The following is a 461,373-nucleotide window of genomic DNA, read 5'->3' as shown; positions in this document are numbered from 1 at the left end:
AAGGTCAAAGAGCCGATCGCTTCGGAGTACGGCTACTTTCGCACAGACCTCGTTCTCTTCACCTACTTGCACCTCGCGGCGGACCGCGCGCTGACCGAGGCCCTCGTCGCTTCGGGAACCACCGCGATCGCTTACGAGACTGTTCAGGGCGACGACCGTTCGCTTCCGCTTCTTGCCCCGATGAGCGAGGTCGCTGGTCGACTCTCGATCGTTGCTGGTGCCCACGCTCTGCTCAAGGCTGAGGGTGGCAGTGGTCAACTGCTCGGCGGAGTTGCCGGAACCCCTAAGGCCAAGGTTGTTGTTATCGGTGGCGGTGTTGCTGGTGAGCACGCCGCAGCTAACGCGCTCGGTCTGGGCGCAGCAGTCACGATCATCGACATCTCGCTGCCTCGCCTTCGGGTTCTCGAAGAGCGCTTCAATGGCCAGATTCAGACCCGTGTTTCGACGCGCTACGAAATTGCCGAACAGCTTCTCGAAGCCGACCTCGTAATCGGTTCGGTGCTGATCCCCGGCGCTGCAGCTCCCAAGCTCGTCACTGACGAAATGGTGGCGTCGATGAAGCCCGGTTCGGTGCTCGTCGACATCGCGATCGACCAGGGTGGATGCTTCGAAGGCTCCCACGCCACGACCTACGACGACCCCACCTTCACGGTTCACAACTCGCTCTACTACTGCGTTGCCAACATGCCCGGCGCTGTTCCGCGCACCTCGACCCGCGCGCTCAGCAATGCCACGCTGCCGTTCGTTGTCGCCATCGCGAACCTGGGCTGGGATGCCGCCGCTGCCGCTTCCCCGGCGCTTGCTCGCGGCTTGAACGTAGCCGGTGGCGAAATCGTCAACGCTGGTGTTCGTGCCGCAATGGCGGTTCGCTAGTCCTTGATCGCTAGCTGTGGACTCACGCGCACCCATCCGGCGTCGAGAGGTATGTTGAAGCCGGTTGGGAATAGGTGAGCTCCGCCGCTGCGGCCTCCGCCGCCGTACGACACCATTGCGCCGTTCTCGGCGAAGCGTGAGGGCGGCACGCACCCTGCTGAGAGGAACCAGTCATCGCCATCTCCGCCCCCGGTGGGAGGGGTTGCGATGACGACGCACACAAAATCCTTGGTGTTGCGTGCGGAATAAATGAGATCTTGGTCGACTTCTTCGGTGTCTTCGCTGACAAGCGTGAGGTCGGAATATTCGTTCGTGAAGTCCTCGCGCACCCACTCCGGGAATTCGGCCGGCGACCCACTGGCGGGCGCAAACTCAGGGTTAGCGGAGGCGGTGCACCCCGCGAGAACGAGTACGGCACTAGCGGCAAGGAGGATGAGGGCTAGTTTCCGCATGCTCTCAGCGTTGCACTGCGGGCATCCATTCGCAAGGATGCTTCAGCTTTAGTGACCGGCTCTAAGCGGCTACTTCGCTCTGGCGTGCGTGAAATTCACGCGCCTGCGTGGTGAGCCAGCCGAAGAGCAGTTCGCGGTCGTGTTCGCTCGACTTGACGTCTTCGGGATGCCACTGCACGGCAATCAGCGGAGAGGTCGGGTCGGTGCTTTCCACCGCTTCGACCACGCCGTCGGCGGCGCGACCGGTGGCGGTGAGACCGGCACCCACGACATCCACCGCTTGGTGATGCCCGGAGCGGATTGTCATCGTGCCGACGCCATACAGCTCGGAGAGTTGCGAAGCGGGATCGAGGGTCACGTCGTGATCGACCATCGCGTCGACTCCGCCGCCGCTATGAACAACGGCGCTCGGTTCAAGGTGCTGGATCAGCGTGCCCCCGCGCGCGACATTCACGATGTGCATCCCGCGGCAGATCGCGAGTAGCGGCAGGCGACGTTCGGTGGCCTGGTTCACGAGTTCAATATCGACGCGGTCGGTCGTGCGGTCGATGTTGTAGAGCTTCGGATGTCGCTCCGTCGCCCCATACTCGTCGGGGTCAACATCGCCACCGCCGAGCAGCACGACGCCGTCTGCCTGGCTGAGTGCGGCATCCACGTCAGCTTCAGTAAAACCGTCAACGCTGATGACGCGAGCACCGGTGGCTTCGATCGCCGATTTCATGGATGCTTCGAGCCCATGAATCAGCGCCGTGAGCTCGGGCTTCTCGTGAGCACCACCCGCCGACGCCTTCGACAAAACGACGGTGGGAACGTGCTCAGGGGTGGTGGTCATGGGCGGAATCCTCTTGCCTGCATCCGGTCGCTCAGACCGCTGGGTTCAGCCTAAATGACGCGGGAAATCTGCGCGAAACGACGTCCGGGTGATGCTTGAAATGATATAGACTCAGTTATTGAGTTTCGGTGACGAAGCAAGGAGTGCAGCATGTCGGAGCAGGATCGCGCGGCCAAACACCTTGAGGTTCGCATCGAGAAGCGCCACGATCATCCGCTGCGTCATGCTGCCCGGTTCGCGGCCGAGCTCGTCGGAAGTCTGCTGATGGGGGATACCAGTCCGAGAGGGCCTGGCGCCGACCTCGTTGTGGCCCGCCGTACGACTGGCGCGGAGGTCATCCGCACGTCAGTCGATTCCGTCGAGGAGGCGGATCAACTTCTTCGCGTGGTGCGCCGAGACTTGGAGCAGAAGACGGTCGAAGAGTTTGCCGATGAATGGCATGCCGCTCCTTAGGTTGTCGAGTGAATAAGCGGATGCCTCAGCCTGTGAGCGCTGGCTACCGCGACGCGCTCGCGCTGCCCGGGGTGCCGCTCACCTTCGGCAGCTTGCGCGCGGGAACGTCGCGGCGACGACAGGCACGATGTCGGAGCGCCGCGCCTCCTCGATAGACTTGCCTGAGAAAACTTCAGTCTGATGGGGGCGTCATGGCAGCAGAACCGGTAGCGGCACAATTGGCGACAGAACCACCGGCAGCACAGCCGATCGCGGTGATCGCCGGGGCCAGCGGGTTCGTCGGGCCAGCCATCGCCGATGCCTTCCGCGACGACGGGTACGACGTGCGGTTTATCGGCCGCAGCGCCGCGGTCACGTGGGACGATCCCGCTGCTATCGCGCAGCTCATCGATGGCTCGGCGATTGTCGTAAACCTCGCCGGAAAATCCGTGAACTGCCGCTACACCGTCAAGAACCGCAACGAGATTCTGCGCTCGCGAGTAGAAACAACTCGGTCACTGCGCGAGGCGATCGCTGCGGCATCCGCCCCGCCCGCCATCTGGATGAACGCCTCAACCGCCACGATCTACCGCCACTCGACCGACCGCCCCAACAGCGACGACAATGGCGAACTCGGCAAGGGCTTCTCCGTGGATGTTGCCCGCAACTGGGAGAAGGAATTCTTCGAGGGCGACCTGCCGCACACTCGCCGCGTTGCCCTCCGTATGGCAATCGTGCTCGGCGATGGCCCCGCCACCAACCTGCTGCTGCGACTCGCGCGGATCGGACTCGGCGGCCCGCAAATCGATGGCTGGTGGTTCGGCCACAACCGGTACCGCGGCATCGGGCCAACGCCCACGGGCAGTGGTCGCGCCGAAGGCCACAAGACGGGCGGGCGCCAGAAGTTCAGCTGGATTCACCTCGACGATGTGGTGAAGGCGATCCGCTTTCTGCGCGACACCGATACCATCACGGGCCCCGTCAACCTCGCGAGCCCCAACCCCTCCGACAACCGCACGCTCATGGGTATCCTGCGCCGCGCGGTTGGGGCCCCGTTCGGTTTGCCCGCCTGGCGATGGATGCTCGAGCCGGCCATGTGGGTTCTCAGAACCGAACCCGAACTCATCCTGAAGAGCCGCTGGGTTGTGCCCGGCACGCTCACTAAGGCGGGCTTCACGTTCGAGCATCCCGACCTCGCGGGTGCCATTGATGTGGTTTCGGCTCGATAAAAGGTTCTGCAATCGACCTGGCTGCGGGCGCAGGCAAGTCATCTGGCGGGGAGCGCTACGTTCTTGGGCGGAGCACTACCACGGCGGTCTCGGTAGAGCGAAGCTTCGAATACTCATCGAGGCCGTCGTGTAGCTCACGCCACCGTTCCCAGAGCGCCGCACGTTCGTCTCCTTCCGCTGCAGCAGCGGTCACACAATGCCGGCCGGTCACCAATTCGACCGTCGCTTCAGGATGCGCGAGCAGGTTGAGCCACCAGGCGGGTTCGCCCTCGCCCCATCCGTTCATCGCCATGGTGACGAGGTTGGGGCCGTCTTCGTAGTAGCCCAAAATGACGCTGCGCTCCTGGCCAGTGCGGCGGCCGACTGTAGTGACACGCATCGCTCCCCACTTGTCGGGCTCCGCCAGCCACAACCCGCGCCTACTTCTGGTGAGCTTAACAATGGCGCGATGAACACGCCAAGCGGCGCGAACGAACCATCTCGGCGGGAGTTTTCGGGGCTTCGCAGACTTGCTCATGAGTGTGCTCCTTCACTGGGGCTATCCTCGATACATCGGCATCCCGAGTGGGGTCAGTGCCAGCGCGAAACCGGGTTAGTGAAGTCCTCGGGCGATGAGAGTACTGATTCCCGACAGGTTAGTACTAAACCTCTCGTCGTGCTATGGCAGCGCTTATTGCGCGATAGACGCAACTCCTCGCCTCACTCGGCGTGGACAGGCTAAAGGCGAAGCGCGAGGGTATCGAGCAGTTCGACCCATCGTGCGTGCGGCTCTGAGCCCTGAGCGGCTGCGTAGGCAGGAGCAAGAGCATCCGCGTCAGAGAGAACGCGAAGGTCGAGTCCGGTGAGTTCAGCAATATCAACGATGGGCACTTGGAAGGTGCGGAATGGCCCCAACGGTGGGGGAGCACCGTTAGCGAGTGCTTGGGCGCGTGCCTCATCAAGATCGACATCGGCGAGCTGAGGGCGTTGGTCAAGCACGAACCCTGCAGCCCGGAGTACGGCAGCGCCATCCACGCTGGTCGCCCACGCGGCGATCTTCCAAAACAGTTGCGGGATGCCCACACCCCGGTACACCGGATCGTCGTCGCCGAGCACGGGCGCCGTAAACACGCTGATGCGGTTTCGGTTCGTGCGCGCGTACTCCAATACGTGATCTTCGAGACCGAGCCACAACTCTTTTGACTGGTTGAAGCCCGCAGCTTGGGGCGCAGCATTCGTGAACGCAAACGTGTCGTAATTCGCTTGGCTTGCAGTCGCCCCGTCACCCCACACGGGGTCGCGCCGCCGCACAAGATGGCCCCGATCGAGATCATTGCGGGCGTACACCGCTTCGCCGGTCTGTTCCTGCTCCGGGATGCGCGAATCCAGATGCCAATCATTGCCGCGACCCACATCAACGAGCTGATCGCCATCGATATTCACGCCGGTCGCGCTGGCGAGACCCCGCAGCGGATCCAGATTTACCGAGAAATGCGTATACGGCAACTTACGAATCGGGGCTCCTGAGGCCGGGGAGGGCAACGGCACAGGAACACCCAAGAAATCAGCGTCGTACCCGTCGGAACTGAGCGATGCGGCATCCATGGAGGTAGTGAAGCAGCCGCGCCTGACATTGGGCCGGACAATTCAGGATGCGCGCACCACCCAGCGCACACCCGCACACCACGGCTCCCCTCGCGGCCGCGCCTCCGCGAGAGTGGGAGACAATGGGGCAGTGCCACTCGTGCACAGAAGAGGTGAGGACCTATGCCGAGCGTTGCACAGCCCCGAATCGGATTTGTGGGCGCAGGCCTCCACTCCTCGCTCAACCTCTATCCTGCCTTTGCCGCGACGGGCGTTCCTCTGGTTGGTGTTGCGGAGCGCAATCCTGCCCGCGTCGCTGAGGCCGAAGCCCGCGGCATCCATCCCATCTTCCCGAACCACCTCGCGCTCATCGAAGCCTCGAACCTCGACGGCATTGTGGTGTCGCTTGCGCCGCACCTGCAGGCTGACGTCGTTGCCGACTGCGTTCGCGCAGGAGCCGCTGTGTTCGTCGAGAAGCCACTCGGGTCAACCGAGGCCGAAGCCCGAAAAATTTCCGAAATTGCAGCGGATGCCGGTGTGCCCGTGATGCTCGGATTCATGAAGCGTTTCGCCCCGGCCTACACCCAGCTGAAAACCCTCATTGGTGAAGACACCGAGCAGGGCCCGGTCATCTCCTACGCCTGCGAGTTCGGCTTCGCCGCGTGGAAGCCCGACTTCACCCCTGTCGAGTTCATCACCCAGGCGGTCATCCATCTCATCGATCTCGTGCGCGACGTATTCGGCGAGGTGGTTGACGTGTCGGCGATGCAGAACAGCGTCGGCGACGGACTCGCGATTATCGTGCAGGTCCGCCACGAGAACGGTGTCGTCGGATCGTTGAACTTCGTTTCAGCGAAAGCGTGGTCGCGCGAGACCGAAGAGCTCAGTGTGACGTGCGCCAACGGGGTTGTGCGGGTCTCCGACCTGAGCCGCATCCAGGTGCTTACGGGCGAAGTTGCCGGCACTGTTGCCGGGCCGGGCGAAACCCTCTCTGAGCGGTCCGTCACGTTCGACGTCTCGAACTCTCCCGGATCCGGGAGTCTCAAAGATCTCTATCTGCGTGGCTACATCGGCGAGATGCAGCACTTCGTCGGAGTGCTGCAGGGCACCGAAGAACTCAGCCCGTCGGCAGCGGATAACGTGCGCACGATGGCGCTCTGCGACACGATTCTTGCCGCTATCTCCAACTGAGTCGTTAGTCGTTGAGAACGACCGCGCGCACCGGTGCACCGTCGGCATCGATCGGTAGCGGGAAGAAACCGACGCGCACGCGCTCGGGCAGTCCCTCAAGGCCGGTGATGTTTTCCACGATGAGGCCGTCGCCGCCCAGCACAATCTCGTGCACCGGAAAATCAGTGGAGCCTTCGCCCGTGGGGTCGGGGCTGAGGGTGTCGACGGCGAGCAATCGCATGCCACGGCTCCAGAGTTCCGCTGCGGCATCCGGAGCAATCGCGGGATGATTCAACGCCTCGTCTGAATCGAAGTGGTGAGCCCATCCGGTGTTGATGATGACGATGGCGGGCACGGCGGCGGGAATCTCACCCAGCGCTGCCGTGATCTCGGCGAGGCCATAGCTTGCGTGAGCGCTCTGCTCAGCGAGGTGCACGACAAGCGCGTCGCCGACGAGTTCGTCAAGGCTGATTGCCGCTGTCGTGCGGCCGCCGGCGACGGTGTGCGACGGGGCATCGAGGTGGGTGCCGGTGTGTGATCCCAGGTGGAGCAGGCTGACGTCAACGCCATCCTGCTCCACGCTGAGTGCGCTATCGACTGAGACCGCAGGGTCACCGGGGTAAACCTGCATTCCACTGGTGATGGGGTGGCTCAGTTCGCGCATGGGGTACCTGATTCCTGGTGAGGCTAGTGCGAGTTAGGCGACGGGGCGAGCGGCGGCATCCACGTCGGCATCCGCAGTGTCAGCGAGGTGCTGGCTGCGAACGGCTTCGTGACGCTTCCGCTCAGGAAGCATGACTGCAAGATAGAGCACGAAGGTGAGAACGAACGCCGGGATGGTGGCGCCGATCGGCAGCGGCCAGACGTAGGCCCACACGTATGACATGGTGGCGCCGATGACCCAGATGGCGACAGCGAACCAGTTGACGCCCGCCTTGTACCAGTAACGACCACCGCGAGCTTCAAGAATGTCCTTCGTGTAGGCACCGCGTTTCACGATGTAGTAGTCGACGATCATGATCGCGAACACCGGCACGAAGAAGGCGCCGATGACGACGAGGAAGTCGGTGAACTGGTTGAGCAACTGCAACCAGGTCGAGCCGATGATCGAGATACCACCGAGGATGAGTGCTGTCGGCAGGAACTTCAGTCGGCTACCGACCTTGGCGTTGACGACCGAGGTCACCATTCCGTAGACGACCATCGTGTTCGTGGCCATCACCGAGAGGAAGATGATGATGGCGAGCGGTGCACCGAAGGCGGCGACGATCGTGGTGGGGTCGAACGCGGCAGCTTCGTCGCCCTTGAGGATCACGTAGACAAAGGCGGTAAGGCCGAGCGTCATCGCGGTCACGGTCGAGACGGTGTAGCCGATGCCCGAGCCGATCACGCCGGCCTTGGTGGTGCGGGCGAAACGGTTAAAGTCGGCTGACAGCACGGTCCACGAGACGGCGGTCGCGATCACGATGTCGAGCACGATGATCGGGGTGAAGCCGAGACTCTCGTCGGGGGCAACAGCCTGAAAGTCGCCGAGGTCAAATGCGGTGAACGCGGTGATGAAGACCCACGCGATGATGCCGAGGATGAGAACGGCAAGCCACGGCTCAATCTTGGAGATACCTTCGTGGCCCAGGATCGCGAGAATTACGACGATGCTCTGGCAGAGAACGGAGAACAGGATGGGGTTGGAGTACCCCGTAGCGCTTTCGACCAAGAAGTTGACGGTGACGCCCGCGAGCATCGCCTGCACCCAGCTCCAGCCCATGAGCACGATCACGTTGGCCGCGACGGGCAGAAGGCTGCCGCGCGTGCCGAATGATGCGCGTGTGATGGCCATGGTCGGCAGTCCCGTGCGGGTGCCAATGGCTCCGATGGCGGTGAGCACGATGGCTCCGCCGAGGGTTCCCAGAACGATCATGAGAAACGCGGTCGCGAAGTCAACGCCGGGAACGAACAGTGTTCCCGTGAGCAGAGTCGTGACAACGAGGTTGGCTGCGAGCCAAATCATTCCAATGCGCAGCAGTGAGTAGGTTCCTTTGACGGGCTTGCCGCCATCCGATTGGTCCTGGGTGTGTTTGCTTAAGCGGGTGTAGAGCGACATTGCGTGTGTCTCCTCAGTAGGGTGCGGTTGGGTCCGTTTACTTATGGGGCAGGGTCGGGCAGGGGTGAGAGGTGTTCGTGCACGGCTAGCAATTGGTCGTTGTCGAGGCGGAACACGATGGTTTCGCGCTCGCGGTAGGAGTCTTCGCCGTCGCCGGTGTCGACGCGAGTGAAAACGGTGTGGCTGAACACAGCGCCGCCGGGGAACGACTGCACTGAGGCATCCGACGATTCGCAGTCGAGTACTTTCCAGCCGCCCTCAACCCAACCGGCCCAGAGGCGTTCGTATTCAGCGCGGTCGTTCAGGCGGGCGGGTTCGGTATGAAAGATGAAGGTCGCTTCGGGCGCGAAGCCGCGAAAGTACTGGTCGCCGTCGGTGGCCCTAAAAGCGTCAACGATGGCGGATGCTGCGCTGAGCACGTCATCCTGATGCGGGGTTGTCGTGCTCATGGTGCGCTCCTCTAGCTCTCGGGCGTTGCGGTCGGGGTCTGGTTATCGCGGGGAGCCATCGCGCTCAGCAGCTCGTAGGCGACGTGGCTCGCGGCGACGGCCGTGAGCTGCGCGTGGTCGTAGGCAGGGGCGACTTCGACGACGTCGGCGCCAACAATGTTCTTGTCAGCGAGGGCGCGAAGAATGCGCAGCAGTTCGCGGCTCGTGAGTCCGCCGGCTTCGGGGGTTCCGGTGCCCGGTGCGTGGGCGGGGTCGAGCACGTCGATGTCGATAGAGATGTAGAGCGGCTTGTCGCCGATGCGGTCGCGGATGCGCTCGATCGCGACGGCTACTCCGTCGTCTTCGATGTCTTCGCTTGTGACGACTGCGAAGCCCAGGCGGCTGTCGTCGGTGAGGTCTTCGGCGCTGTAGAGCGGGCCGCGGGTGCCGACGTGCATGCTCGCGGTCAGGTCGATGAGACCTTCTTCGGATGCCCGGCGGAACGGGGTGCCGTGAGTGACCGGCGCACCGAAGTAGGTGTCCCACGTGTCGAGGTGAGCGTCGAAGTGGAGCACGGCGACGGGGCCGTGCTTCTTGGTGACGGCACGGAGAAGGGGGAGTGCGATCGTGTGGTCGCCGCCGATAGTGAGGATGCGGTCGGCGCGGGTTGCGAGGTCGAGGGCGGCGGCCTCGATTTCGAGGATGGCGTCGTCGATGCTGAACGGGTTTGCGGCAATGTCGCCGGCATCTGACACTTGCTGAACGGCGAAGGGCGAGACGTCTTGCGCGGGGTTGTACGGGCGCAGGAGTCGTGATGCTTCGCGCACGTGGGCCGGACCGAAGCGGGCACCGGGGCGGTAGCTCACTCCGCTATCGAAGGGGATTCCGACGATCGCGATGTCGGTGTGCTCGACATCTTCGATGCGCGGCAGACGAGCGAATGTGGCGATCCCGGCAAAGCGAGGGACAATACTTGCATCGACCGGGCCAACAATAGGTTTCGTCATAGTAAACTTTCGATAATCAGCAGTAAACGTGAACTCACAGTAAACCCAGAGGTGCGCCTCGTCAACCCCGGTAAGTGATGGAGTAGAGCCATGAGACCCCTGTCGCCCTCACCCAGTGCCGAAGCGCTCGCCATCGGAGCACGCATCCGCAGCGCCCGCAAAGCACAGGGGTTCACCCTCGAACAAATCGCCACAACTGCAGGGCTGACCAAGGGTTTTCTCAGTCGGCTCGAACGCGACGAGACTTCGCCAAGCGTCGCGACGCTGGTGCAGTTGTGCCAAGTTCTCTCACTCGAAATCGGGTCACTCTTCGCCGAACCTGAAGCAGTAAAAATTTCCTTGGCGGATGCCCCGCACATCAATCTCGGTGGTCAAGGAGTGGATGAGCGGCTCATCTCCCCGCGCAACGAATCGCGCGTTCAAGTCATCCGCACCCACATGCAGCCCGCCGCCAACGGTGGGGATGCGTTCTACACGATCAGTTGCGAAGTCGAAGTCCTCCACGTGATCACTGGTGCGGTGACGGTACGTTTCGTGGACCGCGACATTCCGCTTGCGGCAGGCGACTCGCTCACGTTCCCGGGCCGTGAACCGCACAACTGGGAAGCGGATGCCGAACTCGGTGCCGAAGTCATCTGGACAATCGTGCCGGCGACCTGGCGCGGAGAATAGCCGCGCGCGCTGCACGTCAGTCGTTCAGCGGCACGACATCCCACTGCCCAAAGCGGGTGAAGCCTGCGGCAAGGGCCGCTGCCACAGACCCAACGTTGTCGGGCTGACAGCGGTATTGCGGTTCGTAGCCTCCGCCGAGGGCGTGGGCGCTGATGGCGCGAACGGTCTGGGTGGCGAACCCTCGACCGCGGTAATCGGGCAGGGTGACGATGCCGAGGTCCGCAAGCTGTGATCCTTGCCACGGGTACATGCTGGAGGCGGCGACGAGGCGGTCGTCGGCAAAGGTTCCGTACACGAGCCAATGGTCGAGTTCGACGAAGGCCTCGTCTAATTCTCTTTCCGGAACGGTCGCAGTGAACTGTTCGAATGCTGTCGCATCCGCTCCAGTCAGCTGGCGCGTTGTCTCAGGAGTCACCTCAGCGCGGAGCACATCCTGAGCATGCCGGGGTAAATAGAAAAGCTGATCCGCGCCGTTGAGAGCGACTCCGGCGGCGTCGAGATCTGAGCGCAATTGCTGGCCGCTAACGCGTTGCCCCTCAACGAGGTCGAGGCGTTCCGCAAAAGTGGGAATCATTCTGACGATGCTGGGCCCTTCGGCGACATCCAGCAGCGTGACTGCGGTGTTGGTGGGAAGCGATTCGGCGATCCGCACCACATACAACTCGTCGAATGCGGGCTCGCGTTCGTAGGTCGGCAACCAGTAGTCGAAGACGATCGGTGAATACATGCGAACCCTCTCGGATGCCGCGACGAGGCCGCTGGGCTGTCGTTGCGCTGCCGCTGCGGCAGGTTCGCAGACTAGCAAATGGTCCTCCGGACGCCGCTACAGGCCTGTGGAAAATTGCTCAGTGAGGGTGGGTAGATCGCACCTCGCGACAAGCGCCCGGTACTCCCGCACGGCCTGAGGGAGAGGAGTAGCGTTGGTTATATAGCGGTGCATTGATGGACTGTGAAAGGCACAGCCCAGAGGTCGCCGCAGAAGGCACGGCATCCCATGAAGTTGGTCGTTGTTGGAGGAGTCGCTGGAGGCGCATCGGTCGCCGCTCGCGCTCGCAGGCTCGATGAAAGTGCAGAGATTGTCGTGCTGGAGCGCGGTCATCACGTCTCGTTCGCAAACTGCGGATTGCCGTACCACATTGGTGAAGTGATCACCGAGAGAGACCGGCTGCTCCTGCAGACGCCGGAGAGCCTGCGCGAATCCCTCAACATTGAGGTGCGAATTGCCCACGAGGTCACCGCGATTGACCGTCAGGCCAAGACCGTCTCGGTGCGCGAGGTCGACACGGGGCGCGAATACGCCGAAAGTTACGACAACCTCGCCCTGTGCACCGGGGCGGAAGCGATTCGCCCGCCGCTTCCCGGCATCGACCTGCCCGAAGTGCACGTTCTGCGTCGCATCGGCGACATGGATGCCATCAAAGCGGAACTCGATGCTGACCTTGAGAAGGCGGCCAGTGGCGCTCGCGGTCCCGTGCGGTGCGTCGTGATCGGTGCTGGCTATATCGGGCTCGAGATGGCCGAAAACCTGAAGCACCGTGGTGCTCTAGTGGATGTCGTGGAGCTGAGCGACCAGATTCTGCCGCCTCTCGACCACGAGATGTCGGTTCCCGTTGAACACCACCTCCGCAGCCGAGGAATCGCTCTTCACCTCTCGACGGGGGCTGCCGCGTTCGCGCCGCGCACCGGCGGAGGGGTCATGGTGGAACTCACAAACTCGACCACTATCGAAGCGGACCTCGTCATTCTGTCGGTCGGAGTCCGCCCCAGTGTTGGCCTTGCCCGGGATGCCGGTCTCGACCTTGGCGAGAATGGCGGCCTAGTCGTCGACACCCATATGCGCACGTCTGACCCGAACATTTGGGCGGCGGGCGACTCGGTTGAAACCCCGAACACGGTGTTGCCGGGGTCGTGGCTCGCTCCGCTTGCCGGGCCCGCTAACCGCGAAGCGCGCGTTGCTGCCGAGAATATCTGCGGCCGCGACACGGAGTACAAGTCCACTCAGGGCACCTCGATAGTGAAAATCTTCGAGATGGTCGCGGGTGGCACCGGCGCGACGGAACGCCAGTTGCGGGCAGCGGGAGTGACGTACCGGGCCGTGCACGTGCATCCATCCGGTCATGCTGGTTACTACCCGGGCACAGCGATGATGCACATCAAGCTGCTGTTTGCGCCCGACACGGGAAAGGTGCTCGGTGCTCAAGTCACCGGTTTCGACGGCGTCGATAAGCGTCTCGATGTTTTCGCTACTGCTCTGCGTGCTGGCCTTACCGTCTGGGATCTTGAAGAACTCGAGCTCGCCTACGCCCCGCCGTTTGGTTCGGCTAAGGACCCGGTCAACATGGCTGGCTTCGTTGCCAGCAATGTGCTGCTCGGTGATCTGAACCTCTGGTACGCGCAGGATTACCCCCATGCCACGGATGGCGCACGCATCATCGACGTGCGCACGCCAGAAGAGTTCTCCATCTTCCACCTGCCTGGCGCCGAGAATGTGCCGCTCGCAACCCTCCGCACCGACACGGTCGACTGGGACCGGTCAGTAGGCCTGCGGCTCTATTGTTCCGTCGGTTTCCGCAGTTACCTGGCGTACCGCATCCTCGTGCAGCTGGGATTTACGGATGTCGCCACGCTGTCGGGCGGATCCGAAACGTTCCGAGCGTGGCACGAGGTCGAGCCCGACGCCGACGGACCGATCGAACCAGAAACGTCGTACGCCGAAGCCGCTGAAGCGCTCAACTCGGCTCGCGTTGCCGCCCACGTCGCGAACGGCACGGGTGTCTCGGTGAATCTGGACTGCACGGGGCTCGCGTGTCCAGGGCCGATCATGAAGCTTGCGACTGAAATGAAGGGACTCAACCTCGGCGACGAGATCGTCGTTCATGTGTCTGACCCCGGCTTCGCGAGCGATGCGCCCGCGTGGGTGCGCCGCAACGGTCACGAACTGTTGGCCATCGAACCGGAGGGGCCCGGCTATGTGGCCACCATCCGCAAGGCTGGTCCCGAGGCGCTCTTGCTCGCTGGCGGTGGAGGAGTAGTTGCCGCCCCTGCGAAACCCAAGGTGTCATTTGTGGTGTTCTCGGGCGACCTCGACAAGGTGATCGCCGCGTTCATCATCGCCAACGGTGCTGTCTCGATGGGCGAAGAGGTTTCGATGTTCTTCACCTTCTGGGGCCTGAACGCGCTGCGTCAGCAGAAGCCACCGAAGCGTCAGCGTAAGGCGATGGACAAACTCTTCGCCGGAATGATGCCCGCCGGTGCCGACAAACTCACGCTCTCCCAAATGCACATGATGGGGGCGGGCACCGCGATGATCAAGAAGACCATGAAGAAGAACGGCGTGCACTCGCTGCCTGAACTCATGGAATCGGCGATGGCAGGCGGCGCTCGCATTATCGGCTGCACCATGACGATGGATCTGCTCGGCATCGCCGAATCTGACCTCATCGAGGGCGTTGAACTCGGTGGCGTCGCCACATTCTTGGGCGAGGCAGCTGAATCCACGACGACGCTGTTCATCTAGCCGCGTGCTGATTGTCCACACGCTCTCACTCGCGGGTCGTCCCGGTGGGTGAGGGCGCCGCCTATGGCGCACATCTCGGGTGCTACGCATTTATCGCAAGGCTAGGTGCTGTTTTCTCGTTGCTAGAGCGTCAACGGAGAATTCGAAGTCATCCATCAACTCGGCCAGGGGAGCGTTGGTTCAGTCGACGATCTCAGTTTGGGTGGCGATGTAAGCGCGCTCGTCGTCGTTGAGGTGCTGGGGCGCAGCCGGAACAGTGCTCCCCGAAAGTGTCTCGATTTCTTCGAGCACTGACGCACTGATCTCGCCGTGAAGATCCTCCTGAATCGCATGCTTCGCCGGAATGCTCAGTTCGGGCCACCAGCGTTCGATGGGGGGAAGGTCGGTGTGTGAATCCATGAGGTTCCTCTCGTTATTGGTTGACCCATTCTGCACTAAGCGGATGCTGTTACTGACGGCACCCGCTAACCATCGTTCGACCTGCCGCTGGGAACGCAGCCGCACAATGACGAGCTTCGGATGCTTCCGCACGAGAGCGGGAATCTCGGTGTGATACTTCTTGCGGGTTGAGATCGCCCACTTCACGACGTGTTCGCGGTCGGTGAAGAAGGTTCGCAATGGCGCTCCGATGTTGCCGTTCCACAATTGCTCCCGGCGTAGCGCGCGACGCGGGGTGCGGCGGATCACTCGTGGGAGTGTGACGCGCAGAAACGGTAGGTCCAGCCAGACCAGCAGGTCGGCGTGTTCGGCCAGTACCGGTCGAGCGGAATCGTATTGCCATTCGGTGACCCACGCGTCGGTCGCGACGAGAGCTCGCACGTCGTCAAGAAATTCTGTGCGCGGGATCCATTGGGGGCCGTGGAACAGGGCATCAATTTCGGTGTGCGGAATCGCGGTGATGTCGCTAATCCTCAAAGCGAGAGTCGTCTTTCCTGCGCCAGAGACTCCTGCCACGAGAACACGGAGTGGCCGCTGAGGCAGGGCATCTTCGCACGACAACATGAGGCAATTTTAGGCGGGACAGCGGTCAGCGCGGCTTGGCTGCAATCTGAAGTTGCGGCCAAATGTCAGCGGGTGAGAGTAGATTTAAAGAAAATTGGCCGACACGCCGAGACACTACATCTGGGGTAATGACATGGGTGTCATTACCCATATATAGTGAAATCTCCGACAAACCGTCGGCAAACTTCTAGCAGACTTTTAAGGAGGATCGAATGGATAACGAAAACGACACCGTTGGCGGATATGCAATTCCCGTCGACCCAATGGATCTTCTGCAGTGCGACAGCTGCCAGTAAAAACTTACTGAGCTAACGCCTCACAGAATTTCTGAAGCCCCGGCAGACCTCACGGTCACCGGGGCTTCACCCATTTAACAGCCGCAACACAATCCGCCCGCAACACAATCCCGCCGTAATAAGCCGGCCCACAAACACAACCCCAATCTCACCCACGCGCGTATCGCCAACATTGCCTAAGCTGGACACCGTGCCAGTGAATAAAGAACTAGAAGGCCGGGTCTTCCCGCCCACGACCCCCTACCTCGTCGGGCGAGAAAAAGTACGCGAATTTGCGCGCGCCGTCTTCGCTCAAAGTCCCCTCAACCACGACCCCGAAGCCGCGAAAGCAGCAGGCTTTGTGGATGTCGTAGCACCGCCCACCTTCGCCGTCGTCATCCAAGAGGCAGGCCTTGCCCTTCTCCTGGCCGCCCCCGACACCGGCATCGACTTCTCGCGCATCGTGCACGGCGAACAAAAGTTCACCTACACGCGGCCCATCGTCGCCGGCGACGAACTCACCGCCATCCTCACCGTCACGAGCATTAAGTCGCTCGGCGGCAACGACATGATCACCGCCGAAACCGCCATCAGCGACGCCACAGGCGAGCACGTCGTCACCGCAACCTCCGTACTCGTCATGAGAGGCACAGAATGAGCGACCTCGCCGTCGGCCAAGAACTGATCACCGGCAATATCACCCTCACCCGCTTCTCGCTCGTGCGCTACGCGGGAGCATCCGGAGACTTCAACCCCATCCACTACCGCGATGACGTTGCTGCCTCCGTTGGTCTCCCCGGCGTACTCGCCCACGGCATGCTCACCATGGGCCTCGCCGTGCAACCCGTCATTGACTGGATGGGCGACCGCGGCGAACTCGTCGAATACGGTGTGCGCTTCACTCGCCCCGTCGTCGTCGACGGCAATGGGGGCGTCGTCGTTACCGTCTCCGCCAAAGTGGGCGCCATCGAAGACGACGTGACGCGCATCGACCTCACCGTCAGCGCCGCTAACCAAACCGTGCTCGGCAAGTCGCAAGTGAGGGTCAAACTCAACAAATGACCGACACCGCCCCCAGCGAAAGCACACCGCCGCAATACAACGTGGCGCTCGCCGACCTCACCACCATCAAGGTAGGAGGGCCAGCGCACACGCTGCTGCGCCCCGCCACCGAGCAAGAACTGATCGCGAACGTGCGAGACGTGTGGCAACGAGGCGACGAATGGCTGCTCATTGGGGGCGGCTCCAACATGGTCATCAGCGACGAAGGATTCGACGGCACTGTCATCCATATCGCAACACGCGGCATCCAACTCGTCTCTCAAACCGAGACCTCGCTGAGCCTTCGCGTGCAAGCCGGCGAGTCCTGGGACGGCCTCGTGGCGAAGCTCGTTTCACGGGGCTGGGCTGGGCTCGAAGCGCTCAGTGGCATTCCCGGTTCAGTAGGCGCAGCCCCCATTCAGAACATCGGCGCTTATGGTCAAGAAGTCGCCAGCGTGCTCGATGGCATCGACTTTCTCGACTACGACAACGGTGAGTTCGTTCACCTCACGACCGCCGAACTCGAACTGGGTTACCGCAACTCGGTGATCAAAGAGGGGCGCGCCGGCGTTGTCCTCGCCGTGTACGTCACCCTCGCTGCATCGCCCGAGAGCACCGTGCAGTACCAACAGCTCGCGACCGCGCTCGGCGTCAACATCGGCGACCGAGTGCCCGTACAACAAGTGCGGGACACCGTGCTCGCCCTGCGCGCCTCCAAAGCAATGGTGCTCGACCCCAACGAACCAGACTCCGCCAGTTGTGGATCGTTCTTCACCAACCCGATCGTGCCAGAACACATCGCGAGAGGGCTTCCCGCGGATGCCCCACGCTGGGTTATCGAGGACGAACCCGTCACCGACGTTGCGGTTCCGCTCGGCGAAGAACCTGCCCCGCCCCCCGCGCCCAAACCGCGCCTGGTCAAGCTCAGCGCCGCCTGGCTCATCGAACATTCGGGCGTGAACAAGGGATTCCGGCTGCCAGGCTCACGAGCCGCCGTGTCGACGAAACACAGCCTGGCGATCGTCAACCGCACGGGCGCGGACGCTGCCGAAGTTGCAGAACTCGCCCGGTACATTGGCGCGTGCGTACTCAGCCGCTACGGCATCTACCTGCAGCCAGAACCTGTCGGCGTCGGCGTCGAACTCGCCTAGCTCGCCCAACTCACCTCACAACCTGCGCTCACGCGCCAAGCTCGCCTCACTCAGGCGCGCTAATGCGAGCGAGGCAGCAGCCCCAACTCCATTGCCTTCGTGACGGCCCGCGTACGGTCCTTCACGTCGAGCTTCTCGAAGACATGGATGAGGTGTGTCTTCACGGTCGCCTCGCTCACGAACAGAGCTGCGGCAATTTTTCGGTTGCTGTTGCCCTCCGCCACAAGAGCCAGCACTTGAGTCTCACGGTCGCTCAGCGACACCTTCGCGGGTTCACGCATGCGGTTCACGAGCAGCGCCGCAATTGACGGAGCCAAGGCGACCTCGCCGCGAGCCACTGAACGCAGCCCCGCCAGGATTTCTTCTTGAGGCGCAGCCTTCAACAGATAGCCGCTCGCTCCCGCCTCAATCGCGGTCAGAATGTTCTCGTCAGACTCGTAGGTCGTCAGAATCAGCACGCGCACGTCGGGGCGCGCGGCCACGAGCTGCGCGGTGGCTTCGGCGCCTCCGAGGCCGGGCATGCGCAAATCCATGAGCACAACGTCGGGGGAGAGCTGCGTGGCCAAGGCAACCGCCTCGGTGCCGTCACTGGCTTCTCCGACGACTTCGATGTCATCCGCCGACCCCAGCAGGCCGACGATTCCACTGCGGACGATCGGATGATCGTCGGCAACAACGACACGGATCATGCAAGAACTTCCTTCGGAATGGTGGCACGCACGGTGGTGCCGGCGGCCGAACTATCAACGTCGAGACGACCGTTGACGAGAGCCAAACGTTCGCTCATCCCCTCGAGGCCGAAACCGGGGTGAGCGGTGGTGGGGTCGAAGCCTACGCCGTCGTCGGCGACGGAAATCGTCAGCCCCACATCATCAGCAGAGACTGTGATCGTCGCGCGAGTGGCCTCAGCATGCTTGCGCACATTGGCGAGGGCCTCCTGGGCACAGCGCAACACAACCACCTCGGTTTCGCGGGCCATCGCGGGCAGCTGTTCGGCATCCACGGTTACAGCCAGTTGGGTTTCGCGGCTGTAACGCTCGGCCAGTCGGTTCAGGGCGCTTGTGATGCCGTCACCCGTCAGGCCAACCGGAGCGGATGCCGTGACAAGTGCACGCGCTTCCGCAAGTGCTGCGCGGGCACTGTCTTCAATGAGCTCGAGTTGTTCGGCTGCAGCGGCAGGGTGGTTGTTGTCGAGTTCGCGCCTAGCTCTTTGGGCGACGAGTACCAGTCCGGTGAGGTCTTGCGCGATGGTGTCGTGGATTTCGCGGGCGAGCCGCTCTCGTTCGCTGGAGACTCCGGCATCCCGACTGATGGCGGCGAGTTCGTCGCGGGTGGAGTGCAGTTCGAGTACGAGGTCGTGGCGTTGGTCGCTGAGTGTGGAGATTTGGGTGATCCAGAGGCCGAGGGCGAGGCTGAAGATGAGCGAGAGGGCGACGATCGTGCTGCTGTAGAGCAGGGCATCCGCGCTGAGGCCCATGTTGATCAGAAAGCCGACGCCGACAGAGAGGGCGAGGGCGACGTTGCCGATGATGGCGTTTCGCGTGCGCTCGGCGAGCACCCAGACGAGGGGATAGGCCAGCGATTGCAGTGTGGCCATGACCGGCATGAAGGCGACGGCAGCACCAACGGTAACCACGAGCACACCGACGTAGATGACGGCGATAATGCTGTTGTCTCTGGCGCGGATGCCGAGCGTGAACCAGGCGAGAGCGAAGGCGGCGAGGGCCACCGCAGCACCGAGTCGGCTACCGGGGCCATAGCCACTGGAGCCGACGATGAGCACTGCCATGACCGCCGTGGTGACGGTCACAGCAATGCTCATCCAACGCGCGAAACCCATTTAGCTATCCTTGCGGATCCAGCGGAACGTGATGCGCGTCACGATGAGACCGATGACCAACCAGAGGCCGGTGGCGATGGCGACTCCTGGCAGGTTCCAGCTTTCAGATTGCTCCATCACTTCGAAGCTTGCCGGCAGGAACACTTCGCGCATCCCCTGTGCCATCCACTTGAGCGGGAAGATGCTGGCGAAGTTTTGCAGCCACTCAGGCAACATCGAGAAGCCGAGGTACACGCCGGAGATGAACTGCAACACGAGCGCGACGGGGATGACGACGGCAGTGGCACTCTTGCCGCTGCGGGGGAGGCCGCTCAGTGCGATACCGAGCACGGCGGATGTTGTGACACCGAGCACAAAGACCCAGGCGAAAGTCAGCCATTTGCTGGGTTCGCTCGGCAGCTCGACGTCGAATGCGACACTCGCGACCAGAATCACGAGGGCAGCTTGCAGCACGCCGGTCACGAAGACTTGCCCGATCTTGCCGATGAAATAGCTCATTACGGGCAGCGGTGTTCCGGCGAGGCGTTTGAGGGTGCCGTCGCTGCGTTCCATGGCAATGTCGATCGCCATGTTCTGCAGGCCACTGAGAAGGAGGCCGGCGGCGATCATCCCTGGCAGGTAGAAGGCAGCTGCGGTGAGCGGCTCTTCTTCGGTGCCGAAGTTCTGCTCGCTGAAGGCGACCGCGAAGATCGTGAGCATGACGACAGGAAAGAGGAAGGTGAAGAAGACCGAGTCGCCCTGGCGAAAGTAGCTCCGCACTTCGAGCTTGATGCGGCTGAACCCGAGCCTGAGGCTGCGGCCGATTCCGAGACCGAAGCTCGGTGCGCTGGCAGCAGGGGCCGTCGGTGTTGTTGTGGTGCTCATCGTGCGTTCTCCACTTCACGTGCGTGCGCGTGGTCGGAGACCAGCTGCAGATAGATGTCTTCCAGACTGGGGCGAACAATTTCGAGCCCGGCCGGTTCTACGCCAGACGCCATGAGGGATCCCACGACAGCGCCAGGGGCGTGCGTGCGCTCTTCATGCTTGCCGTTGGCATCGCGCCAACGCACGACGGGGGTGCGCGCTTCTTGCCCGCCGATCTCGTCGATAGCGCCGATGTCGATCATTTTTCCACCCGCGATTACTCCGGCACGGTCGCCCAGCTGGGCCGCTTCGTCGAGGTAGTGGGTGGTGAGGAGGATGCTCGTGCCGTCCGCCTTGAGCGAGCGAATCAGCTGCCAAAACTGCTGACGAGCCTCGGGGTCAAAGCCTGTGGTTGGTTCGTCGAGAAAGAGCAGCTCGGGGCTTCCGATGATGCCGAGCGCGACATCCACTCGTCGACGTTGTCCGCCCGAAAGCTTGCGGATCAGCGTGCCAGCCTTCTCTTCAAGACCGACTGAAGCGATAACTTCTTCGACGTCGCGCGGGTGGGGGTAGTAACCAGCAAAGTGGGTGAGTTGTTCGCGCACCGAGACGTTGCCGCTCTCGCCGCTTGACTGCAGCACGATGCCGAGGCGCGCCTTCCAGTCGAGGCCACCCTTGCCGGGGTCGACGCCGAGCACGCTCACCGAGCCACCGGTTCGATCCCGGTAGCCTTCGAGAATCTCGATCGTGGTCGACTTGCCTGCACCGTTTGGACCAAGCAGGGCGAAGGTTTCGCCGCGCTGAATCTCAAAACTGACGGAGTCAACAGCGGCAAACGAACCGTAGGTTTTGCGCAGATTTTCGACCTGCACGACGGGAGCGGTGGTGTTCATGCTTCTATCGTCGCTTGTCTGGCCGCGCTGCGACAGGTGCAGACGGTTAGAGGCGCATCAACCGATCGGTTGATGCGCAGTGCGGGTGCGCAGTGTGGCGGTGACGTTCAGCCTGTCCCGCTACCGTCGAACCATGATCATGCCGGCCCGCTCCCGAACCTCCGCTCTGGCGGCGCTCGCGCTCGCCGTCACCTTCGCCGTGACGGGATGCTCTGCTGCGAGCACCTCGAACAGCACGTCTGAACTCAGCACAACACCGCCAGCCAGCTCAAGCCCCGACTCCGCCGCGTTCTTCCCCGATGTGGAAGACGTGAGCGTCTCGCCAACGGGCACCAATCTTTTCGACTTCGCGGTCACGATCAATTCGCCGTATGACACTCCTGAGCAGTACGCCGACGGATGGCGCGTGCTCGCCCCCGATGGCACGGTGCTCGGTGAGCACACGCTCACCCACGATCACGCCGCCGAGCAGCCGTTCACCCGCACCCAGCCGGGCGTGGAAATTCCTGAGGGCATCACCGAGGTCACGATCGAGGGTCGAGACCAGGCCAACGGGTACGGCGGAACCACCGTGACGATCGAGCTTCCCGGACGCTAGTAACGGCGCACGGCAGGCTATTCGCCCGCGCCGGCATCCGCCAACAGCACCCGCAACTCCGCGTCGAATAGCGCCGCTTCGTAGCCGTCGTCGGGAGATTCGCACAGCAGCAGCGTGGTCATGGCGTGAAGCCGCTCATCGCCTGCGCCGTTCTCGGCGATGTCGTTCAGCAGCGCGGCGGCGTGCTCCCCGAGTGCCACGAGGGATCGGCTGAGACTCATGTGGGCTTCGCGCTCACCCCGACCGAGGTGCGCCACGAGCGCTCTCGCAAGTTCCGTTTCGCTACCGTGGGGCACCAGTACCGTTGCAACGCGCCACGCGGTTCGGGCCACCGCCTCAGCCGAGTCGTTCAACAATTCAGGGGTGATCGCTTCCCACCCGGCGGGGTCACCGATCTTCGAGAGAGTGTGCAGCGCTTGGCTGCGCGCCTGCGCTGTCGCGGATCGTGTTTCGGCAATCAGCACCGGCACTGTAATCGACGACGGATGCCGCATGAGCGCCCACGTGAGCGTCTCGCGAACGTTGAGGTCGGGTTCGATCGCGCACCGCTCTAGCAGCACGCGCACGAACTCGTCTCGCGGGTGCGTTCCGGCGGAGAGGGCAGCCTGAAGCCGTTGGGAGGGAAGCGCGGCGGTGAGGGCTACGTTCAACCGGCCTGCCGCATCGAGCGGCGGTGTCGCATCCATAATTCCTCCACCGCCCCGAGGGCGGTTCGGTTAGCTAAAAAGCTTTTGTAAGCGCTGCACGCCTTCGAGGAGGGCGTCGTCGCCGAGGGCGTAGGAGAGGCGGAGGTAACCGCTTGGCCCAAACGCTTCTCCGGGGATGACCGCTACTTCGGCCTTCTCGAGAATCAGGTCGGCAAGTTCGAGGCTTGTGGTCGGAGTGACTCCGTCCCATTCGCGGTTCAGCAAGCCGGAAACATCCGGGTACACGTAGAACGCGCCCTGGGGTGTTGGGCAGTTGATGCCGTCGATCTTGTTGAGTTCGGAGACCATGAGCTTGCGGCGACGGTCGAAGGCCACACGCATCTCTTCCACGGCATCTTGCGGGCCGGTTAGGGCCTCGATGGCAGCGCGCTGTGAGATGTTGGAGACGTTGCTCGTGAGGTGCGACTGCAGGTTCGCAGCGCCCTTCATAGCGTCGACGGGGCCGACCATCCAACCGAGGCGCCAGCCGGTCATCGAGTAGCTCTTGGCAACACCGTTGACGAGGATGGTGGTGTCCGCGAGTGCGGGAACAACCTCAACGATGGAGACGGCACGCACTCCGTCGTAGACGAGGTTTTGGTAGATGTCATCGCTGATCACCCAGATGCCGTGCTCGAGCGCCCATTCGCCAATGGCTTTGGTCTGCTCGGGGGTGTAGACGGCACCGGTGGGGTTCGATGGCGAAACGAAGAGCAGCACCTTGGTGTTCTCGGTGCGAGCGGCTTCGAGCTGTTCCACGGTCACGAGGTAACCCTGGTCTGCGCCAGCAAAAACCTCGACCATCGTGCCGCCGGCGAGCTTGATCGCTTCGGGGTAGGTGGTCCAGTACGGCGTCGGAACGATGACTTCGTCGCCCTGATCAACAAGGGTCGCGAACGCTTGGTAGACGGCTTGCTTGCCGCCGTTGGTGACAACAACCTGATTGATGCCGACCTCAAGGCCGCTGTCGCGCAACGTTTTGGCAGCGATTGCTTCACGAAGTTCGGGCAGGCCGGCTGCTGGCGTGTAGCGGTGGTTCTTGGGGTCGAGCACTGCTGTGGACGCCGCAGCCACAATGTTCGCGGGAGTCGCGAAGTCGGGTTCGCCAGCCGCATAACTGATGATGGGCCGCCCTGCCGCAAGAAGCGACTTGGCCTTGGCATCCACCTTGAGGGTGGCTGACTCGGCGATGGCGGAAATTCTGGCGGAGAGGCGAGGTGAGGTCACCCTTCAAGTGTATGGCTTCAGGAGGGCGGATGCCCAGAGATTGCCTACCCAGCGAGAGCAGCGTTGGCGCAGAAGACTGCCCCCACCGCGAGAACGCGGTAGGGGCAGAGGGAAGCGGCCGGAGCTGTGATCCTGGGGGGACGATAAGCTCCGGCCGCTAGAGGTTACTTACGCAGTCCTAGAGCTCGGACTTGGGGTGTGTACGTAGGTAACCCTGACGCGCGAAGTAGGCACCCGCTGCCAACAACGCGACGATGAGGGCGAGGAGCGTCGCAACACCGGCACCGGTGTATGCGAGCTGCCCACCGAGGGCATAGGTCGGAAGGTCGAGGAAGTCCGAATCACCAACGACGCAGATACCGACACAGGGGTCAGGGTCGCCATCGGGGTCTCCACCGGTTCCACAGTTTTCGGTGCATCCAGGATCAACGACGGTCTGAACGTTGGGTCCAACAACGGCGCGAGCCACATTGAGTGTTGCAACTCCAGTCGAAGCGAAGCTCGGGGCCGCTGTTGCCTGGCCGAGTGCACCGTTCAGGAGGCCGCCGGCGCTGGAGAGCCCCGCTGTGGTGAGCCCTGATCCGACGGACACGCGCACTGCGGTTTCGCTGAACATGTCGCCTGAGACTGCACCGGTCGATGTCCATTGCTCTTGCACGTTGACCTTGATGGAGACCAGATCGTGGAGCACTGTCGCTACTCCGTTGTTACCGAGGAGGCCGGTGACAGCGGGATTCACGAGGCCGGTGTTGAGGCTGTTGACGAGCGAGGTCACTACTCCGCCGTTGGAGAAGAGCGACGTGTTGAGGCTCTGGCCGAGGCTACCGATCAGCGTCTTAACGTTGAGGCCGGTCTTGACCGTTCCACCGAGCAGCGAGATGTTCGCCTTCGCAGAGACTGCAGTGCCGTTGATGAGATCGTCAACGTTTCCGATGATGCTGACGTCCACGGTGCTGCGGAGGTCGGGAAGAACAGTGTCGACGAGGTCGCACACGGTGTCCGTTGTGTAGCCGATGATGCCCTGCGTGACACCGTCTGTGAGGCCGCCAGTGAGCCCACCGAGGAGTCCGCCGACGAGCCCGCCGCCCGTCGAGTCTCCGTTGAGAATGTCACCGATGATCGGTACCCGGATGTCGCGGCACACCGTGTTCTGCACGGGGTCCTGTGCGGTCAGAAGGTTCAGCTTCGCCGACACCTCAACGTTGGCGTCGCGCAGAGCCAGCTCGACGCGATCAACGATGTCGTCGGCGAGAGTAGCAACGGTTTCGCTGATGCCGTTGAGGATCTTGTTGACGACAACATCCGTCAGCAACTCCGTGTTCGGCGGAAGATCGTTGAGGTCGCTGCCGAGGAGAGTCTCGAGGTCAACCATGACTGCGCCAGTTTCGAGGTTGAAGCTGACGCCGCCGTTGCCGTAGCTGCCCTTGAGCAGTGAACTCACGGCTTTGTCGAGGTCTGCATCAACAACGACCTTGACGTCGGCCGAGGAGCCGACCACTCCAAGAACAGGGTCGAGGATGCCGTCGATTGAGTTGCCGAGAGCGCCGTTATCGCCGCCCAAGCTGACCAGTTTGCTGTCAACGCCGCTCAGCGCAGAAGTGACCTTGCTGGTCAGCTTGCTGATGGCGGGGCTGGAGAAGCTGAGTGTTGCGTCGGCGAGGGTGTAATCGCCGGATGCTGACGTCATGTTTCCGTCAGCGCGAGCGGAAACGGCATCCAGATCGAGCTTGAGGTCGGTGAGTACCGAAGCGAACTCGTTGTCGAGGAGGCTGTCCAGGTCGAGCGTGAGGTCGCCGGCGGGGCCGGAGGCAACGTTGCCGATGCCGATTCCGCCGTCGTCCTGAATGGCTCCGGTGGAAGCGAATGATTCGCCGTTCTTGTCGGCTTCGGCGTACTGGTTGACGACACCGGCATCCACTACGTCGAGAAGGGGCAGCTGCAGGCCGCCTGGCTGGTGGAGCACGGTTGCGCCAAGAGCGTCAACAGTGAGGGGATCGCGGTGAACCTGTCGTGGCTGATTGCCATTGTTGGTGGCGACGACTTGGCCGAGACCCGCAACGTTGCCGAGGTCCGTTCCGAGCACATCGCCGGAAAGGAATTCTGCGTAAGCGTAGGAGGCGCCGGTGGTCTCCTCTGCACTTGCTGCAACGGGTGCAATAAGAGTGAAGCCCGATACGAGGGCTACGGTTCCCAGAGCCGCTCCGAAACGGACTGCTGGGGTGTGCTTGGTGTTCCCGACTGGCTTCCCAGTGCGCGGGATGTGTTGTGTAAACACGACTGGTACCTTCCTGATCCTGTTCGGATAAGGAAGCTGATACGACGATGAGGCCAACCTGAGGGTTGTGCCACGAACTACTGCCTGATCTCAGCTTCGCTTGCCCATGTGGTGGTGCTTGTTTTTGAGTTATGCGGCGAGATGGTGAGGTCTCGCGTGGTGGTGCCCGAATGGTGGTGCTGGTAATGCCCGAATAAGAAGGGTTGGTTTGCCCTGCTTGCATAGAGAGACTGAGACCCCCCTCGGTTATGACGCGGGCTTTCAAACTTTCTTGAAAACTTTTTCTGAGAGACCCCAATGGCGGGTGAAGAAGCGGGCGAATTGCCGCCCATTTCTGCTGGTTCTCTGTGTTGATCTCTCTACAGGGGGAGTGGGCACTGCGGGACGGCTCAGGATGACGTACACTTGTTCAGGTTGTTGATAACTGCCATACTTTCGCGCGCCTGCTCCTCACTTCTCAATGTGGATGTGTCGTAGTGTTTGTGCGAAAGTGTGGGTAAGAGATTTCGATCTCTTGCAAAGGGTGGTGGCTCAATTGGTAGAGCAGCGGTCTCCAAAACCGCAGGTTGCAGGTTCGAGTCCTGTCCGCCCTGCAAGTCCCTCTCTGTGAGAAACGGAGCGGGTCGAGTAAGCCGAAGTATCGGAAGGTAGTAAGAGTGGCCAAGAAAGACGTAGACGAGCCCAGCGAGGACGTCGTCGCCAAGGCGAAGAAGGAGAGCGCGCAACGTCGTGGACCCTTCGGCCGCATGACACTCTTCATCCGCCAAGTTATTAACGAACTCAAGAAGGTAGTAACTCCGACTCGGCGCGAGCTGGTCAGCTTTACTCTCGTTGTTCTTGTGTTCGTCATCATCATGATGGGTATCGTTTCGGCCCTCGACTTTGGGTTTAGCGCGTTGGTGAACTTCTTGTTCGGCGACCCGAACCTGGTCGTCTAAGCCCTTCATAAACCGCAGCGGTTACGGCCGAACTGCAGAGCAACGAAAAGAGATTTAGTGTCCGAGAACCACCGCGAAGACTCCGAGCTCGCTACGGCAGCAGAGCAGTCCTCCGAGGAGGATGAGGCGCAGACGGGTAACACCTTGGCTGCGGCAGAGCGTTCAGAAGACTCCGCCGAGCACCAGGCAATGCACGTTGAAGGCGACTCGGCTGATGTCGACGCCGATCTTGCTGGTCTCCTTGAGGCTTTGGATGCCGCAGTCGACCCTGCAGCAGATGCTGAAGTAAACGACGCGCTCGACATCGATAACGCTGCAGAGGCTGACGCTTCTGTTGCTGCAACCGATGACGAAGCAGCGGATGACGCTGAAGCGGAAGGCACCGACGCTGCTGAGGCAGTCGAGGGCGAAGAGGTTGAGGTCGACCCGTACGCCGAATTCCGCATGGATCTGCGCCTGCAGCCAGGCAAGTGGTACGTCATCCACTCCTACGCTGGTTTCGAAAAGCGCGTCAAGCACAATATCGAGAACCGCAAGGTTTCCATGGCGATGGAAGATTACGTCTTCCAGGTCGAGGTTCCGATGGAAGATGTTGTCGAGATCAAGAACGGTCAGCGCAAGCTCGTTAACCGTGTTCGTATCCCCGGCTACGTTCTGGTTCGCATGGACCTCAACGAAGACAGCTGGTCGGTTGTTCGTCACACTCCCGGTGTTACTGGCTTCGTGGGCAACGCCCACAACCCCGTACCGCTGCGTTTCGAAGAAGCATTCAACATGCTGAAGAGCCTTGTTGAGATCGTTGAAGCTCCTGTTGCTAAGGGCGCATCGCAGAAGAGCAAGACGGCTGCACGCGCTATCCCCGCAGAGATCGACTTTGAGATCGGCGAGACCATCACCATCAAGGAGGGTTCGTTCGCGGGCCTTCCCGGTTCGATCAGCGAGATCAAGGCGGAGAGCGGAAAGCTCATCGTTCTGGTTTCCCTCTTCGAGCGCGAGACCCCGGTCGAGCTCAGCTTCGATCAGGTCACCAAGCTTTAAGGGCTTACGCCCCTAAAAAACCACCGCGCCCTTCGGGTGCGGGAGAGCTGGCCACACGGGTCAGTTCGTACTGAAAAGGAAACACAATGGCACCGAAAAAGAAGGTTACAGGTCTGATTAAGCTTCAGATCCAAGCCGGCGCCGCTAACCCCGCACCGCCCATCGGGCCTGCGCTGGGACAGCACGGCGTTAACATCATGGAGTTCTGCAAGGCGTACAACGCCGCTACCGAGGCTCAGCGTGGAAACGTTATCCCGGTAGAGATCACCGTGTACGAGGACCGTTCGTTCACGTTCATCCTCAAGACCCCGCCGGCAGCAGAGCTCATCAAGAAGGCTGCTGGAGTTGCAAAGGGTTCGGGCACGCCGCACACCGTCAAGGTTGCGCAGCTCACCAAAGACCAGGTACGTACGATCGCCGAGCAGAAGATGGCTGACCTCAACGCCAACGACATCGACGGCGCAATGAAGATCATCGCGGGCACCGCTCGCTCGATGGGAATCACGGTGGAGGCATAATGTCCAAGAATTCCAAGGCATACAAGTCCGCCGCTGAGAAGCTCGAAGAGGGCAAGTTCTACACGCCCACCGAGGCTGTCTCTGTTGCTCGCGAAATGAGCTCGAAGAAGTTCGACTCCACCGTTGAGGTTGCTCTTCGCTTGGGTGTAGACCCTCGCAAGGCTGACCAGATGGTTCGTGGCACCGTTATCCTGCCTCACGGCACGGGTAAGACTGCTCGCGTTATTGTTTTCGCAACCGGTCCTGCAGCAGAAGCAGCAATCGCTGCTGGCGCTGACGAGGTTGGTGGCTCGGAGCTCATCGAGAAGGTAGCCGCTGGCTACACCAGCTTCGATGCAGCAGTTTCGACCCCCGAGCTCATGGGCCAGGTTGGTCGTTTGGGTAAGGTTCTTGGTCCGCGTGGCCTCATGCCAAACCCGAAGACCGGAACGGTTACCCCTGACACCGCGAAGGCTGTCTCGGAGATCAAGGGCGGAAAGATCGAATTCCGCGTTGACAAGCACTCCAACGTTCACTTCATCGTGGGCAAGGCTGGCTTCACGGCTGAGCAGCTTGACGAGAACATCAAGGCAGCACTCGACGAGGTTCTGCGCGCAAAGCCCAGCTCTTCCAAGGGTCGCTACATCACGAAGGCAACGGTTTCGACCACCTTCGGTCCTGGCATCCCGGTCGACATCAACTCGATCTAATACTGCTTAAATGAACGGGGGTCGGCTTGCGCCGGCCCCCGTTTTTTGCATTCCCTAGGCATTGTGCTTGGGGAATATGCTGGTCAGTATCTGCCGTAGGGAGCCTTGTTGTGACCACCACTGTTCGCCGCGCTATCGAGAGTGACGCCGAGTTGCTCCACGAGATCGCTCGCCAGACTTTTCCGTTGGCGTGCCCTGCCACAACAACGCTCGAAGCGATCGCGTCCTACATCGCAGAACACCTTTCGGTGTCGGCGTTCCGTCACTACCTCACTGACCCAGCCCGCGAGGTTCTTCTCGCCGAGGTAGATGGCCAGCCCGCCGGCTACGCGCTGTTTTTTGCCGCCGGGCCCAGTGATCCGGATGTCGCCCAGGTGCTTACCCTTCACCCCACAGTAGAGCTCAGTAAATGCTACGTTCTCGGCCTCTTTCACGGCGCTGGCGTCGCGCCCGCGTTGATCGGTACGGGAATCGCGTGGGCTCGCGATCAAGGCTTTGCCGGGATGTGGCTGGGCGTGAATCAGGAGAATGCTCGCGCCAATCGTTTCTACGAAAAGATGGGTTTCGAGCTCGCCGGCACCAAAAAGTTTCTGGTCGGAGAGCGCTGGGAAGACGACTTCGTGCGTCAGCTTTCGCTCAACGAACCGCTGTCCGCCCAGTAGCCAATGACTACTATTGCGCCGCAGCGCGTGTCAACCGCTGCCATTGAGGGAGTCGCTGCCGTCGTCGGCAGTGTCGCTGTCGGCATCGCGCTTGTCGTCATTTGGGCGTCTCGGCTCATGGTGCCCCGAGAGCTGTATGTCAGCGAGTTGGGGGCGGAAGGCGAACCTACAGCGGCCGCCTTTGAGATCGCGCTCTTGCTCATTGTGGGCGGTGGCTCAGCAGTTGCGTGGAGCGCCCGACGGGTGCGCGCCTGGCCGCCATTGCTCTCTGTCGGTTCGCCCGCGTTATCTCTCTGGGTGGGGTGCGGCTTCTTCCTAATTGCATCGCAAGTGACCTGCACTTCTGGCTGCCCGTTACCCTACGGCCCGAGTTTCACCTGGCAAGACTTCACGCACACCATGGCGGCGGTCATTGCATTCGCAGCAGCATGTTGGGCGATGATCCAAACCTCGTTCGCGCGGGAACACCGCGTGCTCGCAAGAATGTCACTCATCACCGCCGTTGCGGTCGCAGTAATTGCGGGAACGGGTGGGCTCTTTTCGCTCTTCCGCTTTCAGGTTGTGCTCGGCAGCAGGCTTGAATTTGTTGCCACGACGATTGCGATTGCGTGGCTCATCTTCCTCGGCACAGTGATTGCTGCTCGCGCGCTGTCACGGAATGCACGCGAGTAACGAGCTCGTTGAGTACAGAGGGCTAGGGTGCTCGCATGAGATCGAGTAGTCGATCGGCCAAGCCCACCAGGGTGTGGATCTGATCTTCGTCGCGCTCAACCCACTGGCACTTCGGCTCAGAATGCACGGGAACAAAGTCAGTGTGTTGCTCCCACACTACGAGCGTGCGGTCAGCGCCCAGCACATACTGTTGCCACCAGACCTGACGCAGGTACGAGCGCGGGATGGTGCGCCACGCTTTCGCCGTCGTCTTGATCTCCGAAAGCACGAGCGAACCATCAAGCACCGAGACGCCGTCGGGAGTTGCTAAATGCAGGGGCTGATCGTGGGCGTGAAAGAGCGCCGAACTTGACTGGATGCCGTGCGCACCCAGCACCCAGCGTGCGATTTCTGGTTCCCGAGCGCGGCCATGATCAGTGAACGCGTTGCCGCTGAAACCTGAGCCGAGAAGCTTGCTCTCCACAACCGCACGCAAGGATTGTTCAGTGGCTAGGCGGGCGGCATCCGTTGCTGTCACGCCACGACTGCGGGCACGAAGCCACGCGACTCGATCCTCAGAATGGGCAACAATGCGGTCGCGATGATTGGGCGCAACCGGCTCCCAAAGATCGAGTTCCGGTTGCATAGTCACACCCCTATTGTCTCCCGTACCGGTGGCATCGCGTGCGCGCACGACAGGGAAAGGAGGGATTCGTCGCTGCCAAGTGGCCACGAGGCACGCGTCCGCGCATTCAATGCCGGTACGAACTGGCAGACTAGGCCCATGCCAGCCATGCACCCCGACACAGCGTCAACCCCGAGCTTCCGTCGTCGCTGGGTCGGAGTAGCCGCGGCTGCAATGGTGGCAATCGTGACGCTGGTGCCGGTTGTCGGTGCTTCGGCATCCGTGGGTTCGACGCCGCCGGATGTCACGCTGTTCGCCAACGCTGATGACGGGTTGCTCTTGGAACTCGAAGAGTTTTTTGGGCAGAATCAACGCGGTAGCGGACTAGATTTCACCAATGGAATTGAGCTGGGAGCCATTGATCGCGTCTTCTTGTGGTCGAACGATTATCACTCGGGCCAATCGACAGAGACTCCGGTGCAGTATGTAAACCGTTGGATGGTCCCGGTGACAATCGGAGAAGAGCCCGTCGGGGTCGCAATGATCGGCATTGATCCCGCGACCGTTGACCCCGAAATGATTGACTTCATTCGCCGCCCCGGCGTTGCGCTTGCACTTGACGATGTCGACGACGATGCAACTCTTGTGCAGGAACCCGAGACCGGCGCCTGGTTCAGCCTCCTTGACGGCGTGATCACGCCCCTTGTTCGTGGCTCTAGCGAGGTAGCGGGAGAGATGACGCTCGAGGCATACCAACCCATCGTGTCCACGCGTCTCGTTGAGGTCGTCGACGAGACGCCACAGCCCGACCAAGGCTCAGTGCAGTCTGTGGTGCTGATCGTGACGACAATCGTCGTGGTGTTGTTGGTCCTGCTCATTCCGACGGTCGTTGGTCAGGTGCGCGAACGCCGTGAACGTCGCGCCGCAAAAGACGGACCGGCAGTCGACACTGACGAAGCTCTCGACGAAGCCGCCTCGGCTGGCGACAGCGACGCCACGGAATCGGATGTTGCGTTAGAGACCGCTGCGCCCGCGGGCACAGCGCCGCCAACTTCTGTTGACGATGAGATCGCGGTTGAGAGCGAGATTGCGGACGAGGTCGCTGGAGTACAGGCGGCAACCGCCGCAGTGAAGAAACCTGCCGCGAAGCGAGCGCCAGCGAAGAAAGCCCCAGCAAAGAACACACCAGCGAAAAAGGCGCCCTCGAAGAAAGCGGCAGCTCCGAAGACGACCGCTGCGACGGTCACGCCACGGAAGACTCCGGCGAAGGCATCCGCTGCTAAGGCCACGACAACTGCGGTGAAGAAGACTTCCGCCCCGACAGCGCCGAAGACTCCGGCGAAACCCACTTCACAGTCCGCGACAGCCACGGCGACCACGGCAGCGTCGAAGCCCGCTGCAGCGAAACCTGCAGCGAAGAAGCGTGCGCCCCAACCGGCCGCAAGCAAGCCGACCACGAGCGAATCAGCCGCGAAAAAGCCGGCCGCGAGCAAACCAGCCACAAAGAAGCCTGCGCCAAAGAAGCCCGCGCCGAAAAAGCCTGTACCGAAGAACACTTCACCGTCCGCGGGTGCAGACGCGACCGATAGCGCAGCAGACTAGACAACCGTGGGATTGCTGCACTCTCCACTTGATCGTGACATCCGCCGCCTTGCCGTGCCGGCGCTGGGCGCGCTTGTGGCGGAACCGATCTTTCTGCTCACCGACACCGCCCTCGTGGGGCACCTCGGCAGTGCCCAACTTGGCGGCTTGAGCGTCGCGAGTGCTGTGCTGCAGACGGCCGTCGGGCTCCTCATTTTTCTGGCGTATTCCACCACCCCCGCAGTCGCTCGCTGGCTGGGGGTCGGCAATCGGGCGCGTGCTGTCGCCGCCGGTGTTGATGGCGTGTGGCTGGCCATCGCACTCGGCGTCGTGCTCGTGGCGGTCGGCATCCCCACCACTCCCTGGCTGATTAGCCTCTTCAACCCGGATGCCAGTGTCGTCGGCTACGCCACCGAATACCTGTCAATTTCGATCCTGGGCTTGCCCGCGATGCTCATCACCTTCGCGGCATCCGGATTGCTGCGGGGATTGCAGGATACGCGCACCCCGCTCGTGGTTGCCGTTGCCGGGTTTGTCTCGAATGCGCTGCTCAACACACTCTTCATCTACGGTTTCGGCTGGGGCGTTGCAGGGTCAGCAATCGGCACCGTCGTCGCAAGTTGGGGTATGGCTGCCGCCTACCTAGTGATGCTCGTCACTCTTGCCCGTCGCGAGGGTGCCCGGCTTCGACCGCACGCGACAGGCATGCTGTTGGCTGGCCATGCAGGAGCTTGGCTTCTATTGCGCACAGCGTCGTTGCGGGCAGCGATGCTCGCCACGATAGCCGTCGCCACGAGCTTCGGAGTGCCCGAGCTTGCGACGGTTCAGATCGCACTCACCATCTTCGCCACGCTCGCCTTTGTGCTTGATGCGCTGGCGATCGCGGGGCAAGCGATGATCGGTAAAGAACTGGGTGCGAGCGACCTCCCGCGCGCCCGTGCCATTACGCGGCGCCTCATCGAGCTTGGAATCGGCAGCGGTGTCGTTCTCGGAGTCATGGTTCTTGTGTCGTCACCGTGGATCGGTTTTGCGTTTAGTTCAGACCCAGAAGTGCAGAGCGGCTTGGCGGCGCTTCTGCCGGTGCTTGCCCTCGGCATTCCGATCGCGGGCTTTGTGTTCGTGCTCGATGGCGTATTGATCGGCGCGGGGGATGCGCGCTATCTGGCGCTCACTGGCCTCATCAATCTGGCGGTCTACGTGCCGCTGCTGTGGTGGGTCGACACGGCACACCTCACAGCCGTGTCCGCGATCGTGGCCCTGTGGTTCGCTTTTGGTCTCGGCTATATCGGTGCCCGCGCTGTCACTCTGGGCATCCGTGCGCGAGGCGATCGCTGGCTGATCCCTGGGGCGACGCGCTAGAGACCACGCGCCGCCCGTCCGAGGGATACGACCCTGCTACTTCTTCTCGGTCACCGCACCGTGCTTCAGCGTCAGTCGGCGCTCGGCACGCTTCGCGACGGCTGAGTCGTGAGTGACGATGATGAGAGTGAGGCCCTGATCCCGCCACAGCCCCTCGAGCAATTCCATGATTTCGTCCCGGGTCTGCTCGTCGAGGTTCCCTGTCGGCTCATCGGCCAACAGCACGGTCGGTTCTTTGACGAGGGCGCGCGCGATCGCAACACGTTGTTGTTGACCGCCTGAAAGCTCAGATGGGTGGTGGGTGAGGCGCTCGCCCAAGCCCACTTTCTCTAGGGCCGCCGTGGCTCGACTCTTGCGATCCGTGCTGGAAAGCCCGAGAGGGGCTAGCGCCGTCTCCACATTCTCTTGAGCAGTGAGGGTGGGGATGAGGTTGAAACCCTGAAAGACGAACCCGATTGTACGGGCGCGAATTTCAGCAAGCCGCGAATCCGGCATCTTCGAAAGTTCGTCATCGCCGAGGGTGACGGTGCCACTGGTTGGACGTTCGAGAGCACCCAACATTTGCAGCAGCGTCGATTTTCCACCACCGGTGGGGCCCTGGATGGCCACCATCTGTCCGGTCGGGATGGTCAAACTCACCTTGTTAAGGGCCGTTACCGTGCCCCGCTTGGTTTCGTAGGTTTTTGTAAGTTCGTTGAGTTCATACATAGAAAGTCTCCTTGAGGTCTACAGGGTGCGGGGGATCAGGCGACGCTGCGGAGAGCTTCGGCCGGGCGCAGTCGTGCTGCACGCCATCCACCGAATGCTCCGGCAACGAGGCCTCCCGCGATGGCGAGAGCAACAGCGATGCCGATGATTCCGAAGGTCACGGGAATCTGGAGAGCGATATCGGTCGTTGCGGCTGCCGTGGTTGCGGCATCACCGAAGCGGTTTCCGCCTCCGCCCTGACCGGCACCCTGGCCTGCAACCGCTGTTGTGGCGACTGCGCTCGCGCTGAGCACCGGAGCGATGAGGTTGATGGAGAGGATGCCGAGCAAACCGACGACGACTCCGATCACTCCACCGATGGCGCCCTGCACGAGTGATTCGCCGGCAACTTGACGCACCACGGCGCCATTGTTCCAGCCGATTGCTTTCAGAGTTCCGAACTCACGGGTGCGACGGGCGACGCCCGACGTGGTGAGCAGTACGGAGATGAGGAAGGCAGCGGCGAGCACGATGATCGACAGCCACGTTCCGAGCTTTCCGACGAGGTCGGAGGCGGTGGAAAGCGAACCAGAAACGCTCGAGGCGAGGTCTTCTTGGGTCTTCACTGAGGCATCCGGAAGCGCAGTTTGCAGTGCTGACTGAACACTCGCGATGTCTGTTGAGCTTGCTGCCTGCACGTAGACAGTGGAGACCTGACCTTCAAGGTCAGCTACACGCTGGGCGGTATCGAGCGGAATGTAGGTGTTGGATGCCGTAGTCGCGTCAGACGAGGTCGAGGTGACGGTACCGATGATGGTGAATTCTTCGCCACCGATCTCGAGGGTGTCGTCGACGGCGAGTGAGCTCGTGGTGGCGTAGCTCGTGTCGAGGATGACGACGTTGGAGTCGCTGTCGCTCGTCTCGAAGGCGCGGCCATCGACAAGTTCTACGGAGGTGAGGGGGCCGACGCTTTCGCCAGCAACGTCAATTCCGGTGACGGTGAAGGTGTCAACGTCGAAGGCGCTTCCGCCTGCTCCGTCTGGGCCGCCGCGGCCGCCCTGTGCTGCACCTTCTCCTGGAACTGCACCTTCCTGTCCTGTGCCTTGTTCGGTTGCGGCATCGGGCGCTGCTACTTCGCCGCTGAAGCTCACGTTGGTGAGGGCCAGAGTGGCGGTAGCTGCGGCTACGGTGTCGAGGCCCTGTGCTGTGGTGAGGGCATCCGCATCGAAGGTGGTGCTGGCGATGCCGCTGGTGAGGCGGGATTGGCTGATGGCGGTGGTGCCGTCTGTCGTTTCGCCGTCATCAGCGCCGAATTCGAAGCGGGGCTGCTGTTGTTGCGCCTGGCCTTCTTCGCCTTCGACTGGTTGTGCGGGGTCTTGCGTGATGGTGATGTCGGTGCCGACGCCGTAGACCGAGGCCAGCACGGTAGCTTGGGCATCCTTGACGCCGGCGGCTACTCCATTGACGATCATGACAAGGGCAATGGCAAGAGCCATTCCGGCCGCGATAATGGCTGTTTGTTTGCGTCGATTGCTGAGCTCTCGATACAGGTACGTTCCGAACATGGGTCTCCTCGGGTGATGCGGACGGTGCGGTAGTTGACACAAACCTAGAAACGTCGTCTATCAGGGCTCTATGGCAAGGCTGAGAGTGGGCTTTGAAGGTCGTAAGCCCGTAGACGTGTGGCAGTTGCATCGATGGCGCACAGAAATTTCATAGGAAACTCCGAATAACTAGACGACATGACCCAGTCACACCACCTCCCAGCCGTCCAGGCTCAACCGCGCCTCAGCCGCGCCGATGGAACCGCTATTCGTGCGGTTGTGGTCGACGATGAAGACTCGCTCACCGATTTACTCTCGATGGCGCTGCGCTATGAGGGGTGGGATGTTCGGCTCGCGTCCGATGGTCCACAAGCGCTGTCGACTATCCGCGAGTTCAAGCCAGACGTCGTCGTTCTCGACATCATGCTTCCTGGCCTCGATGGCCTCTCTGTGCTTTCTCGCTTGCGGGCGGATGGCATCCAAACCCCGATTCTTTTTCTCACCGCCAAAGACTCCGTTGACGACCGCATTGCCGGTCTCACGGTGGGCGGCGACGACTACGTCACGAAACCGTTCAGCCTCGAAGAGCTTGTTGCGCGATTGCGGGCGTTGTTGCGTCGTTCAGCGCTCACGATCTCGGGGGAGGCTAACCCCATCATCGAAGTCGGCGACTTGAGCCTCGATGAAAGCACCTATGAAGTAAGCCGCGCCGGCACCGCGATCGAACTCACGGCCACCGAGTTCGAACTGTTGCGATACCTTATGCGTAACCCACGTCGCGTTCTGAGCCGAGCCCAGATCCTCGACCGGGTGTGGAGTTACGACTTTGGGGGCAAAGCTAGCGTGGTCGAAATCTATATTTCTTACCTTCGCAAGAAGGTCGATGTTCTTGGCCCGCCCATGATCCAAACCGTGCGCGGGGTTGGTTACATGCTGCGAGCTCCGGAATGACCAGACCTCGAGAGGTCCGGGCTCCGGGCACACGACGTCCGCCGCTGAGTCTCCGCAAGCGTTTGGTGCTTGGCAGCGCTGCTCTTATTGCGCTTGCCGCGATTCTTATCGGTGTCGTCAGCGTGTTGGCCCTTCAGGGTTTTCTCGTGAATCGGCTCGATGATCAGCTTGAGTTGGCGACGAATCGTTCTCAGGGCGCCCTCGATATTCGGGAAACCACCGACCAGAGCAGGCCGCCACCAGCACGCGATTTTCTTGCTCTTCCTGGGCAGCGGGAAGGAACCATTGCGGGTCTAGTGAGCGCAAACGGTGAGATCACTGCCGGAGTTCTCGGTAACAAGGGAGCCTCGTCACCGCTAACGGAAACCCAACTCGATTCGCTGGCCGGACTTGCACAAATCGACGAACCCACGACCGTCTCGTTGGGCGGCGACCTCGGCGACTACCGGGTCATCGCATCACACAATGCCGCGACCGGGGAGTCATTGATCGTCGCCCTGCCGCTATCTGACGTGCGCGCGACAGTTGTTCAACTCACCATCCTTGTTGTCGTAATCGGCCTGCTTGCAATTGTCATTGCCGCCATCGCTGGAGCTATCGCTGTGCGCTTCGCCCTTCGCCCGCTTGAGCGAGTCGCGAGCACCGCAACACGGGTGTCTGAGCTCCAACTTGACCGCGGTGCTGTCGCGCTCGCAGAACGAGTCTCGGCCGATGACGCCGACCCGCGCACCGAAGTGGGGCAAGTGGGATCCGCTCTCAACCGACTGCTGGAGCATGTGGCATCCGCCCTCTCCGCGCGTGAAGCCAGTGAGAAGAAAGTGCGTTCTTTTGTGGCCGATGCTAGCCATGAGTTGCGCACGCCGCTGGCCTCGATCCGTGGCTATGCCGAGCTCACCCGCCGCGGTGGCCATGAGATTCCGGATGACGTCGCTCACGCGATCGGCCGCATCGAGTCAGAGTCCGTGCGCATGACCGGTCTCGTTGAAAGCTTGCTCCTATTGGCCCGCCTCGATGAAGCTGCGCCAGTTGAGCATGCCTCTGTCGATCTCTCTCGACTCCTTATCGACGCAGTCGGGGATGCCCATGTGGCTGGCCCCGACCATGTGTGGGAGCTTGAACTTCCGGATGACTCGATAGTGGTCAGCGGCGACAACGCGCGATTGCATCAGGTCGTCGCCAACCTACTCGCCAATGCGCGAGTGCATACTCCCGCGGGCACCACGGTTACCGCGTGTTTGACGTTGGAGGCAGATCGCGCCGTCATCGAAATCCGAGACACCGGTCCTGGCATTGCTGATGAGTTGCAGGCGACGGTCTTCGAACGCTTCGTACGTGGGGACAGTTCACGCTCGCGCGCTGCGGGGAGCACTGGGCTGGGCCTCGCTATCGTTGCTGCGGTAATCGAGGCGCATGGCGGTTCGAGCTCAGTTACGAGTGAGCCGGGCAATACGGTATTCCGCATTGAGCTGCCGGCGGGCGTTGTTCTTTAGCTGAGGGCTTCTGCTGGTTTGCGCAAATGCTCCCCATCACGTACTCTTATCGAAGCCAAAGACCGCCGGTCGTTTGCATGCGCGAAAGTGTGTGTGATCGAAGTTCGTGAAAACGAAGGCCAGCGCAGGTGTGTGAAGTAGTTTTTCGGCCAGTTCTGGCCGCAACTCAGCTCCGTGCCTCTGTGTTAGCGCAGTAGGGCCGGAGCTTTTTCTTTTCTCCAGCCACTCTTTACACTTCCGTGCGGCTCTGAGGCAGACACACATCAACCAGTAGGGAGCACCATGGCGAACAAGGAAGCATCGGTCGCCGAGCTTACGGATCTTTTCCGCAACTCGACCGCCGTTCTGCTAACCGAGTATCGCGGACTCACTGTTGCCCAGCTCAAGACGCTGCGCAAGTCAATCAGTGAGCACGCAACATACGCCGTGGTGAAGAACACGCTGACAAAGATTGCAGCTAACGCAGCAGGCATTTCGTCGTTCGACGAAGAGCTCGTTGGTCCGTCTGCAATCGCATTCGTACACGGAGACCCTGTCGCCGTTGCGAAGGCTATGCGTGACTTTGCCAAGGCAAACCCTCTTCTCGTGGTGAAGGGTGGTTACTTTGACGGTAACGCGCTCACCGCTGAAGAGGTCAACAAGCTGGCCGCACTGGAAAGTCGGGAGGTGCTCCTTGCGAAGTTTGCTGGAGCAGCCAAGGCTTCACTGTTCGGCGCCGCGTATCTGTTCAACGCACCGCTCGCTCAGGCCGTTCGCACGGTCGACGCGCTGCGCGAGAAGCAGGATTCCGCGCAGTAACGCGCGGGTTAATTAGCTTAAGAAATATAGGAGAAAATCATGGCGAAAATGTCAAGCGACGACCTCATCGAGGCCTTCAAGGAACTGACCCTCATCGAGCTCAGCGACTTCGTTAAGAAGTTCGAAGAGGTCTTCGAAGTTACTGCTGCTGCTCCGGTTGCTGCTGCTGCTGCACCTGCTGCTGCTGCTGAAGAGGTTGAAGAGAAGGATTCCTTCGACGTCATCCTCGAAGCTGCTGGCGAGAAGAAGATCCAGGTTATCAAGGAGGTGCGCGCACTCACGAGCCTCGGTCTCGGAGAGGCGAAGGCAGTCGTTGACGGCGCTCCCAAGGCTGTACTCGAGGGTGCAAACAAGGAGACCGCTGAGAAGGCAAAGGCTGCTCTTGAAGAAGCCGGCGCAACCGTAACCCTTAAGTAGTCGAATCCTTTAACTAGGTTCGAGTCTCTTTAGAGACTTACTTGCCAGAAAGGCGTCACCCTTCGGGGTGGCGCCTTTCTGCGTTAATCAACACTCGGGTCGCGGTTTGCCCGGGAGGGGCGGAGAGGGCGGTCTGCGGCGTCATGTGTGGATGTGTGGATGCGTGCGGATAGCGGGGCGCGTGTGTGATGAGAGCGGGCCCCAAGGCTTGTTGCGGGAGCGGGCGCAGGGCTAACAAGAACACTGCCGGGGAAAGTGTCTCGGGCGAGAACTGGTGTGAGAGAGGGGGTGGGGCGCCTGGTAACCAGCCGGGCGCCCCACCAACGTGCCGAATCCGTTGACACCAGGGATCAGGTTCCGGAGGCGGATGTTTCGGCACGAGACCGCTAGGCGCGTAAAGAATACGGGGCTAGCGGAAGTGGTGTCACTAACCTATCGAGGTGAAAGTTACGCGGCAACAGCGGCGAGGGTGAATAGAGGGTTAGTCGCGGGTGATATCCACCTGAAGGCCTAACTCGCGGGACTTGTGGATTGCCTCGACTCGCGATGTCACCCCCAGTTTTCGGTAAATGCTCTTGAGGTGAGATTTCACTGTATTCACCGAAATGAAGAGCGTTTCCGCGATCTCTGCTGAGTTGCTCCCACGGACGAGTTCGCGGGCGATTGAGCGTTCTCGGTCGCTCAGGGCTAGCGAGTCACGCCGTACGAGGACGACCGTAAGGCCGTCGAGTCGTTTGATGAGCGCTCCCACTTCAAGCGGCTGGCTTCGCGTCGATGCGCGAGTGAGCATTTCTTGAACCACTTCGCTGGGAATAAGGCGGAATGGGCTGTGCATGCGGTTGCGCGCAGCCAGGCGTAGGGCGCGGTCGAAGGCAACATCCGATTGTTCCTCGCCACCGAGGGAAAGATGCGCAGCTGCCTTCACGAGAAAGACATCGGCAAGCGTGCGACTTGAGTGATTATCGCCCAAAGCCTCACATTCGCGCAGCGCATCCAGAGCACCTCGGGCGTCGCCGGTGACGAAGCGCAAGTGAGCTACAAGCCGGCTAGGGCAGACGGTGTGGTGCTGGGTGGGGGAGAGGCTGGCGAGCACATCCCAGGCTGCTCCGCTGTCGCCGAGTTGCAGAAAAGCGGCGGCGCGCAGTCCTCGAATCTCAGAATCAACGAAGCCGACGGGCTGCCATTCATCGAGCGAGAAGAGCGCTAGCCGAAGCTTTTCTAAACCTTCGTGGGCGTTTCCGACGAAGAGTTCAGTGAAGGCTTGTGCATAGAGCCCTAACGGTTCCCAATCGCTCTCTCGAATGGCTTTCTGCAGCCTGTCTACGAGCGGTCCGACGGAGTCTGTGCCGCGCTGCATGGCGCCGATCAACAGCTCGGTGATCAGAGCCGGGGCGTTGAATCTGCTGTCGCGCAGCGCGGGGCTAGCCCCCGTGGATTCGGCTCTGGCGACGTAACTGAGGGCATGCTCAAAGTCGCCCATGAGGAGTTGGATGAGAGCGAGGCATCCGAAAACTTCCAGCTGATTGGCAACACTCAGATTCGTTTCCGCGAGCGAGCCGGCTAAGCGGAAATCTGCTTTTGCCCGATCGAAATCGCCACCGTGGAGAGCGATTGCTCCGCGCTGAAGCGCAATCTCTGCAGTGAGCGGAACGCGCCGGGCGAGCGGGATGACATCGCGACTATCCGCGATGGCACTCGCGCTTGTGATCGCGGCGAGAGCGTCATTGAGGCGGCCAAGCGAGCGAAGAGCTGCCGCATATCGCACGTATAGGGTCGCACGCACGAACGCGGGGGTCTCGGGGGTGAGGAGCGCGAAAGCGGCCTCGTAGTACGGGAGCGCTGTAGTGCGGCTCGCAGTGTCTGCTGATCGGAAACTTGACGCGTAGCAGGTAATCAACCACGGGTCGCTGTGCCACAAATCGTCTGGGGTGGAGTCGAGCATTGAGCGCAGTGAAGCACCTGCCGTACTCACCACTCGGGGCCACGCTTCGCGCAGCTCGTCGAGTGCAAGAGTGAAGTCTCCCGCGGAGCGGGCAGCATCGAAAGCGCGTTCGAGCGCGCTAACGTCGGCTGTCGCCATTGCTGTATTCCCCCCTTCGAGACAGCTGTCTCGATGAGTTCGAAGATCTCGCCTGGTCGGGTGGGTGACGCGAGGGTTTACAGACTACTCCCTCCGCGCGCCGCGCTTGCATTATTTCTCAATGACCCCCCATAATGGGCACGTCGCATTCTTGACCCCCGAACGTGTGACAAATCCCGATAGAGCTACCCGGAATCCCCCGCCGGGCTAACGCGCCCCCCAGCGTATTGGTTCGAATAGTTCCAGGTCGCTCGTTACCCGAGAGCGAAACCCGAAGTGACTAACTTTTTGGCGCGCTGGCGCGCCGCAAATCGAAGCCCCCGATTCGATAAGACCACCGGCCAGCAGCGAAAGCGCTGGTCATTGCGACACATGCGCGGCATTTCCGCCATGGTTGCTCTCGCACTCGTAGTTGGTTCAGGGCTGGCAGTTGTTTCTGTCTCCTCGGCTGCCGAAGCGCACACACCGAGCATCGACGTTACGTGTGAAGGCGTAACCGTTACTGGCCGTTACTACGAAGCCAGCGGCACCGGCGAAGGCCAGCAGAACCTCATCAAGTTCCAACTTGAGGGTGGCAAGCAGCAGGTTATTGAGTTCAGCAAGAACGGATCGCACTTCTTCGCGTTCCCCAACTCCACCGAAGCCCACACCTTCACCGCATCGGTGACCGCGTGGAACAACCCCACAAACTCGAGCTGGAACCGCACCTGGACCAAGACCTCTGAACCGTGCGTCGCGCAGAGCATCGTCAGCCTGACCGCCTCGAGCTGCGAAGTGCCCGGTGGATCAACAGACATCACCGCTACTTTCAAGGGCCTCGTAGCTGACCGCAAGTACGAGCTCACTCTCTCTGACAACCTTGGCAACTCGAAAACTGTCACGTACGTCCCCAAGCAGACCACCGGTAGCTACACCTGGGAAACGGCCATCGCCGGAGCTGCTTACACCGTGACGCTCATCGATACGACGAATCGTTCGCTGATGGCATGCAAGACGGTCCAATCGCTTGCGTGCCCCGCATCGTCAGGTATCGCTATCGTCGCTAATGAATGCACGGTAAACGGTGAAGGCGCCTCTATCAAGGTGAACGTCAGTTCTCTCGTAGCTGGTCGCGAATACCGCATCGATATCGTGAACGCCAGTTCGAATGCCGTTGTTGACAGCTACACCTTCACCGCTAGCGCGGCGACCGGCTCGTACAAGTCCCAAGCGACCCCTTCCGCGAGTTACTTCGCGACGATCGTAGACACCAGCCAGGCAAACGCGACGCCTGAGCAGAGCAACACGCACACCTTCTTGCCGTGCCCCGAAGCAATAGCGAAGCCGACTCTCTTGGCAACGCAGTGCGACGCGGTCTCGACCGATGCTGAAGGTGAAATCACGATTGCAGTTGAGGGACTCGTTCCCGGACGCACCTACAACATTGTTGTGGTCGACTCCGCAAAGAAGCCCGTCCTCACCGAGAACGGCTACTTTGCAACCGCTGACCGCTACGACGCAAAGCTGACGGGAATGGCTGGCGGCACCTACACCGCAACAGTGACCGACGCGGTGCAGACGAGTTACACGAACAGCGCTACCGTAACTCTGGTGTCGTGTGCGACTAACGAGACCACGGTTCAGCTGACTGCCGAACAGTGCACCGCACCGGGTGAAAACGCTTCGCTTACTGCTACCGTTTCGCACTACGCTGCTGGCCGCGACTATACCGTTGCGCTCATGCTTGACAACGTTCTCGTGGGTAAAGCCCAGAAGCTTGACTCCAGCACCGGAAAACCTCAGAAGTTTACCTTCGAGGGTCTCGAGCCAGAGAACACCTACCGAGTCATCGTGACTGACACGAAGTCGAACCCGACAGTGACTGCTGCGGCAGACATGTACTTGGATGTGTGCCCTAGTAACCCAACCGTGATGCTCATGCAGACAGAGTGTGATGTTTTGGGTACCTCAACGATAGCTGTATCGGCAAGCGACCTAGCTGTTGGCCAGAGCTACACGGTCACCGTAGTTACGCACTCCACTGGCAAGCCTGTTGACGGTCTTGCTCCGATCACCTTCGAGGCCGATCTCCCGACTCATGCGCTCACCATCACCGACGTGCCGAACGGCGAGACTTACACGGTGTCGATCGTGAACGCAGACAACACGTTGAGTGCGAAAGACTCGATCACGCTGGAGGTGTGCGACCTGCCCACCTTCCCGCTTCCCCCTGAGGAGCCGCCCACCGTGGTTCCCCCGGTAACGGATACCCCGACAGTTGATTTGCCAACGCTGGCATTGCCGGTTGGAGATCTGCCTACTCTGGCATTGCCGGTTGGAGATCTGCCTACCCTGGCATACACAGGCTCGAGCACAATCGCTCCGACACTGGCTGGACTCGGGTTCCTGCAGCTCGGATTGGTGCTCGTAGGGTTCAGCGTTGCGCGACGACGTTCGGTAGTTCGCGGAAACTGATCCTGACTGTTCGGCGGGCAACCCTAGTTGCCCGCCGAACTCCCGTGTGAGGTTTCTCGCACAGCGCACTCGGGCGCTGTGCGATTGGCCGTTAAGGGCAGAACTGCGAACTAGGCTCGAATTATGAGCACAGTAGGTGGTCCGCGACGCGGTGGCCGAGTTAGCGGCGGAGACTACTCCGCCCAAAAAGCAGAAAATGCTGCAGCCCCCAAGGTTCCCCACCTCCTCCAGCGCATCGCTCACCTCTTTCAGCCGCACAGGTCAGCGCTAACGCTCACCATCACTCTTGTGCTGATCGGCGCCGGCATAAGCGTGCTGCCACCGCTGCTCACCAAGCAAGCCTTCGACGAAGGCCTCTTCCCGGCGTCAGGCACACCCGATATCCCCGTGCTGGCGCAACTCGTCATCATCATGATCGCGCTCTGGATAGCGTCTGCCGCGTTAGGCGTCTGGCAGACCTACCTCACCGCGACCGTGGGCAATAAGGTCATGGGCGCGCTCCGGGTGCGACTCTTCGATCAGCTGCAGCGCATGGAGCTCGCCTTCTTCACCCGCACTAAGACGGGCGTCATCCAATCCCGGCTTCAAAACGATGTTGGTGGCGTTGCTGGCGTGCTCAACAACACCGTGTCGAGCGTGATCGGCAACACCGTCACGGTGATCGCGGCGTTCATCAGCATGCTCGTGCTCAGCTGGCAGCTCACCGTGGTTGCCGTCATTGTGCTTCCGGGCATTGTGATCGCTCAACGTCGCGTTGGGCAGATCCGCGCGCGCATTGCCACCAAGACTCAAGAGTCGCTGAGCAACATGACCGCGATCACGCAAGAGTCCTTGAGCGTTTCGGGCATCCTTCTCTCCAAGAGCTTCAACCAACAGGACATCGAAACGCTGCGGTATTCCGACGAGAACGAACAACAGGTCGACCTGCAGGTGCGCCAGCAGATGAGTGGCCAGTGGTTCTTCGCCACCGTCAATATCTTCTTGTCGGTCATTCCTGCGATCGTCTATATGGTTGCCGCGTACCTCATTACTGGTGGCGTTGACGTCACTGCCGGAACAATCGTGGCCTTCACGACAGTGCAGGCACGCCTCATGTTCCCCCTCCTTGGACTTATGAGGGTGGCGCTCGACCTTCAAACATCCTCGGCTCTCTTCGCGCGAATTTTCGAGTATCTCGACCTCACGCCAGCGATCACCGACAAGGCCGATGCCCACGAGGTAAATAGGGCCGAGCTGGGAGCGGTCGCTTTCGATAACCTGACTTTCCGCTATCCCGACGCCGAGGCATCCACTCGGCCAACGCTTGACTCAGTCAGCTTCTCGATTGAGCCCGGACAGTACGCGGCCTTTGTCGGTCCCTCCGGTGCCGGCAAAACCACCGTGTCCTATCTGATTCCTCGGCTCCATGAAGCGAGCAACGGGCGCGTGCTCTTCGCCGGCGACGATGTGAAGGATCTCACCCAAGATTCGCTCATCCGCAACATCGGCATTGTGAGCCAGGAAACCTACCTCTTTCACGCGACCATCGCCGAGAACCTCTCCTATGCGCGACCGGATGCGACGACCGAGCAGATCGAAACCGCAGCGCGTGCCGCGAACATCCACGAGACGATCATGTCGTTTCCCGATGGCTACGCCACGACGGTGGGGGAGCGCGGCTACCGACTGTCGGGCGGAGAGAAACAGCGCATTGCTATTGCGCGCGTGCTGCTCAAAGACCCCAGTGTGCTGATCCTCGATGAAGCCACGAGCGCGTTGGACTCCATCTCTGAGCGCATTGTGCAAGCAGCCCTCGATACCGCTTCGCGGGGTCGAACGACCATTGCCGTAGCCCACCGGTTGTCGACGGTGCGTTCGGCGGACGTGATATTCGTTGTCGTCGCCGGAGCGATTGTGGAGCGCGGAACGCACGCCGAGTTGATCACGCGCGGCGGCGAGTACTCGCGGTTGTATGCGGAACAGAACCGCACCGACTAGGGGCCACGCACATCCCGTAGGCGAGCGCTGTTGCGTCGAGCGCCAACGTTCCGGACGCTGGGCGTAGGCTGGGGTAGCCCTCGGGGTTGCGGGCACACTACTTTTGCCGCGCCCACAACCGGGCACTCTCTTAGCTAGGAATCGCTTGACTACCGTCGTTCATCCCGGTGACTCACTCTCTGCACGTCAACGGCTTGTGTATGTCCTCGTGCTTGGCGCGCTGACCGCGCTCGGCCCGTTTACCGTCGACCTGTACCTGCCGGCGTTCCCGCTCATCGAAGCGGATCTCGACACCACTGCGGCCATCGTCCAGCTCACGCTGACCGCGACGACCCTCGGTTTCGCGCTTGGCCAGCTCATCGTCGGTCCGCTGAGTGACCGAATCGGTCGACGCCTTCCGCTACTCGTTGCCACGAGCGTGCACCTCATGGCGAGTATCGGAGTTGCCCTCGCAGCCAACATCGAACTGCTCTTCGTCTTTCGCCTCATCCAAGGAATGGGAGCGGCCGCGGGTGCTGTCGTGACCATGGCAATCGTGCGCGACCTCTTTGGCGGGCTCCCTCTTGTGCGGATGCTGTCACGCCTTGCCCTCGTGCAGGGGCTTGCGCCCATCTTGGCTCCGCTCATCGGGTCTCAGCTCTTGCTGATCACCCCGTGGCGTGGAATGTTCGTCTTCCTGGCGATCTACGCCGGTTTGGTATTGATCGCTGCGTGGTTCCTTATTATCGAAACCTTGCCGCCAGCCCGGCGCCGAGACCTCGGCCATGCCACGGCAGGCCAGCGCTACAAGGCCCTCTTCACTGACCGGGTGTTCGTGGGCACGGCGATCATCGCGGGAATGACCTTCTCTGGGCTTTTCGCCTACCTCGCCTCATCTCCGTTCCTCTTGCAGAACGTCTACGGTCTTGATCCTCAAGCGTTCGGTCTTGTCTTCGCCGTGAACTCGGTGGGGGTCGTGATCGGAGTCCAGTCCGCAGCATTCCTGATGCGATTTATCGGGCCGCAGTGGATTCTTGCCGGCTCCGGAGTCATGCTGCTGCTCTCGGCCTCCACGATCGTGTTCCTCGACATCGTGAACGGCGATCTCATCACGGTGCTGATTCCCCTGTTCTTCTTCGTGATGTCCTGTGGCTTCTCGTTCCCCTGTACTCAAGTGTTGGCGCTCGCCAACCACGGGGGAGAAGCGGCGACGGCGGCGTCAGTGTTGGGCGCCGTGAACTTTGGGCTTGCCGGACTCACCTCGCCTATCGTCGGCGCCTTCGGAATCACCAACGCAATCCCGATGGGCATTGTGATGGGGAGCACCGCAATCGTGTCGATCATCGTGATGTGGACGGTCATCCGTCCGCGTACCGTGCCCGCGCTATCGCGCTAGGCGTCGCGAGAAGTGCTGAGGCTCACGGAGCGCTGACAGCCGCGGATTGTCTCGGCACTCGCCAAGATTCACCCGGTACCGTAAATGGGTGAATACTGAAATTTCGCCAGCGGAAGCTCGTCAGGTTACCCAGCGCTGGCCGCTTATCAGTGGAGTGACCGCCGTGGTGCTGGCCGTGCTGCTCGGTGTTCTTATCGCGACGCGAGACGGCGTGCTGAGTCTCGACCAGCTAGTGCTCGACGACCTGCTGAGCGTCCGTGCCGATATTTTCACCGTGCCAGCTCTGGTCATGGATTTTGTGGGTGGTGGATGGTTCGGGGTATTTGTTATCCCGCTGGGGGCAGCGCTTGCGTTCTTTATTGCGAAACGTCGTTCGGCAGCGCTCTACTTTGTGCTGGCGTCAGCACTGAGCGCTGGCGTTGTTCAGTTACTCAAGTCACTCTTTGGTCGCGCGCGTCCTGAGGAGATCTTGGTCACAGCCGATATCGGTTCATTCCCGTCGGGGCATGTGGCCAACGCCGCTACCGTCACGGTCGTGCTCATCATCCTGTTGCAGCGTCGGTGGGTGCTGGTGGCCGGTATCACCTACACAATTCTCATGATCTTGAGTCGCACGTATCTGGGGGCGCACTGGCTGAGCGACACCATCGGAGGTGCACTCCTCGGTGTTGGTGTCGCGATCATTGTGTGGGCGCCATTCGCTCATCGCTTAGCGACCGAAGACCCACAATCTGGCATCAATAAGAGCGCTGGGCGACCTCACTCCGTAGGCTAGAAGAATGACGGATGCCGCAGCCCAAGTAGAAGCCGCCAAGAAAGCCTTAGCCCAGGCGCAGGCCGCGCTCGCGGCCGCCGAGCTGGCATCGGCTGAGGCCGCGCTTGCCGCCGAGCAGGCCGCGGCCGCAGTGCCGGAGGCAACGACCGCCGAGACCGCACCGGAGGCCGCACCCGAGACCGCACCGGAGGCCGGGCCCCCAGAACCAGCAGCCGACAAGCCGGCAGCGGCGAAGTCAGCCCCAGCGAAAGCCACCCAGACGACCGACTCCGGTGACGGCCCCCTCAGCGCAGCTCAGGTAACCGACATCCGAGAGGGCTACGCCTTCGACGGTGAGGTGCTCGAGATGGGTGCTCTCGTCAATGGTGATGCGCTCGCCGATGTTCCGGTGCGCATTCCGATCGCGATGCTCAACCGTCATGGTTTGGTGGCGGGTGCCACCGGAACCGGTAAGACGAAAACGTTGCAGGTGCTGGCCGAGCAGCTTTCGGCTGCCGGCGTTCCCGTCTTCGCCGCCGACATCAAGGGTGACCTCTCGGGCATTGCTACGGCAGGCAGCTCGAGTGACAAGCTGCTGGAGCGCACGGAGTCGATCGGGCAAGACTGGCAGCCCGCGGCATCCCCGACCGAATATTTCACGCTGGGCGGTAACGGCATCGGCGTGCCGATTCGGGCGACGGTTTCCAGCTTTGGGCCGCTGTTGCTCTCGAAGGTGCTCGGCCTCAATGACACGCAAGAGTCGAGCTTGGGCCTGATTTTCCACTACGCCGATCAGACCGGACTGCCGCTGGTTGATCTCAGCGATTTGCGCGCTGTCGTGCAATACCTGCTGAGCGATGATGGCAAGGCCGAGTTGAAGAACCTGGGCGGCTTGTCGTCGGCGACTGCTGGCGTCATCCTGCGTGAGCTCATCGGTTTTGCGAACGAGGGCGCCGATGAGTTCTTTGGCGAACCGGAGATTGATACGTCACTCTTCCTGCGCACCAACGCGGAAGGCAAGGGCATTGTGAGCTTGCTTGAGCTGCCGGGCGTGAGCAACAAACCAGCGCTCTTCTCGACATTCTTGATGTGGCTTCTTGCTGACCTCTTCAATGACCTTCCCGAGGTCGGAGATATCGACAAGCCCAAGCTCGTGTTCTTCTTTGACGAAGCCCACTTGCTGTTCAACGATGCCTCGAAAGACTTTATTGAGTCAATCACTCAGACGGTGCGGCTCATCCGTTCCAAGGGCGTCGGTGTGGTGTTCGTCACCCAGACGCCTAAGGATGTTCCGAGCGATGTGCTTGCCCAGATCGGTTCGCGCTTCCAGCATCAGCTTCGTGCTCACACGCCGGATTCGGCGAAGGCACTCAAGGCGACCGTCTCGACCTACCCCACATCGGGCTATGACCTCGGAGAGGTGCTGACGTCACTCGCGACTGGCGAGGCCATCATCACCGTCATGAATGAGAAGGGCGCTCCGACTCCCGTGGCGTGGACTCGATTGCGCGCACCGCAAGGTTCGATGTCGCCGACGGATGCCGGCACGATGGAAGCTGCGGTCGCCGCATCCCCGCTGATGGTGACCTACGGCACCGCGGTCGATCGGGAATCTGCTCGGGAGATTTTGGCCGGCAAGATGAATGCGGCGGCTGAGGCAGATGCCAAAGCGGAGGCGGCGGAGGCGGCGGAAGACGCTGCTGCGGTTGCCGCTAAAGACACTGAGAAGCTCGCGAAGGCGCACGCTAAGGAGCAGGCGAAGGTGCAAGCCGACTACGAACGAGCGCTCAAAGACATGAACAAAAAGACCACGTCGCGCACCACTACGCGCACGACAACGCGCAAGCAGCCCAACGTTTTGGGCGACGCCTTGAGTTCACGAACTGGACAGACGGTCGTGCGCGAGGTGCTTCGCGGAATTTTTTCGACCCTCAAACGTCGGTAATTCCGACCCGTATCCGGAGCTCTCCACAGCGGGCACTCGGGCACGCAAACGCGCCTAAAACCCAGTGTTTTAGCGGAAATAGAGCGCAAAGTTCGCTCCAGTCGGCGGTGGCAGCGAACCGAAATACGCTCGCTGTTGCCAAATCGTGACCATTCGAATGTGCAAAAACTTGCTGCGTTCACTTGTCAAACCCAACGGTTAGACAGTTTACTGGTGAACGTCCGATTCACTTCTTGAACGGAACAGCACTCATATTCCAATGGAGGAACACAGAATGCGTAAGCCACTTTCCATTATCGCCGGGGCGGTGGCCTTAGGCCTCGTTCTTGCGGGCTGCTCGAGCACCCCTAGCTCAGACCCCGACAACGCTGACCAGGTTGAGGTATTCACCTGGTGGGCCTCAGGATCCGAAAAGGTCGGCCTTGACGCTCTCGTCACGGTATTCGCTGAGCAGAACCCTGACATTGAGTTCATCAATGCATCTGTAGCTGGCGGCGCCGGCTCCAACGCCAAGGCAGCTCTTGCATCACGCCTCGAGTCGAACGACCCGCCGGACACGTTCCAGGCCCACGCCGGAGCAGAGCTCACGGACTACATCAACGCCGGTCAGCTTCAGGACCTCAGCTCGTTCTACCAAGAGAACGGACTCACGGATGTCTTCCCCGAGAGCCTGATCGAGCGCATTACCGTTGACGGTGCCATCTACTCGGTACCCAGCAACATCCACCGTGCCAACGTCGTCTGGGCCAACACCCAGGTGCTCGAGGATGCCGGGATCGACCCCAAGGCTGCTCCTGCTGACATCGACGCGTGGCTTGTAGACCTGAAGAAGCTCAAGGACGCTGGAGTCGAGACTCCTCTCGCGCTCGGCACCGAGTGGACTCAGATGCAGCTCTTCGAAAACGTACTCATCGCTGACCTTGGCGCCGAGGGCTACTCGGGACTCTGGACCGGCGACACCGCCTGGGACGACGCTGGAGTAGAGACCGCAATCGGTCACTACGGCGACCTGCTCGAATACACCAACAGCGACTTCGCTGGCCTCGACTGGGATGCTGCAACGCAGATCGTTCTCGATGGCAACGCTGCCTACAACGTCATGGGTGACTGGGCCGAGTCTGCATTCCAGCAGGCCGGTTGGACCTACGACAACGAGTACACCACCTGGGCAACTCCCGGCACCGATGGAGTCTTCGACTTCCTCGCTGACTCGTTCACCCTCTCGGAAGGCGCTCCTCACGAAGCGGCTGCCATTGACTGGCTGACGACCATCAGCTCGGCTGAAGGCCAGAAGGCATTCAACCTCGCTAAGGGTTCGATCCCGGCACGTACCGACACGGTTGCTTCTGACTACCCCGCGTACCAGCAGACGGCTATCAAGTCGTTCGGTGAAGACACCGTTGTTAGCTCGCTCGCACACGGTGCAGCAGCAAGCATCGCCTGGTCGGGAGACATCTCTTCGGCCATCGGCAAGTTCGGCGCTGACCGCGACGCAGCTTCGCTTCTGTCCGGACTCGTTGCCGCCGCTGACAAGGCTCAGGGCTAACTAGCACTACGAGACATAGTGGGTGGGGGCGGCGACGCTCCCACCCACTACCGTGCAAACCGAGGAGCTCGCGCGTGAAAAAAGGATACAAAAACTGGGGCCCACCGCTCCTTTTGATATCCCCGACGATTATCGTTCTCGGGATATTTGTTTATGGCTTGATCGGCGCCAACATCTCGGTGTCGCTCAGCAACCGGAACAGTCTTGTTCCCGCTACTGAGTTCGTTGGACTCGATAACTACATCGCTCTGTTTGGCGAAGAGCGCTTCATCCACTCGCTTCAGAACCTTGGTATCTTCACCCTCTTCTTCATCGGTGGCACCATGATCTTCGGATTCTTGTGGGCGTGGATGCTCGACAAGGGCGTCACCGCAGAGGGCGTTTTCCGCTCGGTGTTCCTGTTCCCCATGGCGATCTCGTTCGTGGCATCCGGTGTCGTCTGGCGCTGGTTGCTCAACAGCGCTGAGGGTGACCGTGCATCCGGACTCAACCGGGTCTTCGAGAACCTCGGGCTCGACTTTCTCCAGAACTCGTGGTGGAACGATCCAACCTGGGGCATGGCGGCCATTGCGTTGCCCGCCATCTGGCAGCTCGCCGGCTACGTCATGGCGCTCTTCCTTTCGGGCTTCCGTGGCATCCCTGAAGAGCTGCGCGAAGCAGCCCGCATGGATGGCGCGACCGAGTGGAAGCTCTACCGCTACGTGATCTTCCCCCAGCTCAGCCCCGTCGCGCTGTCGGCTCTCATCATCGTGGGCCACATGTCGCTGAAGGTCTTCGACCTCATCATGGCGATCACGAAGTCGATCTACCAGACCGAGGTTCCCGCAACCTACCTGTGGGTTGCCTTGACCTCTAACGACTACGCCAAGTCGGCCACTATCGCGACGATCCTGTTGCTCTTCGTTGCCGTCGTAATCGTCCCGTACCTGATCTACACCGCTCGCGCAGAGAAGAGGCAAGGATGAGTGTCGCAACTGGACTCGACAAGAAGCCAAGCGAACCCACCACTGAGTCGCACATGCCGCAGAGTTCGGCGATTCGTGCGCGGGCTGGACTGAGCCGCACCGCGAAGTATGTACTGCTGGTGTTCTTCCTGGTCATTGTGTTGATGCCCGTGTACGTATTGATCGTCACGAGCCTCAAGCCGCCGCAGGACGTCAACCCCGCCACCTCGTGGGGGCTGCCGGTTCGTTGGCCGTGGGAGCCTGCTTTCGAGGGTGGACCAACCGGCTTCGACAACTGGGCACTCGCGTGGAACGCGCTGTCGGCATCCATCGGTCGCACGTTCTTGCTGGCGATCCCTGCCGCACTGATCGCGTCGTTCCTCGGAGCAATGAACGGCTTCGTTCTTGCCCGCTGGCGCTTCCCGTACGCCGACGTCGTCTTCACGTTCATCCTGTTCGGAATGTTCATTCCGTACCAGGCGATCATGACGCCGCTCGTGCAGATGAAGACCAGCCTCGGCTTGCCGAGCGATGTCTCCACCCTGCTTGTGGTGCACGTGATTTATGGTTTGCCGATCTGTACGTTGATCTTCCGCAACTACTACGCCGGTATCCCTCATGAGCTCATGGAGGCTGCCCGCATGGACGGTTCGGGGATGCTGCGCACGTTCCGCAGCATCGTCTTGCCACTGTCGCTTCCCGGCTTTGTTGTCACGATCATCTGGCAGTTCACCTCAGCGTGGAACGACTTCCTGTTTGCGCTGTTCCTGTCGAACCAGAATGAAGGGCCCGTATCGCTCGCGCTCAACAACCTGGCGCAGGGAGCTCAACTGGCGAACTACGGTGCTGCGATGGCGGGTGCGCTGCTTGCATCGCTACCCACTCTGGTCGTGTACATCGTGCTTGGCAAGTACTTCATCGGTGGTCTGATGAGCGGCTCGGTCAAGAGCTAGCTCAGATCTCCTCGCCGCGAATGCCGCGGTGCTGGTGCCCCTTCTAGAGGGCATCGGCACTGCGGCATTTGTGCGTTAAGGGGAGCTACGGCCGTCGCTAGCGAGCGAGGGCCTTGATGACTGTGAGCGCTGCGGCAAAGACACCGGCAACCGCGGCCGTGGTGCCAATCGCAATAGCGACCACGAGGAGGGGGTACCGCTCGTAGGTATACAGGGTTTCGGGGTAATCGCGCCGAATTTCGCCGTGTGAAACGGTGCCGGGGATTGTTTCGACGGGCACATTGAAGTGAGACGCGACGAATTCGAAATCCTCGGGAGCCCAATACTGCCCGCGCATGCGCAACAGGCGACGGTCGTTGTGACCCATCACGGAGAGTTCGGCCCGCGATTCCAAGCCATCGCTCGTGAAGACGGTTGACCGCACGATCAAGGTGGCGTCTGACTTGTCGAAGTGCGTCAGTCGCCCGAAGAAAAAACCGCGCTCGGTGACGAGGGGGGAGTTTGCACCGATCCAGATGGCACTGCGAAAGTAGGAAACAGACGCGGCTATGGCAGCAGCGATAGCGACCACGTGAGTTATCACGACCGCTAGCCACGGCCCATCCGGAATCGTGAGGGTATACAGCGCGCCGAACACGATAATCGTGAAAATGAGCCAAGCCTGAAACCCGCGCCACAAAAGCGAACGGGGTTGCCCTAGCCGACGACGAGGATCGTCACGGCGAGGTTTGAGGCTCACTGACCTAGTCGACAACGGCGTTCCCTTCGTTTTTTCGCGTGGGCGATCACAATGGGGTAAGTGCGGAGAATGGGGGATTCGAACCCCCGAGGGCTTGCACCCAACACGCTTTCCAAGCGTGCGCCATAGGCCACTAGGCGAATTCTCCTGACAGGTTGAACGCGCGTTAGCGCAAACAGCCTCAAGTGATCATAACGGGGTGGGCGGCCCAGTGGTAATCGGCGTCCCAAACACTCTGGATTAGGGCAGTGCCGTGGGCGCGCAAGGGTCAATAATTTTGGGTAGACTGAGGGCGGCTCCTCGCGTGGCGCCATCCAGGCCAATTCCCCCAGGACGGAAACGTAGCAAGGGTAACCGGGCTCTGGCGGGTGCGCGAGGGGTCTTTTCTGTTAAGCGCCCGGCATCTCCTTCTGGGGCGTATCTTCCGGCGTAGGCTGGAGAGGTGACGCGGAATATCTACATCACCTCCATCGAAGGCCACGCTGGCAAGTCCACCATCGCCCTCGGTCTACTCGACACGCTCAGTCGCGAAGCCAAGAGTCTGGGGGTGTTTCGGCCCGTCGCTCGCACCAGCGATGAGCGGGACTACGTCTTAGAGATGTTGCTCGGTCATGAAGCCGTCAATCTCAGCTACGACGAGGCTGTCGGCGTGGGCTACGACGACGTGCACGCTGATCCCGAGCTGGCACTCAGCCGCATCATCGAACGGTTTAAGGCAGTCGAGGCCCAGTGCGACGTTGTCGTGATTGTCGGTTCTGATTACACGGATGTGGGCAGCCCTACCGAGTTGTCGTACAACGCCCGCGTCGCCGCAAACCTCGGTGCTCCGGTGCTCCTTGTATTGGGTGGTCAGTCTGAGGACGGCGAGAGCCGCAGCCCCGCCGACATGGCGCAGGTTTATTCGATAGCGCATCAAGAATTGGATGCCGCCCACGCCCGGTTGGTCGGTGTGGTCGTCAATAGGTCTGACCCCGACTTCATGACCGACATCATCGCCGGAGTCAGCGCGGCGGTCGGCGACGATACTCCGGTGTGGGCTATCCCCGAAGATCCCTTCCTTATCGCGCCCAGCCTTGCCTCTCTGCTCACTGCCGTTGATGGTGAGTTGCTGCGCGGCGACGATGATCTGTTGCAGCGTGAAGCGCTCGGCGTGGTCGTGGCCGGTATGACGATGGAGAACGTGCTGCTGCGTCTCATCGAGGGCTCGGTCGTGGTGGTTGCTGGCGACCGGTCGGATGTGTTGCTGGCGACGCTGATGGCACACGCGTCGGAGACGTTCCCTTCGCTTGCGGGCATCATCCTGAACGGTGGTTTTGATCTGCTGCCCCAGATCGAGCGCCTCATGGATGGTCTCGATGTGTCGTTGCCGGTGATTCGCACCTCGTTCGGCACCTATGACACCGCGCGCATTATTACCAAGACGCGCGGTCGCTTGGCTGCCGAGTCTCCCCGCAAGTTCGACACGGCGCTTGCCCTGTTCGAACAGCACGTGGATGCCGCAGAGCTGCTGCGTCGACTCGACCTGCATCCGCCCACCGTCGTCACGCCGCTCATGTTCGAGTACGGTCTGCTCGATCGCGCTCGCAGCATCCCGCAGCACATCGTGTTGCCGGAGGGCAGTGATGACCGCATTTTGCGGGCGTCGAGCACCCTATTGCGCCGTGGTGTCGCCAAGCTCACGATCCTGGGTGACGAGGGCGAGGTGCGTGGCCGCGCGGCTGAACTCGGTCTCGATATCTCGGCCGCGAGCATCCTGAGCCCCTTTGATGAAGAACTGCGCACCCGATTCGCGACGGAGTATGTGAAGCTGCGCGCCCACAAGGGAATGACGATGGAGGTCGCGCGCGACACCGTGACCGACGTCTCGTATTTCGGCACCATGATGGTGCACTTGGGGCTGGCCGACGGCATGGTCTCGGGCGCCGCGCACACCACGGCTCACACCATCCGCCCCAGTTTCGAAATCATCAAAACGAAGCCAGACGTGTCGATCGTGTCGAGCGTGTTCTTGATGTGTCTTGAAGACCGCGTGCTCGTTTATGGTGACTGCGCTGTGAACCCCGACCCAGATTCCGCTCAACTCGCTGACATCGCTATCTCTTCTGCCGCGACTGCTGCCCAGTTCGGCATCGAGCAGCGCATTGCCATGCTGTCGTATTCCACCGGCTCCTCAGGCAGCGGTGCGGACGTCGACAAGGTTCGGGCCGCTACCGCGCTCGTGGTCGAACGACGCCCTGATCTTGCCGTCGACGGCCCTATTCAATACGACGCTGCCGTGGATGCCGCCGTCGGAAAATCTAAAATGCCCGACTCAGAAGTTGCCGGCCGCGCGACCGTGTTCATATTCCCCGATCTGAATACGGGCAACAACACCTACAAAGCCGTGCAGCGCAGCGCCGGAGCAGTGGCCATTGGGCCTGTCCTTCAAGGCCTCCGCAAACCGATCAACGATCTCTCGCGGGGCGCGCTCGTGCAAGACATTGTGAACACCGTCGCGATCACCGCGATTCAGGCTCAATCGGTCGCCGCCGAGGCCTCCGCGCTACAGGGCATCGCCGATGATGCCGCTGCCAAGGAGAAAGAATGACAACCGTCTTCGTGGTGAACTCCGGTTCATCGTCGATCAAGTGGGAACTGCTCGATGCCGAGTCCGGTTCCGTCTATAGCGGCGGCATCGTGGAACGCATCGGGGAACCCGGCGGAGGCGCAGCGGACCACGACGACGGAATGCGGCAGATCCTTGCGGAGCTCGGGGACGAGCATCCGGCCGTCGTTGGCCACCGCGTTGTTCACGGGGGAGCCGAGTTCACACAGGCGACCGTGATCACCGATGAGGTCGAGGACCGACTTGAAGAGATTTCAGTGCTGGCGCCATTGCACAACCCCGCCAATCTGAAGGGCATTCGCGCAGCGCGAGCGACGTTCTCGACCGTGCCTCATGTGGCGATTTTTGACACCGCATTCCATGGCACGCTGCCACCGCACGCCTACACGTACGCGATCAATACGGAACTGGCCCGAGTGCACGGCATCCGTCGCTACGGTTTTCATGGCACCTCGTATCGGTACGTTTCGGAGCGGACCGCTGCGGTGCTGGGCAAAGATCTCGCCGATCTCAAACTGATCGTGTTTCACCTGGGCAATGGAGCATCCGTGTGCGCGATCGATGGTGGTCGCAGCGTCGACACCTCAATGGGCATGACTCCGCTCGAGGGGCTCGTGATGGGCACCCGCTCGGGCAACATCGATCCTGGGGCACTTTTTCATCTCGGCCGGGCCGGAATGGACCTCCCAGGACTAGACCACTTGCTCAACCGTGAGAGTGGATTGCTCGGCATGACCGGCACCGGAGACATGCGCGATGTGCAATCGAAGGCGGATGCTGGCGATGAGCAGGCGCAGGCAGCGCTCGGTGTTTACTACCACCGGTTGCGTCACTACTTGGGGGCGTACCTCGTGGCCCTTGGCGGAGCAGACGCCGTCGTGTTCACCGCGGGCGTCGGCGAGAACAACGCCAACACGCGCCTCGCGACGGTCGAGGGTCTCGAATCGTTTGGGATCGAGATGGATATCGCTGCTAACGCCGCAGCCAATCGTGGCGAGCGCGTCATCTCGGCATCCGATTCGCGCGTGAAGGTTCTCGTCATTCCGACGAACGAAGAACTGCAAATAGCACGGGAATCGGTTGAGGCGGTAGCGCTATAGCGCTGTAGCGCGGCGTCGGCAGAGGCTTGGAGAGCATTGCTCGGTCTCGCTGTATATTTTCCAACTGATAGTCTGCCGTCGGTCCGGGCACTCCGGTCAGGTCAGGGGAGCCGTGTCGAAAGTTCAGAATAGTAAGGCGCCAACGCGTCTTGCTTCATGGTTCCGCGGAGATATCAACGGCCTCAGAGTTCTGGCAATCGTTCCCGTTGTAGCGTTCCATGCGGGTTTCCCCGGCTTCGGTGGCGGTTTCATCGGTGTCGACGTTTTCTACGTGATATCCGGATTCTTGATCACCACGAACTTGCTGCGCGAAGTTGAAGCTACCGGTCGGATCAACATCGGGCAGTTCTGGGCCAAGCGTGTCCGAAGGCTTGTGCCTGCGTCCGTGCTCATGGTGCTTGTGACGCTACCGCTAGCGGCCTGGCTCCTTTCGCCACTTCAATGGGCCGATCTGGGTCGCGCCGCCGCAAGTACCCTGCTGTACGTCTCCAATTTTCTGTTCTCTCAGCAAGCGACGGACTATTTCACGGTAGACCTCGGCGATCCGAGCCCCTTCCTTCACACGTGGTCTCTTGGTGTCGAGGAACAGTTCTATGTTCTCTGGCCGCTAGTGGTCATTGCTGCTGCCGTTATCGCCCATCGTCGGGGGGTCGCGATCCGCCGAGTCCTGTTTATCGCTTTCTCCGCCACGATTCTGCTCTCGTTCCTGCTCGCCCTCATCTGGACTCAGACGGCACCATCGGCTGCTTTCTATCTACTGCCCGCACGGGCGTGGGAATTCGCAGCGGCAGGCCTTCTTGCTCTGCTTCCCGGCCGCTATCTCGGTGCGAAACTGCTCCGCTCGCTGATGACCGTTATCGGTGCAGCCGTCTTACTGGCGACCGTCGTTTTGCTCCCTGAAACTACGCCGTTCCCCGGGTTCGCAGCGCTTCTTCCCGTCGCGGCGACGATGCTGATCATTCTCGGCGGTCGTCGCGCAGATGACGAGGTCCCTGCCTTGCCGGCGCGTGTGCTCGCGATCGCACCTATGCAATGGGTCGGAAACTTGTCGTACTCGTGGTACCTCTGGCACTGGCCATTCATAGTGCTGGCAGGGGTGGCGTTTGAGTCAGAACGCCTTCGAGTCACCGTAGGAGCTGCCGCTGCGTCCTTCGTGGCTGCTGCCATCACCTACTACTTGGTCGAGAACCCTATTCGTTTCAACCCGGCACTTGTCCGTTCTCTTCGGCGCACCTTCATCTCTGCAGCAGCCGTCACCGTCGTCGGGCTACTTTTGGCTGGTGGAGCCGTGGTGCAGGGAAATCTTGCGGTTCAGGAATACCGGCTGATCGAACAAGCTCGGGCTGATAAACCTGCACCGGAGTGCGACCGAGAAACCACTGTCGTCAGCGGCGTCAATCTCTGTGAGATGGGCGACGTGGATAGCCCGGTGACCGTTGTGCTGGTGGGCGATTCTCATGCGGGGCAATGGAAAGATGCCTTAGCCGAGGCGGCGAAACAGGAAAATATTCGACTAGTTGTTCGTTGGCTCACTGCCTGTGCGGCGATTGGCGTGGATACTTTGAGCTCGAAGGGGGAGTTCACTGAAGGGTGCCAAGGTTTCGTCCAAGACACCGAAAACATCATCGAGGAAATCGAACCTGATGCAGTTCTCATCTCCCAAGCTGAGGCCTACGACGGCCGAATCGTCGAACCCGATGGTGGAGCCCTTGTATTGTCCGAACAACTCGACCTATGGCGCGCTTCCTACGACAACACGATCATTCTTTTTGAAACACTGGGTGCTCGGGTGGGCGTGATTCAAGACAACCCGCGCGTTGGCTACGATCCCAGTACCTGCCTAGTGCGCTCAGGTGGGGACGCTGAGGGCTGTGCCTCGCCCAGAGACGAGGCTCTGGAAATGACGGCAGTACTCCAGGCGGTGGCGAAGGAAGCCATCGAGGGTCATGATCTTGCGGTGTTCTACACGACTAATGACACACTGTGCGACGAGGAAGTGTGCAAGGTAATGGACGGAGATGTCCCCGTCTACCGCGACTACAACCATCTCTCACGGCAGTGGACCATGACTCAAATCCCTGACCTCCGAGAGATGCTCGTGACGCTCGTCGGTAGCACGAAAGTCGGTTGAGGCTGTAACCCGATAGACCACTTGTTTGTCCCCCTTTATGGACCCTTGTGGTGACACTCTCTGAGCTTTTATTATGGTTTCGAGGTCGGATTCGGACCATCTCAACGCTGGGCCAACCACCCTGCGAGTGACTAACCACTGCTCGAGTTGAGACTGTGCATACCAAGCGCACTGGCCTCGTGACCAGGGGGATATTGTGGTTTTCGGGGAACCAATTTTACGTACGGACAAGACCAATCAGGAGCTTGCTCGGGCAGTTCGCTTGGCCGTTTCGACGGCCGCGGTGGCGGGGCTTGTCACGCTCTCTGTCTTCTCTGCTGGCGCTCCGGCGCACGCGGTCGCGGGTGATGACTCCACCGCGGATGCGACTTTCTTGTCTGGCACGCTTCTTGCGGGACTCCTCCCCGCGCAGGTTGCTCTGCTCGGAGCATCAGCCGCGAGCAACGACGGAACCCAAGCTCTACAGACAGACACCTCCGGAGTCGGCGTGCTCGCGGCGGTCACCGCCACCGCTGGCGGAATCGGTGTGCCTATCGCCCTCACCGATGCTGGGGTTCTCGGCACGTTTGCTCACGCCGCGGATGACGGTAGCTCAATCGCTGCAACAGGATTGGCTGATGTCTCGGGAGACATCGGGGCTTCCCTTTTCGATCTGACAGACCAACCGTCGTCTCTTTCCTTAGGGCTCGCCGAGGCTTTGGGAACCGATCTTGCGAGCGAGTTGACCGCGCTCTCCCTCGAGGTTGGAGCAGCCAGCTCTCGGGCATCTGTCGCAGCTCCCGCTGCACCGGCAGGCTCCTACGAGATCGTGGGCGCCGAACTTCGACTCACCAGCGACACTGTTGCTGGAGTGAGCGCCACAGTAAACGGCCTGGCCTCGACGCTGTCCGGCGCTGTTGATGCTGTTGCTGGGCCCAGCGGCTCGCTAGTGAGCGGTGTCTCCGGCATCGCTCTCAGCACCCTCAGCAGCTTGGGCGTGCTCTCTGTGGGGGATACCTCAGCAAGTGTGACGCTCGACCTGCCGGCTGCGCTGGCTCCCGTGTACACACCGCTCACCTCCGACGCCGTCACAATCGACTTCGGCACGGGTGAGATCATCGTCGACTTGGCGGAGCTCAAAGGCGGTTCGCTGTCAGGACTGCCGGTGGACACCTCTGTTCTTACGTCCACCGAGCTCGCTGCAATTACAGCGTCGGTAACAACATTGGTCGGGCAATTTGCTGACAATGTCGAAGATGCCGTCACGGCGGCGCTCACGGCCGCCGAAGTGAGCATCACCGTCGAGTTGGGTCTCGACCTTGGAGCTGTCCTTGGTGTTGTATCGATTGTCGAGGTCACCGTTGATGGCACCCTCGGCGAAATTGCCACGTCCACGGCGACTATCGGGATTTCAGCGCTCTCTAGTCTCGTAAACATCTCCGCGCTCACGACCGCGATCGTCGGCGCAGCCATCGCACCGCTGGCTTCGGACCTCCTGGATCCAAGTACCACCGCACTCAAGGTGTTCATTGATGGACTCCAGACCGGTGTCATCACACCAGTAGTGACGCTCCTGAACCCGGTGCTCGAAGCTCTTGACACGGTTCTCGCGCTCACCGTCAACAACCAGCAGCTGCTCGGTGTTGCACCAGCCCAAGAGTTCGTAGAAACTGCCCTTCGCGTAGGCCTGCTCGCACAGGGACCGGTAACTGAGCTTCTCCAACTGGATGTCGCACGCTCGGCCGTCGGCCCCAACAGTGTCGGGGTTAGCCCGACTATTGCCGATGTTGACCCGACGAGCGGACCGGCTACCGGCGGCACAGCGGTCGCCATCACCGGTACCGACTTCGGTGGCTCAACCGGCGTCACTTTCGATGGCGTTGCTGCCACAGATTTCGTCGTCGTGAGCGACACCGAGATCACTGTGACGAGTCCCGCGCATGCTGCGGGCACCGTAGACGTCATCATCCAACATCCGGCGGGTGCTTCGGATACTGCCGAGTTCACCTACACGCCGGTACCTCTCGTCTCATCCCTGACACCAAACTTCGGCCCGATCGCGGGCGGCACGGTGGTGACCATCACTGGCTCTGAATTCACGGATGCCACGGGCGTCACGTTCGATGGGACTGGCGGCACGTCATTCACCGTCGATAGCGACACTCAGATCACGGTGACGAGCCCGGCGCATGCCCTAGGCGCTGTCGACCTGATTATCGAACGAGCAACCGGCGACTCTGCTCCCGAAACCTTCACGTACCGCGGAGCACCGACGGTCTCAGGCTTGACGCCGAACGAAGGCCCACTCGCGGGCGGCACTGAAGTGACGATTACGGGTACCGGTTTCACGGGCTCCACGGGGGTTACCTTCGACGGGGCTGCCGGAACGTCGTTCACTGTGGTGAGCGACACCGAGATCACCGTCTCGAGCCCCGCGCACGCTGCAGAAACCATTGCGGTTGTCGTGCAGCATCCGATTGGGAATGCTGCTGCGGGTGACTTCACCTATACCGCTGCGCCCATCATCTTCTCGTTGTCGCCGAACATCGGCCCGGTCGCGGGCGGCACTGCCGTGACTATCACCGGCACGGGATTCACCGGGGCAACGGGCGTCACTTTTGACGGGGATGACGGAACGTCGTTCACTGTGGTGAGCGACACCGAGATCACCGTTTCTACCCCGGCACACGTTATTGGCGTTGTTGACGTCATCGTGCAGAACACGCCATCCGATTCGTCGCCGGGAACTTTCAGCTATCAAGCCGCACCGACAGTGTCCTCGATCGCTCCCGATGAGGGCCCGCTGGCGGGCGGAACAGAAGTCACGATCACGGGCACCGGCTTCACCGGCGCAACGGGAGTGACCTTTGATGGGGATGACGGAACGTCGTTCACGGTCGTGAGCGATACCGAAATCACGGTGACCACACCTGCAGGTTCTGAAGGCGCAGCGGCTGTCGTAGTGCAGCATCCGATTGGCGATGCTGATGGCGGCGACTTCACCTACGTCGTTGCCCCCGTGGTCCTGTCGATGACGCCGCTGGTCGGTCCCGACGATGGCGGCACTCTGGTGACGCTTCGTGGAGCTGGATTCTCGGCCGCCACCGGTGCACGCTTCGGTGCTGTGTGGGGCTCCAACTTCACCGTTCTGAGTGACACAGTCGCCACCGTGATCACTCCGGAACACGAAGCGATGTGGGTTCCCGCGATGGTCGCGTCGGGTGCGCTGGAGGTCAGCACTCCTGGCTTCACCTTCGAACTCACGACGCTGGCGGCCGCGGATGACGGCCTCGCCTTCACCGGTTCGTCCGGCTACCTAGTTGCTTGGCTCGCTGTCGCCCTCATCGGTGCCGGCGGACTACTCATGATTTCTCGACGCCCCACCGGGCGCCATCGCGCGTGAATAGGGGCAGCAGCGCACTGGAGCGCTGCCGCCCGTTCACTCGCCTCGAGAGCTAAGTGCGTGCAGGGTTTTCCCACCCCCCGGGTGAGCCCTGCACGTCTATTCGGGTAACGCATGCCACGGATCAGGTGTGGCTGTGGTCGGTAACCAGCCGACCAGAGATGATTCGGAACCGGCGGCCGGGTAGTTTGGTCGATTTCGAAACACGTTGAGAAGAGCATGAGCTGCGCGTGTTCGCTCAGCGCGCGTTGGGATCGTCAGCGGGCACGACTACGCTAGGGGCGTGGTTGCTGCCCTATATCGCCGATACCGGCCCGAGACTTTTGCTGAACTCATCGGCCAATCTCAAGTGACCGATCCGCTGCGCACAGCGTTGCGCACCGATCGGGTCAATCACGCGTATCTGTTCAGTGGTCCGCGTGGCTGTGGCAAGACGACATCCGCCCGTATTTTGGCGCGCTGCCTCAACTGTGCCGAGGGCCCGACCGACACTCCCTGTGGTGTGTGTGCGTCGTGTGTAGAGCTGTCACGTGATGGTGGCGGTTCGCTCGATGTTGTCGAGATTGACGCGGCAAGCCACAACGGTGTTGAGGATGCCCGTGACTTGCGCGAGCGCGCCGTGTTTGCCCCGGCCCGCGACCGTTTCAAGATTTTCATTCTCGACGAGGCGCACATGGTGACGCCTCAGGGCTTCAACGCGATGCTCAAGATTGTTGAAGAGCCGCCGGAGCACGTGAAGTTCATCTTCGCGACTACCGAGCCCGACAAGGTGATTGGCACGATTCGTTCGCGCACCCACCACTACCCCTTCCGTTTGGTTCCGCCTGCCCAGATGCTCGACTACGTTCAGCAGTTGTGTGAAAGCGAGAACGTCGAGGTCGAGCCAGGAGTGCTTCCGCTCGTTGTTCGTGCCGGTGGCGGTTCGGTGCGCGACACTCTCTCGCTGCTCGACCAACTCATCGCTGGTTCCGACACCGCCACGGTCGGTTACGAACGCGCCGTTGCGTTGCTGGGGTACACCCACGCTGAGCTACTCGACGAAGTGATTGATGCTCTCGGCACTGGCGACGCTGCCGCTGCGTTCTCGTCGGTCGACCGCGTCATCCAGACCGGTCAAGATCCGCGTCGTTTCGTCGAAGACCTTCTAGAGCGGATGCGCGACCTCATCGTTGTTGCGGCAACTGCAGACAACGCGGCCTCCGTGCTGCGTGGCATCCCGCAAGATCAGCTTGAGCGCATGGCGCAGCAAGCCCATACGCTCGGCGCTGCTGAGCTATCGCGTGCAGCCGATGTGATCAACGCGGCTCTTTCTGAAATGACCGGTGCAACCTCACCGCGGCTTCATCTCGAGCTCATGATCGCGCGCATTTTGGTTCCCGCAAGCGATAACACGCAACGTGGTGCTCTGGCCCGGGTCGAGCGCCTCGAGCGTCGTATTGGCATAGAGGGTGACGCACCCATCGCGGCTGCTCCCGCTGCGAGCGCGGCACCGTCGCGCGCTGCGGCCCCTGCCTCTGCGGCTGCACCGGCTGAACGTCCCGGTGCGGAGGCTCCACGCGCGTCGGCACCTGAGACACCTGCCGCGACATCGGTGGCACCAGCAGCTGCGCCCGCAGCCGCTTCCTCGCCGCCCGCGCCCGCAGCATCCAACACGGGTCTCTCCGCCCCCGCTGCACCGCGCACGACGCCCGTGTCGATTCAGCAGGTGAGAGACGCCTGGCCCGAGATTCTCGATGTTGTCGAAAATCTCAAGCGCACCGCCTGGATGGTGGTATTCACTGCGAAGCCTCTCGAGCTGCGCGATGACAAGATTTTGGTGCTCTCGTTCCCCAGCCAACGTGACGTCGATGCTCTCAAGCAGCGCAGTGCTCCTGGCGAAGGAGTCGGCGACTATCTCAAGAAGGCCGTGGTGCACGTGCTCGGTTTCGAGCCCGCGTTCATCGCCAAGGTTGAGGGTGCGCCGTCAGCGCCGCCCGCAGGTCGTCCCGCCGCGGCAGCACCGCAGCAAGAATCGCGGATGCCCGCGCCCGAGATGTCGCCGGAACCTACGGCTCAGCCGCGCTCGCCGCAGCGCACCGTGCCCGCCGTTGATGAGGGCCCCGAGCCTGAGGAACCTGCGCCGGCCGAAGATCGTGAACCCGGGGGATGGGCTGTAGCGGCTATCCCTGAGTCCGAGCCAGAACCTGAAGGCGATCCTTCTGCAGCACGCGGTGGCGCTGCAGCACAACGCACTGCTAACGCGCAAGCGCAGCAGGCCCAGCAAGCGGCGAAGAAGCCGACGGCCGACCGGCTGGCAGAAGCGGCAGCTGCTGCACCCCCAGCCCCGCCAGAATCAATGGCGAAAGCAGCGATGTCGGCAACGGCAGCGCAAATGGATCGTTCGCGTTATGGCGAATCCGTTGTGCGCGAACTGCTGAACGCAACCTTTATCGAAGAAGAGCAAGTGGCGCCTCGTGTGGTGCCGCAGCCGAGAGACGAGTAACCCGTGTACGACGGAATTGTTCAAGAACTGATCGACGAGCTCGGTCGGCTTCCCGGCATCGGGCCCAAGTCTGCTCAGCGCATCGCGTTCCACATTTTGCAGACCGAAAGTTTTGATGTTCGTCGGCTTGCAGAACTGCTCAACGACATCCGCGACAAAGTGCATTTTTGCGCCATTTGCGGCAACGTCACCGAGCACGACACGTGTTCAATTTGTCGGGATGCTCGGCGCTCGCCGGCCACGATTTGTGTGGTCGAAGAGGCGAAAGACGTCGTCGCTATCGAGCGCACTCGCGAATTCCACGGGCTGTATCATGTACTCGGTGGAGCTATCAGCCCCATCGATGGAATTGGTCCCGACCAGTTGCGCATCAAGCAGCTGTTGGGCCGGTTAGCTGACGGCGTCGTCACAGAAGTCATCATCGCGACCGACCCCAATCTCGAAGGTGAAGCAACCGCTACCTATCTCACGCGGCTTCTCGTTCAACCCAACCTTCGTATTTCGCGCCTCGCATCCGGGCTTCCGGTTGGCGGAGATTTGGAATATGCCGACGAGGTAACCCTCGGCCGTGCATTTGAAGGTCGTCGAACGATCGACAACTAGCGCTCCCGTAATGAACTGCGGCGGATGGTGCTGGCACCGTTAGACTCGCATTTTGGGCACCAGCTGCCCGATCAACCACGCTTCAGGAGAACAATGAGCCTCATCGTTCAGAAGTTCGGTGGCTCGTCCGTTGCCGACGCTGAGAGTATCAAGCGCGTCGCCAAGCGCATTGTCGAGACCCGCAAGGCCGGAAACGACGTTGTTGTCGTCGTCTCAGCCATGGGTGACACCACCGACGAACTCTTCGACCTCGCCGCACAAGTCGTGCCAGTGCCGACCGGCCGTGAGCTCGACATGCTGCTCACCGCAGGCGAACGAATTTCGATGGCGCTGCTTGCGATGGCCATCAAGAGTTTGGGCGTCGATGCCCGCAGCTACACCGGTAGCCAGGCCGGAATGGTCACGGATGCTCAACACGGTGCCGCGCGCATCGTGGAGGTTTCTCCTCGCCGCGTCAAAGAAGCCCTCGATGACGGTGCGATCGCGATCGTCGCAGGCTTCCAAGGATTCAACCGCGGTACCGGAGACATTACGACTCTCGGTCGCGGTGGCTCGGACACCACTGCGGTAGCCCTCGCCGCCGCCCTCGGCGCCGAGACCTGTGAAATTTATACCGACGTTGATGGCATTTTTACGGCTGATCCCCGCATCGTGAAGTCCGCGGGCAAGGTCGATGTCGTCACGAGCGAAGAGATGTTGGAGCTTGCTGCGGCAGGGGCCAAGGTTCTCGACGTGCGCGCAGTGGAATATGCGCGCCGACACGGGGTAACGATTCACGTGCGGTCGTCGTTCAATAACAAGACTGGCACGTTGGTAGTCAATCCGAAGGATGGAGAGAGCGTGGAAGAAGCAATCATCACAGGTGTTGCCTCCGATCTGAGCGAAGCGAAGATCACGGTGGTAGGAGTTCCTGACGTTCCAGGAAAGGCCGCACAGATCTTCACGATTGTGGCCACCGCTAATGCCAACATCGACATGATCGTTCAGAACGTTTCTGAGGCAGCCACGGGTCGCACCGACATCTCCTTCACTCTGAAGAAGTCGGATGCCGAAGATGTGCTCCGCGCGTTGACCTTCAATCAAGAAGAGGTTGGCTTCGAGTCGCTGCAGCACGATGACCAGATCGGAAAGCTCTCCGTGGTCGGCGGCGGCATGCGCACCAACGCTGGAGTGTCGGCTCGACTGTTCACGGCTCTGTTCGAGGCGGGCATCAACATGGAAATGATCTCCACGAGCGAGATTCGCATTTCTGTAGTGACGCGCGCGGATACGGTCGCCCAGGCGGTGCGTGTTGTGCACACCGCGTTCGGTCTCGATGGTGACGAAGAGGCTGTTGTTCATGCGGGCACGGGTCGCTAACCGCTCTTCGCGGTCTCAATCGTTAATTGTTCGGCGCTAGTGTGGCGAATACAAACTGTAGGTAGAGGTACTCATGAGTAACGCAGGCATCCGTATTGGTGTTGTTGGTGCAACGGGTCAGGTTGGCGCTGTTGTGCGTCGTCTGTTGGAAGAGCGTGATTTTCCGATAGCGGAGATTCGCTACTTCGCGTCCGCTCGCAGTGCCGGAACGACGTTGCCGTTCAAGGGCGAGCAAATCACCGTTGAAGATGCTTCTGTTGCTGATCCCACGGGCCTTGACGTTGCCATTTTCTCGGCTGGTGCCACGACGTCGCTGGCGCAGGCTCCGCGTTTTGCAGCGGCTGGCGTTACTGTGATCGACAACTCGTCGGGCTGGCGCATGGACCCTGAGGTTCCGCTGGTCGTCAGCGAGGTCAACCCGCACGCGATTGACCAGGCCGTCAAGGGCATCATTGCGAACCCGAACTGCACCACGATGGCAGCGATGCCGGTGTTGAAGGTTCTGGATGCCGAAGCCGGTCTTGAGCGCTTGATCGTGAGCACTTACCAGGCTGTGTCTGGCGCAGGCCTTGCCGGTGGCGAAGAGCTACTCGAGCAGGCTGCTGCTGCGGTCGCCCAAAACACGATGGGACTCGTGGAAGATGGCGCGGCCGTCACGATGCCGGCCCCGAACAAGTTCCCCAAGAACATTGCGTTCAACGTTGTTCCGTTTGCGGGCAACATTGTCGATGATGGACTCAACGAGACCGACGAAGAGAAGAAGCTGCGCAACGAGAGCCGCAAGATTCTCGAACTGCCCGGCCTGCTGGTCAGTGGCACGTGCGTTCGCGTCCCAGTCTTCACCGGTCATTCGTTGTCGATCAACGCCGAATTCGCTAAGCCCTTGAGCCCCGAGCGGGCGAAGGAATTGCTGGCGGATGCTCCGGGTGTCAGCCTGAGCGACATCCCGACGCCTCTCGACGCTGCCGGCGCCGACCCCAGCTTTGTGGGTCGCATCCGCACGGATGAGGGCGTGCCGAACGGTCGCGGCCTCGCGCTGTTCATCAGCAATGACAACCTCCGCAAGGGTGCCGCTCTCAATGCGGTGCAGATCGCGGAGCTCGTTGCCGCGAAGCTTCTCGCGAAGGCATCGGTTTAGCGGGCACGCTTTACTGCCCGCCGCTCCGAACTTCCCGTATGACCTTTGGTTCCGCAGCCCGCACGATCATTGCGATGATCGCGGTCTCCGTCACGGTGGGTCTTGCGGGGTGCGCGACGAGCGCGTCTTCGACGGAGCCTCTCGTCGTGGCGGCGGCTGATTCCGATGCTCTCCGGGTCGCTTTCTACGGCGACTCGTACACACGGGGAACAGGAGCATCAGCGGAGCAACTGCGCTGGTCGACTCTTCTCAGCAGCCAGCAGGGCTGGAGCGAGTTCAATCCGAGCGTGAGCGGTCTTGGGTTCATGCGCAACCGCACGGAGTTCGGCGACGGCGACCTTCCTGGCCTCATTATTTCGGACGACCCCGACGTCGTCATCGTCACGATGGGGCTCAACGACAACTTCGCCTATGACGCCTATGCCGACGAGCTGCCCGGCCAGATCCTGAGTGATTTCGAGCGACTCGTGACGCAGCTTCCGGATGCCCAGATCATTGTCGTTGAACCGTTCTGGTACAAAACCCAGCGCCCCGCTTCGGTCGGCGTGATCATTTCGTGGGTGCGCGACGCTGCGGCTGAGGCCGGCGCCGATTACGTGTCGGGTGCGTCCTATTGGCTCACGGGGCATCCGGAGTGGATGTCCGACGACAACCTGCATCCCAACGATGCGGGGCATGCGGCGATCGCAACTCAGATGGATCTCGCCCTTCGCGACCTAGGGCGCTAGCTCTCGTGAACCGCTCATGTTCTCCCGCGCTCTAAGCCACAGCAACCGTTTAGGCCGCCCGCGCCGAACTCCTTCCATGAAGTTCGATTCAGTAGCCCGCATTATCGCGACGACCGTTGTAGTTGCAGCGGCCCTCAGCCTCTCTGCCTGCAGCTCCGAGGAGCCCGCAGCCGAACGCGACCCCAACGACGTTCGCGTCGCTTTCTATGGTGACTCCTACACTCTCGGCACAGGAGCGTCGGCATCCGAGAACCGGTGGTCGACGGTGATCAGCCAGCAGCGCGGGTGGAGCGAGTTCAATCCGAGCGAAAACGGGCTCGGCTTTATCAACAACCGCAGCACGTTCGGTGATGGCGACCTGCCGAGCCTGATCATCGCGGATGCCCCAGACATCGTGATCGTGACGATGGGCCTCAACGACAACTTCAGCTTCGATGCCCGCGCCAGCGACATCCGCACTCAAATATCAGCGGATTTCGACCGGCTGACAACCGCGCTTCCGGAGGCCCGCTTCATTGTTGTTGAGCCGTTCTGGTACACGGATGAACGCCCAGAGTCGGTGGAAACGATCATCGGCTGGGTTGAGGCTGCGGCATCCGACATCGGTGCTGACTACATTCCGGGAGCCTCGCACTGGATCGAAGGTCACCCCGAGTGGATGGCCAGCGACGGCTTGCATCCCAACGATGAGGGTTACGCCGCGCTGGCGACAGAGATGGATCAGGCTCTTCGCACTGTGGGTCTCTAACAGAAGGCTAAAGTGGAGTTGTGAAGAAAACCGTCGACGTCGCGCTTATCGGCGGCGGAATTATGAGTGCCACCCTCGGAACGCTGTTGAAGCAATTGCAGCCTGACTGGGAGATCCAGATTTTCGAACGCTTGGGCGATCTTGCCCTGGAGAGTTCGAATCCGTGGAACAACGCTGGCACCGGACATTCCGCGCTGTGCGAGCTCAATTACACCCCGCAAAAGAGCGATGGCTCTATCGAGATTTCGAGTGCGGTGAAAGTCAACGAGCAGTTCCAGGTGTCACGTCAGTTCTGGTCGTACCTCGTTGACGAGGGAGCGTTGCCCGAACCCGAGTCGTTCATCAACGCGACCCCGCACATGAGCTTCGTGTGGGGCGAGACGAACGTTGAATACCTTCGCAAGCGTTTCGAAGCGCTTAAGGATCACCCGCTCTTCGCGGGCATGGAATACAGCGAAGACCCTGGCGTCATTCACGGCTGGGCGCCGCTCATGATGCCAGGTCGCCTCAAGTCAGAGCCCGTAGCCGCAACCCATATTGCTTCAGGCACAGACGTCGACTTTGGCGCGCTCTCGCACTATCTCGTCAACAACCTCGTGGAGTCGGGCGCTGAGCTCAACACGGGCATTCTGGTCACGAACCTCACGAAACAGCGCGACGGCCTCTGGAAGCTCAAGCTTCGTCACGACATCGGCGGCACTCCTGTCGAGCCTGTGACCGCACGTTTCGTCTTCGTGGGTGCTGGCGGGTACGCTCTCAACCTTCTGCAGAAGTCAGGCATCAAAGAGATTCGTGGCTTCGGCGGGTTCCCCGTCAGTGGCGAGTTCCTCCGCACAGACAACCCTGAGCTCGTGGCCGCCCACAGCGCCAAGGTCTACGGCAAGGCCGCTGTTGGTTCGCCGCCCATGTCGGTTCCTCACCTCGACCTTCGTGTCGTGGAGGGGGAGGGCAGCCTCATGTTCGGCCCCTACGCCGGATTCAGCCCCAAGTTCTTGAAGACCGGTTCAGTTCTCGACCTCTTTGCCTCCATCCGCTGGCACAACGTGCTCCCGATGGTCGCCGCCGGGCTCAGCAACCTTTCTCTCGTCAAGTACTTGGTTGGGCAGCTGATGGCGAGCCCCGAGACCAAGTTCGAAGAGCTCAAGGCATTCGTGCCCAATGCCAAGCCAGAAGATTGGTACAGCATTACGGCTGGGCAGCGCGTGCAGGTCATGAAGAAAGACCCGAAGAAGATCGGTGTCTTGCAATTCGGCACCGAGGTTGTGTCCTCCGCCGATGGCAGCATTGCTGGCCTTCTCGGAGCATCGCCGGGAGCCTCCACGGCCGTTCCGATCATGCTCGGTCTGGTGGAGAAGTGCTTCCCGGAGCGCATGGATGAGTGGCGTCCGAAGATCGAGAAGATGATCCCGACGTTCGGTCAGCAGCTTGCTGACTCGCCCGAACTGGCGCGGGAGACGATCACGCGCACGGCGACGGCGCTTCACATCAACCCGTAGGCAGCCCGCATGAACTGTTTGTCCCCCGTTTAGTGGGCCATTGGCCTCAACTGTACCCCGCACGCGGGGTACAGTTCGTACCCCGAATGCTGCCATACTGGAGCTTGTGCATTCACGGCGCGACGAATGGGGGCATGCATGTCTATTGGCTTGCCAGCCCATCTGCGCAAAGAGAGTGTGAGCCGTGCCTTCGCGCGAGCAATCAACACTGTTGCATTCATTTGTTTCTCCCTCGCTTTCGTCGGCGTTGTGACCCTGTACGCCGGAGACCCCTCCCGCTACCTCCTGCCGGCTGCGATCGCGCTGATTCCGCTTTTCGTCACGATCACACTCGTCAATCGCTATCGCACCGTGTTCTTTACGGTCGCGCACCTAGTGATCGGCGGTCCAGCAGTTTATTGGTTCTCTCTCACCGTCATCTCGCAACTGCAACCAGTGGGCGTCGTCGGCCATTACTTGCTCAACCTGGTCGGAATCGCTCTCATGCTCGTCGGCGGCGCGAGTCGCACCGTGGGATGGAGCATCCTCTGGTGCACGGTAGGGCTCGGCGTCTCACAGGGTGCCGTGGCTTTGGCCTCGCTGCAGTGGCAGGGCTACGTGCATCCGCACCCGGCGCCTGTAGTTGTTTACGTGGCAGTCGTAGCAGTGCTCGTTATTTTGCGGCTCAGCCAACGTGGGGTGCGACGGGTGCAATCGCATTTGCACCGTGCGGCCCGCGACGATGAGTTCGCGAGCCTCCGTTACGGCATCGAAGCTACTTCCGCTGCTGTCATGCACGACACTGTTCTCGGGCATCTTGCCGCCATTGCGAATGCTCCGTTTGGCGCGATGAATCCGAAACTTCAGCGTGACATCAAGCGTGACCTTGAAGTGTTGGTGGGCGAGGAGTGGCTCTCAGAGGCGACGCTCGACTCAACGGACAGCGTGAGGCACGATTGGCAGAACAGTGCACTCCTCGCGGCGATTACTGAGGTGCGCGCTTTGGAGTTAGTCGTGGAAGTGACCGGCGATCTGACCGCATTGTCTCGACTGGATGCTCGAGGTGATGCTGCACTGGGGCCCGCCGTCAAGCAGTGTCTCGTCAACGTAATTAAGCACTCGGGTGTGATGCAGGCGGAAGTCGCCATCTTCGGGTCTGACCATGAAGTAAGCGTGCTCGTGGTCGATGCGGGCAAGGGCTTCAATGAAGCAGAAACTGGTGCTGACCGACTCGGATTGCGGCAGTCTGTTCGCCGCCGCATTGAAATTGTCTCCGGGACTGTTCACGTCTGGTCGACTCCGGAGCTCGGCACCTCCGTGATGATTCGCGTGCCTGTCGGCGAAGACGCGCCAGCCCTCACCGCGAGTGCAATCCAGTGACGGCGCTAGCGGACACGGAATCGATCCAGCAACTCGATCCCCTCGGAACCCTCGACGGGCGCCCAGTGAGCATAGTTGCCGGGGTCGGTCTTCTCGCCTTCGGATCTGTGATGACCTGGGCTAGCGCGTCAACTGTCGCGCAGCCCCTCTTCGCCAACCTGGCGTTAGTCTTCATAGCGCTGTCGTCGCTGAGCCTCATCGTCGGTACTAGCCCGCTCCGTGCCCCCTTCAGCGGAGGACTGCACGCCGCAGTGATTGGGTTTCTGGTGATTGCTTTCGCGCTCAGCTCGGCATCGCTGGGAAGCTCAGCTGAAGTGCTGACTGATTTCTGGGGGCCGCTCCTCATCGGAGTTGCCTGCATGGCGCTCGCGCCGTATCGGCCCATCGCTGAGCTGGTGACGATGGGGGTAGTGGCTTCCATCTTTACGGGCTTCATTGCGCTCGTGCAATCGTCAGTGTCAGATGTCCATGCACCAGCGATGATCGTGATTCTCTATTCCGTCACCCCCGTGCTCACGATGTCCTTGGGTGGCGCCGCGTTTGTGCGGTCGCTCATCCGAACTCATGAGCGTTGGGTGTCTCGCGCTCAACGAGCAACAACGCGTCAGTTGAGACGGCAACACGAGGGCGTTGCCCGTTCGGTGCAGCAGGACAGAGTGACCATTCTGAACCGCGACATTGTGCCGCTTTTTGCCGAACTCGCTCAGCGCGGAATTATCTCGCCCGAGGACCGTGCCCGGGCGGCCGAGTATTCGGAATCCATTCGCGAGCTCATGGTTGCTGAAGTTAACCGTAGTTGGCTCGAATCCGTGGTCGCCAGCTCTTTCGGTTCTCTCGACGACGGCAATCGCGTGTACGACCCTCATCGCCTAGCGGGAGCGATGACGCCCCATCAGCGCACAGCGCTGCGTGCTGCTGTGCTGGCCGTCGCGACCGGTGGTGAAATCGATCGGCAGAGCGTGCGTCTCTCCATCGAAAAGACCAAAGTCGGGGCGGCGATCACCGTAACGGGCGTCATTACCTCCTCCGAATCGTCGTGGCGCTCATCACTGGCGCCCTATCTCGCAGTATTGCGCGTCGTCTTCACCGGACTTCGTATTTCCTATCGATCGCCCTCACTAACCGTAAGGTTCACTTATGACACCCCCTGAGACCCACCTCAGCGCTCACCTCGGCGACAGGCCGCCCATTCGCCTTGCGATCCTCGACGATCACGAGGTGCTGCTCGACAGCCTCAATAGCTGGATCACGAACAACGCACCAGACTTTGATGTGGTGCTCACCGCGAGCACGTGGCTTGAACTCGTGCACAGCGATCGCTTTCCCACCGAGCTGGTCTTTCTCGACTTCCAGTTGAAAGAGCCCGTCTCGATCGAAGCCCGTGTACGCACGTGTCGCGCGGCGGGAGCCAAAGTGATTGTGCTCTCCAGCCTAGATAGTCGTGAAGCCCGTGATCGGGCTCTGGCGGCCGGTGCGGCCACTTTCCTCTCGAAGTCGTTGCCGATGCATGAAGTGATGGATGCCGCCCGCCAGATCATGGGCGTCGAGGGCGAAGGTTCGCAGCAGCACGACTGGCGCCCGCTGCCCTCAGGCTCGGCGGACCAGTCGAAGCCGAAGCTCAGCGCTGGCGAGGCTGACGCACTCACCCTGTACGCTTCTGGACTAAGCACACCGCAGGTCGCCGAGCGTATGAATGTGCAATACGAAACGGCAAAGACCTATCTTCGGAGGGTGCGCGAAAAGTACGCAAAGGCCAACCGGCCGGCAAGTAAAAAGGCTGACCTGATTCGTCGGGCTGCTGAGGATGGATTTCTACGCTGATGAGCAAACTGTATTTCCGCTACGGAGCTATGAACAGTGGCAAGAGCACCGCGTTGCTGCAGGCCGCCTTCAACTACGAAGAACGCGATCAGCAAGTGTTGCTCGCGAAGCCGCACATCGACACCAAGGGTGACAACGCGATCATTTCGCGTTTGGGGGTGACTCGTCAGGTCGACTTCACCATTTCACCCACCGATGACGTGTACGAAGTGTTCGCCCGAGAACGCGCCCGTGTCTTCGAGAAGACTGGGCTGCCGGTGAGCTGCTTGCTCGTCGACGAGGCTCAGTTCTTTACCGAGGCTCAGGTCGATGATTTGCTCCGCATCGCTATCGTAGAAAAGGTTCCGGTGCTGGCCTACGGCATCCGCACAGACTTCCAGACGGTGGCGTTCCCTGGCAGCCGTCGTTTGCTCGAAATCGCGCACTCCCTCGAGGAACTCAAGACCATTTGCCGCTGCGGTCGCAAAGCGGTCTTCAACGCCCGCACGGTCGGGGATCAGTTCATCTTCGACGGCGACCAAGTCGCGATCGATGGGGTGGATGTCGGCTACCAGTCGCTGTGCGGAGCCTGCTACCTCGAAGAGAGCGGCGGCGTTCTCAATAGCGGCTGGCGCCCCAAGATTGAGTTCAGCTACGGAAGCGCGCCTGACGCCGACTTCTCGTAAGGCTGGCGACGGCACAGCCGCCGTGCCGTGAAGTTGTTAACGACGAAACGCCCTCCCGAAGGAGGGCGTTTCGTTGTACATACTGCAGTTTGTCGGGGTAGCGGGATTTGAACCCACGACCTCTTCGTCCCGAACGAAGCGCGCTACCAAGCTGCGCCACACCCCGATCATCGGTCACTTGCGCGACCGATAGATCAAGAATAGCCGATATCTCCGGCGGTGAGAGTCACTATCACCGCTTCTGGTTTGCAAGCGAAGCGAACGGGCGCGTAAATCGATGTTCCGAGGCCTGCGCTGACGTTGAGGAACGCAGCACGACGCAAGTGGTGCCAGATGCTGAGGCCGCTCGCTTGCTCGCGAGGGATGTCGCAATTGGTCACGAGGGCAGGCATGCCAGGGACCCGAACTTGGCCTCCGTGGGTGTGCCCGGCGAAGATGGCGTCAGCTCCGTTAGTGACGAGAGCGTCAAGCACGCGACGGTAGGGCGCGTGGGTCACACCGATTGCGACCGTTTCGGGCCCGTGCGGGTCATCCGCCCAGCCCACGTTCTCGCGCATCTCTTCGACATTGGCGGGAAGCCGGTCAAGGCGCTCCCAACCGCGATGCGCATCTGCCGTGCCGAACAGTTCGAGCCGTGACCCGCGCATCTCGATCGCCCGCGCGTGGTTATTGAGCGAGAGCCAGCCGAGTTCGTCTTCGAAATACTCGTTGAGGGCATCCGTATCGAGGTGTTCTACAGGGCGATGCCCAGACGACGGTCCGGTGAAGTAGGTGAACGGGTTTTTGAATTGGGGACCGTAATAGTCATTCGAGCCGTGCACGAACACACCGGGCACCCCCGCGAAGGGTTCGAAAGCACGTTTGATGCCCGTGATGCCGTTGGCGTGACCGAGGTTGTCGCCGGTGTTGATGACGAGGTCTGGTTCGTAGAGTGCGAGCTCGCGAACCCAGTCCTGCTTGCGGGTTTGCCACGGAGCCATGTGCAAATCGGAGATGTGCAGCACCGTGATGTCACGCGCGCTCGGGTCGAGAATCGGAAGGATCTCGTGTCGAACGGTGAACGCATTGCGTTCCACTAGCGAGCCCCACGCGAACGCGGCGGCCCCTGCCACAGCTACCGCACCGAGTGCGGTAGCTGTGGGGGAGAGACGTCGACTCATGGACAGGGCAGAATTTGCGCGACGGTCAGTGTGATCGTCGTACTCGTCTTGGCGAAGGTGCCCGCCGACGGGCTAGAGGCTGTGACCTTTCCGTCGCTCGGATCGCCTGGCGATACTTCCTCACAGGACTGGCTCACGTTCGAGAATCCAGAGCTGCTGAGGATGCCCTGCGCGGTCGCGAAGTCGTTCGATTCACCGTCTCCTACCGCATCCGGAATCTTCACCTTGTTGCCCTTGCTGGTGTAGACGGTGACGGTGGCGCCGGCTGCGGACTGGGTGCCGGCACCGGGGCTCGTCCTGACGACCTGTCCGGCGGGCAACTCGGAGTCGACTTCGCCGCCATCTCTGAATGAGAAGCCGAGGCTTTCGAGCACTGACTTGGCCTGTTCCAGCGACTGCAGAGTGAGGTCAGGAACTTCAGTTCCCGAGCCGGTCAGCAGCTTGGAGTCAGGCTCGGGCAGCGCGCCACCCGGGTACTTGATGTTGAGGGCGCCGTCGGTGGCACGCGTGATGTAGTGGCGCAGGCGGTAGCCCTGAACATCGGCGTAGTAGACCTGGCTGATGTCTTGGAATCCGGAAATATTTCCGACCCAGGTTGCCGTGCCGTAGCGAGTTGTTCCGCTGGCCATCCACGTGTGTACAGCGCCGTCGGTGGTTCCCGTCTTACCAAAGATCGGGATGCCGTCATTGGGGTCGGAGTACGCAGCGTTACCGCGGTTCAGCACCTCAGTGAGCACGTAGGCCGTGGTTGCAGCGACCTCAGGTGAGATTGCCTGGCGGCAGTTCTGCTCCTGACCACCAAGGTCGGTGTTGTTCGCGCTGATGGCCTTGTCGATGATGATCGGCTCGCACCAGAGCCCGCCAGCGCCAATTGCGGCGTAGGCGGAAGCCATGCTGAGCGGGGTTACATCGTTGGTACCGATGATCGACGACGGAAAGCTCTCCAGTTCGGCGCCATCGGCTCGCTCGACACCCATGCTGGCGGCAACGTTACGGATGTTGCAGAGGTCGAGCTGGGTCGCCATCGAGAAGAAAATACCGTTAATCGACTCGGCAGTACCTTCGGCCACCGTATAGATTCCGGCTTCGTTCGCGTTGTTACCGAATTCGACGGTGCCGCCGTACGGGCCATTGCAACTGTCGAGGAACTGAGAGCCAGGGATGTCGCGAGCGGTACCTTCGAGGCGCTCGTTAATGCCCTTGCCCTGATTCAGCCACTCGATCAGGGTGAAGACCTTGTAGGTCGATCCGGGCTGGAACCCGCTCGATCCGCCGTATTCATAGCTCGTGTTGTAGTTCACAGCGGTGCTCTCGATGCCGCCACCGTCGAGGGTGTCGTTGAAGAGCTTGTTTTCGGCCATCACAAGAACTCGACCGGTGCCGGACTCAACCGTGGAGGTGGCGCTTCCGAGGCTGAAAGCGGTCTCGTTGTTGGGCGCGTAGGTCCAGGTTGCCTTCTGTGAAGGAATCTGAGCATCGAGGTCGAGGGTGGTGTACAGCTTGTAACCGCCCTGCTTCCAGCTCTCATTGCGCTCGTCGACGGTGTCGCCGAGGAACTCAAAGTCGGGAACGCTCTTGACGACATAGTCGCAGAACCACTTGGCGTACTTGTAGGCCGAGGTGCAACCGTTGTTCGGGGCCGAGAGGTCGACAGATTCTTCGTCGACCTGAATGGCGACGGCTTCGTCGTATTGTTCCCGGTCGATGGAGCCGACGTCGAACATCGCCCACAAGATGTCATCGCGGCGCTCTTGGTTGGACGCGTAGTACTCAGGGTCTGAAAGATTGCGGATGCTCGGCTCTTGCACGATGGCAACGAGGCTTGCGGACTGTTCGAGGTTGAGATCCTTCGCGTCAACGCTGTAGTAGCGCTGCGCCGCAGCCTGAATTCCGTACGTCGCGTTGCCGAAGTTGGCGATGTTGAGGTACGCGGTCAGGATTTCCTTCTTCGTGTACCGCTTCTCAAGACCGATTGCCAGCTTCATTTCCTTGAGCTTGCGGTCGAAAGACTGACTCGTGGCGGCGAGATACGCGGCGGAGCGCTCATCTTCTGTTGGCAGGGATTCTGCTTCCGAAATGTAGGTGTTCTTGACGAGCTGCATCGTGAGCGTGGATGCACCACTCTCGATTCCCGAAGAAACGAAGTTGCCCACAGCCGCACGCACGAGCGACGTGAGGTCGACTCCGCCGTGATCGAAGAAACGACGGTCTTCACCGGCGACAACTGCCTCTACGGCAAACTCAGAAATCTCGTCGTAGCTGACCTCTTGGCGGTTCTGGTCATAGATGGTTGCGATAGGCAGGTAACCGTCAACATTGCCCTTGCCCGTGTACTGGGCGTAGATCGTGTTGCGTTCAGGCTGCTGGTCGAGTTCGAGGTAATCGGGAAGCCCATCGAAGATACCGATGGTGCTTGTGGCGGTGATGCCAGTGACGGCGAGCGCGGGAGCAACCATGGCTGTGACAAGCACGCCAGAGAGGACACTGAAGCTGATCAATCCGGCTACAGCCGAGAAGATGCCGCGACGCGGAGTTTTTTGGGCAGACATATGATCAAGAGTAGGGGATCATTGATAACGCCATGCTGAACGGGAGCCGCAAATATGCCTAAATGGGAGTACTTGACAACACCACTGATGGTGCACAATTCCACCGCAATCCTCAATAACTGGGGATCTGAGGGCTGGGAGCTTGTGCAGGTCGGTACCGGCCCTGAAGGGGGCCCGGTCGCTTATTTCAAACGTATCAAGGAAGAGAATAAGTAATGTCACAGCTTGATCAGCGGCTCGCAGAGCTGGGCCTCACGGTTCCAGAAAGTTCAAAGCCACTTGCCTCCTATCTGCCAGCAATGGTTTCTGGAAACCTGGTGTACACGTCGGGCCAACTTCCCATGGTCGACGGTGCTCTTCCTGCCACAGGCAAGGTCGGTGCCGAGGTGGATGCTGCTGCTGCACAGGAGTACGCCAAGACTTGTGTACTGAACGGCCTTGCTGCCGCGAGGGGTGCGATCGGCTCTCTCGACCGCATCACGCGCGTGGTCAAGGTTGTCGGTTTTGTCGCATCCGACCCCAGCTTTACCGGCCAGCCCGGTGTGATCAACGGAGCGTCTGAGCTCTTGGTCGAGATTTTTGGCGAGATCGGCACGCACGCTCGCAGTGCTGTTGGTGTTGCGGTGTTGCCGCTCGATTCTCCTGTTGAGGTCGAGTTCGTGTTCGAGTTCGCGTGATCGAAGTCTGGCAGTCCGGCCAAGCCGGAGAGAATGCGCCGCTTCGTTCGCTAGATCTGAGTGCGTGGGATCCGACGTATGCCGGCGTTGTGTTGCAGGCGCGTCGACTCGTGCAAGACAGCCGAGAGGCTGGCGCGGACGATGTGTTTGTGGCCATCGGCACGAGTGCGTCGTCGGCCCTGCCGTACATCGATGCTGCTCTGGCCCAGGGCGCGGTTGCGGTGCTCGTGGACGCGCAGGCGGCCGAGGGCGTTGACCTCGATGAGCGGGTGTTCGCGATTGCGAACCTGCGCGACGTGATCGGCACGATGGCGGATGCGTTTGTGCAGCATCCATCCGCTTCGATGGCGATGGTTGGCATCACGGGCACGAACGGTAAAACGTCTACCGCCCACTTGCTCACGCAAGCGTGGCAGCGGCTCGGAATGACGTCGGCGACCATCGGAACGTTGGGCGCTGGCATCACCGGCGAACGCCGCATCAACATGGGGATGACGACCCCTCAAGTGACGGCGGTGCACCATTTCTTGGATGACTTCCACCGTGCCGGCGTCACGAACGTCGCCATGGAGGTCAGTTCTCACGCGCTTGAGCAACGCCGAGTAGACGGTGTCGCGTTCGACATTGTGGCGTTCACGAACTTCACTCGCGATCACCTCGACTATCACGGGTCGATGGAGGAGTACGCGGCGCAGAAGGCGAAGATCTTCACGCTGCCCGGCATCCAGACGGCTCTGCTGAATCTTGATGATACCGCCGCCGAGAACCATTTTCACCACACCGTTCCGGCAGGAGTGCGGGCCATTGGCATGACATCGCACGGCCATGCCGAAGCGAGCGTGTGTGCCGACGGCGTGCAGCTCACCACGGAGGGTCTCGAGTTCGATCTCGTGATCGAAGGCGAGAGCAATCATGTCTCGAGCGGCCTCATCGGGCGCTTCAACGTGGACAACTTGCTTACCTGCGCGACGGTGTTGTGGGCGCAAGGCATCGAGCCGCGAGCGATCGCTGAGGTATTGGCGCCGCTCGAGCCGGTGCTGGGGCGCATGACCCGCATCCGCGAAAACGACCAACTGCCGTTGGTTGTAGTGGATGCCGGCCACACTCCCGATGCGGTGCGTCAGGCAGTCACGGCTCTGCGTGACTCGGGCCACACCCGCATCGTGACCGTCTTTGGTGCAACAGGCGACCGTGATCCGGGCAAGCGCCCGGTGATGGCCCGCATCGTTGAAGAGGCCTCTGACGTAATCGTGGTTACCGACGACGATGTGCACAACGAAGATGGCGACCAGATTGTGGATCACATTCGCGCCGGATTCGAACACCCGGAGCGGGTAGTGGAAATTCGCGACCGGGCGACCGCTATCGCCTACGCGATTGATGCAGCGAATCCGGATGACGTGGTGCTCTTGCAGGGCAAGGGTCACGAACCGTACCAAATTGTCGGCAATGAGCGAGTGCCGTTCAGCGACATCGACACCGCTATTCGCTTGCTCAAGGAGCGCGCGAAGTAGCGAGAATTCAGTTATAACGTAACAAAGGCCGGGTCCCGTGGGCCCGGCCTTTGTTGTTGCTTCGAGAGCTAGTTGAGCTTGTCGGAGATGATCTGCATCACGGTGGTGTCGGCGAGCGTGGTGGTGTCACCGATCTCACGGCCCTCTGCGACATCCTGCAGCAGGCGGCGCATGATCTTGCCCGAGCGGGTCTTGGGCAGCTCGGCGACAATGAAGATTTCGCGGGGGCGAGCAATCGCCCCAATCTCCTTCGCAACGTGCTGACGCAAGAGGGCGCTCGCCTCGGCGGCGGTCTGAGCGTGCTCCTGATTCGACTTAAGGATCACGAACGCGACGACTGCCTGACCGGTCGCTTCGTCAGCGGCGCCGACGACAGCGGCTTCCGCCACGATCGGGTTCGAGACGAGAGCGGACTCGATTTCGGTCGTCGACAGACGGTGGCCGGAGACGTTCATGACGTCATCCACGCGGCCGAGCAGCCAAATGTCGCCATCTTCGTCGACGTGGGCGCCATCGCCGGCGAAGTACTGTTCGCCTTCGAGCTGCGCGAACTTCGACCAGTAGGTCTCCTTGAAGCGCTCGGGGTCGCCCCAAATGCCGCGCAGCATGGCGGGCCACGGTTCGGAGACTACGAGCAACCCACCGTTGGGCGGATCGACGCGAGTGCCGTCTTCGCCCAGAATGTCGATTTTGATGCCCGGAATGGGCACCTGGGCTGAACCCGGCTTCAACGTCGTGAGCCCCGGCAGAGCGGCGATCATGATGGCGCCGGTTTCGGTCTGCCACCACGTGTCAACGATGGGAGCGGTGCCCGCACCGATCACGTCGCGGTACCAAATCCACGCTTCAGGGTTGATGGGCTCGCCCACCGAACCAAGCACGCGAATCGAGCTCAGGTCGAACTGCTCGGGGATTTGACGCCCGGCCTTCATGAACGAACGGATGGCGGTGGGCGCCGTGTAGAAAATGCTCACCCCAAACTTCTGAATGATCTCCCACCAGCGGCCCGGGTTGGGGGCGTCAGGGGTTCCCTCGTAGAGCACCTGAGTCGCACCGTTCGCGAGCGGACCGTAGGTGACATACGTGTGACCGGTGATCCAGCCCACATCGGCGGTGCACCAATAGACATCGGTCTCTGGCTTCAGGTCGAAGACATTCTTGTGGGTGAACGCAGCCTGCGTGAGGTACCCACCACTCGTGTGCAGGATGCCCTTCGGCTTACCTGTTGTGCCTGAGGTGTAGAGCACAAAGAGAGGGTTCTCGGCAGGGAACCCCTGCGCCTCGTGCTCGGGCTCCGCTGCCTCAATCTGATCGTGCCACCACAGGTCGCGACCCTCGGTCCACTCCACCTCGTTGTCGCCGCGCTTGACGACCAACACATTGGTGACGCTGGATTCCCCGTTGGCGAGTGCGGCATCCACTGCCGCTTTGAGGGGAAAGACCTTACCTTTGCGCCAGCCGCCATCGGCAGTGACAACAAGTGTGGCGCTCGCGTCGTCGATGCGGCTGCGCAGGCTTTCGGCGCTGAAGCCGCCGAAGACGACGGAGTGCGCTGCGCCGAGGCGAACCGTCGCGAGCATCGCGATAACGGCCTCGGGAACGAGGGGCATGTAGATGGCGACAACGTCACCCTGGCCCACGCCGAGGGCAGCCATGGCGTTGGCCGCGCGCTTGACCTCTGCGGTCAGTTCGGCGTACGTGATGCTGCGGCTATCGCCGGGCTCACCCTCCCAGTGGATGGCGACGCGGTCACCGTTGCCGGCGAGCACGTGACGGTCGAGACAGTTGTAGGCGACGTTGAGCTCGCCGTCGGCGAACCACTTGGCGAAGGGTGGGGTAGACCAATCGAGTGTTTCTGTGAACGGCTTGTGCCAGTGCACGTATTCACGCGCTTTATCGGCCCAGAACTCAACCCGGTCTTCTTTAGCTGAAGTGTAGAGATCAGCGCTTGCCTCGGAAGCCGCAGAAAAGGCCTCTGACGGGGCAAAACGGCGTGATTCGTGCAGAAGACTGTCAATGGAATTACTAGGCATTTGATCCTCTTCGATCGTGTGATTGCATTTCTCGACCACGTGCTTTCTGAAAGTATTCCACCGATTCTAGAACCTCCGTTGCACCCCCATACCGTTGCGTTACACTGAAAGTCGCTGAGCGTAAGTTCAGCAAGTGGCCAATACGATTCCCCCCAATCGTCGGCCGCTGTGGCGGCGCCCTTTCCCCCCAATGGGCGCCGCCCCTCTCTCTTTAACGGCCAGTTGTGTTGGCACGTTTCGCAGGCACGTTGCAGGCTGGAGCCCGGCCCATGCTGGCAGTTCCTTGTAGTGCTTTGTGTACGATTAATTTGTGTGCAAAGCTTCTTCAATGGATGACGAACAGAACGAGACAGAATCGGCTTCATCCGCCCTCGACACCATGCTGTGCTTCGGCCTTTATGCCGCTGCTCGGGCGACGAATCGTCGCTACACCGCGCTTTTGGCGCCGTGGGGGCTGACCTACCCGCAATATTTGGTCCTGATTCTCCTGTGGGAACGTCGGTCGTCGACGGTGAGCGGCCTCGCGGAAAGCCTCATGCTCGACCTCGGCACTACCTCGCCGCTGATCCGGCGGTTAGAAGACCGCGGCTTCGTCACGCGCGAGCGATCAGAATCTGACGAACGTCGCGTCATAGTGTCGCTGACTGCTGCTGGTCGTGCGTTGCGCGAGGAACTCGCTCACATTCCCGGCTGCATCGCCGAGGCCACCGGCATTACGCTCCCCGAATTCACGTCAACACTGTCGACGCTTCATCAGGTCACCACCAACCTCTCCACAGCACCTGCTGCTGGAGCTCATGTCATTGAAAGGCAGAACTAATGGAAGCTCTCTACACCGCTCAAGCTCTCGCGACTGGCGCCGGGCGCAACGGCCACGTTGCTACGACATCCGGCTCCGTTGACCTCGACTTGGCTGTGCCGAAATCGATGGGTGGATCTGGCAACGGTGGCAACCCCGAAGAACTCTTTGCCGCCGGTTACGCCGCGTGCTTCCACTCCGCGCTGCAGTTGGTGGCGCGCAACGAGAAAGTCGCCATCGAGCACTCCTCCGTGGGTAGTGCTGTGCACCTTCTCCCGATCGACGGCGGTGGATTCAAACTCGCTGTTGACCTCGAGGTGGTTATCCCCGAACTCGAGCACGAGAAAGCGCAAGCGCTCGCGGATGCCGCCCACCAGATTTGCCCTTACTCGAACGCCACTCGCGGCAACATCGAGGTAACTGTCACCGTTACTCAGGACTAATCGTCAGCGGGCGCGTCGTAACGCGTTCGTGCGCTTAACCACAACGAGGGGGTGCCGGTAGGCGCCCCCTCGTTTCTGCTCTCTACACAGTGTGCTTACTAAAGGATTGCGGCCTTCAGTGCGGCGGCTGCTGCCGCTGGGTCAGCTGCGCTATAGATCGAGCTCCCGGCAACGGCAACGGTCGCGCCGGCACGCTGCACTGCTGCGATCGTGGAGGCGTTGATGCCTCCAGCGACCGAGAACGGAACCTTCGCGGTCTCACCGTCGTTGAGCAGCGTCTCGAAGGTGAATCCGGGTTCCGCCTGCTCATCGAGTCCCGCATGCATCTCGACGAAAACGGCACCAAGAGCGGTGACCTCCTTCGCACGAGTGACCTTGTCAGTTACGCCGATGAGGTCAACGACGATGCCCTTCTTGTGGGCTTTCGCCGCCTTCACGGCACCGATGATGGTGCTGTCTCCGGCGGTGCCCAGGACGGTGACGTAGTCGGCGCCCGCAGAGAATGCGATGTCGGCTTCGAGCTCTCCGGCATCCATCGTCTTCAGGTCGGCGAAGACCATCTTGTCGGGGTGAGCATCCTTGATGGCGCGCACGGCACTGAGACCCTCGTGCTTGATGAGCGGTGTGCCCAATTCGATGATGTCGACATACTCAGCAACCTGGCCGGCCAGAGTGAGGGCGGCTTCTGTGGTGAGTACATCCATCGCTACTTGAAGCTTCATTGAGTTCTCTTTCTTTATGGGGGGGGGGGGGGGGGAGTTGGTGGGGGGGAATCGGCCGGGGGGAATCGGCCGACGGGGAAGTCGGTAAAGGGGTGCAGCCGCTGCTGCTGCTACTCGAGGTTGGCGTGCCGCGGCCACAGCTCTTCGGCGGTCGCGCCGGACTCTTGCCACAGCACGTGGAAAAGTGCGTCGCCAAGCAGCAGCAACGACTGCTCGAACAATCCGCCGGAGTATTGAGCCGAACGAGTGTGCCCGTGATCTTGTTTTTGTGCGGCGGGGATAATCACGGCGACCTGTGCGAGCTGCGCCAGAGGCGAGTCCGCTGCCGTGGTGATGGCGATGACCTGAGCGCCAACCTCCTTCGCAGTCGTTGCTGAGCGGATGATGCCGGCGGTCGTTCCCGAGCCGCTTGCTGCGAGAAGAACATCTCCAGCAGCAATCGCGGGAGTCGTTACCTCGCCGACGACGTGCACGGTGAGGCCCCCATGCATGAGGCGCATCGCGAGCATCCGCAGGGCTAGTCCGGAGCGGCCGGAGCCGAGCACGAACACTCGGGATGCGGCGCTGAGGAGGTCGATTGCTGATCGCACTGACTCGGAGTCGTCGCGGGCGATTGCGGTGCTGGTGCGGGTATTTTCCGCGAGAACAAGTTCGATTGCGGAGGAAACCGTAGTGGTGTCGTTGCTGGCCATTACTTCACTGTGCCATCCGTTTGGGCAGCAGACAGCCCGCCTTTCGGCCAGTTTTTCCTATCCGAACGGGTAGGTCATGCCTAAAATAGGGGAGTGACTGCTCTCAGTAACGCCAGTTCCCCTGACCTCCTCGATGCCGCCCATTCGGTGGTGTCACGTTCGCTACTTCAGATTGCGAGCGCATTTTCTGCTGTGCTCGCGCCCATGGTGGGGCACAGCTCTCTATTGATATTCACGGAAGACTGCACCGGGCGCCCCCAGAAGAAAGCGGGTGATCCTTCGATCACCAATCACGTGAGCATCGCCGAACTCGACGCCGTGCGTGAGACAGTGTCGAGCGTCGGGCATCCGGTGTGGGGAATCACGGCGGTAGTTGCCCGCCACGAGCGCCCCGCAGCGGTGTGGATTGCGCCGACCGGTTCGCTGCTCGTCCTCACCGATCCTGTGCTCGTGTCTGGTGGGCAATCGCAGGAACAGGCGTTGGCGACGATCGCGTCACTGTGGCGATTGGTGGCCGTGAGCATCCAGCAGCAGGTTGCCGTTGCAAGCCCCGACTACCTTCGAGATTCGCGGATGGCATCGCAGGACCGTGCCCAGGTCATTGCCGATCTCACCGATGCGCACTCCACGACTCTGGAACAAATTCTTGCGACGTTGCGCTCTCGTAGTGCGTCGGATGAGACGGCGCGCCAGGAAGCTACCGAGCTGGCCGCTACGGCGATGGTCAATCTGCGGGCGGTGTCTGATCGGGATCGCAGTTTGGCTGAGGAGCCGGTTGCGCGCGCTTTCGAACGCCTCAAAGCAGACCTGCGGCCCTTGGCCCGGTTCGGAGGCCTTGACGTGCAATTTGTGGAACCACCCGCCAACGGTCGCGCATTGCCGGGCGAAGTCGCCCACGCTGGCCGAGCGATCGTTCGGGGCGCTGTGCTTGCGCTCGTCGACCAACCGGGAGTCGCTCGGTTGCGGGTGGAGTGGGATTGCGACGGTGAGAATCTGCTGATTGGGATTCGCGATGACGGGCCTGGCGAGCTGGCAGTGGAAGACCCCGCGGTGCGGCAACTTGTTGAAAGGGCGGATGCCCTTCGTGGTCGTTTGAGCGTGAACGGTACTGCGGGGTGGGGTTCCGAAATTTCGGTGATTTTGCCCCTGAGCGCTGAAGGGCTTGATCGCTCGCCCAGCGTGCAGTGGCAGATCACTCAACGGGAAGCCGAGGTGCTGGAGCTGGTTGCCTCGGGTGCTCGCAATAAAGCGGTCGCGCTCTCGCTGTCCATCAGCGAGAACACGGTGAAGTTTCACGTGGCGAACCTGCTGCGCAAGGCGGGGGTCTCGAACCGGGCTGAGCTCGTTTCGGCCTATCGCTGACTCGTTTTCTTGCGCACTTCTCCCCAACAAAGAGCGGGAGTCGCCGTTCGACACGAGTGCGGTTGTGCCGCCGAAACTGCAGTCGGAGTCTCCTTAGCGTTGCCCTGTGACTAAGACTCCTTCGCACCCCGACATTGTTCCTTTCGTTGCTCGGCGACGGTTTACGGCTGAGGCCACCCCTACAGCCAGTGCACAGGCGCGGGGCGTTCCTGGAGCGGGTGGCGGCGCTGGCCTCGGCTCTGGGGTGGCAACCGGGGATGCAATGACGCGGGCACTCCACGAGTTCGGCCCATTAGCCCCCTACGTTGGGCGCCCGAACACCACCGACGTGTTCGTCAACGGCGCCCAGAATGTCTGGATCGACCGTGGCGGAGGGCTCGAGCTCGTCGGCGATGTCGGCATGACCGAAGCAGATCTCCGTGCGCTCGCCATCCGCCTCATTAATCTCGGTGGGCGCCATGTCGACGAAGCGACTCCGTGTGTGGATGTTCGGCTCGCCGGTGGCGTGCGCGTACACGCTGTTCTCCCTCCCATCTCCGCCACCGGCACCCTGCTCTCAATCCGTGTGCCCAGCCGAGAACCGTTGGGGTTGGCAGAACTCGACTTCGCAGGCTTCTTCAACGAGGTGCCGCTGCAGCGAGTGAAAGCCCTCATCGACGGGAGGGAGAATGTGCTCATCTCGGGCGCATCAGGAGCCGGAAAAACCACGTTTCTTGGCGCACTGTTGGCGGCGGCATCCGACACCGAACGCATCGTCGCTATCGAAGATGTCGCGGAGCTGCGCGTCGAACACCCACACTTTGTATCGCTCGAGGCGCGTCAAGCCAACCTCGAAGGCGCCGGCGGCTACGGGCTGCCCGCGCTGGTGCGCGAAGCTCTGCGAATGCGCCCCGATCGGCTCGTCGTCGGCGAATGTCGGGGCGCTGAAATCCGCGAACTCCTGAGCGCGCTCAACACCGGCCACGATGGCGGTGCCGGCACGCTGCACGCCAACTCACTGAAAGACGTACCAAGCAGGCTCGAAGCGTTAGGGGCGCTCGCCGGATTAGACGCGACCGCCATCGCCCGCCAAGCCGTCAGCGCCATCGGTGCGGTGCTGCACGTCGATCGCATCGATGGCCGTCGACGCCTCACCCACCTTGGCCGGCTCGTGCTCGACGACAACGACCGCCTCGCGATCGCCGAAATCGAATGAAACGCCCGCCATCGCAACTGCCCGACGTCGCCAGCATCACCCAACGGCTGGCCGTACTGCTGCACGCCGGGCTGACTCCCACTTCGGCGTGGCAGCACGTCGCGCGCGGCCGCGCCGCGTCAAGCGTGGCGGCGGCGGTAGCGGTGGAAGGCAGCGATTCGGGAGGGGCGCCAGAACGTATTTCCCGGGCATCCGCCGGTCTGCCAGCGTTGGATCGGCAAGCGTGGAACTCGCTTGCCGCCGCCTGGTTTGTCGCTGGGCAGGTTGGTGCGCCGCTGGCCGGCGCGCTACGCACTCATGCGCGGGCGTTGCGGATGCTCGTGCACATCCAGCGCGAAGTAGCCACCGCCCTCGCTGCCCCCGTCGCCACAGCGCGCATGGTCTTGGCGTTGCCCGCCGTCGGGCTCATCTTTGGAGCGCTACTGGGTTTCGACACCCTGGGAGTGCTCTTCACGACACCGATCGGGTGGGGGTGTCTCGTGGTCGGCGGCGGGCTCATCGTGATCGCTGTGAGGTGGAACAACAGGCTCGTGCGGTCGGCGACGCCCACGCACGCAGCACCCGGGCTTGAGTGCGAACTGATGGCCGTTGCGGTCTCAGGTGGTGGCTCACTCGTGCAGGCGCGAGTTGTTGTGACGCAGGCGCTGGAACGCTTCGGGTTGCCCGGGGATGGCACCCACCTCGACGAGGTGCTGCAACTCTCTCAGGAGGCCGGAGTGCCTGCCGCTGAACTCTTGCGGGCCGAAGCCGACGAGGTGCGGCTGACGGCCGACGCGGATGCTCGTGCCGGTGCCGCGGCTCTCTCGGTGCGGCTCATGCTTCCGCTCGGGCTCTGCGTGCTCCCGGCCTTCATGGTGCTCGGAGTGCTGCCGCTCATGGTCGCGGTCATCTCATCCACCGTTGCCGGGTTCTAGCGATGTTCCACACATCGGGCCGCGCTGGGTCGCGAGACTCCCACGCTCGGCAGGCTGGAATCACTCGGCCGCAGACTGCGCGACAGCGCACCAAGGAGTACCTCATGAATGATCCACACCTCGTTCCCTTGCCCGCTCTCGAACCCAGGTGTTCCCGCCGACACCGGTTCGGTGGCGACCTGGGGCTGTCGCTGCGTGCACGCCGGATGGGCTCGATTGTCCGCACCCGCCTGCGCTCCGAGCGCGGCGCAGCAACCGCCGAGTACGCCATCACCACTCTGGCCGCCGTCGGTTTCGCCGGACTGCTCGTCGTGATTCTCCGTTCCGGAGAGGTGCGCGGCATGCTCACTGACCTTGTGCGCAATGCGCTCTCGATCCCGGCGTGATCGAGCACGAGCAGCGATGAACGAGCGTGGCAGCGTCACCGCAGAGTTTGCGTTGGCGTTGCCCGCTGTCGCCCTCGTCCTCGTGTGCTGTCTCAGCGGGGTGCAACTCGCCGGGCTGCAAATCCGGTTGCAGGATGCGGCAGCTGGGTCAGCACGCAGCCTCGCTCGCGACGAAAGCTCCGGCACTGTCGCGGCTACCGCATCCGCTCTGGTCACGTCAGCACGGCTCAGTTCCCATCAGCGCGACGGCCTCGTGTGCGCCACGGTGAGCGCCCCCGCGCGCAACGCACTGCTCGGGCTGCTTCCGATCACGCTCAGTGCCACCAGCTGCGCTCTCGCGGGAGGCCAATGATGGCCATATTGCAGGCAGGCGCTGGGGCGACGGTGTGCGCTGCGCGTCGCCGGCTGAACGACGAACACGGTTCGGGCACCATCCTCATGGTCGGTCTCATCGCCACCGTTATCGCCGTCACTGCCCTCGTCATCCCTCTCTATTGGGCGCTCAGTGTGAGGCACGCGCTTGCCGGGGCGACCGACGCTGCCGCGCTCGCCGCCGCCGACACCGCGAGCGGGCTCATCGCTGGCTACCCCTGCGACAATGCGACGCGGCTCGCGAGTGCTAATGACTCCCTTATAGAGGACTGTGTGGTTGATGGGCGTATCGTGACAGTTACCGCTAGTCGCCGCATCCTCGGCATACTGGTCACAACGAGCGCCACAGCAGGGCCACCCCCAACCAGGGCGGATTAGGCAACTGAGCGGTCGGTGTGTGTATTGTGTCGCTGATAGTGGCGCTGCCACCGGTCAAGTGCGTCATCACCCAAGGAGTCCCGTGTCTGGCACCAAAAAGCTTGTCATTGTCGAGTCGCCCACCAAGGCCAAGACGATAGCCAAGTATCTCGGTGACGACTATGACGTGCTCTCGTCCGTCGGTCACATTCGTGACCTTGTCGAACCCCGCAACCTGCCACCCGAACTCAAAAAGGGCTCCCTCGGCAAGTTCTCTGTCGACGTCGACAACGGCTTCGAGCCCTACTACGTGGTCTCCGACGCCAAGAAGAAAACCGTCGCCGAACTCAAGAAGGCGCTCAGCGGAGCGAACGAACTCTTCCTCGCAACTGATGAGGACCGCGAAGGTGAGGCCATCGCGTGGCACCTCCTGCAGGTGCTTAAGCCTAAAGTTCCCGTGAAGCGCATGGTGTTCCACGAAATCACCGAAGACGCCATCGAAGCGGCCATCAACAACACCCGCGACGTCGACACCGCCCTCGTTGACGCTCAAGAAACCCGCCGCATCCTCGACCGCCTCTACGGCTACGAAATCTCGCCCGTGCTCTGGCGCAAAGTCGGCCCCGGCCTTTCCGCTGGCCGCGTGCAGTCCGCAGCGACCCGCCTTGTCGTCGAGCGTGAACGCGAACGCCTCGCCTTCATCACCGCCAACTACTGGGATCTCATCGCCCAGCTCTCGCCCGACAGCGAAACCAACGGCTTCGAATCCAAGCTCGTGCGCCTCGACGGCAAGCGCGTTGCTGCCGGCCGGGACTTCGACGACCGCGGAAACCTCAAGGGCGAAGCAGTAGCGCTCGACGAGAAGGCTGCGCAAACTCTCGCAGACGCACTGCGGATGCCGAGCACCACCATCACCGTAAAAACGGTCGAGACTAAGCCGTATACGCGTCGCCCCGCAGCGCCCTTCACCACCTCAACGCTGCAGCAGGAGGCCGGCCGCAAGCTGCGCTACTCCGCTCGCCAGACCATGAGCGTTGCGCAGTCGCTGTACGAAAACGGTTACATCACCTATATGCGAACCGACTCCTCGTCGCTCTCGCAGCAGGCCATCACCGCCGCCCGTACCCAAGCCGTTGCGCTCTACGGTGCAGACGCTGTGCCCGACAAGCCCCGCGTCTACGCCAGCAAGAGCAAGAACGCTCAAGAGGCCCACGAAGCTATTCGCCCCTCGGGAGACACCTTCCGCACGCCAAGCGAACTTCAGTCGACGCTGCGCGGAAACGACTTCAAGCTCTACGAACTGATCTGGAAGCGCACCGTCGCCTCGCAGATGGCTGACGCCAAGGGTTCAACGGCATCCATCACGATCGCTGCCGGCGAAGCTCCCGTTGCCGAATTCTCGGCCAGCGGAACCATCATCACCTTCCGCGGCTTCATGCAGGCCTACGAAGAAGGCCAAGACGAAGAGCGCAACGCCACCGCTGAGCCCAAGGAAGCGAAACTGCCTCCGCTCAAGGAAGGCCAGACCCTCACGCTTCTCGACATCGAAGCGAAGGGTCACGAGACCAGCCCGCCCCCGCGTTACACCGAAGCAAGCCTCGTCAAGAAGCTTGAAGAACTCGGCATCGGTCGCCCGTCGACCTACGCGTCGATCATCTCCACGATCATCGACCGCGGCTACATCACGCCGCGCGGCCAGGCACTCGTGCCCAACTGGATTGCGTTCTCCGTGATCCGTTTGCTCGAAGAGTACTTCGGCGACCTCGTGCAGTACGACTTCACCGCGGGCATGGAAGACGACCTCGACCGCATCGCTGGCGGAACTCAGAACCGCGTTGAATGGTTGCAGTCGTTCTACTTCGGTGACGAGAAGTACCGTGGCCTTCGCACTGTCATCGACAACCTTGGCGAAATCGATGCCAAGGAAATCAACTCGATGAAGCTCTCGGATGACGTGACGCTGCGCATCGGAAAGTACGGCCCCTACCTGGAGACCCCCAGTGACGACCCCGAGAAGCCGCGTCGGGTCAACATCCCCGAAGCGCTCGCGCCCGACGAGCTCACCCTTGCCAAGGCGATCGAACTGATCGAAGCTCCCGTTGTCGGCGACCGTGTTATCGGTGTCAACCCGGAGAACGGCAAAGAGATCGTGGCGAAGGATGGCCGGTTCGGCCCCTACGTCACCGAGCTCGAGCCAGAGCCCGAGCCTGTTCCCGAGCCCGTCGAAGAGATCGACCCCAAGACCGGCGAAGTGAAGAAGGCCAAGAAGCCTAAAAAGGCTGCTGTTGTGAAGCCGCGCACGGCATCCATTTTCAAGACCATGGAGCTCGACGCGATCGACCTCGACACCGCGCTCAAACTGCTCAGCCTGCCCCGCGTGGTCGGCCTCGACCCTGAAACCGGCGTCGAGATCACCGCACAAAACGGACGCTACGGCCCCTACCTCAAGAAGGGTGTCGAAACGCGTTCGCTCACGAGCGAAGACCTCATCTTCGACATCGACGTCGCCGGTGCCGTAGAGCTCTACGCCCAGCCCAAGTACGGCAACCGCGCAGCATCCAGTGCTCTCAAAGAGTTCGATGCTGACCCGGTCAGCGAGAAGCCGATCAAGATCAAGGATGGCCGTTTTGGTGCGTATGTAACCGACGGAACCACCAACGCCACTATCCCGCGCGGCGAAACCGTCGAAGACGTCGACTTCGAGCGTGCCGTTCAGCTGCTCGCCGACAAGCGAGCGAAGGGGCCGGTCAAGCGCAAGACGGCTGCGAAGAAGCCTGCAGCCAAAAAGCCTGCTGCGAAGAAACCAGCGGCCAAGAAGCCTGCCGCCAAGAAGCCAGCCGCCAAAAAGCCGGCAGCGAAGAAACCAGCAGCGAAGACAACTGCGGCTAAAACAACCGCCGCTAAAACCGCTGCCGCCAAGAAGCCGGCAGCGAAAAAGCCTGCTGCGCCCAAGGCCGCCGCTGCTACTGAAGCGGAGTAGCGTGCCCGGATTGTTTATCACTCTCGAGGGCGGCGATGGCGTCGGTAAGACGACGCAATCGCAGCTTCTCGTGAAGTGGCTTGAAGAAGCCGGTCACACCGTTATCGTGACCCGCGAACCCGGTGGCACTGATCTTGGACTTGAGCTGCGCGAAATCGTGCTGCATCGCCGTGGCGACATGGATCCGCGCGCCGAAGCGCTCATCTATGCCGCTGACCGCGCTCACCACATCGCGACGCTCGTGCGGCCAGCACTCGAACGTGGCGAGATTGTCGTTCAGGATCGCTACATCGACTCCTCTGAGGCCTACCAGGGTGCGGGTCGAGTTCTCGGTTCTGACGAAGTGCGTGACCTCTCGCTGTGGGCTACGCAGAACTTGCTTCCCGACGTGACAGTGCTGCTCGATCTTGATTCTGCCGATAGCCGCAAACGCCTTGACAGCGCTCGCACTCGCTATGACCGCCTCGAAGCAGAGAAGCAAGAATTTCACACCCGGGTGCGCGAAGCGTTCCTCGAGCGTGCCGCGAAAGAGCCTGACCGCATCCTTGTGGTGGATGCCGCCCGCAGCGTGGACGACATCGCCACGACGATCCGTGAGCGCATTCAGAACCACCTCCCGCAACCCGCCTAGACTGAGCGCATGTCGTTGTGGGAAGGCCTGACGGGCCAAGCTGAAGCGATCGCCGTTCTTGAGGCCGCTGCCTCATCGTCGGCGTTAGGCAGTGCAGGTCAGTCGTCGATGACGCACTCCTGGTTGATCACGGGGCCGCCCGGATCTGGCCGCTCCAATATTGCCTACGCGTTCGCTGCCGCCCTGCTCGGCACACGCGGTGATGAAACCGAAGAGTCGGTCTACAAGCAGGTTGTCGCGCGCACGCATCCTGACCTCGGTGTGCTCAGCACTGAACGCGTCATCATCTCGATTGATGAAGTGCGCAAACTTGTCGCGTCATCACAGTTTTCGCCGTCGGTCGGTCACTACCGCGTCATGATTATTGAGGATGCTGACCGCATGGTCGAGCGCACCTCCAACGTTCTGCTCAAAGCACTCGAAGAGCCGCCACCGCGCACCGTGTGGATTTTGTGCGCGCCCAGCGAAGCAGACCTCATCCCCACCATCCGTTCGCGCGTGCGCAGCGTTCGCCTCCGCACCCCCGCGATCGAAGACGTCGCCCAGCTGCTGCAAGACCGCGATGGCGTCGCACCCGACATCGCCCTTCGCGCGGCGCGGGAAGCCCAAAGCCACATTGGCATGGCCCACCGTCTCGCAACCAATTCAGAGGCCCGCGAACGACGCGAACAGGCGCTGACAACGGTGCTCAACATCCGCACCGTCTCTGACGCTGTGATCGCCGCCGCCCTCTTGCTGGAGCTGTCGAAGGCGGATGCCACGGCCCTCACCGAGGAGAAGGACGCCCACGAACGCGAGTCAGCGCTTCGCTCGCTCGGTGTTGCCCCCGGCGGCACTATCCCGCCGGCGCTGCGGGTGCAGCTCAAGAATCTCGAAGAAGACCAGAAGCGCCGGGCGACTCGGAGCCTCCGTGACGGCATTGACCGCATCATGGTTGACCTGCTGTCGCTCTATCGCGACATTCTGTTGACCCAAATCGGTGCCCCGGGAGAACTCATTAACCTCAGCATCATCAACAACATCACGGCCGTAGCGAACCGCACGACAGCGCCAGCGACGCTCGCCATCATGGATGGCATTGCAGAAGCGCGCCGTCGTATCGAAAGCAACGTTGCTCCGGCACTCGCCCTTGAGGCGATGCTCGTGAAGGTTGCTGTATCGGGGCGCGGCGCATGACCCGTCGCACCTCCCGGGTCTTCGGGGTGACTTCGGTCGCGCTGGCTGTATCACTCGTCTTGAGCGGCTGTGTTTCCTGGTTCATGCCACCGGCATCCGGCACAACGTCGACGCCGACGGAAGAGGCTGTCGCGCCGAACCTGACGAAGTTCTACCACCAGGTGCTCGAGTGGGCGAGCTGCGGAGACGATCTGCAGTGCGCTACCGCTATCGCACCGGTGGATTGGGAAAGCCCCGAGGGAGACACGATCGAGTTAGCCCTTGTGCGTCAGACCGCACGCGGCAACGACCGCATTGGGTCGCTGCTGGTGAACCCCGGCGGTCCAGGCGGTTCCGGCTTCGATTTCGTTGCCGACAGTGTGGATTACGCCACCAGCGAGGCGCTTCAGTCCCAGTTCGATGTGGTCGGTTTTGACCCTCGGGGTGTGAATCGTTCGACGCCGGTGTCGTGTTATTCCGACCCGGCTGAGCTCGATGAGTACATTTATGGGATCACCCCGGGCGAGAAGGGCAGCGACGAATGGATTGCCGCGGCGACCGATGCCTCCGCTCAGTTTGCTCAGCGCTGTAGCGAAGAGACGGGGGAGCTGTTGGGCTTCGTCGATACTCCCAGTGCTGCTCGCGACCTCGACATGCTGCGCGCTGCCCTGGGCGATGAGACGCTCAACTATTTGGGCTACTCCTACGGAACGTTGCTCGGCCAGGTCTATGCCGAGTTGTTCCCGGAGAAGACCGGGCGACTTGTGCTTGACGGTGCTGTCGACCCCGAGGCATCCGAATTCGAGGCCACTAAGGCGCAAGCGGAAGGCTTCGAGGGTGCGCTTGACGCGTTCTTGGCTGACTGCGCTGGTGCGAGCGATTGCCCGTTCACCGGTTCGGTGGAGCAGTCGCGCACAACAATTCGCACGCTGCTCGACCGCCTCGACGCGAGCCCGCTCACGAATGCTGACGGCCGCAAATTAGGCAGTGCAACCATGTTCACGGCGATCATTTTGCCGCTCTACAGTCAAGATAACTGGGCGTATCTTCGCCAACTTTTCGACTCGGTAATGAGGGGCGACGCCAGCATCGCCTTCGATTTGGCCGACAACTACAACGGCCGCAGCGCTGATGGCACATATGCCGAAAATCAAACAGAAGCGTTCATAGCGATCAATTGTTTGGATGCCCGTGAGCCGGCCGATAACGACAGCATGCGTGCGCGGGCGGCTGAGCTTGCCGTCGCGGCGCCGGTCTTTGGTCCGCAGATGTCGTACGGTGACCCCGGTTGCGCGAACTGGCCTGTTGAGGCGAAGCGGGACCGCGTGGCCATTGCTGCCCCTGGTGCGGCCGACATGTTGGTGATCGGCACGACGAATGACCCGGCGACGCCGTACATCTGGGCGCAAACTGTTGCCGACAACCTCGATTCGGGTCACCTAATCACCTACAACGGTGAAGGTCACACGGCGTATAACAAGTCGAATGAGTGCGTCAACGCGGCGGTAGAAGACTTTCTCCTCAGGGGTGAAGTTCCGAGCGCCGATCCGAACTGCTAACCGCTAGGCTCATGCGGTGAACTTCATCGCCGCCGCCCCAGCCTCTCGCGCTCGCAGGTTTGCCCTTGTGGTGCCGGCTCTCGCACTCACCCTCGTTCTGAGCGGGTGCGCAAACCTTTTCTCGGGGCTTTTCGCTCAGACGTCGGAGCCGACGGGGGAGACCGTGTCGGAGGAACTCGCTCCCTACTACGAGCAGGTTCTCACGTGGGTTGATTGCGATAACGGCGCTCAGTGCGCGACGGCAATTGCTCCGATGGATTGGGCAAACCCTTCTCCGGAAGCTGATATCGAGATCGCCATGGCCCGCCATCAAGCGACCGGGCAAAGCATGGGCTCGCTGTTCGTGAACCCTGGTGGGCCGGGCGCATCAGGTTTTGATCTCATCCACGACGATGTCGATTTTGCGGTGAGTGCGAACCTGCGCGAGAACTACGATGTGATCGGCTGGGACCCTCGCGGGGTTGGCCGTTCGACTCCCGTGACGTGCCTCGACGACGCGGGTCTCGATGACTTCATTTTCGGTATTCCGGATTCAGCGGTTGGCAGTGACGAGTGGCTTGCCGAGAGCGAGCAAGCGGCCATCGATTTCGGCCAGGCGTGCCTCGAGAACACGGGCGAGATCCTCCAGTTCATTGACACTCAGAGCACCGTGCACGACCTCGATATGTTGCGCGCGATTGTGGGCGACGAGAAGCTGCAGTACTTGGGTTACTCGTATGGCAGCGATATCGGTTCGTATTACATCGAGAATTTCCCCCAGAATGTCGGCCGTATTGTGCTTGACGGCGCCACCGATTCGTCGATTTCGGTGTTCGAGGTCGGGCGCGTTCAGACGACCGGTTTCCAGCGCGCGCTCGAAAACTATTTGGCGGCCTGCCCGACGTCATTCGATGACTGCGCATTCACCGGCGGAGTGGATGCTGCGTTAGCGACGATCCGCGAACTCTACGACCGCTATGACGCGAATCCGATTGCTGCCCCTGATGGACGCATGATGGATGCCGGAGTGCTCGATATTGCCATGAGTACGGCTCTTTACTCTCAGGATTCCTGGCCGTTCCTTAACGATCTTTTCTCGGAGGCAGCACGGGGTGAAACGGATACCGCTTTCTTCCTTGCCGACTTCTATTACAGCCGCGACATTGACGGCAGCTACACCGACAACTCACTCGAAGCGTTCATCGCGATCTACTGCGTTGATTACCCCGTGGAGACTGACCCGGCGGTGCTCGTGAAGCAGCAGGAACTCATGCGCGAGGCCTCGCCAACGACGTACCGCGAGTTTCCACCAACGGGGGATCTGACCTGCCTGAACTGGCCGTACAAGTACATCGGGCCCGAGATCACCGAGCTGACCGGTGAAGGGGCACCGCCCGTACTGATCATCTCCACCACGGGCGACCCGGCGACGCCCTACGAGTGGGGAGTTGCCCTCAGCGAGCAGCTGCAGAGCGCCCAACTCATCACCTACAACGGTGAAGGACACACTGCCTACAACGGTGGTGTCGGCTGCATCGACGGGGCTGTAGACGCCTATTTCATCAACGGCGTCGTGCCTAACGACGATCCAAATTGTGACGCATAACGGCCAGTTGGCGTTGTGGGCTTTCGGGCCCGAAAACTTCGGCTAAGCTATCTTGCTGTGCCTCATGAAAATGTGGCCGGCCGCCTTAGCTCAGTTGGTAGAGCATCTCACTCGTAATGAGAAGGTCGTCAGTTCGATTCTGACAGGCGGCTCCGTTCACTCACGAGGGTCAGAGAAATCTGGCCCTCGTTGTGCGTTGTGGTGGCGGCAAACTCTCATACCGGAGTCTTAAGCTGGGGGTATGAAGTACCGCAACGAACCCATCTACACAGCAGCCATCGGCGCTGGCCGCGCCATGTTCGGCGCGCTTCGCGTGCGGCGCACCGTCATCGGATCGCAGAATTTGCCCGCCGAGGGTGGGGCCGTATTCGCGATGACCCACTTCGGTTACCTCGAATTCGCGCTCGTCGAGTGGGCGTTATGGCTGCACAATCACCGTCGCATTCGATTCATGGCGAAGAAGAGCGTGTTCGAAAAACGCGTGGTCGGTTCGTTCATGCGGAACATGAAGCACATCCCCGTCGATATGAAGGCTGGCGCTAACGCCTACGCCTCCGCGGTTACAGCGCTGCGCACCGGGGAACTCATTGGGGTGTTTCCCGAAGCCGGAGTGAGTGCATCCTTCACCATCCGTGATTTCAAAACTGGTGCTGTGCGTTTGGCGGCAGAGGCAGGGGTTCCTGTGATCCCCATCGCGCTGTGGGGTGGGCAGCGCCTCATGACGAAGAACCGCAAGATCTCGTTGCGCGAACGCGTGGGCATCCCGATCGTGATGGTCGTCGGGGACCCGATGATGGTTGCGACGACGGATGACGCGACTACGGCAACCGCGCGGCTCAAGAGAACAATGGAGGGGCTGCTCGAAACGGCACAGAAGGCCTACCCCCTCGACGGCACAGGTCAGTGGTGGCAGCCGCGGCACCTCGGCGGAACTGCGCCGACGCCAGACGAGGCGGCAGTGGCCGATGCCGAACGTGATCTGCGACGCGCAGAAGCGGCACGCAAACACAAATAAGGCCCCATTGTCCCCAGCCCCGATAGCGGCAGTTTCGGGCCACGGCGGTGTCCCCCAAACAGAGGATAGACCCGTCACCCAGACCCCCCATTAACGGGTATTTCCTTATGTTTCCGGGGTTTTTCCCTTGTGGAACGCTGTTTTCGCGCCTAGTTTTGGCAGCAGGAAGCAGAGGGGTCTGCCTCCTATTCATTCGTCTGGGGGACGATTTTCATGGGGAGAATTCCGTTTTTAACGGCTTTTGTCACAGTAGTGATTGTCGGAGTAGTACCGTTCGTCGGGGGAGGCGGACCTGGTCTTACCGACAGTGCAACCGCTAGCGCCGCTGCACGGTCGCCGCTGTTTGCATCTACCGCCACAGCACCGCTCGAAGAGTCGGTCGATGTCGTCGCGATTGCCAGCATCGAACGCGTCACCGAAGAGTCACTGGCTGCAGCAATCAAGGCTGAAGCCAAGTCGCTGACCACTGACTCCGAGCACCTCGCTCAGAAGGCCGTGCCGAAGCCGAAGCCGATCGTTGTCGCATCGACGGGGACCGCATCCGTTGAGCAGATCCGTGCAGCGTACGCTTCCGCAGGCCAGTCCTGCCCGGGCAATGTTGGTGGCGGCGTCTCTGGCGCGCCAAGCCGTAGCTCATCACAGGGTGTCGCCGGCACGACTTCGGGCGACCTTGCATCCTTTGCCTACGCCTACAACTCGATCCGCGTTGCTAACTGCTTGCAGCCCATCGCGCTGTCGAACTTCCGCTACGACTCCTGCATGGAAGAGCGCCTCTTCTGGATGGCAGAATCGCCAAGCTCGAACCCGCTCGACGGCTGGGGCCACAACGGCACCACGCGCTCCGACGGTGTTGCCGCTCGTGGTTGCGATGGAAACCTTGCTGGCGGTTCGGGAAACAGCGGCGCCACTGTCGCATCCAAGTGGTGGGAATCATATTCTCACCGCGCATCGCTTTACCGCCCCGGTGTCAGCACCGGTGGTGCCTGCATCGCCTTTGCCATGACCCATGGCGGAATCGATGAGCCCTATAGCTTTACCCGCGCTGCAGCACGATGGACGTACTGCTAGGCCCACTCGAAGCGCTGGGTTGGAACATCCGGGTACTATAACCGGGTGACTGATTCAGCCAGTAGTGAGCCAAAAGCGCCGGGAGGAATACGCGCGTTTATAACTCAGCACCCCACCGCATCCACGGTGACGGTTGCGGCGGTTGTATTCGTACTACTCGCAGTAGTAGCAGTATTCGCCGGAATTTCGGTTGGCTCCGCTAACTCGGCAGTTGATGTCACCCCAGACGAAGTCACTGCAGAGCAGCGGAGCCAACCGGATGTTACCCCCGGGGCGATCGCGGTGCGCACGTGTTCTGTTGACGCACTTGCTACGGTCGCGACCTTCCCCTCGCTTGTCGGCGTAGTGACGGATGCCGCTACGGGCGACGTGCTGTGGGGCCGTTCTGCCGACAAAGCGGCCAGCCCCGCGCACATCGTGACGGCGATGACGGCGGCTGCAGCGCTTCAGGCTCTTGGCGCTGACACCCGTATCAGTACCAAAGTTATCGACGGTTCATCAGCTGGCGTGATCGTGCTGGTGGGTGGTGGTGACCCGACCCTCGCGACGACCAATGCGTCGTACTATCGTGACGCTCCCCAGATTTCAGATCTCGCCTCGCAGGCAATGACACGGTACGAAGAGCTTCATCCCGGTGTTCCGATCACCGAGATCGTGCTCGACTCCACGCTGTGGAACACGAGTGATGCCTGGGATTCCAATTGGCCCGAGCGTGAACGCACCGGCGGGTACCACTCGTATGTCACCGCGCTCATGGTGAATGGGGATCGCGCTGACCCCACTATTGCGATCAGCCCGCGCGGCACCGATCCCGTGCAGTCTGCTGGCCAAGCATTCGCTCAAGCCGCTGGTTTGCCCGCCGTCACGTTCTCGAACGGCGCCGCGGTCGGTTCCACCGTGCTGGCTGAAGTAAAGTCGCAGCCCATCAGTGTGCTCGTCGAGCAGATGCTGATCAGTGGCGATGACTCCTTGGCTGAGTCGCTTGCCCGCCTCGTCTCTAAGCAGCAGGGTCTCAGCGGCGCTGCAAGCACTCTGAACCAGGCCATCCAAAGCGTGCTGTCGGATGCCGGACTCGATGATGCCGGAAGCATCACCATCACTGATGGCTCCGGTTTGAGCCCCAAGAACCAAGTCCCACCGTTGTTCGTCGCGCAGTTCATGGCGGCAGGGACATCGGGCAGTGGCGCAATCGCGACAGCGCTATCGATGCTTCCGGTCGGAGGCGAAAGCGGTGACCTCTACAACCGTTTTGAGGGTGATGCCGCTGCGGCATCCGGTCACGTGGCTGCTAAGTCGGGGTGGACCAACCAAGAGCACTCCCTCGGTGGCGTGCTATTTGCCGAGGACGGCACTCAGCTGGCTTTCGCGTTCTACTCGATCGGCGAGGGCATCTCCACCGACGCACGCACCGCGCTCGACAACCTCGTTGCCGGCGTCTATACCTGCGGAAGCAATCTCTCCAACTACTAGGGCGCTCTGCGCGGCCAGGTGCGGCCTGCGCGACTTAGACTGGCAGCGTGGTTGCTGCACTCTTCATCATTGATGTCCAGAACGATTTCACCGAGGGTGGCGCATTAGGCGTCGACGGCGGTGCCGCTGTGGCGGCCGGAATCACCGACTATCTGCGGGCCAATCCTGATCGCTACGACGTCGTGATCGCCTCCCGCGATTGGCACGATGCTGACAACAGCAACGGTGGCCACTTTGCGACGGATGCCGAACCCAACTTCGTCGACACGTGGCCGGTTCACTGCGTGGCGGGCACCCCCGGTGCGGAGTACCACTCCGCCCTCGATACTTCGCTCGTGAACGTGCACGTGCGCAAGGGACAGGGAGTTCCGGCGTACTCGATCTTTGAGGGCACGACTGACGATGATGAAACGCTGCCGGCGTTGCTGCAGCGCCTTGGCGTAGACACTATTGACGTCGCCGGGCTCGCAACCGACTACTGCGTTCTTGCTTCTGCTCTGGATGCCGCGGGTAGCGGCCGCGAGGTATCGGTGCTGACCGGGCTAGTCGCTGGTGTCGCCCCCGAGTCGAGCACGGCCGCTCTGGCCACGATGGCAGAGACGGGCATTACGCTCGTCTCTCACGAAGCGTGATGCGCGAATGACGGATTCTCCCGAAGAGCTTCAGCTTCCCGGCTTCATCGCCGAGTCTGAAGTTCTCCCGCCCAGCAAAGGTTTGGGCTGGCGGTTGCTTGCCCTGCTTGTGGGCCTGGGACTTGTTATCGGGATCGCCGTGGCTGGTGGTACCGCACTGTTTACTGCCATCTGGCCCACGACCGCAACGCTGTGCGATGCCTCTGACGGCACCTGCAGCGATGTGTCTCTTGACCAGATCGCCGAGTTCTCCCAGATCGACCTTCCCGCAGAAACCGAGGTCGAGAGCGTGCAATACGCCACCGTTGAAGGCTCTTACGGGTTGCTCTACGCCACTGTCGTCGTGCCGGAGGGTGTTGCCGACCCGTTGCGGTCCGGTGATTACCGGGTCGCACCGACGCTGTCGTGGGCAGCCGAAGCGGATGCGCTTGGGCTCGACAACCTCCTGCTCTACCAGGGTGTCGAGTCGGTCACTGGCCCCGGCTTCGAGGCCGCGAGCGGGCAGCGTGCCGATGGGCGAACCGTGATTCTCATTCGCGTGAGTCGGGAGCTTTAGTTTGCCCGTGATCCCCGTCACCGAGCTCAGCGATCCGCGGCTCGCTGACTACTCGCACCAGACCGATGTGGCGCTGCGCAAAGCACAGGGCACCGAACACGGTCTCTACCTTGCCGAGTCCACCCTCGTGTTGCAGCGCGCGTTGCGCTCGGGTCACCGGGTGCGCTCGGTGCTCGCGCTCGGCACCTCGGTTGACGAGATCGTCGAGTTCGTAGGCGACGACGTTCCCATTTTCACTGGCGACGGCTCGCTGCTCGCCGAGCTGACCGGCTACGTGCTGCACCGCGGCGTCATCGCATCGATGCACCGCCCGTCGCTGCCGACTCCCGAAGCCCTGTTGGCGGATGCTCGCCGCATCGTCATTCTCGAAAACGTCGTTGATCCCACCAACGTGGGCGCGATCTTCCGCTCGGTCGCCGGCATCGGGGCGGATGCCGTACTCGTCACCGAGCAGTGCTCCGACCCGTTCTACCGCCGCGCGATCCGCGTCTCGATGGGAACCGTGCTGCAGGTGCCGTGGACTCGCATCGGCAACTGGACAGACACTCGCGCGCTGCTGACGGCATCCGGCTTTCAGATTGCGGCCCTAGCCCTCGAGGACGGTGCGGTGTCGCTGCGTGACTATGCGGCGGATGCTCCCGAGAAGGTCGCGCTCGTGCTGGGCACCGAGGGCCACGGCCTCACTCGCGAGGCCATCGATACCGCCGATACGATCGTGCAGATTCCGATGCGTCACGGTATCGACTCGCTCAACGTTGCCGCGACCGCCGCGGTCGCGATGTTCGCGCTCGCGGTCGAGTAGCCGCTGCAGTAGAGCCGCAACAGCAGCCGCGTGCCTCCACAGCTGAGCGGGCCGCGCGCTAGCGGGCGGGTGCACCGCCGAAACAGCGCACCCGCGAGCCACTACACGAGCAGCTGGTGCTTGGCGAGGTCCTTGTAGAGCGGGGTCGACTTCACGAGTTCGGAGTGCGTTCCGACGCCCACAACCTTGCCCTTGTCGAGCACGACGATCTGGTCGGAGTCGACGACCGTGGAGAGACGGTGCGCGATCACGATGAGCGTGCGGTTCTCGGCCACGGCGTCGATGGCTTCGCGGAGCATTTGCTCGTTGAGGCCGTCCAAGCTTGAGGTCGATTCGTCGAGCAGCAGAATCGGGGGAGCAGCGAGTAGCGTGCGGGCGATCGCGAGACGCTGACGCTCACCACCAGAGAGCATCACTCCGTCTTCGCCGACAGCGGCATCCAAACCAGCAGGGTTGCGGTCGAGCACACCGGTGAGGTTCACCGCAGCGATGACGTTGACGCATTCTTCGTCGGTCGCGTTGGGCGCACCGATGAGAAGGTTTTGGCGGATGGTGCCGGCGAGTACGGGAGCATCTTGCTCGACGTAGCCGATCTGGGCGCGCAGTTCTTCGCGGTTGAGGCCGCGGAGGTCGTCGCCGCCGAGGCGCACAACACCGCCCGTTGGATCATAGAAGCGCTCGACGAGGGCGAGGATGGTGCTCTTGCCGGCGCCCGAGGGGCCGACGATAGCGGTGCGTTCGCCGCGCTTCACGGCGAAGCTGACTCCGCGTAGAACGGTGAGGTCGATCTCGTCGGCGGCAGCTTCGGTGCCGCCGTGCTTGAGTGAGGCCAGTTCCGTTTCGGCTTGCACGAGCACTGAGTCGCGGGGGTACGAGAATTCGACGTTGTCGAAAGTGATGGCGGCATCCGATTCGATGCTGGCGACAGCAACCACGTCAGCGTCAGATTCGAGCTCACTGGGCAGTTTGATGATTTCTTGGATGCGGCCGAGCGCACCGAGCGCCTGGTTGACCGCGGTGACGGCGCCGAAGGCCTGGCCGAGCGGCATGATCATGAGGAACAGGAACAGGATGAACGCGACGAGGTCAGCGATCTCAATGGCGCCGCTGGCCACGCGGTAGCCGCCCACGCCGAGCACGACGAGGAATGAGACCTGCAGGGCAATTCCGGCAATCGGAACAACGAGTGCCGAGATTTTGGCGACGCTGATGCCCATCTTCCACGCACCGAGAGCGTCTTCGTTCACGGCCTCGATTTCACGCTCGGTGGCGTTGGATGCTCGCAGCGTGCGCACGGCGGAGATCGCGCGCTCCACGGCTGCGGCCAGGTCGCCGACCTTGCGCTGAGCGCGCTGGCTGGCGACACGGATGCGCTTCGAGAGCGTCGTGACGGTGACGACGGCGATGGCGATCACGAGCACGGTGAGGCCGAGCAGCACGGGGTCGATGATGAGCATCGCGATGAGCGCGCCGATGAAGGTGATCGAGCCACCGATGGCTTCGACGAGTCCCTGCGTCAGCACCGCGCGCAGCAGAGTCGTGTCGCTGCCGACACGCGAGACGAGGTCACCGGTGCGGCGACGGTCGAACTCCGAAATGGGGAGGTTGAGCATCCGGCTCACCAAGCGGCGACGGCTCGAGAGCACGACACCTTCGCCGGTGCGCTGGAGGAGGTAGTGCTGGTAGCCGCTGATGAGGCCCGAGATGACGACCAGGCCGATGAGTAGCCACACGAGAGTGCCGAGGGATTCGCCAGCCTCAACGATCGTGATGACCTGACTGACGAGCAGCGGCTGGGCAAGCGAAGCGCCGGCGCCGAGGATGCTCAAGATGATCACGAAGATCAGAACCTTGCGGTGCTCCAGCAGGTACGGGAACAGTTCGCTGAACTTGGCGCGGGGGCCGTCGTCGGGATTGTCGCGTGATCCAGAACGTCCGCGGCGAGGTGCAGAGGTGTGTGAAGTCGAGCTCATGAAGTTTCTCGTTGTCCCAAAAATGTAGGGCGAAGGTGCCGCGAGTGTTCAGCGACATCGGCATCAGCAATCAGCCTCTAAAACACTAAGCCTTCCGTCTGGGCGCTGCGTACAACATCCGGTGTATCTGTGCGGATGTTGGTACGCCGTTGGGCGGTGAACAGAGGTCGCCGCCGGGAGGCGCGGCTGCTCGCGTCGAGCGCCGACGTGGCTAAGGCTCTAGTGTCGCGACGATTCCGAGCGCGGCGAACACCGCACCGACGACGGCGAGCACAAACACGGCAAGCGCCCAGAGGAACAGCGGCGCCGCACTTGTCAGTCGAATCCGATCAGTGGATGCCTGAACCAACGTCGTATGCACGGCGCGGTATCTGCGGTGGCCAACCCAGAACAGCACGGCGGTCATGATGAGGCCGAGAGCGGCAACCGCGTAGCTGCCGATGCTGACGGTGTTGAGCAGGAGTCGCGCGGAGACGAGAGCGGCGATGGCAAATGACAGCACGGTGCGTTGCCAGGCGAGAGCGGTGCGTTCCGCTTGCAGGCCGGCATCGAAGGGGCGGTCGAAGGCGCGCGTCACTGGAGGAGGATACCGATCGCGAGCAGCAGCCCGGCCACGACAACGCCGCCGCCGATGGGGCCAGCGAGGTTAGGGGAGGGCAGCGGGCGTCCGAGACGCAGCGACTGCTCGGCCTTCATCCAGCCGAACCACGCCTGCATCGGGGCAAGCACGCCCAGCAGAATCAGCAGCACGGATGCGCCCAAACGGAATCCGGGAGCGATCGGCAACACGAATGCCTCCAGCGCGACACCCGCAGCGATCAGCGCGAGGGCGGTGCGGATCCACGCCAAGAACGTGCGCTCATTCGCCAGGCTGAAACGGGCATCCGGCTCAGTGCCGACGCCGTAGACGCGGCGCGGAAAGCGGCGAGGAGCCGGCTGTACTGGTTCGGTCACGAGCGATCCTTCATGCGTCGATCCTAGCGTCTGGCTTCCGGGTCATCCCCGGTTGCGACGCTTTCGGAAGACGTGCGGGTCAGACTTAGACCTGTGAAGCGGCTAGTGGTCGGGAGTGGTCTTCGCGGAGTTCGAGTACCACCACAGCGATCCAACCGCGATAAGCAAGACCACAGGCACAGCGGAATTAATGCTGCCCTCAGCCAACCAGCCGACCCACCCTGGTTCGATCCCTATCGACGCGCCAACCTTCGGTCCCCTCAACGGACCAAGTAGGAACGAAGCAGAAAGCAGCAGGATTGTCGCGGAGCTGAACCCCACCACTAATGCCACCCGGAATCGTCTGAGCCTGTTTTTCGCCGCCACGGTCAGTAAGAACGTCACAATGGTGCTCAGCACAGCGATCGCAATCATCGGCAGGAATGGCACGGTGGCTGAGGAAACTGCCGTCACCATGTTGTTGAGATCGAGAATTGCGCCCAACTTTCGGGCTACAACCTGAGCGCTCAGCATGCCGATGACGAAGACGAACACCACTCCGAGCAACATCCCGTAGATGCCCCAGGCTGCACTTCTCAGCGGGATGTTAATGGGCCTGGGCATTGACGCTGTTGCGTCACGATGTGTGGGCTTGGGGCTTTTTGAGTGCAGCCATAGCAAGCCAACTGACAGAAGAAGTACTAGATGAACGGCGGAGCTGCTCCCTCCCCGATTCAGCCAGCCTTGCCATCCCGGCGCTACGCCAATCATGGGGGTTTCCGGCGTCATGCCGGTGGCAGCGAAGGCGAAAGACGCAATGATGAGGAGCAGTGTCGCGGCGCCAAAACCGCTCGTGAATGCCATCCGCGAGACCGCGGAACGGTTTCGCATGGCCACGGTAAGGGTAAAGACAACCGCGGCACTCAGCACCGCGAGGGCTCCCATCATGAGGTACGGAACGCGTGGAGTAATGATCGAAGCAAGAGAATTGTTGAGGTCATACTGCGCGCCGGCCGCAAGTCCCGACGCTTGAATCGTGAGGAGGCCGGCGACCAATATGAACACCGCGCCGGTTACGATTCCACAAATTCCCCACGCCTCACTCTTCTTCAAAAAATCCCCTTAGTTGTACGCCGCAGAACTAGGCATCCGGGAGGTGCGCCCGGTCTGCCTCGCCCTCGAGTACTAAAGCTTTCATCAATTTCAGTGGGTAGCAAGCGTGAGGGCGGGGGAGCCGCCGAGGGGCCGCCACCCGAACTACTCCGTCGGCCTCACGAACTCCTCGATGAAGTCGAAGTCGTCGAGGGAGCCGGTAACGAGGAATTCGCCGAATTCGCCTGCAGGAAGGGAGTCGACGGCCACGCTAGGCGCGCCCTGCCTTATTTCGAGAATTACGGTGCCAGTGTCGGGGCCGCCGCCCAGTAGCTCTAGTCCATCACCCGGGCGAAACACTCCCGTCACCGCTTGGCCAACGATGATGACTACGCCGGGGCCGTCTTCGTACTTCGTGTACTTGTCGTGCATCTGAAAGGCAACTTCGCTGCCGGGAGCCGTGCTTTCGATCGGATCGCTCGTGGGATCCGCCGAAGCTGATGCGCTCGCCTCATCCGGGATGAACGTCGGCGTCGCGGTGGAATCTGCGTCCGTGGGGCTTCCGGGCGTGCACCCGGAGACCGCAATCGCGAGGCTGAGAATCGCCAGAATCCCCAGGGATCGAGCAGTGTGCGTCATTCGTTGTGAGTTTCGCATGCCGCCAGCCTAAGGCGAGTTTCCGCTGGCTGGCTAGGGTTGCTGAAAAAGTTTCACCCTAGCCGCCCGCCCAGAAGCTACTCCCCGCGCAGTTGCCGCAACAACACCGCGGTCGCGATGGCAGCGTTGGCGGCTTCTTCACCCTTGTCCTCTTTTGAGCCTTCTAGCCCGGCACGATCGAGGCCCTGCTGTTCGTCGTCGAGGGTGAGCACGCCAAAGCCCACCGGTTTGCCGGTCAGGATTGACACTTGCGTGAGGCCGCTGGTGGCGGCATCCGACACGTATTCAAAGTGGGGTGTTCCACCACGGATGATGACGCCGAGAGCAACAACGGCATCCGCCCCAGCATCCAGGGCTGCCTTGCTCGCGACGGGCAGCTCGAAGCTGCCGGGAACCCGCACCTCAGTCACCTCAGCGTTTGCTGCGGCGAGGGCGCGGTGGGCGCCGGCAAGCAGGCCGTTAGTGATGACCTCATGCCATTGACCGGCGATGATCGTGACCTCGAGGCCGGTTGCATCGGTAACGATTTCGGGGGATCCTGCGCCACTCATCAGAGGCCTTTCGCGGTAAGTCGTGCTTCGTCGAGCACGGCGGTGGTGGGGAGTTGGTGACCCATGCGGTCACGCTTGGTTTCGAGGTAACCCTCATTGCTGGCGCCGACGCCCACAACGAGCGGCACGAGATCGCCGACAATCACGCCACGTTCTTCGAGCTGACGCTTCTTCTCGGGGTTATTGCTCAGCAGGCTGACCGACGAGATGCCGAGATCCTTGAGGATGCCGACAGCGGCCCCATAGTCGCGGGAATCAGCAGGCAGGCCCAGGGCCAGATTCGCGTCGAGGGTGTCGAGGCCATCTTCTTGCAGGCGGTAGGCCCGCAGCTTGTTGATGAGCCCGATACCACGGCCTTCGTGGCCGCGCAGGTAAATCACGGCGCCACCATCGCGTTGGATGGTCTCGAGCGCAGAATCGAGTTGAGGGCCGCACTCGCACTTGAGCGAGCCGAACGCTTCCCCGGTGAGGCACTCCGAGTGCACACGCACCAGGGTGGGGCCGTTGCCGGTGTGATCGAGCGTTCCCGGCGCAATGAAAGCAACATGATCGGCACCGGTCGAGTTGTCGCGGTACGCACGAACCGTGAACGAGCCGTGCACGGTCGGGATCGTGGTTTCGACCTCGAACGTCACCCGGCTCATCTCGGGGATTGGCTCGATCGGAGCCGGGATGGTGTCGCAGCGGTTCTCTTCGAGCCAGCGCATGAGATCCAGAATCGTGATGACGAGAACGCCTTCGCGCGCGCCAAACTCGATCAGTTCGGGCAGTCGCATCATCTCGCCCGAGTCATGCACGATCTCCGAAATCGCTGCAACGGGGCGAAGACCGGCAAGCTTCATCAGATCGACGGATGCTTCGGTGTGACCATCGCGCTCACGCACGCCACCATCGACAGCACGCAGCGGCATGATGTGGCCGGGGCGGTGCAGGCTCGAGGGCATCGAGAGCGGATCGGCGAGCACGCGCAGAGTGTGGGCGCGGTCAGAGGCGCTGATGCCGGTGCTGAGACGCGCAGCGGCATCCACCGACACGGTGTAGGCGGTGCCGCGGGGGTCTTCGTTCACGGCAACCATCGGCGGAAGTGCCAGTGCGTCAGCGATCTCGTTGGTCATCGGAGCGCAAATGAAGCCAGAGGAGTGGCGAACCATCCACGCGATCCATTCTTGGCTGGCGAGCTCGGCGGAGATGATGACATCGCCCTCGTTCTCGCGGCCCTCATCGTCGGCGACGATGACGGGGCGGCCAGCGCGGATCGCCTCAATGGCATCGGGGATTGTGGCGAGGCTCATGACTCGGTCCTTTCGTGACGCACGGGTGCGTCGGTGAACTCGGCCATCCGGGCCACATGGCGCGCCAGGATGTCGGTTTCGATGTTGACGGAGTCGCCCACAGCGAGCGCTCCCAACGTTGTTGCGGTGAGGGTTTCGGGAATCAACGAGACCTCGAACCAGTCGCGGCCCACAGCACTCACCGTGAGCGAGACGCCGTGCACCGCAATCGAACCCTTGCGGGCGACGAGCGGGGCAAGCTCTTCGGTGAGGTTGAAGCGCAGGATGCTCCAACTGCCTTCATCGGTGACGCTCAGCACGCTGCTCGTGCCATCGATGTGGCCCTGCACGATGTGGCCGCCAAGCCGATCGCCGACCTGCATGGCGCGCTCGATGTTGACCCGTGCGCCGGCGGCGAGCGAGCCGAGCGTGCTCATGTCGAGGGTGACGCCCATGACGTCAGCCGTGAACCAGTCCGGGCCCTGATCGACGACGGTGAGGCACACGCCGCTGACGCTGATCGAGTCGCCGTGACCGGCATCCGACACCGCCTGCGGAGCACGCACGGTGAGGCGCGCGCCATCGTCGGTTGCGGCGAATTCGACGACGTCGCCGAGCTCTTCAATGATTCCGGTAAACATGGTTACGCGTCCGTCTCTGTCGCCGGGGCGACCGTTGGCTCTGTTGCCGTGTGCTGTGCTGCCGGCTGGGCGGCTGCTTTCGTGCTCGCCGCCGGGCGGGCGACAATCAGCACGTCGTTGCCCAGCGGGCGAAGTTCAGTGATGCTGAGGTCTTTCGCCTCAGCCATGGTCGTTACCCCGAGCTCGCCGAGCGCGACCTTCGGGCCGCCCAACAGTTTCGGGGCGAGGTAGATGAGCAGTTCATCCGCAAGCCCCGTAGCAATGAAGGCGCTCGCGATAGTCGGTCCACCTTCAACGAAGACGCGACGGATGCCCGCCTCAAAGAGTTCGCTCAGTGCGGCGTTGAGGTCGCTGCCGTCGATCTGACGCAGTTTCTCGGGGTGCTGGCGCAGTTGTGCGTCCGCCGGAATCTCGCGCCGGCCGAGCACTACCGGCTGCGGCTGCCACTCGAGCAGTTCGCCGGCGTCTCCCCGCGCGGTCAGGCTCGGGTCATCGGCGAGCACTGTGCCCGTGCCCACGACAATCGCATCGGCGCGCGCCCGCTGCTCGTGCACGTGCTGGCGGGCGGCGGTGCCGGTGATCCACTGGCTCGTGCCATCGGCGGCCGCGGCACGACCGTCGAGGGTGGATGCCCACTTCACCGTCACGTGCGGACGCTGCAGTCGAGCGGCGGTCAGCCACGAGTGCAAAAACTCTTCGGCCTCGGCCTGAGCGATGCCAGCGATCACTTCGACGCCACCAGCGCGGAGGCGCTCGGCGCCGCCACCGGAGTTCGGCCCAGGATCAGGCACCGCGTACACGACGCGGCTCACGCCAGCATCGAGCAGGGCTTGAGCGCAGGGGCCGGTGCGGCCGTGGTGGTTGCAGGGCTCAAGGGTGACGACGGCGGTGAGGCCCGCGGCGTTTCCTCCAAGCTTGGCGAGAGCATCTACTTCAGCGTGCGGAGTGCCAGCGCCATGGTGCCACCCTTCAGCCACAATCTCGCCGGCAGCATCGACAAGCACGCAACCCACTTGAGGGTTGCCGCCCGTGATTGGCCCGTGGCTCGCCAACGACAGCGCATGGCGCATCAGCTTCTCCAGCTGTGCCTGCTGTTCTGGTGTGGTCATCCGGGCTCTCGTCTCATGGGACGCGCTCCGGGAAAATGGGTTCCAAAAACCCACTGAACTATCGAGTTCGCCCAGAATATGGGCACGCTAGATGGTTCAGCTCGTGCTTCCTCTTATCCGGACTGAGAGATCATGCGATCTCATTACCGTCGGTCCCGGAGTTTCACCAGGTCAACCGTTTCGAAGTTTTCACTTCGGCGCGGGTCGCGGACTATAACCGCCGGTTCGGATTCTCACCGAGCCCCGGAGCACATTTTGCTTTGCTTAGTCTACTCAACGCGTTTCGCCGCAAACTATTCCCGCCCCAACCTCTCAGTTTGTTACGGAGCTATGAAGATGCTCTAGTCGAGCAGCGCCACCAATTCATCAAGCGCGTGGATGACGCTGACGCCAGCCGCCCGAGCTTCGTCAAGCTGGTCGGAGGTTGCGCTGCGCTCGCGGTCGAGCCACACTCCGGTGAGCCCGGCGTTCGCAGCTCCCAGCGCATCCGTCGCTAGCCGGTCGCCGATGTAGACCGCGTTGGCGGGTTCAATGCCGAAGAGTTCGCAGGTGTGGTGAAAGATGCGCGGGTCGGGTTTGGTGTGCCCGAATTCGCCGCTGGCGACGAGGTGCTCAACCCGGTGGGTGAGATCAACTGTCTCCACCTTGCGCGTTTGAAAGTCGAGCTCGCCGTTGGTGATGATGCCGAGGCGGGTGGCAGGGGAGCGGGCCTCCAGCGAGTCGAGACAAGCCAGGGCATCGTCGTGCAGGTGCCAGGCGTCGCGGTACGCCTCGAAGTAGGTGTCGAACCAGAGGCTGGATTCGGCATCGGTGAGGGTCACGCCGTAGGGCTCGACGAAGCCGCGGGCGCGAGCTTGCCGTTGCCCTTCGAAGGTCAATTCGCCGCCGAGGTAGCGGTGATAATGATGTTCTTCGAGCGCAGTCCAGCGCAGGCTTTCACTGGCGTCGTCAGGCCACACCGTGCTGCCGTCGCTGGTCGGCCCCGCAGCGAACGCAGCGCCGAGCGAGCGTCGGTGGTTGCGAATGCCGAGATCCACGGATGCCCGGTGGGCAAACAGGGTGTCGTCAAGGTCAAAGAGGGCGACGGTGATGCTCATAAAGCGACCGAAGCCAGCGCTAGACCGGCCACGGCTGGCCGGATTCGACCTCATAGGTGGGGTTCTCGTCCGGTGCGGTGAGCGTTGCCCACCACGATGGCGGATGCGTGCCGCCGCGGTATTCGCTCGAGGCGGGCTCGATGCCGGTGTAGATGAAGCCGAGGCTCTTCGCGATCGCAGCAGAGGCCTTGTTCCCCACGAGGGCTTCCCACCGCACTTCGGGGCGACCAGTAGAGAAGACCCAGCGGCAGACCTCCGCGACAGCTTCTTTCATGAGGCCTTTACCGCGGTGGGGTTCGCCCATCCAGTAGCCGATGGTGTCGTTGTAAAGGCGAAAGCTGATGACGCCGAGCAGCTCGGGCTTACCTGTTTCGCGGATCGCCCAGGTGTACTCGTCGTCGTCTTCCCACCACTGCGCCACGAGGTTGTTGATGAAGAATTCGGCATCCGACTTCACGTACGGCCAGGGGATGGTGAGCGTGTGCTCAAAGATTGGGTCTTGGCAGTAGGCGGTCATTAACTCAGCATCGTCACCGGTGAGGGCGTCGAGAGTGAGACGTTCGCTTGTGAGAGTAAAAGTTTTCATTAGCGCACCCGCGGCAGGAAGCCGATTCGGTCGTAGACGCGGTCAAGCGTCTTTTGGGCCATTTCGTTGGCACGTTCAGCATTTTTGCTGAGCATGCGGTCAAGCTCGGCCGGGTCGGCAAGCAGTTCAAGCGTGCGCTCGCGCACGGGCGCGAACTCCGACACCACCACCTCGGCAACCTCTTTCTTGAGATCGCCATAACCCTTGCCTTCGAACTGCGCTTCGAGATCGGCCACGGATGTTCCACTAAACGTGGAGTGCAGCGTGAGCAGATTCGAGACGCCCGGCTTTGCCCCGCGGTCGAAACGAATCTCGCGGTCGGCATCCGTCACGGCAGATTTGATCTTCTTTGCCGTCTTGGAGGGCTCGTCAAGCAACCACAGCACTCCGGAATCGGTCGTCGCTGACTTGCTCATCTTCGACTCGGGGTTCTGCAGGTCGTAAATCTTGGCCGTGGCCTTCTGAATCTGCGGTTCGGGCATCACAAAGGTGTCGCCGAATCGCGAATTGAAGCGGGTGGCGAGGTCACGGGTGAGCTCGATGTGCTGACGCTGATCTTCGCCCACCGGGACAATGGCGGTGTCGTAAAGCAGGATGTCGGCGGCCATCAGCACCGGGTAGGTGAAGAGGCCAACGGAGGCGGCATCCGATCCCTGCTTGGCTGACTTGTCTTTGAACTGGGTCATTCGCGAAGCTTCACCGAAACCGGTGATGCTGTTGAGCACCCAGGCGAGCTCGGCGTGCGCCGGAACCTGCGACTGCACGAACAACACCGAGTGCTCAGGGTCGATGCCGCCGGCAATGTATTGCGCGGCCGTGCGACGAGTTTGAGCGCGCAGCAACGCGGGTTCCTGCGGAACGGTGATGGCGTGCATGTCTACTACGCAGAAGACTGCGTCGTAGTTCTCTTGCATCTCGCGCCACTGCAGGAGCGCCCCAATGTAGTTGCCTACGTGGAGCGAATCGGCAGAGGGCTGCATGCCTGAAAACAGGCGAGGTGTGGTGCTCATGGGCTAATTCTTTCAGATTGAATAGTCAACAACGACGGGAGCGTGATCGCTCCAGCGCTCATCCCAGGCGCCGGCCTTGTCGATGCGGTAATCCGCAACGGTGGCCGCAAGCGCGGGGGTGGCGACGTGGTAGTCGATACGCCAACCAGTATCGGTGTCGAAAGCTTGACCGCGCTGCGACCACCAGGTGTACGGGCCGTCAACTTCACCGGCGAACTGGCGGCCGACATCCACCCAACCGAGGCCGGGCGCGGTCGTGCCATCAACGCATTCGATGGTCTCGCCGGACGCGCCGAAGAAGCGGTCGAAGTAGGCGCGCTCTTCGAGCAGGAAGCCGGCCTTTTTGCGGTTGCCGCGCCAGTTCTTGATGTCGAGTTCGCGGTGACCGACGTTGAGGTCGCCGACGATAAGGGCGTGGTTGCTGTGGGCGGCAAGCTCGGGCAGGCGCACGAGCATGGCCTCTAAGAACTTGTACTTCTCTACTTGCTTCGGGGTATCAACAACGCCCGAGTGAACGTAGGTGCTGACGACGGTGACGGTCGTGCCGTTGACGTCAAAGTCGGCTTCGAGCCAACGCCCGGCGCTATCGAAATCGTCGGCGCCCAGTGCAACGCGATGAGCAAGAGGGGCGGATGCCGCCGAACCCTTGCGTGAGGCCAGCGCGACTCCCGCGCGGCCCTTAGCTGTCGCAGCGTCGTGCAGGATGTTCCAGCCATCGCCGAGCAGCCCTTCGATGTCGGCGTCGGCGGCGCGAACCTCTTGCAGCGCCAGAATGTCGATCTCCCGAGCATCCAGCCAATCGCCCATGCCCTTGCGGTAGGCGGCGCGAACACCATTGACGTTGACGGATGCGATGCGAAGACGTGTTGCCATGCCTCAAGACTACCGAGCGCCACTGACCCTGTGGTGACCGTCAGCTACCTCTTGCTGTTGCGCTTCATCATCCGTTTGAAGGTGCGCTTGAACTTCACTTCGTTGGCCTTGTCGAGTTCGCTCTGCTCCTCGGGAGTTGCCTGCGGTGTGCGGCTGGCCTGACGCTGTGCCTTGCGCTCGGCTTTAACGGTCTTGTTCGCTTTCGCGTCATCGGCGGCCTTCGTCGCTGCCACGGCCCGCGGCGCCTCGGCGTCACGCTTCTCGCCGCTGATGTCGAGGTCAGCGTCATCGGCGGAGACGGCAATCCACGCCGAACCGATGAGAATGATTTGGCAGATCAAGTTGAACCAGATCAGCAAACCGATAATCACGGCGAAGGATGCCAACAGCGGGTTGCGAGTGGCACCTTCCAGCAGGAACCCACCACCAAACTTCAGCGCACCAAGCGCTACGGCCGCAATGATCGTTCCCTGAGCGAGCACACGGAAGGGGATCTTGATGCCGGAAACTATGCGATAGAACACGGCGAGAGTGGCGGTGTCGAGAATCAGCACAATCACAAGGGCGACGCCGCGAGTGGCAATGATCGCGACATCGGAGTCTTCATCGATCGACACGAGGCCGAGAACCCAGTTCAGGGCGGCAGAGCTCACGACAGACATCGCAGCCGACAGCAGAACGGCAAGGCCGAAGCCAATCGCCAGCCCGACATCCTTCAGCTTCAAAATAAGAAAGTTCGTCTCTGAACTCTCGAGGCCAAACATGGAACGAACGGCACTGCGGCCGGAGGCGATCCAGCCCAGAGCGGTAAACGCCAAACCAAAGGCAGCAATCACACCGGTGATGCCCAGGATGCTGGTGTCGGCGAGGGTTTCCCGGCTAATGGCGCCGTTGCCGCTCCCGTCACCGATGAGGCCAGGGATGTTCGTGGAAATGAAGTTGTAGACCGCATCGAGCAACACGGGATCGCCCTGCACGATGAACCCCGCCACGGCGAAGCCAACCCAGATCGCGGCGAAGACAGCAAAGATCGCCTGATAGGAGAGGCCGAAAGCAAGAAGCGGCCCTAGCTTGTCGGTGTAGTGCATAAACACACGCACGGGGCGTAGCTGGAGTACCCACTCAATGGCCGGTTTCAGTCGTTGCGCAAGCTTCATCCATTAAGAATAGCTAGGCTGTCTGTGCGTAACTCAGAGGAGAGGTCAGATCACATGGAACTTCAGGGTGTTGGAGTCGGACGATCGGTTGCTGTCGGAAAAGTCGTGCGAATGCCCGACCCCCTTCCGGAGCCGAAAGATGCTCGCCATTCCGGCGATGCTGCAGCAGAGAAAGAAGCGGCAGCATCCGCACTCACTTTTGTGGCTGCTGACCTGCGCGCCCGCGCAGAAAAAGCGGATGCCGAAGCCAACGAGGTTCTCACCGCTACAGCCCTCATGGCTGAAGACCCCTCGATTCTTGACAGCGTCAACGAACTGATCGACGGTGGCAAAGCTGCTGAGCGCGCCGTGTTCGAGGCCTTTGCTTCGTTCCGCGAGATGTTGATCTCGCTCGGCGGAATGATGGCCGAACGAGCTACCGACCTCAGTGACGTGAGCCAGCGTGTAGTCGCTCGCTTGCGTGGCGTTGAAGCCCCGGGCGTTCCGCAGCGCGATGAGCCGTTCGTGCTCGTTGCCGATGACCTCGCTCCGGCTGACACAGCGCTGCTTGAGCTCGACAAGGTTCTCGCTCTCGTCACCCGCCAGGGTGGTCCGACGAGCCACACCGCGATCCTTGCTCGCTCTAAGGCGATTCCCGCCATCATGGGCGTCGCAGAAGCACTCGACCTTGCCGATGACACTCTGGTGATCGTGGATGCCGGTGCTGGCATGATCACGACAGAACCAACCGCTGAGCAAGTCTCCGCAGCAGAAGCCCGCATCGCCGAGCTCGCTGCCGCAGCAAACGCTCCCATCACTGATGGAGCTCTCGCTGACGGAACTCTCGTTCCTTTGCTCGCCAACCTCGGCACTCCGTCTGAGGCCGCGCAGGCTGTCGAACTCGGCGCTGAAGGAGTCGGCCTCTTCCGCACCGAGCTCATGTTCCTCGATGCCACTTCGGCCCCCACGGTTGAAGAGCAAACCAAGGAATATACCGAGATGTTGCAGCATTTCCCGGGCAAGAAGGTTGTCGTTCGCGCGCTCGATGCTGGTGCCGACAAGCCCCTGAGCTTTATGGACATGGGCGAAGAAGTAAATCCCGCCCTCGGCCAGCGCGGGCTTCGTTCGCTTCGTGTCAACGAGAACATCCTTCGTGACCAGCTGACCGCACTCGTCAACGCTCAGAACGCGACCGACGCCGACCTCTGGGTGATGGCGCCGATGGTGTCGGATGCCGAAGAGACCGACTACTTCGTCTCCCTTGGTCGCGAGCTTGGTCTTAACACCGTCGGTGTCATGGCCGAGGTTCCCTCGCTCGCCGTGCTCGCCGACCAGGTCGCAGAACGCAGCGACTTCGTCTCGATCGGCTCCAACGACCTCACGCAGTACACGCTGGCTGCGGACCGGATGCTCGGCACCCTCGCTAAGTTCCAAGACCCGTGGCACCCTGCCGTGCTCCGCATGGTGAAAATGCTCGGAGACGCGGGAGCCGCAGCGGGCAAGCCTGTCGGAGTCTGTGGTGAAGCGGCCGCAGATCCGCAACTGGCCATCGTCCTTGTCGGTCTGGGAGTAACAAGCCTCTCGATGACGCCCGCGGCGCTCGCCGACGTGCGCGCCGAGCTTCTGACGGTCACGCTCGAACAGGCCAAGGCTCGCGCCGCGGCCGCCATCAACGCGACCACCGGACCGACCGCTCGTGAAGCTGCGGCGAACGCTGCCTAGCTCGCTCGAATAACTCGTTCGTAGCGCCACGATTCCTTCGGGAATCGTGGCGCTACGTCGTTAACCGGCAGTCGCAGGGCTCGGTGTGCGGTGTGCACAAACTTTTTCGACCATGTACCGGTGTGGCCGTAACTGCGGTGGGGGCGCACCCTGTGGCTTTCGGCATCTCCACCAGCATGAAAGTGGTCCAGCTAAAACGTCTATCTCGCATGAACTGGGAGTGTGCACGTTTAGAGCTGAACTCTTCTCAAAAACCTCGTCTCGAATAATCGGGGTACAAAACTCTCCCACGGTTAGCGCTGCCAGCGCGAGTGATTTGCCAGCCTGACCAGCAAAAGTGGTTCGCGCGGTTGCGGGGGAGCTCCCAATCGGGACGAATTCTCCGTTGACTGTCGTGCGCCCGAGAGAGTGCTTCCATCCAGTGCAGGTGGTCTACTAGCGGCGGTGTTGGTGAACTCGTCAGCGCTACTCTGAAACTGGCTATAACGCTTGATCATTCGGGACAGAATGAGCTGTTCCCCCCTAAGGGGGGCACAAATTTCTGAGAACTTTCGATAGTCTGCGTCATAGAGAACGGGTTCATCAGTCTCTTTGGGTAAGAAGGTTTTGTTTCTAAAATCTTCGCCCACAAGGGACAAAGAGAGGCCCGGGAAATGGATCAGGGGGATGAGCGGAATCGTGGCACCGAAGCTAACCACTTCGGACGAGCAGCTACTGGCACAGGCGCGTACGGGGGTACAAAACGCCTTTGCCGAGCTCTGGAGTCGCCACTACCGCTCGGGAATATGTGTCGCCCGTCAGTACACGTCGATAGACGCGGACGATCTCGTGTCTGAGTCGTTCGCGCGTATTTACCAGCGTGTGCTGGCGGGGGGCGGCCCACAGGGCGCTTTCCGCCCCTACCTCTACACGACCATCCGCAACCTCGCGTCGACGTGGGGCGCAGCCTCCCGCGAAGTGCAAGTGGATGAGATCGCCGACTTTGAAGATCCCAAGACTCTCGACGACCCCATTGCGGTCGCACTCGACCACTCGCTCACGGCCAAAGCCTTCCGTGAACTTCCGGAACGCTGGCAGTCAGTGCTCTGGTACACCGAAGTTGAAGGCATGGACCCTCATGAGGTGGCGCCACTACTCGGGATGAGCCCTAACGGCGTCGCTGCGCTGTCGTACCGCGCGCGTGAAGGCCTTCGCAAAGCCTGGTTGCAGGCTCATATCAACGATGCAACGGCATCCGGCGAATGCCAGTGGGCGATGTCAAAGTTTGGCGAGCATGCTCGCAAAAGCCTCAGCGGCAGAGACACTACGCGTATCGAAGCGCACCTTGCCTCGTGCACTCGTTGCGCGATCGTGTGCGAAGAGGTCGATGAGGTTGGTTCACGCCTAGCACTCGTGATGATCCCGATGCTGCTGGGCGGCGTTGCCGGTGGCGGTTTCCTCAGCGCCTTCGGGCAGGGCGGTGCAGCGTCCCTCACCGCAGCTGCAGCACCGGCTATGCCAGCAGCCGTCGTTGCCAGCACTCATCTTGCGGGTGCCGGCAGTGCGGTCGCTGTGGGTGGTGCTAGCGCGGGTGCGCTTCCTGTCGCGGTCGCTGGCACGCTTGCTGCGGCGGTGGCTTTGACGGGTTCGCTCGTTGTGCTCGGCCCGACGGCGCCAGACTCGACAAGTGCAGAAGGCACGACGACGAGTGACACCTCCCCTGGCCAGAACAATGCCGACGTCACAAACTCGGGAGTGAGCGACAATCTCGGTGGCTCCCGCACTGATCCCAGCGACATCACGATTCCTACAGTCCCGTCTATTGACGCTGCCACCGACACCGACGGCATCGCCAGCGGCACTGGTGGTCTCGTCGGTTCTGTTGGCGACGCTGTCGGAGGACTCGTCGACTCGGTCGTCGGCACCGTTACGGGAGGAGCAGCCCCCGAAGGCCACACGGCCCCTGGCGGCGTTGTGGGTGCGGATGTCAACCTCAATCTCGTCGGTACTGCCACTCCCGGCGCGCATCTGTCGTTGCAGGCGGCTGGGCTCGTTTACGCGACGACTACCGTGTCAAGCGACGGTACCTTTGCGCTCAACGTCACGGGCATCCCCGGCGGGCTGTCATCTCTTGACTTGGTTCAGACCGTTGACCGCGGGTATTTGGGTGGCCTCGTTGGCACTGGCGGTCTGCTCGGGGGCCTCCTCGGCACGGTCGATGGCCTCATCAACGATCTCATCAAGCCGCTTCAACTGTCGTCGGGAAACAACCAAGGCATCAACGTTCGCCTCCTGAGCTAAACCCCAGTTCGGGGGTGTTTGCCGAATCTTCTCGTCATAATGTGAGCGAAGACCAGTCTCTTTCATTAGGCAACCCGAATGCCTACAGTGGGCGTTCGCCGTGGGTGACGGACGCACACAAACAAATCGCCCCTGTCGCTACCTCGGTAGCGCTAGGGGCGATCTTGTGTTGAGCGAAAGCGTGGTTACGGCTTGCCCTTGATGATGGCCTGCTTCACTTCAGCGATTGCCTGAGTGACTTGGATGCCACGGGGGCACGCGTCGGTGCAGTTGAAGGTGGTGCGGCAACGCCACACGCCCTCTTTGTCGTTGAGGATGTCGAGGCGAACGCCAGCACCCTCATCGCGCGAGTCAAAGATGAAGCGGTGCGCGTTCACGATGGCGGCAGGACCGAAGTACTGTCCGTCAGTCCAGAACACGGGGCAGCTCGAGGTGCACGCAGCGCACAGGATGCACTTGGTGGTGTCGTCGAAGCGGGCGCGCTCCACAGGGCTTTGCTTGCGCTCTTTGCCGCCCTTGACGGGACCGGCCATGAGGAACGGGTTGACCTCTTTGAAGGAGTCGAAGAACGGCTCCATATCGACGATCAAGTCCTTCTCCAAGGGGAGCCCCTTGATGGCCTCCACGTAGATCGGCTTCGAAATGTCGAGGTCCTTGATCAGGGTCTTGCAGGCCAGGCGGTTGCGGCCGTTGATGCGCATCGCATCCGAACCACAAACACCGTGCGCGCAGGAGCGACGGAAGGTCAGCGACCCATCCATCTCCCACTTGATCTTGTGAAGAGCATCGAGAATACGGTCGGTCTCGTACAGCTCAACGTCGAAGTCTTCCCAGCGCGGTTCTTCATCCACCTCGGGGTCGAAACGACGAATCATGAGCGTCGCAGTGAAGGTCGGAACGACCTCTGCTGCGGCAGGCTTGTTATCAGCGACGGCAGTGCTCATTAGTACTTTCTTTCCATTGGCGGGTAGTTAGTGATCACTACCGGCTTCCAGTCGAGACGGATGTGGTCACCCGCCTCTTCTGATTCTGGGTCGCCCGTGAGGTACGCCATGGTGTGCACGAGGAAGTTCTCGTCGTCACGGTTGGGGTAGTCCTCACGCATGTGGCCGCCACGGCTTTCCTTGCGAGACCGAGCCGAGAACACGAGTACTTCAGCGAGGTCGAGCAGGAAGCCAAGCTCTACGGCTTCGAGCAGGTCAGTGTTGAACCGCTTGCCCTTGTCGTCGAGGCGAATGTTCTTGTAGCGAGCGCGCAACGTTTGGATGAGCTTGGTTACCTCTTCGAGGCTTTCATCGGTGCGGAAGATCTGCGCGTTGCGGTCCATCGAGACCTGCAGTTCCTTGCGGATGACGGCAATACGCTCGGTGCCATCGCCGGCACGAACCATGTCGAGGATGTTCTTGACGCCCCCGGCAGGGTTCTCGGGCAGCGGCACGAACTCAGCAGTCTTGACGTACTCGACGGCTGCCTTTCCGGCACGCTTTCCGAAGACGTTGATGTCGAGCAGCGAGTTGGTTCCCAAACGGTTAGAACCGTGAACGGAAACGCACGCACACTCGCCAGCGGCGTAGAGCCCCTTGACGACATCCGTGTTGTTGCGCAGCACTTCGGCCTGAACGTTGGTGGGAATACCACCCATCGCGTAGTGCGCGGTCGGCAGCACGGGAACGGGCTCGGTGTACGGCTCGACGCCCAGGTAGGTGCGAGCGAACTCGGTGATGTCAGGCAGCTTCTCGTCAATGACGGCCGGCTCGAGGTGAGTGATGTCGAGGAACAGGTAGTCCTTGTCGGGACCAGCTCCACGGCCTTCACGAATCTCAGTGGCCATCGAGCGCGCAACGATGTCACGCGGCGCGAGGTCCTTGAGCGTCGGCGTGTAGCGCTCCATGAAGCGCTCGCCCTCGGAGTTGCGCAGAATCGCGCCCTCTCCACGGGCAGCTTCGGAGAGGAGGATGCCGAGGCCAGCCAACCCGGTGGGGTGGAACTGGAAGAACTCCATGTCCTCCAACGGAAGGCCCTTGCGCCAGATGATTCCGACGCCATCACCGGTGAGGGTGTGAGCGTTGGATGTCGTCTTGAAGATCTTGCCGAATCCACCGGTAGCGAAGATGATCGCCTTCGACTGGAACACGTGGAGCTCGCCGGTAGCGAGCTCGTAGGCAACAACGCCAGACGGTTCGTCAACGCCATCGACCTCGGTCATGACCAGGTCGAGAACATAGAACTCGTTGAAGAAGTTGATGCCGAGCTTGACGCAGTTTTGGTACAACGTCTGAAGGATCATGTGACCGGTGCGGTCAGCGGCGTAGCAGGCGCGGCGAACCGGAGCCTTGCCGTGCTCGCGAGTGTGGCCACCAAAGCGACGCTGGTCGATCTTGCCGTCTTCGGTGCGGTTGAACGGAAGACCCATGTTCTCGAGGTCTACAACGGCGTCGATGGCCTCTTTGGCGAGAATCTCTGCCGCGTCTTGGTCGACAAGGTAGTCGCCACCCTTGACGGTGTCGTAGGTGTGCCATTCCCAGTTGTCTTCTTCGACGTTGGCGAGGGCCGCAGCCATGCCACCCTGCGCTGCACCAGTGTGCGAACGCGTGGGGTAGAGCTTGGAGATTACAGCGGTCTTGGCGTGCGGGCCGGCTTCGATTGCGGCTCGCATGCCAGCGCCACCGGCGCCCACAATGACGATGTCGAACTGGTGGTAATGGATTCCGTCAATAACGGTTCCGTCGGCGATGTCGCCGGTGTTAATCGTTGCCAATTAAGATGCCTCACAGAAGCTGGGGAGCAGAGCTGGGTCAGCTCCGGCTGGGCAGGGGTCAAAGGTAGTGATCACGAGCGTTCCCAGAATGATCAGGATGACCGTGGATGCGGCAATTCCGATCAAGAGAACCTTGCGCACCTTGGGGTTGGTTGCATAGTCGTTCACGAGCGTGCGCATTCCGTTGCCGCCGTGGATGAGCGCGAGCCACAGCATGAGGCCGTCCCACACAATCCAGAACGGGTCAGCGAGCTTTCCGCCGACGAACGCGAAGTCGATGGCTTTGACACCCTCGCCGGCAACAAGGTTGACGAAGAGGTGGCCGAAGATCAGAACGATCAGCACGACGCCAGAAGCGCGCATGTAGATCCATCCCCATTTTTCCCAGTTGATTCCACCGGTGCGGTGGCCACGGGTAGGGGTGCGGGGGGCTTCGATGAGACTCATGCTCAACCTCCGAAGATGTGCATTAGCTGGCGGGGGATGAACGCGGCAAGCAGAACCACCCAGAGACCAATGACAACCCAGAACATGGTGCGCTGGTGCTTGGCACCGAACGCCCAAAAGTCGATCAGGATGATGCGCAGTCCATTGAAGGCGTGGAATGCGATCGCCGCGACGAGGGCTATCTCGCCAAGTCCCATGAGGGGCGTCTTGTAGGTGTCGATCACCGCGTTGTAGGCCTCAGGACTCACACGCACGAGGGCGGTGTCGAGAATGTGCACGAGGAGGAAGAAGTAGATAGCAACACCGGTAATACGGTGCAACACCCACGACCACATGCCCTCTTTACCCCGGTACAGGGTGCCAGCAGGTCTCTTGGGTGAGCGAATCTTGGGCGGCGACTGCGGCTCCGCCACTAGGTTACTCGCCGACTTCTCTGGCACGAGGACCCTCCTTGCGGTGTGGGGTCGCGTCCACCGCGACCGATGAGTGTCCGCACAGGCGGACTCTCTCATTCTATTCCCGCGTGAAGGCCCTCGCTTCCCAGTCGACCCTAAATAGCGAGATATCCGGAATGTTTTCGAGAATATTGTGAAAGTTAACGAGCCGTGTTGCCAGCGAAGCGCTGAATCTAGGGCGCAATCGCCGTTGACGCCAAAGATTCTGAGAACTGAGCCCCGGAATTTTCGCGCTGATCCATCGCCGCTCGGTACCATTCGATTTTCAGTGTGATCCCGTCGAGGTGCTTCTGTTGTTCGGCCAGGTCACGAATGACATTTTCGCGGTGCTGCTCGAGCAAGCGCATCCGCTCCGCTGCGGTGTCTTTGCCGCTGCGCACCAGATCGGCATACTCCCGAATGGTGCGGATGGGCATCCCGGTGCGGCGAAGATGGCCGATGAACTCGACGGCCTTGACATCCATTTCGCGGTAACGCCGCTGACCGTTCGCGAGGCGGGGAACCACAAGAAGTCCTGCTTTCTCGTAGTAGCGAAGCGTGTGATCGGTGACGCCGGTCGCCTCGGCAACCTCGCCGATGGTGAGTACTCGTTCGTTCGTTGTTGTCATCGTGCCACCCATGCTTGTTCCTAGAGCGCACTCTAAGTCAAGTCACTGTGGGCACAGTGTGCAGCTACCTACCGAGGAACCGGTGCGGATGCAGCAGCAATCGTCGCTTCGTAGTGCTGAACAAGTTCGCCGCAGACGCCGCTCCACGACTTTCCGAGAACAGTGCGCCGCCCGGCCTCAGCCATGCGAGCTCGAAGCGCCGGATCAATGGCGAGCGCCTCTATATAGGCACGCAATTGATCTTCGTTGTCGGCCTCAAAGAGGAAGCCGTCAATTCCGTGGTCAATCAAATCAATGGGGCCGCCAGCGCGGGGCGCCACTACGGGCAAACCTGCCGAATGTGCTTCCTGCAAAGTTTGGCCAAAGGTCTCTTCAGTTCCCGTGTGCGCAAAAATATCGAAGGCGGCATAGGCCGTGGCCAAATCCTCGCCACCCAACTTGCCCAGCCACGTCACGGGGATGCCGGCGAGCTCCTTCTTAACCAGAGGTACCGATGAACCGTCTCCGACGATCGCAACGCGCACCCCGGTGAGGCCCCGAAGCGCTCGCAGCCGCTCCACCTGTTTCTCGGGAGCGATGCGTCCCACATACCCAACGACGATTTCGCCATTGGGGGAGAGGCGCTTGCGCAGCTTCGCCGTCGCCGGCGAGAGCTTCTTGGCGGGGTGATACATCGCGAGGTCGACGCCGCGACCCCAGCGTTCAAGCTTCGTGAGGCCGATGGCCCGCAGATCCGTCATTGCGGTGCTCGACGGGGCAAGCGTGAGCTCAGCACCATCGTGGATCCAACGCACGATGCGCCAGGCCAGCTTGGTCGCCTGACCGAGGTGGTGACGGCGAGCGTAGCCCGCGACATCCGTCTGAAAAATCGCTACTGCGGGGATGCCGAGGCGATTCGCCGACGAAATAGCTTGAGCGCCGAGAAGAAAGGGAGCAGCGGCGTGAACCACATCGGGGCGAAAGTCGGCGATCAACTTGTGAACTTGCGGGTTGGGCAGGCCAACAGGAAACTGCCGATAAGCCAGTGCGGGTACCGCGTGCACTGTGAATCCCGCGTAGGTCTTGGGGGCGCCAGCCGATGGACAAATCACAATCGCCTCGTGACCTTCGGCGCTCAAATAGTCGAGCACCTTCAGCACGCTGTTGGTGACGCCGTTGACAGTGGGGAGGAAGCTTTCGCTCACAATGGCGACTCGCACAATCAGCACCTCAATCGGTTGTCGTGACCCTGACAGTAGAAGGTGCAGACAACCGGCGAGTTAACGGGTGCTGAAGTCTAAGGTGGAGGCATGAGCCAACATCAGGCCCCGTTCGACAACTTCTATAGCGTGATCCCCGCCGGCGGTATCGGGTCACGGCTATGGCCGCTGTCGCGGGCCGACGCCCCCAAGTTCTTGCACGACCTCACCGGATCAGGCCAGACCTTGCTGCGGGACACCTGGGATCGCCTTGCGCCGATCTCTGGCACCGACCGCATTATGGTCGTGACCGGGCGCGCGCACCGTGCCGCCGTAGAAAAGCAGCTGCCCGAACTCAGCGACCCCAACGTTGTGCTCGAGAGCGAGCCAAAAGACTCCTCTGCAGCGATCGGGCTTGCGGCCGCGATCCTGCTCAAACGCGACCCCAACGTCATCATTGGATCGTTTGCTGCTGACCATGTGATTCGCGACATCCGCGGATTCAGGCGCAGCGTGCGCGAGTCGATCGCCGTGGCCAATGCTGGCTACATCGCTGCCATTGGAATCACGCCCACCGAGCCCGCTATTGGGTTTGGCTACATTCACTGCGGCGATCCGCTTGAGATCGACGACGCTCCCAGCGCTGTCATGGCGAAGTCGTTCGTTGAAAAGCCTGATTTCGAGACAGCCCAGGCCTACGTGGCCAGCGGCGACTACCTCTGGAACGGCGGCATGTTTATTTCGCGTGCCGACGTGCTTCTCGAACAACTGGGCAAAGCCGAACCCGAACTATTGGCTGGCCTCACCGAGCTCGCTGAAGTGTGGGACACCCCAGAACGCGGCGCCGTCGTCGACGCCGTCTGGCCGCACCTCGCCAAGATCGCCATTGACTACACGGTGGCCGAACCTGCTGCCGAAGAAGGGCGCCTCGTCGTGATCCCCGGAGACTTCGATTGGGATGACGTCGGCGACTTCGCCTCGATCGCCAAGTTGCACTCGGGTGGGCGCAAATCAGACCTCGCGATCCTCGGCGAAAATGCTCGCGTTCTAGCCGATAAGTCCACGGGTGTGGTGATTAGTCAGACTGACCGGCTTATTTCCCTAATTGGGGTAAACGACATTGTCGTGGTCGATACCCCCGATGCTTTGCTGGTTACTACAACTGCGAACGCTCAGAGAGTAAAATCTGTAGTGGATGCTCTAAAAGTCTCCGGACGTAATGATGTGTTGTGACAACCGTATTTCGCGTTTGTAACCATTCGGCTTCGGCGCTCATATTCGCACAATGCATTCCTTGATTCTTCGGTAGCGTAGGTTCACTATGTTTCGACAATTTCTGTCGGACAGCATCTTGGAGGACACCTTGAGAATCAGCACTCACGGCCGCGCACTCAGCGGCATGGCGCTCGTTGCCACCAGCGCACTCGTACTCGCCGGTTGCGCATCAGCACCCGAAGAGACCGACGCCGGATCGGGCGAAGCGCTTGACTACCTTCCCTGCATGGTTTCTGACTCGGGCGGATTCGACGACAAGTCGTTCAACCAGCTCGGTTACGAAGGTATCGAAAAGGCAGCCAACGAACTCGGTGTTGAATTCAACGCTGTCGAATCGACCAGCGATGCAGACTACGCACCCAACATCGAAAGCCTCGTAGCTGAGGGTTGCGACCTGATCGTCACCGTCGGATTCAACCTCTCCGCAGCCACCGTTGAGTTCGCTCTCGCGAACCCCGACATCGACTTCGCAATTGTCGATGACGCGGCAGACAACGACTTCGATGGCACCATCGACGCTCCGAACATCAAGCCGATCCTCTTCGACACCGCTGGTGCTGCATTCCTCGCGGGTTACGCTGCCGCTAGCTACTCCAAGACCGGTGTTATCGGAATGTACGGCGGAATGAACTTCCCCACCGTTTCGATCTTCCTCGACGGAACCGCTCAGGGTGTTGAGTACTACAACTCCGAAAAGGGCACCGACGTCACCGTTCGTGGTTGGGACATCGCAGCACAGGACGGAACCTTCATCGGTACCTTCGCTCCGGGAACCGACTCGCGTGCAGCAGCTCAGAACCTGATCGACCAGGGTGCAGACGTTCTGCTTCCTGCTGGTGGACCCATCTTCCAGAGCGCGGTTGAGGCAATCCGCGACTCCGGCAAGGACATCGCCATGATCGGTGTAGACGCTGACCTGACCGAGACCGAGACCGCAGCTGCGGACTTGTTCCTCACCTCGATCCTCAAGCAGATCGGCGTTGCAGTTGAAGACGTCGTCAACGAGGCTTCGACCGGTTCGCTCGACACCACGCCGTACATCGGAACCCTCGAAAACGGTGGAGTTGGCATCTCGCCGTTCCACGACTTCGAGTCGATGGTTGACGGAGGGCTCGAAGCTGAGCTCGTCACCGTCAAGGACGGCATCATTTCCGGCGACATCGCCGTAACGTCGTACCTGAACTAATTAGATAGAACTGAGGGGGCTGGCCTGAGGGTCAGCCCCCTTCGTTTTGGACTAGTCCTCTGAGGCTATTCTTGTGAAACCCGACGACGGCGATGATGCCCGTCACAGTACTGAGGAGAGATTGTGAAGCTTGAGCTGCGAGGTATTACCAAGCGCTTCGGTGACCTAATCGCGAATGACCATATTGATCTCACGGTCGAAGAGGGCGAGATTCACTGCCTCCTCGGCGAGAATGGCGCGGGTAAGTCAACGTTGATGAATGTGCTCTACGGCCTGTATCAGGCTGAGGAGGGCGAAATTCTCATCGATGACGAGGTGCGCCACTTCGCTGGACCAGGAGACGCGATGCGCTCCGGTATCGGCATGGTCCACCAACACTTCATGCTGATCCCCGTGTTCACCGTCGCAGAAAACGTGGCTCTAGGCCACGAAGAGGTCTACGGTCCCGGGCTCCTCAACCTCGAAGCCGCCCGCACGCTCGTGCGTGACATTTCCGCTCGCTTCGGTTTCGACATCGATCCCGACGCTCTCGTCGAGGATTTGCCGGTTGGCGTGCAGCAGCGTGTGGAGATCGTCAAGGCGCTCTCGCGTGAAGCCAAGATCCTGGTCTTCGATGAGCCGACCGCGGTACTGACGCCTCAAGAGACTGACGAGTTTATGGCCATCATGCGCCAGCTCAAGTCCGAAGGCACCTCCATTGTTTTCATCACGCACAAGCTGCGTGAAGTTCGCGAAGTAGCGGACCGCATCACCGTCATCCGCCTAGGAAAAGTTGTTGGCGAAGCAGACCCGAGTGCGAACAAGGAAGAACTGGCATCGCTCATGGTCGGCCGTGCTGTCGACCTCACGATCGACAAGGCTCCGGCGCAGCTCACCGACAACTCTCTCGTGATCGACAAGCTGTCGATCGCTGATGAACTTGGGCACCGCGCAGTCACAGACCTCAGCGTCACGATTCGGGGTGGCGAGATTCTCGCCATCGCGGGAGTGCAGGGCAACGGTCAAACTGAACTGGCCGAAGCGCTGCTCGGCATGCAAGAGCGAGCATCGGGTTCAATTACGTTGAACGGCACCGAATTGCTCGGCCTCAACGCGCGCCAAATCCTCGATGCTGGCGTTGGTTATGTCCCGGAAGACCGCACTCTCGATGGTCTCGTTGGTGCCTTCTCGGTGGCCGAAAACTTGATGCTCGACCGCAGTGACGGAGAACCGTTCGTCAAGTACGCCACGTTGCAAACGGACGTGCTCACCGAGTTCGCGACCGAGAAGCTTGAGGAATACGACATCCGCGCTCAGAGCATCGGCGAGCTCGTCTCGAAGCTCTCGGGCGGTAACCAGCAGAAGGTTGTGTTGGCTCGAGAACTCAGCCGCGAGCTGTCGTTGTTGGTCGTCTCGCAGCCGACTCGTGGACTCGACGTTGGTTCTATCGAGTTTGTTCACGAGCAGATTGTTCGAGTGCGTGATCGCGGAGTTCCCGTGATCGTCGTCTCGACTGAACTCGACGAAGTCGTTTCCCTCGCAGACCGCATCGCGGTCATGTACAAGGGACAAATTGTTGGAATCGTGCCTGCGGATACCCCGCGCGAAAAACTCGGCCTCATGATGGCTGGCGAACGCATTACGGAGGAGGCAGCATGAGCGAGCCAACACCACAGAAACCTGAAGACCAGAAGCCTGAAGACCTGAAAGCCGAAGAAGCGGCCGTGACAGAGACTGCCACGACCTCGGAAACGAACCAGGACACTGTCCGCTGGACGAACGCGTTCCGCGAAATCGCGTCGGGTAACGCGCTGCTTTCGCTGCTCGCCGTCGTCTTGGCGATCCTGATTGGTGGAGTGCTCATCGCATTCACCGATTCCGATGTGCAAGATGCAGCCGGCTACTTCTTCGCTCGTCCCGGTGACCTCTTCGCGGCCATCGGCTCCGCTGTCGGCGGTGCTTACCTCGCACTGTTCCAAGGATCGATCTACGACTTCCGTCGCGATGACTTCCTTTCGGCCATCAAGCCGCTAACGCAGACCTTGGTCTTCGCAACGCCGCTGATTGCCGCCGGGCTCGGTGTCGCGATCGCCTTCCGTGTTGGTCTGTTCAACATCGGTGGCCGCGGCCAGATCATCGTCGGTGCAGCATTCGCCGGCTACGCGAGCTTCGCGTGGGATCTGCCCATCGTCATCCACGTCACCGTTGCTGTGATCATGGGAATCATCGGTGGTGCCCTCTGGGGTGCGATTGCTGGTCTCTTGAAAGCGCGCACCGGTGCTCACGAGGTGATCGTCACGATCATGCTCAACTACGTTGCCTACTACCTGATCAGCTTCTTGCTGCGCACTGATCTGCTCAAGAACCCAGGTTCCAACAACCCGAAGACACCGCCAGCAGCAGAAAGCGCCGTTCTGCAGCCCATCTTTGGTGACGGCTTCAAACTGCACTGGGGCTTCGTCCTCGTGGTTGCGGCTACCGTTGTGGCTTGGTGGCTCATTGACCGCTCAAGCCTCGGTTTCAAGTTCCGCGCTGTGGGCCTCAACCCTCACGCGGCTCGCGTCGCCGGTGTCAAGGTGGAGCGCATCTACATCTACGTCATGCTCATCGCGGGTGGCTACGCTGGTCTCGCTGCGAGCACCGAGGTGCTCGGAACGACCACGAGCGGATTCACCTCCGGGGTCGATGCGGGAATCGGCTTCGACGCCATCACCGTTGCTCTCCTCGGGCGTTCCACCCCGTGGGGAACCTTCGCTGCCGGCCTCCTCTTTGGTGCTTTCAAAGCGGGCGGGTTCACCATGCAGGCTTCGCAGGGCATCCCGATTGACATCGTTCTCGTTGTTCAGTCCCTCATCGTTCTGTTTATCGCAGCTCCGCCGCTCGTGAGGGCTGTGTTCCGACTGCCGCAACCCGGCGCTCGCGCAAAGAAGGTGGTCAGCTAATGACTTTCACCAAAACTTCTGAAGGCAAAAGCCACGCAGGATCGAAGATCGATCGTCGTAGCTGGAAGCTCCCGATCGCATTCGCGATTGTCTCGCTGATCTCTGGCGTGCTCTTCGTTGGCTTCGCTGAGGACGCCCCCACCGGGTTCAACCTCTCAACGGGGTCCGACCTGTTCCAACTGCCGGTTATTCACTTGCCTGCGCTTGCGACCGGCGTTGTCGTGACGATCCTGACCGCGCTCATCGCGGTCGGCTCGGCATTCATGATCTCGCAGGATCGCGCAGTGCCTAAGTGGATTCCCATCGTGGGTGCGATTCTCGCTCTCACCGGCTTCCTCACCTGGGCTGCTGCCGATGAGACGCTTCGCGTTCCTGAACTGCTTGCCGGTTCTCTCGTGCTTGCCGTTCCGCTCATATTCGGTGCTCTCGGTGGCGTAATCTCCGAGCGCGTCGGTGTCGTCAACATCGCGATCGAAGCCCAACTGCTAGCCGGTGCGTTTGTTTCCGCCGTCGTCGGAACCCTCACGGGCTCCGCCTTCGCGGGACTCTTCGCGGCAGCTGTCGCCGGAATGCTCGTGTCGTTCTTGCTCTCGGTCTTCGCGATCAAGTACCTCGTCAATCAGATCATCGTCGGTGTTGTCATCAACGTTCTGGTTTCTGGTCTCACCGGATTCCTGTACTCGACTTGGCTTACGGACAACCCCGAGCAGTTGAACAACCCGGAAGGGTTCTCGACGCTGGCAATTCCGCTGCTGAGCGGCATCCCGATCATCGGCCCGGTGCTGTTCCAGCAGACGCTGATCGTCTACTTGCTGTACGTCATCGTGGCCGCCGTTGCGTTCGCGCTGTACCGCACTCGCTGGGGACTGCGTCTGCGCGCCGTCGGTGAGCACCCCAAGGCCGCCGACACCGTCGGCATCAACGTGACTCTTACCCGTTTCTGGAACGTCGCCCTTGCCGGCGCGATCGCCGGTCTCGGTGGAGCATTCATCACGCTGAGCCAGACAGGCCAGTTCGGCAAGGACGTCACTGCGGGCGCCGGCTTTATCGCTCTCGCCGCCGTGATCTTTGGTCGCTGGGACCCGATCAAGGCAACGCTCGCGGCGCTGCTCTTCGGCTTCGCCAGCAACCTGCAGAACGCTCTGAGCGTGGTGGGTTCGCCGGTTCCGAGCGAGTTCATGCTCATGCTGCCGTACGTCGTGACAATCATTGCCGTCGCCGGTCTGGTCGGAAAGTCTCGGCCACCAGCAGCATCCGGAACACCATACATAAAGGGGTAACGCTATGACGATCGAGCCGCAATCTATTGACTGGGATGCGCTGAGGCTCGTCGCCACAGACGCCCTGACCCACGCCTACGTTCCCTATTCGAAGTTCCCGGTCGGCGTCGCCGCAATTGTCGACGACGGCCGGGTGATTTCGGGTGCGAACGTCGAGAACGCCTCCTACGGCCTCACCCTGTGTGGAGAGTGTTCTCTGATCTCTGCCCTGCACATGACAGGCGGCGGAAAGCTCGTTGCCTTCACGTGCGTCGATGGCAAAGGCAACGCCCTCATGCCGTGCGGGCGCTGCCGCCAACTGTTGTTCGAGCACTCCGCTGAAGGCATGTTGCTCGACACCGTTTCTGGCATCAAAACGATTGACGAAGTGATCCCCGACGCGTTCGGGCCACGCACTCTTGAGGAGTACCGCAGTGAATAACAGCGCAGAAGCCAAGCAGGTCGAACGTTTCGATGCCGTGGACCTCATCCACACCAAGCGTGACAAGGGTGTGCTCAGCACCGACCAGATCAACTGGCTCGTGGATGCCTACACTCGCGGTTATGTCGGCGACGAGCAGATGGCTGCCATGACAATGGCCATCTTCATCAACGGCATGGAGCGCGAAGAAATCCGCGACCTCACCCTGGCTATGATCGCCAGCGGCGAGACGCTGAGCTTTGAAGGACTGGGCAAGCCCACGACCGACAAGCACTCGACCGGTGGCGTTGGTGACAAGATCACCTTGCCGCTCGCCCCGCTCGTCGCCTCCTTCGGCGTCGCCGTGCCGCAGCTTTCGGGCCGCGGTCTTGGCCACACGGGTGGCACGCTCGACAAGCTCGAGAGCATCCCCGGCTGGCGTGCTGACCTCAGTAACGAAGAGTTCTACGCCCAGCTGCGCGGCGTTGGCGGAGTGATCTGTGCTGCCGGTTCAGGGCTCGCTCCGGCCGACAAGAAGTTGTATGCCCTTCGCGACATCACCGGAACTGTCGAAGCTATTCCACTGATCGCATCCTCAATCATGAGCAAGAAGATCGCGGAAGGAACGTCGGCCCTCGTGCTCGATGTTAAGTTCGGCTCCGGCGCCTTCATGAAGGATGCCGACCGCAGTCGCGAGCTCGCTGAAACCATGGTTCGCCTAGGTAAGGATGCGGGAGTCAAGACTGTCGCGTTGCTCACCAACATGAATGTTCCCCTCGGTCTCACCATCGGAAACGCTAATGAGGTACGCGAATCGGTTGAGGTTCTCGCCGGTGGCGGCCCCGCTGATGTGCGCGCGCTGACGGTAGCGCTCGCCCGCGAAATGTTGGCTCAGGTTGGTCACGAAGATGCGGATGTGGAAGCCGCTCTCGATAACGGCCAAGCGATGGATGCCTGGCGCGGCATGATCTCCGCTCAGGGCGGCGACCCCGACGCTGCCTTGCCGCAGCCGAAAGAAAGCCACGTTGTTGTCGCCGAGCGCGATGGTGTTCTCGTCGAACAAGAAGCTCTCCCATTTGGCGTTGCTGCATGGCGTCTGGGCGCCGGTCGCGCTCGCAAGCAGGACCCGGTGCAGCACGCCGCTGGCATCGATTTGCATGCCAAGCCGGGCGACACTGTGCGCAAGGGCGAGCCGTTGTTCACGATGCACGCCGACGAGCCTGCTCGTTTTGAGCGCGCACTCGAGTCGCTCGAGGGCGCGTACCGCATCGGTGATGCCGGGGACACCATCCACGATGGCGGTCCGCTGATCGCTGGGCGCATCGACTAGCGCACCGCCCCGCATGCTGGCTTCGTAAGCTGAATGGTGGGTCTCATCCGCTGACGTAATGTTGTCTCAATGACGACCGCGGATGAGACCACCGCCAGTGCTGATCCGGCACCGGGTGGCGCACACACTACCGAGACCGAAGCCGAACACTCGGCTAAATGGCGTGCCTTCTGGGTGTGTGTTGTGGTCGCCGCAATCACGATCCTTGACCTCTCGAAGGTCAACGTGGCTCTTCCGTCGATCGAGGATGCTCTCGGCGCGACATCCACTCAACTGCAGCTCATTGTGTCGGGCTATGTGCTGACCTTTGGCCTTGTGCTGGTGCCCGCGGGCCGCCTTGGCGATCAGCGTTCGCGCAAGAAGCTGTTTCTCGTGGGGCTGACGCTCTTCACTCTCGCCAGTGTCGCGTGTGCGCTCGCCCCGAATGCGACCCTGTTGCTGGTGTTCCGTTTGCTGCAGGGTGTCGCGGCCGGCATCCAGATGCCTCAGGTCATTGGCCTCATTCAGCAGCTGTTTCGGGGACCCGAGCGCGGCCGGGCTTTTGGTCTTTTCGGTGCGATGATCGGTGTCGCCACTGCGTTCGGCCCCACCCTTGGTGGGCTGATGATCGCGATCGGCGGCGCCGAAGACGGCTGGCGTTACATCTTCTGGATGAACGTGCCCCTCGGCATCATCGCCCTCGTTCTGGCGTGGCGCATTCTCCCGACCACCTCCAAGGCAGGCTACGAGCGCCTCAGCCTCGACCCGGTCGGTATCGCGATCTTCGGAATCACGGTGCTTGCGTTGATGTGGCCATTCCTCTTCACGACGGGTGCTCCGACGGATGACCCCAATCGCTGGTGGCTGCTGGTGCTCTTTGTACTTTCTGCCGCCGCTTTCGTCGCGTGGGAGCGTCGCTACGCAGCAGGGGGACGGGCGCCTCTCGTTCCGCTTCAGCTGTTCCGCATCAGCTCGTTCCGCAACGGAACGTTGCTCGCGACCGTGTACTTCGCGGCAATGCCAGCGATGTTTCTCATGACGACGCTGTATTTGCAGCTAGGGCTTGGCCTCGAGCCCGTCTTCGCGGGGATGGTGACGATCGGTTTTGCGTTGACCAGTGCGGTGTCGTCGTGGCGCGGCGGCATCTTGGTTGAGCGCTACGGACGCTCGCTCGTGGTTGTGGGCCTCGCCATCTTGCTCGTGGGGCTTGGGCTCCTCATGGCCGCCGCGATTCTGACTCCGCCGGAGCTGACGCCCTACATGATGGCGGCAGCCCTCATTATCGGTGGTACCGGAGGTGGGCTCGTCGTCTCGCCCAACCAGACCCTCACACTGCACGACATTTCGCCCGTCGAGGGTGGCCTAGCGGGATCCGTAGGGCAGCTTGGCCAACGAATCGGGACGGCGATCGGAACCGCCGTTGCACTCTCGTTGTTCTATTCCACTCTGTACAACGAACGCAACAGCGGCGAAAGCACCGTCGAGCTGTACCACCACGCTTACGGCACCGGGATGCTCGCCACAACGCTCTTCTTCTCGATCGCGATGCTTGTTGGCGTTATCGATCTCGGTGCACGCAAGCGCCGGGCACGCGCGCTGGAGGTCTAGAGCTTCGGGTCACCGATGCGCTCGAGGGCGTCGACGATCATGTCCCAGAATTTGGGAACGTCGATGTTGCGAGCGACCTGAGTCGTGCAGTCGGCGGGGGCCGGCGCGCGGAAGTCTGTGACGGTCATGCCGAGCGTGAGCTGTCCCGTGAGTTCCACATTCAAGGGGACCTTGACGGTGTCCATGATGGTGGGGTCGATCACGAAGGCGACGGCACACGGGTCGTGCACGGGCGGGTGCTCGAAGCCTTGAGCTTCGCGGTACGTAGCGCCGAAGAATTCAAGGAGTTCACCGACGAATGCTGCGGGGGCGGTGCCTACGGCGGCGATCGCAGCGGCGACGTCGTCGGTGGCGAGGGCGTCGTGAGTGACGTCAATGCCCACCATCGTGAGTGGCCATGATTCGTTGACGACGACGTGGGCGGCCTCCGGGTCGATCACAATGTTGAACTCGGCGGTAGCGCTCCAGTTACCGACGTTGACGCCGCCACCCATCATGACAACTTGCTTGACGCGCTGTGCGATGCGGGGCTCCTTGCGCACGGCAAGAGCGAGGTTGGTGAGCGCGCCGGTTGGAACGAGCGTGACGGTGCCTGGCTCGTTCTGCATAACGGTGTCGATGATGAAGTCGACGGCGTGACGAGCATCCAACTCGATAAGAGGCTCGGGGAGCACGGGGCCGTCAAGACCGGATTCGCCGTGAATGGATTCGGCTACTTCGACTTCGCGCACGAGCGGGCGGTGGGCTCCGCGGGCGAAGGGCACGTCGGTGATGCCGGCGACGCGGGCAACGGCTAGAGCGTTACGAGTGACTTTCTCGATTGTTTGGTTGCCCATCACGGTCGTGACTCCGAGGAGTTCGATGTGCGGGCTACCGTGAGCGAGCAGGATCGCAATCGCGTCGTCGTGCCCGGGGTCGCAGTCGAGGATAATTTTTTCAGCCATGATTAAAAGCATATATGAAAACATCATTCATATATGTAGAGTTGAGATATGACAAATGATCTTATTGACGGTGCCGCCGCCCGGTTGCTCTGGGTGAGATCTCGTATGCCGCTGCTCGCCGAAGTGCGAAAGCGGTTCGAGCAAGCGAAGCCCTTCGCCGGGCACCGCATCGGCATGGCGATGCACCTCGAGCCGAAGACAGCGGTGTTGCTCGAGACCCTGAAGGCCGGGGGAGCGGAGATCGTAGCGACCGGCAATCTCGGGTCGACGCAGGATGATGTTGTTGCCTATTTGCGGTCGCAGGGAATGACAATTTTTGGTGCCCGCGATGACTCTGAGTGCGAATATGAGGCACACATTCGAAACGTGGTGGAGTCGAAACCAGACATCATTCTCGACAACGGCGCCGGCATTGTTGCTCGTCTCGTCGAGCTCGGAGAGACCGATCGCATTGTCGGCGGCACCGAAGAAACCACCTCAGGAAGCTACCGTCTGCGCGAGGAACTCGCTACGCACATCCGCTTTCCCATCATCGTTATCGACGACAACCCTCTGACGGTGATCAATGAGAACAAGCATGCGGCAGGTCAGTCAGTTGTTGAGAGCTTTATGCGTGTCACGAACGTCATGGTCTCTGGGCGCCGCTTTGTGGTCGCTGGCTACGGGTGGTGCGGTCGCGGTGTGGCGCACTATCTTCGTGCTTTGGGCGGCAAGGTCGCTGTTGTAGAAGTCGATGAGATCAAGGCCCTTGAGGCAGCACTCGATGGCTATCGAGTGGCAAATGTTTTTGACCTGGCAGGCTGGGGCGAGGTCTTCATCACGGCTACCGGCCATCCGCAGGTTCTAACTACCGACTTCTTCGAGGTTGTCGCAGACGGAGCGATGCTCGTGAACTGCGGTCACTTCGACTGGGAAATCGACGTTCTGGCTCTGCGCGATGCGGCGACGAGCACGACCGTGATCGACGGTGCAATCGAGCGAGTTAACCTCCCGGGAAACCGCCACGTCACCCTGCTCGCGGACGGCCGCATGATCAATCTGGCGGGGCGCGAGCCTCGGGGCAACTCGATCGAATCGATGGATCTCGGATTTCTGCTTCAAGCGCTTTCGCTTGAACGTATCGCGACAGCGGCAGGCACGCTCGAACCAGGTGCGCAACCCGTGCCCGACAGCATCAACCGCGAGGCGGCCCGGCGGATGCTCGCCGCGATGAAAGCGGACCGCTGATGGCGACCACCCCCGAGTACACCGCTCCCGCCCTCGACAAGGGGCTCGACATTCTCGAGCTGCTCGCCGAAACATCGGGAGCCCTCAGCCAGTCGGAAATTGCGGAAGCAACCGGGCGCAGTATTGGCCAGATTTTTCGAGTTCTTTCCACTCTCGAACGCCGCGGCTACGTGTTCCGAGACAAGCAGTCGGGGCTCTACACGCTGGCAATGAAACTCTTGGAACTCGCGCACCGGCATCCGCCACTTCGGGGATTGGTCAGCGTGGCGCAACCCATCATGCAGGTTCTCGCGGAGCAGGTGCGGCAATCGTGCAACCTCGCCGTGCTCGATGGCAGTGAAGTGCGCGTCGTCGCTCAGGTGGAGTCTCCCGCCGACTTCGGTTTTCGAGTGCGCGTCGGGGCAACATTCGATTTGACGACGACGGCGACAGGTTCGGTGCTTTCGGCAACATCGCCATTGACGGCTGACACGGTCGTGCGGGCCGATACTTTGCACCCCGGAATCACCGATGTAGTAGCGCCGATTCTCGGGGCGAGTGGTGCTGTGGTGGCCGCGCTGACGGTGCCATACGTGGCACCAACGTTCAGCGAAGTGGATGTGGACCGCGTTCAAGAATTGGCGTCCGCCGCCGCAAAAGAAATTTCGATTCTCCTCAGCGGGGAAGCATTCACAGGATCGTAACGCCGTTCAGGTTAACCTCAGCGCGCTTTCAGCCAGAGGCACGGTAGATTTAGACGTATGAACGCCGCTGTTGAGAACTTTTTGATGCCCGGAGGTGGCGCGAGCATTACAGCGCTTCCCAAGGTCTCCCTCCACGATCACCTCGATGGAGGGTTGCGGCCTCAGACCATCGTCGAACTTGCCGATGAGGTCGGCTACGCGCTCCCCGAGGACAATTCGGAGGCGCTGAAATCATGGTTTGCGACTCAGGCCGATTCCGGCTCGCTCGTGAATTACCTCGCGACTTTCGACGCCACCATCGCTGTCATGCAGACCACCGAGGGTCTCCAGCGGGTCGCCCGCGAGTTCGTGGAAGACCTTGCTGATGACGGTGTCATTTATGGTGAAATCCGTTGGGCGCCGGAACAGCACCTGCAGAAGGGGCTCGACCTCGATCAGGTTGTCACCGCCGTGCAGGAAGGCTTGGAGCAGGGTGTGGATGCCGTGCGCTCGAGCGGCCGCAGCATCCGGGTGGGGCAGTTGTTGTCTGCCATGCGCCAAGCCGATCGCGGCACCGACATCGCCGAGCTGGCAATCCGTCACCGCGACCGCGGTGTTATCGGTTTCGACATTGCTGGTCCCGAAGCAGGATTCCCGCCGAGCCGCCTCCGTGGTGCGTTCGACTTGCTCGCGCACAACTACATTCCTGCCACCGTGCACGCGGGGGAAGCAGACGGCCTCGACAGCATCCGCAGTGCCCTCTTTGACGGTCGCGCGCTTCGTCTCGGGCACGGCGTTCGCCTGGCTGAAGACATCACGATTGCCAACGAAGACGACGAGAACACGTATGTGACGCTCGGGGACTTGGCCCAGTGGGTCAAGGATCGCGAGATCGCGCTCGAACTGAGCCCGTCATCCAATCTTCAGACCGGTGCCATCGAGCAGTGGGGCGACGAAATCATCGACCACCCCTTCGATCTGCTCTACCAACTCGGATTCCGCGTCACCGTCAACACCGACAACCGGCTGATGAGCGCCACGACTCTCAGTCGTGAACTCGCGTTGCTCACGGAAGCGTTTGGCTACGACCTCACCGACCTTGAGGTCTTCCAGCTCAATGCTGCGGCCGCAGCCTTCTTGCCCCTTGAAGAACGCGAAGAGCTCTCCGAGGCCATCAGCGTCGGTTTTGAGAAAGCGTAGTTATGTCCCTCCCTCCGCTGCCCGAATCAGCGATTGAAATTGATGCTTTTGCGGTTGATTGGCGAGCCGCTGTTCGACTGTCGGGCGAAGCCCTCGTGCGTTCTGGCGCGGCGAAGCCGGGGTATGCCGACGAGATGATCCGCATGATCGAGGATCACGGTCCCTACGTCGTTATTGCGCCCGGTCTTGCTTTGGCTCACGCTCGCCCTGGCCCCCAAGTGATCGCAAACGGGCTCTCGGTTGTCACTCTCAAAGAACCTGTACGGTTCGGTCACGCCCACAACGATCCGGTACGGGTGGTGCTTGGCCTCGCTATTTCTGAGGCGGGCGCACACTTGGCAGCGGTCGCGGCTGTCGCTAACATTTTCAATGACTCCTCGGCGATTAACGAGCTCGCCGCCGCAACGTCCGCTGCCGAGGTCCAACGCATCATGGGAGTGAATCCGTCGTGAAAATCGTGACCATCTGTGGTGCTGGCATCGGCAGTTCCGGTGTGCTCAAGGTCAACGCAGAACGTGCGTTGCGCGCGCTTGATCTCGAAGCCACGGTCGTTGCCGCTGAAGTGAGTACCGTTCGCACGGTCGCCGCGGATGCTCAGATTATTCTCACGACGCAAGAGTTCGTTGAGGCGATTGGCAAGACCAACGCCGATGTCATCGTGATTGTGAACCTCTTTGATACTTCGGAACTTGCCCAAAAACTAGAGGACGCCCTCGGCTAACCGAGGACGCCCTCCCACGTTTCTTCGCTCGCCGCCGTTCGGCAGCAGCGCCTGCGGTGCTAGCTGAGAACCTCGCGCATCCCCGCTTCAAGCTGGCTCGCGACGGCTTCGGCCGCAGCCTGACGCTCAGCGCCCTCGCCTGACATGCTCGAGGCATCCACATAGAACTTGAGTTTGGGCTCTGTGCCACTGGGGCGCACGATGACGCGTGCTCCGCCCTCGAACTGCATGCGAATGATGTTGCTGGGCGCGAAGCCGTCAACACCGTTCTCAAAGTCATCGAAGGATGCCACAGTGAGACCACCGACGGCGGCGGGAGCGTTCGCACGCAAGCGCGTCATCGTCTCGCCAATCTCTGAAATCTTGGCGAAGCGCAGCGATACCTGGCGAGAGGCAAAAGCGCCGAAGCGTGCCGCGAACTCGTCAAGCCTGTCGAGCACGGTCTTGCCATCGGCCTTGAGTTCGGCGGCCATCGAGAGGAAGTCGACTGACGCCGAGATGCCATCCTTGTCGCGAACTTTGGCGGGATCAACGAGGTAGCCGAGAGCTTCTTCGTAGCCGAACACCAGCCCATCGATACGGGAGATCCACTTGAAGCCCGTGAGGGTGTCTGTGTAGTCCAGGTCGTAGCCCGCAGCGATGGCACGCAGTGCCGGAGACGAGACAATGGATGCCGCGAGAACGCCGTGACCGTTGGCGCGTTCTGCCGCGCGCCACCCCAGCAAAATTCCCACTTCGTTTCCGCTCAGCCGACGCCATTCGCCGTCGCGACCGGGTACTGCCACCGCGAGGCGGTCGGCGTCGGGGTCGTGAGCAATGGCGAGATCGGCCCCTACTTCGCGTGCTTTCGCAAAGCTGAGGTCCATGGCACCTGGCTCTTCCGGGTTAGGGAAGGCGACGGTGGGGAACGCGGCGTCGGGGTGGGCTTGTTCTTCGACGAGGGCGGGGGCGGCGAATCCGGCCTTCTCGTAGACGGCCTTGCTGGTTTCCCAACCCACGCCGTGCATAGCCGTGTAGGTGTAAACGACGTCCTTGACAGGGCCGGCAAGGGCCGCCGTGAGGGCAATGTATTCGTCGACAACACCCTCGTCGGTGGTGACGAAATCGGTGGAGCGCGGGAGGTCGGCAATCGACCCCTTCGCAACGAGATCAATAGCGTGGGCGATGTCGGCGTCGGCGGGCGGCACGATTTGTGAACCGTGGTTATCGCCGCCCAGATAGACCTTGTAGCCGTTGTCGATTGCGGGGTTGTGGCTGGCGGTGACCATCACGCCGGCGCTGACGTTAAGGTGGCGCACAGCAAAGGCGAGCACCGGGGTGGGCAACAGTCGCGGCAACAGGATGGCGCGCACACCAGCCCCCGCCATGATGGTGGCGGTGTCTCGAGCGAAAACTTCAGAATTGATGCGGCCGTCGTAGCCGATCACGATGCTCGGGCTGAGCTCATGGGTGAGAAGGTAGGCGGCAAGTCCCGCAGCCGCCTGAGTGACCAACACCCGGTTCATGCGGTTGGGGCCGGCACCCAGCTCGCCGCGCAACCCCGCAGTGCCGAACGCGAGCCGCGAATCAAAGCGGTCATGAAGGCCAGCGATAGCGGTCTCGTCGCCCTGGGCGGCATCCGTAATTAGAGCTTCGAGCTCAGTGTGGGTGACGGCGTCGGGGTCTTGCTCTAGCCACGCGTTGGCCGCAGCGATGAGCTCGGCGGTGGTGAGAATTTCGGTGCTCATAGTGCGGTCACAATCTGGGCGAGAAGGCCACTGATCTGTACTTCAGCATCCTTGCCCGCCTGAATTACTTCTTCGTGGCTGAGGGGAGTGGACTGGATGCCGGCAGCCAGGTTCGTGATGAGTGACATTCCCAGGATTTCCATGCCCGCTTGGCGCGCGGCAATCGCTTCGAGCGCCGTGGACATTCCCACGATGTGGCCACCCATGGTCTTGGCCATCTGGACTTCAGCGGGCGTCTCGTAGTGCGGGCCGCGGAACTGCGTGTACACACCCTCGTCGAGGCTCGGGTCGATCGACTTGGCGATCTCGCGCAGGCGCTTGCTATAGAGGTCGGTGAGGTCGATGAACGTCGCACCTTCGAGCGGCGAGTCTGCCGTGAGGTTGAGGTGATCACTGATCAGCACGGGGGTTCCGGGCTTCCACGTCTCCTTGATGCCGCCGGCGCCGTTGGTGAGGATCATGGTCGTGGCACCGGTGGCGGCAGCAGTGCGCACCGAGTGGACAACACGACGAACGCCGTGGTTCTCGTAGTAGTGGGTGCGTGCGCCAATGACGAGGGCGCGCTTGCCGCTCGGCAACAGGATTGACCGCAGGGTTCCGACATGGCCTTCGAGGGCAGGCTTGGAGAAGCCGGGGATGTCGGAGGCGGCAATCGTTGCCGTCGTTTCACCGATCAGGTCGGCGGCTTTGCCCCACCCACTTCCGAGGGTGAGGGCAATGTCGTGCTTCTCGACTCCGGTCGCGGCTGCGATTGCTGCAGCGGCGTCTTTCGCGACCTCAAACGGGTCTGCGGTGGGGTCGTCGAGGGGGTTTGTGGTTGGCGACTGTGACATGGCATCCACTCTAAACGGTGGTGCCTGCGACTCACCGGTAGATTCGACGCGAATGTGAGCAGGCAGGCGCGCGCGACGCTGGTGATTCGGGCCGCACGCTCCGCTGACGCACACCGGTGAGCGTGCGGTTTGTCGATGGGGCAGAACCGCGAGAGAATTGGCGCATGGCCTATGAGTTCGAGCGCACCCAACGAATTGCAATACTCGGCGGTGGCCCCGGTGGCTACGAAGCAGCCCTGGCGGGCGCGCAACTGGGCGCGGAGGTGACCCTCGTTGAACGCGAAGGTGTCGGCGGATCTGCTGTGCTCACTGATGTGGTGCCGTCGAAGACGCTCATCGCCACTGCGGAAGCAACCAACGCGATTCGGGATGCCGCAGAGCTGGGCGTGCAGTTCTACTCGCGCTCCGATTCCGGTCGTGCCGTTCGCCCCGAAATCACCGTGAACCTTGCTGCCGTGAACGCGCGCCTCATGCGCCTTGCTCAGCAACAGTCCGACGATATGAAGTCGCAACTCATCAAGGCCGGAGTGAAAATCATCCACGGCGAAGGCCGCCTCGATGGTCCGCAGCGCCTGGTCGTGTCGACCGGCAAGGGCAAAGCAGGAACAGACTTCGACGAAGTGGATGCCGACACCGTCATTGTCTCGGTCGGCGCCCGCCCGCGCGTGCTCGACTCCGCACTGCCCGATGGCAAGCGCATCCTCACGTGGACGCAGCTCTACACGCTCACCGAAACTCCCGAACACCTCATCGTGGTCGGTTCCGGTGTTACCGGTGCCGAATTCGCGTCGGCGTACACGGCGCTCGGCGCCAAAGTCACCCTGATCTCCTCGCGCGACCGCGTGCTGCCCGGTGAAGACGAAGACGCTGCCCGCGTGATTGAAGACGTGTTCAAGCGCAACGGCATGACCGTGCTCTCCAAGTCGCGGGCCGAATCCGTCACCACCACCAAGGATGGTGTGATTGCTACGCTCAGCGACGGACGAACGGTCGAAGGCAGCCACTGCCTCATGGCCGTTGGCTCGCTGCCGAATACCGAAGGTCTTGGACTCGAAGAGGCTGGCGTGCAACTGACCGAGTCTGGTCACATCCGAGTCAACCGTGTTGCCCGCACCTCAATGCCGTCGATCTACGCGGCCGGCGACTGCTCTGATTTCTTCCCGCTCGCCTCAGTGGCGTCGATGCAGGGCCGCACCGCCGTATTCCACGCGATGGGCGACGGCGTGACGCCGATCGAACTGCGCAACGTGGCATCCAACATCTTTACTCAGCCTGAAATCGCCACGGTTGGCTGGTCACAAAAGCAGATCGAAGAAGGGCTCGTTCAGGGAACGATCTACAAGCTGCCGCTGGCATCGAACCCGCGCGCCAAGATGATGGGCATCAAGGATGGCTTCGTGAAGCTCTTCGCTCGCACCGGTTCTGGCACGGTGATTGGCGGAGTCATCGTTGCCCCCAATGCCTCCGAGCTAATCATCTCGATCGCGCTCGCCGTAGAGCACCGTCTTACCGTCGACCAAATGGCTCGCGCGTTCTCTGTTTACCCCTCGCTGACGGGCAGCATTACGGATGCCGCCCGCGCCATGCACGTCGTCGACAAGTAACAACTACGGCTGCAGCGACCACAGCAGTAGCGACCACAGCAGCAACAATCCCCGCAGTGGCAGCCCGGCCGGCGACGGTTAGGCCGGCGCCTGCCCGGGCGTACTCTGCTCGTTTTGGAACGCGAGTTCTGTGTCGGATGCTGCGTCGTCCTTGAGCGCGAGAACGTGTTCGACAAGTTTCGTTGCGGTTTGTTCATCGATCACCAGGTCGGTAATAACGCCAGCGCGCAGGGCGGCGAGCAGCGGTACAACCTTGTTATCGCCCGCCACACCGCAGATGCGGCGGGGGATAGAGCGCAATTCGGCCGGGGTGGGACCGGTTGCACGTGCGTTCATAGAGAGGTCTTCATAGGTGCCGTCTTCGCGCAAGAAAATGGTGCAGACATCGCCAACGATGCCTTCGCTGTCGAGGGTGGCGATGTCTCCGGCTTCGAGGTAGCCGGCGGAGTAGACATGGCTGGGCACTTCTCCCGCAATGGCGCCGATTGAGAAGAGCGCGATGTCGGCACGGCGCTGATATTCGAGCACGCGCACAATTGACCGCTCCGACCACATTGCGTTGCGCGTTTCTGCGTAATCGAAGAACGCAGGCACGGGGAAAAGGTGCACTTGAGCGTCGAAAGCATCGCCGAAGTTGGCGATCAGGTTGCCCGCATATTCGACTCCCGAGGTGCGCACATTGGCAGCGCCGTTGAGTTGGACCACTGCACTTCCGCGGGTGGGTTTTTTGCCCAAATACTTGGAGATTGCGGCCAAAGTGGTACCCCACGCGACGCCCATGATCATGTCGGAATCGAACCAGCTGGTCACCATTCTGGCGGTAGCGCGCGCGACCTGGTCGAGTCGCTCTGCCTCATCCGCGAGGTCTGCAACCGGCACAACGTGAGTCTCGACGCCGAAGCAGCCCTCGATCTTTTTGGCGAGGCCGGGACCACGCGTCGGGGTGGGGCGCAGGGTGATCTCAACGAGGCCACTTTCGCGGGCGTCGCGAAGCAGGCGAGAGACGCTTGAACGGGACATGTGCAGGTGGTTGGCGATGGTGTCCATCTTGATGTCTTGCAAGTAATACATCGATGATGCCGACAGCATTGCCTCTTCGCGTTCCATAATGCCCATCCTTGCACGTTCGTGCAGATGTGCTGCTCAGTTTGTCATTTGGTATGGCTACCGTAATACGCTGCTCAATGTGAATCATCTCAGAGGATTCACAGCCGCCCCTCGCGGTGCCACCACCACACGATAGAAGAGCACTTTTCATGGCTGAACAGTCCCTCACCCAAGCAACCCGCGACAGCGCCATCCAGCGCCTCGTTGATAGCGCTCAGCCGGGTCGCGAGCTTGACGTGCTCGTTATCGGTGGTGGAATCACCGGAGCCGGAATCGCTCTGGATGCCGCAACACGTGGACTCGACACCGTCGTTGTCGAAGCCCAAGACTGGGCCGCGGGTTCCTCCAGCCGCGCCAGCAAGCTCATCCACGGTGGACTGCGCTACCTGCAGATGCTCGACTTCAAGCTCGTGCACGAAGCACTCACCGAGCGCGATCTGCTGCTGAACAATGTGGCACCGCACCTCGTGCGTCCGCTGCCCTTCCTTTACCCGCTGCGCCACCACGTGTGGGAGCGCGCTTTCGTCGGCGCCGGTATCGCCCTCTACGACTTCCTCGCGTCCGTCACGGTCAAGAACTCTCGCGGCAAGCGCAGCGTGCCGTGGCACCGCCACCTGTCGCGCAAACAACTCGCGGCTCGATTCCCCGGCCTCGCTCACGACGCTGCCGTTGGTGCGATCGAATACTGGGACGCCAACGTCGATGATGCCCGCTACGTTGTCAGCGTCATCCGCACCGCTTCGGCCCACGGCGCAGCAGCAGCTAGCCGCACCCAGGTCATCGAAATCACTCACAACGATGAGGGTGCCGTCAACGGCGCCGTCATGGTCGACCTCGAAACGGGAAAGACCTTCCCGGTACGGGCCAAGGCCGTCATCAACTCCACTGGCGTCTGGACTGGCGAGACCCAAGAGCTCGCCCACGAAAGCGGCGGACTCAAGGTTCTGGCCTCCAAGGGCATCCACATTGTTGTTCCTCGTGAACGCATCAAGGGTGAAGCTGGGCTGATCTTGCAGACGTCCAAGAGCGTGCTCTTCGTTATCCCGTGGTCGCGTTACTGGGTCATCGGCACCACGGACACCCCGTGGAAAGAAAACCTGCTCAACCCCGCAGCAACCGCCGATGACATTGACTACGTCATTGCCGAAGCGAACGCCGTTCTCGCCGACCCCATCGACCGCACCGACGTGATCGGCACCTGGGCGGGTCTTCGCCCCCTGCTGCAGCCCGGCACGATGGAGGGCACCAACTCTGCCAAGGTGTCGCGCGAGCACACCGTGGCGTCGCCCATCCCCGGCCTCACAGTGATTGCCGGCGGAAAGTTCACCACCTACCGCGTCATGGCCAAGGATGCCGTCGACTTTGCCATCGGCAAAGAGGCTGCCAAAGCTAACCCTTCGACCACCGCTCGTGTTGCGCTTCTCGGTGCTGACGGTCTCGAAGAGGCCCGCGCTAGTGCCGCCGGCCTCAGCGCCACGTACGGCTGGAGCGATCAGATGATCGACCACCTCCTGCACCGCTATGGCGCAAACATCAGCGAAATCGCTGCAATGGCGGATGCTGACGCAACGATGGGCAAGCCGCTCACGCACGCTTCCGCGTACCTTCGTGCCGAAATTGCTTACGCCATCACGCATGAAGGCGCTTTGCACCTCGAAGACCTCATGACGCGACGCACTCGGATGAACTACGAGTACCTCAACGAGGGAATGGCCGCCGTTCCTGAGGTCGCTGAAATCGCAGCGAGCTTGCTCGGCTGGGACGAGCAGACCACCGCTCACGAGGTTGCCGTGTACCACCAGATGGCGGATGCCGTGGCTGCTGCCGCGCTCACCCGCGATGACGAAGCCGCATCCACCGTGCGCGAAGCAGCACCGCAAATCGTGCCGCTCGTTACCCCGCCCGCAGCACTCGAATCGAAGTAACCGAACTACTGAAACCGGGCACGAAACTGCCCTACAGAAGTACAGACGATCAATGGAGATACGCCAAAAATGACACAGTACATCTTGTCAATTGACCAAGGAACGACGAGCTCGCGCTCGATCATCTTTGATCATGACGCGCGTATCGTCTCGAACGGGCAGCTCGAACACGAACAGATATTTCCGCGCGCCGGCTGGGTCGAACATGACCCGATGGAAATCTGGGACAACGTTCGAGAGACAGTAGGCCTTTCGCTGTCGCGTGCGAACCTCACGTACCAGGACATCGCCGCCGTCGGCATTACCAACCAGCGTGAAACCACGGTGGTGTGGAACAAGCTCACGGGCAAGCCGGTCACGAACGCAATCGTCTGGCAAGACACTCGCACTCAGCACATCGTGAACGAGCTCGCGGGCGCCGAGGGACTCGAAAAGTACAAAGCCATCACTGGCCTTCCGCTCGCACCGTACTTCGCCGGACCCAAGGTCACCTGGATTCTCCGCTACATCGACGGTGCTCAAGAAGCGGCCGACCGCGGTGAACTGCTCTTTGGAACCATTGACACGTGGCTGCTCTGGAACCTCACCGGCGGTATCGACGGGGGAGTGCACGCGACCGACGTGACCAACGCATCCCGCACCATGCTGATGGACCTCGACACTCTGCAGTGGCGTGAAGATATTGCCGCCGATATGGGCATCCCGATGTCGATGCTGCCCGAGATTCGTTCATCGAGCGAGATCTTTGGCCATTGCCGCGACCACGGTTCGCTGCCGGGAGTGCCGATTGCGGGCATCCTCGGAGACCAGCAGGCTGCCACCTTCGGTCAGGCGTGCTTCAGCGAAGGCATGGCCAAGAACACCTACGGCACCGGCAACTTCTTGCTGCTCAACACCGGCAACAAGCGCGTGCACAGCAATAACGGCCTCATCACTACGGTTTGCTACAAGATCGGTGACGCCGCTCCCGTCTATGCCCTCGAGGGCTCGATCGCGGTGACCGGATCGCTCGTTCAGTGGCTGCGCGACAACCTCGGCATGTTTGCCGATGCGCCTGACATCGAACGCCTCGCTCTCGAAGTTGAGGACAACGGCGGCGCCTACTTCGTGCCTGCCTTCTCTGGACTCTTCGCCCCCTACTGGCGACCGGATGCTCGGGGAGCCCTTCTCGGACTCACTCGTTACGTCACCAAGAACCACATCGCTCGCGCCGCGCTCGAAGCCACCGCGTACCAAACGCGCGAGGTTATGGACGCCATGAACGCGGATGCCGGAGTCGACCTCGCTGAGTTGCGGGTCGATGGCGGCATGGTGGCAAACGAACTTCTCATGCAGTTTCAGGCTGACCAGTTGGGCGTGGATGTCATCCGCCCCCGCATCACCGAAACGACCGCTCTCGGCGCAGCATTCGCCGCCGGAATCGCGATCGGTTTTTGGGACAGCGAGCACGATGTGCTGGCGACCTGGAACGAAGACAAGAGGTGGACGCCGCAAATGGCCCGCCTCGAGAGAGATCAGCTTTACCGCAACTGGAAAAAAGCGGTAACCAAGACCATGGGCTGGGTTGATGAGGACGTGGAGACCTAATCTGCCTGCCAAAACCCATGACGGACGTGCTGTCAGTCACGTTCATAATCACACAGCAATCGATACCCACGAAGGGGTAGGGAATCAATGAAAACCTCGTTAGTTAAGAGGAACAGCTTTTGGCTCGTTCTCTCGCTAGTAATGATGTTGGTCGCGTCAATTGGTGCGTCCATCGTGCAAACCGGTGCAGGCTCAATCAGCGTTAAGGACATGCGCTGGGAGACCTCATCGGGTCAGATGATGAGCGCTCTGCTCTTCAAGCCTGACACCGCGACCGTCGACAACAAGGTTCCGGCCATCGTGGTCAGCCACGGTTGGTGGAACAACCGCGAAATGCAAGACGCCAACTATGTTGAGCTTGCGCGCCGTGGCTACGTTGTTGTCTCGATCGACATGTTTGGTCACGGCAACTCGTCACCGTTGACGACCGACGTCACCCTCGGTGGCACCGGAATGTACGACGCTGTGAAGCTCGTCGCCGACTTCCCCTACGTCGACACCGACAAGATTGGTGTCAGCGGTCACTCAAACGGTGCTCGTGCAGCCAACTTCTCGATGTTCATCGACAATGCTGCCGACGAACAGCTCATCTCTGCTGTTCTGCTGGTTGACAACGACGCTGTGTACACGGATGCCGAAGCTGAGAACGCGTACTTCAACCTTTACGGTGCCCGCGATGTCGGAATCGTCGCTGACCAGTACGACGAGTTCTTCTTCCGCAGCTACAGCCCCGAGGGCGAAGTTCTCACGCCGCCGCGCGACTACATCGGAACCCCGAACGCACAGTCATTCCTCCACTTCGGTGCAAACCCGGAAGAAGTTTCCTCTGACGTTCGCGGCGCGAGCGAGTTCTACACCGACTCCGTCGATGGCGAGCAGGCTCTGCGCGTTGTCTACACGCCGGCAGAAAACCACCCCTGGGGAACCATCTCCAAGACGACAGTCGGCAGCCAGATCGAGTTCTTCCAAGAAGCATTCGGTGCTCCCAACGAGATCGCATCCGGTTCGCAGGTGTGGCAGGTCAAGGAGACCTTCACACTCTTCGGTCTGATCGGCTTCGGAATCTTCCTGCTCGCCTTCACGCGTGCAATGCTCTCGACCCGTGCCTTCGCAGGTCTGCGCACTCCAGCAGCAGCAGTGGTACCCGCTACCCGCAAGGGCCTCGCCTGGTTCTGGGGCGGACTGGTTGTTTCGGCAATCATCTCCGGTTGGAGCTGGTTGATCCTCGCTAACACCCCGTGGGTGGGCGCGATTGCGTTCAACGCTGTTCAGTTCTTCATGCCTCAAGGCGCCGTGTTCTTCGTCGCCTTCTGGGCCGCAGTCAACGCGATCGCCGCGATCATCATCATGACGATCTCGTACCTCGTCTTCGGACGCAAGAATGGTCTCGACCTTCGCGCATCCGGCGTACTGCCTGGCTGGAAGAAGTTCTTCCATGGAATCGGTCTCGCACTGGTCGTCGTTGTTTCGGCATACGCGATCGTCTTCGTGCTCGACTACTTCTTCAAGACGGACTTCCGCTGGTGGGTTATCGCAGTCAAGGCCTTCACTCCTGACAAGGTCGGCATCGCCTTGATGTACCTGCCGCTGTTCGCGATCTACTTTGTCGCTAACTCGGTTGCGGTCAACGCCTTCAACCGCTTCTCCATCCGCGGCAAGGAATGGATCAACACGGCACTGCTGGCGCTCTTCAACGCTCTGGCACCCATCGTTCTCGTCATCGCTCAGTACACCAACTTCTTCACCACGGGGTACACGATCGACGGCTTCGGCGGAATCTTCAGCATCTGGCTCTACCCGGTTATCGTCATTTTGGCCGTGACCGCAGTCATCTCGCGCAAGATCTACCGTGAGACGAACAACCCGTACATCGCCGGCTTCATCAACGCGGCAATCGTTACCCTCATCTCGGTATCGAACACGCTCACCGCAGCGTAAGTACACCCTCTCCGATCATCTGATCGGCTCCAGCAGCGCCCCGGTCACCATCTTGACCGGGGCGCTGTTGTGTGCGGAGCCCGCGTGCCCATGGGACAAGTACGGGCGGTGCGGCATCCGCTATTTCGGCGGGCGATGCTCTGTCGCCCGCCGAAAGCCAAGCCGCCTACGCGACGACGGTGATGTCCACGTTTCGACTGTCGTCCGCGGTCACGGGGTGAACGGGCCCGGTGATCGTGACCGTTCCGAGCGGCGCCGCTTCGGTCTCGCAGTCGCTGCCGAGCCACAGCCGCACGTCACCCGGTTCGACGATGCGCGTCATACTGCGATCGCTGAACGCGATGCGGGTGGTCGGGATGCTCATCGAGAGTGTTCGCGACTCTCCCGGCTGAAGCGTTACTCGAGTAAAGGCGACCAACTGACGCATGGGCCGGGTGACAGAGCCCACGACATCGTTCGCGTACACCTGAACGACTTCGTCGCCTTCGATGTCGCCCGTGTTCGTCACCGTGAATCGGATGTCGAACCTGCCATCGGCAGCGATCGTCTCGGAAGCGACGCCCGCATCCGAATATCGGAAACTCGTGTAGCTGAGGCCGAAACCGAACGGGAACGCCGGGGCCGTCGTGAGGTTCGACACTTCGCTCGGTTCGCCGAGGCGCGGGTGAAGGTAGGAGTACGGTTGCGATCCCGCTGAGCTCGGCACCGAAACGGCGAGTCGACCCGAAGGGTTGATCCGACCGGCAATCGCACCGCTGATCGCCGCGGCACCTTCTTCACCAGGGAAGAACGCTTGAACGATGGCCGCGCCGCGAGCAGCAGCCCAATCGATCGCATAGGGGCGGCCGGAAATCACGACGAGCACAACCGGCGTTCCCGTGTCGAGCACGGCCTCGACGAGCTGACGCTGCACACCGGGCAACTCAAGAGAGTCACGGTCACAGCCTTCCCCTACGGTGCCACGGCCAAAGAGACCTGCATGATCACCGACCGCAATCACAGCGACCCCTGCGGCGGCAGCGAGTTCGACAGCCTCGGCAATATTTGAGGTGTCATCGTCATCCACGGCACAGCCCTGCGCGAAGCCGAGCACTGAACTGAAATCGTGGTGGAGGCTCTCGAAAAGGGTCTCAACCTCGAAGCCCATGTCGACATCCGGATGACGCTCGAGCACGTGATTGGTGAAGGAGTAGCAGCCGAACATGGCCGCGGTGCGGTGGGCGTTAGGGCCCAGGGCGGCGATACGAGCATCCGGAGCCAACGGCAGAATGCCACCGTCGCTCAGCAGGGTGACCGACTTCTCGGCGATGGCCGCGGCGATTGCGCGGTGGTGCGGCGGGTCGAGATCGATCTCTTCGGTATCGGCATTTACCGAGAACGCGGCCGACTCGGGATCAAGCAACCCGAGTTGCTGCTTCTGCACGAGCACCCGGCGCAGCGCCCGATCGACGAGCGCGGGGTCGACGTCACCGTTGCGAACCTTCTCGGCGAGCGGAGCCAAGTAGGCCTTGCCCGTAGGCAACTCGATATCGACGCCCGCGGTCAACGCTTGAGCGGCCGCGTCGCCGAGGTCGCTGGCAACTTGGTGCAGCGTTTCAAGAAATGCGACGCCAAAATAGTCGGCGACGACGGTTCCTTCAAAGCCCCAGCGGTCGCGCAAGAGGTCAGTCAAGAGAGTGGCGTCGGATGCCACGGGCACGCCGTCAATTTCGGCGTACGAGTGCATGACCGAGCCCACGCCCGCATCCAGCACGGCCATCTCAAAGGGCACAAGCAGCACGTCGGCGACTTCGCGCGGCCCCGCATGGACCGGAGCTAAGTTGCGCCCCGCCCGCGAATTTGAGTACCCGACAAAGTGCTTGAGGGTGGCGATGACGCCGGTTGATTGCAAGCCGCGCACGTAGGCGGAACCGAGCTCTCCGACAACGAAAGGGTCTTCGGCGATGCACTCTTCAACGCGTCCCCACCGGACGTCGCGAATCACATCGAGCACAGGAGCGAGCCCCTGATGGACCCCGAGCTTCGCCATGCTCTCGCCGATCGCGTGTCCCATCTCCTCGATGAGGGCGGGGTCAAAGGTCGCGCCCCACGCCAGAGGTGTGGGGAAGGTGGTCGCTTGCCAAGCGGCTAGACCGGTCAGGCACTCTTCATGCGCGATCGCGGGGATGCCGAGCCGAGTGTTGTCTCGCAACCACCGTTGGGTGCGGCCCAACGCGGAGCGACCAGCGGCGGGGCTGACTGGTACCGTGCCAAACACTCGCGTGAGGTGACCGAGCCCGTTCTTCGAGAACTCGTTGAAGTCGTGAGCGCCGTCGTCTTGGGCGCTCTGCATCGGTGCCACGCTCTGGCCGTCGGCGCCCGCGCCCACCCAAATGCCGACGAGTTGTGCGAGCTTCTCTTCGAGGCTCATCTGGGCGATCAGCTGTTCGACCTGATCATTCACTTCGGAAAGGTCGGGGTGTGCAGTGGTGGAGAGAGTCATGGTTTCTTTCTGGGGTGGAAGCGAACTGGTGTTGGCGGCAGGCAAAGGGATTACCCCTTGAATGCACCATCCATGACGCCCGCAACCATCTTGCGGCCGACGAAAATGAAGAGGATCAGTAGCGGAATTGTCGCGAGGAACGATCCAGACATGGCGAGGCCGTAGTCGACGAAGTACTGCCGCTGCAGCGCCTTGATGGCCAATTGCACCGTGTAGTTTTCGGGCGATTGGATCACGATGAGCGGCCAGAGGAAGTCGTTCCAGGCGGTGACAAACGCGAGAAGGCCCAGCACGAAGGCAGCGGACCGCACAAGCGGGAATGCAATGCGCCAATAGATTTGCCAGGTGCTGCAGCCGTCGATTCGTGCTGCCTGCATGAGCTCGTTGTTGAGAACGGTCGAGAGGTGCTGACGCATCCAAAAGATACCGAACGCGCTCGCCATGCCGGGCACAATAAGCGCTTGCAGCGAATCGATCCAGTCGAGGTTCGACATGATCATGTAGAGCGGGATTACCGCGAGCTGCGTGGGAACCATCATCGTGATGAGCACCACGATGAAGAGCGGATCCCTGCCCCGAAACTGCAACTTCGCGAACGCGAAGCCGGCGAGAGTGGACAGGATCATCTGAGCAATCGCGATGCTCCCCGCCACGATGAACGAGTTCGCCAAGCTCTGCACAAACGGAACCGTCGTGAAGACCTGCTCGGCAAGCGCGAAGAAGTTTCCGCCGGGAAGAATGGTTGGGGGTGTTTGCGAGACCGCTGCTGAATCATTCGTCGAGACGACGAACATCCAATAAAGAGGGAAGGCGCTCAAGAAGACGGCGGCGATGAGGAAGGCATAGGTCCACCAACGCACACGGCCGGCGAAGGCGCGTTTGCGGAGGCGACCAACAACAGTCGTGACTGGGGTGGTTGCGGAAGTGGTCATGATGGCGTCCTTATTCGTCTGAGGTGATGCGACGAGAGAGCAGATAGTTGATGACGGAGAACACGACGATCAAGGCGAAGAGGGTCACTCCGACGGCGGAGCCGTAGCCGAACTTGAAATCACCGAATCCTTGCTCGTACATGAACAGGCTGAGGGTCTGGAACTGGCGACCGGCACCGCCCGTGAGCCCAGGGGAAGAGAGCAGCAGGGGTTCCGTGAAGATCTGAAGACCGCCGATGGTCGACACGATCACCGTGAAGATGATGACCGGTCGAAGCGAGGGGATCGTGACGAAGATGAACTGCTTGAATCCGCCGGCGCCGTCGATAGCGGCCGCCTCGTAAATGTCTTTCGGAATGGCCTGAAGTGCTGCGAGATAGATCAGCGTGTTGTAGCCGAACCAGCGCCACAGCACCATCGTGGAGACCATGATGTGGCTTGCAAACGTGTTCGCCGCGAAGTCAATCGACTCGATCCCGAAGAGGTTGAGGAAGCTATTGATGAGGCCGTAGTCGCGACCGAAGAGCGACGCGAAGACGATAGTCGTCGCCACCACCGAGGTGATGTACGGAACGAGCATCGTCATCCGAAAGAGGTTCGCGAACTTCAAACGCGCATTGTTGAGCAACTGGGCCAGAAAGAGCGCGAGCAGCAGCTGCGGCACCGTCGAGAGAATCCAGATGCTGAAGGTATTGCGCATCGCATTCCAGAAGCGTTCATCTCCGTAAAGAGTGACGAAGTTCTCAAAGCCGATGAACGTTTGACCGCCGATCGGGTTCCAGTCGAAAAGTGCGACATAGAACGTGAAGACGGTGGGGAACAGACCGAACACCGCGAACAGTGCGAAGAACGGAGCGATGTACATATAGGGAGCAAAGGCATCCATGCGCGACGCCGACTTGATGCGGCGTCGAGGTGGGGGAGCGGCACTCTTTGCGAGCTGACGAGCAGGGGCTGAACGGGGCGGGGCAGACAAAACCATGGCGAACTCCTTGACGGGGGATGGGAGGGGTGGGCTCACGAGCGTGAGCCCACCCCGAGAGCGCTAGCCGCCGAGGGCAGTCTTGACGTTCTTCATTGCGTTAGGCCACGCATCCGCCGCGGGTTCTTCACCGTTCTCGACCTGCGAGAGCGTATTCAAGATCGCGGTGTCGATGATGCGCTGTTGCGGACCTTCGAAGATCGGTTTGATGGATTCCACGCTGTTGGCATAGATCGGTCCGACCGGGGCATCGCTAAAGAACTCACTCGTGAAGTTCTGGATGTCTGCAGTTTCATAGAGTTCCGGAGTCGACGGGAAGTTGCCGTGGGCCTGGAAGATCTCGAGCTGGCGCTCGGGAGACATGAGCCACTCGATGAAGGCGAACGCCTCTTCAGGGTGATCAGATTTCGCCGGGATGGTGAGTTGGCTACCGCCCCAGTTGCCGGCGTTCTCGGGAACTGCTGCGATGTCCCATTTTCCGGCTGTGTCGGGCGCTTGCTGAGAAATGTAGGTCATCATCCATGACGGAGCGGCAAGTACGGCAAAGTCGCCGTTGTTCATGCCGGCGTTCCACGCTTCACTCCAGGATGGTGTGCGTGATGTGATGTCGGCGTCGATGGCGTCGAGGGCGTAACCGAACGCTTCTTGCACGTCGGGGTTGCTGTCGTAGACGAGGTCATCGTCGCTTGAGCCGTAGTACATTTCGTCGCCTTGGCGCACGGCGGGGTTGAAGATCGCGCTATTGACATTGTCGATCATGCCCTTGCCGGTGGCTTCGCGATACTGGGTGCCGACGTCGATGAAGTCATCCCAGGTGGGCCAGAGAGCACTCACTTCATCGCGGTCCGTGGGGAGCCCTGCAGCCTCGAACAGGTCGGTGCGGTAGGCCATAGCGAGTCCGCCTACATCGGTAGGGATGCCGACAACGGAACCGTCGGCGGCGACGCCTTGAGACCAGCGCCAATCGAGATAAGTGCCTTCGATGTCGTCGGCACCGAGGGTGCGCAGGTCAACAAAGTTTTGCGGCTGAGCTTTGAACTGAGACATGTAGCCGACTTCGATCGCCGCTACATCGGGACCCTTGCCGCCGGCGAGGGCGGTCGTGAGCGCTTGAGCTTGTTCGTCAGATCCGCCAGCATTGGTGACCTTGAGGATGATGTCGGGATTTTCCTCTTGGTAGACCGCGAATGCTTCGTCGAGGCCCATGCCGCCAAAGGTCCAGACGTCGAGGGTGATCTTTCCGTCGGTGTCACCTCCGCCCGAGCATCCGGCAAGAAGCGCAAGAGCTGCGCCTCCCGCGATCACTGTTCTGGCAATTTTTTTCGCTGACATTGCGTCCTCCACGTTGAGGTGTGATTGGGGAATTAAGGGGGCATTCATTTCAGAAGAGACGTTCGAGGTTTAGTCGAGGAAGCGCTTCCTTGATGAAGTAATGCCACCGTATAGGCTTATGTCGGCAAAGACAACAAAAAGATTGCGCTTCCCTAAGATTCGCAATGATCACCGGTGCGCATTCCACGAATTGCGACGAGGCAGGGGATGATGTGCAGATGGTTACCCTCGACGACGTCGCGCGTGAAGCCGGTGTGTCGCGCACCACGGCCTCTCGCGCGATCAACGGCAAGCTCACCGTGCACCCCGAGCGCAGCGCTGCTGTGCAGCGCGCAGCCGAAAAACTAGGCTTTCGCCCCAACCCTGCAGCTCGCTCGTTGGCCCGCGGCCGTCATGACTCGGTCGCGCTCATCGTGTCGGAAACGAACATCGAGGGCATGACGAACTCGTTCTTCGCGATGGCCCTGCACGGAGCCATCCGGGAGATCGCCAAGACCGATCAGCAACTCGTGATGCTGCTGCGCGCCAACGATGAGAGCGATGAGAAGTTTCTGCGCTTCCTCGAAGCAAGCCACGTCGACGGCGCCATGGTTATTCTCGAAGCGCACAACACCGAGCTTCCTCGCTTGCTCGCGCAGTCAGATCTTCCCGTCGTGTTTCTGGGACGCCCCACTGAATCGGTCGACGCTTCGCTGTCGTATATTGACTCCGACAACGTCGGCGGCAGCACGCTCGCTGCGGAGGCACTGATCGCTGCCGGTCGACGCCGCATTGGCGTCATCACTGGTCCTCACGGAATGGGCGTCTCTCAAGACCGTCTTCGAGGTTTTCAGCAGGCCCTCGACGCCCATGGTCTCGATAGTTCCCTTGTCGCCGAGTCAGACTTTCAAACGGCCGGAGGCGCGGAGGCCATGGGGCTCCTGCTCGACCAGCACCCCGATCTGGACGGCGTATTCGTGATGTCCGATCTTATGGCGGCTGGGGCAGTGGGAACGCTCAAGGCGCGAGGGCGTCGCGTGCCCGAAGACGTTGCGCTCGTCTCCTTCGACGACACCGTGATTGCGACAACCCTTGAACCTCGGCTCACGACGGTACGTCAGCCGCTGGAAGAACTCGGCGCTCGAATGGTGACCGCGCTCGCCGAACTCATTGCTGCTCCGGCGGCGGGGCCGATCAGGGACACCCTGCCCACCTCTCTCGTGCGGCGCGACTCGGTCTAACGCGCCGCGATGGCGAGCCCCGCATCCGCCCGACCGCCATCTGGCGGGGTCAGTCGCCACGATCGCGGAATAGCGGATGCCCGGCTACGGTTTTGCCTACAGACGCGATCGGCGTCTCAGCGAAAGGGAGCTCGTGAATCAGCAGGTTCAGTTTGGACTCGGCACATTTGGCGACGTCACGGTAGATGAAGACGGTGCGCCGCTCAGCCAAGCGCAGGTCATCCGCAACGTTGTCGCTGAGGGAGTGCTGGCCGACAAGCTCGGCATTGATCACTTCGGGGTGGGCGAGCACCACCGCGATGATTTCGCGATCACTGCTCCCGAAACCGTGCTCGGCGCGCTCGCTGCCGCAACCACGAACATCCAGCTGGGCTCGGCCGTTACGGTCTTGAGCTCTGATGACCCCGTGCGCGTCTACGAACGCTTTGCCACCGTGGATGCGCTGTCGAACGGCCGCGCGGAGATCATCCTCGGTCGCGGCTCTTTCACGGAGTCGTTCCCGCTCTTCGGCTACAACCTCGCCGACTACGAAACGCTCTTCTCCGAGAAGCTCGACCTGTTCTCCGAGCTCATCAAGGAAGAGCCGGTCACGTGGTCAGGCACTCTTCGCGCCGGTCTGAAAAACCAAGAGGTCTTCCCGCGCACCGAATCTGGCTCGCTCAAGACCTGGATCGGTGTCGGCGGAAGCCCCGAATCTGTCGTGCGCGCCGCCCGCTACGGGATGCCGTTGGTGCTGGCCATCATCGGTGGCCAGCCCGAGCGTTTTGCTCCCTATGCGCAGCTGTTCCACAACGCGCTGGCCGAGTTAGGGCAACCCGACCTGCCGATCGCCGTTCACTCGCCCGGCTACATCACCGACTCCGACGACAAGGTCGTTGAGGAGCTGTGGCCGCACTACAAGACCATGCGTGACCGCATCGGTCGCGACCGCGGCTGGCCCGAATCGAGCGTTGATGAGTTCATCGGCGAAGTGAAGCACGGCTCCATGTACGCCGGATCGCCGGAGACCGTGGCGCAGAAGATAGCGAACACTATCTCTGCCCTCGGCATCCAGCGATTCGACATGAAGTACAGCGCAGGAACCCTGCCTCACGAACGCATGATGCGCAGTATTGAGTTGTACGCCACCGAGGTCATTCCTCGGGTGCGGGAGTTGCTGGCGGAGAAGGCCTAGTCGGCCTTCACCTTCTCGGCAGGCTCCTCGCCGGACTCCGGGTCGGTGGGGAGGGTTGTGGCAGTCACCGAGCTGACGCGTCGGTTTCGTAGGGCAAATCGCACGATCATCACAACGATTGCGGCGACGATGGCGAGGAAGATGATCCACGGGAGCAGTACACCGACGAGCACCAGCAGCCCGGAGAAGAAGGTGACGAGAGCGGCCCAGCCTGCACTGAGTCCGTCGAAGAAGTTGCCGGGCTCGACGCTGGGCGCCTCGGCCTCAGAGACCAAACTGAGAGTCAGCGTGGACATCGCGACCTGATCGTCGAAGTAGCGTTGTTGTGACTTCAGGCTCTCCAGCTCGCCCTGACGGCTCGAGATCGCGGTCTCCAACTGGATGAGCGTATCGGTGTCGTCTGCCGTGGTGAGCAGTGCAAGCAAACGGTCGACGGATGCCTCAAGCGCGGTGATGCGAGCCTCGAGGTCACGCGACTGCATCGTGACGTCGACCGCGTTGGTCGATACCTCCTGCAGTTCGCCTAAGCCCGTGAACTTGTCGAGAGTGGCAGTGAGATCGGATGCCGGAATGCGCAGCGTAAGCGTCGAGCTTCCGCCGGTGTGCTCCGACGGGGCGTATTCGTTGCGGGCGTCAACGCGACCGCCGACGGATTCGGTGATGCGAATCGCCTCGGCGGTGGCATCTGCGGGGGTTTCTACGATGACGGACATGTAGCCGGTCGTGATGACCTCGCGGCTGATGTCCGATTCGCTTACTAGCGCGCCGTCGGCGGCGGGTGCGCCTTGGTCCAGAACGGCCGAGTCGCCGGAGCTGCCGGCCTCCACCTGATCCACAAGGAACTCTTGGGATTCACTCGTGGATGTGTCGCTCATCCCTGCCGAACATCCCGACAGGGTTAAAGCGGAAAGTGCCAATGCTGTGGTGATGAATAGTGTGCGCCTCATGGTTTCCATGGTGGGCTGAACAATGGCGAAAAACTACCCAACGTTTGTCACGATTCGAGCGTCACCCCCGGATTGTTATCGCGCGCAGAGTGAGCGAGGCCGGAGCGTGACCTTGACGTTATCTGGGAGCACTCTTGGTGTTCGATGAAAAATATGAACGTGCTCTCACCGCGTCGGTATCGTGAAATAGTGCCTCGACAGGGGGCGCGAAAGACGCGGATTACCAACACAAGGAGCAATCATGGGTCTCATTGATAACGCAAAGGACGCCGGCGAAGCCACTGCCAAGAAGGTAGGTGAATTCGTCGATGACACCAAGGAACGTGTGAGCGATGCCGCCGATCAGGTCGAGGCTGACGCCGAAGTGTCGAAGGCCGAAGCCGACCTCGAACGTGCGAAAGCCGAGAGCGAAGCCACGAAAGCGAAGAACGAATACAAAGAAGACCTTCGCTAATAAGTGCTCTGGTCCCGCATCCGACCTTCTAAGGCTGGGATACTAGGGCCATGAACTTATGGGGCGCACTTCGACGCAGGATACTGCCGTCACGAGCACCCCTCCTGAACATCGCCGCGGATGAGGGTGATGGTCCCGTGATCATCTTCCTTCACGGAATCGCCTCATCAGCGGCGACGTTCGCGCACGTCATCCCGCAGCTGTCGGATCACTACCGCTGCATCTCGTTCGATCTGTTGGGTTTCGGAGAATCACCCAGCCCCGCAGACTCGAACTACACGATCGAAGATCACGTCGATTCCATCCGGTCGACGGTGCACTCCCTCAAGTTGGATGCCCCATTCATTCTCGTCGGGCACTCTCTTGGAAGTCTTCTCGCGGCCCGCTACGCCGCAGCCCACCCGAGCAAGGTGAGCAGGCTGGTGCTCGTGAGCCCGCCCATCTATGTTCCGCCGAACCAGATCGGCGACCCGCTCATTCGGGCGCGAGTCGGGGCCTACATGCGGGCCTACGAATTCTTGCGGACGAACAAAGAGTTCACCATGAACACCGTCGACACTCTTCGCCGACTTTTTCAGCTCGATGACATTCTCGATGTCTCTGAGCACAATTGGCGGGCATTCGGGCTGAGCCTGCAGAACTGTATCGAGACACAAACCACCGTGAGCGACATCGCCGCAGTGCGCGTCCCCATCGACGTTGTCTACGGCTCGCTCGACCAATTCATTGCGCCAGGCACCATGCGCATCATCGAACAGATGAGGCACGTCACCATGCACCGGGTCGAGGCGAACGATCACCTCGTGCGCAAACGACTCGCGAAGCGGTTGGTCGCCGTTCTCGACGCGGGCCATGAGCTTGCAGAGAAGCAGCAATAGCGCGCACTAGTGCAAGAGCGAACCAGCGCAGCTCAGCAGCGCAGTCGCGAGTCGCTGTGAAGCGGGGGAGTACCGTGGAGGCCAACGGAGGGAACTCTCATGGCTCGACAACTCGATGCCACTGTCTGTATTGCGGGCGGAGGTCCGGCGGGAATTGTGGCCGGGCTCATCCTTGCCCGCGCTGGCATTGAAGTTGTGGTGTTGGAGAAGCACGCTGACTTTCTGCGCGATTTTCGCGGCGATACGGTGCACCCGTCCACACTGAATCTGCTCGACCAGTTGGGGCTCGGCACCTCTGCGAAAGCTATCGAGCACAGCGAACTATCGAGTCTGGATGCGGTCATTGATGGCATCCGAGTGCAGGCGGTTGATTTCACAACCCTGCCTACGCCGCACCGTTATGTCACGCTCATGCCGCAGTGGGATCTGTTGACGTTGCTCGTTGAGGAAGCGCGCACACAGCCTTCGTTCCGGCTGGTGCTTGAGGCGACCGCGCAGTCGGAAATTCAGGAAAACGGCCGAGTGGTCGGTGTTGAGGCGAGCACGCCTGATGGCCCTGTGCGCGTGAATGCCGCGCTCACGATTGCGGCTGACGGGCGCGATTCTGCCGTGCGAGACTCGCTCGGTTTGGTGCCCGTTGATTACGGCGTTCCCATTGATGTGTTGTGGTTTCGGGTGCCGCGGCCGACACAACCCATGCGGGATACCTTGGCGAACATCCGGAATGGTTCTGCTCTCGTGACGATTCCGCGGCCGGACTATTTTCAGTGCGGGCTCCTCATCCGCAAGGGCGCTTTTCCTGAGTTTCAGACGGCCGGCATCGAAGCCTTCCGTCACAAGATCGCGAGTATCGCCCCGCGTCTGGCTGACGTCACGGCCGAGATTGGCAGCTTCGATGATGTGAAGCTGTTGTCGGTGCAGATCAACCGCTTGCGCGAATGGTCCGTTCCTGGCGCGCTGTGTATCGGGGACGCCGCCCATGCCATGTCGCCCGCTTTCGGCGTGGGCATCAACTACGCGATTCAGGATGCGGTTGCTCTCGCAAACATCCTGGTTCCCACACTGCGGAGCAAGGGAACGGATGCCGCAGCGATCGATGCGGCGTGTGCTGCCCTGCAGCGTCGCCGTGCGCTTCCAACGGCGCTCATGCAGCGCATGCAACGGGTAGCGCATCGGCTCATCAATCGCGCGACAAGTGGAATCGTTCTGCACAACCCACCGCGCTTGCGCGAACGTTTTGTGATCGCGGTGGTTCTCCCGCGCCTTCGTCCTCTTTTGGCGAGGCTTGTGGGCTACGGGTTCCGCCCGGAACGCATCGCACGCGGAATTCTGCGGCCGCGCACCTAGCAGCGATCAGCGCAGCTCCGGCCGTTCTGGCCTGGACAGGCGAGACCGCGCTAGTACGTTTCGAGCACCATGGTGACGGCCCAGACCACGCTGGCACCGATCAGCGCAGCAAACACGAGCAGCCAGAAGACCGACGGTACGCCTGTCCGTTTGAAGAGCAGGTAGGCGTCTGAGGTGTTCAGTTGGTCACGGCGACGAGTGTGTACGCCGATCACAGTGGCGAGGCCGCGCACGCTTCCCACGAGAAGCGCAATCGCGATAATCAGCAATACGTAGCTTTGCTGTTCGGGCGTTGCCCACACCCAGAGGGCGGCGCTCGCGGCGGCGGAGACGGCGACAACGAGGAAGCCAAAGAGGTTGCGGATCACGAGCAGGGTGAGCACGAGGATGATCCCGCCGACGAACAATGCCATAGCGGTGTAACCCTGCGTGACGCACCAGAGTTGCACGGCTCCGACGATTGCGGGAGCCGGGTAGCCAAGCGATCCGCTGATGACGGAGCCGAGTTTGCCGCGCCCACTGCTGACGGCTTCGCCCGAGTGATTCATGCGGATTTTCATGCCGTGAACGAAGCGACCCGTCAGGATCGCGCCAACGGCGTGCCCGAGTTCGTGCACGAGGGTCGTGAAGAGTCCAAACCATTTCCAAATCGGCTGCGGGATGCTCAGCACGGCTGCGGCGGCCACGATCACGATCAGCAGGGTCGGCGAAATGTCGACGGGCGTTGTGCGGGCGAGAGAGTCGAGGAGGGCATCCATCCTCGAATTCTCTCACCTGCGGCGTTCATTCTGAGCCAGCTTCAGACTCCCACGCCGCGCGAAGTCTGTTCATAGAAAGTACATAGGGTTCTCGGGCTCAATGAGTATCAGCGTGAAAGCACGATCACCGTCCGCACCAACCTGGAGGCCCGCAATGAGCCAACTCACCATGATCGCCCTTGACCTTGTCGCCATCGGCCTTCTCACCTTCGCTCTGTACTTTGCCCGCCACCGCCGCCGCGACCTGCTCGTGGCTTACCTCATCGTGAACGTGGGTGTCATGGCCGTCACGGTCATGCTCGCCGATAGTGCGGTGGGTGTTGGTCTCGGTCTTGGCCTCTTCGGCGTGCTTTCCATCATCCGTCTGCGCTCTTCTGAGATCGCGCAACACGAGGTGGCTTACTACTTCGCGGCTCTGGCTCTCGGTCTCATTGCCGGGCTCGGCGCGGCTGACCTCTCGAGTACCACTACCAGCACGGCCCTCGCTAGCTTTGTGGCTCCCGCTCTCATGGCGATGATTCTGCTGGTCATGACCTTCGGAGATAGCCCGCGACTGTTCCGCGCTTACCGTCAGCAGACGGTGACTCTGGATGCCGCAATCGCCGACGAGTCCATCCTGCGTCTGCGCCTCGAGAACCTGCTTGGCGCTCAGGTGCACTCCCTCACGATCACCAAGCTTGACCTTGTCAACGACACCACCGTCGTGGATGTGCGCTACCGGATCAGCGGCGGCGCCCACACCTCGACTGCCACCACCCCGACCACCGCGTCAGAGCTCCTGGAAGGAGCACACCGATGACTACCCCCAACACCGAACGCTTCGCCACGATCTCGCTTGAGGAGTTGGCCGAACGGGCCTCTCTCCTGACGCGCGTTGACCGCAAGTATCTGGTGCCGGCTTCCGATCTGGTCGCACTGCTCGGTGAGCTTGAAGACCAGGCCAGGGTGCTGGAGATCAACAGTCAGCAGCACTTCGACTACGAATCGGTCTACTTCGATACTCCGGATGCCGCCAGCTACTTGCTGGCGGCCCACCCGCGTCGTCGCCGCTTCAAGGCTCGCACTCGCAGCTACATGGACACCGGCGACTGCTACCTCGAGGTCAAGACCAAGGGCTCGCGGGGAACCACCGCCAAGCAGCGTTTGCCGTATAGCTTCGACGAGCGCGATCACCTCACGGAGGCCGGCCGTGGTTACATCGACGAACTGCTGCACGACGCTTCGGTCGAGGGAATCGATACGGAGACAATGGAGCCGGTGCTCACCACCCGCTACACCCGCACCACCCTGTTCTTGCCTGCCAGTGGCAGCCGCTGCACGATCGACAGTTCACTCGCCTGGCAGCGCACTGCCGCCGACGAGCACGGCCCCGACGGCACCGACGGCCCCGACAGCTCCGAGCACGACAGCTCCGAGTTCGACGATGCCGAGTTCGGCACTACTGAACTGTCGTTCGCCGACACGGTAATTGTGGAGACGAAGTCGTCAGGTCAGGCCAGCGAGGTTGACCGCATCCTGTGGCGAATGGGGCACCGCCCCGACCGCATTTCCAAGTTTGCGACGGGGCTCGCTGCGTTGCGGCCTGAACTCCCCAACAACCGGTGGGCACGCGTATTGCGCCGCCACTTCACTCCGGCCCTTGAAGCCCAAGACCCGGCCTCGGTTCTCGCCGCCTAACCGCCCCACCCTAAGGATGCCGTGAGAAAGTCGAAGCTCTTTGCCGTCAGTCTCTCCACGATTGTGCTCACAGTGGTGTCGGCCGGATGCTCAACTACGGCCCTCGGCGACAGCGCGTCTGAGGCGGCCGCGGTAGGGGCGCTGGGTATTGACGCGACGCAGAATGCCGAGCAGATCATGGCGGCGAACGACACCGAGCCCACGGCATCCACCGACTTTGACTACACCGTTGCGCAGGCAGTATCGATCGCTCTGCAGGGGTCGACGGCAATCGCCAGTGGTGCCGGTGCGGTTATTGAGGGCAGCACGATCACGATCACCACGGCGGGTACCTATGTGCTCGGTGGCACCCTCGATGATGGCCAGGTCATTGTCGATACCGCCGACGATGGCATTGTGCGTCTCGTGCTCGATGGTGCGGATATCTCCAGCTCGACCACGGCCGCGATCCATTTCGCGGCGGCGGATGAGGCACAGATTGCTCTGGCGAGTGGCAGCGCCAATTCGCTCAGTGACACGAGCGCTTATGCCGAGGATTCCGAGGCGGGGGCAGCGCTCGATAGCAGTACCGATCTCCTCATTTGGGGTGACGGCTCGCTCGCGGTAACCGGCAACGCGAACGATGCGATCGCGAGCTCCGATGGGCTCACAATCGACTCGGGAAGCATCGCTGTCGACGCCGTTGATGACGGCATCCGTGGCAAGGATTACCTCGTGATTCAGGGCGGCGACGTCACGGTCACGGCGGGCGGCGACGGACTCAAAGCTGACAACGAAGACGAAGAAACTCGCGGTTTCATTGCGATCACGGCAGGCATTGTGGTTGTGGATGCCGCGGGCGACGGCGTGCAGGCAGAAACCGATCTGGTCGTCACGGGCGGCTCACTCGCAGTGGTGGCCGGTGGCGGGGCCGCTGTTCTCGGCGATGCTGATGTGTCGTCGAAGGGGCTGAAGTCAGGCGACTTCACCGTGCTCGAGGGCGCTAGCGTTACCGTCGATTCTTCGGATGACGCGGTGCACTCCGATGGCGCCATTCACCTCGCCTCGGGCGACGTCACGCTCGCAACCGGTGATGACGGTTTCCACGCCGAGGGCACCGCTTACATCAGCGACGGAACCCTGCTCATCACTCAGAGTGCCGAGGGCATCGAAGGTCAGGCCGTCACGATTTCGGGCGGCTTCATCGATGTCACCGCGAGCGACGATGGCATCAACGTGTCGTCATCGGACGGTCCTGACGGCGACGAAGCTGGTGGGTCAGCGACGGGAACAGAGGACGCCGCCGAAAGCACTAACACTTTGCTGATCACCGGTGGGGAGATTCTGATCGATTCTGGCAGCGACGGTATTGACGTGAACGGTGTGGCCAGCATTGAGGGCGGAACGATCGTTGTCACCGGCACCACCGACAGTCGCAATGGCGCGCTCGATACCGACAGCACCTTCACCATTTCGGGCGGAACACTTCTTGCAGCAGGCAGCTCGGCAATGGCAGAAGCGCCGGACGCTGAATCCGAACAGGCCACTGTCTCGTTCACGTTCGATGCCGACCTCCCCGCGGACACCGTGGTGACTCTCGTCGATAGCGCCGGCAATGCGGTAGCGGCCTTCACCACCCTGAAAACAACCCAGTCGATTGTCTTTAGCTCTGACGTGATCGTGGCCGGTGCAAGCTACGACGCCTATACCGGCGGCGCCGTGGGCGACACCATTCTTGGCGGCTTTGCACACGCGGGCGACGACTCAGCGGCCACCCTCGTCTCGACGGCTATCGGCGGCGAAGACCCTGTCGGCAGTGTTTCGGGAGAGCGGGCAGGCGCCAGATCAGGAACCGGTGCCACCGACCGCCCCGAGCGCCAAGCACCCACTGATGGCGTGCCAACCGACCGCTAGAGGGCGTAGCGTTATCCCATGGATATTCGCACTCTCGGCCGCACCGGCCGCTCTGTTTCCGCAATCGGTCTTGGCACCTGGCAGCTCGGTGCGGACTGGGGTGACGTGAGCGAGGCGGATGCTCGCAGCGTGCTCGACACCGCAGCGGATGGCGGAGTCACCTTCTTCGACACCGCCGATGTCTATGGTGATGGTCGCAGCGAAAAGTTCATTGGTAGCTACCTCGCTGACCGCCCTGAGCTCGACTTTACGGTCGCCACCAAGATGGGCCGTCGCGAAGCCCAAGACCCGAGCAACTTCACACTCCCCAAGTTCCGCGAATGGACCGACCGCTCGCGCCGCAATCTCGGCGTCGACACCCTCAATCTCGTGCAACTGCACTGCCCGCCCACCGCGGTCTTCAGCATGGATGCTGTCTTTGACGACCTCGACACCCTCGTTGCCGACGGTGCGATTGCGGCCTATGGCGTGAGTGTTGAGACCGCGGATGAGGCGCTCGCCGCGATCGCGCGACCTAACGTCGCGAGCGTGCAAATTATCCTCAACGCGTTCCGTCTCAAGCCGTTGGATGAGGTACTCCCGGCCGCGCTCGATGCCGGTGTCGGAATCATCGCCCGTGTTCCGCTGGCCTCGGGGCTGCTCAGCGGCAAGTACCGCGTCGACACGACCTTCGCGGAGAACGATCACCGCACCTACAACCGCAACGGTGAAGCGTTTGATGTGGGCGAGACCTTCTCCGGCGTCGATTTCGAGACCGGAGTTGCTGCAGCGGGGGAGTTTGCGGCGCTGCTCGCTGCCGAGCCCGCTGTTGCTGACTTCTCGACCCCGCAGGTTGCTCTGGCGTGGGTGGCCCAGCAGCCCGGCGTCAGTTCAGTGATTCCGGGAGCACGCAACGTTGCTCAGGCTCAGTCCAATGCTGGTGCTGGCGAAGTGCCGGAGCTGAGCGAGGGTTTCATGGCCGGGGTGCGCGACATTTACGACCGCCACTTCCGTGCGGCCGTGCATCCGCGCTGGTAGCACGAGAAGGAGCCCGAGCATCCGCACCCACGATCATGCTCAGACGTGTAGCCGGGTGTTCTCGCCGGGAGTGACTGCCTGACGCGGTTGCTATTGGCGCAGTGTGCTGATCGGTTCGGTGTCGGGGATGGGGCTCGCGTCTTTGCCGCGCAGGTCGGGGTGCCAACCGCGGAGTAGTGCGGGGACGAGTGCTCCCAGTGCGGCGATGACGGTTGCCGCCCAGAACCCGCCGATGGGTCCGTGAAGGTCGATCAGGAATCCGGCGATTGCTGAGCCGAGCGCTGCGCCAATGAGCTGACCAGTGCCGACCCAGCCGTAGGCTTCGGCGGTATCGCTGAACTTTACGCTGGCGGAAACGATGGCGAAAATGACGGCGAATGCTGGCGCGATGCCGACCCCAGCGATGAGCAGCATGGCGGCGAGCCACCAGAAGTCGAGGTAGATCATCGCCAAGGCCATTCCGACGAAAACGATGAACATGCGACGGGCGAGTGCCCATGGTCCGATGGGCAAATGGCCCAAGAACAGGCCGCCAAGGAGTGAACCAATCGCCCAGATGCCGAGCACGAAGCCTGCTTGAGGGCCGTCATGGCCGAACACTGAAACGACGGATGCTTCGACTGCTGATGCCGCGCCGACCAGCAGGAACCCGGTGATCGTTGCCAGCAGGACGGGGCGGCGCCGAAGTACGGTGCCGAATGAACGTTTGCTGCGCGGGATGCGCACCTGACCGACTTCGGGACTGGCAATGAACCAGGCTCCGCCGCCGATGAGAAACGCGCCAGCAACCACAATGGCCGTGGTGGTCGAGATCTGGATCGCGAGGAAAGTAGCAACTACAGGGCCGGCAACCCAGATGATTTCTTGCGCGGAGGCATCGAGAGAGAACAGTGGGGTGAGCTGTTTCGAGTTCACCATTTTGGGGTAGATCGTGCGCACAGCAGGTTGCACGGGCGGGTTGCTGAGTCCAGCGATGAGACCCACGACCATGAACATGCCGACGCTGAGCGGAGCGAGTGCGATGGTGAAGATTGCGGTCGCTGAAATGATGAGGGTGAGGATGAGCACTTTGCGCATTCCCCAAATGCCCATCCAGCGGCTCGTGAGAGGCCCGGCCACGCCTTGCCCGATACTCGTTGCGGCGAGCACGAGGCCGGCAGCACCGTAGGAATTGTGGATCTGCTCGACGTGAAGAAGGATCGCCAACGAAAGCATGCCGCCGGGCAGTCGCGCGGTGAGCTGGGCGGCAATGATTCTGGCGATGCCCGGAGTTTTCAACAGGTCGATGTATGCGTTCACAAGGACTCCAGCTTAGCTGGCCAAATGGCCCGGATTTCAGCGGGTTTTCGGGTGTCAGTGGTTATCCCTAGGCTGTGGAAAACTCCGCGAAGTTATCCACACCTGTGGAGGACACGCCCACTACATCTAGGGTTGGCGACAGGTGGCACCCACGATATATAGTGGTGAGACCGCTTGGCCGGGGGTCGCGGTTTTCGAGGTTTTATGGGGATTTTAGGGAGTTTTCGTGGCAATTACAGTCGTCAAGCGCAACGGTCAGCGAGAGCCGTATGACGCCAACAAGATCAACCTCGCAATTGAAGATGCCGCCACTGGTCTCGACGACAACATCACGTGGGTAACCCAGATCGCTTCCGAGCTCGAACTGACGCTGTTTGACGGCATCACGACGCAGCAGCTCGACGAAGCTGTTATCCAAGTAGCGCTCCAGAACGTTAAAGACGACCCGGCGTTCGACACCGTTGCAGCCCGTCTTCTCCTCAAGACCATCTACAAGCGCGTTCTCGGTGACTACACCGACGCTGCTGACCTCAAGCGCCTGCACAAAGAGCACTTCGGCCCCAACGTCATCCGTGGCGTTGAAGAGGGATTGCTCGACCCGCGCCTCACGACCATGTTCGACTTGGATGCTCTCGCCGAGCACCTTGAGCCCGCTCACGACGAGCTGCTCAAGTACATCGGTGTTGTCACCCTCAACAACCGCTACGGCATCAAGGGTCGCAACGGCGACGCTCTTGAGGTTCCGCAGTACTTCTGGATGCGCATCGCGATGGGCCTCTCGCTCAACGAAGCGAACCCGAACGAGGCTGCCCTCAAGTTCTACGAAAAGATGTCGAGCCTCGAATACTTGGCTGCCGGCTCCACTCTCGTGAACGCGGGAACGATCTACCCGCAGCTCGCCAACTGCTTCGTCATGGAAATGCAAGACGACATGGAGCACATCGCCAAGACGACGCGCGATGTCATGTGGCTCACCAAGGGCACCGGCGGAATTGGCCTCTCGGTCACCAAGCTTCGCGCCCAGGGTTCGCCCATCCGCTCCAACAACACCACCTCAACCGGTCCCATCCCGTTCATGCACACGATCGACTCGATCCTGCGTGCGGTCAGCCGCGGTGGCAAGAAGTTCGGCGCCCTCTGCTTCTACATGGAGAACTGGCACATGGACTTCCCGGAGTTCCTCGAACTCCGCAGCAACTCCGGTGACCCCTACCGTCGCACCCGCACCGCCAACACGGCCGTGTGGATCAGCGACGAGTTCATGAAGCGCGTTCAGAACGACGACTCCTGGTACCTCTTCGACCCGCTCGAGGTAACTGACCTCAACGAGCTGTACGGCCAGGCATTCTCCACGCGCTACAACGAATATGTTGCGATGGCGGATGCCGGCGAAATGCACATGTTCAAGAAGATCGGTGCTCGCGAGCAGTTCAAGTCGATCCTCATCTCTTTGCAGACGTCGAGCCACCCGTGGTTGACCTTCAAAGACACGATCAACAACCGTGCGCTCAACAACAACACGGGCACGATCCACCTCTCCAACCTCTGCACCGAGATCACGCTCCCGCAGGATGAAGACAACGTCTCCGTCTGCAACCTTGCGTCGATCAACCTCTCGCGTCACCTCCTCCCCGAGGGCGGAGTGGACTTCGTGAAGATCGCCGAGAGCGCTCGACTGGCTGTGCGCCAGCTCGACAACCTCATCGACATCACTCGCTCCAGCGTGAAAGAAGCAGACTTCTCGAACGAGCAGAACCGTGCGGTTGGTCTCGGCGTGATGGGCTTCACCGACATCATCGAGAAGCTCGGCTACAGCTACGAGAGCGAAGAGGCCTACGACCTCATCGACGAAATCATGGAGCACGTTTCTTACGCTGCGATCGACGCCAGCACCGAGCTCGCTAAGGAGCGTGGCTCGTACACGAACTTCGAAGGCAGCCGCTGGTCGGAGGGCCTCGTGCCGCTCGACTCCATCGCGCTCACGGAAGAAGACCGTGGCATGGAGATCAAGGTCAACCGCAAGACACGCCTCGACTGGGATGCCATGCGCGAGAAGGTCAAGGGCGGAATGCGTAACGCAACGCTCATGGCGATCGCACCCACCGCATCCATTGGTCTCGTTGCGGGCACCACGCCCGGCCTCGACCCGCAGTTCTCGCAGATCTTCAGCCGCTCAACCTCGAACGGCAAGTTCCTCGAAGTGAACCGCAACCTTGTTGCGACTCTTCAGGAGCACGGACTGTGGGAAAAGAACCGCGAAGCCATCCTGCGCAGCCAGGGTGACATCCAGAACGTTGCCGGCATCCCCGACGACATCAAGGCCGTATTCAAGACGAGCTTCCAGCTCTCGCCGTATGCGTTCCTTGAGGTTGCCGCTCGTGCCCAGAAGTGGATTGACCAGGCGATCAGCCGCAACATGTACCTCGAGACGCGTGACCTCGGAGACATGATGGACATCTACTTCGACGCCTGGTCGCGCGGCGTCAAGACCACCTATTACCTCCACATGAAGCCCCGCCACCAGGCAGAGCAGTCGACCGTCAAGGTCAACAAGTCCGAGGAGATCTCGTCGACTAAGGCTGCCGCGTCTGAGACCGGAGCAGCAGCAGCATCATCAACCCCCGCACGCCGAGGCTTCGGCGGGTTCGCAAAGAAGGCAGAAGCATAATGAACCGCGAAAACACCACAGACGACTACTTCGTTCCCGTCGATCCCATGGACGACCTGCAGTGCGATAGCTGCCAGTAATGGGAATTCTAGGAACAGGCCTCCAAGACGGCCTCCTGCTGAAGCCGATCAAGTACCAGTGGGCAATGGACCTGTACGACCAGGCCGTCGCCAACACGTGGTTCCCTAACGAGATCCAGCTGGGCGAAGACATCGCCGACTTCAAGAAGATGACTGATGAAGAGCGTCACGCAGTGACGTTCCTCATGAGCTACTTCAACCCGAATGAGCTGCTCGTCAATAAGGCACTCGCTTTCGGCGTGTACCCCTACGTTTCTGCCGCAGAATGCTCGCTGTACCTCGCGAAGCAGATGTGGGAAGAAGCTAACCACTGCATGAGCTTCGAGTACGTTCTCGAAACCTTCCCCATCGACCGTGAAGCGGCCTACAACTCTCACGTTGATGTGCCGTCGATGGCGCGCAAGGAAGAGTTTGAGATGAAGTACATCCGTCGCATGACGGAGCAAACTCTCGACATCAACACCATCGAGGGCAAGCAGGACTTCATCCGTAACCTCGTTGCCTACAACGTGGTGCTCGAAGGCATCTGGTTCTACTCGGGCTTCATGGTTGCTTTGTCGTTCCGCCAGCGCAACTTGCTGCGCAACTTCGGTTCGCTCATGGACTGGGTTGTTCGCGATGAGAGCCTGCACCTCAAGTTCGGTATCAACCTGATCCTCACGGTGCTCGAAGAGAACCCCGAGATTCAGACCGAAGAGTTCGCTGACGAAATTCGCCAGATGATCTTGGATGCTGTGGAGATGGAAGAGGCCTACAACCACGACCTGCTCCCCGGTGGCATTCTCGGCCTCAACGCCAACTACATCAACCAGTACGTCAAGTACTTGGCTGACCGTCGTTTGGAGGAGCTCGGATTCGAGGCGCACTACAAGGTCTCGAACCCGGCCAAGTGGATGGCGACAGCCAATGACACTCTTGAGCTCGTGAACTTCTTTGAGTCGACCAATACCTCATACGAGGCCAACGCGTCGGCAACCACCAAAGCCAAAGTCGAGTGAGCCTGACCGTTGCGCGGGTCGGTTGGTTAGACCCGCGAGCGGTCGAGCAGCGAGCGGCGATGGATGAAGAGACGGGCGCGATCTATGCCGGCCGTCAGGCTGATCTTGACGATGCCGGACGCACCGCAGTGAGAGCGGCGTTGACTGTCTCGCCCGATGACATCAGCCACACGCTGTTGGTGCTCGACGGAGACACAGTGATTGGGCATGCGGCCCTTCGTCCCTTTGAGCAATCGCTTGAAGTGAAAAAGGTATTCGTCGACTCTCGTCACCGTGGCAAAGGCGCAGCGCGTCTGCTGATGCTCGAGCTAGAAGCAGTTGCTCGCGAAGCGAATGCACGCTCACTGATTCTGCAGACGGGCAACTTGCAGACGCCCGCAATGGCGCTCTACGAGAGCCTTGGTTACGAACGCATCGATGTATTCGGCACCTACGCAGCGATCCCTTTCAGCGTCTGTTATGAGAAGTCTTTATAGTCCGTTCAGCTTCGCCATCTAAGCTGCACCGGATGGGGGATACCCCTCATCGACCTAACCCGGAACAATTGCACTGTGAGTATTTTTCGGCGGCGCCCGCGCCTTAACTTGGGCAAGTTTAAGGCGCCCGAGCCTGTCGAAGCGGCACCCATCGAACGGGTAGTCGAAGAGGGCGTGCTGATCGCGCGTAATGCCGTGCGAATGGCCGTCAAGAACCGCATTATTGTGGATGCCGCCCGTGACCACCTCGACTACGACGACGGTGCGTTAGCTGGCTTGGTGCACGTCGAATTCGACCACCTCGCCGAGCAGACGGAACCGCTGCTTCGTGGCTCCCACTCTGACCGCAACCGCGCCGTGCAGGCGGGGCTCGCTGAGGGCCTGCGCCAAGCATCCATGAATGGCGAACTCATTTCGGCCATCATCGATGAGGCGCGCGAACTAGCGTGGAGTGAGATTGGCACGGCGATTATCGCGAAGCTGCGCGATTCGTATATTCCGACCGCTGATCCGCAGTACCTGAAAGACCGCGATACACGGCTTCGTGAGCTGCGCACCATCAACTTGGCCGAGCTCGAAGCTGCGACGCAGGGCGAGTACTAAGCCCCGCATTCGCGCTTCGGGGTTGCCGCTGAGCCGTGCATCCGCTGAATATTCGTCACTGCTCTCTTGGTGCCGCAAGTACACGGCGCAAGTGAGCGTAATATTGCGCGCACCCGGGGGTAGGCTTCCAGCGTCGATGATTCAGTGGCGCACCCGTCAGGGGCGACGCCTTATCGCCGGCACCAGCTTTCATCGGGATAAAGAAAAAGGTTGCACCATGAAAATCACCTACGCGCTGCCAGCATTGGCCGTCGTCACCGTCCTCGCACTGTCGGGATGTGTTGACAACAGCACCGACACCGGTACCACCGGCGGCAGCACTGTTGAGGTCGGCATTGACGAAGCAGCTGTTGCCCTCTTGCCCGACGACATCAAAGAGGCCGGCGTTCTCGTAGTCGGTATCGACCCGACCTACGCTCCCAACGAGTACAAGGATGACGCGGGTAACCCCATCGGATGGGAAGTTGACCTCGGCAACGCCATGGCTGCCAAGCTCGGTCTCGACACCCAGTACCAGCCCTCCAGCTTCGACAAGATCATCCCCAGCGTCACCGGCGGTAGCTACGACATCGGGCTTTCCTCCTTCACCGACAATGAAGAGCGCGAGAAGGTCGTCGACTTCGTCAACTACTACGAGGCTGGAATTCAGTGGGCCCAGCTCATTGGCGTCGACGTTGATCCCGCCAATGCGTGTGGCCTGACGGTTGCAGTGCAGACCGCGACGTACGAAGAGACTGACGAGCTTCCCGCGAAGTCGCAGGAATGCACGGATGCCGGCAAGGAGCCCATCGACATTCTCAAGTTCGACACTCAAGACGAGGCGACAAACGCTCTCGCTCTGGGCCGTGCGGACGCCATGAGCGCTGACTCGCCCATCACCCAGTACGCGGTGAGCCAGGTTGGCGACAAGATTGAACTCGCAGGCGACTCGTTTGACACCGCACCGTACGGCATCGCTGTAGAGAAGGATTCGGCGCTGTCGGATGCCCTCCAGGCGGCGCTGCAGTCGATGGTCGATGACGGAACCTACAAGGCGATCCTCGATGACTGGGGTGTCTTCAGTGGCGCCGTCTCGTCCATCACCATCAACGCGGCAACGTCCAGCTAAGTAGATGGCTGCATCACGCTCTGACCGTTCGGCGACACCTGCACAGGTGTCGCCGAACGGCGTTGATCAAGCAGAGGCAATCAAAGCGATTCGTCTCCGTCACCCCTGGCGCAATGTCATCGCGGTCATCCTCGTCGCGATGCTCGTGCTCTTTCTCGTCGACGCGTCTCAGCGTGAGGCGTATGGCTGGGCGAACTTCGGCAAATACATCTTCGACCAGCGCATCTCGCAGGCCGCCGGCTATACCCTGCTGCTGACGGTGTATTCGATGGTCATTGCGATCATCCTCGGTGTCACCCTGGCCGTAATGCGGCTGTCTGATAACCCCGTCGTCAAGGGCATTGCCTGGCTGTACCTCTGGGTTTTCCGCGGCACTCCGGTATATGTGCAACTCGTATTCTGGGGACTGTTCGCCACGATCTATTCCACGATCGATGTCGGCATCCCGTTCACTGAGCCGTGGCTGTCGTTGGAGACCAGCGACCTCATCAGCGTGTTCTGGCTTGCCGTGATCGGGTTGGCGCTCAACGAATCTGCCTACATGGCCGAGATTGTGCGTGCCGGAATTCTCTCGGTCGACAAGGGGCAGGACGAGGCGGCAACCGCCCTCGGAATGTCGTGGATGCAGACGATGACGCGGGTCGTCATCCCTCAAGCAATGCGCATCATCATTCCGCCCACCGGCAATGAAGTCATTTCGATGCTCAAGACCACCTCGCTGGTCACCGCCATTCCGTTCAGCCTCGAGCTCTACGGTCGCTCGCGCGACATCTCTGTCGTGATCTTCGACCCCATCCCGCTGCTGCTCGTAGCCTCGGCCTGGTACCTGCTGTTCACCTCGATCCTGATGGTCGGCCAGTACTTCCTCGAGAAGCGCTTCTCGCGCGGTGTTGGCCAAGCACGCCCCGAAAAGGCGGGCACGGAGACGGGAGCGATCTCGGTGAAGACCGGTGTAATTGACACTCCGGGTGAGGCATCCGATTCCAGTACGGATCCGTCAGGAAAGGAGCACCGATGACGAACGCAACGACAAGCGGCGCACCGATGGTGCATGCCGATCGCGTCTCGAAGAGTTTCGGTTCCAATGAGGTGTTGAAGAGCATTTCGCTCTCGGTGCCCCAGGGCGAAGTGATGTGCCTGGTTGGCCCAAGCGGCTCCGGCAAGTCGACGTTCCTGCGCTGCATCAATCATCTAGAAAATGTGGATGCCGGTCGACTCAGTGTCGACGGTGTTCTGGTCGGTTACGAAGAACGCGGCGACAAGCTTTATGAGCTCAAGCCACGCGAAGCCGCCCGCCAGCGCCGCGATATCGGCATGGTGTTCCAGCGCTTCAATCTGTTCCCGCACATGACGGCCCTTGAAAACATCATTGAGGCGCCCATCCGCGTCAACAGGGTGAAGAAGGACGCTGCAATCGCGAAGGGCCGCGAACTTCTCGCGCAGGTTGGGCTGGCCGAGAAAGAGGATGCCTACCCGGCACACCTTTCCGGTGGTCAGCAGCAGCGAGTGGCCATTGCGCGCGCTCTCGCCATGGAGCCCAAGCTCATGCTCTTCGACGAGCCGACGTCGGCTCTCGACCCGGAACTCGTGGGCGAAGTGCTCGACGTCATGAAGGGTCTCGCCGAATCCGGCATGACCATGATCGTGGTCACGCACGAGATGGGGTTCGCGCGCGAAGTCGCTGACCAGCTCGTGTTCATGGATGGCGGCGTTGTCGTCGAGTCGGGTGACCCCGACGAGGTGCTCGGCAACCCGCAGCACGGCCGCACGAAGGCCTTCCTCTCGAAGGTACTCTAGGCGCGATTCGCTCGGTTCCTTTGGCTCGCTTGCGGGCTTCGGTCGATCCGGGTGCTGCGGCTAGCGCGGCTGCATCCGGATCGCACCGTCGAGGCGAATAACCTCGCCATTGAGCATGGGGTTCTCCACGATGTGCTGCACGAGCGCGGCGTACTCCGCCGGTCGTCCCAAGCGAGACGGATGCGGCACTTGAGCGCCGAGAGAATCTTGCGCCTCCTGCGGCAGGCCTGCCATCATCGGCGTCTCGAAGATGCCGGGAGCGATGGTCATGACGCGCACCAAGGCCGAAGCGAACTCACGGGCCAGCGGAAGCGTCATGCCTGCGACGCCAGCTTTCGACGCCGCATAAGCGGGCTGACCAATCTGGCCGTCAAAGGCTGCGACGGATGCCGTATTCACGATCACGCCGCGTTCGCCGTCGATCGGTTCGGTTTCGACCATCGCGGCTGCCGCCAGGCGGATGACGTTGAACGTTCCCGTGAGGTTGATGCCGATCACGGTCTCGAAGGTGTCGAGCGGCAGCACTCCCTTGCGGCCGAGCGTCTTGCCCGGGGTCGCAACGCCAGCACAGTTCACGACGATGCGCAGCGGTGCGGTTGAGGAGGCGAGGGCAACGGCAGCCTGAACATCCACCTCTGAACGCACATCGGTTGGTGCGAACAGGAAGCCATATTCGGCGGCGATCTCGATTCCGCGGGAGCTGGGAAGGTCGGCGATGGTGACCTTCGCACCCTGCGCGGCGAGAGCGCGGGCGGTAGCAAGACCGAGTCCGCTTGCGCCACCGGTGATGAGTGCTGCGGCATCCTGAATCTTCAATTAGAGCCTTTCGATGAGGGTTGCGTTGGCCATGCCGCCGCCTTCGCACATGACCTGAAGGCCATAGCGACCGCCGGTGCTGTCGAGTTGGTTGACGAGAGTGGTGAGTAGGCGTGTGCCGGACGAGCCGAGGGCGTGACCGAGGGCAATGGCGCCGCCGCGCGGGTTCACGATCGTGGGATCGACCGGGAACTCTTGCAGCCAGGCGAGAGCGACCGAGGCAAACGCTTCGTTGACTTCGATGCTGTCGAGCTGATCGAGGCGGATGCCGCTGCGCTCCAACACACGGTGGGTTGCGGGGATGATCCCGGTCAGCATTTCAATCGGGTCGGAGCCGACGACCGCAAAGGAGTGGAACCGTGCGAGTGGCCGGAGCCCCCAAGCGGCAGCGCGCTCTTCGCTCATGATGAGCACCGCCGAAGCGCCGTCGGTGAGGGGTGAAGAGTTGCCCGCGGTGACCTTCCACTGAATCTCGGGGAAACGGGCGGCAATCTCGGCATCGTAGAAGGCTGGGCCGAGGCCGGAGAGACCTTCTGCTGTCGTGCCTGGCCGGATCGTTTCATCGTGGCTGAACTCGCCAATGGGCAGAATCTCGGCGCTGAAATCGGCGGCGGAAGCACGGGCATGCGAGAGCGCGGCGAAGACATCGAGGTCATCGCGGTCGAGCCCCCAGCGTGCCGCAATGAGCTCGGCGGAGATGCCCTGATTCACGAGGCCTGCGGGGTAGCGGTCGTCGAGCAATGAGCTCGTGGTGCTGTAGCCGAGGGTGGCTTGGCCGATGGGGTGAGAACTCATGAGCTCCACACCGCACGCGATCACGACGTCGTTCACGCCCGCCATGATCGACTGCGCAGCGAAGTGCGCAGCCTGCTGGCTTGAGCCACACTGACGATCGATTGTGGTGCCCGGCACCGTCTCGGGAAGCCCCGCTGCGAGCACTGCATTGCGGGCGATATTGACCGCCTGCATGCCGGATTGCGTGACACACCCCGCCATCACATCATCGATGGTGGCGGGGTCGAGATCGTGTCGGTCGACGAGGCTGCGTAACACCACAGCGAGGAGATCGACCGGATGCTCGCCAGAGAGCGCTCCGCCCGGTTTTCCCCGGCCCGAAGGCGTACGAATCGCGTCAACAATGACTGCCGTTGTCATGGTTCAAGACTAACGGCGAGTCCGCTTAAGCACTACGGTTAGGCCGGTTCGACACCGAACGCGCGAGCGAGCTTGTCAATCTTCTGTGCGCGGCCAAGGCGGGGCAGGTCACTGCCGTCGCGGATGACGCGGCCACGAGCTTCGAAGTCTTCCAAGAATTCGCGAGCCCACGCGACATCCGAACGAGTAGGGCTGATGACTTCGTTGATGATCGGCAGCTGCTCGATGTCGAGGCACAGCTTGCCTGTCATGCCGAGGGAGACGGCCATGCCGCCCTGTTCGCGAAGAACGGGGTGGCTCGTGCCGACGGTTGGGCCGTCGATGGGGCCGGGCAGGTTGCCGACGCGGCTGGCGATAACCAGGCGCGAGCGAGGGTAGGCCATGGCGAGGTCGTCGGCGCTGGCACCGGTGTCGCGACGGTAGTCGCCACTGCCAAAGGCAAGACGGTAGGCGCCGCGGGCGCGGGCAATCGACACTGCTTCTTCAATGCCGAGTGCGGACTCCACGAGGGCGATCACGGGAGTGACTCCCTTGAGGCGGTCGAAGGTTTCAGAAACGTGAGCTGCTGCTTCGGCCTTAGCCAGCATGACTCCGCGCAAGCCGGGGAGACCGGCGAGAGCATCCACATCGTCTGACCAGAAATCGGAGGTGCGGTCGTTGATGCGAACCCACCCGCTGCCACCATTGCTCAACCATTCGACAACGGAATCGCGAGCTGTGGACTTGAGGCGCGGGTCTACGGCATCCTCAACGTCGAGGATGATCTGGTCGGCGCGTGAGCGCTCAGCGGCGTCGAAGTCTTCGGGGCGAGTTGCGGCAACCAAAAGCCACGAGCGCGCGATCTCGGCGGAAACTTCGTGGGTGGTCGGGTGATCGGTGGTGCTTTCGGACACGCGTGAACTGCTTTCTTTCAGAAGAGAGGCCGGTTATCGTGCTTCTCGCAGCCTCCAGAGTAACTTGTGGGGGTGACGGGCCGCTGAATAACAGGGTTTAGGAAGCGAGCACTTTGGCTATGCGCTGCAGGCTTACCGATTCGGCGGTTCCTAAGTGTTGCGCAAAGAGGCTCAACCGTAGTTCTTCGAGCATCCACCGGGCGCGCACGATCTGCGGTTCGGGATGCTGCTCTAGCGGCAGAGTGCCGCCCGCGTCCTTATAGCGTCGGGTCGCTAATTCGACTTCGGACATCCACCCGCGGTCGCGACCGGGGTTCTCCGTGAGCTTTGCAACCCGATGCTCGATGCCCTTCAGATAGACCGGGAGCCGGCGCAACTGGATGAGCCCTGTCGCCGACACGAAGCCGGGGAAGACGAGTGCATCGAGCTGTTCGCGCGCATCTCCGAGTGGTGCAATCAGGTGCATGCTTGTTGCGGCACGGATCGCCTTATCGGCCAGTCGAACGCCTGAAACAATGGATGCCACGAGCGAGACGGTCGTAAACAGCGAGTCGACAAGCCCTGCCGAAATCTCGTTCCGCAGCGCTTCGAATTCGCTCTGCGAGAAGATGTCGCGATCGCCCATCACGGAGTCAACGCACGCGCGCAAACAATCGTCAAAGAGCGCATTCGTGGAGCGATACGGGCTCTGGGCGAGCACCAGCTTTTCAGTGCCCGTGAGATGTTCGTTGATGTAGCCGAGCGGCGAGGGAATCGCCAGCAACAGCAGGCGACGCACACCGCTCTGGTGCGCGATGGCCTGATCGTAGGGAGTCGACATGAGGCGAATGGACACCGAGTCGCCGTCATCTACGAGTGCGGGGTAGGCGCGGATGGTGTTGCCGCCGTGCTTGGTGTCGCGGGAGCGATCGAGTTCGCCGAAATCCCAGGTTGTGATTCCGGAGCGTTCGAGGGTGTCTGCGGAGCGTTCCGGCGACCGCTGAGCGGCGCCTTCGACAGCCCGGGCAACACTCTCGCGGGCGACCGGCTTGAGGCTCGCTTGCAGGCTGCGCAGTGACTTGTTGGCGCCGACTTTTTTGCCGCGCTCGTTGATCACGGCGAAGGTGACCTTCAAGTGGGCGGGAACGCGGTCGAGTTCGAAGTCGGATGCCGCGACCTTGACGTAGGTCAGTCTCGCGATTTCTTTGGCCAGATATTCGGTCACGCCTGGGCCCTCGTCGAGGGCGGCGGCGGCGGGATCGTCGGGAGCGTTTTCGAGCAAGCGGCGAGCCCAGTCAGCGGCGGGGACGACGTTGCGGCGAATGGGCTTCGGCAGGGCCTTGATGAGCGCGGTCACGAGTTCTTCGCGCAGCCCAGGCACTTGCCAGTCGAAGCCTTCGGGGCGAAGTCCGGCGAGTAGGGGCAGCGGCACAGCGACGGTTACTCCGTCATCGTCGGTGCCGGGCTCGAAGCGGTACGTCAGGCTCAGCGTTTGATCGCCGCGCACCCATGTGGTCGGGAAAGCGGTCTCGTCGACTTCGGCGTCATCCGCATTCTCGAGCAGGTCGTTGGTCGTGAGCGTCAGCAGGTCGGGGGAGTCGTGACGAGCTTTCTTCCACCAGCCTTCGAAGTCGCGCACGGAGGCCACGGTGGCGGGCACACGCTTGTCGTAGAACTCGAAAATGGTTTCGTCGTCGTGCAAGATATCGCGGCGACGGCTGCGCTCTTCGAGCTGCTCGAGGTCACGCCGCAGTGCGCGGTTGGAGGCGTCGAAGCCCCACACGCGCTTGTCGCGTTTCGTCAGGTCGTCTTCGCCCTCAACAAGGGCATGGCGAATGAAGAGTTCGCGGGCGGCAGGCAAATCAACGCGCGAAAACTGGATGCGGCGGCGAGCGGCGAGCGTGACGCCATAGAGCGTCACGCGCTCGAACGCGACGGCGGCGCCCTGCTTCTTCTCCCAGTGCGGTTCCGAATAGCTGCGCTTCACGAGATCGCCGGCAAGCTTCTCAGCCCACACCGGATCGATTGACGCATTCATCCGTGCGAAAAGCCTGCTCGTTTCCACGAGCTCAGCGCTCATGATCGCATTGGGCTGTTTCTTGGCCAGTGCTGAGCCGGGGAAGATGACAAACCGAGTCTGACGGGCGCCGATGTAGTCGCGCTTGGCGACATCCTTGAGGCCAATGTGGCTGAGCAAGCCGGCCAGCAGTGAGCGATGGATGCCGTCGGGATTCGAGTGCGCGTCACCGATCACGAGACCGAGCGGTTTGGCCATCCGGCTCAACTGGCGGTAAACATCGTGCCATTCGCGCACGCGCAAATAGTTGAGATATTCGTTTTTGCACATACGTCGAAACTGGTTGCCCGAGAGTTCTTTCTGTTTCTCTTCGAGGTAGTTCCAGAGGTTGAGCATGGAGAGAAAGTCACTGGTGGGGTCGATGAAGCGCGCGTGCTGCTGGTCGGCTTGCGGGCGCTTATCGAGCGGACGCTCGCGTGGGTCTTGGATGCTGAGACCGGCAACAATCGCCATGACTTCGCGGGTCGTGCTGTGCTGCTTCGATTCGAGCACCATGCGCGCGAGCCGGGGGTCAATCGGCAACTGGCTGAGCTGCTTGCCGATGCGGGTGATGCGCGGGGCCGCATCTTTCGGTTCTTTTCCGCCGGCTGAGCGTGGGCCGGTAACGCTCGATGAGGTTTTGGTGCTGCGGAGCGCAGCGGTGTTCTCGACGGCACCGAGTTCGGTGAGCAGGTCGAGACCGTCTTTGATGCCGCGAGAATCTGGCGGCTGCAAGAACGGGAATTCGGCGATGTTGCCGAGGCCGAGAGAGATCATCTGCAGGATGACCGCCGCGAGGTTGGTGCGCAGAATCTCGGGTTCCATGAACTCGGGGCGTGCGTTGAAGTCTTCTTCGGAGTAGAGGCGGATCGCGATTCCGTCACTCGTTCGTCCGGAACGGCCCGAGCGCTGGTTGGCGCTGGCCTGGCTGATGGCCTCGATCGGCAGACGCTGAATCTTCGCGCGCGTGCTGTACCGGCTGATGCGCGCGGTTCCGGCATCGATGACGTAGCGGATGCCGGGCACGGTCAGGCTGGTTTCGGCCACGTTGGTGGCGAGCACGATTCGGCGTCGCGTGCCGGGCGTGCGGCGCGACTCGAACACGCGGTGCTGTTCGGCGGAGCTCAGTCGGCCGTAGAGGGGGAGCACTTCGGTGCCCTCGGAGAGTTTGCCGGCACTGATGCGTGCGCGGATGGATTCTTCGGCATCCCGAATTTCGGTTTCGCCGGAGAGGAACACGAGCACGTCGCCGTCGCTCTCGCGAGAGAGCTCGTCGAGGGCGTCGTTTATGCCTTCGAGATAATCGCGGTCGGCGCGGTTCGCGGCCGCTTCTTCGGCATCCTCCGCTTCGAGATCGTCGCCAGTGCTTTCTTCGGCAACGAGGGGACGGTACCGAATCTCGACGGGAAAGGTGCGGCCAGAGACTTCAATGATGGGCGCGCCATCGAAGTGTTTCGAGAAGCTTTCGGGGTCGATTGTGGCACTCGTGATGATGATGCTGAGATCGGGGCGGCGGGCCCGCAGCTGCTTGAGATAGCCGAGCAAGAAGTCGACGGTGAGGCTGCGTTCGTGGGCCTCGTCGATGATGATCGCGTCGTACTTCTTGAGGTCCCGGTCGCGGTGAATCTCATTCAGCAGGATGCCGTCGGTCATGAGCTTCACGCGCGTGTTTTTGCCCACACGATCGGTGAATCGCACTTGGTAGCCCACGAGGTCACCGAGTTCGCTACCGAGTTCTTCGGCAATGCGCTCAGCAACGGTGCGCGCGGCAATCCTTCGTGGCTGCGTGTGCCCAATGGATGTCTTGCCCAATTCGAGCAAGATCTTGGGCAGCTGGGTGGTTTTTCCGCTACCGGTCGCTCCCGCGATGATCACGACTTGGTTCTCGCGAATGGCCTTCGCGATGTCGTCTTTGCGCTGGCTGACGGGCAGCTCGGGTGGGAAGGTCACCACGATGTCAGCGCTCGCGACAGTCGCGGTGCTGGCGGAGTGAACTTCGGAGGCAGACATAGCCCTTCAGCTTACGCGCTGTGCGCCATTCTGGCCGCGCCGTTACTTCGTCGGTGACAACCAGCGCCGCAGCATCCGGGTTACTCCGGGCAGTAACACGTAGGTCATGATCGGCGTGAGGAAGAGCGTGGTGAGAAGCACGCGCGCGAGGATCGGCAGCGTATCCCAGCCGGGCACGAGCAGGGTCACAAGGTAGGTGAATGCGAGGTTGAGGGGGAAGAAGCCCAACCAAATGGTCACGGCTTGTTTCCAGCGGGGTGGTGCGGCGGAAACCGCAGGGGTGGCTCCCGCGTGCTCGACGGTCACCTCGGTCGGTTCATCGAACCAGCCTTCGATGCCTGTGCGGCGCTCGCTGCGGTGCTGGCTCATGAACGGGCTGCCGCTCTGCAGCCACCACGCACGTTCGGGGGATTGCTCCCAGTGCAAGAGTGCTGCGTCATCCGCGAACCGGTAAAGCATGTGCCACGTAGTGCTGTCGGTGCCGGCGCGTACCCAGCCGGAGCCGAGAAAGCCGGGATAGGTGGTGGCGAGGTTGATGCCGGTTTGCATCCAGGCAGTGGCTTGCGCGATACGGGCGGGGTCAACGGTGCGTTCGATCGAAATGGTGATCGGGGCGTTCTCTGCAGGCATCAGCGCACTCCTTTCTGTTGTCCAGCGGCAACAGTGACAGCCGGTGTGGGCTTAGCTGGGTTCAAGTCTAGGTTGGATGCCGTGTGCTCTTGCTGTGCTGGTGTGTAAATTTCTTGTGTCATCGCGTTCAGTCGCGCGGTAGGCCAATTCTCGAACGTGTGTGTGTGGCGGGCCCTTTAGCGCACCCCCGTGGAGGCCACAAATGCTGTGCCCTCTCACCCTCCGCTCATCCGCGCATCACCCCCACTGTGGGGTAGACACAGGAATCCGCGCAGGATTGTGTCGTTCTTGTTGCGAATTGTGCGAATCGTCAGTTTCTATTGCCCTGACGTTCAGCAATACGGTGTAATGGCGGCCATGGGATTGGTCTACACCGTCCCTTCGACCACCTTTCTACTGGAGGAAAGATGAAGAAGAAGCGCGTCTCAGCTGCCATAGCTGTGCTCGCGGCCGGAGCCCTCGCCCTAACAGGGTGTACTCCGCCGTATGAGTCAGAAGTAATTGCCGACACCGAGATCACGGTGGCGTGGAATGACTTGATTGACAACTTCAACGGAAGCAGTGCAGCAGGTAACAACACAGCGAACAACGTTGTGCTGTACATGATGAACTCAACGTTCCTGTACTACAACAGCGAGCCAGCTCTCGTGCGTAACACCGACTTCGGCTCGTTCGAAAAGACGAGCGATGACCCTCTGACGGTTAAGTACACCCTCAACGACAACGTCACCTGGTCTGATGGAACCCCCATCGACTCCGCTGACTTGCTGCTCGCGTGGACCACAATCTTCGCCGGTGTTGAGGATGCTGAAGGCGCTCCGCTCTTCACCCACGCCAACCCGCGTGGTGACCTTGCTTCGGCTCTGCCGGAGATCGACGACAAGAGCATCACGATCGTGTACGACAAGGCCTACGTTGACTGGGAGATCCAGTTCGACATGGGTGTTGCCGCTCACGGTGTCGTGTCGCTTGCTTACCCCGAGATCACTGATCCCGAGGAAGCAAAGGCGATGTTCGTCGAGGCAGTTCAGAACGACGACGTCGAATGGCTCACCCCGGTAGCCAAGGCGTGGAACGACGCCTACCAGGCGCCGAGCACTCCCGACAGCGACCTTGTTGCTCTCTCGAGCGGTGCCTACGTTCTCGATGAACTCGTAGAAAACGAGTACGTTGCGCTCAAGGCCAACCCGCTCTACACCTGGGGCCCGTCGCCTAAGTACGAACGCATCATCGTTCGCCAGATCGAGGACTCGACCGCTCAGGTTCAGGCCATCGAGAACGGTGACGTTCAGATCGCAGCCGGCCAGCCGACTCCCGACGTGCTCGAGCTCGTCAAGGGACTCGACAACGCTGACTACGTAACTGCGGATGAAGCGACTTACGAGCACGTTGACCTCACGTTCAACAACGGTGGTCCGTTCGACGCCGCCACCTATGGTGGAGACGAAGACACCGCCAAGGCAGTTCGCCAGGCATTCCTGAAGGTCATTCCTCGTCAGGAGATCCTCGACAAGCTGATCGTGCCGCTGAACGAAAACGCCACTCTGCGTGACTCGGTACTGCAGATCCCTGGTGCTCCCGGCTACGACGATATTGCTTCGAGCAACGGTTCGGCTGGCTACGCCGAGGTCGACATCGATGGCGCCAAGAAGCTGCTCGCTGATGCCGGAGTGACCACTCCAGTTGAGGTCAAGTTCTGGTACCCCGAGGGCAACGTCCGTCGTGCATCAGAGTTCGAGTTCATCCAGCAGTCGGCTGCTCTTGCCGGCTTCACGGTTGTTGACGACTCGGAGCCCACTTGGGCATTCACCGACAAGGAAGCACTGCCGGTCAACCCGCACGACGCGGTTATCTTCGCATGGCAGTCAACGAGCCTCGCGCTCACCGGTTCTGACCAGTACCTCGGTACCGGCCAGCCCAGCAACTTCGGTGGATACTCCAACACCGAGGTAGACGGACTCCTCAAGGACCTCGAGACCGAGCTGGACCCTGCGGTTCAGACCGAGATCCAGGTTGAGGTCGAGAAGCTGGTGTGGGAAGACGCGTACGGCGTTACTCTCTTCCAGTTCCCCGGAATCACCGTCTGGAACAACTCAGTAACGAACGTGGACCCGAGTCCACTGTCGCCGACCTACTTCTGGAACTTCTGGGAGTGGGCACCGACCGACTCCGAGTAATTTCTCGGTAGCGCTCACGAGTGGGCCGGACTCCCAGTCCGGCCCACTTGCGTGCACGTCGTTATGCCGTTCAGCGGCACTGTTTTTGTTCTGTTTTGCATGCCCCCGAAATGAGGATCTCCGGTGCTGACCTTTGTCGCCAGGCGCCTTGTGGCCACTCTTCTTGTTCTGCTTGTGGCCTCATTTATCGTCTATGTACTAACCGCCAATTCCGGTGATCCGCTTCGAGAACTTCGAGGCAGTCGAGATCCCAGCGCTCAAGATCAAATCGCGTACTTGAGTGGGCTGCTCAATCTCGATCAGCCACCCGTGATTCGCTACTTCTTCTGGCTCGGAGGAGTCGGGGCCTGCTTTATCGGCCAGTGCGACCTTGGTATCTCAGTCGCGCGAGGCCAGCAGCCCGTGATCGAAGCCATCGGTGGAGCACTCGGCTCCACGCTTCAACTGGTGCTCGCCGCTACGATCCTCGCGATCGTGATCGGTGTCGCCATCGGAATGACCACGGCGCTTCGCCAGTACAGCGGTTACGACTACGTCGTCACGTTCCTCACCTTCGTCTTTTACTCGCTCCCCATTTTCTGGGTCGCGGTGCTCCTCAAAGAGTTCGGTGCCATTCAGTTCAACTCGTTCCTCGGCGACCCCGTCATACCGTGGTGGTCGATTCTCATCATTGGCATCGTGATGGGCTTCGTTGCCTCTTCAGTTGTCGGCGGCGAACTGCGAACTCGTGTTATTTCTTTCGTGAGCGTCGGCGGCGGTGTGGCCGCGCTGCTCATCCTTCTCGATGTCACGCGCTGGTTCGAAAGCCCCTCGATTGGCTTTGTCGGAATCGCTCTGATGTCAGTGGCGACGGGTGCGGTTGTGCTCTTCACTTCCACCGGATTCCAGAACCGTCGTGCTCTGCTCGCGGTCGGAATCATCGTGGTGCTGACGGTCGTCTTGAGCTGGCCGTTCCAGTTTCTTTTCTACTACGTCAACAGCCCGTGGACGGTGCTGCTCGTTCTCGCCATCTTGGTGGGGCTCGGCCTCCTCGTCGGCTTCTTCGTCGGTGGCGATGGCAAGGCTGTCGTTGCTCGCACCGCCGCCATCGTTGGCGGATTGGGCGTGCTCCCACTCGTGCTCGACCAGATGTTCATCCGCTGGGATGAGTACGTGGCGCGCATCCCGCTCAGCAATGGTGTGATCGCGACGATCGGTGCCTCGACTCCCGCCATCCGTCGAGTGGATGACACCTGGCTGAACATGCTTGACTCACTGACCCACATGTTGCTGCCCACGATCGCGCTCATGATCATCTCTCTCGCGGCCTACACACGCTACGCTCGCGCCAGTCTGCTCGACGTGATGAACCAGGACTACGTGCGCACTGCTCGCGCCAAGGGACTCGGCGAACGCACCGTGGTGATGCGTCACGCGTTCCGCAACGCCATGATCCCGATCGCGACCATCATCGCGCTCGACTTCGGGGCGGTGATCGGTGGTGCCGTGATCACAGAAAGAGTCTTCGCCTGGCAGGCGATGGGCTCCCTCTTCAACGAGGGGCTGCACCGCATCGACGTGAACTTGGTAATGGGATTCTTCCTCGTCACCGGCATCCTCGCCGTTATCTTCAACGTTATTGCCGACCTCTTGTACTCGGCCCTTGACCCCAGAATTCGGGTGAGCTGATCATGACCGACAAGAAGCCCGTCGCCGACGAACAGTCGGTAGGCCAAGAACTCAGCATTGAACAGCGCGCAACAGTAGGGCTCAGCCAGGGCGCGATCGTGCGCCGCCGCTTCTTGCAGCACCGCGGCGCCGTTGTCTCGGTCTTCGTGTTGCTCTTCCTCGTGCTGCTCGCCTTCACCTCGGTGGGCACCGTCATCGGCGGTACCGGCAAGCTCACACCCGACCCCTCCGGCACGCGACTCATCGTCGATGGATTCCGCATCCCCGGTTGGTGGGGCTACACCTGGTGGGAGCGCTACGACATCATGCTCCCCGGTGGCGCCCCGACCTTTACGTGGTGGCCGTTCAGCTTCGGCGAGCACCCCTTCGGGCAAGACAACACCGGTAAAGACGTCTTTGCTCGCGTGATGCGCGGCATGCAACAGTCGCTCAACGTTGTCTTCATCGTGGGAATCATCTCGACCGTTATCGGCGTCGTTCTCGGTGCTCTCGCCGGGTACTACCGCGGGTGGGTCGACCAAGTCATCATGCGCATCACTGACGTGATCATCATCGTGCCGCTGCTCATCCTCGGTGCCGTTCTCGGCCAGACGATCGGTGGCGACGCGTTCCTGCTGGCCGTCATGATCGGGCTCATCGCCTGGACCGGAATGGCGCGACTCGTGCGTGCCGAGTTCCTGAGCCTGCGCGAGCGAGAGTTCGTGGATGCAGCCCGGGTGGCTGGCGCCAGCGACTTCCGCATCATTTTCCGCCACATCCTGCCCAACACCGTCGGCGTGATCGTCGTGAGTGCGACGCTGCTCATGAGCGCAGTGATTTTGCTCGAGACCTCGCTGAGCTTCCTCGGCTTCGGCATCACTGATCCCGACATTTCACTCGGTCAAATCATCAGCCAATACAACGAAGCGTTCAAGACGCGCCCGTGGCTGTTCTGGTGGCCAGGTCTGTTCATCGTGGTCATAGCGCTGTGCATCAACTTCATCGGTGATGGTCTGCGCGATGCGTTCGACCCCCGCCAGAAGCGCGTGCCGCGTCAGCGCAGCCTGGGTTCCGAGGTCGGCAGCTTCTTCAAGGCCTACATTCCCGGAGCACGTCCCGGCGACAGGACGTCGAACAAGTGATGGCGTCGAAGCTAGTTGAACGACGTGAGCATGCTGAGCAGCGTCAGCGCAACGAGAGCCGCGATGGTGCGCCAGTGCCACGTGACTCGCAGCTTGGTGAACTCGCTCGTGGCGGCATCCAAGTGACCGGCATCGCGCAATTGCTCCCAGTGCGTGCGGATGACGAACGCGGCCTGACCGGAATCCGACGTGATGAGGTCGCCGGGTCGCACCGTGCCCGCAAGGTAGCTCGATTCGGGCAGGTTCTTGCCGTCTTGGCGCACGGCGCTGAAGACCGCATGGCGGCCCGGAGCGGGCGCGGCCCACGCCGTGGCTTTGCCGTGCGCGGTTTCCAAAGTGAGAGCGTATTTGGTGTCGATGCGGCGGATCTCGGGCCACGCGACCTCAATGGTGCGCAGCACGTTATGCAGGGTCACGCCGGCAGCGGTCACGCGCACCTGGGGGCGCCAGAACATGGCCCACGTAAGCACGCTGAGCAGTCCGAAGACGGGGGCGACTTGCAGGGCATCCAGCCACCGGCCTTGAACAGCCGTGACAACGAGTCCCGCTGCAAAGGCAGCAATGACAACAATCGAAAGTACGCGCCCGAATCGCGAGTGCAGGGTGAAGTTTGGCGACACGGAACCATGTTCCCACGAGAGCCACGCATCCAGGGTGAAAGGCGAGACTCCTGATGACTGAATCAGCTACTACTGAGGCAACCGCAAAGGTTCCCGCGATCGAGGTCACTGACCTTGGCGTTGACTTTTGGGTCGAAGGCGAGTGGGTCACAGCGGCCAAGAACGTCAGCTACACGCTGCACGGCGGCGACGTTCTCGCCATTGTGGGCGAATCAGGTTCGGGCAAGAGCACGAGCGCCATGGGACTGCTTGGGCTTCTGCCCGAGAACGGCCGTATCTCGGGCAGTGTGAAGCTCGCCGGTGAAGAACTCGTCGGAGCCTCCCTCCACCGACTGCGTCAGCTGCGCGGTGCCGGCATCGCGGTGATCTTCCAAGAGCCCATGACGGCGCTCAACCCGGTGTACACCATCGGCTTCCAGATCGTTGAGGCGCTTCAAGTGCACAACGCCGGCATGTTGCGGGTGGATGCCAAGAAGCGCGCCCTCGAACTGCTGGCGATGGTGGAGCTTCCCGACCCGCAGAAGGCGTTCGACTCGTACCCGCACCAGTTGTCGGGAGGGCAGCGCCAACGCGCCATGATCGCGCAATCCATCTCGTGCGACCCCCGCGTGCTCATCGCCGATGAGCCGACGACGGCTCTCGACGTGACCGTGCAAGCCGAGATTCTGGAACTGCTGCACCACTTGCGTTCGAAGCTCGACAGCGCGATCATCCTCATCACTCACGATATGGGCGTCGTCGCTGATCTCGCTGACCGCGTGATGGTGATGAAGGATGGCGAAGTTGTGGAGACCGGAACAGCAGATTCGCTGTTCGCCGGCGCCACGCATCCGTACACTCAGGCTCTGCTCGCGGCCGTGCCTCACCTCGGTGAAGCTGGCGAAGCATCCGCCTCGAAGGATGATCGTGAAGTCGTCGTGACGATGACTAACGTCGCCATTGAATACCCCAAGCGGGGTCGGGTTCCCGCGTTCCGCGCCGCCGATAACATCAACCTCACGATTCGTCAGGGTGAAGTGCTCGGCCTTGTGGGGGAGTCTGGCTCGGGCAAGACCACGATCGGTCGTGCCGTTGTTGGCCTGCTCCCCGCGGTAGAGGGCACGCTCGACATCGTCGGCACCAACATGGTGGGCATCAACAAGGCCAAACTCCGCGCGGTTCGTCGCGATATCGGCATCGTCTTTCAAGACCCGGGTTCGTCGTTGAACCCCCGGATGCCGATTGGCGAGAGTATCGGAGAACCGATGCGTCTCGGTGGCGGTTTCAGTCGCAAAGACGAAGAAGCCCGCGTGAGTCTTCTGCTCGACCGAGTGCAGCTTTCCTCTCACATGCGTAACCGGTACCCGCACGAACTGTCGGGCGGTCAGCGCCAACGTGTCGGCATCGCGCGCGCTCTGGCGCTCAGCCCCAAACTGCTTGTGGCCGATGAGCCAACGTCGGCGCTCGACGTTTCGGTGCAAGCGAAGGTGCTTGAGCTCTTTCAAGAACTGCAGAAAGAACTCGGATTCGCGTGCCTGTTCGTGACCCACGACTTGGCGGTGATCGATATTCTTGCCGACCGCATCGCAGTGATGCACCGCGGCAAGATCGTGGAGCAGGGAACGCGCGATCAAGTGCTGCGTAGTCCGAAAGAGGAATACACCCAGCGTCTCATTGCGGCCGTGCCGCTACCGGATCCGGAAGAACAGCGTCGCCGCCGTGCCGAGCGCGAAGGCCTTTTCTCCTAGCGGAACGGAAACTCAGCAGACGGCGGGAACCCGATTCCCGCCGCCTGCCTCCCGTGACCAACCGGGCAAAGAACGGGAAATCTAGCGTTCCGTGCTGGCTGGAGCTAGTGTCGTCGACTCGTCAATCGTGCTGCTGTCGGCGATGGCTTTGACTTCTTCAGAGGTGAGCGGAATCCACGGTGATCCATCTGGATCAGAGGAGAACGCTGCGGGACTGTCGCCCTGGGTCCACCATTTGGCTTCGTAAGGAACACCGTCGAAGAGAACGCGATCCTCTTCTTCGTACACTGACGTGCCATCCCAGTTGGGGTAGGTGCCGTCAGGCACGGTCGGAACCTCGACCGGGGTCTCGCCCTCAAGAACCGGGCCGACAAGCGTCCACGGCGTCTCCCACGAGTTGAGTACTGGGTTATCGGGAACATCTCCGCGAGTCCACCACTTGGCCTGGTACACGTTGCGGTGCAACACGACCTTGGTGCCCGCGAGGTAGCTGGCGTCTTCGTCCCAAATTGCGTAGGGGCTGGTTGCCGGGTCGTCGGCGAGGTCTGCAGGATCAGACGGTTCTTGAGTAGTGATGGTCTTGGCCGAACTGGCGAGCTCGCCCTCGAAGTTCTCTGCCAGCACATCAGCGAAGAAGAGGTCGCCCTGATCCACACCACTGCACGCATCGGAAACACGAGTGACATCGGCATAGTTCGGGCCACAGGTCGTGTCGCGGTTGAGCGACCACATCGACATGCGCCCGATTCCTTGCTCGGTTGTGAACTCGTTGAGGGTCGTGGCGTCGTCCATCGTGAAGACTTCGTCTTCGTTGTCGTTCTGGCCGATCATCGGGGTTGCCCCGAGCTTCGTCCAGAGGGTGGCATCCGTCAGTTCGATTCCCGCTTGGTCATAGAGAATGCCGAGCTGGCGGTGAGTCTCCTGAAGGGCACGAATGGAGGCATCCCCGCTGGTTTCGTCGTCGGTCATGCTCTGACCAAAGTTCATCGTCATGATGTTGACGCCAGAGACGTCTACTCCGGCATCCAACATTTGCGTGACTGCTGTGGTGCCATCTTCGGTGAGGCCGAAGGTGGCAGCGGGCAGCGTGAGCCATACAGCGAGGTCGTCGCCAGCAGCGCGGCGCGACTGCTGCAGGTCAGCAATAGCGGCGGCGCGACGTTCACCGGCAGCGGTATCGCTGAGGTTCTCGCCCTCAATGTCGAGGTCGATCGTGGTGGAGGCGTAGCGGTCAATCACCGAGCTGTAGGCCTCAACGAGACTGTCGTGATCGGTGCAGGATGTTGCGAGCTCGTCGTTCAGCAGGCCGCCGAACGATACCCCGACATCCCCACCCTGCTGTTGCAAGCGTGCGATGCGGCGATCGAGGTCGAGCGATACTGCTGCCTCATCCATTGTGTAGGCGGTGCCCCAGGTGGGAGTGCAGGCATCATCGGTCGCAGCGACGATGAACGACAGCATGACCTCTTTTCCGCTGTCGTTCACAGCGGACTCGAACTCGTAACTTGGCGTTGCCGTGACATCCACATAGGCGGCGAACCACGGGTCGGGGGCTGGTGCCGCTTGGGTGGATGCCCAGGCTTGATAGGCGAACAGGCCGCCAGCAGCAACGGCGACAGCCACAATCGCTGCAATAACGAGTCGCCAGAAGGAAAGACGACGGGTAGCTGAACTCATGATCGGACCTCTCTGGTTTCATCAATAGGGGGGAGCATCTCGGCGAAGACAATCGAGTCGCGCACCTTGCGGTGCGATCCGCTGTCATCCCCGTAGTAGAGGATCGAACGCCAGTCGAGCGTGGTCGACTCCGGCTCGGGTTCCGCCTTCTGCTTTTTGGGTTTGCGTTCGACGAACAGAGGACTAGTGACACCAATCCAGATGTCGACGATCGCATTCCAGATGCCGATGTAGGAGACGAGCGCGAGCCCAGCGAGGATCGTGTTGAACGCTGCGAAAGCGGCGTTGCCCCAGTTGCCGGCATTGAGGTCGCGCCAGAAGGTGAAGGCGGAGAACCCAATGATGATCAGCGGTGCAATCACATACAGCAGCGGGGTTGCCGTGCGGTTGCGCACCTTGGGGGTGCGAGCGAACGGAATCTTCTTGCTCGTGATGGCCTGCTCAAGCGACTTCAGCACGCCGGCCAAGTTCACCGGAAGAAGGATCAGGTTGAAGCCGTAGATACGGAAAATGTCGCTGAACTTGTAGCCGCTGTAGCGCAGGTCGCTTCCCATTGCCAAGAAGTACGGAACCGCCGCCAGCAGAACCACCGGGCTCAGCAGTCGGCTGTCGTACGGGTAGGCGAGGAGGAAGACGAGCCCGAAGCTGGCCCACGTAATCGACGTCATGTAGTTCACGCGCAGGAAGAACTCGGTCCACGGCACCGTTTCGCCACGGGCCCGACGTTCACGCATCTGGCGCATGAGCTTCGGCATGATCAAGAGACCACCGTTGGCCCAGCGGCGACGCTGAACAACCAAGGATCCGAAGTCGGGCGGGGTGGCGCTGTAGCTCAGGCGCTCGGGGTAGTTGACGAGCGTCCAACCGTGGGTGCCGAGGTCGATGCTCGATTCGGTGTCTTCGATAACCGTGCGGTCTTGAACGTACCTTTTGACGGTGAAGCCGCCCTCGGTTTCGGTCTCGACAATGTCATCCAGAGCAGCCTTGCGGATGACGGCGTTGGCGCCCACCCAGAAGGTGGCGCCGTAGTACGACTTGCCCTGGTGCAGGATGTGCTGCAGGTCGGTGGTGGCCCCAGCGAGGCGTTCGATGCGCGTGCTAGCACCGCGGAACGACGAGTACGGAGTCTGCGTCACGGCAACGCGAGCGTTGTCTTTTTGCTCGAGAAGGTAGACGAGGCGCAGGCAGTAGTCGCGCAGCAGGAGCGAGTCGGCATCGAGGGTGAGGAGGTATTCCGAATCGGGAATAGAGAGGTCGCCGGCTCCGGCGTGGCTTACGGGCCGAAGCACCGTGCCGTCGGGAGTTTCTTCGGGGCGGTAATTGCCACCCATCAGGCCGATGTAGGCGTTGAGGTTCATCGCCTTGTTCGCTTCGTGAGAAACGGAGGCGTACAACTTGCGCTCGAAGGTCGACAGCTCAGCATCGAAAGTGCGCGCGAGACGGCGGTAGAGCTCGTGCAGTCGAGTTGCTGGCGGAACCATGCGCTCGTCGAGCGCTGCGCCCAACGCGTCGGCCGTCAGTTGCAGTTCGCCAGCCAAGCCCTGAAGGACCTGCGTGACAAAGAACTCATCAACGTGGTCGATGCGCTGCTCGTTGTCTGCCTTGTTCTCGAGCCACGCGGATGCCCACTGGTACTGACCGGCAAGATCCTCGAGCTCAGCGATGCCCATCGGGCGTTGTTGGCGCAGTCGTGATTCGAAGGTCGACAGAGCATCAGCGAAACGTGCGCGGGGCGCTGCCAGCTCACGCTGAATCTCTTCGGTGAGCTGGCGTGACTTCGACAGCTGGGCTGCGGCATCCGGGTCATCGGGAAAGGGCGGGTCATCGAGCAGGAGCACGACGCGAAGGCTGGGGTACTCCTGAAGGCATGCCGACCAGAGGGTGGCACGAACAACATCGGGCTCTTCGCTGTAGCTGGGCACCAACACGGTGATGGAGCCCTGGTTGTCGGCAAAGTGCCGGTCGAGTTCAGCCCGCGGCACACGAGCGTGCGCGCGAAAGCGTTGGAAGGCGCCGTGACGGGCGATCAAGTACATGAGCGCCGAGAAGGTCAGGAAGGTCACCACGATGACGTAGGAGATGGCCTCCGTCGTGAAACGGAAACTCTCGGTGCCGTTGTTGATGAACTGACGAACGATCGTGTAGATCACGTAGGTCAGCCAAAACACAACGGTGGCGACAATAGCGAGGCGAGCGAGCGCGATTTTGCGGTCGCTCGGCGCGGGATGGACAGTGGGCAGCGGTTCGAGGCGCGACTCAGCGCCCCACTGGCGACGCCGTGAAGGCGCAACCGTAGGAGTTTCGGGCATAGTGGTTAGATCCCTTGTGTGCAAGATCGGCATCTTTCGGGTAGATGCCGGCGGGTATCCTGCACGCCCAGTATTCGCACTGGGTTTAGTTCTTGCAACAAAATGCTACGCCTCGACAAATTGGTCTACCCGCCAAAAACGGTCTAGTAGGCTGCGGAAACGCCTTGAATATCGTTGTTCATCCCGGGAGGAACGAATGCCTCGCACCATCGCCATCATCGGCGCTGGTCCTTCGGGACTCGCCGCTGCCCGCGCTCTCGATAAGGCAGGCATCCATTTCGTCGGTTTTGAGTCGGCTAATGACGTTGGTGGCCTCTGGAATATCGACAATCCGCGCAGCACGATGTACGAGTCGGCGCACTTGATTTCGTCGCGCACGACCACCGAGTTTCACGAGCTGCCCATGCAGACCACGGCGGATTACCCCAGCCACCGCGAACTCAAAAAGTACTTTCGGGCCTATAGCGATCGGTTCGATCTGGGCGAGAAGTTCCTCTTCAACACCACCGTCGACCGCCTCGAACCCACCGATGATGACGGCTGGAACGTCACGAGCACTACCGCGGGGCACGAGCCGCGAACGGAACGCTTCGACGGCGTTGTGCTCGCCAACGGCACGCTAGCCCGCCCCAGCATCCCGCAATTTGACGGTGAATTTGCTGGTGAGATCATTCATTCGAGCCAGTACAAGAAGGCGACGATGTTTGCGGGCAAGCGGGTTCTCGTGGTGGGTGCCGGCAATAGCGGCTGCGATATTGCGGTGGATGCCGTGCACCATGCCGACAGCATCGACCTGAGTGTGCGCCGGGGCTACTACTTTGTTCCGCGCTACCTTTTCGGTAAACCGGCGGACACCCTCAATCAGGGCCGCCCGCTGCCAGCCCGCCTCAAGCAATTTGTCGACAAGCGAGTGTTGCGCGTGTTCACGGGCGACCCGGTGAAATTTGGTTTCCCGAAGCCGGACTACCGCATCTACGAATCACATCCGATCGTGAACACTCTCGTGCTTGGCCATCTCGGCCAGGGCGATCTGCGCGTGGTGCCTGCTCCCGAACGTTTCGACGGCAACACCGTGCACTTTAGCGATGGCACCGAGGCAGACTACGACCTCATCGTGTTGGCTACCGGTTACACGCTCGCGTACCCCTTTGTGGGGCGGGAGCACCTTAATTGGTCTTCCGACGCGCCCGAGCTGTATCTGAATATTTTCCCGCCCAGCTTCAATGGTCTCTACGTGATGGGGATGATCGAAGCGAGCGGTATCGGCTGGCAGGGAAGATACGAACAGGCGGAGCTCTTGGCGGCGTATCTGGCAGCTCAAGACACCGCTCCGCGCGCCGCCGCCCACTTCCGAGAGACCGCCGAAGAACCGTGGCCCGACCTCACCGGTGGCTACAAATATTTGGCACTCGAACGCATGTCGTACTACGTCAACAAAGATGCCTACCGGCGCACCATTCGACGCTTGCTTGAGACGCTCACCCGGAAGGTCAATTCATGACGATCGATGATGCGCAACTCAACTTCAGCCCGGGTTCACTCATCGCGCTCAGCATCGTGCTCGGCCTCATCATGTTCGGGATCGCACTCGATACGAGTCTCGAAGACTTTCGGGCAGTTCTGAAAGCACCCCGCGCATTCGCGATCTCGCTCGTTGCTCAACTTGTGCTGCTGCCTGCTGTGACCTTTGGGCTTACCCTGCTGCTGCAGGTCGGTCCGTCGATTGCCCTCGGGATGATTTTGGTTGCGTGTTGTCCGCCGGGAAACATTTCCCAAGTGCTCACCTATCGGGCGCGGGGCAACGTTGCTCTCTCGGTCTCGATGACGGCGGTCACCAACGTGATCTACATCGTCATGCTTCCCGTGAACTTGTCGCTGTGGGGCGGCTGGCACCCCACCGCATCCACGATTCTGGAAAGCGTCAGCATCAATGGCTGGCAGATGTTGCTCGAAATTGTGCTCATCATCGGGCTGCCGTTCGCCGTGGGATTCGCCATCAAAAACCGCTGGCCCGCCTTCGCCAAAAAGGTGCAACCCACCGTGAAGTGGATCAGTCTGCTTGCGCTCCTCGGATTCATCATCGCGGCGCTCGCCGGAAACTTTCAGTTCTTCATCGCCTATGTAGGGGTAGTGCTGCTCGCGGTGTTCCTGCACGATGCGGTCGCGCTCGGTCTCGGCTACGCCAGTGCGCGACTCGGTGGGCTCGCGCTCTACGAAGCCAAAGCAGTCACGTTCGAAGTCGGAATCCGCAACGCCGGTCTCGGCCTAGGACTTGTCTTCGCCTTCTTTGGGGGACTAGGCGGAATGGCCGTTGTTGCGGGATGGTGGGGTATCTGGGACATCATCGCCGGACTCGCACTCGCGACCTGGTGGGGACGCCGTAAGGCTCGGGGTGCCACAGGCCGTTCGGGGCCGATCTCCGGTAACCCCGCAAATGACGCGGAGGCACACGCATGAGTCGAGTTCTTGTGACGGGTGGCACCGGATTCTTGGGTACCTCTGTGGTCGCCGGGTTGGCTGCATCCGATGCCATTGAATGTGTCGTGAGCGCTGATATTCGCACTCCCGGCCCCGGTGTGCGGCTGCCAGGGGTGCTCTACGAACGTCTCGATGTGACGGATGCCGCCGGCCTTCCTGCTCTGTTGCGTCGCCACCAGATCGACACGGTCGTGCATCTCGCTTCCATCGTGAACCCTGGCAAGAGCACGACGGTTAGCCAAGAATTCGCGGTGGACGTTGAGGGATCACGCGCCGTCTTCGATGCCTGCGTAGAAGCGGGAGTGTCACGCATCGTTGTGTCATCCAGCGGTGCAGCGTATGGGTATCACCGCGAGAACGCTGAATGGATTACCGAGGGCGATCCGCTGCGGGGTAATGACGACTTTCCCTATAGTCGGCACAAGCGTCTGGTCGAGGAGATGCTGGCTGAGTTGCGCGAGACAGCACCGCAACTCACTCAGACGGTGTTCCGCATCGGCACCATTTTGGGCCCGGCAGTCGACAATCAGATCACGGCGTTGTGGGAAACACGTCGCGTGCTCAAACTTGCAGGCTCAGACAGCCCCTTCGTATTTGTGTGGGTGGATGACGTCGTTGAGGTGATGGTGCGCGCAGCAAGCGGTGGGCCGGCAGGCATCTTCAATGTGGCCGGAAATGGCAAGATGACTGTTCGCGAGATCGCGGCAGCGCTCGGCAAGCGATTGATCATCATCCCGCCGTGGCTCTTCAGCGTTGTGTTGACGGTCGGGCATGCTCTGAAGCTCACGCCGCATAAACGAGCACAGGTGAACTTCTTGCTCTATCGCCCGGTGCTCGACAACGGCGCTCTCAAATCAACGTTCGGGTTTACGCCCCGCAAATCGAGCCGCGAAGCCTTTAGTGCGTATCTCGAGGCGAAGGCGCTGCGCTAGCAACCGCTGCCAGCGGTTGGCCGGTGGACAGAGAGCTGGCGCGCCTCAGGTCTGTATACAGTTCATCCAAAATTCGGCTTGATTTCTCCCGAATCAGGCCTAGACTGAAGTTCTTGTATACAAACCCGAGCGGGGTGGCAATTCGCCCCCACGGGAAGTTCACGGTCCTGGGAGGTGCGCATGGCAACACCCATCCGCGCCAGTGACCGCGCCTATCAAGCTCTGCGCGACGACATCATCGAGTGGCGTCTGGCGCCCGGAACGATTCTCGGTGAGGTCGAGCAGGCTGCGCGACTCGGGGTGTCCCGCACGCCGCTGCGAGAAGCGCTGTCACGACTGATGACGGATGGGCTGGTGTCGAGCCAGTCTGGTCGCGGCCTTGTCGTTACCGATGTATCGGTCGACAACATCCGCGAACTCTTTGATGTGCGCAAGGCCCTCGAAGTGAAAGCGGTGCGTCTGGCGGCGCTGCACCACACGGGAAGCACCTTCGCCGATCTCGAGCGGGAGTTTGAAACCGTTCCTGACTTGCTGGCGCGCGATGACAGCGACCGCAGCGCCTACTTCGATCTCGTGCGTCGCTTTGATGCGGCCGTCGATGACGCCGTGGAGAACGACTACCTCACGGGTGCCCTCAACTCACTGCGCACCCACCTCGTACGCGTGCGTCGACTCGCCAAAGACAACCCCGAGCGCTTAGCGGCCGCGGCCAAAGAGCACCTCCTTATCGTGCAGGCCATCGTTGCCGGCGACCAAGAACTTGCCGCGCACGCTACTCATGTTCATCTCCATCACGCGCTCACAAGCGCATTAGCCATGGCTGCAGATTCCCCTCTGCGCGCCGCCAATTGAAAGGCTCCACCGTGAAAAATCATGCTCTCCGCGTCTACCGCAGCGACGAGAATCTCGCTCGCGAAGACCAACTTGCCCACAAGATCGCGGCGATCGCAGCCGAACAGCTTGAGCCGACGGATGCCGTGACCGACATGGTCATCAACCGTGTGATTGACAACGCTGCTGTTGCCACCGCATCCCTCACTCGTGCACCGGTGGTGTCAGCGCGAGCGCAAGCTGAGCGTCACCCCGCGGAGCCGGGCTCCACTGTGTTCGGTTCTGATCTTCGCGTCAGCCCGGAGTGGGCAGCCTGGGCTAACGGTGTTGCCGTTCGCGAGCTCGACTACCACGACACCTTCTTGGCTGCCGACTACTCGCACCCCGGCGACAACATCCCGCCGATCTTGGCTGTTGCCCAGCACACGGGCCGCACGGGGGCCGACCTGCTGCGCGGCATCGTCACGGGCTACGAGATTCAGATCGACCTCGTGAAGGCGATCTGCCTGCACAAGCACAAGATCGACCATGTTGCCCACCTCGGCCCGAGTGCGGCCGCCGGCATCGGTACTCTTCTCGGGCTCGACACCGAAACAATCTTCCAGGCCGTTGGCCAAGCTCTCCACACGACCACGGCTACGCGCCAGTCGCGCAAGGGCGAGATCTCCACGTGGAAGGCACACGCTCCCGCTTTCGCCGGCAAGATGGCCGTCGAAGCCGTCGACCGTGCCATGCGCGGCCAGACCAGCCCCACCCCGATTTATGAAGGCGAAGACGGCGTAATTGCGTGGATGCTCGACGGTCCAGACGCACACTACGAGGTTCCGCTGCCCGAGCTGGGGGAGGCCCGCACCGCGATCCTCGACTCCTACACAAAGGAGCACTCGGCCGAGTACCAGGCACAGGCGTGGATCGACCTCGCCCGCAAGTTGGGGCGCGAGCATCCTGAACTGGTCGAAGAGAACATCAACCGCATCGTGCTGCACACGAGCCACCACACGCACTATGTGATCGGCTCGGGCGCGAACGACCCGCAAAAGTACGACCCCAACGCGAGCCGCGAAACGCTCGACCACTCCATCCCGTATATCTTCACGGTCGCGCTTCAGGACCAGGCGTGGCACCACGTCAACAGCTACGCGCCTGAGCGTGCCAACCGCGCGGACACCATCGCGCTGTGGAAGCGGGTCTCGACCGAGGAAGACCCCGAATGGACGCGTCGCTACCACTCGATCGACCCCGCCGAGAAAGCCTTCGGCGGTCGCGTCGAGATCGAAATGACTGACGGAAGCCGCATCGTTGAAGAGATCGCCGTCGCTGACGCGCATCCGCTCGGTGCTCGACCCTTCGCCCGTGAGCAGTACATCACCAAGTTCCGCACCCTCGCGGATGGTGTGCTCGCGAGCGACGAAATCGAACGCTTCTTGGACGTCGCCCAGCGCCTGCCGCAACTCTCGGCATCCGAACTTGGTGAGTTGACCGTCCGCGGCAACTTCCCCGCCATCACCGCCAAAGGAATCTTCTAATGTTGTACGCCCAAACCGATCCAGCCACCAAGCGTGCCCAGTTTCGCGAGCGTCTTGCGAGCGGCGAACTGCTGCGCGTGCCCGGCGCGTTCAACCCGCTGAGCGCTCGTCTCATTCAAGACAAGGGCTTTGACGGCGTCTACATTTCGGGTGCTGTCATCAGCGCCGATTTGGGCTTGCCCGACATCGGCCTGACGACTCTCACTGAGGTGGCCGGTCGTTCGCAACAGATTTCGCGGATGACCGACCTGCCGTCACTCGTTGACGCCGACACCGGTTTTGGCGAACCCATGAACGTGGCTCGCACCGTGCAGACTCTCGAAGATGCGGGTGTCTCCGGGCTCCACATCGAAGACCAGGTCAACCCGAAGCGCTGCGGACACCTCGACGGCAAAGCAGTAGTCGACACGGATACTGCGCTCAAGCGCATCCGCGCCGCAGTCGATGCCCGTCGCGACCCGAACCTGCTGATCATGGCTCGCACCGACATCCGCGCCGTTGACGGTCTGGACGTTGCGATGGACCGCGCGAAGCAGCTTGTTGACGCGGGCGCCGACGCGATCTTCCCTGAGGCGATGAAGGACCTCAGCGAGTTTGAGGCGATGCGTAACGCCGTGGACGTTCCGATCCTCGCAAACATGACAGAGTTTGGTAAGAGCGAACTTTTCACGACAACCCAATTGGGCAATATCGGCGTAAACATTGTTATTTACCCCGTAACCCTGTTGCGTAGTGCCATGGGTGCTGCGGAGCGCACTCTCGATGCAATCAACGCCGACGGCACTCAGCAGTCTGTTGTCGGCGAAATGCAGACGAGGGCTCGCCTGTATGAACTGCTCGATTACGAAAGCTACAACACCTTCGATTCATCGGTGTTCAACTTCACGCTCGACAACCACCACTAAACGACGCACTCATTAACTTGAACTCGAAAGACACCACCGAGGAGCACCATGACTGACCTAACAGGTACCCCCGCCGCCGAGATTCGCAAGGGGTTGGCCGGCGTCGTCGCCGACACCACTGCGATCTCCAAAGTGAACCCGGAGACTAACTCCCTTCTCTATCGCGGTTACCCCGTGCAGGAATTGGCCGAGAAGTGCACCTTTGAAGAGGTGGCTTATCTGCTGTGGCACGGTGAACTGCCGACCGGCGAGCAGCTCGAAGAGTTCCAGCGCGTCGAGCGGGCGCAGCGTCACCTCGACGCTCACACCAAGCGTGTGATTGACGAGCTGCCGCTCAGCGCGCATCCGATGGATGTCGTACGCACCGCCGTCAGCGTGATCGGCGCGATGGATGACACCCTCACCGACCCCGCCAGCATGATCGACGCAGACCTCAACTTTCAGCGCTCGCTGACTCTCTTTGCGAAGCTGCCCGCGATCATCGCGTACGACCAGCGCCGTCGCCGTGATCAGGAACTTGTTGAGCCGCGCGATGACCTCAGCTATTCGGCCAACTTCTTGCACATGACCTTCGGCGAGGTTCCTGACCTCGTTGTCGTGAACGCGTTCGACGTCTCGATGATTCTGTACGCCGAGCACTCCTTCAACGCCTCGACCTTCACCGCCCGCGTCGTCACGAGCACGCTCAGTGACCTCTACAGCGCCGTCACTGCCGCAATCGGCGCCCTCAAGGGGCAGTTGCACGGTGGAGCGAACGAAGCTGTCATGCACGTCTTCGACGAGATCGGCACTGCCGCGAACGCCGAAGCGTGGCTCGAGACGGCGCTCGCCGAAAAGCGCAAGATCATGGGCTTTGGCCACCGGGTCTACAAGAACGGTGACTCGCGGGTTCCCACCATGAAGGCGGCGCTCGAAACTCTGATCGCCGAGTATCGCCGCCCCGACATGATGGAACTCTATGAGGCACTCGAAACGGCCATGACGAGCCGCAAGAACATCAAGCCGAACCTCGACTACCCGAGCGGCCCCGCGTACAACCTCATCGGCTTCGACACCGACATGTTCACGCCGCTTTTCGTTGCTGCGCGAATCACCGGCTGGACCGCTCACATCATGGAGCAGGCTGCTTCGAACGCCCTCATCCGCCCCCTCGCCGCGTACTCGGGTGTTGACGAGCGCCACATCAGCTAGAAGGTTTGCCCGTTCGCTGGGAGCGTGATCTGCGAGGGTGGAATCGTCAGGCGTGAGTGGCAGGATGGGGACATGACTGTTCCCCAGATTGAACTCAACGACGGCAATTCCATCCCGCAGCTCGGGTTCGGAGTCTTCAAGGTTGACCCCGCAGAAACCGAGCGCATCGTCACCGACGCGCTCGAGGTTGGCTACCGCCACCTCGACACCGCCATGATTTACGGCAACGAGCAGGGCGTCGGCAACGCCATCAAAGCCTCGGGCATCCCGCGTGAAGAAATCTTCCTCACGACGAAGCTGTGGAACAGCGACCAGGGCACCGACTCTGCTCGCGATGCTATGGATCTCAGCCTCGAAAAGCTGGGCCTCGACTATGTGGATCTGTATCTCATCCACTGGCCTCGCCCCGACCTCGACCGGTACCTCGAGACCTGGCTCACGATGGAAGACATCAAGGCTGAAGGCAAGACGCGATCGATCGGTGTCAGCAACTTCCACCGCCCGCACCTCGAGAAAATTCTTGCGGGAAGCGAAACGGTGCCCGCAGTGAACCAAATTGAACTTCACCCCGCGTTTGCTCAGCGCGAGCTGCGCGCCTATGGTGCCGAACTTGGCATCCACACGGAGGCGTGGGGCCCGCTTGGGCAAGGCAAGTACGACCTGTTCAGCGAGACGGCACTGCAGACTGCCGCCGAAGCACATGGCGTTTCACCTGCTCAAGTTGCGATCCGTTGGCACCTGCAGAGCGGCATCATCGTGTTCCCCAAGTCGAACTCGCGTGAGCGTATGGCCGAAAACTTCGACGTCTTTGGCTTCACACTTTCTGCGGACGAGATGGCATCGATTGATGCGATCGACCGCGACCAGCGTGTAGGCACGAACCCCGACGAGGCTACTTTCTAAGGACAGCTTCGCGCTTCGTATCGAGGCCGGCATCCGCACTCCTTTCGGTGAGCGGATGCCGGCCTCTGTCGTGGGGAGCGCTGGTACGCTTGACCTTCACAGAGTGTTGCTCGCGCTATGAGCGAGCGCGCAACACAACGAATTGAGCGGCGAGGACCAGAGTCATGACAAACCCCGGTCTCTATCAGAGCCCCACAGAGGGTTGGGCATTTATCCCGTTTCTGGGTGCCGTTGCCACGTTCGGAATTGCTGTGATCGCAGTCCTCTATTGGCTTGCCGGCCCTGGCCGCAAGTTTCGGCTCCGTGCTTTCGGGCTCACCGTGCTGGCGATTGCCGCCGGAACGGCGAGTGCGTTTGGACTGATCGCTGCGGCAGACAGCTTCGATGAGCGCCACACTGCGGCATTTGCGGACTACACGACTGCCGTGCAGGAGTGGGCGGCAGAAGAGTACGGTGTCACTCTTACGGATGATGACGTCATTGATATGAGCCAGGGCCGGCCTGCCATCGTCGAACGCAATGGTCAGGATTGGCGTGTGCTGCTTGAAGTCGTGGCAGTCAATGGCGACGTGCAGCTGCACGAAACTCGCGAGATCCCGACTCCCTAGCGCTTGGCCGAAAGAGGCAGCATGGACCGGTCTGTTCTCCTCACGCTCCTCAAGGAGCTGGCGGCATCGACTGACGGCGTGCACGCCGAAGTCGGGATTGGGGGAGTGCACCCGAACGATGAGACTTTTCTCCAGCTCACTTCGCTGGCGAACCGCGATGAGTACGCGATCGTTTCCGTGGGTACGGGCGGCTGGTTTCAGTTGGACGTCTCCGGTGGTTTCTATCACGCGCAGGCGGATGATCTTGCCTCGGACGAAACCGTGCGGGAGTACGTAGAGCAATATTTTCAGGCCGCGCTGGCTTACCTTGCCGGCGATTGGTCGACCCGCACGTCGAGGCTTTTCCGACTTCCGATTGTGGTGGTGGATGGCGCTGTGGATCTTTTCGGCCAGCCGCTCGCTCTCGGGCTCAGAGTTCGTGATTCGTGGAGAATGCTGTCCCGGCGTCCGCCGCGCGCTTCCTTCAGCGATGAACACTCGATGATTGCTCCCGTGACCGATGAGGATCGAGCGAATTTCCCTATTCCGTTGCTGCCGACGGTGGGCATCTGTCGTGCCGGTGAGTATCAGGGGCTGTACCTGTTTTCGAATCTTCTTAATCTCTTCCCCGTCGCGGAGCGCATGTGGGACATCGTCATTGCCGGAGGCGGCCCCGGCGGCGACGACGAACTATTTTTTGCGGAAGACGGCCTCGGAGTCGCAACCGTTCGCGACCTCGACATCGAGTGGGCTCCGGCGCACCTGCAGAATGTTGCCCGCCGCGAGTTGTTCCACGGGCTCAGGATTGATGTACCCATTCAGCATCCCTCGGGGTGGGAAAGCGATGGCGACCAACCTCACATTGCCTCACGCGTCGCCGCGGACGGCCCGTGGGCTCGTTTCGAGCAGCCCGCATAAGCACGCCAGTGAGGGCTGCGGTGATTCACGCCTCCGGATGCTTCGCGCTGGACGCTGCTGCCGCTACATTGAGTGAATGATCCGCGGAATCCGACGAACGCTCAACGTGGGCCCGTGGGTCGTTGCGCTCTACGGATCGCTGTTCGGTGCAGACGCCGGTCTTCTTCTCGGGTTCGCGATGATCGTCCCAAGCTGGGGTTCAGAGATGTTCGGAATCTTTGGGCTAATTTTATTGATCGCCGCCCCGATCAGTGGCGCCGCCGTTGGGCTTGTGTCGGTCGGCTCGGGGCTCGGCCTCCGCGCTCTTCTCGGTAGTGGTGGCCGACTGGGTGGCATTTCTCTAGCGGTTGCTTCGGGCGCGGCCGTTCTGACGACGGCGCTCCTTGTGATTTGGGTTGCGAGCGGGCCACTCGCGCTCACTTCCTTGATATGGCTGCCGATCACCTCGGCCGTTGTTGGCGTCGTGTGGTTCGGCTTCTGGTCGCGGATGCGGTCCTCACAAGCCGCTGCAACTCAACCAAAGTTTGTCAGACCTTCGCCGGAAGGCTATCGATCCCCAACCGGGGCAGAGCTGCGGCTTTTGCGTGCTTTGGTCGAACGAGCCCCGCGGTTCTCGGGTTCGATTGCCACCCTCTCTGAGTTGACCGTTGCGTCAATGAACGATGGCAGTATGGGCAGCTTGGCGATCGGCCCTCTTTCGCTCGAACGACGTTTCGAGGATCAAGTAGCGGAGGTAACTTTCTTTGATGTTGACGGTATGTGGGTTTCCGCCACCCTGAACGTGGATCAGTTCGGTGAGCTATTTGAGCTCGACGTGTTCAAAGGTGATTCCTCTCCACTGCAAGAAATCCCGCAAATTTTTCGGCGAGAGGCCAACCGGGACACTTAGCGTCACAAGGTTCGAAGGTGTCGAGCGAGCGTTCAGATTAGCGGAAACAACGCTGGCGCAGCTCTAAAAGTTGATCGGCTTCGGTCGCTCGGGGGTATGGCTTTTCCCGTCGGCAAGTATCGCGGTCACCATTGCTACCGCTCGGGGGTCGAGGCTGTCACCCGGGTAGAAATCTTCGTACAACTCGTCAGCGTCGTCGAGGGAACTGATCTCGCACAAGCTCAGAAGTAGTCGGATGTCGCGGGTGTCACGACCGGGGCGGTTGGCGCGCAGTTTCATCGCCAAGAGTGCCTCTTTGGATGCGACCTGAATCACGATGTCGTCGCGATCATAGATCGTGTGCCATTCAACAGCGCGGCCGAGGGTCGGCAGAGCATCCGCTTTGGTGACTTCGAAATTGAGCCAGGTGGGATCCCAGTCGTGGCGTTGCGCAACGCGGGCGGCGGCTGAGGCGACCGCAGCATCACTCCCCGGGCGAACGTGCAGTGAATCGAGATCTTGGGTGGTCCCGCGGTCGAAATAGCGCAACGAGAGGGCCGCTCCGCCGACCAACCGGATTCCTGCCACTTCGCCCTCGGCGCGTAGTTCCGCAATGAGTTCACGCAACCCGGTGATGATGTCATCCCTGTCGAGAGTGGTTGCCACGACTACACGCTCTCGAACGTGTCACGCCACGCAAGCACGCCGCGTTTAGCGAACTCGGCGGGGACTTCTGCGAGGGGAGCAACAGGGTCTGCGGGATCCACGTCAAGCGTTCGGTGTTTGCTGAGGAACCGGTTGGGGAGATCAACCCACTGCGGCAGAGGAATGCCCTCGTCTGCGAGTCGCCACGCTACAAGCGCTGCTAGTGCGGCATCCCACACTGGGTCTCGAGTTGACTCGGGCTCGGCAAGCCCGAGGACTCCGCGAATCAGTCCGTGCTCGGCCACAAGGTTGTCGTTGAGCTGCAGCAGCGCTCGGAGAGCCCGGTCCTTGTCGCCGGCTGCGAGCTGGTGACGGATTTCGGTGGCGGCGGTTGCGGCGTCGTCCCGGCGAGTGGGGGCGGAATACAACCGGTGCCCCGCTCCGGCTAGCAGACGATCGACGGTGTCGAAGCTTGCATCGCGACCTCGCTCCGACCGCGAAACGCTGCCCTGATCGATCGAGGAACGAGAAGCAAGCTGCTCCTGGGTGAGGCGTCCACTTTTTCGGGCAGCACGGATCAATGTGGATGCATTCGCCATAGTGATCACCGTCCTTCTTGCTTCTAAATATAGCTTGGAAAACATATTTTGGTAAGGTCAGGTAATTTCGGATGCTCCCGCTCGCTGGGCTGTCCACGATCACTGCCGAGATCGCTCGTCACTAGGCTCCAGCGCAGGAGGCAACATGAGCAAGCGCGGGCAGAATTCTCCATCTAAGGTGCGGATGATGGCTATGGCACTCGTCGACGAGAGTGGCCTTCGCTGGGAGTTCGATACCTCGTTGGGCTATAGCAATGGCCGCGCTCTCTCCGAATTCGTGGAGCGACTTGGCGTGAAGCGGGTGCTTCTTCAGCGCGATCGAGACGTGAGCGACATCACCGCGAACTCGACGAAGCGCCGAGAGTTACTGAAGCCTGAGGATGGCAAGCGCACTTCCCCGTCTGACGAGTACAACGCTGGAATCTATCGACGTGGGCGGGACGAGATCGCAGTGATCTCGCTCCTCCACTGACGGCGCTGCATCGATTTGGGACGCCCGAGGTGCGGATAGTGGGTAGATTTCTCAGCGGGGATGTTCCCCAAGATTCGGATGGTCGTGGAACTGCTAACGTCAGACCCAGGGGCGCCGATCCCGGCAACTAATGCCCAAGCGTTTCTTTTTCTCGGCATGATGTTCCTGGTTGCCGCCACACACGCTTGGACCCAGCGAGACGTTTTCGCGACAAGGCGTCGCGAGGGCTTTGAAAAGTTGGGCTGGGCTTGGTTCGCGCGTCTCGTGCCCAGCGACCGCAGAACGCGTCGGATATTGGTCGTTTTCGCAGTGGTTTGGGGAGCGTTGGGGATACTGTCTCTCGCGGCGGGCGTTGTGTTTGTCTTTTTAGGTATCTAGAACTTTGGGGGCCCACTGGCTGCCAATCGGACACTCTGCGGGCAGGGTGCGATATTGTCTTCTTTTCTGAGCCTCTGAGCCTCTGAGCCTCTGAGCCTCGGAATTAGGCGTGTCGAGTTAGGTGTGTCCACTGACGATTGAGTTGACTGGTCGCCGCTAGTCGATGACCACACCGGTCGCGCTTTCAGAAGTGTTGCCGCGAATAGCGCTCGCGTTTGACTGCGGGCGGCAGATTCGGTCTAGCTCCGCCCTCTGGTGCTTGGATGCCAGCACAAAGTAGATTTGCACTCATGAATACAGGGGGCTGGCTTTTGGCCGATATCGTGAGCGCCGGATGTCAGGCTTCTTCCGCTCGGCGGGAGCCCGGCCCACGATTGGCCCGAGCCCAACTTTGCCACGCAGGACGAACGCTATGAGCGCTGGGGGCTCCCAAGGATTGAGCCGCTCGAGCGCCGCTGTGCCGCCGCTGACGGTGGGGTCATTTGTTTTTCTTGGTGGTTTTCTCGTCTTGATGAGCGGCGGGATGTTTGCGTCTTGGTGGCGAGCGATCAGTAATCCAGAATCGCTAACCCCTCCACTGGTTCCGCTCTCGCTCGCTATCTTTGCGCTTCTCTGTTTTGCAGCGCCCGCTGCGCTTTTGCTTTCCTACCAAAAGTTCAAGGTGCGCCACCGAGTTCTTGCGCAACGGTTTCCGAGAGCGATCGTGTTATCGACGGCTAACGGCATTGACCGGTGGGAGCCTGAGATCAGTGCGGACGATGTCAAAGCAAACAAGAATTTCACGGCGGTGGCAGACGACGTTGGCCTAACATTTTGGGGTGGACATCGGGAGCCTCGCGAGTTCAAGGCGATCCAGTGGCGGGATGTTGCCAAGGTCTCAGTAACTAGATTCGAAGTAAACGGCCTTCGCTACTCAGCAGTCAAAGTGGAAGGAAAGTCGGGTACCCCGAGCGTCACCATGTCGTCGCTCTCCACACGACCGCTTCGGCTGGAAATCGTCGATCGAGCAGCGCATCAAGCACTCGTTAGGTCACTAGAAAACCTGCGCCTCGGCGCGGGCAGCGATTCTCGAATACAGCACGACCCTGAAACGGTGACGAAGACTGACGTCGGCATTGAACCACCAGTTGACCGTACGCGTCGGGTGCGGGTTATCCGCTCAGGCCGCTTCGTGCAGTACTACTTGGTGCCCTAGGGGCTCGCGATGGTGGCTGTTCTTTCGGCATTGTTGTCTGGCGACAAGGTGGCTCAAGCGCCAGTGTTTGTCATGGTCGTCATCGAGCTCGCAGCCGCAATCACGGTATTGGTTAGGGCGCCTTTCTTAGGTGTCTGGCTTTATGACGATCGGATTCTCGCCCGCACCTTGTGGCGCACCATAAATGTAAACCGCTCTGAACTAGAAAACTGTTTCAGTGTCCCGTTCAGAACCATTCCTCCTGGGGGCAAGCCGCATTGGATGAAAGAGCTCCAGCTTGACCTTCTGGATGACACGCAACGACGGCTAGGAACAGCAACAGCTACGCGCGCACGGTTGTCAGAACTGCAGGTGCGGCAGGTGAGAGCGTACATAGACGGCACACCAATCGAGCAGACCTTGGCTATCGCGCGTGCAGCCGACGCTGCATCCGATGCTCAGCTTTCCGAAACGAGCACGGGTGACGTTTCTGGCGGGTAGCAGGACTCGTACCGCACGCATCCGTGATGTTTAGAGCCTGAGTTGCACCGATCAATGTTTGGCTTTGAGGAGAGGGTTAGCGGAGAAGCGTGATCAGAATATTTTGGGCTCTAGGAGTTTTCGGGGTCATATTACTGACGGTGGGCACGACGAGGTCCGATGTTGATGTGACTCCCGAGTCTGGCCGTCCCGGAATTCTCGATCCGGCCGGATTGGGCCCCGGGTTGACCGGTCTCGGTTTGGCCTTTCTCGGGGCTGCACTATTTCTTGCGTTGAGCATCGTGCCGATTACCTCTCGCCGCACCAAACTCGCTGCCCGGAACCCTGGTGGCCCCACTTTCGTCGCGCGGGCGGATGCTCGGCTTGCGGATGCGCTCAACCGTCGCGCGAAAAGTCGCGCAATATCGGCCACCGATATCCCAAGTTTCGTGATCGTGAGCGCCAACTCTTCAGGCATTTTCTACTGGGGGCGAAGCGAGAGCACGCCGCTCGCACAATTCGAATGGGCTGAAATCTCAGAACTCTCCGCCCAGCATGTACACATGGGGAAGGATACTGTCGGCATCGCGCTAACTTCGCCGGTGCTTGATGGTGACCCTTTGGTCGCAATCGTTGCGCCGGTGAGCGAGTCCTATCCGCTGTTTGCCTATGCGACGGCTGCGCGTTCGCGGTCGCTTGTTGCGCAAATGATCGCTCAGAACACAGCGCGCGAGCCGGTGTAGGTGACTGATGACGGGCCGGTCGCTGCTGGCACCATCTTCTCGATAGACGCGCTTCCAGAATCTTTCGGTGTTGACACTGCCCAGCAACCGGACATGCTCCCCGGGGCAAAATACGCGCTTCTGATCCTGCCCGTTGGTCAACGATCGAACAGGCTGCGTGCTGCGAGGGGCCTCGAAAACGTATCGTGGCGACCATCCGTGAGACGGCACCGAGATCGCGTATCTGCGGGATGCGACGGGGCGGATTGTTCAGCGCACCTCCACAGCACCGGGCGAGTCGCCGGAGGTTATCCGTTACACGTTTACTGCTGGTGGCATGTTTGGTGTGTTGGATGGTGCTGGTGCTCTGATTGAGGAGACGCTGTCGTTGCCGGGCGGGGTGAGTGTGTCACTGCCAGTAGGGGCGGATGCGAAGTGGTCGTATCCGAACCTGCACGGTGATTCGATCGTCCTCACCGACCATGTTGGTGTTCGGATTGGTGTGCGGGCGGCGTTTGATCCGTTCGGGCAACCCATCGATCCGGTCACCGGCGATATTGGCACGGAGGTTGCGGATGACGCGGTCACGGATACCTCGCCGGGCGATGCGGATTACGCATTCGTTGGCTCGCATCGGAAGCTCTATGAGCATCAGGGGTCGATCGCGACGATTGAGATGGGTGCCAGGCAGTATGTTGCCGGGCTCGGCAGGTTCCTCGAGGTTGACCCTGTTGAGGGTGGGGTGACGAATGCTTATGACTATCCGGCTGACCCGATCAACCAACTAGATCTTTCGGGCGAGGCGGCTGGTGACTACAGCTACGACTATGAGGATGAAATCGGCCCAGTTTCCGTCTTTGGCACTCCTGAAAAAGCAATGGCAGTGTTTCAAGCAAATCCATCTAGCATTTTTCCATTCCCGGTGACGGGGTGCGCCTCACTTACGAACGGTTCTTCGTGTCATCTAGAGGCTCTATTCGGTGTTCCAGGCGTAAACGGGGGAGGAGATGTTGTTGTCGCTGCGGGTAGGTCAACTACTGTATTCACTGTCACTTCGAAGGAGTATTTCGTCGGCCCCGGCTCCAAGGTCGGCTTCCAATTTGTTCAACGTAAGGCGACTCTCTATCTTCGACACTTTTCAACTGCAGTTGCGGTGAGACCTACAGGGCGATTCGGGCATACGGTGGGAGCCGATAGGCTGCAGTGGAAAAATATGGCTGCGAACTACCGTCGTTTTGTTCATCCAAATATTTGGGTTCCCGGGCGAGGCTCTAAGTGGATCGCGCGATGAGGGCAGGGAGAGCGGGAATGAGAAAGATCGTTAGAAATTTACTGATCAACTCTCCGCTCTGGCAGGGATTCGTCTTCTTCGGGTCTGCAGCCGGCTTCGTTCTGTCGGGATTGTTCATAACTGTTTGGACGCTACCAAGTTTATTTAGGAGCGTGGCTGCCAACCCGGTGACAGCAACAGGGGCTATTACGTTCTTTCTTGTTGCACTGGCGGTGGGGCAATTTCTCGGGATTCTCTGGGGGCTTAGCGCCTCGACGGGTTCCATCGTCACTGGGCTCCTAGCTCGCAGGTTCGCTCGCACCCTCGGCTCTCGGGTTGTGGTCGTGGCGTGTGGAGCCGTCATTGGGGCGGTTGCCTTCGGGCTTCTTGTTGTTGCCCAATTCACTGGTTGGAACCCGATCGCTCTATGTGCGCCAGTCGCCACCCTTGTAGCGGGCGGGTTCGGAGCCTTAACAGCTCTACGGGAGCGTTCAGGTTCCAACCTTCAGACAGCGGCCGAAGCTTGTCGAAACGATTGAAGTTGTAGTTTCTACTCCCTCGTACTCGAGTGCGGCGCAGCTTCGGGCGTGCAGTCGCAGTCGGGCCGGATTATTCAGAACACTTTGTCGGATTCGTGGGTGGCTGATCCGCGTACGGAAACCTCTTCTTACGCGTTCGATGCTGCTGGTCGTTTGACCCAGGCGGTCATCCCGAGGCATGTGCTGTCGTACGGTTTCGGCGACACCACGTGTGGTGCGGGGGCGAGTGATCTTGCCGGTCGTAACGGTAACCGCACGTCGTTCTCGGATGTGAAGGATGCGGGCGTCCCGATCACAACGGACTACTGCTATGACGCTTCTGACCGGTTGATGTCGACGGCGGTGGCGGGTGCTCCGGCGGGGGCAAACACGTTGCTCTCGACGAACTTGGGCGCTGCGAGCCTGACGTATGACGCGCATGGCAACACGACCAGGTTGGCTGATCAGCAACTGTTCTATGACGGCGCGGATCGGCACATGAAGACAGTGTTGGATGACGGCACCGAGATCGAATATCTGCGGGATGCGACGGGGCGGATTGTCCAACGCAGCTCCCAAGCGCCGGGCGAGGATGCGGAGGTTATCCGTTACACGTTTACTGCCGGTGGCATGTTTGGTGTTCTAGACGGTGCCGGTGTGCTGATTGAGGAGACGCTGTCGCTGCCGGGTGGGGTGAGTGTGTCACTCCCGGTGGGCGCGGATGCGAAGTGGTCGTACCCGAACCTGCATGGTGATTCGATCATCCTCACTGACCACCTCGGTGCTCGGATCGGTGCGCGAGCGGCGTTTGATCCGTTCGGGCAACCCATCGACCCGGTCACCGGCGACATTGGCACAGAGGTTGCGGATGACGCGGTCACGGATACCTCGCCGGGCGATGCTGATTATGCGTTCGTCGGCCAGCATCGGAAGGTGTATGAGCATCAGGGTTCGATCGCCACAATCGAGATGGGTGCCAGACAGTATGTTGCCGGGCTCGGCAGGTTCCTCGAGGTTGACCCTGTTGAGGGTGGGGTGACGAATGCTTATGACTATCCGGCTGATCCGATTAACAGGCTCGACTTGAGCGGGCGTTGTTCTTGGGACGTAGCTTGCGGCGTAAACGGGGCCGATGAGGATAGAACTTGTGGTAGCTGGGACGGGTATCGAGGGTGCGAGCGCTTTGATCCAGTGACCGAAGATGAGATGGTGTACGCAGAAACGGCGGCCACCGCTCTGAGCGTACTGATTCCGGGCGGGCTGCTAGCTGTCGGTCTGAGAAAAGTTGGCGTCTCTGCGAGTATGGCGGCGATTCGCAAGTTCGTTAAACCGGTCTTACGTTGGGGCCCCCAGACGCCTGGAACGGTGAACAGGGTGTCATTGGGCGCCTCACCTAAATACTGGGAGAAACTTTCTCCTTTGAAGAAACGTCTGCTTCCTGTTCATGTCCATCTGGAGCGAGCGAAGCAAATCGTTACTTTTCACCGTTCGGGTAGAGTCTGGGGGTGGCCCCGTTGAATGTAGTTGACAAGAAGGCCCTCCTAAGCGAGCTGGCGAGCACTGCGGTCGGAATGAATTCTGATGTTGGAATAGACGGCGTTCCTCCACACCATCATGCTTTCCTGAAATTGACGTCACCTTCCGCCCCAGACGATTATGCGATCATCTCGCTGGGGGGTGCCGGGTGGTTTCAACTGGAGATACCGGGCCCCTACTATCACCTTCAGGCTGATGATCTCGCCTCCGATGAAGACACTATGGAATATTTGGAAGAATACTTGCAGGCCGCAACCGCGTACCTCGATGGCCGCTGGTCACTAGGTAAATCGCGGTTCTTCCGGCTTCCTTTCGTCACAATTCACTTGGAGGACAGACCTCTCAAACTCGGCCTGTCGGTGGGCGATACCTTTCGGCGAGTGTTTAGGCGCTGACACACCCGCGTTGCGAGCTCCCGTACACCCTCGAAGCCGGTCCTGATCGCGTCGTCAAGCGAGACCATTAGTGAAGATAAATCAGTTTCGGGAAGCGCTACGCGCCCGCAGCCAAGCACGCAATATTCACCGCAACCCCTGGCGGCGTCTCCACGAGCAACCCCGTCCCCGCGAACGCAGCCTCGAGGTCGGCGCGGGTTTCGGTGAAGTGTTCCCACCCTTCGGTGTGGAGGCCGACCACATGGGTGGCGCCCAAGATGCGGGCGGCTTCTGCGGCATCCGCTGATGTCAAAGTGAGAGGGCCGTTGACGGCGGAGATGCGGGCAGCGCCCGCGAAGAGCACGGCGATGCTGATGTCGGGGAAGCGGTCGGCGATTTGCTGCACCAGCGGCAGGGAGGCGTTGTCGCCGCTGACGTAGATGGTCGGTTCGCCCTCGGCCTGCAGCACGAAACCGGTGACCGGGCCGAGCCGGGCCTCAGAACCGGGAGGGCCATGCAGGGCCGGCACTGCGGTGACGGTCACGGCGCCGACTTCGCGGGATTCCCAGGAGTCGAGGCCGAGAACGCCGCCGCCGAAGAGGTCAGAGCCCGCCTTCATGGTGCTGATCGTCAGCACACCCGTAGCGAGGAGTTCGAGTCCCTCGTAGTCGAGGTTGTCTTGGTGTTCGTGATGTGAGAGCAACACCAGATCGACAGCGCCAACATCCGCTCGGCTCAGCGCCGGACCCGCCGTCTTGGTGAGCGGCACACCGCCCTCGTCGGGGTAGAGCTGCGGGGCATCGAATGTGGGATCAGTCACGATGCGCAATCCCGCATATTCGAGCAACGCGGTGGGGCCGCCAATGTAGGTCACGGTCAACTTCGACATACTCTGAGACTATGCCCAATCGTCTGGAAACTGCTGCGAGCCCGTACCTGAGATCACACGCCACCAATCCGGTGGACTGGTGGGAGTGGTCTGCCGAAGCTTTTGCCGAAGCCGAGCGCCGAGATGTGCCCGTGCTCGTCTCCATCGGCTACTCCACGTGCCACTGGTGTCACGTGATGGCGCGCGAATCCTTCAGCGACCCCGTGTTGGCCGCCTACCTCAACGAGAACTTCGTGGCGATCAAAGTCGACCGCGAAGAGCACGCCGAAGTGGACTCCACCTATTTGGCGGCGGCATCCGCCTTCACTCCCAACCTGGGCTGGCCGCTCAACGTGTTCGTCACCCCTGCGGGGCGAGCATTCTTTGCCGGCACCTACTGGCCGCCGACCGCGGTGGGGCAGCATCCCGCATTCCGGCAAGTACTTGAATCGGTGACGGATGCGTGGACTGCGCGGCGTGAGCAAGTGGAGACGAGTGGTGCTGCGATTGCCCAAGCGCTCGCCCAGAGCCGCGGTGTGGAGAGCGAACTCGTCACCGACTTTGCCGACGTTATTGACGCGCTCGCGGCCGCCGAAGATCTTGACCATGGCGGATTCGGCGACGCCCCCAAATTTCCGGTGACGCCGGTGCTGCGGTTCCTGCTTGATCGCGGTGCCCGCTCCGCCGAACACTCGCCCGAGGCGACCGGCCTCGCTGACCGCACGCTGAAGGCGATGGCGGCATCCGCCCTGCGCGACCCGGTCGATGGCGGCTTCTTCCGCTACTCCACCCAGGCCGACTGGACCGATCCGCACTACGAACGCATGCTCTACGACAACGCCCAACTGCTTGCCGCCTACGCGCTCGCCGACTCGGCTGAGATTGCCACGGGCGTCGCCGAGTTCTTACGCGACAAACTGCTGCTGCCCTCGGGAGCATTCGCATCGGGCCTCGACTCGGAAAGCACCGTCGACGGCAAACGCGTCGAAGGCTTCTACTATTCGCTGGATGCCGAGAGCCGCGCCCGCGTCGAAGCCCCGCCCCGCGACGACAAGATCCTCACCGGCTGGAACGGTCTTGCTATCGAAGCTCTCGCTTTGGCCGGCGCTCGTCATGGCAACGCCGAGTGGATTGCGCTGGCCCGCGGTGCCGCCGACTTCCTGCTTGCTGAGCATGTGGGTGTTGGCGGTGTGGGGCAGCGCCTAGTGCGCACCTCGATCGACGGCATCCTCTCCGACGCGGCAGCAACCCTCGAAGACAGCGGAATGCTCGCCCAAAGTCTGCTCGAACTCTCCATTGCCACCGGCGAGGTTCGCTACGCGCTCGCTGCCCGTGACCTCGTCGACGGGGCGCTCGCCGCCGGCGCCGCAGGGCGGGGTAGCTCACCCTTCGGCCTCCCCGGCGGTAGCGACTCCGTGCTCGCCGCGCAAGGACTCTCGACCGAAGCCGACATCAGCGACGGAGCCCACCCCAGCGGCCTCAGCGCCATGGCCGCCGCCGCGCACACCCTTTTCGCGCTCACCGGCGACGCCCAATACCGGGATGCCGCCGAGGCTTCTATGAAGCTGGTCGGCCAACTCGCAGCCCAGCAACCAATCTCGTTCGGAACCGCCCTCACCCTCATGTCGGAACTCGGTGCACCCCTGCGCCAACTCGTCGTCGTGACGGCGGGCGAGGCGGGCGACGCGGGCGACGCGGCCGGTGGCGCCTCCGACGGAAGCGCCGCAACGAGCGGCGAGCTCACGAGTCTGGCGCGCAGGCTGCACCGCGCTGGGGGCATTGGTGTCGCGGTCTCGCAGGCTCAGGCGGAGGCTTTTGCGGCATCCGGCTTTGAGCTGTTTGCTGCCCGCACCGCGACCGGCGGCGCACCGACGGCCTACCTGTGTGAAGAGTTTGTGTGTCGCCTGCCACTCACCGATGCGCCGGCGCTGCGAGCATTGCTGGGCGCGAACTAGCGTTCGTAGACGTCGCGCCGGCGAGCTAGAGAATCCCGAGCGCCTGCCGCACGTGCACGTATTGCGTGAGGAAGGCGCGTTCGTCGAGGCGTTTGCGACGCATCCAGGAGGTCACTTCGCTGTTGCTTTTGCTCGCGTTGCAGGAACCGCAGGCGGGAACGACGTTGCCCACGGTGTAGCTGCCACCGCGAGAGATGGGCTGAACGCAATCTTTCTGCAGTGCAGAGTCGGTGGCGGCCGTGGCGCAATAAGCGCAGCCGCCCCACTCGCGCTTGAGCGATTCCCACTGCTCGGCGGTGAGATCGTTGTCGGCAGCGTCGACACGGCGTTTGCGGCGTCGTGCAGCACGCGCCCGTCGAGTGTGAGCTACAGCCATAGAGCTAAGTTAGTGCACCGCGGGCCACCGCCTAGGCTGACGTCGCCGTGGCATGCGACCGCCGCGAGCCCCCGCCCGGGTTCTCTAGAGTTCCCGGAGTCATCAGTAGCAGTGCGACGCCACCCACCACGGCGGAGGCGACGAGCAGCACGATGAGGGGCGCCGTCCAGTTGCCCGAGATGGCGTGAACGACACCGACCGACAGCGGTCCGAGGGCTCCGAGCACGTAACCGACTCCCTGCACGAAGCCGCTGAGAGCAATTGAGCCCTCGTAGGTGAGGGTGCGCAGGTTGACGAGCAGCAGGCTCAGCGGAAAGATCAGCGTGCCGATTCCGAGGATGGACACCCACAGCCACGTCATGACCGATGGCGCCACGATGAGGCCGAGGTACCCGACAACGAAGGCGGCAACGCCCGGGTAGACGAGGTGCAGGGGTTCGCGCATCCGATTCGCAATAAACGGCACGAGGATCGCGGCAGGGATGCCGATGGTCGCGAACAGCGAGAGAAGTTGCCCGGCTTCAGTTTCGGTGGCTCCCGCGGTCGATACCAGCATGGGGGGCAGCCACGCGAACATCGCGTAGCCGTTGAAGCTGGAGATGGCGAAGATGAGCGAAACGCCCCACGCGATCCGTGATTTCCAGAGGCCACCGATGCGGGGCGTCGGGATTGTGGAGGCGGCATTGGCGGTGTCTCGACTGCGGCGCCCGACAACGAGTGCGATCCACGGGATGATCGCCAGCATGCCAATGAGTGCCCAGGAGCCGAGCGACTCACGCCAGCCCGTCGCCTGCGCGAGAGGCACCGCCAGCAACGGTGGCACGAGCGCGCCAACGGAGATAAGCGTCACATACAGCGACGTGACGAGCCCGATGCGTCGCGGAAAGTACTTCTTGACCAGCGGAGGCAAAAGAACGTTCGCGACGCCCATGCCTAGGAAAGCGAAGATTCCACCCACGAGCAGACCCGCGAACGAGAAGCTCGTCGCGCGCACTAGCTGACCGCCCACAATTGCCACGAGAGCGCCAAGCAGAATCCACTCCGCGTGCAGGCGACGACTGACCAAATGCATCGTGAGGCCGGCGACAGCGAAACATGCCGGCGCGAGCATACCGAGGATGCCGAGAGCAACGCTGTCGAGCGAAATGTCCCGCTGCACGGCGACGATAATCGGCGACAACGATGCGACCGCCGGGCGAAGGTTCAGGGCGACGAGCAGGATGCCGGCCAGGGCGAGGGGGCCGCCCCAGCGTCGATTCACAGTGGCCAAGCCGGGGCGGCGTCGGACGGGCGGGTCTGCTCGTACCAGTGGCTGGCGCGCATGACTTCGAGGTCGTCATAGCGGCGCCCGGCGATCTGTAGTCCGATCGGGCGACCGTCGGCGGTGAAACCACAGTTCAGTGTCGATGCTGGCTGTTCCGAGAAATTGTAGGGAGCCGTGTAGGCAATGTGGTGCAGCGAGGTTGCGGCATCATTGCTGGGCATCGGCCACTCGGCAGGGAACGCCGCGACGGGCGATGCTGCAGACAGCACCAGATCGTAGGGCGCGGTGGAGCGCACCGTGCTGTCACGCATCGACTGAATCGTTTGGTAATGACGCAGCGATTCAACGCCGGTAACTCCCTGCCCGGCGAGAACCCAGTCTTGGATGAACGGCAGCACCATCGCTTGACGCTCCGGGCTCAGCGCCTCGAAGTCTCCGAGCGAACGCACCCGCAAGAACATGTCGAGGTCATCGAGATACTCCTCGGTCATGGGCGGGGCTATCTCTGTGATCTCGGCACCGGCGGCAGCAAAGTGGCTGACGGCATCCTGAATCGCAGCGGCGACCTCAGGGTCGGTCGGCAAGCCAGCGCCACCCTCCAAGTGGAAGGCGACCTTCTTGCCGCGCATCGCAGCCTCAAGGTCGGGATAGTGGATGTCGCTCCAGTCGAGATCTTGCTGGCCGAGGCTCGTGTAGTCACGAATATCGGGTCGCGTCATCACGCTCATCATGAGGGCAGCGTCATCGACCGTGCGGGTGAGGGGGCCAGCGACGCGACCCATGTAAGGCGGATCGACGGCGACGCGTCCCGAGCTGGGCTTGAGCGTGACAAGCCCGAGCCACGTTGCCGGAAGGCGCAGTGATCCGCCGATGTCAGAACCGGAATGCAGCGGGCCAACGCCCGCCGCCGCTGCAGCACCGGCTCCACCACTGGAACCACCAACAGTCCACGCAGGGTTCCAGGGGCTGCGGGTGATGCCGTGCAGCGACGAGACACCCGAGGAGAGCATCCCGTAATCAGGCATCACAGTGATGCCGAAAATGACGCCACCCGATTCTTTGAGGCGGGCCGCGAGAGGGCCGTCGGCGGTGGCCGGAGGCGCGTCGAACTTCGCTGCCGTGCCCGAGGGCTGGCTGAAGCCGGCCAGCGCTACGTTCTCTTTGATCGTGGCCGGAACGCCGTCGATGGCGCCCAGCGGTTCGCCAGCAGCCCAGCGCTTCTCGCTCGCCTCAGCCGCAGTGGTGGCCCCCGCGGCATCGATGGCATAAAAACAGTTCAGCTCAGCCTGCTTGGCTTCCGCTCGCTCGAGCACAGCGCGGGTGACCTCGACGGGGGAGATCGCTCGGCTCGCGAAGAGAGAAACAAGTTCAGTAGCGGTCAGCGTTGCCAGCGATGCGGTGCTGCCGGTGGGGGTGGCGGTCATGCGAGGACGCTCCAGTCGAGGTCAGTGGGGAGAGGGAAACGTTCCAGAGTCACGACCGGGGTCGTCACGGTGCGGGCGCAATCAATGGCATCCAGGATCGCGAGACGCATGGCTTCGGCCGCTGCGGTTTGCAGAGCGAAGAGCGACGCTACGCGGCCGCTGCGGTCATCGCCGGCCAGTTCCTTTTTGGACGTAGCGAGCACAAAAATGGTGTCGCCATCGGTGAGCGTGTGCACGGGGTTCAACACCCGAGCGAACCCATCGTGGGCGGTCGTCGCCGTGCGCGACGCTTCCGCCGGATCGAGAATCGCATTCGTCGCGACTACAGCGATGGTCGTGTTGAGTCCCTGCGGCGGCGATGCCGAATGCACCGGCTCGAGTCCAGCCGCCGCGGCTGCAGCCTTACCGCTTGCGGTAGTGGACGCAGCCGTCTGAGGAAGCCACGGCATCCCGACCGCATTAACGACCACGATTGCCCCGACGATGATGTCTCCGTTGTCTCCGGGGAGAGTGACCGAGGCTGTGCCGACGCCGCCCTTGTAGAGTCCGCCGAGCGCGCCACCGGTGCCAGCACCGACGTTGCCGCGCTCAACAGGGCTGAAGGGTGGGCTGGCGGCAGCGGCTGCTGCGGCGTCGTAGCCCATCTGCTCGGTAGGGCGATTGCCAAATTCTCCACCGCGCCCGAGATCAAAAATTGCGGCAGCGGGAACAATCGGCACCACCTCGTGGGGGAGAGTTCCGACGAGAATTCCGCGCTCATCCTCGGCACACCAGCGCTGAGCGCCCTGGGCCGTGGCGAGCCCAAAAGCACTCCCGCCCGTGAGTACAACTGCATCGACCGTGGGCACCAACGTGCGTGGATCGAGGGCATCGGTCTCGTGAGTGCCGGGGCCACCGCCGCGCACATCAACGCCGCCGATGGTGTCGGCGTCAGGCAACACCACGGTCACGCCGCTGAGCCAACCATCGCCCTGCTTGTTGACCTGACCAACACGGATGCCGTCGACATCAGTAATGGAACCAACGTCGCGGCGGCCGGCGCCGACTGCGCCGCTCACGAGCGGGCCCGTCCGGCGAGCTCGGAGATCGACGGTGTCGCACTCACGAGCTTCTGGGTGTACGGGTGAAGGGGATTGTCGTAGACGTCGTCGGTAGGGCCGCATTCGACGATGCGACCATCCGACAGCACCGCAACGGTGTCGCACGCGTGCCGGATAACCCCGAGGTCATGCGAGACGAACAACAGCGTGAGAGCGTACTCGTCGACTAGGTCTGAGAGCAGGTTGAGGACCTGTGCGCGCACCGAAACATCCAGAGCGCTCACGGCCTCATCGGCCACCAACACACGAGGACGCGTGATGAGGGCCCGCGCGATCGAAATGCGCTGGCGCTGACCACCGGAGAACTGGTGCGGATGACGGTGCATGACATCCGCCTCCAAACCGACAGATTCCAGCTGGGCAATCACTCGCTCGCGGGACTCATCGCGGCTGACCCCGCGCAGTGGCTCAGCCACGATCTGCTCGACCTTCATGCGCGGATCGAGCGACCCCATGGGATCTTGGAACACGATCTGCACTTGGCTGCGGAAGTCGCGCAACTCGCGCTCCTTCGCGCCCGCAAGCTCTTGCCCGGAGACCGTGATGCTGCCGCCGGTGGGCTCATCGAGGGCACACATCAAGCGCATCAGCGTCGACTTTCCCGACCCTGATTCGCCGACGATGCCGAAGCGCTGGCCCTTGGCCACATCGAAATCAAGCCCGCGCAGACCGTGCACGACGGGCGGCTTGCCGAAGAGCTTGCCACCACCGCGGCGCTTGTACTGGCGTGTGAGGTCGCGCACCCGAATCAGCGGCTCGCCCTCGATTTCGTTGAAGATGATCCGCTCATCCGGGTCGGTGCGGCGCTGGTGAGGAATGACGAAATCGAGCGTGCTTGCCGACGCCGGAGTGGCGATGGTCGGCTCCACCGGGGCGGTCGGAGCAGCAGGCTCCTCCAGCGCAGCGGCGAGCTCGGCAGCGGTGGGAAGCGTGATCGCACTGGTCGCAATCGTGTGCAGGCGACCCCGCTCATCCACGACAGAAAGGTTCGACGCGGCGATGAGTGCTTTCGTATACGGATGCTGCGGGTTGGTGATGACCTGCTCGACCGTTCCGTCTTCCACAATGTCGCCCTTGTACATCACGAGCACGCGCTCGCAGACCTCAGCGACCACTCCGATGTCGTGGGTGATGAAGAGGAGCGAGGTGCCGCGTTCGGTGACGAGCCCCTCGATCAGGCGCAGCACTTCTGCCTGCACCGTGACATCCAGAGCGGTGGTCGGTTCGTCGCACAGCAGCAGCTGGGGGTCGTTGGCCATGGCCATGGCGAGCATGACGCGCTGGCGTTGACCACCCGAGAGCTGGTGGGGGAACGCGAGCGCGGCTTCGGCGGGGTTCGGTAGCTTCACTTGCGCCAACAGCTCAACGGCGCGGGCGGCGGCCGATTGGCCTGCCGGAACCGTGCCGTGCTGCGTCATGATTTCGGCGACTTGCGCGCCAGCTTTCATGAGCGGGTTCAGCGCGGTCATGGGCTCTTGGAAGACCATGGCCATGGTGTTGCCGCGCAACTGGCTCAACGTGGATTCGGAGGCGTGCACGAGATCTCCGTGGCCACCGGCAAGGTGAATCTCGCCATTGGCGGCGAGTGTGTCGGGCAGCAATCCCATAACGGATGTTGCGGTCAGGGATTTGCCGGAACCGGATTCTCCGATGAGTCCGACGCGCTCACCGGGGGCGATGTCGAAGCTGATGCCGTGCAGTAGCTCGGCGAAGGCGGAGTTGACGGTGAGGTTGCGAACGCTGAGCGTCGGTTCGATGGGGGAGTCTGTCGTGGTCATCGTTTTACCTGCATTCTGGGGTCGAGCCGGTCGCGTAATCCGTCACCGAGGAGGTTGAAGCCGAGCACCGCAATCGCGATCGCGATTCCGGGCCAGACGACCAAGAGCGGTTGAACGTAGAGGTACCCCTGGGCGTCTTGCAGCATGCGGCCCCAGGAGGGGGTCGGCGGGGTGGTTCCGAGGCCGAGGTAGGAGAGGGCTGCTTCGGCAAGCACGGCGATGCCGAAGGAGACGGATGCTTGCACGATAAGAATTCCGGAGATGTTGGGCAGCACGTGCTTTACGCCCACAAACCAGCCGTTTTTTCCGGAGGCTTTGGACGCCTGCACATACTCACGGCTCATCACCTGTTGAGTGCCACTGCGGGCGATTGAGGCGAAGGATGGCGCTGAACCGATGCCGAGCGCGACCATCGCGGTGGTGGTGTTTGCTCCGAAGACGGCACCGAAGATGATGGCGAGCAGCAGGGCGGGGAAGGCGAGCAGGATGTCGTTGCCGCGCATCATGAACTGGTCGAGTCGTCCTGGGTTCATGCCAGCGACGATTCCGAAAGGAACTCCGAGTACAGCCGCAATGCCGACGGCGACGATTCCGACGATCAGTGAAATTTGGGCGCCACGAAGGATCGAGCTGAGTACGTCGCGACCGAAGTTGTCGGTGCCGAGGAGGTGCTCGGCACCGGGTGGAAGCAGAAGTTCTCCGGGAAAGACACCTTCGGGGTCGAACGGAGTCCAGAACGCGGAGAGCACGGCGGCGAAGACGATGAGCCCGATCAGGATGATGCCGACGACGAGGTTGCCGTTGCGGCGTTTGCCCGAAGGAATGGCGTTTTTGCGCAGGCGCGGGGCTGCGGGAGCGGGAGTGGTTGTCGTCATGATGCGCTCCGGAGTCGGGGGTCAACGATGGTGTATGCGATGTCGATGAGAAGGTTGAGCAGCAGTACGAGGGCCACGAGAACCATCACAATTCCTTGGATGCTTGGCAGGTCGCGCAGGGCCACCTTGTCGAGCAGGAGGCTGCCGAGGCCGGGGATCGCGAAGACGCGTTCGATGACGACGGCGCCAATCAGCAGCGATGCAATTTGAAGGCCGAGCACGGTCATCACAGGAATGGCGGCGTTACGAAGGCCGTGTCGCATGAGCGCACGGTTGGGGGTGAGGCCCTTGGCGCGGGCGGTGCGAAGGAAGTCCTCGCGCATCACCTCGAGTACCGATGAGCGAACGTAGCGGCTGAGCACTGCGCCCTGCACCGAGCCGAGCGCGATGGCCGGAAGGATGAGGTGCTCGAGAAAGCCAATGAAGTCTTCTCCCGGGTCGTCCCAGCCTCCAGCCGGCAGCCATTTGAGCTTCACGGCGAAGAGCGCCACAAGAAGGATTCCGAAGAGAAAGCCGGGGATCGAGATTCCGATCTGGCTGATGCCGGAGATGATCACGCCGTCGGCTTTGTTCTGGCGAACGGCCGAGAGGATGCCCATGGGGATGGCGAAGAGCAGCGCGAGGATCACGCTGGAGATCACGAGCACTCCGGTGATGGCAAGAGCGTCGCCGATCTGGGGCCCAATTTCTTGACCCGACACCGTTGAGGTGCCGAAGTCGCCGATGAGGAGGTGTCCGAACCAGTCGAAGAACTGAGCGTAGAGGGGGCGGTCGAGGCCCATGAGTTGCTCTTGGGCGGCGACTTGAGCTTCGGTGGCGTCGATGCCGAGGGCGACGCGCGCCGCGTTGCCGGGGAGGATCGACAGCATCAGGAAGGTGATGATGGATGCCGCCACCAGAGTCGCAGCAAAGATGCCGATTCGGCGGGCGATGGTCAACAACATGATTGGGCCTTTTCGCAGTGATGGATCTGGGGCCTGGCGGGCGGAGCCGGAGCGTCAGGGATGGTGACGTACCGGCCCCACCCGTCAGGGGAGTGGTGCTGGTGAGGCTAGTTCTAGCGTGCGATTGTTGTCAGGTCGAATGACAACGTCGGCGCGTTCAGCGGAACCCCGGTGAGGTCAGCGTCTGCCGCCGTCACGTTCGGGTTCAGGAAGAGCCAGTCGGCCGCGGCTTCTTCGGCCATGGTCGCGGTGGCTTCCTTCATCAACTCGACGAAGGTTTCTTCGTCGCTCGCGTCAGCTTCAGCGAACAGTGCCATTACTTCGGGGTTGTCGTATCCCGCGTAGTAGGTTGGCGCCGCAAATGCGCTGACATCGCGCGGTTCGGTGTGAGCGATGATCGAGATGTCGTAATCGTGGTTGGTGAAGACCTCGTCGAGCCAGACTGCGGGGAACTCCAGTGTGGTGACGTCGGCGGTGATGCCGACCTGCGCGAGCTGATCCTTGACGACCTGTCCGGCATCCACCGCGTAGGGCAGGTTGGGGAGCTTCATCGAAACGGTGAGGTCACTGACGCCTGCTTCGGCCAAAAGTGCTTCTGCCTTGGCGGGGTCGTAGGGGTAGAGGTCAACGAGTGAGTCATCGAACCAGGGGTCAGTCGGCGGAACCATCGAGCCGATGATCGAACCGTAGCCGCTGTTCACGGTGTCGAGCACGGCCTGGCGGTCGACGGCGTACATGACGGCTTGACGAACGCGAACGTCGCTGAAGGCGTCGCTCTGGTTGTTCAAGGTCATCGTGGTCTCGCCGGTTGATGTTCCCTCGTAGACGGCAAAGTCGTCATCCGATTCGAACTGACCGATGAGCTGGTACGCGGTGAGGGCGGAGATGAGGTCGATATCTCCACCGAGCAGGGCGTTGGTCTGTGCTGTGGCGTCGGCGTAGTAGTTGAACGTGACGTCGCTCATGAAGGGTGCTTCACCCCAGTAGTCGTCACGCTCGGTCAGCTCGAGGCTGGTGCCTGAGGTGAATTCGCTCACGTCGTAGGGGCCGGTGCCGACCGGGTCGGTGGCGAGGTCATCGATGCCGTCCGGGCTGAACATGGTTCCGACCGGGCCGGCCATGTTGAAGAGCCAGCTGTTGCTCGGAGTGCTGAGCGTGATCGTGACCTCGGTGTCGGAGACAACATCGACGGATGCGATGGGGTCGAGGTAGCCAGGGCCGTTAGCGGTCCAGTTGTCGGCGACGCGTTCGAGGCTGAACTTGACGCTCTCGGCGGTGAAGGGCGAACCGTTGGAGAAGGTCACGCCTTCGTGGAGCAGGAACGTGTAGACGAGTCCATCGTCGCTGACCGAGTAGGACTCAGCGAGCAGCGGCTGGATGTCGCCGGCGTTGTCGATTTTGACGAGGCCTTCGTAGACGTTGTAAAGCAGTGCCTGCGGGATCGCGGCACCGCCGGTGGTCGAGTAGTCGAGGCTTGCCGGGGAGGCAAGCAGGCCGACAACAAGCTCGGTGCTTGCGGCAGCATCGCTGGAATCGTCGGCGGCTGAACATCCGACGAGTGCGAGGGAAGCAACCATTGCGGTTGCGGTGATGGCGAGGGATTTCCGCCGGGTAAAGGACCTCATGTCTTGACAATCTCCTTGGTTTGTTTCCGATTTATTGCGGGAAAGGGAGTGGTGCGAAACGGGGTTGAAATGTGATGGATAACGGCCCGAAACAACTGGTCTGACCAGTACACTTGGGACGTGTCCGATAGTGTTGCACGCTCCACGAGGGTCGTCAACACGGGGCGCGAAATGATCAAAAATCGGCAACAATGATGTGCAAAAGGAAAGTAGATGACTGACAAAACTGAGTTCGTCGCCGTCAAGCCTGTGCGCGCGTATGAAGCGATCGTGGAACAGATCGAGCAAGCGATCGCCACGCGTCAACTCAACCCCGGAGATCGTCTGCCGAGCGAACGAGACCTGATGGGCACCTTCGCTGTGAGCCGCGCGACCGTGCGCGAAGCCCTTCGTGTGCTCGAAAGCGGTGGGCTGGTGCGCTCACGCCCCGGCGATCCTCGCGGGCCAGAGATCCTCCAAGCATCACCGGCAACGCTGCATAAAGCGATGAACCGCTTGGTGCGCAGCGGCACAATCCAGCTCACTGAGCTGGTTGAATTCCGCGTCATGCTCGAAGGGGCATCCTGCACCCTGGCTGCCGAACATCGCACACCGGAGCAGCTCGAAGTAATGCGCACCGCGGTGGAAGCCATGGAGTCGAGCATCGCCGGCGGCTCAGCGGCGTTTAGCCAAGCAGATGTCGAATTCCACGCCACGGTGTGGGAGGCAAGCCACAACCAACTCATGCAGATTTGCGGTGATGCCGCCCGCGGCGCGCTCGTTGATCTGGTCAACGACCGCATCAACAGTGCGCCAGACTCCGGCGCGCAAATGAAGCTGTCGCTCGCCCATGACTACGAAATCTTCAACGCCATCGAAGCCCAGGATGGCGCTCGGGCTGGGCAGCTCGCCCGCACCTTCGTTATTGAGTACTACGGCGACATGATCGAGCACGGCGATCGCAACGGCCTTGCCCTGCTGGGAGTGCCGAGCGAGTAACGCCCCGTGAGGCTAGCGCCCCGCGCGACGCGACGAGATAACCCCGGTGTCGAAACCCATGAGGTTGAGGCCACCGTTGAAGCGTGCGTGCTCGACCTTAAGGCAACGGTCCATGACGATGGTGAGCCCCTGCGATTCGGCGTAAACGGCTGCCTCTTCATTCCAGATTCCGAGCTGAACCCACACGGTCGTCGCGCCGAGGGCGAGTACGTCCTCGACCACGGCGGGGATGTCGCTGGCCTTGCGAAACACATCGACGATGTCGGGCACTTCGGGCAGCGACGCGAGGTCGGGATAGGCCTTGTGGCCCAGAATCGTGTCGGCGTTGGGGTTCACGAAGTACACGCGGTAGTCGGTGGACTGCAGCAGATACGTGCCCACGAAGTAGCTCGACCGTGAGGGATTCGGGGAGGCCCCGACAATGGCGATTGACTTCGCCGCGCGCAGGATCGCGGCACGCTTTTTGGCATCCGGCCCCACCCAGGTTCGCTGCGACTTGAGCAGTTTGGCGAGCGGGGAACTGGCGGGCAGATCGCACGTGAGCCCATTGCTGAGCTGGGTGGTCTGCACTTCTTCTGTCGACATCCTTAGCCCTTCACTGCGATGGTCAGCGCCTGATCGAGGTCGGCGATGATGTCTTCTGGATCTTCGATTCCCACGCTAATGCGCACGACACCCGGCAGTACACCGCCGTCGATGAGTTGCTGCTCGGTGAGTTGCGCGTGTGTCGTCGACGCGGGATGAATCACGAGCGTCTTCGCATCACCAATGTTGGCAAGGTGGCTGGCTAGCTCAACGCTCTCAATGAACTTCTGACCGACGGCCCGACTGTTCTGCGTTCCCGTGCCGCGAACCTCGAACGAGAACACCGAACCGGCACCCTGGGGCAAATATTTCTGCGCACGCTCGAAATGCGGATGCCCCGGCAGGCCTGCCCAGTACACGGTTTCGATGCGCGGGTCGGCTTCGAGCCACTCGGCAACGATGCGGGCGTTGTCGACGTGGGCTTGCATCCGGAAAGGCAGAGTCTCAACACCGGTCGCGAGCAACCAGGCCGAGTGCGGCGCAAGGGCGGGCCCGATGTCGCGCAACTGCTCAGCGCGCAATCGAGTGAGGAAGGCGTATTCGCCAAAGTTGCCGCTCCAGTTGAGGCCGCCATAGCTGGGAACAGGCTCATCGAAGAGGGGGAAGTGCTCGTTGGCCCAATCGAAACGACCACTCTCGACGACGACACCGCCGAGGGTGGTGCCGGCACCGCCGAGAAACTTGGTCGCCGAGTGAGTGACGATATCGGCGCCCCACTCGATCGGGCGGCTCAAATACGGGGTCGCGACCGTTGAGTCGATAACGAGCGGAATGTTGTGGGCGTGCGCGACCTCAGCGAGTCCCTCAATGTCCGCGATCTCGCCTGAGGGATTCGCGATGGTCTCCGCAAAGATCAGCTTCGTCTTCGGGGTGATCGCCGCCGCATAGTCGGCAGGGTCGGAGGAGCGCACAAACGTGGTCTCGACCCCGAAACGGCGCAGCGTGACATCCAACTGCGTAATCGAGCCGCCATAGAGGTTGGCACTCGAGACAATGTGATCGCCAGCACCCGCGAGCGCCGCGAACGTGATGAATTGCGCGCTCAGTCCGCTGCCGGTGGCCACAGCGCCGAGGCCGCCCTCAAGCGAAGCGACACGTTCCTCAAAGCTGGCTACCGTCGGGTTGGCCAGCCGGGAATAGATGTTGCCGTACTTCTGCAGAGCGAAGCGGGCGGCGGCATCCGCGGTGTCATCAAAGACGTAGGCGCTGGTCTGATAGATCGGCAGAGCGCGAGCGCCCGTCGCCGCATCAGGGATGTTGCCCGCGTGAATTGCACGCGTGCGGAAACCATAGTCGCGATCAGCCATGGCTTCAGGCTACAGAGAACGGATGCCGCCAGCGGTCTTTCGACGTAACAGAACGCCACGAAAGTGGTCGGTCTAGATCCACGTCGGCAGCCACCAGCGCAGCCTCAGGAGGTCGTAGTCGATGGTTTGGCCGGTCCAGAGCGGCCAGAAGAACACGCTGACCGCGATGGCGACGACGACAAAGACGGCGACGACGCCGAGCCCGCTCGTGCGTCGATAGCGATCGTCGTCGGATCTGCCGATGATCACCCCGAGGGCGGCCACGAGCGCCAGGATCAGGTACGGCTCGAACACGATTGTGTAGAACTGGAACACGGTGCGGTTCAGGTAGAGCAACCACGGTAGGTAGCCGGCGGCGACGCCCATCAGAATGAAGCCGGTCTGCCACTGGCGGTAGCGCACCAGCCGGTACACGAGGTACAGCATGGCCGCGGTCGCAGCCCACCAGATGATGGGGTTGGCGATTCCAGAGATGGAGGCGCCGCAGGCATCCGCGAGACAGCCGTCGTCGCCGCGGGACAAGTTTTCGTAGAACATGCTCGTGGGGCGGATGAGCAGCAGCCAGGTCAGCGGGTTTGCTTGATACGGATGTGGTCGGCTTTCGCCCACGTGGTAGCTGTAGACGCTCGACTGAAAGTGCCACAGGCTTTGCAGGTCGAGCGGCACCCAGCTGAAGAAACCTGTCCACGCGTTGCCGTCGTTTTCGGCCCAGTTGCGGTCGTAGCTGTTGTCGCTGAGGAACCAGGCGGTCCACGTGCTGAGGTACACGAGCAGCGCAATCGGCACGGTCAGCAGGAAGCTGACGGGGGCTTGCTTGAAGAGAGTGCCGGAGCCCCAGAAGCTGATGCCGGCGCTGCGGCGCGCCAGAGCATCCACTACCAGGCTGTAGACGGCGAAGGCGGCCAAAAAATAGAGACCATTCCATTTGACGGCGGCAGCAAGCCCGAAGGCGACGGCGGCGAGAATGAGCCAGGGCCGCCACCACAGCGCAGGACCCCATTCGGTGCTCGCGCCGCGGAGCCCACGGCGACTGATCCACAGCGCCAGCCGGGTGGCCGAATGCTCGCGATCCAGCAGCATCGCACCGACCCCGAGCAGGGCGAAGATCATCACAAAGTTGTCGAGCAACGCGACCCGACTCATGACAATCGCGTTGCCATCGATCGCCATCAAGAGCCCGGCGAGAGTCGCCAACAGCGTGGAGCCAAACAGTTTCTTGGCGATCAGCATGAGCACCACGACCGCGAGAATGCCGACAATGGCGGTCGCGATGCGCCAGCCAAAGGGATCTTCGCCTCCGCCCGGCAGCATGCCCAACCCGATCAGCCACTTGCCGAGCGGCGGATGCACCACAAACGACGGGTCATTCAGAAAGATGTTGACCTTGCCGCTGTTGAACAGGGCATCGGCTTCGGCTGGCCACTGTGCCTCGTAGCCGAGATTCACGAGCGTCCACGAATCTTTCACATAAAAGGTCTCGTCAAACACCAGCGACGACGGATGCCCGAGGCCAACCAGTCGCGTGAATGCTGCAATCAGCACCACAATCGCCGGCCCAGCCCAGCCGAGCCAGCGGCGGGTCAGCGGACTTCTCGCCGCCCACCAGTGATCGAGCGCCGAGCCCTCGTCGGCGGCATAGTGGCGGCCCGGGGGTGCTGAAGAATCCGAAGCCTCTGAGCCGTCCGAAATCTCAGACGCACGTGCCGGCGACTCGTTCGACAGGATGTCGTCGAAGTCGCGCGGGTTCGTCTGGCTCACCCCGCAATGGTACTGAGGGAAACCATGCGCTGCAGACCGGAGCCCAGTGTTCTGGGGGAGTCGACGCTAGCTCGCGGGAAAGATTTCGTCCCAGCGCCCACTCGGAGTTCCGAAGGACTGCCAGATCCAGGTCACTGCGGTCTCGGCCGATGGGCGCGGTTCCATCGCGAGCCACGCTTCGATGATGCCGAAGGTTGCGCCGGTGATGCTGGCACTTTCGATGTCGAGGGCAATGCCTTCCAGCTGGTCGCTGCCGTGGTTGATGATTCCTTCGCGCACGATCTGTTTGAGCCGGGTGCGCATGCGCGAGGCGACGAGGGCTGAACCTCGTGGACCTAAAACGCTCGAGTAGACCGCAGCGTTGGCATCGATGTGGCCGAGATAGTTGCTGAGCGCGGGTGGGGCTGTGGCGCTTTCGGGGTCGAGGTCGGCCAGTTGAACGCCGGCCTCATCCGCCGCGGCTTCGATGGCGAAGGCCAACAGGGTCTCTTTGTCGGCGTAGTGCTGGTAGAAGCTGCTGCGGTTGACGCCGGCGCGTTCGGCGATGTCGCTGACGGTTACTTCGTCGAAGGCGCGTTCTTGGGTGAGGGCGAAGAGTGCCTGTTGCAGGCTCTGTCTTGTTCGTTCTACGCGCACATCCATTCTTTGATTCTGGCAGACAATCTCACCGCGAATGTGAGTTTTCCGACAGTTGTTGGAAAACTCGTTGAAGACGAATACGATGGCCATGGCCCGATGAAGTGCCCCGTACTGTTTTCTACGAGAGGTCCTCTTCAGCATGGCTGAACTTCTGTATCGCCTTGGCCGACTCTCGGCCCGCCGCGCTTGGCTCTTTATCGTGAGCTGGATCGCTGTTCTTGGTCTCGCCGTTGGTGGCTTCGCCCTCTTCGGCGGCACGCTGTCGTCGACGATGTCGATTCCCGGCACCGAAACAGAGCGTGTGGCCTCCGAACTCACCGACCGCCTCGGTGACATTGGCGGCATCTCAGCCACCGTTGTGTTCGGTTCAGAAGATGGCGAAGCGTTCTCTGCTTCGCAGCAGTCTGAGATCACGGATGCTCTCGCCGAGCTCACCTCACAGAACGATGTCAGCGCGGTCATCGACCCCTTCGAGACTGACGCCCAACGCGACGAGCAAGCGCAACAGATCGTGGACGGTCGCGAGCAGATCGACGCAGGCAAGCAGCAGATCGTTGACGGCCAGGCCCAATTGGATGCAGGCGCTCAAGAACTTGAGGCTGGTCAGACCCAACTGGATGCCGCGATCGAGCAGGCCAAAGTGGCAGGCTTCTACGAGGCATCCGTCGCCCAGTTCGATGCCCAACAGGCTCAGATTGATGCCGGACTAGCCGAGCTCACCGCCCAGCAGGCCACGATCGACGAGAACGCGACGCTGCTCGACGAGCAGGAGCAGCAGCTTGGCTACGGCGAGCGCCTCATGGATGCCGCCGCTGCAATCACCTTTGTCTCCGACGATGGCGCTACGGCGCTCGGCCTCCTCACGTTCGACAGCGAACTGCTCGACCTCTCGGGGGAGACGAAGAGCGCGATCGCTGCTGAGCTGGATGCCATCCAGATCGATGGAGTGACCGTCGACTATTCGTCGTCGATTGCGACCTCGACCGATGGCCTTCTCGGCATCGGCGAGTTGATCGGTGTGCTGTTGGCCGGGCTCGTCTTGCTCGTGCTGTTCCGCTCGTTCTTGCCTGCGGTGCTGCCGATCGTGTCATCGCTCATTGGTGTTGGCGTGGGTGTTGCGGGTTCGCTCGCGCTGTCGGGCGTCGTAGAAATGACCTCGGTGACACCGATTCTTGGTGTGATGCTTGGCCTCGCTGTCGGAATCGACTACACACTCTTCATCGTGCAGCGTCACCGTCGTCAGTTGGCGGCGGGCATGGAGCTCCACGAGTCGATCGGTCTCGCCAATGGCACGTCGGGCAACGCGGTGTTGTTCGCCGGGTCGACGGTGTTGGTGGCGTTGCTCGCCCTCAATGTCAGCGGCATCCCGTTCCTCGGTGTGATGGGAACGGTCGGCGCCGTCTGCGTGCTCGTCTCGGTTCTCATCGCGGTCAGCCTCACCCCGGCACTGTTGTCGTTGCTCGGCACTCGCGTTCTGTCGCGTCGCGCCCGCCAGGAAATCGGTCATGAGGTGCACAAGCAGGTTGCCGCCCGACCGATGCGTACGAGCCGCGCGATTGCGATTCTCGTGGTTGCCATTCTCGGACTGCTCGTGGTTGCAATCCCCGCGCTCTCGATGCGTCTCGGTTTGCCGGATGGCTCGTCTGAGCCGGCCGATTCGACCCAGTACCGTGCCTACACGACGGTCGCTGAAGAATTCGGTGCCGGTCAGAACGGTGCGCTCTTGGTCACGGCCACCCTGCCCGAAGGTGTGGAGGAGGATGCCGTTGTCGAGACGCAAGCCGACCTCGCCGACATGCTGCTGGCCTTCGATGACGTCGTCGCGGTTGCCCCCGTTGGTGTCTCGGATGAGTCAGATTACTTCGCGTTCCAGGTCATCCCTGTTGACGGTCCGTCGAGTGAGTCGACCGGCCAACTCGTGCATGACCTGCGCGACAGTTCGCCGCTCGATGGTGGAATCGAACTCGGTGTTGCGGGTTCGGCCAGCGGAAACATCGACATCTCCGAGAAGCTCGCGGGAGTGCTGCCGCTCTACCTCGCCGTGGTCGTGGGGCTCTCGCTGCTCATCCTGATTCTGGTCTTCCGTTCGCTACTCGTGCCGGTTATTGCGACTCTCGGCTACGTGTTGTCGCTGCTGGCTGCGTTCGGCGCGATGGTCGCCGTGTACCAGTGGGGCTGGTTGGGTGCCGTCTTCGGCGTCACCGATCCGGGGCCGCTGTTGAACTTCGCCCCGATCATCATCATGGGCGTGCTGTTTGGCCTCGCCATGGACTACCAGTTGTTCCTAGTTTCGGGCATGCGCGAAGCGTACGTTCACGGTGTCCCGGCTAGGGCCGCGGTCATGAGCGGATTGCGCAGCGGGCGAGCGGTTGTCACGGCCGCCGCGATCATCATGATCGCCGTCTTCGGAGGCTTCGTCTTCTCGCACCTCGCGATGGTGCGCCCGCTCGGCTTCGGTCTTGCCGTCGGCGTGCTGTTCGATGCCTTCGTCGTGCGGATGCTGCTCATCCCGTCGCTCATGCACTTGCTTGGGGCCTCCGCGTGGTGGCTGCCGAAGTGGCTTGACCGCATCCTGCCCAGTGTGGATGTCGAGGGCGCCGCTCTCGAGCGCAGTCACCCCATGCACGTTGTTGCTCCGGATGACGCGAGCAGCAGTTCAGAGCCTGCACCCGCTGAGCGCTAACCGCTAACACTCGCTCCCGCTGCCCGGGGAGGCTTCCGCTACAGCGGGGTCTCTTCGGGCAGTAGTGCGTTCGGCCCAGCCCCGGGTTCTCCCGGCACGCGGGATGCCGCCCGCACGGCCCCGATGGAGGCCGCGATCACGAGCGCGATTCCGACTCCCTGAATCAGGGTGATGTTTTGCCCGAGCACGAAGAAGCCAGCGCCGGTCGCGATAGCGGGAGCTAGAGCCATGAGCACCGAGAACGCGGCGGCGGAGATGCGACGCAGTGCGATGAGTTCGAGGGCGTAGGGGATCGCTGACGAACAGATGGCGACCGCGAGGCCGCGCACGAGAATCGATGGTTCAAGCAGAGTGCTTCCGGCCTGCGAGATGCCGAAGGGGAGGCTGATGATCGCGCCGATTGCCATGGCGATAGCGAGGCCATCCAAGCCGGCAAAGACTTGGCCGGTTTTGCGGGACGCCAAGATGTAGCCCGCCCACGACACGGCGGCGGCGAGCGCGAAGGCAACACCGACGGGGTCGAGGGCGCCAACGCTGCCCAGGCTGAGCAGTGCGACACCGGCGAAGGCGAGCACAGCCCACAGCCACGCGCTGGCGCGGCGGGCGACGATAACGGAGAGTACGAGCGGTCCGAGCACCTCAATAGTGACGGTCGCCCCAAGGTCAACGCGCGAGAGAGCTTCGTAGAACAGCAGGTTCATGCCGCCGAGCGAAATACCAAAAATGACCGCCATGATCCACGCGCGCTTCGAGATGGCGCGCAGGTTGGGGCGGGCAATCGCCAGCAGAATCGCGGCGGAGAAAACCAGGCGCAGCGACACCATTCCGGCGGGGCCGACTTCGGGGAACAGCAGCACCGCTACCGAAGCGCCGACGTCCTGAAAGATCAGGCCCAACACCACAAGCATGACAGCGCCGAGGGGCGTTCCCCTCAAGGGCGGACGAGTCGACATAGTGCAACCCTACGACCTCAGAAGGGGTGATCTGCGCGCGAACGGGAGCCGAATTCTGCGCCTTGTGCGCGGGTGGGAGAATGGCCGAGTGATCATTCTTGCGGCGACTCCCATTGGCAATCTTGGCGACGCGTCTCAGCGCCTCATCGAGGCCCTCACGAACGCTGAGGTGATCGCGAGCGAAGACACCCGCACGACCATCCATCTCATGCGCGCTCTCGGCATCGACAACCGGCCGCGGCTCATCCCGCTGCACGAACACAACGAGTCAGAGAAAGCTGCCGAGATCGTCGAGTTGGCCCGTGACGCCGACGTTCTGGTGCTCAGCGATGCTGGGATGCCCGCCATCAGCGACCCCGGATTTCCTCTCGTCTCGGCAGCCGCCGCTGCTGGGGTAACCGTGACAGCTCTGCCCGGACCGAGCGCTGTGCTTACCGCCCTCGCCGTCTCCGGCCTGCCGACTGACCGCTTCAGCTTCGAAGGTTTCTTGCCGCGCAAGGGCCGCGTCGCCTACTTCCGCACCCTCGCGCGCGAAGAGCGCACGATGGTGTTCTTCGAGAGCCCCAACCGTCTTCCCGCGGCGCTCGCCGACCTCGCCACCGCCTTGGGCGATGACCGTCGCGCTGTCGTCTGCCGTGAACTCACCAAGATGTATGAAGAGGTTGCCCGCGGCACCGCCGCTGAACTTGCCGCCAAGTTCAAAGACGGCGCCCGAGGCGAGATCTGTCTCGTCGTCGAGGGTGCCCCGCCCGCGACATCCGATCTCCCGACCGCAGTCACTTACGTGCTCGCGCTGGTCGCCGATGGTGCTCGCCTGAAAGAGGCGGCGACCGAAGTGGCCGAGCAAACCGGGCTCAGCAAGCGCGAACTCTACGAAGCGGCCTTGCGCTCCAAGCCGTAACCTCTCGACTCCAACTGACGGTCATCCCGCCGCTGAAGCGAGGGATCGTTGTCATCGTGAGCGGTTTAGGCCGCTGACTCGCACGCAACCTTCAACTCGTGGTGGTCTTTCGTGAGCGCCTTCTTTGTTGCGCCGAGGAACAGTAATCCGACCACGCTCATGAGACGTGCCCCGAAGGTGAGCGGTGTCATCGTGAAGCGGTAGTCCAGCCGAGTTCCGCCGTGACTCGGCATGAACAGGTACACACTTTGGTAGTGCATGCCGTGCGACTGCGCATCCACGGTGTACGACACATCCTGCTCGTAGGCCGTCACCCACATCACTTCGGTGGCTTCTTTTCCCGCAAACACGCGAGTCTCACGCCACTTTGTGCCGACAGAGAGTTGCGCAGGGCCCTCAAGAACTTCGAGCGAGAGGATGCCGCTGACTCGGGACGGTGTGCTGTCGAGGTCAGTAAAAATCTCGAAGACGCGTTGCGTTGGCGCATCAATGTGCACGCTTTCGGTGATCTTCATTGAGTCTCCCAAATTCGACGCACGACGTGAAGCTCTCGGCGCATGAGCGGCGGTGTGACGCAGCTGTAGCCTACGACCTTATGCCGCGACAGGCACCTGCGCGTTCGCGTCAGCGACGGTGCTGCTCTTGCGCACGAAACGCTTGAGGGCGACGACGATGAGTGCGGTGACGATGGTTCCGGCGACAATCGCGAGCAGGAACATCGGGAATGGATTGATCGCGAAGAACACGAACACTCCACCGTGCGGCGCCTGCGAGGTAACGCCAGCAGCCATGATGATTCCGCCCGTGACGGCACTGCCGATGGCGCTGGCAGGGATCACGCGCAGCGGGTCAGCAGCAGCGAACGGGATGGCGCCCTCCGAGATGAACGAAGCACCAAGCAACCAGGCTGCCTTGCCGTTTTCCTTCTCGACGGGCGAGAACAGGCGGCGAGCAAGCACGGTGGAGGCGAGCGCCATCGCGAGAGGCGCAACCATTCCTGATGCCATGACGGCGGCCATGATCATCCATGGTGCCTGGTTGTCGATTGCACCGGCACCGAGACCGGCGACAGCAAAGGCGTACGCCACCTTGTTCACGGGGCCACCGAGGTCGAAGCCCATCATGGCTCCCAAGATGAGGCCGAGAACGACAGCGGAGGCGCCGGTCAGGCCGTTGAGGAAGTTGTTGAGGGCAACGGTGAGGGAGGCGATCGGCCCGCCGAGGATCAGCACCATGAGGCCGGAGGCGAAGATCGACGCCAGCAGCGGGATCACGACGACGGGCATGAGACCGCGGAACCAGGCTGCGGTCTTGCGCTGAGCAAGCCAGTGCGCGGCGACACCGGCTAGGAGTCCACCGACGATTCCGCCGAGGAAGCCAGCACCCATCAGACCCGCGACAGCTCCGGCGGTGAAACCGGGGGCGATGCCGGGGCGGTCAGCAATCGCGTAGGCGATGTAACCGGCGAGGGCCGGAACGAGGAAGCCCATCGAGGCGGCACCGATCTTGAAGGCTGCAGCGCCGAGGTACGCCGCGAGGCCACCCTCAGGCAAGTTCCAGAGGCTGTTCTGCGCGATGATGTCGCTCGCGGTGTCGGTGATCAGGTAGCCACCGAGCAGGAAGCCGAGAGCGATCAACAGACCGCCACCCGCCACGAACGGAATCATGTAGCTCACACCCGTGAGTAGGGCTCGCTTGACGGTCTGGCCGAAGTGCTCGTCGCTCGTGCTGCTGGTGGCCTCGCTTGCTGCGCTGTCACCGGCAACGCGCGCAGCGTCGGGGTCGCTCGCGGCGGCGAGAGCTTCAGCGATCATCTCGTCTGGCGCGTCAATGCCGCGCTTCACAGGCGACTGCACAAGAGCCTTGCCGGCGAAACGAGCCTTGTCGCGCACATCCACATCCACAGCAAAGATGACAGCGGATGCCGCAGCAATAACCGCAGGATCCAGCGGCGTTGCCCCCGACGAACCCTGAGTCTCGACGTGGAGTTCCACGCCAGCACGTTCTGCGGCGGCAGCGAGTGAATCGGCGGCCATGTAGGTGTGGGCGATGCCGGTGGGGCACGCGGTGACGGCAATCAACACGGGGCGCGCGGCGCCGTCTGAGCCCGAGCCAGGGGCAGCGGTCGCGGCCGGAGCAGCGTGCTTGGCGGTGCTCGCTGCACCAGCGGCACCAGCACCAGCAGCAGATCCAGCCCCAGCGGCGGGAGCAGCCTTCTCTTCGGGCGCGGTGGCCTGCTCGACGAGAGCAACGATGTCTTCGCGGGTTTCCGCGGCACGCAGGCTGTCAACGAACTCGGGGTTCACGAGCGACCGGGCAAGAGCGGAGAGAACCGTGAGGTGTTCTTGGTCGGCGCCGGCCGGGGCCGCGATCAAGAAGATGAGGTCAGCTGCAGCATCCGTCGCACCGAAGTCAACGGCAGGCTTCAGGCGTGCCATCACGAGGGTGGGTTCGGTCACGGCTTCTGAGCGGCAGTGGGGGATGGCGATTCCGCCGGGAACTCCCGTGTCGGTGAGCTGTTCGCGAGCCCAAGCGTCGTCGAAGAGCGACTCCGCGTTCGTGGCACGGCCCTGTTCGGCGACGAGATTCGTCAGCGCGCGAATGACACTTTCGCGGTCGGTGCCGAGATCGGCATCCAACAACACGAGGTCGGTGGTGATGAGGTGCGACATTGCTTTCTCCTTGTAGGCAGCAGTGGTGATGCTGAGATTTATGGTGCGGTGGGGCGGCTGAGTAGGCGCACGTCAGCGGCGGTGGGGGTGGTGTCTTCGGGGCTCGGCATGGTGCTGCCGGGCAGGGAGGCGGCGGCGGCTCCGTGAGCGACGGCCTGCGCGAGGCGTCGTTCGGGGGCAGCACCGCGCTGGTCGGCGAGAAGGTAACCGGCTAAGGAGGCATCTCCGGCGCCGACGGTGCTCTTGGCCGCCACGGGAGGCATGGTCGCGCGCCACGTCTCGTCGGCGGTCACGAGAAGTGCTCCGCGCGATCCGAGGGTCGCGAGAACGGCGCGGCAGCCGCGGTGCACGAGCGTGAGCGCGGCGGCGGCCGCGGCATCCGGATCGTCCTCAAAGGTGTCGGGAAGGCCGGTCATTTCGGCGAGCTCCTCGGCGTTGGGCTTAATGAGGTCAACGCCAACACCCGACTCGATGAGGGCCAACATGGGGGAGCCGGAGGAGTCCACGGCGATGCGGGGGCACGCGCCAGCAGCCGTATCGTCAGAAGCGGCAGCGCGAATGGCTTCAATGATGCGCACATAAAAGTCGTCGCTCAGGCCGGGAGGAAGCGAGCCGGCAAGAACAACCCACTCGGCACGGCGAGCGTGCGAGACGACAAGGTCAATGAGAGCGGCATCGTCATCAGCGGTGAGCTGCGGGCCGGGCTCGTTGATCTTGGTGGTCGTGCCATCGGGCTCGGTGATCGTCACGTTGGAGCGCACGCGACCCGCGATCGGCAGCCCAGCGGTCGGAGTGTGCTCGGCGCGCAGGGCGACCAGCATCGGGTCAGAAGCATCGCCGGGCAGCACAGCAATCGTGTCGAGGCCCGACGCAATGAGCGCTCGCGACACGTTGACACCCTTGCCGCCTGGCTGCTCGCTGCTGGCTACCGAGCGCTGAACTTCGCCGCGGTCGAGAGCAGAGTCGAGCTCGATCGTGCGATCGAGGCTCGGGTTGGCGGTGACGGTGACGATCATGCGATCACCGTTTCGACATCCGCACGCGCGAGCGCTCGAGTGAGGTCGTCGTCGGGGGAATGATCGGTGATGATCGTGTCGACCTCCGAGAGTGACGCGAAGCTGATGAGGGTTTCGATGCCGAGCTTAGAAGCGTCGACGAGGGCGATCGCGCGACGCGAACCGCGAGTGAGCGCGCTCTTGACTGCTGCTTCGTCGGGGTCTGGCGTGCTGAAACCAAAGTCGGCGTGAACACCGTTGGCTCCCAAGAATGCGATATCGGGGCGGATGCCCGCCAGCTGGGTGAGCGTGGCGGAACCGACCGCAGCCCCCGTGATGCCGCGCAAGCGACCGCCGATGAGCTGAACCTCAATGTGCGGGCTCTCGCTCACGATGGCCGCAATGGAAATCGAGTGAGTGATGACGGTCAGCGAACCAGTGGATGCCGCGGGCTGCCAGTCACGCAAGTGCTGCGCCAAGCGACTCGTGGTGGTGCCCGAGTCGATGCTGATCGCGCCGGTGAAGGTGGACGGAATGAGGGCCATCGCGGCCACCGCAATGCGCTCTTTGGCATCCGAGTTGCGGTCGGTGCGGGCAGCGACACTTTCCTCGACGCGACTAATCCGAGCCGCCGAGACCGCGCCCCCGTGCACGCGACGCAATACGCCTCGTGCTTCGAGCTGATCGAGGTCTCGACGGACCGTTTCGCTTGACACGTCGAACGTGCGGGCGAGGTCGATTACGGCGACGCGACCAACGTCAGCAAGCGTGCCCTCTATGTGCTGTTGCCGCTCTTCTGCGTACATCCGTAATCTCCAGTGATTGCCAACGCACCTGACTGCGTTTCTGCGAGAGTACGCCTGATGCCGCGGCAATGCAACACAAATACAGAAAAAACCACATACTCCCACATCGGGGAGGCGTGCATCCGACTCCCGACTCGGTCGTGGACTGTCACTGCTGCGCTCTGAACACCCCCGGCGTAATCAATCGACACAGGCGAATAGAATGGGGGCATGTCTGCCGGCGACTCCTTCTACATTGCGACGCCCATTTTCTATGTAAACGACGTTCCCCACATCGGGCACGCGTATACGGAGGTGGCCGCCGACGTTCTTGCGCGCTGGCACCGTCAGCGGGGTGAAGACGCCTGGTTGCTCACAGGCACCGACGAGCACGGCCAAAAGATTCTGCGCACCGCCGTGGCCAACAACACGACTCCGCAAGAGTGGGCCGACCGCCTCGTTGCCGACTCCTGGCAGCCGCTGCTCGAGACGATCGACATTGCCAACGACGACTTCATCCGCACGACTGACGAGCGTCACGAGAAGGCAGTGTCGACCTTCCTGCAGCGCCTCTATGACGACGGCCACATTTATGCCGGCGAATACGAGGGCTATTACTGCGTCGGTTGCGAAGAGTACAAGCAGCTTGATGACCTCGTCACAGCCGCCGACGGCGAATACAAGGGGCAGCTCGTGTGTGCGATTCACTCGCGCCCCGTCGAGATTCTCAAGGAGAAGAACTACTTCTTCCGCATGAGCGACTTCGGTCAGAAGCTGCTCGACCTTTACGAGAGCCAGCCCGACTTCGTGCAGCCCGCGAGCGTGCGCAACGAAATCGTGCAGTTCGTCAAGCAGGGGCTCGACGACCTCTCCATTTCACGCTCCAGCTTCGACTGGGGTGTCAAGGTTCCGTGGGATGAAACCCACGTCGTGTACGTCTGGTTCGACGCCCTGCTCAACTACGTCAGTGCCATCGGTTACGGCGTCGACGACGAACAGTTCGCTAAGCGCTGGCCTGCCGTACAACTTGTCGGTAAAGACATTGCCCGCTTCCACGCGGTCATCTGGCCCGCCATGCTCATGGCTGCTGGGCTACCCGTGCCGCGCGCCGTCTTCGGACACGGCTGGTTGCTCGTCGGTGGCGAAAAGATGTCCAAGTCGAAGCTAACCGGTATCGCCCCGAGCCAAATCACCGACACGTTCGGTTCGGATGCGTTCCGCTACTACTTCATGAGCGCCATCACGTTCGGTCAAGACGGCTCCTTCAGCTGGGAAGACCTGAGCGCGCGCTACCAGTCAGAGCTGGCCAACGGCTTCGGCAACCTTGCCTCGCGCGTTATTGCGATGGTGAATAAGTACTTCGATGGTGAGATTCCGGCGCTCGGTGAGCTGACGGCATCCGACGAAGCGATTATTGCCACCCAGAAGCGTGCGACCGAGCAGTCGAACGCGTTAATTGACACGTTCGCGATCAACGAAGCGCTGGCCTCGGTATGGCAACTCGTGGATGAACTCAACGGGTACATCACCGAACAAGAGCCGTGGGCGCTGTCGAAAGACCCCGCCAACCGCGAACGCCTTGGCACCGTGTTGGCCACGACCGTCAACGGTCTGGGCACCCTCGCCATTTTGCTGTCGCCCGTGCTGCCGAAGGCAACCGAAAAGCTCTGGCAAGCCATCGGTGGTGTGGGTGAACTGCGTGAGCAGCGCATCGACGATGCCACGAACTGGTCGAACACCGGTCGCGTGACCGCGCTCGAATCGTCACTGTTCCCGCGCATCGAAGTGGATGCCGAGAGCGGCACGGCGTGACCGAACCGTTTATTAGGCAGCGTCACCGCAGCGCCGACGATAAAGCCTCTGAGAAGATGCAGTATCCGCCGCTGCCCGAGCCGCTCGAGGGCGTTGTCTACGACAATCACACGCACCTCGAGATCGCTGACGGCGGGCCAGACGGCGCGCTCGACTTCACCGAACACCTCGCGCGCGCAGCCTCGGTCGGTGTGCGTGGCGTCGTGCAGGTTGGCACCGATGTCGCCACGAGTCGCTGGTCGGCCGAACTTGCCGCCACTAACCCTCGTGTTCTCGCTGCGGTAGCGATTCACCCGAACGATGCCCCCGAACTCGACGCCGCAGGGGAATTGGATGCTGCGCTCGCGGCCATCGACGAACTCGCCGCGCTTCCACGAGTGCGCGCGGTCGGCGAAACGGGTCTCGACTTTTTCCGCACGGATGACGCGGGCCGCCCGGCGCAGTTTCGCTCCTTCGAAGAGCACATTGCGATTGCCAAGCGGCACGGCCTTGCGCTGCAGATTCACGATCGCGACGCCCACGACGAGGTCATTGAGACGCTGTTGCGCGTCGGCGCTCCGGAGCGCACGGTCTTCCACTGCTTCTCGGGCGATGCGGCAATGGCGCGCATTGCTGCCGACAACGGCTGGTTTTTGTCGTTCGCCGGCACGGTCACGTTCAAGAACGCGGCGAACCTGCGTGAAGCGCTCTCGGTGATCGATCTCGACCGCATCATGGTCGAAACCGACGCTCCCTACCTCACGCCGCATCCGCTGCGGGGGCGGCCCAATGCGCCGTACCTGATGCCGCACACGGTGCGCGCGATGGCAGCCCACCTCGAGATCACCGAGCTCGAGCTTTCGGCTCAGCTCTCCGCCACTACCGAGGCCGTCTATGGTTCGTGGGATACCGAACTTCCCGCCGACATCGAGGCCGCACCCGCGCGCGGCGACGCGACCGCTGCATCCGTCTCGAGCGCACAGAATGTAGGCACGCGATGAATACTTTGCTCGGTCCCGCCGAGATCCGCGATCTTGCTGATCTGCTCGGCATCCAGCCCACCAAGAAGTTGGGCCAAAACTTTGTCATTGATCCCAACACGGTGCGCCGCATTGTGAAGGCCGCGCACGTCGTCTCGGGCGAAACAGTGGTCGAGGTCGGTCCAGGGCTGGGATCGTTGACCCTCGGGTTGCTCGAGACCGGGGCATCCGTCGTCGCCGTCGAAATCGATAAGCGCCTCGCCGCCCAGTTGCCCATCACCGTCAGCCAGATGCAGCCGGATGCTCAGCTCACCGTCATCACCGACGACGCGTTGCGCGTCACTGAGCTACCCAACGACCCCCGTGTTTTCGTCGCGAACTTGCCGTACAACGTGTCGGTGCCGGTGTTGCTGCACTTCTTGGAGCACTTCGATTCGCTCGACCGCGGCCTCGTCATGGTGCAGGCCGAAGTCGGCAATCGCGTCGCGGCAGGCCCCGGCAGCAAGGTCTACGGTTCGCCGAGCATCAAGGCGGCCTGGTACGGCGAGTTCTCCACCGCCGGTCTCGTCAGCCGCCAGGTGTTCTGGCCCGTGCCCAATGTCGACTCGGTGCTCGTGCGCTTTGAACGCCGCGAACAGCCGGGCACGATCGACGAACGCAAAGCTACCTTCGCGCTCGTGGATGCCGCCTTCCAGCAGCGTCGCAAAATGTTGCGTCAGTCGCTCTCAAGTCTGTTGGGCAGCTCAACCGCCGCCTCCGACCGTCTCATTGCGGCGGGTGTCGCGCCGACGGCTCGGGGCGAGGAGCTCACGGTGCACGATTTCCTTGCTATTGCCCGCGCGGCGTAGCGCAGCCATTCCGTTTGGTGCCGAACGACGGTAGGTTTACCTCATGTCGGAAGCAACGAACAGCACCCCCAGTGACCGCGACGTTCTGGAAGGAACAGGGCGGCATCCCGATGAGTGGTTTGCTTTTCTCGATATGGCGGGCGCAACCACGTGGCAGCACTCCCAGTTTCTGAGCTGGTTTGAAGCCAATGCTGCTCACGTGAGCAGCGAGTGGGCGGAGTCAGTCACAGCGCGCTATGCGGCGATCCGCGGGCTCACTATTTCCCCGTGATTTCGCTACGGTAACGAGACCCTCACAATTGTGCGCGGGGGCCAGTTATCCCCATCCGGCGCACAGACAGGTCCGCCGCACAAGGTAAGTTTGGTTCATGACTACCGCCCCGGCAGCCTCCACAATGGTTCACGCCCGTGCCCCCGGCAAGGTCAACGTCTTTCTCAAAGTGGGCTCGCTGCTCGACGATGGCTATCACGATGTTGCGATTGCCTATCAGGCCCTTTCGCTGTGTGAAGATGTTCGAGCATTCCACGCCGACGACTTCTCTGTTTCTGTCACGGGAACGGTAAACCTGTCGCGCGTTCCCACCGATGGTTCGAACATTGCGATTCAAGCAGCCCGCCTGCTTGCCCGCCGCACCGGCTACCGCGGTGGCGTTCGTCTCGAGATCGAAAAGCATGTTCCTGTCACCGGCGGCATGGGTGGCGGTTCTGCGGATGCCGCAGCAACCCTCCTTGCCTGCGACGCGTTGTGGGGCACCAACATCTCTCGCGAAGAAATGCTCGGCCTCGCTTCTGAACTGGGTTCCGACGTGCCGTTCGCGCTCACCGGCGGAACCGCGATCGGAACAGGTCGTGGCGACCGACTCAGCCCGGCTCTCGCCAAGGGACAGTTTCAGTGGGTGTTGGCGCTCGCCGACTTCGGGCTCTCCACCCCGGAGGTCTACACCGAACTCGACCTCCACCGTCAGCGTCACTCTCAAGACATTTTTCCCGCCGAGGTTGCCCCAACGGTCGAGACCGATGTGTTGCAGGCGTTGCGCGCCGGCGACCCGCACATGCTCGCCGAATGTCTCCACAATGACCTTCAGGCTCCCGCCCTCAAATTGCAGCCCTCTCTCGCCGCAGTCATCGAACTTGGCGAAAAGAACGGTGCTCTCGCTGGCGTCGTTTCGGGCTCTGGGCCGACGGTAGCGTTCCTCACAGCCGACCTCGATTCGGCTCTCGAACTGCAGATTGCGCTCAGCGCAGCCCAAATGAATGTGGTGCGAGCAACCGGCCCAGTGCACGGAGCGCGAATCATTAACGCCTAACCGCAGTAGGCTTGCCCGAATGGCACACCTTCTTGGCGCTGAGTCCCTTCATCTTGAATTTCCGACCCGCGTAATCTTCGACAATGTCACCATCGGCCTCGACGAGGGCGACCGTATCGGCATCGTCGGTCGCAACGGTGACGGCAAAACCACCCTTATGCGGATGCTCTCGGGCAAGCTCGACCCCGACGACGGGCGAGTAACCAGACGCAACGGCGTCACCCTCGGCATGCTCGATCAGGCCGATGAGCTCGATGGCACCAAGACGGTGCACGAGACCGTCATTGGCGACATCGATGAGCACGTGTGGGCGGGCGACCCCAAGGTTCGCGACGTCATTGCGGGTCTTGCTGCTGACATCCCATGGGAAGCCAAAGTTGGCGACCTTTCCGGTGGTCAGCGTCGCCGTGTTGCTCTCGCTGCTCTCCTGATTGGTGACTGGGATGTCATCTTCTTGGATGAGCCCACTAACCACCTCGACGTCGAAGGTATCTCGTGGCTTGCAAACCATCTCAAGCGCCGCTGGGGCACTAACGCCGGTGGGTTGCTGGTCGTCACTCACGACCGGTGGTTCCTTGACGAGATTTGTACCGCAACGTGGGAGGTGCACGATCGTCTGATCGAGCCCTTCGAGGGCGGCTATGCGGCCTACATTCTGCAGCGTGTTGAGCGTGACCGCATGGCGGCTGCATCGGAGTCGAAGCGTCAAAACCTCATGCGCAAGGAGTTGGCGTGGTTGCGCCGCGGTGCTCCGGCGCGCACGACGAAGCCGAAGTTCCGCATCGATGCGGCGAATGATTTGATCGAAAACGAGCCGCCCGCCCGCGATAGCGTTTCGCTGTCATCGATGGCGATGCAGCGTCTCGGCAAGGATGTCGTTGACCTCGAAGACGTCACCGTCACCTATCAGGTCACGGATCCCGCCTCCGGAGCCGCGGGCGAGAAGACTGTACTGAAAGACGTCACCTGGCGCATCGCTCCTGGTGAGCGCACGGGCATCCTGGGCGTCAACGGCGCCGGAAAATCGACGCTGCTGTCGCTCGTCTCGGGAACCCTCTTGCCCACCAAGGGTCGCGTCAAGCGCGGTAAGACCATCAAGGTCGCCACGCTCACGCAGCAGCTTGCTGAGCTCGAAGACATTTGGAACGAGCGCGTCAGCACGGTCATCGGTCGCCACAAGAGCACCTATGTCACGGGCGGCAAAGAAATGACGCCGACCCAGATGCTGGAGCGCGTTGGTTTCACAAGCACGCAGCTCTCCACCCCGGTGAAAGACCTCTCGGGTGGTCAGAAGCGTCGCCTCCAGTTGCTGCTCATTTTGCTCTCCGAGCCGAACGTGCTGATTCTCGATGAGCCCACTAACGACCTCGACACCGACATGCTTGCGGCCATCGAAGACCTTCTCGACACCTACCCCGGCACGCTGCTCGTCGTGAGCCACGACCGGTACTTGCTCGAGCGCGTCACCGACCAGCAGTATGCCGTGATGGAGGGCAGCTTCCGCCACCTTCCGCGCGGTGTTGACCAGTACCTCGAATTGCGCACGCAGCAGCTCAAGGGCTCCACGGGGGCAAGCGGCGCTGCCGCTGGTGCTCCGGATGCCACAGCCGCCAAAGCGAAGCCCAAGTTGGGCGGTGCTGAACTGCGCAACTCGCAAAAGGAGCACGCTGCGGCCGGTCGCAAGATCGCCAAACTGCAGGGGCAGATCGCTGAGCTTCACCAGCGCATGGCCGCTCATGACCAGTCAGACTTTGCTGGTCTTGGTGCCCTTGTTGGCGAGCAGCAGGCTCTGCAAGAGGCTCTCGACACCGTCGAGAACCGCTGGCTCGAACTCGACGAACTACTCGCTTAGCGGGCTGCCACACCGGTCGGCAGCGCGACGTTGAGGCGGAACCCCTCGGGGCCGTTCTCGGCGTTCACGCCGCCACCGTGTGCTTCGACGATGCCGCGCACAATCGCGAGCCCGAGTCCTGCACCGCCTGAACCGCTCGACTCCTGATCGGGAGTGCGGGCTTCGGTGGCACGCCAGCCGATCTCAAACATGTGGCTGAGGTCTTCGCTGGCGACCCCGCTGCCCTGATCGAGCACCGAAAGCACGAGGCTCGTGTCGTCGCGCTGGTCGGCACTCACCAGAATCTGCGAGTCTGCCGGCGAGTACCGGATGCTGTTGGTGAGCAGATTCACGACGACGCGAGTGAGCTCGTGGGGGTCGGCCCAGAGCATCCGCCCCTCCACGCCGGCATGGCTGATCTGGATGCCGCGGGCCGCAGCCAGCTGGCTGACGTCGGCAACGGCATCCGACACAATATCGAGCAGCTCAACGTTCTCGGGCCGGAGCTTGAGGGTGCCGCTCTGGATGAGCGACAGCTCGAAGAGATCGTCAACGAGTCGGTTCATGGTGCCAACCTGGGCGCGAATCTGGCGTAGGTAGTCGCTCGGGTCTTCCACTGCGCCCGCATCGAGGGCTTCGGCGAGGGCGCTGATGCCGGTCAGGGGAGTGCGCAGGTCGTGCGAGATCCAGGCGAAGAACTGGCGGCGCGAGGCATCCAGGCGAGCAATCTCGTCGCGGGCGGCAGCAAGCCGCTGGGAGGCTTCAGAGAGTTGCACCGATACTTCGGCAACCTCTTTCCACGTGTCGGAGTTGGCCGCAACGACGTCGCCGGCACCAACCTGCGCGACGCTTTCTCGCAGCTTGGCAAACGCCCGCCGAACCGCACGCCCGCTCACGAGGGCCGCACCGAGACTCATGACCGTGGAGATTCCCACGACCCAGAGCACGACCTGCAGATCGTGGGCCGAGAGATACATTTGCGCGGTCACCACAACGGTGGTGAGCGCGATCGACAGGATTGCGGCAATCACGACAACAGTGAACTGGAAGGCGATTGAGCGGCGACGCCCGAGCCGCAGAACGAGAAGCGCGACCAGCATGACGACGGCCGTGCAGACGGCAGCGGTCGCGAGAATGAACAGCAGCTCGCTGGAATTGAGGATCATGCGGCATCCTTCACGGTGAAGCGGTACCCCTTGCCCCACTCGGTGAGGAGGTAGCGGGGGTAGCGCGGTTCGGGTTCAATCTTTTCGCGCAGGCGGCGAACGTGCACGGTAACGGTGGAGGCCTCGCCAAAGCTCCAGCCCCACACCTCGCGCAAAATATCGTCGCGGCTCAGCACGCGTTCGGGGTTCTGCAGCAGAAAGAGAAACAGCTCGTATTCGCGGGTGGTCAGCGTCATGTCGTGGCCGTCGAGCAAGATCTTGCGATGCGCCGGATCAACCCGAAACTGCCCGAGAGCGAACGGTTCGGATGACACGTGCGAGCTGCGCGTGCGACGCACCATCGCGTCCACCCGCAGCTGCAATTCGCGCAGCGAGAAGGGCTTCGCGATGTAGTCGTCGGCACCGTGTTCGAGACCATCGATGCGTTCTTCGACGGCATCCAGAGCGGTCAACATGATGATCGGCAGTTGCGGGGATGCCGCACGCGCCTGGCGACAGAGTTCGTCGCCCGCGACGCCGGGCAGCATCCGATCGAGAATAAGAACATCGGGCAATGGCCCGCGCAAGGCATCGCGGGCTTGAAGGCCATCGCTAATGCCGGTAACGGAATATCCACGTGCGCGCAGAAATTCGGTGACAACCGAGAGCACGGTGGCATCGTCTTCGACGATCATGACGCTCGGCTGGTTTTCCATAACCCCAGCCTAGATTGAGCGGTCGTGGCGTAACGGGTTTCAATTCTTACGCTCTTGAAACATTCGTCATTTTCAGGGATGCCGCGGCTTACCTTCGTAACCGTCACCGCGTCATCGACTCGGAGGCATCACCCATAACCTCACGAACTTAGGAACTCCCTCATGAGAAAAACAGCTATTCCAGCCGCAGCAATTCTCGCGCTCTCCCTCATGCTCAGTGCCTGCAGCGGTGCAGCCACTGACACGTCGAGCAGTGAATCCACGGCTCCGGAATCCTCGGAGACCGAAACCGACACGGAGATGATGCACGAAGAGGTCACAGGAACCTTCGAGGGCGCCGGTGAACACTCCGTCGAAGGAACCGTCACTGTCAGCGACATTGAGATCGTGCTCTCGGGCTATTCCTCCGACGAGGGTCCCGACCTGAACATTTATCTCACCAACGGTGCCGATGAAGATGCCGTAGCAGCAGGCATGCAGATCGACTCCGTCGTGTTCGACGAAGCCAGCCAGACCTTCACCTTCGACGCCATGGATATCTCCGGCTACGACACCGTCGTCATCTACTGCGACAAGGTCAAGGCAATCTTCGGATCAGCACTCCTCTCATGATGAACCGCGCGCTTTCCCTCGTCGCTTCCGTCATCACGGGAGCGGCGAGGGTGGGCCTCGGCATCCTGTGGCTGAACGAAGGACTCTTCAAGATCAAGGCAGGATTCGACGGGGCCGACATCGGTCTGGTCGTTCAAAGCACGGCATCCAATAATCGGGTGGCTGATGGTTTCGAGGCTTTCACTGCCACTTTCCTTGGTGGTGCCCCCGGCTTTTTCGGCTGGGCCATTCCCGCTCTCGAAGTGGGGCTGGGTATCGCCCTGATCGTGGGCGTGCTGACCTTCCCCGCCGCGCTCATGAGTGCGGTGACACTCCTGTCGTACTGGTCGGCCGACCAGCTGATCGAGGAGTACCCGATCATGCTTGCCCTCTCGGTCGTTGTTGCGGCGTTCGTGGTCAGTGCTTCACGACTGTCGGTGACGACCATCATCGAAAAGCTGGTTCTTCGAAAGAAGCCAGAATCTCGTTGGTTCGCAGCACCCGTTCGTCGCTGGCTCTAGTCGGCTTCGACGATCCACGAGGTGTCGTTCACGGCCCGTTGCTCGCACTCTGCGGGCTGCGGGCCGTTTCGCGTGCCAGCAGGAGACCTAGCCGACAGGAGACCTAGCCGACAGGAGACCTAGCCGACAGGAGACCTAGCCGAGAGCTGCGACTCCCGCGGCGCGGGCGATCTCGACCGCGCCGAGCGAGATCAGTGCGATAAACGCCCACGAGATGAGGGCGACAACCAGTGAACGACCACCGGTGCGGATGAGGTTGCCAATGTTGATCGCGGCGCCAAGCCCGAACAGCGCCATTCCGAGCATGAGTTCTTGACCGTAGCTGGCCACCTCAAGGAAGCCGTCGGAGACGGGCACGAAAGTGCGCACGAGCACGGCGACGAGGAAGCCAACAACGAACAGCGGCAGGATCGCGGGGCGCTTCACGGCACCGCCGTCGGCAACGGGTACTCCCGATGCTGCCGCAGCGGCGGCCTCTTTGCGGTCAACGCGCGCGGCAACAACACCAGCAAGAGCGACCATCGGCGCGAGCATCGCGACCCGGGTGAGCTTCACGACAACAGCGACCGCGAGGGCTGTTGCTCCGGCGATTTGAGCCGTAGCGACGACCTGGCCGACATCATGCACACTCGCGCCCACCCACATCCCGAACTCCGCGGTATCGAGACCGAGGAGCGGGCGCAAGGCAGGAAGGAGCGCGATCGCGAGAGTGCCACACAGAGTGACAAGCGCGATTGGGGTTGCCGTGTCAGAGTCTTTAGCGCGCGTCACACCCGCCATGGCGCCAATGGCCGAAGCGCCACAGATGGAGAACCCGGCAGCGATCAAGACGGACTGCTGACCGGGGAGGCGCATCATCCGGCCGAGCCCCCAGGTGAAGAAGAACGTGATCACCACGATCGCCACAATCATGCCGAGCACCAACCAGCCCAGCTCGGCGATGTTGACGAGGCTCAACTTGAAGCCCAACAACACCACGCCGATGCGCAACAAGCGGCGAGCAGCAATGGCGAGTCCTGGCTTCACCTCGGCGCGAACGGCATGACGCCACGGCAGGGCCGTGAACAGGATGCCCAACACCACGCACGCCGTGAGGGTGGGGATCGCCGGCACCAGAAAACTGATGAGAAGCGCGAGCCCGAATGCCCCTAGTGCCAACCCCAGTCCGGGAATGTTGCGTCGGAATGCGGTTTGCGCGGGGGCGTTATTCACCGTCGAGGCTCAACTTTCTGAGCAGTCCGCTCAATCGCTCTTGTTCTGCAGGAGACATGCGGGCCAGTAGTGCCGTTTCGTCATGCACCAAGGATGTGATGGCGCCATCGACGCTTTCGCGACCGCTCGCCGTCATTCTCACAATCACACCACGACCATCATTGGGGTCGGTACGACGTTGAACGAGACCGCGCGAGACCATACGATCAATGCGATTTGTCATGGTTCCGCTCGACACCATCGTCTGCTGCACGAGAGCGGTGGGGCTCAACTGGTACGGAGCGCCCGCCTTGCGCAGCGCCGACAACACATCAAACTCCCACGGCTCAACACCCGCAACAGCGAACGCCGACCGGCGGGCGCGTTCCAAATGCTTAGCGAGGCGGCCAACCCGGCTGAGAACATGCAGCGGCGCAAAGTCGAGATCAGGACGCTCGCGGGACCACGCTTCGACAATTCGGTCGACTTCGTCGCGTTGGGGCATCCGGTCATTATCTCAGTTTCACGACACGGATGTGTGCAGCTAAACCGCCCCGATAGGCGCCCTGAGCGTGTGTGAACGCTCCGAATGAGGCTAGGTGCACGACAGAGGGCCAAGGACATGGCAGAATTGGTTAGCGCCTTCGGGTGCGGTCCGCTTTGGTGTAATGGCAGCACGGCAGCCTTTGGAGCTGTCCAGTCTAGGTTCGAATCCTAGAGGCGGAGCTTTTTCTCCAGCTTTTCCCGACTTCGGCCGCGGCGTTTTGAGTGCCGCTCATTCAGGGCAGAATAGGTCTATGACCGAACACAAACTCGCCGTCATTGTTCTCGCTGCAGGCCAAGGCACCCGCATGAAGTCCGCTAAGCCCAAAGTGTTGCACCGCCTTGCCGGTCGCGAACTCATAGGGCACGTGGTGGCTGTCGCCCGCGAGCTGAACCCTGATCATGTGATTGCCGTTGTGCGACACCAGCGTGACGAAGTTGTAGCGAGCTTGACGGAACTCATGCCCGACATCCTCATCGTTGACCAAGACGATGTCGCCGGCACTGGTCGTGCCGTTGAGGTCGCGGTCGATTCTTTGCCTGCTGACTTCGACGGGGATGTCGTTGTGGTCAGCGGAGACGTTCCTCTTCTCGATTCGGCCACTCTGGCGGCGCTGCTCGAGCAGCACCGCGCGCAGTCTGCTGCCGCCACCGTGCTTTCCGCCATTCTTGACGACGCCACCGGCTATGGCCGTGTTGTGCGTGACGCTCAGGGCGGCCTCGATCGCATCGTTGAGCAAAAAGATGCAAACACCGACGAGCTCTCGATCACCGAAATCAACTCGGGAACCTACGCGTTCCGGGTTGGCCCGCTGCGTGAGCAACTCGTGCGTTTGACGACCGACAACGCCCAAGCCGAGAAATACATCACCGACGTCGTCGGGCTGCTTCGTGGCGTTGGAGCCACGGTTGCTGCGATGCCTGTGACGGCTGGCTGGATGGTCGCCGGCGTCAACGACCGCGTGCAGCTGGCCGAAGCCGCTCGTCGCATGAACGAACTCATTGTGCAGAAGTGGCAGCGCGCCGGAGTCACGATCGAAGATCCAGCCACGACCTGGATCGATGCGGATGTCACACTCAACGCTGACGTCGAAATTCTGCCCGGCACCCAGCTCAAGGGCGCAACGCTCGTGCAGTCTGGCGCCATCATCGGCCCGGACACGACCCTCGTTGACTGTGAGGTTGGCGAGAATGCTGTCGTGAAGCGCACGGATGCCACCCTCAGCGTGATCGGAGCAAACGCCTCCGTTGGCCCGTTTGCCTATCTCCGCCCCAACACCAAGCTCGGTGTCGGCGGCAAGATCGGTACGTTCGTCGAGACCAAAAATTCCACTATCGGTGAGGGAAGCAAGGTGCCTCACCTCAGCTACATCGGTGACACCGAAGTAGGTGTTCAGTCCAATGTTGGTGCGGGAACAATCACGGCAAATTACGACGGAGTGAACAAGAGCCGCACAGTAGTTGGCTCGCACGTGAGAAGTGGGTCGCACAACGTCTTCGTCGCTCCGGTTAGAATTGCTGATGGAGCGTATACCGGAGCCGGGTCGGTCATCCGAAAAGATGTACCGGCGGGGTCTCTGGCAATCAATGTTGCTCCGCAGCGCAATATCAGTGGCTGGGTTGAAACCAATCGGGCGGGTACTGCAGCGGCTCAGGCAGCTGCCGCAGCACACGACGAAAACGACGCCTGACCGAAGTACGCCGTAACCACGGCAGAGAGCGAGTCCCCACGTGGCCAGCATTAAAGTTTCCGGTCAGAAGCGACTCGTGCTCGTCTCCGGACGAGCTCACCCCCAGCTTGCGCTCGACATCGCTGAAGAGCTCGGCAGCGATCTGGTTCCCACCGATGCTCGCACCTTTGCGAACGGTGAAATCTACGCCCGCTACGACGAAAGTGTTCGTGGCTGCGATGCGTTCGTCATCCAGTCGCACACCGAGCCCATCAACGAGTGGCTCATGGAACAGCTGATCATGGTGGATGCCCTCAAGCGCGCTTCCGCTAAGCGCATCACCGTCGTCTCGCCCTTCTATCCCTACGCCCGCCAAGACAAAAAGGGCCGCGGTCGCGAACCGATTAGCGCTCGCCTGATTGCGGATCTCTACAAAGCCGCCGGTGCTGACCGCATCATGAGCGTTGACCTTCACGCCGCCCAGATCCAGGGCTTCTTCGACGGCCCCGTCGACCACCTCTTCGCGATGCCGGTTCTGCTTGAGCACTTCCAGAAGCTGCTCGACCCCTCCACCCTCACCGTGGTGAGCCCTGACATGGGCCGCGTGCGCGTTGCCGATATCTGGAGCGACAAGCTTGGTGCGCCGCTGGCGATCATCCACAAGCGTCGCGATCCTCTGGTTCCCAACAAGGTCACCGTTCACGACATCGTCGGCGATGTCGACGGTCGCGTGTGCTTGCTCGTTGACGACATGATCGACACCGGCGGAACCATTGTTAAAGCTGCCGAAGCACTCAAGCGCGCCGGGGCGCTCAAGGTCGTTGTGGCTGCAACTCATGCCATCTTCTCTGACCCCGCTCCCACCATTTTGCAGAGCGAGTTCATCGACTCCGTCGTTGTTACAGACACGCTGCCGGTGCCGGAGCACAAGCGGTTCCCCACCCTCACCATTCTGCCGATTGCTCCGCTGCTGGCGCGCGCCATTCACGAAGTCTTCGATGATGGTTCGGTTACCTCGATGTTCGACGGCGCTGCCTAAGCAACCACGGCATTTGCCCGGCGCACTGTGTTTTTTGAGTGCGTCTCACAGGCATACAGTTAACGTATGACTGCGTTGTCCGACCGTCCGTGGCTTAAGAGCTATGCCGACGGTGTACCCCAAGAAATTCCGCTCCCCGACGGATCACTTTACGATCTGGTCGAGGCATCCATCGCTGAGTATCCGCGCGGTGTTGCGCTGGAGTTTTTTGGTAAAGAGACCACCTACGGTGAGCTGGGCGCACAAATCGACCGTGCGGCGGAAGGCCTTCGCCTTCTTGGTGTACAAAAGGGTGATCGTGTCGCCCTCGTGCTGCCCAACTGTCCTCAACATGTTGCGGCGTTCTATGCGGTGTTGCGTCTCGGCGCGATCGCGGTCGAGCACAACCCGCTCTACACTGCGCGGGAACTCCGCCATCAGTTCGAAGATCATGGTGCGCGTGTCGTCATCGCCTGGAATAACGCGGTAGAGACCCTGCAAGATTTCCCGGATGACCTCGCGCTCGAGACCATCATCTCGGTTGACGTGCCTCGGGCGATGCGCCTCGTTACGCGAGCGCTGCTGCGGTTGCCCATCGCGAAAGCGCGGGAGTCACGCGCTGCATTGACCACGAGGGTGCGCGGCACGATCACGTGGGAAGAGTTGATTACGTCGAATCCGATCGACGCGCACATCGTGCGGCCAGGGTCTGACGACCTTGCACTTATTCAGTACACCAGCGGCACGACCGGCTTCCCCAAGGGAGCCATGCTCACGCACCTCAACCTGCTCACCAACGCTGCGCAGGCGCGTGCCTGGGTGCCGGCGGTGCCTCGGGGAACCTCTGTCGTTTACGCCGTCTTGCCGATGTTCCATGCTTACGGCCTCACGCTCTGCCTCACGTTCACTACGAGCATGGGAGCGCGGCTGGTGTTGTTCCCCAAGTTCGATCCCGACCTCGTGCTCGCTGTGGTCAAGAAGCGTCCCGCCACATTTTTCCCGGCCGTGCCGCCCATCTATGCGCGTCTCACGGAGGCAGCTGACGCTGCCGGGGTATCACTCAAAGGTATCGAGATTGCCATTTCTGGTGCGATGCCGCTCTCGGCCGCCGTCGTAGAGCCGTGGGAAGAACGCACTGGCGGCACACTCGTCGAAGGTTACGGTCTCTCGGAAACCAGCCCGATCCTCATCGCTAACCCGGTCGGGCCCACGCGACGCGCGGGCACCGTCGGGCTGCCGCTGCCCAATACCGAGATCCGCGTTGTTGATCCAGACAACCCCACCGTCGACCGTGCGCTGGGGGAGGAGGGCGAGCTCATCGTTCGCGGGCCTCAGGTGTTCTCGGGTTACTGGGGCAAGCCCGACGAGACCGCGGAAGTGTTTGCGCCCGCATCGGATGACGGCAAAGAGTGGTTCCGCACGGGCGATATCGTCACGGTGGACTCCGATGGTTTCGTCACGATCGTTGATCGCATCAAAGAACTGATCATCACGGGTGGCTTCAATGTTGCTCCGAGCGAGGTCGAAGAAGCGCTGCGGAGTCATCCGTCCATCGCGGATGCCGCCGTGGTGGGGCTTCCGAGCGAGCACAGTGGTGAAGATGTCGCTGCGGCCGTGGTTCTCGCGCACGGCGAAAGCCTCGACCAGGAGGCTGTGCGCAGCTACCTGCGCGAGCATCTCTCGGCCTACAAGGTTCCTAAAACGATCGTGAGCGTCGAGGATCTTCCGCGGTCGCTCATCGGCAAGGTGTTGCGCCGCCAGGTTCGCGACGAACTGCTCGCTGACCGGTAGCAGTCGCTGACCGGTAGGCGTCGCTAACCGCTAGGTGTTATCGGCCGGGCTTGTCGGAATCACCGCAGGCCCGGGAATCAACCCCAGCGAACGAAGCAATGTCTCTTTGCCGTTGAAGGCGATTGCGTAGCATTTCCAGCCGGGATCGCCATCGCCGGTGAGCTCGAAACGCACCGAATACGACACCGCTTGGGGTGCCAGATACTGCACGTAGGTCGCGCAGGTGCGATTGGCTGTGTTGTCGGCGGTGGCGGCAGCAGAGACGATGCCGGGAACCACGAGCCCGATGAGTCCTAAGACGACAACAACGCGCATCACCCATACGAAGGTGCGCGAGCGCAACGGTCGTTCGTTGTGCGGCTCGTAGCCATCGAGCTCGGGGTGCTCATCAGAGGTGCTCATCGTTGGCCATTCTGTCACTTGCAGCTGGTGGCGACGTTACTGTCGCCGACTTAAGACACGAATGGCGGCGAACCCACGGTTCGCCGCCATCTCGATTAGTGCGAGTCAGTCGCTTCGATCTCGGTGCGATCGCCCGACCACAGTGTGTGGAAGGTGCCATCCATGTCGACGCGCTTGTAGGTGTGAGCGCCGAAGAAGTCGCGCTGACCCTGAACGAGGGCGGCAGGAAGGCGCGGTGCGCGCAGGCTGTCGTAGTAGGCGAGCGACGAGGAGAATGCTGGAGTGGGGATGCCGGCAGCGGCAGCGCCACCCACAACACGACGCCACGAGTCCTGCGTGCCTGCCATCGCGTCGGTGAAGTACGGCGCGGTAACGAGGGCCACGAGGCCGGGGTTCTCGGCGTAGGCCTCGGTGATGCGGTTGAGGAAGCGCGCACGGATGATGCAACCACCGCGCCAGATCTTGGCGATCTCGCCCTTCTTGATGTCCCAGTTGTATTCTTCAGCGCCGGCAACAATGGCGTCGAAGCCCTGGCTGTACGCGATGATCTTCGAGGCGTAGAGAGCCTGGCGAACATCTTCGATGAACGCGGCCTTGTCTTCGACGGTAGGCACCGAGCTCGGTCCGGGGAGGGCGCTGGCGGCCGCACGCTGGGCGGGCTTCGAGGAGACAGCGCGAGCGAACACCGCTTCGGCGATACCCGATACGGGGACTCCAAGGTTGAGCGCGGTCTGCACGGTCCACACGCCGGTTCCCTTGGAACCAGCCTGGTCGAGGATGATGTCGACGAGGGGCTTGTCAGTCTTGGCGTCGACCTGGCGCAGAACTTCAGCGGTGATCTCGATGAGGTAGCTCTCGAGCTCGCCCTTGTTCCACTCGGCGAAGATGTCAGCGATTTCGGCGGGGGTGGCGCCGGTGCCCTGGCGGATGAGGTCGTAGGCCTCAGCGATGAGCTGCATGTCGGCGTATTCGATGCCGTTGTGGATCATCTTGACGAAGTGGCCAGCACCATCGGTGCCGACGTGGGTGACACAGGGCTCGCCTTCGGCAATTGCGGCGATCGACTTGAGGATCGGGCCGAGGGTCTCCCAGGCTTCAGCGGAACCGCCAGGCATGATCGATGGGCCGAGAAGCGCGCCCTCTTCGCCACCAGAGATACCAGCGCCGACGAAGTTGATGCCGGTCTCGCGCACTGCCTTCTCGCGACGGATGGTGTCGGTGAAGAGCGCGTTGCCGCCGTCGACGATGATGTCGCCGGGCTCGAACGCTTCGGTCAGAGCGTCAATCACGGCATCCGTGCCCTTGCCGGCCTGCACCATGATGATCGCGGTGCGTGGCTTCGACAGCGACGCCGCAAATTCTTCATACGTGGATGCGGGAACGAAGTTAGCTTCGGGGTGCTCGGTGAGCAGCGTCTCGGTCTTCGAGTAGGAACGATTGTAGATGGCAACGGTGTTGCCTTCGCGACTCGCGAGGTTACGGGCGAGGTTGGAGCCCATAACTGCGAGCCCTACTACGCCAATGTTTGCGGATGCTTGCTCAGCAGCGGTCATATCGTTCACTCCTTGACTCTGGGACAAAGTGGCGGGCTCACGACTGGTTGGCCCAATCATCAAGCCTAGGGCACACCGCGGAACAGCCTCGCGGCATCCATTCAGGCTTCACGGCCGCGGGGAAGCCGCAGGGAGCCTGACGCCGTAGTCGTCCCAGACAACGTACGAGATCTGAGGAGTAGCGTGGGGGTATGAGCCAGCCAGTGATCGTTACCGCCATTTTTCACATTCGACCCGATAGCCGCGATGCCGTTGTCGAGGCACTTCACACCGCACTTCCTCTCGTGCATGAGGAGCCCGGTTGCGAGCTCTACGCCATCCACGAGACGGCAGATGGCACGCTTGTCATGATCGAGAAGTGGGAGTCGGAGGCACTTCTCGATGCTCACGGTCAAAGCCCGGCTGTCGCCGCTCTTGTCGGCGAGATCGGTCAGTACCTCACGGCCGAGGTTGCCGTGACGCGAATGTCACCCATCCCCATCGGCACCACGGGAAAGGGTGCGCTCTAAGCAGCAGTGTTCTTCTCGCTGTTCCGCGTCGATCGGTTGCGTCTTCTGGGCGCAACCGATCGACGCGTTCGTGTGTGCGGGCGCAGCAGCGCCTCGTTCTAGTACCGCTCGGGCTCAGGGCCCAAGAGGAAGCGTCGCCCGCTGATCTCGGTGGGAGTGATCTCGACCCAAATGTATTTGAGCGTAGGGATGAGCGGGCGAAGCGGCAGTTGGTCTGCTTCGTAAATCTCATCCTGAGATTCGATGACGCGCGCGGTGCCTTTGGCTACGACACTCCACGCAGTGTGCGGGCCCACGAAGTCGGTTTCGAAGGCGACGCGCTCATTGATGGTGAGTTTGAGAAGCTTTGTCCCCTGCGACGTACGCAAGAGCAGCCGCTCGCCGACCGCAATGAAATTGACGGGCGTAATGTCAGGCTCTCCCTGGAAGCTGACGGCGATCCTGCCCAGATCGGCGGTGCGCAGCAATTCCCAACAGGTTTCCAGCGCTAATTCTTCAACTGGGTCATTCAGATTCTCGCTCATGGAGTGATCCTTCCGTGGCCCAATTCTCCCACTGTGGTCCGCGAGTTACCAGCCTTTGTTGCGTGGAAATGCGCGGTTAGAGGGCAGCACTGGAGGCATCCGCGTGCGGGGCTTCGGAGATATATTCTCAACAACTTTGCATTAAGTCTGCTTTAAGGCACACTGGTCAGATTGATATCAGACGTAACGATGCGTCGAATGTTAGGAAAACAGTGGCTTCACAATTTCCACCCCTCATCGTGATGGGTGTCTCGGGATCCGGTAAATCGACCGTTGGCGCTGCCCTCAGTGAATCTCTGGGAATGCAGTTCATCGACGGTGACGACCTTCACCCGCGAGCTAACAAAGAGAAGATGGCTGCAGGCCACGCTCTGAACGACGAAGACCGCGCTCCGTGGCTTGAGATCATCGCTGACCGTATCGGCGCCGAACTCGCTGAGGGAAACCCCATCATCGTCGCGTGCTCATCGCTCAAGCGGTCGTATCGCCGCATCCTCACCGCTCACGCTCCCTCGACGGTCTTCGTCCACTTGCAGGGAGCCCGCGAAGTCATCGCCGAGCGTCAGTCGCACCGCAACCACGAGTACATGCCCAACAGCCTGCTCGACTCCCAGTTCGACACTCTCGAACCGCTCCAGGCCGATGAGCGCGGTGTGCTCGTCGACCTCACTCAGACTCCGGATGACATCGTCCGGTCCATCAAAAAAGATCTCACCGACAAATACGTCGGCTGAGCTGCACTAGAGAAAAAGGACAATGATGACCGATCTCCAACTGCTGTGGGAGTTGCCCACGTGGGGCCTGCTGCTGCTCGCTGCAGGCGCCATTGCGCTCCTGCTTGTATTGATCATTGTGGGGCGCGTTCACGCGTTCCTTTCGCTGATCATCGTCAGCCTCGTGACTGCGCTTGCCGCAGGTATCCCCACGAACCAGATAATTCCGACGCTCACGTCGGGCTTCGGTGGCACTCTCGCCAGCGTTGCGCTACTGGTCGGTCTAGGAGCGATGCTCGGTCGGATGCTCGAGATGAGTGGCGGAGCGCAAGTGCTCGCCGATTCACTCATCAACCGCTTCGGTGAAAAGCGTGCGCCGCTGGCTCTCGCTGTAGCGTCGCTCATGATGGGGTTCCCCATCTTCTTTGACGCCGGTCTTGTCGTCATGCTGCCGATCATCTTCACGGTTGCTCGTCGCCTCGGCGGATCGCTCCTGCTCTACGCCTTCCCCGCCGCAGTGGCGTTCTCGGTCATGCACATCTTCGTGCCGCCGCACCCCGGCCCCGTTGCAGCAACCGGTCTTCTTGGCGCTGACGTCGGACTCGTTCTGATCTTTGGTCTCATCGTCGCGATCCCCACTTGGTACGTCGTCGGTTACAAGTTCGGCACCTGGACCGGTAAGCGCTTTGATGTTGCGATTCCCGACATCCTCTTCGGTGTTCACGACGACGAGAAGGCTGCAGAGTTCAAGTCGAACCCCAAGCTCGGTACCATCCTCTTCCTCCTCCTCCTTCCTCTCGTGCTCATCTTCATGAACACCGGCCTCAACGCCCTCGCAACCGCTGGCGTCGTTGACCTTGAGAGCCCGCTCGTTCAGGCGCTTCGTCTCCTCGGCGAAACTCCCATCGCTCTGCTCATCACTGTCGTGTTCGCCATGTGGCTGCTCGGCTGGAAGCGCAACAAGAAGCGCACCCTCATCGAGACCATCGTTGACAGCGCCCTCGGCCCGGTTAGCTCGATCATCCTCATCACCGGTGCCGGTGGAATGTTCGGTGGCGTACTGCGCGCCAGCGGAATCGGCGCCAGCATCGCAACCTCGCTCGAGTCGATCGGTATGCCGCTGATCGTTGCCGGCTTCGTGATCGCCGCGATCATCCGCGTCGCCCAAGGTTCCGCAACAGTCGCGCTCACCACTTCGGCCGCGCTCATTCAGCCTGTCGTACTCGCTGACGCAAGCCTCAACCCCGTCGAACTCGCTGCCATCGTGCTCGCGCTCGCCGCCGGTTCGGTGTTTGCTGGTCACGTGAACGACTCGGGCTTCTGGTTGGTCAGCCGCTTCTTCGGCATGGACACCCAGACCACGCTTCGCACCTGGACCGTCGGTCAGGCACTGATCGGTGTCATGGGCTTCGCGATCGCGTTCGTCATCTTCATCGTCGCCGGAATGTTCTAGGAGATAGCTGTGGCATCCACCATGTTTGACCTCACCGGGCGCATTGCCCTCGTTACCGGATCAAGTCGAGGAATCGGGCGCGTCATTGCGCAAGCCCTCGCCGAAGCCGGAGCAACGATCGTGCTGAACGGTCGCGACGAAGAGCGGCTCGCTGCCACTCACGCCGACTTCAGCTCCGAGTTTGGGGCCGACCGCGTCTACGCTCGCGCGTTTGACGTAGCGGATGCCACGGCTGTCGCCACCGCAATCGCCGAGATCGAGGCATCCATCGGCGCGATCGGGGTGCTCGTGAACAACGCGGGCATTCAGCATCGCGAACCGATGCTCGACCTCGACGTGGAGGACTGGAACCGGGTCATCGCCACCAACCTCACCAGCGCGTTCCTCGTCGGGCGCGAAGTTGCGCGCCACATGCTCGAGCGCGGCGCGGGCAAGATCATCAACATCGCTTCGGTGCAGACCGATCTGGCTCGCCCGACCATCGGGCCGTACACGGTCTCGAAGGGCGGCATCCGCAATCTCACTCGTGCCATGACGGCGGAGTGGGCCAACGGCGGGCTGCAGATCAACGCGATCGCGCCCGGGTACATCCACACCGAGATGACGCAGGCGCTCGTCGACGACGACACCTTCAACAACTGGATTCTCGGGCGCACGCCTGCCGGTCGCTGGGGAACTCCCGCCGACCTGGGCGGCCCTGCCGTCTGGCTCGCCTCGAGCGGTTCTGACTACGTCAACGGCCAAGTCATTTTCATCGATGGCGGCATGACGGTCGTCGTCTAACCTCCAGCTCTATCGCCGCGCGTCGCTGCCGGCGCCGTTCTACAGAAAAGATTGTCATGACAAGTGCAGCCCCCGCCGACACTCTCGCGGTCACGATCCACGCTCAAGATGACTTGCGCGTGGAGAGCATTCCGTTGGCCGCTCCGGCCGCCAACGAAGCCGTGATTCAGATTGCGTTCGGCGGGGTCTGCGGGTCTGACCTGCACTACTGGTCGCACGGTGCCGCGGGGGAGTCGATTCTCAAGGCTCCGATGATTCTCGGCCACGAAGTTGTCGGCACCGTCATTCAGCAGGCCGCTGATGGCAGCGGCCCTGTGGCGGGGACGGCCGTAGCCGTGCACCCCGCAACTCCCGGCGGAACCGAGCCACGGTGGCCCGAAGACCGCCCCAATCTTTCGCCCGGCTGCACCTACCTCGGCAGCGCGGCACGCTTCCCTCACACCGAGGGTGCCTTCGCCGAGTTCATTACTCTGCCCAGCCGGATGCTGCGAGCACTCCCAGACTCGTTGACCCTGCGCGATGCCGCGCTCGTCGAACCCGCCAGCGTGGCCTGGCATGCAGTCTCGCGTGCCGGTGACGTTCGCGGAAAACGGGCTCTCGTCATTGGTGCCGGCCCCATCGGTGCCCTCATCGTCGCCGTTCTCAAGCGCGCGGGTGCCGGTGAGATCGTGGCCGTTGACATGTTCGCCGGCCCGCTCGCCATCGCCCGCCAGGTCGGTGCAACCGAAACTCTTCACGCCACCGACGTGGATGCCATCGCCGCAGTCGACGCCGACATCGTCTTCGAATCATCGGGCAGCTACCGCGGTCTCGAGTCTGCCGTGCGGGGCGCAACTCGTGGCGGCCGCGTTGTCATGGTGGGGCTCTTGCCCTCCGGCCAGCAGCCCGCACTCATCTCGCTTGCCATCACGCGCGAGCTGGAACTCGTCGGGTCATTCCGCTTCAACGACGAAATTGACGAGGTGATCGCGGCGCTCGCCGACGGCAGCCTCGTTGTCGGGCCAATCGTGACGCACGAGTTCGCGGCATCCGATGCTCATGAAGCGTTTGCTGTAGCCAAGGACTCGGAAAACAGCGGCAAGGTGCTGCTGCGCTTCTAGCTCGCTGAGCTTCGGGGCCATCCTCTTGTTAGCGGGCTCGACTCGTAGCTGAGCCCCGCGCGGCATTCTTAGTCGAGGAAGATGCGGGGTTCGCCAGCCCAGATGGGCTCAACCTCTTCAATGGTGCGCGTCATGATGCGCTCCATAGAGGCGAACGCGTCGGCCGGGCGCTTGCCCTGGATGGCATCCGCAACGTCTACGTGCAGCTGCAACGCTTCTTCGTGGGGTGTTGACGGCATAAGGCCGCGATTCGTGCGGCCGGTTAGTACTTCGGCGATCACTCGGTCGAGGCGGGCAAACATTTCATTGCCGCTGGCAGCAAGAACGAGCGAATGAAAGCGGATGTCGAGCTCAAGAAACAGCTCAAGGTCGCCTGAGCGACCAACGGCCCGCATACGCGCGGCCAGCGCCAGTAGCTCACCGGCAGCCTCGTTGGATGCGTGTTGCGCGGCGAGCTGCGCAGCTTGAGGTTCGATAGCGCTGCGCAGTTCGGTGAGCGAGCGTAGTTGGCGCCCGTTCTCGGTCTGTTCGAGTCGCCACCGGATGACGAGCGGGTCATACAGACTCCACGCCGACATCGGCTTAACGCGCATGCCGACGCGCTTCACTGAGGCGACCATCCCGAGGGACTGCAGCACGCGAACCGCTTCGCGCACCACCGAGCGCGAGACGCCGTAACGCTCTTCGAGCTGCTCGGCAAGAATCGTGGAGTCGGGGGAGATCTCACCCGAGACGATACTGAGCCCGAGATCATTGAGCACGCGTGCGTGAAGGCCTCCGGACATGCTTCAAGAGTAGTGCGCGTGGGCTCCCGCACCGGCCGGCACTCAGGGCCGCGGAAATACGGAGTGCAGTCGCTCATTAACCGTGTAAACTCGGCAGTTGAACTTCGGCGAGGGAACCATTTGGTTCCGTTATCGACGCGGCGGGCAAGTCACAGGGCTTTTCCTCACGCGGCAGATCTTTGGTCTGCCGGCGTTCGAGTTGAACTACAGACAATGATCTGGGCGCTGCGCCCGCCACGAGCACTCCGCTCGTTGCAGGCACCGGGCCCACAACAGACTTCGGTCTTACTAGGAGATAACAATGGCTAAGCCAGGCGTTAACCACGTAGTCACGGATGCCCGTGAATCCTTCGGCAAGGGTGCTGCTCGCAAGCTCCGCGCTGCAGGCAAGATCCCCGCCGTCATCTACGGTCACGGCACCGACCCCATCCACGTTGCCCTCCCGGGTCACGAGATCGGGCTCATCCTCCGCAAGTCGAACCAGATCTTGGACCTCGACATCAACGGCAAGAGCCAGCTCGCCCTCGTGAAGGACGTGCAGAAGGACCCCGTTCGCCAGATCATCGAGCACATCGACCTCGTTGTCATCCGCAAGGGTGAAAAGGTCATCGTTGATGTGCCGATCCACGTCACCGGCGAGTCGGCTCCTGGCACCATCGCCAACCTCGACGCACCGACCATCTCGGTTGAGGCTGAAGCAACTCACATTCCTGAGTTCTTCACCATCGACATCGAGGGCCGCGAAGACGGCGCTCACATCTACGCCAAGGACATCACGCTCAGCGAAGGTTCGGACCTGCTTTCCGACCCCGAGCTTCTCGTTATTGGTGTCAGCACCCCGCGTTCGTCGGTCGAAGCTGAAGCTGCTGAAGAAGAAGCCGCAGCAGTTGCTGCCGAGGCTGCTAGCACCGCGGCTGCTGAATAATCAGATTCTTTCGTAAGCGAGAAATCGTGGATGACCAATGGTTAGTAGTCGGGCTCGGTAACCCCGGGCCCGGCTACGCCGGTAATCGCCACAACGTGGGCCACATGGTGTTGGCCCATCTGGCAGACGAATTGTCTGCCACATTCAAGAACCACAAAGCTAACGCTGCGGTCGCTGAAGGCCGCAGTTTTGGCGACGGCCCCAAGCTGATTCTGGCGAAGCCCAATTCTTTTATGAATCTTTCGGGCGGCCCCACCGCGGCGCTGCTGCGGTTTTACAAGATCCCTGTCGAGCGCCTCATCGTCGTGCACGATGAACTCGACATCGACTTCGACACGGTGAAGCTCAAGACCGGCGGCGGTCACGGAGGCCACAACGGCATCCGCGATATTGCTGCCGCTGTTGGTTCTCCCGATTTCACCCGCGTGCGCGTGGGCATCGGGCGTCCTCCTGGTCGCCAGCCCGCGGCAGATTTCGTCTTGCGCGACTTCTCGGGCGAAGAACGTAAAGCGTTGCCGAATCTCTTGAGCGATGCCGCGGATGCCGTCACGATGGTGGCGCGCGAAGGCCTCGAAGCTGCGCAGCAGCGGTTCCATAGCCCGCGCTAGTTCCTACGAGTGCGGCAGTCGCGCTGACGCCGTTGACCCTGCGCAGCGTTGCCTGCCGCAGCGTTGCCTGCCTCAGCCCTGCTGCGCTGTGGGTGAACTCGCACCGGAGCGTCAGTGGCCGCGAGTAGAGTAATCCGGTGACTCTCGACGGAATTATCTCAGCACTTTCGCGCGCCCAAACCGTAGAGAGCGCCCTCCGTTTCTCTGAACGAAGCGCAGACTTCTCACTCGTTGATGGCATGCGTGCACCCCTGCTCGGCGGGCTGCTGACAAAGTCGAACGCACCGCGGTCCCTGTTGGCGGTCACGGCGACCGGTCGCGAGTCCGAATCATTGCGCCGTGCGCTCACGAGCTATCTGCCCGATGCTCAGATTGTCGAATTTCCGGCGTGGGAGACGCTCCCGCACGAACGGCTGAGCCCGAGTGCCGAAACGGTCGGCAAGCGGATGCAGGCCCTGCGCGACTTGGCCAAGTGGCAAGCGAACCCGGTTGGCCAGTTTGTGCTGGTGGCATCCGTTCGGGCAGCGCTGCAGCCCATCGCTGACAACCTCACGACGATCGAACCGGTTGAGCTCACCAAGGGCGGCCGCAACTACGATCTTTCGGCGCTGTCGGAGCGACTTGTAGCTCTGGCATATTCCCGCGTCGACATGGTGACGCGGCGCGGAGAGTTTGCGGTGCGCGGTGGCATCCTCGACGTGTTTGCGCCCAACCACGAGCATCCGCTTCGCCTCGAATTCTTTGGCGATGAACTTGAGCAGTTGCGCGAGTTCTCGGTTGCCGACCAGCGCTCCATCGAGGGTGATGTTGAGTCTGTCGAGTTGGTGCCGAGTCGTGAACTGTTGTTGAACGATGCGGTGCGTCAGCGTGCCCGCGAAATGCAGCACGAGTTTCCGAGTCTCTCTACGATGCTCGCGAAGATCGCCGAGGGCATCCCGGTTGATGGCATGGAATCGCTAGCGCCCGCGTTGGTCGACAAGTTGGTGCCGATCACTCACTACCTTCCGGCGGATGCTGCCATAGCGGTGCTCTCGCCCGAGAAAGTGTCGTCGCGCGCGATCAGCCTCGCTGAGACGAACCAAGAGTTTTTGAGTGCGGCGTGGAACGCGGCAACGGCCGGCGCCGAAGCGCCCATTGACTTGGATGCCGGTGACTTTGTCACGCTCAACGCACTCCGTGCCTCCGCGGGGGATCGCCCTTGGTGGACCCTCAGCACCTTCGACTCGGGGGCAGCGGATGCCGTCGACCTGCTGGATGGTGCGGAAGAGGCATCCGAATATGTTCGAATCGCTGCCACGGCAACCCCCTCGTTTGCGGGAACTCTCGATGGCGCCCTCGACCACGTTGGTCACTTGCTCGCCGACGGTTGGACGGTAGCGATCGTTGCCGAGGGAGCCGGGCTCGTGGAGCGCACGGCGGGCCTTCTAGCCGAACGCGAATTGGCGGGGCGTGCCGTTGAGGCCTTCCCCGCCGAGACCGAGCCGGGAGTGGCGTATCTGCTGCGGGCATCCGTCGATCATGGTTTTGCGATGCCCGAGGCGAAGCTTGCGGTGCTGAGCGAGGGCGAGTTCTTCGGTCGGTCGGTCGGCTACGCTTCGCGCCCGGCACGCAAGCTCGCGGCCAGACGCAAGAACGTTGTCGACCCGCTGCAACTCTCGAGCGGCGACCACGTTGTTCACCAGACGCACGGCATCGGCAAGTTCATCGAGTTGGTGTCGCGCGAGGTCAGCACGGGCGGCCGCAATGCGGTCAAGACTCAGCGCGAGTTTTTGGTGCTCGAGTACGCGCCGAATAAGCGTGGCTACCCTGGCGACAAACTGTATGTGCCCACCGATCAGCTCGACCTGCTCTCACGCTATGTCGGCGGCGAATCGCCGGCCCTCAACAAGATGGGCGGCAGCGACTGGTCGGCCGCTAAGACCAAAGCACGTCGTGCCGTTCGCGATATCGCTGTCGAGCTGGTCAAGCTCTACAGCGCCCGCATGGCCAGCAAGGGGTACGCCTTTGGGCCCGATACCCCGTGGCAGCGTGAGCTCGAGGAGGCTTTTGCCTTTGCGGAAACTCCTGACCAGCTCACCACAATCGATGAGGTGAAGGCCGACATGCAGAGCCCAGTGCCGATGGACCGCCTGCTGAGCGGTGACGTCGGCTACGGCAAGACGGAAGTTGCGGTGCGCGCCGCGTTCAAGGCTGTGCAAGACGGCAAACAGGTCGCGATGATCGTGCCGACGACGCTGCTCGTACGCCAGCACGTCGAGACGTTTGCCGATCGTTTTGCGGGCTTCCCCGTGCACTTGCGGGCTCTCAGCCGTTTCCAGACCGAGAAAGAGTCGCGCGAAACGATCGCCGGCCTCGCCGACGGCACTGTGGATGTCGTCATCGGAACGCACCGTTTGCTCTCGAAGAGCATCGCCTTCAAAGACCTCGGCCTCGTCATCATCGATGAAGAGCAGCGCTTCGGTGTTGAACACAAAGATGCCCTCAAGAAGCTCAAAACCAACGTCGACATTTTGGCGATGACAGCGACCCCGATTCCGCGCACGCTCGAGATGGCGGTCACGGGCATCCGCGAAATGTCGACGCTCGCGACTCCACCAGAAGACCGGCATCCGATCCTCAGCTTCGTTGGCCCGTATTCAGAGCGTCAGGTTGGCGCTGCGATTCGGCGCGAATTGCTGCGCGAGGGCCAAGTGTTCTACGTGCACAACCGCGTGAGCTCCATCAACCGGGTAGCGGCCAAGATTGCCGAACTGGTGCCGGATGCTCGCATCGCGATTGCTCACGGCCAGATGCCCGAGGCGGCTCTTGAGCAAGTGATGGTCGACTTCTGGGATCGAAAGTTTGATGTGCTCGTCTCCACCACGATTGTGGAAACCGGGCTCGACATCCCCAATGCCAACACGCTCATCATCGACCGGGCCGACAAATATGGCCTCAGCCAGCTGCATCAGTTGCGCGGTCGAGTGGGTCGTGGCCGTGAGCGGGCCTACGCCTACTTCCTGTACGACGAAGAGAAGCCGCTGAGCGAAACCGCGCACGAACGTCTCGACACCATCGCGGCCAACAACGAGCTGGGTGCCGGTATGCAGATCGCGATGAAGGACCTCGAAATTCGTGGTGCCGGAAACCTGCTCGGTGGTGAACAATCTGGCCACATTGCTGGTGTCGGCTTCGACCTTTATTTGCGGATGATCGGCGAAGCCGTCTCCACCTTCCGTGGTGATGTTGCCGAGGGCCAGACCGAGCTGCGGCTTGAGTTGCCCGTGGATGCCAGCATCCCCGAGGACTACGTCGAGAGCGAGCGCCTGCGCCTTGAGGCCTACCAAAAGCTCTCCACGGCAAGCGCGCCATCGGCATCCGCCGACAGCATCGATCGCGTTCTCGACGAACTCACCGACCGTTACGGCGAACCACCCGAGGAAGTGAAGCACCTGATTGCGGTGTCTCGCTTGCGGCGGATGTCGCAGCGACTCGGGCTCAGCGAGGTTGTCGTCATGGGCGACAAGCTCCGCATCGCGCCCGCCGATCTGCTCGACTCTAAGCAGATCCGTCTGCAGCGGATGTATCCAGGATCGAAGTATCACTCGGCCGCCTCCACGGCGATCATTCCACTACCAACCGGCGCAAGCGACGGTCAGCTCATCGAGTGGGCCAAAGAGCTGCTGGTGTCAGTATTCGGCGCTCAAGACACTGCAGCTGAACTTGCTGAGGTAGCGCTTGCGACCGAAGCGGCCGAGAAGCTTGCGGCCGACAAGGCAGCAGCCAAAGCGAAAGAAGCAAAAGAGACGAAGGATGCTGCCGCTGCGTCCGGCACGTCCGGCACGTCTGGCGCGAGCTAAGAACTAGGGCGCCGTCTCCGGCGCTGGTTCCGGCGTGGGTGCCTCGGCCTCGGCTGCTGTGTCGCTCGAAGCAGGCTCGGCCGCACCCTCACCAGCACCCTCGGCCTCGGGAAGCGTCGCAGGTGTCGCAGGCTTCGCCGTCGGTTTGAACGCAAGTGGGTTTCGTCGACCGTCGATTCGGTGCACGCCCCCGATCGCCATCGGGATCAACACGAGCGAGCGCAGGTCGAGAAGCGCGTGAGCGATGATCGTGATGAGGATGCTTCCGGTGAGCACGTAGATGGCCATGAAGACTGCGCCGAGCACCGTCGTGACGATGATGCCTGTGAGTCCTTGGTAGGAGTGCATGAGCCCGAATAGGAGAAGGCTCAGCACCACCGCGACGATCGCATTGCCGGTGGTGGCAAAAAGCAGCGCCGGCAGAGCGAGGCGGAAAAGCAACTCTTCAACGATCCCGGCATTGATGGAGAGCAATCCGCCCAGTACCAGCTCTTGGCGATTGCGGGGGAGTATCGCTTGAACATCACCGAGGCTCACGACTTCGTCGCCCTCGTTGCGGACCGAGATGATCGCAATGACTGTGACAGCGATTACGCCGATCGCGAGGCCCACGAGCACTCCGGCGGTGAGGGAAGGACGGGCGGCGAGCACGTCAAGCAACCAGGACACCCACGGCCACGATTGAACATCGGCGAGGAGGGGAGCGGCGAAGGCTCCGCTCGCGAGCAGCGTAAGGAGCGCGAGGCCGCCAAATAGTGTGAAGGAGATCAGTAACCAGCGTCGCAACATCTTTTGGCGACGCTTGGTGGTGCGAAAACGCTTGAAGCGGCGGTACTCTCGCTGATCCCGGCGGAAGGTGCGCACAGCGAGAACCGTCAGAACCCCACCGAGCGTAAGCCAGAGCAGTGCGAGCATGAGGGGGTTAGCGGGGTCGAGCATGCTCCAATCGTGCCATGGGGTGGCTGAGTGACCGACGCCGGGCGCGGGGGAGGCGGCCTAGCAGGAACCCCACATGCCGAGTTTCGCCGCGTAGGCGTCATCTTCAGCGTCGCGCAGCTCGGGCCAGTAGTGATCGTTGAGTCCGACCTTGAGGGCTTCAGCGGCGCCGAGCTCGACCATGGCTAAGTTCACGAACGTGCCGTCTTGCAAGTAGACGTAGAGCAGCGAGCGGCCGTAGCGGTCCTCCGGTTCGCGATCCTCAGCGGCCCACACCGTGGTGCCTTCGGGGAGAAAGTCGCGCAGCAGCTCGCGCGCTTCGATTCCGTAGCATTCTTCGGCATCCGGATTTTGCTGGCTGGAAAGTTCGGGGGTGTCAAGGCCGATGAGGCGCACCTTCAATTCGGCGCTGCCGTTCTGGAGATAAAGGGTGTCGCCGTCGTGCACATAATTGACGGTCGCCGCGAAAGCGTCAGTCGGGATGCCGATGGTGGCGCTCGCTGCGTCGGTGTTTTCGGCGTCAGCGTCTGCGGTCTCGGGCGCGCTTTCGGGAGCGGAATTCGAGCTGTTCGGGGTGCCAGCGATCTCAGAATCGTTGGGAGTGAAGCCCGGTGTTCCGTTGCCGAAGTAGGTGGCAATGGCGATCACCGCGACGAGCACGACAACGACAAGAGTGCCAAGAGTGCGGGGACGGTGAGGGGAGGCTGCCACGGGAAGATTCTTGCATGTTGTGGCGCGCACTCAACGAATCGAGCAGCTCCTGCTCGCGAACGTTACCTAGTTGTGGTCGCTCGGTCCAGGGCTCTCGGGGCGTCGTTGCGCACTGAGCGCGAGAGCAGTGCTTGCGCCGAGCGTCTTTCCCCAGAGTGAATGGGCGCTTTTCCAGTTCCGACTTTCGCGAATGAAAGGTGAACCGGGGGCCACGCCCGGAAAAGGTGAATAGGTCACGCCAGGAATCGACTCGGCGACGCTCAATGATGCGTCGTTCAATCGAGAAATCTGCAGGGAGAGTATGCGCTTTACCATCCGGGGCAGTGGACGAAAGTGGTGCATCGGTGGAACGGCAGCCACCACGATGAGGCAGTCGGGGCGGGTGTTTCGGCGTGCAGCCGTCGTGAGGGCAACGAGTTCGTTGCGCCACGTGGTGGCGGATGTCCCTTGGAGCACGTCGGGTATGCCCAGAACGACGACTACTGCATCCACCTCGGCTGGTGTCTCGGCAAGCTGTCGCGCGGCACGAGCCATGGTGAGTTCCGTGTCGGTCATTGTCGTCCAGGAGCATCCGACGCTGTGCTCGCGCGCGACGAAGCGTGCAGTCTGTGAGACGACGGCGAGCCCGTGATTGAGCACACCCAATCCGGATGCCGCAGTATCGCCGATAAACAGCATGCGGTAGGCGTTGCGGCCGTCTACTGTTCCCTCTGGCGGATCGCTAGGAAAAAGTGAGCCCGCTACCTCGACCCGGTAGGCGATCCAGCTCACCTTGAGAAGCGGGCGAAACAATTGGATCAGTCGGCCTCTCGCACGCTCTGCGAGTCGGCCTCCTGTAGGCACACCGGTGGCACGCTCAGGAGACGTGTTCTTCGGGTCCACACGACACATAGTGGGGGAGAGTTCGACGGTCGCGTCGGAGGACATACCCAAATAAGGAACGTGATTTTAGCTTAATTTGAGAAGTGGGAGAATGGTGGGCATGACCGAGCCTGCTGCGCCTCATCCTGAACTCGACACCCTTATTGCAACTCTCGAACGGTTGCGTGCGCCGGGAGGGTGCGCGTGGGATCGCGATCAGACGCATGAGTCGCTCGTGAAGCACCTCGTGGAGGAGACCTACGAGCTGGTGGATGCGATCGAAGGTGGCGATACCGCCGACATGGTCGAAGAGCTCGGCGATGTGCTCTACCAAGTGCTTTTTCATGCCGACATTGCGACCGAGGCGGGGCGCTTCACTCTCGAAGATGTCGCCGCTCACATGAACACCAAAATGGTGAGCCGTCACCCTCACGTGTTTGCCGACGCCACCGCAGAGACTGCTGATGACGTCGTGGCAGCGTGGGACGAACTCAAGAAGACAGAGAAACCTGAACGCACCAGCGTCACCGACGGCATCCCGCAAAAGATGCCGGCGTTGGCGCTCGCCGACAAGCTGCTCGGTAGAGCCCACAAGGTGGGACTCTTGGATGCCACTACACCGGGGGCGATCAACGTCACTGAAGAAGACGAACTCGGCCCGCTACTGCTCGCGATTGTGGCATCCGCGAAGGCAAACGGTTTGGATTCGGAGCGGGCGCTGCGCACGGCGCTGCGCCAGCTCACCGAAGAGATCAAGGATTATGAAGTGTCGACCGCTCAGGCTGATTCAGCGAGCTAACACCCCGAAGGGTGGTGCCCCCCTTAACCCGAATAAGGAGGGCACCGGCGCAACGCCGGCAAACGAGACATGTGATCGCACGTCGATCGTCTACTGAATGGCATCGCGCGCTGAAGGATCGGTGGGATTACCCGGCCTACCGATCCAGCGTTGGAGAAGCCCCTGGTGAGGGGGATTCAAGTAGATGTGGCGCCGTTAACAGGTTTCCGGCACAAGGAGAAATCATAACCACTGCCGATCTCATTAGCAAACAACCGTTATGTTTATTTTATGGCCCGTAGACCCGACCCGACGCGCAAGCCAGCTCTTCTTCAGCAAACTATTGCCTATCTTGCTGATAAACCGCTGTCTAGTCTCACTTTTCGTTCGCTCGCACGAGCACTCGACGTCAGCACATTCACACTTGTTTACCATTTTGGAACGCGTGCAGAGCTGGTTCGAGAAATCGTACGTATGAATGCGCGTGGAGTGAGCCCCCACGAAGCCGCGATGCTTCCGGCCGGCACCCTTGACGACTACTTTGCGAGCCTCTCGCAGTCGTGGCGATGGACGCAGCTGCCCGAGAACCTGCACCGTCAACGCCTTGAGCTCGAAGCAGGGCTGCTTGAAGCGGTTGAACGCGACGAGCTTTCGATCACGCGCGACTACTTTGGGCGATGGATCGCGATGGGCACAGCGGCGCTAGTGGCCCTAGGGGTAGAACGCGGCGCGGCCGAGGTGGAGGCTCGCTTGCTCGTCAACACGTTCCACGGAGTGCAGTTCGACCTCGTGCTCAACCAGAATATCGATGCCTCTAACGCCGTCTTTGAGACGGCGATCGCGCACCACCGCTCTCGGGTCGAACAACTCATTGCCGAAGTAGCTCGGTAGCCGCACGCGCCTCGTCGGTGCGAGAGAATAGGAATCATGGCGTCCACTGTTAATCCTCCCCGCGGCATGCGGGATTTCCTCCCCGCAGAAAAAGCTCAGCGCGAACGTGTGCTCGGTGTGATCCGGGGGAGCTATCGCGCTCACGGTTTCGACGAGATCGAAACCCCCGTGATGGAAGACAGCTCACGCTTGCACGCCGGCTTGGGCGGCGACAACGAGAAGCTCGCATTCGCTGTCATGAAGCGAGGGCTCACGAGTGAGAAGCTGCAGGCGGCATCCGATGCACTTGAACTCGCTGACCTCGGAATGCGGTTTGACCTCACGGTGCCGCTCGCTCGCTTTTATGCCACCCACCGTGCTGAGCTGCCGAAGGTCTTCCGGGCGATCCAGATGGCGCCCGTCTGGCGTGCCGAGCGCCCGCAGAAGGGGCGTTACCGCCAGTTCGTGCAGTGCGACATTGACATCATGGGCGAGGCCGGGCCCAGCGCCGAGATTGAACTGATCACCGCCACGGCTGCCACACTCGATGCTCTCGGCATTGACGGGTGCACCATTCGCGTGAACGATCGTCGACTGCTCACGAGCTCGCTCAGCATCCTCGGCTTCCCCGCGAAGGAACACGAAGCGGTGCTCATCACGGTCGACAAGCTCGACAAACTCGGTGCCGACGGCGTGGTCGCTGAGCTGCGCGAACGTGCCTTCCCCGATGGACCGGTGGCGGCGCTCGCCGAATTCCTGACGCGTCCGGCCCCCGAAACTACTCCTGAGTTCAGCGCGGATGCCATCCGTGCCGCTCTGCCTGCAGGCGTCACCGAGGAGGTCATTCTCGAACTCGCGGCGATCGGCCAGGCGGTTGAATCGGGCCGCGACGACTCCGGCTCTCTCATTGAGTTTGACCCGTGGTTGGTGCGGGGGATGGGTTACTACACGGGCGCAATCTTTGAGGTCGCGCATCCGTCGCTCGGGTATTCGCTCGGTGGCGGTGGCCGCTACGACGGAATGATTGGCCGTTTCTTGGGCAGCGATGTGCCCGCTGTGGGATTCTCGCTCGGCTTCGAACGTCTTGTTGATCTGGTCGAGCTCGGCGATGCCGCCAATGACGATCAGCTCGCCCTGATCTATGACGCCGATGTCGATGCTGCGACCCTCGTGCGCTTACAAGCGGCGTTGATTCGGGATGGCAAACGCGTGCGACTCGAAGCTCGACCGAAGAAGTTGCCGCAGCTTCTCGACCAGTTGAAGGCTGCCGGTTTCACCAGTTTCGCAACGGTCCGTGCCGAAAACGTGAGTTTTGATAGCCTTGAGTTCAAGCCGCTGGGTGGCTAGCGGAACACAGCCTTCGAGGGAGACGCCGTGAACGTCAAAGCAACACCCATTCTTGTTTTTGTGGGCGTCAGTTTCGGGCTCGCGTGGCTCTTCGCCCTTCCTCTCTGGTTCACGGGCGGTCTCGAGAATCCGTTCTTCACCGTGTTTGCACTAGCGATAATGTTTACGCCGGCGATCGCGGCGCTCGTGGTCGTCTTCTTTGTCGAGAAGCATCCGGATGCTCGCGCACGACGCGCGGCGCTGGGGCTGGGTTCGGTGCGCCCCGTCGGCCGGTTCCTGCGCTACTTGGCGTTGGCGCTCGTCGTTCCACCCGCCTTGATCCTGGCGGCGCTCGTCGTCGGTGCGATCGTGGGGGTCTACCCCGCCGACTTTGTGAACTTCTCCGGCTTCCAAGCGATGGTCGATAGCCAGCTCGCAGCGATTGGCGAAGAGCCGCTGCCGGTCCCGATTGGCCTGTTGGTCGCGCTGCAGTTCGTGAACGTGTTGATCGGTGCGGTCATCAATACGATTCCCGCGTTCGGTGAAGAGCTCGGCTGGCGCGGCTGGCTGTTGCCCAAGCTGCTGCCCCTCGGCATCGTTCCGGCCATCCTTATCTCGGGAGTGATCTGGGGTCTGTGGCATGCCCCGCTCATCCTGCTCGGCTACAACTACCCTGGTGCTCCCGGCTGGCTCGCCCTCACCGCCATGGTCGGCATGACGATCGTCGTTGGCGGCGTGTTCGCGTGGCTGCGCATCCGTTCGGCATCGGTGTGGCCTGCCGCCTTGGCTCACGGTGCCTTCAACGCAGCAGCTGGTTTTTCGATCATTTTCATCATGGTGGGCGAATCTTTCGACCCCCTTCAGGCCAGCATTTTGGGCTGGACCGGATGGCTCGTCCCGATCGTTCTCGTGATCGTCCTGTTGGTCACCGGGCAGTTTCGCTCGCCAGCCCCGTCACCGACTGTTAGCCGTAACGAGTCAGCGCCCGTCGCTGGCGCGGAGTAGGCTTTCACACGGACATCCACCACTTCCAGTCCAAACAAACTTTCTTTAAGGAGACCCCCTGTGGCTTTGATCGAAGCAGTTGGCGCCCGCGAAATTCTTGATTCCCGTGGTAACCCCACGGTCGAGGTTGAGGTTTTGCTCGACGACGGCGTAGTTTCCCGCGCCGCAGTTCCTTCGGGAGCATCCACTGGCGCATTCGAGGCTTACGAGCTTCGCGATGGCGACAAGGACCGTTACCTCGGCAAGGGCGTTCAGAAGGCCGTTGACGCGGTTATCGACGACCTCGGCCCCGCAATCGAAGGCCTCGACGCCTCCGACCAGCGCCTCATTGACGCTGAGCTCATCGCCGTCGACGGTTCCGAGAACAAGAAGAACCTCGGCGCTAACTCGATCCTCGGTGTGTCGCTCGCCGTGGCGAAGGCTGCTGCTGACTCGGCAGACCTGCCCCTCTTCCGCTACCTCGGTGGCCCCAACGCTCACGTGCTTCCCGTGCCGATGATGAACGTCATCAACGGTGGCTCGCACGCCGACAGCAATGTCGACATCCAAGAGTTCATGATCCTTCCGCACGGTGCAGACACCTTCAGTGAAGGCCTTCGCTGGGGCGTTGAGACGTACCACGTGCTCAAGGGACTGCTCAAGAGCAAGGGCCTCAGCACCGGCCTCGGCGACGAGGGTGGCTTTGCCCCCGACCTCTCCAGCAACCGCGCTGCACTCGACCTGCTCATGGAAGCAATCGAGAAGGCTGGCTTCACGCCGGGCAAGGACATCGCTGTTGGCCTCGACGTTGCTGCGACCGAGTTCTACAAGGATGGTTCCTACACGTTCGAGGGCACCTCGAAGTCGGCTGGCGAGATGAGTGCGTACTACGCCGAGCTCGTCGCCGCGTACCCCCTCGTGTCGATCGAAGACCCGCTCGACGAAGACGACTGGGAGGGCTGGGCTCAGCTCACCGCCGAGATCGGTTCGAAGACGCAGATCGTCGGAGACGACCTGTTCGTCACCAACCCGAAGCGTCTCGCCAAGGGAATCGAACTCGCAACGGCAAACTCGATCCTCGTCAAGGTGAACCAGATTGGTTCGCTCACCGAGACCCTCGACGCTGTGGCTATGGCCCAGCGCGCTGGTTACACGGCCGTCATCTCGCACCGTTCAGGTGAGACCGAAGACACCACGATCGCTGACCTCGCGGTCGCGCTCAACACGGGCCAGATCAAGACTGGTGCACCGGCTCGCTCCGAGCGCGTAGCTAAGTACAACCAGCTGCTGCGCATCGAAGAAGAGCTTGGCGATGCCGCTGTTTACGCTGGTCGCACCGCCTTCCCGCGGTTCAACGGCTAGCGCCCATCAGCGTCGTCTAGCATCGAACGCATGGCTAGGCGAGTACGAGCAAAAAAGGTAGCGGTGTCGCTGCCCGAGGAGAGCGCGCCCGAACACTGGTTGCGCACGATCCGCTTCTCGGGCTTCACCGTGCTCATGCTTGGTTTGCTCATACTCGCCGTCATCGTTCTAGCGCCCAACCTGCGCATTCTGATCGAGCAACAGCAGACAATTGCGCAACTGCAGTCTGAAGTAGAAGAGGCTCAAGAGTCTGTCGACAGCCTTACCGAAAACGTTGCCCGCTGGGATGACCGCGCCTACATCGAGTCCCAAGCCCGCGACCGGCTGTACTACGTGTATCCGGGCGAAGTGAGCTACCTGGTGACCGGTGAAGCGGCCGATGTCACCACCAATGATGGTGTTCCGGTGAGCGCGACCATCCAAACCACCCAGATTGATTGGGTGCAGACTCTCGTATCGTCCATTTACACTGCTGGTCTCACTGAAGACGCGCCCGACAAGCTGACCGCCCCCGTGATTGAAGGACCCAAGCAATGACCACCCCACCGTTTGACGCCGTCAGCGATGAAGATGTGCGCATTGTGTCGCTTCAACTCGGCCGCCCCGCTCGCGATGTGATCGGCATTGCCGCGCGCTGCGTGTGCGGAGCTCCCACTGTCGTGTCGACGAAACCGCGCCTGAGCGATGGAACACCGTTCCCCACGATCTATTACCTGTGCCACCCGGCGGCCACGGCATCCGTGTCGACGCTTGAAGCTGAGGGCCAGATGCCTGAACTTGCGGCAATGCTTGAGGGTGAGATTGCTGCGCAGTATCAGGCTGCCCACGAGGCTTATATTGCCGACCGGGATGGCATCGAGGTCGTTCCCGAGCTGGCCGGCGTTTCTGCTGGCGGCATGCCCACGCGAGTGAAGTGCTTGCACGCTCTCGTCGGGCATTCACTGGCAGCAGGCCCTGGCGTCAACCCGATTGGCGACATTGCTCTTGAGCGCGCCTCGTGGAGCCCGACCGTGTGCCAGTGCCCCGACTATTCAGGGGTGGCCAGCGCTGGCACCTCCGCGACGACAAACGCCTCAGCGAAGGCGGCGGGGGAGACACAACAGTGAAGCGGTGGGCTGCTGGCGCGATACTGATGGCGAGCCTCGCTTCGCTATTGGTGGCGACTCCTGCCCACGCGGATGCGGTGCGCGACCAAGAATATTGGCTTCAGGAGTACGGCATCGAAGCCGCGTGGAAGACCACCAAGGGTGCCGGCGTCACGATCGCCGTGATCGACACCGGTGTTGACGGCTCGGTGAAAGAGCTCGTCGGAGCTGTCACGGGGGGAACAGATTTCTCGGGCCAGGGTTCACCTGACGGCCAAACGCCGGTAGGCGACGACAATCCGGCCCACGGCACACTCGTGGCGTCGCTCGCGGCTGGCCGTGGCACCGGCACGGGCGCTGGCGTGATTGGTGCGGCTCCCGCAGCTAACATTTTGGCGATCTCTATCGGCTTCACCGGTGGTCCGATCAGTTCGGATGACCAGATCGCTCAGGCAGTTCGCTATGCGGTCGATCAGGGCGCTGATGTCATCAACCTGTCGCTGACCCGCGAGACTCTGGACTGGCCGCTCAGCTGGGACAGCGCATTCCTGTATGCAATGGACAATGACGTTGTTGTCGTGGCGGCGGCGGGCAACCGTGGCAGTGGAACTGCCTCCGTGGGGGCGCCCGCGACGATGCCCGGCGTTCTGACCGTTGCGGGTGTCGACGTTAACGGCGTCGCGAGTTTCAACGCCTCCACTCAGGGCATCACGATTGGTGTGGCCGCGCCAAGCGAAGACCTGGTCGGCGTCGCTCCCGGCGGTTCGCACGTCTTGTGGAACGGCACCAGCGGGGCAACCCCGATTGTGGCCGGTGTCGTTGCGCTCGTGCGGGCCGCGCATCCTGAACTGGATGCGAACAACGTTATTAATCGCATTGTGTCGACGGCACATGACACGGGTGCTCCCGGCGCAGACGCGATTTACGGCTTTGGTCTGATCGATGCCGAAGCAGCGGTGACAGCAAACGTTCCGCTCGTCGACGAGAACCCGATGGGCAGTCTCGCGGAGTGGATCACGATCTACCGTCGCGCGGCGTCAACGCCGATTCCGGTGCCGAGCTTTAGCCCGACGGCTACGCCGATTCCTGAGGTGGCTCCGGATGTCGCGGGGCCAGTCAGTCCGCTTGGAACCGTGCTCCCTACCGTGAGCATGCTTCGTAATGTGGGCGTACCACTTGCAATTTATGCGATTTTCTTGATGATTTTGGCCGGTTCGGGCGTCTTAGCTTGGCGTCGGTTTAGGAGTCTGCGCGAGACAGAGTAAGTTTGGTGGCGAACTTCCCTTTTAGGAGACTCTAACTCGTGCCAAAAATCTTGATTGTCGGCGGCGGTTACGCCGGTTTTTACACTGCTCGTAAGCTCGAAAAGTGGCTGCGTCGCGGCGAAGCTGAGGTCACCATGGTGGACCCTCTTCCCTACATGACGTACCAGCCTTTCTTGCCTGAGGTTGCAGCAGGCTCCATTGAGCCTCGCCACGCGGTTGTTCCGCACCGTCGCCACTTGAAGACCACCAAGGTCGTCACGGCGAAGGTCACCGGAATCAACCACGAGGCGAAGACTGCAACGATTCAGCCTGAAGTGGGTGACTCGTGGGAGATCGACTACGACCTCGTTGTCGTTACCGCTGGCGCCGTTTCGCGCACCTTCCCGATCCCGGGCGTTGCTGACGAAGCCATCGGCATGAAGACGATCGAAGAGGCTGTTGCCGTTCGTGACCGTCTTCTCACCAACTTTGACAAGGCATCCAACCTGCCTGCAGGCCCCGAGCGCGACCGTCTGCTGACGTTCGTCGTTGTCGGTGGCGGCTTCGCCGGTATCGAAGCCTTCGGCGAAATGCGCAGCCTTGCCTCGTCACTGCTGCCGCTCTACCCGAGCCTTAACTTCGAAGACACTCACTTCCACCTCATCGAAGCCATGGGCCGCATCATGCCCGAGGTTTCGCTCGAGACGAGCAAGTGGGTTATCAAGAACCTCGCTGACCGTGGCGCACAGATCCACCTCGACACCCAGCTGAAGTCGGCTGTGGATGGCGTGGTTGAGTTGTCGACCGGGGAAAGCTTCGAGTCAGACACCATCGTGTGGACCGCTGGCGTTATGGCCAACCCGGTCGTGCGCAGCACTGACCTTCCCATCGAAGAGCGTGGACGCATCCGCGTACAGGCAGACCTCCGTGTCATCAACGATGACGGTGTTGTCGAGGGTGCCTGGGGTGCCGGCGACGTGTGTGCTGTTCCTGACCTCACCGGTGGTGGCGTTGGCGGCTTCTGCGTTCCGAACGCTCAGCACGCTGTTCGCCAGGCCAAGCTCATGGCCAAGAACATTGTGGCTTCGCTTCGCGGCGAAGAGACCAAGGACTATTTCCACAAGAACCAGGGTGCCGTTGCCGGTCTCGGTCTCTACCACGGCGTTTTCCAGTCGGGCAAGATCGCGGTCAAGGGTTTCCCAGCGTGGTTCATGCACCGTGGCTACCACGGCATGGCGATGCCAATGTTCGAGCGCAAGGCTCGCGTCTTCAGCAACTGGATCACGAACTTCTTCTGGGGTCGCGACACCATTTCGCTCGAGGCACGCGTAGAACCGCGCCGCGCATTCGAAGAATTCGCTTCACGCCCCAAGTAGCGTGACTGCATGCTCCACGTGAAAGCGTGGGGCGTGCCCCGATAGCCCAATTGGCAGAGGCAGATGACTTAAAATCATCACAGTCAGGGTTCGAGTCCCTGTCGGGGCACTGCACGATTAACGAGTTGAAGGCGGTCGCAGAGCGGCCGCCTTCAATGGTTTAAGCAGTTGTCTAGGCGGGAAGGATCTCCGCCAGCAGCTTCTGGATGCGCGCCTTGATGTCATCACGAATCGGCCGAACCTCGTCGAGGCCCTTGCCCTTCGGGTCGACGAGTTCCCAGTCTTCGTAGCGCTTGCCGGGGAAGATGGGGCAGACGTCGCCGCAGCCCATCGTGATGACAACATCCGAGGCCTGCACCTGGTCGGTGGTCATGAGCTGGGGGACTGCCTTCGAGATGTCGATGCCCTCTTCGGCCATTGCCTGAATCGCGATGGGGTTGATTTCGTTGCCGGGCTCAGAACCTCCCGAACGCACCTCGACCGCGCCATCCGACAGCGCCGTCATGTAACCGGCGGCCATTTGCGAGCGGCCAGCGTTGTGGATGCACACGAACAGAACGACGGGCTTGGCGGTGGTGGCGGTCTCAGTAGTCATACACAAAGCATAGATGAAGGTCTATGTCTCGCGCGAACGAAGACAGGGTGAGCGTGAGTTAGTTCACGCAGCGTTCACCGGCGGCAGCGACTGAAGCAGCGCACGCACTCGCGCGTCGATGTCATCACGCACGGCTCGCACGCCGTCCATGCCGAGCTCGGCAGGGTCGGGGAGTTCCCAATCGAGGTAGCGACGGCCGGGATAAATGGGGCACGCATCGCCGCAGCCCATCGTGATCACGACATCCGCACCCCGCACGACCTCGTCAGTGAGCGGCTTCGGGTACTCACCATCGACCGAGACGCCAATCTCGTCGAGAGCCGCCACGATCTTCGGATTGATGGTCTCGGTGGGCTCTGATCCGGCGGTGAGCACGCGCACCCGATCGCCCGCAAGAGACCGCAGAATTGCGGATGCCATTTGCGAGCGACCCGCATTCTGTACGCACACAAACAGCACGTCGGTTGGCGCGCCGGATGCCGCGGCATCCGTCACCTCGTCGGAGTCAGCAAGCGCAAGCGACCCCAGACGGTCGGCGGCGAACCGGGAGGTGTGCGACGACAAATGGCGATCGCGCGGCGCGCCCTGGCGCAGCAGTTCGTAGCTGCTCGCCACATACTCGGCGACGGTTTCGCGAGAGAAGACCCCCGCGAAGCGCAGGGCGAGGTCGTCGGTGATGCGGGCCAGAATCGCAGGATCGACGGCAGCGGCAGCGGCGGAGGCGTCAGCGGGGGAGCGCTGCACAAAGTCGAAGACGTCGGCGAGGCGGGATTGCACGAGCGAATACCAGACCTGGCGGCCCTCTTGAGTGCTCTGCAAGATTCCGTCGGTGGCCATGATGCGCACGTGATGGCTCACGGTCGGTTGCGTGAGGCCGAGGCGGGCGGCAAGGTCGGTGACCCCGCGGCGGCCATCCGGGGCATCCATAAGCAGACGCAATATTTGCACCCGGGTGGGGTCGGCGATGGCGCGCATACTGTGAGCGATGCGCTCGGCAATGGCGCGTTCGCTTTCGCGAGCGGAGGCGGGTGACTCGGTCGCTGGCATGGGTAGAAGTCTAAAGGACAACATCCGATTCATAGACAGTTATCAATGTTTGGGTATGATCGCGGAATGACTGCGACCCATTCCTTTGCCGTGGCCCGACGCCTCACCGCCGAATTCCTCGGAAGCGCCGGCCTTGCCGCCGTCGTTATCGGCTCCGGAATTGCCGCCCAACAGCTTTCCCCCAACGATGTCGGCTTGCAGCTTCTCGAGAACGCCCTCGCGACCGCCTTCGGTCTTGGAGTGCTCATTCTGGTCTTCATGACCGTCAGCGGCGCCCACTTCAATCCAGTCGTGTCGATCGTCGATTCGCTCAGCGGGCTGCGCTCGTGGCGTGACACCGCCCTCTACATTCCGACCCAGATTGTCGGATGCATCGTCGGCGCGATTCTCGCGAACCTCATGTTCGGGCAGGCCGCCGTGACCATCAGCACCACCGTGCGACTCACACCGGGGCATTTCTTGAGCGAGGTCGTGGCAACCGCCGGACTCATCATGGTGATCTTCGCCCTCGTGCGCACCGGTCGCGCGAACCTGGCGCCTATCGCTGTTGGCGTCTACATCGGCGGCGCCTATTTCTTCACGAGTTCTACGAGCTTTGCCAACCCCGCCATCACCATCGGCCGGATGTTCAGCGACACGTTCGCAGGAATCGCCCCAGGCTCGGCTCCCGGTTTCATCGCGGCTCAGCTCATCGGTGCTGCGATCGGCTTCGGGCTGGTGCGCTGGGTCTTCCCGGAACGCCGTATCGCTTAGCTGCGCAGTGGTGACCCGACAACCTCGAAGCGGTGCCCGCCCATTTCACCACTCAGTAGCGGAAGTGCTTCCTTGATCGCTGCCTGCACGCTCGCGAGTTGCAGCGAAAGTTGGTGGGCTTCGGCTGATTCCCAGAGCTCCGAAACGAACACGGTGTCGGGATACTCGTCGCTGACGCCCACCTCGTAGCTGAGGCATCCGGCGCTATCGAGGTCTGTGCTGCGGCGCGTGAGGATGGCCACAACCTCGTCGCGGTGGCCGGGCTGCACTCCGATGGTGCCTACGTTTGCGAAAGTCATCCTCTTACCTAAAATCACCTCAGCCGATTCGTCAAGGGCGGAGTGATAATGAGCCGTGCCCAAGAAATCTCGCGACGAAACTGACGTCGACGCCCAGCAAGACAAACTCATCAAACGCCATGCGCGCGGTGAGCATCGGTGGCCGGCCGCTGCCGGTGTGCTGGTGGTATTGGCCAGCTATGCCTTCTTGCCGACCGTGATCATGCCTGTCCCCGTGCGCATTGTGGTCGTGGCGCTTGGCCTGGTCATGCTGATTCCCGTGATCGCCCTCAATCCGGTGCGGCTGGTGAAGCAAACCTCATGGTCACGCACTCTGTCGGTGGGGCTCGCGCTGTTGCTCGCCATCGCCAACGTGGCCGCGCTCGTCTTTGTGGTGATCGTGCTCGTCACTACCGGGGCGAAGGATGGCCCCTCGATGCTCTTGGCCGCCACGCAGGTCTGGCTCACCAACATGATTGCGTTTGCGCTTGTCTATTGGGAGTTGGATCGCGGTGGTCCGGTCACGCGTCACACGAGTGATCGTTCTGCGCTTCCGCTCGCCGACTTTCGCTTCGCCCAGGACGAAGACCATGATGCGATTGATGAGGTGAAAGGCCGATCATCCGCCGCCATCGGCTGGACGCCCTCCTTCACCGACTACCTCTACGAATCAGCCATCGGTTCGATGGCGTTCAGCCCCGGTGCCGCGATGCCGCTCTCGCCGCGCGTGAAGCTGTTGTTGCTGGTGCAGTCGCTGGGCGCCTTCATCATGCTCGCCCTTGTGATCGCCCACGCCGTCGGCCAATTGGGGTCGTAACTTCGCACCGGATGCTCGCCGCAGTGGTTCGCGGCAATTGTGCTGCGCGCAGGGTTCTGGGAAAGTTGAGCAACTAAGGCGCTGGTGCCGCAGCAGGTTGCATCAGCGCAGGACCGCCCACGCCCTGCCCGAAGGAACCCGTGAAGCTGCTCAGCACCCCCGCACCGCTCTGGAACAGCCCCGAGAGCTATTGGCAGAGCCTCGCGGATGCCACGCACTCCCTCGACGCTCCGTATGGGGTGCTGTCGCTCGAGGCGCTGTCACACAACGCTGCCGATATGGTTCGCCGGGCATCCGGGGTGCCGATTCGGGTGGCGAGCAAGTCGATTCGAGTTCGTGCGGTGATGGATGCCGTGCTCGAGCTCGACGGGTTCAGGGGCGTTCTCGCCTACACGCTCACCGAGGCTCTCTGGCTGGCCGAGACCATTGACGATGTGGTGGTCGGCTACCCCGCGGTGGATCGTGCGGCGATTGCAGCCCTCGGCACTAGCCCGGCGCTCGCCGAACGCGTCACGCTCATGATCGACTCGGTCGAGCACCTCGATTTTGTTGACTCAGTGGTGTCTCCTCAGCACCGCGAAACGATCCGCGTCTGCATTGATGTGGATGCCTCGTTCCAGTCGCCCCTGCTCGGTCACGTCGGTGCGCACCGCTCTCCCGTGCGCTCGGCGGCGCAAGCGCGCACGCTCGCGAGCACGGTCGTCGATCGTGCCGGTTTCGCCCTCGTCGGCGTCATGGCGTACGAAGCGCAGATCGCGGGAGTCGGCAATCGCCCGCCGCACAAGGCCGCTTATGGCCGCCTGCTCGATGTCATGCAGACGGCATCCGCCAAGGAACTGCGCGAACGTCGGGGCGAGATTGTCGCCTCGATCAGCGAGATTGCCGAACTCGAATTCGTGAACGGTGGGGGAACCGGCTCGCTTGAGTCCACTGCCGAAGACGCCGCGGTCACTGAAATTGCGGCGGGCAGCGGACTCTTCGGCCCGCACCTTTTCGACAACTACAGCCACTTCACCCCGGCGCCGGCCGCAGCGTTCGCGCTCGCGGTCGACCGCAAATACTCCCTCGATATTGCGACAGTGCACGGTGGCGGCTGGATCGCCTCGGGTGAAGCGGGCGTCGACCGGATGCCCCAGCCCACCTGGCCGAAAGGGCTCAAGTATGTGCCGCGCGAGGGTGCCGGCGAAGTGCAGTCACCACTCACGGGCCCCGCAGCGGAGCACCTTCAGATCGGAGACCGCGTGTGGTTCCGCCACACGAAAGCGGGCGAGCTGTCTGAGCACCTCAACGAATTCGCGGTCATCGCTGACGGTCGCATCGTCGATACCGTTCCGACCTACCGCGGCGAAGGCAAAGCCTTCCTGTGACGACTCCCGAGTGGATGCCGCCAGCCGAGCGCCGCGCGTCGAGCCCGACTCCGGCATCCCTGAGTCCCGGTTCCGTGTGGCGCAATTGGGGCCGTTCTGAGCGTTCGCGTCCCGAGTTCGCGGCTCGCCCGGAGAGCGTCGACGAGGTCATCGCGGCGGTGCACTTCGCGCGCGAGAACGGCGTGACTGTCAAGGCCTGGGGTGCCGGCCACAGCTTCACCTCGATTGCGGCAACCGATGGCGTGCATCTCGACGTCGGTGCACTCGCCGGGGTGCTCGCGGTCGACGGCACCCACGTCACGCTCGGTGCCGGCACACACCTCTTCGAATTCCCGGCGCTGCTCGAACCGCTGGGGCTCGCCCTCGCCAACATGGGCGACATCGATCGCCAGACGATTGCTGGGGCGATTTCCACTGGCACCCACGGCACGGGGGCGCAGTTCGGCGGCATCGCCACTGACGTGCGCGGCGTCACGCTCGTGACCGCCGCGGGCGAAGTGCTGCGCATCAACGCGACCGAAAACCCAGAACTGCTCCCGGCCGCGGCCCTCGGCCTTGGCGCCCTCGGCATCCTCGTCGATGTGACGCTCGAGTGTGTGCCGACCTTTCTGCTGCACGCAGTGGAGCGCCCAGAACCCGCTGCCACCGTCCTCGCTGAGTGGCTGCAGCGCAGCGCCGAAACTGACCACTTTGAGTTCTACGTCTGGCCGCACACCGAGACAGCTCTCACCAAGAGCAACACACGCTTACCGGGTGATGCGCCGCGGCATCCGCTCACGAAGTTCTCCCGCTGGTTCGATGATGAGTTCATGGCCAACGGGGTCTTTCGCGCGATCTGCGCGGCGGGCAAAACCGTGCCCGCGATCATCCCGCCCATCAATCGTCTCGCCGTGAAGCTCTCGGGCAATCGCGAGTTCACCGACGTCTCGAGCACCGTCTTCGTCACCGATCGCACAGTCCGTTTTCGCGAAATGGAATATGCCCTGCCCATCGAGGCGGTGCCGGATGCCGTGCGCGCCATCCAGAAGCTGATCGCCGATCGAGGGTGGAAAGTTTCATTCCCGATCGAGGTGCGTTCGGCAGCGGCGGACTCATTGCTGCTGTCGACCGCGTCGGGGCGGGCCACCGGCTATGTCGCGGTGCACCGGTACTGGCGCGAAGACCCGGCCGAGTATTTTCGAGAGGTTGAGGCGATCATGATGGCCCACGATGGGCGACCTCACTGGGGAAAATTGCATAACCGGCAAGCCGAATCGCTCGCGGCGGCGTATCCGGGTTTCAATGAGTTCTTGAGCATTCGCGATCGGCTTGATCCTGGTCGCGTGTTTGCGAACGACTATCTGCGCCAAGTGTTGGGGCGATAGCGGCTCAAGCTTTAATGCACGAGTCGAGTAGTACGAGAAAGGGCGCGATTATCAAAGCCATTGTGTGTGGAGCAGGAATCGCTGGACTCACGGTCGCCGGTCAGCTGGCTGAACGCGGGTGGGAGGTTGTGCTTCTGGAGGCTGCTCCCGAGCGCCGCACGCAGGGCTACATGATCGACTTCTTTGGGCCCGGCTATGACGCCGCCGAGAAGATGGGCATTCTGGATCGTTTGCGCGAGCTGCGATACCCGATTAGCGAGGCCCGTTTTGTGCGCCCCAACGGTCGCAGTCAAGCAATTGATTATGAGCTTGTGGCGGCCAATGAGGGCGGCAAGTTGATGAGCCTGATGCGCCAAGACCTCGAACAAACCCTTTTCGACGTTCTCCCCGAGAGCGTTGAACTGCGGCTCGGCAGCGCCGTTGTGTCGGTCGAAGACCGCACCGATTACGTCACCACGGTGCTCGCCGATGGTTCGCGCATTTCGGGAGACATTGTGGTGGCAGCGGACGGCATCCATTCGGCTGTTCGACATGATCTTTTTGGTGATTCGGCGGCGTTCGATCGCCAGCTGGGGATGCACACCTGCGCTTACACGTTCGACTCTCCACGCCTTCACGCCAAGCTCGGCGACGCTCTGATCTCAACAGATGAGCTGGATCGCATGGTCGGTTTGTATGGATTGCGCGATGGCAAGGTTGCGCTTTTCGCTGCCCACCGCGTGAACGACACGGTGCTTCCTGCCGATACGCGTGCGGCTATTCGCTCTGCCTACGCGGGCATGGGCGATGACGTTGCTGAGGCGCTCGAGAAGTGCCCGGAGCCCGACAAGATTTACTACGACCAGGTTGCCCAGATCGAACTGCCCGTGTGGAGTCGTGGCCGCGTTGTCTTCGCGGGCGATGCGTGCCAAGCGGTTTCGTTGCTTGCCGGGCAGGGAGCGTCGTTGGCGATCGCAGGTGGATTGCTCTTAGCCGAGAAGATTTCGAGCGATCGAGAACTCAGCGCCACCTTCGCCGAATACGAAGAAGAATGGATGCCGGTGGTCGCCGATAAGCAGGCCGCTGGCCGTCGGGCAGCGAACGGTTTTCTGCCGCACACCCTGTTCCAGCTCTGGAAGCGCCGCGCGGGCCTCGCCCTGCTGACAGCGCCGGTGATTGGCAAGTTCGTCACCTCCACGATCACGGGAACTAAGACGTTCACATAGCCGGAGTAGAGCGGTGTGTCGGCCCTTTATTGGGGGTCGCAAGTGGCCCAGTTTCTCGGTGGAGGCACAGGAGCACGTTCTATAGTTGAGGCATGGAATTCCTGATCGTAATCGGCGTAATCGTCCTGCTCGCAGTCATCGTCGGCATCTACCTGTGGTCGACGTATAACTCGCTGGTCACGCTCAACGTGCGCGTTGATGAGGCGTGGAGCGACATCACGGTGCAACTCAAGCGTCGTGCTGACCTGCTGCCTAACCTCATCGAGACGGTCAAGGGCTATGCCGCGCACGAGAAGGGCGTCTTTGAGGCCGTCACGAAGGCCCGCGCCGAGTCGTTGAACGCTCAGGGCCCCGTCGATGCGGCTGCTGCCGAGAACCACATGCAGTCTGCCCTCAAGAGCATCTTTGCTGTCGCTGAGGCGTACCCGCAGCTGCAGGCCAGCCAGAACTACCTTCAGCTTCAGGGCGAACTTGTTGACACTGAAGACAAGATTCAGGCCAGCCGTCGTTTCTACAACGGTGGTGTGCGCGAGCTCAACACCAAGATCAAGATCTTCCCGAACACGTTGTTCGCGCGCAATCTTGGTTTCCACGAGCGTGAGTTCTTCGAGGTTGCGGATGCCGCATCCATCGCTGAGCCGCCGCGCGTGCAGTTCTAAGTCTTCGTCTTTCTAACCGCGTGACCAGGATGTTCTAGATGTATCGCGCCATAGCGAAAAACAAGCGCAACACCGTTCTGATCATCATCCTGTTCGTTATCCTCATTGGGTTTCTCGGCTTTGCGCTGAGCTTCCTGATGGGGGGCGACCCGATGACAATCACGATCGGCACGATCATTGGTGCCGGTGCGTTCACGCTGATTCAGTACTACGCGGCGTCAAAGCAGGCGTTGGCAATGAGCGGCGCTGTCGAGATTCAAAAATCCGACAATCCGCGGTTGTACCGCATTGTCGAGAACCTGTCGATCACAACAGGCACGCCGATGCCGAAGGTATACATCGTCAACGATCCAGCGCCGAACGCTTTCGCTACCGGGCGTGACCCGGAACATGCTGCTGTTGCTGCGACGACTGGGCTCCTAGAACTGCTCGACGATTCGGAGCTCGAGGGTGTGATGGCCCATGAGATGGGTCACGTGCAGAACTATGACATCCGGGTATCGATGATCGTGTTCGGTCTCGTCGTTGCTGTCGGTTTTATTTCGGACATTGCGTTGCGCTTCACTCTGTTTGGCGGTCGCGGCAATAACAACAACTCGAACCCCGTGATGATTATCGTTGGACTGGCTGCTCTCCTCATTTCGCCGCTTGTCGCGGCGGCAGTGCAGGCGTCGATTTCGCGTCAGCGTGAATATCTTGCGGATGCCACTGGTGCGTTGACGACGCGTCACCCGGATGCTCTGGCTAGCGCTTTGCAGAAGCTGTCGGATTACAGCCGTCCGATGCAGAAGCAAAACTCGACGATGGCCCACATGTGGATTTCGGATCCGACGAAGCCGGGCATCATGGATCGTCTCTTCAGCACGCATCCGCCGCTCGCTGACCGCGTTGCGCGTCTCGGCAAGATCGGCGGAGGCTTCTAGCCGACGCAGCTGATTCTGGCTGCCGCAGTCGCGGCGTTCAGATGGTGCTGGCTAGCGCTGCAGCTCTGCCTCGATGGCGGGGGAGAGGTTTCCGCGGCCGGTCACGGCGATCTCGCCCATGCCTTGCCAGTGCGCGATCTCGCGCAGGCTGGGCACGATGCGTTCGGCGAGTGCTCCGGTGCCTCCGGGCAGGGCGTCGAGCCCGTCTTCGTGCCACGCGGATTGCACGCGAAGCACACCCGCTTGGCGGTCGGTCTTGAGGTCGATGCGGCCGACGAGGGCGTCATCCACGAGCACAGGCAGCGAGTAGTAGCCGAAGGTGCGTTGGGGCTCGGGGAGATAAATTTCGATGCGGTAGTGGAACCCAAACATGCGCTCGGCACGCTTGCGATCCCACACCACGGGGTCGAAGGGCGAGAGCAGCGCGACGTGTTCGATGCGGCGGGGGAGGCGGGCATCCCGGTGCAGCCAGGCAGGCTGCTCCCAGCCGCGCACGGTCACGGGAACGAGCTCGCCAGCATCCGCCAGTTCGGCAATAGCCGGGCGAACGTCAGCGCCTTTGAGGCGAAAGTAGTCGGCGAGGTCGGATGCCGTGCCGATACCCAGCGCCCGTGCGGATTCCGCAATCAGGGCGCGGTGAGCGTCGGCGCGGGTCACTTCGCGCTCGCGCAGCTCGGCCGGAATGAGGTGCTCGGTCAGCGCGTAGGTGCGTTCGAAGCGCGTGCGGCCAGCGCTGACGACTTCGCCCCAGCGGAACAGCATCTCGAGTCCTTGCTTGACGTCAGACCACCCCCACCAGGGTCCGGTGCGGCGGTTGGCGTCGTGCTCGATCTGGCGGGCGGTAACGGGTCCGGTGGTGGCGAGTTCTTCGCGCAGCCACTGCAGCATGGGCTGGTTGTCACGCACCCATTCGTAGCGCACGGCATCGCGTTCGCGCAGCGACTCCATCTTCCAGCGCCACAACGGCCACGATTCGAGCGGAATGAGCGCGGCTTCGTGCGCCCAGTATTCGACGTACCGGCCGGGCATGCGCGCGGTTGGCGTGCGGAACGTCAGCGCATCAAGAGCGGCCTTGTCGTAGTGGCCGAGGCGAGCGAACACCGGCTGGTAGTGACTGCGCTCGAACACGTTGACCGAGTCGAGTTGCAGCAGCCGGATGCGGTCAAAAAGTAGGTTGAGCTGTCGCGTTCCCGCGGGGTTGGCCGCAGTCGCGGTGCCGCGCCCAAAGCCTTGGGCGGCGAGCAGCACTCGGCGCGCTTGCGCTGCAGAGAGGGAATCGACCACGGCTCGACTCTACCGAGCGGCGGCGACATCCATTCGCTAGGGCGCCGAACAGCTCCACCGAGCAATTGTGTTTGTATCGTTCATCGTTCGTTTACCAAGATGAAAGCGAACGCCGCATCAGGCTGCGTACCGTCAACTCCGGATCGTTTCGGTACCCTCTGCCCGTTTACAGCGCGGGCGGCTGCGACGGTCGTTGGAGGAAGTCTTGTTCACTAAGCGCACCCTCGCCGCTGTTGCACTCGTTGCAGCTTCGGCGATTTCACTCAGTGGTTGCAGCACCACTGAGGCAGCTGCTGGCGATGTTGACGCATCGACTGCCACCACCGTTGAAGACTTCGGTGGAATGGACGCTCTTATCGCAGCCGCGCAGGCTGAGGGCGAACTCAATGTCATTGCGTTGCCTGACAACTGGGCAAACTATGGCGAGATCAAGGCTCTCTTCGAAGAGAAGTACGACATCATCGTCAACTCGGCTGACCCCGACGTTTCTAGCGCCGAAGAAATCGCCGCTGCTGACAACCTCAAGGGCCAGGACACCGCTCCTGACGTCTTCGACCTCGGTACCGCTGTCACGCTCGACAGCCTTGACTACTTCGCTCCCTACATGGTTGCCAACTGGGATGAAATTCCTGAGGGCAACAAGGACGCAACCGGCCTCTGGGTCAACGACTACACCGGCAGCATGTCGATCGGTTATGACTCCAACTCGGTTCCCGAGCCCACGAGTCTCGATGACCTGCTCAAGGCTGACTACCGTGGCGCTGTTGCGCTGAACGGTGACCCCACGCAGGCCGGAGCGGCTTTCGCTGCTGTCGGACTCGCCACCGTTCACAGTGGTGGAACCCTCGATGACTTCACGCCCGGCATCGAGTTCTTCGAAGAGCTCAACGACGCCGGCAACTTCATCCCGGTCAACGTCACGGGAGCAACCATTGCTGCCGGCGAGACCAAGGTTGCCTTCGACTGGAGCTACAACAACCTCGCTGCAGCAGCAACGGTTGACGGCTGGAAGGTTACGACTCTTCCTGGCGCTGTCTACACGAGCTTCTACAACCAGGCCGTCAGCAAGGATGCCCCGCACCCGGCTGCTGCTCGTCTCTGGCAAGAATTCCTCTACAGCCCCGAAGCGCAGAACCTCTTCATCGTCGGTGGCGCTTACCCGGTCACGATTCAGGCTCTGCAGGATGCCGGAACCGTCGACACCGCAGCACTTGACGCTCTCGGAGCCCTCGAGGGTGAACTTGTCACCCCGACCCCCGAGCAGGCTGAAGAAAACGCAACGATCCTGGCTGAGAAGTGGGCTGCGGCAATCGGCTAACGCTGATTCCCTCACGCACCTTTAGCTAATACATCGTGTCGCTAGCCACCGCGCCAGCGCCCGAACAGGATGGTGTCGAGCTCACCGCTCGGCACCATCCTCGGGTGGCCCTGGTCAAGCCGTCAAACCGGCGTCGTCGCCTCGCTTATGCGGGGCTAACGCCGTTTGCGGCCTACGTTCTCATCTTCCTTGCCCTTCCCACCATCCTTGCGGTGGTCACGGGCTTCTTCTCCGACGACGGTTCGCTGACGTTCGACAACATCACGGGACTGTTTACCCCGACCATCCTCGCCACCTTTGGTAGCTCGTTCTGGCTCTCGGGTGTCACCGCCGTGATCGGTGCCGTTGTGGGTGCCCTCATTTGCTACGCGATGCTCGGCACCAAGGTTGGTGGCCTACTGCGTACGATCATCGAGTCGGCGGCCAGCGTGCTCGCCCAGTTCGGTGGCGTGATGCTCGCCTTCGCGTTCATCGCGACGATCGGCGTGCAAGGGCTCGTCACGGTCATTCTGCGTGACACCTTCGGCGTCGATATTTTTGCGGATGGCGTGTGGCTCTATCAGGTGCCCGGCCTCATCCTTCCCTACGTCTACTTTCAGGTTCCCCTCATGGTGATCACTTTCCTGCCCGCCCTCACCGCGCTGCGCCCGCAGTGGGCCGAAGCCAGTGCAACGCTCGGCGGCACCCGCTTCGCCTACTGGCGCTACATCGCAGCCCCTGTGCTCGCCCCGGCCTTTCTTGGCTCGTTGCTGTTGCTCTTCGCCAACGCCTTCTCGTCGTTCGCCACGGCCGCTGCGCTCATCAGCCAGGGCTCGCAGATCGTGCCCCTCCAGATCCGCGCGGCGCTCGTCAGCGAAACCGTGCTCGGCCGCGAAAACATGGCGGGCGCTCTTGCGCTCGGGATGATCGTGGTCATGGTCGTCGTCATGTGGGCGTACTCCGTGCTGCAGGCTCGCACCTCGCGGTGGCAAAAGTGAGCGCCGACATCGCCGCGCCGCTGAGCCCGGTGGAGCCCGCTCCCGCGTCAGCGCCCGCAGAGCGGCGCCCGAAAACCGCGAACCAAGCCGTGCGCATCGGAGCCGAGCCGAGCACGCTTGCCCGCCGACTCATCCTCGGCATCATCGGCGGTATCTTCCTGATCCCCGTGATCGCGATGATCGAGTTCACCTTCCGCAACGGCCTCGCCGGCGACTACACGACAAGCCACTGGACGGGACTCTTCACCGAAGACAGCGCCCGCACCTACCGCGGTCTGTATCAGGCGATCGAGAACTCACTCGTGCTCGCCGCCGTCACCGTCGCCATCGTGCTCGTGTTGCTGCTGCCGACGATGGTGCTTGTGCACATGCAGTTCCCGCGCCTCAAGCGCACCCTCGAATTCATCTGCATCATCCCCATCACGGTGCCCGCCATCGTGCTCGTCGTCGGTCTCGCGCCGGTGTACTCGGTGGTCGTGCAAGTGCTCGGCGGCTCCACCTGGACTCTCGCTTTCGCCTATGGCATCACCGTGTTGCCGTATGCCTATCGCGCCATTCAGGGCAACCTCGATGCGATCCCCGTGAAGACCCTCAGCGAAGCGGCCAGCACTCTCGGTGCAGGCTGGCTGACCGTGCTGTGGACGATCCTGCTGCCGAACCTGCGCCGGGGAGTGCTCGCGGCATCCTTCATCTCGATTGCGGTCGTGCTTGGTGAGTTCACCATTGCGAGCCTGCTCAATCGTCGCAACCTGCAAACCGCGCTGCTTCAGGTCTCGCAGTCCGATCCCTGGGTTGCTGTGATCTTTGCGCTCGCCGCCCTTGCCCTCGCTTTCGTCTTGCTGCTGATCATCGGCCGCCTCGGATCAGCAACGCCCTCTAGGAGAAAATCATGACCGCCACGTTTACTATGACGGGCCCCACCGCCACCCACACGCCGACTGCGGGAGCAACCGTTCAGCTCAGTGCCGTCGTGAAGGCTTTCTCGGGCCACACCGCGCTCAACAGCATCGACCTCGACGTTGCCCCTGGCGAACTCGTTGCGCTGCTCGGTCCCTCCGGCTGCGGCAAGACCACCGCGCTCCGCAGCATCTCCGGGCTTGAGAGCATCGACAGCGGTCGCATACTCATCGATGGCGTGGATGTCGCAGACACTCCCACGAATAAGCGCGACATCGGGATGGTCTTTCAGGCCTACTCGCTGTTCCCGCACATGACGGTGCTCGAGAACGTGGAGTTTGGCCTCAAGATGCGCAAGGTTGCCGCCGCTCGTCGCCGCGAACGTGCCCTCGAGACCCTAGACATGGTCGGTCTCACGAAGCACCAGGACCGCTTCGCCCACCAGCTCTCGGGTGGCCAACAGCAACGTGTTGCTCTCGCCCGTGCCCTCGTCACGCGCCCCCGAGTGCTGCTCCTCGATGAGCCGCTCAGTGCCCTCGATGCCAAGGTGCGGGTGCAGCTGCGCGAAGAGATTCGTCGCCTGCAAACCGAACTCGGCATCACGACCGTCTTCGTGACCCACGACCAAGAAGAGGCGCTCGCCGTCGCCGACCGCGTCGCCGTCATGCGCGACGGTCGCATCGAACAAATCGGCACGCCAGAAGAGCTGTACGCGACCCCAGCCAACGCCTTTGTCGCCGACTTTGTTGGTCTCAGCAATCGGATGCCCGCCGAGCTGATTGACGGCCAAGTCACCCTCCACGGCTGCAGCCTCAACCTTCTCGGCGACCCCATGCCCGATGGCCCCGTCATCGCGCTCGTTCGCCCGGAGGACATCGCCCTCTCCACCGACGGAATCGCCGGCACGGTCATCTCGTCGAGCTTCCTGGGCTCCCTGCGCCGCACGCGCGTGCGACTCTTCGACGACACGGTCGTTGCCATCCAGCATGAGGTGGAGCGGCATCCGCTGCCCGGTGAGGCCGTCACGGTGCGTCTCAAGGGCGCACCCGTGAGTGCACTGCCTCCCAAGGTGAAGAAGTAGCGGCCACACGCGATCGAATTGGGGCGCAGCAAGCGCGCACTCTGGCACAACTAAGATAGGCACGTGATATTCGGTCGACCTAAGAAACCAGACAGTCGGGTCTCGTCACGCGCCAGCACAACAGACGCCGCTGAGGTTCCCGCCGGGCTTTCGATAGCGGCTGCCTACTCCTGGCGCATGCTTGTCGTATTGGGCCTCGTCGCAGTTCTCATTTATTTGGTGATTACGCTCAAATACATCGTGATTCCGTTCCTGATCGCGATTCTTATCGGGGCGCTTCTCGTTCCCGTTGTCGGTTTCTTGGTGCGCATTAAGTGGCCGCGCTGGCTTGCCGTCACTGTGGTTTTGATCGGATTTTTTGCCGTAGTCAGCGGCCTCGTTGTGGTCGTCGTCGGCCAAGTCCGTTCCGGGCTTCCCGCTCTTCAAACTCAGTCGGCCACCGCCTACGAGAACCTGCGTGAATTCCTGCGCAACTCTCCGCTGCAGCTCAGTGACCAAGACCTCGATGGTTACCTCACCGAGATTTTTGACGTCATCCAGCGAGACTCTCAAGCGCTCGTCTCGGGCATCCTCTCGGTCGGTTCCACAGCCGGTCACGTTCTCACCGGTGCGCTCTTGAGCCTGTTCGCAACCATCTTCGTATTGGTCGATGGCAAGGGCATCTGGGCGTGGACTGTTCGACTCTTCCCGCGCAAGGCTCGTAACGCGGTCGATGGCGCCGGAGTAGCGGGATGGCTCACCCTCACCACGTTCGTCAAGGTGCAAATTTTTGTGGCCGCGGTGGATGCCATCGGCATCGGCGTCGGTGCGTGGATCCTCGGTTTGTTTTACGGTGGGTTCCCGCTCGTCATCCCCATTGCCGTCGCCGTGTTCTTAGGTTCGTTTATCCCTGTCGTGGGTGCACTTGTTACAGGGGCGCTCGCGGTGTTCATCGCCCTCGTCTTCTTGGGTCCACTCCCCGCCGTGATCATGTTGGGAATCGTTTTGCTTGTGCAACAACTTGAAGGTCATATTCTCCAGCCGCTCGTGATGGGCACGGCCGTGAAGGTTCACCCCCTCGCCGTCGTCTTCGCGGTAGCCGCTGGCTCATTCGTGGCCGGTATCCCCGGCGCGCTGTTTGCCGTGCCGCTCGTCGCGGTCGTCAATGTCATGACCAAATACATCGCCAGCGGCGATTGGCGTCTCAATGGTCGCCCCACGATCACGGACGTGCTCGGTAATGGTAAATAACCGGATGCCCGGCCCCACGCTCGCTGAGTACGAAGCAGCACGCGTCCGGGTCGCAGAAGTTGCCGATGTCACCCCCATGCAGACTTCGCGTTTTCTCGCGGAAATCCTGGGCTCACCTGTCTTTCTCAAGTGCGAGAACCTTCAGCGCACGGGCTCCTTCAAGTTGCGTGGAGCCTATAACCGTCTTGCGGGGCTCTCCGAGGAGGAGAAGGCGCGCGGAGTCGTGGCCGCCTCGGCCGGAAACCACGCCCAGGGCGTCGCTTTCGCCGCCCGCGAGCTAGGTATCAAGTCGACCATTTTCATGCCCGTAGGCGTGCCCCTGCCGAAGCTGCAGGCCACGCGCGATTACGGTGCCGAGGTCGTACTGCGCGGTCACACCGTCGAAGAGCCGTTGCGTGCGGCCGCCCGTTTCTCTGAAGAGACCGGTGCCGTGCTCATCCATCCCTTCGATCATGAAGATGTGGTGGCGGGTCAAGGAACTCTCGCGCTTGAAGTGTTCGATCAGGTTCCCCAGGTCGACACGATCATCGTTCCCATCGGCGGCGGCGGACTCGTTTCCGGCGTTGCCGGTGCGATCAAACAGCGTGCCCGCCTCGAAGGCCGTAACGTGCGCGTCATCGGGGTGCAGGCAGCCAACGCGTCTGCGTACACCCCCTCGCTCGAGAAGGGCGAAATCGTTGAAGTGCGCACCACTCCCACGATCGCTGACGGCATCGCTGTCAGCCGCCCGGGCGTGCTCAACTTCAGCATGGTCCGCGACCTCGTGGATGAAGTGATCACCGTCTCTGACGACCAGATCGCCTACGCGGTGCTCGTTCTTCTAGAGCGCGCCAAGCAGGTCGTCGAGCCGGCGGGCGCGGTCGGAGTTGCTGCCATCTTGGCGGGCAAGATCTCGCCAAGCGGCAACACCGTGGTGCTGCTGAGCGGTGGCAACATCGACCCCATGATGATGGAACGCATCATCAGTCACGGACTTTCGGCATCCGAACGCTATTTACGTTTGCGCATCCCGCTGCCAGACCGCCCCGGTCAATTGGCGCGCATCTCGGCGCTCGTCGCCGAAGCGAACGCCAACGTTGTTGAGGTGCTGCACAGCAGGCACAACAACAAAGTGCAGTTCAGCCAAGTTCAGCTCGAACTGCACATTGAAACCCGTGGCCCTGAGCACGCGGAGTCAGTGCTCGCGCGGCTCAGAGACGAAGGATTTGACCCTCAGGTCGACTTCTAGTCAGGCTAGATAGTTAGCCGGAGTAGGTCGCGATCTTTAGAATCTTGACGGTAATCTCTTTGCCGTTAGGGGCGGTGTACTTCTTCGACTGCCCGACCTTGAGCCCGTTGATGGCGAGACCGAGCGGGCTCTTCTCGCTGTAAACATCGAGATCGCTATCTTCGGCAACGATTTCGCGGCTGCCGAGCAAGAAGACACTTTCTTCGCCCATGATCTCGGCCGTGACCAGAATTCCGGGCTCAACGACACCGTCGTCATCTTGAACGTCGCCGACTACGGCATGGCGAAGAAGCTGGGTGAGAACGCGGATGCGGGCCTCAATTTTGCCCTGCTCTTCCTTGGCAGCGTGGTAGCCACCGTTCTCTTTGAGGTCGCCTTCTTCGCGGGCGGCTTCAATCTTCTTGGCGATGTCGTACCGTGCTTCGCCCGTGAGCTGTTCCAGTTCGGCGGTGCGACGGTCGAACGCCTCCTGGGTCAACCACGTGACGTCGTTTTCTGCAGCCACTGTGTTTCTCCCTATACAAAAGAGAAACCGGCCGAAGACGACCGGTTTCGAGATGATTTGCTACAGCCTAGGTGAGCCAGCACCGGTAGATCAAGCCTGACACTGCTAGTTCGGTCGTGCGAACGGTGGTGCTCAACTCCCGATTGCGCTGATCGCTCCCGGGAACGTCGACGACTTTCCAACCGATGATGGCAAAAGTGGAGTTGAGGGCCTGCACTGCACAGCGAGCATCCTGGTTCTCGGCAACGTTGAATTGCCACCGCACCTCGACCGCAGTGTCATCAATGAGCTCGTAGCCGGTGTCTTTTGCCTCGAACTGAGCGGGTGATTCCAACAGGCCGCCCCACACCAGCCAGGCCGTGAAGACCGCAACGAAGGCTACTGCGACGGCGATCACAATCACCCGGTTGTTGCGTTTCGCTTTCGGGCTGCGACCATAACGGGCATCCAAATCGGTGGCTGCTGCGGTGCCGGATGCGGCGCTGCGAGCCGTGCCAGTGGGGTTACTGGATGCTTCGGGCACGCGGGGCTCCTTCTTGCGACGGTATTCTTGTTACTGCAAGGTTATTCGCAAACTCGCATGATGAAATCATGGAGTGAACATCCCAGAGGACAACAGTTGATTTCTTTCACTTCGCTCGCAACCAGTGCGATTCTCTGGACGGCTACTCCCAGCCCTGAGCCGACGCTGTACCCGGCCTACGAGGGCGACCCCAACTTGGTCACTCCCGGTGTGCTCGGCTTCATCGGCATCCTGTTCGTCGCGGTCGCCACGTTGGTTATCGTCATGGACATGAACCGTCGCGTGCGCCGCGTTCGCTACCGGGCGCTCGCGCAGGAAACGATCCGGGCCGAGCAGGCTGCTGCCGCCGGCGAAACTGATGGTCTCACCGAGGGTGCGGCTGATGATTCGGCTGATTCCGGCGATGCTGATGCGGGCGATGCTGATGATGCTGCGCCTACACAACGGGCGGATTAGTCGCCACAAGGAAGATGCCGACCCAGTGGCAGAGGAACGCCAGTAGCGTCAGCGTGTGAAAAATCTCGTGGAACCCGAACACTCCGGGCACGGGATTCGGTCGCTTGAGACCGTAGATGACGGCGCCAACGGTGTAGAACAGTCCACCGGCCAAGATGAGGGTCATCATGATCCAGTTCGCTTGGAAGAAGTCGACGATAAACATCATCGCGCCCCAACCGAGCAGCACATACAGGGGAACGTAGAGCCAGCGCGGGGCCCCTACCCAGAAGATCCGGAAGCCGATGCCGAGAGCAGCGCCGCTCCAGACGATCCACAGCAAAATGGTCGCCTTCTCCGGCGGAAGCGCCAAAACCGTGATCGGGGTATAGGAACCGGCAATGAGCAAGAAAATATTGGAGTGATCGAAACGCTTCAGCATCATCCGCGTCTTCTCGCTCCAGTTGAAGCGGTGGTACAGCGCCGAAATACCAAACAGCATGAGCGACGACGCTACGAAGACCGCTGAGCTGACCTTGGCAGCGGTGCCATCGGCCATCACGAGCAGAATGATGCCCAGCGCTATAGCGACGGGGAACGTGCCCGCGTGGATCCAACCACGCCACGTCGGCTTCTTCTCCGCCGGGTCGTTCGTCATCACATCATCGACGAACGGAAGCTCGGGAAGGCGCGAGGCGTCTTCCTGTTCAACGGCCGCTGCAGCAGCGATATCGGCGGCATCTTGGTTCATGCTCACAGTTTACGCCTGACGCAGATTCACTTGCTGAGCGCCGCAGTGGTCTAACGTAGTCCCGTGAGTAAGCGACAGTCTGCATTAGGTCGCGGTTTTCTTTACGGTCTTTACCAGAAAAAACTGCGGCGCCAGCTAGAGGGCCAGCAATTGCCGCGCCACGTAGCCATGATCATCGATGGCAACAGGCGCTGGGCTAAATTGAAAGATCTTGAGACGGCAGCGCACGGCCACCGTGCCGGTGCGGCCAAGTATCGAGAGTTTTTGGTGTGGTGCGACGACCTCGACATTTCAGTGGCGACGCTCTACCTGCTCTCGACTGACAATCTCACCAGCCGATCGCCAGAAGAGCTGAAAGAGCTCTTCACGATCATTGGTGACCTTGCCGAAGATCTGTCGCACTTCCGCGACTGGCGCGTTCAGCATGTGGGATCGGATGTTGGTCTCCCCGAGCAGCTCAAAGCGCAGCTCAAGGGCGCTCACGAGCGCACCGCAGACAACACCGGCCTGCACGTGAACCTCGCCATCGGCTACGGCGGACGCCACGAAATCGCTGAAGCCATGCGCCGTATCGTGCGCAACCATAGCGATGAAGGTCACAGCCTTGACGCGCTCGCTGAACTTCTCACTCCCGAACTCATTGGTGAGCACCTCTACACCAAGGGTCAGCCCGATCCCGACCTCGTTATCCGTACCTCGGGCGAGCAGCGTATTAGCGACTTCATGTTGTGGCAATCTGCCCACAGCGAGTTGTATTTCATGGAAGCACTCGGGCCCGATCTGCGTGAAGTCGATTTCTTGCGCGCCCTTCGTGATTTCTCGCGGCGCAACCGTCGCTTCGGTGCCTAACCGCGAACGAAATGTGACGCGATGGTGTCTTGTGGCGTGTCGCTGCGCCCAGATTGCGTGACGGGTTTAGCGTTCAATCCATCAGGTATGGCGCCTGATCGAGACGGCCACGTAAGTTCGTTTTCGTAAAGTACTGGCCGTCTTCGCAGACTGGATCCGAGTGCTCGCACTCGGGGATGGAGTGCACGTTGGCCGACCTAGCAACCCCCAAGACCACGATCACCACGTCGAAGGCGGGAGGGCGGGCCCAACGACAAGCCGAACGTACTTACGTTCTGGATACGTCAGTTTTGCTCTCCGATCCGAGCTCGATCAAGCGGTTTGCTGAACACAATGTTGTTCTGCCCGTTGTAGTGATCACCGAACTCGAAGCCAAGCGCAACGACCCCGAGATTGGGTACTTCGCCAGGCAAGCGCTGCGCAGTCTCGACGAGATGCGCGTCAAGCATGAGCGCCTCGACTTTCCCATCTCGGTGGGCGACGACGGTGGCACGCTGCGCGTCGAACTCAACCACTCCAATATGTCTGTGCTTCCCTCCGGGCTGCAGCTGGGCGATAACGACTCGCGAATCCTTGCCGTTGCGCTCAACCTCGCCAACGAGGGGCTGGACGTCACGGTCGTCTCGAAAGATCTTCCCCTCCGGGTGAAGGCGGCATCCATCGGTCTCGCGGCCGAGGAATACCGCGCAGAACTCGCTGTCGACTCGGGGTGGACTGGCCAGGCTGAGATTGAACTCAGCGGCGATCAGGTAGCCGAGCTCTATGACAAGGAGCGTTTGCAGACGCGGGCGGTGGGAGATCTGCCCATCAACACCGGGCTTGTGGTCACCTCCGAACGAGGTTCGGCCTTGGCACGGGTGACGGCCCGCGGCACGATGTCGCTCGTTCGAGGCGATCGCGAAATCTTCGGACTGCACGGTCGTAGCGCCGAGCAGCGACTAGCGATCGAAATGCTTCTTGATCCTGAACTGGGCATCGTCTCGCTCGGGGGAAGCGCCGGTACGGGAAAGTCTGCCCTCGCTCTGTGTGCTGGCTTGGAAGCAGTGTTGGAGAAGCAGCAGCACCGCAAGATCATGGTGTTCCGTCCGCTCTACGCCGTCGGTGGTCAGGAATTGGGCTACCTACCCGGCGATGCGGCCGAGAAGATGAACCCCTGGGCGCAGGCAGTGTTCGACACTCTCGGCTCCGTCGTCTCGGAAAACGTTCTCGAGGAAGTGCTTGATCGGGGACTGCTCGAGGTGCTTCCGCTCACTCACATCCGTGGTCGTTCGCTTCACGGTGCATTTGTGATTGTGGATGAGGCTCAGTCGCTTGAGCGCAATGTTCTGTTGACGGTGCTCAGCCGCATCGGTCAGAACTCACGTGTGGTGTTGACCCACGATGTGGCACAGCGCGACAACCTCCGCGTCGGACGCCACGATGGAGTCGCTTCAGTGATTGAAACGCTCAAGGGACATTCGCTCTTCGGGCACATCACCCTCACTCGATCGGAACGTTCCGCTATCGCCGCCCTCGTCACCGAGCTTCTGGAGGGCAACGACATCGCCTAACGATTGGCTCTCAAAGTCTGAGCGCGCCGCGTGAGTGTCAGCGCGGCGCGCTCAGACAACGTAAGGTTTTCTCGTGGGCTCGGTGTGGTGGTTTTTGGCAATTCCCCTTGGGGTTGCCGTGGTGTGGGCGATACTCGCACCCCGAAACCAATGGCGGAGCCTTTTTTCGTGGTCGGTAGCAAACGCCCACTCCTCAGAGCCAGGTGGCGCGGCTTACGCTTCTCGCCAACTCATCGCTGGCATTGCGCTCGGGCTCGCCCTGCTCGTGGTGGTTTTCGCCGTGATCGCTACTACCGCACGCACACCGCAAGAGCCCTCGCACGTCAGCGTTCTCGAACAGACGTGGGGATCGCCAGCACCGTTGTTCGTGTACCGCACGTTCCAACCCGCGACGACGCCTGATCCCGCCCTCGTTGAGGTACCGATCGAGAATTACCTCCCGGTGAACGACGATGAGGCGGCGCCGCTGTATTTGCTCGACCTCGAACCGTTTTCGCGGCTAGGCACCACGAACATTCCGGGCTACATCGGCAGTGAGCCCGACGAAACAGATTCGACGATTGGTCGAGCTGATGTCTTGATTCATGTGCGTGGGCCGCTGCTGTGTGTTCCTCGTCGGGTTGTCGTCGTTGAGGGGCCCGAGAGCGTGCAAATCGCGGTTCAGTATGGCTCGCCCACGCCAAGCGATGGTTCGAAGCCCGACAACGCAGAAGCGTGCCCGCTCGGTGAAGACCTCACCGGTTCAGTGCTCATCCCGATCACATTGAATGATGTGATCGGAGAGCGTTCCGTCGAGGGCCTCGACGGAACGCCGCTCACACTGCTTGATACAACTAGTTAGCCAGGCGTCGTCATCGACAGAACGTCGAGGGCGGCATCCAACTGTTCGAGCGTGACTTCGCCGCGCTCAACAAAGCCGAGATCAATGACGGCTTCACGTACGGTAATTGACTGTGCAACAGCGTGCTTGGCAATCTTGGACGCTGCTTCGTACCCGATGATCTTGTTCAGCGGCGTCACGATCGACGGCGATGATTCGGCAAGGGCGAGGGCACGCTCGAGGTTCGCTTCGAGACCGTCAACGGTCTTGTCGGCGAGGGCGCGCAGCGAGTTGGAGAGCAGGCGGCTCGACTCGAGCAGCGACGTTCCCATGACGGGGATCGCAACGTTGAGTTCGAAGGCTCCGGATGCTCCACCCCACGCGATCGTCGCGTCGTTTCCGATAACGCGAGCACAGACCATGAGCACGGCTTCGGGGATGACCGGGTTGACCTTGCCGGGCATGATCGAGGAGCCGGGCTGGAGATCGGGGATCTGCAATTCGCCGAGACCGGTGTTGGGGCCTGAGCCCATCCAGCGGAGGTCGTTGCAGATCTTGGTAACGGAGACGGCGATCACGCGAAGAGCACCGGATGCCTCTACGAGGGAGTCGCGAGCACCCTGAGCTTCGAAGTGGTCTTCAGCCTCGGTGATCGGCAGACCGGAGTTCTCGGCGAGGATCTCGATGACGCGCTGCGGGAAGCCGAGTGGGGTGTTGATGCCTGTGCCGACGGCGGTGCCGCCGAGGGGAACCTCTGCGACGCGGGGGATTGCCGACTGGATGCGGGCGATGCCGAGACGAATCTGGCGGGCGTAGCCGGCAAATTCTTGGCCGAGGGTCACGGGAGTGGCATCCATGAGGTGGGTACGGCCAGCCTTGACCGCGCCCTTCCACAGTTCTGCCTTCACGTCGAGCGCTGCAGCGAGGTGCTCAAGCGACGGGATGAGGTCACCGATAAGCGCACCGGTCACGGCAAGGTGCACTGAGGTGGGGAACACGTCGTTCGACGACTGCGATGCGTTCACGTGGTCGTTGGGGTGAACGGCACTGCCGAGCGAGTCGGTGGCGAGTCGCGCAAGAACTTCGTTCATGTTCATGTTCGAGGAGGTGCCGCTGCCGGTCTGGTAGGTGTCTACCGGGAACTGGTTGTGGAACTGACCGTCGATGATCTGGTCTGCGGCGCCCACAATGGCATCCGCGATGGCGGGGTCGAGCTTGCCGAGTTCGCTGTTGGCGATTGCGGCGGCACGCTTGACGCGGGCGAGAGCGACGATCTGAGCGGGCTCAAGGCCGGTGCCCGAGATGGGAAAGTTCTCTACTGCGCGCTGCGTCTGAGCGCCGTAGAGGGCATCCTTGGGCACGCGTACCTCGCCCATGGTGTCGTGTTCGATGCGGTATTCGGTGGAACTCGTCACAGCGTTGTAATCCTTTGTTTGCGAGCGAACTGGGTGAGACGTGGTGGAGGGCGCTAAACCGTGCCGATAACGAGATCGGGCACAGCCCGACCCTCAAGCAAACGGTAGTTCGCGCCTACTACTGCAAGGGTACCTGCGGCCACAGCATCGCTGATGAGCTCGGACGCATTCATGAGTTCGAGGATGGTGGCGCGCAAATGAATGCGCCCTACGTCATACGCATTGATCGAGTCGATCTCCACGGTGCCAGATTCACTGCCAGCAACGCGACGCACGGCGGGCACAATTTTTGAGATCAACGATTGGATGTGTGGGGGCAGCGCGGGAGCATCTGCTGTCTGGGATTCGATGGCAGCAGCAACAGCACCGCACTCGTCGTGGCCGAGAACGAGAATCAGTGGAACGTTGAGCACGCTCACCGCATATTCGAGAGAGCCCACGACGGAGCTGGAGATGACTTGACCGGCGTTTCGCACGACGAAGAGATCGCCGAGGCCTTTGTCGAAAATGATTTCGGCTGCGAGGCGGGAGTCGCTGCAGCCGAACAGCGCGGCGTGCGGTGCTTGAGCATTGGCCAGCTCGGTGCGACGATCTACATCTTGACGGGGATGCGCCGGTGCGCCAGAAACGAATCGCTCGTTGCCGCGCGACATCTCATTCCACACTTGGGCGGGTGTTTTGGTGGGGTTCGTCATGGTGTCTCCACATCGGCGGCGATGGATGCCGCAAGTAGTTCGAACTCTGAATCGGCGGCGGTTCCGTGAAGCACAACAGTGCTGCCTGCAAGCTCCGCCGAGAGCACGTACGCATAGTTTCCGGTGTCCGAGTCCGAACGGCGATCGTAAATCGTCCATTCGATTCCATCGATCACGATCGTGCCGGTCGCGAGGGCGCCATCCGTCACGATTCCGACCCACGTGGGGTTCGCTTCGATGCCCTGTTCAAGCGCGATGAACTGCGCCCCCGAGGTGTCGGTGGATGGCGTCACAAGTCCGATGTACCAGGTCTGCACCGACGAAGTGGTTCCCAGTCGCGCCGAGTTGGCGTACCAGGACTCTGGCAAGGAGGGGGCGAGAAGCGGCGCGCTCGAATCGACTTGAGCATCGGCGGCGATGGTCTGGTAGTCGGCGACCACGGGGGTTTCTTCGCCGGGGCGAACAACAACGAGCACAAGAAATAACACGACAACGAGGGATGCCACCGTGGCGCCGACCAGGTTGAGGAGCGTCTGGTTGGCACGGTGCTTGCGCGAGTTCTCTGCCTTGCGCGCGAAAGTCTCTTCTGGCGTCTCGGGGCGACCCAGCTCAGCGACGATGCGCGGTTCGGTGCTCTTAGCCATTACTGGTCGGTGCTCGCGTCAGCAGTGTCACTAGCCGTGCCGGCGCTGCGGGCGGCGTCAAGCCGGGCGCGGGCGCCAATCAGCCACTCTTCGCACCGCTGGGCGAGAGCCTCGCCGCGTTCCCAGAACGCCAGCGATTGTTCGAGCGTTGCCGAACCCTGTTCGAGTTCGTTGACTACAGCAATGAGCTCATCCCGAGCTTCTTCATAACTGAGCTCACTGACAGGTGTTTCGTTGGGGGTAGCCACGATGTAATTCTACTGTTCTCTAGTCGTCTGCCGGCTGGCCGGTAACGGTGGTGGAAATCTTGCCGTCGGCAACGGTGAGCAGGAGCTCAGTGCCGTCGGGGGCATCAGAAGTGGAACGCACGGCAGTGCCATCAGGCAGTTGCGCGATGGCATAGCCGCGCTGCAGTGTGCGTTGAGGGGAGAGGGCTCGCAATTGGCCCGTCAGCTCGGTGACCCCGGCGTGTGCTTTCTCAATCGCGCGCTCTACCAGTTCGTTGCTGCGCGAGACGTACCGCGAAAGCTCGTCGGCGTGCGCGTCGACAAGCGACACCGGGTTCGCTAGTACCGGACGGGTGCGCAGCGATTCCAAACGATCGCCCTCATAACTGAGGCGCTGGGTGATGCGCAGTCGCATGCCTGAACGCGCTTGCTGCACGCGACTCAACTCTTCAGCGACATCCGGCACGACACGTTTCGCCGCATCAGTGGGGGTGGATGCCCGCAAATCAGCAACCTCGTCGAGCAGCGGTCGATCGTTCTCATGCCCAATCGCCGACACCAGCGGAGTGACGCAGGCCGCGGCCGTGCGCACCAAGGATTCATCGCTGAACACGAGTAGGTTCTGAAAGTCGCCACCACCACGGGCGACGATGATGACATCGACCTCGGGATCGGCATCCAATTCTCGGATGCCCTGAGACACCTCGTTGACAGCACGCTCGCCCTGCACGGCCGCATGGGCGGTGCGGAACTTCACGGCGGGCCAGCGTAGCTGAGCGTTGCGAATCACGTCTTTTTCAGCGTCGCTGTCTTTCGCCGTGACAAGCCCGATGCAGTTGGGCAAGAAAGGGAGGGGCTTTTTGTGCTCGAAGAGGCCCTCGGCGCGCAATTTCTGGCGCAGCAGTTCGAGCTTCTCGAGCAAGTCGCCAAGCCCGACGTGCCGCATCTCGAGCACCTGCATGGTGAGCGTTCCGCCCTTGACCCAGTAGTTAGGTTTGACGAGGGCAACGACGCGGTCGCCCTGCTTGAGGTCCTTGGGCAACTTGGCGCGCACCGATGACCAAATGGTGAACGAGATGGTGGCATCCACTTCAAGGTCTTTGAGCTTGCCGTAGATGTTGCCGCCCGAACCACCCCACTGGGTGATCTCGCCTTCGACCCAGGCCGTGCCGAGTCGTTCGATCCAGCCGCGGATCTTGTGCGACAGCACCGACACCGGCCATGGAGTATCGACGGTGGGCGGTCCCTCTGTGATCGTCACCTAGCCTCCTCAAGCTTGTGATTACAGGGTAGAGGATGCCGCTGATACTGCTCTCCGTTCGGCGTTCGTGCAGCGGTGTTCGGTAGAATCATCCAAGTGAGCACCATTTCTAACGGAAGCGCCCAAGCGCTAGCGATGCCCCCGATGCCCGCACGCCGAGAGCAATTGAAAAATTTGCCGGTCGCAGGCTCAAAACGTGTCGTATTAGCGGCCCCGCGCGGCTACTGCGCGGGAGTCGACCGCGCTGTCATTGCTGTCGAAAAAGCGCTCGCTAACTACGGCGCTCCTGTCTATGTGCGCAAGCAAATTGTTCACAACATTCACGTCGTGACGACGCTCGAAGCGCAAGGCGCCATTTTTGTGGATGAGGTCGACGAGATCCCCGAAGGATCAACCGTTGTCTTCTCTGCCCACGGTGTCTCGCCGGCTGTTGTCAAGGGAGCCTCCGACCGCGAGCTGCATGCGATCGACGCGACCTGCCCGCTCGTCACGAAGGTGCACCGCGAAGCAACGCGGTTCGCTCGCGACAACTACCAAATCTTGCTGATCGGCCACGATGGCCACGAAGAGGTTGAAGGCACGATGGGCCACGCGCCCGAGCGCACCATCCTCGTCAATAGCCCCGCCGATGTGCCCAACATTGTGGTCGAGAACACCGACAACCTCGTCTGGCTGTCGCAGACCACGTTGAGCGTCGATGAAACGATGGAGACAGTTCGCCTGCTGCGCGAACGGTTCCCTACACTTCAAGATCCGCCGAGCGACGACATTTGTTACGCCACGCAGAACCGTCAGGTGGCCATCAAGAAGGTTGCCGAAGACGCTGAACTCGTCATCGTCGTCGGCAGCGCCAACAGCTCCAACACGGTGCGCCTCGTCGATGTCGCCCTCGAATACGGCGCCAAGGCGGCTTACCGGGTCGATTACGCGAGCGAGATCAAGCAAGAGTGGCTCGATGGTGTCGCCACGGTTGGTGTCACGAGCGGAGCATCCGTTCCCGAAGTATTGGTTCAAGAAGTGCTGGCTGACCTCGCAGAAGCAGGGTACGGCGATGTCTCGACTGTCGTCACCGCCGAGGAAGATCTGATGTTCTCGCTGCCCAAAGAACTGCGCACCGACGCTGCAGGCAACCCCGATGAGCGTGGCCTCGGTGGCCGCAATCGCAAACTTGATTGGCAATAAAATCTATGACAGACCCGCGCCCACGCCCGAAATACGGCGAGTATGCACCCCTGCCTCCCACCGCGCCAGAAGGCAAGAGCGAGGTAGACGCGGGAGAGTCAGCCACTGATCCTGCCGCGATGGCACCGCCGATCATGCCGATCATTCCCGATTCCTCGCTCAACGCGCAGCATCAGCGTGGTGCGGCCGCTGGCCTCACCGGTCACGGCGCTAACGCGGAGGCACCCGCGCGTAAACATCGTCTGTGGGACGTCTTTCTCACCGCAACCCTGTTGCTCTTCGGGGTCGCGGACATCATCAACACGTTCAGCACGGTAGCTAACCTTGGCCCGGTACTGCGGGAGGGCCTCGCGGCTCAGGGCATGGACGATTTCTCGTCTGACGCCATCGCCACCGATGCCGGCGGCGTTGCCAACATCGTTCGCATCGCCGCCCTCGTGCTCACCATCATCTTCGCGTTGCTGCAAATTCAGCGCAAACGAATCGCCTTCTGGATTCCCCTCATCGGTGCGAGCGTCGCGGGGCTAGCGCTCATGGTGGCGATCTTCGTTGCTGTGCTCAGCGACCCCGGTTTCATGGCGTACGTCGAAAGCCTGCAGTAGCCGTTCCTGCCTGCTGTTGTTGAGTGCGCAGAGCTGCTGTCGGCGACAAAGCCGCCGCCGCTGTTAACGACGAATAGGGGCTGACCCGAAGGTCAACCCCTATTCGCAACGAGCGCTACTTGCTGGAGAATCCAGCCGAACCGAGCTGCTTGGTGGCTTCAACAACGCGGAGGGCGAGAGCCGACTCTGCTGTCTTGCCCCAGGCGCGGGGGTCGTAAATCTTCTTGTTGCCCACTTCGCCGTCAACCTTGAGGAAGCCGTCGTAGTTCTTCAGAACGCTGTCCGCAATCGAGCGGCTGTAGGCGTACTGGGTGTCGGTGTCGATGTTCATCTTGATAACACCGTTGGCAACAGCGGTCGCGATCTCTTCATCGGTCGAACCTGATCCGCCGTGGAAGACGAGGTCGAGCGGGTTAGCATCGGTGCCGTACTTCGCGGCGATGCCGGCCTGGATTTCACCGAGCAGTTCAGGGCGAAGCTTCACGTTTCCGGGCTTGTACACACCGTGCACGTTGCCGAAGGTGAGGGCTGCGATGTAGCGGCCCTGCTCGCCGAGGCCGAGCGCTTCGACGGTAGCGATCACGTCATCCAGCGTCGTGTAAAGGCTGTCGTTGATGTCGTGGCTGACACCATCTTCTTCTCCGCCGACGACGCCGATTTCAACTTCGAGAATCGAGTTGATGGCCTTCATGCGGGGAAGGATGTCGCGTGCGATGGCGAGGTTCTCGTCGAGGGGAACAGCTGAGCCGTCCCACATGTGCGACTGGAAGATCGGGTTGCGACCGGCCTTGACCTCAGCTTCGGATGCCGCGATGAGCGGGTAGACAAAGTCATCGAGAGCGTTCTTGGGGCAGTGGTCGGTGTGCAAAGCAACCGTGACGGGGTAGTTCTTGGCGGCTTCGGTGACGAACGCAGCGAAAGCGAGTGCTCCGGATGCGCGTGCCTTGACCGACTGGCCAGCGAAGTAGTCTGCGCCACCCGTGGTGACCTGAATGATGCCGTCAGAGCCTGCATCGCTGAGGCCCTGAAGCACGCCGTTGATGGTGGACGACGACGAAACGTTGATGGCGGGGTAGGCGAAGGAGTTCTTCTTCGCCTTGTCGAGCATTTCTGCGTACTGGTCTGGGGTTGCGACTGGCATTGTTGTCTCTCCTCATGCGGTACCGACTACCGCTCTGGTCCGGCTCGCCTCGATTCTATCCACCGCCTCTGTGTGGGCGCGAACTGTTGCACGTTAGTGCGATCTCTCCGGTAACGACCGAAGGCGGTGGAACGATTCGGATAGACTGAGGGCTGCGCTGACCACCACCGGCGCGTCCCCAGTCGACCACTCTCAACGAAGGATGCCTCTAGGTGAGTACAGAAACCGGCACGCTATTCCTCCATCCCGATCGCAACCTCGCTCTTGAGCTTGTGCGGGCAACCGAAGCGGCCGCGATTCGCGCCGTTCCCTTCATTGGTAAGGGCGACAAGCTTGGCGCCGATGGCGCCGCGGTTGATGCGATGCGCAAGTTCTTGGGCACCGTCGACTTCGATGGCCTCGTCGTTATCGGTGAGGGCGAAAAAGACAACGCCCCCATGCTCTTCAACGGTGAGCACGTCGGCACCGGTCGCGGGCCAGCCTGCGACATCGCGGTTGACCCGATCGACGGCACGTCGCTCACGGCAGCCGGGCGACAGAACGCAATCTCGATGATTGCTGTGTCTGACCGTGGCACGATGCTCGACGCATCCACCGTTTTCTACATGGACAAGATCGTCACGGGTGCTGAAGGCATCGGGGTTATCGACATCCACAAGCCCATCGGTGAGAACATTCGCGCGCTCGCGAAGGCTAAGGGCAAGCGTCCTGAAGACATCGTGGTTGCGGTGCTTGACCGTCCGCGTCACGCCCAACTCATCGACGACATCCGCGAAGCTGGTGCGGGTACGCGCCTCATGCTCGACGGTGACGTTGCCGGCGGAATCAACGCTGCGCTGTACGGCACACGCATTGACATGTGTGTCGGTATCGGCGGCAGCCCCGAGGGCGTTGCTACGGCGTGTGCCATCAAGGCACTCGGCGGTGAAATCCAGACGATCCTGTACCCGCAGTCTGATGATGAGCGTCAACGCGGAATGGATGCCGGGCTCAAGTTCGATCACGTCTACACGGCTGACGAAATGGTCGCCAGCGACAACACGTTCTTCGTTGCGACGGGTGTCACCGATGGTGGACTCGTGAAGGGTGTGCGTCGCTACGGCCCCATCATCCGCACGGAGTCGATTGTGTTGCGTTCACACTCGGGAACGATCCGCCGCATTTCGGCTGATCACCTCGCCGAGAAGTGGCTCGACCACTAAAGACAGCCTTCAATTGGCGCGTTCTCCGTCTCGGAGAGCGCGCCAGTTCTCGTTAACGGCCGTCGCTGTCGGCGGGCAGTTCGAGTTCCATTTCGGCTGCCGTGATGTGCTTTGGCGTGACCTCAACCGTGTGGGTATCGCCGATGACTTTCGATTCGTCGAGGGCATTGAGCTTGCGGGCGGTCACGAGCACGCGGCTCTCGAGCGAGTTCGCGAACTGGTTGTAACTGTTCACGGTGGTGTCTATTGAGCGACGCAGTTTGTCGGCGTGCTCGGCAAGCGTGGCGAGGCGCTGGTAGAGCTCTTTGCTGAGATCAAACAGCGTCTTGGCTTGGTCGGTGAGCACGTCTTGCTGCCAGGAGAACGCCACCGTCTTCAACACTGACCACAGGGTCACGGGGGAGGCGAGAGCGACGCGCTTGCTGAATGCGTAATCCATGATTGATGGGTCAGCTTCCATCGCTGACGATACGAGCGATTCGCTCGGGATGAACGCAATAACGAGCTCGGGGGAGGCCTCGAGCCCGGCCCAGTAGGCCTTGCTGGCGAGGGTGTCGATGTGGCCGCGCATCACCTTGACGTGCTGCTTGATGAGGGCCTCGCGGCGGGCACCTTCTTCTCCCGTCGCGGTGACTGAGATCTGGCTCGCCTCCAAGAAGGCGGTGAAGGGAACTTTGGCGTCGACCGCGATGTTCTTGCCGCCGGGAAGGTGCACGACCATGTCGGGGCGGCCGGCACCGGCATCCGAATTGATGCTCGATTGCAGGTCGAAGTCGACCCGTTCGATGAGGCCAGCGGCCTGCACGACGTTGCGCAATTGGGTTTCGCCCCAGACGCCACGCGTGGAGTTGTTGCGCAGGGCCGATGCCAACGATTCGGCGGTGCTGCGCAGGCGCTCTTCGGATTCGGTGGCCGACTTGAGTTGCTGGCTCAGTTCGCCGTGTTGCAGACTGCGCTGCGACTCCAACTCGGTGACCTTGTTCTGCATCGTGCGTAGCGTCTCTTGCACGGGGGTGAGCGCCTGCAGAACCTTAGATTCGCGACGTTCGCGCTCAACGAGAGCCGCAGCTTCATCACGCTGACGATCGAGGGTCTCGCGGTACTGCACTTGCAGTGATGCCACTTGCTCGCTCAGCGCTTCAGACCGTGCCGTGATGGATGCCAGCTCCGCTGCCAGCCGAGACTGCTGTTCGCGCTCGGCGGCAGTCACGTTCGCGATCGCGGCCTGATGGCGTGCCTCCAGCACTTCGGGGTCAACGCGGCCCGTCGGTGCGGTCGCGCGAACGCGGGCAATGAGCAGGCCAATCACGACGCCGAGGACGGCGCCCACGAGTAGACCAACGATGAGGGCGACGAGGGGATCCATTCCGCCAGTGTGCCAGCCGGCGACGACATTGCAGGATGCCCTGCGGCAGTTGTCCCGAAGCGCCCCTAGGGTTAACGCATGGCTAGCGATTCCGTGCATCCGCTCGATGTGAGCACCGACGATCTGCGCTACCTCATTGCTGTGGCTCGCGCCGGCCGAATGGTGTCGGCAGCAACTCTGCTCGGCGTCGACCACACCACCGTGCGTCGCCGCATCGACCGGCTTGAAGCAGCCCTCGGGGTGCGCCTCCTTGACCGTGGCGCTGACGGCTGGGAGCTCACCGCTATCGGCCGCGAAGTTGCCACCCGCGCCGCCGGGCTCGAGAACATCGTTGAAAACGTCGTCGGCGCGACCAGCGGGGGAGCGGACGAAGTGCGCGGCACCGTGCGCATCGTCGCGCCCGATGGATTCGGGGCCACCTTTGTGACGGCAGCGCTCGCGGCAGTGCAGGCGGAGCATCCTGCCATCACGGTCGAGCTGGTCACCTCTACCCGCCCGCTGAGTTTGCGTGGCGCAGGCTTCGATCTGGCGATCACGATCGGCACCACGGCGACCTCACGCCTCGCCTCTGAGCCGCTCGCCGCCTACGCGTTGCGTCTCTATGCTTCGCCCGGCTATGTCGCGACGCATCCACCGATTCATTCTGTTGCCGATCTCGACAGCCATCCGCTGGTCTTTTATGTGGATGCCCTGCTCACGGTTCGCGAGCTCGACCTCGCCCCGGTACTCGGCGGCATGCGCGTGGGATTTGGTTCCACGAGTGTGTTTGCGCAACTCGAGGCCACGCGTCAGGGAGCAGGCATTGGGTTGCTGCACGCCTTCATGGCTGAGCCCGAGCCTGGCCTGGTTGCGGTGCTGCCCGACGAGGTCAGTTTCCGCTTGGAGTTCGCTCTTTCGGTGCGCAAAGAGGCCGCGGATGTCGAGGCCGTTCAGCTGGTGCGAGCGGCTTTGCATCGCGAGGTCGCGCGGCGCGGCTCAGAGCTATTGCCCTTCAACTAGCGCCTCACACCACCGTGTGCGTTTCTGCAGATTGCCCGTGCGCTAATAGGTCTTGATTGCAGATCGGATGGGTTGCAGACTGGGCACACCTCCGATCGAAAGTAGGCCCATGTACTCTACGATTCCGCACTGGATCAACGGCTCCGCTACCGAGGGCGATTCGCCCAACCGTGGCGACGTCTTCAACCCCGCAACGGGCGCTGTCGCTCGCACCGTTCCTCTCGCATCCGTCGCTGATGTCAACGCTGGTGTTGCCGCGGCTAAGGCTGCCTTCCCCGCTTGGGGCAACACGTCGCTCGCCAAGCGCACCGCGGTAATGTTTGCTTTCCGCGAGCTTTTCAATGCTCGCAAGGATGAGCTTGCTGCCATCATCACCGCCGAGCACGGCAAGGTGCTTTCAGATGCTGCTGGCGAGATCGCCCGTGGCCTTGAAGTTCTCGACTACGCCTGTGGCATCGCCCAGCTCAGCAAGGGCGAGTACAGCGAAAACGTGTCAACCGGTGTTGACGTGTACTCGTTGCAGCAGCCGCTCGGCGTTGTCTCGATCATCAGCCCCTTCAACTTCCCGGCCATGGTGCCGATGTGGTTCTTCCCCATGGCCGTTGCCGCCGGCAACACGGTTGTTTTGAAGCCCAGCGAGAAGGACCCGTCCGCCTCGCTCTGGATGGCAGAGCTTTTCACCGAGGCAGGCCTTCCTGACGGTGTCTTCAACGTCGTTCACGGTGACAAGCTCGCCGTTGACACCCTTCTTGAGCACCCCGATGTTGCCAGCGTCTCGTTCGTTGGTTCCACCCCGATCGCCAAGTACATCTACGAAACCGCTGCTCACCACGGCAAGCGCGTTCAGGCCCTCGGCGGCGCCAAGAACCACATGCTGGTGCTTCCGGATGCGGACCTCGACCTCGTTGCTGACTCTGCTGTCAACGCTGGCTTCGGTTCCGCTGGCGAGCGTTGCATGGCGATCTCGGTCGTCGTTGCTGTCGAGCCTGTTGCTGACGAGCTCATCGCCAAGGTCAGCGAGCGGATGTCGACCCTCAAGGTTGGCGACGGAACTCGCTCCTGCGACATGGGTCCGCTCATCACGCAGCAGCACCGCGACAAGGTTGCTGGCTACATCGAGCTTGCTGAAGCTGACGGCTCCACTGTTGTCGTTGATGGACGCGGCATCGAGATCGATGGCGACGCTAACGGCTTCTGGCTCGGCCCGACGCTCATCGACAACGTCTCCACGGATTCGGATGTCTACAAGCACGAAATCTTCGGACCGGTTCTCGGCGTGATTCGCGTTCAGAGCTACGAAGAAGGGCTCGCCCTGATCAACTCCTCGCAGTATGGAAACGGCACCGCGATCTTCACGAACGATGGCGGAGCGGCTCGTCGCTTCCAGCGCGAAGTTGAGGTCGGCATGGTCGGCATCAACGTTCCGATCCCCGTTCCGGTTGCCTTCTTCTCCTTCGGTGGGTGGAAGGACTCCATGTTCGGCGACACGAAGGCTTATGGCCCCGACGCCATCCGTTTCTTCACCCGTCAGAAGGCTGTAACCAGCCGCTGGCTCGACCCCAGCCACGGTGGAATCAACCTGGGCTTCCCGCAGAGCGACGCCTAACACCTAGTCCGCATTACCGTCGCGATAGCGGTCCCGTACCTCGGGGCCGCTATCGCCGGTAGGATTGTCTTCTGTGGCTCTCACTATTGCAATCGTTGGACTCCCGAATGTCGGCAAGTCCACCCTCTTTAACGCCCTGACCAAGAATTCGGTGCTCGCCGCGAACTATCCGTTCGCGACCATCGAACCTAACGTGGGCATCGTGAACCTGCCCGACCCGCGCCTCAAGGTGCTTGCGGGCATCTTCAACAGTGAGCGCATTCTGCCTGCTCCTGTTTCCTTCGTTGACATCGCCGGCATTGTGCAGGGCGCCAGCGAGGGCGAAGGCCTGGGCAACAAGTTCTTGGCGAACATTCGCGAGGCTGACGCCATCGCTCAGGTCGTGCGCGGCTTTAGTGACCCGGATGTTATTCACGTCGACGGCAAGGTTGATGCGGCATCCGATATGGAGACCATCAACACTGAGCTGATTCTCGCTGACCTGCAGACGCTTGAAAAGGCTGTTGCGCGGTACGAGAAGGAACTCAAGACCAAGCGTGTTGAGCCCGCCGTTCTCGAGGCTGCGCTTGCTGCGCAGGCGTTCCTCAATGAGGGCAAGCCGTTGTCGGCGGCGACCAAGATCGAACTTGAGCTGATCAGCGAACTGGGTCTGCTCACCTCTAAGCCATTCATTTACGTTTTCAACGTGGATGAAGCGGTGCTGGGCAGCACCGAGAAGCTCGCCGAATTGGCGGCCCTAGTTGCCCCCGCGAAGGCCATCTTCCTCGACGCCAAGCTGGAGGCCGAACTCATCGACCTCGACGAAGAGGATGCCGCAGAGCTTCTCGCGAGCACCGGCCAGGAAGAGAGCGGTCTCGACCAGCTCGCCCGCATCGGTTTCGACACTCTCGGCCTGCAGACGTACCTCACGGCTGGTCCGAAAGAGACTCGTGCCTGGACGATCCCGAAGGGTGCCAAGGCGCCTCAGGCTGCCGGCGTCATCCACACAGACTTCGAAAAGGGCTTTATCAAGGCGGAGGTCATCGGCTTCGACGACCTCGTCGAGACCGGCTCCATCGCTGAGGCCCGCGCCAAGGGCAAGGCCCGCGTTGAGGGCAAGGAATACGTCATGAGCGACGGCGACGTCGTGGAGTTCCGCTTCAACAACTAGGGGTTTTCTGAGCCGGGCGTAGGGGTATTAGTCTTCCGCTACGCCAGGCTGTTCACAATCTCCGTGAGAAGAACACCTAGCGCGCTGAGACCTTCAGCGTGTTGGTGGTTCTGGTGATGCGCTCCCCGTCGTTCTCGAGGAAGACGATCTCGCCGAACTCGAGAAGCGACCAGTCGTCACCCTCGGTCAAGGGCTCGGAGGCGAATATGACACCGGTCGCGTCATCCTCGCTGCTCTCCTCAAAATCGTAGGTCGTGGCGTCGTCTTCGAAGTTGCACCCCATCAGTAGATACATCGGTTCGAGGAGCATCGAGAGCGCGAAGTCGTCGCTGTCGGGGGCTGACTTCCGCAGCTCCTTCCAATCACCAGCGGGGTTGGTCTCACCGTGGTGACCGAGGCCGACGTTGATACCGATTATGCGGTCGGCTGACACGAGGGCCATTTTCAGCTTGGTCAGAGCGCCAAGGTCGAGGTCCTTCATCGCCTGGGCGATCAGCTCGATGAGCTTCTCGATCGCTCGTTGGACGTCCTCGTTGCTGTCACCCTCGAGCAGCGAGAGGAGTAGCACGTAGATGAACTCGGTGTCCGTGTTCCCGCGCATCTGTTTGAGATACCGATCCTCGCAGTGCTGCAGAAGCTCGCGCTGCAGGAGCTGCCAGTTGGGCAGGTAGCCATTTTGGGCGACGATCCACGGGGTCTCCTCGAAGGAGAACGGGTGGCAGTTCTCGTCGACCATCACGACCTTGGAGTCGTACGCCGCGGCTCGCACATGCGCCAACATTGTGCTGGCCTGGAGGCTGGGGATCATCCGGCTGGCGTTGTCGTCGTAAAAGGCCGCCATGGGTCGGCGGTAGATGAAGGGTTCTTCGGGCTTCAGCAGGTGCTCGCCCCAGATCCCGAATCCCCATCCGGCCAACTGGAGCTCGGGGTGCCGTTCGGGGTCGAGTGCCTGGTTGATCAGGCTGTTCTCTGGCTTGAGGAGGAGGTTCTCCAGTGGTGTCTCAGGACCGAGGTAAGCGAGCACGCGGCACATAAATCTCCTTCGTTGGGCTCCTGCGATCCTACCGTCGTCGCACGGAGCCGGAGCCGGAGCCGGTCGCGGTGGCGAGTCCGCGCCGGTCGAGGTTGCGCCGAGTTCGACTCTTCGGTGCGCTCAGCAGAGGAGGGATGGATGGTCTTCGATATGCCGCTGTTGTCGTCGATGCCCACCGAACGGCTGACTCCGTTGAGAAGGACTTCGACTTGATCGCCCCGGCGGCCGGCCAGCCATGTGGGACATTGCTGGTCATCTGAACAGCACAGCGAGGTTAATCGGCTACGAAACGCGGTGCAGTTCCGCTTCAACAACTAGCTATCCGCTGATTGCAAGTGAGCAATACCTCATGATGGACAGAGGCGGTGGTCTTGAAAAACGACATCGGTTTGCCGCGCGTTAGCCGCCTCATCCTCGCTCGCACTACGCGTCGCGCGGCTTCTGGGTGCTGTGACTGCGTTATGCTCACACTTGAGTGTTGAGTTATTCTTCGAATAATGCTCCTTCCAGGGTGCTCGAGCCCGGCTGTTGTGCGAAGAATATCTGACTAGGCGATCGCGCAGTGCGGCCTTCACGACGAGTTCGTCAACAGTGTTTAGGACAGAGAGGTCAGTGGATGGGAGCGAACGATGTTGTCTTGCTGGAGGACATGGTCGAACGATCACGCCGGGAGACCGAGGGCTTCAACGCTGCTGAGCAGGAGGCGTACTTCGTTTCGTGGCATTATCTAAGCAAGTACCGGCCAAGTCACGACGACGTCCTGTCCGGGATCGTTGACGGCACTCGCGATGGTGGCGTGGATGCAATTCACCTCTTCGCTAATGGGTACTACGTCCGCGACGGCGTGAATATTGGTGCACTCGGCAGAAATCCTCAGCTGGATCTAGTGCTGATCCAAGTGAAAAATACGCGTGGTTTCGGGGAGACCGCGGTCGAAAAATTGATCGTTCATTTGCCTAAACTTCTGGATTTTGCACGAGACGACATCGCCTTGGAAAAGCAGTTCAACCCTCGGCTCATTGAGATCACGCGTCGATTCCTTGACACATATCGCGCAATGGATATGCCAAGGCTTCGCATCTTCGTGGCATTTGCGGCGCTGAAGGCGGAGCAAATTCACGAAAACGTCGTCTTAAAGGCGAATGATCTTGAAGCTACGCTCAAGGCCGCCTTCGGGAATGGTGACCCCTCTGTTGATCTCCTTGATGCAGCGAGTATGGCCAATCTCGCTCGGGAAAAGCCGCCGGTAACGGCGGAGCTGACGTTGGCAGAGAACCCCATTTCCACGGATATGTCCGGCGGTTATGTTGGGCTGGTTAAGCTTTATGATTACCAGAAGTTCATCACGGATGACACTGGGAAGCTCGACGCGTCGCTCTTCGATGCAAATGTGCGCGATTACGACAGCGACTCCGGCGTAAACATGAGCATCCAAGAGACCTTGAGTAAGCAGGACACAGACGTTGACTTTTGGTGGCTAAACAACGGGGTAACCATAGTGGCCGATCGAGTGCAGCCTGCGGGAAAGCTACTTCACCTTGACTCGCCGCAGATTGTGAACGGGCTTCAAACGTCGTATGAAATCTATAAGCAAGGCTCGTCGCACGAGTATTTAGAAGATCGTGGTGTGTTAGTCAAGGTCATTCAAGCGGATGACGACCTTGTCAAAGATCGGATAATTCGCGCCACGAACAGCCAGACCATTCTTGGCTTGAGCTCGTTGCGCGCAACTGATCGCGTGCAACGGGAGATCGAGGAGTTCCTTCGAACTAAGGGGCTTTACTACGAGCGCCGCAAGAATTACTACCGTAATCGTCAAATTCCGCTGAGAGACCTCGTTTCGATTGACCAGATGGGCCAAGCAGTTCTCGCGACGCTTGTTCAAGCACCGCATGTTTCTCGGGGTGAGGTATCACGGATCTTCAAGGATGAGATTTATAACGTAGTCTTTAGCGGCTCCAACCCGATGAGAGCCTATTACGCTTCGATCGCGATCGTGCGGGAGTGTGAAAAGTTCCTGCGTGAGAACCGGGCCACACACGGTCAGGTGGATGACTATGTATTCCACCTTTCCATGGCGGCCAGCATTGCGATGACTCGAAAGCGAGAACCGAATGCGAAGGATCTTGCGTTGATGGATGGCGTGCCGTCGAGCGACCTTCTCGCTGACCTGATGGAAATCGTCAGACAAGCCTTCGCAATCACCGCAAACGAGACTCGAGAAGTATTGTTTGAGAAGCTCGCGAAGGACCCGCGTGCCACTCGAGCGGTTACCTTTAGTATGGCGCGCTACCTGGCATCCTCGCCCCGTCAGCGTGGCCCCGTCGTCGAGCGTTAGTCGGTTCCGGGCCACTGCGAGGAAGTAAGGCCGACATGAGCTGCATGGTGGTATCGGAGACAAAGGCAAGGCCGCACGGGGTAAGGAGCTGATGCCTGCCCGCGACGGAACGGGGTGGAGTTCCGCTTTAGCAACCAGCTTTGGCTTAGCCTTCGGGGTATCGGTCTTTAGAGCTGTTGATCACCAACTTTTCACGCGAATTCCGTGAAAACCGCGGTCGGGTGTTCTAGATCACGGACCTCAGCGAACCCCATTGCGCGGTAGAAGGTGATCTGCCCAGGTTCGTCATCGGTGAGGAGAACCTTCTGCAGCACGTCATCGTAGGGTTCAAAAATTCGAACGAAGAGTTCGCGACCGATCCCGGCGCGGTGATGCTCGGGCGCGACCAGAATGTCTTACAAGTAGACGATCGTTAGCCCGTCCCGATGACGCGGGCGAGGCTGACTAGACGGGCCCCATGCAAAGCGGTCGCGACCCTCAGCGATGCCGAGATGGCAGCGTCGAGCCGATCGGGATCTTGCGTGTAGGTCGCCCACCGCACTGCAGCGTACAGGTTGGTGATCGCATCGCATCCAAGTAGGGCGCCGACACGGTAGGTAATGCTCGCTCCGCGATCATATCTGCGGAAAACGATGGGTGAGGAGAATTGTCGCAATCCTCCGCCGGTGCGGTGCGGTGTGATCGTCCTAGTAAGCTCATCGAACTTACCGAACTCTTAAGGTTGATAAATGCTTACAACTTCTGACCCCGGACTAACCACTAATGAAATGTTGACTCTCGTGGTTGCGGTCGTTGCTATCGGGCTCAGCGCAGGCTCGCTAGCGTTAGGGATCGTGGCAGTGGTGCAGACAAAATACTACTTCCTTCGACCCCATTTCAAGTTCTTCGTGACGCCCTCCTCGCAAGCCAAGGGTGTTCCATCAGTGATCGTGCACGTCAGTCAGCGCGGACCAGCCGGTGCTCACGACGTGAAGTTTGAAGTGTGCAAACCGGGCGGAAATTGGCAATCGATGAGAACGCAAACCGAGGTGCCCGCGCACACGAGGTTTAACTGGTGGGAGGGGCTCGCTGATACGTCCGACGTCGCCATATGGGACATCTCTGGCGTGTCGAGCCGAACGCTCTCAACTGGCGACGCTATAGCAGGCGTGTGGAAATGGCGTGTCCGATGGAGCGAAGCGCCCGACCCCAACAAGGAGCGCACCGAGACGGCCAAGCACCGTGTAACGAAGCGAGCGGTCCGCCGCGGTACATACCTAGCGACCGGCTAGGTCGGCGGGGCACCAACCGTTTGGGCGGAATTCTGAGGAGTTCCGTTTCATTAACTTGCCACACCGCCCTGTCTCACAACCTTCTATGAGTAGGCTCGTCCCAGCGGCGCTCCCTGCCGTACGCCTACGCCGAAGGAGTTCACAATGCCCGTTATCGCCATCATCGGAGCAGGCCCCGGACTGGGCGCTGCAGTTGCCCGTAGGTTCGGGCGCGAAGGCTTTGCTGTCGCCCTGATCTCTCGGGATCAGTCGAAGCTCGATGCGCTCGCTGCTGAGCTCGAAACGGATGGCGTGACCGCCCGCGGATTTGTTGCGGACGTGCGCGAGCCGGCACAACTCGAGGACGCACTCGCGCGTGCCGCTGCCGACCTGGGGCCGATCACGACAGTCCAGTACAGCCCGCTCCCATCGCGCGACTACCTGAAGCCGGTGCTCGACCTGACTCCCGAACTCGCGCTAGAAGCACTCCAGTTTTCTGCCCTTGGGCTCATCCACACCGCGCGCGCGGTGCTGCCCGCAATGCGCGAGGCCGGCCACGGCAGCATCATCCTGATCAACGGCGGAACCTCGGTGAAGGCGCGTGCCGGCTTCGCGGGAACGTCTCTCGCGTTCCCCGCCGAAAGTGCTTACGGCGAGATGTTGCACAAGACGCTCGAAGGGGAGGGGATCCGCATCCGTCAGCTCGTCATCCCGGGCGGCATTCCCAAGCTTCAGCTGCCCAACGGCATCGATGACGTCGCTTCTCGAATCTGGGACATCCACGCCGCAGAAGGCGAATTCCGCACGATGCTCATCCCGCTCGAAGACGGCCGCGAATAGTGCGCTCTTCCGCGACTAGTCGCACAACCTGCCGGCCTTCGAAAGGAACCAGTTCATGACGACAGCGGAAGAGTACCTTCGCGACATTCCCGCGGCCCACCGCTCGGCGACGAACACGATCGCTGCCCGGCTCTCGCTGTGGGCCAAGGACCTTGCGTCTGAACTGCAGCCGGTGGTGTTCCTTCCCGGCCAGAAAGACCACCCGGTCTTTGACGACGCTGCTCGAGTCTTCGACGATGCTGTCGAGCAGCTGTTGCTTGCGGATGCTCCGCGACCCAACGAGGTGCCGCTGCTGTTTGTCGGCTACCACGCCATGAATCTCTTCACACGAAAGCGCCAGACTCTGGGTTTTCTCCTGACCGATCAGCGCATCGTTATTCAAGACAAGTTCGCGGGAGTGTTCGGGCGAGAGCTTCCCAATTATCGGATGCTGCCCGTCACCTCGGTAGATCCGGTCGCCTCCAGTCATGCCCTGATCAGTTCCGTTGGCAGTGCCTTCGATTGGTCAGACATGGTGAAGCTCATCGGAGCCGACTCGGCTGAGGGCCACTCTCCAGAGTTCCGGCTCACTCAGCTTCTCGTGGATGCCGTGACTAGCGTCGTGCAGCTCTCGCAGGTGCTCGGGCTCGCCGTCGTGGGTGAACCGAGCGAGGAAGAGACTGAGAACTTGACTGCTTCTGAGCTGGTTCCGCGGCTGGCAGAGCTCGGCATCCGTAGCGATGTATTGCTGGCCGACGACCCGCGCCTCACCAAGATGCTCAAGAAATTTGGCCCCAAGATCGGCTTGGGCGACGGCGAGACCATAGCGTTCGCATCGCTCGATAAAACCTTCGCGGGTGTGTACGGCATTGTCGTTACCGATACCGCGGTTCGCTCGTGTGACCTGATGGAAGAACCGGTCGTATCTCTCCGCAGTGCAATCGACCCGGCATCCATCAAGCTGGATGACAAAGCGACCGCGATCATTACCGAGCCGGGCGTTGCACACGTCCTTGTCTCGCACCTGTCGGCCGACGTGAAGAATGGGATTGTGACCGCGCTGCGTGAACTGATCGCCGGCGACGTCAAGCGTTAAGCGTTAACGAGCACCGACTCTGCAGCGGCACGTCGTGCGCGGGGTGCGGTTTCGCGCTCGCGGATGACGTCGGTCATTTCCGCGGGGTCACCCAGTGCGCCAACGGCCATGACCGTGGTGGGGGTGAAGTGGGGGTCGATGTCGAGGGCCGCTGCTGCGGCATCCGGGTCGAAGCCTGACATCTGGTGGCTGAACAGTCCGTGGCTCTGGGCCTGGATGGTGAAGTAGGCAACGGCCTGGCCGGTGTCGTAGAGGGCGGTCGGCTGCGGCTTGCCCTCCGGGTTGTGGTGTTCCGTCAGGAAGACGAGTAGTGCTGACGCGGACCCGGCCCACGACTGGTTGAACGCGATAAGTGAGGAAACGATGGCGTCGTGCTGCGGGGTTCCGCGGCGAGCGACGACGACGCGCCAGGGCTGACTGTTGTAGGCCGAGGGTGCCCAGCGAGCAGCTTCGAGAGCATTCTGCAGCGCCGCCTCATCGAGCGGTGCGGTGGCATCGAAGTGGCGGGGGCTCCACCGTTCGGCAAGCACATCAAGGATGGGGGAGTCGGTCGCGGCGAGACGGTCGTGAAGCATGGTCATGAAGGAGGCCTTTCAGAAGCTGAACAGAGTCGATCTGCGATGTCGTGGGGTGCAACGTGAGCGTGGCCGGTCGTATTCCAGATCGGCTCGCTAATCTGCAACGGTGCAATCAGGTAAAATTGACCATTAGCGACTAGTTCAGCGCTGCGCCAGCCCGATTGGTGCCTAGCCGAAAGTGCCTTATGTCTGACGCTCTACCCCTCTGCCCGAACTGCTCAAGCGACCTCGCCTACGAAATGGGCTCGCTGCTGGTGTGCCCGATGTGCGCGCACGAGTGGTCGCCGAGTGAAGCGGATGCCGCTGCCGAAGCAGAACAAAACGCCGCAGTCATCAAGGACGCGTTCGGCACGCCGCTCGCCGATGGCGACACGGTGAGCATCGTCAAGGACCTCAAGGTCAAGGGCAGCCCCACGTCGATCAAGGTCGGAACGAAGGTGCGCAACATCCGCCTCGTTGATGGTGTTGGCGACCACGACATCGACTGCAAGGTCGACGGTTTCGGCCAGATGCAGCTCAAGTCGAGCGTCGTCAAGAAGGTCTAGGCTCCCGCAACCGAGGGCTTCCTGCACGGTGAATCGTCAGGCTCGTTCAAGGCGCGCAGGCGTAGGGTGACGGCATGACCGAAAAGCAGCCGTACACCGTGATTTCTGAGCATGATGGTTACGAAGTGCGGCTCTATCCGGCGCACATTCTGGCGCAGGTGGATGCCGACGGGTCGTTCTTTGAGGCCGGGAATCAAGGATTTCGTCCGCTCATCCGGTACATCAGCGCATCGAACATTTCTATGACAGCGCCGGTTATTCAGGCTCCCGGGCAATCGAAGAAATACACCGTGAGTTTTGTGATGCCTGCCGGAGCAACGAGCGTTCCCGCCCCTGGCGACGCCACCGTGCGCACGACCGAGGTTCCCGAGCAGCGGGTGGCCGCGCGGCGATTTAGCGGCGGCTCCAACGAAGAGAAATACCAACAGAATGCGGATGCTCTGCTCGCTGCCCTCAACCGTGACTGCGTCGCACCCTTGGGTGCCGTGTACTTTGCCCGCTATGACCCGCCGTGGAAGCCCGGATTCTTGAAACGTAACGAAGCCCTCGTCGTCGTTCGCTAGCCCGCGCCCGCTAGCCCCACCCACAGCACTTCAGGAGAACTCATGACCCGAGTCGCCGCCATCGATTGCGGAACCAACTCGATCCGCCTGCTCATCGCCGACCTCGACGGGCACGGCGGGCTGACCGATGTGCTGCGCACCCTCGAAGTCGTGCGGTTGGGGGAGGGCGTCGACCGCACCGGTCGGTTCAGCCAGGGTGCCCTCGATCGCACCATCGCGGCCGTGCGCCGCTACGCTGATCTGTGCCGCGAGCACGGTGCCGAGCGCATCCGTTTCGTCGCTACCTCTGCCACACGGGATGCCGCCAACCGCGCCGAGTTCACCGACGCGGTCGTCGCAATTCTGGGTGTGCCGGTCGAAGTGATTCCCGGAACCGAAGAAGCCGCGCTGTCGTTCCGCGGAGCGCTCACGGTGTTGCCTGCACCCGAGCTAGATGCCGCAACCAACGGCGCGCTCACGCCCCAACACCTCGTCGTTGACCTCGGCGGGGGCTCCACTGAGCTTGTGATCGGTGGCAACATCCCCGAAGCGGCATATTCAATGGATGTCGGCTGCGTGCGCTTGGCGGAGCGCAACATCACGAGCGACCCGCCCTCCGAATCTGAGCTCGCCGCCATCCGTAGCGACGTTGTCGCAGCGCTCGACGTCGCAACCGCAACCGTCGACCTCTCACAGGCCACCGAGGTCATCGGAGTCGCGGGCACCGTCACCACAATCACCGCGCACGCCCTCGGCCTCACGAGCTACGACCCGGTCGCGATCAGCGGAAGCCGGTTACCGCTCGCAGACGTGCTCCGTTCCTGCGAAGCGCTCACCCACATGCCCCGCTCCGAACGCGAAGCCTTGCCCTATATGCACCCCGGCCGCGTCGACGTGATCGCCTCTGGTGCGGTCATCTGGGCGACGGTGCTGCAACGAGTGGCGGATGCCACGGCTGCAGCAGGTCACCCGCTCGAGTGGGTCACGACGAGCGAGCACGACATCCTCGACGGCGTTGCCCTCTCGCTCGGGAATAGCGCGCATGAGTCACCGGTTTCGCCAGTATGACAAAACTTGGGTTCCTCTCCTTCGGGCACTGGCAAGACGTTGAGGGGTCGCCCACTCGCACTGGAGCTGACGCGCTGCTGCAGGCAGTGGAGCTTGCCGTTGCGGCAGAGGAAGTCGGCGTCGACGGTGCCTACTTTCGGGTGCACCATTTCGCGCGCCAGCATGCATCGCCGTGGCCGTTGCTCTCCGCCGCGGCTGCCCGCACCAGCACCATCGAGCTCGGTACCGGTGTCATCGACATGCGCTACGAGCACCCTCTGGCCATGGCAGAACTCGCGGCGCAAGCAGATCTTATTTCCGCGGGGCGTCTGCAGCTCGGCATTAGCCGAGGCTCACCCGAAACGGTGATCGACGGATGGCGCGCTTTCGGTTACGAACCGGCAGCGGGAGAGAGCGATGCCGACATGGCTCGCGCCCACACGGATAAGTTTCGCCGTGCGATCGCGGGCGAAGGGCTCGCTCCCGGCAATCCGCAGATGATTGGCACGAGCGCTTTGCAGCCGATTCAGCCGCAGGCACCCGGACTCAGCGAACGCATCTGGTGGGGCGCAGGCACCCGGGCCACCGCGATCTGGACGGCTGAGCAAGGGATGAACCTGATGAGTTCGACGCTTCTCACCGAAGACACCGGAGTTCCCTTCGATGAGCTGCAGGCCGAACAGATTGCGATGTTCCGGGATGCGTGGGCGAGTGCCGGCCACGACCGTGCACCACGGGTTTCGGTGAGTCGCAGCATCCTGCCCATCATTGATGACGAGACCGAGTACTACTTTGGCATCCAGGGGCAGGTCGAGCAGCGCGATCAAGTCGGCATGCTCGGCGGTTCACGCTCTCGTTTCGGCCGCTCCTATATCGGAGCCCCCGATGTGATCGCCGCCGAGCTCGCACGCGATGCGGCAGTGCAGGCCGCCGACACCCTGTTGGTTACCGTGCCCAACCAGCTCGGGGTCGAGTTCAACACTCGTATTCTCGAGGCGCTCGTGAAGCACGTGATGCCCGTGGTCGACGCCGACAGTGCGCCTTCAATCGCCTAAGAATCCGACCTCTTCGACGGCGTAGTTCCATCGTCTATGTCAGCGCCCTAAACTCTCCATCAAGCGTTGCAGCAGTGGCAACGGCGAGACTCAATCGGCCCTGAAACGAAAAGGCGGTCTACGCGTGTCTACAAAGAAGGTGCAATCGAAACTTCGCTCAGCAGCGCTCGAGCAGCGCATGCTGCGCATTGAACGCAAGCCGAAGTTCGCCGACCGCCTTGACGGATTCATTGTGGGTGTTGGCACTAAGTGGGCGCTGCTCGCACGCATCACAGAAGGGCATTTCGACGGATACTTCGCGTTTCAAATACGCGACGTCCGACGCATCCGCCCGGACACAACCTTCATGGGGGCGTTCGCGAGAACTCAACCAGAATGGCCTCCGACCTCTCCGTTCGAGCACGCGCTTGATTCAACTGCGGACGTGATTCTCGCTCTAGGCCATCACCGGAATCGCCATGTTGGTGAGTAGCCAGAGCCCGCTCATCATGATGAACACTTGCCAGAGCGCACGGCGGTGGCGGCCGACGAGAATCTCTTTCAACGGGCTAGTGCGCTGCAATGGACGTTGCCACTGCGGCGACTCTTCGACCCGCGCACGGTAGTAGAACAGCATGGTGAAGGCGAGCAGCGAGCCCAGAATGAAGAGCGTTCGCCAACCCCACTGGCTATAGGCGGCGGCGTCGAGCACGCTCTGCAGCACAAACACCATGCCCGCGATCGAGGCGTTGGCCCAGGGCGACATCCACATGATGAGGCCGCTGACGAGGCCGCGCCGTTCGGGCCGCGACCATTCCATCGCGAGCGGAATGGCGGAGGTGTATTCGCCGCCCAGGAAGATGCCGCCCACAAAACGCAGCAGCAAAATCGCGGCCAGCGTGCCGCTGCCCAGCACCGTGTGATTGGGCACGAGCGCGATCAGCAGCGTCGTGAGAGCGACACCGAGCAGAGCAACTTTCGTGGTTGCCGTTCGCCCGATGCGGTCAGAGATCGATCCGAAGATCGCCGCCCCGATCGGGCGCCCCAGCAGGGTTGCGACGAAGATCAGGCCTGCGTTCCCGACCAGATTGTCCGAGCCAAACAGCTGAGCGGATGCCGGGGCCAGGGCGATGACCGGCAAGAAGATGTCGAACTGGTCGACATAGTTGCCGAAGATGCCGCCGCGCACCGCGCGTCGGGTGCCGAGCGGAGCAGCAGAGTCGGTTGCAGCAACAGAGACAGCGGGGGACGAGCTAGTGGGGCGCATGAGCCGTACTTCCTTCGCCGGCATTACCCGGGAGGTTCAACGGTCGAAGCTGCGTCAGCTTCCTCTCAGCCCTTGCCTGTGGGCTCCCGTGGGGACGTGCAACAACATAGCACTCGCGCGCCGCAGCAGCGCCGGCTCGCGAGCAGCAGTGACCCAACGTGCCGGCTGCTCGACGCCGCGGCATCCACCGGTAGACCTATCAGTTGAGCGTTCTCGGTGAGCTTACTGAGAAATATTTGGGAGCGCGGCAATTGCGTTGACGGCGCCCGAAACGGTTGGCAACATAAGTTCACCAATGAAGCTGAGCGGGCAATCGGGTGCCCGCTCTCAGGGCTTCGACACGATCGGAGAGGTCATGATGCACCCCACGGAGAACTCTCCAGCGCACGAAACCGCACCCCACAACGGCGCAGGTTACGACGCACCCGCAGTAGCCCCCAACACCATTCCAGATGCAGCCAGCGCTCTCTGCGAAAATTGGCACGACGAAGAGATTGAGCCTCGCGGCCCGATCAGCTCGCTGCTCATCGACGCTTTCGCGAGCCAGTCGCCACCTCACACGATCAACGGTCTTGCCGACGAAGTGACCGCGGCTATCGAGAGCGGGCGCGACCTAGTGCGTGATGACGACGTGCAGCTTGCCCTCTACCTTCTTTACGGTCTGTACTACGGCCGCGTCGTCGAAAACGGGGACCAATGGGAATGGCATGTCGATACCATCGCCGCTCGCCTTGAGCTGGAACGAGCGTTCGAAGGCCAGCTCCGACGCCTAGTGCCCACGCCAGAGCTCCCCAACGCAGCGGCAGAAGATGTCGCGAAGGCGCTTTTCGCCCTCACTGCCCCTGATCCGGATGCCGGACCAAGTCTCTCGCGCCACGTCGCGAAGAGTCTTACCCGCGAACAGGCCGTCGAGTTCATGGTGCAGCGCTCCGTGTACACGCTGAAAGAGGCCGATCCACACTCGTGGGCGATCCCGAGACTTACCGGGCGGGCTAAGGCTGCGCTCGTGGAGATCCAGGCGGACGAATACGGCAACGGTCGACGCGAGCGGATGCACTCGGAGTTGTTCGCGCGATCGATGAGGGGCATTGGGCTCGACTCTCGCTACGGCACCTATGTTAATTTCGCCCCGGCCATCACGCTCGCCTCGTTCAACATGATTTCTCTGTTCGGCATGAATCGCCGTCTCCGGGGCGCGATCGCAGGTCATCTGGCGGCATTCGAAATGACATCCTCGATTCCCAACGGGCTCTACGCCCGCGGTTTTCGTCGATTAGGTTTCGGCAAGAACGTCACCGAGTACTTCGACGAACACGTTGAAGCGGATGCCGTTCACGAGCAAATTGCCGCCCGCGACCTCGCCGGCGGGCTTGCCGAGAGCGAGCCGGCCTTGCTCAGCGAGATCTTCTTCGGTGCCCGTGCGTGCCTGCTGATCGACGACTGGGTAGGCGAGCACATCCTCGAGTCGTGGATGGCCGGAGAGTCGTCGCTGCGTAAGCCTTTCCCCTTCGACGCAGTGCTCACCGGTAGGGGCGACGATCCCGCGTCCTCCGCGTCGATCACGAGCGCGGGAGCGGGCCGATGAGTTCGTCAGAGAGTAAAGATGACGTTGAGATAGTGGCCTGCACCAACGGGCCACTGCTCGTCCGCGGCGAGATTGACCTGCGCTCCTCCGACGGTGAAGCTATTGAACAGACACGCACAACGGTTGCTCTTTGTCGGTGTGGGGTCTCGGCGATAAAGCCGTTTTGTGACGGCACTCACAAGCTGATCAACTTCAAGGCGTAGTGCCACGGGGATAATGGGCGCATGACTGCCGCTGACTTTTCCACACTCGCCACCGAGACCTATGTCTCCGTCACTACCTTCCGCAAGTCAGGGGAGCCGGTGTCGACACCGGTGTGGGTGGTCGCCGACCGGGACCGATTGTTCGTCACGACGGCGCCCTCCTCGGGCAAGGTGAAGCGGGTGCGGCACACCCCTCGGGTTGAGGTCACGCCCTGCGATATGCGCGGCAACATTGTCGAAGGAGCCGTTGCGGTGCCGGCAACGGCAGCCGTGCGCGACGACACAGCGACGTTGGATGTCATGGATGCGGCCTTGAAGAAAAAATACGGTGCCAAGTACACCGCGATTCGCCTCGCGCAAAAGGTCCGTGGCACTGCGGGGCAGTCTGTGGCGCTCGAGATTCGGCTCTAGAGTCTGCGGCGACGCGCACATCGCTGGCGGCATCCGTATACGACTCGATGAGTCTCGAATCCGATCCTTTTGACTACGAAGTCACGAAAGCTGGCTAGGTGCGCTTTTGTCGTGGCGGGCGTGAAGTTGTTGTGGTGCGCGATGCAGCTGCCAGCGCTCTGATTGAGCGACGACGCATTGTTGCGCAGGGGCTCGATTGTGCGCGCCTTTGTGGTGACATCGGCAGTTTTCGATCGCATAAGTGAGAAAAGCCTGTGGGTAACCGTTTCACTGACGCGAAATTGTGTCACTATTGTGTAGGCCCCCGAAAGGGGGTCAACTTGTGGTTCCCCCGAAACCATGAGCACCCGTGATCGATGGAGTCCCCCTGTGTCCCGACCTCGCCACCGTTCCAGAACAATTAAATCCTGGTTCCTCCGCGCTAGTACACCCGCCCTCGCAACCCTGCTCACTTTGTCCCTCGCCGGTGGTGGCGCTCTCGTAGCGCTCGCCGCCCAGAACAAGCTCGACGATTTTGTGGCTCAGACTTTCGGATGCCCGAACGCAACCGAACTCGTCGTCGTCACCGATCCCACCATCTCGTCGACCGTCCAAACGGTTGCGAATGCTTTCAACGCTGAGCACGTTGGCCAGTGCCTCTCCGTCAAGATCGTGACGCAGCGCTCCGCTGATACTGCCGCGTTGCTGGCATCTGGCACGTCCACTGGTGCCGACGCCTGGATCCCTGATTCGCCGATCTGGCTCAACCGAGTGGAGAGCACAGCGACTGCTCTCGGCCGCGAAATCCCCAAGATTCAGGAGTGGGATTCGATCGCCTCGAGCCCGCTTGTGCTGGCAACACCGGCCGTGAAGGTCGCGGAGTTCGAAGCGTCAGAGGTGGGCTGGGGTGCAATCCTCGACGGCCGCTACCGCACGTTGCTGCCCGATCCGGAGTCGTCATCAGCGAGCATGATCGCGCTGGCTACGCTCAATGACCTTGCCGCAGACACCGACCCTGCTGACTTCGATCGAGTGCTGATGAATCTGGGGCGCTCGATTCCCGATTCCACGAAGGCAGCGTTCACCGAGCTCCAGATCTCCGACTCCCGCATGGTTGCGCTCGCGACCGAGCGCGAGATTGTGGAACACAACGCGTCAAGCCCTGACGAGCCCCTGGTGGCGCTCTATCCGTCCGAAGGTACCGTCGCCCTCACCTACCCCTTTGTGGTGGTAGATAGCTCGGAAGTCACCGAGCTCGAAGCGTCGCGGATGACGGAAGAAGAGCGCACAGAACTCGCCGAGCTTGAGACCTCCCGCACGAAACTCCTCGAGGAATTTGCTGACCTCGTTCGAGGCTCATCTCAGGTTTTGAACGCCGAAGGCTTCCGCGACAACGCCGGTGAGGGGGAGATCCTCGCGTCCGGTGTCATCGCAGCCCCGGTGGCCACCAAGACCGTCGGAGACACCGACGAACTCGTCGGCATCCTGCGCAACTGGAACGCCCTCAACCTTCGCTCGCGCATCCTCACCGTCGTTGACGTGTCTGGTTCCATGCTTGAGCGGGCCTGGGATGGTCAGCGCCGCATTGAGATGTTCCAAAACTCCGCGGAGGATGCCTTCAGCACTCTCTCGGAGGATGACGAGCTGGGCATGTGGCTCTTCTCCAAGGAGCGAGTCGGCACTGAAGACTGGGAAGACGTCGCGGGCATCCGCTCGATGAATGACCCCGAGCATGTCGAGAGCCTTCAGGCGATCATCGACACACTCCCGTCGCGCATCAACGGCTACACCGGACTCAACGACACCGTTCTGGCTGCGGTGACGCACGTGCGCGAAGACTTCAACCCCGACAAAGTCAACTCGGTGATCCTCATCACCGACGGTCGCAACGAAGACGACAACGGCATCTCCTTGGAGAAACTGGTCGACGAACTGAACGCGATGATCGACAAGAACACCGACGAGCCCGTTCCCGTGGTGCTCGTCGGAATTGGGCCAGACACCGACGTCGAGGCGATGCGAAAGATCGCCCAGGTCACCGGTGGAACGGCCTACCAAGCAAACAACCCCACCGAGCTCAGCAATGTGATGCTCGAGGCGTTGTCACAGCGCGACTGCCGCCCGAACTGCAGTTAGCGAACGCCCAGCACCTGCGGCACCACCGGTGTCGCAGGTTGCTGCGGTCTGCGGCGAAAGCGGAGGGACCCGCTTCCGCCACAGATTGGCTAGGCGCCTGCTGTCGGGGCTGCTTCGGCAGCGCCGGCAGCAGGAACGCCGGCGGCAACATCGGCCGCCATGCGTGAACGACGATCCAAGTGGATACCGGCCACCATGCAGCGCACAGAACCACCAGCCAACTCAATCGTCGGAATATCCAGCGGCACGATCTCGCAACTCGCTTCGATCACCGAGCGCTGAGCCGGCGTGAGGCTCGCGAGCGCCCGGGTAGAGAGTGCCAAGATGCGGCCGTTCGGAGTCTTCAGCTCGAGAGCGTTGCCCGCGAAGTTCGCAATCTGATCAGCCGTGAGGTCGATCAGAGTGCGGCCCGGAGCGGTCAAGCGTTCAGCCATCTCCATCCGGCGGTCTCCCGAGGCGATCAGGTCGAGACCGATCATGGCGAAATCGGTCGCGATGCACATCATGACGTTGGTGTGATAAATCGGCACACCATGGCTATCGCGGGCCTCAAACATCATCGGCTCGTAGCCAAACGAAGCGCAGAACCGCTCTAACGCGAGCGGGTTGGCGCGGTGCGACTCAGCCGCATACGCCACCCGGTTGGTGTGGTCGATGACCATCGCGCCGGTGCCCTCAAGGTAGATGCCGTCGTGTTCCAGGCCGGAATAGTCGACAACATCCTGCACCCGAAAGTCGTGCTTCAACATCTCGATGACATCGGTGCGTCGTTCCGTGCGGCGGTTCGGCGCATACATCGGGTACACGGCAACGCGGCCACCACTGTGTGTCGAGAACCAGTTGTTCGGGAACACGCTGTCGGGGCGCGTGCTCTCCTCATCCTCGAACACGTGGATGTTCACGCCCGCGTCACGCAACGTCTCGGCCACCTGGGTGGATTCGTCGTACGCGGCGCGAGCGATCTCATCCGGGGTTCGGCTGGGATCCGTTGACTGGAAGGCATTGTCGCCCGCAGTTTGGCTATTCGGTGTGAACCGGTGAGGGCGGATGAGAACAGCGGCCGTCGGGGCTTGAACGCTCACCGGTGGTTTATGCGGTCAGCGCAGGAACGCGCGATACGAGCGAGAACAGGTCCTTGGGGTCTGCCGGGTCGGCAATGAGGTCAAGGTCGGTGGCGTAGTCGGTGTCGCGCACGGCATCGAAGACATAGCGCAGGGCCGAGAAGTCTTCGATTGCGAAGCCAACGGAGTCGAAGAGGGTTACTTCTTCGGCAGACGTGCGGCCAGTTGCGGTCCCAGCGAGCACTTCCCACAGCTCGGTGATGGGGGAGTCAGCTTCAAGCTGCTGGATCTCACCCTCGATGCGGGTCTGCTCCGGGAACTCGACGAACACGGTCGAGTTGCGCACGATGGCCTCTTCGAGCTCTGTCTTGCCCGGGCAGTCTCCGCCAATGGCGTTGAGGTGCATTCCGGGTTCGATCATGTCGGCGGTGAGAATCGTCGCGTTCTTCTTGTCTGCGGTGCAGGTCGTGACGATGTCGGCGCCCGCAACAGCGTCTGCTGCTGAGGTTGCGCGCACGATGTCGAAACCGAGTGGCTCAACGTTGCGAATGAACTTGTCCATCGCAGCGGGGTCGGTGTCCCAGACGCGCAGGCTCGTGATGCCGAGGCCGGCGCGGAAGCCGAGTGCCTGGAACTCCGACTGAGTGCCGGTGCCGATGAGGGCGAGAACGCTCGAGTCGGGGCGAGCCAAGGCGCGCGCCGCCATGACGGAGGTCGCAGAGGTGCGCAATGCCGTGAGCAGGGTCATCTCCGAGAAGAACGTGGGGTAGCCGTTGTCGACGCGAGCGAGCATGCCGAGCGCGGTGACGGTCTGGAAGCCCAGTGCAGGGTTGGAAGGGTGGCCGTTGACGTACTTAAAGCCGTACGTTTCGCCATCGCTCGTCGGCATCAATTCGATGACGCCTTCGGGGGAGTGGGCGGCAACGCGAGGTGACTTGTCGAACTGGGGCCACTTGGCATAATCCTGTTCGAGGTAACCCACGATGCCCATAATGATCGGCTCGATGCCGGTGTCGGCAATCCAGCGGCGCATGTTGTTGACGTCTACGTAGTGAACCATGGTCACTCCTTTCGTTGCGGTATTAGAGCTTCCTACGTTACGAATATGCACTATGTACCTACAACTCCCAGTCAACCCTATTTCCGGCCAATAACTATGCATAATGGGAGGCAGAATTGTACAATTTGTTCATGTCTGACTTAGATGACCTTGATCGCCGCCTGTTAGCCGCCCTTCGAGCTGATGCGCGCGAGTCAGTGGCGAGCCTCTCGCGTCGACTTAACGTCACGCGCGCGACCGTCACAAGCCGTATCGATCGCCTCGTGAGCAACGGCACCGTTCTCGGGTTCTCGATCCGCATTAGAGAAGACCGCGACCCTTCTTTCATCCGGGCGATTGCCTTTGTCGAGGTAGAAGGGCGATCGACGGATTCCGTGATCAGCCAGCTGCGCGGTCTGCCCGAGATCCATGAACTCCACACCACCAATGGCGCGTGGGATCTGGTCGCCGACATCCGCACCGACAGCCTGAGCAACTTTGACCGTGTCTTGGCCCGCATGCGCAATGTGGAGGGCGTCGTGAACAGCGAGACCAGTTTGTTGCTCAGCTCAGCACTTCTCTAGCCCGACCGCTGATGCCCATCCGGGCCGCTGCTGTAGACCACCCGAGCACCAGTCGGCCGAAAGGGCACGAATTGCTCGCTCTCGGCGTGCTCATCGGCGCGAGCATCCGCCCCGCATTGCTATGCTGAACTCACAACTGAACATCGGGCCGCAACACGATGCGGGAGAGCCGGGCATCTAGCGCTAGTCAACAGAAATTGGCAGGCGCCAGGCCGGCACCGAAGGAGCAAGCCTCCCCGCCAATCTCTCAGGTTCATGTACCGCATCGCACTTGGCCACTCTGGAAAGAGAACCTCGCATCACCCTGAGGTTCCGCCGACGGTGAAAGCTCGCTAGCGTTTAGCGTGTGAAGCTCTCAGGCTCATCACAGAGGGGGAGTTCTATTCACTAGCCCATGCGCCAGGAGAACTCCGTGACCGATGTATCAAGTTCTGAAGCTTCATCCGCTGAATCTTCGCCCACCGCGGTGAGGTATTCACCGCTGCACAGCATCCATGAGCAACTCGGTGCTGCGTTCACCGATTTCGCTGGCTGGATGATGCCGGTGCGGTACAGCTCCGACCTCGCCGAGCACCATGCCGTGCGCACCGCTGCCGGCATTTTCGACATCTCGCACATGGCCGAGATTCACGTGCGCGGCGCTGACGCTGGCGCGTACCTCGACTACGCGCTCGCGGGCAAGCTCTCAAGCATCGCTCTTGCGCAGGCCAAGTACAGTCTGTTGCTCAACGAAGCAGGCGGCATCATCGATGACCTCGTCACCTACCGCCTCGCTGATGACCACTTCTTGGTTGTCGCCAATGCCGGAAACCGCTTTGCCGCAGCAACAGCGCTCACCGAACGGGCCGTCGGCTTTGAGGTCGCGGTCACCGATGAGAGCGACGACTATGCGCTGATCGCCGTCCAGGGGCCGGTCTCGCGCGCGATCCTCGAGGCGACTGCCGGGCTCACTGACTTCGCGACACCGCTCGACGAACTCAAGTACTACCGCGAAACCGCGGCCACCTTCAACGGCACCGACCTCATCATCGGTCGCACCGGCTACACCGGCGAAGACGGCTTCGAACTGTACATTCACGTGGATGCCGCGGCCGACCTCTGGGCTGCACTCACGGTTGCCGGCGAACCGCTCGGTCTCGTGCCCGCCGGTCTCGCGTGCCGAGACACTCTCCGCCTCGAAGCGGGCATGCCGCTGTATGGACACGAACTCAACCTCGGCACCTTCCCCGTACAAGCTGGCCTCGGCCGCGTTGTCGCGCTCAGCAAGGAAGGTGATTTCGTCGGTCGCAGCGCGATCGAAGCGGGCCCGGATGCCGGCGCTCGCGTTCTCGTCGGTCTCGCCGCCGAGGGCCGTCGCGCCGGTCGCGCTGACTACCTTCTTTTTCACGGTGACACCGAGGTGGGAGTCATCACCTCCGGCGCGCTGTCGCCAACGCTGGGGCACCCGATCGCTATGGCTTACGTCGACTCCGACGTGAGTGAGGTCGGCACCGAGCTTCACATCGATGTGCGGGGCAGTCGCATTGCTGCATCCGTTGTTTCCCTACCCTTCTACAAAAGAGAGGCCTGATCATGGCTGAGAAGAGCGAATTGCAGTACACCGCCGAGCACGAATGGGTGCTGGTCGACGGCACCGTCGCGACGGTCGGAATCACCGACTTCGCGGCAGGCAAACTGGGCGACATCGTCTTCGTTGACCTGCCCAAGGTCGGCGCCACCGTCGCTGAGGGCAAGATCGTCGGCGAGATCGAGTCGACCAAGTCGGTGGGTGAACTCTTTGCTCCCGTTGCGGGAACCGTCGTCGAATCCAACGATGCTGTCGCCGACAGCCCCGAACTCGTCAACAGCGACCCCTTCGGTGAAGGCTGGCTCGTGAAGATCGAATTTACTGAACTCCCGTCGATGCTCAGCCTCGACGAATACACCGCATTGACAGGCGAATAATGCCCAACCCTTTCATCAGCGGCACGTTTGCTGACCGCCACATCGGCACGGATGACGCAGCCCAGGCCAGCATGTTGGCCGCTGTCGGCTACGACAGCCTCGAATCGCTCGTGGATGCCGCGGTTCCGCCCGCCATTCACCAGACTCCGGTCGTGAATTCCACGATCCCGGCTCCCGCCTCTGAGCGTGAGGCGCTCGCCGAACTGCGCGCCCTCGCTGGCGCGAACAAGGTTCGTCGCAGCATGATCGGTCTCGGGTATTACGACACCATTACGCCCGCTGTGATCAAGCGAAACGTGCTCGAGAACCCGAGCTGGTACACGGCATACACGCCGTACCAGCCGGAAATTTCGCAGGGTCGCCTTGAGGCGCTCCTCAACTTCCAGACGATGGTTGCAGACCTTGCAGGCATGACCACGACAAACGCGTCGATGCTCGATGAGGGCACCGCCGCTGTGGAGGGAATGCTTCTTGCGCGCCGTGCGGCTCGCGTGGAGTCGCCCGTGTTCATCGTCGATGCCGACACTTTTCCGCAGACCAAGGCTCTGCTGGCGAACCGCGCGGAGGCTCTCGGAATTGAGCTTGTAGAGCTCGACCTGGCCACGCTCGGTGCGAACCCAGAGCTGCCGGAATGCTTTGGTGCGCTCATCCAGTACCCGGGTGCAACCGGTCGCGTGTGGGATTCCAGCGAGGTTATCGCTGCGGTCAAGGCGCACGGCGGACTCGCTGTTGTTGCTGCCGACCTGCTCGCCCTCACGATGCTGAAGTCGCCAGGAGAACTCGGCGCAGATGTTGCTGTCGGCACCACGCAACGCTTTGGCGTTCCGATGGGCTTCGGCGGACCGCACGCCGGCTACATGTCCGTGCGCAAGGGCCTCGAACGTCAGTTGCCCGGCCGCCTCGTCGGCGTATCTCAGGATGCCGCCGGCGACCCCGCCTACCGCCTGTCGTTGCAGGCGCGTGAGCAGCACATCCGCCGCGAGAAGGCGACCTCCAACATCTGTACTGCACAGGTTTTGTTGGCTGTCATGGCATCCATGTATGCCGTCTATCACGGTCCCCAAGGTCTCAAGCGAATCGCTCAGCGCATTCACCACGACACTGCCAAGTTCGCGGCACGCCTGACCGCCGCGGGCTACACGGTCGAGAACAGCACCTTCTTTGACACCCTCTCGGTGACGAAAAAGGGCCAGGCTCAGGCGATCGCCGCCAAGGCACTCGAGAGTGACATCCTGATTTATGTCGTGGATGCTGACACTGTGCGTGTGAGCTTCGACGAAGTATCGACGCAGCCCTATGGCGGAATGCTCGCCGCACAAGAGAATGATCTCGCCGACGCCTTCGGGCTGGAGGGTGGCTACACGACGCCGCTTGACGACTCCAGCATTCCCGAGGCTCTCAACCGCACGAGCGAGTACCTCACGCACCCGGTCTTCAACACGCACCGCTCGGAGACGAGCATGATGCGCTACCTCAAGTACCTCGCCGACAAGGACTACGCGCTCGACCGCGGCATGATCCCGCTGGGCTCGTGCACGATGAAGCTGAATGCTGCAAGCGAGATGGAAGCGGTGAGCTGGCCGGAATTTGCGGGCATCCACCCCTTCGCTCCTGCCGAAGATGTCTCCGGGTACCTCGTCATGATTTCGCACCTCGAGTCGTGGCTCACCGAGGTCACCGGGTACGACACCGCGTCGTTGCAGCCGAACGCGGGCAGCCAGGGCGAACTCGCGGGGCTCCTCGCGATTCGTGGCTACCACCGTGCGAACGGTAATCCGGAACGCACGATCTGCCTCATCCCGTCGAGTGCTCACGGCACCAACGCCGCCAGCGCGATGCTCGCCGGAATGCGTGTCGTGGTCGTGGCCTGCGATGACCTCGGCAACGTCGACCTCGATGATCTGCGCGCCAAGATCGCTGAGCACGCGAGTGAAATCGCCGCCCTCATGATTACCTACCCCTCGACTCACGGGGTGTACGAGCACGAAGTGCGTGAGATCACGCAGGCTGTGCACGACGCTGGTGGACAGGTGTACGTTGACGGTGCCAACCTCAACGCTCTGCTCGGTTACGCGCGGTTCGGTGACTTTGGCGGCGACGTCAGCCACCTCAACCTGCACAAGACCTTCTGCATCCCGCACGGCGGCGGCGGCCCCGGGGTTGGTCCGGTCGTTGCGAAAGCACACTTGGCCAAGTTCTTGCCTGGCCACCCCATGGCGCAGAGCCAGCATCATCCGGCATTCGATATGCAGACCGGTGCTGCCGGTCCGTATGTTCACGCCGGGGGAGCGGTGAGCGCTGCGCCCTACGGAAGCCCGAGCATCCTGCCCATCACGTGGGCGTACGTGCGCATGATGGGATCGGCCGGCCTCAAGGCGGCAACCGGTGCCGCGGTGCTCTCCGCGAACTACATTGCGGTGCGCCTGCGCGACCATTTCCCCGTGCTCTACGCGGGAGACAACGGCCTCGTTGCTCACGAGTGCATCCTCGATCTGCGTCCGCTCAAGGAGGCGACCGGCATCGACAACAACGATGTCGCCAAGCGCCTCATTGACTACGGTTTCCACGCACCGACGATGTCGTTCCCGGTCTCGGGCACGCTCATGGTCGAGCCCACCGAGAGTGAAGACCTCGCCGAGCTTGATCGCTTCATCGACGCGATGATTGCGATCAAGGAAGAGGCGGATGCCGTCGCGGCCGGAACGTGGCCAGCCGACGACAACCCCCTCATCAATGCTCCGCACACGGCGCATTCGGTGATCGCGGGCGACTGGGATCACTCGTACTCGCGGGAGCAAGCGGTGTATCCGTTGAGCTCCCTCGTGTCGGGCAAGTACTGGCCGCCGGTTCGTCGTGTTGACAACGCGTATGGTGACCGCAATTTGGTCTGCTCGTGCCCTCCGATCGAGGCGTTTGCGCACTAACAAATCGCACTAGTTTCCGTCGCTTCTGAGACGGAAAATGGCGCGTGCAGAACCGATCCAGTTCGGTTCTGCACGCGCCATAAATTTGTCCCCCGAAAGTGGGACACCAGTATTCATCTGGCATCGGCCTCTCCTGTGGAGAAAATTCTTCACTTTGGCTGGATTTTCCCTCTCCGGATGTTGTAATGTGCGTCTGGTGTACGGCGAGTGGTTGACCCGACAACCCCAAATCGCTATTTCACCGACTGGAGACGTTCGTGACCACCCGACGGCATCGACACCGTAAGACCTTTTGGCAGCGGTGGAAGAAACGCTGGTGGCTGGCGCCTATTGCGCTAGTTGCTATTGCTGCGCTCTCGCTCGCTGGCATCCAATTGGGTGCTATTGGATGGATTTCCAACGCTGTTGCGCCTCTCGCTGGCGGCTGCACTGAGACTCGCCCTGTGGTGATTGCGGCTGACCCGTCGATTGCTCCCGCACTGACCATTGTCGCGGCGGAGTTCGATGAGGCTGACGGCAACTGCACCGAGACCGAAGTGCGTTCACTCGTTTCCGCAGACACTGCTGCGCTGTTCGCTTCGGGTGTTGCGGGCGATCTCGATGCGTGGGTTCCCGATTCGGCGGCCTGGCTCGATCGCGTTACGTCGATGGCTGATTCGCTCGGGCGCACTGCCCCCGAGCTCGAGATCACCGACTACGTCGCGAGTACGCCCGTCGTGCTGGCCACATCGGCGTCCCAAGTAGCCAAACTCGGAGACACCCCGCTGTCGTGGGAATCACTGCTCACCGGAACCGTAACGACCCTTGTGCCCGATCCCGAGGCGAATACCGCGAGTCTTGCCGGGCTTGCGCAGCTCCAGTCGGTCTCGTCTGCTGAAGATCCGCGCCAGTTCGCCGGCGCCATGATCGCCATGGGAAAGACAATTCCCCAGACGTCCGAAGAGGCTTTCGGGCTGGCGACTGATGCAACGCTGCCCACCGTTGTCGTGACAACGGAACGCGAAGTTGCCACTTATAACAGTGCGTCAGAGTCCTCGCCCATGATTGCGCTGTATCCGACGGACGGCACGGTCGAATTGACCTACCCCTTCGTTGAGGTCATCAGTGGGGATGAGACAGCGGAGACTTCCGCTTCTGCTACGTCGACGTCTACTACGGCTTCTGCTGCAGTGGCGAGCGAGATAACTGCGGCCGACTCTCCTCAACGGCTTCTGACGGCACTTGCTGCGGCAACGCGCTTGTCCGCTGAAGTCTTGGCCAAGCAGGGGTTCCGCGATGCCGACGGCGGCGGTGACTTGAGGGTGACAGGAGTCCCCGAGACAGCGACCGAAGCGAAGCCGACGGCGGATGCTGCCGTCCAGATCGAGATTCTTCGCTCGTGGAGTGTTCTGACGCTTCGTTCGCGACTTCTCGTTGTCATTGACACTTCAGGTTCCATGCTCGACCCGGCGAGTAACGGCCTGCGCCGCATCGACGTGTTCCAGCTTGCGGCGAGCGAGGCGCTGTCAAAGTTCTCGGGTGAAGCGGAGCTGGGCGTGTGGGCCTTCTCGCAAAACCGTATCGGCACCCAAGACTGGGAACCGCTGTCGCCGATTGCGCCGCTGTCAGATCCCGCTCACGTGTCGCAGATCAACGGCGTCGTCGCATCGTTGCCGGATCGCATTTACGGCTACACGGGGCTCTATGACACCATCTTGGCTGCGGTCAAGGAGGTCAAGGAAGATTACGACCCGTCGAAGATCAACTCGGTTCTGCTCATTACTGATGGCTACAACGAAGATGACAACGGCATCAGCCTGTCGGCGCTTCTGAAAAACCTGAAGGCGATTGACGACCCGAATGAGCCCGTTCCGGTGATCTTGATCGGATTCGGTCCCGACACTGACCTCAAGTCAATGACGGAGATTGCCCAGTCGACGGGTGGTGCAGCGTATTCCGCCGCTGTGCCCGAGGACCTCGGCAAGGTGCTCGTGGATGCCCTGAGTCAACGGTCGTGTCGCCCAAACTGCACGTAGCAGCCGGGGTGGCCGGCTGAACTGGCCGAGAGCTAACGCGTCTCGTTGTCGTCGCTGATGCTGACGATCCAGTTCACGGAGTAGCGGTCGAGTACCATTCCGAAGATCCCGCCCCATTCGGCGCGCTCGAGCGGCATGTCGATTCGTCCACCGTCGCACAGCTTGTCCCAGTAGTTCTCGATGGCGGCTTTTTCGCTGAGGAATCCCGCAATTGAGATCGACATCGGTCCACCGGGTGCGTATTCCTGTGTTTTCGGGGTGTCGGCCATCATGAGAGTGATTCCGGCCGGGGACTCCAGCTGTCCGTGCATGACCCACTCTTGTTCATCAGGATCTTCACTGGCATTGAAATCGGCAAAGGTGTGGATTTCCGTGGTGCCGCCGAAGACGGACTGGTAGTAGGTGAGGGCTTCGCGAGCATTGTCTCTGAAGCTCAGGTAAGGGTTCGTTTTCATCGGCGTTTCCTCTCGGGGGCTATCCCGCGGCGGGAACCACGGGAAACTCGATGCGGGTCAGGAGTTCCGCGTCATCGACCTCGCCAGGGGCATTGAGATAGATCTCGCGCGGCGCTCCGGCGTAAGTGTGACCGTGTTCGGTGAACCATCCAAAGATGGCGCTATAGGTCGTCTTCAGGCCGTCGTACGGGCCCGTGTGCGTGACGGTGGCGACACGGCCACCGGCGAGTTCATGTGTCGTGAGAACCGGATGATCGATGAGACCGTTTGCCACCGGAACGCAGACCTCGCAGTTCCACGGCCCATCAGCGCGCATCTCGTCGGTGTATACGGCCATCACGGGCCCGAGGACGGTGATGGCAGAGTCGGCGGTTTCGGCGAGCAGGGTATCGATAACGCTGCTCATGTCGGCAGGCAGAGTCTCCATCGTTGTCGAGAACTCGATGCCGGCAACGATATGGCTTGGCACTGTTTCAATAGTGATTTCCGGCGACATGCGCCACACTCTACGCCTCGCATCCGGCGAGCGGTACCGGTTGTGGAGAACTTATTCGGTGGTGCCCAAGAGCGCGGGGAAGGCGCCGAGAGCCCAGCCGTAACCGACAAAGATCGCCGCGTCGATGAGCGTGTGGGCGATCACGAGAGGCAACACGCGGCGATAGCGCGTGTAGAGCCAGCCAAAGAGCAACCCCATGGCGACATTGCCAATAAACGCGCCGATGCCCTGATAGAGGTGGTAGGTGCCGCGCAGTATTGCAGTCGAGATAATGATCTGCCACCGGCCCCAGCCAAGGTCGCCGAGTCGGGCGTACAGGTAGCCGATCACGATGACTTCTTCGGTGATGCCCGCACGCAGAGCCGAGAGCAGTAGCACGGGCACGGTCCACCAGTACTGGTCGAGTGCAGCCGGAACCACGTTCACGGTGACGCCGAGAGCGCGCCCGCCGAGGTACACGGCAATTCCGGGGATTCCAATCGCTAGTGCCAGTGCGACGCCGGTCAGGCCATCGCGAACCGGTCGTGTGAAGTCGATTCCGAGTCGCGACAGTCGAGGCTTTGTGGTGTTCCACAAGAGAAACGCTACGAGCGCGACGGGCGCGAGATCAAAGGTGATTCCCAGCAACTGGTAGATCAGGTCGAAAGTTGGCCGTGTGCTGAGTGACGAGTTCAGCGTTGCGGTTTGCTGCGACAACGATTCGGTGCGGGTCAGCCTGTTCGTGATCGAGACGATCGAATAGATCGCGGATGCTCCAAGCGAGAGTGCAAGAACGATCGATATTTCTGACCACAGCCGCCCGCGCGATTGGGGAAGCGCTGGTGTTGAACTCACGCGGAGGGGCGCACGGCGCAGGCTGGCGTTCCGCCGGGCAGACGGTGGCGGTAGCGCGCGACGAAGCGGTAGCCGAGAGAGGCGATGGTGCTGAATGGCTCAGTGGCAATGAGGTGGCCGAGGAAGCGCCATCCGATCTGTGGCTGAATTCTGAGGAGGGCGGAGAAAGCCATGTGTCCAGCGAACTGTCGAGTAGGAGTCACGAACCAGGCTGCTTTCTCGACGTCGTCCTGAGTCAGCGCGTAGTCATCGAGATCGGTCCATTGCCAAGGAGTGCTTTCGGGAAACACCGGAAGAATGGCCTGCAAACGATTGACCCAGAGAGTGCAAAATGCGCAGTCACCGTCAAAGATCAGTATGGACTGGGGCGTGCGGGAAGCCGGGCTCGGTTGCGACATGGAAAGATGTTAACTCACGTTGCTGGGCGCTGCTCCGGAGGCGATTGCGCAGATTTGTAGTGAATGACAGCGTTAGTGCGCGGGAATTCTGCAAAGTATGCACATAATCTTCACGAGCGTTACTGCTGTGTAACGTTTGGCTTTACAGTTTTGCTTGGGGCATCCCCCCGTTTTAGGGTGTGAACTATCAAGCGCGGTGCGGCGTCAAAAATTCCGTGCCGTTTGCACAATTCTGCACAGGAGGAAACATTGAAGAGATCACGCATAGGCATCAGTGCAGTCGCACTGCTGTCAGCCTCAGCGCTCGCTCTTGCGGGCTGCTCGGCGAGCGAGGCGCCTGCCGAAGGCGACAGCGCCGCGATCATCACCACGAACGGAAGCGAGCCACAGCAGTCGCTCATTCCGACGAACACCACTGAAACTGGCGGTGGAAAGATTGTTACCTCGATCTTCGCTGGTCTGGTTTCGTACACAGCCGATGGCGATGTAGAAAACGAAGTTGCTCAGTCGATCGAGTCTGAGGATGGCCAAAACTGGACCGTCACGCTCAACGAGGGCTGGACCTTCACTAACGGTGAGCCCGTCACGTCGGACTCCTTCATTAAGGCCTGGCAGTACGGCGCGCTCCTCAGCAACGCACAGAGCTCCTCGTACTTCTTCGACAACATCGAAGGCTTCAGCTACGACGAAGAGTCAGAACTTACCGGTCTTGATGCTGTAAGCGACACTGAGTTCACCGTTGCTCTCATCAACCCTGAAGCAGACTTCCCGCTGCGTCTCGGCTACTCGGCATTCATGCCGCTGCCTGAGGCTGCATGGGAAGACCTCGACGTTTTCGGCGAGAACCCCATCGGTAACGGTCCGTACATGCTCGCCGAAGAAGGCGCTTGGCAGCACGACGTACAGATCGACCTCGTCACGAACCCTGACTACGACGGTGTTCGTACGCCCGCCAACGGTGGCGTTTCGATCATCTTCTACACCAGCCAGGACGCGGCATACGCTGACGCTCTCGGTGGCAACCTCGATATCCTCGATGCTGTCCCCGACTCGGCATTTGCTACCTACGATTCAGACTTCCCGGGTCGTTCGGTGAACCAGCCTGCAGCAATCTTCCAGGCGTTCAACCTGCCGTACTACCTCGAGCACTGGTCGGGCGAAGAGGGAGAGCTGCGTCGTGCAGCGATCTCGATGTCGATCGACCGCGCTGAGATCACGGATGTCATCTTCCAGGGCACCCGTACCCCCGCTACCGACTTCACTTCGCCGGTAATCGCTGGTCACTCCGACAACCTTGCTGGTGCTGAAGTTCTTGACTTCAACCCGGATGAGGCCAAGAAGCTGTGGGCAGAAGCTGACGCAATTGCGCCGTACGGAGACACTGTCTTCGACCTCGCATACAACGCTGATGGTGGACACCAAGCATGGGTTGACGCTGTTGCTAACAGCATCAGCAACTCGCTCGGAATCGAAGCTCAGGGCAAGGCATACCCCACGTTCGCTGACGCACTCAACGACCGTGACGCTAACGCACTCACCGGTGGAACTCGTGCTGGATGGCAAGCTGACTACCCGTCGCTGTACAACTTCCTCGGCCCGCTCTACGTTGATGGCGCTGGCTCGAACAAGGAAGGCTACTCGAGCCCCGAGTTCGAAGCCATCCTTGCTGAGGGTGCTAGCGCAACCTCGGTAGAAGAGGCAACAGCGAAGTACCAGGAAGCTCAAGAAGTTCTCTTGGTCGACCTTCCTTCGATCCCGCTGTGGTACTCCAACGTCACCGGTGTCTACTCTGACAGCGTTGACAACGTTGTATTCGGTTGGGACTCTGTCCCGCTGTACAACGAGGTAACCAAGAACTAAGTAGTTCATCGGTTTACCCAGTTTCCACTCTCAACGTGTGATGCCCGGGGCTGTTTTGGCCCCGGGCATTACACTGAGTACCCTCATTCAGTGATTGTGACTCTTATGCTTATCCGTTCCTCCGAGGAAACCATCTAATGCTGTGGTACGCCGGCAAGCGTTTCCTTCAGATGATCCCCGTATTTTTCGGCGCGACCTTTCTGATCTACTTCATGGTTTTCGCCGTTCCTGGCGATCCCATCGCCGCTCTGTACGGCGACCACCCGCCAGCTCCGGGAGTGATCGAAGCGATTCGGGCCGAGTACAACCTCGACAAGCCGTTCCTCGTTCAGTACCTGCTCTACATTGGCGGACTGTTTCAGGGTGATCTCGGAACCACTTTCTCGGGTCGCCCCGTGGTTGATGTCATGGCTCAGGCCTTCCCAATCACTGCGCGCCTCGCCATTCTTGCGCTCGCGATCGAAGCATTCTTCGGAATCATCGTTGGTCTCGTTGCTGGTCTTCGCAAGGGAAAGCTCTTCGACGCTTCCGCTCTTGTCATCAGCCTTCTGCTCATTTCGGTCCCCACCTTCGTGGTTGGTTTCGTGCTGCAATTCGTCTTCGGTATCCAGCTTGGCTGGGCGAGAACAACGGTGAGCGGCTCGGCCCCTTGGGGCGAGTTGATCTTGCCCGCGATCGTGCTGGCCTCGGTGTCGTTTGCCTACATCGTGCGGCTTACTCGTGCGAGCGTCGCAGACAACCTCAACGCTGACTTTGTGCGCACCGCAACGGCGAAGGGACTTTCTCGACGTCGTGTTGTTACCGTGCACGTTCTGCGGAACTCGCTCGTTCCCGTCGTCACCTACCTGGGTGTCGACATCGGTTCACTCATGGTCGGCGCGATCGTAACTGAAGGAATCTTCAATATTAACGGTGTCGGTGGAACCGTCTACCGAGCAATCACGTTGGGAGAAGGCCCCACAGTCGTCTCGTTCGTTGCAGTGATGGTCATCATCTTCGTGCTCGCCAACTTGCTCGTCGACTTGCTCTACGCCGCGCTCGACCCAAGGATTCGTTATGCAAAGTAACAACACTGGCCGCCAACGGCCCGGTCAAGAACACTTCATCGCCTCGCTGGCGGAAACCCCGGTAGCCGAGGTCGATCAGGTTGACGAAACCGGAAAGGCTCGCAGCACATGGACCGATGCGTGGGAGGCCATGCGTCGTCGTCCCATGTTCTGGATTTCCTCCAGTCTCATCTTCGTGATCCTCATCGTCGCCCTGTTCCCGGGATTATTTGCGAGCGTCGATCCACGCGAGTGCTACCTGAAGTTCAGCAATGGCGATCCGCAGGCCGGTCATCCGCTCGGGTTCAACCGTCAAGGCTGCGACGTCTACTCGCGAATCATCTTCGGAACCCAGGCTTCGGTGACGATCGGTCTGTTGACCACCGTGATCGTCACGCTCTTCGGCGGCGTCATCGGAGCTCTTGCTGGCTTCTATGGCGGGCTCCTCGATTCGATCGTCTCGCGTCTTGGTGACGTCTTCTTCGCTGTCCCCACCGTTCTCGGAGCAATCGTTCTGTTCTCGGTTATCTCGGTTCGCGACGCTCTGACGGTCTCGCTCGTGCTGTCGCTCTTTGCGTGGCCACAGATCGCTCGAATCATGCGTGGTGCAGTTCTCTCGGCACGCAACTCTGACTACGTCACTGCGTCAGCAGCACTCGGTGTCTCGCGATTCAAGACACTCGTGCGCCACGTCGTGCCCAACGCAATCGCGCCGGTAATCGTCGTAGCGACCGTGTCGCTGGGTATCTTCATCGTTGCTGAAGCGACGCTGGGGTTCCTCGGAATCGGCCTGCCCCCGACCGTGATGTCGTGGGGAAACGAGATCAACCAGGCGCAAGTAACGGTTCGCACGCATCCGCAGACCCTGTTGCTGCCATCGGCTGCGCTGTCGATCACCGTTCTCGCCTTCCTCATGTTCGGCGACGTAGTTCGCGATGCCCTTGACCCGGAAGCGAGAGCACGCCGATGACCAATCCAGAAACAGTTCCAGTGACTCCTGACGCTTCTACCGAAGAAACCCCGCTGCTGAAAATCCGCGGGCTCGAAGTGGGCTTCGAAACGCAGCGCGGAATCGTCTCCGCCGTGCGTGGTGTCGACCTCACGCTCTACCAAGGGCAGTCGTTGGCGATCGTTGGCGAATCCGGATCGGGCAAGTCCACGACGGCCCAAGCTGTCATCGGGCTTCTTCCCGGCGCCGGAAAGGTCGTCGGCGGTTCGATTGAGTTCGAGGGAAACGATCTTTCTACCTTCACTGACGCTCAATTCGCTGAAGTGCGCGGTAGCCAGATCGGTTACGTTCCCCAAGACCCCATGTCGAACCTCAACCCCGTCTGGAGCATCGGCTTTCAAGTCGAAGAGGCGATCAGGGCCAACGGGCTTGCTCAAGGCAAACAAGCGAGAGAGCGCACTATCGAAGTGCTGCAGGAAGCTGGTCTGAGCGACGCGAGCGAGCGCCTGAAGCAGTACCCCCATCAGTTCTCGGGAGGAATGCGCCAGCGCGTACTCATCGGTATCGGGCTCTCCGCCCGCCCGAAGCTCCTGATCGCCGACGAGCCGACCTCAGCACTCGACGTCACGGTGCAACGTCAGATCCTCGATCACCTGCAAACGCTCACGCGTGACTACGGCACGTCAGTGTTGTTCATCACGCACGACCTCGGCCTTGCCGCGGAGCGCGCAGAACAGCTCGTGGTGATGTACAAGGGCAAGGTTGTTGAGTCAGGCCCGTCGCGGGAGATTCTTGAGAACCCGCAGCATCCTTACACTCAGCGTCTTGTTTCTGCGGCGCCGAGCTTGGCATCGCGTCGTATTCAATCGATCAAGACGTCGAGCCCCGACGGCGAAGCCCCGAAGATTTTCGGGGAAGGATCGCTCGATGAGGCCCTCATTGCTCGAGCTGCGACTCGAGAAGCTGCGGCAGATCAAGACCTGATCAAGGTAAGCAACATCACCAAGGTCTACGAGATTCGCAAGCAGGGGTTCCGCAAGGACAAGCTCCTCGCAGTCAACGACATCTCGTTCGGCGTCAAGAAAGGCACGACGACCGCCCTGGTTGGAGAGTCTGGTTCTGGCAAGTCCACGGTGGCCAAGCTGATTCTGCAACTTGAGTCCCTCACGAGCGGAACCATCGAGTTTGATGGCAAAGACCTTGCCGGAATCAAGGGACAGGAGCTCCTCGAGTTCCGTCGCCGTGTACAGCCCGTGTTCCAAGATCCCTACGGTTCGCTCGATCCGCAATACAGCGTAGGCAACACGATCGCTGAGCCGCTGCTGGCTCATAAGCTGGGCACAGCGAAAGAGCGTTTCAAGCGCGTGAGCGAATTGCTTGATCAGGTCTCGCTTCCGCAGGCCGCACGTCATCGTTACCCCGGCGAGCTCTCCGGTGGTCAGCGTCAGCGGGTGGCTATCGCTCGGGCGTTGGCGCTCAAGCCAGAAGTTCTGGTGCTTGACGAAGCAGTGTCGGCGCTCGATGTGCTGGTTCAGGGGCAAGTTCTCAACTTGCTCACCGAACTGCAGACTGAGCTCGATCTGACCTACCTGTTCATCACCCACGACCTTGCTGTCGTGCGGTTGGTCGCGGATAACGTCTGCGTCATGCAGGGTGGCCGCATCGTAGAAGCCGCGTCAACAGACGAGGTCTTTGAGAACTCCAGCAATCCCTACACACAGGAATTGCTCGAAGCGATCCCCGGCGCCAACATCACACTCGGCGCCTAGTTTCTCGGTGCAGAAGGGCCGTTCCCCACTCGGGGAGCGGCCCTTCTGACTTAGACTCGTTTCTAGCGTGCCACCGCGCGCTGTGTGTCCGTGTGCAGGAGGGGTTTCGTGAGCGCCACAAGAATTACGGCGAGCCTTGCTGTTGCCGCCGCCGCAGCATTGGTGTTGGCAGGCTGTGTTCCTCAGCAATCGCCCACCATCGAAGGCTCTGAGCTCACCGTCGCGGTCACCCACCCCTATACGTCGGGAAACCCGTCAACGTCCTTTGGCGCGAGTGACACCAACGCGACGATCGCCTATGCCACAGGCTCAGGCTTCACCTATTTTGATGACACGTCAGCGCTTGTGCGCGATGAGTCTTTTGGCCACTTCGAGAAGGTCTCCGATGACCCCCTCGCGGTGACCTACACGGTGTCTGACGGCGTGCGCTGGTCAGACGGTTCCGCCGTGGACGCCGTTGATCTGCTTCTCGAGTGGGCTGCGACATCCGGTGCGCTTAATGCCCCTGATGCGGATGCCGCCAGCACGGTGGATCCCGAAACCGGGGCGCCAATAGATCGTTCGGATGACCGCGTGCTGTTCGACGCGAGCGCTACGGGAGATACCGGAATCGCTCTCGTCACTGAAATGCCGCAGATGAGCGACGACCGGATGTCGCTCACCCTCGTGTTTGATGAACCGACAGCCAACTGGCAATCTGCCTTCTTTGGTGCGGAGTCTGCCGCCAAACCCGCTCATGTTGTTGGCATGATGGCGTTTGCCAGTGACGACTCGATTGCGGCGAAAGAGCGCGTTTTCTCGGCCATTAGTGAGGGCAATGAGAATGATCTTGCCGCGATTGCTCGCACCTGGAATACGGTCTTCAATTTCGAAGGCATGCCCGCGAACAAAAGCCTTGTTGTCTCGAACGGGCCGTACGTAGTTTCAGATTTTGTGGCGAATCAATACGTGACGCTCCGTGCCAATGAAAACTACAGCGGCATGCGCGAGCCGACCTTTCAGGAGATTCGCGTTCGGTTCATGAGCGATCCGCTCGCGCAGGCACAGGCGTTGCTTGTCGGTGCTGTGCAAGTGGCAGTGCCGACGATGAATCAGGATGTGCGCAATGCTCTTGCGACGATGAACGCCACCGTCATCGATGGCACCACCGATAGTTTTGAACACCTTGACCTGCAATTCGCGGAATCAAAGAGTGGCGCCTTCGACGACCCGCTCGTGCGTCAAGCCTTCCTCGCAACGGTGCCGCGCGCCGCAGTTGTTCAGACTGCGCTGGGGGAGCTGTATCCCCGAGCAACGCCGCGTGACTCATTCCTTTTCGCTCCCGGCGATGAGGACTATCGCAGCGCGCGTGCCGCTAACGGTTCCGCCGACTTCGTCGAGCCAGACATTGCCGGCGCCAAAGAACTCCTTGCCGAAGCGGGCGTCTCGAAGCCTGCCGTATGCATCCTCTATGACGCCGCCGACGACATGCGTGCCGCCGAGTACGCGTTCATTGCCGAGTCTGCCAAGGCGGCGGGTTTCGTGGTGAGTGATTGTTCGACTGATGACTGGCGTGACCAACTCGGCACCCCCGGCGCTTACGATGCAGCGCTATTCAGCTGGCAGAATCCTCGCCCCGGCGTAGGTCTTTCGGCGGCTATCTACGGCACCGATGGCTATGCCAACCTCAATTACTTCTCGGATCCAACGGTCGATTCGCTGATCGCCGATGCGACTGACCCCGCCCTCGATGACGAAGGGCGATCGAACGCCCTGAAGACGGCGGATGCTGCGCTGTGGAGTGCATCCTATGGAATGCCGTTATTTCAATACCCCACCACAATCGCGTTCGACCAAGACCGGGTTGCTAACGTCTCGCTATCGTCGCTGAATCCAGGCGTATGGTGGAACGTGTGGGAGTGGAAGCCTTAGCATTTTCGACTCCCTGATGGGGCGGCTGCGATAAATCTTGTCAAACAGGGTAAACTGGTGGAGCAGGATACTCTGAATGATCTTCTGCGCCCTCCCAAGATCTTTACCCGGTGGCATCAGGCCGCCGATCTGCTGCCGAGAATTTCTGCGCAGCGTCTGCGGTGAAAGACCGCACAGCCTCCAATGAATTAAGGAATATTGCTATGGCTATGGCCACTCGCAGCGATTTGCGCAACGTAGCAATCGTTGCCCACGTTGACCACGGAAAGACAACTCTCGTTGACGCGATGCTTCGCCAGACGAACTCGTTCGAAGCGCACGCGCACCTCGAAGAGCGCGCAATGGACTCGAACGAGCTCGAGCGCGAAAAGGGCATCACGATTCTCGCGAAGAACACCGCGATTTCGTACAACGGCAAGTACGCCACCGATGGTCCCATCACGATCAACGTCATCGACACCCCCGGCCACGCCGACTTCGGTGGCGAGGTTGAGCGTGGACTCAGCATGGTTGACGGTGTTGTTCTGCTCGTTGACGCCAGTGAGGGCCCGCTTCCGCAGACTCGCTTCGTTCTTCGTAAGGCTCTTGAAGCCAAGCTTCCCGTGATCCTGTTGGTCAACAAGACTGACCGTCCGGATGCGCGCATTGACGAAGTTGTTGCCGAAAGCCAGGACCTGCTCCTCGGCCTCGCGAGCGACATGGCAGACGACGTTCCCGACCTCGACTTGGACGCCATTCTTGATGTCCCGATCGTTTACGCTTCCGGCCGTGCCGGTGCTGCAAGCTGGAACAAGCCTGAGAACGGCACCTTGCCTGACAACGATGACCTCGAGCCTTTGTTCGACGCCATCCTCAAGCACGTTCCCGCACCGTCGTACGACGACGAGCACCCCCTGCAGGCCTGGGTTACCAACCTTGACTCCTCGCCGTTCCTCGGCCGTCTTGCTCTTCTGCGTGTCTTCAACGGCACCATCAAGAAGGGCCAGACTGTTGCCTGGGTCAAGCACGATGGAAGCGTCGCCAACGTGCGCGTCACCGAGCTCATGATCACGAAGGCTCTCGACCGTTACCCGGCCGAAAGCGCCGGCCCCGGCGACATCGTCGCTGTTGCAGGCTTCGAGGACATCTTCATTGGTGAAACTCTCTGTGACCCCAACGATGTTCGCCCGTTGCCGACCATCACGGTTGACGACCCCGCAATCTCGATGACCATCGGAACCAACACCTCGCCGGTCATCGGCAAGGTCAAGGGCCACAAGCTCACCGCTCGCATGGTCAAGGACCGTCTCGACCGCGAACTCGTCGGTAACGTCTCGCTCAAGCTCGTCGACATCGGTCGTCCGGATGCCTGGGAAGTTCAGGGTCGTGGAGAGCTTGCTCTCGCCATCCTCGTTGAGCAGATGCGTCGCGAAGGCTTCGAGCTCACCGTCGGTAAGCCCCAGGTAGTTACCAAGCGGGTCGACGGCAAGCTTCACGAGCCGTTCGAGCACCTCACGATCGACGCTCCAGAAGAGTACTTGGGTGCAATCACTCAGCTTCTCGCCGCCCGCAAGGGCCGCATGGACGGCATGAGCAACCACGGCACCGGCTGGGTTCGCATGGAGTTCGTTGTTCCTTCGCGTGGTCTCATTGGATTCCGCACCGAGTTCATGACCATCACCCGCGGTGCTGGTATCGCCAACGCGGTCTCGCACGGCTATGACCAGTGGGCCGGCGAAATTCTTACCCGTGTCAACGGCTCAATCGTCGCTGACCGTGCCGGTGCGGCTACTCCGTTCGCGATGGTTGCTTTGCAGGAGCGCATGTCGTTCTTCGTTGAGCCCACGCAGGAGGTTTACGAAGGCATGGTTGTTGGCGAGAACTCACGCGCCGACGACATGGACGTCAACATCACTAAGGAAAAGCAGCTCACCAACATGCGCCAGTCGACCTCGGACTCGTTCGAGCGTATGACTCCGTCGCGCAAGCTCACGTTGGAAGAGTGCCTCGAATTCGCTCGCGAAGACGAGTGCGTAGAGGTAACTCCGGAGTTCGTGCGAATCCGTAAGGTCGAGCTCGATGCCAACGCTCGCGCACGCAGCACGTCGCGTATGAAGAAGCAAAACGCCTAACCTTTCTTCTCGCAGCAGGCTCACATGAGTCAGCAATCTGCGCGGAGTACGATGCAGCTACGGTCATCCTGATCGTGGCTGCATCGCTGGTTAACGGCGCACTCAGCCGCACCATCGCGTCACTTCTGGAGTTAGTCATGTTGAGCGCCCGCCGCAGTGTTAGCGCATCCGTCGCCCTCGTTCTGGCCTTGGCCATTACGCCAGCGCTATCGGGCTGTTTCGGCGATAACCCCATCGGTGGAATCGTGGAACAGGCTACGGGCGGCAAAGTGAGCCTCGGCGGCGATGAGGTTCCCGAGGGCTTCCCCAGCGCGGTGCCACTGGCCGCCGGCGAAGTGCAGTTTGGTATTGCTGCCGGCGACGGAGATAACCGCGGCTACAACATCACCATCTTGACGGGCACTGAATCGCCCCTCGATGCCATCGAAACGCAATTTGCGGATGCCGGTTACGAGTCACAAGTGCAAGCCGGCGGTGCTGATGGTGCCGGTTCGGTTCTCTTCTCAAACGATTCGTGGAATGTCGTCGTCCTCGTCGCGCACACCGATGATGGCTACACCGCGAACTACACTGTCGCGCCCGCTTCGATGGGCGAATAGGCTACTTCGGCACAGAGGTCGGAAGGTCAGTGGCCGGAAGGGCGAGCAAGCCCGACGGCTGGCTGCCTAGCGGCGGTGGTCGACCGTGTTAGGCGAGGTCGAACATCCCAGCTCCGATGAAACTGCCCGAGTGCGCCCCTGGCGGCACGGCGAAGATCGCTGAGCCGACGTAACGCACGTATTCGTTCATGAGGTCGTTGCGGGAGAGCGCAAGCTGAATCGGCACGAACTGGGTTTCGGGATCGCGCTGGAAGCTGATGAAGAACAGGCCAGCGTTGAGGCGCCCGAGCTCATCGTTGCCATCGACGAAGTTGTAGCCGCGTCGCAGAATTTGTGCGCCGCCGTGAGTGTCGGGGTGGGCGAGCTTCATGTGTGAATTCTCGTCAATCAGCGGCGCATCATCGCGACCAGCCTGTTCGAAGTCGGGGTCGGTGAACTCGGAACCGCCGCTGAGCGGTGCGCCTTCACCCTTGGTGCGCCCGAAGATCGTCTCTTGTTCACGGAGCGAGGTGCGGTCCCACGTTTCGATGGTCATGCGAATCTTGCGGCTGACGAGATAGGAGCCGCCGGTCATCCACGAGGTTCCATCGTTGGATGCCGCCCACACATGTTCATTCACGCCGTCGGTATCTTCGGCGCGGAGGTTTGCAGTGCCGTCTTTGAAGCCGAACAGGTTGCGGGGCGTCTTTTGCGCTTGCGTTGTTGACGACGTGCGGCCGAAGCCGAGCTGAGACCAGCGCAATGTGGCGCGGCCAAAGGCGATGCGCGAGAGGTTGCGGATCGCGTGAACGGCGACCTGCGGGTCGTCGCTGCACGCTTGGATGCAGAGGTCACCTCCGACGAGTTCGGGCAGCAGAGCGTCACTGGGGAACTTGGGGAGGTCAATGAGGGCTGCTGGTCGTTTGCCGGCGAGCCCGAAGCGGTCATCGAACAGGGCGGGGCCGAACCCGAAAGTGATCGTGAGACCACCCGGTGGCAGGTCGAGGGCTTCGCCCGTGTCATCCGGTGGCGCATCGTAGGGTCCACTCGCGGGGCCGTAGTCGCCTGCGGCTTCGCCGGTGGTCATGCGCGCGGCGGCGTAGCTCCAGTCCTGGAGCAATTCGATGAGTTCGTCGCGAGAGATGTCATTGACGTCAAAGGCGGCGAAGTGCAGTCGATCCTGAGCCGGCGTAATGATGCCCGATTGGTGATCGCCGAAGAACGGGTAGGTCGCGGCGACATCGTTGCCCGTCGTCGACGAGCCGTCACCGCCGCCGAAGGCGAAAGCCCCACCAACGCCGAGTCCGGCACCCACGACACCAGCCCCGGCGAGCCCGAGGAGGCCGCGGCGGGAGAGACCCTTGGTGTCATCTGTCGGCATTGCAGTTCTTTCGGTGTGGGGTGGTGGGCGGCGCTTGCTGTCTGCAGCGGCCAGGGATGGGCGGAGTGGAGCTAGAGCACCAGCACCGCGGTGAGACGGGACAGGGGCTCGGCGAGTGCGTTCACCTGATCGGAGAACGCGCGAATTTCGCTCGTGGACAGCTCAGTGTAGAGGCGGAAGCCATCGCCTTCACGCTGGGCATCGAGCAATACCTGCAGCTCGTCGAATTCCGCGTCGAGGGTGGCCGCAAGATCGGCATCCTTCGCGACGAGGATGTCGCGAACGCCGTCGTAGAGCACGCGAGCGCCATCAATATTGGCTTGGAAATCCCAGAGGTCGGTGTGCGACCAGAACTCTTCTTCTCCGGTCACCTTGCCACTGGCCACCTCGTCGAGGAGGCCGATGGCGCCGTTGGTCTGCTGGTCGAGTGTGAACTCAAGATCTTGCACGTTGTTGTACAGCGTGTTGGTGTCTTCGACGAGTTGCGACGCAAGCGCTTCACGCTTGGACTGGTCGTAGGGTTCGAAGCCGGCTTCGGCATCCGCAGGCCAGAGATCTTTCTCCATGGCGTGCCAGCCGGTCCACTCTTGACCGTCTTCAAGGTCGGCTTCGCGCAGATCCATGCGCGGGTCGAGGTCACCGAACGACTCAGCGACTGTTTCGACACGCTCCCAGAACACGCGCGTGGGGGCGTAGAGAGCGCGAGCAGCGTCATCGTCGCCCGCGATGTACGCGGCAGCAAAGTCTTCTGTGCCTACGACGAGATTCTCAATCTGATCCTTGACGTAGCTCTTGTAATTGGCGTTAGCCGCGGCGATTTGCTCGGCAGTGTCACCGCTGAACGACAAATCGGTACCCGAATCGGTGACCGTAAACGCGGCCGTGCCAACTCCCTCGCCGATCATGCCTGGCTTGCAGACCGTGAAGTAGTCACCAGGTTGAGCCAATACGACGAGATCGCGACTGATGCCGGGTCCGATGTTCTCGACCTCGCCGACGATGCGCAGCCCGTCATCCGCCAGCAGATAGAACTCGGTGACCTGGTCACCGGAGTTCGTGACGGAGAAGACAAGGGTGCCGCTTGGCGCTTCGCTGGCGCTCACGGCGCAGTCTGTGGCACTGCTGTCGACAGTGATTGTGTTGTCGGCGGTGGCTTCGGTGCTGTTGGCAACGCAGCCGGTCAGAGCGAGCGCGGCGACAGTTGCCGCCGCGGCGAATCCGTAGCGGGTGGGGCGGGTGGTCATCAGGCTCCTTGAGTGCTGAGGTGTGCTTCGGGCAGCAGCGGCTTGTCAGCACGCTTGTTGCCGCGAACAGTGCGGATGAAAATCGTCATGACAGCCCCGACATAGGCGAGCCACACACCGGCTTCGAGCCACGTGGTTGCGGGGGAGAAGTTGAGCGTGCCCTTGAGCAAAGTGCCGTACCAGCTGTCGGGCGGGATAGCCGCGCTGACGTCGAAGGCGAGCGCGTGGAGGCCCGGCAGCACGCCAGCCTCCTGCAGATCATGCACACCGTAGGAGAGCACGCCGGCGGCGACGATGATGAGGATCGCGCCTGTCCAGGTGAAGAAGCGAGTGAGGTTGATGCTGACGACGCCGCGGTAGATGAGGTAGCCGAGCACGATTGCGGCAGCAATACCGAGTGCTGCGCCAGTGAGGGGGAGTGCGGTCGAGCCACTCGCCTGCACTGCTGCCCAAATAAAGAGGGCGGTTTCGATACCTTCGCGACCGACCGCGAGGAACGCGACGAGAACGAGACCCCAGCCCGCGCCCGTGAGATGAGAATCAACCTCGCTGCGCAGTTCGCGACCGAGGCCGCGTGCTGCGCGCAGCATCCAGAAGATCATCCACGTGACAAAGGCGGTCGCAACGATAGAGAGGATGCCGCCGATGAGCTCTTGAGCCTGGAATGACAAGCCATAGGCGCCAAATGTGAGACTCGCACCGAGGCCGAGGGACAACACGACGGCAATAGCCACTCCGAGCCAGATGCGGGGGAGTACATCGGTGCGATCGATCTTGCGAACGTAGGCGATGAGAATGCCAACCACAAGCGCGGCTTCAAGGCCTTCTCGTAGGCCGATCAGGAAGTTTGCGAGCACGAGACTCTCTTGTCGATTGAGTTCTGGACAGGTTGGTAAGCCTAACCTAAGCAACCCTAATTCGGCTACCTGTGCTTATTCTGTCTACTGCAGAATAAATGGTGGAGGAATGGCCGTGAAAGATCGCGCACAACGGGTATTGGTTGTTGCCGCACGCCCAGAAGATGAGGCGTACGTCTTCGGCGCCACCATTGCAACGCTTGTTCAGCGTGGCACTGAACTCATTGTGCTCAGCTGCAGCAACAACGCGACCGCCGCTATTGAGGCATCGCCCTCGACCGGAAGCGTGCCAGAGACGGTCTCGCACGGCGCCGCAGTGCCGAGTGCCGTGGCCACAAGCGCCACTACGGGCAGCAGTGCAGAAGCGAACACCGCAGTTGCTGACGCTGAAGCGGATGCCGGGGCAGGCGCCGACACCGGCGAACGTGCGGCGGTGTCCGTCGACGAGGTCGTGCGCGAAATCCTCGGCATTACCTCTCACCACATTTTGCGCGAAGACAATGGTCGCCAGTTCAGCACGCTCGACGCCCGCGCTCTCGCCTCCGACCTAGCTGCAGCAATCACCTCGTTGAAGCCGGATGTCGTCGTCAGCTACGCCAAGGAGTCCAGCGGAACGGCGCGCGGCGCCGAGGCGCTGCTCGTGCACGAAGCCGCGGTTCTGGCGACTGAACTTGCGGGGGTGCCTTTCTATACGGCATCCGCTGTTCCTGTTGATCGTGGAGTGGCGGTGTCGTCGGCAACGGCCCTCGCGTTTAAGCGTCGGGCGACAGAGATTTATCGCAATGAGGTTCCGGTAGGAGAGAGCATTTCGACGCCGCCGGAGTATTTGCGTCGCTTGCGTCGCCGCGAACTGGTCATTGGCGAACGCAGTCGTGTGGAGCGCATCATCTTGGCTCTGGTTTCTCTCGCGCTGGGGGCTTTGGTCGGTCTCGTCTTGACCGCCGTGCACCAGTCAGCGTTCACGATCGGCGATGTTCGCGTGCCGTGGGGAATCGTGGTGTCTGTCACGCTCGTGACGGCGCTCATCCTCGGCCTGCGTTTGATTTATGACACCCGAGTCGCGGCAGGTTTTGCCTCGCTGGGTGTTCTGGTGATGTCGGCAATTTTGGCTGCGGCAATGCCTGGCGGAACAATTTTGATCCCGGCAAATGTTGCGGGCTACGTGTGGACTTTTGCGCCCGTGCTCGTGGTGCTCATTGTGGTGGGGTGGCCTCGGGTGAACCGTCAGGTTTCGCCGGCGAGCCGCGCTAACATTGAGTTGAACTCTCCCGTGAAAGGTGCGGATATCTCTTGACCTACGTCATCGCTCAGCCCTGTGTCGATCTTAAAGATCGCGCGTGTGTAGATGAATGCCCAGTCGACTGCATTTATGAAGGCGACCGCATGCTCTACATCCACCCGGATGAGTGTGTTGACTGTGGAGCGTGCGAGCCGGTGTGTCCGGTTGAGGCCATCTATTACGAAGATGACCTGCCCGATAAGTGGGCCGACTACTACAAGGCCAACGTTGAGTTCTTTGATCTCCTCGAGGTGAGCTCACCCGGTGGAGCAGCAAAGGTTGGTGTGATTCCCAAGGATCACGCCCTCATCGCGGCCCTGCCTGAGGGTGGCGGGTCCTCAGACTAATGGCGCGCACGCCGTTGGCTCTCCCCGATTTTCCCTGGGATTCGCTTGTGCCGTACGGCACGATTGCGCGCACTCACCCCGATGGCTTCGTTGACCTGTCTGTCGGTTCACCGGTAGACCCTACCCCCACGGTTATCCGCGAAAGTTTGGCGACGGCCACGGATGCTCACGCCTACCCCACCGCCATGGGCACAGTTCAGCTGCGTGAGGCCATCGTCGAGTGGTTTGAGCGCCGCCGTGGTGTGCCCGGACTCACCGTCAACAATATTCTGCCGACCGTCGGTTCCAAAGAGTTCGTGGCACTGCTGCCGCTGCTGCTGGGGCTCAGCAAGGACGACGTCGTCGTGCATCCCTCGGTCGCGTACCCGACGTATGCCATTGGGGCGGCCATGGTTGGCGCTACTGCTGTGGCATCCGACGACCCTGCATCGTGGCCCGAGAACACTGCTCTCGTCTGGCTGAACAGCCCGGGTAACCCTGATGGTCGCGTCGCTGACGTTGAGCAGCTGCGCGCTGCTGTTGCCCGCGCTCGCGAATTGGGTGCAGTCATCGCCTCAGACGAGTGCTACGCCGAACTTAACTGGAATGGCCCCGACCCCACGCCATCCATTCTCGATCCCGAGGTTATTGGCAGCGACCGGTCATCAGTTCTTGCGGTGTATTCGCTCAGCAAGCAGTCGAATTTGGCCGGTTACCGTGCCGCTTTTGTGGCCGGATGCTCGGGACTCATCTCAGAGCTACTCACCGTGCGCAAACACGTCGGACTCCTCGTGCCCGGCCCCGTGCAAGCCGCGATGGTCACCGCCCTTCAGGATGACGCCCACGTTGCCGCCCAACGGGAGCTCTATCGTGCACGTCGAGCCAAGCTGCTGCCCGCTTTGAAACGGGCGGGATTCTTCGTGGACGATAGCGTTGCAGGCCTCTACTTGTGGGCCACAAAGTACGAAGACTCGTGGCAGACGGTCGGAGATTTGGCGCAGTCCGGCATCCTCGTGGTCCCGGGTTCGTTCTACGGCGAGAGCCCTGCGCGACACGTGCGAATCGCGCTCACCGCGAGTGACGACACTATTGCTGACGCGGTCGCTCGCCTCGATTTGCTCGCTTAAGTGCACTAACCGGCGAAGGCCTTGTCGTTGACCTCTAAAACCGGTCTGGTTTGGTTGGTTGGTGTGACAGTGGCCATTCAACCCTTGTAGGCTGTAGCGGTGAATGAAGCCCCTCAAGACCCAGAGAAGGCCACCCTCCACTTTCCGGGCGGTGCTGCAGAATTTCCCATTATCCGTGGGGTCGATGGTCACAACAGCATCGATATCTCCACCTTCATGAAGCAGACCGGATACACGGCGCTTGATCAAGGTTTCGTGAACACTGCGTCAACCCGCAGTGAGATCACGTACATCGATGGCGACCGTGGAATCCTGCGCTACCGCGGGTATGCGATCGAAGATGTCGCGGCCAACTCCACCTACCTCGAAGTAGCGTGGCTGCTGATTTACGGTGAACTGCCGTCGAAGTCGCAGCTCGAAGAGTTCGATGAGAAGATCCGTCGGCACACGCTGCTTCACGAAGACCTCCGTCGCTTCTTCGACGCCCTTCCGCCGAGCGCACACCCCATGTCGGTGCTCTCCAGTGCGGTGTCGGCTCTATCGACCTATTACGAAGACTCGCACGACGTGCGTGACCCGGAGCAGGTCGAGATCTCGACCATCCGTTTGCTGGCAAAGTTGCCCGTCATTGCGGCCTACGCTCACAAGAAGTCACTCGGTCAGGCACTGCTGTATCCCGACAATTCGATGAGTTTTGTCGACAACTTCTTGAAGCTCAACTTCGGCAACATGGCCGAGGAGTACGAGGTCAACCCCGTGCTGAGCAAGGCGCTCGATCGCCTGCTGATTTTGCACGAAGACCACGAGCAGAACGCGTCCACCTCCACGGTGCGCCTGGTCGGCTCGACCGAAGCCAACATTTTCGCTTCGATCTCCGCCGGTATCAATGCTCTCTACGGTCCGCTTCACGGTGGCGCCAACGAGGCTGTTCTGAAGATGCTTGGCGAGATTCAGGAGTCGGGCGAAGGCGTTCAGAAGTTTGTTGATCGTGTGAAGCGCAAAGAAGATGGCGTGCGCCTGATGGGCTTCGGTCACCGCGTGTACAAGAGCTTCGACCCGCGTGCACGTCTCGTCAAAGAGAGTGCGGATGAGGTGCTCGCCAATCTGGGCGTCAGCGACCCGCTGCTCGATATTGCTCGTGAACTCGAAGAGGTCGCTTTGGCCGATGATTACTTCATCGAGCGCAAGCTGTACCCCAACGTCGACTTCTACACCGGTGTTATCTACAAGGCAATGGGTTTCCCGCCGCGCATGTTCACGGTGCTCTTCGCCATCGGTCGTCTGCCGGGCTGGATCGCCAACTGGCGCGAGATGAACCAAGACCCCAAGACCAAGATCGGTCGCCCGCAGCAGCTCTACACGGGCCCTGCAGCCCGCGACTGGCCGCAGCGCTAGCGCACCAGCAGCTTTACGACGAACGGCCGGTTCCCCTCGGGGAACCGGCCGTTCGTGTGTGGGGGCGTGCGGTTCGGATGAGCGGACCGCACAGCGCGGATCGTTAGGCGTGCAGTGCGGTGTTCAGCTCGACACCGCTGCCGCTGCGAGGCAGCACCTCGACGGCGCCGGTCACAGAGTTGCGGCGGAATAGCAGTCCGTTGACTCCGCTCAGTTCGACAGCCTTGACGCGGCGCGGCGTCGCCGAACCATCAATGATGGTGACCTTGGTGCCGGCCGTGACGTAGAGCCCTGCTTCGACGACGGTGTCGTCACCGATCGCGATTCCGATTCCCGAGTTGGCGCCCAAGAGCGCGCGCTCACCGATCGAGACACGCTCGGTTCCACCGCCACTGAGGGTTCCCATGATGGATGCTCCGCCGCCGATGTCGGCACCGTCACCCACAACGACACCTTGAGAGATGCGGCCCTCGACCATCGAGCTGCCGAGCGTGCCGGCGTTGAAGTTGACGAAGCCCTCGTGCATGACGGTGGTGCCGGGAGCGAGGTAGGCGCCGAGGCGCACGCGCGAGGCATCGGCGATACGCACGCGCTCGGGCAGGACGTAGTCGAGCATCCGTGGGAACTTGTCGATGCCGGTCACGACGATGCCGTGGCGCTTGAGCGAGACGCGCAGTTCGCGGAAGTCGTCGGGGTGCACCGCGCCGGCGTTGGTCCAGACGACGATCGGCAGGGCGCCGAAGAGACCGTCGAGGTTGATGCTGTTGGGCTGCACGAGCAGGTGGCTGAGCAGGTGCAGACGCAGGTAGGCGTCGGCAACGTTCTGCGGTGCGGCATCCAAATCGATCTCAACGGTCACGAATTCGGTGCGCACGCGGCGGCGCTCATCGGCCCCCAAGTGCTCTTCAAGATCGGCGGGGGTGTAGTGCGGGTCAGTGCCCTCAGGGATGGATCCCAGGTGCGGAGCGGGGAACCACACGTCAAGTGTTGTTCCGTCGCTGGCGATTGTTGCGAGTCCGTATCCCCATGCTGTGCGCGAAGTCATGCATCAAGGTTACTTACACTGGGTGCATGCCTGCGACCGATCTCACCGTTCCCGTGCTCGATTTGGGTGCGTCAAGCCCCGACCTGACCCGCCAGATTTGCGATATCGAGTCGGTTTCTGGCAACGAACAGCGCATCGCGGATGCCGTAGAGACGGCCCTCAAGGCGTTCAGCCACCTTGAAGTGATTCGGGATGCGGATGCCGTCGTTGCCCGCACAAACGGCGGCAAGGCGCAGCGCGTCGTGATCGCCGGGCACCTCGATACGGTTCCCGTGAACGAGAACCTGCCGACAACCCTCGAGATGATCGACGGTGAGGAACACCTCGTTGGCCGCGGCACCGTTGATATGAAGGGCGGCGTTGCGATTGCTCTCAAACTGGCGGCAGAACTCACCGACCCCGCCGTCGATGTGACCTGGATTTTTTACGACCACGAAGAGGTCGCTGCCGACCTCAACGGCCTCGGCCGGATTGCGCGCAACCGCCCCGACCTGATGGCGGGTGACTTCGCGATTATCGGTGAACCCTCGAACGCGACAGTGGAGGGCGGCTGCAACGGCACCGCTCGCATCGACATTTCGCTCACGGGGCTGCGCGCACACTCTGCGCGTGCCTGGATGGGCGAGAACGCCATCCACGCCGCAGCGCCCGTGCTGGCCATTCTGGCCGCCTATGAGCCCGAACAGCACGAAGTCGATGGCCTGGTCTATCGTGAGGGCCTCAACGCCGTCGGCATCACCGGTGGTGTTGCCGGCAATGTGATTCCGGATGCCGCGACGGTGACCGTGAACTTTCGGTTCGCCCCCGACCGCAGTACCGAGCAAGCGATCCAGCACTTGCGCGAGGTCTTTGCCGGCTTCGAGTTCGAAGTCACCGACCTTGCTGGCGGCGCACGCCCCGGACTGGATGCTCCGCTCGCCCGTGACTTCCTCGCCGCGGTCGGTGGCACAGCAGCCCCGAAGTATGGCTGGACCGATGTGGCACGCTTCGCTGAACTCGGCGTTCCCGCCGTGAACTACGGCCCCGGTAACCCGTTGCGCGCCCACGCCGACGACGAGCGCGTCGCCACCAGTGAGATCGTGGCGTGCGAGCAGGGACTGCGGGCGTGGCTGACGGCTCGCTAGCCTCCACCAGCTCGCTCACCTCCACGGTGCGCCGCGCAACAACCGCGATACTCGCTCCCGAGCGCTGGTGGATCGCCGTTATCGCGATCTTTGCTGCCTCGCGGGTCGTGACGACTTCGCTGCTGCTGTGGTTCGCATCCATCCAAGGGCAAAACCCGTGGACGGGCCCTGCCCCCGACTATTTCTCGTTCGCGAAAATCTGGGACGGCCACTGGTATTACATCATTGCGCTGACCGGGTATCCCTCGGAGTTGCCGCTGACCGACGCCGGTCACCTCGCCGAGAATGCGTGGGCTTTCATGCCCGGTTATCCCGCCGTTGTGCGGTTCGTCATGACGCTGACAACGCTCGACTTCGCCGTGGCGGGCGTCATCGTCTCCGTCGCGTTCTCGCTGGGGGCCGCACTGCTGTTCTACCGCGTGATGCACCTTGTGTTGCCCGCCGGCACCGCCCTGTTCGCGGTCGCCATCTTCTGCTTCGCGCCACTCTCGGCCATCCTGCAGGTCTCCTACGCCGAGTCAATGCATCTCTTCTTACTCACCTTGGCGCTGTACTGGTTGATGAAGCGCCACTACTGGATGCTGTTGCCGGTGATCGCGGTCATGTCCCTCACCCGCCCGAGCGGCTTGGCCTTTGCGCTCGCGCTCGGACTACACGTGGTTTATCGCTGGTGGGTTCGCCGCAGTGAGGACTTTCCGCTGCGCGAGCGCGTTGCTGCACTCTCGGCAACTGCCTTCAGCCTCGTGATGGGCTTTGCCTGGCTGCTCATCGCAGCGGTGACCACGGGGTCGCTCACGGCCTACACCGACACCGAGCTCGCGTGGCGGGCGCCCTACGTCGGGTACGGCGAATTGGTACCGTTCGCGGCCTGGATCCAAGGGGCCGAATTTTGGGCTCAGTGGTGGCGGATGCCGCTGTGGCTCTTGCTGGTGATGCTCGTCGCTGGTGTTCTCGCTTTCTTTGTTTTTCTTTTCACGAATCCTGCGCGACGCCTCGGGGTAGATCTGCGCTTGTGGGTTGCCAGTTATGCGCTGTATTTGTTGGCCGTATTCTTTCCACAATCGAGCACATTCCGTCTCCTGATGCCCATGTTCCCGCTGGCGGGCGCTCTCGCGTTGCCGCAGTCGCGGGTGTATCGCGGACTGCTCCTCGCGGCGTGCATTGCAGGACAGTGGGCCTGGATCCACCTCGCGTGGTGGGTGGATGGCTATGACTGGACCCCGCCCTAGGGGTACCCCTGGGGTTAATGACTCGACAGAGTTTCAGTATCGGCGGTCTTTGCTGGATAATAGAACGTAGTACCGATGAAAGGGGACTATCTATGGCAGCCATGAAGCCGAGGACCGGTGACGGGCCGATGGAGGCTGTCAAAGAGGGCCGACTTATTGTCGTGCGTGTACCTCTCGAAGGCGGCGGTCGTCTCGTTGTTTCTGTAAACGACGATGAAGCAAAAGAATTGCATGACGCACTCGCGGGTGTTGTTACTCCCGCCTAGCTTTCCTTCTCAGCCTTAATCGGCGGCCCACGCTCACAGCGTGAAGCTAGTCGACACACAGCACCGAACACGATCACTTCGTGTTCGGTGTTTTGTGGTTAACGCGCGATGGTTGTGGTTAGCCCGCGGCGCGTGCGGTCAGCCCGCTGCTCGGGTACCGATCCACTCGCTGAGGTACTTCGCTGTCGCGCCGTCGCCCGCGGCAACCTCGCGGGGGGTTCCTGTGGCGACGATCGTGCCGCCCTTGTCTCCGCCGCTGGGGCCCAAGTCGATCACCCAGTCGCTGGCAGCAATGGTGGCGAGGTCGTGCTCGACAAGCACGACAGTGTTGCCGGCATCCACGAGTTGTTGAAGCTGGGCGAGCAAAAGCTCGGTGTCGGAAGGATGCAGCCCCGACGTCGGTTCGTCGAGTAGGTAGAGCGCGTGGCCGCGACGGGCGCGCTGCAGCTCAGTCGCGAGCTTGATGCGCTGCGCTTCTCCACCGCTGAGTTCTGTGGCTGGCTGGCCGAGACGCAAGTAGCCGAGGCCAACATCGCGCAGGGTGTCGAGGCTGCGCAGCGCCGAGGTGGAACCGGCAAAGAAGTCTGCGGCGGTGTTGACGGTCATGCCCAGTACTTCGGCGATGTTCTTGCCGAGGTAGGTGACCTCAAGCGTTTCGTCGTTGTAGCGGGCCCCGTGGCAGGTGTGGCAGGGAGCGTACGTTCCGGGCAAGAACAGCAGTTCGACCGAGACAAAGCCTTCGCCCTGGCAGGTCTCGCAACGTCCGCCGGCCACGTTGAAGGAGAACCGGCTCGCGGTATACCCGCGCTTCTGAGCTTCGTCGGTTGCCGCGAAGAGCTTGCGAACGACATCGAACATTCCGGTGTAGGTCGCGAGGTTCGAGCGCGGGGTGCGTCCGATGGGGCGCTGGTCGACGAGCACGAGACGATCGAAAGAGTCGAGCCCGGTGGTGTCTTCGAGCGTCAGGTCGTGCGGCTGGTCATCTGCTTCGGCTGCGTCATCCGGAGCAGCACCGAGATGAGAGCGCACTGCCTGCGCGAGTACCTGGGTCACGAGCGTTGACTTGCCCGACCCTGACACGCCCGTCACGGCGGTCATCACGCCAAGCGGAAAGTCGACGGTGAGATCGCGGATGTTGTGCAGCGACGCCTTGTCGAGGCGCACCCAGGACTCCGGGGTGCGCACCTCGCGCAGCGGCTGCGCTTGCTGCGGAAAGAGATAGCGGCCGGTGACCGATTCGGGCACATCCTTGAGGCCGTCAACGGGGCCGGAGTACACGAGCTGCCCGCCGCCTTCACCAGCACCGGGACCGATGTCGACGATCCAGTCGGCACGCCGAATGACGTCAAGGTCGTGCTCCACGACGAAGAGAGAGTTGCCGGATTCCGTCAAACGGTCGAGCGCTTTCAATAGCGGTGCGGCATCCGCCGGGTGCAGTCCCGCTGAGGGCTCGTCGAGCACATAGACGACCCCGAAGAGGCCCGAGCGCAGTTGAGTAGCGATGCGCAAGCGCTGGGCTTCGCCGGGGGAGAGGGTCGTGGAGTTGCGACCCAGACTGAGGTACCCCAAGCCAAGGTCGAGAAGAACATCCACGCGGGCGATCACGTCATCGCCGATGCGATGTGCAACCTCGTTGCCTTCGGACGATTCGCTTTCGGAATCAGCCCGACCCATGCCTTCTCGCAATCGGTCCGCGAGAGCGGTGAGCGGCACCTGGTTCAGTTCGGCGATGCTGAGCCCCGCGAAGGTAACGGAGAGGGCGTTCGCCTGCAGACCGCTGCCGCCACACTCGGGGCACGTCATGCTCTGCACAAAGCGGAGCGCGCGCTCGCGCATCCGCTCGCTCTGGGACTGCGAGAGCACGTTCATGATGTGCTTGCGGGCGCTCCAGAACTTGCCGTTGTAACCGTGATCGATGCGACCCTCTTCGCGCTGGATAAAGACGGAGGGCTGTTCTTCGGTGTACAGCAGCCAGTCGCGATCCTTGCGGCTGAGCGAGTTCCACGGCGCGCGGGTATCGATGCCGAGGCCGTTGACGATGCTCTTGAGGTTCGCGCCCTGCCAGGCGCCGGGCCAGGCAGCGATTGCACCGTCGCGAATCGAGAGAGAGTCATCGGGAACGAGGAGGTCCTCAGTGACGTCATGCACCACGCCAAGACCGTGACAGCGCGGGCAGGCGCCGGCCACCGTGTTGGGCGAGAACGCTTCGGCAGACAAGTGCGAGACACCAGCGGGATACGTGCCGGCGCGGGAATACAACATGCGCAACAGGTTGGAGAGTGTGGTGATTGTGCCGACGCTCGAGCGCGAGCTGGGCGCTCCGCGGCGCTGTTGAAGCGCAACCGCAGGGGGCAAACCAGTGATGTCGGTGACGTCCGGAGCGCCGACCTGGTTGAGCAGCCGGCGTGCATAGGGCGCGACCGACTCGAAGTAGCGGCGCTGAGCCTCGGCGTAGAGCGTTCCGAACGCAAGGGAGGACTTTCCCGAGCCGGAGATGCCGGTAAAGGCGACCATGCAATCCCGGGGCACATCGAGGTTGATGTTGGCGAGGTTGTTTTCGCGGGCCCCTCGAACGCGAACCCAGCCGTCACGATCATTGCTGTTCATGGATGCTCCGTTCTCACGGCGTGCGGAGACCCCAAGTTCCTCGGCAGCGCGCGCTCTGTCGTGTACGTACAGGGTGGCGATTGTTCATCCACAGTACGGACACAATGCTGAACGCCGAGTGAGCGTTCGCTGAGCGCGTTAGTCGCTGAGCTTGGTGAGCTGCAAAAGCCCGTCGCCGACGGGGATCAACGAACTGATCACGGCGGTCGACTGAGAAATCTCTTTGAGCAGCGAACGGAAGTTCGAAACCGTGGCATCGCGCTGCGCGGGATCCGGCACGCGGTCACGCCAGAGAGCGTGCGCGACAGCCACAACGCCACCGGGACGCACCAAGCGGAGGCCGTGCTCGACATACTCGATCACTGACTGTGGGTCCGCATCGATAAAAACGAGATCGTAGCTTGACTCGTTCATGCGAGGAAGAACCTCGGATGCCCTGCCGCCGATTTGGCGCACTCGGTTCGCCTGAATGCCTGCCTCAGCAAAGACTGAGCGAGCAACCTGTTGGTGGTCGATCTCGGAGTCGATAGTGGTGAGCAAAGCGCCGGGACTGCCGGCGAGCATCCAGAGTCCACTAATGCCGACACCGGTGCCCACTTCGATGATGCTCTTGGCTCCGGTAGCGGCAGCGAGCAACGCCAACTGGGCGCCGACGGCGGGGCTCACCGCTTCGATTCCCAGCTCACTGGAATGCACGCGCGCCGCAGCGATCTCTGGGGGTTCGACGACGAACTCCTCGGCGTACTTCCAACTCAACTGCTTGTCTGACACATTGCTCCTATCGCTGTGTCAACTGTAGACGCAGCGAGCGAAGGCACCGGTAAGCTAAACGGGTGTCCTTCGGTCTCACATTCGACAAACTGCTGATCATTGGGATCATCGCTGTCTTTTTGCTTGGCCCCGACCGTTTGCCCTACTACGCGTCGCAACTCGCACGCCTCGTCCGCTCGCTGCGTGACATGGCCAATGGCGCTAAAGATCGCATGCGTGAAGAGATGGGCCCCGACTTCGACGACATCGACTGGAAGCAGCTTGACCCGCGCCAGTACGACCCGCGTCGCATCATCCGCGATGCCCTGCTTGAAGATGAGACGCCGCCCGTTAAAGTGCGGCCCCCGCGCTCAGCCGCCTATGCCGAACGGCAAGCAGCGCTCGCTGAACGCCAATCGCAACTCAAAGCTGAACTGAAGGCCGGCGAAGTCGCGCCCTTCGATAACGAAGCGACGTAGCTCCCCATCTCCCTCGCGACCAGCCGCGGTTAGCGGCGGCGCAGCAACTTCAGCACGCCCAACAGCGTCACCATGAGCCCGGCCATCGCGGCGAACTCAGCACCAGAGCGCGGCAACTGCAGAATGCCGTTCGACTGCGAGACCGTGCGCGATTGTACGAAGCGCAGGATGCCCTCGGGCCCATTGCGGCGCCCTAGCCCGGAGTGCTTCATGCCACCCATCGGCGCATCGACGCTCGAGAAGCTACCGCGGTAGCCCTCGTTGATGTTGACGCTGCCCGCATCCAAGCGATCGGCAAGGCGGCGCGCATGGGCGATGGAGCCACTGAAGATCGAGGCGTTGAGCCCGAACTCAGTGTCGTTGGCACGGTCAATTGCTTCGGTATCGCTCTCGACAGCCGTGATAGCAACGACCGGGCCGAAAGTTTCGTTCGCAAAGCACTCCATCTCGGCGGTGACATCCGTCAGCACGGTCGGAGCGTAGAAGTAGGGGCCGAGATCGGGGCGGGGAACACCACCAGCGAGCACGGTGGCACCCTTTGTGATGGCATCCTCCACGTGCGCCTGGACGCGCTCGAGCTGAGCCTGCGACGTGAGTGAGCCCACGTCTCCCGAATAGTCGAGAGCAGAGGTTTGAGTGAGCGCCTTCACACGCGTGGCGAACTCGCGACTGAACTCCGCAGCGATCGACTTGTGCACGTAGATGCGTTCGATGGAGACGCACAGCTGGCCCATGGAGGCGAAGCAGGCATAGACGGCATCCTCAGCGGCCTGCACCGGGTCGGCGTCACCGAGCACGAGCAGCGGGTTCTTGCCACCCAACTCAAGGGAGGCGCCGATGAGACGTCCGGCGGCGCGCTTGCCGACCTTGGTGCCGGTGGGCGTTGAGCCCGTGAAGCAGATGTAGTCGCTGTTATCGACGACAGCGTTGCCGACCTGATCGCCGGGGCCCGCCACAATCGGCCAGACGGCGGCGGGGACGCCCGCGTCAATGTAGGCCTCGCGGGTCGCGAGCATCGAGAGCGCACCCTGATTGTCGATCTTCTGGATGACGGCACTTCCGGCAGCGAGGGCGGGAACGATATCCATTGCCCCGAGGGCGATCGGGTAGTTCCACGGCGTGACGACACCGATGAGTTGCTTGGGGGAGTAGCTGACGCGCGTCGACATCAGCAGCGGAATACCCGCTCGGCGACGCTTCGTGGCCAACACCCGCTCGGCAGAAACGGCGTAGTAGCGCGTGATTGTCGCGGCCTGAAAGATCTCTTCGAACGCTTGACCACGCGTCTTGCCCGACTCGGTTTGCAGCAGGTCGAGAAGCTCATCCTTGCGTTCTAGCAGCAGATCGTGGGCGCGCAGCAGCACGCGGCGACGGTAGGCAAAGCCAGCGGACTGCCAGGCGCGTTGCGCTCGGCGGGCGGATGTCGCGGCATCCCGAACATCGCGGGTCGAACTCTGCGGCAGCTCATGCAGGGCCTTGCCCGTGAAGGGCGCAATCACGGTGGCCGTGTCGGAGGTGGTGCACCGCAATTGGGCGACGAGAGTGTCGCGGCGACGTGACCCGATGAGCGAAGTGACTGTGTGTGGCGACATAACTCAACACTACGACCGTGCGCCACAATTTCGGCTGAGCAAAGCGCTAGGCTCACGAAGATGACGACCGCAGCGCCGCGAGCTCTTACCCGAAGCTCCATCGCCACCTATGCCATTGGTTCTCTCGGCACTGGGGGTTTTGGTGCCTTGCCCGGGCTTGTGCTCGTGTACTACCTGACCGACACTCTGGGGATCGCCGCGCTCGCCGCCGGCATCCTCGTCACCGCAGCCAAAGTGTGGGATGTGATCATCGATCCCGTGATCGGTGCCCGCAGCGACCGCAGTCTGGCTCACCGCGGCACTCGGCGACCGGCCATGCTCGTGGGCGCCATCCTCTTGCCGATTCTGTTCGTTGTGACGTTTGCGGTGCCTGCCGGCATTGGCCCGCTTGCGTCGGGCATCTGGGTGTTCATTGCCTTTGTCGCTACGGCAACGGCCTTCAGCCTGTTTCAGGTGCCGTATATCGCCCTGCCCGCCGAACTCACCCGCAGCTATGACGAACGCACGCGGTTGCTCGCGGTGCGCGTCGTCGTGCTCACAGTGGCGATCTTGCTATTCGGTGCGGGGGCGCCCGAGATCCGTGATGCCTTTGCGGATGAACGGCTCGGCTATCTCGTCATGGCACTTTCTGCGGCCGCCCTCATGGGCGTCTCGCTCGTCATCTCCTCGTTCTCGGCGCCCACCGGCACGATGTCGGTGACGCCGACCGTATCGATCGTGGAGACGTATCGCGCCGGAGTTGCCGCGCTCAAACGCAGCCAACCGTTCCGCGCCCTGCTGCTGACGTTTCTGCTGCAGGGGCTCGCGACCGGAGTCATGCTGGCCGGTGCCCAATACGTTGCTACCTGGGTGCTCGGCACCGGTGTTGCGATCCTGTTCGTCTCGCTGATCGGGCCAGCGCTTCTGTTCGCGCCGGTGTGGGCTGCCATCTCCCGCCGCATCGGCAAGGAGCGCGCGTTCGTCTGGGCCTCCGCCTGCTACGGTCTCGGCGCCCTACTAATCGTGCCGCAGCTGTGGGCGCCCGGTGCGTGGATTTACGCCCCCGTCGCGCTCGCCGGAGCCGGCTACGCGGGAATGCAAGCACTGCCGATGTCGATGCTGCCCGACGTGATCTCCCACGACTCCCGTCGCCACAAGCTGGCCTCGGCCGGCACCTTTGGCGGCGTGTGGACTGCGGGCGAAACCACCGGCATGGCACTCGGTGCCACCGTGCTCACGACCGTGCTCGCGGCATCCGGCTACCTCGAATCGGTCGCCAATCAGACGGTCGCCCAGCCCGATTCGGCCATCGCTGGAATCATCATCAGCTTCAGCATCGTGCCCGCCGTGATCATCGGCCTCTCGCTGCTGACCTTTAGGCGCTACCCGTTGCGCCGCAGCGACATTGACCATGCCGATGCCGAACCACACCCCACAAGTGGCCCAACCACCACTTCGAACGATCAGGAGACCCGATGAAGTTCGACCACCAGCCCGCCGATATTCTTGAGCGCCTTAACGCGCTACGCGAAGCGGATGCTCCCACCCACGGTGGGCATGTGCTGTCGTATGTCTACGACTCTGGCCTCGCGGAGCTCGACGAACTGGCGGCGCACGCCATTCGTGCCGTGCAGCCCGTCAACGGCCTCGACCCGACCACCTTCACCTCGGTTGCCGTCATGGAACGCGAAGTGCTTGGCTTTGCCCGCGACCTGCTCGGTGGCGATGAGGATGTCGTCGGCACTGTCACTACGGGCGGTACCGAAAGTTGTCTGCTGGCCGTCAAGACGGCGCGCGACGTGTGGCGGGGAACAGGCGCTTCGGCGCGCACGGGAATGCCCCGGTTGTTGGCTCCCGTGACGGTGCATGCGGCGTTCCAGAAAGCAGCACACTACTTTGGCCTTGAACTCGACCTCGTGCCGGTCGGGCCGGGCGGCGACGTTGCCGCGGACGCTCTCATTGCACGCATGGGCGACGATGTTGCGCTCGTAGTGGTCTCAGCTCCGAGCTATGCGCACGCCTCGATGGACCCTGTCGTTGAGGTCGCGGCTGCGGCATCCGAGCGCGGAATCGCCTGTCACGTTGATGCCTGCATCGGCGGCTGGGTTCTGCCGTTCTGGGAGGGCGTTGCGCCCTGGAACTTTGAAGTGCCGGGCGTCACGAGCATCAGCGCCGACCTGCACAAGTTTGGCTACTCGCCCAAGGGCGCCTCGGTGATCCTGCAGCGCGGTCGTGACCGCCAACGCACGCAATACTTTGCGACAACGCAGTGGCCTGGTTACCCGATCGTCAACCCCACCATCTTGGGCTCGAAGTCGGCGGGGCCGCTCGCGGCTGCGTGGGCGATTATTCAGGCACTCGGCACGAGTGGGCTCGCCGAGCTCTCCGAGTCGTGTGCGCGGTCCACTCAGGCCCTGCGCGACGTGATTGGCGAGATTGAAGGCCTCCGCGTTGTGGGCAACCCGGTCGGACCGCTGTTGGCTATCGCATCCGATGATTCCGTTGCTGCGGATCGTCGCGTTGACCCGCACCACTGGGCCGACCAGACGCGCGAGCACGGCTTCTTGCTGCAACTGCAGCCCTCACTCGTGCAGAGTGACGGCACGATGCTGCCCGCCACGACCCACCTCACGGTGACTCCCGTGACCGCGAACGTGCTCGACGACTTGAGCGCGGCGCTGCGGGTGGCGGCTGACGAAGTGCGCGGCGTGCCTGCGGTCTCTGCCGAAGCTGTGCTGGCCACGTTGCCCGCTGAGGCGCTCGCAGCGTTGGGTGATCCGCATGCCGCACCCCTCGATTCGGCGACCGCAGCGGGTCTCCTCGGCGCGTTGGGCATCGGGGCTGGCGACCAGGGGCTTCCCGACCGGATGGCGCCACTGCTGGCTCTCATCGCCGCGATGCCGGCTCCGCTCACCGAACGCCTGCTTATCGAGTTGCTCGCGCGACTGATCGAGCCGACTGAGTAGGGCGCCGTCGCTTCGAGTGCTACGAGACGGAGGCGGGTCGCGTCAGCCACACGTCGTGGTCGTCGTGGTCGTAGGGCGTGAAGCCGTGTCGTTCGTAGAGTCGCAGCGCGGCGCTGCCCTGCAGCACCATGAGCCGGAAGGGGCGGTGGTCTGGTCGGGCGAGCACCTCGGTGAGAACCTGGCTGCCAATGCCCTGCCCCTGCAGACGCGCGGGCAGGTAGAAGTGCTCGATCCAGCGGGCATCCGCTTCGGGGCGCACGCTAATCGAGCCAATGTCTTCGCCAGCAACCTGAATGATCTGGGTGTTCTCCGGTGCGAAAGCATCGCTCATCCAGGTGCGCACCCGCACGGGGTCGAAGATGCCGTGGCGTTCGAGGTCGGCCCGAAGTTCGACTGTGCGAAGGTCAAGCAACCAGTCGAGATCGTGCGCGGTGCTGGGGCGTAGCGAGTATTCCACTCCGTGATTCTAAGCGGGCGGATGCGCGGCGGCGCTAGACCGTGTGCTCACGTTCGAAACGCGTCGCCTCATCGACGAGGGCCTTGACGATCGCGCGCACGGAGGGACGTTCTGCGCGGTCGGGGCGCAGCAGCGCCGAGATGAGGCGCGACGAGGGAACACCTTTGAGGGGGCGGGTGATGAGACCGTTCTCGCGGTCTCGGGTTGTGAAGCGCGGCAGGATGGCGATGCCGTGCCCTGCCGCCACGACAGCTTCCACAATGCTGTTGTCCGTCAGGCGCTGGGCAACCTTCGCCGGGGCGCCGTTTGCCGCTTCGATTCGCCGGAGGATGCGGTCGAACGGCAGACCGGAAGGAACCCCGATCCACGTTTCGTCGAGAAGGTCAGCGGGAGTGAGCGCCGCCTTGCGGCCGAGCGGATGATCTTCGGGCAGAGCGACATCCAGAGACTCACGCATGAGCGGAACGACAGCGAGCCCCCGTTCGGTCCAGGCGGGGAGCACGTGAGGCGAGTCGGAAACGACAACGTCGTAGTCGGCAGTGAGGTTGGCGACATCTTCGAGCACAGAGTCTTGGTCGTTGCAGCTCAGGGTGAGCCCCGGCTGCCGATTCACGGCGTGGAAAAGCCCCGGTAGTAGCATCTCGCCGCCGGTAGGGAAGATGGTCATGGTGACGTCACCGCGTGGGGACTCTCGAAAGTCGTTCCACAGCGCTTCGGCTTTCTCAATTGCGGTGGCCACATCGGCCGCCGTGTGGGCGAGCGCCCGGCCGGCCGACGTCAACACGATGCCGCGACCTACGCGCTCGGTGAGAGGGATTCCGGCCTCGCGTTCCAGAATTTTGAGCTGCTGAGACACAGCGGATGGCGTGCGCATCGTCGCCTTGGCGACCGCGGTAATGCTGCCGCGGTCGGCTAGCTCGCGAAGCAACTCCAAGCGTCGAATATCCATGTAGTTACTCTACAAGGTTAGATAAGGAAGATCATCTTGTTCTAAAAGGTTGGTCGCGGCCAGACTATAGACATGAACTTCGAAATCATCATCATCGCGGCACTAGCTGCAACCGGTATCGCCGCAACCCTGCGTGCCGTTGCAACCGACGGATACCGTCGCGTGCCCACCCGTCGCTACAACACCATGCCGTAGCCAACCGCCAGCCGGTTTACGCAACACCACAGCAACTATTGCTGTGGTGTTTTTGCGTTAACGGGGCGGATTAGCGCGCAATCGGGGCGTAGCGCTAGCGCGGGCTGAGCCCGAGCTTGCGGCCGGCAACGCTGCGCTTGAGCGAACGGAGAGTCGTGGCAAGAGCAGCGATGGCCTGAGCCGCCGGATCCTCGGGAGCCGCGATCACCACGGGCACCCCGGAATCGCCACCCTCGCGCAGGGCGATGCTAAGGGGGATCGAGGCCAGCACCGAGACCGGCTCGTCTGGCGTGGAGAGCTTGGCTGCGGCATCCGCCCCACCACCAGAACCGAAAAGTTCGAGCACGCTGCCGTCAGGCTGGGGGAGACCTGCCATATTTTCGATGACACCGATCACTCGTTGACCGGTTTGGCGCGCAACGAGGCCGCTGCGTTCAGCAACATCGGCGGCGGCCGATTGCGGAGTCGTCACGACAACCACATCGGAGTGCGGCAGCAATTGCCCGAGCGAGATAGCGACATCGCCGGTGCCGGGAGGCAGATCGAGCAGCAACACATCGAGATCGCCAAAGAACACATCGGTCAAGAATTGCTGAATCGTGCGGTGCAACATGGGCCCACGCCACGAAACTGCCGTGTTCTCTTCGACGAACATGCCGATCGAGATGACCTTCACGTCATAGGCGACAGGCGGCAAAATCATCTCGCCCACCTGAGTGGGCTTGGCACCGTGCAGACCGAGGAGTCCCGGGATCGAGAAGCCGAAGACATCGGCGTCGATCACTCCGACGCGCAGGCCGCTCTGGGCCATCGAGACCGCAAGGTTCGCGGTGAGCGTCGACTTGCCGACGCCACCCTTGCCACTTGTCACAGCCACAATCTGGGTGAGCGAATCCGGCCCGAACTGCATCGTCTTGGGCTTGCCCTTGCGCAGCTTCTCGGTGAGGGCAGTGCGCTGCGCCGGCGACATGATCGACACGTCAACGGTCACCGCCGTGATGCCGGGCACACGCTCGGTCGCCTCGCGCACGTCACGTTCGATGGAGGTCGCGGCCGGGCATCCGACAATCGTCAAAGTCAGGCCAACGGATGCCGCACCAGCGTCGTCGACAGAAACTCCAGAGATCATGTCGAGCTCTGTCACGGGTCGCCGAATCTCGGGGTCGATCACCGAGGCGAGGGAGGTAAGTACCGCGGCTTCGAGCTCAGCGTTCACGGTTCTCCGTGTCGGCTTCGGCGTCGTCGTCTTTCTCGAGTTCTTCGAGCAGACCGCGAAGTTCAGCGCGAATGAAGTCCTTGCTGGCAAGGTCAGTCATGGCCAGGCGCAGCGCAACAACCTCGCGTGCCAAGTATTCGGTGTCGTTGAGGTTGCGTTCTGCACGCTGACGGTCTTGTTCAATCTGCACGCGGTCGCGGTCATCTTGACGGTTCTGGGCGAGCAGAATCATGGGCGCAGCGTAGGAGGCCTGCAGCGACAGGATGAGCGTGAGCAGGGTGAAGTTGGTGGAACGCGGGTCAAACTGTGCATCCAGCGGCGCACTTGTGTTGTAGATCAACCAGACGCCCACGAAGGCGGAAAGGCCGACGAGGAACCACGGGGTTCCCATACCGCGAGCGAAAGCCTCGGAGTAGCGGCCCATGCGATCGCGGCTTTGGAACATGCCAAAACCGCTGCGCAAACCCTTAGGGGTATCGAGGCGCTGTTCATTGCGCTGTGATCGAGATGACCGCTTAGCTAGTGCCACGGGGTGCCCTCCCTGCGCGAATTTCTTTCTGCTGAACGATGGTTAGAGGTCTAGTTGAGGTGTCGTCGAAGCTCGCCGACTCGTCGGTGGTACTTCGCCAGTCATCGGGAAGCAGATGGTCAAGCACGTCGTCAATGGTCACCACCCCGAGCAAGCGATGGTTGTCATCGACCACGGGCACTGACACGAGGTCATAACTCGCGAGAATGCGCGACACTTCTGCGGCAGTCGTGGATGAGCGTACCGGTTCAAGCGATTGGTCGATCAGGGCACCCAAGCGTTCATTGGGCGGGTAGCGCAGCATCCGTTGGAAGTGCACCATGCCGAGCAGGCGACCTGTCGGCGGCTCATAGGGCGGCAGCGTGACACAAATAGCGGCACCGAGCGCCGGGGCAAGGTCGTGACGACGGATGAGGGCGAGACCCTCAGCAACAGTGGCGTCAGCAGAAACAATGATGGGCTCGGTGGTCATGAGTCCACCTGCCGTATCGGGGGCGTAGCTGAGCAAGAAGCGCACATCTTCGGCTTCTTCGGGCTCCATGAGATCGAGGAGTGTCTCGCCGCGCTCATCGCTGAGATGAGCGATGAGGTCGGCCGCGTCATCCGGCTGCATCTCGTCGAGCACATCAGCCGCACGATCGTCGTCGAGCTTATTGAGTAGAGCAACCTGCTCGTTCTCGGGCATCTCTTCGAGCACGTCAGCGAGGCGGTCGTCAGAAAGTTCTTCAGCCACTTCCATCATGCGCTGCATGGGAAGTTCGAGCATGGCATTCGCGAGGTCGGCAGGCAGCAGGTCAGAGAAGCTCGCAACCAGTTGAGTGGCCGACTGTGCTTCGCCCTCGTGCGTGTTGTGCTTCAGCTCATCCCAGGCCGCGAAATCGGTGGGGCCCTTCGCGAAGAGCGGTGAACCGCTGGCCTTGGGGCGACGTAAGAATAGCTGGCTGATTTCCCACTCGCCAATGTCGACCTCTTCGATCGACACGTCTTCGATTTGAGCTTCGCCAGAGCCATCGCGCATCGACACGCGCCGGCCCAATAGCTCAGCCATGACACGGATTTCGCCACCGCGCTGCTCGAAGCGGCGCAAGTTCAGAAGACCCGTGGTGATGATCTGGCCGGAGCCAATGCTCGTGACGCGACCAATCGACAAGAAAACATGGCGTTTACCGGGAACTTCAGCGATCATTCCGACCACGCGAGGGCTCGCATCGCCGCGCTCAACGACCAGCACGTCGCGGACCTTGCCCACGCGGTCGCCATTGGGGTCGAAAATTGAGCAGCCCACCAACCGGGCGACGAATACTCTTGAGGTGCTCACAAGTAAAACCCTACCCCTGCATGGGAGAATGAACCGATGAGTAACTTCAGTGGATTTTCCCGCCGCGCACCTCTTCAGACGAGCGTGCCCCGCGGAGACGTACTTGGCCGGTATGCCAGCTACACCGACGCCCAAGCCGTAATCAACCAACTAGCCAAAGCAGAGTTCGATATCAAAGGCGTCGCGATCGTCGGTCGCGAGCTCACGACCGTCGAAGTGGTCACTGCACGCCTCAGTTATGGTCGTGCTGCACTCTCCGGTGCCACGAGCGGTGCCTGGCTCGGACTCTTCTTCGGACTGATCTCCACGATCATTTCGCCGTTCAGCACGCAGCAGATCGGCATCTTCTTTGCCGCTATCGTGGCCGGTGCTGGAATCGGAATGATCTTCGGTGTCGTCAACTACTCGATCATGCGCAAGCGTCGCGACTACGCGGCGAGCTCTCAACTGCTTGCCGAGCACTACGACATCATCATCGCTCCCGGCCTCACCGCCAAGGCTCACACAATTCTGGGAACGGCTGCCAGCGCGCACGGCGTACACGCAGCACCGCACGTGCCGACTCCCTCAGGAACGGTCGAGAGCAACGAGAGCACTGAGTCGGATGCCGAAGGCTCCGATACGGAACGCTCAGACAAAGCCGCCAAATAGCGGGTAGGCGCCGCTTACTCGCAGTGCTGCGGTCTCGCAGTGCTGCGGTCTCGCAGTGCTGCGGTCTCGCAGTGCTGCGGTCTCGCAGTGCTGCGGTGGCGCGCGCCGCGATTGGCTGACGCGCGCCTACACAACTAGGAGCGGGCGATCCACGCTTCTACGGCATCCGCTGTTCGTGGGATGTTCACCGACAGGTTCTCGGCACCGTCTTCGGTAACGACGATGTCGTCTTCGATGCGCACGCCGATGCCGCGGTATTCCTCGGGAACGGTGAGATCGTCGGGCTGGAAGTAGAGGCCGGGCTCGATCGTGAAGACCATGCCGGGCTCCAAAACGCCATCAAGGTACATGTCGCGACGGGCTGCAGCGCAGTCGTGCACGTCAATGCCGAGGTGGTGGCTTGTTCCGTGCACCATGTAGCGGCGGTGGAACTGCTTGTCAGCCTGCAGCGACTCTTCGGCGGAGACAGGCAGGAAGCCCCACTCGGCAGTCTTCTCAGCGATGACGCGCATTGCTTCGGCGTGGATGTCGCGGAACTTGATTCCGGGGCGCACGATCGCGAACGCAGCATCTGCCGCTTCCAACACCGCGTTGTATACGCGACGCTGCACCTCGGTGAAGGTGCCGCTGATGGGCAGGGTGCGCGTGATGTCGGCCGTGTAGTAGCTGTCGAGCTCAATACCGGCGTCGATCAGGATGAGGTCGCCGGCATTGACCGGACCATCGTTGCGGGTCCAGTGCAAGACGCACGCGTGCGGGCCAGAAGCGGCAATGGTGTCGTAGCCGACCGTGTTGCCCTCGGCGCGGGCGCGACGGTTGAAGGTGCCCTCTACGAGGCGCTCGCCGCGGGTGTGCTCCACGATGGCGGGCAGGTCAGCGATGACGTCGTTGAAGCCCATCTGCGTGGCATCAACGGCGGCGCGCATTTCGGTGACCTCGTAGGAGTCCTTGACGAGGCGTAGCTCGCTGAGGTCGCGGCTCAATTCGTCGTCACCGTCATGCTCGAGAGCTTCAGAATCGGCGGCGAGCAGACGGCGGCCATCAACCTGGTCGGTGACGTCGCGGTCGGCGTCGCGCACGATCACAGTCGAGGCGTCGACGCTGTCGAGCACTGCCTCAAACTCCACCAACGGGAGAGTCGCAAGGCCGAGATCGGTGGCGACGTTGTCGAGAGAGGGGCGCGGTCCGGTCCAGAACTCTCCGACATCCGGGTTCGCGTAGAACTCACTCGTGTCACGGCCTGCAGTCGGACGGAAGTACAGGGTGGCCGAATGACCATCAGCGGTTGGTTCCATCACGAGAACACTGCCGGCAACAACATCCGAACCCCACCCGGTGACGTGCGCAAAGGTGGAGTGGGCGCGGAACGGGTAGTCGGTGTCGTTGGAACGCACCTTGGCGGCGCCTGCCGGAATGATGAGGCGCTGGCCGACATGAAGCTGCGAGAGGCGCTCGCGGCGGGCAGCAGCAAAAGCAGACTGCTCGCGGGGAGTGACCTCGGCGTCAACGCGCTCAGCCCACCCCGAAGAGATGTACTCAGCGAAGCCCGAAGACTGCGGAGTTGTAGAACGGTTAGAGGTCGCGCGGGGGCTGGGTGTCGAAGTATCTGCCATACCTCTAGTGTCTCTCGTTGCACGGTAAAACGCACTATCGAGAGGGTCCCTCAGTGTTCGCCTGATTGCGGGGTACTCGGCGCTCAGGCTGGGCGGCTACTGAGTGCGAGAGAGTGTCGCGAGAATAGGGCGGTGGTCACTGCCGAACCCATCATGAGACTCGACTACGCGCATCCCCGTCGTGGTCCACTCGCTGGTGGACATCACATGATCGATGGGAGCGCCCAGGAGCGACGGCAACTGGGTCGGCCAGGTGCCGATGGCGGCGTTATCGGTCGTGGACGCGGCATCCGTGCAACTACCGAGCGCAAAGTCTGCGCCATCGGTGAGCGACGCGTAGTGGTCGAGGGTCGAGTTGAAATCCCCAGCGAGGATGACATTGGTTGCGCGGCACTGTTCGGCCAGCCAGTCGAGGTCGGTGCGCCAGTTCGTCATCTCGCCTCGCACGGGGGCGACGGCGTGCACGGCCACAATCGTGGGATTGGCGGGGTCTTGAGGAATCGCTACGACACTCGGCAGCGTTGACGTGGTGCGCGCCTGCAGGTCTACGTCGTATTCGCCCAGAGCAACGCTGATGAGCACGGTTGTTGATCGCGACTTCGAGATCTGGTCGTAGGCAACCGTGTGAACCCACATCGGTCGGTCGGCTGCTGCCATCAGTTGGGCAATCTCAAAGCCCAACTCTCGGGTGGTTTCGGGCAATGCCACGATGTCGGCGTCATTTTCTAACGCGAGGTCTGCAATCGCTTCGGCCCCGGGAGCGTCGCCGAGAGTGTTCCACGACAACACGGTCACGTCGCCTTCTGCTTTCGTCTCAAAGCCCGGGCTACCGAACCCGCGAGTCGCCAACACCACAAGAGTGAGCGCGCTGAAAGCGAGAGTGACCACAGCGAGGGATGCCGCGAAGCGGTGCATCCGCGCCGACAAGAGTGCAATGAGCGTCAAGGCCAGCACAGCGATGAAGGCTGCGGCAGCGCTGAGTCCGCGCAACGAAACCACTTGGGCAATGCCAACCGTCTGCTCAAGAGAGAACAGTTGTGGCCAGGCCGCGACGATAAGGGCGGCTGCGGTGGCGAGTATAAAGATCGCCGCAAGAAAGCGTTGAATCATAGCGACCTGAGCCTAGAGCAATAGGCTTGCATAATGCTCAACACACCGATCGACCTGCACACTCACAGTGCCGTGTCCGACGGTACCGAAACGCCAACCCAGCTCGTGCGGTCCGCCGCTCGCGCTGGGCTCGGAACGGTAGCGCTCACCGACCACGACTCCACCGCTGGCTGGCAGGAGGCGATCTCTGCGGCATCCGTGTCGGGAATCAACGTGATTCCGGGCATGGAGTTGAGTACCAACTTTGGGCCAGCAAGCGTTCACGTGCTCGCCTATCTGTTCAATCCGCTCGATCGCACCATCGTGACCGAAACGGCACGCATTCGTGATGGTCGGCTTCGTCGTGCCGAGCGCATCGTCGAGAAGATTTCTCTCGACTACGACCTGACGTGGGATGACGTGCTCGCCGAATCGTCGGACGGCACGACCCTGGGCCGCCCGCACATCGCTGACGCACTCGTGCGCAAGGGGCACGTTGCCAACCGCAGCGCTGCGTTCGAGAGCATCCTGCACTGGCAGGGCGGGTATTACGAGAAGTACTACGCGCCGACTCCGCTCGAGGGCGTCAAGATGATCGTCGCTGCCGGGGGAGTGCCCGTGCTCGCGCATCCAGCCGCCCACGGAAAATACCGCTCAATGGATGACGCGGTGATCCGCGAACTCGTCGACAACGGGCTCTTCGGGCTCGAGGTTTATCACCGCGACAATACCGACGATGGCAAAGAGTGGTTGCTCACCGTCGTCAAGAAATTCGGTCTCGAAATCACCGGCTCGAGCGACTACCACGGAGAAGGCAAGCCCAACCGTCTGGCCGAGAACACGACTGATCCCGAAGTGCTCGACAAACTTATTGCCCGTGCGACCGGTTCGAAGCCGTTCATCGCGGACACCACTCCCTAACGACTGCGTGGCCCCACAGGCCAGCGCACACGCATCACCCCGCCGAGTAGGAGACAGCATGACCAGCAACGCCGAACAGTGGAACGCCCTCACCCCCGAATTGCTCCGCAGCCGAGGCAGCAACAAATGGACAGCACCCGAAGGTGAACTGCTGTGCGCCGGCGTCGCTGAGATGGACTTTGGCACGGCGCCTGCTGTGCTCGACGAATGGGCCTCGATCGCCGAGCGCCTCGAGTTCGGGTACCCGAATGAGTCAGTTGCTCTTGAGATGAGCGCGGCAACCGCGAAATGGCACCACGAGCAATACGGCTGGAACGTGGATGCCGCCGACGTTCACCCGCTCCCTGACGTCCTTAAAGGGCTAGAGCTTGCCATCCTCGAGTTCAGCAAGCCTGGTGCGCCGGTAATCGTGCCGACTCCTGCCTACATGCCCTTCCTCCTGTTGCCGAAGACTTTCGGCCGTGAGGTCATTGAGTCGCCCATGCTGCGCGGCGACGACGGCAGCTTCTCGCTCGACCTTGACGACATCGCGCGGCACTTCGCGGCCGGAGCAAACGTGTTCGTGCTCGCCAACCCGGGCAACCCCACCGGCAAGGTTTTCACCGCTGACGAGCTGTCGGCGCTCGCGGATGTCGCCGATGCTCATGGGGCTCGTGTCTTCAGCGACGAGATCCACTCGCCGCTCACGCTGTTCGGCACGAAGCACGTGCCGTTGGCGAGCGTCTCGGATGCCGGAGCACGCGTTGCGATCACCGCGACCAGCACGTCGAAGGCCTTCAATCTGCCCGGGCTCAAGTGTGCCCAAATCATCCTGAGCAACGACGCCGACCGCACGCTGTGGGAAACGATCGGCTGGATGGCGTCACACGGTGCCAGCACCCCCGGAATGCGCCTCAACACCGCCGCGTACCTCGGTGGCGAGCCGTGGCTCGGCGAAGTGCGCGAGTACATAGAAGGCAACATCGAGTATGCGCGGGCGGCGCTCGCAGAACTGCTGCCGGAGGCACGCATGGCTCCGATGCAGGGCACTTACCTGGCCTGGCTCGACTTGCGGGCCTACTCGGACGAGCCAGAGCTCTCCGAGATGTTGGCGGAGAAGGCGGGCATCCGGGTCAATGGTGGTGTCGGCTACGGTGCGGTGGGCGCCGGTCACATCCGGGTGAACCTCGCAACGTCGCGCCCCATTCTGGAACGCATCATTGCGCAGCTTGCTGCGGCGATGACGGCCTAGCGCGTAGCGACCGCCTCGCCCCAGCCGGGGAGGGGCAGGCGCTGTTCGAGTGAATCGAGGATGAGGTCGAGGCCGACCTCAAATTCGTTGGCGTAGCTGTAGCCGGGCAGCATCGCGTGGCCAACGGCCATTTCGGTGAGGTGCGGAAATTCGCCGACCGGCATCTCGGTGACGATTCCCTCGGCGACCTCAGCGAGCTCCTCAGACGTCTCGAAGGGCAGGCTGAGTTCTTGCAGCACGAAACCGTAGATATAGCTGTCGAGCGCGGAAAAGGCATGGGCAGCACCGGCAATGGAAAAACCGCCGGCGCGCAGGGCGCCGATGACGGCATCGTGGTGACGAAGCGTCGAAAGACCGGGGTCTCGGCGTGAATCCATGAGCCCGATGGCCCAGCGATGGCGCACGAGCACGTTGCGGGTGGAGACGGCGCGGTCGTGCATGGCCCGCCGCCAACCGTGTTCGGTGGTGGGGAGTTCGATTTCTCCGAAGACCAGATCGACAAGGCCCGTGAGGATCGCATCCTTGTTCGGCACGTGGTAGTAAATCGACATCGCTTCTACGCCGATGCGATCGGCGAGTTTGCGCATCGTGAGAGCGGCGGAGCCCTCTGCATCGGCAAGCTCGAGGGCGGCGGCGAGCACGGATTCGCGCGTGATCGGGGGGCGCTTCTTGGCGGTGCGCGTTCGGCTCTTGTCTGCCACTCGGCTGCTCCTTGTCGTAGGGGGCATTGACTATCTTACTTCGTAAGGTAATCTTACGGCGTAAGGTTCATTCGAGAGGAAACCATGACCAGCTCCGAAAACAGTCGTCCAGCAACCCCGGCCGCACGCCAGCGCGTGTGCATCGTTGGCATCTCCGGCAAGCTCGGCCAGTATTTAGCAGTTCACGCACTTGAACGCGGTTATGAAGTCGTGGGAGTGTGCCGCCCGAAGAGCGTGACGAAGCTTGAACACTTCGGCGACCGCATCACCGTTATCCAGGGAGCGACCTCCGACCGCGCTGTCGTTGAGCGAGCGGTCGCGGGCTGCACCGCCGTACTGACGGTTCTTGCGCCGTGGGGCGTGCGGGATTACTCGTCACGCACAGCGCAAGCCGTCATGGATTTCGCTCCGGCTGGGGCACGACTGATCTTCTCGTGCGGCTGGCATGTGAGAGCGAGTGCAGCCGACGTTTATTCGCGACGCTTCCTCGCGACGGTGGCCATCGCATCCTGGCTCGCGAAGGCGGTGCGCGCCGTCGACATCGCTGACCAGACCCGCGCCGCAGAACAGATCTTCGCGAGCAACACGCAGTGGACGCTCGTGCGAGGCAGCGATCTTGAAGAGGGCGAGAGCGAGGGCCTGCCCGTCTGGAGCTCCGCCGTCGGTTCGCCGATCTTGGAGCGTAACCTCACGCGCCGCACCGATTTCGCCCTCTTCATGGTGGAGGCAATCACCACTGACGCCCTCATTGGGCAAGCGCCAGCGATCGTCGGATGCCGCAGCGAATCTGCCCTCGCATACGCGTCGGCCGCGCACGCCTAGCTCGTACCACGGCTACGGCCGCGACCGGCGCAGGGCAGTCGTGGGACACTAATCGCATGAGCCTTGTCGAGAACTCAAAGCTGACCATTGTTGGAGCCGGAAGCGTGGGGGCTAGTGCCGCCTACGCTGCGCTGATCAGAGGCTCTGCCCGCCAGATTGCGCTGTACGACATTGCCACTAAAAAGGTGGATGCCGAAGTGCTTGATCTTGCCCACGGCACCCAGTTCACGGGGTCGAGTCAGATCATGGGCGGGAGCGACATCTCGGTCGTGAAGGGCTCGCACGTTGTGGTGATCACCGCTGGCGCGAAGCAGAATCCCGGCCAGTCCCGCATCGAACTTGCTGATGTCAACGCGCGCATTATCGGTTCGATGATGCCGCAGCTGATGGAGGTCGCCCCCGACGCGATTTATGTCATCGTGACCAACCCCTGTGACGTGCTCACGGTGCTCGCGCAAGAGCAGTCGGGCCTGCCGCCGGAGCGTATTTTTGCGTCTGGCACTGTGCTCGATACCTCGCGACTGCGCTGGAAGCTTGCCGAGCGCGCTGGCGTCTCACCTTCTAGCGTTCACGCGTCGATTATTGGCGAGCACGGTGACTCAGAGTTTCCGCTGTGGTCGCGCGCCACCATCGGTGGCGTGCCGATTCTGGAATGGCAACGCGATGGCCACCCTCGCATGACAGAAGCCGAGCTCGACGACATCGCCGACGGTGTCCGTAACGCCGCCTACAAAGTCATCGAGGGCAAAGGCGCGACGAACTATGCGATCGGGTTATCGACCGCCCACATCGTGGAAGCGATCCTTGGTGACAAACACTCCGTCATGCCGGTTGCTCCCGTGCTCACTGACTTCCATGGACTCAGCGGTGTCGCACTGTCGGTGCCCTGCATCGTGAGCGCAGCCGGGGCGGCACCGATCAAAGAAACCACCTTTAGCGAGACTGAGTTGCGCCTGCTCACCGAGTCGGCGAACACGCTTCGTGGTGTCGCTGACTCGCTACGACCGTAGAAGCGACCTCGCCCGCGAGCGCGACCGTGTCCGAGGCTTCGGTGATGCCGTAGTGGCGGTGGCCTCTGCGGCAGTGCTGGCGACGAGCATCCGGCAATCATCGATGGCACCCTGAAGCAGCGCTTTGAGCCGCGCGTCAGCGTTGGGGGAGCACGCGTAGGCGATGCCAATGACGGACGTGCGGATGATCGACTGGGCCATTCGCGTCACCTCACGACTATGGCGCGCGCGATGATCGCTGGGGCACTCCGCACTGAACGTGCGTGCCCAGAACTCAGCCGCTGGGGCTTGCGCGAACGCGAAGGCAACCGCATCTTTCAGATCGTCGTGGGGGAGGGGCTCGAATGCAGCCAGTTGCGACTGTGTCGAAAGGATGCCAACGGCAAGAGCACGCTGACGTCCTTCGCTGGCGATCGGCAGAGCGGTGGTTGCTGCACGCAGCGCGATACGAAGCGCCAGGCGTGGATCGTCGCTTGTGACGCCAATCACCGATGGAATGAGCTCGACGAGCTCCGAGCGATCGTGGTCGGCGGTGCAGTCGTTCACGAGACGCGCCAGAAGGGCCAGCGCCGGATGAGTGCACGAAGGATGATCGCTCCATTTTTCGCCGGCAAGATAGGAGGCGAACTCCATGAAGCAGCCGCCCCGGCGGGGAGTGCGATGGCGCCCGGCAGAGAGAACGGGCATGAAATCTGGTGAAGAGTTCTTCTGTTGCACCGGCATTGTTCTCCTCCTTGGCTACCGCGCGCTGAGGAACATTTTTTCTATTGTGCGCCTGTTCTGGCGATAAAACCAGTGCTTGTGCTAACCGTGTTGAGAGCAGTTATTGGCGGCTGCAGCGTGCGCCGGGCCCTCACGAAGAAAGCCCCACTCGAGGTGGGGCTTTCTTATGAATCTGACGGGCGGCGTGCGCTACGCGGTCGGAGGCGCAGTTGGTGCGCCTTCGTTTCCGCCGCGACGGCGACGCGTGCGCTTGCGACGGGCGGGGGCTCCACCATCGTGGGTGCCGCCGCCTTCGGGGCGGACGTTGTCGTCAGCCGCGCGTGCGCTGGAAACAGAATCGCCCTCGCTCGAGCGTGAACGCGCATTGGAGTCGGAACCCGATCCAGAGCGCGTGCGGTTGCGGGGAGGACGTGATGAGTCGGTTGAACGCTGTGATCCGCGGCCACCGCCTGATCCTGATCCCGAGCCCGAAGCAGCTCCACTGGTGCGCACCGCCGGAGCGTGCGAACCAGGAAGGCGGCCCTTGGTTCCCTCAGGAATGTCGAGGTCGGAGAAGAGGTGCGGGCTCGACGAGTAGGTCTCGGTCGGCTCGGGGATGCCCATTTCGAGCGCCTTGTTGATGTGCGTCCACTTGAGCATGTCTGCCCAGTCCACGAACGTGACAGCAACACCGGTCTTGCCGGCGCGACCGGTACGGCCAGCGCGGTGCAGGTAGGTGTCGTGGTCGTCGGGGATGGTGTGGTTGATCACGTGGGTGACGTCGTTGACGTCGATGCCTCGTGCCGCAACATCCGTCGCGATAAGAATGTCTTTCTTGCCAGCCTTGAACGCAGCCATGGCGCGCTCACGCTGCTCTTGGTTGAGGTCGCCGTGCACGGCAGCAGCGTTGAAGCCGCGGTCGTTCAGCTCTTCAACAAGCTTGGCAGCAGCACGCTTGGTGCGCGTGAAGACAACAGTCTTGCCGCGACCCTCCGCCTGCAGGATGCGCGCGATGACCTCGTCTTTGTCGAGGTTGTGCGCGCGGTAAACGACGTGCTTGATGTTCTTCTGCGTCAGGCCCTCGTCGGGGTCGGTGGCGCGGATGTGGATGGGCTTGTTCATGAAGCGACGAGCGAGAGCCACGATCGGGCCGGGCATCGTTGCCGAGAACAGCATCGTGTGGCGAGTAGGAGGCGTCTGCGCGAACAGCTTCTCGATGTCGGCAAGGAAGCCGAGGTCGAGCATCTTGTCTGCCTCATCCAAGACCATCACTTTGATGTCTTTGAGCGAGAGCATGCGCTGGCTGGCGAGGTCGAGCAATCGACCAGGCGTGCCGACGATCACTTGGGCGCCGGCCTTGATCTGTTCGACCTGACCTTCGTAAGCTTTGCCACCATAAATGGCAGCGACCTTGGTTGAGCGGTTGGATGCCGCGAGCACGAGGTCTTCAGCTACCTGAACACACAGTTCGCGAGTCGGCACCACAATGAGTGCCTTTACTCCGGGCTCGGGATCTTTGCCGAGCGACTGCAGCACGGGAAGCCCGAAGCCGAGTGTCTTACCGGTACCGGTCTTGGCCTGACCGATGATGTCCTGGCCTGCGAGGCCCATAGGAATGGTTTGAGTTTGGATCGGGAACGGTTCGATGATGCCCTTGGTGGCAAGAGCATCGACCATGTCCTGATCGATATTGAGTTCTGAAAAAGTCACGTATGAAGCCCGTCTAGGTGCGATGCGCCCTTTTTGACCTGGGGCGCCGGACCCCCTCCTGAGTCGGGGGGATGCCCGTAGTTTAGCGGGTTCTGCTGGGTCGAGGCCGTGAATTGAGGCGGCGAGGCGGGTTGTTGCAACTGCGCAGGGCTCTCACACGCTCTAAGCTGGCTCCGTGGTTAAGTGGTTTTCGCGCAAGCCAGGTCGCATCGAAGTGCCTCGCCTTCGGTCACGGTCTGATGTTGCAGCGACCGAAAAAGTAGCCCTCGCGGAGTTCACTCCCGACATTCTCGCCTTCTTGGGGCGCGCAGCGTATGTGCAGCTCAAGATCTTTGAGAACCTCTCGCGCGTCATTTCTAACGCTCCCACTACCGCTGCGAAGACCTCGATCGGCAAAGCGGCGGAGTTGTCGCTGTCGAAGCACCGCCGGTTGGTGGAAGAAATCACCAAGGCTGGCGGCTCGCCTGCCGAAGTGATGGACCAATTCACTGAAGCCGTCGACAACTTCGAGCGCATCGCTCGTGGCGCTGACTGGTACGAATCGCTCATCACCGCCTACCTGAGCGCCGGATTCTTTGACGACTTTTACGCGCGACTTGCTGCCGGGCTCCCCACGGAATCACACACTCGACTCGTCGAAATTTTCCGCGGAGAGTCAGGCGAGAAGGTTCTCGCTGAATATCTGCAGGCAGCGATCGATGCCAATCCCCGCCTTGATTCGCGACTGGCGATGTGGGGCCGTCGGCTCATGGGCGACATGATGCTGTTGGCGCGTTCCGCGCTCGTGTTCCCTGACCACACTCGCACTACGGAGGCGCAGGTTGAGCCGGTGTTTACCGAGCTCATTGCAGCGCACACCCGTCGAATGGATGCGCTCGGTCTGACCGCCTAGCGAACTGCGTTCAGTTAGCTGCGCGAGAGCGTTTCGAAGGAACGCACATCGGCGACTTCGCGGTGACGCGGCAGACGGATCGCGACGACCAGAGCCACGGCAATGCCGGCGAGCAGGCTCGCAACCCAGATCCAGGTGCCGTCAAATGTGAGGCCGGCCCAGACCAGAGCAACCCACACGGTTGCGGTAACCGCAGCACCGACAGCGGGCAACAGCGCCGCACCGTACATGCCGCGCGACGGCAGCAGGTAACGAATGATGGTCGCGAGCGACGCTCCGATGACGGTGACGAACAGCAGTTCCACTGTTAGGCCACGAATCCGATGCGGCGCGACTCTTCTTCGCCGAGTTCGACGTAGGAGACTGACGCGGTAGGAACGATGTAAAGCTTGCCCTTGGCGTCACGCAGGCTCACGTACTTGGCATCCGAGTTCAATGCCTCGGCGATGATGGTCTCGACCTCGCTCGACGACTGTGCCGACTCGAAGTTGATCTCACGGGGGCTGTTGTTGATACCGATGCTAATGTCCACGACCCAAGATTACGACACAACGGGGCGCGATGAATATCACGTTCACTGTCAGCGCATCCCGATAGCGTTGACGCATGGTCACCTTGCCCTCTGAGCGTGCGGATGCCGCGGCTAACGCACCGCATACGCTCGACGATTCTCAGCGCGCTGTTGTCGACCTCGCCGACGGTGTGAGCGCGATCGTTGTTGGAGCGCCGGGCACGGGTAAAACCGAGACTCTTGTTGAGCTGGTGGCGCAGCGTGTGCACGCCCGCGGCTGGTCGCCCGAGCAGATTGTGGTGCTGTCGGCCACCCGTCAGAGTGCGACGGCGCTGCGTGATCGTTTGGCGGCGCGCATTGATGCGCCCACCTTGGGGCCAATGGCACGAACCGCGAACTCGCTCGCGTTCGAAGTGATTCGCGAGGCTGCTGCTGTTGCCGGAGAAGGCCCGCCAACACTGCTCACAGGCGCTGAGCAAGACCAAATTATTTCTGACCTGCTGGCGGGCGAAATCGCCGACGGCACGGGAGCGCCGTGGCCGGCCCACCTCGATCCAGAGGTTCGCCGCCTGCGGGGGTTCCGCACCGAGTTGCGAGATCTCATGATGCGCTGTGTCGAGTTTGGGGTCACTCCCGCTGACTTGGCGGCGCTCGGCGAACGCACCGATCGACCGGAATGGGTGGCGGCATCCGCGTTCATTTCTGTGTACGACCAGGTGAAGGCCAGCTATCGCGATCGGCATTTCGACGCGAGCGAGCTGCTGGCTGAGGCCGCTGGGCTGATTGAGGGCGGCCACTATGCGGCGATCGATCGGCTGCGGTTGGTCGTGGTCGATGACGCCCACGAACTCACCGAGGCCACTATTTCTCTCGTGCGGGCACTCGCCAGTCGCGGCATCACGATCATCGGTTTCGGCGATCCTGACCTCACCACGGGGTCGTTCCGGGGCGCGCAGCCTGCCGTGCTGTCGCAGTGGGCAACACGCCTTCACCTTGAGCACTGTGAATCGTTGTTTTTGTCATCGGTGCATCGGCACAGTGCTGAGCTGCGTCAGACGGTGACTAATCTCACCCAGCGCATCGGTGTTGCGGGGCTCATTGAGCAGCGCAAGTCACCGGCGGTCGCCACAGCGCCGTCGAGCATCCACAGTTTTCAGCTGTCGACACCGGCCGAAGAGGTTGCGTTCATCGCGCGCCACCTGCGCGAGAAGCATGTGCTCGAGTCGGTGCCGTGGTCGCGAATGGCCGTCATCGTGCGCACCGGTTCGCTGATTCCATCGCTGGCCCGGCAGTTGCGCACCCTCGAAGTTGTGACGAGTGTGTCGAGTGCGCGCAGTGCCGTGCGCGACGAATTCAGTGTCAACGGCTTGATCGTCTTGCTTGAGCTGGCATTGACACGTCGCCCGCTGGATGCCGCAGCAGCCGTCGAGCTGCTGTGCAGTTCCGTTGGCGGTTTCGACACCGTCTCGCTACGGCGCCTCAAGGCTGCGCTGCGTCACGAAGCGCTCGGTGCCGAAATTTACGACTCGGCCGACGAGTTGATCGCGCAGGCGCTTGCGGCTCCGGCCGGGTTCGTCACGATCGACAATCGCGTCGCCCGGCAGGCTGCAGCGGTCGCCAAGAACCTTCGCGAAACCGCCGCTGCGGGGGCCGCAGGCGACACCATCGAAGAACTCCTGTGGGGCGCGTGGCAGCGCAGCGGCCTCGCCGATCGCTGGTTCGAGCAAGCACTGGGCGCGGGCGTTGTCGCCGAAGAAGCCAACCGTCACCTCGATGCCGTGGTTGCCCTGTTCTCCTCGGCCAAGCGCTTTGTGGAGCGTCGACCGGATGCGCCCGCCAACGTTTTTCTCAACGAATGGCTCTCGGCCGATGTCGCGGAAGACACCCTCGCCGCGCGGTCGATCGTTGACTCGGTCACGGTCGGAACGCCGGCATCCGTCATCGGCCAAGAGTTCGATGTCGTGGTGGTTGCCGGCATGCAAGAGAACGTGTGGCCCAACCTGCGCGTGCGTGGCTCGTTGCTCGGAGCCCACGATCTGCCGCGTGTGCTGGCGGGGGAGAAGCTCGCGGTCGCCGACCGTCGCCGCGAAGTGCTCCACGACGAGTTACGGATGTTCGCCCAGGCCGTGTCGCGGGCCACGAGCGAGGTGATCGTCACTGCCGTGGCCGGTGACGACAACATGCCGTCCCCATTCTTGACGCTCATTCCCGAACCGGATGAGCCCGTGCGTTCGCGCCCGCCGCTCAGCCTGCGTGGGCTCGTGGGCGTGCTGCGCCGCGAGCTGACCACGGGCTCTCAGCCGGAGGCTGCTGCGGCGTCGCTGGCACGCCTCGCCGGCGAGAGTGTTCCCGGTGCCGATCCGCGCTCCTGGTACGGGCTTCGCGCGCCGAGCACCACCGCGCCGCTTGTCGACCTGACCGAACCGGATGCGGAAGTGCGGGTGTCTCCCTCGCGCATGGAATCGTTCGAGACCTGCCCCCTGCACTGGGCGATCGACCAGCTGGGTGGCTCCACGACCAATGTGGCCTCCAACCTTGGCTCGCTCATCCACGGTGTTGCTGAAACGGCCACTGATTTCAGCGCCGATGCGCTCTACAAGGCGGTGGAAGAACGCTGGGGCGAGATGACCTTCGAGGCCTCCTGGCAATCGGAGGCCGAGAAGCTGCGGGCGAAGAAACTCACGCAACACCTCGCCACCTATCTGCGTGATTTCGCGGCCGATGGCGGAGAACTCATCAGCAACGAGATGGGCTTCGTGCTTCCCCTCGAACAAGCCCGACTGAGCGGAAAGATAGACCGCGTCGAGATGTACGGCGGCACCACTGCCGTGATCGTCGACCTCAAGACCGGCAAGAACGAGCCATCGAGCGATAAGGCCGTTGCCGATCATCCGCAGCTCGCCGCTTACCAACTCGCCTTCGCCTCCGGAGCCATTGAGGGCGTGCCCGAAGATCTCGTCAACGGGGGAGCGAAGCTTGTCGTGCTCTCGCCGTCGGCCAAGACGCGCGACTATGACGCCCCCAAGCAGCAACCGATGAACGACGAGGAGCTCGAACTGTTCCGACAGCGCGTGATCGAGGATGCCCGCGGAATGGCCGGCAGCGTATTCGTAGCCAGGGTCAGCAGCCACTGCACCGACCCGTGGAGCTTCGGCAACTGCCGCATCCACGTTGTGCCGGCGGTGAGCGCCCGATGATCTCTTCTGTCGACCTCGCCGGTCTCATGGGCATCCACGCTCCCACCGAACAACAGCGTGTGGTGATCGAGGCGCCCTTGAGCCCCGCCCTCGTCGTCGCCGGCGCGGGCAGCGGCAAGACCGACACGATGGCCAGCCGCGTCGTGTGGCTCGTCGCCAACAACCTCGTGAGCCCCGACCAGATTCTCGGCCTCACTTTCACCCGAAAAGCCGCGGGTTCGCTCAGCAAGCGCGTGAGCGAACGCATCGCGATTCTGCGCGAGGTGCAGAGCGCGCATCCCGAACGATTTGTGGCGACCCCCGAGACGGCATCGATCGAGTTCGATCAACCCACTATCTCGACCTACAACTCCTTTGCCAGCGCACTCTTCACCGAAAATGCGCTCCTGATCGGTCGCGAACCCGAATCGACTCTCCTCAACGATCCGTCCTCCTGGCAACTCGCGCGCAAACTTGTGGTGTCGAGCACGGATGAACGGCTCATCGGCCTCGAAAAGTCGATCAGCGCGCTCACCGAGGCCGTTCTCGACCTCAGCCATGCGCTCAGTGACAACGTCGCCAATGCCGCTGACGTTGCCGTCTACGCGGAGCGCTTCACCCAGATTTCCGAGCTTCCCTACGCCGAGACTGCCCGCAAGAAAACCCCCTACGCCTCGGTTATTGACGCCGTGAAAGAGGTTGGTTCGCTCGCGCCGTTGCTCACTCTGGCTGTTCAGTATGCCCAGCAGAAGCGGGCGCAGGGCCTCCTCGAATTTAGCGACCAAGTTGCTCTCGCCCTTGAGGTGGCTGAGCGCTCCGACGACGTTGTTGCGCACTACCAAGACCGCTATCGGGTCGTTCTTCTCGACGAATACCAAGACACGAGCGTCGTGCAAACCCGACTGCTCGCACGCCTCTTCGGCAACCATTCGGTCATGGCCGTCGGTGACCCGCACCAGTCCATTTATGGCTGGCGTGGAGCCAGCGCCGCTAACCTCGCGCGTTTCAGTCGCGACTTCACCGAGAACGCTGATGCGCAATATTTCGCTCTCTCTACGAGTTGGCGCAATGCCACCACCGTGCTCGACGCCGCCAACGTGATCGTCGAACCGCTCAGCGCACGCTCACCAGTGCGCGTCGAATCGCTCGGTGCTCGGCCCGCCGCCCCCGCTGGATCGGTCGACACGTTTTATTTCGAACACATTGATGAAGAAGCCCACGGCGTCGCGAAGTGGTTTGCTCGTGCCCTAGCGCCGCAGGCGTGGAACCACTACAACCCCGATCCTGACGCTGAGGCTCCCACCCCGCCGACCGCCGCCATCCTGTTCCGGCGTCGCAGCGACATGGAGCGTTTCGCAACTGCCCTAGGCGCAGAAGACATTCCGTACCACGTGCTCGGCATCGGTGGCCTGCTCTCGACCCCCGAAATCGTTGATCTTGTGAGCGCGCTCACCGTGATCCACGACCCCACCGCCGGCTCTGAACTCATTCGGCTGCTGTCGGGCGCGCGCTGGTCCATCGGCCCGCGCGATCTCCAAGAGCTCGCGTCACTCTCGCGCTGGTTGCTGAGCCGCTCAGTCACGCAGCAGGAGCTGAGCGCCGAAGTGCGCCAGCGGATGCGGGACTCCGTCGCCGTCGATGATTCGGCATCCATTGTCGATGCTCTCGACTTCGTAGGCGAAGCTCCCGCAAGCCACTCGCAGCTCAAGGGTTTCAGCGAAGAAGGCCTGTCTCGACTCAAGGATGCCGCCAAGCAATTGGCATTCTTCCGTTCGCGTGCAGGGCTCGAACTCGGCGATCTCGTGCGCTTGCTTGAGCAAGAGCTGCTCCTTGACATCGAGGTGGTGGCGAGCCGCCCACAGGCCTACGGAATGGCGAATCTGTATGCCTTCCACGATGAGCTTGCAGGCTTCTTGGCCAGTGATGATCAGGCAAACTTGGGCAGCTTCTTGTCGTGGTTGCGACGGGCAACGCAGCAAGACATGATGGGCCCGCGCAGTGACGATGCCGAAGCCGGCACGGTGCAATTGCTCACGATTCACGCCTCCAAAGGGTTGGAATGGGATCTCGTGGCCGTGCCCCGCTTAGTGGAGGGCGAAGTGCCAGCCACCTCTCGCGAGGGCAAAGGGTGGGTAAGTTTCGGCAAGCTGCCCTTCGCGTTTCGTGGCGATGCCGGCGAACTACCCGAACTCGAGTGGGAGAGTGCGCACTACCAATCCGAGTTTGATGGCTCTCTCAAAGAATTCAAATCGGCACTGGCCGACCGCCACCAGGCAGAAGAACGACGCCTCGGCTACGTTGCGATCACGCGTGCCCGCGACAATCTGCTGCTGACCGGTTCGTTCTGGTCGAGCCGCAGCAAACCACAAGCACCGAGTATCTTCCTGCAAGAGCTCGAAGAGCGCGGGCTGATCGAAGAGCTTCCCGCCGACCCGGTCAACGACGAGAACCCCACTCTCAACGATGTCGTCGACCCGCTCTGGCCGTTCGACCCCCTCGGCAACCGCCGTACGAGCGTTGAAACCGCCGCGCACCTCGTCGCCACAGCCGACCCCGGCACCGACGGCCTCTGGTCGCACGAGATCGACCTTCTGCTCGCTGAGCGCAGCCGTGCCGCTAGCGAAGCGCGGCGCACCCCGCTGCCGCAGCGCATCCCGGCCTCTCGCTTCAAGGACTACATCGCCGACCCCGAAGCCGTCGCTCTCTCGCTCCGTCGTCCCATGCCCGAAAGGCCCTACCGGGCCACGCGCCTCGGAACCCAATTTCACGAGTGGGTCGAATCGCGATTCGGTTCTACAGCATCCACCGAAACGCTTGATGCTTTTGTTCTCGAAATTGATGGCACTGACTTCGATGGGTTCGAAGGCGAGAACGCGGCGGATGTCGAAAAGCTCGCCGAGCTGCAAGCCACCTTCGAGCGTTCGGCGTGGGCCACGCGCAAACCGGTCGATGTTGAGATCGAGATTCACGTCCCCTTCGGTGACCGCGTCGTCATTTGCAAGATCGATGCCGTGTATGCCGACGGTGACCGTTTCGAAATCGTCGATTGGAAGACCGGTCGGGCTCCGCAGGATGCGGCCGACCTCGAAGCGAAGCAACTGCAGCTTGCGCTCTACCGCCTGGCCTACGCGCAGTGGAAGGGGGTGCCGCCCGAGAAGATCGATGCGGCGTTCTACTTCGTCGCTGATGACATCGTGATTCGGCCTGAACACATCTCCGACGAGGCCGAACTGCGTGACGCCTGGGCGAAGTCTGTCGGCGCCGCACCCAGTTTCGGTGGCTGAGCCTGTCGGTGACTGAGCCTGCCGCTGGCGGAGCCAGTCAGTGTCTAAGCGCGCCGGTGGCTAGGTGCGCCGCTGCACCGGCCGGCTCAGAATGGCGGTGCTGAGCGCCTCGATTGGTTCGCGGGCCGCCATCGGGTTGTCGAGCAACACGAAGTCGACATCGCCAAGCTCTGGCAGATCGAATGATGCTGGCACCTGGGCCAAGTCGGGCGGGATGAGCGACTGCGGAAATACTGCGATTCCGATGCCTGCCCGCACAGCGGCGAGAGCCCCATTCACTTCCTTCACATTGCAGGTGATGCGCCAGGTGCGTCCGACAGCCTCAAGCGCGCGCATCGCGTACGCACGCCCCAGACTGGGCGCCTGATAGGCGATGAGCGGAACCGGTGTCCCCGATTCCACGGTCATGCTCTTGTGGCCTAGCCACACCATCCGGTCGCGGCGCACCAAGCGTCCGCCCTCCGCTCCAGCGTCTTGCTTGACGAAAACGAGGTCGAGCTGACCGGCCTGCAGGCGGCGTACGAGATTGCCGCTCTGACTCACGGTGAGCTCGAGATTGATGTGCGGATAGAGCTGGCGAAAGTCACGCAGGATGCGCGGCAACTGGGTGAGTGCGAGGTCATCCGCTGATCCGAACCGAAGCCGGCCGCGCATGGCAGAACCGGTGAAGTACTTCACCGCCTGGTCTTCGGCAGCCAGAATTGCGCGCGCAAAGCCGAGCATGGCCTCACCGTTGTCAGTGAGGGAGACGGTGCGAGTGTCGCGAAGCACGAGTATCCGGCCTGCAGCAGCTTCGAGCTTGCGGATGTGTTGGCTAATCGTGGGCTGGCTGAGTTCAAGGGTGCGAGCGGCGTCGGTGAAGCTGAGGGTGTCGGCGACGGCGACGAACGATTTCAGCAAGACAGGATCAAACACAATGCCCCATTACGAAACGTAATCGAATTTATAGCGTTGATTATGCCGTGAAATGAGTGAGCAGACAATACGCTTGAGCGTGTGAGCATGCCATCTGAGACGTCGCCGGCGACCGTGCCAATTTCGGCGGTCATGCAACGGCCGCTCTGGCGCGATACCTTCAGCTCCCTGCGGCTCCACAACTACCGCCTCTACGTCATCGCGCAATTCATCGCGTACACGGCGGCGTGGGTGCAGCGCATCGCCGTCGACTGGCTCGTTCTGGAACTCACGGGAAACGTAGCGCTCGTCGGCCTGACGATCGCCATTCAGTTCACGCCGACGATCATCCTTGGCGCGTATGCCGGAGTGATCGCCGACCGTTTCGACAAGCGGGCGACTCTGATGGTCGCGCAGTCCATCATCGGCATGCTCAGTCTTGCGCTCGCAATCATCACCATCATGGGGGTCGCCCAGCTCTGGCTCGTCTATCTGCTCGTGCTCCTAATGGGTATCATCCAGGTCTTCGACAACCCTGCTCGTGCGGTGTTCGTCAACGAGCTCGTTGGACCTCGCCATCTGCGCAATGCCATCAGCCTCAACGCGTCGATTTTCCACTCGGGCGCCTTCCTCGGGCCTGCCCTGAGTGGAGCACTCATCGTTGCCGCTGGCTCCGGCTGGGCAATCGGCATCAACGCTGTCGCGGTGGTCATCGGAGTGATCATCCTGGCGTCCATGCGCAAGAACGAACTGCTGATCGCCCCGCGGGCTCCGGAATCAAAGGGCCAAATTCGCGAAGCGATTCGCTACATTCGTGCCAAACCCACACTGTTCTGGACAATGGTGATGGTTTTCGTTGTCGCTGTGTTCGGGATGCCGATGCCCACGCTTCTCGCCGCCATGGCCAACACCGTCTACGACACCGGCGCCAGCGGTTACGGCCTGTACAACTCACTCGCCGCGATCGGCGCCCTGCTCGGAGCACTTGCTTCAGCCCGCCGAGCGAGTCTCCGCCTGCGCACGATCATCTTTGGAGCGGTGCTCTACGGCGCCATGATGATGCTCGCGGGCATCGTACCCATTTACGGCATGTTCTTGGGTGTGCTGATTGGTATCGGCCTCAGCCGACTGCTCCTCATGACTGCCGCTGAAACGATGGTTCAACTCTCGTCGAACCTCGTCATTCGTGGTCGCGTTATGGCCTTCTGGGTCATGGTGATTCTTGGCGGCCAGGCCGTCGGTGGTCCGCTCATGGGAACCATCGCCGAACTCTGGGGCGCCAAGCTTGCCTTCGTCATCGCCGGTGGCGTGCCCGCCGCGGTCGCGATCGGCATCGCTATCGTGCTCGCCCGCTCCGGTCGCCTCACGGTAAAAGTGGCGCCGCGCCGAGCCGGTCGTTGGGTGGCCATCGTGCCGAAGCATCAGTCGCGCGCGATCACCGAGCCCATCACCATCGTGGATGCCGCAGCAGTGCCGTCGGAATCTCACGGCATGAAGTTGCGAAAGTTGCGCTCGACGCTCCTACGTTCTTCGTCGAAGAGGCGCCGCGAACGCAAGTAGCGAGCAGGCGCGGTGAGAATGGCGCATGCGGAACGGCGTGTGCGGCACGCCAACGAGCCAACGAGCCACGGCGCTAACGCCGGTGAAACTAAACTGCGCGGTTGTCCTTGCGCAGCATTGCCTCAACTTCGTCCACTGCCATGGTCGGCATCGTGTTGGCGCTGATGGGGTTCATCACGTCGTCACGAATGTCATCGAGCAGCGTCGTGAGCATCTCACCGGCGTCGTCAACGATTTCGGTACTGCGCACTTCGGTGCCGTGCAGCAACCACTTCGCGACCGAGAGTTCGGCATAGAAGGTGGCGCGTTGCTTGAGCTGGCGGTCGCCGGCTCCGCGAGCATCCGCATAGGCACCGAAGGCGGTGTCGATGATCGCGTCATTGCGCGGACCAAGCAGCCACTGTAGGTCTGTTGCCGGATCGCCGACCTTGATGTCTTGCCAGCCGAGCACGCCGGTCACAGCGTTGTCGGCGCTCAGGAACGAATCGGAGACGAGGGAACCATTGACGACGCTGGGCTGGAACTGCCAGAGCTTGGAATCTTCGGCCGCTTTGCGCCAGCGTTCGAGCAGTGCTGCGGGCACCAACTTAGTGGCGGCGGCGCGATCGATGATTGAAATGCAGGAACGGAGGCACTCGCCGGCGGTCTGCACGGGGAGCCCGGCATCCGCAACGAAGCTTGTCGGAAGGGCGTGAATCGCGGCGATCGCGGAACCGATGGATGCCGCAAGCGACCCAGCACCGGTCGTGTACGAGCGCATCGGAACCTTGCTGCCGTACACAAATTCGTAGACGATGCCGCGCGTTTGTCCGACGGGAACCTGGCCCGCATAGCTGGTGACATTGAACGGGAGTCGAGTGCGTACGCCGGCGCTTAACGCGCGCAAAGCGACGAGGTCGGCGGACTGTACGTTCTCGGCCGCAGCGTTTCGCGGCACACGAATAATCCAGTGTTTGCCGGCGCGGTCAGTGATGAGCGCCGAATCGAAGTCGTTTCCGTTGCCGGTGCCGAACGGGGCGGCTGCGGCAACTTCGAGTCCCTCGACAGCAGAGGTCGCCAGCGCGGCTAGAGTGAGATGTGATCTGGCCATAACACTCAGGGTAGGTTGCTCTGACGTGCATTTGCCGCACGCCACGCACTTGGGACGGGGTCGATACATGTCACAGGCTTTTCTTTCGCGACTGCCATTGTCGCGATATGAGATCGATCGTGACCACCTAGCTCGGGAAGACCCGCGTCTTCTTGACCGCTTGTGGCGCGAATCGGGCACCCGCGTGCTGCCCATTTTCAATGGCTCGGCGCTGCTGTCTGCCGACGGTTCGTTGGCTCTCTTGCACCCGGATGCCATCGAGCGCGGCCACACGAGCGTCTATTTGGGGCGTTCGATGTCGACCACGAGTCCGGAACCAGTGGGCACCCCCATCGTGACGGTCGAACTTGAGGATGCCGGCCACTTTGCCGAGGCCGAGTGGGGCAACCTGCGCAGCATTGCTCCACAGCTGAGCGATCGCGATGCGGGGCTCTTCACTGAAGCGCTCGCGATCTTGAATTGGCATTCCTCGCACTTGTTCTCACCTCGCACGGGAGAGCCGACCGTCGTGGAGAAGGCCGGTTGGGTGCGCCGCGATGTCGCCTCCAAACTTGAAGTCTTTCCTCGCACTGATCCCGCGATCATTGTGGGCGTCACCGACAACGACGACCGCTTGCTGCTCGGGTCGAACGCACTCTGGGAATCGAACCGGTACTCGTTGCTTGCCGGCTTTGTAGAGCCGGGGGAGTCGTTGGAGTCTGCCGTGCAGCGCGAAATTTTCGAGGAATCCGGCGTTCCCGTGGTTGATCCCGTCTATTTGGGCAGCCAGCCCTGGCCGTTTCCGGCCTCGCTCATGCTCGGCTTCACGGCATCCGTTGCTCCCGGTTTCAAGGGCCCGGGTACCCCGGACGGCACCGAGATTCTTGACCTGCGTTGGTTCAGCCGCGACGAGCTTGCGAACTCTCTCAATGACATCCGCCTGCCGGGCCATGCTTCGATCGCTCGCGCCATCATCGAGCACTGGTACGGCCAACCGATTGACGAACAACCGTGACGCTTGACGCTAACGAATTACTCGACGCACTAGACGAGGGCCAGCGTCAGGCCGCCGAAACGCTCCTCGGACCGGTATGCCTTCTCGCGGGTGCCGGCACGGGAAAGACTCGCGCAATCACTCACCGCATTGCGTACGGCGTCGCGACCGGTGTGTACCCTCCTGGCCGAGTGATGGCTCTGACCTTTACGAATCGCGCCGCGGGGGAACTGCGCGGGCGCCTGCGTGGCCTCGGGGCAGAAGGCGTCGCCGCGCGCACCTTCCACGCCTCGGCTCTCTCCCAGCTCAACGCTTTTTGGCCGCAGACCATCGGTGGCACGATGCCGCGTCTCCTCGAGGGCAAAGCGCGCATGATTGCGCACGCTGCCGACTCGATCAAACTCAAGCTCGATACCGCAACGTTGCGCGATGTCGCTGCCGAAATCGAGTGGCGGAAGACGTCGCGGATGTCGGTGGAGCAATACGGCAATGCCGGCCGTACGGTGCCCGCGGCCCTCACTATCGACAAGATGGTTGAACTCCAGTCCGCCTACGAGTCGATCAAGGATGCCCGGCGCCAGATCGATTTCGAAGACGTGCTCTTGGCTGCAGCCGGCATGATCGAGGCCGAGCCCCGTATCGCGCAGCAGGTTCGCGAGCAATACCGTTTCTTTGTCGTGGATGAATATCAGGACGTTTCCCCGCTGCAACACGAACTGCTGCGGCTGTGGGTGGGCGACCGCGATGATCTTTGTGTCGTCGGCGATGTGAGCCAGACCATTTACTCCTTTGCCGGAGCGAGCCCTGACTTCTTGCTGCGCTTCGCTTCGCAGCATGACAACGCTGCGGTACTTCGACTCGAACGCAACTACCGTTCGACTCCCGAGATTGTGCACACCGCGAACAAGTTGATGGCGAACCAGAAGGGTGCGCTCACCCTGCAGGCGGCAACAACCGAGCACTCGCCGACCCCGCAGGTCACTGGCTACGACGATGACAACGCCGAGGCCGCCGCCATTGCCGCCGCAGTCGCGGCCCAAATTGCCGCGGGAACCAGCCCCGAAGACATCGCCGTGCTCTATCGCATCAACGCTCAGTCGCAGCCCATTGAGGCCGCGCTCACCGCGGCCGGCGTGCCTTTCCTCGTGCGCGGAGCGACTCGCTTCTTTGACCAGCGCGAAGTTAAAGAGGCCATCATGCTGTTGCGTGGTGCCTCAATCACCACGGCGACCGAGCCACTGTTCAAGTCAGTCAGCGACATCCTGCGCTCCATCGGATGGTCGCAAGAACCACCCGAGACCGCCGGCGCCGTTCGCGAGCGTTGGGAATCGCTCAACGTGATCATGCGTCTCGCCGAGGATGCCGCTGCCGAGATGACGCTGCGGGAGTTCGTGGCCGACCTTGTCGATCGCCAGAGCAGCAACAACGAACCTCTGCGTTCCGCTGTGAACCTCGCAACCCTGCACTCGGCCAAGGGCCTGGAGTGGGAGTGCGTGCACCTCATCGGCCTCAATGAGGGCCTTTTGCCCATCAGCTACGCCCGCACACCAGAAGCGATCGACGAAGAACGTCGTCTGCTGTACGTCGGTATTACCCGTGCGCGACGATCACTCGGGATGTCGTGGTCGGCTAGCGCACAAACAGGCCGGGCTGCGCGTCGTGCCCCCAGCCGCTTCCTCGACGACGTTCGGGACCGGACTCAACGCTTGTAACGTTCGTCACCTGTTGGCAACCACATTCTGGATGCCGAAAGCGCAAGCTTTCATCGCGGCGGCCCGTGGCGTGATCGATGCGCACCGATGACGTGGCGTCGGCCGGTGTCTGGTCGAAGACGGTGTACCCGCTGCGACCGAGACGATGCAGGGCCATGCGGCTCGCCTCCCCGGCGGCTTCAGCAACGAGCGTGGGGGTGTGCGCGAGTGAGGTGCGACCCATGAGTTGGGTGGCGATGGCAGGCCAGGACGGGTCGGCATCTCGGCGATGAAGATCGATGCATAACAGACATCCGGTGATTCCAGGAGTAACGACCGGGCCAATTTCGGCAGCAGAGTCGGTGATGACGACGGGCATGTGGGGCACATCGCGGCGAAGCCAGTGTGAGTGCACCGATGGCGGAATCACGAAGTGACCGACGACGATCGCAAGATCTGGATCGGGGTTAGTGAGTTCATCAGGAGTGGAAGCGACATCAACGCTCACCCCGCTGGCGGCGAGAATGCGCGCAATGGACTCGACGAGAACGCCTGAACCGAGAACCGCGACGTGAGCGCTCGGCGGCTGCGGGGGAGTAGCGACCAGCACCCGCGAAAGCGCATCAAGCAGATCGTTGCATTCGTCGGGGTGCGACTTCGCCAGCATGCCGATGCCACTCCGGCTGATGCCGGCCACGAGAGCAGAGAGGATCTTCTCTTGAGTCTCGGTGACGCGGGGCAATACAACGACGGGTGGGTCAATGCCGAACTGAGCACTCGTAGGGGATCGCCACACGAGCGGTAGTCGGGGGTCTACACGCAGCATCATGTGCCCATTGTGCACAACTGTCCGATTGGTCAGTGTGAAGATTCCACAGCCCGAAGATGAACTATGGACGACAAAAACTTGCTGCGCGCGCGCCCGTCGTAGCGGGAGGCCCGCAGTCTGCTTGCTGAGGGCTAGGAGCCTTCGCCCTCGTGAGGGCGATCTCCCGACTCATCGTTGAGAAGGTCATTGATGGCTTGATCAACGTCGTCCAGAGTGCTGCCGCCATCACGCAGTCGCGCAACCAAGGCCGCGGGATCGTCGATATCGGCTGCCGTCGGCATCAAGTCGGGGTGTGACCACAGTGCATCGCGTTGGTCGGCGCCAAGTTCGTCGGTGACGTGTTGCCACATCGCTGCCGCTTCACGCAGGCGGCGCGGGCGCAATTCGAGACCCACGAGAGTGGCAAAAGCAGACTCGGCGGGGCCGCCAGAAGCACGACGGCGTCGTACTGTCTCCGCGATCGCACTGCGCGCAGGAAGTCGCGAGGTAGCGGCCGCCGTCACAACATCCACCCAGCCTTCGACAAGGGCCAGCACGGTCTCGAGGCGCTCTAGGGCCTCGCGCTGTTCTTCGCTCTTCGGTGGAATCAGCGAACCGTTGGTCATTGCGTCGCGAAGCTCTTCAGGGTTGTTGGGGTCGAAGCCGCTGGCCAGCTCAGCAATGGCATCCGAATCAATGTGGATGTCGTGCGCATAGGCCGTGACGGAGGTCATGAACTGCAGACGCAGCCACTTTGCGTGGCGGAAGAGTCGGGCGTGCGCGAGCTCGCGCACCGCCAAGTAGAGGTGAATCTCGCTGTCGGGCAGGTCGAGACCGTTGCCGAACGCGAAGACACTCTGCGGAACAAGCACCGCTTGTTGCTCGTCGAAGAGGGGGATGCCGATGTCGCCGCCCGACACCACTTCGCTCGACAACTGACCAACGACCTGGCCGAGCTGCATGGCGAAGAGGGTGCCGCCGATGTTGCGCATGACTTTGCTGGCACCGCTGAGCATCTCATCCATCTCTTCTGGCGCGTTCTGCTTGAGAACGTCCGTGAGGGAATTGGCGATCGAGTTGGCCACTGGTTCAGCAAGCTGGGTCCAGATGGGCATCGTGATGGTGACCCATTCGCTGCGGCTGAGCAGCTTGGGTTCCACGGTGAGCTCGGAGATGTCGGTGACCTCGTCGAGCCAGAGCGCAGCCACATGGAGGGCCTGCTCGAGTTTGGTGCGTTCGGCAGGCAACGACACCACGGTGCTTTGTGACGCGAGGTTCTTGGCCTGCTCAAGAGCAATGTCCCAGTTAATTCCATCGCCGCTCTTGCCGAGCGCGTTCTGGAGCTGGCTCAGCAGTTGCTGAATCATCGCAGGATCGTTGGGCAACCCTGCCGCACCAGCCAATTTCGCCGGATCGATTTCGCCCTCGCCCGACAGAAAGTCGCGCATCATGTCGCGGAACTCGTCTTCGGAATTGTTCTCAGCATCGTCAGCCATGCTTTAACGCTAGCCGCTCGATGCCGTGCGCGGCTGAGTTTTGACCTAGGCTAGTGACTCTTACCGTGCGCCTGTGGCGAACACCGCTCCCACCCCGTAAGGACCTAGGTGGCCCTGTTTACTGATAATCGACCCGAACCTTCATCGAGCCGCGCCCGAAGTGGCTGGCTGGGATGGCTGGTTCTGAGCGTCGCGCTTGTAGGAACCCTGCTGGCAACCCTCGTACCTTCGCCGTACATCATCGAGCAACCTGGCCCGGTGTACGACACTTTGGGCGACGTGGAAATTGAAGGCGCCCTCGTGCCGCTCATTCAGATTCCGGTCGAGACGACCTACCCCACAGAGGGTGCGCTCGACATGCTGACAGTCAACGTGTTGGGAAACCCCGATTCACCGCTCAGCTGGTTTGAGGTTGGCGCCGCCTACTTCGATCGCAGCAAAGCAATTGTTCCGGTCGAAGCTGTTTATCCCGTTGGCGTAACGGTCGAGGATTCCACCGAAGCCGGTCGCATCCAGATGGAGACCTCGCAGCAGGAAGCAATTGCCGCAGCGCTCTCTGACCTGGGCTACGAATTTGATGCCACGCTGACCGTTGCGGAAACCTCCGCTGGCGGGCCATCAGAAGGCGTGCTCGAAGCAGGCGACATCATCCGCAGCGTGAACGGTGAGACTTTTGCCGACGTTGCTGGACTGCGCGACGAGATCGCAGCAAACGGAACCACAACTCCTGCCGAGGTTGTATTCGAGCGCGAAGACGAAGAATTGACTGTCGAGATCACCCCCACAATGAGCGAGGGCGACGACGCCATCCCGGTCATTGGTGTTGTGGTGGGTAGCGCGTACAACTTCCCGGTCGACGTGAAGATCCAGTTGGAGAACGTTGGCGGACCGAGCGCGGGAATGATGTTTGCGCTCGGAATCATCGACAAGCTCACACCTGGTGCAATCAACGGCGGCACCGAAGTTGCTGGCACAGGAACGATCACTGCAACAGGCGATGTCGGCCCGATCGGTGGCATCCAGCAGAAGATGTATGGCGCCCAGGCTGCCGGTGCCGACTTCTTCCTTGCGCCCGTCGAAAACTGTGACGAGGTCGCAGAAAACACTCCCAAGGGACTCACCGTCTATGCGGTCGACGACCTCAACGATGCGCTTGTCGCGCTTGCCAGCATTCGCGGCGGCTTGAGCGGCGCGGGACTGCCTTCATGCAGCGCCAATTGAGCGCTGCCTGATCCGTCAACTTTGCTACGAACCTTCCTGTGTGCTGCCTCCAGCACACAGCCCTGTGTAGAACATTGCACGGAGCTTGTGTAACGCTGAGAGCGATCACCAGCCCCGCGCCCATGAAAGACCTTTAAGATAGCTCTAAGCCCCCAATTTCAGGAGCAAAGTACTGTGTCGAGCCAAACCCAATCAGCCCCGACGAGCAAGACGAGGTCTGCGTTTACGATTACGGCGATAATTCTCGCTGTCATTGTTATCGCGTTCTTCTTGTTCTCGAACCTCTACGCCGATGTGCTCTGGTTTAGCCAGGCCGGGTATCTGGAGGTTCTCACTACCCAGTGGATCGCTACAGCCGTGATGTTCATCATCGGCTTCGTCGCGATGGCCGTTCCCGTAGGCGTCAGCCTGCTGGTCGCCTTCCGCGCACGCCCCATCTACGCCAAACTCAATGCACAGCTTGAGGGCTACCAGCAGGTTGTCGAACCGCTGCGCAAGCTCGCCATGGTCGGCATCCCGGTTCTGCTCGGCATCTTCGGTGGTGTCTCCTCAGCGAGCGCCTGGCCCGTTGCTTTGCAATGGCTGAACCGCAGCTCGTTCGGTGAGACCGACCCGCAGTTCGGCTTGGACATCTCGTTCTACTTCTACGAGCTCCCGATGTACCACTCCATCGTTGGCTTCGCGTCCGCCGTGTTGATCATCTCGTTCATCGGCGCGCTCGCCACAAGCTACCTTTACGGTGCTCTGAGCGTTCACGGTCGTGAGGTGCGCATTTCGCGTTCCGCTCGAGTGCAGCTTGCGATCACCGCAAGCATTTTCTTCGCACTGCAGGCCGTCAGCATCTGGCTTGACCAGTACACGACGTTGTATTCCACCAGCCAGGGCTTCCTGCAGACCGGTGCAAGCTACACCGAGGCAAACGCCACCATCCCGGGCCGTGCGATTCTCGCCGGCATCGCGGCGATCGTGGCCATCCTCTTCATCGTCACGGCGATCATTGGCCGCTGGCGTCTTCCGATGATCGGTACCGCCTTGCTGCTCATTAGTGGCCTGGTCGTCGGAAACCTCTACCCGTGGATCGTTCAGCGCTTCCAGGTAGACCCCAACGCGCGTACCTACGAGTCTGAATATATTGATCGAAGTATTCAAGCGACGAGGGATGCGTACGGTGTCGCTGAAGTAGACGAAGTTCCTTACAGCGCGACAACGGATGCTGAGCCCGGTGCGCTTCGTGCAGACGCGGCCACGACGGCCAACATCCGAATTCTCGACCCCGCGATCGCCCCAGCAGCATTTGCGCAGCTCGAGCAGTTCAAGCAGTACTACCAGTTCGGTAGCCACCTCGACGTTGACCGCTATGAGATTGATGGCGAAACTCAAGACACCGTGATTGCGGTTCGTGAGCTCAACCAGTCCGGTCTTGGCGAGTCACAGTCGTGGTACAACAACGCAGTCGTCTACACCCACGGTTATGGCGTCGTTGCGGCTTTCGGTAACCAGCGTGCTGCCGACGGTCAGCCGGTGTTCCTCGAGTCGGGCATCCCGAGCACTGGAGATCTCGGCGATTACAACCCTCGCGTGTACTTCGGTGAAAATTCACCCGAGTACTCGATTGTTGGTGCCCCTGAAGGCTCTGACGACATCGAACTCGACTACCCCTCGGGTGGAGAAGACAGCGAACAGAACGCCACGACGACGTTTGAGGGCGACGGCGGGCCTGTGCTCGACAACATCTTCAAGAAGCTTGTCTACGCGGTGAAGTTCCAGTCTGAGCAGATCTTCCTCGCCTCAGACGTAACTGACGAGTCGCAGATTCTCTACGATCGCGAGCCTCTCGAGCGTGTAGCGAAGGTTGCTCCGTACCTCACCCTTGACAGTGACGTGTACCCGGCCATTGTGGACGACCGGATTGTGTGGATCGTCGACGGCTACACCACGGGTGCTAACTACCCGTACTCGCAGGTTGAGCAGCTTTCTAGCGCGATTGCCGACAGCTACACGCCGGCGCCGCAGTTCGCGCTCGACGACATCAACTACATCCGCAACTCGGTCAAGGCGACTGTTGATGCGTATGACGGTTCGGTGAAGCTCTACGCCTGGGATGACGAAGAACCAGTTCTGCAAACGTGGAACAAGATCTTCCCGAACACCCTGTTGCCGCAAAGCGACATGAGCGTTGAGTTGCTCGATCACGTGCGGTACCCCGCCGACCTGTTCAAGGTTCAGCGCGAAATTCTGGGATCCTTCCACGTGACGGATGCTGGCTCGTTCTACTCGAGTGATGACCAGTGGGTTAGCCCGGAGGATCCGGTTTCTGGAACCGGTTCGCTTCAGCCCCCGTACTACCTCACCATGCAGGTTCCGGGAACAGAAGACCCCGCGTTCACTCTCTACTCGACCTTCATTCCTAAGGGAACAGCAGACGCCAGTCGAAGTGTTCTCACCGGTTATTTGACGGCGAACTCGGATGCGGGACCTGATTATGGCAAGCTCACGTTGCTGACGCTGCCGAAGCAGGACACGATTCCTGGTCCCGGACAGGTGCAGAACAGCTTCAATACCGACACGATCGTGGCCAACCAGCTGGCACTTCTCCAGCAGGGCGACACCGAGGTGAAGCTTGGCAACTTGCTGACGCTCCCCGTCGGCGGCGGGCTGCTGTACGTGCAGCCGGTCTACGTTCAGTCGACCAGCGGAACTCAGTACCCACTGCTGCGCAAGGTGCTGGTGTCGTTCGGTGACGAGATTGCCTTCGAAGACACTCTCGACGAAGCACTCGACACACTGTTTGGCGGAGACTCTGGCGCCGAAGCCGGCGACGGTGAAGTTCCGGTAACGCCGGATGTTCCCGTTGACCCGGATGCGCCAGTAGACCCGGATGCACCGGTTGTCACTCCCGGTGACAATGCGGCACTCGACAGTGCACTCGCCGACTACAAGTCAGCGCTTGCCGACCGTAACGCCGCCTATGCAGACAACGACCTCGTCGCTGCTGCAGAAGCTGACCAGAAAATGGTCGACGCAATCGAGCGCGCAATCGCCGCCACCGAATAGCGAATTCTGACTCAGCGGGCCGCAGCACACTGTGAGCCCGCTGAGTTCGGTTTTCGTGCCGTTCACCCTGTGTTACGCTTTATATACGCCGCGGGGTGGAGCAGTTCGGTAGCTCGCTGGGCTCATAACCCAGAGGTCGCAGGTTCAAATCCTGTCCCCGCAACCACGTAAAGAATCCCGGTCTCATTGAGACCGGGATTTTTGCGTTAACGAGCTCAGGCAGCGCATTCGGATGCGGGATCCGCCGCGGGTGTGAGATTCTTGGCTGCACTGTTCTCGCTGGTCGCCGGTTCTGCGACGCTTTTCGACGGTGTGTGACCAGAGAGAGACTCACGATGAATCCCCACGCACGCATGACCGCCCTCGTCACAGGTGCAAGCTCCGGTGTGGGCTGGGAAGCCGCAGCGCAACTCGCCGAGGCAGGCTACGGCCGCATCATCATCACGGCGCGCACGGACGAGAAAGTCGCGGAGGCTGGGGTTTCACTCAGTGCACGAGTTCCCGGCGCTCAGTTTGTGCCCGTGACTCTCGACCTTGACGACTTCAGCTCCGTCTCTCTGGCTGCCGAAACCCTCATCGCCGACGGCACTGCTATCGACGCTCTCATCCTCAACGCGGGCGTCGCCTCCACGACGCAATTGCGCCGAACATCGGCGGGCATCGAACAGATCATGTCAGCCACGCTCGCTGGCCACCACGCTTTTACTATGCACCTGCTCCGGGGCGGGATGCTGAGCGCCCACGCGCGCATCATCATTGCCGGGTCGGAGGCCGCGCGCGGAGATGTTCCCTCGTTCACGGTCGTTGACGTTGCTGACTTGGCTGCGGCATCCTTCGATGGCGATTTGGAACGCGCGATCGAGGCGGTTCTTCGCGCAGAGCCACTGCTGAAATACAGCAACAACAGTCAGTATGCGACGGCCAAAACGTTTGCTGTCTGGTGGGCGAAAGAGCTCGCCACCCAACTTCCCGCAGGCATTACGGTGAACGCGGTGTCGCCAGGCAACACTCCGGATACGAAAGCGTCGCGGGGGATGCCCGCGATCATGCGCAGAGTGCTGCTGCCGCTCATGAAACTCATTCCTGGTGTCTCGCACAGCGTTCCGACGGCGGCTGCTCGCTACCTCAGCGCGATCGAATGCTCGGATGAGGTGACCGGCACCTTCTTCGCATCACCGCCGAAGAAAATGACGGGACCGCTCACCGCCGCAACCCAGAGCCATTTCACGAACCCGGACGGGCAGCGCGCGTTGTGGAACGTGCTGGAAAAGGTGACGGCTCAGTAAGGTTCGGCGGCTATTTGTCGGCCGCGGGTTCAACCGCGGGTTCAGCGTCCTGTTCTCCGTCGTGCTGATGGGTCGGTGCCGACACCGTCACTGGCTCGGTCGCGGGAGCGGGCTCAAGGAAGTCGAAGAGCTGCGGGATGCGTTGGTCCCGTAGCGAGCTCGAAGCGGCAAGGCCGATGAGCACGCCCAAGGCGATTGCGATCATCGTTCCGACGGTCGTAACGAGGCTGCTGAACGCTCCTGTGTTGCCGCCTAAGACCTCTGTGACGCCCACGAGGCCCAGCGCCCCCGGTACGAGCAACCAGAACGCAGGGAGGAAGCTGACGATGGCGGGTGGCCCGCTGCGGTGTCGGGCGACGAGAACCGCGACGGGAGTCATGGCGATGGCACCGATGAGAGCCGAGAGCACGCCGCCGAACAGCACGTCACCGATTACCTGGGCGCCATAGGCAACGTAGAGCACGAGCATGATCCACGGAATGGATGTGGGCCGAGCGCATTGATAGACCGTGATGCCTAGTCCGAACACGGCGACCGCGACCCACGGGGCGATCGGGCCGAGTGGCTCGCTCGACACGTCGAGATTGATCGTAGGAACTCCCACGAGGGCGCCGGCGGACACAATGCCGACGGCGAGCAGAAGTAGCCGCATGGCTCCGGCTGCGGCGCGGGCGGAACCCGACATGATGTGGCCGGTCGCAAGCTCGATCACAGCTGTCGTGAGAAGCCCACCCGGCAACAGGATGACGAGAGGGGCCACGAGCGACGGCAGCACTCCGGAGTCTGCGGAGATGCGGGCTACAAGCAGCACAATCAGTGACGAGCCGAGCGCTGCCCCCACAATGACGAGCGCCGTGTAGGCGGAGGGGAGTCGTTCGCCAAGCAAGAGCAGCGTGCCGACACCTAGGCCAAGAACCGCAGCTAACAGCACTCCCAGCCATGACGATCCCAAAAGAACCGAGATTGCTGCTGACGTGAGGGCATAAGCGAAGACTCGTTGAACAGGAGAAAACGGTGCAGAAAGCTCTCGTACCTTGGCGAGCTGGCGAGTTACCCACGCGCTAGAGCCAGCCCGAACCCGCCCCACTTTGACGACGCGGTCAATCACGTCAACATGGTGAAGTAAATAGGAACGTCGGCCAGCCGAGACGGCGCGGGTCTGGGCAGAGCCGTCGGCATCCAACGACACCAATATCGCCGTCGGAAACACGATGACTTCAGCAGAGGGATACCCGTTTGCGGTGGCCACATCCTGCACCGCAGAACGAACCATGCTGACGGGATAGCCGCTGTCGATCATCGCTTCACCGACATCCGCCAGTGAATCGAGCACCACACCAGCGGAGGTATTTCTGTCGCGCAACGGTGCTGCCGGTGCGGCAGTGTGCTCTGGGAGGGAGCGCCGGCGAAGGGCGAGCCAGAGCACAAAGAGGCTCGCGGCCAGCACAGCGATTGCGATCAGTAGTGACGTGAGCGAAACGGTGGAGGTCGCAACGCTTGGCGGTGTTGCCGGCAGGGGAACAACCTCGACCTCATCGACCGGAGTCTCGACCGGCGTGGGCGTGACGCTGGGGGTCGGGGTTGCGGTCTCGGAGGGGACCGGAGTGGGGGTGGGAATCGAAGTGGAAGGGGCAGTCGGTGTTGGGAGTGGATCGAGCGTAGAAGTCGGGCTCGGAGTGATAGTCGCTGGGGGAGTCTCTGGCGCTCCGGGGTCAAGCGCATCGGGGTCGTCGACAGCGGCCACGGCGGTGCCGCTCGCTGTGGCGTTGATCGAGAAGGCCGGCGAGAACGCTGTTGCGGACGCAGACGCAGGGGCGAACGCAGACGCAGGGGAGGCGGGTGCGGCCGCCGCCGGTGCGGCTAACGCGAGTGCTGCGGCAGAGCAGGCAGCGACGACGAGCACTCGAAGAGTCAGTCGGCGCAGCGCGTGTCTCATGCTCCAGTGTCCTCCGTTGTAGACAAACCGGTGTGTATGAAACGTACGCGGAATCGTCGACAACAGCGAATGTGGATCGCCTAGTACGCCTCATGGTGCTTGTGTTTCCGAGCCGTGGAGGTCGGGCGAGACGGGAGTTGTCTCCGCTGAACTTACTGACGTCGCCGTGCTGGGTTTCGGCGGACGGCGAGCAGCGTCGACCCCGCGATGAGCAGGAAGGCTGCCGCGAGAGTCGTGTGTGTGGCGTCCGAGCCGGTTGCCGGCAGTAAAGCTCCAGCGAAACGGATGGTGGTGGCATCTGATGCGAGTGAAAGCTGATCGGATGCCACCATTGCGACGCTCGAGAAGTCGGCTCCGACATCCGTGACTATCAAGGTTGCTGTGCAGATCGCCGTAGCGCCAGGGAGAAGGTCAGCGGGCATTGCCGAACAGTCGAACGACAGAGTCGGCAAAGTGCTGGTGACGACGATGTTCTCGAGCGTCGTATTGCCGGTGTTGGTTGCCGAAACGGTGAACGCCACGGTATCGCCGGCGGCAGTGTATGTCGTGGTGTTTGCGCTCTGAGCGAGGTCGAGCGCGGGTGCCTGATTGATCGTGGTTGTGGCGGTATCTGCGGCCGAGGTGACCGTCTCATTCCAGACCTTGCCGGATGCGGTAGCTGAGTTGGTGTAGCTGCCCGCGTCAATGTCGTCTTGGGTTACGGCATGCTCGGCGGTGCAGATCATCGTCTCGGTCGCCGCGAGGGCATTCGCGGGGCAGGACAGGTTGTGCGCTCCCGCGTCGGTGACGGCGACGTTGCCGAGTGCGAGCGTTCCTGAGTTGGTGACGAGGAAGCTGTAGTCGATGTCGTCGCCCACGGCGGTCGCGCCCGCGGGCAACGGGGTCGCTGTCTTCGCGATGGTGAGTTCCGCAGTGCCATCAACGACCGAGGGACCGATGAAGCTCATCCCTTCCGCGACGGCGGTTCCTGTCTCGTGTTCGTCTCCGACAATGACCACCATGCGTGCGACCGGAGTCGTGAGGTCAGCGGTGAATCCGATCCAGCGTGTGCTGCGGTTGCCACAGCCGTCAGGGTCAGTGCCGCAGAGGCTTTGGTCGCCGCTGGGAACGACTTCTTCTTCAGAAAGGAGAAGGTCATCGGTGTCGTAGAGGCGCACGAGCGCTGGCACGCCCGACCCGTCGGTGCGCGTCTCAAGGTCACCGAACCAACCGCCGAAGGCGAGTACGCCCGTGGAGAAGGTGAATTCGAAAGCATCACGGGTGTTTGCTTCTTGCGAATTGCCGCCGGATGCCCCGTAGCTGAAGCCAGCGCCGTTTGTGCAGCCGCTATTGCCATCGAGAAGTGACGGCCGGGGTGAGCTGCTCTGAAGCGTGTTGCCGCTGCCCGTGCATTGTGCGATCCCCGAGTTCGGACTGATGCCGACATACGTTGTTGTGGCGCCGGGCGTGTACATGGTGCGTTCAACGGAGACGGTCGTGCCCCCGGCGGTAGTTGCAATTACTCCTGACAGCGGGTCGTTGTGGGTTCCGTTGATGACGAGAGGCACGGGAACGGTTCCGCCACGCGCAGTGATGGCAGCGCCCCAGGCATCGCGAAGGGTGGTGGCGGCAGCACGACCGGCAATGTTGTTTCCGGATGCTTCGGCCGACACGTTCGCATAGGTGGCAGCGGATGCCGGCGTAGCGACGAGCGCAACGAGCGAGGTCGCGAGGGCAGCGACGAGTGCAGTTTTAATCGGGTACTTCACAGTGAATCCTTTAGCGTGAAGTCGCTTCGGGTGCGACGATCACCCCACAACTCTAGCGATCACGAAGCGACCAGACCACCGCCCAATTCGGGTGTCCGCGATTATCTGGCGAGCTAGCAGGCGGGGAGGCCTAGCGCCAGGTGTCGACGAGCGCGTGGATGGAGGCAAACGCAGAATGGACGTGCTCGGCACCAGCTTGGGAGCGGATGGTGACTTGAAGCCCGAAGAACAACAGCGAGAGCATGTCGGCTCGTTGCGCGGTCAGCTCGTCATTCTCGGTCGAACCGGGGAACGCGAGGGCTGCGAGAGCCGTCATCTGCGCGTGAAGAGCACGGCTGTTCTCGACGGAGAAGTCTTCGTAGCCCGGCGTGCTGCCCCGCAATTCGTTCGCACTCATCACCATGAGGCAGCCCCAACTGCCCTCGTCGGTGCCCGCGAACTCTTCGAACTTGTCGAAGAAAGTGTGGATGCCGGCAATGCCGGTCCCGGATTCAGCGCGCAGCTGCGCAAGCATCGCCATGCGCTCGCCGAGGTAGCGCCGAAGCACGGTCGCGAAGAGTTCCTCTTTACTTCCGAAGGTGCGGTACAAGCTGGGTTTATGAACCCCGCTGGCTTCAACAATGTCTGTCATGGAGGTGTTGCCGTAACCCTGCTGCCAGAACAGCGCGGTGAGCTGGTTGAGCACAGCTTCTTCGTCGAACGCTCGAGGGCGGCCAGCGGTTGGTGTTAATGTGGTGCTCATTCATCCACTCTACGTCCATTCGTGGATATTTAGAACCCACCGGTATCAAAACAATCGTGTGCCGTTCAGGACGTGTCGTTGGTGAAAAACGGAGGGAAAGACCGATGACCAGTTCGTTAGACAATGTTGAAGCGATCACGGTGTTTGCGGATGACATTCCGGCATCCCGAGAGTTCTACACCACCGTCTTTGCCGCGCCCATCCTCTTTGAAGACGACGTCTCGGTCGCGCTGCGCGTTGGTGCCATCGTGATCAACGTCTTAGCGCGAACCAAAGCCCCCGCGTTGATAGCGCCCGAGCCGATCGCAGAAGCGGGAGCAGCGGCATCCGTGATGCTGACAGTGAATGTACCCGATGTGGATGCCGCGTGTGCTGCTGTGCGCGAGCATGGCGTAGAGCTCGTCAACGGCCCCATCGATCGGCCATGGGGTCGCCGAACTGCAGTGTTTCTCGACCCGTCTGGGCTGCCGTGGGAGATCGCGCAGGAGCTGGCTTAGCTCGCGCGCGTTCCACCAGAAGTACGCTCGATCTTCAGCATGACGAGTGCGCCGACGATCAATACTGGGCCGACGAGGCGTGCGATCTGAGTGAGAAACTCGACCCCACCGGCAAGGCCGCTCGCGAACTGCGAGGCGAGCGGGAAGCCGATCGATTGCGCGGCCCAATAAAGGTTGGGAATCACGAAGTTGCCCAGAACGAATCCCACGATGAGCAGGCCGAGCCCTGTCCAAAACGCAATCTTGGGGCGAAGTAGTTGGTCGATCATCCGGAGCTCCTGTGTTTCGTGGGCGTAACAGTTTCAGGCTAACCCGCCGAGAGTCTGCGGCGCAGAAAAAATGAACAATCCTAATGACACCGCTCCGGGTTAGATTTAACGCATGACTTCGTTGCAGGCGCGCATCATTTCCGAGTTGAACACCCAAGCCACGATCGACCCTGCTGGACAGATTCGCCGGCGCATTGAGTTTCTCAAGGAATATCTCACGGCTTCGCACGCCAAGGGCCTCGTCTTGGGCATCAGCGGTGGTCAGGATTCGTCGCTTGCCGGGCGAATCTGTCAGCTTGCCGTCACTGAACTGCGAGCGGAGGGTATCGAAGCACAGTTCGTGGCCGTGAGGCTGCCGCACGGGGTGCAGCACGACGAAGACGATGCGCAATTGGCGCTCGACTTTATTGAGGCTGACCGCGAAGTGACCTTCAACATCCAGCGGGCTGTTGACGGCATCGCCGCCGAATTCGCGGATGCGATGGGCGAGCCGATTACAGACTTCAATAAGGGCAACGTGAAGGCACGTGAGCGCATGGTGGCGCAGTACGCGATTGCGGGGCAGCTCGGCTACCTCGTGGTCGGAACAGACCATGCGGCCGAAGCCGTCACAGGCTTCTTCACCAAGTTCGGTGATGGTGGTGCTGATGTGTTGCCGCTCACGGGCCTCACGAAGCGCCAGGGCAAGCAGCTACTCAAGCACCTCAATGCTCCCGAGCGCCTCTATGAAAAGGTGCCGACCGCCGACCTGCTCGACCACACGCCCGGCCAGGCCGACGAAGCCAACTTGGGCGTCACCTACGAGCACATCGACGACTACCTTGAGGGCCTCGATGTGCCCGCCGAGGCCGCCGCCGATATCGAGAAGAAGTTCCTCAACACTCGCCACAAGCGTGCGGTGCCGGTGTCGATGTACGACGAGTGGTGGACTGACTAGCAGGAGCATTTTTCGCACCCTCTAGCTACACTGGATTTCATGGGGAAATCTCAGGACACGGCAGTAGTTGCGGGAGCTGACGGGAGTTTCGGCATCCGAGTCGACTCCCTTGCTGTTCGCATCGATGACGTGCCGCTCTTGGAGTCGGTGTCGTTCGACATCTCGCCAGGCACTGCAGCGGCCATCATCGGCGCCAATGGTGCCGGGAAAACCACGTTGCTGCGAGTGCTCGCTGGCCTGATTGCGCCAACAACGGGAAGCGCGCACGTCGGTGAGCTGCCAGCGGATGAGCGAAGCCCGGCTTTTCGACGAATGGTGGCGGGTCATATCGGCCACACCTCGTTCGCCCGCGATCTCACCCTCGACGAGCAACTGACCATGGTCGGCGTCTCGTGGGGCGCGGAGGTTCCTGTCGCTCGCGAGCGGGCCGCAGTGCTGCTCGATGACTTCGGCCTTACTCGCCTGCGAACGCGCTTCGCCCACGAACTCTCGTCGGGCCAAACCCAGATGTTCTCCTTGGCTCTCGCAATCGCACGGCCCTTCGACGTGCTGCTGCTCGACGAGCCAGAACAGCGACTCGACAAGGAACGCCGAAGCCAGGTCGCCCGCATCCTGAGAGGTCTCGTCGCTGAGGGCACGACACTGCTCTTTGCCTCGCACAACGCGAAACTGATCGACGCTGTGAGCGGCAGCACTGTTGCATTGACACGCTCGTAATGGCATCCGATCCGACGCTTCGGCGTCTGCAGCAACTGCGCCGCGACCGGCAGGCACAGAGTGAGAGCGAACTCACGTACGTGATCTATATGAGCGTGTTGCTTCTGCTCATTGTTGGCGTACCCATTATTCGGATGGCGGTGCTTGGCCTTGCCACTCCCGACGTGATGGCCCTAGTGGCGAGCCCAACCGCGCCGGCGGTGCTCTCCGCGATCACCGGGTTGCTCTTTGCCGGACTTGTCGTGGTCGGACGCGCTCGCGGACCAGCGGTCATGGATCTGTTCCGCAGCAACGTCGTCGCGAGCAATCATCTGCCTCGCCGTCACACACTGCGGCGCCCGTTTCTTATCTCGGCCTCACAACTCGTGGTGGCGCTCACCGCGGTCGCGCTGGTCCTCGCTTCTGCGCTCGCAGTGGCGGGCGCGGCTACAGCGCTCTCCGTCATCGCGTTCGTAGCGGCGACAGTACTGATCGGCATCCTTGCCTCAATTGCGTGGTTGCTCGGCCAGAGCGTGTCGACGCCCACCTCACAACAAGTAGCGGCGGCGCTCGCAGTGGCGTCACTCGGCATGGCAGCGATTCCGGGCGGACTGGCCGCAACGCCGTGGGGCTGGTTTGCACTGCTCTACCCTGGCGCCGCGCTTCCGGCGTGGCCAGCGTTTGTGGCGTTGGTGGTGATGGCGATCATCGCCGCCCTCGCTATTCCGCGACTCTTGGACAGCATCCGCGGTCCTGAATTGAGAGCTCAGGCGCAGCGCTGGAGCAGCGCCGCCACGTTCAGTGCGACAGCCGACCTTGCGGGAGCATTCGCAGAGTTTCGGAGCCTTCCGACCGCGGGTCGTCGTTGGAGAGCAGTGCGGAATGTGCCAATGCCCGTACTGATGTTCGTGCGTGATCTTGTTGGCTCGCTGCGTTCTCCCGAACGACCCATCGTTGCGGCGCTGTCGCTGCTCGTCTCAGGGTTCGTGCTCGCGAGCATGAGTGCTGTGCCCGCGACGGTTGCGTGGGCACCGGCCCTACTCGGCGGAATCATTGCGTTTCTCGCGCTCGGCGTGTGGAGCGATGGCTTTCGCCACGCCGCCGATACCGCTGTCGCAGTGCCGCTTTACGGTTTCGGTGTAGCGAAAGAGTTCGCGCTGCACGCGCTGCTTCCGGTGGCCGGGGTGTTCGTTTTCGTGGGCTCGGGAGCTCTGGCCGCGACTGCTACCGGTGCGTCGCTCCTGAGCGTTGCTCTGGCGGTCGTATTCGCGCTGTTTGTCATCACCGTTCGAATGATGAACGCCACTAAGGGGCAAATGCCGATCGAACTCCTCGCACCTATCCCTACCGCGGCAGGAGACCTTTCTGGCGTGCTGATCGTGCTCTGGCAGGCTGACGCGGTGCTGCTCGTCAGCGTCGCGAGCATCGTGTTGGCGTCAAGTTGGCTCAGCGCACCGCTGCTCTTTGCAATGCTTCCGATTGCCAGCACAATCGTGCTCTGGCTGGCGAGTCGAAACATCGCTGCTGCTCGCTGACGCGGAGCGCTCCCGATCAGCTCGCTGACGAGGAGACTTCCCGATCAGCCCACTGAGTCGCGCGTCACATCCACCATCCACGCGTAGTTGAAGGCACGCTCGCGCCACGCGTCGTAGCGACCGGAGACGCCGCCGTGGCCTGCCGCCATCTCGGTCTTGAGCAGAGCATCCGCTCCCACCTCGCGCAGTCGGGCAACCCATTTGGCCGGCTCGACGTAGAGCACGCGCGTGTCATTGAGCGAGGTCACGGCGAGGATGCGCGGGTAGTGAGTGTCGTGCACATTCTCGATGGGGGAATACGACTTCATGTAGTAGTAAACCTCCTCGTTGTGCAGGGGGTCACCCCACTCGTCCCACTCGATGACGGTCAGCGGCAGCGAGGGGTCAAGGATCGAGGTGAGCGGGTCGACGAAGGGGACGACCGCGAGGATGCCCGAGAACAGTTGCGGGGCCAGGTTCGCGACGGCACCCATGAGCAGACCGCCGGCGCTTCCGCCCTCAGCAACGAGTCGATCGCTCGACGTGACATCGGTGTCGATGAGGTGATGGGCGCACGCGACAAAGTCGGTGAACGTGTTGCGCTTGTGCAGCTTCTTGCCGCCCTCGTACCAGGTGCGGCCCAGTTCGCCACCGCCGCGCACGTGGGCGACCGCGAACACCATGCCGCGGTCGAGCAGGCTCAGGCGGGCAGCGGTAAAGCCCGGGTCAATGCTGATCTCGTACGAGCCGTAGCCGTAAAGCACGGTCGGGGCCGGGGTGCCGGGCACCACGAGGTCGTTGCGGTACACGAGGGAGATCGGCACGCGAGTGCCGTCGGAGGCCGTGGCCCACTCGCGACGCTGGGTGTATAGCGCGGGATCAAAGCGGCCAAGCACCGGTTGCTGTTTGCGCACGACGAGTTCATTGTCATCCACGAGGTAGTCGTAGACGATCGTCGGGGTCACGAAACTGCCATAGCTGAGACGGATGCTCGGCTGATTCCATTCGGGGTTGGAGCTGAGGCCCACGGTGAAGAGTTCGTCGTCGAACTTCAGTTCATGCGGGATGTCTTCGTAGCGTCCGCCATGCTTCGGAACGATCGCAATCGCCACGCGGGTGAGCCCCTCGCGGCGGTACTCGATGGCCACAAAGTCCTTGAAGGCATCCACGCCCTCGAGGCGCACGGCTTCATTGTGGGGGAGGATCACGCGGCGCTCGCCGAGGGGATCCGCCGCCGCAACACTCACGAGCTCGAAGTTGATTGCATCCTTGTTGTGCACAATCAGCAGACGATCTTGCGTGCCAACCACCACGTGCTCGACGTCGTACTCGACGCCGACTTCGCGCGGCCAGACAACCTCGAACTCACCGGTCGGGTCGCTCGTGTCGAGCAGTCGCGTCTCGCTCGTCAGGCGTGAACCGGCCTCGATCGCCAGATATTTGCCGCTGCGCGAACGCCCAACGCCCACCCAGAAACTCTCGTCGGGCTCATGAAACACCTGCACCGCGGATGCCGCAGCAGTGCCCAACTCGTAGCGCCAGACGGTATCGGGGCGCCACGCATCATCAACCGTCGTATAGAAGACGTACTTGCCCGTGGCATCCAAGAGCGCGCCGCCCGCGGTGCCCGGAATCTCGTCCGGAAGGTCATCGGCGGAGCTGAAGCGGATGACGGTCTCGGTGTCGGAGGGACTGCTCGCGGCAGCGCTCGCCGCAGCGGCATCACCGAGCTGGCGCACGCGCAACGTGTACCGCTCGTCGCCTTCGGTGTCGACACCGTAGAGCAACAGGGTTCCGTCGTCGCTGAGCGAGAACGAGCCGAGGCTGAAGAAGTCGTGCCCCTCTGCTTCGACGTTGTTGTCGAGAAGGATCTGCTCACCGGGGAGCGTCGTGGGAACGGCGGCAGCGGCATCCGCGGCAGCACCCTCAGCGTCACCAGCCACAGGCTCGGCGATAGTTGGGGGAGTCCAGTCGTCGTCGCTTGCGATCGGCGCGCGGCAATGGATCGCGTACTGCTTGCCCTCTTCGGTGCGGCTGAAATACCACCACTGCCCACGGCGAACCGGAACGCTCAGATCGGTCTCCTGCGTGCGGGCCTTGATCTCTTCAAAGATCTGCTCCTGCAACACGCTCAGGTGACTCGTGCGCGCAGCGGTGAACGCGTTCTCGGCGTGGAGATGCGCGAGGGTGTCGGGGCTCTCTTTGTCGCGCATCCACTCGTAATTGTCGACGTAGTGGTCGCCATGCTGGATGCGTTCGGTGGGAACCTTCGCGGCTTCAGGTGGGGTGAGCATGCCTTCAGCGTATGCCGGATTTCTGAGTAGCGGGAGTGCCCGCAACGTGAATCGGAGCTTCGGCCGCTACTCGAGGAAGCCGCGCAGCAAGAGCGCCGTGCCCGCGAGGTGTTCGCTCATTGCTTGGGCGGCAGCATCCGGACGTCCGGTCAGAATCGCGATGGCGATTTGTTCGTGCTGGGTGTTGGAGTGCGCGATGTTGGGGCCGAGCGAGGGGATGCTGTCGAGCAACTCGTTGACGCGCATCCGTACATCGGCAATCAACGGAGTGAGGGAAGCAGAACCGGCGAGCTCGCCCACCATGAGGTGAAAGCGCGAATCTAGGCGACGGTATTCTTCGTCGTTCGCTGCGTTCGCGTTGCTCAGGCTCTGCCAGAGAAGTTCTCGCTCAGTGGGGGTGAGGGCGCGACCTGCAGCCGCGCGCGCTCCGCCGACTTCGAGGATCTCCCGCAGGGTGAGCGTGTCTTCGATCACTTCGGGGGTGAGCGGGCGTGCTGGCCCCACCGAGTCGTCTGAGGGTGAGCCCGGAATATGTGTCGGCAGCACGTCGCTGACGAATGTTCCCCCATAGCGGCCGCGTCGCGACACGAGATAGCCAGCGTCACTCAGCGAAGCGATAGCGTCACGCACGGTGTCTCGACTAACCGAGAGCATCGTGGCGAGTTCACGTTCAGCAGGCAAACGTTCGCCGGGAGCGACCAGCCCAAGACGAACTGTCTGAAGGAGGCGCTGAACGGTCTCCTCGAAAGAGTTGCCCCCGCGCACCGGGCGCAGCAGCAACTCCCCGTGGAGACCGGTCGGCTCATCCATTACAGCGGTGTCGTGTAGGCAGAGCTGATGCCACCATCGACGATGAACGTCGACGCGGTGATGAATGACGAGTCATCGCTGGCGAGGAACGCAACGGCGGCAGCGAGTTCGTCGGCTTCAGCGAAACGGCCCATGGGGATGTGGACGAGACGACGAGCGGCACGTTCCGGGTCTTTTGCGAAAAGTTCTTGAAGCAGGGGAGTGCTCGTGGGGCCAGGGCAGAGTGCATTGACTCGAATTCCCTCCCGGGCGAACTGCACGCCCAACTCACGACTCATCGCCAGCACGCCACCTTTGGAAGCGGTGTACGAAATCTGGCTGGTCGCTGATCCCATAATAGCGACGAAGGATGCCGTGTTAATGATCGAGCCCTTGCCCTGCTTGACCATGTGCCGCAGAGCCGCGCGGCAGCACAGGTACACAGACTTGAGATTGACGTCTTGAACCTTTTCCCACGCCGGCAGTTCGGTCGTCACGATCGAGTCATCCTCTGGCGGCGAAATCCCGGCGTTGTTGAAGGCGATGTCGACTGAGCCGTAGGTGCTGGCGGTGGTGTCGAAGAGGGCGTTCACCTGCGCCTCATCCGTCACGTTGACTTTGATGAAGTGGCCGCCAACAAGTTCAGCGGCCGCGAGACCCGTCGTCTCGTCCATGTCGCCGATGACGACGGTGGCGCCCTCGGCGGCGAAGCGGCGCGCGGTGGCCAGGCCGATGCCGCTCGCTCCGCCGGTAATGACGGCCACTTTGCCTGCGAGGCGCTGCGTGAGGTCAAGAGGGGTAATGGTCATGTGATGCTCCTTGGATAAAAGGTGTCGAGAGGGTTAATCAACAGCGATGAAAACGTTCTTGGTTTCCGTGAAATTCAGCGGTGCATCGGGGCCAAGCTCGCGGCCGAGGCCGGACTGCTTGAAGCCACCGAAGGGCGTGGAGTACCGCACCGAGGAGTGCGAGTTCACGGAGAGGTTGCCGGCCTCGACACCTCGGGAAACCCGAATTGCCCGGCTGACATCCCGAGTCCAAATCGAACCCGAAAGCCCATAGTCGGAGTCGTTGGCCAACTGCAGAGCATCGTTCTCGTCGTCGAAGGGAAGCACCGTGACCACGGGCCCGAAGATCTCATCGGTCACGCAGCGATCATTGCGCGATGCTGGCGTCAACACCGTCGGGGCGAACCAGTATCCTGCTCCGTCGGGAGCGCTGCCGCGGAAAGCAACAGGCGCATCGGCCGGCACGTAGGACTGCACAGAAGCGAGGTGCTTTGCTGACACCAACGGCCCCATTTCTGTCGCTTCATCCGTCGGATCTCCCACCTTCACGCCAGCAACGGCGGGTTCAAGAAGTTCCATGAAGCGGTCGTAGGCGCTGCGCTCCACCAGAATGCGGCTGCGGGCACAGCAGTCCTGGCCTGCGTTCTCAAAGACGCCGTAGGGTGCCGACGCCGCAGCTTTCTCTAGATCGGCATCCGCGAACACGATGTTGGCGCTCTTGCCGCCCAGTTCGAGCGTGACGCGCTTCACTTGATCCGCGCAGCCGGCCATGATCTTTTTGCCGACGGCAGTCGAGCCCGTGAACACCACTTTGCGTACGGTGGGGTTCGTCACGAAGCGCTCGCCGACTACCGAACCCTTGCCGGGAAGAACCTGAAATAGCCCTTCGGGGAGGCCCGCTTCGAGAGCAAGTTCACCGAGACGGATGCTCGTGAGCGGCGTCCACTCGGCAGGCTTCAGCACGACGGCGTTACCGGCGGCGAGTGCCGGAGCGAATCCCCATGCCGCAATCGTCATCGGGAAGTTCCACGGGGTGATGACGCCCACAACGCCGAGCGGCTCGTGGAAGGTGACGTTGAGTCCGCCAGCCACGGGAATCTGCTGGCCAAACATCCGCTCGGGAGCTGCAGCGTAGTAGTTGAGAACGTCACGCACGTGACCGGCTTCCCAGCGAGCCTGCGAGATCGGATGCCCGGAGTTGCTAACCTCCAGCGCTGCAAGGTTCTCGACGTCGCCGTCGACAGTTTGCGCGAAGCGACGCAGCATGAGCGCCTTGTCGGCGGGGGAGACGCGAGCCCATGCTTTCTGGGCAACTGCGGCGCGGGCGATTGCGGCATCCGTCGCTTCGATGTCGAGGAGATCGACCGAGCCAATCTCGGCCTCGGTTGCGGGATTGATGACGGTATAGGTGCTCACGCGAGAGCCTTTCGGTTGATTCGGGCTGCGTCGACCAAGCCCTCGAATAGTCGGATGTCTTCTGGCGCTGCCTCGGGATGCCACTGCACTGCAACCGCAAAAGTCGCGGTAGGCAGTTCGACAGCTTCGATCACGCCGTCGCTCGTGCGGGCCGTGACGACGAGCCCCTCGGCCAGTTGATCGATCGCTTGGTGGTGATAGAGGGGAACGACGAGTGGCTCGGTTTGTCCGCCGAGCACCTTATCGATTCGGGTGTTGGGCTCGATCTCTACGGGGGTGTGGCTGAAGTTGCCACCGCCGAGTTGGTAGTCACTGTGGCCGACCACTTCAGGGAGGTGTTGGTGCAGGGTGCCTCCCAACGCGACGTTGAGAATTTGAGCCCCGCGACAGATGCCGAGAAAAGGGAGGTCGGCATCGAGGGCCTGACGCATCAGTTCGTCTTCCCACGCATCACGATCGAGTCGAGGATCATCGGTGGTGGGATGCGGCTCGTGGCCGTAGCGCGCCGGATTGATGTCTTTGCCACCGGTGATGATGAGGCCGTCGAGACCGTGTAGCACCCGGCGAGCAATCTCGGGGCTGACCGGTTGTGGCGGCAGCAGCACGACGATGCCACCGGCGCGAGTGACCGCTTCAAAGTAGGCCTTCGGCAAGAAAGATGCGGGAACATCCCACACACCAGTCTGCGACTGTTCGAGGTAGGTGGTCAGGCCGATAATGGGCCGATCAGAGTCGTTCAAAGCCGCGCACCTTTTCCCAATCGGTTACTGCAGAATCAAAGGCAGCCAGTTCAATCGCGGCGTAGTTGAGGTAATGGTCAACTACTTCATCGCCGAAAGCGTCACGGGCAAAGGTGGATGACGCGAACAGATCGGCCGCTTCACGCAGCGTTGCCGGAACCCGCGGAACATCGCTCGTGTAGGCGTTGCCCTCAAAGGCATCGTCGAGTTCAAGCTCGTTGTCGATTCCGTAGAGCCCGGCCGCGATGAGGGCGCTGACGGCAAGGTACTGATTCACGTCTCCGCCGGGCACGCGGTTTTCGACGCGCATTCCGTGGCCTTGGCCAACGACGCGCAGCGCACACGTGCGGTTATCGAGACCCCAGGCGAGTGCGGTGGGAGCAAAGCTTCCCGGAACGTAGCGCTTGTACGAGTTGATGTTGGGGGCGGAGAAGAGCGTGAGTTCGCGCATCACCGCGAGCTGGCCCGCAATAAAGTGACGGAACATTTTTGACATGCCGTGTTCGGCATCCTTGTCGGCAAAGACGGCGGTGCCGTCGGTTCCTCGCAGACTGATGTGGATGTGGCAGCTATTGCCTTCCTTCTCGTTGTACTTCGCCATGAAGGTGAGGCTCTTGCCGTGCGCATCGGCGATTTCTTTCGCGCCGTTCTTGTAGATCGAGTGGTTGTCGCACGTGTCGAGGGCTGAGGCGTAGCGGAAGCCGATCTCTTGCTGGCCAGGGTTGCACTCGCCTTTGACGCCCTCGCAATACATGCCGGCGCCATCCATACCGTTGCGGATGTCGCGCAGCAGCGGTTCCATTCGTGTGGACGCCAGCACGTTGTAGTCGATGTTGTAGTCGGTGGCGGCAGTCAGCTCGCGATATCCCTTCTTCCAGGCGTCGCGGTAACTGTCGTCGAAGACAATGAATTCGAGCTCAGTGGCGACGAACGTGTCGAGGCCACGTTCTGCGAGGCGGGCGAGTTGGGCTTTGAGAATCTGACGGGGAGAGGGCGCTACGGGCGTTTCGTCATGCCAGCGCAGGTCGGCGGTGACCAAGGCGGTTGCCGTGAGCCAGGGCGCGCGACGGAGGGTGCCGATGTCGGGCACCATGACCATGTCGCCATAACCGCGCGACCAGCTCGACATGGCGTAGCCCTCGACAGTGTTCATGTCGACGTCAACGGCCAAGAGATAGTTGCAGCATTCGGCACCGTGATCCGCGGCATCCTCAAGAAAGAGTCTCGCCGAGAGGCGCTTGCCCACCAGTCGTCCCTGCATGTCGGTGAAAGCTACGAGAACCGTGTCGACTGCGCCACTGGCAACATCGTCTTTGAGTTCTGCGAGCGTGAGGTTACCGGAGCTGGGGGACATTAACTTCTCCTCATTAAGCAAGTCAAATGGTGCGCTTTCCGACCATTAGAACACATTGATGACTGCGTTGCTCATAAATCTCCCCCAACATCGCGGGAAATTTCTGTGGATTATGGGTAGTCAACAACCATTGATAACCGTATAGTCATCGCAAGGATTCTCCCAGCATTGTGTGATCGACCCGTCGGTGCACGCAACCAGACTGCAAAGGAAACAGGATGTCCAAAGACACACTGAACGTCTCCGGGGTGAAATACACGACGGCTGCGGCCGGGTATTTCGAGAAACGCACACTCAAACGCACGGCGGGAATCTGGGGGCTGTGGGGGCTCGCGGTTGCAGCCGTCATCTCGGGCGACTTCTCCGGCTGGAACTTCGGAATCGGGTTCGCTGGCTTCGGCGGAATGCTGATCGCCTTCGCCCTGCTCATCTTTATGTATTACGGGATGATCTTCAGCATCGGTGAAATGGCATCCGCCATGCCACACACCGGCGGAGCTTACTCCTTCGCTCGTGCCGCGATGGGCCCGTGGGGCGGCTTCGTCACGGGGCTCGCTGAGACGATTGAATACGTTGCTACTACGGCGGTCATCGTTTACTTCTCAGCGGGATATGCCGACTTCATTACGAGCGAGCTCTTGGGCTTCTCGCTGCCGGCGCCGGTGTGGTGGCTGATTCTGTACATCGTGTTCATCGGGCTGAACTCGGCCGGCGCAGCGATTTCATTCAAATTTGCGATCATCGTGGCGATTGTTTCGATCACCATCCTGCTCGTCTTCTCCGTCATGGCAGCATTCTCCGGTCTTTTCAGCTGGGACAACTTGTTCAACATCGCCGCCGACCCGGGGCAATCATCCTTCCTGCCTCATGGCATAGTGCCGATTCTCTTCGCGCTTCCCTATGCCATGTGGTTCTTCTTGGGAATCGAAGAGTTGCCGCTCGCTGCGGAAGAGGCTCACAACCCTGTGCGTGACATCCCGAAGGCCGGGTTGATCGCTCGCACGACGCTGATCATCACGGGTCTTCTGGTGCTCTTCCTCAACACGGGAATCGTTGGTGCTTCTGAGATTTCTACGTCGGGAGAACCCCTACTCGATGGATTCCGTGCGATCGTCGGAGACCAAGCAGCGGCGGCCCTCGCGTTGTTTGCGCTCATCGGGCTCTTCGCATCGTTGCAGGGAATCATGTTTGCTTACGGACGCAACATGTATTCACTGTCACGCGCCGGTTATTACCCGAAATTCTTGTCGCTCACCGGCAAGCGTCAGACTCCCGCTGTTGCGCTCTTAGTGGGCGCAATTATCGGCTACGTCGCTCTGGTTCTCGTTGACAGCCTCGGCGGCGCAGATGGTGTCGCGGGTGCAATCGTCTTGAACATCGCGGTGTGGGGCGCTGTTATTGCTTACGTGCTGCAGATGGTGTCGTTCCTGATTTTGCGCAAGAAATACCCGAACGCAAACCGCCCCTACCGCAGCCCCTGGGGTGTTCCCGGAGCTATTATCGGCGGCGTTCTTTCGTTGGCGATCTTCTTCGGCTTCTTCATCAACGAGCCCGCTCGTCCGGCGATCGGCGCCATCGCTGTGGTCTACATCGTGATGCTTGCGATCTTCGGGCTCTACGGTCGCAAGCGCCTCGTGCTCTCGCCTGAAGAGGAATACGCGATCTCTGGCGGGCTCCACGGAGATCCTCAAAAGGAGGGGTATGGCGGCGCCGTCGAGGAGGAGCTTCTCGCTGCTGACGGTCGGGACGAACCTCGGAGCTAATTGAGTTGTACAGCCCCGTCGGCATCTTTAGGGATGTCGGCGGGGCACCCCCACGACGTGGTGCAGTGCGCACAGCGGAACCAATTGCTGTCAGAGCGTTCGTGGGCACCATAGTTTTCGCACAGGGGGCATTCGGCCATGGTCTTCGACATCGTTGAATCTGGCTCCCTGTTCGCAAGATCTCGCGGTACTTCGAGTTACCGCGACGCTACACACCATTATTGAGATAATTTCGGAATTAAGCATCCCCCTCATCTGGGCGCGTGGAGATGAGCGCCAGTGTTGTGGCCAGTCACGGCATCGCCGCGGCAAATGTCATCATGGAACTATCCCCACGATCGGAGCCCCGGATGCCACACCCCCTCGTCACCGCGAACGAACTTGCCGCACTGCTCGACGATGCGGCCTCCGGGGGAGCGCCGGTACGGGTTCTCGATGTGCGCTGGAGCTTGGGTGGGCCCGCTGGGCTACCTCTCTATAGGGAAGGGCACATCCCTGGTGCGGTGTACGTCGACCTCGACACCGAGCTCGCCCGCCATGGGGAACCGCAGGAGGGGCGGCATCCGTTGCCTGCTGCCGCAGATTTTCAGGCTGCCGCGCGCGGCTGGGGTCTCAACGATGGCGACACAGTTGTTGTCTATGACGACTGGAACAGTCTTGCTGCGGGCCGCGCGTGGTGGTTGCTGCGTTACATGGGCGCTTCCGACGTGCGGGTACTCGATGGCGCGCTGTCCGCGTGGACGACGGCCGGGCATCCACTCGCTGTCGGCGCTGACGATATGACGAGTGTCGTGCCGGGCGCGATCACGCTGAGCGCTGGTCACGAGCCCGTGTTGAGTGCCGACGACGCTGCGTCGCTTCCGGCGAATGGCGTGCTGCTCGATGCTCGCGCCGGCGAACGCTACCGGGGCGAGACCGAGCCGATCGATCCTCGTGCCGGCCACATCCCCGGGGCGATCAGCGCTCCGACATCAGCAAACTTGGATGACGCTGGTCACTTCCTCGACCCCGACACATTGCGCGAACGCTACGAAGCCCTCGGCGTCAGTGTCGATCGTGCGGTGGGGGTGTATTGCGGTTCCGGGGTGACGGCGGCGCACGATGCTCTGGCGCTGACGGTTGCGGGCTTCCGCCCGGCCCTCTTTCCCGGATCGTGGTCCGCTTGGGCCAATCAGCCAGAGCGACCCGTCGCGACTGGGGCTACGCCCTAACGGCGCGACGATCTAACGGCGTTTCACCGCGCTCCCTTTAACTGCCGAATGGCCCCGACACCGAAGTGTCGGGGCCATTCGTGTGCGGGATTTAGGAAATCACATCCTGTAGCAGTTCTTCGTTGAGGTCCTTGCGAACCATCGACACGATGTAGCCGATCACAAGAGCGATGAATGGTGACAGCACGAGGAACCAGCCGAAGGCGTTGAGTCCGAATGCGGTGACGGTCGGGTCGACTCCGGCGGCAAGCGTGAGATCACCGGCGAGGAGGCCGAAGCGTGACATCAGCAGGTACTCGGCGAGAACGAGACCAATGAATGCCAGGATCGGCGCGATCATGGTGACGAAGATGTTCTCGGTGCCCTTGTTCATCAAGAAGAAGCGGATGATCGCCACGCAGACGAGCGCTTCGATGAGCACGATCGCCACCACGGCGAGGCCACTGAACCAGAAGAACATGTTGCCGACGGGGTCGAGCTGGAAGGCGGCGAACAGAACGATCACCACACCGCTAATGATCGACACGATGATGGATGCGCGGCCGGGGGCTCCGCGACCGTTCACGGTTCCCACTGAACGCGCCAGCACGCCACCGCGGCCGAGCGCGAACAGGTAGCGGCTTGCGGCGTTCTGGAACGCGAGCAGTCCGGCAAACAGGCTCGAGAGCACGAGGATGCTCATGAGCGTGGCAAGCCACGGTCCGACGTATTCGCTCGCGAGAGTGAAGAGCACGGCGGCCGGGTCTTCGAGACCGGCTGAACGTTCGAGCGTCTGGTCGATCACGTTCGAGGCGCCCATGCCGGTGACGAGGGCGAAAGCGGTGAACGCGAACAGCACGGTGATGAGGCCGACCGCGAGGTAGGTCGCACGGGGTACGGCGCGTTTCGGGTCCTTGCTTTCTTCGCCGTAGATGGCGGTGGCTTCGAAGCCGATGAAGGAAGCGAACGCGAACGCGAAGGCGATTCCGGCTGAGCCAGCGAGGCCGCCAGCCATGATCAGGTCAGGCGAGAACGATGCGGCCCAGTTGAGGCCCTCGGGGCCGCCATCGGCGAGGATCGCGACGGCAGCGATCACGAGAACGATGAGCTCGGCGAGCATCAGTACGCCGAGCAGCTTCGCGCCGACGTCAACGCGAGCAAGCGAGAGGCCAGTAACGACGATCCACGCGAGAAGTGTCCAGGCCCACCAGGGGAGAAGCCCAACCTGTCCGGCCATCACTCCACCAAAGAAGCCATATATGGCGAGCTGGATGGTGAGGTAGGCGAGTACAGAAACGAACGAGGATGCGATTCCGGCGTTGCGCCCGAGTCCGCGACCGACGTAGGCGAAGAACGCACCGGTGTTGGTGACTCGTTGGCTCATCGCGGCGTAGCCGACGCTGAACAGGAGAAGCACGATGCCGGCGAAGAGGTAAGCGCCGGGGGCTGCTGCACCGTTGCCGAGAACGATGGCGACTGGCACGGCGCCGGTCATTCCGACGAGCGGTGCGGCGGCAGCCACGACAAAGAAGACGATTCCGATTACGCCGAGTCGCCCTTTGCGCAGGGTCCGATCGGGGCTTTCCTGGGATTTTTGGTCAAGCGCCATAGTGAAACTCCTCGTTGAGTTCTAAATCAAGTCGTCCGTATCCGAACGAGTTGGGTTCAACAATGGCGAAGACAGGGTGACTTAGTCAAGGGTTTCTGGAAATTCATTCGGATACGAACTGTTTTGGGCTACACTCTGGCGCATGACCGAACTCAACGGATTTCTTCCTCCACTCACCCCTCAAGGGTCAAGTTCGCTCGTGCCGAAGATGCCCTGGTACTACTCGGGAACGCTGCTCACTGTCGAGTATCTGACCGATCCAGCCAACGTACGTGCGATCCTCCCTGACGATATTGACCTCGCCCCTGAACAGCCTGGCGCTGTTGCCATCGTGTGGGCCGACTGGCAGTCCTGCAGCACGGGCGGCCTCGAATTGCTTGACCCCGTGCGCGCGCAGTACCTCGAAGCGTTCATGGTGGTGCGGTGCTCGCACAAGGGCATCGTGTACAGCCGTTGCGTCGCCATCTGGGTCAACAAAGACTTCGCCATCGGCCGCGGTTGGTTCCAGGGCTATCCCAAGAAGCTCGGCAACATCGCTGTTACTCGAGTCTTCAACGCGGGCAAAGCAACTCCCAAGCTCGAGAACGGTGGCCAATTCGGCGCTTCCATCGCGGCGTACGACCACCGCCTCGCTTCGGCCGTCGTCACGCTGCGTGAGCCTGCTGAAAGCAACGGCTTCGTCAACGGCCACAAAATGCTGCACAGCCGGTTCATGCCCTCCATCAGCAAGGATGCCGGCATGTCCCTCGACCAACTCATCACGATGGGCGGCACCGACGTCGAGATTGGCGAGACCTGGAAGGGCGACGCCGAACTCCACCTCGGCGATTCGCAATGGGACGAACTGCACTCGATCCTGCCCGTGCAAGAAATCCTCGGCGGCTACTACCGCGAGATCGGCGTCACCTTCAACGGTGGCGAACTCGTAGAGGACCGCTCGAACGCTATCTAATCTCTTTCACCGCAAAAAGCCCCGCCGAGAACTTCGGCGGGGCTTTTCGTGTGTCTAGCGGTTCACCGGTTTAGTAGTCGGCGAAGTATTCGTCGATCTCCCACTGGCTGATGTCGCGCGTCGTCTTGTCGGCGACAGAGTCTTCGTAGCGCATCACTTCATCGCGCTTGAGCACGCTGAAGACATCAATCACAGTGCTGCCCATGGTCTCGCGCATCACCATGTCGGCGTCGAGAGCGTCTAGGGCGGCGCTGAGAGTCATCGGCAAGATCGGTGCCGACTCGTCTTCGTAGGCCCAGCCCGCGACTGCTGCGGGTGCCGTGAGCTTGCGCTTGATGCCATCAAGGCCAGCAGCCAGAGTGGATGCGATCAGCAGATACGGGTTCGCTGCCGGGTCGCCGAGGCGCACTTCCAGTCGCGTTCCCGCGCCGCGCTCAGGCGGCACCCGCAGCATCGCGCTGCGGTTATCGTGGCCCCAGTTGGCGCGGTAGGGAGCCAGGGTGTCCGGGCCGAGGCGCTTGTAGGCGTTGACGGTGGGGTTCGAGAGTGCTGCGAGTGATCCGGCGTGGGCGAGGATTCCACCGATCATGTGGTTGGCGGTCTCTGAGAGCCCAGCGCCGCCATCCGACATGATGTTGTTGCCGTCACTGTCGACGACGGAGAAGTGCAAGTGGAATCCGCTGCCGCCTTCGTCGTCCCAGGGCTTGCCCACGAAGAGGGCGTGCTTGCCGGTGCGGGCGACGATGTCGCGCACGGCGGTCTTGAAGAGGAAGGTTCGGTCGGCGGCATCCAGTGCTTCGCTGTGCCAGAGGTTGATCTCGTATTGCGAGGGACTGAATTCGTGGTTGCCGGCGAAGACGCCGATGTCCATGCCGTCGAGCATGCGCATGAGGTTCAGGAATTGCCCACCGGGGTCGACGTGCTCGCCGGTCGTGTAGACACGGCCGGTGCGGCTGAGGCTGCGGCTCCACCCGTTGTCTTCGTCGTAGTTGGCGATGTAGAACTCAAGTTCGGGGCCGACGGTCGGGGTGAGACCGAGGGCGGCGTATTCGGCGATCACGTTTTGCAGCACCGAACGTGGTGCGACGTCGCTGGGGCTGTGGTCGGGGTTGAATGCATCGCCGATGACGAGGGCAACGCCGGGCTCCCACGGCATCATCGTGAGGGTCTCGGGGTCGATCTGGGTGAGGAGGTCGGGAAGGCCGGATGACATGATGTCGTTTCCGTCGAGCACGCCCCCGCCGGTGGTTGTTACCCACACGCCTTGGCAGAACAGCGGAGACTTCGTGCGATGCAATTGGCTGACGAGAAGATCTTTTGAGCGGGTGATTCCCAGCACATCCGGGAAAATCAGGCGCAGAACATCGATCCCTTTTGCCTGCAAGTCTGCTTGAAGTGCTGCTATGTCGAGAGTCATTCTTCCTCCGAAAAATAAATCGTTCGGCACTGAACGATTAGTGCGATACTAAGGCACACAGCGGTGTGGCTGTCCACTCATCGCCAGAAATTTACCTGAAAGGTACACAGATGAGAGCTCTCCTGGTGCAACACGATCACGTCACCGCGAGCGGCCCAGTGGGGGATCGCCTGCGGGAACGCGGCTTTGAGATCGACGAGATCATGGTCGTCACCGAGGAGAATTTCGACAACCCGAACGTTGATTTTGAGTTTCCGGATCCGTCGCAGTACGACCTCGTGATCCCCATGGGAGCGCCGTGGGGTGCGTGGAATGACGCATGCATCGGCCGGTGGTTGGCCCCAGAACTCGAGTGGGTGCGCACCATTATCGAGGCGGACATCCCGGTGCTCGGCATTTGTTTCGGAGGCCAACTGATTGCTCGCGCTCTCGGCGGCACGGTAGCGCGGGGTCAGAAAGCCGAAATCGGCTGGACCGCCATTTATAGCGATGACACCTCGTTAGTCTCCAACGGCCCGTGGTTCCAGTTCCACTACGACCAATGGACAATGCCTGAGGGCGCCGTTGAGATCGCCCGCAACCCGGTTGCGCCCCAAGCGTTTACCTACGGCCGCAGTTTGGCCGTGCAGTTCCATCCCGAACTCAACGCAGCAATTCTTGAGGGGTGGCTCGATCAGGGCGGCATCGATGAAGTGACCGCCGATGGTCAAAACGCCGCGGTGATGCTCGAACAAACTCGCGCCGAAGAGGCCGTCGCCGGTCAGCGCACGGCCGCACTCGTGGATGCATTCCTCGACCGCGTGGCGAAGCTCGGCTAGCCAGGGTTCGCTGGCTGGGTTCGCTCGCCGAGCATGGCTAGCGAGCGGGCCTACTGCGCTTTCACGACCGTGAGTAAAATCACGGAGTCTTCGAGCGCATCCACGGCATGAACCTCGGTGGGAATGGGGAGCAGATCGCCTGGCTTGCCCTCCCACGATTCGTCGGAGGATCGCAAAGCGATATGGCCGACGATCACCTGCAGGGTCGCCTCACCGGGGCTGGAATGCTCGGAGAGGCCTTCGCCGGCGCGCAGTGCCATCAACGTCTGTCGCAGTTTCGCGTCCCGGCCGCCACAGATCGTCAGCGCGCTTCGCCCGTTATTCGACGCGACAGCACTCGCTAATTCTGTTGCCGCCAATTCGGTCAAAGAAACAGCTGTGTTCATCTCGTCACCCCTTTCGTGCACCGGTCGGCTTCATCGCCGTGGCCTAAAACTACCCCAGGCGCACGTTATCGCAGCGTTTCAAGCGCCGCCATCACCTTGGCAACCTCGGTATCGGGGTTCACGAAGGCGAGTCGCAGCACGCTTTGGCCACGCCACGAGGTCGGCACGCACAGGATGACGCCGTCGTGCGCCGCTTGCTTTGACCACGCCGAATACTGTTCAGCGGTCCACCCGGTGCGCACGAACAGCAGCACCGAGAGCTCTGGCTCGCGCACGAGTTCGAGATAGTCGGTCGCCTCTATGGCGCGGGCGACTTCACGGGCGGTTGCCACGGAGGCTTCGATGGCGTCCCGATACTTGTCGGTGCCGTGGGTGGCGAGACTGAACCAGAGCGGGAGTCCGCGCACGCGTCGCGAAAGGTGCAGTGCGAGTTCGCTGGGGTTCCACTCGTCGCGGTCGATGGCATCCAGATAGCTGGCGTGCTGGGAGTGCACGGCGCGAGCCAGCTCGGGCTCGCGATACACCAGCGCACAGCAGTCATAGGGTGCGAAGAGCCACTTGTGCGGGTCGACGATAAAGCTGTCAGCCCGTTCAACACCGTCGAAGAGGTGGCGGATGCTCGGGGCGGCGAGCCCCGCACCACCGTAGGCGCCGTCGACGTGCATCCAGACCCCGAATTCTTCGCAGACATCGGCGATGTCAGAAAGGTCGTCGACGAGGCCTTCGTTGGTGGTGCCAGCGGATGCCACAACAGCAAATACGTTCGGTGACTGTTCGAGAACGGCCCGCAGGGCTGCTCCGGTCATGTGCCCTCGTTCGTCAATGGGGACATCGACGACGTCAACGTCGAGTGCTTTCGCCGCCGACTGGATCGACGAATGCGCGTTGGTGGTGCACGCGAGTTGCCAACCCCCAGCCGGGCGGCCACCGCGACGAGTCTTGGCTGTTTCTCGCGCGGTCATGAGCGCCGAAAGGTTGCCCGAGGTGCCGCCGGAAACAAAAGTGCCGCCAGCGGTCTCTGGCCAACCGAGCAGCCCGATGATCCACTGCAGGGCTTGGTTCTCGGCAAAGATCGCGCCAGCACCCGACTCCCAGAGGCCACCAAAAATGTTGGCAGAACTGGTGACGAGGTCAAACGCAACCGCCGCGCGAGTCGGTGCGGCCGCAATATAAGCGAGGTTTAACGGGTCATCCTGAGCACGAGTTGCCGGCTCAAGAATCTCGTCAAAAATACGCAGTGCCTCCGCACCGCCAATGCCTTCGGGGCGGATCGCTTCACCAACCTCTGCCGCCAGATCGGCCGCGGGCCGAGCAGTTGACAGGGGGTCGGTTTTGCGGACCATTCTTTTGGCGGTCCAGTCGAGGGCGAGCTGCACTACTTCAGTCTCGTCGCCCCATACTGCGTGGGGTCTGCCTTGTGGCCGAACTTCGCTCATGCAACTACCTCGCTCATGTGCCTACTTTGCTAATTCAACGCGTACCGGGAGTCGCTTGATTCCGTTGACGAAATTGCTGCGCAGACGGTCAGGTTCACTGAGCTTCGTCATTCCGGAGATCCGGGGCAACAGGTTCTCGAACATGATACGGATCTCTAGGCGTGCCAGAGAGTTTCCGAGACACATGTGCGGGCCGCCACGACCGAACGCCATATGTTCGTTGGGGTTGCGGGTGACATCCATCTTGTAGGGGTTTTCGAAGACTTCGGGGTCGCGGTTGCCTGCAGCAAACCAGGTGACGACCTTCTGGCCCTCCTTGATGGCTTGGCCGTTGATCTCGGTGTCCTTCGTCGCGGTGCGACGGAAGTGGTAGACCGGGCTCGCCATACGCAAGAACTCTTCGACCGCCCACGGGATGAGCTCAGGTTTTTCTTGCAACAGCTCAAGCTGGTCAGGGTTGTCCATGAGGTAGTTCATGGAGTGAGTAATGGTGTGACGCGTGGTTTCGTTTCCCGCAACAACGAGCAGCAAGAAATAGCTGTTGAAGTCACGCTCGCTGAGCTCTACGCCGTCCATCGGCGTCTGGTTGACGAGGCGCGATACGAGGTCGGTGCCGTCTTTGCCGCGACGTTGATTGGCGAGGTCATTGCCGTACTCGAACACCTCGCGGGCAGCGGGGGAGCGGAACGGCAACAGGCGGAACTCTTCACTCTCGGCGGAGCTGGCCAGAACATCAGCGTGTTCCGGATCGTCGTTTCCGATCATCCGGTTGCCCCAGTCAATGAGCTTGTAGATGTCGGTGTCGGGCACGTCAAGCATTTTGGCGAGCACGCGGATGGGGAAGTCGGCCGCGACCTGGTCGACGAATTCGAATTCCTTGTTGGCGAACGCTGCATCGAGAGTGCTTGCGGTGAGACCACGGAGGAAGGTCTCGTAGCCGGCGACAGCCCGAGGGGTGAACTCGCCCTGCATGAGACGGCGAAGCGCACGATGACGAACACCATCGGTCTCGAGCATCGACTTGCGAGCCTCAATTTGGTCAGCGTCGAGTTCTTCGAGGTTGACGGTGCCGCGTTCGCTGGAGAACGTCTCGGTGTCTCGCAACACCGAAACGATGTCGTGGTAGCGGGTGAGCGACCAGAAGCCGTGGTTGGGCGCTGGTTCTTCTGACCAGTGCACGGGTGCGTCAGCGCGAAGCTTGTCGAACACGTTCCAGGGTGTGCCGTTCTCGAACAGATCTAGGTCTGCCAGGGTGACGTTCGCCATTGAAGTCAACTCAATCCTCCGTGGGTTGTTTGGATACAAACAATATGCCACACCGGCACGATTCTGTGAGCGATGCGCGCAAAAACTTTCTGAACGCCGGGGGTTGGGTAGAGTAACCGGAGCTAAACGCGAGCGAGGGGACCCTCCGTGGCCGGACCACACACACTGACTGAGACTGAACGCCAAGTGCAGGCGAAGGTCGGCGGCTTGCCGCTCGATTACTCCGCTATGGCTGTTGCCTCGAACCTCTTTCGCGCCGCAAACGCCGTGCGCAATCACTTTGAGCGCACAGTGCTTTCGGAGCACAACCTCTCGTGGACGGCCTTTGTTGTGCTGTGGGTTACTTGGATTTGGGAGCCGATCGAGACTCGCCAAATCGCTCTCGAAGGTGGATTCTCTAAGGCCACACTCACGGGGGTTCTCACAACCCTTGAGCGCCGCGGCTGGCTCATTCGTCAGCGGAGTGCGAGCGACGGCCGCCTCGTTGTGGTGAACCTCACCGACCGAGGTCGCGAGCTCATGGTCGAGCTCTTTCCTGCCTTCAATCTTCAAGAACAGGCTGTCACTGGCCCGGTTGATCCCAGCAAGCGCGAAGAGCTGGCCGAGATGCTGCGCGTGATCACTGCTGGCGTGGAGCCCAAAAACTAGTCAGCCCAGAATTTTTGGTGGTCGGTTCCCCCTAATGCTTGTTTGGGGTCGGATCACTCGCTAAGGTAAGTCATTAGCATCCGAATGACTTAACGGCGAGCGATTCGAGACGGGAACACTATGACCAACGTTCAAGTAGCAGGAGTGACCGTCGATACGCGGCACTTCATCAACGGAGAGCGCGTCGCCTCCGCCGACACCTTCACCAATGTGTCACCGATCGATGCCAGCGCCCTCGGAGAAATCTCCCGCGGAGGCCAACGCGAAGTCGACATGGCTGTCGCCGCAGCCCGTGCAGCATTCCCCGGATGGGCTGCCACCAGCCCGAAAGACCGTGCAGCAATCATGCACAAGATCGCCGACCTCGTCGAAGAGCGCATCAGCGACCTCGCCAACGTCGAAACGATGGACAACGGCGCGCTCCTGCGCAGCCACCTACGCGGTGTCATGCCGCGAGTGGCCCACAACTTCCGTTTCTTCGCTGACTACCTCGTGAACGACCTCGGGCATCCCGACTTCGAAACTCGTGGTCACAACAACCACGTCTCGTGGGATCCCTCGGGAGTCGCCGCTCTCATCACGCCGTGGAACGCGCCGCTCATGCTCGCCACCTGGAAGATCGCTCCGGCGCTCGCCGCGGGCGACACGGTAGTGCTGAAGCCGGCCGAGTGGACGCCGCTCACGGCATCCCTCTTCGCCGACATCACCGCTGAAGCGGGTCTTCCCGCTGGAGTCTTCAACGTCGTACAGGGGTATGGAAAAGAGGCGGGTGCCTCGCTCGTGGAACACCCCGACCTCAGCCGCATCTCATTCACCGGTTCAGTGCCGACCGCAAAGTCCATCGCTCGCGCCGCAGCCGACAACCTCACTCCGTGCAGCTTTGAGCTGGGCGGCAAGAGCCCGTGCATCGTCATGGAAGACGCCGACCTCGAGCTCGCAGCAACCCTTGCCGTTGAGCAGTACGACAACGCCGGCCAGGTGTGCCTCTCCGGCACCCGCATCCTCGTTCACGAAAATATCGCGGATGACTTTGCTGCAGCATTCCAAGCGAAGGTCGAGTCCCTGCGTCAGGGCGACCCTCGCGACATCGAGACCGACATCGGGCCACAGGTTCACCGCGTGCACTTCGAGCGCATCAAGGGATTCGTCGATCGCGCCAAGGAAGGCGGAGCAGACATCCTCTTCGGTGGTGGGCCGAACGCTGAACTCGGCGGTCTCTACTTCACGCCAACGCTCGTCAAGAACCCTGCGCTCGGAAGCGAGATCGTCACGCAGGAGGTCTTCGGGCCGGTGCTGACAATGCAGACATTCACGACCGACGAAGAACTCGTCGCGATGGCCAACGGAACCGAATTCGGGCTCGCCGCCATCCTCGTTGCGGGCAATCGTGAGCACGCTGATGTCATCGCCAAGCAGCTGGTTGCCGGCACGATCTGGGTCAACTGCTTCTTTGTGCGCGACTTGCGCGCACCGTTCGGTGGCTCCAAGAAGTCGGGTGTCGGTCGCGAGGGCGGCACCTGGTCATTTGATTTCTACGCAGATGTAAAGAACACGGTGGTTTCACCGAACGGATGGAAGGAATAGTCATGGGAGAAGTTGTTGGCGCTGGGCTGATCGCCCACGTACCTACGATCATGTTGCCTCAAGAGATCCGCATGGAACTCAATGAGGGCAAAGATTCAACGCTCGTTGAAGGCCTCGAACGACTCCGCAAGGACTACTTCGAGAATGACGATTACGACACTGTTGTCGTGCTCGACAGCCACTGGGCGACCACGGTTGAATTCGTCGTTACGGCGCACGAGCGTCGCCACGGCAAGTTCACGTCGGAGGAGCTTCCTCGTGGAATGAGCGGTGTGCCGTACGACTTCATCGGCGACCCCGAGCTCGCGAAGCTCATGGGGGAGCAGGCTGAGAAGAACGGCACGTGGATCACTCCGATCGACGACGAGTACCTGCCGATCATGTACGCCACGATCAACCTGTGGGAGTACCTCGGCAAGGGCTTGCCCGATAAGAAGTGGGTGAGCGTCTCTATTTGTCAGACCGCCACCGATGAAGACTTCTTGCGCGCGGGGCGTGCGATTGGTGAAGCGATTGCCAAGAGTGACCGCCGCGTCATCCTGCTCGCCTCCGGTGCCCTCTCGCACACGTTCTACAAGCTGCGCGATCTGCGCAAGCACGAGATGGCAGACCCGGCCCACATTTTCTCGGATGCCGCCCGCGAGGCAGACTACGAACGTCTCGACTGGTTCAAGGCTGGCGACCACGCGCAGGTGTTGGAAACCATGCCCGCGTTCCAGAAGGTTCGCCCCGAGGCCATGTTTGGTCACTGGCTCATGACGGCGGGTGCCATCGGTGAAGAAGCCTGCACCGCTCCCGGCGTAATGTACAGCGACTACGAAAACTCCATCGGTACCGGTCAGGTTCACGTGTGGTTCCCGAAGCCAGAAGGTGGCTTCCCAGCAGCAAAGGATGTGGTTCTCTCTCGTGACTGAACTCCGCAGAATACTTCTTGATGGATACCCGACACAGGTAACGCGTCACGGTGACGTTCTCGTCTCCGGCGATGGCCGCGAGGTGGGAGTTGACGAGGCGATCCATTTGCCTCCGACCGAGCCGAGCAAGATCATCGCCGTGCACTTGAACTACGCAAGCCGCACCGAAGAATTCATGACCAAGCTGCCCGCTGCACCGACGTACTTTCAGAAGCCGGTCACCGCACTCAACACCCACAAGGGTGATGTTGTGCGCCCTGAAGGCTGCAAGTGGTTGAACTTTGAGGGTGAGATTGTCATCGTCATCGGTCGCACGTGCCGCAACGTGTCACCCGAGCAAGCCAGCGACTATATCGCCGGTTACTCGATCGGCAACGACTACGGTCTGCACGATTTCCGAGACACGGATGCCGGTTCCATGCTTCGTGTCAAGGGCAGCGACACTCTCGCCCCTGTCGGCCCCGGTCTCGTCACGGACTGGGATTTCCGCGGCAAGCAGTTGCGCACCATCGTGAACGGTGAGGTCAAGCAAGACGACAACACCGACAACATGGAGTGGGACATGAACTACCTCGTGGCCGACATTGCACGCACGATCACGTTGAGCCCCGGTGACATGCTGTTCTCGGGAACGCCCGCGTTCTCGCGTCCGGTTCAGCCTGGCGACGTTGTTGAGGTCGAAGTCGAAGGTCTGGGCAAGCTCACGAACCGCATCGTTACGGGCCCGACTGCCATCCGCACCGACGTGGGGGCACAACCCACCGAGAGTGAAGAGGTAATGTCGACAGCAATGGGTGGCGACTGGGAGTTCCGAGGCATTCGAACTCCGTCGAAAGATCTCTACCCGTCGAAAGTTGAGGAAAAGCGATGATCAAAATCGAAGTCGACATGAACCAGTGCCAGCACTACGGCCAGTGTGTGTTCGAGGCACCCGACAACTTCAAGCTCAACGACGACGACAAGCTCGAGTACGTGGCTGAAGCGCCCGACTCGGAGCGCGACAACATTGAAGCCGCTGTTGATGTGTGCCCGATGCAGGCCATTCGAATCGTCGAATAGTGACTGTGGCTAACCCCGCCGCACCGGTCGTTATTGTCGGTGCGGCGATGGGTGGGCTGCGCGCGGCGGAGTCTCTTCGCCGTTCGGGCTACACCGGTGCTATCCGCGTGGTTGGCGAAGAACTTCACGCCCCCTATAACCGTCCGCCTCTCTCCAAAGAGGTCTTGGCCACTGACGTGACCCATGAGGCTGTGGCGTTTCCGTCGCGTGCAGAGATGGGCGATGTTGAGTGGATGCTCGGGGTGCGGGCGACTGCGGTCGATCTCGATGCGCGCACTCTCACTACAGACGATGGGTCTGTGCAGGAGTGGCGTGCTCTGGTTATTGCGACGGGCCTGCGCGCTCGCCGCTTGGATTTTGCTCCGATCGCCGGCCGTCACGTTGTTCGTTCGCTGGATGACGCGATGGCTCTACGTGCGGAACTCACGCCCGGTGCCCGCGTCGTCGTTGTCGGCTCGGGTTTCTTGGGTTGCGAACTGAGCGCCACCGCTCGCAAGTTGGGCTGCGCGGTCACCATTGTGACGCCGAGTGCCGAGCCCATGATGCGTCCTTTGGGCGACCTCGTCGCGAAGGAAATGCGTCGCCGTCTCACCGAAGAGGGCGTAGAGATTTTCTCTGGCGTGACTGTTGCGGCGATCAACGGCGAGGCTGCGGTCGAGTCTGTTGAGCTGAGCGATGGCCGCGTTGTTGAGGCCGATGTCGTGATCGAGTCTGTCGGTTCGCACTGCAACATCGAGTGGCTTGAGGGCACGAACCTCGACGTCTCGGATGGGGTGCTCGCCGACAACGCGATGCGCGCTGTCACCACCGATGGTGTCGCGCTCGATGATGTCTACGTGGTGGGCGATATTGCTCGCTTCCCAAACCCGATGTTCGATGACGTTCCGCGTCGAGTCGAGCACTGGAACATCCCGACCGACACCGGCAAGCGTGCTGGTGCCGTGCTGGCGGCACACCTTGCCGACGACGGTTCCTTTGCTGATGTGGTCGCCAAACCCTTCGCTCCGGTGCCGTCGTTCTGGTCTAACCAGTTCGAGATCAAACTGCAGGCCTACGGTCTGTTGGGGCTGGTGTCGGATGACGACATCCGCGTCCTTGAGGGAGACCTCAGCGACCAGGCTGCCGTTGGTTACTATCGCGACGGCCGTCTCGTAGGCGTGCTCGGAATTGGCATGAAGGCCGCACTGCTTCCGTATCGCAAGCAGATTGCGGAGGGCGGCGCGTAGTCGCTTTCTCCGACGGTTCCCTGCTAGCTGTCCCGGCGGGGTCGTAGGCTGGGCTTATGACTCCCGCTTCGACTATCGCCGTTGCCCAGTTCGTTCCCGGCCACGATCGCGATGAGAACATCGCGCAGATCACGGAGCTTGCTGAGCGTGCCGTCGAACGTGGCGCGAGTTTTGTGATCTTTCCGGAGTACTCGTCGTACTTCACCGCAACGATGGGCGAGGACTGGGTCACCGCCGCCGAGCCTCTCGATGGCCCTTTCGTGCAGGCGTTGACCTCGCTCGCGCAGCGGTTGCGGATTCATGTCGCTGCGGGCATGTTGCAGTCGAGCGACGAAGATAACCGCTTCTGGAACACCCTCGTCGCGATTGCGCCGACAGGCTCCATCGTCGCGACCTACAGCAAGCAGCACCTCTACGACGCCTTCGGGCAGCGCGAATCCGACTGGGTCATCCCCGGGTCGATAGCCGCGCCGCAGACCTTCGCCTGGGAGGGCTTCACGGTCGGTTTGCAGACCTGCTACGACATCCGTTTTCCGGAGGTGTCACGCCGGTTGGTGGATGCCGGAGCCAACCTCATCGTCGTGCCCGCCGAGTGGGTGCGTGGTCCGCTCAAGGAATACCACTGGCGCACGCTGCTCACGGCGCGGGCGATCGAGAACACCGTCTTTGTCGCCGCTGCCGATCACGCCCCGCCGATTGGCGTCGGCAACAGCATGGTCGTCGACCCCATGGGTGTTGAGCTTGTGACGATCGGTGAGCGCACGGATGTCGCTGTCGCCCACATTGAGCACGCTCGCCTCGACGAGGTGCGGGCGACCAACCCGGCGCTATCGTTGCGTCGCTATGGCGTGCACCCGCTCGAGGAGCGTTAGGCCGAGCGCCGCTGTTCCGGCTCCCGAACTTCGGCCCAGACCTCATCGAGAGAAAGTCCAATAGCGTCGGCGACGGCCGCGATGGTGGGGAACGCCGGAGTAGCGATGCGACCCGTCTCGATCTTGCGAAGGGTCTCGGGAGAGATGCCCGCGGCAAGAGCGGTGTCGAGGATCGACCGTGTGCCGCGCCCGCGCCGCAGCGCCATGCCGAGGCGTTTTCCGCGGTCGACTTCAGAGGGGGAGAGCGGCAATCGGACCATGCGTCGATTCTATACCGGGATAATATGGCCGGTATAGTTATTCGAAGTGTTCTGGTGTGGAGGCCTCAATGATCGAAATTCTTAGCCCCAAAGAGCTTCTTCGCGCGCGCGAGACCGGGGCTCTGGTCGCCCACATTTTGCAGACGTTGAAAGGCCGAGCGAAGGTCGGCACTAACCTGCTCGAGATTGACCGTTGGGCGCAGTCGATGATCGTGGCCGCGGGTGCCACCTCCTGCTACGTCGACTATGCGCCTTCGTTCGGTCGCGGCGCATTCGGTCACTACATTTGCACGGCGGTGAATGACGCGGTGCTTCATGGCCTACCGCACGACTACTCGCTCGCCGAGGGCGACCTTCTTACTCTCGACCTCGCGGTGATTCTCGACGGTGTCGCAGCAGATTCGGCGATCAGTTTTGTCGTGGGGGAGTCGCAGCCGGTAGAGAGCATCGCACTGATCGACGTCACGCAGCGGGCGCTCGCTGAGGGCATTGCAGCGGCGCGACCGGGCAATCGCATTGGCGACATTTCACATGCGATCGGTACCGTGCTCAGCGAGGCGGGGTATCCCATCAATATGGAGTTTGGCGGTCACGGTATTGGCTCCACAATGCACCAGGACCCTCACGTGGCCAACGACGGGCGGCCAGGGCGCGGGTACCCACTTCGCGCGGGGATGCTCTTGGCTCTGGAGCCGTGGGTGATGGCTGATACTGCTGAGCTGGTGACGGACGCCGATGGCTGGACTTTGCGCAGCGTGACCGGTTGCCGTACAGCCCACAGCGAGCACACGATTGCCATTACCGATGATGGCGCGGAAATTCTTACGCTGGTGCGTTAATGGCGCAGCTTCATCCCTGAGAGCTGAGCTGCAGCCCGCTCGAGCACGTCTGGCTTTTTGCAGTAGGCGAAACGGATGAGCGTGTTGTAGTCGCCGTGATTCGCGGGGTGCACGAACGCGGTGACAGGGATTCCGACGACTCCGGCGAGCTCCGGCAGCTGGCGGCAGAATTCTGCAGCGTCCGTCACTCCGAGGGGTGCGGCATCCGCAATGATGAAGTAGCCGGCTTGGGGTGTGCTCACGTCGAAGCCTGCGTTGCGGAGACCAGCGCCCAGGGTGTCGCGTTTGCGGGCGAGGCCGCTGGCGAGTTCGTCGAAGTAGCTGTCGGGGAGACCAAGGCCTGCGGCGATGCCGTGCTGGAGTGGTGCACCGTTGACATAGGTGAGGTATTGCTTCACCGCCATGATGGCCTGCAGGATGGGCTGGGGTGCGGTGATCCACCCGATTTTCCAGCCCGTGGTGTTGAACGTTTTGCCGCCACTCGAGATGCTGATCGTGCGGTCGAACGCACCGGGCAGGCTAGCGACGGGGATGTGTTCGAAGCCGAAGGTGATGTGTTCGTACACTTCGTCGGTGACGATAAGAGCGTCATATTTGTGGGCGAGCTCCACGATCAGTTCGAGGGTTTCGCGGTCGAGCACAGCACCGGTGGGGTTGTGTGGGCTGTTCAGGATAATGAGACGAGTGCGCCCGCTGAAGGCGGCGCGGATGTCGTCGTGGTTGGGCTGAAAGTCGGGGGAGCGCAGCGGCACCGTCACGTGGGTGGCGCGCGCGTAGTTGATCATGGCGCCGTAGGCGTCGTAGAACGGTTCGAGGGTGATGACCTCGTCGCCTTCGTTGGTGAGCGCAAGGATCGTGGCGGCTAGCGCCTCGGTGGCACCCGCTGTCGCGAGAACTTCGGTGTCGGGGTCGAGTTCGATTCCGTAGAAACGTTCTTGGTGTTCGGCGATCGCGTTGCGCAGCACCGGGAAACCGTTGCCTGGCGGGTACTGGTTGGCACCGTCACTGATTGCTTTGCGGGCGGCATCCAACACTTCGGCTGGTCCGTCTTCGTCAGGAAAACCTTGACCCAAGTTGATGGCGCCGCTGGTAACGGCAAGGGCCGACATTTCGGCAAAAATTGTTTGGCTCAGCTGCCCGTCGGCGCCGAGCAGCATGGCGCCATTGGCGGCGCGTTCCCAAGATCCGGTGACTGTCATTGTTCCGCAAGCCTAACCACTTGCGGTGCTGGATGCGGCGTCTGGCTGTGGAAAGTTGACTGCCCGGATCGTGGGGGATGCCTAGCGTCGTTGTATGCGGCTACCGAACCTCGTACGTGTATCGGGCGGCGTGCTCCTCTTAGTGCTGCTGAGTGGATGCGTGCCCTCCGATGCGACACCCCCACCCGAGCAGACGGCCTCCTTCGTTGCGCCCTACGCGTCAGACGAAGAAGCACTCGCAGCGGCCGAGGAGGCGTATGCGGAGTATTCGCGGGTGTCTGATGAGATCCTGATCGAAGGCGGGGCGGATCCACAACGTCTAGGCGCTGTAGCAACCGGCGATTTCCTAAATGTGTCCATCGAGGAAATGCGAGAGTTCGAAGCCGAGGGCTACCGGGCCACAGGAATCACGACGTACTCCGATCTAGTCCTCCAACGCTATTCGCCTGGTGCGGGCCCGATCGACATCATCGGTCTCTATCTGTGCAGCGACGTTTCGGGCACCGATGTCTTGGATGCGGCAGGCAAGTCAATTATCGAACCGACGCGCGACGACGTTTCGACAATGCAAGTGACGTTCACGTTCATTGAGGCCGACGCTCAATTGGTTGTCTCGGACCAGCAACTCTGGGAGTCCGGGGTTTGCTAATGAACTTTCGTGCACGGATAACGGCCACGTTGGTCGTGCTCGTTTTCCTCGTCGGTAGTCCGATTTCGGCCTTTGCGGCGAATGGTGGCTGTACTAAGTTGCAGGACAGACTGGGCACGTGCGCGACTTCGAATGAGGTTGCGGGGCAAGTCGAGTTGGGAGCGACGAAGGAAAGCCCCATAGCCGATGGAGTTAACACGGGCGACGCTTTCGTGGATGGCCCGACCACGTCCGTGCTTGTGCTGCCGCAGCTCAATCTCCGTTGCGGTGAGGGCGTTCCCCTGGGCTGCAAAGTCATCGGAAATCCACCTCCGAAAGCCACGGACGCCACCGGGCCGCTCAGCATTACCGATATCGCCACCTTCCGCCCGCAAGCCCCCGCCGCAGGCATGCAACCTAACCAGTGGATGATCGTCGGCCTCGACACCAATTTCTACGCCAACGCGTCCGCCCACGTCGTAGACGGCACCCTCTTCGGCGGCACCGCCCAAGTCAGATTCACGCCCACCTCCTACAACTGGGACTACGGCGACGGCACCACCTCCACCCTCGGCACTGCAGGAACCACCTGGGCGAAGAGCAAGATCGCCGAATTCGATCCGACACCCACCAGTCACGTGTTTGAGGAACCCGGCAACTACACGATCAGTCTCGCCGTCACCTATGCCGCTGAATACCGTGTCGCCGGCAGCAGTTGGCAGAACGTCGTCGGCACCCTCACCATCGTCGCGCCGCCCCTCACCGCGACCGCAGGGCACGCCACCACAGTGCTCGTCGACCAAGACTGCATCGCCAACCCCACCGGAATCGGCTGCTAATCCTCTCGACCACAAACCGAACACAGAACAAAAACCCCGCGAAACCGGGCTACCAGCTCGGTGTCGAGGTCAACTCCTTTCAACCGCGCAGCCCACCCACAGCAGACCTAAATAGAATGCACAGGTTAGCGATGGAAGCTTGCATCGCTGAAAGGAGCACACCATGACTCAGGTCCCCGAAGAACCCACCCCCGAAGAAACACCCGAAGATGTAACACCCGAAGAGAACAGCACCCCAACCAGCACCCCCGAAACAGCACCCCAGGTTTCAGCGACTCCCGTCGCAGCCAACACTGCGGAAACTCCCGCAGCAGGCAATACCGCGGAAACACCCGCCGGCGTCGACAGCGCGCCCACACAGACTTCCTCCACCGAAGCCGCACCCAGTGCCGCCCCGGTGGAAGCCCCGCCCGCTGCAGGTACAGCGATTGCCGCGAACGCTGCGACTCCAAGCGCACCTGCTGAGCTCGTCACATCTTCGGCCGCCACGGCCCCCGCTGCACCCACCGTGCAGACGGACTCAGCCTCTGCTGAAGCAGGGGCACACCCCGGCGCAAGCTTCGGCCCAGCAGCAATTCCGGCAGCAGCAGCTGCCGATCCTGCCGCACCCAAGAAAAAGCCCCGCATGACACTTGGCCTCGTGGCCGGATTTGCCATCGTCGCGCTCCTCGGCGGTGCATCCGGTGCAGGCGTCACGCTCTGGGCGCTCGGAAACCAAGCGACGTCAGCTGTCAGCGGCACCGCGAGCCCCGCATCCATCACCGTTAACGACCCGGGGAACGCAACTCTCGTCACCTCGGTTGTCGCTAAGGCTGCTCCCGCGATCGTCACCATCAACGTGACGGGCCAGAACGCAGGCGGAAGCGGATCCGGCGTGATCATTAGTGAAGACGGCAACGTCATCACCAACGCTCACGTAGTTACCCTCGATGGTGAAGTCGCAGACCCCGCCGTCACCGTCACCACCAGCGACGGACGCTTGCTTTCCGCGACCGTCATCGGCTTCGACGCCATCTCCGATATCGCCGTCATTCACATTGATGACGTCAGCGACATGCCCTTCATCAGCATTGCCGACTCCAGTGAGCTCAACGTAGGAGACAGCACCGTCGCGATCGGTGCGCCCCTGGGACTCTCGGGAACCGTCACGAGCGGAATTGTGAGCGCACTCAACCGCAGCATCACGATCGCTTCATCGGCGCTCTCCGAAGACCCCGAGGCAAGCACTGAAGCCCCCGACGACAGCGGCGATCAAGACCTCTGGAACTTCGACCTCTTCGGCGAAAACGGCCAAGAAAGCGGACAAAACTCGTCAGCTCAGGCCTCAGTAGCCCTCGCCGTGATCCAGACGGATGCCGCGATCAACCCCGGCAACTCCGGTGGCGCCCTGCTGAACTCCGACGGTGAACTCATCGGAATCAACGTCGCCATCGCCTCCTCCGGTGGAACCGCAGGCAGCATCGGTGTTGGCTTCGCGATCCCCTCGAACGTTGCCAGCCGTGTCGCCAACGAGATCCTCGAAAGCGGAACGGCCACCCACGGTCTCCTCGGAGCTGCAGTCGCCGATGTGACCGACGACCCCATCCAGAGCGATGCCGAAGTAGTCGGTGCCAGCATCGTCGACATCGTCGCCGGTGGAGCAGCTGAGGATGCCGGACTCAAGGTAGGCGACATCGTCACCGGATTCGATGGACTCCCCATCACCAACAAGACAGACCTCACCGCTCAGGTGCGTGCTCAATCGGCAGGCGAAACCACGCCTCTCACCTACGTGCGTGACGGCAAGGGATACACCGTCGACGTCACTCTCGGTGCTCTCCAGTAACACCGAATGACCACGTGTGCGGCGTGTGCGGGCCCTAAGCCTGCGCACGCCGCACACGTGTGTAACCGCGGCAATTCGCGCCCTACGCGATAAGCTCGACCGACAACCCGGCCCGACGTATTGGAACCCATGGCAAAGAAGGCTCAAGCCCTCACTGGTGTGTCGTACGTGATGCCCGTACTCAACGAAGTTGAACACATTGAGGCAGCCGTCGACAGCCTCACAGCGCAAGACTATGAGGGTCCCTTCGAGATCGTGCTCGCGCTGGGTCCGAGCATCGATGGCACCAATGCCGTCATCGACGAAATGGCACGGGTTGATCCGCGCATCCGTCACATCACCAACGAACTTGGTTCCACTCCCGGCGGGCTCAACGCTGCTATCCGCGCTTCCACGTATCCGATCGTGGTTCGTGTCGATGCGCACTCCGTGTTGCCGACCAACTACACCCGCGTCGCGGTTGACACTCTTGAACGCACCGGTGCCGACAACGTTGGCGGCATCATGAAAGCTCAAGGCCGCACGCCTTTCGAACGTGCTGTCGCTCACGCCTACGGGTCGCCTGAAGGTCTCGGTGGCACCCAGCATCACACGGGCGGCAAAGAGGGCCCAGCCGATACCGCTTACCTTGGCGTCTTCCAGCGTGAACGTCTCGTTGAGGTCGGACTCTTTGACGAAGATATTAAGCGCGGCCAAGACTGGGAGCTGAACCGCCGTTTGCGCGCTACCGGCGGCACCGTCTGGTTCACGCCCGAACTTGAAGTCGTCTACCGGCCGCGGTCCAACCTGCGCACCCTTATTCGACAGTTCGTTGCCACCGGCATTTGGCGCGGTGAGCTGGCTCGCCGCTTTGGAACGGCAAATTCGCTGCGCTATTTCGTGCCACCGTTGGCTGTTGTCGGCACCGTAGTCGGGCTCATTCTCGGAATTGTTGCGAGCAGCACCGGCACCGGCTGGCTGGCCGTCGCCTACGCTGCGCCCGCGATCTACGCACTCTTCGTCATTGCTGCGGCTGCTGTTGCCGCGGCGAAAGACGGGCTACGATCAGGTCTTTGGTATCTGATCGTGCTTCCCTGTATCCACTTTGGCTGGGGCAGCGGGTTCATTCTCGGATTCCTGAAACTCACCAAGAACATCACAGCGCATACGGGAAGGTAATACCGTGTCTCCTCACACACCACCGCAGCCCGCTACGCGCCCCGAAAGCATCGCCCAACTGCGCGAAGTAACGCAACCGCCAGAGGTGCGCCTGCGAGCCAATGCTGAACACTGGACGGCATCGCTCTACCTGCGCGACATTTCCCCCTACCTGACGTGGGTGCTCCTCAAGACGTCCATCAGCGCTAACGGTGTCACCGGGCTCATGATCCTCACCGGTTGGCTCACGGCCGCCGCGTTGCTTATCCCCGGCATGACCGGTGCTGCTCTCGCCCTCATCCTCGGCCAACTGCAGATGCTCGTTGACTGCAGCGATGGTGAAGTTGCTCGCTGGCGCAACACGCGTTCACCAGCAGGGGTGTTCCTCGACAAGGTCGGGCACTACAGCACAGAAGCGCTCATCCCGATTGCCCTCGGCGTCCGCGCCGCGGGCTGGCCGCTCGACTTCCCCGCCGACTTCGCGTGGACCACTGCCGGTTTCGCTCTTGCCCTCATCATCGTGCTGAACAAGGCGCTCAATGACATGGTGCACGTTGCTCGAGCCAACGCCGGCCTCGACAAACTCAGCGACCGCAAGGGTGAGGCGGTGCCGAGCCATAGCGTCGTGGCGAAACTCCGTCGCCTTGCTCGCTTCGTACCTTTCCATCGCCTGTACCACTCGGTTGAGCTCACGATGATCGCGTTCGCAACGGCCATCGTCGCACTCTTCGTGCCCGCACTTGCCGCAGAGCGCACTGTGCTGCTCATTCTGCTGCCGCTCGCACTTCTCGCACTCGCCGGTCACTTTGTGGCCATCATGGCGTCCAAGCGCGTTCGCTCATGACCCACCGCATCGGCGTTGTTTCCCTCAGTCAGGGAAAGCGCCCCGACGACCTCGCGCGCGGCCTTGCCTCGCTGCAGACGCAGCACGGCGTTGAACTCGACATCATCGTGGTCGGCAATGGCTGGAACCCCACCGGGCTTCCGGATGCCGTCCGCGGTCTTCACCTCGAGGCCAACCTGGGCATCCCCGCGGGCCGCAACCGCGGTGTCGAGCACGTGCAGGGTGACTGGATTTTCTTCCTCGACGACGACGCCAGCATCCCATCTCCGACGTTCCTCAGCGACGCTGTGGCGCTCATGCAGGCTGATCCGAGCATTGGACTGCTGCAGCCGCGCGTAGAGGATGCCGAGGGCAAAGAGAACCCACGCCGCTGGATCCCGCGCATTCGCAAGGGCGACCCGCGGCATCCGAGTGATGTGTTTTCTGTGTGGGAGGGCGCCGTGTTGATGCCGCGTCCGCTCTTCGACGAGATCGGTGGGTGGGGCGACCCCTACTTCTATGCCCACGAAGGCATAGAGCTCGCGTGGCGGGTATGGGGTGCCGGCAAACGCGCTTGGTACGCCGGCAACTTGGTGGCGAATCATCCGGCAATCGATCCGGCTCGTCACAGCTACTACTACCGCCTCAATGCCCGCAACCGCGTGTGGTTGGCCAAGCGCAACCTGCCGGTGCTGTTGGTGCCAATCTATGTTGCCAGCTGGACCGCAATTCAGGTCCTGCGTGCAGCGAAGAACCCGGTGGGCATGCGTGCCTGGTGGGGCGGCTGGTTTGCGGGCTGGCGAGAGAACCCGGGTGGTCGCCGAAGCATGGGCTGGGCGACCGTGGTGCGGATGGCGCGTGCCGGGCGCCCTCCAGTGATCTAGAGCGACCCTCTCGCGTTAACGCACGAACGGCGCCCTGCTTTCGCAGAACGCCGTTCGTCGGTGTGGAATTAGTACTTGGTACGAGGCTTGCGCGTCGGACGGTCTTCGTAGCGGTTGCCACTGTCACGCGATGTGTTGTCGCGACCGGCATCGTTCCGGGGCGCAGAATCGCGGTTGTTGTAGCCACGTGATTCTTCACGTTCGCGGTTAGCGCGAGCGCCACCCTCGAATGAGCGATCGCGGCTGGGGTACTTGCCGTCTCCGCCTCGCGCTCCGCCCCCGTTTGCCTTGCGGTCGGGAGCGATCTCGATCAGCTTGCCGCTGATGCGAGTGTCGCGCAGTCGCTCCAACACATCTTTCGACATGTCGGCGGGCAACTCGACGAGCGAGAAGTCCGGACGAATCTGAATGTGACCGAAGTCGTCGCGGCTGAGGCCACCCTCGTTGGCGAGAGCGCCAACGATCTGGCGGGGTTCAACGCGGTGACGCTTGCCGACCTCAATGCGGTAGGCAGCCATCGGCTTGGTCGAACGAGGGCGACGCTCGGGGCGGTCGCCACGATCTCCGCCCCGTTCTCCGCCACGCTCGGGGCGATCGGTGCGTGCCTTGCGGTCATCGCGCTCGATGAAGCGCTGGGCGCGTTCCTCTTCTGCCGACAGTAACAGGGGAGTCTCGCCCTGGGCTACAACGGCAAGAGCGGCAGCAACATCCGCCTCAGGAATATCGTGGTGCTCAACGTAGTGAGCAATGATGTCGCGGAAGGCCGAAATGCGAGGCTGCTGGTTGAGCGCTTCAGTGATGGCGTCATCGAAGCGAGTGAGTCGCGTGGAGTTGACGTCCTCAACCGAAGGAAGCTGCATCTGAGTGAGCGGCTGGCGTGTTGCCTTCTCGATGGCAGTCAGCAGTCGACGCTCGCGCGGAGTGACGAAGCTGATCGCCGAACCACTGCGACCGGCGCGACCTGTGCGACCAATGCGGTGCACGTACGACTCGGTGTCAACGGGGATGTCGAAGTTCACGACGTGGCTGATGCGGTCAACGTCGAGTCCACGAGCTGCAACGTCTGTTGCTACGAGGATGTCGAGCTTGCCCGACTTGAGCTGGTTGACGGTGCGCTCACGCTGGGCCTGAGCCACGTCACCGCTGATGGCGGCGGCCGAGTAACCACGGGCGCGCAGCTTCTCAGCCAAGTTTTCGGTTTCGCTCTTGGTACGAACGAAGACGATCATTCCTTCGAAGTTTTCGACTTCGAGGATGCGGGTGAGCGCATCGACCTTCTGCGGGTACGAGACAACGAGGTAACGCTGGCTCGTGTTTGCTGAGGTGGTGGTCTGCGACTTGACCGTAATTTCTTCGGCGTTGTTCAGGTACTTCTTGGAGATGCGGCGGATTTGCGCCGGCATCGTGGCCGAGAAGAGTGCAACCTGTTTGTCGTCAGGGGTGTCGGCGAGGATCGTCTCAACGTCTTCGGCGAAACCCATCTTGAGCATTTCGTCGGCCTCATCGAGAACGAGGTACTTGAGCTCGGAAAGGTCGAGCGTGCCCTTGGCGAGGTGGTCCATGATGCGGCCGGGAGTACCGACAACAACGTGAACACCGCGGCGCAGTGCCGACAGCTGAACGCCGTAGGCCTGCCCACCGTAAACGGGGAGCACGTGCACGCCGCGCATGTGAGTGGCGTACTTCTCGAATGCCTCACACACCTGCAACGCGAGTTCGCGGGTGGGGGAGAGCACGAGTGCCTGTGGCTTGCTCTGGGAAACGTCGAGGCGCGAGAGAATCGGCAGCGCGAACGCTGCAGTTTTTCCCGTGCCGGTCTGGGCGAGGCCGACTACGTCGCGCCCCTCCAGAAGAGTAGGAATAGTGGCTGCTTGGATAGCCGAAGGCGTCTCGTAGCCAATGTCGCGAACCGCTTTCAGTACCGCATCGCTGAGAGCGAGGTCGGAGAAAGTGATCGCGGTCTCGGTGGTATCAGACGGTGCGGTTGAATCAGAATCGGTCATTCTATCAATCGTACCTCTATAATCCCCAAAATCCTGCGGTTCCCAGCGGTCTCGCCGGGTAGGGGCCTCCGAGGGGAGGGCAGGTACTATCGAAAGCGCGGTCCAACTACCTGCCGCTGGATCAGCATCGGCTCGATAACGGAGCGGCGGGTGAGGTGTTCTATTGACCCTCCGATGATTTGATTGTGATCATGGCGCTACTGAAAGACTTCATAACCGCACGCAAGGTGGTGCGCTCTATGTTGCGTTCGCGCCGCAATCGGCGTCGAGTAGCGAACCTCATAGCCGAGCATCCGCTACCCGTTCCTGGTTCGGTGAGCATCGCGGTTTACTTCGCCGATACCAAGGTCAATCTTTACCAAATGCGCCAGTGGTATGCCCCGCTAGCCGAACTCTCTAAGAGCTTTCCGGTAGCGATCATTTCGCGGTCACCGAGTTCAGTGCTGGCGTTGTGGGATGAAGCGCCGGTACCAACCGTCTATTTGCGTCGAGTGTCGGAGCTTGAGCAGTTTGTGGCCGAGCAGCCGTTGAAGATCATCTTCTACGTCAACCAGAACGCGAAAAACTTCCAGATGTTCCGGTACGGCCACATGTGGCACGTTTTCATCAACCATGGTGAGAGCGACAAGATGTACATGACGACGAACCAGTTCAAGGCTTACGACTTCAGTCTTGTGGCCGGGGATGCCGCGCTCGATCGTTTGAGCTACAAGCTCTGGGATTTCGATGTCGCCAAGAAGGCAATCCCGATCGGGCGTCCGCAGGCCGACCATTTCGCCGGAGAATTGCCCTACGCTCCCGACGACCGCACCGTTGTGCTCTACGCCCCCACTTGGGAGGGCGACCGCGATGCTGCCGCCTACGGTTCCATCGCCAGCCACGGCGTCGCTTTGACGAACGCGGTTCTCGCGAGCGACAAGCACCGCCTGATCTATCGCCCGCACCCCCGCAGTGGTGTTGTCGACCCTGAATACAAGCGAGCCAACATCGCGATCATTGCTGCGATTGCCGAAGCGAACGAAACTGACCCATCAGTGCAGCACATCTACGACGACGGCAAAGAGATGGGCTGGCAGCTTGTTGCAGCGGATGTCGCCATCACTGACGTTTCGGCGATGGTCTATGACCGGCTCGCCACCGGCAAACCGCTCATCGTCACGCGTCCACTCTCGGAGCACGCTGACATCGATGAGGGTGGCTACCTTGGAGCGTGCGAGTGGTTACGCGCCGACCAGGCTGGCGACATCCTTTCGATCGCCCAGCGCGTGCAGTTCGACACTGAGGCGAAGGAACGCCTTGGTTATTGGGCTGAGCGTCACTTCGGTGACACGACTCCTGGCGCTGCGACTGCTCGCTTCCACGCAGCCATTGAAACGTTGATCGCCCTGTGGCATCGCCACGCCCAGTTGCACATTGGCGATCGACCGTCGAGCGAAGCGGATCCTTTCGAGGATGACGATGATGAGCCGACGTCTAACGAGTAGCTGATCTAGGGCTGGTCGTCGCTCTCGAGCTCGACCCATCCTTGGCGCTTGCGTCGCTGGGGCAATTGCGGCAATTTGGGCAGCGCCGGTAGCTTCTTGCGCTCGCCGCGCACTTTGGGCGTCTTGGGTGCTTTGGGCAGCGCAATTACGGGCTCAAGCCAGGATGGCAGGGTTGCCGGTGCTGGCCCGAAGCCTTGGCGGGCTGTGCGGATAATCTGACGGCCCAGAATGTTGTTTCCGCCACCGCCGATCACGGCGCCGATACCGAAGGGCATGAGACGACCCACGATGTTGGTGCCTTGGGCTGCAGCGTACCGTTTGAGGAAGGTGTGCTTGATGCGGTCAGCAATCGGACCCATGAGCGTGGTTGGCAGGCCCTTGGCGAGGGTTTCGCCCCAGTACGCCGAGCGCGCGGCGCCCGTGCCGCTTGCTTGAGCGGCCAGTTGTTTCACGAGGTCGCTGCCGGCGGTGCCGAGCACCATCGTCATAACGAGCGCGCGTGCGCGGTCGGGGTCATCAACGACGATGCCGTGCACTTCAGTGACCGATTGAGCAAAGAGCGCGCTGGCCTCAAGGAACCCGGCCGTCTCAACGCTCGAGAGCGCGAGCGAGGTTCCCGTGCCGACGGCGGGGATGGCGGCACTTGCGCCTACGAGGGCGCCACCGGTGGTGACGGCGGCCAGATAGCGGCGCTCCAGAACGGCAATAATCTCATCCGGAGTCGCGTGCGGCTTGCTGCGACGGATGCTGCGGATATGGGCCAACACGACGGGACGCTGCACGGTGAGTACTCGGTCGATTCCGCGCACCACCATGGGGTGTGAGGTGCTCACTTCGCTCTTAGCCATAGTTTTAACCGTACCGGAGGACTCTGACGGCACTCCGAGAGTTGGGCAGCCGTTGAGCAACCGTGACGTTGGTGCGTCGTTGGACGGTTAGGCGCCGTAGTCCTCGTTATAGCGCGCGAGCACATCGTTGATCGGCCCGTCGAGCACGAGCTCACCCTTGTCGAGGTAGAGGCCTCGCGTGCAGAAGCGGCGTAGGTCTCGTTCGTTGTGGGAGACGAAGAAGAGCGTGCGGCCGCCCTTCAAGAGTTCCTCGATGCGGCGGTAACACTTCTCGCGGAATGCCTTGTCGCCAACGGCGAGAACTTCATCCACCAAAATGATGGGTTCCTCGAGGCGCGAGATCACGGCGAAAGCAATGCGCACGCGCATCCCGCTCGAAAGATGCTTGTAGGGCGTATCGATAAAACGTTCGATTTCGGCGAACTCGATGATCTCGTCGAAGCGTTCGTTGATCTCGCGCTTGGTCATGCCGTGCAGGCCTGCCGTGAGGTACACGTTGTCGCGCACGCTCAAGTCGTCAACGAATCCACCCGTGATTTCGATGAGCGGGGCGACGCCCTCACCAACGTGCACGGTGCCTTCGTCGGCGAGCATGACTTCGGCCACGAGCTTGAGTAGCGTGGACTTGCCCTGACCGTTGCGGCCAACAACACCAATTGCTTCACCAGCGGTGACGTCGAAACTGACATTGCGCAGCGCCCAGAACTCGTCGGAGCGTGCGCGGCGCTTGCGGCCGGCAAAGAGGTCTTTGAAGCTGCGGCGTGAGCGGCGGTTGAGGCGGAACCGGATGCCGGCGTCGTCAACCCGAATGACGTAGTTGTCGCCCATTAGATCTCTTTCAGCACGGCACGCTCGGTGCGCGTGAAGACAAGGATTCCGACAGCGACGAGGATCAGGCTCATGAGAGCTCCAATGATCACGGCATACCAATCGAGTTGCTCAGGGAAGAACGCGGCACGATACAG

At 61.7% G+C, this 461,373-nt stretch carries 416 protein-coding genes, 7 tRNA genes, 1 other RNA gene, 1 pseudogene and 3 riboswitches (2 of these 428 cut by a window edge); of the genes and pseudogenes, 258 read left to right on the top strand and 167 right to left on the bottom strand.

Going from position 1 to position 461,373, the window contains the following annotated elements; translation table 11 throughout:
• A protein-coding gene (gene ald, locus I6E51_RS12070) for an alanine dehydrogenase (protein WP_197108127.1) crosses the window boundary here: on the top strand, positions 1 to 873 show its 3' portion. 216 nt of this gene lie to the left of the window's left edge; only the last 873 of its 1,089 coding nucleotides appear in the window; its start codon lies beyond the left edge, outside the window; the stop codon is at positions 871 to 873.
• Here the strand turns inward: ald and I6E51_RS12065 are convergent.
• Entirely contained in the window at positions 870 to 1,325 is a 456-nt protein-coding gene (locus I6E51_RS12065) for a hypothetical protein (protein WP_197110459.1), read from the bottom strand. The two genes, ald and I6E51_RS12065, sit on opposite strands and share 4 nt — an antisense overlap.
• A gap of 61 nt (positions 1,326 to 1,386) precedes the next feature.
• Complete coding sequence (locus tag I6E51_RS12060) at positions 1,387 to 2,157, bottom strand: gamma-glutamyl-gamma-aminobutyrate hydrolase family protein (protein ID WP_197110458.1); 771 nt, start codon at positions 2,155 to 2,157, stop codon at positions 1,387 to 1,389.
• Positions 2,158 to 2,307: 150 nt separating this feature from the next.
• Here I6E51_RS12060 and I6E51_RS12055 point away from each other — a divergent pair, with 150 nt between their 5' ends.
• Positions 2,308 to 2,610 carry a hypothetical protein gene (locus I6E51_RS12055; protein ID WP_197110457.1) on the top strand — a complete coding sequence of 101 codons (303 nt, stop codon included), beginning with the start codon at positions 2,308 to 2,310 and terminating at the stop codon, positions 2,608 to 2,610.
• A gap of 191 nt (positions 2,611 to 2,801) precedes the next feature.
• On the top strand, positions 2,802 to 3,818 hold the full coding sequence (locus tag I6E51_RS12050) for an epimerase (RefSeq protein ID WP_197110456.1): 1,017 nt from the start codon (positions 2,802 to 2,804) through the stop codon (positions 3,816 to 3,818).
• Between the two features lie 55 nt (positions 3,819 to 3,873).
• Here I6E51_RS12050 and I6E51_RS12045 read toward each other — a convergent pair whose 3' ends face one another.
• Together I6E51_RS12045 and I6E51_RS12040 are read right to left on the bottom strand one after the other, a co-directional pair.
• Positions 3,874 to 4,197, bottom strand: a complete 324-nt coding sequence (locus tag I6E51_RS12045) for a nitroreductase family deazaflavin-dependent oxidoreductase (protein WP_231600039.1) — start codon at positions 4,195 to 4,197, stop codon at positions 3,874 to 3,876.
• A gap of 338 nt (positions 4,198 to 4,535) precedes the next feature.
• Entirely contained in the window at positions 4,536 to 5,402 is an 867-nt protein-coding gene (locus I6E51_RS12040) for a DNA/RNA non-specific endonuclease (RefSeq protein WP_197110454.1), read from the bottom strand.
• A gap of 162 nt (positions 5,403 to 5,564) precedes the next feature.
• Here I6E51_RS12040 and I6E51_RS12035 point away from each other — a divergent pair, with 162 nt between their 5' ends.
• Positions 5,565 to 6,572, top strand: a complete 1,008-nt coding sequence (locus I6E51_RS12035) for a Gfo/Idh/MocA family protein (protein ID WP_197110453.1) — start codon at positions 5,565 to 5,567, stop codon at positions 6,570 to 6,572.
• A 4-nt stretch (positions 6,573 to 6,576) separates the two neighbouring features.
• Here the strand turns inward: I6E51_RS12035 and I6E51_RS12030 are convergent, their stop codons facing one another.
• Genes I6E51_RS12030 through speB form a run of 4 tightly spaced genes read right to left on the bottom strand, consistent with a single transcriptional unit; the run spans position 6,577 to position 10,087 of the window.
• Complete coding sequence (locus I6E51_RS12030; protein ID WP_197110452.1) at positions 6,577 to 7,215, bottom strand: cyclase family protein; 639 nt, start codon at positions 7,213 to 7,215, stop codon at positions 6,577 to 6,579.
• A 33-nt stretch (positions 7,216 to 7,248) separates the two neighbouring features.
• Positions 7,249 to 8,652 (bottom strand): cytosine permease, encoded by a 1,404-nt coding sequence (locus I6E51_RS12025; RefSeq protein ID WP_197108098.1) that lies wholly within the window; start codon positions 8,650 to 8,652, stop codon positions 7,249 to 7,251.
• 41 nt (positions 8,653 to 8,693) lie between these two features.
• Entirely contained in the window at positions 8,694 to 9,101 is a 408-nt protein-coding gene (locus I6E51_RS12020) for a nuclear transport factor 2 family protein (protein WP_197108096.1), read from the bottom strand.
• An 11-nt stretch (positions 9,102 to 9,112) separates the two neighbouring features.
• A complete protein-coding gene (gene speB / locus I6E51_RS12015; protein WP_197110451.1) occupies positions 9,113 to 10,087 on the bottom strand; it encodes an agmatinase in 975 nt (324 codons plus the stop codon).
• A 90-nt stretch (positions 10,088 to 10,177) separates the two neighbouring features.
• On the opposite strand from speB, the gene I6E51_RS12010 reads away from it, so the two are divergent.
• On the top strand, positions 10,178 to 10,759 hold the full coding sequence (locus I6E51_RS12010; RefSeq protein ID WP_197108092.1) for a helix-turn-helix domain-containing protein: 582 nt from the start codon (positions 10,178 to 10,180) through the stop codon (positions 10,757 to 10,759).
• Between the two features lie 16 nt (positions 10,760 to 10,775).
• On the opposite strand, the gene I6E51_RS12005 is transcribed toward I6E51_RS12010, so the two are convergent.
• Complete coding sequence (locus I6E51_RS12005) at positions 10,776 to 11,486, bottom strand: GNAT family N-acetyltransferase (RefSeq protein WP_197110450.1); 711 nt, start codon at positions 11,484 to 11,486, stop codon at positions 10,776 to 10,778.
• 267 nt (positions 11,487 to 11,753) lie between these two features.
• On the opposite strand from I6E51_RS12005, the gene I6E51_RS12000 reads away from it, so the two are divergent.
• A complete protein-coding gene (locus I6E51_RS12000; protein ID WP_197110449.1) occupies positions 11,754 to 14,276 on the top strand; it encodes an FAD-dependent oxidoreductase in 2,523 nt (840 codons plus the stop codon).
• Between the two features lie 180 nt (positions 14,277 to 14,456).
• Here the strand turns inward: I6E51_RS12000 and I6E51_RS11995 are convergent, their stop codons facing one another.
• On the bottom strand, positions 14,457 to 15,278 hold the full coding sequence (locus I6E51_RS11995) for a hypothetical protein (RefSeq protein ID WP_307783949.1): 822 nt from the start codon (positions 15,276 to 15,278) through the stop codon (positions 14,457 to 14,459).
• 486 nt (positions 15,279 to 15,764) lie between these two features.
• On the opposite strand from I6E51_RS11995, the gene I6E51_RS11990 reads away from it, so the two are divergent.
• From I6E51_RS11990 to I6E51_RS11980, 3 genes are read left to right on the top strand one after another with little or no spacing between them, the layout of a single operon-like run.
• Entirely contained in the window at positions 15,765 to 16,211 is a 447-nt protein-coding gene (locus I6E51_RS11990) for a MaoC family dehydratase N-terminal domain-containing protein (RefSeq protein WP_197108056.1), read from the top strand.
• Positions 16,208 to 16,615 (top strand): MaoC/PaaZ C-terminal domain-containing protein, encoded by a 408-nt coding sequence (locus I6E51_RS11985; protein ID WP_197110448.1) that lies wholly within the window; start codon positions 16,208 to 16,210, stop codon positions 16,613 to 16,615. The genes I6E51_RS11990 and I6E51_RS11985 overlap by 4 nt, the downstream gene beginning before the upstream one ends.
• Positions 16,612 to 17,745 (top strand): UDP-N-acetylmuramate dehydrogenase, encoded by a 1,134-nt coding sequence (locus tag I6E51_RS11980; RefSeq protein WP_197108052.1) that lies wholly within the window; start codon positions 16,612 to 16,614, stop codon positions 17,743 to 17,745. Before I6E51_RS11985 ends, I6E51_RS11980 begins: the two co-directional genes overlap by 4 nt.
• Positions 17,746 to 17,804: 59 nt before the next feature.
• On the opposite strand, the gene I6E51_RS11975 is transcribed toward I6E51_RS11980, so the two are convergent.
• From I6E51_RS11975 to I6E51_RS11960, 4 genes are read right to left on the bottom strand one after another with little or no spacing between them, the layout of a single operon-like run.
• On the bottom strand, positions 17,805 to 18,434 hold the full coding sequence (locus I6E51_RS11975) for a response regulator transcription factor (RefSeq protein WP_197110447.1): 630 nt from the start codon (positions 18,432 to 18,434) through the stop codon (positions 17,805 to 17,807).
• Positions 18,431 to 19,585 carry a sensor histidine kinase gene (locus I6E51_RS11970; protein ID WP_197110446.1) on the bottom strand — a complete coding sequence of 385 codons (1,155 nt, stop codon included), beginning with the start codon at positions 19,583 to 19,585 and terminating at the stop codon, positions 18,431 to 18,433. The genes I6E51_RS11975 and I6E51_RS11970 overlap by 4 nt, the downstream gene beginning before the upstream one ends.
• Positions 19,586 to 20,449, bottom strand: a complete 864-nt coding sequence (locus I6E51_RS11965) for an ABC transporter permease (protein ID WP_231600038.1) — start codon at positions 20,447 to 20,449, stop codon at positions 19,586 to 19,588.
• Positions 20,446 to 21,321, bottom strand: a complete 876-nt coding sequence (locus tag I6E51_RS11960) for an ABC transporter ATP-binding protein (protein ID WP_197110445.1) — start codon at positions 21,319 to 21,321, stop codon at positions 20,446 to 20,448. The genes I6E51_RS11965 and I6E51_RS11960 overlap by 4 nt, the downstream gene beginning before the upstream one ends.
• A gap of 133 nt (positions 21,322 to 21,454) precedes the next feature.
• On the opposite strand from I6E51_RS11960, the gene I6E51_RS11955 reads away from it, so the two are divergent.
• Entirely contained in the window at positions 21,455 to 21,919 is a 465-nt protein-coding gene (locus I6E51_RS11955) for a hypothetical protein (protein WP_197110444.1), read from the top strand.
• A 17-nt stretch (positions 21,920 to 21,936) separates the two neighbouring features.
• Here I6E51_RS11955 and I6E51_RS11950 read toward each other — a convergent pair whose 3' ends face one another.
• The 3 genes from I6E51_RS11950 to I6E51_RS11940 form a co-directional block, all read right to left on the bottom strand.
• Positions 21,937 to 22,605, bottom strand: a complete 669-nt coding sequence (locus tag I6E51_RS11950) for a HEAT repeat domain-containing protein (RefSeq protein WP_197110443.1) — start codon at positions 22,603 to 22,605, stop codon at positions 21,937 to 21,939.
• 30 nt (positions 22,606 to 22,635) lie between these two features.
• Positions 22,636 to 23,832 carry a pyridoxal phosphate-dependent aminotransferase gene (locus I6E51_RS11945; protein WP_197110442.1) on the bottom strand — a complete coding sequence of 399 codons (1,197 nt, stop codon included), beginning with the start codon at positions 23,830 to 23,832 and terminating at the stop codon, positions 22,636 to 22,638.
• Between the two features lie 178 nt (positions 23,833 to 24,010).
• Positions 24,011 to 26,107, bottom strand: a complete 2,097-nt coding sequence (locus I6E51_RS11940; RefSeq protein ID WP_197110441.1) for a choice-of-anchor G family protein — start codon at positions 26,105 to 26,107, stop codon at positions 24,011 to 24,013.
• A gap of 520 nt (positions 26,108 to 26,627) precedes the next feature.
• Here I6E51_RS11940 and I6E51_RS11935 point away from each other — a divergent pair.
• From I6E51_RS11935 to I6E51_RS11905, 7 genes are all read left to right on the top strand, one after another.
• Positions 26,628 to 26,700 (top strand) — tRNA-Trp (locus I6E51_RS11935).
• Positions 26,701 to 26,763: 63 nt separating this feature from the next.
• Positions 26,764 to 27,045 carry a preprotein translocase subunit SecE gene (gene secE, locus I6E51_RS11930; RefSeq protein WP_197108034.1) on the top strand — a complete coding sequence of 94 codons (282 nt, stop codon included), beginning with the start codon at positions 26,764 to 26,766 and terminating at the stop codon, positions 27,043 to 27,045.
• A 57-nt stretch (positions 27,046 to 27,102) separates the two neighbouring features.
• Positions 27,103 to 28,083, top strand: coding sequence for a transcription termination/antitermination protein NusG (gene nusG, locus I6E51_RS11925; protein WP_197108032.1), 981 nt, complete (start codon positions 27,103 to 27,105; stop codon positions 28,081 to 28,083).
• Positions 28,084 to 28,169: 86 nt separating this feature from the next.
• Positions 28,170 to 28,601, top strand: coding sequence for a 50S ribosomal protein L11 (rplK, locus tag I6E51_RS11920; RefSeq protein WP_100389473.1), 432 nt, complete (start codon positions 28,170 to 28,172; stop codon positions 28,599 to 28,601).
• Positions 28,601 to 29,290: a 50S ribosomal protein L1 gene (gene rplA / locus I6E51_RS11915; protein WP_197108030.1), complete on the top strand. Its 690-nt coding sequence runs from the start codon at positions 28,601 to 28,603 to the stop codon at positions 29,288 to 29,290. The genes rplK and rplA overlap by 1 nt, the downstream gene beginning before the upstream one ends.
• A gap of 110 nt (positions 29,291 to 29,400) precedes the next feature.
• Positions 29,401 to 29,952 (top strand): GNAT family N-acetyltransferase, encoded by a 552-nt coding sequence (locus tag I6E51_RS11910; protein WP_197110440.1) that lies wholly within the window; start codon positions 29,401 to 29,403, stop codon positions 29,950 to 29,952.
• A gap of 27 nt (positions 29,953 to 29,979) precedes the next feature.
• Positions 29,980 to 30,624: a DUF998 domain-containing protein gene (locus tag I6E51_RS11905; RefSeq protein WP_307783946.1), complete on the top strand. Its 645-nt coding sequence runs from the start codon at positions 29,980 to 29,982 to the stop codon at positions 30,622 to 30,624.
• A gap of 22 nt (positions 30,625 to 30,646) precedes the next feature.
• On the opposite strand, the gene I6E51_RS11900 is transcribed toward I6E51_RS11905, so the two are convergent.
• The gene (locus I6E51_RS11900; RefSeq protein ID WP_197110563.1) at positions 30,647 to 31,249 is read right to left on the bottom strand and encodes a YqaJ viral recombinase family protein; all 603 of its coding nucleotides are present in this window, start codon (positions 31,247 to 31,249) and stop codon (positions 30,647 to 30,649) included.
• 138 nt (positions 31,250 to 31,387) lie between these two features.
• Between I6E51_RS11900 and I6E51_RS11895 the strand changes: the two genes are divergently transcribed.
• Complete coding sequence (locus I6E51_RS11895) at positions 31,388 to 32,830, top strand: hypothetical protein (protein ID WP_197110438.1); 1,443 nt, start codon at positions 31,388 to 31,390, stop codon at positions 32,828 to 32,830.
• Between the two features lie 6 nt (positions 32,831 to 32,836).
• Positions 32,837 to 34,168, top strand: coding sequence for an MATE family efflux transporter (locus tag I6E51_RS11890; RefSeq protein ID WP_197108022.1), 1,332 nt, complete (start codon positions 32,837 to 32,839; stop codon positions 34,166 to 34,168).
• 36 nt (positions 34,169 to 34,204) lie between these two features.
• Here I6E51_RS11890 and I6E51_RS11885 read toward each other — a convergent pair whose 3' ends face one another.
• A complete protein-coding gene (locus tag I6E51_RS11885) occupies positions 34,205 to 34,876 on the bottom strand; it encodes an ABC transporter ATP-binding protein (protein WP_197110437.1) in 672 nt (223 codons plus the stop codon).
• 35 nt (positions 34,877 to 34,911) lie between these two features.
• On the bottom strand, positions 34,912 to 36,420 hold the full coding sequence (locus I6E51_RS11880; RefSeq protein WP_197110436.1) for an ABC transporter permease: 1,509 nt from the start codon (positions 36,418 to 36,420) through the stop codon (positions 34,912 to 34,914).
• A gap of 177 nt (positions 36,421 to 36,597) precedes the next feature.
• Between I6E51_RS11880 and I6E51_RS11875 the strand changes: the two genes are divergently transcribed.
• The 4 genes from I6E51_RS11875 (at position 36,598) to rplL (ending at position 40,055) form a co-directional block, all read left to right on the top strand.
• On the top strand, positions 36,598 to 37,350 hold the full coding sequence (locus I6E51_RS11875; protein ID WP_197108016.1) for a response regulator transcription factor: 753 nt from the start codon (positions 36,598 to 36,600) through the stop codon (positions 37,348 to 37,350).
• Entirely contained in the window at positions 37,347 to 38,840 is a 1,494-nt protein-coding gene (locus I6E51_RS11870; RefSeq protein WP_197110435.1) for a cell wall metabolism sensor histidine kinase WalK, read from the top strand. The genes I6E51_RS11875 and I6E51_RS11870 overlap by 4 nt, the downstream gene beginning before the upstream one ends.
• A gap of 282 nt (positions 38,841 to 39,122) precedes the next feature.
• A complete protein-coding gene (gene rplJ / locus I6E51_RS11865; RefSeq protein ID WP_197108013.1) occupies positions 39,123 to 39,638 on the top strand; it encodes a 50S ribosomal protein L10 in 516 nt (171 codons plus the stop codon).
• Between the two features lie 39 nt (positions 39,639 to 39,677).
• Entirely contained in the window at positions 39,678 to 40,055 is a 378-nt protein-coding gene (gene rplL, locus I6E51_RS11860; RefSeq protein ID WP_197108011.1) for a 50S ribosomal protein L7/L12, read from the top strand.
• Between the two features lie 481 nt (positions 40,056 to 40,536).
• On the opposite strand, the gene I6E51_RS11855 is transcribed toward rplL, so the two are convergent.
• Entirely contained in the window at positions 40,537 to 42,135 is a 1,599-nt protein-coding gene (locus I6E51_RS11855) for a LuxR C-terminal-related transcriptional regulator (RefSeq protein WP_197110434.1), read from the bottom strand.
• A 276-nt stretch (positions 42,136 to 42,411) separates the two neighbouring features.
• Here I6E51_RS11855 and I6E51_RS11850 point away from each other — a divergent pair, with 276 nt between their 5' ends.
• From I6E51_RS11850 to I6E51_RS11815, 8 genes are all read left to right on the top strand, one after another.
• The gene (locus I6E51_RS11850; RefSeq protein ID WP_197110433.1) at positions 42,412 to 44,589 is read left to right on the top strand and encodes an RTX toxin; all 2,178 of its coding nucleotides are present in this window, start codon (positions 42,412 to 42,414) and stop codon (positions 44,587 to 44,589) included.
• Positions 44,590 to 44,712: 123 nt separating this feature from the next.
• Positions 44,713 to 46,566: an ABC transporter ATP-binding protein gene (locus I6E51_RS11845; RefSeq protein WP_197110432.1), complete on the top strand. Its 1,854-nt coding sequence runs from the start codon at positions 44,713 to 44,715 to the stop codon at positions 46,564 to 46,566.
• A gap of 145 nt (positions 46,567 to 46,711) precedes the next feature.
• The gene (locus I6E51_RS11840; protein WP_197108003.1) at positions 46,712 to 47,941 is read left to right on the top strand and encodes a multidrug effflux MFS transporter; all 1,230 of its coding nucleotides are present in this window, start codon (positions 46,712 to 46,714) and stop codon (positions 47,939 to 47,941) included.
• 88 nt (positions 47,942 to 48,029) lie between these two features.
• Positions 48,030 to 48,716 (top strand): phosphatase PAP2 family protein, encoded by a 687-nt coding sequence (locus I6E51_RS11835; protein ID WP_307783944.1) that lies wholly within the window; start codon positions 48,030 to 48,032, stop codon positions 48,714 to 48,716.
• Positions 48,717 to 48,720: 4 nt separating this feature from the next.
• Positions 48,721 to 50,640 carry a helicase HerA-like domain-containing protein gene (locus tag I6E51_RS11830; protein WP_197110431.1) on the top strand — a complete coding sequence of 640 codons (1,920 nt, stop codon included), beginning with the start codon at positions 48,721 to 48,723 and terminating at the stop codon, positions 50,638 to 50,640.
• A gap of 274 nt (positions 50,641 to 50,914) precedes the next feature.
• Positions 50,915 to 52,186, top strand: coding sequence for an ABC transporter substrate-binding protein (locus I6E51_RS11825; RefSeq protein ID WP_197110430.1), 1,272 nt, complete (start codon positions 50,915 to 50,917; stop codon positions 52,184 to 52,186).
• Positions 52,187 to 52,260: 74 nt separating this feature from the next.
• Positions 52,261 to 53,151: a carbohydrate ABC transporter permease gene (locus I6E51_RS11820; protein ID WP_129073069.1), complete on the top strand. Its 891-nt coding sequence runs from the start codon at positions 52,261 to 52,263 to the stop codon at positions 53,149 to 53,151.
• Positions 53,148 to 54,083: a carbohydrate ABC transporter permease gene (locus I6E51_RS11815; RefSeq protein WP_129073070.1), complete on the top strand. Its 936-nt coding sequence runs from the start codon at positions 53,148 to 53,150 to the stop codon at positions 54,081 to 54,083. The genes I6E51_RS11820 and I6E51_RS11815 overlap by 4 nt, the downstream gene beginning before the upstream one ends.
• A gap of 97 nt (positions 54,084 to 54,180) precedes the next feature.
• Here the strand turns inward: I6E51_RS11815 and I6E51_RS11810 are convergent, their stop codons facing one another.
• Entirely contained in the window at positions 54,181 to 54,822 is a 642-nt protein-coding gene (locus tag I6E51_RS11810) for a hypothetical protein (protein ID WP_307783941.1), read from the bottom strand.
• A 63-nt stretch (positions 54,823 to 54,885) separates the two neighbouring features.
• A tRNA-Ser gene (locus tag I6E51_RS11805) sits at positions 54,886 to 54,970 on the bottom strand.
• 143 nt (positions 54,971 to 55,113) lie between these two features.
• Here I6E51_RS11805 and ffs point away from each other — a divergent pair.
• The 16 genes from ffs to I6E51_RS11725 all read left to right on the top strand — a co-directional run bounded on the left by ffs (position 55,114) and on the right by I6E51_RS11725 (position 76,439).
• Positions 55,114 to 55,210: signal recognition particle sRNA small type (gene ffs, locus I6E51_RS11800), an RNA gene on the top strand.
• 54 nt (positions 55,211 to 55,264) lie between these two features.
• Positions 55,265 to 57,409, top strand: coding sequence for a phosphate acetyltransferase (gene pta / locus I6E51_RS11795; protein WP_197110428.1), 2,145 nt, complete (start codon positions 55,265 to 55,267; stop codon positions 57,407 to 57,409).
• Positions 57,406 to 58,527 (top strand): acetate/propionate family kinase, encoded by a 1,122-nt coding sequence (locus I6E51_RS11790; protein ID WP_197110427.1) that lies wholly within the window; start codon positions 57,406 to 57,408, stop codon positions 58,525 to 58,527. The genes pta and I6E51_RS11790 overlap by 4 nt, the downstream gene beginning before the upstream one ends.
• Before the next feature lie 112 nt (positions 58,528 to 58,639).
• Positions 58,640 to 60,658 carry an acyltransferase family protein gene (locus I6E51_RS11785; RefSeq protein ID WP_197110426.1) on the top strand — a complete coding sequence of 673 codons (2,019 nt, stop codon included), beginning with the start codon at positions 58,640 to 58,642 and terminating at the stop codon, positions 60,656 to 60,658.
• A 262-nt stretch (positions 60,659 to 60,920) separates the two neighbouring features.
• Positions 60,921 to 64,040 carry an IPT/TIG domain-containing protein gene (locus tag I6E51_RS11780; protein ID WP_197110425.1) on the top strand — a complete coding sequence of 1,040 codons (3,120 nt, stop codon included), beginning with the start codon at positions 60,921 to 60,923 and terminating at the stop codon, positions 64,038 to 64,040.
• Positions 64,041 to 64,323: 283 nt separating this feature from the next.
• Positions 64,324 to 66,522: a DNA polymerase III subunit gamma and tau gene (locus I6E51_RS11775; RefSeq protein WP_197107978.1), complete on the top strand. Its 2,199-nt coding sequence runs from the start codon at positions 64,324 to 64,326 to the stop codon at positions 66,520 to 66,522.
• Positions 66,523 to 66,525: 3 nt separating this feature from the next.
• Complete coding sequence (gene recR, locus I6E51_RS11770; protein ID WP_197107976.1) at positions 66,526 to 67,125, top strand: recombination mediator RecR; 600 nt, start codon at positions 66,526 to 66,528, stop codon at positions 67,123 to 67,125.
• 93 nt (positions 67,126 to 67,218) lie between these two features.
• Complete coding sequence (locus tag I6E51_RS11765; protein WP_197110424.1) at positions 67,219 to 68,484, top strand: aspartate kinase; 1,266 nt, start codon at positions 67,219 to 67,221, stop codon at positions 68,482 to 68,484.
• Between the two features lie 73 nt (positions 68,485 to 68,557).
• The gene (locus I6E51_RS11760; protein ID WP_197110423.1) at positions 68,558 to 69,622 is read left to right on the top strand and encodes an aspartate-semialdehyde dehydrogenase; all 1,065 of its coding nucleotides are present in this window, start codon (positions 68,558 to 68,560) and stop codon (positions 69,620 to 69,622) included.
• A 38-nt stretch (positions 69,623 to 69,660) separates the two neighbouring features.
• The gene (locus I6E51_RS11755) at positions 69,661 to 70,350 is read left to right on the top strand and encodes an SGNH/GDSL hydrolase family protein (protein ID WP_197110422.1); all 690 of its coding nucleotides are present in this window, start codon (positions 69,661 to 69,663) and stop codon (positions 70,348 to 70,350) included.
• 76 nt (positions 70,351 to 70,426) lie between these two features.
• Positions 70,427 to 71,098, top strand: a complete 672-nt coding sequence (locus I6E51_RS11750) for an SGNH/GDSL hydrolase family protein (RefSeq protein ID WP_197110421.1) — start codon at positions 70,427 to 70,429, stop codon at positions 71,096 to 71,098.
• A gap of 20 nt (positions 71,099 to 71,118) precedes the next feature.
• Positions 71,119 to 72,594, top strand: a complete 1,476-nt coding sequence (locus tag I6E51_RS11745; protein ID WP_197110420.1) for a malate:quinone oxidoreductase — start codon at positions 71,119 to 71,121, stop codon at positions 72,592 to 72,594.
• A gap of 138 nt (positions 72,595 to 72,732) precedes the next feature.
• Positions 72,733 to 73,953, top strand: a complete 1,221-nt coding sequence (locus I6E51_RS11740; RefSeq protein WP_197107957.1) for a sensor histidine kinase — start codon at positions 72,733 to 72,735, stop codon at positions 73,951 to 73,953.
• A 65-nt stretch (positions 73,954 to 74,018) separates the two neighbouring features.
• Positions 74,019 to 75,104, top strand: a complete 1,086-nt coding sequence (locus I6E51_RS11735) for a hypothetical protein (protein WP_307783938.1) — start codon at positions 74,019 to 74,021, stop codon at positions 75,102 to 75,104.
• A complete protein-coding gene (locus I6E51_RS11730; RefSeq protein WP_197107952.1) occupies positions 75,091 to 75,774 on the top strand; it encodes a response regulator in 684 nt (227 codons plus the stop codon). The genes I6E51_RS11735 and I6E51_RS11730 overlap by 14 nt, the downstream gene beginning before the upstream one ends.
• The gene (locus I6E51_RS11725) at positions 75,774 to 76,439 is read left to right on the top strand and encodes a thymidine kinase (protein ID WP_197107950.1); all 666 of its coding nucleotides are present in this window, start codon (positions 75,774 to 75,776) and stop codon (positions 76,437 to 76,439) included. Before I6E51_RS11730 ends, I6E51_RS11725 begins: the two co-directional genes overlap by 1 nt.
• A 92-nt stretch (positions 76,440 to 76,531) precedes the next feature.
• Here the strand turns inward: I6E51_RS11725 and I6E51_RS11720 are convergent.
• From I6E51_RS11720 to I6E51_RS11710, 3 genes are all read right to left on the bottom strand, one after another.
• A tRNA-Pro gene (locus tag I6E51_RS11720) sits at positions 76,532 to 76,605 on the bottom strand.
• 28 nt (positions 76,606 to 76,633) lie between these two features.
• Positions 76,634 to 77,599 (bottom strand): metallophosphoesterase, encoded by a 966-nt coding sequence (locus I6E51_RS11715; RefSeq protein ID WP_197110418.1) that lies wholly within the window; start codon positions 77,597 to 77,599, stop codon positions 76,634 to 76,636.
• Complete coding sequence (locus I6E51_RS11710; RefSeq protein WP_197110417.1) at positions 77,596 to 80,148, bottom strand: transglycosylase domain-containing protein; 2,553 nt, start codon at positions 80,146 to 80,148, stop codon at positions 77,596 to 77,598. Before I6E51_RS11710 ends, I6E51_RS11715 begins: the two co-directional genes overlap by 4 nt.
• A 215-nt stretch (positions 80,149 to 80,363) precedes the next feature.
• Here I6E51_RS11710 and I6E51_RS11705 point away from each other — a divergent pair, with 215 nt between their 5' ends.
• Both I6E51_RS11705 and I6E51_RS11700 read left to right on the top strand, forming a co-directional pair.
• Positions 80,364 to 80,825 carry a RidA family protein gene (locus tag I6E51_RS11705; protein WP_197107937.1) on the top strand — a complete coding sequence of 154 codons (462 nt, stop codon included), beginning with the start codon at positions 80,364 to 80,366 and terminating at the stop codon, positions 80,823 to 80,825.
• The gene (locus tag I6E51_RS11700) at positions 80,822 to 82,339 is read left to right on the top strand and encodes a UDP-N-acetylmuramoyl-L-alanyl-D-glutamate--2,6-diaminopimelate ligase (protein ID WP_197110416.1); all 1,518 of its coding nucleotides are present in this window, start codon (positions 80,822 to 80,824) and stop codon (positions 82,337 to 82,339) included. The genes I6E51_RS11705 and I6E51_RS11700 overlap by 4 nt, the downstream gene beginning before the upstream one ends.
• Before the next feature lie 68 nt (positions 82,340 to 82,407).
• Here I6E51_RS11700 and acs read toward each other — a convergent pair whose 3' ends face one another.
• Positions 82,408 to 84,372 (bottom strand): acetate--CoA ligase, encoded by a 1,965-nt coding sequence (gene acs, locus I6E51_RS11695; RefSeq protein WP_197110415.1) that lies wholly within the window; start codon positions 84,370 to 84,372, stop codon positions 82,408 to 82,410.
• 328 nt (positions 84,373 to 84,700) lie between these two features.
• Here acs and I6E51_RS11690 point away from each other — a divergent pair, with 328 nt between their 5' ends.
• On the top strand, positions 84,701 to 85,192 hold the full coding sequence (locus I6E51_RS11690; protein WP_197107931.1) for a MarR family winged helix-turn-helix transcriptional regulator: 492 nt from the start codon (positions 84,701 to 84,703) through the stop codon (positions 85,190 to 85,192).
• Entirely contained in the window at positions 85,192 to 85,614 is a 423-nt protein-coding gene (locus I6E51_RS11685; protein ID WP_197107929.1) for an organic hydroperoxide resistance protein, read from the top strand. The genes I6E51_RS11690 and I6E51_RS11685 overlap by 1 nt, the downstream gene beginning before the upstream one ends.
• 98 nt (positions 85,615 to 85,712) lie before the next feature.
• Here I6E51_RS11685 and hxlA read toward each other — a convergent pair whose 3' ends face one another.
• A complete protein-coding gene (gene hxlA, locus I6E51_RS11680; protein WP_197110414.1) occupies positions 85,713 to 86,336 on the bottom strand; it encodes a 3-hexulose-6-phosphate synthase in 624 nt (207 codons plus the stop codon).
• 110 nt (positions 86,337 to 86,446) lie between these two features.
• Positions 86,447 to 87,028, bottom strand: a complete 582-nt coding sequence (gene hxlB / locus I6E51_RS11675) for a 6-phospho-3-hexuloisomerase (RefSeq protein WP_197110413.1) — start codon at positions 87,026 to 87,028, stop codon at positions 86,447 to 86,449.
• 93 nt (positions 87,029 to 87,121) lie between these two features.
• On the opposite strand from hxlB, the gene I6E51_RS14585 reads away from it, so the two are divergent.
• The 18 genes from I6E51_RS14585 (at position 87,122) to I6E51_RS11585 (ending at position 105,067) form a co-directional block, all read left to right on the top strand.
• Positions 87,122 to 88,390: a response regulator transcription factor family protein gene (locus I6E51_RS14585; RefSeq protein WP_197110412.1), complete on the top strand. Its 1,269-nt coding sequence runs from the start codon at positions 87,122 to 87,124 to the stop codon at positions 88,388 to 88,390.
• 106 nt (positions 88,391 to 88,496) lie between these two features.
• Positions 88,497 to 89,585 (top strand): TadA family conjugal transfer-associated ATPase, encoded by a 1,089-nt coding sequence (locus I6E51_RS11665; protein WP_197110411.1) that lies wholly within the window; start codon positions 88,497 to 88,499, stop codon positions 89,583 to 89,585.
• A complete protein-coding gene (locus I6E51_RS11660) occupies positions 89,582 to 90,499 on the top strand; it encodes a type II secretion system F family protein (protein WP_197110410.1) in 918 nt (305 codons plus the stop codon). Before I6E51_RS11665 ends, I6E51_RS11660 begins: the two co-directional genes overlap by 4 nt.
• Before the next feature lie 104 nt (positions 90,500 to 90,603).
• Complete coding sequence (locus I6E51_RS14310) at positions 90,604 to 90,885, top strand: DUF4244 domain-containing protein (RefSeq protein ID WP_231600035.1); 282 nt, start codon at positions 90,604 to 90,606, stop codon at positions 90,883 to 90,885.
• Positions 90,886 to 90,901: 16 nt separating this feature from the next.
• Positions 90,902 to 91,237: a TadE family type IV pilus minor pilin gene (locus I6E51_RS11650; protein ID WP_197110409.1), complete on the top strand. Its 336-nt coding sequence runs from the start codon at positions 90,902 to 90,904 to the stop codon at positions 91,235 to 91,237.
• On the top strand, positions 91,234 to 91,635 hold the full coding sequence (locus tag I6E51_RS11645) for an Rv3654c family TadE-like protein (RefSeq protein ID WP_231600034.1): 402 nt from the start codon (positions 91,234 to 91,236) through the stop codon (positions 91,633 to 91,635). The genes I6E51_RS11650 and I6E51_RS11645 overlap by 4 nt, the downstream gene beginning before the upstream one ends.
• Positions 91,636 to 91,717: 82 nt before the next feature.
• Positions 91,718 to 94,594 carry a type I DNA topoisomerase gene (topA, locus tag I6E51_RS11640; RefSeq protein ID WP_197110408.1) on the top strand — a complete coding sequence of 959 codons (2,877 nt, stop codon included), beginning with the start codon at positions 91,718 to 91,720 and terminating at the stop codon, positions 94,592 to 94,594.
• 1 nt (position 94,595) lies between these two features.
• Positions 94,596 to 95,225: a dTMP kinase gene (gene tmk, locus I6E51_RS11635; protein WP_197110407.1), complete on the top strand. Its 630-nt coding sequence runs from the start codon at positions 94,596 to 94,598 to the stop codon at positions 95,223 to 95,225.
• A 9-nt stretch (positions 95,226 to 95,234) separates the two neighbouring features.
• Positions 95,235 to 96,401, top strand: a complete 1,167-nt coding sequence (locus tag I6E51_RS11630) for a DNA polymerase III subunit delta' (protein WP_197107883.1) — start codon at positions 95,235 to 95,237, stop codon at positions 96,399 to 96,401.
• Positions 96,398 to 97,939: an alpha/beta hydrolase gene (locus I6E51_RS11625; protein ID WP_197110406.1), complete on the top strand. Its 1,542-nt coding sequence runs from the start codon at positions 96,398 to 96,400 to the stop codon at positions 97,937 to 97,939. Before I6E51_RS11630 ends, I6E51_RS11625 begins: the two co-directional genes overlap by 4 nt.
• 16 nt (positions 97,940 to 97,955) lie before the next feature.
• Complete coding sequence (locus I6E51_RS14580) at positions 97,956 to 99,524, top strand: alpha/beta hydrolase (protein WP_197110405.1); 1,569 nt, start codon at positions 97,956 to 97,958, stop codon at positions 99,522 to 99,524.
• A gap of 79 nt (positions 99,525 to 99,603) precedes the next feature.
• Positions 99,604 to 99,676, top strand: a tRNA-Thr gene (locus tag I6E51_RS11615).
• Positions 99,677 to 99,765: 89 nt separating this feature from the next.
• Positions 99,766 to 100,539 carry a 1-acyl-sn-glycerol-3-phosphate acyltransferase gene (locus I6E51_RS11610; RefSeq protein ID WP_197110404.1) on the top strand — a complete coding sequence of 258 codons (774 nt, stop codon included), beginning with the start codon at positions 99,766 to 99,768 and terminating at the stop codon, positions 100,537 to 100,539.
• A 252-nt stretch (positions 100,540 to 100,791) separates the two neighbouring features.
• Positions 100,792 to 101,607, top strand: a complete 816-nt coding sequence (locus I6E51_RS11605; RefSeq protein WP_307783935.1) for a hypothetical protein — start codon at positions 100,792 to 100,794, stop codon at positions 101,605 to 101,607.
• 45 nt (positions 101,608 to 101,652) lie between these two features.
• Positions 101,653 to 103,077: a D-alanyl-D-alanine carboxypeptidase gene (locus tag I6E51_RS11600; protein ID WP_197110402.1), complete on the top strand. Its 1,425-nt coding sequence runs from the start codon at positions 101,653 to 101,655 to the stop codon at positions 103,075 to 103,077.
• A 47-nt stretch (positions 103,078 to 103,124) separates the two neighbouring features.
• Positions 103,125 to 103,709, top strand: coding sequence for an isochorismatase family protein (locus tag I6E51_RS11595; RefSeq protein WP_197107850.1), 585 nt, complete (start codon positions 103,125 to 103,127; stop codon positions 103,707 to 103,709).
• A gap of 7 nt (positions 103,710 to 103,716) precedes the next feature.
• Positions 103,717 to 104,265 (top strand): hypothetical protein, encoded by a 549-nt coding sequence (locus I6E51_RS11590; protein WP_197110401.1) that lies wholly within the window; start codon positions 103,717 to 103,719, stop codon positions 104,263 to 104,265.
• Position 104,266: 1 nt separating this feature from the next.
• Positions 104,267 to 105,067: an RNA methyltransferase gene (locus I6E51_RS11585; protein WP_197110400.1), complete on the top strand. Its 801-nt coding sequence runs from the start codon at positions 104,267 to 104,269 to the stop codon at positions 105,065 to 105,067.
• 101 nt (positions 105,068 to 105,168) lie between these two features.
• Here the strand turns inward: I6E51_RS11585 and I6E51_RS11580 are convergent, their stop codons facing one another.
• From I6E51_RS11580 to I6E51_RS11515, 14 genes are all read right to left on the bottom strand, one after another.
• Positions 105,169 to 107,040, bottom strand: coding sequence for an ABC transporter ATP-binding protein (locus tag I6E51_RS11580; RefSeq protein WP_197110399.1), 1,872 nt, complete (start codon positions 107,038 to 107,040; stop codon positions 105,169 to 105,171).
• A 211-nt stretch (positions 107,041 to 107,251) separates the two neighbouring features.
• Entirely contained in the window at positions 107,252 to 107,617 is a 366-nt protein-coding gene (locus I6E51_RS11575; protein ID WP_197110398.1) for a DUF202 domain-containing protein, read from the bottom strand.
• Positions 107,614 to 107,994 carry a DUF202 domain-containing protein gene (locus tag I6E51_RS11570; RefSeq protein ID WP_197110397.1) on the bottom strand — a complete coding sequence of 127 codons (381 nt, stop codon included), beginning with the start codon at positions 107,992 to 107,994 and terminating at the stop codon, positions 107,614 to 107,616. The genes I6E51_RS11575 and I6E51_RS11570 overlap by 4 nt, the downstream gene beginning before the upstream one ends.
• Before the next feature lie 102 nt (positions 107,995 to 108,096).
• Positions 108,097 to 109,086 carry a hypothetical protein gene (locus I6E51_RS11565; RefSeq protein WP_197110396.1) on the bottom strand — a complete coding sequence of 330 codons (990 nt, stop codon included), beginning with the start codon at positions 109,084 to 109,086 and terminating at the stop codon, positions 108,097 to 108,099.
• Between the two features lie 144 nt (positions 109,087 to 109,230).
• A complete protein-coding gene (locus I6E51_RS11560) occupies positions 109,231 to 109,722 on the bottom strand; it encodes a hypothetical protein (RefSeq protein WP_197110395.1) in 492 nt (163 codons plus the stop codon).
• Between the two features lie 77 nt (positions 109,723 to 109,799).
• The gene (gene ribH, locus I6E51_RS11555; protein WP_197110394.1) at positions 109,800 to 110,273 is read right to left on the bottom strand and encodes a 6,7-dimethyl-8-ribityllumazine synthase; all 474 of its coding nucleotides are present in this window, start codon (positions 110,271 to 110,273) and stop codon (positions 109,800 to 109,802) included.
• Positions 110,273 to 111,565 carry a 3,4-dihydroxy-2-butanone-4-phosphate synthase gene (ribB, locus tag I6E51_RS11550; protein WP_197110393.1) on the bottom strand — a complete coding sequence of 431 codons (1,293 nt, stop codon included), beginning with the start codon at positions 111,563 to 111,565 and terminating at the stop codon, positions 110,273 to 110,275. Before ribB ends, ribH begins: the two co-directional genes overlap by 1 nt.
• Entirely contained in the window at positions 111,562 to 112,185 is a 624-nt protein-coding gene (locus I6E51_RS11545) for a riboflavin synthase (RefSeq protein ID WP_197110392.1), read from the bottom strand. Before I6E51_RS11545 ends, ribB begins: the two co-directional genes overlap by 4 nt.
• 2 nt (positions 112,186 to 112,187) lie before the next feature.
• Positions 112,188 to 113,294: a bifunctional diaminohydroxyphosphoribosylaminopyrimidine deaminase/5-amino-6-(5-phosphoribosylamino)uracil reductase RibD gene (gene ribD, locus I6E51_RS11540; RefSeq protein ID WP_197110391.1), complete on the bottom strand. Its 1,107-nt coding sequence runs from the start codon at positions 113,292 to 113,294 to the stop codon at positions 112,188 to 112,190.
• A gap of 101 nt (positions 113,295 to 113,395) precedes the next feature.
• Positions 113,396 to 113,548: riboswitch (FMN riboswitch) on the bottom strand.
• Positions 113,549 to 113,635: 87 nt separating this feature from the next.
• Entirely contained in the window at positions 113,636 to 114,391 is a 756-nt protein-coding gene (locus I6E51_RS11535; RefSeq protein ID WP_197110390.1) for an HAD family hydrolase, read from the bottom strand.
• Positions 114,392 to 114,410: 19 nt separating this feature from the next.
• Complete coding sequence (locus I6E51_RS11530; RefSeq protein ID WP_197110389.1) at positions 114,411 to 114,977, bottom strand: GNAT family N-acetyltransferase; 567 nt, start codon at positions 114,975 to 114,977, stop codon at positions 114,411 to 114,413.
• Positions 114,977 to 115,987, bottom strand: coding sequence for a tryptophan--tRNA ligase (trpS, locus tag I6E51_RS11525; protein ID WP_197110388.1), 1,011 nt, complete (start codon positions 115,985 to 115,987; stop codon positions 114,977 to 114,979). The genes I6E51_RS11530 and trpS overlap by 1 nt, the downstream gene beginning before the upstream one ends.
• 12 nt (positions 115,988 to 115,999) lie before the next feature.
• On the bottom strand, positions 116,000 to 116,860 hold the full coding sequence (locus I6E51_RS11520; RefSeq protein WP_197107814.1) for an exodeoxyribonuclease III: 861 nt from the start codon (positions 116,858 to 116,860) through the stop codon (positions 116,000 to 116,002).
• 44 nt (positions 116,861 to 116,904) lie between these two features.
• On the bottom strand, positions 116,905 to 118,017 hold the full coding sequence (locus I6E51_RS11515; protein ID WP_197110387.1) for a YihY/virulence factor BrkB family protein: 1,113 nt from the start codon (positions 118,015 to 118,017) through the stop codon (positions 116,905 to 116,907).
• A gap of 54 nt (positions 118,018 to 118,071) precedes the next feature.
• Between I6E51_RS11515 and ptsP the strand changes: the two genes are divergently transcribed.
• Entirely contained in the window at positions 118,072 to 119,718 is a 1,647-nt protein-coding gene (ptsP, locus tag I6E51_RS11510; protein ID WP_197107803.1) for a phosphoenolpyruvate--protein phosphotransferase, read from the top strand.
• A gap of 666 nt (positions 119,719 to 120,384) precedes the next feature.
• A complete protein-coding gene (locus I6E51_RS11505) occupies positions 120,385 to 121,998 on the top strand; it encodes a sigma-70 family RNA polymerase sigma factor (protein ID WP_197110386.1) in 1,614 nt (537 codons plus the stop codon).
• 185 nt (positions 121,999 to 122,183) lie between these two features.
• On the opposite strand, the gene I6E51_RS11500 is transcribed toward I6E51_RS11505, so the two are convergent.
• From I6E51_RS11500 to I6E51_RS11475, 6 genes are all read right to left on the bottom strand, one after another.
• Positions 122,184 to 122,942, bottom strand: coding sequence for a succinate dehydrogenase iron-sulfur subunit (locus tag I6E51_RS11500; protein WP_197107799.1), 759 nt, complete (start codon positions 122,940 to 122,942; stop codon positions 122,184 to 122,186).
• A complete protein-coding gene (sdhA, locus tag I6E51_RS11495; RefSeq protein WP_197107797.1) occupies positions 122,942 to 124,756 on the bottom strand; it encodes a succinate dehydrogenase flavoprotein subunit in 1,815 nt (604 codons plus the stop codon). Before sdhA ends, I6E51_RS11500 begins: the two co-directional genes overlap by 1 nt.
• A complete protein-coding gene (locus I6E51_RS11490; RefSeq protein ID WP_197107795.1) occupies positions 124,757 to 125,203 on the bottom strand; it encodes a succinate dehydrogenase hydrophobic membrane anchor subunit in 447 nt (148 codons plus the stop codon).
• A 2-nt stretch (positions 125,204 to 125,205) separates the two neighbouring features.
• Positions 125,206 to 125,643 (bottom strand): succinate dehydrogenase, cytochrome b556 subunit, encoded by a 438-nt coding sequence (gene sdhC / locus I6E51_RS11485; protein ID WP_197107793.1) that lies wholly within the window; start codon positions 125,641 to 125,643, stop codon positions 125,206 to 125,208.
• A 188-nt stretch (positions 125,644 to 125,831) separates the two neighbouring features.
• A complete protein-coding gene (locus tag I6E51_RS11480; protein ID WP_197107791.1) occupies positions 125,832 to 126,266 on the bottom strand; it encodes a MerR family transcriptional regulator in 435 nt (144 codons plus the stop codon).
• Between the two features lie 68 nt (positions 126,267 to 126,334).
• Positions 126,335 to 127,465 carry a glycosyltransferase family 1 protein gene (locus I6E51_RS11475; protein ID WP_197110385.1) on the bottom strand — a complete coding sequence of 377 codons (1,131 nt, stop codon included), beginning with the start codon at positions 127,463 to 127,465 and terminating at the stop codon, positions 126,335 to 126,337.
• Between the two features lie 90 nt (positions 127,466 to 127,555).
• Between I6E51_RS11475 and I6E51_RS11470 the strand changes: the two genes are divergently transcribed.
• From I6E51_RS11470 to I6E51_RS11435, 8 genes are all read left to right on the top strand, one after another.
• Positions 127,556 to 128,677, top strand: a complete 1,122-nt coding sequence (locus I6E51_RS11470; protein WP_197107787.1) for a mannose-1-phosphate guanylyltransferase — start codon at positions 127,556 to 127,558, stop codon at positions 128,675 to 128,677.
• Between the two features lie 88 nt (positions 128,678 to 128,765).
• Positions 128,766 to 129,905: a BMP family protein gene (locus I6E51_RS11465; protein ID WP_197107785.1), complete on the top strand. Its 1,140-nt coding sequence runs from the start codon at positions 128,766 to 128,768 to the stop codon at positions 129,903 to 129,905.
• 123 nt (positions 129,906 to 130,028) lie between these two features.
• Positions 130,029 to 131,543 (top strand): ABC transporter ATP-binding protein, encoded by a 1,515-nt coding sequence (locus tag I6E51_RS11460; RefSeq protein WP_197107783.1) that lies wholly within the window; start codon positions 130,029 to 130,031, stop codon positions 131,541 to 131,543.
• Positions 131,540 to 132,826 carry an ABC transporter permease gene (locus tag I6E51_RS11455; protein ID WP_197107781.1) on the top strand — a complete coding sequence of 429 codons (1,287 nt, stop codon included), beginning with the start codon at positions 131,540 to 131,542 and terminating at the stop codon, positions 132,824 to 132,826. Before I6E51_RS11460 ends, I6E51_RS11455 begins: the two co-directional genes overlap by 4 nt.
• Complete coding sequence (locus I6E51_RS11450) at positions 132,826 to 134,106, top strand: ABC transporter permease (RefSeq protein WP_197107779.1); 1,281 nt, start codon at positions 132,826 to 132,828, stop codon at positions 134,104 to 134,106. Before I6E51_RS11455 ends, I6E51_RS11450 begins: the two co-directional genes overlap by 1 nt.
• 4 nt (positions 134,107 to 134,110) lie before the next feature.
• Positions 134,111 to 134,527, top strand: coding sequence for a cytidine deaminase (locus tag I6E51_RS11445; protein ID WP_197107777.1), 417 nt, complete (start codon positions 134,111 to 134,113; stop codon positions 134,525 to 134,527).
• On the top strand, positions 134,520 to 135,836 hold the full coding sequence (locus I6E51_RS11440; RefSeq protein WP_197107775.1) for a thymidine phosphorylase: 1,317 nt from the start codon (positions 134,520 to 134,522) through the stop codon (positions 135,834 to 135,836). The genes I6E51_RS11445 and I6E51_RS11440 overlap by 8 nt, the downstream gene beginning before the upstream one ends.
• Positions 135,837 to 135,905: 69 nt before the next feature.
• Positions 135,906 to 137,423, top strand: coding sequence for an MFS transporter (locus tag I6E51_RS11435; RefSeq protein WP_197110384.1), 1,518 nt, complete (start codon positions 135,906 to 135,908; stop codon positions 137,421 to 137,423).
• On the opposite strand, the gene I6E51_RS11430 is transcribed toward I6E51_RS11435, so the two are convergent.
• Complete coding sequence (locus I6E51_RS11430) at positions 137,420 to 138,367, bottom strand: nucleoside hydrolase (protein ID WP_197110383.1); 948 nt, start codon at positions 138,365 to 138,367, stop codon at positions 137,420 to 137,422. The genes I6E51_RS11435 and I6E51_RS11430 overlap by 4 nt on opposite strands.
• Positions 138,368 to 138,415: 48 nt before the next feature.
• Here I6E51_RS11430 and I6E51_RS11425 point away from each other — a divergent pair, with 48 nt between their 5' ends.
• The 5 genes from I6E51_RS11425 to I6E51_RS11405 are packed head-to-tail and all read left to right on the top strand — an operon-like array spanning position 138,416 to position 142,177.
• Entirely contained in the window at positions 138,416 to 139,594 is a 1,179-nt protein-coding gene (locus I6E51_RS11425; RefSeq protein ID WP_197107769.1) for an adenosylhomocysteinase, read from the top strand.
• Positions 139,594 to 140,277, top strand: a complete 684-nt coding sequence (locus tag I6E51_RS11420; RefSeq protein WP_197110382.1) for an IclR family transcriptional regulator — start codon at positions 139,594 to 139,596, stop codon at positions 140,275 to 140,277. The genes I6E51_RS11425 and I6E51_RS11420 overlap by 1 nt, the downstream gene beginning before the upstream one ends.
• Before the next feature lie 57 nt (positions 140,278 to 140,334).
• Positions 140,335 to 141,456 carry an adenosine deaminase gene (locus I6E51_RS11415; protein WP_197107765.1) on the top strand — a complete coding sequence of 374 codons (1,122 nt, stop codon included), beginning with the start codon at positions 140,335 to 140,337 and terminating at the stop codon, positions 141,454 to 141,456.
• A 2-nt stretch (positions 141,457 to 141,458) separates the two neighbouring features.
• Positions 141,459 to 141,908, top strand: a complete 450-nt coding sequence (locus I6E51_RS11410) for a PTS sugar transporter subunit IIA (protein WP_197107763.1) — start codon at positions 141,459 to 141,461, stop codon at positions 141,906 to 141,908.
• Positions 141,905 to 142,177: a PTS sugar transporter subunit IIB gene (locus I6E51_RS11405; RefSeq protein ID WP_197107762.1), complete on the top strand. Its 273-nt coding sequence runs from the start codon at positions 141,905 to 141,907 to the stop codon at positions 142,175 to 142,177. Before I6E51_RS11410 ends, I6E51_RS11405 begins: the two co-directional genes overlap by 4 nt.
• Positions 142,178 to 142,236: 59 nt before the next feature.
• Here the strand turns inward: I6E51_RS11405 and I6E51_RS11400 are convergent, their stop codons facing one another.
• Positions 142,237 to 143,904 carry a phospho-sugar mutase gene (locus tag I6E51_RS11400; protein WP_197110381.1) on the bottom strand — a complete coding sequence of 556 codons (1,668 nt, stop codon included), beginning with the start codon at positions 143,902 to 143,904 and terminating at the stop codon, positions 142,237 to 142,239.
• The gene (locus I6E51_RS11395) at positions 143,901 to 144,737 is read right to left on the bottom strand and encodes a purine-nucleoside phosphorylase (RefSeq protein WP_197107758.1); all 837 of its coding nucleotides are present in this window, start codon (positions 144,735 to 144,737) and stop codon (positions 143,901 to 143,903) included. The genes I6E51_RS11400 and I6E51_RS11395 overlap by 4 nt, the downstream gene beginning before the upstream one ends.
• Positions 144,738 to 144,901: 164 nt before the next feature.
• On the opposite strand from I6E51_RS11395, the gene I6E51_RS11390 reads away from it, so the two are divergent.
• Positions 144,902 to 146,341 carry an NAD(P)H-quinone dehydrogenase gene (locus I6E51_RS11390; RefSeq protein ID WP_197107756.1) on the top strand — a complete coding sequence of 480 codons (1,440 nt, stop codon included), beginning with the start codon at positions 144,902 to 144,904 and terminating at the stop codon, positions 146,339 to 146,341.
• A gap of 78 nt (positions 146,342 to 146,419) precedes the next feature.
• On the opposite strand, the gene I6E51_RS11385 is transcribed toward I6E51_RS11390, so the two are convergent.
• The gene (locus I6E51_RS11385; protein WP_197110380.1) at positions 146,420 to 147,448 is read right to left on the bottom strand and encodes a sugar-binding transcriptional regulator; all 1,029 of its coding nucleotides are present in this window, start codon (positions 147,446 to 147,448) and stop codon (positions 146,420 to 146,422) included.
• A gap of 149 nt (positions 147,449 to 147,597) precedes the next feature.
• Between I6E51_RS11385 and I6E51_RS11380 the strand changes: the two genes are divergently transcribed.
• From I6E51_RS11380 to I6E51_RS11370, 3 genes are all read left to right on the top strand, one after another.
• The gene (locus tag I6E51_RS11380; RefSeq protein ID WP_197107752.1) at positions 147,598 to 149,373 is read left to right on the top strand and encodes a glycerol-3-phosphate dehydrogenase/oxidase; all 1,776 of its coding nucleotides are present in this window, start codon (positions 147,598 to 147,600) and stop codon (positions 149,371 to 149,373) included.
• Positions 149,374 to 149,442: 69 nt separating this feature from the next.
• Complete coding sequence (glpK, locus tag I6E51_RS11375) at positions 149,443 to 150,960, top strand: glycerol kinase GlpK (protein ID WP_197107749.1); 1,518 nt, start codon at positions 149,443 to 149,445, stop codon at positions 150,958 to 150,960.
• Between the two features lie 87 nt (positions 150,961 to 151,047).
• Positions 151,048 to 152,898, top strand: coding sequence for a S9 family peptidase (locus tag I6E51_RS11370; protein WP_197107740.1), 1,851 nt, complete (start codon positions 151,048 to 151,050; stop codon positions 152,896 to 152,898).
• Positions 152,899 to 153,064: 166 nt separating this feature from the next.
• On the opposite strand, the gene I6E51_RS11365 is transcribed toward I6E51_RS11370, so the two are convergent.
• From I6E51_RS11365 to I6E51_RS11350, 4 genes are all read right to left on the bottom strand, one after another.
• On the bottom strand, positions 153,065 to 155,380 hold the full coding sequence (locus I6E51_RS11365; protein ID WP_197110379.1) for a beta-glucosidase: 2,316 nt from the start codon (positions 155,378 to 155,380) through the stop codon (positions 153,065 to 153,067).
• 50 nt (positions 155,381 to 155,430) lie between these two features.
• Entirely contained in the window at positions 155,431 to 156,312 is an 882-nt protein-coding gene (locus tag I6E51_RS11360) for a carbohydrate ABC transporter permease (RefSeq protein WP_197107737.1), read from the bottom strand.
• A 10-nt stretch (positions 156,313 to 156,322) separates the two neighbouring features.
• A complete protein-coding gene (locus I6E51_RS11355; RefSeq protein ID WP_197107735.1) occupies positions 156,323 to 157,294 on the bottom strand; it encodes a carbohydrate ABC transporter permease in 972 nt (323 codons plus the stop codon).
• A gap of 63 nt (positions 157,295 to 157,357) precedes the next feature.
• Positions 157,358 to 158,626 carry an ABC transporter substrate-binding protein gene (locus I6E51_RS11350; protein WP_197107733.1) on the bottom strand — a complete coding sequence of 423 codons (1,269 nt, stop codon included), beginning with the start codon at positions 158,624 to 158,626 and terminating at the stop codon, positions 157,358 to 157,360.
• Positions 158,627 to 158,790: 164 nt separating this feature from the next.
• Between I6E51_RS11350 and I6E51_RS11345 the strand changes: the two genes are divergently transcribed.
• The gene (locus I6E51_RS11345; protein WP_197110378.1) at positions 158,791 to 159,846 is read left to right on the top strand and encodes a LacI family DNA-binding transcriptional regulator; all 1,056 of its coding nucleotides are present in this window, start codon (positions 158,791 to 158,793) and stop codon (positions 159,844 to 159,846) included.
• Between the two features lie 133 nt (positions 159,847 to 159,979).
• The gene (locus I6E51_RS11340) at positions 159,980 to 161,020 is read left to right on the top strand and encodes an LLM class flavin-dependent oxidoreductase (protein WP_197110377.1); all 1,041 of its coding nucleotides are present in this window, start codon (positions 159,980 to 159,982) and stop codon (positions 161,018 to 161,020) included.
• On the opposite strand, the gene I6E51_RS11335 is transcribed toward I6E51_RS11340, so the two are convergent.
• Positions 161,017 to 161,895, bottom strand: coding sequence for a DUF4349 domain-containing protein (locus tag I6E51_RS11335; RefSeq protein WP_197110376.1), 879 nt, complete (start codon positions 161,893 to 161,895; stop codon positions 161,017 to 161,019). The two genes, I6E51_RS11340 and I6E51_RS11335, sit on opposite strands and share 4 nt — an antisense overlap.
• 313 nt (positions 161,896 to 162,208) lie before the next feature.
• Between I6E51_RS11335 and I6E51_RS11330 the strand changes: the two genes are divergently transcribed.
• The 3 genes from I6E51_RS11330 (at position 162,209) to I6E51_RS11320 (ending at position 164,646) form a co-directional block, all read left to right on the top strand.
• The gene (locus I6E51_RS11330; RefSeq protein ID WP_197107727.1) at positions 162,209 to 162,421 is read left to right on the top strand and encodes a hypothetical protein; all 213 of its coding nucleotides are present in this window, start codon (positions 162,209 to 162,211) and stop codon (positions 162,419 to 162,421) included.
• Positions 162,422 to 162,471: 50 nt separating this feature from the next.
• A complete protein-coding gene (locus tag I6E51_RS11325; RefSeq protein WP_197110375.1) occupies positions 162,472 to 163,299 on the top strand; it encodes an alpha/beta fold hydrolase in 828 nt (275 codons plus the stop codon).
• 99 nt (positions 163,300 to 163,398) lie between these two features.
• The gene (locus I6E51_RS11320; RefSeq protein ID WP_197110374.1) at positions 163,399 to 164,646 is read left to right on the top strand and encodes an FAD-dependent oxidoreductase; all 1,248 of its coding nucleotides are present in this window, start codon (positions 163,399 to 163,401) and stop codon (positions 164,644 to 164,646) included.
• A gap of 50 nt (positions 164,647 to 164,696) precedes the next feature.
• Here the strand turns inward: I6E51_RS11320 and I6E51_RS11315 are convergent, their stop codons facing one another.
• Positions 164,697 to 165,404 (bottom strand): M50 family metallopeptidase, encoded by a 708-nt coding sequence (locus I6E51_RS11315; protein ID WP_197107717.1) that lies wholly within the window; start codon positions 165,402 to 165,404, stop codon positions 164,697 to 164,699.
• A gap of 154 nt (positions 165,405 to 165,558) precedes the next feature.
• Between I6E51_RS11315 and I6E51_RS11310 the strand changes: the two genes are divergently transcribed.
• The 4 genes from I6E51_RS11310 to I6E51_RS11295 are packed head-to-tail and all read left to right on the top strand — an operon-like array spanning position 165,559 to position 169,991.
• Positions 165,559 to 166,203, top strand: a complete 645-nt coding sequence (locus I6E51_RS11310) for a DUF4956 domain-containing protein (RefSeq protein WP_197110373.1) — start codon at positions 165,559 to 165,561, stop codon at positions 166,201 to 166,203.
• On the top strand, positions 166,200 to 167,081 hold the full coding sequence (locus I6E51_RS11305) for a VTC domain-containing protein (RefSeq protein WP_197110372.1): 882 nt from the start codon (positions 166,200 to 166,202) through the stop codon (positions 167,079 to 167,081). Before I6E51_RS11310 ends, I6E51_RS11305 begins: the two co-directional genes overlap by 4 nt.
• Positions 167,082 to 167,102: 21 nt before the next feature.
• Positions 167,103 to 168,974: a carbohydrate-binding domain-containing protein gene (locus I6E51_RS11300; protein ID WP_197110371.1), complete on the top strand. Its 1,872-nt coding sequence runs from the start codon at positions 167,103 to 167,105 to the stop codon at positions 168,972 to 168,974.
• An 18-nt stretch (positions 168,975 to 168,992) separates the two neighbouring features.
• A complete protein-coding gene (locus I6E51_RS11295) occupies positions 168,993 to 169,991 on the top strand; it encodes an aldo/keto reductase (RefSeq protein ID WP_197110370.1) in 999 nt (332 codons plus the stop codon).
• A 90-nt stretch (positions 169,992 to 170,081) separates the two neighbouring features.
• Here I6E51_RS11295 and I6E51_RS11290 read toward each other — a convergent pair whose 3' ends face one another.
• Positions 170,082 to 171,290, bottom strand: a complete 1,209-nt coding sequence (locus tag I6E51_RS11290; protein WP_197107709.1) for an MFS transporter — start codon at positions 171,288 to 171,290, stop codon at positions 170,082 to 170,084.
• 226 nt (positions 171,291 to 171,516) lie between these two features.
• On the opposite strand from I6E51_RS11290, the gene I6E51_RS11285 reads away from it, so the two are divergent.
• The 7 genes from I6E51_RS11285 to I6E51_RS11255 all read left to right on the top strand — a co-directional run bounded on the left by I6E51_RS11285 (position 171,517) and on the right by I6E51_RS11255 (position 179,020).
• A complete protein-coding gene (locus tag I6E51_RS11285; protein ID WP_197110369.1) occupies positions 171,517 to 173,958 on the top strand; it encodes a ribonucleoside-diphosphate reductase subunit alpha in 2,442 nt (813 codons plus the stop codon).
• Positions 173,959 to 174,037: 79 nt separating this feature from the next.
• Positions 174,038 to 175,036 carry a ribonucleotide-diphosphate reductase subunit beta gene (locus tag I6E51_RS11280; RefSeq protein ID WP_197107705.1) on the top strand — a complete coding sequence of 333 codons (999 nt, stop codon included), beginning with the start codon at positions 174,038 to 174,040 and terminating at the stop codon, positions 175,034 to 175,036.
• On the top strand, positions 175,033 to 175,512 hold the full coding sequence (locus I6E51_RS11275) for a GNAT family N-acetyltransferase (RefSeq protein WP_197110368.1): 480 nt from the start codon (positions 175,033 to 175,035) through the stop codon (positions 175,510 to 175,512). Before I6E51_RS11280 ends, I6E51_RS11275 begins: the two co-directional genes overlap by 4 nt.
• Before the next feature lie 75 nt (positions 175,513 to 175,587).
• Complete coding sequence (locus I6E51_RS11270) at positions 175,588 to 176,115, top strand: hypothetical protein (protein WP_307783928.1); 528 nt, start codon at positions 175,588 to 175,590, stop codon at positions 176,113 to 176,115.
• 217 nt (positions 176,116 to 176,332) lie between these two features.
• The gene (locus I6E51_RS11265; protein ID WP_197110367.1) at positions 176,333 to 177,223 is read left to right on the top strand and encodes an ABC transporter substrate-binding protein; all 891 of its coding nucleotides are present in this window, start codon (positions 176,333 to 176,335) and stop codon (positions 177,221 to 177,223) included.
• A gap of 4 nt (positions 177,224 to 177,227) precedes the next feature.
• Positions 177,228 to 178,241, top strand: a complete 1,014-nt coding sequence (locus I6E51_RS11260; protein WP_197107699.1) for an amino acid ABC transporter permease — start codon at positions 177,228 to 177,230, stop codon at positions 178,239 to 178,241.
• A gap of 26 nt (positions 178,242 to 178,267) precedes the next feature.
• Complete coding sequence (locus I6E51_RS11255; protein WP_197108559.1) at positions 178,268 to 179,020, top strand: amino acid ABC transporter ATP-binding protein; 753 nt, start codon at positions 178,268 to 178,270, stop codon at positions 179,018 to 179,020.
• A gap of 60 nt (positions 179,021 to 179,080) precedes the next feature.
• On the opposite strand, the gene I6E51_RS11250 is transcribed toward I6E51_RS11255, so the two are convergent.
• The 5 genes from I6E51_RS11250 to I6E51_RS11230 form a co-directional block, all read right to left on the bottom strand.
• Entirely contained in the window at positions 179,081 to 179,836 is a 756-nt protein-coding gene (locus tag I6E51_RS11250) for a 3-hydroxyacyl-CoA dehydrogenase (RefSeq protein WP_197110366.1), read from the bottom strand.
• Positions 179,837 to 180,991 (bottom strand): thiolase family protein, encoded by a 1,155-nt coding sequence (locus I6E51_RS11245; protein ID WP_197110365.1) that lies wholly within the window; start codon positions 180,989 to 180,991, stop codon positions 179,837 to 179,839.
• A gap of 38 nt (positions 180,992 to 181,029) precedes the next feature.
• Positions 181,030 to 181,884, bottom strand: coding sequence for a CoA ester lyase (locus I6E51_RS11240; protein ID WP_197107693.1), 855 nt, complete (start codon positions 181,882 to 181,884; stop codon positions 181,030 to 181,032).
• A gap of 97 nt (positions 181,885 to 181,981) precedes the next feature.
• Positions 181,982 to 185,929 carry an ATP-dependent RNA helicase HrpA gene (gene hrpA, locus I6E51_RS11235; protein ID WP_197110364.1) on the bottom strand — a complete coding sequence of 1,316 codons (3,948 nt, stop codon included), beginning with the start codon at positions 185,927 to 185,929 and terminating at the stop codon, positions 181,982 to 181,984.
• A 42-nt stretch (positions 185,930 to 185,971) separates the two neighbouring features.
• Entirely contained in the window at positions 185,972 to 186,559 is a 588-nt protein-coding gene (locus tag I6E51_RS11230; protein ID WP_197107682.1) for an antibiotic biosynthesis monooxygenase, read from the bottom strand.
• Between the two features lie 407 nt (positions 186,560 to 186,966).
• Here I6E51_RS11230 and I6E51_RS11225 point away from each other — a divergent pair, with 407 nt between their 5' ends.
• The 3 genes from I6E51_RS11225 to I6E51_RS11215 all read left to right on the top strand — a co-directional run bounded on the left by I6E51_RS11225 (position 186,967) and on the right by I6E51_RS11215 (position 191,525).
• Positions 186,967 to 188,736 carry an ABC transporter family substrate-binding protein gene (locus I6E51_RS11225; protein ID WP_197107680.1) on the top strand — a complete coding sequence of 590 codons (1,770 nt, stop codon included), beginning with the start codon at positions 186,967 to 186,969 and terminating at the stop codon, positions 188,734 to 188,736.
• A gap of 123 nt (positions 188,737 to 188,859) precedes the next feature.
• On the top strand, positions 188,860 to 190,404 hold the full coding sequence (locus tag I6E51_RS11220; RefSeq protein ID WP_197107678.1) for an ABC transporter permease: 1,545 nt from the start codon (positions 188,860 to 188,862) through the stop codon (positions 190,402 to 190,404).
• A 2-nt stretch (positions 190,405 to 190,406) separates the two neighbouring features.
• Positions 190,407 to 191,525, top strand: a complete 1,119-nt coding sequence (locus I6E51_RS11215; protein WP_197107676.1) for an ABC transporter permease — start codon at positions 190,407 to 190,409, stop codon at positions 191,523 to 191,525.
• Positions 191,526 to 191,536: 11 nt separating this feature from the next.
• On the opposite strand, the gene I6E51_RS11210 is transcribed toward I6E51_RS11215, so the two are convergent.
• Positions 191,537 to 192,145: a PH domain-containing protein gene (locus tag I6E51_RS11210; RefSeq protein WP_197110363.1), complete on the bottom strand. Its 609-nt coding sequence runs from the start codon at positions 192,143 to 192,145 to the stop codon at positions 191,537 to 191,539.
• A gap of 53 nt (positions 192,146 to 192,198) precedes the next feature.
• Between I6E51_RS11210 and I6E51_RS11205 the strand changes: the two genes are divergently transcribed.
• Positions 192,199 to 193,872 (top strand): ABC transporter ATP-binding protein, encoded by a 1,674-nt coding sequence (locus I6E51_RS11205; RefSeq protein ID WP_197107672.1) that lies wholly within the window; start codon positions 192,199 to 192,201, stop codon positions 193,870 to 193,872.
• 81 nt (positions 193,873 to 193,953) lie between these two features.
• On the opposite strand, the gene I6E51_RS11200 is transcribed toward I6E51_RS11205, so the two are convergent.
• A complete protein-coding gene (locus I6E51_RS11200; RefSeq protein WP_197110362.1) occupies positions 193,954 to 195,549 on the bottom strand; it encodes a chitinase in 1,596 nt (531 codons plus the stop codon).
• Positions 195,546 to 197,858, bottom strand: coding sequence for a glycosyltransferase family 2 protein (locus tag I6E51_RS11195; protein ID WP_197107668.1), 2,313 nt, complete (start codon positions 197,856 to 197,858; stop codon positions 195,546 to 195,548). The genes I6E51_RS11200 and I6E51_RS11195 overlap by 4 nt, the downstream gene beginning before the upstream one ends.
• A 196-nt stretch (positions 197,859 to 198,054) precedes the next feature.
• Here I6E51_RS11195 and I6E51_RS11190 point away from each other — a divergent pair, with 196 nt between their 5' ends.
• The 11 genes from I6E51_RS11190 (at position 198,055) to I6E51_RS11140 (ending at position 209,018) form a co-directional block, all read left to right on the top strand.
• Positions 198,055 to 199,359 (top strand): NAD(P)/FAD-dependent oxidoreductase, encoded by a 1,305-nt coding sequence (locus I6E51_RS11190; protein ID WP_197110361.1) that lies wholly within the window; start codon positions 198,055 to 198,057, stop codon positions 199,357 to 199,359.
• Positions 199,356 to 200,315 (top strand): bile acid:sodium symporter family protein, encoded by a 960-nt coding sequence (locus tag I6E51_RS11185; RefSeq protein WP_197110360.1) that lies wholly within the window; start codon positions 199,356 to 199,358, stop codon positions 200,313 to 200,315. The genes I6E51_RS11190 and I6E51_RS11185 overlap by 4 nt, the downstream gene beginning before the upstream one ends.
• Positions 200,312 to 201,268 carry an NAD-dependent epimerase/dehydratase family protein gene (locus I6E51_RS11180; protein WP_197110359.1) on the top strand — a complete coding sequence of 319 codons (957 nt, stop codon included), beginning with the start codon at positions 200,312 to 200,314 and terminating at the stop codon, positions 201,266 to 201,268. Before I6E51_RS11185 ends, I6E51_RS11180 begins: the two co-directional genes overlap by 4 nt.
• Before the next feature lie 180 nt (positions 201,269 to 201,448).
• A complete protein-coding gene (locus I6E51_RS11175) occupies positions 201,449 to 202,120 on the top strand; it encodes a GntR family transcriptional regulator (protein WP_197107661.1) in 672 nt (223 codons plus the stop codon).
• Positions 202,121 to 202,131: 11 nt separating this feature from the next.
• Complete coding sequence (locus tag I6E51_RS11170) at positions 202,132 to 203,625, top strand: MmgE/PrpD family protein (protein WP_197110358.1); 1,494 nt, start codon at positions 202,132 to 202,134, stop codon at positions 203,623 to 203,625.
• Positions 203,625 to 204,530: a methylisocitrate lyase gene (gene prpB / locus I6E51_RS11165; RefSeq protein ID WP_197110357.1), complete on the top strand. Its 906-nt coding sequence runs from the start codon at positions 203,625 to 203,627 to the stop codon at positions 204,528 to 204,530. The genes I6E51_RS11170 and prpB overlap by 1 nt, the downstream gene beginning before the upstream one ends.
• Before the next feature lie 48 nt (positions 204,531 to 204,578).
• Positions 204,579 to 205,721 (top strand): bifunctional 2-methylcitrate synthase/citrate synthase, encoded by a 1,143-nt coding sequence (locus tag I6E51_RS11160; RefSeq protein ID WP_197107655.1) that lies wholly within the window; start codon positions 204,579 to 204,581, stop codon positions 205,719 to 205,721.
• Between the two features lie 72 nt (positions 205,722 to 205,793).
• Complete coding sequence (locus tag I6E51_RS11155) at positions 205,794 to 206,624, top strand: aldo/keto reductase (RefSeq protein ID WP_197110356.1); 831 nt, start codon at positions 205,794 to 205,796, stop codon at positions 206,622 to 206,624.
• Positions 206,625 to 206,788: 164 nt separating this feature from the next.
• Entirely contained in the window at positions 206,789 to 207,232 is a 444-nt protein-coding gene (locus tag I6E51_RS11150; protein WP_197110355.1) for a hypothetical protein, read from the top strand.
• A 21-nt stretch (positions 207,233 to 207,253) separates the two neighbouring features.
• Complete coding sequence (locus tag I6E51_RS11145) at positions 207,254 to 208,129, top strand: hypothetical protein (RefSeq protein WP_197110354.1); 876 nt, start codon at positions 207,254 to 207,256, stop codon at positions 208,127 to 208,129.
• Positions 208,130 to 208,205: 76 nt separating this feature from the next.
• Positions 208,206 to 209,018, top strand: a complete 813-nt coding sequence (locus I6E51_RS11140) for a hypothetical protein (RefSeq protein ID WP_197110353.1) — start codon at positions 208,206 to 208,208, stop codon at positions 209,016 to 209,018.
• 63 nt (positions 209,019 to 209,081) lie between these two features.
• Here I6E51_RS11140 and I6E51_RS11135 read toward each other — a convergent pair whose 3' ends face one another.
• Together I6E51_RS11135 and I6E51_RS11130 are read right to left on the bottom strand one after the other, a co-directional pair.
• Positions 209,082 to 209,663, bottom strand: coding sequence for a hypothetical protein (locus tag I6E51_RS11135; RefSeq protein ID WP_197110352.1), 582 nt, complete (start codon positions 209,661 to 209,663; stop codon positions 209,082 to 209,084).
• Positions 209,664 to 209,665: 2 nt separating this feature from the next.
• Positions 209,666 to 210,241 (bottom strand): helix-turn-helix domain-containing protein, encoded by a 576-nt coding sequence (locus I6E51_RS11130; RefSeq protein ID WP_197110351.1) that lies wholly within the window; start codon positions 210,239 to 210,241, stop codon positions 209,666 to 209,668.
• A 145-nt stretch (positions 210,242 to 210,386) separates the two neighbouring features.
• Here I6E51_RS11130 and I6E51_RS11125 point away from each other — a divergent pair, with 145 nt between their 5' ends.
• From I6E51_RS11125 to I6E51_RS11095, 7 genes are all read left to right on the top strand, one after another.
• Complete coding sequence (locus tag I6E51_RS11125; RefSeq protein ID WP_197110350.1) at positions 210,387 to 210,713, top strand: hypothetical protein; 327 nt, start codon at positions 210,387 to 210,389, stop codon at positions 210,711 to 210,713.
• Between the two features lie 790 nt (positions 210,714 to 211,503).
• A complete protein-coding gene (locus I6E51_RS11120) occupies positions 211,504 to 212,286 on the top strand; it encodes a hypothetical protein (protein ID WP_197110349.1) in 783 nt (260 codons plus the stop codon).
• A gap of 9 nt (positions 212,287 to 212,295) precedes the next feature.
• Positions 212,296 to 212,766, top strand: a complete 471-nt coding sequence (locus I6E51_RS11115) for a hypothetical protein (RefSeq protein WP_197110348.1) — start codon at positions 212,296 to 212,298, stop codon at positions 212,764 to 212,766.
• 89 nt (positions 212,767 to 212,855) lie between these two features.
• Positions 212,856 to 213,488, top strand: coding sequence for a hypothetical protein (locus tag I6E51_RS11110; RefSeq protein WP_197110347.1), 633 nt, complete (start codon positions 212,856 to 212,858; stop codon positions 213,486 to 213,488).
• Between the two features lie 316 nt (positions 213,489 to 213,804).
• Complete coding sequence (locus tag I6E51_RS11105) at positions 213,805 to 214,758, top strand: RHS repeat-associated core domain-containing protein (RefSeq protein ID WP_197110346.1); 954 nt, start codon at positions 213,805 to 213,807, stop codon at positions 214,756 to 214,758.
• Between the two features lie 617 nt (positions 214,759 to 215,375).
• Positions 215,376 to 216,773: an RHS repeat domain-containing protein gene (locus tag I6E51_RS14575; protein WP_197110345.1), complete on the top strand. Its 1,398-nt coding sequence runs from the start codon at positions 215,376 to 215,378 to the stop codon at positions 216,771 to 216,773.
• Entirely contained in the window at positions 216,761 to 217,186 is a 426-nt protein-coding gene (locus tag I6E51_RS11095; RefSeq protein WP_197110344.1) for a hypothetical protein, read from the top strand. The genes I6E51_RS14575 and I6E51_RS11095 overlap by 13 nt, the downstream gene beginning before the upstream one ends.
• Positions 217,187 to 217,283: 97 nt before the next feature.
• Here I6E51_RS11095 and I6E51_RS11090 read toward each other — a convergent pair whose 3' ends face one another.
• Complete coding sequence (locus I6E51_RS11090; RefSeq protein WP_197110343.1) at positions 217,284 to 218,054, bottom strand: MBL fold metallo-hydrolase; 771 nt, start codon at positions 218,052 to 218,054, stop codon at positions 217,284 to 217,286.
• Positions 218,055 to 218,065: 11 nt separating this feature from the next.
• On the opposite strand from I6E51_RS11090, the gene I6E51_RS11085 reads away from it, so the two are divergent.
• A complete protein-coding gene (locus tag I6E51_RS11085; protein WP_197110342.1) occupies positions 218,066 to 219,988 on the top strand; it encodes a thioredoxin domain-containing protein in 1,923 nt (640 codons plus the stop codon).
• A gap of 25 nt (positions 219,989 to 220,013) precedes the next feature.
• Here I6E51_RS11085 and I6E51_RS11080 read toward each other — a convergent pair whose 3' ends face one another.
• The 8 genes from I6E51_RS11080 to I6E51_RS11045 all read right to left on the bottom strand — a co-directional run bounded on the left by I6E51_RS11080 (position 220,014) and on the right by I6E51_RS11045 (position 229,374).
• A complete protein-coding gene (locus tag I6E51_RS11080) occupies positions 220,014 to 220,364 on the bottom strand; it encodes an HNH endonuclease (RefSeq protein WP_197110341.1) in 351 nt (116 codons plus the stop codon).
• A 31-nt stretch (positions 220,365 to 220,395) separates the two neighbouring features.
• On the bottom strand, positions 220,396 to 221,625 hold the full coding sequence (locus I6E51_RS11075; protein WP_197110340.1) for a CynX/NimT family MFS transporter: 1,230 nt from the start codon (positions 221,623 to 221,625) through the stop codon (positions 220,396 to 220,398).
• Complete coding sequence (locus tag I6E51_RS11070) at positions 221,622 to 223,052, bottom strand: amidase (RefSeq protein WP_197110339.1); 1,431 nt, start codon at positions 223,050 to 223,052, stop codon at positions 221,622 to 221,624. The genes I6E51_RS11075 and I6E51_RS11070 overlap by 4 nt, the downstream gene beginning before the upstream one ends.
• Positions 223,049 to 224,110: a P1 family peptidase gene (locus I6E51_RS11065; RefSeq protein ID WP_307783925.1), complete on the bottom strand. Its 1,062-nt coding sequence runs from the start codon at positions 224,108 to 224,110 to the stop codon at positions 223,049 to 223,051. Before I6E51_RS11065 ends, I6E51_RS11070 begins: the two co-directional genes overlap by 4 nt.
• Positions 224,107 to 225,930: an ABC transporter ATP-binding protein gene (locus I6E51_RS11060; protein WP_197110337.1), complete on the bottom strand. Its 1,824-nt coding sequence runs from the start codon at positions 225,928 to 225,930 to the stop codon at positions 224,107 to 224,109. Before I6E51_RS11060 ends, I6E51_RS11065 begins: the two co-directional genes overlap by 4 nt.
• On the bottom strand, positions 225,927 to 226,805 hold the full coding sequence (locus I6E51_RS11055) for an ABC transporter permease (RefSeq protein WP_197107593.1): 879 nt from the start codon (positions 226,803 to 226,805) through the stop codon (positions 225,927 to 225,929). The genes I6E51_RS11060 and I6E51_RS11055 overlap by 4 nt, the downstream gene beginning before the upstream one ends.
• Entirely contained in the window at positions 226,802 to 227,749 is a 948-nt protein-coding gene (locus I6E51_RS11050; RefSeq protein WP_197107591.1) for an ABC transporter permease, read from the bottom strand. The genes I6E51_RS11055 and I6E51_RS11050 overlap by 4 nt, the downstream gene beginning before the upstream one ends.
• Positions 227,750 to 227,862: 113 nt before the next feature.
• Positions 227,863 to 229,374, bottom strand: coding sequence for an ABC transporter substrate-binding protein (locus tag I6E51_RS11045; protein ID WP_197107589.1), 1,512 nt, complete (start codon positions 229,372 to 229,374; stop codon positions 227,863 to 227,865).
• 213 nt (positions 229,375 to 229,587) lie between these two features.
• On the opposite strand from I6E51_RS11045, the gene I6E51_RS11040 reads away from it, so the two are divergent.
• A complete protein-coding gene (locus I6E51_RS11040) occupies positions 229,588 to 230,352 on the top strand; it encodes a FadR/GntR family transcriptional regulator (RefSeq protein WP_197107587.1) in 765 nt (254 codons plus the stop codon).
• 12 nt (positions 230,353 to 230,364) lie between these two features.
• Here the strand turns inward: I6E51_RS11040 and I6E51_RS11035 are convergent, their stop codons facing one another.
• The 4 genes from I6E51_RS11035 to I6E51_RS11020 form a co-directional block, all read right to left on the bottom strand.
• Positions 230,365 to 230,937 (bottom strand): CoA-binding protein, encoded by a 573-nt coding sequence (locus I6E51_RS11035; RefSeq protein WP_197110336.1) that lies wholly within the window; start codon positions 230,935 to 230,937, stop codon positions 230,365 to 230,367.
• Between the two features lie 2 nt (positions 230,938 to 230,939).
• Entirely contained in the window at positions 230,940 to 232,244 is a 1,305-nt protein-coding gene (locus I6E51_RS11030) for an O-acetylhomoserine aminocarboxypropyltransferase/cysteine synthase family protein (RefSeq protein WP_197110335.1), read from the bottom strand.
• 72 nt (positions 232,245 to 232,316) lie between these two features.
• Positions 232,317 to 234,002, bottom strand: coding sequence for a dolichyl-phosphate-mannose--protein mannosyltransferase (locus I6E51_RS11025; protein ID WP_197110334.1), 1,686 nt, complete (start codon positions 234,000 to 234,002; stop codon positions 232,317 to 232,319).
• A 66-nt stretch (positions 234,003 to 234,068) separates the two neighbouring features.
• Positions 234,069 to 234,644, bottom strand: coding sequence for a TetR/AcrR family transcriptional regulator (locus I6E51_RS11020; protein ID WP_231600030.1), 576 nt, complete (start codon positions 234,642 to 234,644; stop codon positions 234,069 to 234,071).
• Between the two features lie 136 nt (positions 234,645 to 234,780).
• On the opposite strand from I6E51_RS11020, the gene I6E51_RS11015 reads away from it, so the two are divergent.
• Positions 234,781 to 237,324, top strand: coding sequence for an MMPL family transporter (locus tag I6E51_RS11015; RefSeq protein WP_197110333.1), 2,544 nt, complete (start codon positions 234,781 to 234,783; stop codon positions 237,322 to 237,324).
• A 38-nt stretch (positions 237,325 to 237,362) separates the two neighbouring features.
• Here the strand turns inward: I6E51_RS11015 and I6E51_RS11010 are convergent, their stop codons facing one another.
• The gene (locus tag I6E51_RS11010; RefSeq protein WP_197110560.1) at positions 237,363 to 238,232 is read right to left on the bottom strand and encodes a DMT family transporter; all 870 of its coding nucleotides are present in this window, start codon (positions 238,230 to 238,232) and stop codon (positions 237,363 to 237,365) included.
• Positions 238,233 to 238,365: 133 nt separating this feature from the next.
• Here I6E51_RS11010 and rsmI point away from each other — a divergent pair, with 133 nt between their 5' ends.
• A complete protein-coding gene (gene rsmI / locus I6E51_RS11005) occupies positions 238,366 to 239,178 on the top strand; it encodes a 16S rRNA (cytidine(1402)-2'-O)-methyltransferase (RefSeq protein WP_197107561.1) in 813 nt (270 codons plus the stop codon).
• A 65-nt stretch (positions 239,179 to 239,243) separates the two neighbouring features.
• Here the strand turns inward: rsmI and I6E51_RS11000 are convergent, their stop codons facing one another.
• The 4 genes from I6E51_RS11000 to I6E51_RS10985 form a co-directional block, all read right to left on the bottom strand.
• Positions 239,244 to 239,693 carry an SRPBCC family protein gene (locus I6E51_RS11000; RefSeq protein WP_197110332.1) on the bottom strand — a complete coding sequence of 150 codons (450 nt, stop codon included), beginning with the start codon at positions 239,691 to 239,693 and terminating at the stop codon, positions 239,244 to 239,246.
• A 78-nt stretch (positions 239,694 to 239,771) separates the two neighbouring features.
• Positions 239,772 to 241,850 carry a fructose-specific PTS transporter subunit EIIC gene (locus I6E51_RS10995; RefSeq protein ID WP_197110331.1) on the bottom strand — a complete coding sequence of 693 codons (2,079 nt, stop codon included), beginning with the start codon at positions 241,848 to 241,850 and terminating at the stop codon, positions 239,772 to 239,774.
• A gap of 38 nt (positions 241,851 to 241,888) precedes the next feature.
• The gene (locus tag I6E51_RS10990; protein ID WP_197110330.1) at positions 241,889 to 242,866 is read right to left on the bottom strand and encodes a 1-phosphofructokinase family hexose kinase; all 978 of its coding nucleotides are present in this window, start codon (positions 242,864 to 242,866) and stop codon (positions 241,889 to 241,891) included.
• The gene (locus tag I6E51_RS10985; protein ID WP_197110329.1) at positions 242,863 to 243,651 is read right to left on the bottom strand and encodes a DeoR/GlpR family DNA-binding transcription regulator; all 789 of its coding nucleotides are present in this window, start codon (positions 243,649 to 243,651) and stop codon (positions 242,863 to 242,865) included. The genes I6E51_RS10990 and I6E51_RS10985 overlap by 4 nt, the downstream gene beginning before the upstream one ends.
• 210 nt (positions 243,652 to 243,861) lie before the next feature.
• Between I6E51_RS10985 and metG the strand changes: the two genes are divergently transcribed.
• The 6 genes from metG (at position 243,862) to I6E51_RS10955 (ending at position 250,408) form a co-directional block, all read left to right on the top strand.
• Positions 243,862 to 245,442 carry a methionine--tRNA ligase gene (metG, locus tag I6E51_RS10980; RefSeq protein WP_197110328.1) on the top strand — a complete coding sequence of 527 codons (1,581 nt, stop codon included), beginning with the start codon at positions 243,862 to 243,864 and terminating at the stop codon, positions 245,440 to 245,442.
• Positions 245,439 to 246,422, top strand: a complete 984-nt coding sequence (locus I6E51_RS10975; protein WP_197110327.1) for a TatD family hydrolase — start codon at positions 245,439 to 245,441, stop codon at positions 246,420 to 246,422. The genes metG and I6E51_RS10975 overlap by 4 nt, the downstream gene beginning before the upstream one ends.
• A complete protein-coding gene (rsmA, locus tag I6E51_RS10970; protein WP_197107549.1) occupies positions 246,419 to 247,249 on the top strand; it encodes a 16S rRNA (adenine(1518)-N(6)/adenine(1519)-N(6))-dimethyltransferase RsmA in 831 nt (276 codons plus the stop codon). The genes I6E51_RS10975 and rsmA overlap by 4 nt, the downstream gene beginning before the upstream one ends.
• A 43-nt stretch (positions 247,250 to 247,292) precedes the next feature.
• Positions 247,293 to 247,520, top strand: coding sequence for a 4-diphosphocytidyl-2C-methyl-D-erythritol kinase (locus I6E51_RS10965; RefSeq protein ID WP_197107547.1), 228 nt, complete (start codon positions 247,293 to 247,295; stop codon positions 247,518 to 247,520).
• 97 nt (positions 247,521 to 247,617) lie between these two features.
• On the top strand, positions 247,618 to 248,556 hold the full coding sequence (locus I6E51_RS10960; RefSeq protein WP_197107545.1) for a 4-(cytidine 5'-diphospho)-2-C-methyl-D-erythritol kinase: 939 nt from the start codon (positions 247,618 to 247,620) through the stop codon (positions 248,554 to 248,556).
• 19 nt (positions 248,557 to 248,575) lie between these two features.
• The gene (locus tag I6E51_RS10955; protein WP_197107543.1) at positions 248,576 to 250,408 is read left to right on the top strand and encodes an ABC-F family ATP-binding cassette domain-containing protein; all 1,833 of its coding nucleotides are present in this window, start codon (positions 248,576 to 248,578) and stop codon (positions 250,406 to 250,408) included.
• Here I6E51_RS10955 and I6E51_RS10950 read toward each other — a convergent pair.
• Complete coding sequence (locus I6E51_RS10950; RefSeq protein ID WP_197110326.1) at positions 250,405 to 251,553, bottom strand: sensor histidine kinase KdpD; 1,149 nt, start codon at positions 251,551 to 251,553, stop codon at positions 250,405 to 250,407. The genes I6E51_RS10955 and I6E51_RS10950 overlap by 4 nt on opposite strands.
• Positions 251,550 to 252,248 carry a response regulator transcription factor gene (locus I6E51_RS10945; RefSeq protein ID WP_197110325.1) on the bottom strand — a complete coding sequence of 233 codons (699 nt, stop codon included), beginning with the start codon at positions 252,246 to 252,248 and terminating at the stop codon, positions 251,550 to 251,552. The genes I6E51_RS10950 and I6E51_RS10945 overlap by 4 nt, the downstream gene beginning before the upstream one ends.
• Before the next feature lie 162 nt (positions 252,249 to 252,410).
• Here I6E51_RS10945 and I6E51_RS10940 point away from each other — a divergent pair, with 162 nt between their 5' ends.
• Positions 252,411 to 252,860 carry a DM13 domain-containing protein gene (locus I6E51_RS10940; RefSeq protein ID WP_197110324.1) on the top strand — a complete coding sequence of 150 codons (450 nt, stop codon included), beginning with the start codon at positions 252,411 to 252,413 and terminating at the stop codon, positions 252,858 to 252,860.
• The gene (locus I6E51_RS10935) at positions 252,857 to 253,360 is read left to right on the top strand and encodes a DoxX family protein (RefSeq protein ID WP_197110323.1); all 504 of its coding nucleotides are present in this window, start codon (positions 252,857 to 252,859) and stop codon (positions 253,358 to 253,360) included. Before I6E51_RS10940 ends, I6E51_RS10935 begins: the two co-directional genes overlap by 4 nt.
• Positions 253,361 to 253,495: 135 nt before the next feature.
• Here I6E51_RS10935 and I6E51_RS10930 read toward each other — a convergent pair whose 3' ends face one another.
• Together I6E51_RS10930 and I6E51_RS10925 are read right to left on the bottom strand one after the other, a co-directional pair.
• Positions 253,496 to 254,572, bottom strand: a complete 1,077-nt coding sequence (locus I6E51_RS10930; protein ID WP_197110322.1) for a YeiH family protein — start codon at positions 254,570 to 254,572, stop codon at positions 253,496 to 253,498.
• Entirely contained in the window at positions 254,565 to 255,056 is a 492-nt protein-coding gene (locus tag I6E51_RS10925; RefSeq protein WP_197107535.1) for a MarR family winged helix-turn-helix transcriptional regulator, read from the bottom strand. Before I6E51_RS10925 ends, I6E51_RS10930 begins: the two co-directional genes overlap by 8 nt.
• Positions 255,057 to 255,205: 149 nt before the next feature.
• Here I6E51_RS10925 and I6E51_RS10920 point away from each other — a divergent pair.
• From I6E51_RS10920 to I6E51_RS10905, 4 genes are all read left to right on the top strand, one after another.
• Positions 255,206 to 255,277, top strand: a tRNA-Gln gene (locus tag I6E51_RS10920).
• Between the two features lie 71 nt (positions 255,278 to 255,348).
• Complete coding sequence (gene glmU, locus I6E51_RS10915) at positions 255,349 to 256,785, top strand: bifunctional UDP-N-acetylglucosamine diphosphorylase/glucosamine-1-phosphate N-acetyltransferase GlmU (protein ID WP_197107529.1); 1,437 nt, start codon at positions 255,349 to 255,351, stop codon at positions 256,783 to 256,785.
• 40 nt (positions 256,786 to 256,825) lie between these two features.
• A complete protein-coding gene (locus I6E51_RS10910) occupies positions 256,826 to 257,803 on the top strand; it encodes a ribose-phosphate diphosphokinase (RefSeq protein WP_197107527.1) in 978 nt (325 codons plus the stop codon).
• A gap of 66 nt (positions 257,804 to 257,869) precedes the next feature.
• Positions 257,870 to 259,573, top strand: coding sequence for a long-chain-fatty-acid--CoA ligase (locus tag I6E51_RS10905; protein ID WP_197110321.1), 1,704 nt, complete (start codon positions 257,870 to 257,872; stop codon positions 259,571 to 259,573).
• Between the two features lie 30 nt (positions 259,574 to 259,603).
• Here I6E51_RS10905 and I6E51_RS10900 read toward each other — a convergent pair whose 3' ends face one another.
• Entirely contained in the window at positions 259,604 to 259,975 is a 372-nt protein-coding gene (locus I6E51_RS10900; RefSeq protein WP_197107522.1) for a hypothetical protein, read from the bottom strand.
• A gap of 95 nt (positions 259,976 to 260,070) precedes the next feature.
• On the bottom strand, positions 260,071 to 261,528 hold the full coding sequence (gene gndA / locus I6E51_RS10895; protein ID WP_197110559.1) for an NADP-dependent phosphogluconate dehydrogenase: 1,458 nt from the start codon (positions 261,526 to 261,528) through the stop codon (positions 260,071 to 260,073).
• 191 nt (positions 261,529 to 261,719) lie between these two features.
• On the opposite strand from gndA, the gene I6E51_RS10890 reads away from it, so the two are divergent.
• Complete coding sequence (locus I6E51_RS10890; protein WP_197107520.1) at positions 261,720 to 262,037, top strand: putative quinol monooxygenase; 318 nt, start codon at positions 261,720 to 261,722, stop codon at positions 262,035 to 262,037.
• A 98-nt stretch (positions 262,038 to 262,135) separates the two neighbouring features.
• Here I6E51_RS10890 and I6E51_RS10885 read toward each other — a convergent pair whose 3' ends face one another.
• The gene (locus I6E51_RS10885; protein WP_197110320.1) at positions 262,136 to 262,561 is read right to left on the bottom strand and encodes a pyridoxamine 5'-phosphate oxidase family protein; all 426 of its coding nucleotides are present in this window, start codon (positions 262,559 to 262,561) and stop codon (positions 262,136 to 262,138) included.
• Between the two features lie 212 nt (positions 262,562 to 262,773).
• Between I6E51_RS10885 and I6E51_RS10880 the strand changes: the two genes are divergently transcribed.
• The 4 genes from I6E51_RS10880 to I6E51_RS10865 are packed head-to-tail and all read left to right on the top strand — an operon-like array spanning position 262,774 to position 266,610.
• Positions 262,774 to 263,295 (top strand): gluconokinase, encoded by a 522-nt coding sequence (locus I6E51_RS10880; RefSeq protein ID WP_197110319.1) that lies wholly within the window; start codon positions 262,774 to 262,776, stop codon positions 263,293 to 263,295.
• 22 nt (positions 263,296 to 263,317) lie between these two features.
• Complete coding sequence (locus I6E51_RS10875; RefSeq protein ID WP_197110318.1) at positions 263,318 to 264,727, top strand: GntP family permease; 1,410 nt, start codon at positions 263,318 to 263,320, stop codon at positions 264,725 to 264,727.
• Between the two features lie 9 nt (positions 264,728 to 264,736).
• On the top strand, positions 264,737 to 265,510 hold the full coding sequence (locus tag I6E51_RS10870; RefSeq protein ID WP_307783922.1) for an SDR family oxidoreductase: 774 nt from the start codon (positions 264,737 to 264,739) through the stop codon (positions 265,508 to 265,510).
• A 56-nt stretch (positions 265,511 to 265,566) separates the two neighbouring features.
• Positions 265,567 to 266,610 carry an L-idonate 5-dehydrogenase gene (locus I6E51_RS10865; protein ID WP_197110317.1) on the top strand — a complete coding sequence of 348 codons (1,044 nt, stop codon included), beginning with the start codon at positions 265,567 to 265,569 and terminating at the stop codon, positions 266,608 to 266,610.
• A gap of 68 nt (positions 266,611 to 266,678) precedes the next feature.
• On the opposite strand, the gene I6E51_RS10860 is transcribed toward I6E51_RS10865, so the two are convergent.
• On the bottom strand, positions 266,679 to 267,395 hold the full coding sequence (locus tag I6E51_RS10860; protein WP_197110316.1) for a FadR/GntR family transcriptional regulator: 717 nt from the start codon (positions 267,393 to 267,395) through the stop codon (positions 266,679 to 266,681).
• 301 nt (positions 267,396 to 267,696) lie between these two features.
• Here I6E51_RS10860 and I6E51_RS10855 point away from each other — a divergent pair, with 301 nt between their 5' ends.
• From I6E51_RS10855 to mfd, 3 genes are all read left to right on the top strand, one after another.
• Positions 267,697 to 268,320 carry a 50S ribosomal protein L25/general stress protein Ctc gene (locus I6E51_RS10855; RefSeq protein ID WP_197107507.1) on the top strand — a complete coding sequence of 208 codons (624 nt, stop codon included), beginning with the start codon at positions 267,697 to 267,699 and terminating at the stop codon, positions 268,318 to 268,320.
• Positions 268,321 to 268,346: 26 nt separating this feature from the next.
• On the top strand, positions 268,347 to 268,928 hold the full coding sequence (pth, locus tag I6E51_RS10850; protein WP_197107506.1) for an aminoacyl-tRNA hydrolase: 582 nt from the start codon (positions 268,347 to 268,349) through the stop codon (positions 268,926 to 268,928).
• Positions 268,929 to 269,065: 137 nt separating this feature from the next.
• Positions 269,066 to 272,767 (top strand): transcription-repair coupling factor, encoded by a 3,702-nt coding sequence (gene mfd, locus I6E51_RS10845; RefSeq protein ID WP_197110315.1) that lies wholly within the window; start codon positions 269,066 to 269,068, stop codon positions 272,765 to 272,767.
• 3 nt (positions 272,768 to 272,770) lie between these two features.
• On the opposite strand, the gene I6E51_RS10840 is transcribed toward mfd, so the two are convergent.
• The 3 genes from I6E51_RS10840 to I6E51_RS10830 form a co-directional block, all read right to left on the bottom strand.
• Positions 272,771 to 273,706 carry a CPBP family intramembrane glutamic endopeptidase gene (locus I6E51_RS10840; protein WP_197110314.1) on the bottom strand — a complete coding sequence of 312 codons (936 nt, stop codon included), beginning with the start codon at positions 273,704 to 273,706 and terminating at the stop codon, positions 272,771 to 272,773.
• A gap of 57 nt (positions 273,707 to 273,763) precedes the next feature.
• Entirely contained in the window at positions 273,764 to 274,414 is a 651-nt protein-coding gene (locus I6E51_RS14570) for a thermonuclease family protein (protein ID WP_197107503.1), read from the bottom strand.
• A gap of 66 nt (positions 274,415 to 274,480) precedes the next feature.
• Complete coding sequence (locus I6E51_RS10830) at positions 274,481 to 275,206, bottom strand: SGNH/GDSL hydrolase family protein (protein ID WP_231600029.1); 726 nt, start codon at positions 275,204 to 275,206, stop codon at positions 274,481 to 274,483.
• A 190-nt stretch (positions 275,207 to 275,396) separates the two neighbouring features.
• Between I6E51_RS10830 and I6E51_RS10825 the strand changes: the two genes are divergently transcribed.
• The 11 genes and pseudogenes from I6E51_RS10825 (at position 275,397) to I6E51_RS10780 (ending at position 284,409) form a co-directional block, all read left to right on the top strand.
• Positions 275,397 to 276,074, top strand: a complete 678-nt coding sequence (locus I6E51_RS10825) for a YabN family protein (protein WP_197107502.1) — start codon at positions 275,397 to 275,399, stop codon at positions 276,072 to 276,074.
• Positions 276,075 to 276,344: 270 nt separating this feature from the next.
• Positions 276,345 to 276,509, top strand: a pseudogene (locus I6E51_RS14290) (TetR family transcriptional regulator); the annotation flags it as partial.
• Between the two features lie 18 nt (positions 276,510 to 276,527).
• Positions 276,528 to 276,944 carry a hypothetical protein gene (locus I6E51_RS10820; protein ID WP_231600161.1) on the top strand — a complete coding sequence of 139 codons (417 nt, stop codon included), beginning with the start codon at positions 276,528 to 276,530 and terminating at the stop codon, positions 276,942 to 276,944.
• Positions 276,945 to 276,980: 36 nt separating this feature from the next.
• A complete protein-coding gene (hisS, locus tag I6E51_RS10815) occupies positions 276,981 to 278,270 on the top strand; it encodes a histidine--tRNA ligase (protein ID WP_197107498.1) in 1,290 nt (429 codons plus the stop codon).
• A 27-nt stretch (positions 278,271 to 278,297) separates the two neighbouring features.
• The gene (locus I6E51_RS14565) at positions 278,298 to 279,254 is read left to right on the top strand and encodes a CPBP family intramembrane glutamic endopeptidase (protein ID WP_307783920.1); all 957 of its coding nucleotides are present in this window, start codon (positions 278,298 to 278,300) and stop codon (positions 279,252 to 279,254) included.
• 60 nt (positions 279,255 to 279,314) lie between these two features.
• Complete coding sequence (eno, locus tag I6E51_RS10805; protein ID WP_197107496.1) at positions 279,315 to 280,595, top strand: phosphopyruvate hydratase; 1,281 nt, start codon at positions 279,315 to 279,317, stop codon at positions 280,593 to 280,595.
• A 30-nt stretch (positions 280,596 to 280,625) separates the two neighbouring features.
• Entirely contained in the window at positions 280,626 to 281,132 is a 507-nt protein-coding gene (locus I6E51_RS10800) for a septum formation initiator family protein (protein WP_231600028.1), read from the top strand.
• Positions 281,129 to 281,701 (top strand): DUF501 domain-containing protein, encoded by a 573-nt coding sequence (locus tag I6E51_RS10795; protein ID WP_231600027.1) that lies wholly within the window; start codon positions 281,129 to 281,131, stop codon positions 281,699 to 281,701. The genes I6E51_RS10800 and I6E51_RS10795 overlap by 4 nt, the downstream gene beginning before the upstream one ends.
• Before the next feature lie 26 nt (positions 281,702 to 281,727).
• The gene (locus I6E51_RS10790) at positions 281,728 to 282,945 is read left to right on the top strand and encodes a S8 family serine peptidase (RefSeq protein WP_197108547.1); all 1,218 of its coding nucleotides are present in this window, start codon (positions 281,728 to 281,730) and stop codon (positions 282,943 to 282,945) included.
• Between the two features lie 38 nt (positions 282,946 to 282,983).
• Positions 282,984 to 284,300 carry an NAD(P)/FAD-dependent oxidoreductase gene (locus I6E51_RS10785; RefSeq protein WP_197107494.1) on the top strand — a complete coding sequence of 439 codons (1,317 nt, stop codon included), beginning with the start codon at positions 282,984 to 282,986 and terminating at the stop codon, positions 284,298 to 284,300.
• Positions 284,301 to 284,335: 35 nt separating this feature from the next.
• A tRNA-Leu gene (locus I6E51_RS10780) sits at positions 284,336 to 284,409 on the top strand.
• Between the two features lie 63 nt (positions 284,410 to 284,472).
• On the opposite strand, the gene I6E51_RS10775 is transcribed toward I6E51_RS10780, so the two are convergent.
• Both I6E51_RS10775 and I6E51_RS10770 read right to left on the bottom strand, forming a co-directional pair.
• Entirely contained in the window at positions 284,473 to 284,895 is a 423-nt protein-coding gene (locus I6E51_RS10775) for an arsenate reductase ArsC (protein WP_197107492.1), read from the bottom strand.
• Positions 284,896 to 284,958: 63 nt separating this feature from the next.
• The gene (locus I6E51_RS10770; RefSeq protein WP_197110313.1) at positions 284,959 to 285,942 is read right to left on the bottom strand and encodes a metalloregulator ArsR/SmtB family transcription factor; all 984 of its coding nucleotides are present in this window, start codon (positions 285,940 to 285,942) and stop codon (positions 284,959 to 284,961) included.
• Between the two features lie 66 nt (positions 285,943 to 286,008).
• Here I6E51_RS10770 and I6E51_RS10765 point away from each other — a divergent pair, with 66 nt between their 5' ends.
• Entirely contained in the window at positions 286,009 to 286,695 is a 687-nt protein-coding gene (locus I6E51_RS10765; RefSeq protein ID WP_197107482.1) for an MIP/aquaporin family protein, read from the top strand.
• Here I6E51_RS10765 and I6E51_RS10760 read toward each other — a convergent pair.
• Positions 286,692 to 286,994 carry a putative quinol monooxygenase gene (locus I6E51_RS10760; protein ID WP_197107480.1) on the bottom strand — a complete coding sequence of 101 codons (303 nt, stop codon included), beginning with the start codon at positions 286,992 to 286,994 and terminating at the stop codon, positions 286,692 to 286,694. The two genes, I6E51_RS10765 and I6E51_RS10760, sit on opposite strands and share 4 nt — an antisense overlap.
• A gap of 55 nt (positions 286,995 to 287,049) precedes the next feature.
• Here I6E51_RS10760 and I6E51_RS10755 point away from each other — a divergent pair, with 55 nt between their 5' ends.
• The 6 genes from I6E51_RS10755 (at position 287,050) to I6E51_RS10730 (ending at position 293,308) form a co-directional block, all read left to right on the top strand.
• On the top strand, positions 287,050 to 287,790 hold the full coding sequence (locus I6E51_RS10755; RefSeq protein WP_231600026.1) for a hypothetical protein: 741 nt from the start codon (positions 287,050 to 287,052) through the stop codon (positions 287,788 to 287,790).
• Between the two features lie 140 nt (positions 287,791 to 287,930).
• Positions 287,931 to 289,157 carry an amino acid deaminase/aldolase gene (locus tag I6E51_RS10750; RefSeq protein WP_197110312.1) on the top strand — a complete coding sequence of 409 codons (1,227 nt, stop codon included), beginning with the start codon at positions 287,931 to 287,933 and terminating at the stop codon, positions 289,155 to 289,157.
• A gap of 14 nt (positions 289,158 to 289,171) precedes the next feature.
• Positions 289,172 to 290,521: a D-arabinono-1,4-lactone oxidase gene (locus I6E51_RS10745; RefSeq protein ID WP_197110556.1), complete on the top strand. Its 1,350-nt coding sequence runs from the start codon at positions 289,172 to 289,174 to the stop codon at positions 290,519 to 290,521.
• A 62-nt stretch (positions 290,522 to 290,583) separates the two neighbouring features.
• A complete protein-coding gene (locus I6E51_RS10740) occupies positions 290,584 to 291,726 on the top strand; it encodes an FAD-dependent monooxygenase (protein ID WP_197110311.1) in 1,143 nt (380 codons plus the stop codon).
• Between the two features lie 92 nt (positions 291,727 to 291,818).
• Positions 291,819 to 292,385: a LemA family protein gene (locus I6E51_RS10735; protein WP_197107474.1), complete on the top strand. Its 567-nt coding sequence runs from the start codon at positions 291,819 to 291,821 to the stop codon at positions 292,383 to 292,385.
• Between the two features lie 38 nt (positions 292,386 to 292,423).
• A complete protein-coding gene (locus I6E51_RS10730) occupies positions 292,424 to 293,308 on the top strand; it encodes a M48 family metalloprotease (RefSeq protein WP_197110310.1) in 885 nt (294 codons plus the stop codon).
• Between the two features lie 51 nt (positions 293,309 to 293,359).
• Here I6E51_RS10730 and I6E51_RS10725 read toward each other — a convergent pair whose 3' ends face one another.
• Complete coding sequence (locus I6E51_RS10725; protein ID WP_197110309.1) at positions 293,360 to 294,592, bottom strand: winged helix-turn-helix domain-containing protein; 1,233 nt, start codon at positions 294,590 to 294,592, stop codon at positions 293,360 to 293,362.
• 205 nt (positions 294,593 to 294,797) lie between these two features.
• Here I6E51_RS10725 and I6E51_RS10720 point away from each other — a divergent pair, with 205 nt between their 5' ends.
• From I6E51_RS10720 to ilvA, 6 genes are all read left to right on the top strand, one after another.
• Positions 294,798 to 295,910 carry an ABC transporter substrate-binding protein gene (locus tag I6E51_RS10720; RefSeq protein ID WP_197110308.1) on the top strand — a complete coding sequence of 371 codons (1,113 nt, stop codon included), beginning with the start codon at positions 294,798 to 294,800 and terminating at the stop codon, positions 295,908 to 295,910.
• A 35-nt stretch (positions 295,911 to 295,945) separates the two neighbouring features.
• Positions 295,946 to 296,887, top strand: coding sequence for an ABC transporter permease subunit (locus I6E51_RS10715; protein ID WP_197107453.1), 942 nt, complete (start codon positions 295,946 to 295,948; stop codon positions 296,885 to 296,887).
• Entirely contained in the window at positions 296,884 to 297,780 is an 897-nt protein-coding gene (locus tag I6E51_RS10710) for an ABC transporter permease (protein WP_197107451.1), read from the top strand. The genes I6E51_RS10715 and I6E51_RS10710 overlap by 4 nt, the downstream gene beginning before the upstream one ends.
• The gene (locus I6E51_RS10705; RefSeq protein WP_197110307.1) at positions 297,777 to 298,865 is read left to right on the top strand and encodes an ABC transporter ATP-binding protein; all 1,089 of its coding nucleotides are present in this window, start codon (positions 297,777 to 297,779) and stop codon (positions 298,863 to 298,865) included. Before I6E51_RS10710 ends, I6E51_RS10705 begins: the two co-directional genes overlap by 4 nt.
• Positions 298,866 to 298,928: 63 nt before the next feature.
• The gene (locus I6E51_RS10700; protein WP_307783918.1) at positions 298,929 to 300,095 is read left to right on the top strand and encodes an AI-2E family transporter; all 1,167 of its coding nucleotides are present in this window, start codon (positions 298,929 to 298,931) and stop codon (positions 300,093 to 300,095) included.
• Positions 300,085 to 301,323, top strand: coding sequence for a threonine ammonia-lyase (gene ilvA / locus I6E51_RS10695; RefSeq protein WP_231600025.1), 1,239 nt, complete (start codon positions 300,085 to 300,087; stop codon positions 301,321 to 301,323). The genes I6E51_RS10700 and ilvA overlap by 11 nt, the downstream gene beginning before the upstream one ends.
• A gap of 13 nt (positions 301,324 to 301,336) precedes the next feature.
• Here the strand turns inward: ilvA and greA are convergent, their stop codons facing one another.
• Entirely contained in the window at positions 301,337 to 301,828 is a 492-nt protein-coding gene (greA, locus tag I6E51_RS10690; protein WP_197107447.1) for a transcription elongation factor GreA, read from the bottom strand.
• Positions 301,829 to 301,895: 67 nt separating this feature from the next.
• Positions 301,896 to 302,351: a DUF4307 domain-containing protein gene (locus I6E51_RS10685; RefSeq protein ID WP_197110306.1), complete on the bottom strand. Its 456-nt coding sequence runs from the start codon at positions 302,349 to 302,351 to the stop codon at positions 301,896 to 301,898.
• A gap of 96 nt (positions 302,352 to 302,447) precedes the next feature.
• On the opposite strand from I6E51_RS10685, the gene I6E51_RS10680 reads away from it, so the two are divergent.
• Positions 302,448 to 302,807 carry a hypothetical protein gene (locus tag I6E51_RS10680; protein WP_197110305.1) on the top strand — a complete coding sequence of 120 codons (360 nt, stop codon included), beginning with the start codon at positions 302,448 to 302,450 and terminating at the stop codon, positions 302,805 to 302,807.
• On the opposite strand, the gene I6E51_RS10675 is transcribed toward I6E51_RS10680, so the two are convergent.
• The gene (locus I6E51_RS10675) at positions 302,788 to 303,444 is read right to left on the bottom strand and encodes a hemolysin III family protein (RefSeq protein ID WP_231600088.1); all 657 of its coding nucleotides are present in this window, start codon (positions 303,442 to 303,444) and stop codon (positions 302,788 to 302,790) included. The two genes, I6E51_RS10680 and I6E51_RS10675, sit on opposite strands and share 20 nt — an antisense overlap.
• A 156-nt stretch (positions 303,445 to 303,600) precedes the next feature.
• Here I6E51_RS10675 and I6E51_RS10670 point away from each other — a divergent pair, with 156 nt between their 5' ends.
• The 3 genes from I6E51_RS10670 (at position 303,601) to I6E51_RS10660 (ending at position 306,777) form a co-directional block, all read left to right on the top strand.
• Positions 303,601 to 304,386 (top strand): isoprenyl transferase, encoded by a 786-nt coding sequence (locus I6E51_RS10670; RefSeq protein WP_197107439.1) that lies wholly within the window; start codon positions 303,601 to 303,603, stop codon positions 304,384 to 304,386.
• A gap of 218 nt (positions 304,387 to 304,604) precedes the next feature.
• Positions 304,605 to 305,936 carry a PhoH family protein gene (locus I6E51_RS10665; protein ID WP_307783991.1) on the top strand — a complete coding sequence of 444 codons (1,332 nt, stop codon included), beginning with the start codon at positions 304,605 to 304,607 and terminating at the stop codon, positions 305,934 to 305,936.
• A 73-nt stretch (positions 305,937 to 306,009) separates the two neighbouring features.
• Entirely contained in the window at positions 306,010 to 306,777 is a 768-nt protein-coding gene (locus tag I6E51_RS10660; RefSeq protein WP_197110302.1) for a fumarate hydratase, read from the top strand.
• Here I6E51_RS10660 and I6E51_RS10655 read toward each other — a convergent pair.
• The 5 genes from I6E51_RS10655 to xseA are packed head-to-tail and all read right to left on the bottom strand — an operon-like array spanning position 306,774 to position 310,998.
• The gene (locus I6E51_RS10655; RefSeq protein ID WP_197107433.1) at positions 306,774 to 308,171 is read right to left on the bottom strand and encodes a class II fumarate hydratase; all 1,398 of its coding nucleotides are present in this window, start codon (positions 308,169 to 308,171) and stop codon (positions 306,774 to 306,776) included. The two genes, I6E51_RS10660 and I6E51_RS10655, sit on opposite strands and share 4 nt — an antisense overlap.
• Before the next feature lie 53 nt (positions 308,172 to 308,224).
• Positions 308,225 to 308,866 (bottom strand): carbonic anhydrase, encoded by a 642-nt coding sequence (locus I6E51_RS10650; protein ID WP_197107431.1) that lies wholly within the window; start codon positions 308,864 to 308,866, stop codon positions 308,225 to 308,227.
• Complete coding sequence (locus I6E51_RS10645) at positions 308,863 to 309,510, bottom strand: DUF4245 domain-containing protein (protein WP_197110301.1); 648 nt, start codon at positions 309,508 to 309,510, stop codon at positions 308,863 to 308,865. Before I6E51_RS10645 ends, I6E51_RS10650 begins: the two co-directional genes overlap by 4 nt.
• Positions 309,510 to 309,758, bottom strand: coding sequence for an exodeoxyribonuclease VII small subunit (locus I6E51_RS10640; RefSeq protein WP_197110300.1), 249 nt, complete (start codon positions 309,756 to 309,758; stop codon positions 309,510 to 309,512). Before I6E51_RS10640 ends, I6E51_RS10645 begins: the two co-directional genes overlap by 1 nt.
• 19 nt (positions 309,759 to 309,777) lie before the next feature.
• Complete coding sequence (gene xseA, locus I6E51_RS10635) at positions 309,778 to 310,998, bottom strand: exodeoxyribonuclease VII large subunit (protein WP_197110299.1); 1,221 nt, start codon at positions 310,996 to 310,998, stop codon at positions 309,778 to 309,780.
• 135 nt (positions 310,999 to 311,133) lie between these two features.
• Between xseA and I6E51_RS10630 the strand changes: the two genes are divergently transcribed.
• On the top strand, positions 311,134 to 312,180 hold the full coding sequence (locus I6E51_RS10630; RefSeq protein WP_197108525.1) for a 4-hydroxy-3-methylbut-2-enyl diphosphate reductase: 1,047 nt from the start codon (positions 311,134 to 311,136) through the stop codon (positions 312,178 to 312,180).
• Positions 312,181 to 312,185: 5 nt separating this feature from the next.
• Positions 312,186 to 312,782 carry a DUF6264 family protein gene (locus I6E51_RS10625; protein WP_197110298.1) on the top strand — a complete coding sequence of 199 codons (597 nt, stop codon included), beginning with the start codon at positions 312,186 to 312,188 and terminating at the stop codon, positions 312,780 to 312,782.
• 115 nt (positions 312,783 to 312,897) lie between these two features.
• On the opposite strand, the gene fbaA is transcribed toward I6E51_RS10625, so the two are convergent.
• Positions 312,898 to 313,923 carry a class II fructose-bisphosphate aldolase gene (gene fbaA / locus I6E51_RS10620; protein ID WP_197107424.1) on the bottom strand — a complete coding sequence of 342 codons (1,026 nt, stop codon included), beginning with the start codon at positions 313,921 to 313,923 and terminating at the stop codon, positions 312,898 to 312,900.
• Between the two features lie 212 nt (positions 313,924 to 314,135).
• Here fbaA and glpX point away from each other — a divergent pair, with 212 nt between their 5' ends.
• Complete coding sequence (gene glpX / locus I6E51_RS10615; protein ID WP_197107423.1) at positions 314,136 to 315,125, top strand: class II fructose-bisphosphatase; 990 nt, start codon at positions 314,136 to 314,138, stop codon at positions 315,123 to 315,125.
• Between the two features lie 52 nt (positions 315,126 to 315,177).
• Here glpX and rmuC read toward each other — a convergent pair whose 3' ends face one another.
• Positions 315,178 to 316,491: a DNA recombination protein RmuC gene (gene rmuC / locus I6E51_RS10610; RefSeq protein WP_197110297.1), complete on the bottom strand. Its 1,314-nt coding sequence runs from the start codon at positions 316,489 to 316,491 to the stop codon at positions 315,178 to 315,180.
• A gap of 78 nt (positions 316,492 to 316,569) precedes the next feature.
• On the opposite strand from rmuC, the gene I6E51_RS10605 reads away from it, so the two are divergent.
• The 3 genes from I6E51_RS10605 (at position 316,570) to ychF (ending at position 320,246) form a co-directional block, all read left to right on the top strand.
• Positions 316,570 to 317,490, top strand: a complete 921-nt coding sequence (locus tag I6E51_RS10605; RefSeq protein WP_197107421.1) for a LysR family transcriptional regulator — start codon at positions 316,570 to 316,572, stop codon at positions 317,488 to 317,490.
• Positions 317,491 to 317,599: 109 nt separating this feature from the next.
• Entirely contained in the window at positions 317,600 to 319,096 is a 1,497-nt protein-coding gene (locus I6E51_RS10600; RefSeq protein WP_197107420.1) for a CoA-acylating methylmalonate-semialdehyde dehydrogenase, read from the top strand.
• Positions 319,097 to 319,169: 73 nt separating this feature from the next.
• A complete protein-coding gene (gene ychF / locus I6E51_RS10595) occupies positions 319,170 to 320,246 on the top strand; it encodes a redox-regulated ATPase YchF (protein ID WP_197110296.1) in 1,077 nt (358 codons plus the stop codon).
• Between the two features lie 76 nt (positions 320,247 to 320,322).
• Here ychF and I6E51_RS10590 read toward each other — a convergent pair whose 3' ends face one another.
• A complete protein-coding gene (locus tag I6E51_RS10590) occupies positions 320,323 to 321,279 on the bottom strand; it encodes a class II glutamine amidotransferase (protein WP_197110295.1) in 957 nt (318 codons plus the stop codon).
• Positions 321,280 to 321,413: 134 nt separating this feature from the next.
• On the opposite strand from I6E51_RS10590, the gene I6E51_RS14450 reads away from it, so the two are divergent.
• On the top strand, positions 321,414 to 321,539 hold the full coding sequence (locus I6E51_RS14450; RefSeq protein WP_255529346.1) for a hypothetical protein: 126 nt from the start codon (positions 321,414 to 321,416) through the stop codon (positions 321,537 to 321,539).
• A 356-nt stretch (positions 321,540 to 321,895) separates the two neighbouring features.
• Positions 321,896 to 323,617: an AIPR family protein gene (locus I6E51_RS10585; RefSeq protein WP_197110294.1), complete on the top strand. Its 1,722-nt coding sequence runs from the start codon at positions 321,896 to 321,898 to the stop codon at positions 323,615 to 323,617.
• A 191-nt stretch (positions 323,618 to 323,808) separates the two neighbouring features.
• Here the strand turns inward: I6E51_RS10585 and I6E51_RS14285 are convergent, their stop codons facing one another.
• Positions 323,809 to 323,952 carry a hypothetical protein gene (locus I6E51_RS14285; protein WP_307783990.1) on the bottom strand — a complete coding sequence of 48 codons (144 nt, stop codon included), beginning with the start codon at positions 323,950 to 323,952 and terminating at the stop codon, positions 323,809 to 323,811.
• A 393-nt stretch (positions 323,953 to 324,345) separates the two neighbouring features.
• On the opposite strand from I6E51_RS14285, the gene I6E51_RS10575 reads away from it, so the two are divergent.
• The 3 genes from I6E51_RS10575 (at position 324,346) to I6E51_RS10565 (ending at position 326,782) form a co-directional block, all read left to right on the top strand.
• Positions 324,346 to 324,888 (top strand): hypothetical protein, encoded by a 543-nt coding sequence (locus I6E51_RS10575; protein ID WP_197110293.1) that lies wholly within the window; start codon positions 324,346 to 324,348, stop codon positions 324,886 to 324,888.
• A 144-nt stretch (positions 324,889 to 325,032) separates the two neighbouring features.
• Positions 325,033 to 325,707 (top strand): SDR family oxidoreductase, encoded by a 675-nt coding sequence (locus I6E51_RS10570; RefSeq protein WP_197110292.1) that lies wholly within the window; start codon positions 325,033 to 325,035, stop codon positions 325,705 to 325,707.
• A gap of 55 nt (positions 325,708 to 325,762) precedes the next feature.
• Positions 325,763 to 326,782 (top strand): hypothetical protein, encoded by a 1,020-nt coding sequence (locus I6E51_RS10565; RefSeq protein WP_197110291.1) that lies wholly within the window; start codon positions 325,763 to 325,765, stop codon positions 326,780 to 326,782.
• Here the strand turns inward: I6E51_RS10565 and I6E51_RS10560 are convergent.
• Entirely contained in the window at positions 326,779 to 327,363 is a 585-nt protein-coding gene (locus tag I6E51_RS10560) for a nitroreductase family protein (protein ID WP_197107411.1), read from the bottom strand. The two genes, I6E51_RS10565 and I6E51_RS10560, sit on opposite strands and share 4 nt — an antisense overlap.
• 182 nt (positions 327,364 to 327,545) lie before the next feature.
• Here I6E51_RS10560 and I6E51_RS10555 point away from each other — a divergent pair, with 182 nt between their 5' ends.
• The 4 genes from I6E51_RS10555 (at position 327,546) to I6E51_RS10540 (ending at position 330,549) form a co-directional block, all read left to right on the top strand.
• Positions 327,546 to 327,905, top strand: a complete 360-nt coding sequence (locus I6E51_RS10555; protein WP_197107410.1) for a zinc ribbon domain-containing protein YjdM — start codon at positions 327,546 to 327,548, stop codon at positions 327,903 to 327,905.
• Between the two features lie 74 nt (positions 327,906 to 327,979).
• The gene (locus tag I6E51_RS10550; RefSeq protein ID WP_197110290.1) at positions 327,980 to 328,468 is read left to right on the top strand and encodes a heme-binding protein; all 489 of its coding nucleotides are present in this window, start codon (positions 327,980 to 327,982) and stop codon (positions 328,466 to 328,468) included.
• 42 nt (positions 328,469 to 328,510) lie between these two features.
• Positions 328,511 to 329,515 (top strand): Ppx/GppA phosphatase family protein, encoded by a 1,005-nt coding sequence (locus I6E51_RS10545; RefSeq protein ID WP_197110289.1) that lies wholly within the window; start codon positions 328,511 to 328,513, stop codon positions 329,513 to 329,515.
• Complete coding sequence (locus I6E51_RS10540) at positions 329,512 to 330,549, top strand: LLM class flavin-dependent oxidoreductase (RefSeq protein ID WP_197110288.1); 1,038 nt, start codon at positions 329,512 to 329,514, stop codon at positions 330,547 to 330,549. Before I6E51_RS10545 ends, I6E51_RS10540 begins: the two co-directional genes overlap by 4 nt.
• Positions 330,550 to 330,985: 436 nt before the next feature.
• On the opposite strand, the gene I6E51_RS10535 is transcribed toward I6E51_RS10540, so the two are convergent.
• A complete protein-coding gene (locus tag I6E51_RS10535) occupies positions 330,986 to 331,795 on the bottom strand; it encodes an MFS transporter (RefSeq protein ID WP_231600024.1) in 810 nt (269 codons plus the stop codon).
• A riboswitch (TPP riboswitch) is annotated at positions 331,786 to 331,895 on the bottom strand. Its footprint overlaps the gene before it by 10 nt.
• A gap of 195 nt (positions 331,896 to 332,090) precedes the next feature.
• On the opposite strand from I6E51_RS10535, the gene I6E51_RS10530 reads away from it, so the two are divergent.
• The 4 genes from I6E51_RS10530 (at position 332,091) to I6E51_RS10515 (ending at position 336,109) form a co-directional block, all read left to right on the top strand.
• Entirely contained in the window at positions 332,091 to 333,380 is a 1,290-nt protein-coding gene (locus I6E51_RS10530) for an iron-containing redox enzyme family protein (RefSeq protein WP_231600023.1), read from the top strand.
• On the top strand, positions 333,377 to 333,583 hold the full coding sequence (locus tag I6E51_RS10525; RefSeq protein WP_197107404.1) for a CDGSH iron-sulfur domain-containing protein: 207 nt from the start codon (positions 333,377 to 333,379) through the stop codon (positions 333,581 to 333,583). Before I6E51_RS10530 ends, I6E51_RS10525 begins: the two co-directional genes overlap by 4 nt.
• A 21-nt stretch (positions 333,584 to 333,604) precedes the next feature.
• Positions 333,605 to 333,994: a PPOX class F420-dependent oxidoreductase gene (locus tag I6E51_RS10520; RefSeq protein WP_197107403.1), complete on the top strand. Its 390-nt coding sequence runs from the start codon at positions 333,605 to 333,607 to the stop codon at positions 333,992 to 333,994.
• Positions 333,995 to 334,447: 453 nt separating this feature from the next.
• The gene (locus I6E51_RS10515; RefSeq protein WP_197110287.1) at positions 334,448 to 336,109 is read left to right on the top strand and encodes a VWA domain-containing protein; all 1,662 of its coding nucleotides are present in this window, start codon (positions 334,448 to 334,450) and stop codon (positions 336,107 to 336,109) included.
• 89 nt (positions 336,110 to 336,198) lie between these two features.
• Here the strand turns inward: I6E51_RS10515 and ctlX are convergent, their stop codons facing one another.
• Entirely contained in the window at positions 336,199 to 337,191 is a 993-nt protein-coding gene (gene ctlX / locus I6E51_RS10510) for a citrulline utilization hydrolase CtlX (RefSeq protein WP_197107400.1), read from the bottom strand.
• A gap of 7 nt (positions 337,192 to 337,198) precedes the next feature.
• Positions 337,199 to 338,230, bottom strand: a complete 1,032-nt coding sequence (locus tag I6E51_RS10505) for an ornithine cyclodeaminase (RefSeq protein WP_197107399.1) — start codon at positions 338,228 to 338,230, stop codon at positions 337,199 to 337,201.
• Positions 338,231 to 338,361: 131 nt separating this feature from the next.
• On the opposite strand from I6E51_RS10505, the gene I6E51_RS10500 reads away from it, so the two are divergent.
• From I6E51_RS10500 to I6E51_RS10480, 5 genes are all read left to right on the top strand, one after another.
• On the top strand, positions 338,362 to 338,793 hold the full coding sequence (locus I6E51_RS10500; RefSeq protein WP_197107398.1) for an Lrp/AsnC family transcriptional regulator: 432 nt from the start codon (positions 338,362 to 338,364) through the stop codon (positions 338,791 to 338,793).
• A 151-nt stretch (positions 338,794 to 338,944) separates the two neighbouring features.
• A riboswitch (glycine riboswitch) is annotated at positions 338,945 to 339,066 on the top strand.
• A gap of 139 nt (positions 339,067 to 339,205) precedes the next feature.
• Positions 339,206 to 340,363, top strand: a complete 1,158-nt coding sequence (gene gcvT / locus I6E51_RS10495; protein ID WP_197110286.1) for a glycine cleavage system aminomethyltransferase GcvT — start codon at positions 339,206 to 339,208, stop codon at positions 340,361 to 340,363.
• Between the two features lie 2 nt (positions 340,364 to 340,365).
• Entirely contained in the window at positions 340,366 to 340,737 is a 372-nt protein-coding gene (gene gcvH, locus I6E51_RS10490) for a glycine cleavage system protein GcvH (RefSeq protein WP_197110285.1), read from the top strand.
• Positions 340,737 to 343,661, top strand: coding sequence for an aminomethyl-transferring glycine dehydrogenase (gene gcvP / locus I6E51_RS10485; RefSeq protein ID WP_197110284.1), 2,925 nt, complete (start codon positions 340,737 to 340,739; stop codon positions 343,659 to 343,661). Before gcvH ends, gcvP begins: the two co-directional genes overlap by 1 nt.
• Positions 343,662 to 343,918: 257 nt before the next feature.
• Positions 343,919 to 345,676, top strand: a complete 1,758-nt coding sequence (locus tag I6E51_RS10480; RefSeq protein ID WP_197110283.1) for a VWA domain-containing protein — start codon at positions 343,919 to 343,921, stop codon at positions 345,674 to 345,676.
• A gap of 32 nt (positions 345,677 to 345,708) precedes the next feature.
• Here the strand turns inward: I6E51_RS10480 and I6E51_RS10475 are convergent, their stop codons facing one another.
• Genes I6E51_RS10475 through I6E51_RS10460 form a run of 4 tightly spaced genes read right to left on the bottom strand, consistent with a single transcriptional unit; the run spans position 345,709 to position 347,859 of the window.
• Complete coding sequence (locus tag I6E51_RS10475; protein WP_197107393.1) at positions 345,709 to 346,131, bottom strand: VOC family protein; 423 nt, start codon at positions 346,129 to 346,131, stop codon at positions 345,709 to 345,711.
• Between the two features lie 19 nt (positions 346,132 to 346,150).
• A complete protein-coding gene (locus I6E51_RS10470) occupies positions 346,151 to 346,627 on the bottom strand; it encodes a GyrI-like domain-containing protein (protein WP_197110282.1) in 477 nt (158 codons plus the stop codon).
• Positions 346,628 to 346,678: 51 nt separating this feature from the next.
• Complete coding sequence (locus tag I6E51_RS10465) at positions 346,679 to 347,461, bottom strand: CPBP family intramembrane glutamic endopeptidase (protein WP_197110281.1); 783 nt, start codon at positions 347,459 to 347,461, stop codon at positions 346,679 to 346,681.
• On the bottom strand, positions 347,458 to 347,859 hold the full coding sequence (locus tag I6E51_RS10460; protein ID WP_197107390.1) for a thiol-disulfide oxidoreductase DCC family protein: 402 nt from the start codon (positions 347,857 to 347,859) through the stop codon (positions 347,458 to 347,460). Before I6E51_RS10460 ends, I6E51_RS10465 begins: the two co-directional genes overlap by 4 nt.
• 249 nt (positions 347,860 to 348,108) lie before the next feature.
• Here I6E51_RS10460 and I6E51_RS10455 point away from each other — a divergent pair, with 249 nt between their 5' ends.
• From I6E51_RS10455 to I6E51_RS10425, 7 genes are all read left to right on the top strand, one after another.
• A complete protein-coding gene (locus I6E51_RS10455) occupies positions 348,109 to 349,719 on the top strand; it encodes an ABC transporter substrate-binding protein (RefSeq protein WP_197107389.1) in 1,611 nt (536 codons plus the stop codon).
• Positions 349,720 to 349,856: 137 nt separating this feature from the next.
• Positions 349,857 to 350,786, top strand: coding sequence for an ABC transporter permease (locus I6E51_RS10450; RefSeq protein WP_197107388.1), 930 nt, complete (start codon positions 349,857 to 349,859; stop codon positions 350,784 to 350,786).
• Entirely contained in the window at positions 350,776 to 351,735 is a 960-nt protein-coding gene (locus tag I6E51_RS10445; RefSeq protein ID WP_197107387.1) for an ABC transporter permease, read from the top strand. Before I6E51_RS10450 ends, I6E51_RS10445 begins: the two co-directional genes overlap by 11 nt.
• Positions 351,732 to 353,483 carry an ABC transporter ATP-binding protein gene (locus I6E51_RS10440; protein ID WP_197107386.1) on the top strand — a complete coding sequence of 584 codons (1,752 nt, stop codon included), beginning with the start codon at positions 351,732 to 351,734 and terminating at the stop codon, positions 353,481 to 353,483. The genes I6E51_RS10445 and I6E51_RS10440 overlap by 4 nt, the downstream gene beginning before the upstream one ends.
• 108 nt (positions 353,484 to 353,591) lie before the next feature.
• Positions 353,592 to 355,394, top strand: a complete 1,803-nt coding sequence (locus tag I6E51_RS10435) for an ABC transporter family substrate-binding protein (protein WP_307783913.1) — start codon at positions 353,592 to 353,594, stop codon at positions 355,392 to 355,394.
• A 203-nt stretch (positions 355,395 to 355,597) separates the two neighbouring features.
• Positions 355,598 to 357,505: a translational GTPase TypA gene (gene typA / locus I6E51_RS10430; protein WP_197107385.1), complete on the top strand. Its 1,908-nt coding sequence runs from the start codon at positions 355,598 to 355,600 to the stop codon at positions 357,503 to 357,505.
• Between the two features lie 74 nt (positions 357,506 to 357,579).
• Positions 357,580 to 358,104, top strand: a complete 525-nt coding sequence (locus I6E51_RS10425; RefSeq protein ID WP_307783912.1) for a hypothetical protein — start codon at positions 357,580 to 357,582, stop codon at positions 358,102 to 358,104.
• Positions 358,105 to 358,192: 88 nt separating this feature from the next.
• On the opposite strand, the gene efeB is transcribed toward I6E51_RS10425, so the two are convergent.
• The 3 genes from efeB to efeU all read right to left on the bottom strand — a co-directional run bounded on the left by efeB (position 358,193) and on the right by efeU (position 361,565).
• Complete coding sequence (gene efeB, locus I6E51_RS10420) at positions 358,193 to 359,464, bottom strand: iron uptake transporter deferrochelatase/peroxidase subunit (RefSeq protein WP_197107384.1); 1,272 nt, start codon at positions 359,462 to 359,464, stop codon at positions 358,193 to 358,195.
• 71 nt (positions 359,465 to 359,535) lie between these two features.
• Positions 359,536 to 360,708, bottom strand: coding sequence for an iron uptake system protein EfeO (gene efeO / locus I6E51_RS10415; protein WP_197107383.1), 1,173 nt, complete (start codon positions 360,706 to 360,708; stop codon positions 359,536 to 359,538).
• Positions 360,708 to 361,565 (bottom strand): iron uptake transporter permease EfeU, encoded by an 858-nt coding sequence (efeU, locus tag I6E51_RS10410; protein ID WP_197107382.1) that lies wholly within the window; start codon positions 361,563 to 361,565, stop codon positions 360,708 to 360,710. Before efeU ends, efeO begins: the two co-directional genes overlap by 1 nt.
• 115 nt (positions 361,566 to 361,680) lie before the next feature.
• Here efeU and I6E51_RS10405 point away from each other — a divergent pair, with 115 nt between their 5' ends.
• From I6E51_RS10405 to I6E51_RS10390, 4 genes are all read left to right on the top strand, one after another.
• Positions 361,681 to 362,859 (top strand): PIG-L family deacetylase, encoded by a 1,179-nt coding sequence (locus tag I6E51_RS10405; RefSeq protein ID WP_197110280.1) that lies wholly within the window; start codon positions 361,681 to 361,683, stop codon positions 362,857 to 362,859.
• Positions 362,856 to 363,191: a ferredoxin gene (gene fdxA / locus I6E51_RS10400; RefSeq protein ID WP_197107380.1), complete on the top strand. Its 336-nt coding sequence runs from the start codon at positions 362,856 to 362,858 to the stop codon at positions 363,189 to 363,191. Before I6E51_RS10405 ends, fdxA begins: the two co-directional genes overlap by 4 nt.
• Positions 363,191 to 364,297, top strand: a complete 1,107-nt coding sequence (gene dapC / locus I6E51_RS10395) for a succinyldiaminopimelate transaminase (protein ID WP_197110279.1) — start codon at positions 363,191 to 363,193, stop codon at positions 364,295 to 364,297. Before fdxA ends, dapC begins: the two co-directional genes overlap by 1 nt.
• 99 nt (positions 364,298 to 364,396) lie before the next feature.
• Positions 364,397 to 365,692: a citrate synthase gene (locus I6E51_RS10390; protein WP_197107378.1), complete on the top strand. Its 1,296-nt coding sequence runs from the start codon at positions 364,397 to 364,399 to the stop codon at positions 365,690 to 365,692.
• A 103-nt stretch (positions 365,693 to 365,795) separates the two neighbouring features.
• On the opposite strand, the gene dapD is transcribed toward I6E51_RS10390, so the two are convergent.
• On the bottom strand, positions 365,796 to 366,737 hold the full coding sequence (gene dapD, locus I6E51_RS10385) for a 2,3,4,5-tetrahydropyridine-2,6-dicarboxylate N-succinyltransferase (protein WP_197110278.1): 942 nt from the start codon (positions 366,735 to 366,737) through the stop codon (positions 365,796 to 365,798).
• A 26-nt stretch (positions 366,738 to 366,763) separates the two neighbouring features.
• Between dapD and dapE the strand changes: the two genes are divergently transcribed.
• The 3 genes from dapE (at position 366,764) to I6E51_RS10370 (ending at position 369,356) form a co-directional block, all read left to right on the top strand.
• A complete protein-coding gene (gene dapE, locus I6E51_RS10380) occupies positions 366,764 to 367,861 on the top strand; it encodes a succinyl-diaminopimelate desuccinylase (RefSeq protein WP_197110277.1) in 1,098 nt (365 codons plus the stop codon).
• A complete protein-coding gene (locus I6E51_RS10375) occupies positions 367,843 to 369,090 on the top strand; it encodes a hypothetical protein (protein WP_197110276.1) in 1,248 nt (415 codons plus the stop codon). The genes dapE and I6E51_RS10375 overlap by 19 nt, the downstream gene beginning before the upstream one ends.
• A gap of 92 nt (positions 369,091 to 369,182) precedes the next feature.
• Positions 369,183 to 369,356 carry a DUF3117 domain-containing protein gene (locus I6E51_RS10370; protein WP_197107374.1) on the top strand — a complete coding sequence of 58 codons (174 nt, stop codon included), beginning with the start codon at positions 369,183 to 369,185 and terminating at the stop codon, positions 369,354 to 369,356.
• 138 nt (positions 369,357 to 369,494) lie between these two features.
• Here I6E51_RS10370 and uvrA read toward each other — a convergent pair whose 3' ends face one another.
• Both uvrA and I6E51_RS10360 read right to left on the bottom strand, forming a co-directional pair.
• Positions 369,495 to 371,963, bottom strand: coding sequence for an excinuclease ABC subunit UvrA (gene uvrA / locus I6E51_RS10365; protein WP_197110275.1), 2,469 nt, complete (start codon positions 371,961 to 371,963; stop codon positions 369,495 to 369,497).
• 138 nt (positions 371,964 to 372,101) lie between these two features.
• On the bottom strand, positions 372,102 to 372,734 hold the full coding sequence (locus I6E51_RS10360; protein WP_197107372.1) for an O-methyltransferase: 633 nt from the start codon (positions 372,732 to 372,734) through the stop codon (positions 372,102 to 372,104).
• A 62-nt stretch (positions 372,735 to 372,796) separates the two neighbouring features.
• On the opposite strand from I6E51_RS10360, the gene I6E51_RS10355 reads away from it, so the two are divergent.
• The gene (locus I6E51_RS10355) at positions 372,797 to 373,192 is read left to right on the top strand and encodes a sec-independent translocase (RefSeq protein WP_197107371.1); all 396 of its coding nucleotides are present in this window, start codon (positions 372,797 to 372,799) and stop codon (positions 373,190 to 373,192) included.
• Positions 373,193 to 373,221: 29 nt separating this feature from the next.
• Here I6E51_RS10355 and I6E51_RS10350 read toward each other — a convergent pair whose 3' ends face one another.
• Complete coding sequence (locus I6E51_RS10350; RefSeq protein WP_197107370.1) at positions 373,222 to 374,784, bottom strand: succinic semialdehyde dehydrogenase; 1,563 nt, start codon at positions 374,782 to 374,784, stop codon at positions 373,222 to 373,224.
• Between the two features lie 60 nt (positions 374,785 to 374,844).
• Here I6E51_RS10350 and I6E51_RS10345 point away from each other — a divergent pair, with 60 nt between their 5' ends.
• Both I6E51_RS10345 and I6E51_RS10340 read left to right on the top strand, forming a co-directional pair.
• Complete coding sequence (locus I6E51_RS10345) at positions 374,845 to 376,242, top strand: MFS transporter (protein ID WP_197110274.1); 1,398 nt, start codon at positions 374,845 to 374,847, stop codon at positions 376,240 to 376,242.
• Positions 376,239 to 377,729, top strand: a complete 1,491-nt coding sequence (locus tag I6E51_RS10340) for an aminotransferase class V-fold PLP-dependent enzyme (RefSeq protein WP_197110273.1) — start codon at positions 376,239 to 376,241, stop codon at positions 377,727 to 377,729. Before I6E51_RS10345 ends, I6E51_RS10340 begins: the two co-directional genes overlap by 4 nt.
• Positions 377,730 to 377,748: 19 nt before the next feature.
• On the opposite strand, the gene I6E51_RS10335 is transcribed toward I6E51_RS10340, so the two are convergent.
• The gene (locus I6E51_RS10335; protein ID WP_197110272.1) at positions 377,749 to 378,186 is read right to left on the bottom strand and encodes a GNAT family N-acetyltransferase; all 438 of its coding nucleotides are present in this window, start codon (positions 378,184 to 378,186) and stop codon (positions 377,749 to 377,751) included.
• A 34-nt stretch (positions 378,187 to 378,220) separates the two neighbouring features.
• Positions 378,221 to 379,135, bottom strand: coding sequence for a LysR family transcriptional regulator (locus I6E51_RS10330; protein ID WP_197107366.1), 915 nt, complete (start codon positions 379,133 to 379,135; stop codon positions 378,221 to 378,223).
• Between the two features lie 72 nt (positions 379,136 to 379,207).
• Between I6E51_RS10330 and I6E51_RS14445 the strand changes: the two genes are divergently transcribed.
• Positions 379,208 to 379,330: a hypothetical protein gene (locus I6E51_RS14445; protein ID WP_255528508.1), complete on the top strand. Its 123-nt coding sequence runs from the start codon at positions 379,208 to 379,210 to the stop codon at positions 379,328 to 379,330.
• Between the two features lie 94 nt (positions 379,331 to 379,424).
• On the opposite strand, the gene I6E51_RS10325 is transcribed toward I6E51_RS14445, so the two are convergent.
• The 3 genes from I6E51_RS10325 to I6E51_RS10315 are packed head-to-tail and all read right to left on the bottom strand — an operon-like array spanning position 379,425 to position 382,393.
• Complete coding sequence (locus I6E51_RS10325) at positions 379,425 to 380,546, bottom strand: P-loop NTPase (protein ID WP_197110271.1); 1,122 nt, start codon at positions 380,544 to 380,546, stop codon at positions 379,425 to 379,427.
• Positions 380,536 to 381,075 carry a DUF1003 domain-containing protein gene (locus I6E51_RS10320; RefSeq protein ID WP_197107364.1) on the bottom strand — a complete coding sequence of 180 codons (540 nt, stop codon included), beginning with the start codon at positions 381,073 to 381,075 and terminating at the stop codon, positions 380,536 to 380,538. The genes I6E51_RS10325 and I6E51_RS10320 overlap by 11 nt, the downstream gene beginning before the upstream one ends.
• Positions 381,062 to 382,393: a CBS domain-containing protein gene (locus tag I6E51_RS10315; protein ID WP_197107363.1), complete on the bottom strand. Its 1,332-nt coding sequence runs from the start codon at positions 382,391 to 382,393 to the stop codon at positions 381,062 to 381,064. Before I6E51_RS10315 ends, I6E51_RS10320 begins: the two co-directional genes overlap by 14 nt.
• 36 nt (positions 382,394 to 382,429) lie before the next feature.
• Here I6E51_RS10315 and I6E51_RS10310 point away from each other — a divergent pair, with 36 nt between their 5' ends.
• Complete coding sequence (locus tag I6E51_RS10310) at positions 382,430 to 383,044, top strand: general stress protein (protein WP_197110270.1); 615 nt, start codon at positions 382,430 to 382,432, stop codon at positions 383,042 to 383,044.
• Positions 383,045 to 383,178: 134 nt separating this feature from the next.
• Here I6E51_RS10310 and I6E51_RS10305 read toward each other — a convergent pair whose 3' ends face one another.
• Together I6E51_RS10305 and I6E51_RS10300 are read right to left on the bottom strand one after the other, a co-directional pair.
• Complete coding sequence (locus I6E51_RS10305; RefSeq protein WP_197110269.1) at positions 383,179 to 384,657, bottom strand: aminopeptidase P family protein; 1,479 nt, start codon at positions 384,655 to 384,657, stop codon at positions 383,179 to 383,181.
• Positions 384,658 to 384,753: 96 nt separating this feature from the next.
• A complete protein-coding gene (locus I6E51_RS10300; RefSeq protein WP_197107360.1) occupies positions 384,754 to 385,767 on the bottom strand; it encodes an endonuclease/exonuclease/phosphatase family protein in 1,014 nt (337 codons plus the stop codon).
• A 33-nt stretch (positions 385,768 to 385,800) separates the two neighbouring features.
• On the opposite strand from I6E51_RS10300, the gene I6E51_RS10295 reads away from it, so the two are divergent.
• On the top strand, positions 385,801 to 386,667 hold the full coding sequence (locus tag I6E51_RS10295) for a PHP domain-containing protein (protein WP_197107359.1): 867 nt from the start codon (positions 385,801 to 385,803) through the stop codon (positions 386,665 to 386,667).
• A gap of 58 nt (positions 386,668 to 386,725) precedes the next feature.
• A complete protein-coding gene (locus I6E51_RS10290) occupies positions 386,726 to 387,898 on the top strand; it encodes a MalY/PatB family protein (RefSeq protein ID WP_197110268.1) in 1,173 nt (390 codons plus the stop codon).
• Here the strand turns inward: I6E51_RS10290 and I6E51_RS10285 are convergent.
• Positions 387,895 to 388,599, bottom strand: coding sequence for a TetR/AcrR family transcriptional regulator C-terminal domain-containing protein (locus tag I6E51_RS10285; protein WP_307783910.1), 705 nt, complete (start codon positions 388,597 to 388,599; stop codon positions 387,895 to 387,897). The genes I6E51_RS10290 and I6E51_RS10285 overlap by 4 nt on opposite strands.
• Before the next feature lie 84 nt (positions 388,600 to 388,683).
• Between I6E51_RS10285 and I6E51_RS10280 the strand changes: the two genes are divergently transcribed.
• Together I6E51_RS10280 and I6E51_RS10275 are read left to right on the top strand one after the other, a co-directional pair.
• Positions 388,684 to 389,421, top strand: coding sequence for an NAD(P)-dependent oxidoreductase (locus tag I6E51_RS10280; RefSeq protein WP_197110266.1), 738 nt, complete (start codon positions 388,684 to 388,686; stop codon positions 389,419 to 389,421).
• Positions 389,422 to 389,477: 56 nt separating this feature from the next.
• On the top strand, positions 389,478 to 390,431 hold the full coding sequence (locus tag I6E51_RS10275) for an L-lactate dehydrogenase (RefSeq protein WP_197110265.1): 954 nt from the start codon (positions 389,478 to 389,480) through the stop codon (positions 390,429 to 390,431).
• Here the strand turns inward: I6E51_RS10275 and I6E51_RS10270 are convergent.
• The gene (locus I6E51_RS10270; protein ID WP_197110264.1) at positions 390,420 to 391,154 is read right to left on the bottom strand and encodes a hypothetical protein; all 735 of its coding nucleotides are present in this window, start codon (positions 391,152 to 391,154) and stop codon (positions 390,420 to 390,422) included. The two genes, I6E51_RS10275 and I6E51_RS10270, sit on opposite strands and share 12 nt — an antisense overlap.
• Before the next feature lie 189 nt (positions 391,155 to 391,343).
• Positions 391,344 to 392,843 carry a DEAD/DEAH box helicase gene (locus I6E51_RS10265; RefSeq protein WP_197107346.1) on the bottom strand — a complete coding sequence of 500 codons (1,500 nt, stop codon included), beginning with the start codon at positions 392,841 to 392,843 and terminating at the stop codon, positions 391,344 to 391,346.
• Positions 392,844 to 393,018: 175 nt separating this feature from the next.
• Here I6E51_RS10265 and I6E51_RS10260 point away from each other — a divergent pair, with 175 nt between their 5' ends.
• On the top strand, positions 393,019 to 393,735 hold the full coding sequence (locus I6E51_RS10260) for a ferritin-like fold-containing protein (RefSeq protein WP_197107345.1): 717 nt from the start codon (positions 393,019 to 393,021) through the stop codon (positions 393,733 to 393,735).
• Between the two features lie 14 nt (positions 393,736 to 393,749).
• On the opposite strand, the gene I6E51_RS10255 is transcribed toward I6E51_RS10260, so the two are convergent.
• Together I6E51_RS10255 and I6E51_RS10250 are read right to left on the bottom strand one after the other, a co-directional pair.
• Positions 393,750 to 394,040, bottom strand: a complete 291-nt coding sequence (locus I6E51_RS10255; protein WP_197110263.1) for a hypothetical protein — start codon at positions 394,038 to 394,040, stop codon at positions 393,750 to 393,752.
• Positions 394,041 to 394,042: 2 nt separating this feature from the next.
• Positions 394,043 to 394,267: a DUF3107 domain-containing protein gene (locus I6E51_RS10250; RefSeq protein ID WP_129073342.1), complete on the bottom strand. Its 225-nt coding sequence runs from the start codon at positions 394,265 to 394,267 to the stop codon at positions 394,043 to 394,045.
• Between the two features lie 74 nt (positions 394,268 to 394,341).
• Between I6E51_RS10250 and I6E51_RS10245 the strand changes: the two genes are divergently transcribed.
• Both I6E51_RS10245 and I6E51_RS10240 read left to right on the top strand, forming a co-directional pair.
• Positions 394,342 to 397,443, top strand: a complete 3,102-nt coding sequence (locus tag I6E51_RS10245; protein WP_197110262.1) for an ATP-dependent DNA helicase — start codon at positions 394,342 to 394,344, stop codon at positions 397,441 to 397,443.
• Positions 397,440 to 400,706, top strand: a complete 3,267-nt coding sequence (locus I6E51_RS10240) for an ATP-dependent DNA helicase (RefSeq protein WP_197110261.1) — start codon at positions 397,440 to 397,442, stop codon at positions 400,704 to 400,706. The genes I6E51_RS10245 and I6E51_RS10240 overlap by 4 nt, the downstream gene beginning before the upstream one ends.
• A gap of 60 nt (positions 400,707 to 400,766) precedes the next feature.
• Here the strand turns inward: I6E51_RS10240 and I6E51_RS10235 are convergent, their stop codons facing one another.
• Positions 400,767 to 401,621, bottom strand: a complete 855-nt coding sequence (locus tag I6E51_RS10235) for a LysR family transcriptional regulator (protein WP_197110260.1) — start codon at positions 401,619 to 401,621, stop codon at positions 400,767 to 400,769.
• 87 nt (positions 401,622 to 401,708) lie between these two features.
• On the opposite strand from I6E51_RS10235, the gene I6E51_RS10230 reads away from it, so the two are divergent.
• The gene (locus I6E51_RS10230) at positions 401,709 to 403,160 is read left to right on the top strand and encodes an MFS transporter (RefSeq protein ID WP_197110259.1); all 1,452 of its coding nucleotides are present in this window, start codon (positions 401,709 to 401,711) and stop codon (positions 403,158 to 403,160) included.
• 88 nt (positions 403,161 to 403,248) lie between these two features.
• Here the strand turns inward: I6E51_RS10230 and I6E51_RS10225 are convergent, their stop codons facing one another.
• On the bottom strand, positions 403,249 to 404,250 hold the full coding sequence (locus I6E51_RS10225; protein ID WP_197107339.1) for a phosphotransferase: 1,002 nt from the start codon (positions 404,248 to 404,250) through the stop codon (positions 403,249 to 403,251).
• A gap of 67 nt (positions 404,251 to 404,317) precedes the next feature.
• Here I6E51_RS10225 and nudC point away from each other — a divergent pair, with 67 nt between their 5' ends.
• Both nudC and I6E51_RS14560 read left to right on the top strand, forming a co-directional pair.
• Positions 404,318 to 405,244, top strand: coding sequence for an NAD(+) diphosphatase (nudC, locus tag I6E51_RS10220; RefSeq protein ID WP_197107338.1), 927 nt, complete (start codon positions 404,318 to 404,320; stop codon positions 405,242 to 405,244).
• Positions 405,241 to 406,935 (top strand): ATP-dependent helicase, encoded by a 1,695-nt coding sequence (locus I6E51_RS14560; RefSeq protein ID WP_197110258.1) that lies wholly within the window; start codon positions 405,241 to 405,243, stop codon positions 406,933 to 406,935. Before nudC ends, I6E51_RS14560 begins: the two co-directional genes overlap by 4 nt.
• Here the strand turns inward: I6E51_RS14560 and I6E51_RS10210 are convergent.
• Entirely contained in the window at positions 406,853 to 407,743 is an 891-nt protein-coding gene (locus I6E51_RS10210; protein WP_197110257.1) for a hypothetical protein, read from the bottom strand. The two genes, I6E51_RS14560 and I6E51_RS10210, sit on opposite strands and share 83 nt — an antisense overlap.
• 131 nt (positions 407,744 to 407,874) lie before the next feature.
• Positions 407,875 to 409,218, bottom strand: coding sequence for a zinc-dependent metalloprotease (locus I6E51_RS10205; RefSeq protein ID WP_197110256.1), 1,344 nt, complete (start codon positions 409,216 to 409,218; stop codon positions 407,875 to 407,877).
• A 108-nt stretch (positions 409,219 to 409,326) separates the two neighbouring features.
• Here I6E51_RS10205 and I6E51_RS10200 point away from each other — a divergent pair, with 108 nt between their 5' ends.
• The 4 genes from I6E51_RS10200 (at position 409,327) to I6E51_RS10185 (ending at position 414,779) form a co-directional block, all read left to right on the top strand.
• The gene (locus I6E51_RS10200; RefSeq protein ID WP_197107334.1) at positions 409,327 to 410,439 is read left to right on the top strand and encodes a S16 family serine protease; all 1,113 of its coding nucleotides are present in this window, start codon (positions 409,327 to 409,329) and stop codon (positions 410,437 to 410,439) included.
• 174 nt (positions 410,440 to 410,613) lie between these two features.
• Positions 410,614 to 413,493, top strand: a complete 2,880-nt coding sequence (locus I6E51_RS10195; protein ID WP_197110255.1) for a UPF0182 family protein — start codon at positions 410,614 to 410,616, stop codon at positions 413,491 to 413,493.
• Between the two features lie 89 nt (positions 413,494 to 413,582).
• A tRNA-Met gene (locus I6E51_RS10190) sits at positions 413,583 to 413,659 on the top strand.
• A 169-nt stretch (positions 413,660 to 413,828) separates the two neighbouring features.
• Entirely contained in the window at positions 413,829 to 414,779 is a 951-nt protein-coding gene (locus tag I6E51_RS10185; RefSeq protein WP_197110254.1) for an SDR family NAD(P)-dependent oxidoreductase, read from the top strand.
• 10 nt (positions 414,780 to 414,789) lie between these two features.
• Here the strand turns inward: I6E51_RS10185 and I6E51_RS10180 are convergent, their stop codons facing one another.
• The 3 genes from I6E51_RS10180 to I6E51_RS10170 form a co-directional block, all read right to left on the bottom strand.
• Positions 414,790 to 416,715: a threonine/serine exporter ThrE family protein gene (locus tag I6E51_RS10180; RefSeq protein ID WP_197110253.1), complete on the bottom strand. Its 1,926-nt coding sequence runs from the start codon at positions 416,713 to 416,715 to the stop codon at positions 414,790 to 414,792.
• A 152-nt stretch (positions 416,716 to 416,867) separates the two neighbouring features.
• Positions 416,868 to 418,463: an LPXTG cell wall anchor domain-containing protein gene (locus I6E51_RS14555; protein WP_197110252.1), complete on the bottom strand. Its 1,596-nt coding sequence runs from the start codon at positions 418,461 to 418,463 to the stop codon at positions 416,868 to 416,870.
• A gap of 130 nt (positions 418,464 to 418,593) precedes the next feature.
• Positions 418,594 to 419,205: a TetR/AcrR family transcriptional regulator gene (locus tag I6E51_RS10170; protein WP_197110251.1), complete on the bottom strand. Its 612-nt coding sequence runs from the start codon at positions 419,203 to 419,205 to the stop codon at positions 418,594 to 418,596.
• Between the two features lie 104 nt (positions 419,206 to 419,309).
• On the opposite strand from I6E51_RS10170, the gene I6E51_RS10165 reads away from it, so the two are divergent.
• Entirely contained in the window at positions 419,310 to 419,702 is a 393-nt protein-coding gene (locus I6E51_RS10165) for a VOC family protein (protein ID WP_197110250.1), read from the top strand.
• On the opposite strand, the gene I6E51_RS10160 is transcribed toward I6E51_RS10165, so the two are convergent.
• Complete coding sequence (locus tag I6E51_RS10160) at positions 419,699 to 419,971, bottom strand: hypothetical protein (protein ID WP_197107327.1); 273 nt, start codon at positions 419,969 to 419,971, stop codon at positions 419,699 to 419,701. The genes I6E51_RS10165 and I6E51_RS10160 overlap by 4 nt on opposite strands.
• Positions 419,972 to 420,083: 112 nt before the next feature.
• On the opposite strand from I6E51_RS10160, the gene nadE reads away from it, so the two are divergent.
• From nadE to I6E51_RS10145, 3 genes are read left to right on the top strand one after another with little or no spacing between them, the layout of a single operon-like run.
• Positions 420,084 to 420,908: an ammonia-dependent NAD(+) synthetase gene (gene nadE / locus I6E51_RS10155; RefSeq protein WP_197107326.1), complete on the top strand. Its 825-nt coding sequence runs from the start codon at positions 420,084 to 420,086 to the stop codon at positions 420,906 to 420,908.
• 39 nt (positions 420,909 to 420,947) lie between these two features.
• Positions 420,948 to 421,625, top strand: coding sequence for an ATP-binding cassette domain-containing protein (locus tag I6E51_RS10150; RefSeq protein WP_197107325.1), 678 nt, complete (start codon positions 420,948 to 420,950; stop codon positions 421,623 to 421,625).
• Positions 421,625 to 423,139, top strand: a complete 1,515-nt coding sequence (locus I6E51_RS10145; protein WP_197107324.1) for a hypothetical protein — start codon at positions 421,625 to 421,627, stop codon at positions 423,137 to 423,139. The genes I6E51_RS10150 and I6E51_RS10145 overlap by 1 nt, the downstream gene beginning before the upstream one ends.
• Positions 423,140 to 423,183: 44 nt before the next feature.
• Here I6E51_RS10145 and I6E51_RS10140 read toward each other — a convergent pair whose 3' ends face one another.
• From I6E51_RS10140 to I6E51_RS10115, 6 genes are all read right to left on the bottom strand, one after another.
• Complete coding sequence (locus I6E51_RS10140; RefSeq protein WP_197110249.1) at positions 423,184 to 425,412, bottom strand: S9 family peptidase; 2,229 nt, start codon at positions 425,410 to 425,412, stop codon at positions 423,184 to 423,186.
• A gap of 66 nt (positions 425,413 to 425,478) precedes the next feature.
• Positions 425,479 to 426,222, bottom strand: coding sequence for a FadR/GntR family transcriptional regulator (locus tag I6E51_RS10135; RefSeq protein ID WP_197110248.1), 744 nt, complete (start codon positions 426,220 to 426,222; stop codon positions 425,479 to 425,481).
• Positions 426,222 to 427,010: a 3-oxoacyl-ACP reductase gene (locus I6E51_RS10130; protein WP_197107321.1), complete on the bottom strand. Its 789-nt coding sequence runs from the start codon at positions 427,008 to 427,010 to the stop codon at positions 426,222 to 426,224. Before I6E51_RS10130 ends, I6E51_RS10135 begins: the two co-directional genes overlap by 1 nt.
• 33 nt (positions 427,011 to 427,043) lie before the next feature.
• Positions 427,044 to 428,405: an aldehyde dehydrogenase gene (locus I6E51_RS10125; RefSeq protein WP_197110247.1), complete on the bottom strand. Its 1,362-nt coding sequence runs from the start codon at positions 428,403 to 428,405 to the stop codon at positions 427,044 to 427,046.
• A complete protein-coding gene (locus I6E51_RS10120; protein ID WP_197107319.1) occupies positions 428,402 to 429,145 on the bottom strand; it encodes a gamma-glutamyl-gamma-aminobutyrate hydrolase family protein in 744 nt (247 codons plus the stop codon). The genes I6E51_RS10125 and I6E51_RS10120 overlap by 4 nt, the downstream gene beginning before the upstream one ends.
• The gene (locus I6E51_RS10115) at positions 429,132 to 430,499 is read right to left on the bottom strand and encodes a glutamine synthetase family protein (protein ID WP_197107318.1); all 1,368 of its coding nucleotides are present in this window, start codon (positions 430,497 to 430,499) and stop codon (positions 429,132 to 429,134) included. Before I6E51_RS10115 ends, I6E51_RS10120 begins: the two co-directional genes overlap by 14 nt.
• Positions 430,500 to 430,717: 218 nt before the next feature.
• On the opposite strand from I6E51_RS10115, the gene I6E51_RS10110 reads away from it, so the two are divergent.
• On the top strand, positions 430,718 to 432,262 hold the full coding sequence (locus tag I6E51_RS10110; protein ID WP_197110246.1) for an amino acid permease: 1,545 nt from the start codon (positions 430,718 to 430,720) through the stop codon (positions 432,260 to 432,262).
• A gap of 350 nt (positions 432,263 to 432,612) precedes the next feature.
• Positions 432,613 to 433,473 (top strand): sulfurtransferase, encoded by an 861-nt coding sequence (locus tag I6E51_RS10105; RefSeq protein WP_197110245.1) that lies wholly within the window; start codon positions 432,613 to 432,615, stop codon positions 433,471 to 433,473.
• Between the two features lie 91 nt (positions 433,474 to 433,564).
• Here I6E51_RS10105 and I6E51_RS10100 read toward each other — a convergent pair whose 3' ends face one another.
• Positions 433,565 to 435,061, bottom strand: a complete 1,497-nt coding sequence (locus tag I6E51_RS10100; RefSeq protein ID WP_197107315.1) for an APC family permease — start codon at positions 435,059 to 435,061, stop codon at positions 433,565 to 433,567.
• Between the two features lie 142 nt (positions 435,062 to 435,203).
• On the opposite strand from I6E51_RS10100, the gene I6E51_RS10095 reads away from it, so the two are divergent.
• Complete coding sequence (locus I6E51_RS10095) at positions 435,204 to 436,013, top strand: acetoacetate decarboxylase family protein (protein ID WP_197110244.1); 810 nt, start codon at positions 435,204 to 435,206, stop codon at positions 436,011 to 436,013.
• Between the two features lie 70 nt (positions 436,014 to 436,083).
• Here the strand turns inward: I6E51_RS10095 and I6E51_RS10090 are convergent, their stop codons facing one another.
• On the bottom strand, positions 436,084 to 437,430 hold the full coding sequence (locus I6E51_RS10090) for a glutamine synthetase family protein (protein WP_197110243.1): 1,347 nt from the start codon (positions 437,428 to 437,430) through the stop codon (positions 436,084 to 436,086).
• Positions 437,431 to 437,540: 110 nt separating this feature from the next.
• Here I6E51_RS10090 and I6E51_RS10085 point away from each other — a divergent pair, with 110 nt between their 5' ends.
• Positions 437,541 to 438,248, top strand: coding sequence for a type 1 glutamine amidotransferase (locus tag I6E51_RS10085; RefSeq protein WP_197110242.1), 708 nt, complete (start codon positions 437,541 to 437,543; stop codon positions 438,246 to 438,248).
• Between the two features lie 50 nt (positions 438,249 to 438,298).
• Here the strand turns inward: I6E51_RS10085 and I6E51_RS10080 are convergent, their stop codons facing one another.
• The 3 genes from I6E51_RS10080 to I6E51_RS10070 form a co-directional block, all read right to left on the bottom strand.
• Positions 438,299 to 438,634, bottom strand: coding sequence for a cupin domain-containing protein (locus tag I6E51_RS10080; protein WP_197110241.1), 336 nt, complete (start codon positions 438,632 to 438,634; stop codon positions 438,299 to 438,301).
• A gap of 65 nt (positions 438,635 to 438,699) precedes the next feature.
• On the bottom strand, positions 438,700 to 440,070 hold the full coding sequence (locus tag I6E51_RS10075; RefSeq protein WP_231600021.1) for an aminotransferase class V-fold PLP-dependent enzyme: 1,371 nt from the start codon (positions 440,068 to 440,070) through the stop codon (positions 438,700 to 438,702).
• A 21-nt stretch (positions 440,071 to 440,091) separates the two neighbouring features.
• Positions 440,092 to 441,336, bottom strand: a complete 1,245-nt coding sequence (locus tag I6E51_RS10070; RefSeq protein ID WP_197107309.1) for a cytochrome P450 — start codon at positions 441,334 to 441,336, stop codon at positions 440,092 to 440,094.
• 147 nt (positions 441,337 to 441,483) lie between these two features.
• Between I6E51_RS10070 and I6E51_RS10065 the strand changes: the two genes are divergently transcribed.
• From I6E51_RS10065 to I6E51_RS10035, 7 genes are all read left to right on the top strand, one after another.
• On the top strand, positions 441,484 to 441,984 hold the full coding sequence (locus I6E51_RS10065; protein ID WP_197110240.1) for a MarR family winged helix-turn-helix transcriptional regulator: 501 nt from the start codon (positions 441,484 to 441,486) through the stop codon (positions 441,982 to 441,984).
• Positions 441,985 to 442,104: 120 nt separating this feature from the next.
• Positions 442,105 to 443,568: an aldehyde dehydrogenase gene (locus I6E51_RS10060; protein WP_197110239.1), complete on the top strand. Its 1,464-nt coding sequence runs from the start codon at positions 442,105 to 442,107 to the stop codon at positions 443,566 to 443,568.
• A gap of 2 nt (positions 443,569 to 443,570) precedes the next feature.
• On the top strand, positions 443,571 to 444,482 hold the full coding sequence (locus I6E51_RS10055) for a catechol 1,2-dioxygenase (RefSeq protein WP_197107306.1): 912 nt from the start codon (positions 443,571 to 443,573) through the stop codon (positions 444,480 to 444,482).
• On the top strand, positions 444,475 to 445,353 hold the full coding sequence (locus tag I6E51_RS10050; RefSeq protein WP_197107305.1) for a fumarylacetoacetate hydrolase family protein: 879 nt from the start codon (positions 444,475 to 444,477) through the stop codon (positions 445,351 to 445,353). Before I6E51_RS10055 ends, I6E51_RS10050 begins: the two co-directional genes overlap by 8 nt.
• The gene (locus tag I6E51_RS10045) at positions 445,350 to 445,541 is read left to right on the top strand and encodes a ferredoxin (protein ID WP_009774276.1); all 192 of its coding nucleotides are present in this window, start codon (positions 445,350 to 445,352) and stop codon (positions 445,539 to 445,541) included. The genes I6E51_RS10050 and I6E51_RS10045 overlap by 4 nt, the downstream gene beginning before the upstream one ends.
• Before the next feature lie 5 nt (positions 445,542 to 445,546).
• Positions 445,547 to 446,767, top strand: coding sequence for an FAD-dependent oxidoreductase (locus I6E51_RS14550; protein ID WP_307783909.1), 1,221 nt, complete (start codon positions 445,547 to 445,549; stop codon positions 446,765 to 446,767).
• Positions 446,768 to 446,823: 56 nt separating this feature from the next.
• Positions 446,824 to 447,639, top strand: a complete 816-nt coding sequence (locus tag I6E51_RS10035; protein WP_197110237.1) for a carbon-nitrogen hydrolase family protein — start codon at positions 446,824 to 446,826, stop codon at positions 447,637 to 447,639.
• Here I6E51_RS10035 and I6E51_RS10030 read toward each other — a convergent pair.
• Positions 447,636 to 447,899 carry a helix-turn-helix domain-containing protein gene (locus I6E51_RS10030; RefSeq protein ID WP_197107302.1) on the bottom strand — a complete coding sequence of 88 codons (264 nt, stop codon included), beginning with the start codon at positions 447,897 to 447,899 and terminating at the stop codon, positions 447,636 to 447,638. The genes I6E51_RS10035 and I6E51_RS10030 overlap by 4 nt on opposite strands.
• Before the next feature lie 68 nt (positions 447,900 to 447,967).
• On the opposite strand from I6E51_RS10030, the gene map reads away from it, so the two are divergent.
• On the top strand, positions 447,968 to 448,738 hold the full coding sequence (gene map, locus I6E51_RS10025) for a type I methionyl aminopeptidase (protein WP_197110236.1): 771 nt from the start codon (positions 447,968 to 447,970) through the stop codon (positions 448,736 to 448,738).
• Here the strand turns inward: map and I6E51_RS10020 are convergent.
• Entirely contained in the window at positions 448,735 to 449,937 is a 1,203-nt protein-coding gene (locus tag I6E51_RS10020; protein ID WP_197107300.1) for an aminotransferase class I/II-fold pyridoxal phosphate-dependent enzyme, read from the bottom strand. The genes map and I6E51_RS10020 overlap by 4 nt on opposite strands.
• A 94-nt stretch (positions 449,938 to 450,031) precedes the next feature.
• Here I6E51_RS10020 and I6E51_RS10015 point away from each other — a divergent pair, with 94 nt between their 5' ends.
• The 6 genes from I6E51_RS10015 to I6E51_RS09990 all read left to right on the top strand — a co-directional run bounded on the left by I6E51_RS10015 (position 450,032) and on the right by I6E51_RS09990 (position 456,073).
• Positions 450,032 to 450,586, top strand: coding sequence for a hypothetical protein (locus I6E51_RS10015; protein ID WP_197110235.1), 555 nt, complete (start codon positions 450,032 to 450,034; stop codon positions 450,584 to 450,586).
• A complete protein-coding gene (locus tag I6E51_RS10010) occupies positions 450,586 to 451,404 on the top strand; it encodes a PKD domain-containing protein (protein WP_231600020.1) in 819 nt (272 codons plus the stop codon). The genes I6E51_RS10015 and I6E51_RS10010 overlap by 1 nt, the downstream gene beginning before the upstream one ends.
• Positions 451,405 to 451,567: 163 nt before the next feature.
• Entirely contained in the window at positions 451,568 to 453,229 is a 1,662-nt protein-coding gene (locus I6E51_RS10005; protein ID WP_197110234.1) for a S1C family serine protease, read from the top strand.
• 129 nt (positions 453,230 to 453,358) lie between these two features.
• Positions 453,359 to 454,387 (top strand): glycosyltransferase family 2 protein, encoded by a 1,029-nt coding sequence (locus I6E51_RS10000; protein WP_197110233.1) that lies wholly within the window; start codon positions 453,359 to 453,361, stop codon positions 454,385 to 454,387.
• A gap of 4 nt (positions 454,388 to 454,391) precedes the next feature.
• A complete protein-coding gene (locus I6E51_RS09995; protein WP_197110232.1) occupies positions 454,392 to 455,210 on the top strand; it encodes a CDP-alcohol phosphatidyltransferase family protein in 819 nt (272 codons plus the stop codon).
• The gene (locus I6E51_RS09990) at positions 455,207 to 456,073 is read left to right on the top strand and encodes a glycosyltransferase family 2 protein (protein WP_197110231.1); all 867 of its coding nucleotides are present in this window, start codon (positions 455,207 to 455,209) and stop codon (positions 456,071 to 456,073) included. The genes I6E51_RS09995 and I6E51_RS09990 overlap by 4 nt, the downstream gene beginning before the upstream one ends.
• A gap of 68 nt (positions 456,074 to 456,141) precedes the next feature.
• Here I6E51_RS09990 and I6E51_RS09985 read toward each other — a convergent pair whose 3' ends face one another.
• A complete protein-coding gene (locus I6E51_RS09985; protein WP_197107294.1) occupies positions 456,142 to 458,076 on the bottom strand; it encodes a DEAD/DEAH box helicase in 1,935 nt (644 codons plus the stop codon).
• A 191-nt stretch (positions 458,077 to 458,267) separates the two neighbouring features.
• Between I6E51_RS09985 and I6E51_RS09980 the strand changes: the two genes are divergently transcribed.
• A complete protein-coding gene (locus tag I6E51_RS09980; protein WP_197110230.1) occupies positions 458,268 to 459,560 on the top strand; it encodes a CDP-glycerol glycerophosphotransferase family protein in 1,293 nt (430 codons plus the stop codon).
• A 5-nt stretch (positions 459,561 to 459,565) separates the two neighbouring features.
• Here I6E51_RS09980 and I6E51_RS09975 read toward each other — a convergent pair whose 3' ends face one another.
• The 3 genes from I6E51_RS09975 to I6E51_RS09965 form a co-directional block, all read right to left on the bottom strand.
• Positions 459,566 to 460,408 carry a hypothetical protein gene (locus I6E51_RS09975; RefSeq protein WP_231600019.1) on the bottom strand — a complete coding sequence of 281 codons (843 nt, stop codon included), beginning with the start codon at positions 460,406 to 460,408 and terminating at the stop codon, positions 459,566 to 459,568.
• A gap of 87 nt (positions 460,409 to 460,495) precedes the next feature.
• Positions 460,496 to 461,236 carry an ABC transporter ATP-binding protein gene (locus I6E51_RS09970; RefSeq protein WP_197107292.1) on the bottom strand — a complete coding sequence of 247 codons (741 nt, stop codon included), beginning with the start codon at positions 461,234 to 461,236 and terminating at the stop codon, positions 460,496 to 460,498.
• On the bottom strand, positions 461,236 to 461,373 hold the 3' end of the coding sequence (locus I6E51_RS09965) for an ABC transporter permease (RefSeq protein WP_307783908.1). Its footprint extends 663 nt past the window's final position; 138 of the gene's 801 nt are visible here — the last part of the coding sequence; its start codon lies off the right edge, out of view — the gene reads right to left on this strand; it ends in the stop codon at positions 461,236 to 461,238. The genes I6E51_RS09970 and I6E51_RS09965 overlap by 1 nt, the downstream gene beginning before the upstream one ends.

Source organism: Salinibacterium sp. NSLL17, assembly GCF_015864935.1.
In the GTDB taxonomy this organism is placed as follows: domain Bacteria; phylum Actinomycetota; class Actinomycetes; order Actinomycetales; family Microbacteriaceae; genus Rhodoglobus.
This window is presented reverse-complemented; position numbering and strand designations above follow the sequence as displayed.

Bases quoted from the DNA above. Each gene is read 5' to 3' on its own strand.
- I6E51_RS10225 (WP_197107339.1), bottom strand. From the start codon at position 404,250: ATGGCCAGATCACATCTCACTCTAGCCGCGCTGGCGACCTCTGCTGTC.
- I6E51_RS11335 (WP_197110376.1), bottom strand. From the start codon at position 161,895: ATGAGCGACACATCCACGAGTGAATCCCAAGAGTTCCTTGTGGATCAG.
- I6E51_RS10875 (WP_197110318.1), top strand. From the start codon at position 263,318: ATGATGACCGATCTCCAACTGCTGTGGGAGTTGCCCACGTGGGGCCTG.
- I6E51_RS10170 (WP_197110251.1), bottom strand. From the start codon at position 419,205: ATGAGCACCACATTAACACCAACCGCTGGCCGCCCTCGAGCGTTCGAC.
- I6E51_RS10045 (WP_009774276.1), top strand. From the start codon at position 445,350: ATGATCAAAATCGAAGTCGACATGAACCAGTGCCAGCACTACGGCCAG.
- I6E51_RS12030 (WP_197110452.1), bottom strand. From the start codon at position 7,215: ATGCGCGAACTGAGCCACCCCATCACCAGTGGAATGCAGGTTTACCCC.
- I6E51_RS11400 (WP_197110381.1), bottom strand. From the start codon at position 143,904: ATGAGCACCGAAATTCTCACCACCGCCGAGCTCATCGCTGCGGCCAAC.
- I6E51_RS09985 (WP_197107294.1), bottom strand. From the start codon at position 458,076: ATGACCGATTCTGATTCAACCGCACCGTCTGATACCACCGAGACCGCG.
- I6E51_RS11260 (WP_197107699.1), top strand. From the start codon at position 177,228: ATGGCTGCATCACGCTCTGACCGTTCGGCGACACCTGCACAGGTGTCG.
- I6E51_RS11500 (WP_197107799.1), bottom strand. From the start codon at position 122,942: ATGAGCACTGCCGTCGCTGATAACAAGCCTGCCGCAGCAGAGGTCGTT.
- ribB (WP_197110393.1), bottom strand. From the start codon at position 111,565: ATGAGCCTCGCCACAATCCCCGATGCCATTGAGGCGATCCGCGCTGGC.
- I6E51_RS11470 (WP_197107787.1), top strand. From the start codon at position 127,556: ATGAGCCAACATCAGGCCCCGTTCGACAACTTCTATAGCGTGATCCCC.
- I6E51_RS11950 (WP_197110443.1), bottom strand. From the start codon at position 22,605: ATGGATGCGACACCGCCGCTCGATGCGGCAGGCCGGTTGAACGTAGCC.
- I6E51_RS11190 (WP_197110361.1), top strand. From the start codon at position 198,055: ATGCCTCGCACCATCGCCATCATCGGCGCTGGTCCTTCGGGACTCGCC.
- I6E51_RS10520 (WP_197107403.1), top strand. From the start codon at position 333,605: ATGACTGCCGCTGACTTTTCCACACTCGCCACCGAGACCTATGTCTCC.
- I6E51_RS11970 (WP_197110446.1), bottom strand. From the start codon at position 19,585: ATGGGTTTCGCGCGTTGGATGAGCATTGCTGTGACCGTCACCACGGCG.
- I6E51_RS10305 (WP_197110269.1), bottom strand. From the start codon at position 384,657: ATGGCAGATACTTCGACACCCAGCCCCCGCGCGACCTCTAACCGTTCT.
- I6E51_RS11815 (WP_129073070.1), top strand. From the start codon at position 53,148: ATGAGTGTCGCAACTGGACTCGACAAGAAGCCAAGCGAACCCACCACT.
- I6E51_RS11855 (WP_197110434.1), bottom strand. From the start codon at position 42,135: ATGGCGACAGCCGACGTTAGCGCGCTCGAACGCGCTTTCGATGCTGCC.
- I6E51_RS10905 (WP_197110321.1), top strand. From the start codon at position 257,870: ATGACTGCGTTGTCCGACCGTCCGTGGCTTAAGAGCTATGCCGACGGT.
- I6E51_RS12025 (WP_197108098.1), bottom strand. From the start codon at position 8,652: ATGTCGCTCTACACCCGCTTAAGCAAACACACCCAGGACCAATCGGAT.
- I6E51_RS10885 (WP_197110320.1), bottom strand. From the start codon at position 262,561: ATGAGCGAGAATCTGAATGACCCAGTTGAAGAATTAGCGCTGGAAACC.
- I6E51_RS12000 (WP_197110449.1), top strand. From the start codon at position 11,754: ATGAAGTTGGTCGTTGTTGGAGGAGTCGCTGGAGGCGCATCGGTCGCC.
- I6E51_RS11130 (WP_197110351.1), bottom strand. From the start codon at position 210,241: ATGGCGAATGCATCCACATTGATCCGTGCTGCCCGAAAAAGTGGACGC.
- I6E51_RS11995 (WP_307783949.1), bottom strand. From the start codon at position 15,278: ATGTTGTCGTGCGAAGATGCCCTGCCTCAGCGGCCACTCCGTGTTCTC.
- I6E51_RS11090 (WP_197110343.1), bottom strand. From the start codon at position 218,054: ATGTCGAAGTTGACCGTGACCTACATTGGCGGCCCCACCGCGTTGCTC.
- I6E51_RS11880 (WP_197110436.1), bottom strand. From the start codon at position 36,420: ATGTTCGGAACGTACCTGTATCGAGAGCTCAGCAATCGACGCAAACAA.
- I6E51_RS10560 (WP_197107411.1), bottom strand. From the start codon at position 327,363: ATGACCATGCTTCACGACCGTCTCGCCGCGACCGACTCCCCCATCCTT.
- I6E51_RS11515 (WP_197110387.1), bottom strand. From the start codon at position 118,017: ATGAAGCTTGCGCAACGACTGAAACCGGCCATTGAGTGGGTACTCCAG.
- rplA (WP_197108030.1), top strand. From the start codon at position 28,601: ATGTCCAAGAATTCCAAGGCATACAAGTCCGCCGCTGAGAAGCTCGAA.
- I6E51_RS10070 (WP_197107309.1), bottom strand. From the start codon at position 441,336: ATGGCGAACGTCACCCTGGCAGACCTAGATCTGTTCGAGAACGGCACA.
- I6E51_RS10180 (WP_197110253.1), bottom strand. From the start codon at position 416,715: ATGAGACACGCGCTGCGCCGACTGACTCTTCGAGTGCTCGTCGTCGCT.
- I6E51_RS10330 (WP_197107366.1), bottom strand. From the start codon at position 379,135: ATGGATATTCGACGCTTGGAGTTGCTTCGCGAGCTAGCCGACCGCGGC.
- efeB (WP_197107384.1), bottom strand. From the start codon at position 359,464: ATGCCGACAGATGACACCAAGGGTCTCTCCCGCCGCGGCCTCCTCGGG.
- I6E51_RS11690 (WP_197107931.1), top strand. From the start codon at position 84,701: ATGGATGACGAACAGAACGAGACAGAATCGGCTTCATCCGCCCTCGAC.
- prpB (WP_197110357.1), top strand. From the start codon at position 203,625: ATGTTGTACGCCCAAACCGATCCAGCCACCAAGCGTGCCCAGTTTCGC.
- I6E51_RS11985 (WP_197110448.1), top strand. From the start codon at position 16,208: ATGAGCGACCTCGCCGTCGGCCAAGAACTGATCACCGGCAATATCACC.
- I6E51_RS10760 (WP_197107480.1), bottom strand. From the start codon at position 286,994: ATGACTTTCGCAAACGTAGGCACCATCGGAGTGCAGCCCGGCCACCGC.
- I6E51_RS10705 (WP_197110307.1), top strand. From the start codon at position 297,777: ATGACCGCCACGTTTACTATGACGGGCCCCACCGCCACCCACACGCCG.
- I6E51_RS10450 (WP_197107388.1), top strand. From the start codon at position 349,857: ATGCTGTGGTACGCCGGCAAGCGTTTCCTTCAGATGATCCCCGTATTT.
- I6E51_RS10080 (WP_197110241.1), bottom strand. From the start codon at position 438,634: ATGAACACAGCTGTTTCTTTGACCGAATTGGCGGCAACAGAATTAGCG.
- dapD (WP_197110278.1), bottom strand. From the start codon at position 366,737: ATGACTTCGCGCACAGCATGGGGATACGGACTCGCAACAATCGCCAGC.
- rplL (WP_197108011.1), top strand. From the start codon at position 39,678: ATGGCGAAAATGTCAAGCGACGACCTCATCGAGGCCTTCAAGGAACTG.
- I6E51_RS11455 (WP_197107781.1), top strand. From the start codon at position 131,540: ATGAGCGAGCCAACACCACAGAAACCTGAAGACCAGAAGCCTGAAGAC.
- I6E51_RS11755 (WP_197110422.1), top strand. From the start codon at position 69,661: ATGACCTTTGGTTCCGCAGCCCGCACGATCATTGCGATGATCGCGGTC.
- I6E51_RS10545 (WP_197110289.1), top strand. From the start codon at position 328,511: ATGACCCGAGTCGCCGCCATCGATTGCGGAACCAACTCGATCCGCCTG.
- I6E51_RS12040 (WP_197110454.1), bottom strand. From the start codon at position 5,402: ATGGATGCCGCATCGCTCAGTTCCGACGGGTACGACGCTGATTTCTTG.
- I6E51_RS11505 (WP_197110386.1), top strand. From the start codon at position 120,385: ATGAGCGGAATCGTGGCACCGAAGCTAACCACTTCGGACGAGCAGCTA.
- I6E51_RS11195 (WP_197107668.1), bottom strand. From the start codon at position 197,858: ATGCCCGAAACTCCTACGGTTGCGCCTTCACGGCGTCGCCAGTGGGGC.
- I6E51_RS10525 (WP_197107404.1), top strand. From the start codon at position 333,377: ATGAGTTCGTCAGAGAGTAAAGATGACGTTGAGATAGTGGCCTGCACC.
- I6E51_RS11560 (WP_197110395.1), bottom strand. From the start codon at position 109,722: ATGCGAAACTCACAACGAATGACGCACACTGCTCGATCCCTGGGGATT.
- I6E51_RS10570 (WP_197110292.1), top strand. From the start codon at position 325,033: ATGCCCGTTATCGCCATCATCGGAGCAGGCCCCGGACTGGGCGCTGCA.
- I6E51_RS11245 (WP_197110365.1), bottom strand. From the start codon at position 180,991: ATGACAACGGCAGTCATTGTTGACGCGATTCGTACGCCTTCGGGCCGG.
- I6E51_RS11120 (WP_197110349.1), top strand. From the start codon at position 211,504: ATGAGCGCTGGGGGCTCCCAAGGATTGAGCCGCTCGAGCGCCGCTGTG.
- I6E51_RS10945 (WP_197110325.1), bottom strand. From the start codon at position 252,248: ATGGAAAACCAGCCGAGCGTCATGATCGTCGAAGACGATGCCACCGTG.
- I6E51_RS10160 (WP_197107327.1), bottom strand. From the start codon at position 419,971: ATGATCGACCAACTACTTCGCCCCAAGATTGCGTTTTGGACAGGGCTC.
- I6E51_RS10955 (WP_197107543.1), top strand. From the start codon at position 248,576: ATGGCACACCTTCTTGGCGCTGAGTCCCTTCATCTTGAATTTCCGACC.
- I6E51_RS10840 (WP_197110314.1), bottom strand. From the start codon at position 273,706: ATGCTCGACCCCGCTAACCCCCTCATGCTCGCACTGCTCTGGCTTACG.
- I6E51_RS11310 (WP_197110373.1), top strand. From the start codon at position 165,559: ATGAGCCAACTCACCATGATCGCCCTTGACCTTGTCGCCATCGGCCTT.
- fbaA (WP_197107424.1), bottom strand. From the start codon at position 313,923: ATGCCAGTCGCAACCCCAGACCAGTACGCAGAAATGCTCGACAAGGCG.
- I6E51_RS10765 (WP_197107482.1), top strand. From the start codon at position 286,009: ATGACTGCGACCCATTCCTTTGCCGTGGCCCGACGCCTCACCGCCGAA.
- I6E51_RS10745 (WP_197110556.1), top strand. From the start codon at position 289,172: ATGCCGCCAGCCGAGCGCCGCGCGTCGAGCCCGACTCCGGCATCCCTG.
- I6E51_RS11765 (WP_197110424.1), top strand. From the start codon at position 67,219: ATGAGCCTCATCGTTCAGAAGTTCGGTGGCTCGTCCGTTGCCGACGCT.
- I6E51_RS10085 (WP_197110242.1), top strand. From the start codon at position 437,541: ATGAGAGCTCTCCTGGTGCAACACGATCACGTCACCGCGAGCGGCCCA.
- I6E51_RS11790 (WP_197110427.1), top strand. From the start codon at position 57,406: ATGACAACCGTCTTCGTGGTGAACTCCGGTTCATCGTCGATCAAGTGG.
- I6E51_RS11200 (WP_197110362.1), bottom strand. From the start codon at position 195,549: ATGAGTTCAGCTACCCGTCGTCTTTCCTTCTGGCGACTCGTTATTGCA.
- acs (WP_197110415.1), bottom strand. From the start codon at position 84,372: ATGCCTAGTAATTCCATTGACAGTCTTCTGCACGAATCACGCCGTTTT.
- I6E51_RS10770 (WP_197110313.1), bottom strand. From the start codon at position 285,942: ATGCCAGCGACCGAGTCACCCGCCTCCGCTCGCGAAAGCGAACGCGCC.
- I6E51_RS12045 (WP_231600039.1), bottom strand. From the start codon at position 4,197: ATGCGTGTCACTACAGTCGGCCGCCGCACTGGCCAGGAGCGCAGCGTC.
- I6E51_RS10020 (WP_197107300.1), bottom strand. From the start codon at position 449,937: ATGACAGTCACCGGATCTTGGGAACGCGCCGCCAATGGCGCCATGCTG.
- I6E51_RS10860 (WP_197110316.1), bottom strand. From the start codon at position 267,395: ATGTCCGGAGGCCTTCACGCACGCGTGCTCAATGATCTCGGGCTCAGT.
- I6E51_RS11365 (WP_197110379.1), bottom strand. From the start codon at position 155,380: ATGACTCTCTCCACCACTGCACACCCCGACCTTTCCGAAGTGAATGAT.
- I6E51_RS11360 (WP_197107737.1), bottom strand. From the start codon at position 156,312: ATGACCACTTCCGCAACCACCCCAGTCACGACTGTTGTTGGTCGCCTC.
- I6E51_RS10965 (WP_197107547.1), top strand. From the start codon at position 247,293: ATGTCGGAAGCAACGAACAGCACCCCCAGTGACCGCGACGTTCTGGAA.
- I6E51_RS10275 (WP_197110265.1), top strand. From the start codon at position 389,478: ATGAGCCTTGTCGAGAACTCAAAGCTGACCATTGTTGGAGCCGGAAGC.
- rmuC (WP_197110297.1), bottom strand. From the start codon at position 316,491: ATGGATCCCCTCGTCGCCCTCATCGTTGGTCTACTCGTGGGCGCCGTC.
- hxlA (WP_197110414.1), bottom strand. From the start codon at position 86,336: ATGAAGCTTCAAGTAGCGATGGATGTACTCACCACAGAAGCCGCCCTC.
- I6E51_RS11465 (WP_197107785.1), top strand. From the start codon at position 128,766: ATGTTTCGACAATTTCTGTCGGACAGCATCTTGGAGGACACCTTGAGA.
- I6E51_RS10475 (WP_197107393.1), bottom strand. From the start codon at position 346,131: ATGAAAACGAACCCTTACCTGAGCTTCAGAGACAATGCTCGCGAAGCC.
- I6E51_RS11900 (WP_197110563.1), bottom strand. From the start codon at position 31,249: ATGCAACCGGAACTCGATCTTTGGGAGCCGGTTGCGCCCAATCATCGC.
- I6E51_RS11330 (WP_197107727.1), top strand. From the start codon at position 162,209: ATGGGTCTCATTGATAACGCAAAGGACGCCGGCGAAGCCACTGCCAAG.
- I6E51_RS10535 (WP_231600024.1), bottom strand. From the start codon at position 331,795: ATGCGCCCCACTAGCTCGTCCCCCGCTGTCTCTGTTGCTGCAACCGAC.
- I6E51_RS11350 (WP_197107733.1), bottom strand. From the start codon at position 158,626: ATGTCAGCGAAAAAAATTGCCAGAACAGTGATCGCGGGAGGCGCAGCT.
- nudC (WP_197107338.1), top strand. From the start codon at position 404,318: ATGTCACAGGCTTTTCTTTCGCGACTGCCATTGTCGCGATATGAGATC.
- nadE (WP_197107326.1), top strand. From the start codon at position 420,084: ATGACTTCGTTGCAGGCGCGCATCATTTCCGAGTTGAACACCCAAGCC.
- rplJ (WP_197108013.1), top strand. From the start codon at position 39,123: ATGGCGAACAAGGAAGCATCGGTCGCCGAGCTTACGGATCTTTTCCGC.
- I6E51_RS10540 (WP_197110288.1), top strand. From the start codon at position 329,512: ATGACAAAACTTGGGTTCCTCTCCTTCGGGCACTGGCAAGACGTTGAG.
- I6E51_RS11955 (WP_197110444.1), top strand. From the start codon at position 21,455: ATGATCATGCCGGCCCGCTCCCGAACCTCCGCTCTGGCGGCGCTCGCG.
- I6E51_RS10095 (WP_197110244.1), top strand. From the start codon at position 435,204: ATGACCGAACTCAACGGATTTCTTCCTCCACTCACCCCTCAAGGGTCA.
- efeO (WP_197107383.1), bottom strand. From the start codon at position 360,708: ATGACCACCCGCCCCACCCGCTACGGATTCGCCGCGGCGGCAACTGTC.
- I6E51_RS11265 (WP_197110367.1), top strand. From the start codon at position 176,333: ATGAAAATCACCTACGCGCTGCCAGCATTGGCCGTCGTCACCGTCCTC.
- I6E51_RS10300 (WP_197107360.1), bottom strand. From the start codon at position 385,767: ATGATTCAACGCTTTCTTGCGGCGATCTTTATACTCGCCACCGCAGCC.
- I6E51_RS11445 (WP_197107777.1), top strand. From the start codon at position 134,111: ATGACGATCGAGCCGCAATCTATTGACTGGGATGCGCTGAGGCTCGTC.
- I6E51_RS09990 (WP_197110231.1), top strand. From the start codon at position 455,207: ATGACCCACCGCATCGGCGTTGTTTCCCTCAGTCAGGGAAAGCGCCCC.
- I6E51_RS10185 (WP_197110254.1), top strand. From the start codon at position 413,829: ATGAATCCCCACGCACGCATGACCGCCCTCGTCACAGGTGCAAGCTCC.
- I6E51_RS10035 (WP_197110237.1), top strand. From the start codon at position 446,824: ATGACTCCCGCTTCGACTATCGCCGTTGCCCAGTTCGTTCCCGGCCAC.
- I6E51_RS10105 (WP_197110245.1), top strand. From the start codon at position 432,613: ATGCCACACCCCCTCGTCACCGCGAACGAACTTGCCGCACTGCTCGAC.
- I6E51_RS11345 (WP_197110378.1), top strand. From the start codon at position 158,791: ATGATCACCGGTGCGCATTCCACGAATTGCGACGAGGCAGGGGATGAT.
- hrpA (WP_197110364.1), bottom strand. From the start codon at position 185,929: ATGTCTGCCTCCGAAGTTCACTCCGCCAGCACCGCGACTGTCGCGAGC.
- trpS (WP_197110388.1), bottom strand. From the start codon at position 115,987: ATGAGCACCACACCTCGCCTGTTTTCAGGCATGCAGCCCTCTGCCGAT.
- I6E51_RS11385 (WP_197110380.1), bottom strand. From the start codon at position 147,448: ATGGAACGCGAAGAGGCAATGCTGTCGGCATCATCGATGTATTACTTG.
- I6E51_RS11450 (WP_197107779.1), top strand. From the start codon at position 132,826: ATGACTTTCACCAAAACTTCTGAAGGCAAAAGCCACGCAGGATCGAAG.
- I6E51_RS11380 (WP_197107752.1), top strand. From the start codon at position 147,598: ATGGCTGAACAGTCCCTCACCCAAGCAACCCGCGACAGCGCCATCCAG.
- I6E51_RS10165 (WP_197110250.1), top strand. From the start codon at position 419,310: ATGACCAGTTCGTTAGACAATGTTGAAGCGATCACGGTGTTTGCGGAT.
- I6E51_RS10950 (WP_197110326.1), bottom strand. From the start codon at position 251,553: ATGATCCTCAATTCCAGCGAGCTGCTGTTCATTCTCGCGACCGCTGCC.
- I6E51_RS12050 (WP_197110456.1), top strand. From the start codon at position 2,802: ATGGCAGCAGAACCGGTAGCGGCACAATTGGCGACAGAACCACCGGCA.
- I6E51_RS10240 (WP_197110261.1), top strand. From the start codon at position 397,440: ATGATCTCTTCTGTCGACCTCGCCGGTCTCATGGGCATCCACGCTCCC.
- I6E51_RS11490 (WP_197107795.1), bottom strand. From the start codon at position 125,203: ATGAGTCTCATCGAAGCCCCCCGCACCCCTACCCGTGGCCACCGCACC.
- I6E51_RS10470 (WP_197110282.1), bottom strand. From the start codon at position 346,627: ATGTCGCCGGAAATCACTATTGAAACAGTGCCAAGCCATATCGTTGCC.
- I6E51_RS10350 (WP_197107370.1), bottom strand. From the start codon at position 374,784: ATGTCGCCACACACAGTCACTTCGCTCATCGGGTCACGTCGCCGCGAC.
- I6E51_RS10075 (WP_231600021.1), bottom strand. From the start codon at position 440,070: ATGAGCGAAGTTCGGCCACAAGGCAGACCCCACGCAGTATGGGGCGAC.
- I6E51_RS11215 (WP_197107676.1), top strand. From the start codon at position 190,407: ATGACCGACAAGAAGCCCGTCGCCGACGAACAGTCGGTAGGCCAAGAA.
- I6E51_RS11115 (WP_197110348.1), top strand. From the start codon at position 212,296: ATGGTGGCTGTTCTTTCGGCATTGTTGTCTGGCGACAAGGTGGCTCAA.
- I6E51_RS10130 (WP_197107321.1), bottom strand. From the start codon at position 427,010: ATGACCATTACCCCTCTTGACCTCACGCAGCGCCTCGCAGGCAAAGTG.
- gndA (WP_197110559.1), bottom strand. From the start codon at position 261,528: ATGACCGCTGCTGAGCAAGCATCCGCAAACATTGGCGTAGTAGGGCTC.
- I6E51_RS14310 (WP_231600035.1), top strand. From the start codon at position 90,604: ATGAATGATCCACACCTCGTTCCCTTGCCCGCTCTCGAACCCAGGTGT.
- I6E51_RS10735 (WP_197107474.1), top strand. From the start codon at position 291,819: ATGGAATTCCTGATCGTAATCGGCGTAATCGTCCTGCTCGCAGTCATC.
- I6E51_RS10340 (WP_197110273.1), top strand. From the start codon at position 376,239: ATGAAGTTCGACCACCAGCCCGCCGATATTCTTGAGCGCCTTAACGCG.
- I6E51_RS10135 (WP_197110248.1), bottom strand. From the start codon at position 426,222: ATGGATGAGCCGACCGGTCTCCACGGGGAGTTGCTGCTGCGCCCGGTG.
- I6E51_RS11710 (WP_197110417.1), bottom strand. From the start codon at position 80,148: ATGTCTGCCCAAAAAACTCCGCGTCGCGGCATCTTCTCGGCTGTAGCC.
- I6E51_RS11225 (WP_197107680.1), top strand. From the start codon at position 186,967: ATGAAGAAGAAGCGCGTCTCAGCTGCCATAGCTGTGCTCGCGGCCGGA.
- glpK (WP_197107749.1), top strand. From the start codon at position 149,443: ATGACACAGTACATCTTGTCAATTGACCAAGGAACGACGAGCTCGCGC.
- I6E51_RS10675 (WP_231600088.1), bottom strand. From the start codon at position 303,444: ATGACGAACGACCCGGCGGAGAAGAAGCCGACGTGGCGTGGTTGGATC.
- ptsP (WP_197107803.1), top strand. From the start codon at position 118,072: ATGGAACTTCAGGGTGTTGGAGTCGGACGATCGGTTGCTGTCGGAAAA.
- I6E51_RS10600 (WP_197107420.1), top strand. From the start codon at position 317,600: ATGTACTCTACGATTCCGCACTGGATCAACGGCTCCGCTACCGAGGGC.
- I6E51_RS11145 (WP_197110354.1), top strand. From the start codon at position 207,254: ATGGACCGGTCTGTTCTCCTCACGCTCCTCAAGGAGCTGGCGGCATCG.
- I6E51_RS10140 (WP_197110249.1), bottom strand. From the start codon at position 425,412: ATGCTCACCCCACCTGAAGCCGCGAAGGTTCCCACCGAACGCATCCAG.
- I6E51_RS11645 (WP_231600034.1), top strand. From the start codon at position 91,234: ATGATGGCCATATTGCAGGCAGGCGCTGGGGCGACGGTGTGCGCTGCG.
- I6E51_RS10795 (WP_231600027.1), top strand. From the start codon at position 281,129: ATGACCACCCCACCGTTTGACGCCGTCAGCGATGAAGATGTGCGCATT.
- I6E51_RS11295 (WP_197110370.1), top strand. From the start codon at position 168,993: ATGGATATTCGCACTCTCGGCCGCACCGGCCGCTCTGTTTCCGCAATC.
- I6E51_RS11625 (WP_197110406.1), top strand. From the start codon at position 96,398: ATGACCCGTCGCACCTCCCGGGTCTTCGGGGTGACTTCGGTCGCGCTG.
- I6E51_RS11895 (WP_197110438.1), top strand. From the start codon at position 31,388: ATGCCAGCCATGCACCCCGACACAGCGTCAACCCCGAGCTTCCGTCGT.
- I6E51_RS12065 (WP_197110459.1), bottom strand. From the start codon at position 1,325: ATGCGGAAACTAGCCCTCATCCTCCTTGCCGCTAGTGCCGTACTCGTT.
- I6E51_RS11150 (WP_197110355.1), top strand. From the start codon at position 206,789: ATGACAAACCCCGGTCTCTATCAGAGCCCCACAGAGGGTTGGGCATTT.
- I6E51_RS10010 (WP_231600020.1), top strand. From the start codon at position 450,586: ATGAACTTTCGTGCACGGATAACGGCCACGTTGGTCGTGCTCGTTTTC.
- I6E51_RS11705 (WP_197107937.1), top strand. From the start codon at position 80,364: ATGTCACAGCTTGATCAGCGGCTCGCAGAGCTGGGCCTCACGGTTCCA.
- I6E51_RS11315 (WP_197107717.1), bottom strand. From the start codon at position 165,404: ATGGATGCCCTCCTCGACTCTCTCGCCCGCACAACGCCCGTCGACATT.
- I6E51_RS10205 (WP_197110256.1), bottom strand. From the start codon at position 409,218: ATGGCTGACGATGCTGAGAACAATTCCGAAGACGAGTTCCGCGACATG.
- I6E51_RS11830 (WP_197110431.1), top strand. From the start codon at position 48,721: ATGACGGATGCCGCAGCCCAAGTAGAAGCCGCCAAGAAAGCCTTAGCC.
- I6E51_RS10310 (WP_197110270.1), top strand. From the start codon at position 382,430: ATGAGTAACTTCAGTGGATTTTCCCGCCGCGCACCTCTTCAGACGAGC.
- I6E51_RS11630 (WP_197107883.1), top strand. From the start codon at position 95,235: ATGTCGTTGTGGGAAGGCCTGACGGGCCAAGCTGAAGCGATCGCCGTT.
- I6E51_RS10820 (WP_231600161.1), top strand. From the start codon at position 276,528: ATGAATGCGCGTGGAGTGAGCCCCCACGAAGCCGCGATGCTTCCGGCC.
- rsmA (WP_197107549.1), top strand. From the start codon at position 246,419: ATGAATACTTTGCTCGGTCCCGCCGAGATCCGCGATCTTGCTGATCTG.
- I6E51_RS11105 (WP_197110346.1), top strand. From the start codon at position 213,805: ATGTTTGGTGTGTTGGATGGTGCTGGTGCTCTGATTGAGGAGACGCTG.
- I6E51_RS11960 (WP_197110445.1), bottom strand. From the start codon at position 21,321: ATGAACACCACCGCTCCCGTCGTGCAGGTCGAAAATCTGCGCAAAACC.
- I6E51_RS11325 (WP_197110375.1), top strand. From the start codon at position 162,472: ATGAACTTATGGGGCGCACTTCGACGCAGGATACTGCCGTCACGAGCA.
- I6E51_RS11060 (WP_197110337.1), bottom strand. From the start codon at position 225,930: ATGACCACGACAGACTCCCCCATCGAACCGACGCTCAGCGTTCGCAAC.
- I6E51_RS11230 (WP_197107682.1), bottom strand. From the start codon at position 186,559: ATGCCTGCAGAGAACGCCCCGATCACCATTTCGATCGAACGCACCGTT.
- I6E51_RS11975 (WP_197110447.1), bottom strand. From the start codon at position 18,434: ATGATCCGTGTCGTTGTTGCCGACGATCATCCGATCGTCCGCAGTGGA.
- I6E51_RS12055 (WP_197110457.1), top strand. From the start codon at position 2,308: ATGTCGGAGCAGGATCGCGCGGCCAAACACCTTGAGGTTCGCATCGAG.
- I6E51_RS10890 (WP_197107520.1), top strand. From the start codon at position 261,720: ATGAGCCAGCCAGTGATCGTTACCGCCATTTTTCACATTCGACCCGAT.
- I6E51_RS10590 (WP_197110295.1), bottom strand. From the start codon at position 321,279: ATGTGCCGCGTGCTCGCTTACCTCGGTCCTGAGACACCACTGGAGAAC.
- I6E51_RS10825 (WP_197107502.1), top strand. From the start codon at position 275,397: ATGACCGAGCCTGCTGCGCCTCATCCTGAACTCGACACCCTTATTGCA.
- I6E51_RS11870 (WP_197110435.1), top strand. From the start codon at position 37,347: ATGACCAGACCTCGAGAGGTCCGGGCTCCGGGCACACGACGTCCGCCG.
- I6E51_RS11050 (WP_197107591.1), bottom strand. From the start codon at position 227,749: ATGTTGTTGACCATCGCCCGCCGAATCGGCATCTTTGCTGCGACTCTG.
- I6E51_RS10145 (WP_197107324.1), top strand. From the start codon at position 421,625: ATGGCATCCGATCCGACGCTTCGGCGTCTGCAGCAACTGCGCCGCGAC.
- I6E51_RS10650 (WP_197107431.1), bottom strand. From the start codon at position 308,866: ATGACGAACCCCACCAAAACACCCGCCCAAGTGTGGAATGAGATGTCG.
- I6E51_RS11530 (WP_197110389.1), bottom strand. From the start codon at position 114,977: ATGAAAACTTTTACTCTCACAAGCGAACGTCTCACTCTCGACGCCCTC.
- I6E51_RS11415 (WP_197107765.1), top strand. From the start codon at position 140,335: ATGAACGCCGCTGTTGAGAACTTTTTGATGCCCGGAGGTGGCGCGAGC.
- I6E51_RS11395 (WP_197107758.1), bottom strand. From the start codon at position 144,737: ATGTCACAGTCGCCAACCACAAACCCCCTCGACGACCCCACCGCAGAC.
- I6E51_RS14450 (WP_255529346.1), top strand. From the start codon at position 321,414: ATGGATGGTCTTCGATATGCCGCTGTTGTCGTCGATGCCCACCGAACG.
- I6E51_RS10990 (WP_197110330.1), bottom strand. From the start codon at position 242,866: ATGATCGTCACCGTCACCGCCAACCCGAGCCTCGATCGCACGATCGAG.
- I6E51_RS10345 (WP_197110274.1), top strand. From the start codon at position 374,845: ATGACGACCGCAGCGCCGCGAGCTCTTACCCGAAGCTCCATCGCCACC.
- I6E51_RS10530 (WP_231600023.1), top strand. From the start codon at position 332,091: ATGAAGCTGAGCGGGCAATCGGGTGCCCGCTCTCAGGGCTTCGACACG.
- I6E51_RS10230 (WP_197110259.1), top strand. From the start codon at position 401,709: ATGCCATCTGAGACGTCGCCGGCGACCGTGCCAATTTCGGCGGTCATG.
- uvrA (WP_197110275.1), bottom strand. From the start codon at position 371,963: ATGAACAGCAATGATCGTGACGGCTGGGTTCGCGTTCGAGGGGCCCGC.
- I6E51_RS10585 (WP_197110294.1), top strand. From the start codon at position 321,896: ATGGGAGCGAACGATGTTGTCTTGCTGGAGGACATGGTCGAACGATCA.
- I6E51_RS11035 (WP_197110336.1), bottom strand. From the start codon at position 230,937: ATGTCGACAGAAGAAGTGCAGACCACCCAGCTCAGCAATGGGCTCACG.
- I6E51_RS11650 (WP_197110409.1), top strand. From the start codon at position 90,902: ATGAACGAGCGTGGCAGCGTCACCGCAGAGTTTGCGTTGGCGTTGCCC.
- I6E51_RS11610 (WP_197110404.1), top strand. From the start codon at position 99,766: ATGAAGTACCGCAACGAACCCATCTACACAGCAGCCATCGGCGCTGGC.
- glmU (WP_197107529.1), top strand. From the start codon at position 255,349: ATGACCGAACACAAACTCGCCGTCATTGTTCTCGCTGCAGGCCAAGGC.
- I6E51_RS11180 (WP_197110359.1), top strand. From the start codon at position 200,312: ATGAGTCGAGTTCTTGTGACGGGTGGCACCGGATTCTTGGGTACCTCT.
- ribD (WP_197110391.1), bottom strand. From the start codon at position 113,294: ATGACCACACCAGAACAGCAGGCACAGCTGGAGAAGCTGATGCGCCAT.
- I6E51_RS11175 (WP_197107661.1), top strand. From the start codon at position 201,449: ATGGCAACACCCATCCGCGCCAGTGACCGCGCCTATCAAGCTCTGCGC.
- map (WP_197110236.1), top strand. From the start codon at position 447,968: ATGATCGAAATTCTTAGCCCCAAAGAGCTTCTTCGCGCGCGCGAGACC.
- I6E51_RS09980 (WP_197110230.1), top strand. From the start codon at position 458,268: ATGGCGCTACTGAAAGACTTCATAACCGCACGCAAGGTGGTGCGCTCT.
- I6E51_RS11280 (WP_197107705.1), top strand. From the start codon at position 174,038: ATGGGAATTCTAGGAACAGGCCTCCAAGACGGCCTCCTGCTGAAGCCG.
- I6E51_RS10550 (WP_197110290.1), top strand. From the start codon at position 327,980: ATGACCGAAAAGCAGCCGTACACCGTGATTTCTGAGCATGATGGTTAC.
- I6E51_RS10030 (WP_197107302.1), bottom strand. From the start codon at position 447,899: ATGGTCCGATTGCCGCTCTCCCCCTCTGAAGTCGACCGCGGAAAACGC.
- I6E51_RS11020 (WP_231600030.1), bottom strand. From the start codon at position 234,644: ATGGATGTGCGCGTAGAACGAACAAGACAGAGCCTGCAACAGGCACTC.
- rplK (WP_100389473.1), top strand. From the start codon at position 28,170: ATGGCACCGAAAAAGAAGGTTACAGGTCTGATTAAGCTTCAGATCCAA.
- I6E51_RS11155 (WP_197110356.1), top strand. From the start codon at position 205,794: ATGACTGTTCCCCAGATTGAACTCAACGACGGCAATTCCATCCCGCAG.
- I6E51_RS10555 (WP_197107410.1), top strand. From the start codon at position 327,546: ATGTCTGACGCTCTACCCCTCTGCCCGAACTGCTCAAGCGACCTCGCC.
- I6E51_RS11055 (WP_197107593.1), bottom strand. From the start codon at position 226,805: ATGACGACAACCACTCCCGCTCCCGCAGCCCCGCGCCTGCGCAAAAAC.
- I6E51_RS11480 (WP_197107791.1), bottom strand. From the start codon at position 126,266: ATGACAACAACGAACGAACGAGTACTCACCATCGGCGAGGTTGCCGAG.
- I6E51_RS12010 (WP_197108092.1), top strand. From the start codon at position 10,178: ATGAGACCCCTGTCGCCCTCACCCAGTGCCGAAGCGCTCGCCATCGGA.
- I6E51_RS11725 (WP_197107950.1), top strand. From the start codon at position 75,774: ATGAGCAAACTGTATTTCCGCTACGGAGCTATGAACAGTGGCAAGAGC.
- I6E51_RS11185 (WP_197110360.1), top strand. From the start codon at position 199,356: ATGACGATCGATGATGCGCAACTCAACTTCAGCCCGGGTTCACTCATC.
- I6E51_RS10100 (WP_197107315.1), bottom strand. From the start codon at position 435,061: ATGGCGCTTGACCAAAAATCCCAGGAAAGCCCCGATCGGACCCTGCGC.
- I6E51_RS11520 (WP_197107814.1), bottom strand. From the start codon at position 116,860: ATGGCAACACGTCTTCGCATCGCATCCGTCAACGTCAATGGTGTTCGC.
- I6E51_RS10625 (WP_197110298.1), top strand. From the start codon at position 312,186: ATGACAGACCCGCGCCCACGCCCGAAATACGGCGAGTATGCACCCCTG.
- I6E51_RS11980 (WP_197108052.1), top strand. From the start codon at position 16,612: ATGACCGACACCGCCCCCAGCGAAAGCACACCGCCGCAATACAACGTG.
- I6E51_RS12060 (WP_197110458.1), bottom strand. From the start codon at position 2,157: ATGACCACCACCCCTGAGCACGTTCCCACCGTCGTTTTGTCGAAGGCG.
- I6E51_RS10460 (WP_197107390.1), bottom strand. From the start codon at position 347,859: ATGTCGCAACCGAGCCCGGCTTCCCGCACGCCCCAGTCCATACTGATC.
- dapE (WP_197110277.1), top strand. From the start codon at position 366,764: ATGCCTGCGACCGATCTCACCGTTCCCGTGCTCGATTTGGGTGCGTCA.
- I6E51_RS10855 (WP_197107507.1), top strand. From the start codon at position 267,697: ATGGCTAAGCCAGGCGTTAACCACGTAGTCACGGATGCCCGTGAATCC.
- I6E51_RS10630 (WP_197108525.1), top strand. From the start codon at position 311,134: ATGCCCCCGATGCCCGCACGCCGAGAGCAATTGAAAAATTTGCCGGTC.
- I6E51_RS10900 (WP_197107522.1), bottom strand. From the start codon at position 259,975: ATGAGCACCTCTGATGAGCACCCCGAGCTCGATGGCTACGAGCCGCAC.
- I6E51_RS10000 (WP_197110233.1), top strand. From the start codon at position 453,359: ATGGCAAAGAAGGCTCAAGCCCTCACTGGTGTGTCGTACGTGATGCCC.
- I6E51_RS11085 (WP_197110342.1), top strand. From the start codon at position 218,066: ATGCCCAATCGTCTGGAAACTGCTGCGAGCCCGTACCTGAGATCACAC.
- gcvH (WP_197110285.1), top strand. From the start codon at position 340,366: ATGGCTGAGAAGAGCGAATTGCAGTACACCGCCGAGCACGAATGGGTG.
- I6E51_RS10505 (WP_197107399.1), bottom strand. From the start codon at position 338,230: ATGGTTCACTACGTAGACGTCAACAACATGCGCCGCTGGATTGCCGAC.
- I6E51_RS11370 (WP_197107740.1), top strand. From the start codon at position 151,048: ATGAAAACCTCGTTAGTTAAGAGGAACAGCTTTTGGCTCGTTCTCTCG.
- I6E51_RS11355 (WP_197107735.1), bottom strand. From the start codon at position 157,294: ATGGTTTTGTCTGCCCCGCCCCGTTCAGCCCCTGCTCGTCAGCTCGCA.
- I6E51_RS11045 (WP_197107589.1), bottom strand. From the start codon at position 229,374: ATGAGGTCCTTTACCCGGCGGAAATCCCTCGCCATCACCGCAACCGCA.
- I6E51_RS11420 (WP_197110382.1), top strand. From the start codon at position 139,594: ATGGCGACCACCCCCGAGTACACCGCTCCCGCCCTCGACAAGGGGCTC.
- I6E51_RS10440 (WP_197107386.1), top strand. From the start codon at position 351,732: ATGACCAATCCAGAAACAGTTCCAGTGACTCCTGACGCTTCTACCGAA.
- I6E51_RS10565 (WP_197110291.1), top strand. From the start codon at position 325,763: ATGACGACAGCGGAAGAGTACCTTCGCGACATTCCCGCGGCCCACCGC.
- I6E51_RS11015 (WP_197110333.1), top strand. From the start codon at position 234,781: ATGGCTGAACTTCTGTATCGCCTTGGCCGACTCTCGGCCCGCCGCGCT.
- I6E51_RS11305 (WP_197110372.1), top strand. From the start codon at position 166,200: ATGACTACCCCCAACACCGAACGCTTCGCCACGATCTCGCTTGAGGAG.
- gcvP (WP_197110284.1), top strand. From the start codon at position 340,737: ATGCCCAACCCTTTCATCAGCGGCACGTTTGCTGACCGCCACATCGGC.
- I6E51_RS11685 (WP_197107929.1), top strand. From the start codon at position 85,192: ATGGAAGCTCTCTACACCGCTCAAGCTCTCGCGACTGGCGCCGGGCGC.
- I6E51_RS10985 (WP_197110329.1), bottom strand. From the start codon at position 243,651: ATGTACGCAGAAGAGCGGCAACAGCACATAGAGGGCACGCTTGCTGAC.
- hisS (WP_197107498.1), top strand. From the start codon at position 276,981: ATGGCGTCCACTGTTAATCCTCCCCGCGGCATGCGGGATTTCCTCCCC.
- metG (WP_197110328.1), top strand. From the start codon at position 243,862: ATGTCTGCCGGCGACTCCTTCTACATTGCGACGCCCATTTTCTATGTA.
- I6E51_RS11715 (WP_197110418.1), bottom strand. From the start codon at position 77,599: ATGAGTCGACGTCTCTCCCCCACAGCTACCGCACTCGGTGCGGTAGCT.
- I6E51_RS10150 (WP_197107325.1), top strand. From the start codon at position 420,948: ATGGGGAAATCTCAGGACACGGCAGTAGTTGCGGGAGCTGACGGGAGT.
- speB (WP_197110451.1), bottom strand. From the start codon at position 10,087: ATGACGAAACCTATTGTTGGCCCGGTCGATGCAAGTATTGTCCCTCGC.
- I6E51_RS10110 (WP_197110246.1), top strand. From the start codon at position 430,718: ATGTCCAAAGACACACTGAACGTCTCCGGGGTGAAATACACGACGGCT.
- I6E51_RS11740 (WP_197107957.1), top strand. From the start codon at position 72,733: ATGTCTATTGGCTTGCCAGCCCATCTGCGCAAAGAGAGTGTGAGCCGT.
- I6E51_RS10270 (WP_197110264.1), bottom strand. From the start codon at position 391,154: ATGCCGGTGCAACAGAAGAACTCTTCACCAGATTTCATGCCCGTTCTC.
- I6E51_RS11845 (WP_197110432.1), top strand. From the start codon at position 44,713: ATGAGCACAGTAGGTGGTCCGCGACGCGGTGGCCGAGTTAGCGGCGGA.
- I6E51_RS12005 (WP_197110450.1), bottom strand. From the start codon at position 11,486: ATGTATTCACCGATCGTCTTCGACTACTGGTTGCCGACCTACGAACGC.
- I6E51_RS10210 (WP_197110257.1), bottom strand. From the start codon at position 407,743: ATGATGCTGCGTGTAGACCCCCGACTACCGCTCGTGTGGCGATCCCCT.
- I6E51_RS10370 (WP_197107374.1), top strand. From the start codon at position 369,183: ATGGCAGCCATGAAGCCGAGGACCGGTGACGGGCCGATGGAGGCTGTC.
- I6E51_RS10865 (WP_197110317.1), top strand. From the start codon at position 265,567: ATGACAAGTGCAGCCCCCGCCGACACTCTCGCGGTCACGATCCACGCT.
- dapC (WP_197110279.1), top strand. From the start codon at position 363,191: ATGGCGCGCACGCCGTTGGCTCTCCCCGATTTTCCCTGGGATTCGCTT.
- I6E51_RS10115 (WP_197107318.1), bottom strand. From the start codon at position 430,499: ATGTCCCCCAGCTCCGGTAACCTCACGCTCGCAGAACTCAAAGACGAT.
- I6E51_RS11125 (WP_197110350.1), top strand. From the start codon at position 210,387: ATGAGCAAGCGCGGGCAGAATTCTCCATCTAAGGTGCGGATGATGGCT.
- hxlB (WP_197110413.1), bottom strand. From the start codon at position 87,028: ATGGCCAGCAACGACACCACTACGGTTTCCTCCGCAATCGAACTTGTT.
- I6E51_RS11000 (WP_197110332.1), bottom strand. From the start codon at position 239,693: ATGAAGATCACCGAAAGCGTGCACATTGATGCGCCAACGCAACGCGTC.
- I6E51_RS10500 (WP_197107398.1), top strand. From the start codon at position 338,362: ATGTCTGACTTAGATGACCTTGATCGCCGCCTGTTAGCCGCCCTTCGA.
- I6E51_RS11390 (WP_197107756.1), top strand. From the start codon at position 144,902: ATGGCCTATGAGTTCGAGCGCACCCAACGAATTGCAATACTCGGCGGT.
- I6E51_RS11040 (WP_197107587.1), top strand. From the start codon at position 229,588: ATGACTGACAAAACTGAGTTCGTCGCCGTCAAGCCTGTGCGCGCGTAT.
- I6E51_RS12035 (WP_197110453.1), top strand. From the start codon at position 5,565: ATGCCGAGCGTTGCACAGCCCCGAATCGGATTTGTGGGCGCAGGCCTC.
- I6E51_RS10645 (WP_197110301.1), bottom strand. From the start codon at position 309,510: ATGGCTAAGAGCACCGAACCGCGCATCGTCGCTGAGCTGGGTCGCCCC.
- I6E51_RS10960 (WP_197107545.1), top strand. From the start codon at position 247,618: ATGACTACCGCCCCGGCAGCCTCCACAATGGTTCACGCCCGTGCCCCC.
- I6E51_RS11875 (WP_197108016.1), top strand. From the start codon at position 36,598: ATGACCCAGTCACACCACCTCCCAGCCGTCCAGGCTCAACCGCGCCTC.
- I6E51_RS10445 (WP_197107387.1), top strand. From the start codon at position 350,776: ATGCAAAGTAACAACACTGGCCGCCAACGGCCCGGTCAAGAACACTTC.
- I6E51_RS10775 (WP_197107492.1), bottom strand. From the start codon at position 284,895: ATGACTACTGAGACCGCCACCACCGCCAAGCCCGTCGTTCTGTTCGTG.
- I6E51_RS10790 (WP_197108547.1), top strand. From the start codon at position 281,728: ATGGCGAGCCTCGCTTCGCTATTGGTGGCGACTCCTGCCCACGCGGAT.
- I6E51_RS10940 (WP_197110324.1), top strand. From the start codon at position 252,411: ATGAGAAAAACAGCTATTCCAGCCGCAGCAATTCTCGCGCTCTCCCTC.
- I6E51_RS11080 (WP_197110341.1), bottom strand. From the start codon at position 220,364: ATGGCTGTAGCTCACACTCGACGGGCGCGTGCTGCACGACGCCGCAAA.
- typA (WP_197107385.1), top strand. From the start codon at position 355,598: ATGGCTATGGCCACTCGCAGCGATTTGCGCAACGTAGCAATCGTTGCC.
- I6E51_RS09970 (WP_197107292.1), bottom strand. From the start codon at position 461,236: ATGGGCGACAACTACGTCATTCGGGTTGACGACGCCGGCATCCGGTTC.
- I6E51_RS10925 (WP_197107535.1), bottom strand. From the start codon at position 255,056: ATGCCCCAACGCGACGAAGTCGACCGAATTGTCGAAGCGTGGTCCCGC.
- I6E51_RS10295 (WP_197107359.1), top strand. From the start codon at position 385,801: ATGCTCAACACACCGATCGACCTGCACACTCACAGTGCCGTGTCCGAC.
- I6E51_RS11160 (WP_197107655.1), top strand. From the start codon at position 204,579: ATGACTGACCTAACAGGTACCCCCGCCGCCGAGATTCGCAAGGGGTTG.
- I6E51_RS12020 (WP_197108096.1), bottom strand. From the start codon at position 9,101: ATGAGCACGACAACCCCGCATCAGGATGACGTGCTCAGCGCAGCATCC.
- I6E51_RS10935 (WP_197110323.1), top strand. From the start codon at position 252,857: ATGATGAACCGCGCGCTTTCCCTCGTCGCTTCCGTCATCACGGGAGCG.
- I6E51_RS11205 (WP_197107672.1), top strand. From the start codon at position 192,199: ATGACTGAATCAGCTACTACTGAGGCAACCGCAAAGGTTCCCGCGATC.
- I6E51_RS11435 (WP_197110384.1), top strand. From the start codon at position 135,906: ATGACGACCGCGGATGAGACCACCGCCAGTGCTGATCCGGCACCGGGT.
- I6E51_RS14445 (WP_255528508.1), top strand. From the start codon at position 379,208: ATGAACTTCGAAATCATCATCATCGCGGCACTAGCTGCAACCGGTATC.
- I6E51_RS10090 (WP_197110243.1), bottom strand. From the start codon at position 437,430: ATGACTCTCGACATAGCAGCACTTCAAGCAGACTTGCAGGCAAAAGGG.
- I6E51_RS11825 (WP_197110430.1), top strand. From the start codon at position 50,915: ATGCGTAAGCCACTTTCCATTATCGCCGGGGCGGTGGCCTTAGGCCTC.
- I6E51_RS11885 (WP_197110437.1), bottom strand. From the start codon at position 34,876: ATGTATGAACTCAACGAACTTACAAAAACCTACGAAACCAAGCGGGGC.
- I6E51_RS10015 (WP_197110235.1), top strand. From the start codon at position 450,032: ATGCGGCTACCGAACCTCGTACGTGTATCGGGCGGCGTGCTCCTCTTA.
- I6E51_RS11545 (WP_197110392.1), bottom strand. From the start codon at position 112,185: ATGTTTACCGGAATCATTGAAGAGCTCGGCGACGTCGTCGAATTCGCC.
- I6E51_RS11965 (WP_231600038.1), bottom strand. From the start codon at position 20,449: ATGAGCACCACAACAACACCGACGGCCCCTGCTGCCAGCGCACCGAGC.
- I6E51_RS11660 (WP_197110410.1), top strand. From the start codon at position 89,582: ATGAAACGCCCGCCATCGCAACTGCCCGACGTCGCCAGCATCACCCAA.
- I6E51_RS10280 (WP_197110266.1), top strand. From the start codon at position 388,684: ATGACCAGCTCCGAAAACAGTCGTCCAGCAACCCCGGCCGCACGCCAG.
- I6E51_RS10245 (WP_197110262.1), top strand. From the start codon at position 394,342: ATGGTCACCTTGCCCTCTGAGCGTGCGGATGCCGCGGCTAACGCACCG.
- I6E51_RS11010 (WP_197110560.1), bottom strand. From the start codon at position 238,232: ATGCTTGTGGTGTTGGGCCTGATCTTTCAGGACGTCGGCGCTTCGGTA.
- I6E51_RS11535 (WP_197110390.1), bottom strand. From the start codon at position 114,391: ATGAGCATCACCGTCGCCCTCTTTGACCTTGACGACACCCTGTTTGCC.
- I6E51_RS09975 (WP_231600019.1), bottom strand. From the start codon at position 460,408: ATGGCTAAGAGCGAAGTGAGCACCTCACACCCCATGGTGGTGCGCGGA.
- I6E51_RS11430 (WP_197110383.1), bottom strand. From the start codon at position 138,367: ATGGCTGAAAAAATTATCCTCGACTGCGACCCCGGGCACGACGACGCG.
- I6E51_RS10800 (WP_231600028.1), top strand. From the start codon at position 280,626: ATGGCTAGGCGAGTACGAGCAAAAAAGGTAGCGGTGTCGCTGCCCGAG.
- I6E51_RS10605 (WP_197107421.1), top strand. From the start codon at position 316,570: ATGGCTAGCGATTCCGTGCATCCGCTCGATGTGAGCACCGACGATCTG.
- I6E51_RS11580 (WP_197110399.1), bottom strand. From the start codon at position 107,040: ATGAGCTCGACTTCACACACCTCTGCACCTCGCCGCGGACGTTCTGGA.
- I6E51_RS11320 (WP_197110374.1), top strand. From the start codon at position 163,399: ATGGCTCGACAACTCGATGCCACTGTCTGTATTGCGGGCGGAGGTCCG.
- I6E51_RS11760 (WP_197110423.1), top strand. From the start codon at position 68,558: ATGAGTAACGCAGGCATCCGTATTGGTGTTGTTGGTGCAACGGGTCAG.
- I6E51_RS11255 (WP_197108559.1), top strand. From the start codon at position 178,268: ATGGTGCATGCCGATCGCGTCTCGAAGAGTTTCGGTTCCAATGAGGTG.
- I6E51_RS11425 (WP_197107769.1), top strand. From the start codon at position 138,416: ATGACAAATGATCTTATTGACGGTGCCGCCGCCCGGTTGCTCTGGGTG.
- I6E51_RS11030 (WP_197110335.1), bottom strand. From the start codon at position 232,244: ATGGCTGATCGCGACTATGGTTTCCGCACGCGTGCAATTCACGCGGGC.
- I6E51_RS10730 (WP_197110310.1), top strand. From the start codon at position 292,424: ATGTATCGCGCCATAGCGAAAAACAAGCGCAACACCGTTCTGATCATC.
- I6E51_RS11070 (WP_197110339.1), bottom strand. From the start codon at position 223,052: ATGACCGCCACCCCCACCGGCAGCACCGCATCGCTGGCAACGCTGACC.
- I6E51_RS11140 (WP_197110353.1), top strand. From the start codon at position 208,206: ATGATCCGCGGAATCCGACGAACGCTCAACGTGGGCCCGTGGGTCGTT.
- ilvA (WP_231600025.1), top strand. From the start codon at position 300,085: ATGGTAAATAACCGGATGCCCGGCCCCACGCTCGCTGAGTACGAAGCA.
- I6E51_RS10005 (WP_197110234.1), top strand. From the start codon at position 451,568: ATGACTCAGGTCCCCGAAGAACCCACCCCCGAAGAAACACCCGAAGAT.
- I6E51_RS10995 (WP_197110331.1), bottom strand. From the start codon at position 241,850: ATGTCGCACCTCATCACCACCGACCTCGTGTTGTTGGATGCCGATCTC.
- I6E51_RS10055 (WP_197107306.1), top strand. From the start codon at position 443,571: ATGGGAGAAGTTGTTGGCGCTGGGCTGATCGCCCACGTACCTACGATC.
- I6E51_RS10575 (WP_197110293.1), top strand. From the start codon at position 324,346: ATGCTTACAACTTCTGACCCCGGACTAACCACTAATGAAATGTTGACT.
- I6E51_RS11410 (WP_197107763.1), top strand. From the start codon at position 141,459: ATGTCCCTCCCTCCGCTGCCCGAATCAGCGATTGAAATTGATGCTTTT.
- I6E51_RS11750 (WP_197110421.1), top strand. From the start codon at position 70,427: ATGAAGTTCGATTCAGTAGCCCGCATTATCGCGACGACCGTTGTAGTT.
- I6E51_RS10060 (WP_197110239.1), top strand. From the start codon at position 442,105: ATGACCAACGTTCAAGTAGCAGGAGTGACCGTCGATACGCGGCACTTC.
- I6E51_RS11590 (WP_197110401.1), top strand. From the start codon at position 103,717: ATGACGGATTCTCCCGAAGAGCTTCAGCTTCCCGGCTTCATCGCCGAG.
- I6E51_RS11730 (WP_197107952.1), top strand. From the start codon at position 75,091: ATGACACCCCCTGAGACCCACCTCAGCGCTCACCTCGGCGACAGGCCG.
- ribH (WP_197110394.1), bottom strand. From the start codon at position 110,273: ATGAGTGGCGCAGGATCCCCCGAAATCGTTACCGATGCAACCGGCCTC.
- I6E51_RS10290 (WP_197110268.1), top strand. From the start codon at position 386,726: ATGACCAGCAACGCCGAACAGTGGAACGCCCTCACCCCCGAATTGCTC.